General features: G+C 35.9%; 409 protein-coding genes, 3 tRNA genes, 2 other RNA genes, 1 pseudogene and 1 riboswitch (1 of these 416 only partly in view). Of the genes and pseudogenes, 205 read left to right on the top strand and 210 right to left on the bottom strand.

Translation table 11 applies throughout. From position 1 onward, the window contains the following. Together mnmE and C8N46_RS06135 are read left to right on the top strand one after the other, a co-directional pair. Positions 1-379, top strand: partial view of a tRNA uridine-5-carboxymethylaminomethyl(34) synthesis GTPase MnmE gene (gene mnmE, locus C8N46_RS06140; RefSeq protein WP_108113992.1) — the end only. Its footprint begins 1,013 nt before the window's first position; 379 of the gene's 1,392 nt are visible here — the last part of the coding sequence; its start codon lies beyond the left edge, outside the window; its stop codon occupies positions 377-379. A gap of 526 nt (positions 380-905) precedes the next feature. Beyond that, the gene (locus tag C8N46_RS06135; protein ID WP_108113991.1) at positions 906-3,128 is read left to right on the top strand and encodes a TonB-dependent receptor; all 2,223 of its coding nucleotides are present in this window, start codon (positions 906-908) and stop codon (positions 3,126-3,128) included. 114 nt (positions 3,129-3,242) lie between these two features. Here the strand turns inward: C8N46_RS06135 and C8N46_RS06130 are convergent, their stop codons facing one another. The 4 genes from C8N46_RS06130 to C8N46_RS06115 form a co-directional block, all read right to left on the bottom strand. Continuing rightward, on the bottom strand, positions 3,243-4,490 hold the full coding sequence (locus C8N46_RS06130) for an NAD(P)/FAD-dependent oxidoreductase (RefSeq protein WP_108113990.1): 1,248 nt from the start codon (positions 4,488-4,490) through the stop codon (positions 3,243-3,245). A gap of 313 nt (positions 4,491-4,803) precedes the next feature. Next, positions 4,804-5,811 carry a 4-hydroxyproline epimerase gene (locus C8N46_RS06125; RefSeq protein ID WP_108113989.1) on the bottom strand — a complete coding sequence of 336 codons (1,008 nt, stop codon included), beginning with the start codon at positions 5,809-5,811 and terminating at the stop codon, positions 4,804-4,806. Between the two features lie 47 nt (positions 5,812-5,858). Next, entirely contained in the window at positions 5,859-7,442 is a 1,584-nt protein-coding gene (locus tag C8N46_RS06120; protein WP_108114137.1) for an aldehyde dehydrogenase (NADP(+)), read from the bottom strand. 66 nt (positions 7,443-7,508) lie between these two features. Further along, entirely contained in the window at positions 7,509-8,429 is a 921-nt protein-coding gene (locus tag C8N46_RS06115) for a dihydrodipicolinate synthase family protein (protein WP_108114136.1), read from the bottom strand. Positions 8,430-8,799: 370 nt separating this feature from the next. Here C8N46_RS06115 and C8N46_RS06110 point away from each other — a divergent pair, with 370 nt between their 5' ends. The 6 genes from C8N46_RS06110 (at position 8,800) to C8N46_RS06085 (ending at position 15,113) form a co-directional block, all read left to right on the top strand. Next, positions 8,800-9,645, top strand: a complete 846-nt coding sequence (locus tag C8N46_RS06110; protein ID WP_108113988.1) for an AraC family transcriptional regulator — start codon at positions 8,800-8,802, stop codon at positions 9,643-9,645. Positions 9,646-9,840: 195 nt separating this feature from the next. Beyond that, positions 9,841-11,463: a hypothetical protein gene (locus tag C8N46_RS06105; protein ID WP_108113987.1), complete on the top strand. Its 1,623-nt coding sequence runs from the start codon at positions 9,841-9,843 to the stop codon at positions 11,461-11,463. Positions 11,464-11,904: 441 nt separating this feature from the next. After that, positions 11,905-12,873, top strand: coding sequence for a pepsin/retropepsin-like aspartic protease family protein (locus C8N46_RS06100; protein WP_108113986.1), 969 nt, complete (start codon positions 11,905-11,907; stop codon positions 12,871-12,873). Continuing rightward, the gene (locus C8N46_RS06095) at positions 12,870-13,841 is read left to right on the top strand and encodes a hypothetical protein (RefSeq protein WP_108113985.1); all 972 of its coding nucleotides are present in this window, start codon (positions 12,870-12,872) and stop codon (positions 13,839-13,841) included. The genes C8N46_RS06100 and C8N46_RS06095 overlap by 4 nt, the downstream gene beginning before the upstream one ends. A 30-nt stretch (positions 13,842-13,871) precedes the next feature. Then, positions 13,872-14,321: a hypothetical protein gene (locus C8N46_RS06090; protein ID WP_108113984.1), complete on the top strand. Its 450-nt coding sequence runs from the start codon at positions 13,872-13,874 to the stop codon at positions 14,319-14,321. Positions 14,322-14,489: 168 nt separating this feature from the next. Continuing rightward, positions 14,490-15,113, top strand: a complete 624-nt coding sequence (locus C8N46_RS06085) for a tellurite resistance TerB family protein (RefSeq protein ID WP_108113983.1) — start codon at positions 14,490-14,492, stop codon at positions 15,111-15,113. Positions 15,114-15,352: 239 nt separating this feature from the next. Here the strand turns inward: C8N46_RS06085 and C8N46_RS06080 are convergent, their stop codons facing one another. Further along, positions 15,353-17,695 (bottom strand): ATP-dependent helicase, encoded by a 2,343-nt coding sequence (locus tag C8N46_RS06080; RefSeq protein WP_108113982.1) that lies wholly within the window; start codon positions 17,693-17,695, stop codon positions 15,353-15,355. A gap of 232 nt (positions 17,696-17,927) precedes the next feature. Continuing rightward, positions 17,928-18,941 carry a hypothetical protein gene (locus C8N46_RS06075; RefSeq protein WP_108113981.1) on the bottom strand — a complete coding sequence of 338 codons (1,014 nt, stop codon included), beginning with the start codon at positions 18,939-18,941 and terminating at the stop codon, positions 17,928-17,930. A gap of 179 nt (positions 18,942-19,120) precedes the next feature. Here C8N46_RS06075 and C8N46_RS06070 point away from each other — a divergent pair, with 179 nt between their 5' ends. The 6 genes from C8N46_RS06070 (at position 19,121) to C8N46_RS06055 (ending at position 22,278) form a co-directional block, all read left to right on the top strand. Beyond that, entirely contained in the window at positions 19,121-20,371 is a 1,251-nt protein-coding gene (locus C8N46_RS06070) for a hypothetical protein (protein ID WP_108113980.1), read from the top strand. Between the two features lie 70 nt (positions 20,372-20,441). After that, the gene (locus C8N46_RS20370) at positions 20,442-20,609 is read left to right on the top strand and encodes a hypothetical protein (protein WP_158269088.1); all 168 of its coding nucleotides are present in this window, start codon (positions 20,442-20,444) and stop codon (positions 20,607-20,609) included. A gap of 105 nt (positions 20,610-20,714) precedes the next feature. Continuing rightward, positions 20,715-20,873 carry a hypothetical protein gene (locus C8N46_RS20365; protein ID WP_158269087.1) on the top strand — a complete coding sequence of 53 codons (159 nt, stop codon included), beginning with the start codon at positions 20,715-20,717 and terminating at the stop codon, positions 20,871-20,873. Between the two features lie 102 nt (positions 20,874-20,975). After that, positions 20,976-21,209, top strand: coding sequence for a hypothetical protein (locus C8N46_RS06065; RefSeq protein ID WP_108113979.1), 234 nt, complete (start codon positions 20,976-20,978; stop codon positions 21,207-21,209). Between the two features lie 161 nt (positions 21,210-21,370). After that, positions 21,371-21,892: an OmpH family outer membrane protein gene (locus C8N46_RS06060; RefSeq protein WP_108113978.1), complete on the top strand. Its 522-nt coding sequence runs from the start codon at positions 21,371-21,373 to the stop codon at positions 21,890-21,892. Positions 21,893-22,086: 194 nt separating this feature from the next. Then, complete coding sequence (locus tag C8N46_RS06055) at positions 22,087-22,278, top strand: hypothetical protein (RefSeq protein WP_108113977.1); 192 nt, start codon at positions 22,087-22,089, stop codon at positions 22,276-22,278. 77 nt (positions 22,279-22,355) lie between these two features. Here the strand turns inward: C8N46_RS06055 and guaB are convergent, their stop codons facing one another. The 4 genes from guaB to C8N46_RS06035 form a co-directional block, all read right to left on the bottom strand. Continuing rightward, positions 22,356-23,837 carry an IMP dehydrogenase gene (gene guaB, locus C8N46_RS06050; RefSeq protein WP_108113976.1) on the bottom strand — a complete coding sequence of 494 codons (1,482 nt, stop codon included), beginning with the start codon at positions 23,835-23,837 and terminating at the stop codon, positions 22,356-22,358. Between the two features lie 159 nt (positions 23,838-23,996). Next, a complete protein-coding gene (locus C8N46_RS06045) occupies positions 23,997-24,860 on the bottom strand; it encodes a hydroxymethylglutaryl-CoA lyase (protein WP_108113975.1) in 864 nt (287 codons plus the stop codon). A gap of 134 nt (positions 24,861-24,994) precedes the next feature. Beyond that, positions 24,995-25,225, bottom strand: coding sequence for a hypothetical protein (locus tag C8N46_RS06040; protein WP_108113974.1), 231 nt, complete (start codon positions 25,223-25,225; stop codon positions 24,995-24,997). A gap of 155 nt (positions 25,226-25,380) precedes the next feature. Continuing rightward, entirely contained in the window at positions 25,381-26,001 is a 621-nt protein-coding gene (locus C8N46_RS06035; RefSeq protein ID WP_108113973.1) for a LysE family translocator, read from the bottom strand. 87 nt (positions 26,002-26,088) lie between these two features. Here C8N46_RS06035 and C8N46_RS06030 point away from each other — a divergent pair, with 87 nt between their 5' ends. Beyond that, positions 26,089-26,298, top strand: coding sequence for a hypothetical protein (locus C8N46_RS06030; protein WP_108113972.1), 210 nt, complete (start codon positions 26,089-26,091; stop codon positions 26,296-26,298). Between the two features lie 18 nt (positions 26,299-26,316). Here the strand turns inward: C8N46_RS06030 and C8N46_RS06025 are convergent, their stop codons facing one another. Continuing rightward, complete coding sequence (locus C8N46_RS06025; RefSeq protein ID WP_108113971.1) at positions 26,317-27,342, bottom strand: quinone-dependent dihydroorotate dehydrogenase; 1,026 nt, start codon at positions 27,340-27,342, stop codon at positions 26,317-26,319. Between the two features lie 200 nt (positions 27,343-27,542). Here C8N46_RS06025 and C8N46_RS06020 point away from each other — a divergent pair, with 200 nt between their 5' ends. The 3 genes from C8N46_RS06020 to C8N46_RS06005 all read left to right on the top strand — a co-directional run bounded on the left by C8N46_RS06020 (position 27,543) and on the right by C8N46_RS06005 (position 30,133). After that, the gene (locus C8N46_RS06020; protein WP_108113970.1) at positions 27,543-27,905 is read left to right on the top strand and encodes an ABC transporter permease; all 363 of its coding nucleotides are present in this window, start codon (positions 27,543-27,545) and stop codon (positions 27,903-27,905) included. A gap of 100 nt (positions 27,906-28,005) precedes the next feature. Then, complete coding sequence (pepT, locus tag C8N46_RS06015) at positions 28,006-29,241, top strand: peptidase T (protein ID WP_108113969.1); 1,236 nt, start codon at positions 28,006-28,008, stop codon at positions 29,239-29,241. 298 nt (positions 29,242-29,539) lie between these two features. Further along, the gene (locus C8N46_RS06005) at positions 29,540-30,133 is read left to right on the top strand and encodes a YdeI/OmpD-associated family protein (protein ID WP_108113967.1); all 594 of its coding nucleotides are present in this window, start codon (positions 29,540-29,542) and stop codon (positions 30,131-30,133) included. Positions 30,134-30,277: 144 nt separating this feature from the next. Here the strand turns inward: C8N46_RS06005 and yajC are convergent, their stop codons facing one another. The 4 genes from yajC to C8N46_RS05985 all read right to left on the bottom strand — a co-directional run bounded on the left by yajC (position 30,278) and on the right by C8N46_RS05985 (position 33,345). Further along, on the bottom strand, positions 30,278-30,562 hold the full coding sequence (gene yajC, locus C8N46_RS06000; RefSeq protein WP_317046677.1) for a preprotein translocase subunit YajC: 285 nt from the start codon (positions 30,560-30,562) through the stop codon (positions 30,278-30,280). A 19-nt stretch (positions 30,563-30,581) separates the two neighbouring features. Further along, the gene (locus C8N46_RS05995; protein ID WP_108113965.1) at positions 30,582-31,166 is read right to left on the bottom strand and encodes a DUF1573 domain-containing protein; all 585 of its coding nucleotides are present in this window, start codon (positions 31,164-31,166) and stop codon (positions 30,582-30,584) included. 41 nt (positions 31,167-31,207) lie between these two features. Beyond that, complete coding sequence (gene nusB, locus C8N46_RS05990; RefSeq protein WP_245896736.1) at positions 31,208-32,149, bottom strand: transcription antitermination factor NusB; 942 nt, start codon at positions 32,147-32,149, stop codon at positions 31,208-31,210. A 92-nt stretch (positions 32,150-32,241) separates the two neighbouring features. Further along, positions 32,242-33,345, bottom strand: a complete 1,104-nt coding sequence (locus C8N46_RS05985; protein ID WP_108113964.1) for a Glu/Leu/Phe/Val family dehydrogenase — start codon at positions 33,343-33,345, stop codon at positions 32,242-32,244. Positions 33,346-33,486: 141 nt separating this feature from the next. On the opposite strand from C8N46_RS05985, the gene C8N46_RS05980 reads away from it, so the two are divergent. After that, positions 33,487-35,241 (top strand): ABC transporter ATP-binding protein, encoded by a 1,755-nt coding sequence (locus C8N46_RS05980; RefSeq protein WP_108113963.1) that lies wholly within the window; start codon positions 33,487-33,489, stop codon positions 35,239-35,241. A 79-nt stretch (positions 35,242-35,320) separates the two neighbouring features. Further along, complete coding sequence (locus C8N46_RS05975; RefSeq protein WP_108113962.1) at positions 35,321-35,704, top strand: PUR family DNA/RNA-binding protein; 384 nt, start codon at positions 35,321-35,323, stop codon at positions 35,702-35,704. A 118-nt stretch (positions 35,705-35,822) separates the two neighbouring features. On the opposite strand, the gene C8N46_RS05970 is transcribed toward C8N46_RS05975, so the two are convergent. After that, positions 35,823-36,176, bottom strand: a complete 354-nt coding sequence (locus tag C8N46_RS05970; protein WP_108113961.1) for a 4Fe-4S dicluster domain-containing protein — start codon at positions 36,174-36,176, stop codon at positions 35,823-35,825. Between the two features lie 138 nt (positions 36,177-36,314). Here C8N46_RS05970 and C8N46_RS05965 point away from each other — a divergent pair, with 138 nt between their 5' ends. From C8N46_RS05965 to C8N46_RS05925, 9 genes are all read left to right on the top strand, one after another. Next, complete coding sequence (locus C8N46_RS05965) at positions 36,315-37,376, top strand: acyl-CoA reductase (protein WP_108113960.1); 1,062 nt, start codon at positions 36,315-36,317, stop codon at positions 37,374-37,376. 78 nt (positions 37,377-37,454) lie between these two features. Continuing rightward, the gene (gene serC, locus C8N46_RS05960; protein ID WP_108113959.1) at positions 37,455-38,519 is read left to right on the top strand and encodes a 3-phosphoserine/phosphohydroxythreonine transaminase; all 1,065 of its coding nucleotides are present in this window, start codon (positions 37,455-37,457) and stop codon (positions 38,517-38,519) included. A gap of 57 nt (positions 38,520-38,576) precedes the next feature. Next, complete coding sequence (locus C8N46_RS05955) at positions 38,577-39,530, top strand: D-2-hydroxyacid dehydrogenase (RefSeq protein WP_108113958.1); 954 nt, start codon at positions 38,577-38,579, stop codon at positions 39,528-39,530. A gap of 195 nt (positions 39,531-39,725) precedes the next feature. After that, a complete protein-coding gene (locus tag C8N46_RS05950) occupies positions 39,726-40,397 on the top strand; it encodes a DUF937 domain-containing protein (protein WP_108113957.1) in 672 nt (223 codons plus the stop codon). A 527-nt stretch (positions 40,398-40,924) separates the two neighbouring features. Beyond that, positions 40,925-41,371 (top strand): DUF6146 family protein, encoded by a 447-nt coding sequence (locus C8N46_RS05945; RefSeq protein ID WP_245896735.1) that lies wholly within the window; start codon positions 40,925-40,927, stop codon positions 41,369-41,371. A 39-nt stretch (positions 41,372-41,410) separates the two neighbouring features. After that, positions 41,411-41,938: a DUF6787 family protein gene (locus C8N46_RS05940; protein ID WP_108113956.1), complete on the top strand. Its 528-nt coding sequence runs from the start codon at positions 41,411-41,413 to the stop codon at positions 41,936-41,938. A 115-nt stretch (positions 41,939-42,053) separates the two neighbouring features. Further along, positions 42,054-42,386: a hypothetical protein gene (locus C8N46_RS05935; RefSeq protein ID WP_146169746.1), complete on the top strand. Its 333-nt coding sequence runs from the start codon at positions 42,054-42,056 to the stop codon at positions 42,384-42,386. Between the two features lie 41 nt (positions 42,387-42,427). After that, the gene (locus C8N46_RS05930; protein WP_245896733.1) at positions 42,428-44,830 is read left to right on the top strand and encodes a TonB-dependent receptor; all 2,403 of its coding nucleotides are present in this window, start codon (positions 42,428-42,430) and stop codon (positions 44,828-44,830) included. An 11-nt stretch (positions 44,831-44,841) separates the two neighbouring features. Beyond that, a complete protein-coding gene (locus C8N46_RS05925) occupies positions 44,842-45,402 on the top strand; it encodes a type 1 periplasmic binding fold superfamily protein (RefSeq protein WP_108113953.1) in 561 nt (186 codons plus the stop codon). Positions 45,403-45,480: 78 nt separating this feature from the next. Here C8N46_RS05925 and C8N46_RS05920 read toward each other — a convergent pair whose 3' ends face one another. Next, positions 45,481-47,559 carry a BNR-4 repeat-containing protein gene (locus tag C8N46_RS05920; RefSeq protein ID WP_108113952.1) on the bottom strand — a complete coding sequence of 693 codons (2,079 nt, stop codon included), beginning with the start codon at positions 47,557-47,559 and terminating at the stop codon, positions 45,481-45,483. Positions 47,560-47,679: 120 nt separating this feature from the next. On the opposite strand from C8N46_RS05920, the gene C8N46_RS05915 reads away from it, so the two are divergent. Continuing rightward, the gene (locus C8N46_RS05915) at positions 47,680-49,065 is read left to right on the top strand and encodes a S41 family peptidase (RefSeq protein ID WP_108113951.1); all 1,386 of its coding nucleotides are present in this window, start codon (positions 47,680-47,682) and stop codon (positions 49,063-49,065) included. On the opposite strand, the gene C8N46_RS05910 is transcribed toward C8N46_RS05915, so the two are convergent. Continuing rightward, a complete protein-coding gene (locus C8N46_RS05910) occupies positions 49,062-50,378 on the bottom strand; it encodes a DUF885 domain-containing protein (protein ID WP_158269086.1) in 1,317 nt (438 codons plus the stop codon). The two genes, C8N46_RS05915 and C8N46_RS05910, sit on opposite strands and share 4 nt — an antisense overlap. Positions 50,379-50,387: 9 nt before the next feature. Beyond that, on the bottom strand, positions 50,388-50,984 hold the full coding sequence (folE, locus tag C8N46_RS05905; RefSeq protein WP_108113949.1) for a GTP cyclohydrolase I FolE: 597 nt from the start codon (positions 50,982-50,984) through the stop codon (positions 50,388-50,390). A 213-nt stretch (positions 50,985-51,197) separates the two neighbouring features. On the opposite strand from folE, the gene C8N46_RS05900 reads away from it, so the two are divergent. From C8N46_RS05900 to C8N46_RS05885, 3 genes are all read left to right on the top strand, one after another. Then, complete coding sequence (locus C8N46_RS05900; protein ID WP_108113948.1) at positions 51,198-53,678, top strand: DUF5916 domain-containing protein; 2,481 nt, start codon at positions 51,198-51,200, stop codon at positions 53,676-53,678. Positions 53,679-53,729: 51 nt separating this feature from the next. Beyond that, positions 53,730-54,389, top strand: coding sequence for an ABC transporter ATP-binding protein (locus tag C8N46_RS05895; RefSeq protein WP_108113947.1), 660 nt, complete (start codon positions 53,730-53,732; stop codon positions 54,387-54,389). A gap of 470 nt (positions 54,390-54,859) precedes the next feature. After that, entirely contained in the window at positions 54,860-55,435 is a 576-nt protein-coding gene (locus tag C8N46_RS05885) for a hypothetical protein (protein WP_108113945.1), read from the top strand. 53 nt (positions 55,436-55,488) lie between these two features. Here C8N46_RS05885 and C8N46_RS05880 read toward each other — a convergent pair whose 3' ends face one another. From C8N46_RS05880 to C8N46_RS05870, 3 genes are all read right to left on the bottom strand, one after another. Continuing rightward, positions 55,489-56,886: a TlpA family protein disulfide reductase gene (locus C8N46_RS05880; protein WP_158269085.1), complete on the bottom strand. Its 1,398-nt coding sequence runs from the start codon at positions 56,884-56,886 to the stop codon at positions 55,489-55,491. Positions 56,887-56,902: 16 nt separating this feature from the next. Next, positions 56,903-57,163, bottom strand: a complete 261-nt coding sequence (locus tag C8N46_RS05875; protein WP_108113943.1) for a hypothetical protein — start codon at positions 57,161-57,163, stop codon at positions 56,903-56,905. Between the two features lie 67 nt (positions 57,164-57,230). Then, positions 57,231-58,241 carry a carboxypeptidase-like regulatory domain-containing protein gene (locus C8N46_RS05870; RefSeq protein ID WP_108113942.1) on the bottom strand — a complete coding sequence of 337 codons (1,011 nt, stop codon included), beginning with the start codon at positions 58,239-58,241 and terminating at the stop codon, positions 57,231-57,233. 65 nt (positions 58,242-58,306) lie between these two features. On the opposite strand from C8N46_RS05870, the gene C8N46_RS05865 reads away from it, so the two are divergent. Then, on the top strand, positions 58,307-59,068 hold the full coding sequence (locus tag C8N46_RS05865) for a TIGR02757 family protein (protein WP_108113941.1): 762 nt from the start codon (positions 58,307-58,309) through the stop codon (positions 59,066-59,068). A 379-nt stretch (positions 59,069-59,447) separates the two neighbouring features. Here the strand turns inward: C8N46_RS05865 and C8N46_RS05860 are convergent, their stop codons facing one another. Beyond that, positions 59,448-59,873: a hypothetical protein gene (locus C8N46_RS05860; protein WP_108114133.1), complete on the bottom strand. Its 426-nt coding sequence runs from the start codon at positions 59,871-59,873 to the stop codon at positions 59,448-59,450. A 331-nt stretch (positions 59,874-60,204) separates the two neighbouring features. After that, positions 60,205-61,761 (bottom strand): NAD(P)/FAD-dependent oxidoreductase, encoded by a 1,557-nt coding sequence (locus tag C8N46_RS05855; RefSeq protein ID WP_108113940.1) that lies wholly within the window; start codon positions 61,759-61,761, stop codon positions 60,205-60,207. Positions 61,762-62,263: 502 nt separating this feature from the next. On the opposite strand from C8N46_RS05855, the gene C8N46_RS05845 reads away from it, so the two are divergent. The 4 genes from C8N46_RS05845 (at position 62,264) to C8N46_RS05830 (ending at position 64,662) form a co-directional block, all read left to right on the top strand. After that, entirely contained in the window at positions 62,264-62,569 is a 306-nt protein-coding gene (locus C8N46_RS05845; protein ID WP_108113938.1) for a hypothetical protein, read from the top strand. A gap of 134 nt (positions 62,570-62,703) precedes the next feature. After that, entirely contained in the window at positions 62,704-63,525 is an 822-nt protein-coding gene (locus C8N46_RS05840; protein ID WP_108113937.1) for a hypothetical protein, read from the top strand. 88 nt (positions 63,526-63,613) lie between these two features. After that, on the top strand, positions 63,614-64,063 hold the full coding sequence (locus tag C8N46_RS05835; protein WP_245896731.1) for a hypothetical protein: 450 nt from the start codon (positions 63,614-63,616) through the stop codon (positions 64,061-64,063). 146 nt (positions 64,064-64,209) lie between these two features. After that, a complete protein-coding gene (locus C8N46_RS05830) occupies positions 64,210-64,662 on the top strand; it encodes a WapI family immunity protein (RefSeq protein WP_108113935.1) in 453 nt (150 codons plus the stop codon). Between the two features lie 289 nt (positions 64,663-64,951). On the opposite strand, the gene C8N46_RS05825 is transcribed toward C8N46_RS05830, so the two are convergent. Then, positions 64,952-66,244 (bottom strand): patatin-like phospholipase family protein, encoded by a 1,293-nt coding sequence (locus tag C8N46_RS05825; RefSeq protein ID WP_108113934.1) that lies wholly within the window; start codon positions 66,242-66,244, stop codon positions 64,952-64,954. A 315-nt stretch (positions 66,245-66,559) separates the two neighbouring features. On the opposite strand from C8N46_RS05825, the gene C8N46_RS05820 reads away from it, so the two are divergent. The 8 genes from C8N46_RS05820 (at position 66,560) to C8N46_RS05785 (ending at position 76,876) form a co-directional block, all read left to right on the top strand. Further along, positions 66,560-66,763 (top strand): hypothetical protein, encoded by a 204-nt coding sequence (locus C8N46_RS05820; RefSeq protein WP_108113933.1) that lies wholly within the window; start codon positions 66,560-66,562, stop codon positions 66,761-66,763. Between the two features lie 86 nt (positions 66,764-66,849). After that, on the top strand, positions 66,850-67,653 hold the full coding sequence (locus C8N46_RS05815; RefSeq protein WP_108113932.1) for a GLPGLI family protein: 804 nt from the start codon (positions 66,850-66,852) through the stop codon (positions 67,651-67,653). A gap of 6 nt (positions 67,654-67,659) precedes the next feature. Then, complete coding sequence (locus C8N46_RS05810) at positions 67,660-70,305, top strand: carboxypeptidase regulatory-like domain-containing protein (protein WP_108113931.1); 2,646 nt, start codon at positions 67,660-67,662, stop codon at positions 70,303-70,305. A 418-nt stretch (positions 70,306-70,723) separates the two neighbouring features. After that, the gene (locus tag C8N46_RS05805) at positions 70,724-72,649 is read left to right on the top strand and encodes a BatA domain-containing protein (protein ID WP_108113930.1); all 1,926 of its coding nucleotides are present in this window, start codon (positions 70,724-70,726) and stop codon (positions 72,647-72,649) included. Beyond that, a complete protein-coding gene (locus C8N46_RS05800; RefSeq protein WP_108113929.1) occupies positions 72,646-73,899 on the top strand; it encodes a dihydroorotase in 1,254 nt (417 codons plus the stop codon). Before C8N46_RS05805 ends, C8N46_RS05800 begins: the two co-directional genes overlap by 4 nt. Next, positions 73,899-74,225: a hypothetical protein gene (locus C8N46_RS05795; protein WP_108113928.1), complete on the top strand. Its 327-nt coding sequence runs from the start codon at positions 73,899-73,901 to the stop codon at positions 74,223-74,225. The genes C8N46_RS05800 and C8N46_RS05795 overlap by 1 nt, the downstream gene beginning before the upstream one ends. A gap of 10 nt (positions 74,226-74,235) precedes the next feature. After that, positions 74,236-74,889 carry an alpha/beta hydrolase gene (locus C8N46_RS05790; RefSeq protein ID WP_108113927.1) on the top strand — a complete coding sequence of 218 codons (654 nt, stop codon included), beginning with the start codon at positions 74,236-74,238 and terminating at the stop codon, positions 74,887-74,889. Between the two features lie 94 nt (positions 74,890-74,983). Then, a complete protein-coding gene (locus C8N46_RS05785) occupies positions 74,984-76,876 on the top strand; it encodes an NACHT domain-containing protein (RefSeq protein ID WP_108113926.1) in 1,893 nt (630 codons plus the stop codon). 82 nt (positions 76,877-76,958) lie between these two features. Here the strand turns inward: C8N46_RS05785 and C8N46_RS05780 are convergent, their stop codons facing one another. Together C8N46_RS05780 and C8N46_RS05775 are read right to left on the bottom strand one after the other, a co-directional pair. Continuing rightward, on the bottom strand, positions 76,959-77,489 hold the full coding sequence (locus C8N46_RS05780) for a hypothetical protein (RefSeq protein WP_108113925.1): 531 nt from the start codon (positions 77,487-77,489) through the stop codon (positions 76,959-76,961). Between the two features lie 12 nt (positions 77,490-77,501). After that, positions 77,502-78,266, bottom strand: a complete 765-nt coding sequence (locus C8N46_RS05775) for an MBL fold metallo-hydrolase (protein WP_108114132.1) — start codon at positions 78,264-78,266, stop codon at positions 77,502-77,504. Between the two features lie 166 nt (positions 78,267-78,432). Between C8N46_RS05775 and C8N46_RS05770 the strand changes: the two genes are divergently transcribed. Beyond that, positions 78,433-79,896, top strand: a complete 1,464-nt coding sequence (locus C8N46_RS05770) for a nicotinate-nucleotide adenylyltransferase (RefSeq protein WP_108113924.1) — start codon at positions 78,433-78,435, stop codon at positions 79,894-79,896. Positions 79,897-79,979: 83 nt separating this feature from the next. After that, entirely contained in the window at positions 79,980-80,462 is a 483-nt protein-coding gene (locus C8N46_RS05765) for a CIA30 family protein (RefSeq protein WP_108113923.1), read from the top strand. A 190-nt stretch (positions 80,463-80,652) separates the two neighbouring features. Here C8N46_RS05765 and bcp read toward each other — a convergent pair whose 3' ends face one another. Further along, positions 80,653-81,114, bottom strand: coding sequence for a thioredoxin-dependent thiol peroxidase (bcp, locus tag C8N46_RS05760; RefSeq protein ID WP_108113922.1), 462 nt, complete (start codon positions 81,112-81,114; stop codon positions 80,653-80,655). A 47-nt stretch (positions 81,115-81,161) separates the two neighbouring features. On the opposite strand from bcp, the gene C8N46_RS05755 reads away from it, so the two are divergent. Then, a complete protein-coding gene (locus C8N46_RS05755) occupies positions 81,162-81,830 on the top strand; it encodes an endonuclease III domain-containing protein (RefSeq protein WP_108113921.1) in 669 nt (222 codons plus the stop codon). A 419-nt stretch (positions 81,831-82,249) separates the two neighbouring features. On the opposite strand, the gene C8N46_RS05750 is transcribed toward C8N46_RS05755, so the two are convergent. Beyond that, positions 82,250-82,831, bottom strand: coding sequence for an RNA polymerase sigma factor (locus C8N46_RS05750; protein ID WP_108113920.1), 582 nt, complete (start codon positions 82,829-82,831; stop codon positions 82,250-82,252). Positions 82,832-83,141: 310 nt separating this feature from the next. On the opposite strand from C8N46_RS05750, the gene uvrA reads away from it, so the two are divergent. After that, entirely contained in the window at positions 83,142-85,922 is a 2,781-nt protein-coding gene (gene uvrA, locus C8N46_RS05745; RefSeq protein ID WP_108113919.1) for an excinuclease ABC subunit UvrA, read from the top strand. A 15-nt stretch (positions 85,923-85,937) separates the two neighbouring features. On the opposite strand, the gene C8N46_RS05740 is transcribed toward uvrA, so the two are convergent. Then, positions 85,938-87,053, bottom strand: a complete 1,116-nt coding sequence (locus C8N46_RS05740; RefSeq protein WP_108113918.1) for a DUF3667 domain-containing protein — start codon at positions 87,051-87,053, stop codon at positions 85,938-85,940. A gap of 271 nt (positions 87,054-87,324) precedes the next feature. Here C8N46_RS05740 and C8N46_RS05735 point away from each other — a divergent pair, with 271 nt between their 5' ends. Both C8N46_RS05735 and C8N46_RS05730 read left to right on the top strand, forming a co-directional pair. After that, entirely contained in the window at positions 87,325-87,999 is a 675-nt protein-coding gene (locus tag C8N46_RS05735) for a hypothetical protein (RefSeq protein WP_146169745.1), read from the top strand. A 410-nt stretch (positions 88,000-88,409) separates the two neighbouring features. Next, positions 88,410-89,705 carry a hypothetical protein gene (locus C8N46_RS05730; RefSeq protein WP_108113916.1) on the top strand — a complete coding sequence of 432 codons (1,296 nt, stop codon included), beginning with the start codon at positions 88,410-88,412 and terminating at the stop codon, positions 89,703-89,705. A gap of 66 nt (positions 89,706-89,771) precedes the next feature. On the opposite strand, the gene C8N46_RS05725 is transcribed toward C8N46_RS05730, so the two are convergent. The 3 genes from C8N46_RS05725 to C8N46_RS05715 all read right to left on the bottom strand — a co-directional run bounded on the left by C8N46_RS05725 (position 89,772) and on the right by C8N46_RS05715 (position 93,936). Continuing rightward, positions 89,772-91,055 carry a glycosyltransferase family protein gene (locus C8N46_RS05725; RefSeq protein ID WP_108113915.1) on the bottom strand — a complete coding sequence of 428 codons (1,284 nt, stop codon included), beginning with the start codon at positions 91,053-91,055 and terminating at the stop codon, positions 89,772-89,774. 25 nt (positions 91,056-91,080) lie between these two features. Beyond that, positions 91,081-93,594 carry a YfhO family protein gene (locus C8N46_RS05720; RefSeq protein WP_108113914.1) on the bottom strand — a complete coding sequence of 838 codons (2,514 nt, stop codon included), beginning with the start codon at positions 93,592-93,594 and terminating at the stop codon, positions 91,081-91,083. Positions 93,595-93,678: 84 nt separating this feature from the next. Then, positions 93,679-93,936 carry a DUF4834 family protein gene (locus tag C8N46_RS05715; RefSeq protein WP_108113913.1) on the bottom strand — a complete coding sequence of 86 codons (258 nt, stop codon included), beginning with the start codon at positions 93,934-93,936 and terminating at the stop codon, positions 93,679-93,681. Between the two features lie 189 nt (positions 93,937-94,125). Here C8N46_RS05715 and C8N46_RS05710 point away from each other — a divergent pair, with 189 nt between their 5' ends. Continuing rightward, complete coding sequence (locus tag C8N46_RS05710) at positions 94,126-95,106, top strand: transporter (protein WP_108113912.1); 981 nt, start codon at positions 94,126-94,128, stop codon at positions 95,104-95,106. Positions 95,107-95,137: 31 nt separating this feature from the next. Further along, complete coding sequence (locus tag C8N46_RS05705) at positions 95,138-96,256, top strand: GTP cyclohydrolase (RefSeq protein ID WP_108113911.1); 1,119 nt, start codon at positions 95,138-95,140, stop codon at positions 96,254-96,256. Positions 96,257-96,464: 208 nt separating this feature from the next. On the opposite strand, the gene hisS is transcribed toward C8N46_RS05705, so the two are convergent. Then, entirely contained in the window at positions 96,465-97,832 is a 1,368-nt protein-coding gene (hisS, locus tag C8N46_RS05700; RefSeq protein ID WP_108113910.1) for a histidine--tRNA ligase, read from the bottom strand. A gap of 304 nt (positions 97,833-98,136) precedes the next feature. Here hisS and C8N46_RS05695 point away from each other — a divergent pair, with 304 nt between their 5' ends. Then, a complete protein-coding gene (locus C8N46_RS05695) occupies positions 98,137-98,586 on the top strand; it encodes a hypothetical protein (protein WP_146169744.1) in 450 nt (149 codons plus the stop codon). A 92-nt stretch (positions 98,587-98,678) separates the two neighbouring features. Here the strand turns inward: C8N46_RS05695 and C8N46_RS05690 are convergent, their stop codons facing one another. From C8N46_RS05690 to rpsF, 9 genes are all read right to left on the bottom strand, one after another. After that, positions 98,679-99,683 carry an alginate O-acetyltransferase AlgX-related protein gene (locus C8N46_RS05690; protein WP_108113909.1) on the bottom strand — a complete coding sequence of 335 codons (1,005 nt, stop codon included), beginning with the start codon at positions 99,681-99,683 and terminating at the stop codon, positions 98,679-98,681. A gap of 34 nt (positions 99,684-99,717) precedes the next feature. Then, complete coding sequence (locus C8N46_RS05685; protein WP_108113908.1) at positions 99,718-101,337, bottom strand: alginate O-acetyltransferase AlgX-related protein; 1,620 nt, start codon at positions 101,335-101,337, stop codon at positions 99,718-99,720. A gap of 3 nt (positions 101,338-101,340) precedes the next feature. Further along, on the bottom strand, positions 101,341-102,735 hold the full coding sequence (locus C8N46_RS05680; RefSeq protein ID WP_211314474.1) for an MBOAT family O-acyltransferase: 1,395 nt from the start codon (positions 102,733-102,735) through the stop codon (positions 101,341-101,343). A gap of 72 nt (positions 102,736-102,807) precedes the next feature. Further along, positions 102,808-104,715 carry a hypothetical protein gene (locus C8N46_RS05675; protein WP_146169743.1) on the bottom strand — a complete coding sequence of 636 codons (1,908 nt, stop codon included), beginning with the start codon at positions 104,713-104,715 and terminating at the stop codon, positions 102,808-102,810. Positions 104,716-104,846: 131 nt separating this feature from the next. Beyond that, positions 104,847-105,317 carry a DUF6495 family protein gene (locus C8N46_RS05670; protein ID WP_108113905.1) on the bottom strand — a complete coding sequence of 157 codons (471 nt, stop codon included), beginning with the start codon at positions 105,315-105,317 and terminating at the stop codon, positions 104,847-104,849. Positions 105,318-105,413: 96 nt separating this feature from the next. Beyond that, entirely contained in the window at positions 105,414-105,695 is a 282-nt protein-coding gene (locus tag C8N46_RS05665) for a carboxypeptidase-like regulatory domain-containing protein (protein ID WP_108113904.1), read from the bottom strand. 95 nt (positions 105,696-105,790) lie between these two features. Further along, positions 105,791-106,240, bottom strand: a complete 450-nt coding sequence (rplI, locus tag C8N46_RS05660; RefSeq protein WP_108113903.1) for a 50S ribosomal protein L9 — start codon at positions 106,238-106,240, stop codon at positions 105,791-105,793. Positions 106,241-106,254: 14 nt separating this feature from the next. After that, positions 106,255-106,551: a 30S ribosomal protein S18 gene (gene rpsR / locus C8N46_RS05655; RefSeq protein ID WP_108113902.1), complete on the bottom strand. Its 297-nt coding sequence runs from the start codon at positions 106,549-106,551 to the stop codon at positions 106,255-106,257. Between the two features lie 6 nt (positions 106,552-106,557). Beyond that, positions 106,558-106,896 (bottom strand): 30S ribosomal protein S6, encoded by a 339-nt coding sequence (rpsF, locus tag C8N46_RS05650; RefSeq protein WP_108113901.1) that lies wholly within the window; start codon positions 106,894-106,896, stop codon positions 106,558-106,560. A 177-nt stretch (positions 106,897-107,073) separates the two neighbouring features. Here rpsF and C8N46_RS05645 point away from each other — a divergent pair, with 177 nt between their 5' ends. Beyond that, the gene (locus C8N46_RS05645) at positions 107,074-107,766 is read left to right on the top strand and encodes a LytR/AlgR family response regulator transcription factor (protein WP_108114130.1); all 693 of its coding nucleotides are present in this window, start codon (positions 107,074-107,076) and stop codon (positions 107,764-107,766) included. A gap of 129 nt (positions 107,767-107,895) precedes the next feature. Here the strand turns inward: C8N46_RS05645 and priA are convergent, their stop codons facing one another. From priA to C8N46_RS20360, 8 genes are all read right to left on the bottom strand, one after another. After that, complete coding sequence (priA, locus tag C8N46_RS05640) at positions 107,896-110,349, bottom strand: replication restart helicase PriA (RefSeq protein WP_108113900.1); 2,454 nt, start codon at positions 110,347-110,349, stop codon at positions 107,896-107,898. Positions 110,350-110,742: 393 nt separating this feature from the next. Then, the gene (locus C8N46_RS05635) at positions 110,743-111,171 is read right to left on the bottom strand and encodes a DUF2147 domain-containing protein (RefSeq protein WP_108113899.1); all 429 of its coding nucleotides are present in this window, start codon (positions 111,169-111,171) and stop codon (positions 110,743-110,745) included. A 12-nt stretch (positions 111,172-111,183) separates the two neighbouring features. Then, positions 111,184-111,753 (bottom strand): chalcone isomerase family protein, encoded by a 570-nt coding sequence (locus tag C8N46_RS05630; protein ID WP_108113898.1) that lies wholly within the window; start codon positions 111,751-111,753, stop codon positions 111,184-111,186. Between the two features lie 68 nt (positions 111,754-111,821). Further along, the gene (locus C8N46_RS05625) at positions 111,822-112,757 is read right to left on the bottom strand and encodes a YihY/virulence factor BrkB family protein (protein WP_108113897.1); all 936 of its coding nucleotides are present in this window, start codon (positions 112,755-112,757) and stop codon (positions 111,822-111,824) included. Then, on the bottom strand, positions 112,757-113,617 hold the full coding sequence (gene nadC, locus C8N46_RS05620) for a carboxylating nicotinate-nucleotide diphosphorylase (RefSeq protein WP_108114129.1): 861 nt from the start codon (positions 113,615-113,617) through the stop codon (positions 112,757-112,759). The genes C8N46_RS05625 and nadC overlap by 1 nt, the downstream gene beginning before the upstream one ends. 126 nt (positions 113,618-113,743) lie before the next feature. Continuing rightward, entirely contained in the window at positions 113,744-113,953 is a 210-nt protein-coding gene (locus C8N46_RS05615) for a hypothetical protein (protein WP_108113896.1), read from the bottom strand. 30 nt (positions 113,954-113,983) lie between these two features. After that, the gene (locus C8N46_RS20120; protein WP_146169742.1) at positions 113,984-114,187 is read right to left on the bottom strand and encodes a hypothetical protein; all 204 of its coding nucleotides are present in this window, start codon (positions 114,185-114,187) and stop codon (positions 113,984-113,986) included. A 178-nt stretch (positions 114,188-114,365) separates the two neighbouring features. Further along, entirely contained in the window at positions 114,366-114,512 is a 147-nt protein-coding gene (locus C8N46_RS20360; protein WP_158269084.1) for a hypothetical protein, read from the bottom strand. A 166-nt stretch (positions 114,513-114,678) separates the two neighbouring features. On the opposite strand from C8N46_RS20360, the gene rlmH reads away from it, so the two are divergent. The 7 genes from rlmH (at position 114,679) to C8N46_RS05580 (ending at position 122,184) form a co-directional block, all read left to right on the top strand. Then, positions 114,679-115,152: a 23S rRNA (pseudouridine(1915)-N(3))-methyltransferase RlmH gene (gene rlmH, locus C8N46_RS05610; RefSeq protein WP_108113895.1), complete on the top strand. Its 474-nt coding sequence runs from the start codon at positions 114,679-114,681 to the stop codon at positions 115,150-115,152. 11 nt (positions 115,153-115,163) lie between these two features. Beyond that, entirely contained in the window at positions 115,164-115,742 is a 579-nt protein-coding gene (locus tag C8N46_RS05605; RefSeq protein ID WP_108113894.1) for a non-canonical purine NTP diphosphatase, read from the top strand. A 6-nt stretch (positions 115,743-115,748) separates the two neighbouring features. Continuing rightward, positions 115,749-116,765: a hypothetical protein gene (locus tag C8N46_RS05600; RefSeq protein WP_108113893.1), complete on the top strand. Its 1,017-nt coding sequence runs from the start codon at positions 115,749-115,751 to the stop codon at positions 116,763-116,765. A 210-nt stretch (positions 116,766-116,975) separates the two neighbouring features. Then, positions 116,976-118,775 carry a DEAD/DEAH box helicase gene (locus C8N46_RS05595; protein WP_108113892.1) on the top strand — a complete coding sequence of 600 codons (1,800 nt, stop codon included), beginning with the start codon at positions 116,976-116,978 and terminating at the stop codon, positions 118,773-118,775. Positions 118,776-118,928: 153 nt separating this feature from the next. After that, positions 118,929-119,702 carry a carboxypeptidase-like regulatory domain-containing protein gene (locus C8N46_RS05590; protein WP_108113891.1) on the top strand — a complete coding sequence of 258 codons (774 nt, stop codon included), beginning with the start codon at positions 118,929-118,931 and terminating at the stop codon, positions 119,700-119,702. Between the two features lie 73 nt (positions 119,703-119,775). After that, positions 119,776-120,318, top strand: a complete 543-nt coding sequence (locus C8N46_RS05585; protein ID WP_108113890.1) for a hypothetical protein — start codon at positions 119,776-119,778, stop codon at positions 120,316-120,318. A 222-nt stretch (positions 120,319-120,540) separates the two neighbouring features. Continuing rightward, the gene (locus tag C8N46_RS05580; RefSeq protein WP_108113889.1) at positions 120,541-122,184 is read left to right on the top strand and encodes an alpha-amylase family glycosyl hydrolase; all 1,644 of its coding nucleotides are present in this window, start codon (positions 120,541-120,543) and stop codon (positions 122,182-122,184) included. 103 nt (positions 122,185-122,287) lie between these two features. On the opposite strand, the gene C8N46_RS05575 is transcribed toward C8N46_RS05580, so the two are convergent. Both C8N46_RS05575 and C8N46_RS05570 read right to left on the bottom strand, forming a co-directional pair. Further along, entirely contained in the window at positions 122,288-122,653 is a 366-nt protein-coding gene (locus tag C8N46_RS05575) for a VOC family protein (RefSeq protein WP_108113888.1), read from the bottom strand. Between the two features lie 32 nt (positions 122,654-122,685). Further along, positions 122,686-123,213, bottom strand: a complete 528-nt coding sequence (locus tag C8N46_RS05570) for an SRPBCC family protein (protein WP_108113887.1) — start codon at positions 123,211-123,213, stop codon at positions 122,686-122,688. A gap of 281 nt (positions 123,214-123,494) precedes the next feature. On the opposite strand from C8N46_RS05570, the gene C8N46_RS05565 reads away from it, so the two are divergent. Next, complete coding sequence (locus C8N46_RS05565; protein ID WP_108113886.1) at positions 123,495-123,968, top strand: DUF1801 domain-containing protein; 474 nt, start codon at positions 123,495-123,497, stop codon at positions 123,966-123,968. Between the two features lie 21 nt (positions 123,969-123,989). Here C8N46_RS05565 and C8N46_RS05560 read toward each other — a convergent pair whose 3' ends face one another. Further along, complete coding sequence (locus C8N46_RS05560; protein WP_108113885.1) at positions 123,990-124,649, bottom strand: TrmH family RNA methyltransferase; 660 nt, start codon at positions 124,647-124,649, stop codon at positions 123,990-123,992. Positions 124,650-124,759: 110 nt separating this feature from the next. Between C8N46_RS05560 and C8N46_RS05555 the strand changes: the two genes are divergently transcribed. Together C8N46_RS05555 and C8N46_RS05550 are read left to right on the top strand one after the other, a co-directional pair. After that, positions 124,760-125,944 carry a tetratricopeptide repeat protein gene (locus tag C8N46_RS05555; protein ID WP_146169741.1) on the top strand — a complete coding sequence of 395 codons (1,185 nt, stop codon included), beginning with the start codon at positions 124,760-124,762 and terminating at the stop codon, positions 125,942-125,944. Beyond that, positions 125,926-126,612 (top strand): SIR2 family NAD-dependent protein deacylase, encoded by a 687-nt coding sequence (locus C8N46_RS05550; protein WP_108113883.1) that lies wholly within the window; start codon positions 125,926-125,928, stop codon positions 126,610-126,612. The genes C8N46_RS05555 and C8N46_RS05550 overlap by 19 nt, the downstream gene beginning before the upstream one ends. Positions 126,613-126,695: 83 nt before the next feature. Here the strand turns inward: C8N46_RS05550 and C8N46_RS05545 are convergent, their stop codons facing one another. Beyond that, complete coding sequence (locus tag C8N46_RS05545) at positions 126,696-127,172, bottom strand: heme-binding domain-containing protein (RefSeq protein WP_108113882.1); 477 nt, start codon at positions 127,170-127,172, stop codon at positions 126,696-126,698. A 36-nt stretch (positions 127,173-127,208) separates the two neighbouring features. Between C8N46_RS05545 and C8N46_RS05540 the strand changes: the two genes are divergently transcribed. From C8N46_RS05540 to C8N46_RS05530, 3 genes are all read left to right on the top strand, one after another. Then, complete coding sequence (locus C8N46_RS05540; protein ID WP_108113881.1) at positions 127,209-127,781, top strand: adenylosuccinate lyase; 573 nt, start codon at positions 127,209-127,211, stop codon at positions 127,779-127,781. Between the two features lie 67 nt (positions 127,782-127,848). Continuing rightward, positions 127,849-129,192 (top strand): adenylosuccinate lyase, encoded by a 1,344-nt coding sequence (gene purB, locus C8N46_RS05535; RefSeq protein WP_108113880.1) that lies wholly within the window; start codon positions 127,849-127,851, stop codon positions 129,190-129,192. Between the two features lie 71 nt (positions 129,193-129,263). Then, positions 129,264-129,800, top strand: a complete 537-nt coding sequence (locus C8N46_RS05530; RefSeq protein WP_108113879.1) for a hypothetical protein — start codon at positions 129,264-129,266, stop codon at positions 129,798-129,800. A gap of 59 nt (positions 129,801-129,859) precedes the next feature. Here the strand turns inward: C8N46_RS05530 and C8N46_RS05525 are convergent, their stop codons facing one another. The 4 genes from C8N46_RS05525 to C8N46_RS05510 all read right to left on the bottom strand — a co-directional run bounded on the left by C8N46_RS05525 (position 129,860) and on the right by C8N46_RS05510 (position 131,958). Further along, positions 129,860-130,399: a DUF4252 domain-containing protein gene (locus C8N46_RS05525; protein ID WP_108113878.1), complete on the bottom strand. Its 540-nt coding sequence runs from the start codon at positions 130,397-130,399 to the stop codon at positions 129,860-129,862. Positions 130,400-130,493: 94 nt separating this feature from the next. Continuing rightward, positions 130,494-131,033, bottom strand: coding sequence for a DUF4252 domain-containing protein (locus tag C8N46_RS05520; RefSeq protein ID WP_108113877.1), 540 nt, complete (start codon positions 131,031-131,033; stop codon positions 130,494-130,496). A gap of 6 nt (positions 131,034-131,039) precedes the next feature. Then, a complete protein-coding gene (locus tag C8N46_RS05515; RefSeq protein WP_108113876.1) occupies positions 131,040-131,462 on the bottom strand; it encodes a hypothetical protein in 423 nt (140 codons plus the stop codon). After that, entirely contained in the window at positions 131,449-131,958 is a 510-nt protein-coding gene (locus C8N46_RS05510) for an RNA polymerase sigma factor (protein WP_108113875.1), read from the bottom strand. The genes C8N46_RS05515 and C8N46_RS05510 overlap by 14 nt, the downstream gene beginning before the upstream one ends. A 122-nt stretch (positions 131,959-132,080) precedes the next feature. Here C8N46_RS05510 and C8N46_RS05505 point away from each other — a divergent pair, with 122 nt between their 5' ends. Next, on the top strand, positions 132,081-133,592 hold the full coding sequence (locus C8N46_RS05505) for a S41 family peptidase (RefSeq protein ID WP_108113874.1): 1,512 nt from the start codon (positions 132,081-132,083) through the stop codon (positions 133,590-133,592). Positions 133,593-133,872: 280 nt separating this feature from the next. On the opposite strand, the gene C8N46_RS05500 is transcribed toward C8N46_RS05505, so the two are convergent. After that, on the bottom strand, positions 133,873-135,738 hold the full coding sequence (locus C8N46_RS05500; protein WP_108113873.1) for a TonB-dependent receptor plug domain-containing protein: 1,866 nt from the start codon (positions 135,736-135,738) through the stop codon (positions 133,873-133,875). A gap of 67 nt (positions 135,739-135,805) precedes the next feature. Then, positions 135,806-136,050, bottom strand: a riboswitch (cobalamin riboswitch). A gap of 72 nt (positions 136,051-136,122) precedes the next feature. On the opposite strand from C8N46_RS05500, the gene C8N46_RS05495 reads away from it, so the two are divergent. After that, the gene (locus C8N46_RS05495; protein ID WP_108114128.1) at positions 136,123-137,298 is read left to right on the top strand and encodes an ABC transporter substrate-binding protein; all 1,176 of its coding nucleotides are present in this window, start codon (positions 136,123-136,125) and stop codon (positions 137,296-137,298) included. Beyond that, positions 137,299-138,330 carry a FecCD family ABC transporter permease gene (locus C8N46_RS05490; RefSeq protein ID WP_108113872.1) on the top strand — a complete coding sequence of 344 codons (1,032 nt, stop codon included), beginning with the start codon at positions 137,299-137,301 and terminating at the stop codon, positions 138,328-138,330. It begins immediately after the preceding gene. A 407-nt stretch (positions 138,331-138,737) separates the two neighbouring features. Here C8N46_RS05490 and C8N46_RS05485 read toward each other — a convergent pair whose 3' ends face one another. From C8N46_RS05485 to rpmH, 6 genes are all read right to left on the bottom strand, one after another. Next, positions 138,738-139,055: a type II toxin-antitoxin system RelE/ParE family toxin gene (locus C8N46_RS05485; RefSeq protein ID WP_108113871.1), complete on the bottom strand. Its 318-nt coding sequence runs from the start codon at positions 139,053-139,055 to the stop codon at positions 138,738-138,740. Further along, a complete protein-coding gene (locus tag C8N46_RS05480; protein WP_108113870.1) occupies positions 139,037-139,279 on the bottom strand; it encodes a hypothetical protein in 243 nt (80 codons plus the stop codon). The genes C8N46_RS05485 and C8N46_RS05480 overlap by 19 nt, the downstream gene beginning before the upstream one ends. A gap of 314 nt (positions 139,280-139,593) precedes the next feature. Beyond that, a complete protein-coding gene (locus C8N46_RS05475; RefSeq protein WP_108113869.1) occupies positions 139,594-140,097 on the bottom strand; it encodes a hypothetical protein in 504 nt (167 codons plus the stop codon). 157 nt (positions 140,098-140,254) lie between these two features. Next, on the bottom strand, positions 140,255-141,727 hold the full coding sequence (locus tag C8N46_RS05470) for an ORC-CDC6 family AAA ATPase (RefSeq protein WP_108113868.1): 1,473 nt from the start codon (positions 141,725-141,727) through the stop codon (positions 140,255-140,257). A 476-nt stretch (positions 141,728-142,203) separates the two neighbouring features. Next, positions 142,204-145,059, bottom strand: a complete 2,856-nt coding sequence (gene carB, locus C8N46_RS05465; protein WP_108113867.1) for a carbamoyl-phosphate synthase large subunit — start codon at positions 145,057-145,059, stop codon at positions 142,204-142,206. 103 nt (positions 145,060-145,162) lie between these two features. Beyond that, positions 145,163-145,321 (bottom strand): 50S ribosomal protein L34, encoded by a 159-nt coding sequence (gene rpmH, locus C8N46_RS05460; RefSeq protein ID WP_108113866.1) that lies wholly within the window; start codon positions 145,319-145,321, stop codon positions 145,163-145,165. Between the two features lie 170 nt (positions 145,322-145,491). Between rpmH and C8N46_RS05455 the strand changes: the two genes are divergently transcribed. Then, entirely contained in the window at positions 145,492-146,058 is a 567-nt protein-coding gene (locus C8N46_RS05455; RefSeq protein ID WP_108113865.1) for a hypothetical protein, read from the top strand. A gap of 348 nt (positions 146,059-146,406) precedes the next feature. Here the strand turns inward: C8N46_RS05455 and C8N46_RS05450 are convergent, their stop codons facing one another. After that, the gene (locus tag C8N46_RS05450; protein WP_108113864.1) at positions 146,407-148,503 is read right to left on the bottom strand and encodes a helix-turn-helix domain-containing protein; all 2,097 of its coding nucleotides are present in this window, start codon (positions 148,501-148,503) and stop codon (positions 146,407-146,409) included. A gap of 234 nt (positions 148,504-148,737) precedes the next feature. Between C8N46_RS05450 and C8N46_RS05445 the strand changes: the two genes are divergently transcribed. From C8N46_RS05445 to C8N46_RS05435, 3 genes are all read left to right on the top strand, one after another. Further along, positions 148,738-149,316 (top strand): ankyrin repeat domain-containing protein, encoded by a 579-nt coding sequence (locus C8N46_RS05445; RefSeq protein ID WP_245896729.1) that lies wholly within the window; start codon positions 148,738-148,740, stop codon positions 149,314-149,316. 62 nt (positions 149,317-149,378) lie between these two features. Then, positions 149,379-150,488, top strand: coding sequence for an acyltransferase family protein (locus C8N46_RS05440; protein WP_108113863.1), 1,110 nt, complete (start codon positions 149,379-149,381; stop codon positions 150,486-150,488). A 76-nt stretch (positions 150,489-150,564) separates the two neighbouring features. Then, on the top strand, positions 150,565-151,596 hold the full coding sequence (locus tag C8N46_RS05435; RefSeq protein WP_108113862.1) for a serine hydrolase domain-containing protein: 1,032 nt from the start codon (positions 150,565-150,567) through the stop codon (positions 151,594-151,596). Between the two features lie 7 nt (positions 151,597-151,603). Here the strand turns inward: C8N46_RS05435 and C8N46_RS05430 are convergent, their stop codons facing one another. Genes C8N46_RS05430 through C8N46_RS05405 form a run of 6 tightly spaced genes read right to left on the bottom strand, consistent with a single transcriptional unit; the run spans position 151,604 to position 158,882 of the window. Continuing rightward, on the bottom strand, positions 151,604-152,602 hold the full coding sequence (locus C8N46_RS05430) for a soluble NSF attachment family protein (protein ID WP_108113861.1): 999 nt from the start codon (positions 152,600-152,602) through the stop codon (positions 151,604-151,606). Continuing rightward, positions 152,595-154,043, bottom strand: a complete 1,449-nt coding sequence (locus tag C8N46_RS05425) for a hypothetical protein (protein WP_108113860.1) — start codon at positions 154,041-154,043, stop codon at positions 152,595-152,597. Before C8N46_RS05425 ends, C8N46_RS05430 begins: the two co-directional genes overlap by 8 nt. After that, positions 154,034-156,400 (bottom strand): hypothetical protein, encoded by a 2,367-nt coding sequence (locus tag C8N46_RS05420; protein ID WP_146169740.1) that lies wholly within the window; start codon positions 156,398-156,400, stop codon positions 154,034-154,036. The genes C8N46_RS05425 and C8N46_RS05420 overlap by 10 nt, the downstream gene beginning before the upstream one ends. 3 nt (positions 156,401-156,403) lie before the next feature. Beyond that, positions 156,404-157,129 (bottom strand): hypothetical protein, encoded by a 726-nt coding sequence (locus C8N46_RS05415; protein WP_108113858.1) that lies wholly within the window; start codon positions 157,127-157,129, stop codon positions 156,404-156,406. Continuing rightward, positions 157,102-158,235 carry an AAA family ATPase gene (locus tag C8N46_RS05410; protein ID WP_108113857.1) on the bottom strand — a complete coding sequence of 378 codons (1,134 nt, stop codon included), beginning with the start codon at positions 158,233-158,235 and terminating at the stop codon, positions 157,102-157,104. The genes C8N46_RS05415 and C8N46_RS05410 overlap by 28 nt, the downstream gene beginning before the upstream one ends. Then, positions 158,232-158,882, bottom strand: a complete 651-nt coding sequence (locus C8N46_RS05405) for a hypothetical protein (RefSeq protein WP_108113856.1) — start codon at positions 158,880-158,882, stop codon at positions 158,232-158,234. Before C8N46_RS05405 ends, C8N46_RS05410 begins: the two co-directional genes overlap by 4 nt. Positions 158,883-159,382: 500 nt before the next feature. On the opposite strand from C8N46_RS05405, the gene C8N46_RS05400 reads away from it, so the two are divergent. Continuing rightward, a complete protein-coding gene (locus tag C8N46_RS05400; protein WP_108113855.1) occupies positions 159,383-160,168 on the top strand; it encodes a hypothetical protein in 786 nt (261 codons plus the stop codon). A 47-nt stretch (positions 160,169-160,215) separates the two neighbouring features. Further along, entirely contained in the window at positions 160,216-160,896 is a 681-nt protein-coding gene (locus tag C8N46_RS05395; RefSeq protein ID WP_108113854.1) for a hypothetical protein, read from the top strand. 638 nt (positions 160,897-161,534) lie between these two features. On the opposite strand, the gene C8N46_RS05385 is transcribed toward C8N46_RS05395, so the two are convergent. From C8N46_RS05385 to C8N46_RS05375, 3 genes are all read right to left on the bottom strand, one after another. Then, a complete protein-coding gene (locus C8N46_RS05385; RefSeq protein ID WP_211314473.1) occupies positions 161,535-164,309 on the bottom strand; it encodes an ATP-binding protein in 2,775 nt (924 codons plus the stop codon). A 441-nt stretch (positions 164,310-164,750) separates the two neighbouring features. Beyond that, complete coding sequence (locus C8N46_RS05380) at positions 164,751-165,710, bottom strand: lytic transglycosylase domain-containing protein (RefSeq protein WP_108113851.1); 960 nt, start codon at positions 165,708-165,710, stop codon at positions 164,751-164,753. A gap of 148 nt (positions 165,711-165,858) precedes the next feature. Then, entirely contained in the window at positions 165,859-166,521 is a 663-nt protein-coding gene (locus C8N46_RS05375) for an alpha/beta hydrolase (protein WP_108113850.1), read from the bottom strand. 127 nt (positions 166,522-166,648) lie between these two features. Between C8N46_RS05375 and C8N46_RS05370 the strand changes: the two genes are divergently transcribed. Next, on the top strand, positions 166,649-166,945 hold the full coding sequence (locus C8N46_RS05370) for a GNAT family N-acetyltransferase (protein ID WP_108113849.1): 297 nt from the start codon (positions 166,649-166,651) through the stop codon (positions 166,943-166,945). Between the two features lie 41 nt (positions 166,946-166,986). Here C8N46_RS05370 and C8N46_RS05365 read toward each other — a convergent pair whose 3' ends face one another. After that, the gene (locus C8N46_RS05365; RefSeq protein ID WP_108113848.1) at positions 166,987-167,889 is read right to left on the bottom strand and encodes a DUF6438 domain-containing protein; all 903 of its coding nucleotides are present in this window, start codon (positions 167,887-167,889) and stop codon (positions 166,987-166,989) included. 115 nt (positions 167,890-168,004) lie between these two features. Further along, positions 168,005-169,342 (bottom strand): tRNA (N(6)-L-threonylcarbamoyladenosine(37)-C(2))-methylthiotransferase MtaB, encoded by a 1,338-nt coding sequence (mtaB, locus tag C8N46_RS05360; protein ID WP_108113847.1) that lies wholly within the window; start codon positions 169,340-169,342, stop codon positions 168,005-168,007. Between the two features lie 263 nt (positions 169,343-169,605). Here mtaB and C8N46_RS05355 point away from each other — a divergent pair, with 263 nt between their 5' ends. Next, positions 169,606-171,234 carry an ABC transporter substrate-binding protein gene (locus C8N46_RS05355; RefSeq protein ID WP_108113846.1) on the top strand — a complete coding sequence of 543 codons (1,629 nt, stop codon included), beginning with the start codon at positions 169,606-169,608 and terminating at the stop codon, positions 171,232-171,234. 84 nt (positions 171,235-171,318) lie between these two features. Continuing rightward, positions 171,319-171,636 (top strand): hypothetical protein, encoded by a 318-nt coding sequence (locus C8N46_RS05350; protein ID WP_108113845.1) that lies wholly within the window; start codon positions 171,319-171,321, stop codon positions 171,634-171,636. A gap of 745 nt (positions 171,637-172,381) precedes the next feature. Here the strand turns inward: C8N46_RS05350 and C8N46_RS05340 are convergent. The 3 genes from C8N46_RS05340 to C8N46_RS05330 form a co-directional block, all read right to left on the bottom strand. After that, the gene (locus tag C8N46_RS05340; protein ID WP_108113843.1) at positions 172,382-172,753 is read right to left on the bottom strand and encodes a hypothetical protein; all 372 of its coding nucleotides are present in this window, start codon (positions 172,751-172,753) and stop codon (positions 172,382-172,384) included. 3 nt (positions 172,754-172,756) lie between these two features. Continuing rightward, the gene (locus C8N46_RS05335; protein ID WP_108113842.1) at positions 172,757-173,935 is read right to left on the bottom strand and encodes a GlmU family protein; all 1,179 of its coding nucleotides are present in this window, start codon (positions 173,933-173,935) and stop codon (positions 172,757-172,759) included. Between the two features lie 124 nt (positions 173,936-174,059). Beyond that, a complete protein-coding gene (locus tag C8N46_RS05330; protein ID WP_108113841.1) occupies positions 174,060-174,311 on the bottom strand; it encodes a type B 50S ribosomal protein L31 in 252 nt (83 codons plus the stop codon). Positions 174,312-174,453: 142 nt separating this feature from the next. Between C8N46_RS05330 and C8N46_RS05325 the strand changes: the two genes are divergently transcribed. Further along, a complete protein-coding gene (locus C8N46_RS05325; protein ID WP_108113840.1) occupies positions 174,454-174,963 on the top strand; it encodes a DUF4199 domain-containing protein in 510 nt (169 codons plus the stop codon). Beyond that, positions 174,963-175,919, top strand: coding sequence for a glycosyltransferase family 2 protein (locus C8N46_RS05320; RefSeq protein WP_108113839.1), 957 nt, complete (start codon positions 174,963-174,965; stop codon positions 175,917-175,919). Before C8N46_RS05325 ends, C8N46_RS05320 begins: the two co-directional genes overlap by 1 nt. Here the strand turns inward: C8N46_RS05320 and C8N46_RS05315 are convergent. Next, entirely contained in the window at positions 175,916-178,573 is a 2,658-nt protein-coding gene (locus C8N46_RS05315) for a T9SS type B sorting domain-containing protein (protein WP_108113838.1), read from the bottom strand. The genes C8N46_RS05320 and C8N46_RS05315 overlap by 4 nt on opposite strands. Positions 178,574-178,663: 90 nt before the next feature. Here C8N46_RS05315 and C8N46_RS05310 point away from each other — a divergent pair, with 90 nt between their 5' ends. The 5 genes from C8N46_RS05310 to C8N46_RS05290 all read left to right on the top strand — a co-directional run bounded on the left by C8N46_RS05310 (position 178,664) and on the right by C8N46_RS05290 (position 184,288). Further along, positions 178,664-180,388: a phospho-sugar mutase gene (locus C8N46_RS05310; protein WP_108113837.1), complete on the top strand. Its 1,725-nt coding sequence runs from the start codon at positions 178,664-178,666 to the stop codon at positions 180,386-180,388. Further along, positions 180,389-182,224: an ABC transporter ATP-binding protein gene (locus C8N46_RS05305; protein ID WP_108113836.1), complete on the top strand. Its 1,836-nt coding sequence runs from the start codon at positions 180,389-180,391 to the stop codon at positions 182,222-182,224. It abuts the gene before it with no gap. A gap of 502 nt (positions 182,225-182,726) precedes the next feature. Continuing rightward, positions 182,727-183,269: an RNA polymerase sigma factor gene (locus tag C8N46_RS05300; RefSeq protein WP_108113835.1), complete on the top strand. Its 543-nt coding sequence runs from the start codon at positions 182,727-182,729 to the stop codon at positions 183,267-183,269. 30 nt (positions 183,270-183,299) lie between these two features. Continuing rightward, positions 183,300-183,821: a hypothetical protein gene (locus C8N46_RS05295; RefSeq protein ID WP_108113834.1), complete on the top strand. Its 522-nt coding sequence runs from the start codon at positions 183,300-183,302 to the stop codon at positions 183,819-183,821. Positions 183,822-183,829: 8 nt separating this feature from the next. Next, entirely contained in the window at positions 183,830-184,288 is a 459-nt protein-coding gene (locus C8N46_RS05290; RefSeq protein ID WP_108113833.1) for a hypothetical protein, read from the top strand. Positions 184,289-184,484: 196 nt separating this feature from the next. Here C8N46_RS05290 and C8N46_RS05285 read toward each other — a convergent pair whose 3' ends face one another. The 4 genes from C8N46_RS05285 to C8N46_RS05270 all read right to left on the bottom strand — a co-directional run bounded on the left by C8N46_RS05285 (position 184,485) and on the right by C8N46_RS05270 (position 190,160). Further along, the gene (locus C8N46_RS05285; RefSeq protein WP_108113832.1) at positions 184,485-185,381 is read right to left on the bottom strand and encodes an ATP-grasp domain-containing protein; all 897 of its coding nucleotides are present in this window, start codon (positions 185,379-185,381) and stop codon (positions 184,485-184,487) included. A gap of 23 nt (positions 185,382-185,404) precedes the next feature. Beyond that, a complete protein-coding gene (locus C8N46_RS05280; protein ID WP_108113831.1) occupies positions 185,405-186,463 on the bottom strand; it encodes a WD40/YVTN/BNR-like repeat-containing protein in 1,059 nt (352 codons plus the stop codon). A gap of 3 nt (positions 186,464-186,466) precedes the next feature. After that, a complete protein-coding gene (locus C8N46_RS05275; protein ID WP_146169739.1) occupies positions 186,467-187,480 on the bottom strand; it encodes a hypothetical protein in 1,014 nt (337 codons plus the stop codon). Positions 187,481-187,565: 85 nt separating this feature from the next. Beyond that, positions 187,566-190,160, bottom strand: coding sequence for a T9SS type A sorting domain-containing protein (locus C8N46_RS05270; protein WP_108113829.1), 2,595 nt, complete (start codon positions 190,158-190,160; stop codon positions 187,566-187,568). Positions 190,161-190,381: 221 nt separating this feature from the next. Between C8N46_RS05270 and C8N46_RS05265 the strand changes: the two genes are divergently transcribed. The 4 genes from C8N46_RS05265 (at position 190,382) to C8N46_RS05250 (ending at position 197,553) form a co-directional block, all read left to right on the top strand. Continuing rightward, positions 190,382-193,435 (top strand): glycosyltransferase family 117 protein, encoded by a 3,054-nt coding sequence (locus C8N46_RS05265; RefSeq protein WP_108113828.1) that lies wholly within the window; start codon positions 190,382-190,384, stop codon positions 193,433-193,435. 10 nt (positions 193,436-193,445) lie between these two features. Continuing rightward, positions 193,446-194,216: a class I SAM-dependent methyltransferase gene (locus tag C8N46_RS05260; protein WP_108113827.1), complete on the top strand. Its 771-nt coding sequence runs from the start codon at positions 193,446-193,448 to the stop codon at positions 194,214-194,216. 241 nt (positions 194,217-194,457) lie between these two features. Next, entirely contained in the window at positions 194,458-195,663 is a 1,206-nt protein-coding gene (locus C8N46_RS05255) for an RsmB/NOP family class I SAM-dependent RNA methyltransferase (protein ID WP_108113826.1), read from the top strand. A 30-nt stretch (positions 195,664-195,693) separates the two neighbouring features. Further along, complete coding sequence (locus C8N46_RS05250) at positions 195,694-197,553, top strand: endonuclease (protein WP_108113825.1); 1,860 nt, start codon at positions 195,694-195,696, stop codon at positions 197,551-197,553. A 137-nt stretch (positions 197,554-197,690) separates the two neighbouring features. Here the strand turns inward: C8N46_RS05250 and C8N46_RS05245 are convergent, their stop codons facing one another. After that, complete coding sequence (locus C8N46_RS05245) at positions 197,691-198,380, bottom strand: aspartate/glutamate racemase family protein (protein ID WP_108113824.1); 690 nt, start codon at positions 198,378-198,380, stop codon at positions 197,691-197,693. A 75-nt stretch (positions 198,381-198,455) separates the two neighbouring features. On the opposite strand from C8N46_RS05245, the gene hutI reads away from it, so the two are divergent. The 4 genes from hutI to C8N46_RS05225 all read left to right on the top strand — a co-directional run bounded on the left by hutI (position 198,456) and on the right by C8N46_RS05225 (position 202,692). Then, on the top strand, positions 198,456-199,691 hold the full coding sequence (gene hutI / locus C8N46_RS05240) for an imidazolonepropionase (RefSeq protein ID WP_108113823.1): 1,236 nt from the start codon (positions 198,456-198,458) through the stop codon (positions 199,689-199,691). Positions 199,692-200,139: 448 nt separating this feature from the next. Then, positions 200,140-201,156 (top strand): formimidoylglutamase, encoded by a 1,017-nt coding sequence (locus tag C8N46_RS05235; RefSeq protein WP_108113822.1) that lies wholly within the window; start codon positions 200,140-200,142, stop codon positions 201,154-201,156. A gap of 2 nt (positions 201,157-201,158) precedes the next feature. Continuing rightward, positions 201,159-201,623, top strand: a complete 465-nt coding sequence (locus C8N46_RS05230) for a GNAT family N-acetyltransferase (RefSeq protein ID WP_108113821.1) — start codon at positions 201,159-201,161, stop codon at positions 201,621-201,623. 511 nt (positions 201,624-202,134) lie between these two features. Then, on the top strand, positions 202,135-202,692 hold the full coding sequence (locus tag C8N46_RS05225; protein WP_108113820.1) for a TVP38/TMEM64 family protein: 558 nt from the start codon (positions 202,135-202,137) through the stop codon (positions 202,690-202,692). On the opposite strand, the gene C8N46_RS05220 is transcribed toward C8N46_RS05225, so the two are convergent. Beyond that, complete coding sequence (locus C8N46_RS05220; protein WP_158269082.1) at positions 202,685-204,886, bottom strand: response regulator; 2,202 nt, start codon at positions 204,884-204,886, stop codon at positions 202,685-202,687. The two genes, C8N46_RS05225 and C8N46_RS05220, sit on opposite strands and share 8 nt — an antisense overlap. 199 nt (positions 204,887-205,085) lie before the next feature. On the opposite strand from C8N46_RS05220, the gene C8N46_RS05215 reads away from it, so the two are divergent. Further along, the gene (locus C8N46_RS05215) at positions 205,086-205,499 is read left to right on the top strand and encodes a VOC family protein (RefSeq protein ID WP_108114126.1); all 414 of its coding nucleotides are present in this window, start codon (positions 205,086-205,088) and stop codon (positions 205,497-205,499) included. A 200-nt stretch (positions 205,500-205,699) separates the two neighbouring features. Beyond that, entirely contained in the window at positions 205,700-206,779 is a 1,080-nt protein-coding gene (locus C8N46_RS20115; protein WP_146169737.1) for a hypothetical protein, read from the top strand. Between the two features lie 132 nt (positions 206,780-206,911). Here the strand turns inward: C8N46_RS20115 and ettA are convergent, their stop codons facing one another. Beyond that, positions 206,912-208,603, bottom strand: a complete 1,692-nt coding sequence (gene ettA / locus C8N46_RS05200) for an energy-dependent translational throttle protein EttA (RefSeq protein ID WP_108113816.1) — start codon at positions 208,601-208,603, stop codon at positions 206,912-206,914. A gap of 427 nt (positions 208,604-209,030) precedes the next feature. On the opposite strand from ettA, the pseudogene C8N46_RS21040 reads away from it, so the two are divergent. Together C8N46_RS21040 and C8N46_RS05185 are read left to right on the top strand one after the other, a co-directional pair. Next, positions 209,031-210,269: pseudogene (locus tag C8N46_RS21040) on the top strand (DUF4331 family protein). A 125-nt stretch (positions 210,270-210,394) separates the two neighbouring features. Next, positions 210,395-211,690: a tetratricopeptide repeat protein gene (locus C8N46_RS05185; protein ID WP_108113813.1), complete on the top strand. Its 1,296-nt coding sequence runs from the start codon at positions 210,395-210,397 to the stop codon at positions 211,688-211,690. Positions 211,691-211,777: 87 nt separating this feature from the next. On the opposite strand, the gene C8N46_RS05180 is transcribed toward C8N46_RS05185, so the two are convergent. The 4 genes from C8N46_RS05180 to C8N46_RS05165 form a co-directional block, all read right to left on the bottom strand. Then, entirely contained in the window at positions 211,778-212,290 is a 513-nt protein-coding gene (locus C8N46_RS05180) for a hypothetical protein (RefSeq protein WP_146169736.1), read from the bottom strand. Positions 212,291-212,610: 320 nt separating this feature from the next. Then, positions 212,611-213,429 carry an anti-sigma factor gene (locus C8N46_RS05175; protein WP_108113811.1) on the bottom strand — a complete coding sequence of 273 codons (819 nt, stop codon included), beginning with the start codon at positions 213,427-213,429 and terminating at the stop codon, positions 212,611-212,613. Beyond that, positions 213,429-213,959, bottom strand: a complete 531-nt coding sequence (locus C8N46_RS05170; RefSeq protein ID WP_108113810.1) for an RNA polymerase sigma factor — start codon at positions 213,957-213,959, stop codon at positions 213,429-213,431. The genes C8N46_RS05175 and C8N46_RS05170 overlap by 1 nt, the downstream gene beginning before the upstream one ends. 231 nt (positions 213,960-214,190) lie before the next feature. Further along, complete coding sequence (locus tag C8N46_RS05165) at positions 214,191-214,373, bottom strand: CAL67264 family membrane protein (RefSeq protein ID WP_108113809.1); 183 nt, start codon at positions 214,371-214,373, stop codon at positions 214,191-214,193. Positions 214,374-214,639: 266 nt separating this feature from the next. On the opposite strand from C8N46_RS05165, the gene C8N46_RS05160 reads away from it, so the two are divergent. Next, entirely contained in the window at positions 214,640-215,530 is an 891-nt protein-coding gene (locus C8N46_RS05160; RefSeq protein WP_108113808.1) for a TraB/GumN family protein, read from the top strand. Positions 215,531-215,784: 254 nt separating this feature from the next. On the opposite strand, the gene C8N46_RS05155 is transcribed toward C8N46_RS05160, so the two are convergent. From C8N46_RS05155 to C8N46_RS05130, 6 genes are all read right to left on the bottom strand, one after another. After that, complete coding sequence (locus tag C8N46_RS05155; RefSeq protein WP_108113807.1) at positions 215,785-217,809, bottom strand: NADPH-dependent 2,4-dienoyl-CoA reductase; 2,025 nt, start codon at positions 217,807-217,809, stop codon at positions 215,785-215,787. 200 nt (positions 217,810-218,009) lie between these two features. Further along, positions 218,010-218,726: a pirin family protein gene (locus C8N46_RS05150; RefSeq protein WP_108113806.1), complete on the bottom strand. Its 717-nt coding sequence runs from the start codon at positions 218,724-218,726 to the stop codon at positions 218,010-218,012. A 138-nt stretch (positions 218,727-218,864) separates the two neighbouring features. Then, a complete protein-coding gene (locus C8N46_RS05145) occupies positions 218,865-219,722 on the bottom strand; it encodes a pirin family protein (protein ID WP_108113805.1) in 858 nt (285 codons plus the stop codon). A gap of 60 nt (positions 219,723-219,782) precedes the next feature. Continuing rightward, positions 219,783-220,223 carry a MarR family winged helix-turn-helix transcriptional regulator gene (locus C8N46_RS05140; RefSeq protein ID WP_108114125.1) on the bottom strand — a complete coding sequence of 147 codons (441 nt, stop codon included), beginning with the start codon at positions 220,221-220,223 and terminating at the stop codon, positions 219,783-219,785. 182 nt (positions 220,224-220,405) lie between these two features. Next, positions 220,406-220,834: a (4Fe-4S)-binding protein gene (locus C8N46_RS05135; protein ID WP_108113804.1), complete on the bottom strand. Its 429-nt coding sequence runs from the start codon at positions 220,832-220,834 to the stop codon at positions 220,406-220,408. A 47-nt stretch (positions 220,835-220,881) separates the two neighbouring features. Then, entirely contained in the window at positions 220,882-221,421 is a 540-nt protein-coding gene (locus C8N46_RS05130; RefSeq protein ID WP_108113803.1) for an NADPH-dependent FMN reductase, read from the bottom strand. A 176-nt stretch (positions 221,422-221,597) separates the two neighbouring features. Here C8N46_RS05130 and C8N46_RS05125 point away from each other — a divergent pair, with 176 nt between their 5' ends. Next, a complete protein-coding gene (locus C8N46_RS05125; RefSeq protein ID WP_108113802.1) occupies positions 221,598-223,226 on the top strand; it encodes an acyl-CoA carboxylase subunit beta in 1,629 nt (542 codons plus the stop codon). A gap of 738 nt (positions 223,227-223,964) precedes the next feature. Here C8N46_RS05125 and C8N46_RS05120 read toward each other — a convergent pair. Together C8N46_RS05120 and C8N46_RS05115 are read right to left on the bottom strand one after the other, a co-directional pair. Then, positions 223,965-225,902 (bottom strand): vWA domain-containing protein, encoded by a 1,938-nt coding sequence (locus C8N46_RS05120; RefSeq protein ID WP_108113801.1) that lies wholly within the window; start codon positions 225,900-225,902, stop codon positions 223,965-223,967. 223 nt (positions 225,903-226,125) lie between these two features. Next, positions 226,126-227,208 carry an AMP-binding protein gene (locus tag C8N46_RS05115; RefSeq protein ID WP_108114124.1) on the bottom strand — a complete coding sequence of 361 codons (1,083 nt, stop codon included), beginning with the start codon at positions 227,206-227,208 and terminating at the stop codon, positions 226,126-226,128. A gap of 135 nt (positions 227,209-227,343) precedes the next feature. On the opposite strand from C8N46_RS05115, the gene C8N46_RS05110 reads away from it, so the two are divergent. The 3 genes from C8N46_RS05110 to C8N46_RS05100 all read left to right on the top strand — a co-directional run bounded on the left by C8N46_RS05110 (position 227,344) and on the right by C8N46_RS05100 (position 233,820). Next, positions 227,344-229,239: a DUF3857 domain-containing transglutaminase family protein gene (locus C8N46_RS05110; RefSeq protein ID WP_146169735.1), complete on the top strand. Its 1,896-nt coding sequence runs from the start codon at positions 227,344-227,346 to the stop codon at positions 229,237-229,239. Positions 229,240-229,249: 10 nt separating this feature from the next. Further along, complete coding sequence (locus C8N46_RS05105) at positions 229,250-231,178, top strand: DUF3857 domain-containing protein (protein WP_108113799.1); 1,929 nt, start codon at positions 229,250-229,252, stop codon at positions 231,176-231,178. A 62-nt stretch (positions 231,179-231,240) separates the two neighbouring features. Next, entirely contained in the window at positions 231,241-233,820 is a 2,580-nt protein-coding gene (locus C8N46_RS05100) for a hypothetical protein (RefSeq protein WP_146169734.1), read from the top strand. 368 nt (positions 233,821-234,188) lie between these two features. Here the strand turns inward: C8N46_RS05100 and C8N46_RS05095 are convergent, their stop codons facing one another. The 5 genes from C8N46_RS05095 to menA form a co-directional block, all read right to left on the bottom strand. Continuing rightward, positions 234,189-235,124, bottom strand: a complete 936-nt coding sequence (locus C8N46_RS05095) for a CPBP family intramembrane glutamic endopeptidase (protein ID WP_108113797.1) — start codon at positions 235,122-235,124, stop codon at positions 234,189-234,191. 3 nt (positions 235,125-235,127) lie between these two features. Continuing rightward, positions 235,128-236,171 carry an o-succinylbenzoate synthase gene (locus C8N46_RS05090; RefSeq protein ID WP_108113796.1) on the bottom strand — a complete coding sequence of 348 codons (1,044 nt, stop codon included), beginning with the start codon at positions 236,169-236,171 and terminating at the stop codon, positions 235,128-235,130. Between the two features lie 102 nt (positions 236,172-236,273). Beyond that, positions 236,274-236,951 (bottom strand): metal-dependent hydrolase, encoded by a 678-nt coding sequence (locus C8N46_RS05085; protein ID WP_108113795.1) that lies wholly within the window; start codon positions 236,949-236,951, stop codon positions 236,274-236,276. Positions 236,952-236,968: 17 nt separating this feature from the next. Continuing rightward, a complete protein-coding gene (locus C8N46_RS05080; RefSeq protein WP_146169733.1) occupies positions 236,969-238,477 on the bottom strand; it encodes a hypothetical protein in 1,509 nt (502 codons plus the stop codon). Positions 238,478-238,486: 9 nt separating this feature from the next. Next, positions 238,487-239,413 carry a 1,4-dihydroxy-2-naphthoate octaprenyltransferase gene (gene menA / locus C8N46_RS05075; protein ID WP_394340246.1) on the bottom strand — a complete coding sequence of 309 codons (927 nt, stop codon included), beginning with the start codon at positions 239,411-239,413 and terminating at the stop codon, positions 238,487-238,489. A gap of 143 nt (positions 239,414-239,556) precedes the next feature. On the opposite strand from menA, the gene C8N46_RS05070 reads away from it, so the two are divergent. Beyond that, entirely contained in the window at positions 239,557-240,375 is an 819-nt protein-coding gene (locus C8N46_RS05070) for a DUF695 domain-containing protein (RefSeq protein ID WP_108113792.1), read from the top strand. 261 nt (positions 240,376-240,636) lie between these two features. On the opposite strand, the gene C8N46_RS05065 is transcribed toward C8N46_RS05070, so the two are convergent. Then, the gene (locus C8N46_RS05065) at positions 240,637-241,239 is read right to left on the bottom strand and encodes an outer membrane protein (protein ID WP_108113791.1); all 603 of its coding nucleotides are present in this window, start codon (positions 241,237-241,239) and stop codon (positions 240,637-240,639) included. 258 nt (positions 241,240-241,497) lie between these two features. Beyond that, positions 241,498-242,337 carry a 1,4-dihydroxy-2-naphthoyl-CoA synthase gene (locus C8N46_RS05060; protein WP_108113790.1) on the bottom strand — a complete coding sequence of 280 codons (840 nt, stop codon included), beginning with the start codon at positions 242,335-242,337 and terminating at the stop codon, positions 241,498-241,500. A gap of 93 nt (positions 242,338-242,430) precedes the next feature. On the opposite strand from C8N46_RS05060, the gene C8N46_RS05055 reads away from it, so the two are divergent. The 4 genes from C8N46_RS05055 to C8N46_RS20355 all read left to right on the top strand — a co-directional run bounded on the left by C8N46_RS05055 (position 242,431) and on the right by C8N46_RS20355 (position 245,938). Then, complete coding sequence (locus C8N46_RS05055) at positions 242,431-243,552, top strand: C1 family peptidase (protein WP_108113789.1); 1,122 nt, start codon at positions 242,431-242,433, stop codon at positions 243,550-243,552. A gap of 30 nt (positions 243,553-243,582) precedes the next feature. Further along, on the top strand, positions 243,583-244,842 hold the full coding sequence (locus tag C8N46_RS05050) for a hypothetical protein (RefSeq protein WP_108113788.1): 1,260 nt from the start codon (positions 243,583-243,585) through the stop codon (positions 244,840-244,842). A 67-nt stretch (positions 244,843-244,909) separates the two neighbouring features. Then, positions 244,910-245,641 carry a LamG domain-containing protein gene (locus tag C8N46_RS05045; protein ID WP_108113787.1) on the top strand — a complete coding sequence of 244 codons (732 nt, stop codon included), beginning with the start codon at positions 244,910-244,912 and terminating at the stop codon, positions 245,639-245,641. Positions 245,642-245,761: 120 nt separating this feature from the next. After that, positions 245,762-245,938, top strand: a complete 177-nt coding sequence (locus tag C8N46_RS20355) for a class I lanthipeptide (RefSeq protein ID WP_158269081.1) — start codon at positions 245,762-245,764, stop codon at positions 245,936-245,938. Positions 245,939-245,995: 57 nt separating this feature from the next. On the opposite strand, the gene C8N46_RS05040 is transcribed toward C8N46_RS20355, so the two are convergent. The 5 genes from C8N46_RS05040 to C8N46_RS05020 all read right to left on the bottom strand — a co-directional run bounded on the left by C8N46_RS05040 (position 245,996) and on the right by C8N46_RS05020 (position 250,899). Continuing rightward, complete coding sequence (locus C8N46_RS05040) at positions 245,996-246,826, bottom strand: CvfB family protein (protein WP_108113786.1); 831 nt, start codon at positions 246,824-246,826, stop codon at positions 245,996-245,998. A gap of 337 nt (positions 246,827-247,163) precedes the next feature. Then, positions 247,164-247,505, bottom strand: coding sequence for a DUF2853 family protein (locus C8N46_RS05035; protein ID WP_108113785.1), 342 nt, complete (start codon positions 247,503-247,505; stop codon positions 247,164-247,166). Positions 247,506-247,599: 94 nt separating this feature from the next. Next, positions 247,600-249,348 carry a 2-succinyl-5-enolpyruvyl-6-hydroxy-3-cyclohexene-1-carboxylic-acid synthase gene (gene menD, locus C8N46_RS05030; protein WP_108113784.1) on the bottom strand — a complete coding sequence of 583 codons (1,749 nt, stop codon included), beginning with the start codon at positions 249,346-249,348 and terminating at the stop codon, positions 247,600-247,602. Positions 249,349-249,382: 34 nt separating this feature from the next. Next, complete coding sequence (locus C8N46_RS05025; protein ID WP_108113783.1) at positions 249,383-250,474, bottom strand: chorismate-binding protein; 1,092 nt, start codon at positions 250,472-250,474, stop codon at positions 249,383-249,385. A gap of 5 nt (positions 250,475-250,479) precedes the next feature. Further along, the gene (locus C8N46_RS05020; RefSeq protein WP_108113782.1) at positions 250,480-250,899 is read right to left on the bottom strand and encodes a hotdog fold thioesterase; all 420 of its coding nucleotides are present in this window, start codon (positions 250,897-250,899) and stop codon (positions 250,480-250,482) included. A gap of 371 nt (positions 250,900-251,270) precedes the next feature. On the opposite strand from C8N46_RS05020, the gene C8N46_RS05015 reads away from it, so the two are divergent. Both C8N46_RS05015 and recQ read left to right on the top strand, forming a co-directional pair. Then, positions 251,271-251,915 carry an alpha/beta hydrolase gene (locus C8N46_RS05015; RefSeq protein ID WP_108113781.1) on the top strand — a complete coding sequence of 215 codons (645 nt, stop codon included), beginning with the start codon at positions 251,271-251,273 and terminating at the stop codon, positions 251,913-251,915. A 321-nt stretch (positions 251,916-252,236) separates the two neighbouring features. Continuing rightward, a complete protein-coding gene (gene recQ / locus C8N46_RS05010; protein ID WP_108113780.1) occupies positions 252,237-254,345 on the top strand; it encodes a DNA helicase RecQ in 2,109 nt (702 codons plus the stop codon). A 121-nt stretch (positions 254,346-254,466) separates the two neighbouring features. On the opposite strand, the gene dnaK is transcribed toward recQ, so the two are convergent. Together dnaK and C8N46_RS05000 are read right to left on the bottom strand one after the other, a co-directional pair. After that, positions 254,467-256,380 carry a molecular chaperone DnaK gene (gene dnaK, locus C8N46_RS05005; RefSeq protein ID WP_108113779.1) on the bottom strand — a complete coding sequence of 638 codons (1,914 nt, stop codon included), beginning with the start codon at positions 256,378-256,380 and terminating at the stop codon, positions 254,467-254,469. Positions 256,381-256,657: 277 nt separating this feature from the next. Next, positions 256,658-257,389: a bacteriorhodopsin-like gene (locus C8N46_RS05000; protein ID WP_108113778.1), complete on the bottom strand. Its 732-nt coding sequence runs from the start codon at positions 257,387-257,389 to the stop codon at positions 256,658-256,660. A gap of 143 nt (positions 257,390-257,532) precedes the next feature. Here C8N46_RS05000 and C8N46_RS04995 point away from each other — a divergent pair, with 143 nt between their 5' ends. Next, positions 257,533-258,414, top strand: a complete 882-nt coding sequence (locus C8N46_RS04995) for a Brp/Blh family beta-carotene 15,15'-dioxygenase (RefSeq protein WP_108113777.1) — start codon at positions 257,533-257,535, stop codon at positions 258,412-258,414. A gap of 99 nt (positions 258,415-258,513) precedes the next feature. Then, positions 258,514-259,932: an L-serine ammonia-lyase gene (locus tag C8N46_RS04990; RefSeq protein WP_108113776.1), complete on the top strand. Its 1,419-nt coding sequence runs from the start codon at positions 258,514-258,516 to the stop codon at positions 259,930-259,932. Positions 259,933-260,226: 294 nt separating this feature from the next. Here C8N46_RS04990 and C8N46_RS04985 read toward each other — a convergent pair whose 3' ends face one another. Beyond that, positions 260,227-260,685 (bottom strand): nuclear transport factor 2 family protein, encoded by a 459-nt coding sequence (locus C8N46_RS04985; protein WP_108113775.1) that lies wholly within the window; start codon positions 260,683-260,685, stop codon positions 260,227-260,229. Positions 260,686-260,827: 142 nt separating this feature from the next. Between C8N46_RS04985 and C8N46_RS04980 the strand changes: the two genes are divergently transcribed. The 7 genes from C8N46_RS04980 (at position 260,828) to C8N46_RS04955 (ending at position 265,802) form a co-directional block, all read left to right on the top strand. Then, positions 260,828-261,187: a hypothetical protein gene (locus C8N46_RS04980; RefSeq protein WP_108113774.1), complete on the top strand. Its 360-nt coding sequence runs from the start codon at positions 260,828-260,830 to the stop codon at positions 261,185-261,187. 81 nt (positions 261,188-261,268) lie between these two features. Next, complete coding sequence (locus C8N46_RS04975; RefSeq protein WP_108113773.1) at positions 261,269-261,751, top strand: GyrI-like domain-containing protein; 483 nt, start codon at positions 261,269-261,271, stop codon at positions 261,749-261,751. A 36-nt stretch (positions 261,752-261,787) separates the two neighbouring features. Then, positions 261,788-262,510, top strand: a complete 723-nt coding sequence (locus C8N46_RS04970) for a hypothetical protein (protein WP_146169732.1) — start codon at positions 261,788-261,790, stop codon at positions 262,508-262,510. Between the two features lie 80 nt (positions 262,511-262,590). Further along, complete coding sequence (gene panB, locus C8N46_RS04965; protein WP_108113771.1) at positions 262,591-263,409, top strand: 3-methyl-2-oxobutanoate hydroxymethyltransferase; 819 nt, start codon at positions 262,591-262,593, stop codon at positions 263,407-263,409. A gap of 187 nt (positions 263,410-263,596) precedes the next feature. Further along, positions 263,597-264,289 carry an RluA family pseudouridine synthase gene (locus C8N46_RS04960; RefSeq protein ID WP_108113770.1) on the top strand — a complete coding sequence of 231 codons (693 nt, stop codon included), beginning with the start codon at positions 263,597-263,599 and terminating at the stop codon, positions 264,287-264,289. A gap of 131 nt (positions 264,290-264,420) precedes the next feature. Beyond that, entirely contained in the window at positions 264,421-264,567 is a 147-nt protein-coding gene (locus C8N46_RS20350; protein WP_158269080.1) for a hypothetical protein, read from the top strand. A gap of 197 nt (positions 264,568-264,764) precedes the next feature. Continuing rightward, positions 264,765-265,802 (top strand): GMP reductase, encoded by a 1,038-nt coding sequence (locus tag C8N46_RS04955; RefSeq protein WP_108113769.1) that lies wholly within the window; start codon positions 264,765-264,767, stop codon positions 265,800-265,802. Between the two features lie 6 nt (positions 265,803-265,808). On the opposite strand, the gene C8N46_RS04950 is transcribed toward C8N46_RS04955, so the two are convergent. From C8N46_RS04950 to C8N46_RS04935, 4 genes are all read right to left on the bottom strand, one after another. Continuing rightward, on the bottom strand, positions 265,809-266,678 hold the full coding sequence (locus tag C8N46_RS04950; protein WP_108113768.1) for an N-acetylglucosamine kinase: 870 nt from the start codon (positions 266,676-266,678) through the stop codon (positions 265,809-265,811). 113 nt (positions 266,679-266,791) lie between these two features. Beyond that, complete coding sequence (gap, locus tag C8N46_RS04945) at positions 266,792-267,787, bottom strand: type I glyceraldehyde-3-phosphate dehydrogenase (protein WP_108113767.1); 996 nt, start codon at positions 267,785-267,787, stop codon at positions 266,792-266,794. Positions 267,788-267,816: 29 nt separating this feature from the next. Beyond that, positions 267,817-268,803: a 6-phosphofructokinase gene (gene pfkA, locus C8N46_RS04940; protein ID WP_108113766.1), complete on the bottom strand. Its 987-nt coding sequence runs from the start codon at positions 268,801-268,803 to the stop codon at positions 267,817-267,819. Between the two features lie 261 nt (positions 268,804-269,064). Beyond that, a complete protein-coding gene (locus tag C8N46_RS04935) occupies positions 269,065-273,513 on the bottom strand; it encodes a translocation/assembly module TamB domain-containing protein (RefSeq protein ID WP_245896726.1) in 4,449 nt (1,482 codons plus the stop codon). Positions 273,514-273,704: 191 nt separating this feature from the next. Here C8N46_RS04935 and tsaD point away from each other — a divergent pair, with 191 nt between their 5' ends. Next, positions 273,705-274,727: a tRNA (adenosine(37)-N6)-threonylcarbamoyltransferase complex transferase subunit TsaD gene (gene tsaD, locus C8N46_RS04930; RefSeq protein ID WP_108113764.1), complete on the top strand. Its 1,023-nt coding sequence runs from the start codon at positions 273,705-273,707 to the stop codon at positions 274,725-274,727. A 150-nt stretch (positions 274,728-274,877) separates the two neighbouring features. Continuing rightward, positions 274,878-275,585, top strand: coding sequence for a 16S rRNA (uracil(1498)-N(3))-methyltransferase (locus tag C8N46_RS04925; RefSeq protein WP_108113763.1), 708 nt, complete (start codon positions 274,878-274,880; stop codon positions 275,583-275,585). 94 nt (positions 275,586-275,679) lie between these two features. Here C8N46_RS04925 and C8N46_RS04920 read toward each other — a convergent pair whose 3' ends face one another. Beyond that, on the bottom strand, positions 275,680-276,423 hold the full coding sequence (locus tag C8N46_RS04920; protein WP_108113762.1) for a DUF1223 domain-containing protein: 744 nt from the start codon (positions 276,421-276,423) through the stop codon (positions 275,680-275,682). 40 nt (positions 276,424-276,463) lie between these two features. Here C8N46_RS04920 and C8N46_RS04915 point away from each other — a divergent pair, with 40 nt between their 5' ends. The 12 genes from C8N46_RS04915 to C8N46_RS04860 all read left to right on the top strand — a co-directional run bounded on the left by C8N46_RS04915 (position 276,464) and on the right by C8N46_RS04860 (position 286,205). Then, positions 276,464-277,105, top strand: coding sequence for a DUF4159 domain-containing protein (locus C8N46_RS04915; RefSeq protein ID WP_108113761.1), 642 nt, complete (start codon positions 276,464-276,466; stop codon positions 277,103-277,105). A gap of 1 nt (position 277,106) precedes the next feature. Continuing rightward, positions 277,107-277,448, top strand: coding sequence for a cyclic-phosphate processing receiver domain-containing protein (locus C8N46_RS04910; protein WP_108113760.1), 342 nt, complete (start codon positions 277,107-277,109; stop codon positions 277,446-277,448). Positions 277,449-277,464: 16 nt separating this feature from the next. Then, a complete protein-coding gene (locus C8N46_RS04905) occupies positions 277,465-277,737 on the top strand; it encodes a hypothetical protein (protein ID WP_108113759.1) in 273 nt (90 codons plus the stop codon). 11 nt (positions 277,738-277,748) lie between these two features. Further along, a complete protein-coding gene (locus C8N46_RS04900; RefSeq protein ID WP_108113758.1) occupies positions 277,749-278,264 on the top strand; it encodes a TrmH family RNA methyltransferase in 516 nt (171 codons plus the stop codon). Between the two features lie 38 nt (positions 278,265-278,302). Beyond that, positions 278,303-279,391, top strand: coding sequence for an AI-2E family transporter (locus C8N46_RS04895; RefSeq protein ID WP_108113757.1), 1,089 nt, complete (start codon positions 278,303-278,305; stop codon positions 279,389-279,391). A gap of 3 nt (positions 279,392-279,394) precedes the next feature. Next, entirely contained in the window at positions 279,395-280,579 is a 1,185-nt protein-coding gene (locus tag C8N46_RS04890) for a THUMP-like domain-containing protein (protein WP_108113756.1), read from the top strand. A 1,086-nt stretch (positions 280,580-281,665) separates the two neighbouring features. After that, a complete protein-coding gene (locus C8N46_RS04885; RefSeq protein WP_108113755.1) occupies positions 281,666-281,992 on the top strand; it encodes an ArsR/SmtB family transcription factor in 327 nt (108 codons plus the stop codon). 17 nt (positions 281,993-282,009) lie between these two features. Next, positions 282,010-282,483: a DUF6428 family protein gene (locus C8N46_RS04880; RefSeq protein WP_108113754.1), complete on the top strand. Its 474-nt coding sequence runs from the start codon at positions 282,010-282,012 to the stop codon at positions 282,481-282,483. Between the two features lie 103 nt (positions 282,484-282,586). Further along, on the top strand, positions 282,587-283,300 hold the full coding sequence (locus C8N46_RS04875; RefSeq protein ID WP_108113753.1) for a glycosyltransferase family 2 protein: 714 nt from the start codon (positions 282,587-282,589) through the stop codon (positions 283,298-283,300). Then, entirely contained in the window at positions 283,297-283,917 is a 621-nt protein-coding gene (locus tag C8N46_RS04870) for a lipid-A-disaccharide synthase N-terminal domain-containing protein (RefSeq protein WP_108113752.1), read from the top strand. The genes C8N46_RS04875 and C8N46_RS04870 overlap by 4 nt, the downstream gene beginning before the upstream one ends. Continuing rightward, positions 283,914-285,545, top strand: a complete 1,632-nt coding sequence (locus C8N46_RS04865) for an ArnT family glycosyltransferase (RefSeq protein ID WP_108113751.1) — start codon at positions 283,914-283,916, stop codon at positions 285,543-285,545. Before C8N46_RS04870 ends, C8N46_RS04865 begins: the two co-directional genes overlap by 4 nt. Before the next feature lie 90 nt (positions 285,546-285,635). Beyond that, a complete protein-coding gene (locus tag C8N46_RS04860; protein ID WP_146169731.1) occupies positions 285,636-286,205 on the top strand; it encodes a hypothetical protein in 570 nt (189 codons plus the stop codon). 34 nt (positions 286,206-286,239) lie between these two features. On the opposite strand, the gene C8N46_RS04855 is transcribed toward C8N46_RS04860, so the two are convergent. From C8N46_RS04855 to C8N46_RS04820, 8 genes are all read right to left on the bottom strand, one after another. Beyond that, entirely contained in the window at positions 286,240-287,175 is a 936-nt protein-coding gene (locus C8N46_RS04855; RefSeq protein ID WP_108113749.1) for an NAD-dependent epimerase/dehydratase family protein, read from the bottom strand. A gap of 312 nt (positions 287,176-287,487) precedes the next feature. Next, the gene (locus tag C8N46_RS04850; protein WP_108113748.1) at positions 287,488-289,914 is read right to left on the bottom strand and encodes a TonB-dependent receptor domain-containing protein; all 2,427 of its coding nucleotides are present in this window, start codon (positions 289,912-289,914) and stop codon (positions 287,488-287,490) included. A 40-nt stretch (positions 289,915-289,954) separates the two neighbouring features. Beyond that, a complete protein-coding gene (locus C8N46_RS04845; RefSeq protein WP_108113747.1) occupies positions 289,955-291,325 on the bottom strand; it encodes an HTTM domain-containing protein in 1,371 nt (456 codons plus the stop codon). Between the two features lie 60 nt (positions 291,326-291,385). Continuing rightward, positions 291,386-292,501, bottom strand: coding sequence for an imelysin family protein (locus C8N46_RS04840; RefSeq protein ID WP_108113746.1), 1,116 nt, complete (start codon positions 292,499-292,501; stop codon positions 291,386-291,388). A gap of 109 nt (positions 292,502-292,610) precedes the next feature. Then, positions 292,611-293,813 carry a DUF4856 domain-containing protein gene (locus tag C8N46_RS04835; RefSeq protein WP_108113745.1) on the bottom strand — a complete coding sequence of 401 codons (1,203 nt, stop codon included), beginning with the start codon at positions 293,811-293,813 and terminating at the stop codon, positions 292,611-292,613. A gap of 263 nt (positions 293,814-294,076) precedes the next feature. Beyond that, positions 294,077-295,336 (bottom strand): aminotransferase class I/II-fold pyridoxal phosphate-dependent enzyme, encoded by a 1,260-nt coding sequence (locus tag C8N46_RS04830; protein ID WP_108113744.1) that lies wholly within the window; start codon positions 295,334-295,336, stop codon positions 294,077-294,079. A gap of 234 nt (positions 295,337-295,570) precedes the next feature. Then, on the bottom strand, positions 295,571-296,611 hold the full coding sequence (locus C8N46_RS04825; RefSeq protein ID WP_108113743.1) for a PLP-dependent cysteine synthase family protein: 1,041 nt from the start codon (positions 296,609-296,611) through the stop codon (positions 295,571-295,573). An 83-nt stretch (positions 296,612-296,694) separates the two neighbouring features. Further along, entirely contained in the window at positions 296,695-298,827 is a 2,133-nt protein-coding gene (locus C8N46_RS04820; RefSeq protein ID WP_108113742.1) for a S9 family peptidase, read from the bottom strand. A 68-nt stretch (positions 298,828-298,895) separates the two neighbouring features. Between C8N46_RS04820 and C8N46_RS04815 the strand changes: the two genes are divergently transcribed. Next, positions 298,896-299,219 carry a YbaB/EbfC family nucleoid-associated protein gene (locus C8N46_RS04815; protein WP_108113741.1) on the top strand — a complete coding sequence of 108 codons (324 nt, stop codon included), beginning with the start codon at positions 298,896-298,898 and terminating at the stop codon, positions 299,217-299,219. Between the two features lie 95 nt (positions 299,220-299,314). Here C8N46_RS04815 and C8N46_RS04810 read toward each other — a convergent pair whose 3' ends face one another. Continuing rightward, positions 299,315-300,997, bottom strand: coding sequence for an OmpA family protein (locus C8N46_RS04810; protein WP_108113740.1), 1,683 nt, complete (start codon positions 300,995-300,997; stop codon positions 299,315-299,317). Between the two features lie 254 nt (positions 300,998-301,251). Here C8N46_RS04810 and C8N46_RS04805 point away from each other — a divergent pair, with 254 nt between their 5' ends. Beyond that, positions 301,252-301,581, top strand: a complete 330-nt coding sequence (locus tag C8N46_RS04805; protein ID WP_108113739.1) for a YegP family protein — start codon at positions 301,252-301,254, stop codon at positions 301,579-301,581. A 74-nt stretch (positions 301,582-301,655) separates the two neighbouring features. Here the strand turns inward: C8N46_RS04805 and C8N46_RS04800 are convergent, their stop codons facing one another. Continuing rightward, on the bottom strand, positions 301,656-302,678 hold the full coding sequence (locus tag C8N46_RS04800) for a threonine aldolase family protein (protein WP_108113738.1): 1,023 nt from the start codon (positions 302,676-302,678) through the stop codon (positions 301,656-301,658). A gap of 411 nt (positions 302,679-303,089) precedes the next feature. Then, positions 303,090-305,513, bottom strand: a complete 2,424-nt coding sequence (locus C8N46_RS04795) for a zinc-dependent metalloprotease (protein WP_108113737.1) — start codon at positions 305,511-305,513, stop codon at positions 303,090-303,092. Positions 305,514-305,652: 139 nt separating this feature from the next. Between C8N46_RS04795 and prfB the strand changes: the two genes are divergently transcribed. The 14 genes from prfB to C8N46_RS04725 all read left to right on the top strand — a co-directional run bounded on the left by prfB (position 305,653) and on the right by C8N46_RS04725 (position 320,836). Further along, a protein-coding gene (prfB, locus tag C8N46_RS04790) for a peptide chain release factor 2 (protein ID WP_146169730.1) occupies positions 305,653-306,760 on the top strand; the annotation gives its coding sequence in 2 pieces (ribosomal slippage) (positions 305,653-305,715 and positions 305,717-306,760; 1,107 coding nt in all). Positions 306,761-306,818: 58 nt separating this feature from the next. Then, positions 306,819-307,436, top strand: a complete 618-nt coding sequence (locus tag C8N46_RS04785; protein WP_108113736.1) for a zinc-ribbon domain-containing protein — start codon at positions 306,819-306,821, stop codon at positions 307,434-307,436. 9 nt (positions 307,437-307,445) lie between these two features. Beyond that, entirely contained in the window at positions 307,446-307,787 is a 342-nt protein-coding gene (gene arsC, locus C8N46_RS04780) for an arsenate reductase (glutaredoxin) (protein WP_108113735.1), read from the top strand. Positions 307,788-307,922: 135 nt separating this feature from the next. Further along, positions 307,923-310,349 carry a TonB-dependent receptor domain-containing protein gene (locus C8N46_RS04775; RefSeq protein WP_108114123.1) on the top strand — a complete coding sequence of 809 codons (2,427 nt, stop codon included), beginning with the start codon at positions 307,923-307,925 and terminating at the stop codon, positions 310,347-310,349. A gap of 185 nt (positions 310,350-310,534) precedes the next feature. Then, positions 310,535-311,131 carry an aspartyl/asparaginyl beta-hydroxylase domain-containing protein gene (locus C8N46_RS04770; RefSeq protein ID WP_108113734.1) on the top strand — a complete coding sequence of 199 codons (597 nt, stop codon included), beginning with the start codon at positions 310,535-310,537 and terminating at the stop codon, positions 311,129-311,131. 249 nt (positions 311,132-311,380) lie between these two features. Then, entirely contained in the window at positions 311,381-312,400 is a 1,020-nt protein-coding gene (locus tag C8N46_RS04765; protein WP_108113733.1) for a hypothetical protein, read from the top strand. A gap of 169 nt (positions 312,401-312,569) precedes the next feature. Then, the gene (locus C8N46_RS04760; RefSeq protein ID WP_245896723.1) at positions 312,570-314,231 is read left to right on the top strand and encodes an ATP-binding protein; all 1,662 of its coding nucleotides are present in this window, start codon (positions 312,570-312,572) and stop codon (positions 314,229-314,231) included. Next, positions 314,231-314,980, top strand: coding sequence for a LytR/AlgR family response regulator transcription factor (locus C8N46_RS04755; RefSeq protein ID WP_108113731.1), 750 nt, complete (start codon positions 314,231-314,233; stop codon positions 314,978-314,980). Before C8N46_RS04760 ends, C8N46_RS04755 begins: the two co-directional genes overlap by 1 nt. Positions 314,981-315,194: 214 nt before the next feature. After that, the gene (locus tag C8N46_RS04750; RefSeq protein WP_108113730.1) at positions 315,195-315,548 is read left to right on the top strand and encodes a hypothetical protein; all 354 of its coding nucleotides are present in this window, start codon (positions 315,195-315,197) and stop codon (positions 315,546-315,548) included. A 220-nt stretch (positions 315,549-315,768) separates the two neighbouring features. Then, positions 315,769-316,920, top strand: a complete 1,152-nt coding sequence (gene menC / locus C8N46_RS04745; protein ID WP_108113729.1) for an o-succinylbenzoate synthase — start codon at positions 315,769-315,771, stop codon at positions 316,918-316,920. Next, positions 316,914-318,485, top strand: coding sequence for an N-acyl-D-amino-acid deacylase family protein (locus C8N46_RS04740; RefSeq protein WP_158269079.1), 1,572 nt, complete (start codon positions 316,914-316,916; stop codon positions 318,483-318,485). The genes menC and C8N46_RS04740 overlap by 7 nt, the downstream gene beginning before the upstream one ends. A gap of 1 nt (position 318,486) precedes the next feature. Continuing rightward, positions 318,487-318,987 (top strand): GNAT family N-acetyltransferase, encoded by a 501-nt coding sequence (locus tag C8N46_RS04735; protein WP_108113727.1) that lies wholly within the window; start codon positions 318,487-318,489, stop codon positions 318,985-318,987. A gap of 33 nt (positions 318,988-319,020) precedes the next feature. Continuing rightward, positions 319,021-319,758 (top strand): cysteine dioxygenase family protein, encoded by a 738-nt coding sequence (locus C8N46_RS04730; RefSeq protein WP_146169729.1) that lies wholly within the window; start codon positions 319,021-319,023, stop codon positions 319,756-319,758. 253 nt (positions 319,759-320,011) lie between these two features. Next, positions 320,012-320,836 (top strand): alpha/beta hydrolase, encoded by an 825-nt coding sequence (locus tag C8N46_RS04725; RefSeq protein WP_108113725.1) that lies wholly within the window; start codon positions 320,012-320,014, stop codon positions 320,834-320,836. 68 nt (positions 320,837-320,904) lie between these two features. Here C8N46_RS04725 and C8N46_RS04720 read toward each other — a convergent pair whose 3' ends face one another. The 3 genes from C8N46_RS04720 to C8N46_RS04710 are packed head-to-tail and all read right to left on the bottom strand — an operon-like array spanning position 320,905 to position 322,473. Next, on the bottom strand, positions 320,905-321,867 hold the full coding sequence (locus tag C8N46_RS04720) for a sodium-dependent bicarbonate transport family permease (RefSeq protein WP_108113724.1): 963 nt from the start codon (positions 321,865-321,867) through the stop codon (positions 320,905-320,907). A 30-nt stretch (positions 321,868-321,897) separates the two neighbouring features. Next, on the bottom strand, positions 321,898-322,188 hold the full coding sequence (locus C8N46_RS04715; RefSeq protein WP_108113723.1) for a hypothetical protein: 291 nt from the start codon (positions 322,186-322,188) through the stop codon (positions 321,898-321,900). Positions 322,189-322,200: 12 nt separating this feature from the next. Further along, positions 322,201-322,473 (bottom strand): hypothetical protein, encoded by a 273-nt coding sequence (locus tag C8N46_RS04710; protein ID WP_108113722.1) that lies wholly within the window; start codon positions 322,471-322,473, stop codon positions 322,201-322,203. Positions 322,474-322,557: 84 nt separating this feature from the next. On the opposite strand from C8N46_RS04710, the gene C8N46_RS04705 reads away from it, so the two are divergent. Continuing rightward, positions 322,558-323,478, top strand: coding sequence for a LysR family transcriptional regulator (locus C8N46_RS04705; RefSeq protein ID WP_108113721.1), 921 nt, complete (start codon positions 322,558-322,560; stop codon positions 323,476-323,478). 59 nt (positions 323,479-323,537) lie between these two features. Here the strand turns inward: C8N46_RS04705 and C8N46_RS04700 are convergent, their stop codons facing one another. The 6 genes from C8N46_RS04700 to C8N46_RS04675 form a co-directional block, all read right to left on the bottom strand. Further along, positions 323,538-324,098 (bottom strand): hypothetical protein, encoded by a 561-nt coding sequence (locus C8N46_RS04700; RefSeq protein ID WP_108113720.1) that lies wholly within the window; start codon positions 324,096-324,098, stop codon positions 323,538-323,540. Continuing rightward, positions 324,098-324,376: a hypothetical protein gene (locus tag C8N46_RS04695; protein WP_108113719.1), complete on the bottom strand. Its 279-nt coding sequence runs from the start codon at positions 324,374-324,376 to the stop codon at positions 324,098-324,100. Before C8N46_RS04695 ends, C8N46_RS04700 begins: the two co-directional genes overlap by 1 nt. Before the next feature lie 486 nt (positions 324,377-324,862). Further along, a tRNA-Arg gene (locus C8N46_RS04690) sits at positions 324,863-324,936 on the bottom strand. A gap of 64 nt (positions 324,937-325,000) precedes the next feature. Further along, a tRNA-Pro gene (locus C8N46_RS04685) sits at positions 325,001-325,075 on the bottom strand. 133 nt (positions 325,076-325,208) lie between these two features. Beyond that, positions 325,209-325,290, bottom strand: a tRNA-Ser gene (locus C8N46_RS04680). A gap of 150 nt (positions 325,291-325,440) precedes the next feature. Next, positions 325,441-327,534 carry an HD family phosphohydrolase gene (locus C8N46_RS04675; RefSeq protein WP_108113718.1) on the bottom strand — a complete coding sequence of 698 codons (2,094 nt, stop codon included), beginning with the start codon at positions 327,532-327,534 and terminating at the stop codon, positions 325,441-325,443. A gap of 384 nt (positions 327,535-327,918) precedes the next feature. Between C8N46_RS04675 and C8N46_RS04670 the strand changes: the two genes are divergently transcribed. Both C8N46_RS04670 and C8N46_RS04665 read left to right on the top strand, forming a co-directional pair. After that, entirely contained in the window at positions 327,919-329,097 is a 1,179-nt protein-coding gene (locus C8N46_RS04670; protein ID WP_108113717.1) for an acetyl-CoA C-acyltransferase, read from the top strand. A 33-nt stretch (positions 329,098-329,130) separates the two neighbouring features. Next, a complete protein-coding gene (locus C8N46_RS04665; RefSeq protein WP_108113716.1) occupies positions 329,131-329,877 on the top strand; it encodes a C40 family peptidase in 747 nt (248 codons plus the stop codon). Here C8N46_RS04665 and C8N46_RS04660 read toward each other — a convergent pair. The 5 genes from C8N46_RS04660 to gyrA form a co-directional block, all read right to left on the bottom strand. Beyond that, positions 329,870-330,505, bottom strand: a complete 636-nt coding sequence (locus C8N46_RS04660; protein WP_108113715.1) for a hypothetical protein — start codon at positions 330,503-330,505, stop codon at positions 329,870-329,872. The two genes, C8N46_RS04665 and C8N46_RS04660, sit on opposite strands and share 8 nt — an antisense overlap. Before the next feature lie 11 nt (positions 330,506-330,516). After that, on the bottom strand, positions 330,517-333,390 hold the full coding sequence (locus tag C8N46_RS04655; RefSeq protein WP_108113714.1) for a type 2 lanthipeptide synthetase LanM family protein: 2,874 nt from the start codon (positions 333,388-333,390) through the stop codon (positions 330,517-330,519). 73 nt (positions 333,391-333,463) lie between these two features. Beyond that, positions 333,464-333,658, bottom strand: a complete 195-nt coding sequence (locus C8N46_RS04650; protein WP_108113713.1) for a hypothetical protein — start codon at positions 333,656-333,658, stop codon at positions 333,464-333,466. Positions 333,659-334,006: 348 nt separating this feature from the next. Beyond that, positions 334,007-335,293 carry a tetratricopeptide repeat protein gene (locus tag C8N46_RS04645; RefSeq protein WP_108113712.1) on the bottom strand — a complete coding sequence of 429 codons (1,287 nt, stop codon included), beginning with the start codon at positions 335,291-335,293 and terminating at the stop codon, positions 334,007-334,009. 39 nt (positions 335,294-335,332) lie between these two features. After that, on the bottom strand, positions 335,333-337,876 hold the full coding sequence (gene gyrA / locus C8N46_RS04640) for a DNA gyrase subunit A (RefSeq protein WP_108113711.1): 2,544 nt from the start codon (positions 337,874-337,876) through the stop codon (positions 335,333-335,335). Positions 337,877-338,134: 258 nt separating this feature from the next. On the opposite strand from gyrA, the gene C8N46_RS04635 reads away from it, so the two are divergent. The 3 genes from C8N46_RS04635 to C8N46_RS04625 all read left to right on the top strand — a co-directional run bounded on the left by C8N46_RS04635 (position 338,135) and on the right by C8N46_RS04625 (position 341,808). Next, on the top strand, positions 338,135-340,690 hold the full coding sequence (locus tag C8N46_RS04635) for an ATP-dependent Clp protease ATP-binding subunit (protein WP_108113710.1): 2,556 nt from the start codon (positions 338,135-338,137) through the stop codon (positions 340,688-340,690). Positions 340,691-340,873: 183 nt separating this feature from the next. Continuing rightward, positions 340,874-341,302, top strand: a complete 429-nt coding sequence (locus C8N46_RS04630) for a hypothetical protein (protein WP_108113709.1) — start codon at positions 340,874-340,876, stop codon at positions 341,300-341,302. A 113-nt stretch (positions 341,303-341,415) separates the two neighbouring features. Beyond that, positions 341,416-341,808 (top strand): STAS/SEC14 domain-containing protein, encoded by a 393-nt coding sequence (locus C8N46_RS04625; RefSeq protein ID WP_108114122.1) that lies wholly within the window; start codon positions 341,416-341,418, stop codon positions 341,806-341,808. Between the two features lie 2 nt (positions 341,809-341,810). Here C8N46_RS04625 and C8N46_RS04620 read toward each other — a convergent pair whose 3' ends face one another. Beyond that, positions 341,811-342,557 carry a hypothetical protein gene (locus tag C8N46_RS04620; RefSeq protein WP_108113708.1) on the bottom strand — a complete coding sequence of 249 codons (747 nt, stop codon included), beginning with the start codon at positions 342,555-342,557 and terminating at the stop codon, positions 341,811-341,813. A 33-nt stretch (positions 342,558-342,590) separates the two neighbouring features. Beyond that, positions 342,591-344,096 (bottom strand): histidine ammonia-lyase, encoded by a 1,506-nt coding sequence (gene hutH, locus C8N46_RS04615; protein ID WP_108113707.1) that lies wholly within the window; start codon positions 344,094-344,096, stop codon positions 342,591-342,593. A gap of 121 nt (positions 344,097-344,217) precedes the next feature. On the opposite strand from hutH, the gene C8N46_RS04610 reads away from it, so the two are divergent. Further along, complete coding sequence (locus C8N46_RS04610; RefSeq protein ID WP_108113706.1) at positions 344,218-345,258, top strand: TlpA family protein disulfide reductase; 1,041 nt, start codon at positions 344,218-344,220, stop codon at positions 345,256-345,258. Positions 345,259-345,327: 69 nt separating this feature from the next. On the opposite strand, the gene C8N46_RS04605 is transcribed toward C8N46_RS04610, so the two are convergent. Continuing rightward, positions 345,328-346,866, bottom strand: coding sequence for an NAD(P)H-hydrate dehydratase (locus C8N46_RS04605; RefSeq protein WP_108113705.1), 1,539 nt, complete (start codon positions 346,864-346,866; stop codon positions 345,328-345,330). Between the two features lie 352 nt (positions 346,867-347,218). Here C8N46_RS04605 and thrA point away from each other — a divergent pair, with 352 nt between their 5' ends. The 9 genes from thrA (at position 347,219) to C8N46_RS04560 (ending at position 358,747) form a co-directional block, all read left to right on the top strand. Then, complete coding sequence (gene thrA, locus C8N46_RS04600) at positions 347,219-349,666, top strand: bifunctional aspartate kinase/homoserine dehydrogenase I (protein WP_108113704.1); 2,448 nt, start codon at positions 347,219-347,221, stop codon at positions 349,664-349,666. 239 nt (positions 349,667-349,905) lie between these two features. Next, positions 349,906-350,832 carry a homoserine kinase gene (locus tag C8N46_RS04595; protein WP_108113703.1) on the top strand — a complete coding sequence of 309 codons (927 nt, stop codon included), beginning with the start codon at positions 349,906-349,908 and terminating at the stop codon, positions 350,830-350,832. A gap of 244 nt (positions 350,833-351,076) precedes the next feature. Then, on the top strand, positions 351,077-352,357 hold the full coding sequence (thrC, locus tag C8N46_RS04590) for a threonine synthase (RefSeq protein WP_108114121.1): 1,281 nt from the start codon (positions 351,077-351,079) through the stop codon (positions 352,355-352,357). 177 nt (positions 352,358-352,534) lie between these two features. Then, positions 352,535-353,617: a glycine cleavage system aminomethyltransferase GcvT gene (gcvT, locus tag C8N46_RS04585; protein ID WP_108113702.1), complete on the top strand. Its 1,083-nt coding sequence runs from the start codon at positions 352,535-352,537 to the stop codon at positions 353,615-353,617. Between the two features lie 12 nt (positions 353,618-353,629). Next, positions 353,630-354,451 carry a sugar nucleotide-binding protein gene (locus C8N46_RS04580; RefSeq protein ID WP_108113701.1) on the top strand — a complete coding sequence of 274 codons (822 nt, stop codon included), beginning with the start codon at positions 353,630-353,632 and terminating at the stop codon, positions 354,449-354,451. A gap of 104 nt (positions 354,452-354,555) precedes the next feature. Continuing rightward, on the top strand, positions 354,556-356,577 hold the full coding sequence (locus C8N46_RS04575) for a S41 family peptidase (RefSeq protein ID WP_108113700.1): 2,022 nt from the start codon (positions 354,556-354,558) through the stop codon (positions 356,575-356,577). 5 nt (positions 356,578-356,582) lie between these two features. Then, complete coding sequence (locus C8N46_RS04570) at positions 356,583-357,626, top strand: LIC11966 family surface protein (RefSeq protein WP_108113699.1); 1,044 nt, start codon at positions 356,583-356,585, stop codon at positions 357,624-357,626. Between the two features lie 43 nt (positions 357,627-357,669). Continuing rightward, positions 357,670-358,380, top strand: coding sequence for a YebC/PmpR family DNA-binding transcriptional regulator (locus C8N46_RS04565; RefSeq protein WP_108113698.1), 711 nt, complete (start codon positions 357,670-357,672; stop codon positions 358,378-358,380). 178 nt (positions 358,381-358,558) lie between these two features. Next, positions 358,559-358,747 carry a hypothetical protein gene (locus C8N46_RS04560; protein WP_108113697.1) on the top strand — a complete coding sequence of 63 codons (189 nt, stop codon included), beginning with the start codon at positions 358,559-358,561 and terminating at the stop codon, positions 358,745-358,747. A gap of 507 nt (positions 358,748-359,254) precedes the next feature. Here C8N46_RS04560 and rnpB read toward each other — a convergent pair. Further along, an RNA gene (gene rnpB, locus C8N46_RS04555) (RNase P RNA component class A) lies at positions 359,255-359,560 on the bottom strand. A 167-nt stretch (positions 359,561-359,727) separates the two neighbouring features. Here rnpB and C8N46_RS04550 point away from each other — a divergent pair. After that, positions 359,728-361,506 carry a DNA polymerase III subunit gamma/tau gene (locus C8N46_RS04550; RefSeq protein WP_108113696.1) on the top strand — a complete coding sequence of 593 codons (1,779 nt, stop codon included), beginning with the start codon at positions 359,728-359,730 and terminating at the stop codon, positions 361,504-361,506. 8 nt (positions 361,507-361,514) lie between these two features. Further along, a complete protein-coding gene (gene miaE, locus C8N46_RS04545; RefSeq protein WP_108114120.1) occupies positions 361,515-362,096 on the top strand; it encodes a tRNA-(ms[2]io[6]A)-hydroxylase in 582 nt (193 codons plus the stop codon). Positions 362,097-362,513: 417 nt separating this feature from the next. Here miaE and C8N46_RS04540 read toward each other — a convergent pair whose 3' ends face one another. The 12 genes from C8N46_RS04540 to pyrR all read right to left on the bottom strand — a co-directional run bounded on the left by C8N46_RS04540 (position 362,514) and on the right by pyrR (position 373,140). Beyond that, positions 362,514-363,116 carry a porin family protein gene (locus tag C8N46_RS04540; RefSeq protein ID WP_108113695.1) on the bottom strand — a complete coding sequence of 201 codons (603 nt, stop codon included), beginning with the start codon at positions 363,114-363,116 and terminating at the stop codon, positions 362,514-362,516. A 39-nt stretch (positions 363,117-363,155) separates the two neighbouring features. Beyond that, on the bottom strand, positions 363,156-364,082 hold the full coding sequence (locus tag C8N46_RS04535; protein WP_108113694.1) for a Ppx/GppA phosphatase family protein: 927 nt from the start codon (positions 364,080-364,082) through the stop codon (positions 363,156-363,158). Between the two features lie 15 nt (positions 364,083-364,097). Next, positions 364,098-366,200, bottom strand: coding sequence for a polyphosphate kinase 1 (ppk1, locus tag C8N46_RS04530; RefSeq protein ID WP_108113693.1), 2,103 nt, complete (start codon positions 366,198-366,200; stop codon positions 364,098-364,100). Continuing rightward, the gene (locus C8N46_RS04525; RefSeq protein WP_108113692.1) at positions 366,201-366,686 is read right to left on the bottom strand and encodes a SixA phosphatase family protein; all 486 of its coding nucleotides are present in this window, start codon (positions 366,684-366,686) and stop codon (positions 366,201-366,203) included. It abuts the gene before it with no gap. A gap of 17 nt (positions 366,687-366,703) precedes the next feature. Then, positions 366,704-367,351, bottom strand: a complete 648-nt coding sequence (gene pdxH, locus C8N46_RS04520; RefSeq protein WP_108113691.1) for a pyridoxamine 5'-phosphate oxidase — start codon at positions 367,349-367,351, stop codon at positions 366,704-366,706. A gap of 183 nt (positions 367,352-367,534) precedes the next feature. Continuing rightward, positions 367,535-367,687, bottom strand: a complete 153-nt coding sequence (locus C8N46_RS20345) for a hypothetical protein (protein ID WP_158269078.1) — start codon at positions 367,685-367,687, stop codon at positions 367,535-367,537. 151 nt (positions 367,688-367,838) lie between these two features. Then, a complete protein-coding gene (locus C8N46_RS04515; RefSeq protein ID WP_108113690.1) occupies positions 367,839-367,997 on the bottom strand; it encodes a TIGR04149 family rSAM-modified RiPP in 159 nt (52 codons plus the stop codon). A 215-nt stretch (positions 367,998-368,212) separates the two neighbouring features. Then, on the bottom strand, positions 368,213-369,892 hold the full coding sequence (locus C8N46_RS04510) for a tetratricopeptide repeat protein (RefSeq protein ID WP_108113689.1): 1,680 nt from the start codon (positions 369,890-369,892) through the stop codon (positions 368,213-368,215). Between the two features lie 24 nt (positions 369,893-369,916). Continuing rightward, positions 369,917-370,825 (bottom strand): ribonuclease Z, encoded by a 909-nt coding sequence (locus tag C8N46_RS04505; RefSeq protein WP_108113688.1) that lies wholly within the window; start codon positions 370,823-370,825, stop codon positions 369,917-369,919. Between the two features lie 28 nt (positions 370,826-370,853). Next, positions 370,854-371,186, bottom strand: a complete 333-nt coding sequence (locus C8N46_RS04500) for a ribonuclease Z (RefSeq protein WP_108113687.1) — start codon at positions 371,184-371,186, stop codon at positions 370,854-370,856. A gap of 470 nt (positions 371,187-371,656) precedes the next feature. Further along, a complete protein-coding gene (locus C8N46_RS04495; RefSeq protein WP_108113686.1) occupies positions 371,657-372,586 on the bottom strand; it encodes an aspartate carbamoyltransferase catalytic subunit in 930 nt (309 codons plus the stop codon). Positions 372,587-372,588: 2 nt separating this feature from the next. Further along, positions 372,589-373,140, bottom strand: a complete 552-nt coding sequence (pyrR, locus tag C8N46_RS04490) for a bifunctional pyr operon transcriptional regulator/uracil phosphoribosyltransferase PyrR (RefSeq protein ID WP_108113685.1) — start codon at positions 373,138-373,140, stop codon at positions 372,589-372,591. A 549-nt stretch (positions 373,141-373,689) separates the two neighbouring features. Here pyrR and C8N46_RS04480 point away from each other — a divergent pair. Both C8N46_RS04480 and C8N46_RS04475 read left to right on the top strand, forming a co-directional pair. After that, entirely contained in the window at positions 373,690-375,399 is a 1,710-nt protein-coding gene (locus C8N46_RS04480) for a hypothetical protein (protein WP_146169727.1), read from the top strand. A gap of 2 nt (positions 375,400-375,401) precedes the next feature. Beyond that, a complete protein-coding gene (locus C8N46_RS04475; protein WP_108113682.1) occupies positions 375,402-375,782 on the top strand; it encodes a hypothetical protein in 381 nt (126 codons plus the stop codon). 119 nt (positions 375,783-375,901) lie between these two features. Here C8N46_RS04475 and rpsA read toward each other — a convergent pair whose 3' ends face one another. Beyond that, positions 375,902-377,680 (bottom strand): 30S ribosomal protein S1, encoded by a 1,779-nt coding sequence (rpsA, locus tag C8N46_RS04470; protein ID WP_108114119.1) that lies wholly within the window; start codon positions 377,678-377,680, stop codon positions 375,902-375,904. Positions 377,681-377,980: 300 nt separating this feature from the next. On the opposite strand from rpsA, the gene C8N46_RS04465 reads away from it, so the two are divergent. After that, positions 377,981-378,364 carry a LysM peptidoglycan-binding domain-containing protein gene (locus C8N46_RS04465; protein WP_108113681.1) on the top strand — a complete coding sequence of 128 codons (384 nt, stop codon included), beginning with the start codon at positions 377,981-377,983 and terminating at the stop codon, positions 378,362-378,364. Positions 378,365-378,426: 62 nt separating this feature from the next. Here the strand turns inward: C8N46_RS04465 and cmk are convergent, their stop codons facing one another. Together cmk and porQ are read right to left on the bottom strand one after the other, a co-directional pair. Continuing rightward, positions 378,427-379,119 (bottom strand): (d)CMP kinase, encoded by a 693-nt coding sequence (cmk, locus tag C8N46_RS04460; RefSeq protein WP_108113680.1) that lies wholly within the window; start codon positions 379,117-379,119, stop codon positions 378,427-378,429. A gap of 29 nt (positions 379,120-379,148) precedes the next feature. Continuing rightward, positions 379,149-380,168: a type IX secretion system protein PorQ gene (porQ, locus tag C8N46_RS04455; protein WP_108113679.1), complete on the bottom strand. Its 1,020-nt coding sequence runs from the start codon at positions 380,166-380,168 to the stop codon at positions 379,149-379,151. A 314-nt stretch (positions 380,169-380,482) separates the two neighbouring features. Here porQ and C8N46_RS04450 point away from each other — a divergent pair, with 314 nt between their 5' ends. Together C8N46_RS04450 and C8N46_RS04445 are read left to right on the top strand one after the other, a co-directional pair. Then, positions 380,483-380,731 carry a hypothetical protein gene (locus C8N46_RS04450; protein WP_108113678.1) on the top strand — a complete coding sequence of 83 codons (249 nt, stop codon included), beginning with the start codon at positions 380,483-380,485 and terminating at the stop codon, positions 380,729-380,731. Between the two features lie 114 nt (positions 380,732-380,845). Continuing rightward, complete coding sequence (locus C8N46_RS04445; RefSeq protein WP_108113677.1) at positions 380,846-382,057, top strand: radical SAM protein; 1,212 nt, start codon at positions 380,846-380,848, stop codon at positions 382,055-382,057. Between the two features lie 359 nt (positions 382,058-382,416). Here the strand turns inward: C8N46_RS04445 and lon are convergent, their stop codons facing one another. Next, entirely contained in the window at positions 382,417-384,876 is a 2,460-nt protein-coding gene (lon, locus tag C8N46_RS04440; protein WP_108113676.1) for an endopeptidase La, read from the bottom strand. Between the two features lie 250 nt (positions 384,877-385,126). Here lon and C8N46_RS04435 point away from each other — a divergent pair, with 250 nt between their 5' ends. Genes C8N46_RS04435 through C8N46_RS04420 form a run of 4 tightly spaced genes read left to right on the top strand, consistent with a single transcriptional unit; the run spans position 385,127 to position 388,090 of the window. Beyond that, positions 385,127-385,681: an RNA polymerase sigma factor gene (locus C8N46_RS04435; RefSeq protein WP_170110066.1), complete on the top strand. Its 555-nt coding sequence runs from the start codon at positions 385,127-385,129 to the stop codon at positions 385,679-385,681. Further along, positions 385,678-386,244 carry a hypothetical protein gene (locus C8N46_RS04430; RefSeq protein ID WP_108113675.1) on the top strand — a complete coding sequence of 189 codons (567 nt, stop codon included), beginning with the start codon at positions 385,678-385,680 and terminating at the stop codon, positions 386,242-386,244. Before C8N46_RS04435 ends, C8N46_RS04430 begins: the two co-directional genes overlap by 4 nt. Next, a complete protein-coding gene (locus tag C8N46_RS04425) occupies positions 386,225-387,316 on the top strand; it encodes a hypothetical protein (RefSeq protein WP_108113674.1) in 1,092 nt (363 codons plus the stop codon). Before C8N46_RS04430 ends, C8N46_RS04425 begins: the two co-directional genes overlap by 20 nt. Before the next feature lie 45 nt (positions 387,317-387,361). Next, a complete protein-coding gene (locus C8N46_RS04420; protein ID WP_108113673.1) occupies positions 387,362-388,090 on the top strand; it encodes a GIN domain-containing protein in 729 nt (242 codons plus the stop codon). Positions 388,091-388,510: 420 nt separating this feature from the next. Here C8N46_RS04420 and C8N46_RS04415 read toward each other — a convergent pair whose 3' ends face one another. Beyond that, positions 388,511-390,913, bottom strand: a complete 2,403-nt coding sequence (locus C8N46_RS04415) for a glycoside hydrolase family 31 protein (protein ID WP_108113672.1) — start codon at positions 390,911-390,913, stop codon at positions 388,511-388,513. Between the two features lie 329 nt (positions 390,914-391,242). Between C8N46_RS04415 and C8N46_RS20340 the strand changes: the two genes are divergently transcribed. Together C8N46_RS20340 and C8N46_RS20335 are read left to right on the top strand one after the other, a co-directional pair. After that, on the top strand, positions 391,243-391,401 hold the full coding sequence (locus tag C8N46_RS20340; RefSeq protein ID WP_158269076.1) for a hypothetical protein: 159 nt from the start codon (positions 391,243-391,245) through the stop codon (positions 391,399-391,401). Positions 391,402-391,550: 149 nt separating this feature from the next. After that, positions 391,551-391,724: a hypothetical protein gene (locus tag C8N46_RS20335; RefSeq protein WP_158269075.1), complete on the top strand. Its 174-nt coding sequence runs from the start codon at positions 391,551-391,553 to the stop codon at positions 391,722-391,724. 78 nt (positions 391,725-391,802) lie between these two features. On the opposite strand, the gene glgB is transcribed toward C8N46_RS20335, so the two are convergent. The 4 genes from glgB to C8N46_RS04390 all read right to left on the bottom strand — a co-directional run bounded on the left by glgB (position 391,803) and on the right by C8N46_RS04390 (position 398,062). Then, positions 391,803-393,713 carry a 1,4-alpha-glucan branching protein GlgB gene (glgB, locus tag C8N46_RS04410; protein WP_108113671.1) on the bottom strand — a complete coding sequence of 637 codons (1,911 nt, stop codon included), beginning with the start codon at positions 393,711-393,713 and terminating at the stop codon, positions 391,803-391,805. 3 nt (positions 393,714-393,716) lie between these two features. After that, a complete protein-coding gene (locus tag C8N46_RS04405; protein WP_108113670.1) occupies positions 393,717-395,339 on the bottom strand; it encodes a maltokinase N-terminal cap-like domain-containing protein in 1,623 nt (540 codons plus the stop codon). A 295-nt stretch (positions 395,340-395,634) separates the two neighbouring features. Next, on the bottom strand, positions 395,635-397,572 hold the full coding sequence (locus C8N46_RS04395; RefSeq protein ID WP_108113668.1) for an alpha-1,4-glucan--maltose-1-phosphate maltosyltransferase: 1,938 nt from the start codon (positions 397,570-397,572) through the stop codon (positions 395,635-395,637). A 277-nt stretch (positions 397,573-397,849) separates the two neighbouring features. Further along, positions 397,850-398,062 carry a YgaP family membrane protein gene (locus C8N46_RS04390; protein WP_108113667.1) on the bottom strand — a complete coding sequence of 71 codons (213 nt, stop codon included), beginning with the start codon at positions 398,060-398,062 and terminating at the stop codon, positions 397,850-397,852. 209 nt (positions 398,063-398,271) lie between these two features. On the opposite strand from C8N46_RS04390, the gene C8N46_RS04385 reads away from it, so the two are divergent. After that, a complete protein-coding gene (locus C8N46_RS04385) occupies positions 398,272-399,207 on the top strand; it encodes a hypothetical protein (RefSeq protein ID WP_146169726.1) in 936 nt (311 codons plus the stop codon). A gap of 15 nt (positions 399,208-399,222) precedes the next feature. On the opposite strand, the gene C8N46_RS04380 is transcribed toward C8N46_RS04385, so the two are convergent. Further along, positions 399,223-399,429 (bottom strand): hypothetical protein, encoded by a 207-nt coding sequence (locus C8N46_RS04380; RefSeq protein ID WP_146169725.1) that lies wholly within the window; start codon positions 399,427-399,429, stop codon positions 399,223-399,225. A 164-nt stretch (positions 399,430-399,593) separates the two neighbouring features. Between C8N46_RS04380 and C8N46_RS04375 the strand changes: the two genes are divergently transcribed. The 5 genes from C8N46_RS04375 (at position 399,594) to C8N46_RS04345 (ending at position 404,092) form a co-directional block, all read left to right on the top strand. Further along, positions 399,594-400,472, top strand: a complete 879-nt coding sequence (locus C8N46_RS04375; RefSeq protein ID WP_108113664.1) for a mechanosensitive ion channel family protein — start codon at positions 399,594-399,596, stop codon at positions 400,470-400,472. A gap of 531 nt (positions 400,473-401,003) precedes the next feature. After that, entirely contained in the window at positions 401,004-401,693 is a 690-nt protein-coding gene (locus C8N46_RS04365; protein ID WP_108113662.1) for a hypothetical protein, read from the top strand. A 951-nt stretch (positions 401,694-402,644) separates the two neighbouring features. After that, positions 402,645-402,914 (top strand): hypothetical protein, encoded by a 270-nt coding sequence (locus C8N46_RS04355; RefSeq protein ID WP_108113660.1) that lies wholly within the window; start codon positions 402,645-402,647, stop codon positions 402,912-402,914. Between the two features lie 62 nt (positions 402,915-402,976). After that, positions 402,977-403,426 (top strand): hypothetical protein, encoded by a 450-nt coding sequence (locus tag C8N46_RS04350; RefSeq protein WP_108113659.1) that lies wholly within the window; start codon positions 402,977-402,979, stop codon positions 403,424-403,426. A gap of 189 nt (positions 403,427-403,615) precedes the next feature. Continuing rightward, positions 403,616-404,092: a hypothetical protein gene (locus tag C8N46_RS04345; RefSeq protein WP_108113658.1), complete on the top strand. Its 477-nt coding sequence runs from the start codon at positions 403,616-403,618 to the stop codon at positions 404,090-404,092. A 296-nt stretch (positions 404,093-404,388) separates the two neighbouring features. On the opposite strand, the gene C8N46_RS04340 is transcribed toward C8N46_RS04345, so the two are convergent. Next, the gene (locus tag C8N46_RS04340) at positions 404,389-405,657 is read right to left on the bottom strand and encodes a glucose-1-phosphate adenylyltransferase (protein WP_108113657.1); all 1,269 of its coding nucleotides are present in this window, start codon (positions 405,655-405,657) and stop codon (positions 404,389-404,391) included. Between the two features lie 5 nt (positions 405,658-405,662). After that, positions 405,663-406,865, bottom strand: coding sequence for a glycogen synthase (gene glgA / locus C8N46_RS04335; RefSeq protein WP_108113656.1), 1,203 nt, complete (start codon positions 406,863-406,865; stop codon positions 405,663-405,665). Between the two features lie 201 nt (positions 406,866-407,066). On the opposite strand from glgA, the gene msrB reads away from it, so the two are divergent. From msrB to C8N46_RS04320, 3 genes are all read left to right on the top strand, one after another. Further along, positions 407,067-407,552: a peptide-methionine (R)-S-oxide reductase MsrB gene (msrB, locus tag C8N46_RS04330; protein WP_108113655.1), complete on the top strand. Its 486-nt coding sequence runs from the start codon at positions 407,067-407,069 to the stop codon at positions 407,550-407,552. 299 nt (positions 407,553-407,851) lie between these two features. Next, a complete protein-coding gene (locus C8N46_RS04325; protein ID WP_108114117.1) occupies positions 407,852-408,415 on the top strand; it encodes a DUF1572 family protein in 564 nt (187 codons plus the stop codon). Positions 408,416-408,615: 200 nt separating this feature from the next. Further along, the gene (locus tag C8N46_RS04320) at positions 408,616-409,086 is read left to right on the top strand and encodes a hypothetical protein (protein ID WP_108113654.1); all 471 of its coding nucleotides are present in this window, start codon (positions 408,616-408,618) and stop codon (positions 409,084-409,086) included. A gap of 112 nt (positions 409,087-409,198) precedes the next feature. On the opposite strand, the gene C8N46_RS04315 is transcribed toward C8N46_RS04320, so the two are convergent. From C8N46_RS04315 to C8N46_RS04285, 7 genes are all read right to left on the bottom strand, one after another. Then, a complete protein-coding gene (locus C8N46_RS04315) occupies positions 409,199-410,173 on the bottom strand; it encodes a tetratricopeptide repeat protein (protein ID WP_108113653.1) in 975 nt (324 codons plus the stop codon). Positions 410,174-410,380: 207 nt separating this feature from the next. Beyond that, the gene (locus C8N46_RS04310) at positions 410,381-411,247 is read right to left on the bottom strand and encodes an SGNH/GDSL hydrolase family protein (RefSeq protein ID WP_108113652.1); all 867 of its coding nucleotides are present in this window, start codon (positions 411,245-411,247) and stop codon (positions 410,381-410,383) included. A 75-nt stretch (positions 411,248-411,322) separates the two neighbouring features. Next, positions 411,323-412,966, bottom strand: a complete 1,644-nt coding sequence (locus C8N46_RS04305) for a serine hydrolase domain-containing protein (RefSeq protein WP_108113651.1) — start codon at positions 412,964-412,966, stop codon at positions 411,323-411,325. Between the two features lie 87 nt (positions 412,967-413,053). Further along, positions 413,054-414,235 (bottom strand): helix-turn-helix domain-containing protein, encoded by a 1,182-nt coding sequence (locus C8N46_RS04300; RefSeq protein ID WP_108113650.1) that lies wholly within the window; start codon positions 414,233-414,235, stop codon positions 413,054-413,056. 26 nt (positions 414,236-414,261) lie between these two features. Further along, positions 414,262-414,837, bottom strand: coding sequence for a zinc ribbon domain-containing protein (locus C8N46_RS04295; protein WP_108113649.1), 576 nt, complete (start codon positions 414,835-414,837; stop codon positions 414,262-414,264). Positions 414,838-415,101: 264 nt separating this feature from the next. Then, complete coding sequence (locus C8N46_RS04290) at positions 415,102-415,572, bottom strand: hypothetical protein (protein ID WP_108113648.1); 471 nt, start codon at positions 415,570-415,572, stop codon at positions 415,102-415,104. Positions 415,573-415,730: 158 nt separating this feature from the next. Further along, positions 415,731-416,816 (bottom strand): hypothetical protein, encoded by a 1,086-nt coding sequence (locus C8N46_RS04285; RefSeq protein ID WP_108113647.1) that lies wholly within the window; start codon positions 416,814-416,816, stop codon positions 415,731-415,733. A 422-nt stretch (positions 416,817-417,238) separates the two neighbouring features. On the opposite strand from C8N46_RS04285, the gene lpdA reads away from it, so the two are divergent. The 3 genes from lpdA (at position 417,239) to C8N46_RS20330 (ending at position 419,284) form a co-directional block, all read left to right on the top strand. Beyond that, positions 417,239-418,630 carry a dihydrolipoyl dehydrogenase gene (gene lpdA, locus C8N46_RS04280; RefSeq protein ID WP_108113646.1) on the top strand — a complete coding sequence of 464 codons (1,392 nt, stop codon included), beginning with the start codon at positions 417,239-417,241 and terminating at the stop codon, positions 418,628-418,630. Positions 418,631-418,687: 57 nt separating this feature from the next. Continuing rightward, complete coding sequence (locus C8N46_RS04275; protein WP_108113645.1) at positions 418,688-418,990, top strand: DUF3817 domain-containing protein; 303 nt, start codon at positions 418,688-418,690, stop codon at positions 418,988-418,990. Positions 418,991-419,113: 123 nt separating this feature from the next. Then, positions 419,114-419,284 (top strand): hypothetical protein, encoded by a 171-nt coding sequence (locus C8N46_RS20330; RefSeq protein ID WP_158269074.1) that lies wholly within the window; start codon positions 419,114-419,116, stop codon positions 419,282-419,284. Between the two features lie 266 nt (positions 419,285-419,550). On the opposite strand, the gene C8N46_RS04270 is transcribed toward C8N46_RS20330, so the two are convergent. From C8N46_RS04270 to C8N46_RS04255, 4 genes are all read right to left on the bottom strand, one after another. Then, positions 419,551-420,273, bottom strand: a complete 723-nt coding sequence (locus C8N46_RS04270; RefSeq protein WP_108113644.1) for a Dph6-related ATP pyrophosphatase — start codon at positions 420,271-420,273, stop codon at positions 419,551-419,553. 6 nt (positions 420,274-420,279) lie between these two features. Further along, on the bottom strand, positions 420,280-420,696 hold the full coding sequence (aroQ, locus tag C8N46_RS04265; protein ID WP_108113643.1) for a type II 3-dehydroquinate dehydratase: 417 nt from the start codon (positions 420,694-420,696) through the stop codon (positions 420,280-420,282). Positions 420,697-420,783: 87 nt separating this feature from the next. Next, entirely contained in the window at positions 420,784-421,386 is a 603-nt protein-coding gene (locus C8N46_RS04260; protein WP_108114116.1) for a porin family protein, read from the bottom strand. Positions 421,387-421,515: 129 nt separating this feature from the next. Then, a complete protein-coding gene (locus C8N46_RS04255) occupies positions 421,516-422,016 on the bottom strand; it encodes an outer membrane beta-barrel protein (protein ID WP_108113642.1) in 501 nt (166 codons plus the stop codon). A gap of 165 nt (positions 422,017-422,181) precedes the next feature. On the opposite strand from C8N46_RS04255, the gene xerD reads away from it, so the two are divergent. Next, positions 422,182-423,078 (top strand): site-specific tyrosine recombinase XerD, encoded by an 897-nt coding sequence (xerD, locus tag C8N46_RS04250; RefSeq protein ID WP_108113641.1) that lies wholly within the window; start codon positions 422,182-422,184, stop codon positions 423,076-423,078. A gap of 380 nt (positions 423,079-423,458) precedes the next feature. On the opposite strand, the gene rny is transcribed toward xerD, so the two are convergent. The 4 genes from rny to C8N46_RS04230 all read right to left on the bottom strand — a co-directional run bounded on the left by rny (position 423,459) and on the right by C8N46_RS04230 (position 426,064). Beyond that, on the bottom strand, positions 423,459-425,030 hold the full coding sequence (rny, locus tag C8N46_RS04245; RefSeq protein WP_108114115.1) for a ribonuclease Y: 1,572 nt from the start codon (positions 425,028-425,030) through the stop codon (positions 423,459-423,461). A gap of 256 nt (positions 425,031-425,286) precedes the next feature. Next, a non-coding RNA gene (gene ssrS / locus C8N46_RS04240) (6S RNA) lies at positions 425,287-425,404 on the bottom strand. A gap of 57 nt (positions 425,405-425,461) precedes the next feature. Further along, positions 425,462-425,752, bottom strand: coding sequence for a cell division protein ZapA (locus C8N46_RS04235; protein WP_108113640.1), 291 nt, complete (start codon positions 425,750-425,752; stop codon positions 425,462-425,464). A 21-nt stretch (positions 425,753-425,773) separates the two neighbouring features. Beyond that, complete coding sequence (locus C8N46_RS04230) at positions 425,774-426,064, bottom strand: hypothetical protein (protein WP_108113639.1); 291 nt, start codon at positions 426,062-426,064, stop codon at positions 425,774-425,776. 184 nt (positions 426,065-426,248) lie between these two features. Between C8N46_RS04230 and C8N46_RS04225 the strand changes: the two genes are divergently transcribed. The 3 genes from C8N46_RS04225 (at position 426,249) to C8N46_RS04215 (ending at position 431,182) form a co-directional block, all read left to right on the top strand. After that, a complete protein-coding gene (locus C8N46_RS04225; RefSeq protein WP_108113638.1) occupies positions 426,249-427,949 on the top strand; it encodes a M23 family metallopeptidase in 1,701 nt (566 codons plus the stop codon). A gap of 5 nt (positions 427,950-427,954) precedes the next feature. Further along, positions 427,955-430,429: a TonB-dependent receptor gene (locus C8N46_RS04220; RefSeq protein WP_108113637.1), complete on the top strand. Its 2,475-nt coding sequence runs from the start codon at positions 427,955-427,957 to the stop codon at positions 430,427-430,429. A 105-nt stretch (positions 430,430-430,534) separates the two neighbouring features. Continuing rightward, positions 430,535-431,182 carry a hypothetical protein gene (locus C8N46_RS04215; RefSeq protein ID WP_108113636.1) on the top strand — a complete coding sequence of 216 codons (648 nt, stop codon included), beginning with the start codon at positions 430,535-430,537 and terminating at the stop codon, positions 431,180-431,182. Between the two features lie 114 nt (positions 431,183-431,296). Here C8N46_RS04215 and C8N46_RS04210 read toward each other — a convergent pair whose 3' ends face one another. The 3 genes from C8N46_RS04210 to C8N46_RS04200 all read right to left on the bottom strand — a co-directional run bounded on the left by C8N46_RS04210 (position 431,297) and on the right by C8N46_RS04200 (position 435,159). After that, complete coding sequence (locus C8N46_RS04210) at positions 431,297-432,022, bottom strand: glycosyltransferase family 2 protein (protein ID WP_108113635.1); 726 nt, start codon at positions 432,020-432,022, stop codon at positions 431,297-431,299. Beyond that, entirely contained in the window at positions 432,009-433,841 is a 1,833-nt protein-coding gene (locus C8N46_RS04205) for a glycosyltransferase family 39 protein (RefSeq protein ID WP_108113634.1), read from the bottom strand. Before C8N46_RS04205 ends, C8N46_RS04210 begins: the two co-directional genes overlap by 14 nt. A 169-nt stretch (positions 433,842-434,010) precedes the next feature. Further along, complete coding sequence (locus tag C8N46_RS04200; protein WP_108113633.1) at positions 434,011-435,159, bottom strand: cysteine desulfurase family protein; 1,149 nt, start codon at positions 435,157-435,159, stop codon at positions 434,011-434,013. Positions 435,160-435,299: 140 nt separating this feature from the next. Between C8N46_RS04200 and C8N46_RS04195 the strand changes: the two genes are divergently transcribed. Further along, the gene (locus tag C8N46_RS04195; protein WP_108113632.1) at positions 435,300-435,860 is read left to right on the top strand and encodes a hypothetical protein; all 561 of its coding nucleotides are present in this window, start codon (positions 435,300-435,302) and stop codon (positions 435,858-435,860) included. Positions 435,861-435,978: 118 nt separating this feature from the next. Here C8N46_RS04195 and C8N46_RS04190 read toward each other — a convergent pair whose 3' ends face one another. From C8N46_RS04190 to aceB, 8 genes are all read right to left on the bottom strand, one after another. Continuing rightward, entirely contained in the window at positions 435,979-436,533 is a 555-nt protein-coding gene (locus C8N46_RS04190; RefSeq protein WP_108113631.1) for a Smr/MutS family protein, read from the bottom strand. A 2-nt stretch (positions 436,534-436,535) separates the two neighbouring features. Continuing rightward, a complete protein-coding gene (locus tag C8N46_RS04185) occupies positions 436,536-436,793 on the bottom strand; it encodes a hypothetical protein (protein WP_108113630.1) in 258 nt (85 codons plus the stop codon). A gap of 66 nt (positions 436,794-436,859) precedes the next feature. Continuing rightward, a complete protein-coding gene (locus tag C8N46_RS04180) occupies positions 436,860-437,315 on the bottom strand; it encodes a hypothetical protein (RefSeq protein ID WP_108113629.1) in 456 nt (151 codons plus the stop codon). Continuing rightward, the gene (gene rocD / locus C8N46_RS04175) at positions 437,315-438,592 is read right to left on the bottom strand and encodes an ornithine--oxo-acid transaminase (protein WP_108113628.1); all 1,278 of its coding nucleotides are present in this window, start codon (positions 438,590-438,592) and stop codon (positions 437,315-437,317) included. Before rocD ends, C8N46_RS04180 begins: the two co-directional genes overlap by 1 nt. A 287-nt stretch (positions 438,593-438,879) precedes the next feature. Beyond that, entirely contained in the window at positions 438,880-439,263 is a 384-nt protein-coding gene (locus tag C8N46_RS04170) for a DUF6768 family protein (RefSeq protein WP_108113627.1), read from the bottom strand. Positions 439,264-439,268: 5 nt separating this feature from the next. Beyond that, positions 439,269-439,808 carry an RNA polymerase sigma factor gene (locus C8N46_RS04165; RefSeq protein ID WP_108113626.1) on the bottom strand — a complete coding sequence of 180 codons (540 nt, stop codon included), beginning with the start codon at positions 439,806-439,808 and terminating at the stop codon, positions 439,269-439,271. Positions 439,809-440,111: 303 nt separating this feature from the next. Beyond that, entirely contained in the window at positions 440,112-441,389 is a 1,278-nt protein-coding gene (aceA, locus tag C8N46_RS04160; RefSeq protein WP_108113625.1) for an isocitrate lyase, read from the bottom strand. A gap of 306 nt (positions 441,390-441,695) precedes the next feature. After that, entirely contained in the window at positions 441,696-443,294 is a 1,599-nt protein-coding gene (gene aceB / locus C8N46_RS04150; RefSeq protein WP_108113623.1) for a malate synthase A, read from the bottom strand. 116 nt (positions 443,295-443,410) lie between these two features. Between aceB and C8N46_RS04145 the strand changes: the two genes are divergently transcribed. Then, positions 443,411-444,886 (top strand): helix-turn-helix domain-containing protein, encoded by a 1,476-nt coding sequence (locus C8N46_RS04145; RefSeq protein ID WP_108113622.1) that lies wholly within the window; start codon positions 443,411-443,413, stop codon positions 444,884-444,886. A 95-nt stretch (positions 444,887-444,981) separates the two neighbouring features. Here C8N46_RS04145 and C8N46_RS04140 read toward each other — a convergent pair whose 3' ends face one another. Next, positions 444,982-445,491 carry a hypothetical protein gene (locus C8N46_RS04140; protein ID WP_108113621.1) on the bottom strand — a complete coding sequence of 170 codons (510 nt, stop codon included), beginning with the start codon at positions 445,489-445,491 and terminating at the stop codon, positions 444,982-444,984. After that, positions 445,472-446,389, bottom strand: coding sequence for a V-type ATP synthase subunit I domain-containing protein (locus tag C8N46_RS04135; protein ID WP_108113620.1), 918 nt, complete (start codon positions 446,387-446,389; stop codon positions 445,472-445,474). Before C8N46_RS04135 ends, C8N46_RS04140 begins: the two co-directional genes overlap by 20 nt. A 166-nt stretch (positions 446,390-446,555) precedes the next feature. On the opposite strand from C8N46_RS04135, the gene rlmD reads away from it, so the two are divergent. The 4 genes from rlmD to C8N46_RS04115 are packed head-to-tail and all read left to right on the top strand — an operon-like array spanning position 446,556 to position 449,575. Then, positions 446,556-447,968: a 23S rRNA (uracil(1939)-C(5))-methyltransferase RlmD gene (gene rlmD / locus C8N46_RS04130; RefSeq protein WP_108113619.1), complete on the top strand. Its 1,413-nt coding sequence runs from the start codon at positions 446,556-446,558 to the stop codon at positions 447,966-447,968. 18 nt (positions 447,969-447,986) lie between these two features. Continuing rightward, positions 447,987-448,568 carry a DUF6452 family protein gene (locus C8N46_RS04125; protein WP_108113618.1) on the top strand — a complete coding sequence of 194 codons (582 nt, stop codon included), beginning with the start codon at positions 447,987-447,989 and terminating at the stop codon, positions 448,566-448,568. After that, positions 448,549-449,289 carry a DUF6048 family protein gene (locus C8N46_RS04120; RefSeq protein ID WP_108113617.1) on the top strand — a complete coding sequence of 247 codons (741 nt, stop codon included), beginning with the start codon at positions 448,549-448,551 and terminating at the stop codon, positions 449,287-449,289. Before C8N46_RS04125 ends, C8N46_RS04120 begins: the two co-directional genes overlap by 20 nt. Before the next feature lie 43 nt (positions 449,290-449,332). Continuing rightward, complete coding sequence (locus tag C8N46_RS04115; RefSeq protein ID WP_108113616.1) at positions 449,333-449,575, top strand: hypothetical protein; 243 nt, start codon at positions 449,333-449,335, stop codon at positions 449,573-449,575. 323 nt (positions 449,576-449,898) lie between these two features. Here C8N46_RS04115 and C8N46_RS04105 read toward each other — a convergent pair whose 3' ends face one another. The 4 genes from C8N46_RS04105 to C8N46_RS04090 all read right to left on the bottom strand — a co-directional run bounded on the left by C8N46_RS04105 (position 449,899) and on the right by C8N46_RS04090 (position 452,746). Next, the gene (locus C8N46_RS04105; RefSeq protein ID WP_108113615.1) at positions 449,899-450,132 is read right to left on the bottom strand and encodes a hypothetical protein; all 234 of its coding nucleotides are present in this window, start codon (positions 450,130-450,132) and stop codon (positions 449,899-449,901) included. Positions 450,133-450,144: 12 nt separating this feature from the next. Further along, positions 450,145-451,308: a THUMP domain-containing class I SAM-dependent RNA methyltransferase gene (locus C8N46_RS04100; RefSeq protein WP_108113614.1), complete on the bottom strand. Its 1,164-nt coding sequence runs from the start codon at positions 451,306-451,308 to the stop codon at positions 450,145-450,147. A gap of 135 nt (positions 451,309-451,443) precedes the next feature. Then, on the bottom strand, positions 451,444-452,313 hold the full coding sequence (locus tag C8N46_RS04095; RefSeq protein WP_146169724.1) for a M48 family metalloprotease: 870 nt from the start codon (positions 452,311-452,313) through the stop codon (positions 451,444-451,446). A 73-nt stretch (positions 452,314-452,386) separates the two neighbouring features. Then, positions 452,387-452,746: a hypothetical protein gene (locus tag C8N46_RS04090; protein WP_108113612.1), complete on the bottom strand. Its 360-nt coding sequence runs from the start codon at positions 452,744-452,746 to the stop codon at positions 452,387-452,389. Between the two features lie 376 nt (positions 452,747-453,122). Between C8N46_RS04090 and C8N46_RS04085 the strand changes: the two genes are divergently transcribed. The 3 genes from C8N46_RS04085 (at position 453,123) to C8N46_RS04075 (ending at position 455,043) form a co-directional block, all read left to right on the top strand. Beyond that, positions 453,123-453,854: a class I SAM-dependent methyltransferase gene (locus C8N46_RS04085; protein WP_108113611.1), complete on the top strand. Its 732-nt coding sequence runs from the start codon at positions 453,123-453,125 to the stop codon at positions 453,852-453,854. Continuing rightward, the gene (locus C8N46_RS04080; protein WP_108113610.1) at positions 453,851-454,522 is read left to right on the top strand and encodes a ZIP family metal transporter; all 672 of its coding nucleotides are present in this window, start codon (positions 453,851-453,853) and stop codon (positions 454,520-454,522) included. Before C8N46_RS04085 ends, C8N46_RS04080 begins: the two co-directional genes overlap by 4 nt. A 92-nt stretch (positions 454,523-454,614) precedes the next feature. After that, positions 454,615-455,043 carry a DUF4268 domain-containing protein gene (locus tag C8N46_RS04075; protein ID WP_108113609.1) on the top strand — a complete coding sequence of 143 codons (429 nt, stop codon included), beginning with the start codon at positions 454,615-454,617 and terminating at the stop codon, positions 455,041-455,043. 68 nt (positions 455,044-455,111) lie between these two features. On the opposite strand, the gene C8N46_RS04070 is transcribed toward C8N46_RS04075, so the two are convergent. The 4 genes from C8N46_RS04070 to C8N46_RS04055 form a co-directional block, all read right to left on the bottom strand. Continuing rightward, on the bottom strand, positions 455,112-456,629 hold the full coding sequence (locus C8N46_RS04070) for a serine hydrolase (protein WP_108113608.1): 1,518 nt from the start codon (positions 456,627-456,629) through the stop codon (positions 455,112-455,114). 137 nt (positions 456,630-456,766) lie between these two features. Next, on the bottom strand, positions 456,767-457,207 hold the full coding sequence (locus tag C8N46_RS04065; protein ID WP_108113607.1) for a LexA family protein: 441 nt from the start codon (positions 457,205-457,207) through the stop codon (positions 456,767-456,769). Positions 457,208-457,217: 10 nt separating this feature from the next. After that, complete coding sequence (locus C8N46_RS04060; RefSeq protein WP_108113606.1) at positions 457,218-458,483, bottom strand: Y-family DNA polymerase; 1,266 nt, start codon at positions 458,481-458,483, stop codon at positions 457,218-457,220. A gap of 138 nt (positions 458,484-458,621) precedes the next feature. After that, entirely contained in the window at positions 458,622-461,117 is a 2,496-nt protein-coding gene (locus C8N46_RS04055; RefSeq protein ID WP_108113605.1) for a zinc-dependent metalloprotease, read from the bottom strand. Positions 461,118-461,373: the final 256 nt, after the last annotated feature.

Here is a 461,373-nt window from a genome sequence, read left to right as displayed (position 1 = left end):
CATTGTTGCTAATAAAATCGATAAGCTAGCATCATCGCACATTGAACAATTACAAGCGGAAATTGAAAACATTCATCTCTTATCTGCCAAAGAAAATATCGGTGTCGATTCGTTGAAAGAAAAACTTGTTTCCTTTGTTAATACAGGCGCGCTTCGAAACAACGAAACCATTATTACTAACACACGTCATTATGATGCGCTGTTGAAAGCTTTGGAAGAAATTGACAAAGTACATTACGGACTCGAAGCTGGATTGTCAGGCGATTTGATGGCAATCGACATTCGTCAAGCACTCTTTCATTTTGGGGAAATCACAGGTGAGATTACTACGGATGATTTGTTAGGAAATATTTTTGCTAATTTTTGTATTGGGAAGTGATTTTTCGGAAGAATTAAAAAAAAATAGAATTTTATCTATTTAAATTTCAATTACTTATGAAATAATTTTAACTTTTTTCAAAAAAAATAAAAACCACTAGAAAACTTTCTTCGTATATAAAATCGTAAACAACAAAATCTCACATAATGGATTGTAAATTGTTGTGAATAATCTGATCGAAAAAACCATCTGCCGCCCTTACAGTTGGTTTTTTTCTTTTATAACAATTTGGTTTTGAAAAAAATAAAAATTATCGTACTGAAATTCAATTACTTACAAAATAATTTCAACTTTTTTCAAAAAAATAAAAACCACTCGAAAACTTTCTTCGTATATAAAATCGTAAACAACAAAATCTCACATAATGGATTGTAAATTGTTGTGAATAATCTGATCGAAAAAACCATCTGCCGCCCTTACAGTTGGTTTTTTTCTTTTTAAGTCTATTTTAAAATTTCTTCCAAAAATAAAAACCAAACCTTCTGCTTTCTCGTACGTATTATTGAAAACAAATCAATCGTATATAATGAAAACTAAATTACAAGCATTTATTGTCTGCATCCTTTTACCAATCATCGCATTTGCGCAATCTATCACAGGAAAAATTACCAATCCGTACGACATTCCGATTGCCGAAGCACAAATCTTCAATCAAAACACAAAAAAACATACACATAGTGACGAATATGGAACATTTTTGTTAGAAAATGTTTCTGTGGGCGACAGTTTGCGAGTTTCTCATATTGGATATCAAACAAAATATATAGTCATCAATTCTCTAAACGAAAAACTTAGTATTTTTCTGGAGAAAAAAACAATTTCGCTAAATGAAGTTGTCATCACGCCAGAATTAGATGCGCTTAATTTAATGAGTGATATCAATATTCAGATAAATCCTGTAAACTCCTCACAAGAAATTCTGCAACAAGTTCCCGGATTGTTTATCGGACAGCACGCTGGCGGCGGAAAAGCGGAGCAGATTTTTCTTCGCGGATTTGATATCGATCACGGTACCGATATTGCTATTACGGCAGACGGAATTCCTGTAAATATGGTATCGCACGCGCACGGACAAGGATATGCCGATTTACACTTTCTCATTCCTGAAACCTTAGATAAAATCGATTTTGGAAAAGGGCCGTATTACGCCAATCAAGGAAACTTTAACACCGCAGGATATGTAGATTTTAAAACAAAAAAACGTCTAAAAGAAAGCATGATAAAGTTGGAAGCTGGACAGTTTGATACCTACCGAATGTTGGGAATGTTCAATATTCTGAATACAAGCGAGCATTCTGCCTATATCGCCAGTGAATATTTAGCAACCGATGGTCCTTTTGAAAGTCCGCAGAATTTTTACCGCTTTAATATTTTGGGAAAATATACAGGAAATATCTCCGAAAATGACCGTGTTGGCGTTACATTATCACATTTTGAAAGTACGTGGGATGCTTCTGGACAAATTCCACAACGTGCTGTTGATAGTGGATTGATAAGTCGTTTTGGTGCGATTGATGACACAGAAGGCGGAACTACTAGCAGAACGAATCTATTAATCAATTACGATAAACGATTGTCGCCAAATGCTTCTGTTGAAAACAGTTTTTTCTACAGTAAATATGATTTTACACTTTATTCCAATTTTACATTTTTTCTGGATGATCCGATAAATGGTGATCAAATCAAACAGCAAGAAAACAGAACTTTATTCGGTTTCAAAAGTGAATATTCACGCTCGTTTCGTACAAATTCGTTTGAAGGTGAATGGAACGCAGGAATCAGTTTGCGTAAAGATTTGAGCAATGATAATGCGCTTTCCAAAACATTGAACCGCCGCGAAATACTATCACGAACGCAATTTGGTGACATTGATGAAACAAACGTTGGAGCCTTTTTAAATGCGAGTCTTGAATTTGGAAAATGGACTATCAATCCGGCAATTCGCGTAGATTATTTTGATTTTCAATACAACGATTTTCTGCAAACACAATACGAAACACAGTCGGAAACGAAAGCGATTCTCAGTCCGAAACTAAACTTTTTATACAATCATTCGGATAATTTACAAGCCTACGTAAAAACAGGAAAAGGATTTCACTCCAATGATACTCGTGTGGTTGTGACACAAAACGGAAGAGAAATTTTGCCTTCTGCCTATGGTTTTGATGCTGGATTCATTTGGAAACCAATTCCTGAATTAGTTCTAAACACCGCGTATTGGCAATTGTATTTAGAGCAAGAATTTGTCTATGTAGGTGATGCTGGAATTGTAGAACCAAGTGGAAAAACGCGCCGACAAGGAATTGACCTCAGCGTTCGTTACCAACCGTTTCAGTGGTTATTTTGGAATGTTGACACCAATTACACACACGCACGTTCAACAGAAGCGCCAAATGGAGAGGATTTTATTCCATTAGCTCCAGATTTTACCGTATCAAGTAGTTTAAATTTTCAGTCGAAAGATGGTTTTTACGGCGGATTCAAACTCAGACACATCAAAGACAGACCTGCCAATGAAGACAATTCGATTGTTGCAGAAGGCTACACCGTTGTGGATTTCAATATAGGTTACGACTGGAAAAACATGAGTTTCGGATTGCAAATTCAAAACTTGTTTGACACGGAATGGAACGAAACCCAATTCGCCACAGAATCGCGTTTACAAAACGAAACACAATCCGTAGAAGAAATACATTTTACGCCAGGTGTACCGTTTTTTGCGAAAGCGAGTGTTACGTATCGATTTTGAGATTGTTGTTTTTCGTTCTTCGTTCTTTGTTGTTTGTTGTTTGTTGTTTTTCTTTCCTATTACAATTGAATTTTGAAGATAATTAACACATTGCTACATTTTCAAATTATCAAATTAAGAAAACCGTTCCACCTCAAAACCTTCTAATTTCATCGAAGTTGGCTTCGCTCCTATCAATTCACTGACTAGTTTTCCGGTGGCTGGACCTAAACTCCAACCCATCATAGCGTGACCTGTAGCAATCGTGATATTTTTGTAGTTTGAAGTTTTTCCAATATACGGCAAACCATCTGGCGAACACGGACGCAATCCGCAAGCAGCATTTTCAATAGAAGTCTTTGGAATTTTCAATCCGTTGTAAAAAGTTTCCGCTGCTTTTGCAATCGCATTTACGCGTATTTTGTTGATGTTGTGATTGATACCGCCAAGTTCCATCGTTCCTGCAAAACGCGTAAAACCTTGCATGGGCGTTACGGCAACTTTGGCTTCTGCTAAAATGGCTGGCATGGTAATTTTAGTATCTTCCGAAACATCAATTCGGTAGCCTTTTCCCGCTTGAAGCGGAATTTGTATGCGTAATTTTTTCGCCAAAATAGAACTCCATGAACCTGCCGAAAGTATAAATTCATCTGCTTTTAAAGTTCGTTTCGAAGTTTGTACAGCAACAATTTTATCCGCAGAAAACTCAAGATTGGTAATGGTTTCATCGGTATAAAATTGAACCCCTTTTTGTTGCAACAATGCTATCAGTTGTGGCATAAAATTCGTCGGAGTCATGTGCGCATCGGAGTCAAAATAAATAGCGCCTTTGATATTAAAATCTACATTCGGCTCAAGTTTTTTGACTTCTTCTTTGGTCAGATTTTGAACGTGTAAACCTTCTGAAATAGCACGTTTTCCCATGTTCCACTCTGCTTCGCCTTCTTTGTCGGTTTGATAACACATCAACAAGCCTTTTCGCTCGAAATGAAAGTCAAAATCGCCCGAGTTTTTCATATCCACATACAATTCTCGACTTAACAAATTGATATCTTTTATAATCGGAATTGATTTCTCAACATGTTTCGCGGTGGCAGATTTTTTAAACAACCATGACCAGCGTAAAAAGTCGGCTTCTAATCGTGGTTTTATATAAAACGGACTCGACGCATCAAACATCCACTTCAAACCTTTAGTAATCATGCCAGGCGCTGCCAACGGAATAATGTGACTTGGCGTAATATAACCCGCATTTACAAAAGATGCGCCACTGGACAAATCACTTTTGTCAACAATCGTCACTTGGTGTCCGTCTTGTTGCAAATAATACGCACAACAAAGTCCAATAATACCGCCTCCAATAATTACTATTTCTTTTTTCAAATTTTTACTTCTTTAGACCTTTTAGATTTTTAGACCGATTCTTTGAATCTTTTAGACTCATTTTATTTTTAGATGGTTGATATATTTATATTTCATAGCTGTTCTCTATACATTTTTCTGTCGAAAAATACTCGAACAGAAGAGCTTACTAACGCAGCAATTTGATAATATATTTCGTCAAGCTGAACTTGATTCAGCTTCTCATAAAGTAACTAAAATTTCAACAAAAATTACTTGCTTTTCACACAGAAACCGATCTAACATAAAAAACATCGAACAACGAAAAACAAAAAACAAACAACCAGCAACCAAACTAAATCACTTGAAAACCGTGCGCATACGGATCGTCTTCATCATCAATGATAATTGTATTATAACCATAAATTTTTGCCCAACCTTGAATACTGGGTACAATCGCGGGTTTTCCTGCTAACTGAGTTTCTTCTTCAATTTTCCCTATAAATTTTGAGCCAATATAACTTTCGTGAATGAATTCTTCTCCTAATTGTAATTTTCCTTTGGCGTGTAATTGTGCCATGCGCGCAGAAGTTCCTGTTCCGCAAGGACTTCTGTCAATCGCTTTGTCACCATAAAATACCGCATTTCTTCCCGAAGACGTTTCGTCTAGCGGATTACCTGTCCAAAGTATGTGTGAAACATCACGAATTGTTTCATCTTCCGGGTGCACAAACATGTTCGGATATTTTTGATTGATTCGAGCGCGAACTACTTGTGAATACTGGATGATTTTACTCGCAGTAAAGTCGTGAATGCCTGAAAAATTTTCTTGCGGATCCACAATCGCATAAAAATTACCACCGTACGCAACATCAAAAGTCAGTTCTCCTAACTCTGGACACGCTACGGTTAAATTTTCAGCTGCCAAATAGCTTTTAACATTCGTCAACCGTACCCAATCTACTTTTTTGTTCGTTTGCTGATATGAAATAGCGACCAAACCTGCGGGCGTTTCCATACGAATTGTACCCTGCGTTTTCGGTGTAATCAATCCTTCTTCTATGGCAATGGTAATCGTACCAATCGTTCCGTGTCCACACATGGGCAAACAACCTGAAGTTTCTATAAACAGAATTCCAACATCATTTTCAGGATTGCTTGGCGGAAATAGCATACTTCCGCTCATCATATCGTGACCGCGCGGTTCAAACATGAGCCCTTTCCGAATCCAATCGTATTCTTTGAGGAAATGCTGTCGTTTTTCGCTCATATTTATTCCTTTCAAATTCGGAACGCCGCCAGCTACGACTCGCACAGGATTTCCACAGGTATGGGCGTCAATACAGAAAAAGGTTTTTCTCATTTAATATATTTTTTCTCTAACTGATTTTTAATCCACTGATAAAATAATTACAAAGTTTCTCTTGTTTGTTTTCCGTCAATCAATCGAAGAATTCCTAAAGGATTTTCATTTTTTAAAGCATCAGGTAACAATTCATTGGGCCAATCTTGATAACTAAACGGTCGTACCCAACGCTTGATTGCATCTTGTCCAACCGCCGTAAAACGACTGTCCGTAGAAGCAGGATACGGTCCGCCGTGTTGCATGGCTGGCGCGACTTCAACTCCCGTAGGAACTCCGTTAAAAATGATTCTTCCAACTCTATTCGACAATGCTTTAATGACGTTTGTATATGCTGAAATTTCGTTTTCTTCCGAAATGATAGTTCCTGTAAGTTGTCCTTCCAAATCTGCAATTACTTTTTCCAATTCCGCTTCGTTTTCACATTGAACAAGCAATGAGAAAGGTCCAAAAACTTCGTGATGTAGCTGGTTGTTTTCTAAGAATGTTTTTCCGTCAACTGTGACTACGGCTTGTTTTGCATAGTTTTCAGCGACAGCGATATCCAAATCGGCAAGCGTTTTTACGTTTTCGTGTTGCTGTGCTTTTTCTTTATTGTTTTGATAGCTGGAATGAATATTTGGATGCAACATACATTGTGGTGCAATTTGAACAATTTCGTCCGAAAGTTTCGCAGCAAAAGTTGTCAAATCATCACTTTGTATTCCCAAGAGTAATCCCGGATTCGTGCAGAATTGTCCTGTTCCCAAGGTGATAGAACTGGCATAGGTTTTTGCCCAAGTTTCGGCTTTTGTTTCCAATGCTTTAGGCAATATTACTACTGGATTGATGCTTCCCATTTCCGCAAAAACAGGAATCGGTTCTTTACGTTTTGCCGCCAAATCATACAACGCACGTCCGCCGCGAATGCTTCCTGTAAATCCGACACCTTTTACTTTGGGATGTTGCACTAATTGTTGTCCGACTTCAATACCGCTACTGTTCAAATTTGAAAACACACCGTTTGGCATGCCTGTTTTTTGCGCAGCTTTTAAAATGGCTGCAGCGACCATTTCGCCAGTACCAGCGTGCATTGGATGCGATTTTACAATGACTGAACAACCTGCAGCGAGTGCAGAAGCAGTATCGCCACCAGCCGTTGAAAACGCGAACGGAAAGTTGCTGGCACCAAAAACGACAATCGGACCAATCGGAGTTAACATTTTTCGTAAATCTACGCGCGGATTCGGTTCTCGATTCGGTTGTGCAGGATCAATTCTGGCTTCTACCCAGGAACCTTCTGTGAGCAATTCCGCAAACATTCTAAGTTGTCCAATCGTGCGTCCGCGTTCGCCTTTAGCTCTTCCTTCAGGCAAACCACTTTCAGACATGTAGGTTTGAATTAATTCGTCATCTAATGCTATAATTTCATCTGCAATAGCATTTAAAAAAGCGGCTTTTTTTGCTCCAGAAATCCTTTGGTATGCTTTAAAAGCTTCTGAAGCCAAGTCTACCGCGTCGTTGATTTCTTCGGAAGTAGCTTCTGTAAAAATTGTTTTGTTCTCCGTATTTGCTTGCGGATTAAACGTTGTATAAGTTTTATTGCCTTTGGCGGAAAGTGAATTTCCAATATAGTTTTTTCCTGTAATCATTTTTTGGATGGTTCTTCGTTTTTTGTTTTTTGTCAGTTTGTTGATTTGACACACTCAATTCTAACATTAAAGATACTGTTTATAATTTGGTAACACTGGGCGATTTTTGATTCCTTCTTGAATAATTTCTAGTACGCGTTCTCGTTCTTCTCCAATCAACGGCAATCGTGGTTCGCGAACATGTTCTGTTCCGATTCCTGTAGCCACTTCTGCTAATTTTATGTTTTGAACAAGTTTCGTGTTGATGTCTAATTCTAATAACGGTAAAAACCATCTGTAAATCGCGATAGCTTCGTCAATTTTTCCCGCTTTTGCCAATGCATAAATCGCGACGGTTTCTGCCGGAAACGCACACACCAAACCTGCAACCCAACCATCTGCGCCCATCAACAGACTTTCCAACGCCAAGGTATCAACACCACTTAAAATCGCCAATCGGTCACCAAAACGATTTTTGATTCGGGTAATATTTGAAATATCACGCGTCGATTCTTTCACGGCTTGAATATTTGGGCAATCGTTGAGCAAAGCTGAAAACATATCGAGCGTGACTTCAATTCCGTAATCTACAGGATTGTTGTACACCATAATCGGCAAATCGGTACTTTGAGCGACCGATTTAAAGTATGTCACCGTTTCTCTGCTATCTGCTTTGTAACGCATCGGCGGCAACATCATCAAACCGCTAGCACCGTCTTCTTTGGCATGTTGCGCCGCTTGTTTCGCCGCAACGGTAGATTGTTCAGCAATATTGATAATGACAGGGATTTTTCCATTCACAAGTCGCACCGCTTCTCGCACTAAAATTCGTTTTTCGTCATTCGTCAATGTACTGGCTTCTCCAAGCGTTCCGCCCAAAATGATTCCATGCACGCCTGCATCAAGTTGTGCTTTGATGTTGACTGCAAACATTTCTAAATCGAGCGTATCATTTGTTGTAAATTTTGTCGTAACGGCTGGCATTACGCCTTTCCAATTGATTTTCATGTTTTTGTTGTTTGTTGTTCGTTTTTTGTTTTTTGTCAATTTATAACTCTTAACTCCTAACTCATCACTTTTTAACTAGTTGCTAGTTGCTGGTTAACTTCTTTACACTATTTGTTATTTCAAAATTTAAACTCCTCAACTTATAAACATATAAACTTCGTATTGTCGGTTACACATACTTTTTCATTTTATTTTACGGTTTTGCATTTACATTTTTCTATCTGTTTACACTGAGCTTGTCGAAGTGTAAAAGTATAAAAGTGTTCTTTTGTTGAAATCGTGAATATTATCCAATATTGATATTATTTTATCCTAATTTTTTATTTAAAATCTATTTTTAGATTAATTTTAGCATGATTTAATTCCTAACATGAAAGTTTTACCGTTTAAGATTCCGAAAACTGAAGACGATATTTTGATTGTTCAAGAAGATGTTGGACAAACGTTTTATGAGCAATTGCATCAGCATGAAGAGATTCAGCTTTCGTGTATCATTTCGGGAAAAGGAACGTTTATTGTCGGTGATACGATTCGCGATTTTCAACCGAAGGATGTGTTGCTGTTTGGCAGTACTATTCCACATGTATTGAAGTGTGATACTTCACTTGACGAGGATTCGTATATGATTTCGCTGTTTTTTACGCATCATAGCTTTGGTGAACGTTTTTTTGCGTTACCAAAGCTTCAAAAACTGCAACAATTACTATACGATGCGGATTTCGGTGTGAAGTTTTTAGAAAATCAATCGCTTGTAAAACCATTGTTTGAGCGGATTTTACACGAAAACAGCTTGCAGCAGTTTGCCACTTTTTTTGAGATACTTTCTTTAATAGCAGCATCAAAATATGAAACGGTTGCTTCGTTCCTGAATACTAAAAACTACACCGATGACGAAGGAAAACGCATGAGTGCGGTTTTTGAATTTGTAATGAATCATTTTGAGCAGAAAATTGTCTTGGAAGATGTTGCCACCATCGCCAACATGACACCGAACGCATTTTGCAAGTATTTTAAACAGCGAACCAATAAAACCTTTTTTAAGTTCCTCACCGAAGTTAGAATTGAAAATGCTTGTAAGTTTTTGACCAATTCCAAACAGTTTTCGATTTCAGATATCGCCTATAGTTGTGGGTTTTTTAATGTGTCAAATTTCAATCGGAAGTTTAAGGAAATTAAAGGTGTGACGCCGACGGAGTTTCGGAAGAAGGTTTTTTAGGTGTTGGGGTTTGAATGTTGAATTTTGAATTGTTTTTTACGTCTTCACGAGGAAATATGACGAAGTGATCTGTTTCTTTTTTTATTTCATCATTTTCATAAAAGCAGGAATCTTACAACTAACTCCAATCATATCTGTAACATCAACTTATATTCAAAGACTTATGTTTTAGTAAGAAAATAGCTATATTTAAACATGATTACAGAAAAAACGTATAAGTGGGTTGAAGAATTGCTAGACCCGAAAGTCACTGAGATTTCAGATGAAGATTATGACCGATTGGTTGAAAACTATTTTCGAGTAGATAAAACAGATTGGTTTGAAGAAGATGACACAAGAATATGGAAAGACCAAAAACAAGTAAGTGATTTTTGGAGTCTAATTAGAAAATTTTCCATGCCAATAGGAAAAAAAAGAAAGCTTTATGACTTTAGTTATTTTAATTTTCCTGAAATAGACTATGTAGAGAATAATAATTTTTACGATAGAAATGAAAAAAGCATTTTTGATGAAAAAGTTTTTTTTAATGGAGCAATATTTTTAGATATAATGCAATTTTCTATGACTATATTTACAAAAGAAGTTGAATTCAAAAGAGTAAAGTTTCATGATTTATATATTATAAATTCAGAATTTAGAAAAAGTGTAATCTTTGATAATAGTCAATACCTTTCGCTTACTGTAAGCAATTCTTCTTTTAATGAGGATTCATATTTTAGAAATAATATTTTTAATAATGAATTTAATTTTAACAATAATACTTTCACAGGTTTAGTATGGTTCAATGAATCTAATTTTCTTAGTAAAACATATTTTGATAATATAACTTTTCTTGATAATAGAGTAATTTTTAATGAGGTTGAATTTAATGATGATATAGAATTTTATAAATGTATTTTTTATAGAGAAGCACAATTTACACCAACCTTTTTTTCAAAAAAAGTTGAGCTTATTCAATGTGAATTTTGGGATGATGTACATTTCAACCAATCACAATTCAATGGTATAACTGTTTTTGATAAACCTATTTTCAAGAAAAAAGCAGATTTCTCCTTTTGCTATTTTGAAGACATTAATTTAAAAGAAATTAACACGAATTGGCAATACAGAGAGAATAATTACACTGAACCTGCCGAATTGTATTTTAGAGATGTATTCTTCAACTCAAAAACATTTTTCAAAAATTCAGACTTAACAAAACTAGAATTAGACAACTGTGATGTCTCCAATATTACCTTTAGCAGATGTATATGGAATGATGAAAAAAATAGATTAAAGCTTGTAAACGAATTACCGATACAAAGTCTTGAAGCTAAAAATAAATTAAAATTAGCAAATCATCATCCTTCCAAAAAAGAGGAAACTCAAAAGCTGATTGATAAACTACGAGATTCTGAAAATCATTATCGTCAACTCAAAAAGAATTTTGACAGTACTAAAAGTTGGGAACTTTCGGGAAAAGCTTATGTCAGTGAAATGGAAATGCGCAAACGTAGATTATATCTTGAAGGCAAATTATACCAATGGGCTATTTATAAGTTTTACGATGTTTTTGGTGGTTATACACAGGACTTCAGAAAACCAATTGTCAGTATTTTTAAATTAATTTTTGCTTTTTCTACCATTTATTTTTTTATTGATTATAATGTTTTGAATGCCATCCAAAGAGGCATTAAAGGTGCATTGCCATACATGGAAATAGGAATTGAAGATCCTTTTACTGGCTTCTGGCTAATACCTAGAAATATTGAATTAGTACTTGGCGGAACATTTTTGGCGTTTTTTATTCTAGCATTACGCAAGCGATTTAAGCAGTAAATCGTACTTTAATAGCGTTTGTTAAGTTTGAGATTACTTTGTCATACTTCCTCGTAAAGACGTATCAAAAAAGCTTTTTTATGAGATGCTGAATCAAGCCTGTCTTGAGTTACAGTCGAAAGGTTCTGCATGACGAAATATATCTTTTAATTCTAAAATAAAAGCCATTGGTGCATTATCAAATTTGCACATTAAAAACCGTCACTTCGAGTGTTTTTCTGAAAGAAAAAAGTATCGAGAAGTACTCTGAAATTCATAGCAAGTCTCGATACAAAATTTCTCCGAAATTTCACTCGACCTGACGCTTAGTAAATAAAAACCAATCAACAAATTGACGAATTATCAAATCATCAAATTGACAAACAACCTTCCCAAATCTTTCTTAAACTGCAACAATTTTCCAAGTCAATCGTCTATATTGTATCATCATCAATCAAAATTATGCGAAAACTTATCTTTACCACGTTGGTTTTCTTCTTATCCATTCAATCTATTTGGGCAAATGAGGAGGAAAATCCTATCCAAATTTTGTTTCCTCAAGCAGAGTTTATCAATCAACATACAGCGCGAATTCCGTTTAAAGTCGTAGATCATCTGATTGTCGTAGAAGCCGAATTCCTCAACCAAAAAGGCGATTTTATCATTGATACTGGCGCGGAACGACTGATTTTAAACAAAGTCCATTTCCCGAAAGGACATATTTTATCCAAAAAGAAAGGTAAAATGACGGGCGTTACGCGTATCATAGACCAGCCGTACGAACGAAAGCTCAGCGAGTTCATCCTACACAATTTTAACCTGAAAAATAAAAAATCGGACGTGATTGACCTTTCGCATATCGAAAAAAGCAAAAAAATGCACTTGCTCGGTATTATTGGCTATAATATTCTAAAGGATTACGAGATTTTTATCGATTTGTATCTGAACCAAATCACACTCGCAAAAACAGACAAATACGGTACAAAATTGGACACGAAAGTTTTTGCTGAAACTATTACCGATAGCTTAGATTTTGAATTAAAAAAACACACCATTGTCGTTTCTGGATTTGTGAATGACGAAAAAGTGCGTTTTGCGTTGGACACAGGTGCCGAATTCAATCAGTTGAACAAAAACAGTTCTAAAAAAGTATTGGAAAAATTTCGTCCCATCAAACGATTGTCCATGATTGGCGCGGGCAATAAAAAGGTGCGTGTTTTGGCAGGAAAGTTGTATGATTTTCGATTGAACGAACACAACGGCGTTGGTCCCATGTATACCATTGTGACAAATTTGCGGAAAATGCGAGACGCCTATGGCACTTCCGTAGATGGCATTTTGGGCTACGAATTTTTAAAATACAAGCGTACGATTATTAATTACAAAAAAGAAAAGTTATATTTCATCAAATCACCTATATTTAAACCGTGAATCGAACCGTAACACATATTATTTTATTGCTAACTTTCTGTTTTTCAGCGAGTCTTTTAGCGCAAAAGAAAACGCAAGGCTATCGCATTGAAGGTGACGAAGTTGTGTTTACGTTTGACAAACGCGAGTATTCTCAAGTGACGCATGGTTTGTATCAACATCGAAAGTCGATGAATGATGAGGATTTTGATATTGAAATGATTGCCGTTGCAGGCGAATTCAACGATTGGGCAGAAGACCGTTGGATTATGAAAAAGATTGACGAAAATCGCTATGAATTGCGCAAAAAGATAGCCGATTTTACCGACGAAATTTCTTGGGAATTCAAATTCGTCATCAACGAAGAATATTGGGCAGAGCCTGAAAGTGATGTCGGAAATATTTCCAAAGCCAAAAGCAAATATGGGAAGGATTTACACGTGTACAATCTTAAAATGTACACCGCGCATATTTCAGAAACTGGAAATACGTCTTTTTTCTTAAAAGGCTATCAAAAAGCGGAAAAAGTGATTTTAAGCGGTTCTTTTAACAAATGGAATGAAGAATTGTTTCAGATGAAAAAAGCAGACGACGGCTGGCATTTGACTTTACAACTAAAGCCTGGCGTGTACGAATACAAATTTATTGTAGACAATCGTTGGATTACCGACGAAGCCAATCCGAACAAGAAACCGAATGAATTTAACGAATTTAACTCTGTAATTGAGGTAAAAGCGTATCATACATTCACGCTTTCTGGATATGACAATGCTACAAACGTATTGCTTTCAGGCTCGTTTAACGATTGGTCGGAAGATGGATTTCGCATGGCAAAAACTGACAACGGTTGGGAACTTTCGGTGTTGCTTTCTGGCGGAAAACATCAGTATAAATTTATTGTAGATGGCGAATGGATTCTCGATCCTGAAAATCCTGTGAAAGAGTATGACGAGAAAGGTCATGTGAATTCGGTGTGTATGATTCGGTAGTTTTTCAAACTATCACAAAATAATTTCAGAATGACGTATAGTTTTAAAACAATCAACAAAACAAAAGCTGTTACACTAGCATTTATTACTACCGTCATTTTCTTAGCTATTGTTTATACTTTGTTATTCTTTTTTCGAGATACTTTATATGATTTTGGTTTTTCTCAAGAAGTAAACTTTATCATTTTTATCTTAATTCTTAGTGTAATATTAAACTTGCTATTTTTTTGTATAACTAAATATATTGCTAAATTAACGTGTGTAAAAGTAACTTCAACAGAAGTTATTATTGATGATAACGATTATTTATCACTTAATGAATTGACTCACATTGAAACAAAAGCAAAAAATACTATTGCCATACTGCATTTTAAAGACGAAAGTCATTACAGATTGCGAAGTTATGGTAAAAATCTTCAAGGTTTTCATAATTTGATTCAAGCTCTAGAACTTTATTTAAACACAAAGAAATCGCTTTAAACTTCTCAAAGTACGACAAAGATTTATCGATACTCTTGAAACACTATGTAAAGAAAAAAACATCAAATCTATTGTAATTAGAAAAGCTTACATTCATGAATACAATCCAAAACCGTAATTCAAAAATTATTGTATATTGAGTTCCGAAACTTAGTAATAGTATAAAACATGATTATTTTTGGAACTCGCGGTGTAAAATCTACCATCAAATCAGGAAATTTTAACTGCCCACAATGCGAACAAAGCAAACCGTACAGACATCGTAAAGTCACGAAATTTTTCACGCTCTATTTTATTCCACTCATTCCGTTGGGAAGTGCTGGCGAATATGTAGAATGTGGCTCTTGTAAAGGCACCTTTATCCCAAGAGTTCTTTCTCAAGATGCTTCTGAAGATGAATTTATGGCGTATTATGAAAAAGCGATTCGACATTCGATGGTATTAGTAATGCTTGCCGATGGTGAGATTGATGCAAACGAAAAAGACCAAGTATTGAAAATCATTAACAAATTTGGTACAAACGATTTGTCTATGGCAGATTTGGATGCGTATATCGCCAAAGTACAACGTGAAAACGAAGATGTTGCTACGTATTTAAAACGCGTTGGTCCTTCGCTCAACGAACACGGAAAAGAAACGGTGATAAAATGTGCCTTGTCTGTCGCTGCGGCGGATGGACATGTGGATGATTCCGAATTGGATTTAATCTCTAAAATGGCGCAAGCGATGGAAATGGCTTCTTCGCATTACAAAGGGATTTTAAGCGAAATGTTTGAAGCTGCGGAAGCGTAGTTTTTTTAGTTGTCAGTTGTCAGTTGTCGGTTTTCAGTTGTCGGTTTTCGGTTTTCAAAGCTGAGAAAGCATAATTGTTTTTTAGCTGCTTGTGGGAAGCTGAATCATACTGAATCAAGTCCAGCACACGAGTTCAGCTTGAAGATTTGATATGAGTTCAATTCATGGATTTGAGTGAATTCGCGGAGCGAATTTATATCGAGAGAAATCTCAATACTCATATCTCACTACTAAAAAGACTAAGACTTTACAATTTCCAATTTCGCAAAACGCAATAACAACTTTTTAATACCGCCAACCTGAAACTTGATTTCTGCTTTTTTATCGCCACCAACACCTTCTAAGCGTAAAATTTCTCCGCGACCAAAGCGTGAGTGTTCTACTAAGGTTCCTGGTTTTAAGTTTTCATCTAACAAACTGCCGCTTGCTGGACTGCTTTGTGACGATTCTGGCTTAATTTTTCGCAGTTTTCGGATTTGTTCGGGCGTTGGATTTCCAATGACAGGCGGACGTCCCGATTTTGGTTTCTGCAAACGCAATTTGCTTTTATCGACTTCGCCAAAAATATCATTATCAATCAACGGTTTAAAGCGATAACTCTCTACTGGCGTGATGTAATCTAAATATGCATCGTCAATTTCTTCGATGAAACGACTTGGTTCGGCATCAACCAATTTTCCCCAACGATAACGACTTTGTGTATAGGTCAAATACGCTTGCTTTTCAGCTCTTGTCAAGGCTACGTAAAACAATCTGCGCTCTTCTTCCAATTCGCTTCGTGTGTTCATACTCATGCCCGACGGAAACAAATCTTCTTCCATTCCGACAATGTATACATACGGAAATTCGAGTCCTTTTGCTAAGTGAATGGTCATTAGCGCAACTCTATCAGGATCACCTTTATCATTGTCCATATCGGTTGCCAACGCGACATCTTCCAAAAATTCTGCCAACGCACCTGTGGCATCTGCCACTTCTTTCTGTCCTTCCACAAAATCTTTGATACCGTTGAGCAATTCTTCTATATTTTCAATTCGTGCGACACCTTCTGGCGTTCCGTCTTTTTTGAGTTCTTGAACTAAACCCGTTTTTTTGGTGATGTGTGCTGTCAATTCGAAAGCATTCGCGCCTTCATTCATAATTTGAAAACTACGAATCATCGTCACAAAATTCTCCAATTTGGTTTTGGTTCCGCTATTGATTTTTAAATCGATTTTGGAAATATTTTCCATCACTTCAAACATGGAACGACCGTAATGCTTGGCGGCAACGACCAATTTATCTATGGTTGTTTGTCCAATTCCCCTTGCGGGATAATTAATGACACGCTTTAAACTTTCTTCATCTTTCGGATTGACCACTAAGCGTAAATATGCCAACACATCTTTGATTTCTTTGCGTTGATAGAACGATAATCCGCCGTAAATACGATACGGAATATCACGCTTTCGCAAAGCATCTTCCATCGCTCTTGATTGTGCATTGGTACGATATAAAATCGCAAAATCGCCATTATTGACTTGCTCGCGCATTTTCGTTTCAAAAATAGAACTCGCCACAAAACGACCTTCTTCACCATCGGTAACGCTACGATTGACTTTGATTTTTGGTCCAGCTTCATTGGCGGTCCAAACTACTTTGTCTAAACGTGTTTTGTTATGTTCGATGACTGAATTGGCAGCTTCTACAATGTTTTTGGTAGAACGGTAATTCTGCTCCAAGCGATACATGGCAACATTGTCATAATCTTGCTGAAAGTTGAGAATGTTATTGATATTCGCGCCACGAAACGCATAAATACTCTGCGAATCATCTCCCACAACACATATATTCTGAAAACGATCTGCCAACGCTTTTACAATCAAATATTGTGAATGATTGGTATCTTGGTACTCATCTACCAAAATATAACGGAAACGATCTTGATATTTTGCCAATACATCTGGAAAACGGTTGAGCAATTCGTTGGTTCTTAACAATAAATCGTCAAAATCCATCGCGCCAGCTTTAAAGCATCTATCCACATATTCCTTGTAAATTTCGCCCATACGCGGACGTTTTGCCATCGCATCGGCTTCTACCAATTCAGGATTGTTAAAATAGGCTCTCACCGTAATTAAGCTGTTTTTAAACGAAGAAATTCGCGAACGCACTTGCTTGTACTTGTAAATGTCTTTATCAAGCTGCATTTCTTTGATGATGGAGCGAATCAAACGTTCAGAATCTTGCGTATCATAAATCGTGAAGTTACTTGGATAGCCTAATTTATCTGCTTCGAAACGTAATATTTTTGCAAAAATGGAGTGAAATGTTCCCATCCACAGATTTTTTGCTTCACTTCCGCCCACAATTCGCGCAATACGTTCTTTCATTTCACGCGCAGCTTTGTTGGTAAAGGTCAACGCCAAAATGTTGAACGCATCCACGCCTTGACTCATTAAATACGCAATGCGATATGTTAAAACTCTCGTTTTTCCTGAACCTGCGCCTGCAATTACCATCAACGCACCATCTTTGTGAATGGTTGGCGCTCTTTGTGCATCATTTAGCTGCGAAATGTAGTGTTGAATATCCTGCTCCATAAGTAACTTCAAAAATAATACTCTCGCAGCGCTAATACAACTTTTTTATTGGGTTTTGGGTGTTAGGTTTTGGGTGTTAGGTTTTGGGTGATTTGTTCTTTGTTGTTTGTTGTTTGTTGTTTTGTCTTCTTGTCTTCTGATTATTTTCGACGAATAACAAACAATAGAAAACAAAAAAACATGAATCTAACACCTAACACCCAAAACCAAACACCTCATCTAAAAAGAAAAATCACAAATCTGTGGTTTTAGCACGCGTGATTTGAAATGGTTGAAATAAATCCCAGCTGACGCCGAATCCGATTTGATGCCCTGAATCTACAAAACGGAGATTGTAATTGTCGTGTCCGTACACGTACGTTCCAAAGAATCCGATGTTGCGATTGAATGGGTAAATAGTAAAGGTTGTTTCACTCCGTAACGGTTCTACAAAAGAATGCGCACCTTGTATGAGTTCTATTTTTTGCTCTAAGGAATAGCGTATTTTCGGCTTCCATTGATGCACATATTCATATCCCAATCCAAAACGATGTCTACCGTAAATGCGGATGTCAAAATCGGTATAACCTCCCACATTGAACAACCCGAAAAAACGATTGTGATAGAGTTCATACGAAGTTGTAAACGAATGAATTTTATAGGGTTCATCAGCATTGTTCAATTCGTTGAAGCGAAAGTTTAGAGAGAGTTTTGTGGTATTGGTGGAAAAATTTCCGTTAGCTCTGTTCAATAATTGGGAAAGATTGCTTTCGTCCGTAATAGTAGTGTGAAAATCCATACATGCCATCGATTCGTCGTCTTCTCCCGAAAGGAACGCACAACCCGATTGTCCGTTAGAATAATGACCACTTTCAATTGCCCATGTAAAAAAGTTGTTACTTTTTGTTTTAATCATGTGTTGCCAACCAAATAACACACGATATGAAGGCGTTTTTACAGGTTTTGAGTTTTCTGCATACATCCGAATATGTGGTTGGAAGCTCATGTAAAAGGCGTTTCCTGCTTTGTTTTCTTCCGATTGCATATTCTCAATAATATTGTTGATAATGCTGTAATATACTGTCGGTTTTGCATCAAATAAGATATCTTCATGTGCGTTCATGTTTGATAAATAGCCAAGTGAGGGTTTTACAGCGATGGGATAAAAATCATTGAATGCATTGTTGTCGTTGGTATTTGCATTGGAAGTTTGTCCAAAACTCCATTGAACAAGTATAAAAAGTAAGAAGAAATGCCGCTTTTTCATGAATCGTTGTTTAATTTATTGGTAAATGTAGAAAAAAAGTATATCGCTTTTTAATCGTAATTGTAAGAATTGTTAGTTTGATTTGTTGAATTGTTTTTGTGACTAGATAAAAAATTACGTGAAACTACGCCTACATCACTTTCAGATATTTTGCTACTTTTAGGGAAAAAATAATTCCAATGGGATATCCTAAAGAAATTCTAATTATACGTCATGCAGAAAAACCTGCAGATCCTTCTAATGAAAACTTAGCAACCAAAGGTTACGAAAGAGCCGCCGCACTCGCCTATTATGTACCAGCGAATTTTAACACCATAGATCATATTTTTGCGGCTGGTGTCGGATTGAAAAGTCCAAGTAAACGTCCTGTAGAAACCGTTACACCGTTGGCTGCACGATTGAACAAGAAAATTCACGATTCCTTTTTAAAATATCAGTATCAAGATATGGTGACACATATTTTGAATGATGATTCGTATAATGATTCCGTCATTGCGATTGCTTGGCAACACACAAATATTGAAGCTATTGCAACTGCATTTGGCGCAAAAGAAGTCCCTTCAAGTCTTTGGCCAGAGAGCTGTTTTGATTTGGTTTGGAAACTTACGTATAATGGAGATACAACTTATACGCTAACACAAATTCCACAATTATTGATGTATGGCGATACCGACCAAACTATTGTTGACCCTATTGAAAAAACATTTTGTGAAGAATTGCAAACGATTGATCCGCGCGAATTGTTTGGAAATCAAGCACCGATTCCCGCAGGAAACTTTCCAAATCAGGCAATGACCTGTATTTTTCAAGTTCCAAAAGCCAATGTTCCAGAAGGATTGACAGAGCAATATATTTTTGTAGGTGCAAGTTTTTTATTGACAGAACAAGCGATTATCGACAACCAAATTGCGGCAGTTTTAAATGTAGCGTATGATGTAAATGATAAAGAAGATTTACAAATTCCATTTTCTGACCCGCAAATAGACAAACGCTCTGCGCTGCCTTTTGAAAAAGCTGCCAATGAAAATTATTATTTGAATCAACTTAGTAAAGTTGGTTTGATTGACGGCAGCGATAATGATATCATGACCTTAGTGGCGGCTGTACAAGAAGCAGAACAATTACTCAACTTTCCGTCGCCAACACAACAAAAAGCGGATGGATTGGTCAATTTTTACGCACAAGGAAATTTAGTCATTCATTGTCATGACGGTGGAAGTCGCTCCGTAACAGTTACCGCGTTGTACTTGTATTATAAATATTATGTGAATACAGACATTCCGTTTGTGGATGTATATAAAAGTATTATTGCATTACGCTGGAATCATACTTCCAACCATCATCCAACACAGGGAATTTGCGAAAACGCGTATGAAGTGTTGAATACGTTTGAAGCTTTGTTTCCTGAACCTGTACGGAAAACGTATTAATTGTAAGTTTTTACATTACTTAAATAGCATCTTTATTTTATAAATTTATGAGGTCTTAAATTTAGATATCATGAAAAAAAAGAAATTAAAATCACTAAAATTTAACAGTGAAAAAATAGCTGGATTAAGTACTAATAAAATAAATGGAGGAGCGAAACAGAGCTTGGCTACAAATTGTATAAACATAAAAGCATGTCAACAACTTTCGCTGTATTTGCCGATAAATTATTGTTATTAGATTTTTTAACGTCATAAAATGTTGTAAACATCAAAAATACGGTAATACCGTACCTAAAAAATCATAAGCTTGCATATTTTTAGGTATTAACTTAAAAGTATCATTATGAAAAAACAACATTTACAAAGTTTACGATTAAACAAAATTTCTATTTCAAAATTTGAAATTCAAGGTGGATTAGCACCAAGAGGCGAATCTGAATTTAACACGGTTTGTCCTATGTGTGAAACGGAAGATTGTCCGACAAAAAATGAGGATAGATAATCATACATCGTTTATGTTGAAAAGCTTTCAGGAAACTGGAAGCTTTTCTTTTTTTCATCATCTTTGACTCGAGATGCGTATTTTTGTAAAAAAAAAAGAAACATGGGAAAAGTAAAACTTATTTGGGATTTTAGAGGCCCAAACGGAAAACGGACTGCTGAACATCATTGTGTGCATTTACACGATTTTATCAAAATGGAAAAACTGCATGGAGAAGCTATTAAAGTAGTAGAATTTTCCGAAATGCACGCTGCAGCAACGATGATTATTAAAGAAGAAGATGTTACGGTGATGCGAGAAAAGTTAAAACCACATCGCGGACAACGTGTAGAGTAATTTTTGTTAATTACTAATAGTTTCAAGTGGTTTCAGCACTTGACATCTGTTTCAATTCGTAAAAAAATCACTTTAAAAACGTTAATTTTCTGCAAGTTTGTTTTTTTGGTATGATGTTTTCATTACTTTAGCCAACTTTGAAAAATAAAAAATTTAATCTAATGAAAATTAAACATTTACTCTACACATTCGCTATTGTATTTTGTTCCTATACAGTGTCAGCTCAAACAAAAGTTGGTACTGTGAATATCAATATTCTAGTTTCTAAATTACCTGAAATTGCAGAAGTTCAAAAAGGTATGGAAGCCTACGAAAAAGAGTTACAAGCCGATTTAAAAGCAAAATTAGACGCGTACGGAAAAGAAGTAGAAGCTGCGAATGCTGCTTTTAAAGACATGACAGACGAAGATAAAAAGAAGAAACAGAAGGAAATTTTCGATTTAGAAAACGATATTCAAAAGTTTCGTCAAAATGCAGTGCAATTGGTACAATTAAAACAAGACGAGTTGATGCGACCGTTGTATAAAAAAGTAGGTGACGCTGTAGCTGCCGTTTCGAAAGAAGAAAAATATACACAAGTTTTTACACTTGACGGAAACGAATTGGCATACATAGACCCACAATATGACATTACGTTAAAAACTGCAGCCAAACTAGGACTCAAATTAGACGAAGAGAAATAAGGAATTATATATCTTTATAAAAGCCTTGCATTTTCAATATATGCAAGGCTTTTTTTATGGAATATATAGAGGTCAAATTCATGAATTTGAGCAAGTCCTTGGCGTTTCTCAACGTATATTTTTTTCATTAGCGACAATCATTTGATATCTTTAAAGAAATGTCCAAATTAATTAACTATTAAATTTTTAAGATTATGAAAAAAAGAAATTTGAAAAATGGTTTGACTTTACAAAAAAGAACCATTTCGTCACTTTCTGAAAAAGCAGTAAAAGGAGGAACAGGAACTTCTGACATTTACACAAGTCGCTTTGTAGATTTATGTTATGGAGTACAAACAAGCTTTGGAGGAGTTTGTGCTATTCAATGTGCACCAACTGAACCATAAGATGACTTAGTATAACGATAAAGGCTGTCATTCTCGAAAGAAAATGACAGCCTTTTTTATGTTGTATTAAAATGATTTTACCTTCTTGAATAGTTTGGCGCTTCTTTGGTAATAGCAACATCATGTGGGTGACTTTCGTTGATTCCACTTGCTGTAATACGCACAAATTGTCCGTTTTCTTTGAGTGTAGCAATGTCTTTTGCTCCGCAATAGCCCATTCCTGCACGCAATCCGCCAATAAATTGATGAATGCTTTCGTCTAAATTTCCTTTATATGGCACACGACCAACAATTCCTTCTGGCACTAATTTTTTAATATCTGCTTCTACATCTTGGAAATATCGGTCTTTAGAACCTTGTTTCATCGCTTCTACAGAACCCATTCCACGATACGATTTGAATTTTCTTCCTTCGTAAATGATGGTTTCTCCTGGTGATTCTTTCGTTCCAGCTAATAACGAGCCTAACATTACAGAATCGGCTCCGGCAGCAATTGCTTTTGGAATATCACCTGTGTATCGAATTCCACCATCAGCAATCACAGGAACTCCACTGCCTTTTATCGCTGCAGCCACTTCCAATACCGCTGAAAATTGTGGAAAACCAACACCAGCCACCACACGCGTCGTACAGATAGAACCTGGACCAATTCCTACTTTGACAGCATCTGCACCAGCTTCTACCAAATATTTTGCTGCTGCACCTGTAGCAATGTTTCCAACAATGACTTCCAAATTTGGGAATTTTGCTTTTACGTCTTTTAACACAGTAACTACACCTTTGGTATGTCCGTGCGCGGTATCAATTACCACTGCATCCACGCCCGCTTTTACTAAGGCTTCTGCTCTATCAACCGCATCTGCGGTAACGCCTAATGCGGCTGCTACGCGCAAACGTCCGTATGAGTCTTTGTTCGCAATTGGTTTTTGGGTGACTTTGGTAATGTCTCTAAACGTAATCAATCCTTTTAGTTTATATGAATCGTCTACGATTAACAGTTTTTCGATTTTATGTTTTTGTAAAATTGCTTCAGCATCTTTTAACGAAGTTCCTTCCGAAGACGTTACTAATCCGTCTTTTTCGCTTGTCATGACTTCAACAATTGGGCGCTTGCTATTGTGCTCAAAACGTAAATCTCTATTGGTTACAATTCCTTTCAGTTTTCCTTCATGATCTACAATTGGAATTCCGCCAATACTGTTTTCTTTCATGCTTGCATTGGCATCTGCAACGGTTGCCGTAAGTGGCAACGTTACAGGATCGAGAATCATACCACTTTCAGCACGTTTTACTCTGCGTACTTTTTGGGCTTGTCGCTCAATCGTCATGTTTTTGTGTAAGACACCAATACCGCCTTCACGCGCCATTGCAATTGCCATTGACGATTCTGTTACCGTATCCATCGCTGCCGAAATGATAGGTACATTAATCGTAATGTTTCTTGTAAATTTTGTTTGGATGTTGACTTCTCTTGGAAGAACTTCTGAAAACGCAGGTACGAGTAAGACATCATCGTAAGTTAACCCTTCGCCCAGAATTTTGTTGTTGTGTGCTGTCATTGTGCAATTAAAATATAATTGCGTGCAAATATACTACTTTTTTTTGGTAGTTAAGAGGTTTTCCTTTTTTGTCTTTTTGATGGCTTGTCTCTTTGTTGATTTGTCTTTTTGTTTGAAACTTAAACTAATAAACTTTTCAACCACTAAACTTCTCAACTACTAATGATAATAATTAAAAATTTTAGAAGCTTCGTTGTAGGCAGATTCAAAACTCATGGCTTGAATATTACTGTTTGCTTTTGCTGCTGTAAAATACGAAACCATTTTCTCGGTAGGCATGTTTCCTGTAAGTTCATCTTTTGCCATTGGGCAACCGCCAAATCCTTGAATAGCGCCATCAAAACGTCTACAGCCAGCTTTGTATGCGGCATCTACTTTTTCGTGCCATGAACTTGGTGTGGTGTGTAAATGCGCGCCAAATTCAATGTCTGGATATGCTGGAATGAGATTGGAATACAAATATGCTATCACATCTGGTGTGGAAGAGCCAATGGTATCCGAAAGCGATAAAATTTTAACGCCCATGTTGGAGAGTTTTTCCGTCCATTGTCCCACGATTTCTACATTCCAAGGATCGCCGTACGGGTTTCCAAATCCCATAGAGAGATATGCTACCACTTCTTTATTAGTTTTAGTCGCTATGTTTAAAATTTCTTGTAAAGTTTCTATGGACTGCGCTATGGTTTTATGCGTATTTCGCATCTGGAAGTTTTCCGAAATTGAAAACGGATAGCCTAAATACTGAATTTCTGGATGCGCACTTGCGTCATTTGCACCACGAACATTCGCCACAATTGCCAATAATTTACTTTCTGTCGTAGACAAGTCTAATTGCGACAATACTTCGGCAGTATCTACCATTTGCGGAATGGCTTTTGGCGACACAAAACTTCCAAAATCAATCGTATCAAAGCCTACACGCAGTAAGGATTGAATGTATTGCACCTTTTTTTCTGTAGGAATAAACATCTTAATGCCTTGCATGGCATCACGTGGACATTCTATTATTTTAATGTTTTCCATAGAGTGTCAAAGATAATCAACGAAAACGTTTTAGCGAATGTTTTTTTAAGAGATTCAATCATTTTTACACATAAAAAACAGCTTATTAATAAATAATAAGCTGTTTTCAAATTTTTCACGTGTACTGTGATATCTTATTGGTCAGTTGGACAGTAATAGGTTGGGCAGCCTCCAAATCTAGAATCACACCAGTTGTTTACTGTGTCTTGACAACCTGTGTATGGTTGTGTAACTGGCGGTGGCGGCGGTGGCAAACATGATAAAATTTCTGATTGTGCTTCTTGAAGTCCACCTGTAACGCTGCGCTTAAAATTACTAATTGTGTTTTTCGTCAACTTTAAACTTTTTAGGCTCTTTTTTTTCATAATTACTACGTTTTTGAAAGTTAATTTTGTTGACGAAATGTATTGATGACTGGGCGTTTTTAAAAACAATAACGCTCGGTTTTTATGAATTGTAAGCAGCGAATTATTTTGTTCCGCAAGAAAGTAATTGAAGTAATATTCTAAATTACAGTGTTTTATGTCAGCATGATAAAAATAGCAATTCCCACGAAAACGACAATTTGCAACCATTTCATATAGATGCCTATGTTTTTATTTTTTTGGATAGATTCTGAGATAATTCCTCCAAAAATAGCAATCGCACCAAAAACGATAAACGATACTAAAATGAATAAAAACCCTAAAATATAAAACTGAATTACGTTATTCATGGTTTCACTGAAGAGAAATCCGGGAAATAGTGCTAAAAAGAATAACGTGACTTTCGGATTGAGCACATTCATGATGAATCCTTGCTTGAATAATTCTCCAACAGATTTTTTCGGAACGGCTTCGTTGCCCAATTCAATAGCACCTGAACTTTTGTAGACTTTATACGCCAAATACACTAAATACAACGCTCCTAAAAGCTTGATGCTAAAGAATAATGTCGGATTTTGCTTGAGAATGGTAGAAGCACCAAAAGCCACCAAAGATGTGTGAATAATACAGCCTGTCATCAATCCTAATACGGTAGCAATGCCATATTTGCGTCCGTTGACAATACTTTGCATCAACACATAAATATTATCGGGACCGGGAGAAATGGCTAGTAAAAAGGTAGCAGTAACAAATCCTATGAGTATTTCTACGTTCAAAAAAAATCTTTTAGTTCGTAAAAATATGCTTTTTGCATAAACCTGCCTTTCTTTTTTTATATATTTGGTTTAACTAACTTTATAATTATGAAACAAATTGGTATGTATTTAGCCATTTTCGGAATTGGCTCTATTGTTTTATATTTTTTTGATATGCAATTCAAAATTCTAACGTGGATAGATGAATGGGGAGAAACTACAGGATGGGCAATTCGTATTGGAATGATTGTTCTTGGTGCTATTCTATTTTTTATAGGAAAATCTAAAGAAGAAGAACAAGAAGAAGCTCCCGAATAAAATATAGCTACATTCCTCTTATTTTTGAGTTTGTTTTAATATCTCTTGATTGATTTTCTTGACCAGTTTTGGACCTTCGTATACAAACCCTGTGTACAATTGTACCAAATCGGCTCCTGCGTCCAATTTTTCAAGTGCATCTTTGGCAGAATGGATTCCTCCTACACCAATAATTGGAAAGGCTTTGTTGCTTTTTTCAGCTAAAAAACGAATGACTTCCGTAGCACGATTGGTCAACGGTTTTCCACTCAATCCTCCGACTTCATTTTTATCTTTGGATTGCAAACCTTCTCGTGAAATGGTCGTATTGGTAGCAATGACGCCAGCAATTTTTGTCTCTGCCACAATTTCAATAATGTCTTCCAATTGTTCATTGGTTAAATCAGGTGCGATTTTGAGTAAGATTGGTTTTGGAGCATTTTTCGCTTTGTTCATGCTTTGCAACGTCGTCAACAACTTTGTCAACGGTTCTTTGTCTTGCAATTCTCGAAGTCCAGGTGTATTCGGTGAACTTACATTGACCACAAAATAATCTACATGTGGAAATAACGCTTCAAAACAAATTTTATAATCTTCTACTGCTTCGTCGTTTGGCGTGACTTTGTTCTTCCCGATATTTCCTCCAATCAATACGCCTTTGTTCTTTTTTAAACGCTCCACCGCTTCAAAAACGCCGCCATTATTAAATCCCATACGATTGATAATAGCTTTGTCTTGCTTCAAACGAAACAAACGTTTTTTAGGATTTCCTGCTTGTGGTTTTGGTGTCAACGTTCCTATTTCTATAAAGCCAAATCCGAAGTTGGACAGCTCGTTGTAGAGTTTGGCATCTTTATCAAATCCTGCAGCTAATCCTACGGGATTTTTAAATGATAACCCAAAAACAGTGCGTTCCAAGCGTTTGTCATTTACTACATACATACTTTTAAAAATGCTAGAAACTCCAGGGATTTTAGAAAGCGTTCTTATTAATGAAAAGGTAAAATGATGCACTTTTTCAGGATCAAACAGAAAAAGAATGGGTTTTACGAGAATTTGGTACATGTTGTTGTGTTTGTGCAAAAATATAGTCTATTCTTTAGATGTCAAATATTTTGCTGCTGTTATTTTAGGAAAGTATGTTTTAGATCAAAAAAGAATAAAAAGAACTCTAAAACTGCCAACTAAACCATAAATCTGTAAAAGTAAGTAAGACTTTATTGTAGTGATAAAACACAGCTTTTTTCTATCTTTAGAAAAAACTTATGGATACAAATCAAAACGAAGAACATAACGAAATGCTATCAGCAGGACCAGGAATTAAATCGATTTCAATACATAATACGCTTCCAGCAGTAATTGAAGTAAATGTTATACCTGGCAAAATACCGCCTGGTCGACCTATATTATTAGGGCAGAATCAATGGAAAACTTTTGAACCCGCTACAATACCAAATTTAAAACCTGGAATGCTTTGGGCACCGATTGCAAGAGCAGGACGTGAAATTCGTGGCGCAAGCTATCCGTATAACCCAAATGGTGTAGACATTTATTTTAATGTGAAGCAAAAAAACCCTTTAGAACGGTTTGATTTTGTTCTAGAGCAAACTTCTGAGAGACCTAATTAGATGTTGGGTTTTGGGTGTTAGGTGTTGTTTTTTGAAAAAATAAAATTGTTTGTTTCTGTAATTTTTGAGAAACGTGTATTTTTGAAAAAAACGAACACACATGCAACATATTATAGATAGATTCATCAGTTATGTTACGATTGATACGGAATCTGACCCAACTTCTGATACCACACCAAGTACTGAAAAACAATGGGATTTAGCCAATTTGTTAGTGGACGAATTGAAACGAATTGGGATGGAAGATGTCACTATTGACGAAAACGCGTATATCATGGCAACTTTGCCAAGCAATGTAGACCACGAAGTGCCAACTATCGGATTTGTATCGCATTTTGATACGTCTCCTGATTTTACAGGCGCCAATGTAAATCCACAAATTGTTCCGAATTACGACGGAAAAGATATTGTACTCAACGCAGAACAAGATATTGTGCTTTCTCCAGATTATTTTGATGATTTGCTATTGTACAAAGGACAAACCTTAATCACAACCGATGGTACAACGCTACTCGGCGCTGATGACAAAGCAGGAATTTGCGAGATTGTCTCTGCGATGGAATATTTAATTCAACATCCTGAAATAAAACACGGAAAAATTCGTGTGGGCTTTACGCCAGATGAAGAAATTGGTCGTGGCGCGCATAAATTTGATGTCGCCAAATTTGGTGCGGATTGGGCATATACAATGGACGGAAGTCAGATTGGAGAATTGGAATACGAAAATTTTAACGCAGCCAGTGCTACGATTGAAATTAAAGGAAAAATTGTACATCCTGGGTATGCAAAAGGAAAAATGATTAATTCGGTTTTGATTGCGAATGAAATTATCAATTCGTTGCCACCACATGATATTCCACAAGAAACTACAGGTCGCGAAGGGTTTTACCATTTGCACACCGTAAAAGGAAGCGTGGAAGAATCATCGTTAGCCTATATTATTCGTGATCATGATAAAAATAAGTTTGAAGCGCGCAAAGAATTGCTAGAAAAAATTGCTGCAGACATTAATAGTCGCTATTCCTATGATCCTGTACAACTGACAATCAAAGACCAGTATTACAACATGAAAGAAAAGGTAGAACCTGTATTTCATATTGTAGAAATTGCCGAAGAAGCGATGAAATCATTAGGAATTACGCCAATTATCAAACCAATTCGCGGTGGAACTGACGGTTCACAATTGTCCTTTATGGGATTGCCATGCCCGAATATTTTTGCGGGTGGACATAATTTTCACGGACGTTATGAGTATGTTCCTGTAGAAAGCATTCAAAGTGCTATTGACGTGATTGTGAAGATTTCGGAATTGACGGCTGAAAAGTATGCGGAATAATTCTGTTTAAAACAAAGAAATTACATAGAATAAAAAAGGGAGTAAGCTAAAAATTACCCAAAATAGCTTGCTCCTTTTTACTATAAAAATAATCCCTAAAACGACTGAAACACACAACAAGACGCGTTCAAAAAGCAGAAAGTTTTCAAGACTTGTTCCTAATGTAAAATTGATTCCGTCAATTAGAAAATAGGTTTTAATTGCAAATACAATCGTGTTGACAACTGCTAAAATTTTGAGAAAACGCATGTATCAAATTTAGAAATTAATTTCTGTATTTTAGCAAAAATCAAGCTTCATGAAAAAATTCACTTCCGTAGAACAGTACATTCAAAACTTTCCTGAATGGGAAGAAAAGCTGCGATTGCTACAACGAATTATGCTCGATAATGCACATGTAACAGAAACATTGAAATGGAATATTCCCGTGTATACGGTCAACGGAAAAAATGTATTGGGTATTGGTACGTTTAAAACCCATGTTGCTATTTGGTTTTTTCACGGAGCTTTACTGAACGATGAAGCCAATGTTTTGGTTAACGCACAAGAAGGTAAAACCCAAGCTATGCGTCATTGGAAATTTGCTGCTGCTGACGAAATTCCTGTTGATTTGGTAAAAAACTATGTAAACGAAGCTGTACAGAATCAATTGAAAGACAAAACGGTTGCGTTTAAAAGTTCTCAAACTGTAGAAATTCCAGCAGTATTAGCTTCTGCCCTTTCTGAAAATGACAAACTAAAAGCCGCTTTTGAAGCATTGTCTAATTACAAGCAAAAGGAATACATAGAACATATTGCATCCGCTAAAAGAGACGTAACCAAGCAAAACCGTTTGGATAAAAGTATTCCAATGATTTTGGCAGGAAAAGGCTTGAATGATAAATATCGTTGATTTTTTGTGTGTTGGAATGTTAGTAGGTTGGCATTTTGGTAGAATGGTTTCCAATCTTTTATTTTTTTAATCCTTGAATCTTTCAATACACAAAAAAGCAGCTCGAAAGCTGCTTTTTTATTTACTTATAGTGTAATGATTTAATTATTTTGTTTGAGAATTGCTTTTGTTGAGTCGTTCTGTAGCTTCTACAGAAAGTGCTGCGCGTTCAAATTTGATTTTTCCAGCACCTGTTTCAATAACACAGGTATTGTCTTTGTCATTGAGTTCAACAATTTTTCCATGAATTCCGCTTTTCGTGATGATTCTATCACCCTTTTTCACAGACGCCATGAAATTCTTCTCTTTTTTTTGTTTTTTTATCGAAGGTGCAATGATGAGAAAATACAACACTGCAATCATCAATAATAACGGTAAAATCTGATCCAATATTTCTAAATATTAGTGATTAATGATTGTGTCCTTCGTGACCTGTTTGCTGTGTTTTTGCAGTGTTACCAGCTGCTGCTTGCGCTTCTTGCTGTTTTTTCAAACGCGCATCTCTCTCAGCTTTTGCTTTTGCACGTTGTGCTTCCATTTCTGGATCTGGTGTAGCGTTTGCTTTGATACGTACAATTTCTCTACCTTTTTCAGTATTGGCTGTAATGGTTACCGTATTCGTTTTTAAATTAGGCTTTCCTTTAGAGTTGTACTTTACAGTAAATTGTCCTGTTCCTCCTGGTGCAATTGCTTCTCTTGGCCAGTCATTTGGAACTGTACATCCACAACTTCCTTTAATGTTTGAAATTAATAATGGTGCGCTTCCTGTGTTTGTAAATTTAAACACAGTTTCCACTTGGTCACCTTCATTGATAACACCAAAATCGTGTTCTGTTTTGTCAAATGTCATCGCTGCAAAGTTGGTAGCATTTGCATCTCTTTTAGCTGCATCAGCAACATTTGTACTTTGTATCTTTTTTGAAGCATCGTCTTTACAAGAAGTAAACAAAACGAGCGTCATTGCTCCTAGTAGTAAAAATCCTTTTTTGATCATAGTATTTAAAATTTTGAGGGTAAATTTAATAATTGTTTTCGTTACATCAAACCTCGACCGATTTTATTTAACTTATTTTCTTTTTTGTACTCTTTAATTAGTTTGTCTAAAATTCCGTTGATAAACATACTACTTTTTGAGGTAGAATATTCTTTTGCGAGCTCAATATACTCGTTTATTGTGACTTTTGCAGGGATTGAAGGAAATTTTAAGAATTCACAAATCGCCATTTTTAAGAGAATTAAATCGAGGTTTGCAATTCTATCCTTATCCCAATTAGGTGTTTTCCCTTGAATTTCTTCTGTAAGCATTTCATCGTTCAACACTGTTTTTCTGAATAAATCTTTTACAAAAGCTTTGTCTTCATCGTCCTTGTACAATTCTGATACAAAAATATGCTCCTTCCCTTTTTTAGCTTGTTTAATCGATTTTAGAACAAGCGTGTTTATCACAGGCAAATCGTCAATCCACGTTAGTTTTCTATCTTCAAAATATTCGTATAACTTTTCGTTTGGCGCAATGATTTGAGAGAATAATTTTGCTACAAAGGCACGGTCTTTATCGTAATTGGTTTCCGTATCTGCCATGTATTTTTTATACAAATCGCTTTGTAACATGTCTTCAAAAATAATGCGGATATATTCGTCATTTTCTTCCCAATCGTCCAATTTACGGTTTTTTACTGCATCTTTTAACGCTTCATTCTCAGCCAAATGACGAATGATTGCATTTTGAATAAACTTTTTATTAGGATTTTTATCTGCGGAAGTTGCCAAATACTTTTTTTGAGATAATTCGATTTGATTTTCAGCGTATTCGCTCAATTTTACAAACAAATCTAGCGTAAGCACATACAAATCGTGCATATTCGCGATACTCATGTTGATAAACTTCAACTCTTTGTCTACCTGATCACTGTGTGATTGTGACAATGCATAAATAGATTGCATTACTTTAACTCGAATATGTCTTCTTGTTAGCATCTGCGTCAGAACTTTAATTTTTATAAAATAAAAAGGGCGAAAGAATTATTTCCTTTCGCCCGCAAAAATATAATTATTTTAAAAGAATGCTACTATTTGTTTGCTTCTTTTTTTCGTGTTTCAATTCTATTTAAAGCAATACTCAATGCTGAATTGTGTGTGGTTGAATTGTTGGTTTCTGAATGTTTGAAAATTTCTAAGGTGGTGTTGTAGATATTTTCAGTTTTACGCATGATTTCCGCTTTTCCATATCCTTCCAACTCCGCATACACATTGATGATTCCACCTGCGTTGATTAAGAAATCTGGCGCATACGCGATGCCTCTATCTCTTAACATTTCACCGTGCTTTACTTCATCTTTCAACTGATTGTTGGCTGCTCCAGCAATAATTTTTGCTTTTAATTTGTAAATGCTATCATCGTTAATCGTTGCTCCTAAAGCACATGGCGCATAAATGTCCATATCTTCCGTGTACAAATCTTCACCGCGATAAATTTCAGCACCATATTTTTCACTTACCAATTGCAAACGCTCTTCGTTGATGTCTGCAATGACTACGTTGGCACCTTCATTGGTCAAATGCTCTACCAACGCTTCACCTACGTGACCAATTCCTTGTACATATACCGTTTTGTCTTCTAAAATATCCGAACCAAACTTGTATTTTGCCGCAGCTTTCATTCCCATAAAAACACCGTACGCCGTAATTGGCGAAGGATTTCCAGCACCACCTTTTGATTCTGAAATTCCAGTTACATACGGAGTTACGCCACGAACAATGTCCATGTCGCTGGTTTCCATTCCAACATCTTCTGCGGTGATATAGCGTCCACTTAATGAATGTACAAATTCTCCAAACTTACGCATCAATTCAGGTGTCTTTTGCGTTTTAGCATCACCAATAATTACGGCTTTTCCTCCACCTAAATTCAATCCTGTAATTGCTGATTTAAACGTCATTCCACGAGACAATCGAAGAACATCATTTAAGGCTTCCCATTCATTTTTATATTGCCACATTCGAGTTCCTCCAAGTGCAGGTCCTAAAACTGTGTTATGGATTCCTATTATTGCTTTTAATCCTGTATCTTTGTCGTTGCAAAAAACAACTTGTTCATGATTATCAAAAGATAATTGTCCAAAAACAGGGTCCACCTTGTGCAATTCACTTGTGTTAACGACGTCTGAAACCATAGGCTTTTATGTATTAAAAATATAATATTTATAAAAAATTGTCTGCAAAAATAGTGATAATTCAAAATTATGCAATGAACATCTTGTTAAAATGAATATTTTTCAAAATAAAAACCTCAACAGAGTTTTGATTTTTAACGAATGAAAGAATTACAACATTTAAACAAATTTTTCCTCAAATATAAAGGAAAATTACTTTTAGGAATCCTAATTACAATAATTGCACAAATTTTTGCATTGGTTACGCCAAAACTCATCGGTAATTCGCTGACTGCTGTTGATAAATATAATAGAGGAATTATCACTGATTTGGAATTGGTTAAAAGTGAACTTTGGCAAAATATTGCTATTATCATCGGAGCTGCAGCTTTGGCAAGCTTTTTTACGTTTTTGATGCGAAGAACCATCATTTATATATCTCGCTACGTAGAATATGATTTGAAAAATGAAGTCTATCAGCAATATCAAAATCTTTCTGTCAATTTTTACAAAAAGAACCGTACGGGCGATTTGATGAATCGTATCAGTGAAGATGTTGGAAAGGTTCGTATGTATGCTGGTCCAGCCATTATGTACAGTATTCGTACCATAACGTTGTTTGCGTGTTTGGTGCCGTTAATGTTTATCTCCGCGCCAAGAGTAGCGATTTATACACTGATTCCACTTCCTATTTTATCATTTTTAATTTATAAGTTGAGTCGCGCTATTCAAAAACGAAGTGCCATAGTACAGAAGTTTTTATCAAAACTATCCACATTTACACAAGAATCATTTTCAGGCGTGTCTGTCATTAAAGCGTATGGCATTGAACCACAAGTGAAAGAAACCTTCAACGAAATGGTGGTGGAAGGAAAAACGAAAAACATGGATTTGGTTAAAGTGAATGCCTGGTTTTTTCCAATGATGATTTTACTAATTGGCGCAAGTAATATTTTGGTAATTTATATTGGCGGACAACAATATATCAATGGCGAAATTGAATTGGGTGTGTTGGCAGAATTTATCATGTATGTGAACATGTTGACGTGGCCTGTTGCAACGATTGGTTGGGTAACATCTATTATACAACAAGCAGAAGTGTCGCAAGAACGTATCAACGAGTTTTTGAAAGTCGTTCCAGAAATTAAAAATAATACCATCGAAGTCACGCCAATACAGGGAAATATTGAATTTAAAGATGTGTCCTTTACGTATGATGACACCAATATTACAGCGCTAAAAAATATTTCTTTTACGTTGAATTCGGGAGAAACACTGGCAATTGTCGGAAAAACAGGATCAGGGAAAAGTACTATTTTAGATTTGATAAGTCGCATGTATGATACTGACAACGGCATCATTGAAATTGATAACATTCCGATTAAAAAACTTAATTTGAACAGTTTGCGCAATGCGATTAGCATTGTTCCACAAGATGCGTTCTTATTTTCGGAAACCATTAGGGAAAATATAAAATTTGGAAAAGAAGACGCTACCGATGAAGAAGTGATTGCGGCAGCAAAGTTTGCTTCTGTCCATAAAAATATTGTCGGATTTAAAAAAGGCTACGATACCATTCTTGGCGAACGCGGAATTACGTTGAGTGGTGGACAAAAACAGCGTGTTTCCATTGCAAGAGCTATCATCAAAAACCCAAACATCTTATTACTAGACGATTGCCTCTCTGCCGTAGATACCGAAACCGAAGAAGAAATTCTCAACAATATCGAACGCATCACCAAAAATAAAACCACCATCATTGTAAGTCACCGAATTTCCTCTGCCAAAAACGCTGATAAAATTATTGTGCTAGAAGATGGGAAAATTATTCAAAACGGCACGTACGACCTTCTTATTGAGCAAGACGGATACTTTAAAGAGCTCTATTTAAAACAACTTTCCGAAAAAGATTTATAAAATTTTGTTGTTCAGTTAATTTTTTTTTTACATTTTTGAGGGAGATTAACAAACAACTAAATATTTAGAAAAAGGGATTATGAGTGATAAAGATTTGTTGGAGAAAGAAGAAATTTTCTCCAAAGTATTGAGGGCAGGAAGGAGAACTTATTTCTTTGACGTCAGAGCTACCAAAGCTGGCGATTATTACCTAACCATTACTGAAAGCAAAAAATTTACCAATGACGATGGTTCGTTCCATTACAAAAAACACAAAATCTATTTGTACAAAGAAGATTTCACAGCCTTCTCCGAAATTTTAGACGAAATGACACAGTACATTGTTGATGAAAAAGGAGAAGAAGTAATTTCTGAACGTCATCAAAAGGATTTTAAAAGAGAATACAGTGCAGAAGACGCTTCAGATTCTGTGAATGAAAATGATGTTGAAAATTTTACAGACATCAACTTCGAAGATATATAAGATATCATAACCAACCCAAAATGAAAAAAGCCACTACAAAAAGTATTTGTTAGTGGCTTTTGTATTTTTATTGAATGATTGAAAGATTCAATAATTCTCAATTCTGAATTCCTAATTATCAATTCTCAGGATGCATAAAGGCCTGCTTTCCTAACAATTCTTCTTCCGTTTCTACTACATCTTCATCGGGTACACAGCAATCTACCGGACACACCGCAGCACATTGTGGTTCATCATGAAATCCTTTGCATTCTGTACATTTATCTGGAACAATATAATAAATTTCATCCGAAATTGGTTCTTGCGCCTCGTCAGCATCGGCTTCTTTTCCACTTGGAAGTACTACATTACCAGTTAAAGAAGTTCCATCGGCGTAACGCCAATCGTCAGCGCCTTCATAAATTGCAGTATTAGGACACTCCGGCTCGCAAGCGCCACAATTGATACATTCGTCAGTTATTATAATAGCCATTATTTCTTCGTATTTCGTTTACAATCTTTTTAGGTTCTACCACTTATGCGGTAAAAGTTTTATAAATTCGCCAAAAAATTAGTCAGCGGCATTATAAAACACAAAAATAACGCCTAAACTATTCATAAACAAATTCAGATGGCTTTAGGAGAAAGAATTAACGCTTTTGTACAACTTGGAAACTTCTTAAAACAATTCGCTACGCAAGTTCCGCAGGCAAATTCGGACGTTGCTTTTAACGAACTCTTTTTTGATGGAATGAAGCATCAACTAAAACTCACGCAAGAACACAACGGCTGGTTTACGAAAGAATATCTATGCTTCGCGATTGGCAATTGGGCAAACGCACTACAAAAAGAATCCTTAGAACGCTGGACAGCTAAGTACAATCTTGAAAATACAACCTCCAAAAAAGTGGCAATTGTCATGGCGGGAAACATTCCGTTGGTAGGTTTTCACGATTTTTTATCAGTGTTGATTGCAGGACACAGCGTGTTGGTAAAGCAATCGTCCAATGACAAACACCTACTGCCCTATTTGTCGAAATACTTAGAATATGTAGCACCGTCATTCAAAGGAAAAATTACATTTACCGATGAAAAATTAACAGATTTTGACGCCGTAATTGCTACTGGAAGCAACAACACCGCACGCTATTTTGAATATTATTTTAAAGACAAACCGAATATCATTCGCAAAAACAGAAACTCAGTTGCCATTTTAACAGGAAACGAAACCGCAGCACAACTAGAAGCATTGAGCGATGATATTTTTACCTATTTCGGATTGGGTTGTAGAAGTGTTTCTAAACTATTTGTGCCAAAAGGCTATGACTTTCAAGACTTTTTTGGCGGAATGTACAACAAAAGTGACATCATGAACAATGCAAAATACGCCAACAATTACGATTACAACAAAGCAGTATATTTAATGAGCTTGTTTGATGTTTTGGAAAATGGCTTTTTGATGATTAAAGAAGATACTCAGTATGCATCGCCTATCGCGACGGTTTTTTATGAATATTATGATGATGTGGATTCGCTTCAAGCAAAACTAAAAGCAGATTCAGAACACATACAATGCATTGTGGCTGATATTGGCATGAAAAACGAAATTGCATTCGGGCAAACCCAACAGCCACAATTACACGATTATGCCGATGGCGTGGATACCTTGCAATTTTTAAGTACTTTATCTTGAAATATTAGCAAAACCATAACAACAAATCGTTGAATATTTAAGAAATTTGCACAAAACAACAGCACTCAAAAAAACACAATGAAAAAACATAATTTTAGCGCAGGACCTTGTATTTTACCACAAGAAGTATTTCAAAAAGCTTCGGAAGCAGTACTCAATTTCAATAATGACCATCTTTCTATTTTAGAAATATCACACCGAAGCAAACCCTTTGTTGATGTGATGGAAAAAGCGCGCAGTTTGGCGTTAGAATTGCTCGGTTTGGAAGGAAAAGGATACAAAGCGCTATTTTTACAAGGCGGTGCAAGCATGCAGTTTTTAATGACAGCGTACAACTTGTTAGAAAACAAAGCGGCTTACCTAAATACTGGAACTTGGAGTGACAAAGCCATCAAAGAAGCAAAATTATTTGGCGAGTTGGTCGAAGTAGCCTCTTCAAAAGACAAAAACTTCACGTACATTCCAAAAGGATATAATATTCCTACGGATGCAGATTATTTCCACTGCACGAGTAACAACACCATTTTTGGAACACAAATCAAGCACTTTCCAGAAACAGAGGTGCCAATGGTCTGCGATATGAGTTCGGATATCTTTTCGCGTCAATTGGATTTTTCTAAATTCGATTTAATCTACGCAGGCGCACAGAAAAATATGGGACCTGCCGGAACAACCTTAGTCGTTGTAAAAGAGGAAATTCTAGGAAAAGTCAGCAGAACCATACCTTCTATGTTAGATTATAAAGTGCATCTTGGAAAAGACAGCATGTTCAATACGCCTGCGGTTTTTCCTGTATATGTATCGATGTTGACACTAGAATGGTTAAAAAATTTCGGCGGCATTGCTGCGATTGAGAAAATCAACGAGCAAAAATCTACCTTATTGTATAACGAAGTTGACCGAAATCCATTATTTGCAGGTGTAGTCGCTACAGAAGATAGAAGTCACATGAACACTACGTTTACCTTAACAAACGACAGCTTAAGCGAAACTTTTGATGCAATGTGTAAAGAAGCAGGCATTAATGGACTCAACGGACACCGAAGTGTTGGCGGCTATCGCGCTTCTATGTACAACGCATTGCCTGTAGAAAGTGTACAAGTGTTGGTAGCTGTGATGCAAGCACTAGAAAAAAAGGCATAATTATTAAATCGTTTAATCATTGAATTCTTCAATCATTAAATTTTTCAATTACAAAAAATGAAAATACTAGCAAACGACGGAATCTCTCAAAGCGGCATTGATGCATTGACAAACGACGGATTTGAAGTCATCACCACAAAAGTAGCGCAAGAACAACTTATCAACTTTATCAACGAGCATAAAATATCAGGACTTTTAGTGCGCAGTGCTACCAAAGTTCGCAAAGATATTATTGACGCTTGCGAAAGTTTAAAGCTCATCGGTCGCGGTGGTGTTGGTATGGACAATATTGATGTGGACTATGCTAAAAGCAAGGGAATTCATGTCATCAATACGCCAGCAGCTTCTTCTAGTTCAGTCGCGGAATTGGTGTTTGGACACTTATTTAACGGAGTTCGATTTTTGCACGATGCTAACAGAAACATGCCATTAGAAGGCGATTCTCGATTTAAAGACTTAAAAAAATCGTATGCAAAAGGTGCCGAATTACGCGGAAAAACCTTAGGAATTATCGGCTTTGGGCGAATCGGTCAAGCAACGGCTGAACGAGCACTTGGTTTAGGCATGAATGTGATAGCTTCTGATGTACACATTGAAAAAGCAACGATTTCTCTAAACTTTTTCAACGGACAATCAGTTGATTTCGAAATCGAAACAGAAGCTATGGAAGATGTCTTGAAAAAAGCAGATTTTATCACACTACATGTGCCTGCGCAAAAAGAATACATCATTGGGAAAAAAGAAATTGCTATGATGAAACAAGGTGCAGGAATTGTAAACGCATCGCGTGGAGGCATCATTGATGAAGTCGCACTAATAGATGCTTTAGACGCACGAAAACTAAGCTTTGCAGGATTGGATGTATTTGAAAATGAGCCAACGCCAGCCATCAAAGTATTGATGAATCCGTATGTATCTTTAACACCTCATATTGGTGCAGCAACCAACGAAGCACAGGACCGAATTGGTTTGGAATTGGCTTCGCAGATTAGCCATCTTTTAAAAAATTAAACAGAACAACTAAAAGATAAAAAATACAAAAGCGCTCATTTGGGCGCTTTTTGTGTCTTTGAAATGTTCTAAAAATCCATTCACCCGATATTTTTGCATTTTATACATTTAACACAAAAAATACATTTTCATACAACAGCTTTTGTAGAATATCACTATATTGTTTTCATATTAACAATAAATATCATTTTTAAAATGTCTGGAATTTTAGATTTATTAAATAGTGATTTGGGAAGACAAATCATCGGTGGCGTAAGTAATGAAGTTGGAGAAGATCAAAATAAAACAGCTTCAGTACTCAGCATGGCATTACCTGTATTGATGGGAGCAATGAAAAGAAATGCAAGTTCTCCTGAAGGTGCAGAAGGATTGAACAGAGCTTTAGAGAAAAAGCATGATGGAAGTATTTTAGATAATTTAGGCAGCCTTTTTGGTGGTGGTGTAAATCAAGAAGTCAAAGATGACGGAGAAAAGATTTTAGGACATGTATTAGGTGATCGTAAGCAAAATGTGGAAAAAGCAATTAGTAAGCAATCGGGTATGGATACTTCTTCCATTGCTAACATTTTAAAAGTAGCAGCGCCTCTTTTAATGGGAATGTTAGGAAAACAAAAACGTCAGCTAAACGTAGAAAATTCAAGCGGACTTGGTGATTTACTTGGCGGACTGTTAGGAGGAAATGCTACTGCGCAAGCTCCACAACAACAAAGTTTTATCGAGTCTATTTTAGATGGCGATAATGACGGAAGTGTACTAGATGATATTGCCGGAATGTTTTTCGGAGGAAACGATAAAAAAGATAACAACAGCAACAATAGTGGCGGCGGACTTGGCGGTTTGCTAGGCGGATTGTTTGGTGGAAAATAAAATCGCTTACTATAAAATAGTACAAAAGCATCGACAAACGTTGATGCTTTTTTTGTTGAAAACTTTCAGTGTGCTATGGTTTTATCCTTTCATTTAAAATTAAAAGCACTCAAAAAGCAAGCTTTACTATTTTTTATTAGTTGACCGATGAATTTCTATCCATACAAAGGAAATTATACAAATTGAAAGTAGAATTGTCTTAATCAATTCTTGTCCATATCTTTTAAAAATTTCTATGAATAAGAATACCGAAAAAACAAAAAGAACAATTTCTAATTTATCTAACCTAGATAAATTTCTGTAAAAAGAAGTTATTTTTTTAAACATTTTTAATAGTGTTAATGATTTATAATTTGATTGGCTATATCAAATTTTAGAGGGAGTTTTTAAAGATACACTTTTTTTAGAAAGTTGAATGAAAAAATAAAATCACTCAAAAGCGCTCTTTACGAAGTCAAACCACTACTTCACTCCTTTGTGGGTGCAGACTCTTTAAAAAATCGTACCTTTATTTAAAATGATAAAATATGAAAAAAGTACTTTTCTTAATGCTCTGCGCTGGATTTTTCGTCTATTCCTGTTCAGTTCAAGAAAAAAAAATCACCCAAAAAAAAGACGACAACCAAAAAGTGTCTGATACCATCCGATTTACGCTTGGCGCTACCAACGAAGACTCTGAATATGAAATCATCATCTTTGAACCTGGATTTAGTGCTTGGATGCAAGGGTATGCGCGACCGAGAGACTACTATTCTCAATCTTTTTTGGAAGGAAAAAATCGTATTTATGTAACCGAGTGGAACTTGCGATGCATTGAACCTTCACGCTACAACCCAGATTTGTATCAGCAACAAATCAATTATCGACTCAACGTTGATTACGGATACGAAGTCAATTACCAACTGTACTATTATTTTGTATTCTTTCAACAAAAATACAAACAACAGTTAGCACCATTTCCAGCTCGGATTTAACACAGAAGTTGTGTATATTTGCAGCGCAAAAAAACACAGATGACTTCATTTAAAGAACGTTGGGAAATTCAACACAACTGGCAACTAATCTTTCCTTTTTTAGGAATACTTTCGTTACTCTACACCGCGTATCTTTTTTCAAAAAATATCATTCGTTCTTTTATTGACCGTCATGAACAACAACTCTTGTATTATGCGCTGCTTGCCGTGTCGATTGTTATATTTTATATCATCATGCTGCGTTTCTTTTCATGGTGTTTTAAAAAGCTAGCAGGCAAATGGAAAACTGACTATCGCTGGGAAATGATTGCTATTTTTTTGGTATTTGCTATTACAGGAACTAGCGCCATGCGTATTGCCAAACCACTACTCTACTGGTTTGGATTTAACAGAGCCATTTTTGCCGATGGCTTTTTGGGAAGCTTTTTATATTGGACAGCACGCATTGTGATTATTTTACCAATCTATCAACTATTATTAATCTTTTTCGGAACGATTTTCGGACAGTTTACATTTTTTTGGGAATTTGAAAAGAAAATGCTCAAACGCATGCGAATCATCAAATAAATAATCCATTCTTCTTAATAATTTGTTAATTCCGTAAAGACATATTTTTTTTACACTAAACCTTTTAGTACATTTGGTAAAATTTCATCACACGCCCAAAAAAGATGAAATACCAATGAAAACCGTAACCAACATAAAAGAAATTCTTATTGCTAGCGCCTTACTACTAGTGCTAACACTTCCTTCTTTTATACAGTTTTCACACCAACTCACAGAAGAACACGAATTCACAGTTTGTCATGAGCAAAATGATCACATACATGAAAATGTGATGCATTGCGATGTGTGTGACTTCCATTTTACAAGTTTCTACTTTGAATTTTTAAGCTATCAAGAATCGATAGTAATTCCAATTATTTCACAAACTACTATTGGCACTACCACGCCATTATGTTATTACTTACCGCGTACCAATACGCAACTTCGCGCTCCGCCAGTATTTTCTTGATTCATCTCAAAAAATATACTCATTTTTAATAAAGAATATACATGCGTACATACTTGTGTATGATATTGTTATGTAGTGCTATGGTTGCGAAAAGTCAAGATTGCAGCTATACACTTTCAGGCAAAATCATTGATTTACACGACAACACTGTACTTCCAGGAGCCACACTAATCATGATTGGCGAAGGAAAAACAGTAGAATCAGATATTGACGGAAAGTATCTATTTTCCAACTTATGTGACGGAAGCTATTCGTTACAAGTATATCATCCGAATTGTGAAACTCAAATTTTCAAAGTGAAAGTTTCGGGTAACACAGAACGAAATTTTAAGCTAGAGCATCATTTAGAAGAACTCAATGCTATTACGTTACGTGCGTCAATTTTTGGAAGCAAAACAAAAACCAATTTTGAGCAAAAAGTAACTGAAAAGCAATTGGATCGTTTTAGCAGTGCTTCTTTGGGTGAAGTTCTCAATACGCTAAGTGGCGTATCTTCTCTCAATACAGGAAATGCGGTGGTAAAACCAATTATAAATGGTGTACATAGCAGTCGTGTCGTAGTCATGAATAATGGTGTTCGTATGGAAGACCAAGAATGGGGAGCTGAACACGCTCCAAGTATCGATGTCAATGCTATTGGAAACATTACGCTGATAAAAGGTGCTGGTGCACTCAAATACAGTGGTGATGCCGTGGGCGGAATCATTGTTACTGAAGCTTCAAAAGTTCCTGTAAAAGATACGATTTACGGAAAAACGAATGTTACGGCGGCTACAAACGGTCGTGGTGGTGCTATCACCTCAACACTCACAAAAAGCTATGCCAATGGTTGGTACGGCTCAATTCAAGGAACCTTACGCCGCTTTGGCGATTATGAAGCGCCCGATTATATATTGAGCAATACTGGCAATTTTGAACGCAGTATTTCTGGGCGTGTGGGTATCAATCGTTTTGAATACGGTGTAGAAGCCTATTATTCTTTCTTTAAAAATGAAATCGGCATTTTGCGTGCATCACACATTGGTGGTGCTAGCGATCAGGTGCGTGCCATCAATAGCGGAACTCCGTTGATTATAAGAGATTTTACGTACGATATTGACGCTCCAAGACAAGATGTAACACATCATTTGTTTAAAGTGCGTGGATTCAAAAATTTTAAAAACTTAGGAAAAGTAACGCTCCAATATGATTTTCAACAAAACGAACGTCTCGAATTTGATGTTCGTCGAAGTAGCAATGATGACGATAGAGCTTCATTGGATTTAGCATTAACCTCACAAACCTTGCGTTTGGATTTAGATACAGACAATACCGATTTGTTCAACTTAAAAACAGGACTCATGGCGCAATATCAAAAAAATGTAGCCGATCCGAGTACAGGTGTACGACGACTGATTCCTGATTATGAGCGATTTAACTTAGGACTATACGGTGTTGCTGATGTTTCAATAACGGACAACTTTTTGGTCGAAGTTGGTGGTCGATTTGATTATTTTCACATAGACGCCCAAAAGTTTTATAGAAGTTCTTTTTGGGAAGATAGAAATTACGACGAATTGTTTCCAGACATTGTGGTGGAAGAATTCAGCAATCAAATCCTCACAAATCCGAAGTTGAATTTTTCAAACGTCTCGGCAACCTTTGGAACACGCTATACCTTCAATGATTCTTATAAATTATACGCAAACTATTCACTGGCTTCGCGCGCTCCGAATCCTTCTGAATTGTTTAGCGAAGGTTTGCATCATTCCGCTTCACGAATTGAATTAGGAGATTTGCGTTTTGACTCGGAAATTGCACACAAAGTGTCGGTTACCTTGCAAAAACAAGGAAAAACCTTTGGCTTTTCAGTGAATCCGTTCGTAAACTTTATCAATAATTTTATCATTATAGAACCTACAGAAATCCGACAAACCATTCGTGGAAACTTCCAAGTTTGGGAATACCGACAAACCAAAGCAACCCTTTTAGGAGTGGATATTGACGCGTCGGTTACGTTTAACGATAACTGGAATTTCTATCATCAATTTTCATTGGTAAAAGGTTATGATGAAACACTCGATTTGCCATTAATCGATATGCCGCCCGTAAATACAATGAACGGATTGGTATATCAAAATAAGGAATTAAAAAACTTGCTAGTTGAATTGCAAAGCGAATATACATTTAGACAAAATGAATTTCCAGACAATAACTTTCAAGCATTTATTCCAGAAACAGACTCTTTTGAGTTGGTAGATGTAAGTACGCCACCTGATGCGTATCATTTGTTGCATTTACACACGAATGCTGACTTTTCACTGAGCAAAAATTCAACGCTCAATGTGGGATTGTCAGTCACTAATATTTTCGATACTAATTATCGAAATTATCTAAACCGTTTGCGGTATTACGCAGATGATTTGGGCAGAAATATTTCAATTAATTTAAAAATTACCTATTAAAAAAGAATATCATGAAAAAATTCAAACTTTCAATTTTAGCCGCAATTGCCATTACAGGACTCGTATTCACAGGATGTTCAAGCGATGACGATGCACCTACCATAGTAAATGAAGAAGAAGTAATCACAACACTATCTGTGACGTTGGTACCAACCGCAGGTGGAAATACCATCACATTAGTTTCAAGAGATTTGGACGGTGACGGACCCGATGCACCAGTGGTAACAGTTTCTGGAAATTTAGCCGCAAACGCTACCTATACAGGAGCTGTCGCGGTATTGAATGAAACGGAAACTCCTGCAGACAATATCACACTAGAAGTCGTTGAAGAAGATTTAGAACACCAGTTTTTCTTTACTGTTGGCGGTGGTTTAAATATTACTACGGATGGTTTCAATTTAGATTCTGAAGGAAATATTTTGGGAACTACCTTCAACGTAACTACAGGAGCGGCAAGTTCAGGAACATACACAGTAGCGTTGGTTCACGAGCCAACAAAACCAAATACTGGCGTAGCAGATGCTGGTGGAGAAACAGATATCGAAGTTACATTTAATGTGACAATTCAATAATAATTATCATTATTTGAGATAATTTCTCATAAAAAGCTAAAAAAGCCATTCCGCATTTGCGTGAATGGCTTTTTTGATTTACTCGTTCAAAAGCAAATAGATTTCTTTCCCAGCCAATAAGACAGCAGCGCTAGTTTCCGTATCAAGTTTCTTGAAAAGCTGATTTTTCAAAAGTTCTGATTGTAGTTGCTTCAACGAACTTTTTACTGTATCTATATACTTTTTATCAAAAATACCATTGCGAATTCCTGCGGCAACACTGTAAATTATCAAGGCTCTTATTTGTAATGTATCTCCAATATGTTTTGGGTTTAAAAGTTCTAAAAAAGCATCTTTTTCTTTGGTAATACTAGCTTTCAATGCTTCAATGCTTGCAATTTCGTTTTCAAATTGCTCAATCGCGCGAATTTGTGAAGCAAACGATAGACTTGCTTCTTGTTCTTCAAAATCAGCTAATTGTAAAGATTCTAATTGTTGCAATGTCTTGCGATTGTTTTTAGCGTTAAATGACCAAATCACGTCAAAAATAGTAGTGCTTTCCTCGTCTACATCTTCTAGTGTATCCCCAAAATACTGTTGAATGTTCTGCAATTCGTTTGTATAGCGGTCTTCTTTAGTGATTTCGTAAAAAGCTTCAATTCCGGCATACCACATTCCAAAATTCCAACGTTGCTTAGAAAGTGAATGGTTTGGGTTTTCTAGCAATCGCTCAGCAACTTGACGTAAAAATTGAAGAAGATTTTCTTTGGTCAAAGAAGTCGTCAGTGAAGGCTTTTTCAAATTCATTTTTACAGCTGTATGAAAGCGCTCTTTAAAATCAACTTCTTTTGTTTTGCCACGCGTATCATGCGCAAAATAGATATAATTGGTACTTTGCAACCACAACAATTGCAATGGATTTCCAGGCTTTGCTCCCCGAACGGCAAACGGACGAATATTATCTTTGGTAGAGTTTTCCGTGATTTTTTGAACTTTCCATGATTTCCCTCGATTTTGAGTCGTCCACTGCTCTATCTCAAAAACACCGTTTCGCTTTACAGAAAGATACACCGTATTTGGCATTTCATGATCAATCACAATACCGCCTGAGTAATGTGGTGAAGGTTCTACTGTATTTTCTCTTGTTTTTGGAAACCATCCACCCGCTTCTATTATATCATAACTTTTCCATTGATTGTTTTCAAAAGTCGCATACGCGTAGATATGTTTGTCTTTTTGTGGGAACTTTACATACGTTACAACTGGATTTCCATTTTTGTTTTGCGCAATATCCCAATTCCACGATTTGATACTGTCCGATTCAAAAATCACGTCCAATTCAGAAGCTAAAACTGGTAATTGAGATACTTCTTTAATTTTTTGTCCGTTAGCTTTAAAAAATGCACCATTTTCATAGTACATATAGTATAATTTATTGTTTGTTTCTTTTGCGGGATGTCCGTCTGTAAACGTAAAATGAATTTTGGAAATACCATCCGAATACACTTTGGTATATGGTACTTTTAAGTCATATTCTTCCTTGGGTTGAAACAAAACTTCACCTGCAGACCAACTTTCTCCGTTATTTTTAGAAACTGAAAACGAAGGTTTTACATCCACGCCACGCCAAAAAAGATACATGGCTTTTTCGTTGGACAACCGCACAGGATTGGTATAGGTATGTCGTAAAATACGCGCCGTTCGGTATTTTTCTTCATCATTTAAAAACAATTCTTCTACAGGCGACCACTCTTGTATTGATTCTGGTTGTAGTGATTTACAAAAAAATAACGGACGTTCGTCTTGTAAATGTGTGTTAAAAAAAACGAGCAATCTGCCGTCATCGTCAATTACAATAGAAGGATTATCATGATCGTCAATTTCTAGGTTATCATAAATCACTTTTGAGTCAATCACTTGTGTTTCGTGGTCGTAATAGCCAATATGTACATCGCCGTAATTGTCAATCCAACCTGCGTAGGTTCGTTTGTGTTTTCCTTCAAAATACACCGCTCTTGGATCCGAAAACCAACACCAAACACCGTTAAACGTCATGGATGTGTAATTTTCAGAAGAAGTCGCTTCCGATGATACAAACACATGATTCGTTGGTTGTTGTGCGAGTCCATTCGCGCCAAGCATTAAAAAGATACCAAAGAAAACCGTTGAAAATTTCATACGTACAAACCTACGCAATATTCGCGAACGACACTATACACAACTTCCAAATAGCAGTATTACAAATAAATTTTGTAACAAGTTCGGTAGAGTTTCGTCTTGAAGAAAACGAACAAACACATGAAAACTATTTTTCTCAGCCTACTTATTATTTGTACAACTTCCCATAGTTTTGGTCAATCGAAAACACAATTTACCAAACAACAAGTGACAGATGATTTGGAATATTTGTACACTTCTTTACAAAAAACACATTACAATATTCACACGTACACTACCAAAGAAACGCTAGATACTACGTATCAAACTTTGAAAAATTCGCTTCAAAAAGAAACATACAATCTGTTGGAAACGACAAGCATTTTTCAGCGCATGATTTCGGCTGTGAATAACGGACATACCGAAATTGATTTTCCTGCACAGTCGTATATAAATTATGCGCAAAACGGTGGCACTATTTTTCCTTTAGAAATTGCTTTTGAAAATGGCAATAGTTTTGTTCGAAAAAATTGGTCTGCAACGGATGAAATTCCAGTCGGAGCCAAAATTTTGAGCATCAACGGACAATCAATGGAAACGATATTGGCTAAAATATATCCACAAGTTTCTGCCGAACGTTTGTATTTTAAACATGCTAAAATTGAAGTCTATTCGTTTCCACGATATTATTGGCAAGTGTTTGGACAACAAGATGAATTTGAAGTAGAAATCGAAACTGATAATCGTACAGAAACCTACACTGTCAAAGCAATTCAAGTGATCAACGATTATGAAATGAAGCGTACCGATGTATTAAACGCACAAATGAAACTGGAAATGTTTCGTCAAACTGCGTATTTGAATCCTGGAAATTTTTCGGGCGACGAAGCCAAGTATCAACAATTTATGGATAGCGCGTTTCAAAAAATAAATAGTGAAAATATCAAAAATTTAATCATCGATTTGCGAAATAACGGTGGCGGAAACGATTCGTTTAGTGATTATTTGGTATCGTATATTGCTGACAAACCTTTTCGATGGAGTTCAAAGTTTGAAGTAAAAGCTAGTGAAATTCTTAAAAATCACATTCGTTCACAAAACAATCCACCAAGCGATTTTTCAAAAGCAATTTTATCTCATGAAAATGGAGCTATTTTTGAGTACAAATTTGAAAAATATCAGCCACAGCCTTTAGAAAAACGCTTTACGGGATTGGTTTTTGTGTTGGTGAATCGTCAATCGCATTCGCAAGCAACGGTGACCGCAACACAAATTCAAGATTATGGTTTGGGAATGATTATTGGCGAAGAAACAGGCGAGTACAGCTCTTTATGCGCTTCACAACTGATTTATAAACTTCCGATAACAGGAATTAGTGTAAAAGTTTCCAAAGGTTTTATGACGCGTCCTAGCGGAATTTTAGAACTGAAAGGTGTGCAACCTGATATTGTGATAAAAGACCATTTGTTGGATGAAAACGATGAAATTTTGGAAGAAACACTACGAATTATAGCGGAATTGCGCTAATTCCCAAAAACCTCCGCATCCAATACAGAAAAAGGCAAGGCTCCATTTTGAAGAATTTTGGTATGAAACGCCAACCAAGGAAATTCCTTTCCATTTGGCAACGTAGCTTCCAATGCGGCTTTCCATTGTAAAATTTGGTTTGCGCCGTATTTATAGGTGATGACTTGTGCTGGCCATTGTTTCATTCGATTGATTTCACGCTGAGCGATAGCGTCTTTTCCTTGAATGTGCTGTTGCCAGAATTCAAGTGCTTTTTCGTCGCTCCAATCATAATAATTCAATCCGACATCCATCGCAACTCGCACAGAACGAATAATGTCCCACTCCCATTTGCCCAAAGCGTCGTATTTGGTCGTTTCTGGACCAAATTCGTATATCAATTCTTCTACATACGCTGCCCAACCTTCGCGATAACCGTTGTATGAAAACAACTGCTGAATGGGTGTTTTTTCCAGTTGCGCTTCAAATTGTATTTGATAATGATGTCCTGGAATGGCTTCGTGCATGTAAATCCACGCTACTTGTCGTCTGTTAAATGGTTTGTCAAAAAAGTTATAGTAAAACGTTTTTTCAAATTCATTGTAATACGCCGGGACTCGCCCATAGTCTTCGTTTTTTCCTTCTTCAATTGTTACGTCTGGTAATTGATGTACTTTAGGAAAATAACCAATCAAGTTGGGAAGAATGGCTTTTTTGTAATTTTCAAAACCTTGTTGAATACTGGCAACATCTGTGTAGAAAAAACGCGTGTCATTGATGTATGTTTGATACGCAATACTGTCCAATCCAGAAGCTTCTTGAATTGCTTTTATCGCTTTTTTAGCACGATTGATTTCTGACAATCCAAATTGAAAAATAGCATCTGGCGTTACTTCAGCATCTACCCATCTTTTTAGAAAATACACGTACCATTCTTTGCCCATGGGCACTTTTTGTAAACCTTCCTCGGGAACTCTTCTAGGTTTTATGTCTAACCACTTTTTTTCAAGTCGCACGCGTTCTAAATTCAGATTGATTTCATACGCTGCCAACGCATAATCTAACTTTTCAGTTTTGTTCAACGCAGTGGAATCAATAGCTTGCAATGCTTTTTGATACTGTAACAGTACTTTTTCCTGCTTTTCTACATTGCGTCTACTTTGAATGAGTTCTAAATTATTTATGTAAGAAATTCGCAATTCAGAAATGTACAAACGCTGAAAGTCTTTTACAAAGTTGCTTTCAAAGGTTTTCCAATCTGTTAGCGTGTTCTGTCCAAAGACAACAACATTCCACAGCAGGAACAAAAAGAATATGTTTTTAGCGTATTTCAAACGTACTATTTAGGATAAATCTGAACTGATGAGTTTTAAAAATTCATTGCGTGTTTCCATACTTTCAAAAGCACCGCGAAAGCCAGAAGTGGTGGTCACCGAATTTTGTTTTTGTACACCGCGCATCATCATACACATGTGAGAAGCTTCAATCACTACGGCAACACCTTTAGGTTTTAGCGTGTTGTTGATGCATTCTAAAATATCGTGCGTTAAGCGTTCTTGCACTTGCAATCGTCTCGCAAAAACATCTACCACACGTGGCAATTTGCTCAATCCAACTATATGTCCATTAGGAATATACGCGATATGCGCTTTTCCGAAAAACGGCAAAATATGATGCTCACATAACGAATACAATTCAATATCTTTTACAATCACCATTTCGTTATAATCTTCCGCAAACATGGCTCCTTTTAAAATTTCAGCAGCGTCCATATCATACCCTTGCGTTAAAAATTGCATGGCTTTTGCGGCACGTTCAGGAGTTTTTAACAAGCCTTCTCTAGTAGTATCTTCGCCTAACTCTTCAATAATCGTTTTGTAACGATTTTTCACTTCTTGCGTTACTTGTAAATCGTATTCTTCTAATTTTCTATAAGACATTATTTTTCTTTCAATTTTTCAAATCGCCTAAAGATACTTAAAAAAAATCCAATCAAACTCACGAGAATCATCTGTCTTGTTATTTTTTTAAGTGAGATTTAACTTTTTTTTAGGATAAAAACGTGACGGTTCGCGGTAATTTTACGCAGTCTTACTGTAACAAACCATGTTTCCCTTATTCTTTAAGACAACTTCAATCAAAAAAACAAATACATGAGCCGTTTTTTAGTATTCGTACTACTTTTCTCTTTTACAGTAAATTGCATTGCTCAAGACAGTATTTTCAAAAAAACATACAACATTAAACGTACGTCAACGCCGCCAAAAATTGATGGTGTTTTAGACGATGACGTTTGGCAAAATGCAGATGTTGCAACCGATTTTGTTCAGTTTAGACCTGCCATTGGAAATACACTTCCCGATTATCAAAAGACAACGGTAAAAATGACCTACGACGATAAAGCTATTTATGTAGCTGCGTATTTGCGTGATAAACCCGAAGATATCATGCGTCAATTTACGAGTCGTGACAATTTTGGAATCAACGACTTTTTTATCATTGCGATTAATCCGAATAATGACGGACAAAATGATACGTATTTTGTAGTGTTTCCTAACGGTGGACAGGCAGATGCAATTGCCAATCCGTCCATTGGAGAAGATTACAGTTGGAATGCCGTTTGGCAAAATGCTACCAAAGTTGTGGCAGATGGTTGGATTGTAGAAGTGAAAATTCCGTACCGAGCGCTACGTTTTACGAATCAAGAAGAGCCAACTTGGGGAATTCAATTTCACCGACAGTTTCGAAAAACACGAAAACAATACACGTGGAATCCGTTTGACCCAACCAAAGGCTATATCGGTTTGTATGCAGGAGAAATGAAAGGTTTACGCGACATTCAGCCGCCAACACGTTTGATTTTATATCCGTTTGCGTCTACTGTAATCAATTCGTTTGATGGCGTTACGACAGATGAATATAATTTCGGAATGGATGTAAAGTATGGAATTACCGAAAATTTTACGTTGGATGCGACGCTTGTCCCCGATTTCAGTCAAGCTGGATTTGACAATTTACAACTAAATTTAGGGCCTTTTGAACAGACGTTTTCTGAGCAACGGCAATTTTTTACTGAAGGCGTCGATTTGTTTAACAAAGGAAGTTTATTTTTCTCGCGTCGTATCGGAAATGCTCCTTCTGGAAGTGTAGATTTAGCCGATAATGAAGAATTGGTCAATTCGCCCGACAAAGTCAAATTAATCAATGCCGTGAAAGTTTCTGGACGCACCAAAGACGGATTGGGAATTGGTTTTTTTAACGCCATTACCGAAGTCACCAAAGCAACCGTTCGAAACAACGACACAGGCGAATTTCGCCAAGAAGTCGTAGAACCGTTGACCAATTATAATATTTTAGTGGTTGATCAACAATTCAATCAAAATTCATCCATCAGTCTTATCAACACAAACGTTACACGTGATGGAAGTGGTTTTAGAGACGCCAATGTTACGGGACTTGTGGCGGATTTGGTCAACAAAAAAAATACGATGAGTATTGCTACGCGCTTGCGTATGAGCAATCGAAATTTACCTACCGGAACTGAAACTGGGTTGAATTCATTTTTTGCTATTCGTAAAATAAACGGAAAGTTTCGATACAGTTTTGATCACAGTTTTTCCAATACCAAATACGACATCAACGATTTAGGATTGAACTTTCGAAACAACTTTAACAACTTCGGAATTGATGCATCATATCAAATTTTTGAACCGACAGAAAAGCTGAATAATTTTAGAATCAATACGTGGGTAAATTACAATCGTTTGTACGATCCGAATGTCTTTACAGGAACGAATTTTGGTGTAAATGTATTTGCTGTGTCTAAGAAAAGTTTGATGGCATTTGGTGCTGATGCTAGTTTTGCGCCAGGAAAACAATACGATTATTTTGAACCGCGCGATTTTGAAAATAGACGCTTCTTTATTCGAGAAAATGAATTTTATGCTGGCGGATTTATCTCTACAGATTACAACAAAACCTTTGCATTGGACATGAATGCTAATTTTGCCACATTTTTTGAAGATGATCAAGGATTTACACGATATCGTGTGCGATTGGAGCCTAGAGTTCGTGTGAATGATAAGTGTATTTTGGTGTACAGTTCGTCATTAAATGTAGAAAATAACCGAAGAGGCTACGCCAACGATTCCAACAATTTGGAAGGAGAAATCATTTTTGGGCAACGCGATCAAATTGAGTTGGTCAATAGTATTTCTGCCAATTACAGTTTCAATGCTTTGCACGCGCTCAATTTGACCTTTAGAAACTATTGGACTACCGTAGATTACGACGATACGCCGTATTTTTTACAAGAAAACGGTCGTGTGGTACAATCGCCAAACACTTTTGAAGAATTAAGCTTAGGAAACTCTAACATCAACTTTAGCACTTGGAATTTGGATTTGAGTTATACGTGGCAATTTGGTCCTGGAAGTTTTTTAACGGCGTTGTATCGAAATCAAATTTTCAATCAGTCAGATGCTTCTAAAGCTACGTATTTTGATAGTTTAAATCGTTTGTTCGACGAGCCAATTGATCACACTTTATCTATTCGATTGGTGTATTTTATTGACTTCAATAATGTTAAAGGTCTATTTCAACGTAAAAAAAGAATGACAAATATCAACTCATAAATTGTGCAACACCGCATTAAATAGTACATTTACGCCAATTACACTTTTGGAATGATTACAGCTAAAAATATACGCAAGCAATACGGCGATTTGGAAGTCTTAAAAGGCATCAATTTAGAGATTGAAAAAGGCGAAATTGTTTCCATTATTGGTGCTTCTGGCGCAGGAAAAACTACCTTATTACAGATTTTAGGCACGTTGGATAAAATGGCGTCTAGCAAAGATAGTTCGCTTGTTATCAACGGTGTAAAAACCGAACAACTTTCCGAAACAGCACTAGCAAAGTTCCGCAACGACCATATCGGATTTATTTTTCAGTTTCATCAATTACTTCCAGAGTTTACAGCGATTGAAAATGTGTGCATTCCAGCATTTATTCAACATAAAGACAAAGCGACTGCTGAAAAAAGAGCCAAAGAATTGCTAGATTTTTTAGGATTGGCAAATCGCTACCATCACAAACCCAATGAACTTTCGGGCGGAGAACAACAACGTGTTGCCGTTGCACGCGCACTGATGAACAAACCTGCCATCATTTTTGCAGACGAACCGAGTGGAAATTTAGATTCTGAATCGGCAGAAAACTTACACAATCTCTTCTTTAAACTTCGAGAAGAATTCGGGCAAACCTTTGTCATCGTCACCCACAACAAAGAACTCGCCGACATGGCAGACAGAACCATTGAAATGCGCGATGGGGATATTATTTGAATGTTGAATGTTGAATGTTGAATGTTGAATAAGAAAGTTCGGTTTTTAGAATTACAAAACGTCACTTCGATCTCTATGACAAAAGCAAGTAGTTTTTGTTGAAAATTTTAGTTGCTTTATGGGAAGCTGAATAGAGTTCAGCTTGACGGAAGTATATTTTCAGTTCTAAATAAAAGCCATTAGCACATTTTCAAATTATCAAATTAATACATTGAAAAAAGCGTCACTTCGAGTGAAATTTCGCAGAAATTTAGTATCGAGAAGTACTTTGACACGAATAGTTTCTGAGTACTTCTCGATACAATTTTTCTCCATTTCATTACGAAAATCACTCGAAGTGACGTTTAGCCTCATAGATTTAAGTTGAACATCAAAAAACACTTTTACATTTAAAATTTTACATTTTATATTTAGAATTTCAACGTGCGCAACCTTTTCAGCGTTTCCGTATCTAGCTATAAACTCAACGGATGAAATCAAAAATTCTCAAATTAGTTGTGGCATGTACCTTGCTTCAAATTTGCTTGTATGCTTGCTGCACCGATGTCAACAATATTTTTCTAAGTACCATCGATTTTACGGTGAGAGATATGGCAGATAATGACATTACAAGCGTTACAAATGAAGATTTTAGTTTACTCGCCAAGACGGATTATGATTTTTCGCCCGTAACTTCTTTGATTCGGAAATCCAATTTTATCAATATGGCTTATGCGACAAGTTGCGATGACGAATTTATCATTACCAAATTTGTTACCAATGTAGTGTTGACTGCTGATGTTCCACTTTTCGGAATTGCCGCTGGAAATGCATTAAATGAGCATGTGTTGGTTGGTTTTGGTGTTGTTTCTGAGGAAACTGGTTTTTCTATGAATGATATGAAAGCTGCACTCAACTATGAACTTACCAATCGTTCTGAAGATTACTTTTTAACTTTTGACACTGTAATTCCCACAGAAACCACGGTTACTTTTACATTGACAATCACTTTTGAAAACGACGAAGAATTAGTTCGAACTACAAATTCGGTGACGTTTACGGAGTAATTTGCCTTAAAAATAACGAGCTCATTATTTTACCTTTTTCATCTTATACATTATTACCAAAACTTTGAATATTTAACATCGTTTAATTTTGATAAGAAATTTGATTCGTTTGGGTGAAGAAAAGACTCATCAATAAGATTCATATTGCTATCTATTAGTATATATCTCGGAATTGAAGTTAATTCTACAAATTCTGTAAAGTCGTTACTTTCTGGACTTGTTTTGTCAATCAAATATGTAATTTCTTGATGTAAATTTGTTGTTGTTCTTTTCCAAATTTCTCTTTTTTCATGCTCATCAATGCTAAGGCTTATTACTTTGACATTTTCAGGAAAATCCATAGTTTCCATGAGTTTTATTCCTTCTATACAAGGAACACACCAAGTTGCCCAAAAGTCAATAAGATAATAATCCGAAGGATATTGATTCATAATTTTTGAAAACAAAATTTTATCAAAATCCTTAGAAAACACTTTTAAGTTTTGGAGCTTTTTTTTGAATTCTTTATTATCTAATGGCTGTATTTTTTTTTGAATAAAAGCTGTATCTTTTTGATACAAATCTGTAGTTTTTAACCACGAAATAGCAGCATTATATTTTGGATTTCCTAAATTATTTTCGTGACGCAAAAAATTAAACATTCCTATTGCGAGTACATCGAGATATTCTTTTGAATACTTTTTTAACGTAAGATTCTCATATGTAAAGTCCTCAATTCTATTCTTTACATAATAAAATAATAAATTTGATAATGGTCTACTCGCAATTGGCTTTGAGATGTTTTTTAGAAAGGAATCTATTTCTTTTTCATAAGGGTTTAGTTGTTGAAGTTCATTATAATACAGATAATCATTCAGTGTTTGTAAAACAGTATCTTTTTTAATTATGAAAGATTCTTTAAAACCATGTTTTAGACTGTCTAATGTTTTCTTCAACAATTTTTGATCTTGCTTATTTGAATTCTTTATTTGAAAAGAAATTTGAGAATATGTATTAAAGAGAGAATCCACTAGAATTCCTTCTCTTGAATCTTCTAAAAGAATATTCCCTTGATAATAAGTGAATGCTAAACTCTTGGTTTCCTTTCGAATTAAATAATGATGGCGATGCTTTTTTGGTATTCCATTAATTACAGAAAAACCTAAAAAACTGATAATTTGATTTTCAAAGTTCTTTTTTATTTTATGAGTAATTATTGTATCCTTTTGTTTAGTATTATCAAATTTTAACTCTTCAAAATGAAAATAATTGTTAACCAAATTTAAGTCGGTAAAACCTTTTGTATTAAAAGATATTGAGATTTTTAATGAATCTTCTACTTCTACGTTTATATCCTTTTTGATAGTATTATTTACAGGTATACTACTTTTCTTTTTTTGTTGACAAGCGTACAAAATGATAAAAACACAACACAGATAGCCTAGTTTCCATCTGTTTTTTTTAAGAAGCATCCTCATTATCAATTATTTATTGTCCGAAACCATCGTATTCACAATCATAAAAACACCTAGAAACTCCTTCATTATATATCTCACTTAAACAAAAATTATTTGCGCCTTGAGAAATCTCCTCACCAGTAGAACCAGAAATAAAAACATTAACACTGTCTCGCCCTCCATCTTGATAAATAATAGTAATTCTACAAATATTAGAACCTGCTCTGATGCTTTCCTGTTCTTTTTTGTTGAGTATCGACACTCCTCTTAAATGTAAGATATTTTTTAGCATAATATAATATTTTATGTTTTCAAAGATATTATATTTCTTTAAAAATAAAGTATATTCTTACATATATTTACAACCCATAATCCAACGGCAGCGTATTCGCGATACGCTTGTCGCCCAAAACGCCTCCAAAAGAGATTCTTCGTGGAGGCGAATAATTTCCGTATTTGTTGATGACAAAATCTTTTTCTTTGTCCAGAATAGTCATGAACGATTTTTCAAACCGATCATACACAATCACCAATTTATCTGCGGTGAATGTTACGTGGGTATCTTCGCCCTTTGGCGTGATTTTAAAATACTTATACGGCGGCACAATGAATCCTTTATGAAAGATTTGAAAACCGTTTTCTGTCAATTGTTTTTTGGCTAAAGAACGCATAAAATACAATACCGATTGTCCAAATTCTTTTTCTCTCGCTTTTTGATGTCTTCTACGAACTCTTTTATTGAGTTCTTCATAAAATGTTGCACCTTCAATATACACACTGCGCGTCAATACAAGTCCTGTGTTGGTAACGCTTAAATCCGCTTCAAAGGCTTCCATCGTGTACGAAACCATGTAACCTAAATATTTATTTTTGATGATAATTGGTTTTTCGGCATACGCATGTAGCTTTTGTGTAGTGGGATTGTAAGTCAATTTGATATCGTCCAAATTCAGGATGCGACACTGAAATAGTTCTACGGAAGTGCCAATAAATTCACGCTTAAAAATCGCCATTTTCTTTGCCCTTGACCACGGATCGTTTTCCAAATACACCGTTCCGAGTGCTTGCGGCTTTAATTTTAAATAAATTTTTGCGCCGTTTTCCAGTTCTCTCACATTAAACAACAAGGTTTCATAACCGATAAAACTCACCACTAAAGGCGATTTAGTAGAAGCCTGATAGTTGATGGAAAACTTTCCGTCTTCGTTGGTAGAAGTTCCAATCGTTGTTCCGTCAAAATATACAGAAACACCATACAAAGGTTCTTTGGTTTGTTCGTCAAACACAAATCCTTCCAACGATTGTGCGTGCGATGTTGATACGAAAAAAAGGCATGCAAAAAGACATAATAAAGCGTAGTTTTTTATCATAGTTGTTGTTTGATGGATGGTTCCTAAAATTAATACTTATTTTTGTCAAAAGATTCCGAAATCTTATGAATATAACCGAACTGAAATCCTTTTTAGACGAAAAAGTGTTGGAATACAATCAACCCAAATTCGTGGAAAGTGATCCGATTCAAATTCCCTATCAATTTCACCAAAAAGAAGACATTGAAATTGCTGCTTTTTTAACGGCAACCATTGCGTGGGGCAATCGAAAAATGATCAACAATAATGCCAAAAGAATGATGGAATTGCTCGGTAATTCTCCTTACGATTTTATCATGAATCATACCAAAGAAGACTTAGAAAAGCTGCAATCGTTTGTACACCGAACGTTCAACGGAACGGATTTGATATTTTTTGTAAAAGCATTGAAAAATATTTATAAAAATCACGGCGGATTGGAAGCAGTTTTCGCAAATGCTAGCACAGAAAATCTACAAGAAAGCATTTCACATTTTAAAGAGGTCTTTTTCAGCATTCCGCATCCTGAACGTACGCGAAAACACGTCTCAGACCCCAAAAAAGGAAGTGCTGCCAAACGCATCAATATGTTTCTTCGTTGGATGGTTCGCAACGACAAAGCAGGCGTTGATTTCGGTATTTGGAAATCAATTTCACCTTCGCAATTATCCTGTCCGCTAGACGTGCATTCTGGAAATGTCGCACGCAAATTAGGCTTGCTACAACGCAAACAAAATGATGCTAAAGCTTTACTAGAGTTAGATACAGCTTTGCGAAAATTGGATCCGAATGATCCTGTAAAGTATGATTTTGCATTGTTTGGTTTGGGGGTTTTTGAGAAGTTTTGATGCTAGATTTTTAGACGCGCGTTGCTTTTAGACCGCTTTGCTTTTAGATTTTTAGACTTTTTTTAATGCGTTCCGTATTTTTACTTTGAAAGATGGTTTTTAGTTGTTGGTTTATGGTTTAGAAGTTTTGTTGAAAACAATTCAATAGTTAGCATTTAAAATTTTGAGTTTCAAAGCACTTCTCGATACATTTTTCCTCCGGGAAAACACTCGAAGTGACGTTTTTAATGTGTCAATTTGAAAATTTAACAATGTACCAATGTCTTTGGTTTGTTCATTTATAATTTAGCCAAAAACAATTCAACATTCAACATTCAACATTCAAAAAAAAAACCTCATCAAAATTGACAAGGTTTCTGTAGATGTAATATGTTTACTGTTATTTGACACGATTAAAAACGACGGCATCTTTAGAAAAATCCGTAGGTCTTCCGTAACCGCCACCAAAAGTAAGCGCCATTTGCATTTCGTTTCTCGAATTCATCTTAATAATGCCTTTTAAGCGTCCCATTTCACGTTTCGATTCGTTGTCCATTATGATAAAATCGATTCCTTTAGGATTCGTTCCGCTATTCACGGTATATTTCATAGCCGCATTGATTCCTTGATGGTTGTATGATTTTCCACCCATCGTTTGCCCGTTGAATTCAAAAGTAGCATATCCGTCGCTGGTCAACGTTAAAAAGCCAATATCGCCTTTATCTTTTCCTTTCCATTTTCCCACATAATCACCTCCTGGTGCCGTAAATGAGAACAAAAGCATCAGTGCCACCAACGCGAATGAGAGTTTTTTCAAAATTTTCATAATCAGAATTTTAAGTACGTTTTCTGCCAACAAGATAAATGAATATTTTAATACTTACAATTGTTTTTCTTCACAATAAAAGCGAAACTCAACTATTTTTTACTACTTTTTTAATGTTTTTAAGTGTTGATTTGATATTTACAAGCATTATTTTGACCTTAAAAAGCGTGACATAAGTATTTTTAAGCGTTGATGTAGTTGCTATAAACGTGAATTTAATCCTTAAAAATAGTAATTTACTTCTTGTAAGGAGTCATGTAATGGTTCAAAAGTATACTGTATGGGATTACCCTATGTCAATAAGGGGTACTATTGCTGTTTTCGTCTAAAACTACAATCCAACAACAGCCGCTTCTGCACAGCGTTCGCCGTCCATTGCTGCAGAAACGATTCCGCCTGCATAACCGCCGCCTTCACCACAGGGAAATAGTCCTTTGATTTGTGGATGTTCTAAGTTTTCTTTTCTTGGAATGTTGACAGGCGAAGATGTCCGCGATTCCACACCGACAATATTCGCTTGATCGGTATAATATCCGTTCATTTTTTCGCCAAAAGCAGCAAATCCTTTGCGCAAGCGTCCACCAATAGCTTTCGGTAATAACGAATGTAAGGGAGACGATTGTAAACCAGGTTGATACGACGTCGGATTCAAGTCATTTGATAGTTTTCCTTCTACGAAATCCGTCAATCGTTGTGCAGGCGCTACTTGACTTCGTCCGCCAGCGGTAAACGCCAAACGCTCCAAGTCTTTTTGAAATTCCAAGCCTTTTAAGACGCCGAAGTGTTCGTATTTTTGTAAATCTTTTTCTGCGTTGATTTCCACCACAATTCCCGAATTGGCAAATTTATTATTGCGTCGCGAAGGAGACATTCCGTTCACAACGACTTCACCGTTTGCCGTCGCTGCGGGAACAATAAATCCGCCCGGACACATACAAAACGAATACACACCTCTATCGCGCACCTGATGTACCAAACTGTAGGCTGCGGCAGGCAATAACTCGTTACGTTCGCCTGTGCAATGGTACTGAATGTTATCAATGATTTCCTGCGGATGTTCCACACGAACGCCCATGGCAAACGATTTGGCTTGCAGTGCGATTTGTTTTTTGTGTAATAATTCAAAAATATCTCGCGCCGAATGTCCCGTAGCTAAAATGACGCGCGTTGCCGTGAATTCACGTCCGTCTTGGAGTTGTATGGCTTGTATTGTATTGTTTTTGATGATGAAATCGGTCACGCGTGCTTCAAAATGGACTTCGCCACCGTAGTTGATGATGGTTTCCCGAATGTTTTGCACAATATTTGGCAATTTATTCGTTCCGATATGCGGATGCGCGTCTATCAGAATTTGTTCCGTAGCACCGTGATACACTAGATTTTCAAAGATTCGGCGGACATCACCACGTTTGAGGCTTCGTGTATATAGTTTTCCATCCGAATACGTTCCTGCGCCGCCTTCGCCAAAACAATAGTTAGAATCTTCATTGACAAAGTGCTCTTGGTTGATGGCACGCAAATCGCGACGACGTTCTTGCACTTTTTTTCCGCGCTCCAGTACGACAGGTTTAAAACCCAATTCAATACAACGCAACGCCGCATACATACCTGCAGGACCAAATCCGACAATGTGAATTTCTTTCGCGTTCGACACATCTTTGTAATCAAATTGGTAGTCGCTCGTTTCGGGAACCGTTTCGCCGATAAACACCGCGACTTTATAGTTAAACACAATCAACGGATTGCGAGCGTCAATAGACTTTCGCAATACTTTGATACCGCTTACTTCTTCCCTACTTAAACGCAGTTTTTTAAGTGCTTTTTGCAACAAAATAGCGTCTTGGGTTTCTTCTTCCAGCGTAACGCGCAATTGGATTTCTTTAATCATACTGCGAAGGTATTATTTTTTGTTGTTCGTTGTTTGTTTTTTGTTATTTGTTGTTTGAGTTGGTTAGTTATTGCGTGTATTCGTTTTTGAGTGGTTTATTTTTTGTTTTTACGGGAACCCACATTGTGTATGTCTGGGTTTTGTTATACATTTAGGAAAATAATGGGAAGTTATAACAAAAAAAGTTCCTGTTATTTACTAATTTTAGTATATAAACAGGAATTCCGTATATACATACGTTGGCAGTAATTTGAGAAAACCGAAATGATAGACAAATACGACAAGCAAATAATGTTTGAATATTTATGGAAAACCATCAATTTCTTTTACGGAATTATGATTTTGCTTTCCATTTTAGTCGGAATTAGGACATTACTTTATTTTCTCGGCGGAATGAAAGATGAGAAATTTAGCGTTAACGGACTTTTAATCGTTTCAAGTTTCATTATTATTTACATCGTTTTAAGAAACCTGACAAAACCATTTTTCGAGAAAAAAATAAATGAAAGAAAGTAAAGCTTTAAAATGGACTTTGATTTCAGTTTGCGGAATTGGAATAGTGCTGACCAGTTTTACTGTGTTATATGAATTACTAATTCCAGACATTTGCTATTATCACACTCACGAAATGAATTCATTTTTGAGTTTATTTTATAGTGCTGGACCAGCAAGTAATGGACATCCAGAACCGAATATTTTGAATTTCATTTTATCATTATTAGTTGGTGGAATAATTGGAAATGAAATTTATAAATTATTGACAAAGAAAACCGAATTAAAAATAAAAACTACTGCCAACACCGTATAAAATTAATTGCTAGTGCAAGCCTATTTATGAAAATCCTCGCGGATTTTCTATCTGGTTTGTATTTGCTAAATTAGGTGCTTAAACCACGCAACTAATCTTATACAATCACGTTGTAGATAATTAAGAAAAACCATATGAAAGCACCTTTAATTTCAATACTTTTCTTTCTTGTGTTTGGTTGTCAGTCAAACTCACAATCTATATCAGCCGACAATATCAAAGAAGGATGGAAATATTTTTTTGATGAGGAATTTGAAAAATCAAAGATTCATTTTGAAAAACTGCACCGGGCTGACTCAAACAACATTGAAGTTAATGAAGGCTTATTCTATTCCACTTCACTTTTAGATGAAAAACTAAAACTTGACGTACTAACCAAACTTCTAGGAGATTCTGAAGAGAATTTTTATAAATATGGAATGACAGCCACGGTTCTCTTAGAATATTACTCTACTCCTGAAACAGATAGAAAAGAACCATTTGATTTTAGTGTAGAGGAATTTGAGGCTTACCATACAGACAGATACCTAAAAGCAAAACATGCTGAAGGACAGTTTAAAAATCAGAAAAAGGTGGGATTATGGAAATATAATAATCTAGGAGGTACATTATATAAGACAATTGATTATTCAGATTCTTCTAATATTCACCTAGTTACATTTTTTAACCAAGACAGAAAAATTAAAGAAGAACTAACTCGGATAGAAGAAAAAGAAGGTAGTACTTCATATTATGTTCTCAAAAGAGTGATTTACTACCAAGAACTGCCAGATAAGATTGCAGAATACTTGTTTGTCTCGAAAGATGGTTTTTGCGTTCTTGACAAAAAAAACCCTGTTAACCTAGATGAAAATACTCCCGATAATGTAATTGAAGAAGAAGTATCATTAGAAGGAACCAAATACTTCATATGGAAAGACGGAATACGAAAGATGTACTTGGAAAAGAAATATTAAAAAAACTATCTACAACACGGTGTATAGTGCATAACCTGCGGGATACGTACCATACACAAACCGTTAGCTTTTATTGCCAATGAACTTCATGAAAAAAATATTTAACAAGAAAAAAATGGACTGCCCAAGATGTTTGGGGAAAGGAAACGTGGATTGGGAGGACATAAAAAGGCTGAATAAAGAACTCAAATGGAGACCTGGAAAATGTGCTTACTGTAACGGAAAAGGGAAAATTAACGAGAATTTTGAGAGTAAAGTTGCTGTTGATACAACTTACTTAACTTCTGACTTGAATAAAGATGAAAGAAACAGAATTATAAGCGGAGATGAACAAGCTATATTAAGAGGAATTCTATTTGAGAAAAAAGCGGATGATTTTATAAATCAAGTAGAGTTTCTGAAATCAAAAGGAAATCTATCAGCAAAAGAGATAGCTGAATTTTATCTGATTCCAGAAAACGAAATGTCGAGCGATGAAAAAGAGGAATTGGAAGATTATATAAAGCGAATAATTGAATTTAAAAACAACAAAAGCTAACATTGGCTATAAACAATTGCTATTACAGGCTTATCCTGAAAATTCCTGCGGAATTTTCAGCTTATAGTTTATTTGCAAAAGTCCGTGCTAACACACGCAACTGTTCATAGCCGAGACCGCAAGCTAAAAAAACCAATCTGAAATAAATGATATTTAAAGGAATTAATGACCAAACTGTTGAATTTAGGATAACTAACTACCAGTTTCCTGAAATAACGGATTGTAAATATGACTCAAATTGGTTATTGGTTTATTTAAAAGTAAAAAGTGATTGCGGAAATTGGGAAACGGTTGCCCCATCACTTTTGACAAGAGATTTAAAAGAAATAATCGAATGGTTTGAGAAACTCTCAAATGACATTGAAACGGATTCTGATTCGCTTGTTTTTATTGAACCGAATTTGGAATTTGAATTAATCAAAAATCAATCGGACTTAAAAACTGTGCGAATTAAATTTGACTTAGAATCTCGTCCAAAAAGTGCAGATGATGAAAAAGAATATTTTGTGGATTGTGAAATGGACAACGCGGAATTGAAAAAAGTTGCGGAGGAATTAATAATGGAATCGAAATCGTTTCCAGAAAGAGCAAGCGGATGAAAAAAAGCCAGCGCACAACAACAATAACCGTTGCACAACCCAATAATTCTACAAAAAACAAGGCATTCCTAGCACTTTTAAGAGTGCTTTTCTTTTGAGTTTTCCTATGGAATCCTAAAATTTGCACCGCTTACAATCAACTACACTGACCAAATAGTGACTTTATTTTGAAAATAACTAAATCAAGTGAGTTTACATTTTTTTAGTGAATTTAAAATATTTCCTCCAGCTATTAGAAATAAAAAAGTCACACTAATTATAGTATGACCTTTAGAAACTCTTTTAAACCCTATAAATATCGCTGCAACAACGACTTCAACTTATTATACTCCGCAATCCCTTGTGGGTTTTTGGTAATATAATCAATAGTAGCTTGTTGTAATGCGGGTACCATGTTGCAATCAAAAGAATCGTTTATGTTTTGTGGTAAAATGGCTTGTACGCGTACGCCATCTTTAATGCCGCCTGTTTTGATGAGGTTTTCAAATTGTAGGTCTGCCGTAAATTGATTGGCGTACATGAGTAATTCTATCAATCGTCCGCGACCTGTGGATACATTTTCCAAATTGTATAAATCTTCTGCTACCCAATTTGCCGTATTCCAAAAACCATATTTTTGCCCGTACGGTTGCCAATCGTTCACTGCCTGATCGCGAATATTCACGCCGCCATTAAACGGATTGATACCACAACCTATAGAAACTGCTACGACATTACGCACATCAATTCCTTTGTTGCGAATCAAATCTACTCCAGTAATGATTGGATTGTTCGTTACCACGCCACCGTCAATCACCCAACGTTCCGTAGCTGAGGAACGCCCGTTGTTCGTTCCGCCCACATTGGCAATTGGGAAAAAGGTTGGTGCAGCGCTGGTGCCGCGTGCCGCTTCCCACGCATAGTAATTTTCGTTTTTGCTAGCATTTATCGCATTACTCCACGTAAACTGATACGGTCCGTAGTTGACACCTTGTATGGCTTTGGTTTGTTTATGACCGTCACCATTCACAATATAACAAGTTGTAAACACATCACGCACGCGGCTGTTTGGCAAATTGGTCATATTGGTAAATGCATCCCTTAAAGAAAAGGTATCACCAACCAATCCGCGCAAATACACTTCAATTCCCACAGAATTCGTTCCGCCACTATCCGCATAATAATACGGTCCTGTTTCTTTCACAGGCACTAAAATGTCATTGCAATGCTGTAAGTAAATATTTTGAATTTCAGCAGCGGTTCTCGGCACGGAAACTTTTAAATTTGATGATTGTATTTTTGGTGTCGTCAATCCCACAGAAATAATTCCGCCTGTAGACGTTCCGCCAATCATGTCAAACATTTGGTAAATTGGTTTTCCCATGTCTTTTTCCAACTGTGCTAAGATGGTTGCAGGCACAATTCCCTTTACGCCTCCGCCATCAATGGTGAGTAATAAGATACTTTTGCTTGCTGTTGGCGTTCCTTCTACTAGTGTTGCATCTGAAGTTGTTTTGGAGTTGGTTGCTTCTTTAAGTTTGTCGCACCCTATTAAAAATAGACTCATGCATAAAAGAAATACGATTGATTTTTTTGCTTTCATATACACATATTGTTAGTTTATAATTTACTGATTATTAAGCTATTTAAAAATACGTATCGTTGATAGTTTAAACTAGCGTAGTTTTACGTGGTTTTATAATCATTATTTATAATGTTCGTTTTTATTATTTTTTATGATTTTAAATTGTAATATTTTTATTATTTTTAAAGAAGGTTTTAAGTGTTATATCAAGAATAACATTTCAACACTTTTGTTTCGGATTTATTTGTAATTAAAAAATAACCAAAAATTATAAGGGAAAGGTCGCCACTAACCGCCCAAGACCTTAATGGGGCACAAAAACCAATTTTAATTATGAAAAATTTAATGTTAACCTGCGCGTTCTTATTAGCAGCGACTTTCTCGTTTGCTGGAGAATCAAACCAAACAGTAACTGAAGCAGAAGCTGCTGCTTGTATTCCAGCTACATTATCATGTGGAATTGAAGGTATTGCCTGTGGTGATACCCTTGAAGACATTATTGATATTGTGTTAATAGCAGACGATATTCTTTGCTAAGAACATCAATGTATAGTAGAATCTGTCTACTTTTTGTGGACAGATTCGTTTTTTAAATTATTTATGACTTAACCTCACATTATACCATGCAAAAGTTATTTTTTATTTTCTTATGTTTCGTTTCCTTTTCTGCCACAGCGCAAAAAGACAATGCAAAAATTTATAAATTTACCTATCAACTTGTATATCAATCAGACTCTACGGATGTGTATAGCAAACAGGTTGAAGATATGCTATTGTTTACCAACTCTAAAGAATCCGCCTTTTTGAGTAAGAATGGTTTTGAGCGCGATTCTATCATACAAGAACTAAAAAATAATCCTGAACTTGCTGCAAATGGTATTAATGCATCCATGTTTCCTAAGACACGATTCAATTATAAAATTATAAAGCATTACGGAAAAGATGATTTTGTGTATTACGACAAGATTTTTAAAGATTATTTTATGTATAAAGAATCTAAAAAATCGATTCCGTGGAAAATTACTACTGAGACAAAAACCATCAACGGTTTTAAATGTCAAAAAGCAACGACTTCGTACGCTGGTAGAGATTACACCGCTTGGTTTTCCAACGAAATTCCGATTACTGACGGACCGTATAAGTTTTACGGACTGCCAGGATTGATTGTCAAAATTTCAGATGCAAAAGAACATTATGTTTTTGAATTGAAGAAAAAAGCAACTGTTGCTAAAATGCCTTCCGTAGTAGACAATAGCAAACCGATTTACGAGGTAACGCGTGCCACATTTAGAGAAAAAATGAACGAATACAAAGAGAATGCTGTTGAGCGCATTTCACAATCAGGATTTACGCTAAATGATGAATACAAGGCACAAGTTCGCGCAAAACTTAAAAAAAGAAACAATCCTATTGAGTTGAGTAATTAAGTGCGTATGCGTGTTCTTTTTTGTATCTCTTGTTGGCTGTTTGCTTGTTGTTGTTTTGGGCAAACTACCATAAGTGGACAAATTTTTAATGAAAAAAATGAGCAACTTCAAGGAGCAACTGTAGTGGTTTCTGCCGTTGGTGAAGATGTGATTAGAGCGTATGCTATTTCTAATGAAACAGGCGCATATGAAGTGAATGTTTCTGCAACGCTTGATTCTTTACAAATCAATGTTTCCTTTATTGGATATGCCAAACAGACGAAAATTATTGCGAATACGTCTCAAAAATTAAATTTCACCCTTGTCACTTCTACCGAAGATTTGAAAGAAGTCGTAATTGAAAATGCTCCAATAACGAAAAAAGGAGATACGATTAATTATGCCGTAAACTCGTTTAAAAATCAAAAAGACAGAGTCATTGCCGATGTGTTGAAAAAACTTCCAGGTATTGAAGTTTTGAACGATGGAAAAATTCTTTATCAAGGGAAACCTATACAAAAATATTATATTGAAGGACTCGATTTGCTCGAAGGAAAATACAATCTTGCTAATAACAATTTACCCGCAAACTCCGTTTCGAAAGTACAAATTTTAGAAAATCACCAACCAATCCAGTTATTGGATAGCTTGGTTTTTTCGGACAGAGCTTCGTTAAATATCAAACTCAAAAAAGACATCACCGTCACAGGAGTTGCCCGATTGGGTAGCGGATTTTCGCCATTTCTATGGAATGTGAATGTCACGCCGATGTTATTCTCCAAAAACAAACAACTTATTACTTCCTATCAAACAAATGCTACGGGTAAAAATATTTCCAACGAAATAAAAACACTGACGCTAGAAGATTTACTGGACGAATTTGAAAACAATACTGAAAAAAGAGATTGGGTTGGTATTGTGGAGCTTTTTCCGCCTTCTTTTTCCGAAAAATATTGGTTGGACAACAACGCACATTTAGTCACAGCAAATTATCTCACGCGAATTGAAAAAGATGTCAATTTAAAAGTGAATGCTTCGTATATCAACGACGTTCAGCGGCAAATTGGAAACACACAAACGACTTTTTTTACGCCAACAGACACCATTAATATTACTGAAATCACCAACAATTCGCTCTTTACAAACGCGTTAAAAAGTTCGTTGATTTTCTCCAAAAACACTAAAAAGAAATATTTAAAAAATACCCTAACCTTTGATAATTACTGGAATTCGCAACGAGGAAACGTACTATTGAATAACGAACAAATTTTGCAAGAAGCGGAAATTCCGTTTACGAATCTGAGCAATAAATTCAAGTTGTTGACACCTTTCGGTGAAAAGATTATTACGCTGCAATCTATCGTAACATATACAAAATCACGACAAAATTTACACGTGTCGCCAGGTCAGTTTGAAGATATTTTCAATGCGGGCAATGCTTTAGATAATATTAACCAACGTGTGACACACGAAAATATTTACACCAACAATCGTGTCAGTTTTACGAAAAAAATTAAGCGATTTACCTTGATTCCGAAAGTTGGATTTTCGTTGCTGCATCAAACTTTAGACAGTCGCATTGCTACTTTTGAAAACAATCAGGAAACTGTTTTTTCAGAAGATTCTCAAAACGATTTGCAATTTACCCAAACAAGTTTTTACACCACTTTGCTTTCACAATACGAAAAAGAAACGTGGAAACTCGCGCTAGAAACACCTGTAAAATTGTTGCTGTTTGATAGAAATGACGCTTTGGAAGCTTCAAGAACGCAAGACCTCAACAGACTCATCTTTGAACCAAAATTGACTGTGAAAAAAGACCTCAACGCCTTTTGGAAAGCAAGTTTGTCTATGAATATATCCAATGATTTTGGAGATTTAGACCAGTTGTATTATGGTTTTATTTTGAATAATTACAGAAACATTCAACGCTATAACAATCCGATATTAGAAAAAGTAAGCGGAAATACTTCTATTGGGTTTTCATATAGAAATCCTGTTTCTTCACTATTCATCAATAGCTATTATACATATGCGAATACGCAACAAAATTTACTTTTTGGAAACACCGTAAATGCAGATGGAACGTCCAAGTTTGGCTTTTTTGAACAGGATAACACCATCCAAACACACAGTTTTAACATCAAAGCCAGTAAGTATTTTAGCAAATTGAAAACGAATATCACACTTGGTAGTAATTTCTATATTGATCAAAAAGACCAATTTTTAAATGGAATTCTTGCCAATACCACGACAAACAGTATTCTTTTTCAGGGAAAATTGGTCACAAATCTCACGGATTGGTTAAATATTACCTACGAAAACAACACTTCAATTTCCAACACCAAGTTCGAAAACCAACGCTTTGATACCATTACGAACCAAGAACACATCGGAAATCTGAACATTTTCCCAAGCGAACATCAATTCATCGGTTTGGACTTGACCTATTACAAAAACAACATTTCCAATCAGCCACAAGAAAACTACTTTTTGGACTTTACTTACCGATACACTTTCAAGAAAAGTAAAATCGATATAGAACTCAATTGCAGAAACCTCTTCAATTCCGATCAATTCAGAACCATCCTCAATAATGCGTTTTCATATACGCAAAGCAGTTATATCCTTCGCCCGCGACAAGTGTTGTTGAGTACGAAGTTTAATTTTTAGGGTGTTGATTTTTTGGATTGATTACAAGAAGCCTTTTGATTCACTTTAAAAATAATATAAACAGAAACTAAATTTTTGCTATTATGGTTTCCCATAAAAAAACATTAAATCTTCTTGTTACATTAGCAGTGGAATTTAAAACAGAAAACTATGGCACCAACTAAAAAATGCTGGGATTGTGGAGAAACTATGTATATTGACAATGAAGAAAAGACTCCAAAAGGAACATATGTTACCTACATATGTAGAACATATAGTTGCAGAAACTCTGAGAAAGTTTTCATAGATGATTAAAAATAAAACTTCATTTTTTTTAATTCATCGAATAGGAAGTATCCCTTTTAACAAACCTTTATCAACCACAAACCATACTAAAATAAAATTAAACGTTTATATTTGAATAAATGTTTAGTTCCGAATGCAATTCAAAAACCCAGAAGTACTTTACGCGTTATTTTTACTCCTAATTCCTATTTTAGTTCACCTATTTCAGTTGCGTCGTTTTGAAAAAACTGCGTTTACGAATGTGAAGTTTCTACAAAACGTGATTCTGCAAACACGTAAAAGTTCGCAACTTAAAAAATGGCTGATTTTAGGGACGCGATTGCTCGCTATTGCGGGATTGGTCTTTGCGTTTGCACAACCGTATTTTGCAAATCGAGATATTGTGAAAACGGACAAAGAAACCGTGATTTATCTTGATAATTCGTTTAGCATGCAAAGCAAAGGTGAAAAAGGCGCCTTGCTGAAACGTGCAGTGCAAGAACTACTAAATACGGTTCCCGAAGAGGAAGAAATCTCACTATTTACGAATACGGAAACGTTCAAAAATACAACGATAAAAAGCATTCGAAACGAATTGTTACAATTGGACTATTCACACGAACAAGAAGCGATTCCATCTGTGTTGTTAAAAGGTCGGAAGTTGTTTTCCAAACAAGCGAATTCGGTAAAAAACCTGATTCTTATTTCAGATTTTCAACAAAATGAACCCTTACAAACACAAACAGATAGTACGTTCACGACAAATTATGTACAAGTAAAACCCGCGAATGCCAATAATATCGCCCTCGACAGTCTGTATATTGCCGAACAAGACGCAAATACGGTAAAAATTGCGGTTGTACTCAAAAATTCAGGCGTTCCTGTGCAAGATGTGCCCGTTTCGTTGTACGACGGTGAAACGCTGATTGCAAAATCGTCTGTGAATTTGGACGCGCAAAAAAGTTCGGAAGTGAGTTTTTCAATTCCTTCCAACAAAATCATTCAAGGAAATATTCGCATTGATGATACGAGTTTGCAATTTGACAACAATTTGTTTTTCAACATCAACAAACCTGAAAAAATCAACGTGTTGGCTATTAATGAAGCGGATGATGAATTCCTTCAAAAATTATACACAGAAGACGAGTTCAACTTAACTTCTTCACCCTTAAATCAACTGAATTACAACGAAATTGCTACGCAACAATTGATTGTGCTGAATGAACTAAAAACCATTCCGAATCCGTTGTTGACCGCACTGAGAAGTTTCAAGCAAAATGGCGGTTCACTCGTGATTATTCCCGCTAAGGAAAGTAATCTCGCCAGCTATAACGAACTTTTACAAGCGACAAATTTTAGCGCATTACAAGAAGTTGTTGATATCACAGAAAAGAAAATTACCAACATCAACTTTTCGCATCCGTTATTTACCAATGTGTTTGAAAAAGAAGTGACAAACTTCCAATATCCAAAAGTCAATCACTACTTTTCTTTGGCAAGTACGGCAGCGATTTTACGCTTTGAGAACAATCTGCCATTTTTGGTAGCGAATAATGAAATCTATGTATTTACAGCTGCTGTCAATCGTGAAAACTCCAACTTTCAAAGTTCGCCGCTCATTGTTCCTATTTTCTATAATATTGCGAAAAACAGTCTGCGATTAACGAATTTATATTATACGCTTGGACGCGAAAATGTCGTGGATGTGCAAACGTCGCTGACACAGGATGCTGTTTTGACAATTTCAAATCTGGAAGAAGAATTCATTCCATTGCAACAAACATCTAACAATAAAGTTCGCTTGACGACGGACGAATTTCCAACAAAAGCAGGGATTTACAGCATTAAAAATCAAAACACGGAATTGCAGCAAATCAGCTATAACTTTTCGAGAAACGAAAGCGATTTACAGTATCACAATCTTGCCAATTTGTATCCCGAAAATACACATACAAGCGTGGCGCAATTTTTTGAAGAATTAAAAAATGAACAGTCCGTAGCTTCGCTTTGGAAATGGTTTGTTATTTTTGCGTTGGTATTTTTAGGAATTGAAATGCTAATTTTAAAATTCGTCAAATGAACCTCATCATAAAATCCGCCACTATCATTGACAAAACGAGTGAACATCATGGCTCACAAAAGGATATTTTGATAGAAAACGGAGTGATCACCCAAATTGCAACTTCCCTTGAAAATTCGCAAAACTACGAAACCATTTCGCTGGAGAACCTACACATTTCTCAAGGTTGGTTTGATAGCAGCGTAAGTTTGGGAGAACCTGGATTTGAAGAACGTGAAACGATTGAAAACGGTCTAAAAACCGCTGCCAAAAGTGGTTTTACTGCGATTGCGGTAAATCCGAACGCACATCCAATTGCAGATACCAAAGCGGATATTTCATATTTAAAAAGTAAAGCCTTTGGAAATATTGTGGATTTACATCCGATTGGCGCACTAACCAACGCTAGCAAAAGTGTGGATTTGGCTGAAGTATTCGATATGAAAAATGCAGGTGCCGTAGCGTTTGGCGATTATCAAAAAGCAGTGAAAAACCCGAATTTACTCAAGATTGCGTTGTTATATGCAGATAATTTTGATGGTTTGGTCTTGTCGTTTCCGCAAGAAGACGACATTGTGGGAAAAGGCATTGTTAACGAAGGATACAACAGTACGCGACTAGGCTTAAAAGGAATGCCTTCCTTGGCGGAAGAACTACACGTGGCACGCGATTTATTTTTGTTGGAATACACCAAAGGAAAACTACACATTCCGACGATTTCTACCGCGAAATCTGTGGAATTGATTAGAAAAGCAAAAGCAAAAGGCTTGAATGTAAGTTGCTCGGTTGCCATTCACAATTTGGTACTAACTGATGACGAATTGGAAGGCTTTGATACCAATTACAAAGTATTGCCGCCATTACGCACCGAAAACGACCGAAAAGCGTTGATAGCAGGTATTGAAGACGGCACTATCGATATGGTGACTTCTGACCACAATCCGATTGACGTAGAACATAAAAAAGTAGAATTTGACAACGCACTGTACGGAACCATTGGTTTGGAAAGTGCTTTTGGTGCGTTGCAAACAATTTTTGATACCGAAACGACTATCAAAATGTTAAGCGCAGGAAAAGAGCGATTTGGCGTAGAAACGTCCGCTATTGCGGTTGGACAAACGGTAAATTTGACACTTTTCAATCCTGAAGGAAGCTATACTTTTAGCAACGAGCACATTCACAGTAGTTCGCAAAACTCCGCTTTTTTAGGCAAAAAACTAAAAGGAAGTGTTTATGGAATCGTTCATAAAAACCAAAAACTAATTTCATAATGGATTCAAAAACGATAGAAGCTGGACGACAAACCGCCATGATTTCGTATTTGACACTCATTGGACTCGTCATTGCGTATTCGATGAACATGGAAACCAAAAACAAATTTGCAGCCATGCACATTCGCCAATCGCTCGGATTGAACATACTCTTCTACTCCATCGCGATTTTTATTGGTTATTTTAACAGTTGGCTGGTTTCAGGACCTTTTTACGTGTTTTTCGTCGTACTTTGGACATTCGCATTTGTCAACGCCATTCAACGTGAATACCGACCAATTCCAATTGTAGGCGACTATTTTCAGGAATGGTTTAAATCTATTTAATTAAAAAACTATGGAAGCAAAAAAACTTTCACTACATCATATCATCAGAACACCCAAAGACGGCGCTGAAAACGCACCTGTTATCATTTTGTTACACGGTTACGGCAGTAATGAAGAAGATTTGTTTTCGTTTGCCTCAGAATTGCCTGAACATTTATTTGTGATTTCGGCACGCGCGCCGCGCGATTTACAACCGTATGGTTATTCTTGGTATGATATTCATTACACAGCAACGGAAAAAATCAGCAACGACGAACAAGCGATTGAATCGAGAGATTTGGTAGCGCAATTTATTGATGAAGTGGTGGAAAATTATTCTGTTGATGCGAATAATGTAACCTTGTTAGGATTCAGTCAGGGAACGATTTTGAGTTATGCTGTCGCGTTTACGTATCCTGAAAAAATAAAAAATATTGTCGCGCTCAGTGGCTATTTGAATCATAAGATTTTTGATTTTAGTGATGATAAAAACTACGAACACCTACACTTTTACTGTTCTCACGGAAGTGTAGACCAAGTCATTCCCGTAGCTGCCGCACGTTTGATTGAACCATTTATGAAAGAACACGGATTGAATTACGTGTACGAAGAATATCCTGTAGGACACGGCGTAGCACCGCAGAATTTTTATTCGTTTAAAGCTTGGTTATTGAAACAGATTTGAAAAAAACTTTATCTAAACTTTAATTAGTATATATTTCTTACTTTTATAAAGTGTATATTTTCTTATACAACAATTATACTTTATATCATAAGAAATGAAAGATTTGCTTAAAGATGTTGTAGTTTACGTTTGTAAATTATTGGGATGCCCAGAAAATATTCAAAGTGAAATATTACTTGGTATTGCCTTACTGTTTATTCTTATTATAGTGCTTTCTTATTTATGGAAAGGAATAATGTTATTAATTAAATGGAGAAATAAACTACTATTAAATAAAAATTTAAAACCTTATTTCACTTCTTCTGATGTAAAAAAATACACTAAACACTATATTACTCAATATTATCAAGATATTTCTCCTTCTAATGAAGAGGAACCTAATCCTCGACACATTGGTGCTGCAAGGCAAAAAATCATAAAATTATTTATTAATGAAGTTTTTAAAGAAAAATCTTTAAATAAATATTTCATAATACTTGCGGGAGCTGGTATGGGTAAAACAGCTTTTATGATTAATCTATATTTAAAGCATATAAATCAATTCAATACCTTTTTTTCAAGACAGAAATTAAATATCAAACTATTTCCTTTAGGAGCTAAAGATATTCTTGAAAAGATTAAGTCCGTTCCTAATAAAAACAATACAATTCTACTCTTAGATGCACTTGATGAAGATACCAAGGTATTAAAAAATTATGATGAAAGAATGTCTACGATTCTAGATGTATGTAATGAATTTAATATTGTAGTAATTACATGTAGAACACAATTTTTTTCAAATGAGCAAGAAGAACCTTATGAAACTGGACAATACTCTTTTGGAGAAAGTGGTCATTACTATTTTAGAAAAGTATATTTATCTCCTTTCAATCATTTAGATATAAAAAAATATATTAATAAAAAATTCAAATTTTATCAGTTAAACAAAAAAAGAAATGCCCGAAAGATAATAGTAAAATCTCAAAGCCTCTTAGTTAGACCGATGTTGTTATCACATATTGAAGATTTGATTAAGATTAAAAAGAAACGATTAACAACTTTCTACATATATGAGGTCCTAATCAATAAATGGTTAGATAGAGAGTCAAAAAAGCCAGGAATAGATATAAAATTTGGATCTACAGAAAAGTATAAAGAATTATTAAAAAACTTTTCAATAGGCTTATCAAAAAAAATGTATGATGACATTCATGAAAAAGGACTTCTAATACATCATTCTTCAAATTTTGATGTTAATGGATTCGATATTTCTATACTAGAAAGTGAGTTTCTTAATAATAAATATAGTTATATAAAAAGTAAATCTCTATTAAACAGAGACTCTGCTGGTAATTATAAGTTTTCTCATAAATCTATTTTTGAGTATTTTTTTACTTTAAATATTATTCAAAATCCAAAAAGTATATATGATATTAATTTTAATTCACTAGAAGTAACTGAGTTATTTCTAAAAGAGTTTTTTAAATCAACTAATGCCCCTCCTGAAGAATTTATCAATTATTATATGTTTGACAGTAAATTAGGTACAAAATATATTGATATCAAATATTTTGTAAAAATTAGACATAAAAAAATATTCTTAGTCAAAAATGACTATAAAAAAACCATTAATAATTTATTAAATTTAGAGAGAAATTATGATTGTATAATTGTTTATGATGGTAGCATAAGGATATTATATTCCTTGGTGTTACTATATGAGAAATTAGGAGAAGATTTATTGTTAAAAATATCAAAAAATCTTGATAAAAATATTCTTTTATCTACTACTCCACAAGTAGGACTTTTAAAGAAAAGACTAATAAATTATATTAAAAACTCTTACATAAGTAATGCCTTATCAGGTTTAGACTTTATAGGAATTAGGCATGTAGATAAGAAACTTAATGATGATAAAATAATTCCTCAGCTTTTAGAATTACAAGAACTCATAATCTTTATAAAAAAAATGCAAAAAGAACATCCTGAAATAACATTTTATTATTAAAGTAATGCACAAATTATATCATGGTAAAGAAATCTTAAAATTATTTAATAACTAAAATGTAAATTATAAAATAATTAAAAAATCAACCTTCATACTTCGGATACAACACTTCTGATATTAATTCAAACGTTAATTCCTTGGTTTTTCCGTTGATTTCGTAGCGTAGTAACATTTCGCCCCAATAATCGCCGTCAGTGAAGCTGCAGATTACCCATTTGTGATTGATGACTTTGACACGGTCTACGGACATGAATTTTCCGCTAGTACCATCAAACGGAACTAATGGATTGTTGGCAGAAGCCGAATTTTGATCATAAATAGCATCCGTAATAATTTGTGGAAGGTTTTGCACATCCACTTCCGTTCCTTCAAAATAATTAATCGCTTCGCCATTATTTTCAAACGAAAAATAGTGCAAATTCGCATTCACGTCAAGTAAAGTATTGACAGAATCTTTATACGTAGTAACTTCGGTTTTTAGTGTATCAATTTTCCCGCGTAATTCTTCAATTTTAGTGGATTGTAGCTCATATTGTTTGTTGGAACTCACATAGAGATACAATACTAGTAAAATCAAAAAAATGATGCTATATAGTAAAATTCGCTTTTTCATGTAAATGCTATTTTAAATTGTAATGGTTAGGGTATCGTACGCCAAAAATACATTTTCTGGCAATTCTTTGGAAACTTCTGCATGAAAACCTAACAAATGACTGATATGCGTTAAATACGCACGTTCTGGCTGAACTTCGGCAATAAAATCCAAGGCTTCTTGCAACGAAAAATGTGAAATATGTGGTTCAATTCGTAATGCATTGACAACCAAAACTTTTAGTCCTTTTAGTTTGTCTTTTTCGGCTTGTTCTATTGTTTTCACATCCGTGAGATAGGCAAAATCGTCCAAACGATAACCAAACACCTGCAATTTGTGATGCCACACATTAATTGGCGTTACCTTCACTCCTTTCAATTCGAATGAATGGTTGTTTTTCACTTCATGCTGAATCACACCAGGCGCGCCAGGATATTTATTTTCAGTTTCAAAAATATAATCAAATCGTCGTTCTAATTCTCCAAAAACACGTTTGTGCGCATAGGTATCAATATCGCCTTGACGGAAATAATACGGACGAATATCATCCAATCCCGCAGTATGATCGGCATGTTCGTGTGTAAATAAAATTCCGTCAATATAGTTGCAATTGGCACGCAACATTTGCTGTCGGAAATCAGGGCCACAATCAATAACGTACGTAGCATCTTCCCAAGAAATCAACACGGAAACTCGCAATCGTTTATCGCGCGGATCATCACTCAGACATACAGGATGCGTACTTCCGATGATAGGAATTCCCTGCGAAGTTCCTGTGCCTAAAAAAGTTACTTGCATCATAAAGGCTGATAGTTTGTTAAGAATTAGACCGTTTTGAACAGGCAACGGCGTATTTTATCGATGATTCTTCAAATTTAACTGTTTATTTAACAAAAAACTTAAATATATGGTTCAAAAAGAATAATGAATGTTTATTTTTGTAATAAACAAATTTAATTCACGCATGGCTATTGTCTACAAAGGTGACAAGGTAATTGAAAATGTACCTTCCATAAAAGCGAAAGCATTACGAATCAACTTAAATAATCAGATTTACGGAACATTTGCAGAAATTGGAGCTGGACAGGAAACTGTTCGCCATTTTTTTAGGTCTGGTGGTGCTTCTGGTACGATTGCAAAAGCCATGAGTGCGTATGATAAGGATTTTAGTGACGCTATTTATGGTGTAGAACACGACCGACGTTATGTTACGGAAGCACGTTTAAAAAAGATGTTGACACACGAAATGGCGTTGATTGAAGCGCGTATTTCTCGTGAAAAACATCCAGATAAAATGTTTTTTAGCTTCGCAAATACGGTGGCTACGATTGATTTTGCTAAAAAATACAAAGGTCACGGTTGGATTGGAATTAAATATCAAATTGATCCATCACAAGGATATAACGAAATCCTTCTTCACATTCGTTTCCAAGAAAATGATGCAAAATTACAGCAGGAAACGCTTGGTACTATGGGCGTAAACTTGATTTATGGTGCGTTTTACAAATATGACAATCCAAAAGAATTACTGAAAAGTTTATACGACCATATTGACAAGGATAAAATTGAAATTGACACGATTAACTTCTCTGGACCGCAATTTGACAAAGTTGACAACCGATTGATGAGTTTGCAACTCTTGAAAAATGGCATGACAGAAGCCGTGATTTTCGGTCCTGACGGAAATAATATTCTTCCAGCGCGTTTGTTGTACAAAAAGAACGTATTAGCGCTTCGTGGAAGTTTTCGTCCTGTAACCATGGTAAACATGGATATGTTTGAAAAATCGTATGAAATTTTTATTCGTGAAAATAAAGTAGAAGAAGAAAATACGGTTGTCTTGTTTGAAATTACACTTTCCAATTTACGTGCAGAAGGTGAAATTGATGAACAAGATTTTATGGACAGAGCGCAATTACTCGGTTCGCTTGGACAAACCGTCATGATTTCTAACTTTAAAGAATACTATCGATTGGTAGAATATTTCTCTAACTACACGAAAGAGCGTATGGCATTGACGATGGGCGTAAACAATTTGGTCGATATTTTTGATGAAAAATACTATCGTCACGTCAGTGGAGGAATTCTAGAAGCATTTGGTAAGCTGTTCTATAAAGACTTGAAAGTGTACTTATACCCAATGAAACGCAAAGAAACAGGCGAATTAATCAACAGCAACAACCTAAAAGTACATCCACGAATGAAAGAATTGTACAAATTCTTTAAGTACAATGGAAAAGTGGTTGATATTTTCGATTTTGAAAATGATATTCTACATATTTTCTCGCGACAAGTGTTAAAAATGATTGCTGACAATGAAGAAGGTTGGGAAGAAATGTTACCAGACGGTGTTGCAAAAATCATCAAAGAGAAAAACCTGTTTGGCTATATGCAACAAAACAAAAAAGAATTGATTGAAAATAAATAATATAGAAAGCTCCAATTGTTGGAGCTTTTTTTATGTTCAAGTTTATTCATGAATTTTTCACTATTATATATTTTAAAAATACTATGACTTTAGTTGACTTTACTAAAACAAGCGATATTTCAAATTGGTCTATTGTGAATGATGCTGTCATGGGTGGCGTTTCTGAGGGAAATTTTAGCCTTAATGAAAACGGTCACGGTGTCTTTAAAGGAACTGTTCGCTTGGAAAATAACGGCGGCTTCTCCTCTATTCGTTATGCGATAGGAAAAACTATTATTTCTGGGAAAACAACTGTTATCATTCGCTTAAAAGGTGATGGAAAAACCTATCAATTTCGCGTAAAAGAAAATAGTGACGACCGTCATTCGTATGTTTCAAAATTTAAAACTTCGGGCAATTGGGAAACGATTGAAATTCCGCTAAACACGTTATATCCACGCTTTCGCGGAAAAATCTTAGATATAGAGAACTTTTCCGCTAATCAAATTGAAGAACTCGGTTTTTTGATTGGCAATAAAAAGAAAGAAACTTTTCGATTGGAGTTGGATTGTATTGAACTAAAATAAAAAACAGACTTTATTTTTCTATAAAATCTGTTTCTATTTCTGAACGTCACTTCGAGTGAAATTTCGCAGAAATTTAGTATCGAGAAGTACTAAGAAACAAAAAGTCACCAAGCAGTTCTCGATACAACGAATCAGAGATTCGCCACTCGAACAGACGATTTAGTAATCAAGAAATTTTCAAATTGACGAATCAACCAACCAACTCCAAAATCTGCGCTGCGTGATCTTTGGTTTTTACTTTGTCAATTACGTGATCAACCACACCTTCTTCATTGATTAAAAAGGTTTTACGGTGAATTCCGTCATAGATTTTTCCCATGAATTTCTTTTCGCCCCAAACACCAAACGCTTCAATCACTTCTCTGTTTTCGTCAGCTAATAGCGGAAATTGAAAATCGTATTTATTTCTAAAATTGGTTTGTCTTTTTTCAGAATCGGCACTTACGCCTAACAATTCGTATCCTTTTTCGTGTAAAATTTCGTAGTTATCTCGCAAATTACAAGCTTCTGCCGTACAACCTGGCGTACTTGCTTTTGGATAAAAGAACACGACTAATTTTTTCCCAGCATAATCCGACAAGGAAACCGGATTTCCATCTTGATCATTTACTGTAAAATTAGGTACTTTGTCTCCACTTTTTAACGTATTCATAGCGTATCGTTTAATATTATTTTATTTTTGTTCAAAAATACTGAAAAATGACTAAACAAGAAAAAGTTCAGTTTGTTATTGATACTTTAGAAACATACTATCCTGAAATTCCCGTTCCACTTGACCATACAGATCCGTACACGCTGTTAATCGCAGTGTTGCTATCTGCACAAAGTACGGATGTTCGCGTGAATCAAATCACACCATTACTTTTTGAGCGTGCTGATAATCCCTATGACATGGTCAAACTTTCGGTAGAAGAAATCAGAGAAATCATCAAACCTGTGGGCCTGTCGCCAATGAAATCGAAAGGAATTTACGGTTTGTCACAAATTCTGATTGATAAACACGATGGAAAAGTACCGAAAACCTTAGAAGAATTGGAAGAATTACCTGCGGTCGGACATAAAACGGCGAGTGTTGTTATCAGTCAAGCCTTTGGAATTCCAGCATTTCCTGTAGATACACACATTCACAGACTCATGTATCGTTGGAATTTATCCAATGGGAAAAATGTCGTTCAAACGGAAAGAGATGCCAAACGGTTGTTTCCCAAAGAAAAATGGAACGATTTGCATTTACAAATTATTTGGTACGGACGTGAATACTCACCAGCGCGCGGTTGGGATTTGGACAAAGATATCATCACCAAAACTATTGGAAGAAAATCGGTGATTAATGAGTATTTGAAATTGAAAGCGAAGAAAGGGAAATAGGTTTTTTTGGTTGTTTGTTGTTTGTTGTTTGTTGTTTGTTGTTTGTTGTTTGAAACGTAAACTTTTAAACTCATAAACCACTAAACAATAGCGAAAAAATAAATTGACAAATGAGCAAAGCGAAGAAAAACCTGGAATCATTGAATTTTGAATCCTTGAATGGAGCAAAGCGACCAAAGCAAAATAAAAAAGACTCGCAGCTAACGAGTCTTTTTTCCAAAGTTTAGTTGAGAAGTGTTTCAAACTTCATCCTTTTGTAATTAATAACACTTAAAGCTTTCGAATAGTTCAACAGAAAGCTAATTGTTTCCTTTTTCGGTAGCATTTTTTTGGTTTCTGGTGAACTTTTAGTGTAATTTTTTGCCATACGTTGCCGTTTAAATTTAAAAGAACAACGCAGCATTTTTTAATTTATTGTGTTAGTTTGTCAAAACTATGTTATGTTTTTCAATTACCTTACGCAAATTAATCAGCGCGTAACGCATTCTACCCAGAGCAGTATTGATGCTAACGCCTGTTTTCTCTGAGATTTCCTTAAAGCTCAAATCTTGATACATTCGCATCATTAACACTTCTTTTTGGTCAGCAGGAAGCTCGTCTACCAAGCGTCGTACGTCGCTTTCAACCTGTGTTTTAATGATTTTACTTTCCGCGTTTAAATTCGTATCGCTCAACACCGAAAAAATATTAAAATCGCCACTATTATCATACTTTGGCATTCTATTATTCTTTCTAAAATGATCAATCACTAAATTGTGTGAAATACGCATTACCCAAGGAAGAAACTTTCCTTCCTCATTGTAATTTCCTTTTTTTAAAGTTCGAATCACTTTAATGAAGGTATCTTGAAAAATGTCTTCTGTAATATCTCTATCTAGCACTTTAGAATATATAAAACTATATATTCGCTGTTTATGACGCTCAATCAACACGCCCAAAGCGCACTCGTCGCCACTGATGTAATTAGATACCAATACTGAATCTTGCAGGTTCTGTTCCATAGCAATACTTTTTTACTTTAGAATTATCGAGGCTGATAATTATTACGAATTTTTTAAAAAAGTATTTTTATGCTATACGCAGATTATTTTGTAGAATTTGATTAATGATGTCCAAATATAACAACATTCGTTAAAAAAAAGCAAATAAAATCAAATAATTTAACATTTTTCGTGTGTTTATGATACTGAAAGTGTGTTTGTAAGACATTATTTTTTTCGTAAACACAAACACTTTTATTGAAGATGCATTACAGTAAAATGATTTCATTACGAGATGTAAAAGCCGTATCTTTGCACTTATTTTTTCCCAATGACACAAGACATCGCTACAGTAAATCCGAAAGAAAATATTATTATCAAAGGTGCAAAATTGCACAACCTTAAAAATATTGACGTAGTCATTCCACGAAATAAATTGGTGGTGATTACAGGACTTTCAGGTTCTGGAAAATCCAGTTTAGCCTTTGATACCTTATATGCGGAAGGACAGCGACGTTATGTAGAAAGTCTATCGTCGTATGCGCGACAGTTTTTGGGACGATTGCACAAGCCTAAAGTCGATTATATTAAAGGGATTGCACCTGCCATTGCGATTGAACAAAAAGTAAACTCTACCAATCCGCGCTCGTCTGTGGGAACGACTACAGAAATCTACGATTATTTAAAATTACTATTTGCACGCATAGGAAAAACCTACTCTCCTATTTCGGGCGAAGAAGTCAAAAAACATACCGTAACCGATGTCATCAATTATATAAAAACGTTTGAAGAACGCAGTAAGTTACTATTATTAGCGCCTGTCACAGTTCCAGAGGATCGCAGTGCATTTCACACCATAAAAGTATTGGCGCAGCAAGGCTACGCGCGTATCAAGAAAAATGATGAAATTATTCGTATTGATGAAATTAACGAAGACTTTTCAGACGATTTTGCTTTGGTGATTGACCGAATCGTGGTTTCACACGACGAAGATTTTTACAATCGTTTGGGTGATGCGGTACAAACTGCCTTTTTTGAAGGAAAAGGCGAATGCTATATTGAAACCTTGAGCGATAACACAATCGTTCATTTTAGCAATAAATTTGAACTGGATGGCATGAAATTTCTCGAACCGAATATTCACCTATTCAGTTTTAACAATCCGTACGGCGCTTGTCCAAAATGTGAAGGCTACGGCGATGTGATTGGAATTGATGAAGATTTGGTCATACCTAATACGGGACTTTCTGTGTATGAAAACGCTATTTTTCCTTGGCGTGGCGAAAGCATGAGTTGGTACAGAGATCAATTGGTCAACAATGCCTATAAATTCGATTTTCCGATTCACAAGCCTTGGTTTGAATTGACAGACGCTCAAAAGCAACTTGTTTGGGATGGAAACGAATATTTTGAAGGATTGCATCAATTTTTTGCCTTTTTGGAAGAGAAAAGCTATAAAATTCAAAATCGTGTGATGCTTTCTCGTTATCGTGGAAAAACCAAATGTACGGTTTGCGGTGGAAAACGCTTGCGCGTAGAAGCGAATTATGTGAAAATTGGTGGAAAAACCATTACAGATTTGGTCGTATTACCGTTGAAGGAATTGGTCGTGTTTTTTGACGAATTAAAATTAAACGAAAACGATGCACAAATTGCCAAACGTTTATTGAAAGAAATCAAAAATCGTTTGCAGTTTCTAACCAATGTCGGATTGGACTATTTGACGCTCAATCGTAAATCGAATTCACTTTCTGGAGGAGAATCGCAGCGTATCAACTTGGCGACTTCGTTGGGAAGTAGTTTGGTGGGTTCTATGTATATTTTGGACGAACCTAGTATTGGACTGCATCCGAAAGATAGTGAACGTTTGATAAAAGTATTGCTTTCCTTGCGCGATTTAGGAAATACCGTTATTGTGGTTGAACATGACGAAGACATCATGCACGCCGCAGACGAAATTATAGATATTGGTCCAGAAGCAGGAACAAACGGTGGAAATGTGGTCGCTTTTGGTGATTACAAGAGCATACTCAAAGCAGATTCGTTGACTGCAAAATACCTCAACAAATCTATGAAAATTGAAGTTCCTAAAAAACGTAGAACTTCCAATCATTTCATAAAGGTAGTTGGCGCACGCGAGAACAATCTTAAAAATATTGACGTGACTTTTCCACTAAACATGTTAACGGTTGTTACAGGTGTTTCTGGAAGTGGAAAAAGCTCGTTGGTCAAAAAGATTTTATATCCTTCCATGCTAAAAGAAACTGGCGGTTATGGCGAAAAACCTGGTCAATTCAGTAAATTGGAAGGGAAATATAGCACTGTAAAACATATTGAATTTGTTGATCAAAATCCGATTGGACGTTCTTCACGCTCCAATCCTGTGACGTATATCAAAGCCTATGATGATATCAGAGCCTTGTTTGCAAGTCAGAAATTATCCAAAATTAGAAATTACAAAACCAAGCATTTTTCCTTTAACGTAGACGGCGGACGTTGCGAAACTTGCAAAGGTGAAGGACAAGTAACAATTGAAATGCAGTTTATGGCAGATGTGCATTTGGAATGTGAAACTTGTGGTGGAAAACGCTTCAAAAAAGAAGTGCTTGAAGTCACGTTTGAAGATAAAAATATCGACGACATTCTCACGATGACGATTGACGATGCGATGGAATTTTTCACCAAACATGAACAAACGAAAATCTACCGTAAGTTAAAACCGTTACAAGATGTTGGTTTGGGTTATGTAACGCTGGGACAAAGCTCTTCAACGCTTTCTGGCGGTGAAGCACAACGTATCAAGCTGGCGTCGTTTTTAGTGAAAGGAAATACCAAAGAAAAAGCATTGTTTATTTTTGATGAACCGACTACTGGATTGCATTTTCACGATATCAAGAAACTCCTCGCTTCTTTTGACGCGTTGATTGATAAAGGACATTCCATCGTTGTGGTAGAACACAATATTGAACTCATTAAATGTGCCGATTTCATCATTGATTTAGGTCCAGAAGGCGGAAAAAACGGCGGAACTTTAATTGCAGAAGGAACACCCGAAGAAATCGTACAAAATAAAAATTCGTTTACAGGAGCGTATTTAAAGGAGAAACTGTAAGCCTTTTTCCTTTCATCAATACACAAAAAACGTCACTACAGAAAGTATTACAAACGACAACGGCACTACAAATAGCAAATAAATAAAGATGAGGAAAAACGACTTAAAAAACGTTTTGAAATAGCCTTGCTCGTAAAAATGCTTCAAGCTAATGTACAAATAAATGAGCATGGAAAGTATCAGCGTAATGTCTATCCAATCGGGAATATCGATGATTAAATTTGTCAAGATGATAATACTCGATGCTAAAAATATAAAAGCAAAATAGTAAAAGCTAAACACCATGTGATGCGCGAATCGTCCGCGTTTTCGATAGAATAATTTTAATAGCATCGCAAAAATCGGAATCAAGAAAAACATGGAAATTGGAATGGTGTCCATAAATACTTTCGAAATTCCGTCACCGTGCTTTTCTCTGAGTTTGATAAGTTGTTTTCCGATAAACTTTCCAAACCAACCATCAGATTCTTTGTAGCCTATTGCTTTTAATTTTTGATCCATACTTGCACCTGCTACATATAGCGAATCAAGTTTGGAAGTATTAAAATTGAATCCTAAAAATTCACCTTTTATCCCTGAATTTTTTGATGATTTCATGGACTTTTTTAGTGTAGAATCCTTAGTGATACTATCGTTTGGCTTTTTGTTTCCTTCTAAAAATGTGGTCACTTTTTTAATAACAATACTATCGGTTTCATCCGCTTCTAACAAATTGTTTTGTAGTTCTTTTTTTAGAGAATCTCGTATTCTTGCTGTTTCTGCAATCAAAACACTTTCTTTTCCAAAAGCACTTCGCAAGCCTGATTCAAATTGTTGTCGCGCTGATTGGGTTGAGATTGAAAAAATAAAGAAAAAAACAATGGACGTAAACAAATAAAATTGCGCAGGATGCAAATACATCAAGCGTTTTCCTGAAACAAACTTTTTCGCCAAAAAACCTGGTCGTGTCAATAAGGGAATAAAACTCCTAAAAAAACGTGCATCTACCGAAAAATAGTTCATCACAGTATTGTGAAACAACACGCGCATGTTCAATTTATCATCTACTTTTTGCCCGCAATTTGGACAATACTTATGATAAATCGTCAATTGATATTTACAATTTAAACAGTGTTTCTTTTTGGTGGACATAGTTTTGTTGGCTGCTTTGATAGTACAAATATGCTAAAATCTATTTACAATTTTCTAGTACATCATCAATAGATGCATAATAGCCTAAAAGTAAATTTTGTTACACAATGCAAATTAAGATACCAAAATACTCAAAATAAAGCACAATCTAACATGGTTTAAGTTACTGAAAATTAAAACATTACATTTTTGGCATGAAATTGGTTTTATCTATAGCAAATAGCGCACGCCGAAAAGCTAAAGAGTAGGCATAACCCTAAAAGTACAGATTATGAAAAACTTTTATCTTTTATTCGTAGGATTGTTACTTAGTGTAACAACTACACAAGCAAATGTAATGAGCGACCAAGTACACGGAAGCGAAAACGGGTTAACCAATCGCTATCCTTACGCACAACCAATTCAATTTGTAGAGAGAGGTGTAGAATTTTTCGTTTTCCTAAATGGAGAATTCGATTTTAACACGCATCCTGTCAACTACAGAAGAACGCGAAGAAGTACTGTAAACACTACTTTTGGCGCGCCAAGAGTACGAACTCATGCAACTCGCTACAATACCAGAACTATTGGTGTTCGTGTAGAACATGATATCAATGGAAGAGTTCGAAGAATTGGAAATTTATTTATCAATTATGACCGTTTTGGTAGAGTAAAAAGAATTGGCTCCATTTATATGAACTACCACAACAGACACGGAAAGTTACTGCAAATTGGAGGTTTACAATTGCAATACAACCGTTGGGGAAGATTGGTAAGACAGTCTGGAGTTGTAAAACCAATCGTAAATTGTGGTGTATGTGGTATGGCAAGTTGTGGAATTGATCACGGAAATGTTCATATAGATGATGATTTTGAGCACGGACACAATATTCCAGCGGATGATGAAGATTTGTATTACTACAGAAATAACAATGGTAAGTCTAAAATAAAGAAAGGAGTTAAATAAACGTATCTATATATTAAATCCCGCAAAATGCGGGATTTTTTAATGCCTAAAAATTCTCCAAAACAAAACCTCGTGAATTGTGTTACGATTCACGAGGTTGCTTTGTTATAGTATAAAGAAAACGCTCCAATTATTTCTTTGCTGTTTGCCATTTTCTTGACATAAAGAGCCAACTAAACTACAAAATTTATCATATCAAACGATTATAACTAATTTTCTTTATGTCGGTCCAAAAGCGTCACAGCACTACTATATTTAGATGTCTAAAATAATTATTTGCAACTACTTTACAGTATGGAAAAACCATACTTTACATCGGTTAATAAACTCGTCATCAAGGTGTTTTTGGAAAACTTCTGTTTTTGGCACGCTGTTTGGTTAGTATTAATAGAATATTAAAAACGCATGTTATGAAAAAAATACTCATTGCTTTAACAGGGCTGTTTTTCTTTACGGTGACAACCGCAGAAGCAAAACGGATGGATACCACCACAACCAACGCATTCTTTATAAACGGAGCGGTAACGTTCGTTGAAAATGGAATCACGTTTTCTGTGTATCACGACGGAGAGTTTGATTTTTTCATCAATCGATTACATCCAAACATTAACGCCAATGTGAATATGGGCGGATTGCAAATCACCTTCAACTCAGGATTTGATTACAATCCATTCATTCAGTATGACGATTACGGTGCTATCATTCAAATAGAAAATACGCCTATTTTTTATGATTACTACGGACGCGTCTTCCGAATTGGAAATGTAAACCTCAATTACAACGGATTTGGAAACTTAGTGCAAGTTGGTGGATTGTTCTTATACTACGATTCGTATGCACGTTTCACCCACACGAGAGGTTTTATCAATCCTTTTAACAGATATTACACATATCCAGTATTTTATAACGATTTATTCTTTAGACCAACAGTAAATTTCTGTCTAGTAAGCGTAAATCCATATAGAAGATTTTATACACCTATTCGTTACACATTCTGTTCGCCATATAGAAACAATTTCAGATTCAGATATGCAAGAGCGCGTATTGGACACATCTATCATAGTGCAGCGCGTATCAATACGAATAGAAGAGATATTTATAGAAACGACCGCAGAGTTACCCGTAGAAATGATGCTGCTATTTACAACACACGTAGAACGGTAACACGTACCAACAGTAATACTCGTAATACACGTCAGGCTACAACTCGTGGAACAAGAGCAGAAAACACACGTTCGGCAACAACAAGAAATGGAAATACACGTGGAACTGTTCGTGGAAACACTAGAAACACACGAGATAATGTACAATTAGGTGGCGTTCGTAGCAACAATAACAACAATACACGTATTGAGCGTGGAAATACGAGAAGTCAAAATAACACGAGAGCTACACGTGGAAATACAAGGTCTCAAAACTCTAACAGTGTACGATCAAATTCTACACGAAACAATACGAGAGCGACACGTGGAAATTCAAGCTCTACAAGAGATATGAGAAGCACGCGTAGTACACGAAACAACAATTCGGTTCGTACTAATCGTAGCTCAAGTAGAAGCTCTGTTACAAAGCCAAGTAGAAGCAATTCTTCCAGAGCTACAAGATCAAATCGTTCTTCAAACCGAAGTTCAGCAACACAGCGTTCCAATCGCTCACAGCGAAAAGCAACTTCTAGCAGACAACGAGGTTCGAGAGGACGAAATTAATAGATAGTTGTTCAAATTGTAAAACCTTACTTGATGGAAACATTGAGTAAGGTTTTTTTTATGGAGTTATATAGAATGTAAAAGCGTTGCTAATTTTTTGGTCAACGCTTTACGCGAATACTGTTGCAATCCGATTGGTGATGTATGTAATTTTTGCTGCTGAAATGCTTCGTAATACGCTAAGATTTGCGTTTTGAGTTTCGCTTTTTCAGTATATAAAAAATACGTCCCTGTATTGGTCTCCTGAATAATCTTTGCAATATCAGCATCTTTAGGACCAATTCCGATAATCGGTCGTTCCGCCACCATATATTCAAACAACTTTCCTGCAATAATTCCTTTGGTTTTTTCGGAATCAATTTCTATCACCAATAACAATTGCGAAGCACGTTGCAATTGCAAGGCTCTTTTGTGCGAAACATAACCGAAATAAATAGTGTGCGAATTCAAACCAACTTCACCAATGGCGCGTTGTATGCGTTCGCTGATAACACCTGCAAATTGCAATTGAAAATCGTTTGCGAAACTTTCGTTTTCTGCTACCAATTCTGCCAATACTTGCCATAAAACGACTGGATTTCTATCCGAAAGTAACGAACCTATATGCGATAGCGTAAACTTTTCGTCCATTGGAGTTGGTTCGTATTGTTCAACATCATAACCATTGGTAATGACGTTTATAGGTTTATCGGTTAGCGTTGAAAATTCTTCTTTAGTAGTAAAACTTGTCGTTACAATTTGATCAGCAGTTTGCAACACTTCCGATTCCAGTTGAATATGTTTTTCTTGCGATTTTTTAGTCAAACGTAACTTTTCATGATAGCCAATTCGCGTCCACGGATCGCGAAAATCTGCTAGCCACGTAATTGTCAATTGTTTTCGCAATTTAAGACCAATCAAATGTAAACTATGTGGTGGTCCTGTGGTGATAATGGTTTCTATATTGTTTTCTACCAAATACTTCTTTAAAAATTTCACAGAAGGTTTCACCCAATATTTACGTGCATCAGGAATAAAAAAGTTTCCTCGAATATAAAGCAATACCTTTTCTACCAGCGATTGTTTTTCTTTGGCAATAATACCGCGACTGATTTTTTGAGTTTTCTTTTTAGAAAAAAGTTGCGCAAATTCGTATGGCTCAAAAATAGGCTGCTTGATGATGGTGATGTCGTTAGGAATATCTTCTGAAAACGTTTCATCAACAATAGGATAACTTGGATTTTTAGGTATAAAAACGATAGGTTCTATATCAAAATCACGCAAATACTTTACGAATTTCAACCAACGCTGTACACCTGGTCCACCAGCTGGCGGCCAGTAATATGTAACAATTACTACCTTTTTAGCCATAATTTTGAGGAGAATTATGCTGTTGTTATTCCGTTGTCACTTTCTTTTTCTTCTTATGCCAAAATTCATAGTAAATTCCACCTACAATCAATAAAAATAAAATAATGGAACTTGTGAGTGATATGGTAATTCCTTTTTGAACAATAGTTGGTTCAAATTTGAACTCTATCGTATGTTTTCCAGCAGGAACTTCCATACCTCTTAAAATATAATTTACGCGATAATGTGGCTCTAATTTTCCGTCAATATACGCATTCCAGCCATGTGGGTAATGGATTTCAGAAAATACCGCAAAACCGTGCTCTTCGTTTTCTGATTTGTATGTTAAATGCTCTGGTTTGTAGTCTACTAATTCAATGTTTGCGAGTGAATCTTTTCCGTACGTTTCCTTGATAATGCCTTCTTCCGCTCTCGATTTTCGGAAAACCACTTCGTTTTTCGTGTTCAATCCGTACAACGAAAGCATTTCATCATCAGCCGTATCAACAAAATTGACTTTTTCAACAAACCATGCATTTCCATTCGGATATGGGTTTTTCAGCGCAATGGCTCCTGCTCCAGCCTGATCTTGCTCACCTTCCAAATCTTTGATGATGTAGCGAACGTTCAACATGTTCAAGATATTGATGTTTCGCTCGTTGACTTCAAATTTTCTATCGTAATCTAAATAAAAGTCATACACTTCTTGAAACTGTCGTGGTTTCGCCGCATGATAACCGCCAAGCGTATTGTGGAAAAATGCTGTACGCGAATTGGCAAGTCGCAATCTCGGTTCAAACACACGATAATGTCCTTTATCTTTTAAAATTTGCTTGTCTACCTCTAAGGTTTTGTATGGAAAATCGAATTGTGCTTTACTTACAAATTCTTCTGTATTTACATAATTTCGAGCAATCGGTACCAAATCGAACAATAACAACGCTGCAATGGCAATAGTTACGATATTCTTGTTTATTATTTTGCGCAAGTAGGCTATCAAAACACCAGCTGTGAGTACAATTAACAACAAAGCACGCAACGCATCTTTGGTTAGCATTGCCATACGGTCTTCCTTGATAATTTCCATGAATTGCTGCCCATTCAATCCTTGCTGAGTGAATTTATAAGCATAATAATCATCGTTTAATCCATTAAAAGTAAATAGCGAAGATTTAAAGGCAATCAATGCTAAAACAATGACTACAAAACCTACCGTACAGTATAAAATTATCTTTTCTGTCGCCTCTTTCTTTTTGTCTACTGTTTCTTTTTTGAAAAGATACGCTAACGCTAAAACACCCAAGATTGGAATGCACAATTCGAGCACAACTTGTATGGACGAAACGGCTCTAAATTTGCTGTATAGCGGAAAATAATCAAGCATTAAATCAGTAAGAAAACTTAGATTTTTTCCCCACGAAAGTAGTATTGACAGCACAATTCCTCCAAAAAGCCACCATTTGGCACGACTTCGCACTAAAAATAATCCTAGCAACGCCAAGAAAATAATGACCGCTCCTACATACGCTGGCGCTGCAATAATTGGTTGGTCGCCCCAATAGCCAGGAAGATATCTTACAAATTCTCTTGCAGAACCTGCAGGAACGCCTAGTTGTACTAAATATTCGTATGCTTCGGAATTGGTTCCGAAATCTTCCGTGTTTCCGCCACCCATAAATCGCGGCATCAACAAATTGAAGGTTTCCATTTTTCCGTAGCTATATTCGGTAATATATTCTTTAGAAAGTCCTTTGCGTTCTTTTTTGCTGCCGTCTGGTTTAATGGTCAATTCACTTTCCCCACGAATACTCCAATCGGCGTATTGTTTGGTGGTTAATAAGTTGGTTCCGTTAACGCCGATACTTAAAAATACAGCAACAATGAGCAATCCGACTGCTGTAAAAAAGTGCGGCATTTCTTTTTTCTTGTAGGAATCGATAAAGTACACCAATCCTATCACCATCACCAACAGCATCAAATAATAGGTCATCTGCGGATGCGATGTCATAATTTCTAACGACATGGCGACCGCTGTGAGTAAAAATCCCCAAATATATTTCCGCTGAAAAGTGAGCAAAATTCCTGATAAGACTAACGGAAAATAAGCAATAGCGTGTGCTTTGGCGTTGTGACCAACGCCCAAAATAATGATAAAGTAGGTAGAAAATCCAAAGGCAATAGCGCCGAGAATGGACAGTTTCCAATCGACTTTCATCACCAGCAATAGTATGTAAATACTAAAGAAGTATAAAAACAAATAATCTGCTGGGCGTGGTAAAAACCGGATAGCTCTGTCTAAACTTTTGATGTACGAATGCGGATAACGCGCTCCCAACAGATACGTTGGCATTCCACCATACGCGTTGTCTGTCCAGTACAACTCCTCACCTGTTTGTTCACGATAATCGTTTTGCTTTTTTGCCATTCCAGCATACTGGATGATATCTTGCTGTTGCATTTTTTTACCTTGTACGACAGGGTAAAAGTATGCCAACGACATTCCTATAAACAACAGTAAGGCAATTGCATGCGGGACAAATTTTTTAATATCTAAATTCACTTGGTGTAATTTTTAGCGTGTACAGATAAAAGGCAATATACTAAACCTTTTTAGAACGGTTTTTAGGTGTGCTTTGGGCAAACATTAATCAACTTCTTCAAAGTCAATATATTCTCCCACATTTTTTGATGATTTTCTATCGGGCATTTTATCAATCGTAGTTTCTCCTTCTTTGGTACGTTGTTGCTTTTGATATTCGGCTTGTTGTTTGAATTGCTCCGAAAAACGCTTCTCGGCTTTTTTGGCGACATAGCGAATCATAAAAGGCGCAAACATTCTACCCAATAAACGCAATGCGTACATTACTAAAATTATGATTGCTAATGTTCTCAGTAATCCCATATTGTATTATGAACTATATTTTTTCAAAAATACAATTTATGTGGATTTAATATCGCTTTTACTAGATAAAAAACTATAATTTTATGTAGTTTTGGCTTAACATGTTAAAATTTTAAGAAAAACATGCACTCCTTTATTTTGTAAAGGCGCATTCATGTTTTTTAGTTCACGAAACAACCTAACAGCTATATGAAAACAACATCTTTTTTAACAATTCTTAGTTTTTTACTTTGCACATCCGCAGCGTTTGCGCAATATACTGATGTCATCAATTCCAATCGTCCTGGAGCTTCTGTTGGCGCGTATGCTGTTGGTAAAAATGTATTGCAGTTTGAAACAGGCATGTTTGTAGATTTTCAAGAACATAAAAAACTCAATACGGAAGTAGATGCATTTGGAATCGATTTTGCATTGCGATATGGCTTGTTTAAAGAACAATTAGAGATTCGTTGGGAAGGTGCGTATCAGTTTGATACGTTTACAAGTAATACCACCATTCCACCGTTGGAGTTTAACAGAAATGGCTTTTTATCGCATACGATTGGCGCGCATTACATGCTGTACGATCCGTATTTAAAATCTGAGTCGGAAAAGCCAAATTTATACAGTTGGAAAGCAAACAATTCATTTCGTTGGAAAGATTTAATTCCTGCCATTGGTATTTACGCAGGTGCGAATTTTGTTTTTACGGACAATCCATACTTTCCTCGCACAGAACCTTCTGTAAGTCCAAAAGTAACCTTGTCTACCCAAAGTCACTTTGCAGGTCGCTGGGTTTTTGTGTCGAATATTACGTATGATCGCATTACTTCAGATTCAAAAGAATTGAGCTATATTTTAACCTTAACACACGCGTTTGACAATCCGAAATGGTCAGCTTTTGTAGAGCATCAAGGAATTGACAGTGATATATATGCAGATGCCCTTTTTAGAGCTGGTGGCGCGTATTTGGTTGGAGACGATTTTCAGTTGGATGCTTATGTTGGCGCTGGTGTAAAAAACACACCAACACGCGTTTTTGCTGGTTTGGGACTTTCCTATCGCATCGATGCATGGCATGAAGATGAAATCATTCCGATTGACGAGCAAGATCCAAACGGAGAAGATCCAAAAAAGAAAAAAGAAAAAGAATTGGAGAAGTTTGAAGATGATGGAAACATCAACAACTAAATAGACTTTGTAGCAACCAAATTTTCAGTGAATGATTGAAGTTAGAGAAGTAGCCAACAAAAAGGAATTAAAAGCTTTTATAAAATTTCCGTTTCGCCTTTATAAAGATTCAAAATATTGGGTTCCGCCGATTATTAAAGACGAATTAGAAACCTTTAACAAAGATAAAAATCCTGCATTTTTAGATGCAGATGCACAGTTTTTCTTAGCGTATAGAAATGGTGAAATTGTAGGTCGTGTTGCCGCCATTGTCAATTGGATTGAAGTAAAAGAACAAAAACTTTCCAAAATGCGCTTTGGTTGGTTTGATATGATTGACGATTTGGAAGTTTCTGGCGCATTGTTGGACAAAGTCGCTGAAATTGGTCGCTCGCACGGATTGGAATATATGGAAGGGCCTGTTGGTTTTTCAAATTTGGATAAAGTAGGTGTGCTGACAGAAGGGTTTGATCATATTGGTACAATGATTACGTGGTACAATCATCCGTATTATGAAAAACATCTGATTCATCACGGTTTGGTAAAGGAGAAAGAATATTTAGAAAATAAGTTTCCCTTTTCTAATGTAAAGCCCGAATCGTTTGAACGTGTCCAAAACTTGATTAAAAAACGGTATCAATTGCGTCCGCTCAATTTTACAAAAACGAAAGACATTCTACCCTACGTAGACCAAATGTTCGATTTGTTTAATGAATCGTACGCATCATTGGCGTCTTTTGTTCCGATTAACGACATTCAAAAAGAGTATTTTAAAAATCGGTATATCGGATTTATCAATCCTGAATTTATAAAGTTTATTATTGATAAAGATGATAAATTAGTCGCGTTTGCTATTGTCATGCCTTCGTTTGCCAAAGCTTTACAAAAAGCCAAAGGAAAGCTATTTCCGTTCGGAATTTTTCACATGTTGAAAGCGCGTAGAAACCCGAAAAACATTACTTTTTACTTAATTGGCGTACATCCTGAATATCAAAACAAAGGATTGACGGCTATTATTTTTATGGAATATTTCCTCACGTTTACCGAAAAGAATGTACAAGAATGCATTCGAACTCCCGAATTGATTGAAAATACAGCGATTCATCAAATTTGGAAGCACTTTAATCCTGTAACGCACAAACGTCGAAAAACATATAAAAAAGATTTATAGACCGCTTCGCTTTTAGAAACTAGACCGTGCTTGCGCACTTTTAGACTTTTTTTATCTCGCTTTGCTTGATTTTTTTTTGGTGTTTTGGGTGTTAGGTTTTGTTTTTTGTTTTCTGTTGTCTGTTTTTTGTAGTTTCAAATGTGAATCTTGACTCTAGATTCATACTTCACAACATAAAAAGCAACTTCAAAAAACGAAGAACAAAAAATTAGAACGCCGTCAACACCTCATCAAATGGAACTTCTACTTGCGTACCGCTTTTCATGTTTTTTACGATACAGGTATTATTTTTGAGTTCGTTTCCTCCAATGATAATTACATACGGAATATCGCGTTTGTTGGCGTAATTCATCTGTTTTTTCATGTTTTTATTGTCTGGAAATAACTCTGCACTTTTTCCTGCTTTGCGCAATACTTTGATGAGTTTTAACGATGCCAAGGCTTCTTTCTCTCCAAAATTCACACACAACACATCTACCCTATCCGAAACCGTTTCTGGAAATAAATTAAGTTCTTCTAATACTAAGTAAATTCTATCCAAACCGAAAGAGATACCGACTCCACTAACATCTTTTAAACCAAAAATTCCCGTTAAGTCATCATAGCGTCCGCCGCCACCAATAGAGCCCATTTTGACATCTTCGGGAGCCGCAACTTCAAAGATGGCTCCTGTATAGTAGTTTAATCCACGCGCTAAAGTGATGTCTAAATCCAACGTAGCTGTTTCTAATCCGAGTACTTCAATAGCTTCAAAGACAAATTCGAGTTCTGAGATTCCTGTCATTCCTTCTTCCGAATTGGCTAATAGCTCTTTGAGTTGCGCTAATTTTTGGTCTAAATTCCCCGAAAAACTGAATAATGGCTGTACTTTTTCAATTGCTTCCGCAGCAATGCCTTTTTCCAACATTTCTTTCTTTACGCCATCTTCGCCAATTTTATCAAGCTTGTCTAGCGCGACTGTAAAGTCGATAAGTTTGTCTTTTGCGCCAATCACTTCTGCGATTCCAGATAGGATTTTTCGATTGTTGATTTTAATCGTAACACCTTTCAAACCAAGATTGGAAAAGACTTTATCATACAATTGCACAAATTCCACTTCCTGCCACAGCGAGGTTGAACCTACGACATCTGCATCGCATTGAAAAAATTCACGAAAACGTCCATTTGCAGGTCGGTCTGCACGCCACACTGGCTGAATTTGATACCGTTTAAACGGAAATGTAATATCGTTTTGGTGTTGCACTACATAGCGCGCAAAGGGCACCGTTAAATCATAACGCAAGGCTTTTTCGGAAAGTGAATTAGAAAAACGCGCTAAATTATCTTCTTCCAACGCTTTTACGTCTGCTTTTTTGACTTTATCGCCGGAGTTTAGAATCTTAAAAATTAGTTTATCTCCTTCTTCACCATATTTTCCTGTTAAGGTTTCTAAATTTTCAAACGACGGTGTTTCAATCGGTTGAAATCCGAAGTTTTGAAAAGCTGATTTTATGATATTAAAAATGTAGTTACGCTTGGTAACTTCTATCGGAGAAAAATCGCGTGTTCCTCTTGGTATGCTTGGTTTTTGTGCCATGATTGTGTATTGTGGCGCAAATATAAGTCTATTTTTTAGGGATTGAAAAATTGTAAAGAATAATGCTGAAAAAACCAGATAATTTTCTTTTTAACTTATGCATGAAGCAACAAAATTAAAATCTAAATTTTAAGTCTGTCATTCATCACAAAGGAATTATTTTTACGGTATTTTAAAGAATTTAGCCTCAATAATTGTAATTATATGAAAACACCTTCTTTCGTAAATACGTATTAATACTCTTACAATATAGCATCATTAGGTCTACTTTTACTTCACTATTAACCAAAAAAAAATAAATATTATGGGGAACTCTATGGGAGCCACTTCTTGGGTAGATGGAAGTGGACAAATTCACTTACGAATTTACAGTTTACAACAATCTAATGGTAAACTTCTAGAAAGATGTTGGGATTCTAACAAATGGTATGACGGAGCTTTGACAAATCAGTTTTCTGCAATTTCTGGTGCAGGAGCGACTTCTTGGCTTGACTCAAGCGGACAAATTCATATACGTGTATATGCGATTGGAACTAATGGAAAAATCATTGAGCTTTGTTGGGACAAAGACAAATGGTATTCTGGTGCTTTAACTAGCGGGCAGTTTTATGGAGCTTCTACTCCAGATGCGACTTCTTGGTTAGATAAAAACGGGCAAATTCATATTAGAGTTTACGCGTACAATCAAGACAATGTTCAAAAAGAATATTGCTGGGATGGATCAAAATGGTATGTAGGTGCCTATACTGAATAAGAAATTGTATCGTATTTGCTACTTAAATAGTGTCTCTTTTTTTTAGAGGCACTATTTTTATGCTCAGAAATACCTTTATAAATAGTGTTTCATTACTTCATCACAGGCACTTTTCGCCAACCGTTTTTAGATTCTGAGAAGTTTCTTGCAGCAAAACACCAAATAATGACTTTCTTTTTTCCGAGCCAATCTTTATTTTTAGCTTTTCTGTACAAATCGATTCTGACGGAAGTCGTTCCTGAACCGCGCACGCCTATCAAATCTACATTCAATCCTAATTGCGCCGCTAAAGCATCAGTAAAACCTGCATTTTCAGCTAGCATATCGCCGCCCGAATGAAAAATCAACGTGTGACTATCTCCTATGACCAACACAGGTGAGTTTTCGTCTATTTTTGACGCTTTTTGAAATGTATTGATACTTAATTTTTCTTTTCCAAGATTTATATCAGCTGCCGCTTTTAAATCGCCCTCAATTTGAATGGTCTTTTGTGTAGGTTTCTCTTTTTTAATTTTTCCAGCATCATTTTGATACCAATCTTGCTTTTTAATGGTGTTTGAAACGTTCGTACTCGCAACTTTGATTCCTGCGGGATTCCAATGCGAATCTTGTTTGCAATACATCAGATTTCCTTTTGCTGTTTCTTTGTAAAAATCTGGAAATACATCAATCACTTCTACTCCTTGACCTCTCAATTCTTTGTAGAGATTTTGATAATGAACTGCCAATTTTTGATTGTTTTGTAAAGACGCATCCACTTTACTAGCATTAATCATCGCTTTTGGTGGAACTGGCATCAGGTATAGTTGAATGCCTTGTTGTTGCAATTGATTGTTGAAATCGACAATGGCAGGAATGGGATCTTTTCTATCGGGACTCGCACATACCGCAGTTTTTGCCGCTGCGGAACCGTAAAACTTTCCTTTGGCAATGTGTGATAATTCCGAAGTTAGAAACAACCAACCATCTTGCCCAACGACTGTCGTCGACGTTGCTTTTGTCACTTTTTCTTTGCATATTTTTTCAAAAGATGTTTGCGCAACACACGTAAAACCTCCCAAAATAGCTAATGTTACAACAAGAATATAGTTTTTCATTTTTTTTCGGTGTTTTTATGTCAACTACTTCATTTTAATCTCGATTATCGAGTAAAATTCCCCAACAAGGATCTTCAAAAGACAGTTCATCATCTTGCAATTCTGAACGATTCACAGCGCCGTACGTTTCTGAGAAGTCATTCCAATTGTATAACGTAAGCGTTACTTTTTGTCCATTTCGCAAGCGAGCGGCATCGGTCCAAACATTGTCTTTCATACTGGCTAAATATACAACGGATTCTCCTAAAGCTTCTCCTGTTTCTATATTTTTCAACGCTGTAATATGTGCTGACACAAGATGATCTTTGTACGGAACTGAACTCGGAATCGGCACTTGACTCGTTTCACTCACAATTCCTGTTACGGTAACAGATTGTTGTTCTTTCGGTACAAAAAAGTTGGAAATATAGTTTTCGTTCAACTCTATGTTAATTAGTTTCCAATCTCCAAAACTCAATTCGCGTGCCGCAAATTCCCAAATCACGATTTTTTTCCCAGCCAAACGGTCTTTTCCTCGTTTCAATTCGTTAGAAAGCGCTACGCGCGTGGCATGAGCGCCAGCATCGTTCATTTGTATGCGATCTACTGGTTTTTGCATATGATTGCTCAACTGTTCGGAAAGTCCCGCAGCACTTCCCCAATTCATGATTTCTGACGAAAATATATTGGCGTAACTATCGCCCAAAAATAAAATATCCGATTGTGAAGAAGGTTTGAACAAAAAGTTTTCATCAAGCACTTGGGTAATTGCTACTTTTTGCGGTTGTAGTTGCAAATCCTTTTTGTCGATGTGAAGCATGTCTGCTATGTCTCCATAATTTTCTACCGTAATGTTTTTAGTTGTGTATTGTGTAGTTCCTTTCGGGATGGAACTACTGTCTAATACTCTTGCCATTTCTTGAGCGACCATTTCCATCGCTTTTGGTGTCCAATGTGTGTCGTATTTAAGATAACTTTCTTTCGAAAGCCGCTTCTTTTCAAACAATTGAAACACATCACAAACCAGAATATCATGTTGACGCAACGTGTTTATAAATGTAGTATACGATTGATTGTTTACGGCCTTTTCTCCTTTTTTTAACACAAATGAAGCTTTTGGCGGTGCAGGGACAATCATGAGTTGAATATTTCGTTTTGCCAATTGCTTTTTAAAGTCTAAAATCGCTTTGATTGGATTGGGCTGTATTCCTTCTACGGCTCGTTTTTTGAGTTGTATTGGTTCTAAAAATCCCGCTTGTGTTAGGTATTGATTGGCATGTTTATAGTAGAAATTTTCATCTGAAATCCACGCGTTTTCATTTCCTGTTTGGAAAACATTAAATAGTACCGATTGCATCACTGGAATAAACGTTTTTCGCAAAACGGAATTTTCTTCAATGCCTGTTTCTAATGCTTCTATGTGGTTGCGTACTGCAGTATTTGTTTGTGAAAGTGTTTCAAAAAGTGAACTTGCTTTTGTTTTTTCCTTTGTAGTTTTTAGTGTGAGCTGCGTTTCGTTTTTTTCTGCAAAGAAAAACTGCGCTAGCATCCCAGAAATCAACAAGACTATAAAAAACACAAATAGCAATTGTTGATTGCCTTTAGAAATGGTTGTTTTTCCTATTTCTTCCATCGCAATCGCTTCTCGTGTCTGTTTTTGTTCTTTGTTCAACATTGCTTAGAATATAAAGTAGATAAACGGATTGAAATCTTGCGTCATCAATGTTAGTATGGAAATAATCATTACGAAAATAATCCAAAGTGATTTTGCGAACGTGATGTTTTTGGTGAAATTCCATGTTTGTGGAAATGTCCAAACCACTATTCCCGCAAGGATAAAATTGATGATATAATACGGATTTTTGATAAGAATGTCATTTACAGCGTCAATTTCCATAGCTGACGTGCCGCCAAACATCGCTTGTAAGTAGTTGATAGCGTTTGGCAAATCGCTTGCTCTAAAGAAAACCCACGCACAAACCACAATGATAAATGTAAGCATGATTCCGCCGATTTTTGGCAGTTTTTGGTAGAAAGCTTTTTTGTTTGCCAATCGCTCCAAGGCTAAAAATACACCATGAATTGCGCCCCAAATTACAAAATTCCACGACGAACCATGCCACAATCCGCCAAGTAACATCACCAACATCAAATTGATGTACGTTCGTGTGTTTCCGTTTCGATTTCCGCCTAGTGGAATGTAGAGATAATCGCGCAACCAAGTTGATAAGGAAATATGCCAACGTCGCCAAAATTCCGTAATGCTTTTGGATGAATACGGATTGTCAAAGTTTTTGGCAAAGACAAAGCCGAGCATTAATCCCAATCCGATTGCCATGTCTGAATATCCACTAAAATCAAAGTAAATTTGAAACGCATACGAAATGGCGCCATACCACGAATTTAAAAAGCCAACATCAACCGCATCAAAGCACGTATCTGCAATTTTTCCGCAGGGGTTTGCCAACAATACTTTTTTTGCCATTCCTAAACAGAAAAAGGCAATTCCTCTTGAAAATTTTTCTAAGGTATGTGTACGATGACGCAATTGATTGGCAACATCTTGAAAACGAATGATGGGGCCTGCAACGAGTTGTGGAAACATAGAAACATAGCAGGCAAAATCTATAAAGTTCCGTATTGGTTTGGCATTGCCACGATAGATATCGATGGAATAACTCATGCTTTGAAACGTGTAAAAACTGATTCCCAACGGCAAAACTACATTCATGATACTGTTGGAGTCAATTCCTTCCAAACCTATAAATTCTAGCAATGCATTGTAGTTTTCAACCGCAAAATTGAAGTATTTGAAAAATGCGAGTAATGATAAATTGGAGATGACAGAAATGGTAACTGCCCATTTTTGTTGTTGGGTACGTTTTCCTCCTTTTTCCAGACTTTCTATAGGTTTTGACCAGTTTTTTCCCCAACGCTCTGCGATAAACAATCCGCAAATGTAATCGATAATTGTGCTTCCCAACATCAATAACACAAACGCAGAATTTGCCCAACCGTAAAAGATGTAGCTTATAATGGTTAGTGTAAAATGCCGTAACTTTTTGGGAGACACATAGTACAATAGCAGTACTATTGGCAGAAAGTAAAAGGTAAAAAAGTAGGAACTAAAAACCATTCATGTCTGCTATTTGGATGATAGAACACTTATGTTAATTTTTTTAATTAACTGCTTTTTCTTGATACTTTTAAACGAAACTATGAGTTTCTGAGGGTCAATATTTTTTTTGACATTAAAATATACCGTTTCAAAATATCCATCTTTTACATTGGCAGAGCGTAAAAATCTTTTTTCTTCTCCTGCATAAGTAACTACGACATGTCCAAAACCTACAGAACGAAATTCGAACTTTACTTTAAGAAGAGTATCTTTTGTCATATTTTTAATCTCAGGAATGGTAATAACCATATCGCCACCATCACTTTTTATACCATTCTTGCCGACAACGCTAATGTATCCGTTTTCTTGTATGCGAAAAGGGATTCCTGGTTTAACTTCAGGTGGAAATTCTACATACGCATCCCAAGTATCTTTTTGAAGCGTGACAATTTCTTTTTCTTGAAACCGTTTTTGAGAAATACTCGCTTCCAACGGAATTACAGGAACGGTTCCTTGAAACGATTGCGGAAGTGCCACATACACAATAGCTCTTCTATTTTCTAAAAATGAAAGACCTTTTTTGTAGATGAGTCTTCCGAGTCCCACGCCGCCACTTCTGTAATACACATCGGGTTGAATACCTGTTTCATGAATAAAATAATGTGGAATACTTCCGCCACGAATGATGGATGGATAGGCTAAAAAAGAGTTTCCGATGAATAAAAAAGGAGAGGTATTTGTGTCGTAATGTATAGATACTACGTTTTTTGTACTGTCTAAAACTGTTTTGAACGGAATCATTGTACTACTAGAAAATGCCCTGTTCCCTTTTGGCCAACGATACGATTTGCCGTTGCGGACACCAACGGTGTCTTTTAAGCTCGTAGTAATTTTAGCAACTTCATCATATTCTGTATATCGCGCTAAAATTTCTTTGAGTTCTTTAGCTACAATCCAAGAGGTAGCTTCCGCTGGATGCGTTTCTTCAAAGTCATTATACCAAAATAGTAAAGGATGCTTTTCGCGTTCTTCAATGAGTTTTGGCAAGATATCGTGCACTTCTATTCCGTTTTTTAACAAATCGAGCGTGACTTTCATCGCGTACGGATTAACGATGCCATCGGAAAGTTTATCACTAAAGAAATCACCCGCAACTTCGCCTTTAAAGGGAATTCGGATAACGATAAGGTCTATGTTGTACTGTTTTAAATAGGTGTTGAAACGCGTCATGGCTTCTACAAAATTGCCTTCATTTTGTTCAGCATAGGCATTTCCTGCAGAGAAAAACGAATTGCCAATCCATTTGGAAGCTTTTGCTTCTGTCGCTTTTGCGTATTCCGCTTTGAAGTCTTGAATGTCTTTTTCCCACTGTTCCCATGAATTTCCGTGTGCTTGTAGCAGTTTTTCAATTCGTTGAATTTCAGATTTTATCTTTTTTTTCCGAATACGCACTGCTTTTCTATCTTTTTCTAATGTGCTAATGGCAGCAACCTTTTCTTTCGTTGTTGTAATTGTTGCTGTTGTTTTTTTAGAGGAAAATTGTTTTATTTTTTTGGCTTCAAGCGCATAATAGACTTTCATATCAAAATCGTCCACCTCATCGACCAATTGCGTTTGACGCACTTCTGCTTTCGTTTTATTAAAAGGAAGCAAGTTAAGTTTGAGTTTATCACCAATTTTAAAGTTTGCCGTAGCTACCTTTTGTTTGTTGACAATCCCTTGAAAAATCACATTTACTCGTGTATTTTCATCTTTAGAATTCAGTTTTACAATGGCTGAATAGTTACAGTTTGGATAGTCAATTTCGTTCGGTTTGGGAAGTTTTGAGACAAATACGACTTCACCTTCAACTGCGAGTTTGTCTTTAGAAGACGTTTGCGCGTACACATTTACAACTACTAGAAGGCATGCAATGAATATGTAGGTCTTCTTCATTCGGGCTTTTGGATTTTATTGATGGAATGAACAGTTATCGATTGTTTGCGATTGTTCGAATATACAATAAAATTCAAAAATTCGGTTTTTGAGATATGATTTCAAATTAAAAAGTAGAAAAATACGATAAACTACGCCATCATGGCTTCAAACCATTGGTATAATTGTCCTTTGGTAATGTTGGAACCTTGTTGTATCAAAGCGAATTTATCTGCGTTTCTGTCTTCCGAATAGGCTTTGTTTGCGGTTAAGATTTCCACTTCTTCAGACGTGTAATTTTCACGCAACCATTGAAAGCCTTCTTTTGTAGTAATGTCAATAGCTGGATTTAAAATTTTAACCGCAATCAGCTTCATTTCATCTTCACGCAAGTGAAATAAATACAGATGTTGCGGCGAGATATTTTCTAAATAGGTTGCTTGCGTCAATACACCTTCCCACACCAAATCGCTGAATACGTCAATTTCTTGTTCAGCAACTTCTGGCTTTTCCGTTTTAATCGTTTGCCATTCATCTGCTGTAATAGATTGTGTTGCTAGAAAGTTGATGAATTCTTGATGGAGTTCTTCGAGTTGTTCTTTCGTAAGTCGCGTGTATTTCATAAATATTTTCGTAATCTTTCTTCTTAAAAAGTGTACAAATTTACAAGGATATTTTCAAACGCAACGAATGAACGAGTTTAATTTTTGCTAGTAATATTATTCTCTTACAGGAGCTGTTTGCATTACAAAACTTTCATATAAGTCTCGATTAACACTTATTGTTAAAATTCTTTTTATGGTTTGAAAACCAACCATAGAAACTGTTATTTCATATTCACTTGGCATTAAATCTGCAAACGTACTTTTTCCTTTAGCATTGGTCACATGCGTAATAGGCATGCTATCGCTTTTTGATTTATTTTGAAGCATTAGAGTAACGCCAGGTAAAGGTTCTCCAAGTGTATCGGTTACACTACAATATAACGCTGAAGTATTCATTAATTTTAGTTTTGGTTCTTAGTTGTTTGCCATAAATATAAAAAAAGTCACTCAAAACTGAGTGACTTTCTATATAAAACGCTATGCGCTATATTTTATGCTTCTGCAATAACTTCAAATTGTAAATCTACAACTACATCTCTGTGTAAACGTACTTTTGCTTCGTATTGACCAGTTCTTTTCACGTTTCCACCAATCACTTTGATATATTTCTTATCAATTGCGTGACCTTCTTTAGAAAGTGCTTCTGCTAAGTCAATGTTGTTTACTGAACCAAATAATTTTGTTCCAGCTCCTGTTTTTGCAGTAATTTTAATGTCTAGTTCAGCCAAAGCTTTTGCTGTTTCGTTAGCTTCGTCTACTAGTTTTTGTTCTTTATATGCTTTTTGTTTCAAGTTCTCTGCTAAAATTTTCTTAGCTGAACTTGTTGCTAATGTTGCAAATCCTTGTGGAATTAAATAATTTCTTCCGTATCCGTTTTTTACCGTTACGATATCATCTTTAAATCCTAAATTTTCAACGTCTTGTCTTAAAATAAGTTCCATAATCTGTCTTTATTTTATTTTAACATATCGCCAACGTATGGCATTAATGCTAAGTGACGCGCTCTTTTTACAGCTACAGACACTTTTCGTTGATACTTTAATGAAGTTCCTGTTAAACGACGTGGTAATAATTTCCCTTGTTCGTTTACGAATTTTAATAAGAAATCTGCATCTTTATAATCGATATATTTGATACCTGATTTCTTGAAACGACAATATTTCTTATTTTTTTGCGTCTCTATGTTCAAAGGAGTTAAATACCTGATTTCTCCTTCTTTCTTTCCTTTTGCTTGTTGTTCAATTGAAGACATACTTTCTTAAGCTTTAGCAGTTTTTCTATTTCTTCTTTTCTCAGCCCAAGCAATTGCATGCTTGTCTAACTTAACCGTCAAGTAACGCATGATACGCTCATCACGTCTAAACTCTAACTCATACGGAGAGATTACTTCTCCTGGTGCTTGGAATTCAAATAAGTGATAAAAACCACTCTTTTTGTGCTGAATTGGGTATGCTAATTTCTTTAGTCCCCAATCTTCTTTTGAAATCATTTTGCCACCTCTAGAAACGATGAAATCTTCAAATTTCGCTACTGTTTCCTTTATCTGAGTTTCAGATAAAACGGGATTTAAAATGAAAACAGTTTCATAATGATTCATAAATACTATTTTTAATTAAAATTGGGCGCAAATGTACTGTTTATTTGTTGTAATACAAACAAAAACCATTCTTTTTTTTCTGTATTTTTCTTAATAAATCCGCTATTTTGTTGTGGTTTTGATTTATTTTTTTTAACATTGCATGTACCCAAATTACATAAAATCGCTATTTTGCTTATGAAGCTTAACTGTATTATCGTTGATGATTCTTCTATACAACGCATGGCTGTTGCTAAGTTGATATTGAACCATCCTTCTTTAAACTTAATTGCAGAGTATAGTAATGCTATTGAAGCAAAGAATGGTTTGAAAACCAACAATGTCGATTTAATCTTCCTCGATATTGAAATGCCAGTTTTAAACGGATTTGATTTGTTGGAATCGTTAAAGAATCCTCCGCAAGTCATTATGGTTACTGGAAAAACCGAATATGCTTTTAAAGCGTTTAATTACGATGTTACCGACTTTTTACACAAACCATTAACAAAAGAGCGTTTTGACAAAGCTATTGCGCGTGCATTAGACAAATCGAATTATGCGACAAAAAGTAATGAAGACGATGAACATATTTTTGTAAAAAGTAACTTAAAGAAACGCAAAGTTATTTTAAACAGCATCAAATGGATTGAAGCGTTAGGTGATTATGTAAAATTGGTTACCGACGAAAGCAATATTGTCGTTCTTTCTACCATGAAAGCCTTTGAAAAGCAGTTGCCGTCTGAAAAGTTTTTACGAATTCACAAATCCTACATCGTAAATTTAGACAAAGTAGATCGTTTTAACAGCAAAAACGTTGAAATCGACGGACAATTAATTCCACTTAGTAGAAACAAAAAAGTAGAACTCTCCGAAGCACTTTCGAATATTTAGTCTTCGACTAAGCTCAGACTACTTTCTAACTTAGCTCAGTCTATTTTATTTTTAAACATTATTTTCCTTTGTTTTCATTGAAATAAAGTTAACTCTCAATACCAAAACCTAATAGCTAACACCCAAAACCTAAACAGTATCCACATCAATAATTACACGAACGCTTCTATACTCTGAAATAGATAGAAAACTAGTTTTGATTCTTGTAACGATTTCTTTGGTTTTTGCCAACGATTGCTGCTTTGGAATTTTCAATAAAATATTCTTCAAATACAAATTCCGAATGCGAGCAATAGGCGGAAATTCTGGTCCCAATACGTTTTCTCCAAAATTATTTCGCAACGATTTCGCAAACCACGCCGAACTTTCATTCACGCGATTGTATTCTTTGTGCTTGAGCGTAATTTTAATCAGTCGATAGAATGGCGGATAGTGAAATTGACGTCGTTCATTGAGCTGATCTTTGCACATATTTTCATAATCGCCCACAGAAACTTGTTGTAGTATTTGATGATACGGATTGTAGGTTTGCACAATGACTTTTCCCCGTTTTTTGGTTCTTCCGGCGCGACCAGCAACTTGTTGAATGAGCTGAAAACTACGTTCATGCGCTCTAAAATCTGGAAAATTTAGCATGCTATCGGCATTCATGATTCCAACTAAATTCACATTTCGAAAATCCAATCCTTTCGTGAGCATTTGCGTTCCTACTAGTATTTGAATTTCTTGCTGTTCAAACGACGAAATGATTTTTTGATAGCCATATTTTCCGCGCGTGGTATCCAAATCCATTCGTCCAACTTTGACATCGGGCAACAACTCGTTTAACTCTTGCTCTATTTGCTGTGTTCCAAAGCCTTTGGTGTCCAATTCATGACTTCCACACGCCAAACATTGCTGCTGCATCGCAATGTGGTGACTGCAATAATGACAACGCAATTGATTTTTGTAATGATGATAGGTCAAACTTACATCACAATTGGGACATTGTGGCGAATGTCCACAGGTATTGCATTCAATAATTGGCGCATATCCACGACGATTTTGAAAAAGTATGACTTGTTCGCCGTTTTCTAAGGTTTCTTTGATTTCTTCCAATAATCTATCGGAAAAATGCCCTTTCATACGCTTTTTACGATGTTTTTCTTTGATATCGACCAATTCCATATCTGGCATCAATACATCCCCGTGACGTCTTGTTATCGTTGCCAAAGCGTACTTTTCTGTTTTTGCGTTGTAATAGCTTTCAATACTTGGTGTTGCCGAACCTAAAAGCGTATTGGCTTGATGCATTTTAGCCAACACAATGGCAGCATCGCGTGCGTGATAACGTGGCGCAGGATCGAATTGTTTGAACGATGTTTCGTGCTCTTCATCCACAATGATTAGCCCTAAATTTGAAAATGGCAAGAGCAACGACGAACGCGCACCCAACACAATCTGTGCTTTGGGTTTGTTGTGCAATACGTTGTTCCAAACCTCAACACGTTCATGAACCGAATATTTTGAATGATAAATCGCTACTTTTTCACCAAAATATTGCTGCAATCGTGTAATGATTTGCGTTGTCAGTGCAATTTCTGGCAACAGATATAATACTTGCTTTCCGCTGCCTAAAATATCTTCAATTAGTTTTACGTAGACTTCCGTTTTCCCTGAAGAAGTAACGCCGTGCAACAGACAGACATCTTTGGTTTGAAAAGCGGTTTGTATGGTTTGATAGGCTTCTTTTTGATACGGATTGAGCTGTTTGGAATCTTCTGTTTCGTCACCATCGTACTCAATTCTGTCTTTTTGAATATAGTATTCTTCTAAAATCTCTTTATCAATCAGCGCTTTAATGACGGCTGCACTCGCATTGCTTTGTTTTGCGAGTTCTGCAACACTAATTGGTCTTTTCGTAGCTGCTGAAATTGAAAATAACGTGAGAATCACTTCGCGTTGTTTTTTAGCTCGTTGTAGTGAATCTAATAAGTCATGAAGTTGTGCTTCGTTGGAGTATTTCGTGTGAAGTTTCACGTAGCGTACCAATTTTGGTTTGTACTGCTCGTAGATTTCTTCATACACTTGAATGATTTTTTTATCCAACAATCGTTTCAAGACAGGTACTACGTTCTTTTTTTGGAGAATGTTACTGATTTCCTGAATTTTCAACAAGGATTGATGCTGTAAAGCTTCATAAATTAAAAACTCGTCATCTTTGAGTTGACTTTCATCGACATCACTATTGTCATATTTTGAAATAATAGTTTCACTTTCCAACAAAAAAGCACTTGGTACAGCCGAACGAAATACTTCACCCAAACTCGCCATATAATACTCTGTAATCCATTCCCAATGCTGCAATTGTGTTGTGGTAACGATTGGTTCTTCATCCAGAATTTGTTGAATTTCCTTAGCTTCATACACTTCAGGTGCTTGCTGATGAATTTTATGAACCAACGCCGTGTACACTTTGCTTTTTCCAAACGGAACCGCCACACGCATTCCTTGTTGTAGAAATTGTGCTTCAGCTTCGGAAATGCTGTATGTAAAAAGGCGTTGAAGCGGAATGGGCAATATGACGTCAATAAAATATGCCATTATTCAAAGGTAGCATTTTGGTCAGATAAAATACATTTCAATGAAAAGAGTTTTTCTTTTTTTAGTTACTTTTTGAAAGCTTTTAAACATGAAAATCGTTGGAATATACTAACTTTTTCTATGGTTTTTCCATACTCAAAAATTTATTTCTTTTCGTAAATTAAGATGATAACATAAATATTTAATCATGAAAAAAAGAAATTTCACATCGTTAGCATTAAACAAGAGATCAATCTCAACATTTGAAGTAAAAAAACTAAAAGGTGGAAACGAACCAACTGACCAACAAGGCTGGACAACATGTGTAGTAACACGTTGTAATCACCACTAATTTATGGTATAAAAAAACCACTTCTTTTCAGAAGTGGTTTTGTAAATATTTTTGGTGAATGGTTATTCTACGCGATACCAATTTTGGGTTCGGTAAAAAAACGCGATATAACCACGCACATAGAGTTTATTTTTATTGTCATCATCGAGCCAAATTTTACATTTGTATTCTTTTCCCTTTTCGGGATCGAGAATTTTTCCATCTTCGTATTCGTTTCCGTCTTTGGTCAATCCGTCGATGATTTGCATGCCCATCACAGGCTTATTTTTTCGTTCACCACTGCACTTTTCGCACAAACCATCACGCTTTTCAGGATTTAGAATAGCTACTACTTTTCCGTAGATTTTACCATTTTGCTGATAAATTTCCACAATAGATTTCGATTCGCCTGTTTCGTCGTCAATCGTTTTCCATTTTCCGACTACAGATTGTGCTGTACACAAGTTTACAAAGAAAAAAATTCCAAAAATAGTGAGGTATGCTGATTTCATGAAATGCAACTTTTATTCGTTTCCTAACATGCCACTTTTCAAATTCTTATCCGCAGGTTTTGTTCCTAACCAAATTCCGAACAATGCTTTTTTGAATTCCAAACCAGGAATCACTCCTTTTTCAGTTCCATTTTTGTACACTATCACACCTTTATCTTTGATGTATGCAATGTCAAAAATATCACCATCGTTGATTTCGTCGCTAAAGAATCCTTTAAATGTTTCAATTTTATTAGCAATTGGCGCTGTATTTCCTTTGGTAGCTTTTTCAAAACCTTCATCCACCGCATTGATCATTTTTTTACTGGTAATCATTCCCGAAGTGATGTGTAATTTAATCGCCATCGATTCGTCAGCGGTTCTAATATCATACGCATTGCTCGATTTTTGCTTTAAGTATAATCCGCCAGAATAGAGCTTAAACCATGCTTTTTTACGCACACCAGCTCCGTTGTAAATAAGTTCCTGACCATCAAAAGTAACGGAATTTGGCAAGGTTGCCGATCCAACTTCATGCTGTGCACTTACTGCACTAATTCCTACGATTAAAAAAGCGATGAACGCATAAATTGTCTTTTTCATTTTCTATTGGGTTTATTTTATAATTTTCGTTCGTAATATACTATTTTTTATTATGCAAACATAATAAATTAGGCAGACTCATTTTTGGCTCGTAACATATCAATAGAAGCGTTTAACTCAAATCCTAAGAGTAAAATATTCGCGTTCAGCCAGATATATAACATGAGTATTAATAAGGCACCAATGGAGCCATAGAGTTCGTTGTATTGAGAAAAGTTAGCGATATAAATACCGAATAAATATGAGGTGAGCACGATTAAAACGGTTGTTAACAACGCTCCGATGGAGAAAAATTTTGCAGTTTTTCTTCGCAAGGTTCCGTAATAATATAAAATTGCTATTCCCATATAAATCATGCAAACTAAGAGTAGGTATTGAATAATGGTGAGTCCGATACCACTACTTTCTACAGCAGTTTCGCTTCCTAAATTACTTAAATACGGTATGTATATTTCTATATATCCTAACATTGCAATGGTAAAAATCAACAACAATGCCAAAATTAAACCCACACTTAACGCGTATAGATATTGCTTGAAAAAACTTCGTTTTTGGTGAATATAATAGGAGTTTTCAAATCCTGAAAAGATAGCCGCAACGCCGTTTGCCATTAAGAATATGGACAGAAAAAAAGTTGACGAGAGCAATCCGCCACGTTTGTTTTTTACGATATCGACAATGATTTCATTTAAAAATGCTGCAGATTCATCGGGCAGAAATGACGTGATAGTGTCTATAAAATTCGCTTGAAAGTTTTCAATAGGCACATACGGTAGTAAGTTTAAAAAGAACAATAGCGACGGAAATATTGCCATAAAGAAACTAAATGCAATCGCGCCGGCTCGCGCCGTAAGCGTTCCATTTATGATGCCTACAATGTACATTTCGAGCAAATCGTATAGCGATAAACCCTCAAATCCTGGCAGTTTTATTTTTTTGAGGAGCATCACCAAAATGTTGATGAGCGGAATTTTGTCGAGTTTCTCTTCGATGTCTTTTGACATTAGTCAATTGCTTTTAGACTTAAATCTAAATTGTACACCGAATGCGTCAACGCGCCCGAAGAAATGTAATCGACGCCACAAAGTGCATATTCTCGAATGGTATTTTCATTGATGCCGCCTGACGATTCTGTCAAGCATGTGTCGCCAATCATTTCCACCGCTTTTCGCGTGTCTTCGTAATTGAAATTATCAATCAGTATTCTGTACACACCATCAGATTGTAAAATTTCGGCAATTTCATCCAAATTACGCGCTTCTACGATGATTTTTAAATCCAATTCGTTTTCTTTGAGATATTGCTTGGTTTGTGCGATTGCTTGTGTGATTCCACCACAAAAATCGATGTGATTGTCTTTCAGCATGATCATATCATACAACGCAAAACGGTGATTGACACCACCTCCGATTTTTACCGCCCATTTTTCCAACGCTCGGATGCCAGGCGTCGTTTTTCGTGTATCGAGAATTTTGGTTCCTGTCCCTTCTAGTAGTTTTACAAACATATTCGTTTTCGTAGCAATAGCGCTCATGCGTTGCATCGCGTTCAATACCAAGCGTTCTGCTTTTAGAATGGATTGTGATTTTCCTGTGACATAAAATGCAATATCACCATATTTTACAGCGCTTCCATCTTCAATCAGTGTTTCAACTTTCATATCGGCATCCACATAATCGAACACCATTTTCGCAAATTCAATACCTGCAATAATGCCTTCATCTTTTACCAATAGTTTAGCTTTTCCCTCTGCATTTGGCGGAATGCAAGCTAGCGAACTATGGTCGCCATCACCAACATCTTCGCGAATGGCATTGGAGATAATCAATTCTAATTCTTTTTGAAATTGCGCTTCTGAAATCATGTTTGTTGTATTTAATTCAAAATTGCAAAGATTCCACTGCATATCAAAATCGAACGACATATTATTTACAATAAAAAAAGCGTCATCTTCGTTTGATGACGCTTTTAAATATTGTTTTTTTACTTTTTAGCAAAAGAAACTATCGTCAGAAGAGCACCAACATTCTGATGCAATGTCTCTAGATTGTGTCCAACAAACCGTTTCTATTGTATAAGGTTGTGGGTCGTAAGGAACACAGTTGTAGCTTCCTGGTGGTCTACCACCATTCAATTCTGACAAGTTTCCAATTGTTTTTTTGGATAATTTTAATTTTCCAAGTTGCTTCTTTTTTTTCATGATGTATGGTTTTTAAAGTTAATAATTCAATTATCTGCTACAGATACATGACAATTCAAATGAAATTTGGCATGCTGTATAAGGAACTGATCTTGGTGGACATCCAATTGAATCTGGTAATGGTTCTGCTGGTTGACAGGCACCTCCACTAATTCCTCCTTTTACAACCGTAGCTTCTAAATTTGAAACTGTGTTTTTACTTAGAGATAATTTGATCTGATTTTGTTTTTTCATTTTTTTCAAAGTTTTTTAGTTACTAAATTGAATCTCAAAGTAGTGCACTTTTTACGTAACTAAAAGTGAAATTGGTGACTTTTTATAAAATATCACAGTAAGATTTCAAGAAACAAAAAACAAATCAACTTATTTATTTTCAGTAATTTAAACCCAAAAACATGAGTGAGAATTTAACTTATTTATGATCTGGACATTCCCATCCAAGACAATGCGATACACAATCAGTTCCAACCGTAGGTCCACCACCTTTTAGGTTATTTTTGTTAATTGCTGAAATTATTTTCTTGTTTAATTTTAGCGAGTGTAATTGCTTTTTTTTCATGAATATATGATTTTTTGGTTAAGAATTATAAGATACGTACAATTACACTCAATTTGGTATAGATAAACCTTCGTTCGCTTACACTTTTCATGTACTTTTTTATAATTTCCTTAGTGGGAAAAGTGTGGACGCTATCTATTTTTGAAAATTCTACTATTTTTACCGTATGAATATACAATTGCTCGCTATTGGACGAACGGACGACAAACAGTTGCAACAACTGATTGACCAGTATGTAAAACGATTATCACACTATATTAAGTTTGACTTGGAAATCATTCCCGACCTTAAAAACACTAAAAATCTCAGTGAAGCACAACAAAAAGATAAAGAAGGTGAATTGATTTTAAAAAAATTAGCACCTTCTGACGTGTTGATTTTGTTAGACGAAAACGGCAAGCAATTTTCATCGGTAGATTTTTCAAATTACCTCCAAAAACGCATGAATTCAGGCATTAAAACCTTAGTATTTGTTATTGGCGGACCGTATGGTTTCTCAGAAGAAGTGTATACAAAAGCGCAAGGAAAAGTATCGTTATCCAAAATGACATTCTCGCATCAAATGGTGCGTTTGTTTGTGGTAGAGCAATTGTATAGAGCCTTTACCATTTTACGAAATGAACCGTATCATCATCGATAAAACTAAAAATTATGAAACTCGTATTCGCTACCAACAATCAACATAAAGTCAACGAAGTACAATCTCTGTTGCCAGAAACAATTACGGTGTTAAGTCTAAAAGATATTGGCTGTACAGAAAATATTCCCGAAACACAACCAACCATCGAAGGCAATGCAATTCAAAAAGCGCAATATGTCAAAGAAAAATACGGTTACGATTGTTTTGCAGACGATACAGGCTTGGAAGTCAACGCGCTCAACGGCGAACCTGGCGTATTTTCTGCGCGTTATGCAGGCTCACAGCGAAATGCAGATGATAATATGAACAAATTGCTCGAAAATTTAGCTGACAAAAAAGACCGTTCTGCACAATTCAAAACAGTTGTTGCACTAATTTTAAACGGACAGCAATATACTTTTGAAGGAATTTGCAAAGGAACTATCATTCATGAAAAACGTGGCGACCAAGGTTTTGGCTACGATCCTATTTTTATGGCTGACGGATTTACAGAAACCTTCGCTCAAATTTCTTTAGAAGAAAAAAATCGCGTGGGGCATCGTGGAAAAGCGGTACAAAAATTGATAGATTTTTTGGAAACTAAAATCTGATCAATCTTGAGCAAACCGTTACTTTTATCGTTATTTATCTGTGTTCTTATTATTTCATGTACAAAAACAGTCACAGAAACTGTTACGAATACTGTTATTAAAAAAGAAATCGTATATCTACAAAAAAGAGATGACACCTTGATGCGGGTAAAACTACCGAAGAAAAACGGTGATCTTTATCAATTCAAAATTTTAAAAAATGATACTATCTTTCGTGCGGAAAAAGACTCAACGCGATACAAACCATCTTTCGAGAGATTTGATAGTATTCATAATGTAAAAGCTACTTTTGAAAATAAACATATTAACGTTGAAAGACACGATGAATATATTCAAGTAGCTGAAACAAAAAATATTGTTTCTAAAAATACTGCGGGATTAGCGTTCAAGTATGTTTTAAAAAGACTCACACAAAGATACCAAGACTATAAAGTATCAGGATTAGCAGGAACAAAACACAATTTGCAATTTTTCCGTCCTGAAAATTTAAAAAATCCCGCTTACGAACTCAACTTTTATACTGATGCTCTTAGAATTTATGAAAAAGAAGGTTATTTATTAACTACCATTTTTGGTTGCTGTACAAGTTTACCCATATATCAAATATTTGATTTCAAAGGAAAGTTTATATTTAACTCTAATAACTTAATCAAACGAATTAACACTGAATACGGTCACTACTTAATTAGCGTGTTAAAAAATGAAGTATATGATCATATTACTGTTGTTATTCAAGATAAGCACCAAAGTAAACAGTATATAACACTTTCAGACGAAATTCATAATTATGAATTTGGAGCAAACTATCAATTAAAAATTAATGATAGAAAAAAGATAGAAAAAGTAGATTATGATAAACCATTGGAAACTTACAACCTAAAATCTCTAGACGACCTCGAAATCTGGATTCCATTTGGCAAAGCAGACACGCTTAAAATCCCCTTTAAAAACGAAAAAGCATTTGGTGTAGATTATCCGCAAGTTAAAGTGACACTACAAAAACACAAGAAACCTGCTAACTAAAAAACTGCACACAAATTTCACTGAAAATCAAATAAATACAACAAAACTTATTTATTCAAAATAAAACACTACCTTTGCGCCTTGAAATCTCAGAGCGAGATGAAGTTACCACAGCGTCAGGGTATTTTAATTTTATTAGGTCGTAACGCTCCATGTAACTTCTCAACACAGCAGAAATAAGAAGCTGTACGAACCTTTTAAAAATATAGTATGACAAAATTTGAAGAATTAGGTCTTCAAGAATCGCTTTTGCGCGCTATTCAAGACATGGGCTTTGAAACGCCTAGCGAAGTTCAAGAAAAAGCAATCCCAATTTTATTAGATAAAGAAACCGATATGGTAGCTCTTGCCCAAACTGGGACAGGAAAAACAGCTGCTTTTGGTTTTCCACTTATTCAAAAAATAAATGCGGAAAGTCGCACCACGCAAGGATTAATTTTATCGCCAACGCGCGAATTGTGCTTGCAAATTACCAACGAATTAAAAAGCTACTCCAAATACGATAACGTCAATGTGGTTGCCATTTATGGTGGCGCCAGCATTACCGACCAAGCGAAACAAGTAAAAAAAGGCGCACAAATTGTAGTCGCTACGCCAGGACGTATGCAAGATATGATCAACCGTCGTATGGTGGATATTTCTAAAATCGAATACTGTGTGCTCGATGAAGCCGACGAAATGCTGAACATGGGATTTTATGAAGACATCACTTCCATCCTATCGCATACGCCTAAAGACAAAAGCACATGGCTATTTTCGGCAACCATGCCAAAAGAAGTTTCAATCATTGCACAAGAATTTATGTTTGATCCTGTGGAAATTACCGTAGGTTCTCGTAACTCTGGTTCTGATTCGGTAGTACATGAATTTTATGCGGTAAGCGGACGCGACCGTTATTTAGCATTAAAACGTTTGGCAGATGCAAATCCAGATATATTTTCAGTAGTTTTCTGTAGAACAAAACGCGATACACAAAGTGTTGCTGAAAAACTAATTGAAGATGGCTACAGCGCTGGTGCTTTGCATGGCGATTTAAGTCAAAATCAACGTGACTTGGTGATGAAATCGTTCCGTACGCGTCAAATTCAAATGTTAGTTGCCACCGATGTTGCCGCGCGTGGAATTGATGTGGATGATATTACACACGTAATCAATTACCAATTGCCAGACGAAGTAGAAACCTATACACACCGAAGCGGACGTACAGGAAGAGCAGGAAAAAATGGTGTTTCAATGGTGATTGTAACTAAAAGTGAAATGCGCAAAATCAAATCGATTGAGCGTAAAATTCAAAAGAAATTTGAGCAAAAAGCCATTCCTACAGGAATCGAAATTTGTCAAGTACAGTTGTTTCACTTAGCCAAAAAAATTCACAATACTGAAGCAAACGACGAAATAGAAGAATACTTACCAGCCATCATGGAAATTTTTGAAGATACTTCAAAAGAAGAACTCATCAAACGCATGGTTTCGGTAGAATTCAACCGTTTCTTCAATTATTATAGTAAAACGAGAGACCTTAATCAGCCTAAAGGAAATAGCGAAGACAACTCCTCTCGCGGTAGTAGTAACGAACATAGCACTCGCTACTTTATCAATGTAGGTTCAAAAGATGGATATGACTGGATGCGATTGAAAGATTTCTTAAAAGAAACTCTCAATCTAGGTCGCGAAGATGTATATAAAGTAGATGTAAAAGAAAGTTTCTCTTTCTTCAACACCGATAACGACAAAAAAGAAAAAGTTTTAGCCCATTTTACCGATTTTAAAGTAGATGGACGATTTGTCAATGTAGAAGAATCTACCAATTCTGGTAGTAGTGGCGGTGACGGACGTCGTCGTAGAGATGGCGGAAGAAAACGCAGAGACGGCGGAAACGGCGGTGATCGTAAAAGAAGAAGTCGTAGAAGCGAAACAAACACTGCTTCAAACAGCAGCGGAAGACGTCGCAGAAGTGAAAGTGGCGGAAACGAACGCGAACGATTTAGAGGAAGATCGAGAAGAAAATAACGATAAATTGTTAATATTTAGTAAAAAGTGTGCTTTGGCGCACTTTTTATCGTTTTGTTTAGTACTTTTATACGACAATTAGTCTGTGAAGTTATTTACACTTTTTTTCTAGCTGCAAATAACTTCAAAACTAATTTCCTAAAAATTGCATGCATGAAGAAGGTATATACGTTGCTACTTTTATTCTTAACCCTCACAACTATTTCTGCACAGGAAAGACAAACGCTGTATGCAAAAGTGGTGAATGACGCCGACGACAAACCTATGAATGCGGTGCATGTAGTAAACTTAACCACAATAAAAGGTGTGATAACCAATGATAAAGGAGAGTTTGAAATAGAAGCCAATCCTGATGACACACTTTTCTTTTCCTTCCTTGGATTCAAATCGATTAAAGTTCGGGTAACGAACGACATGCTAAAATACAAAGGCTCTTCTACTATCAGAATGACCGAATTGGCGTATGCGCTGGAAAAAGTGGTGTTAACACCGTATCAACTCACAGGATATTTAGAAATTGATGCGAAAAATGTACCGTTGCGTCCAAACTATCGCTATCGTATTGCGGGACTTTCCACAGGATATGAAGCTGGCGAAAAAGCACCAGGCGCTATTTCATCTGTGTTAGGTGCTATTTTTAATCCTGCAGATTTCTTACAGAATCTTTTCGGTAAAAAACCAACACAAATGCGCAAACTGCGCCAAATGAAAGAAGACGATAAAATTAGAGACTTATTAGCTTCTAAATTTGACCGTCAAATGCTGCGCGAATTGTTACAAGTTGAACGTGTGGATGTTGATGAAATTCTCTCGCTGTGCAACTATTCCAAAACGTTTATTACCAATGCCAACGATTTGCAAGTATTGGACGCAATTAACGATTGCTACGAAGAATATAAAGTTTTGAGCAGACAACGAAAAAAGTAAATACACCACTACAAGTTTTTTCGCGGTAATAAAAATTTATAGAACCCTACTCATTATACCATAGAAAGTATAGATGACAAAATCACAAATTCATAAATCAATTTTAACAGGACAATTACAGCTTACTAGACGTGAAAAATTGAAACATTTTGAACCTATTGGCTTTGTGCTTTTCATACCATTAATCATCATTATACTTTACATAAAAGATTTGATAATGAGTGATATAAAACCTCTAAAAACAGGTCTCTTACTTTTTATTTTAATTCCGATTGTGATAGCTATAGGATTATATTTTTTACAAACATATCGACTAAAGTTTAAAACCGTTACAACCACATTAAATTATAAAAGAATCAATCAGATTATAGAAAAAGTTGCCACAGATTTAGAATGGAATATCTACCACAATAAAAACAATGTAATTTTAGCAAATACAAGTCCAGGCTTTCTTTCTGGAAGTTGGGGCGAACAGATCACTATTTTGTTGGATAGAAATAAAGTGTTTGTAAATAGCATTTGTTCTTTGAATAAAAAAATGTCAATGGTTTCCATGGGACGCAATCGCCAAAATATGAACACATTGATTTATGAAATTGAAAAAGCAAGTTCGTAACGATTCCGCAATTATTCTACATAAAAGTCATTCGCCTTTCACAAAAACATAAAAATCTGCCGTAATTTTTAATTTTTTCACAAGAAGTGAGAAAAAGTTATTAAGAAAAATGCCTTCTCAATCGTTGTAGTTTCTCTTTTTTTACTTACTCCTAATTTTACGATATGAAAAAAGCTTGGTAACCTTTATATTGCAATAGATTAACTCAAAACTACTGACAAAATGAAGCAATTCTTCGTCTTATTAAGTATCGCTCTTTTCCTTTTCGGATGCAAAACAAAACCATCAAAAACTGCCAAAGCTGCTACTGTTGAAGCACAACCGTTTGTATGGGAAGCTGCCAATGTCTATTTCATGCTGACCGACCGCTTTAACAATGGAAACAAAGAAAACGACTTGAATTTTGACCGTACCAAAGAGCCTGCAAAACTCAGAGGATTTATGGGCGGTGATATGGCAGGAATTACACAAAAAATAAAAGAAGGCTATTTTGACGATTTAGGCATCAATGCGATTTGGTTTTCGCCTGTATTAGAGCAAATTCACGACAGCACTGACGAAGGCACAGGAAATACCTACGCGTTTCACGGCTATTGGACAAAAGATTGGACACAATTTGATCCAAATTTTGGAACCGAAGCTGACTTTAAAGAACTCATTGAAACGGCACACAAACACGGAATCCGAATTTTGATGGATGTGGTCATGAATCACACAGGTCCTGTAACGGAAAAAGATCCTGTGTGGGACAATAATTGGGTTCGTACGGAGCCTGGCTGTACGTATCAAGGCTACGACACTGCGGTAAGTTGTACGCTGGTAGAAAATCTTCCTGATGTGTTGACAAACAGTACAGAAACCGTTTCACTACCCACACCTTTAGTTGAAAAATGGAAAAAGGAAGGTCGTTACGAAACAGAACTAAAAGAGCTAGACGCATTTTTTGAAAAAACAGGTTTGGCAAAAACACCAAAAAATTACATCATCAAATGGTTGACCGATTATGTGCGTGAATACGGTGTGGACGGTTATCGTGTAGACACCGTAAAACATGTAGAAGAAGGCGCTTGGAACGATTTAAACCAACAAGCACAAATAGCTTTTTCCGAATGGAAAAAAGCGCATCCAGAAGCGGTATTAGATGAAAATGATTTTTATATGTTAGGTGAATTGTATGGTTATGGAATTGACGGAAAACGCTATTATGATTTTGGCGATAAAAAAGTAGATTACTACGCAAATGGTTTTGACAATTTAATCAACTTTCAATTCAAATATGATGCGCAAGGCGATTACGAAAGCATCTTTTCTAAATACAATGACATTCTACAGAACGATTTACAAGGAAAAAGCGTGATGAATTACATCAGTTCGCACGACGATGGCGATCCGTTTGATAAAGCGCGTACCAAACCATACGAATCGGCAACAAAATTATTGTTAACTCCAGGAATTTCACAAGTTTATTATGGAGATGAAACGAAACGTCCGTTAATTATCGAAGGAACTGTAGGAGATGCAACCTTGCGTTCGTTTATGAATTGGGATATGATGAACGATGCAGAAACAAAAAAACTACTCACGCATTGGCAAAAACTAGGACAATTTAGAAAAGCGCATCCAGCAATTGGCGCAGGAACACACAAGATGATTTCTGAAAGTCCGTACGTATTTGCTAGAACCTACAAAAACGACAACGTTGTTGTGGGATTGGATTTGCCAACAGGAGCAAAAGAAATCAACGTTGATGGACAATTTGAAAATGGTATAACTGTTACCGACCATTATTCTGGAAAAACGGCCACTGTAAACAATGGAAAAGTTACGATTGATTCAGAATTTTCAATTGTGTTGTTACACCAGTAATCTGTAGCTGAGACAACAGAAATAATACTGAAAAGACTTTTTACGAAGTTTGAATTTCGTAAAAAGTCTTTCTTATTTTTCAATAAGTTATTGCTGCAACGAATCAATTCCTAGAAAACAACGCAATTCTGTTGCCTTCACAATCAATAAAAACTGCCATATATCCTGTTTCGGGAGAAATTTGGGTTTTGCCTTGCACTACTGTTCCGCCAGCTTTGGGAATTATTTCCAATTCGTTAGACACATCTTCCGAAGAAAAGTAAATGAGGACACCATCGGTTTTGCTCGGCGTGTAAGCTTCGTAATTGATTAATGCGCCTGTAGCATTGCCTTCTGCGGTTTCTGGTGGAAACCATCCATATAAAAATCCTCCGAGATTTTGAACTTTTATGGAAACCTTAAAAACCGTTTCATAAAATCGCTGCGCGCGTTCCATGTCCTTTACAGGAATTTCAAACCATCCTATCATATTGTTATCTTTTAATTGTTGAACGTTATTTTTTAGCTTTCAAGATGCGTTTTTAAATCTGCCAAACCTTCTTCAAAATCTTTTCCGACAGCTTTATCCATATTCATGAATAACATGAAAATATTGAAAGGAACTTTGTTTTCTCCTGAAAATCCCCAAGTGACTTTTGTTTGATGGTCGTTCACCGCTTTGGTACTTAAATAAGCATCTGCTTCAGATTTCCACGGTTTGAAAAATCGAAGTTTTGAAATCACGCGTTGATTTTCTTCTATTTCTATGATTTCCTGTTCGCCTTCACCAACGTGTTTATTTCCTTGCCAACGCGCAATAAAACCAACTTTGCCATCGGTTCCTTCATACGATTGTGCCATATTTGGGTCTTTCTTTTTCCAAGGCGACCATACATCTTGATTTTTTATCGATTTTACAAATAGAAAAGTCTCTTCAAGCGGTTTATCAACCACAATACTTCTACTCACTGCAAACTTTTTTGGAGCTATCATAGCTAGAAAAATAACGAATAAGAGAAGTCCACCAATAATATATAATGCAAGTATCATGAGGAATAGTTTTAGGTGTTTTAGACTGGTTTTCAGAACGGTAAATTAATAAGTTACCTTACATCTGCGTATTAAAAGTAAGTTTTTATTTTATCTATTCAAATCCTTCTAAAAAATATTTTTAGTACAAATAAGCGTTTGTCGTCAAAAAAAAGTAAATTTAAAGAGTCAACTACTTCGGGGCAAGCCCACGAAGCATTCAATAAAAACTGTTAAAACATTTCGACGCAAGTGTCGGAGTATTTTAAATCTCGATTATCGAGTAAAAAACGCTTACACCAATGACATATAAAGCACATTCCATAGAAGAATATATTGAGCAACTTCCTGAAGAACGCAAAGAAGTTATTGTAAAACTGAGAACTATTTTACAAGAAAATCTACCCGAAGGTTTCACAGAGCAAATCAATTATGGTATGCCGAGTTTTGTGGTTTCGCATCACACATATCCTAACGGTTATCATTGCGACCCGAAGCTGCCATTGCCTTTTATTAATTATGCTTCACAGAAAAATTTTGTGGCGTTGTATCACATGGGAATTTATGCCAATAAAGAGTTGATGGACTGGTTTGTGGCTGAGTATCCAAAACACTGCAAGTACAAACTCGACATGGGAAAAAGCTGTATTCGTTTTAAAAAAATGAACGATATTCCGTATGAGTTGATTGCGGAATTAGCACAAAAAATGACACCATACGACTGGATTGAATTATATGAAGAAAACATAATGAAAACGACCAAAAAAGCGCGTTAGACAAATTTCACTCTATAATTTTCAACTTTTGGGTTCGTAGTATCGCGATAAAATATCGTCAATACTGCGAATTGATTTTTTACACCAATCCAAACGTTTTTCGAGAATTTCTGCTTCTGTTAATCGCCAAGAAATAGATGAATTTCGCAATTTCGTAGTCACATGCTGAATGGTAATCGCTGCCGATACTGAAATATTCAAGCTTTCTGTAAAACCAACCATCGGAATTTTTAAAAACTCATCTGCTTCCGACAGTACTTCGTCGCTCAAGCCTTCACGCTCTTTTCCAAAAAAGAACGCTGCTTTTTGAGTGGTATCAAACTCATGCAAATACTGCGAATTGGTATGTGGTGTCGTAGCAACAATGCGATAACCTTCGTTTCGCAAACGCGCAATACAACTTTTAGTATTGTTGTAACGATGAATATCTACCCACTTTTGTGCGCCCATCGCAATTTCTCTGTCCATCTTTTTCCCCAAGCGTTCTTCAATGACATGTACATCTTGCAAGCCAAACACATCACAACTTCGCAATACAGCGCTGGTGTTGTGCAGTTGGTAGACATCTTCTACAGCAACCGTAAAATGGCGTGTGCGTTCTGCTAATACTTTGACAAACAAGTTTTTTCTGCGTTCGGTAAGATAGCCTTCTAAATGTGCTAATAAATCTCTGTCAACCATGTTGCAAATCTATCATAAAAACCCAAAGACACAAAATGAGAAGATGTTTCTAAAATCGACTCAAAGACACCAATAATTTTGATTATTTTAGTAGCTCTAAATTGTGATGAATGAAGAAATGTATTTCCTGTCTCCTTTTTTTATATAGTTTTTTGTTGTTTTCGCAAGAAACGAACGAATCGTACATAAAAAATACCGATGAAAATGATAAAAAAGTAATTGCGTTGGGCGAAGCGTTATCGGCATCGTTTTATGAAGAAGAGTTATCGTCTTTCTTTATAGATAATTTTGACATTGAAAGTTTTGCGAAAAAGGCACTCTCAATTAATGAAAAAGTCAATGAGAGTAATGCTTTGGACGAATTTAACAACACGTTTGGCAAAGACTATTTTTTAGAGCGCTTTGAACAGTTTCCAGAAACTATACGTGCAGATATTGAAAATGGCGCTTCTTATAGTATTGTGAATTTTTATTATCATTTGGATGAAAAAAAATACCATTTACTATTCCGATTATTTACGGAAGGAGAAGGCATTAATTATCATGATTATCAATTAGGCTATAAAGATGACAAGTTTGTATTACAAGATGTTTTTGTTTACTTTACAGGACAATATTTTAGTGAAACCTATAAAGATTTATACAGCTTAACCATTCCGAGTGATGATGTAGAGGCAAATAAAAATCGCTTAAAATCATTGCTATTTTTTCGCTTATACAGAAACCTAATTGCAAAGAAAAAATACAAGGAAATTTTCGCGCTTCTCAATACCTTAGAAGGCGAATTCACTACTAAAAAAATATATTACATCACCAAAATTAAAATCGCGACACAAATTAACGAAGTTTTTCAATTGGAAGCCATTGACGAACTTTTAAAAGCATTTCCCAACGATATCGCGTCGAGACTCATGGCTGTGGATTATTATATCATGTTAAAAGATTACAATACAACCATGCTGCTTTTAGACGATTTGCAAGCAACTACCGAAGACCTATTCATTGAATACATTCGTGCCAATGTAGCTTGGGAATTTGAAGATTACGAACTCGCCGAAAAAGCCTATGCAACTACCATTAAAGAATATCCAGATTTTGAAAATGCCAAACTGAATTTACTGTATTTGTATGATTTTTTAGAAAAACACGAGGACAATATCGTCTTGCTCAATAGCATGATTGAAAGTGAAGAATACTTAAAAAAAGACCTTATTGATTTTATAGACGATTCCGAAAACGAATTTATAAATTTACCAAAAGCGCGTATTTACAATAAATGGAAAAAACAAAAATAGTCGTATTAACAGGTGCTGGAATCAGTGCTGAAAGTGGCATCAAAACCTTTCGGGATGCTGACGGATTGTGGGAAGGACACGATATCATGGAAGTCGCTTCACCTGTCGGATTTGATAGAAATCCTGAATTGGTATTGGATTTTTACAACCAACGAAGACGTCAGTTACAAGAAGTACAACCCAATAAGGGACATAAAGCTTTAGTAAAACTTGAAGAAAAATACGATGTTACGATTGTTACGCAAAACGTAGACAACTTACACGAACTTGCAGGAAGTTCAAACATTATTCACTTGCACGGCGAATTGTCTAAAATGAGAAGTGTTGACTATCCTTATAAAATTTACAATTGTACAGGCGATATTTCAGTTGGAGATGTATGTGAGCGCGGTTCTCAATTGCGTCCGCACATTGTTTGGTTTGGCGAAGATGTCCCGATGATTGAAACTGCAGTTGCGGAATGCCAACAGGCAGACATTCTACTCATCATAGGAACGTCAATGCAAGTATATCCAGCAGCAAGCTTAATTAATTTTGTGCCACAAAATACTCCGATCTATTTTATAGACCCAAAACCTTCTGTAAATGAAAACGCCTATGAAAACCTAACCGTTATCGCGGAAAAAGCTTCTACAGGCGTTGTATCTGTCGTGGAAGAGTTACTTTGATTGGGTGTTTGGTTTTAGGTGTTTGGTGTTTGGTGTTGGAAAATTTCAACCTAAAACCCAACACCCAATACCTAACACCTAAACTATTGTGGTTTTTCCTTTTTAAATGCTAGTACACTTCGTGCAGTTTGTACCCAATCCTTAATTTCTTGGATTTGCGTTTCTGACAATTTTGCATCGCCATGTGTCCACAAATACGAAGCGATTGGCATGTGTCCTTCTTCAATTTCTTCAACGATTTCTTCTAATTTGTGATCTTTTCTTTTGATGGAATACGAACTCCACGCTGAAAAATTCAATTCGTCTTTTCCGTGCTCAACATGGTCTGCCATCCAATACGAAATTGGTTCAATATTGCTATACCAAGGATAACGCGTATTGCTCGAATGACAATCGTAACACGCCACTTTTAAAGACGCTTGAACCGACGCTGGCGGATTGGTTTCTGCAATAAACGGTTCTAAATCTGTAATGTCACCTTCATTACGTTCAGGACCGAAAAATTGTAAAACTACCAGTGCAATTAATGCTAAAACTGCTATTTTTTTAAGTATCTTCATGTTGTTATTTTTATTTGGTCTAAAAATATAAAAACTATGACATTTGAACAACTCTATGCGGAGCTAAATTATGTAAATCATTCGCGCGAAAAGCGAAATTATTATGCCACAATAGTCCTCAATAATCCGGAATTATTGCCCACGTTATTAGAAGTCGTTTTTACGGTAGACGATAAAATTTCTGCCAGAGCTGCTTGGTTATTTGAATTTGTTGCGAGAGAAGATTTGAATGCCATTCTTCCCCATTTAGATATCTATATTGAAAAAATGCACACGGTACACATAGATGCCGCTGTACGACCTATGGCAAAAGTTGCGGAGTATTTGATAGAAGCGTTTTATCATAAACATAACAATCAAACCAAAGAAAAATTAACCAAAAAACACCGTGAAAAAATTACAGAAGCTTGTTTTGATTGGATGATTAGCGACCAAAAAGTTGCCGTAAAAGCGTATTCCATGCGTTCATTGTATTTATTAGGTACAGAATTCGACTGGATTCACGAAGAATTGCTTCAAATCTTAGAACGTGATTATGCGTTAGAAAGTGCTGCTTTTAAAGCCAGAGCTAGAGAACTGATAAAACGTATAAAAAAAGCGAGAAAATGAAGTAGTAAAATTTTATTTCAAGCAACGTAACAAGTATATTTGTGGCTTCAACAACAACACAAACACAATGACGCTTACACCGCTTAACGCCATTTCCCCTATTGATGGAAGATATCGTAGTAAAACCATCGCTTTAGCTGCTTATTTTAGTGAAGAATCACTCATTAAATACCGCGTTTTAGTCGAAATTGAATATTTTATTGCATTGTGCAATCTTCCGTTGCCACAATTGGACGATTTTGACGCTTCTCTTTTTGACGATTTGCGCGCCATTTATGAAAATTTTTCTTCCGAAGATGCACACGCCATCAAAGAAATTGAAAAAGTAACCAATCATGATGTAAAAGCGGTTGAGTATTTCATCAAGGAAAAGTTTGATCAATTAAACATTGCAAAATACAAAGAGTTTATCCACTTCGGATTGACGTCGCAAGATATCAACAATACTGCCATTCCGCTTTCTATCAAAGAAGCCATTCAGCAAGTATATCTTCCAGAATTGGTACAGGTTTTAGAAAAATTGAAAGAATTATCAAGTGAATGGGAACATGTTCCTATGCTAGCGCGAACGCACGGTCAGCCGGCTTCGCCAACACGTTTGGGCAAAGAAATTGAAGTCTTTATCACGCGTATTGAAGCACAAGTAGAAACGATGTCGGTTATTCCACACGCTGCTAAATTTGGTGGCGCTACAGGAAATTTCAATGCACACAAAGTAGCCTATCCTACAGTAGATTGGAAAGCATTTGGGACAGATTTTGTGGAGCGCATTTTAGGATTGCATCACTCCTTCCCTACGACTCAAATTGAGCATTACGACCATTTAGCAGGCATTTTTGATGGTTTGAAACGAATTAATACCATTATTATTGACTTGAATCGTGATTTTTGGACATATATTTCCATGGATTACTTCAAGCAAAAAATCAAGAAAGGTGAAGTTGGTTCGTCTGCAATGCCACATAAAGTTAATCCGATAGATTTTGAAAACAGTGAAGGAAATTTAGGCATTGCCAATGCTATTTTTACACATTTAGCTGCAAAACTGCCAATTTCAAGATTGCAACGCGATTTAACAGACTCAACCGTGCTTAGAAATGTAGGTGTTCCGTTTGGGCATACCTTGATTGGTTTTCAGTCTACACTCAAAGGTTTGCACAAATTATTGTTGAATGAAGTAAAATTTGAAGAAGATTTGGAAAATAATTGGGCAGTCGTTGCAGAAGCAATTCAAACCATTTTGAGAAGAGAAAATTATCCAAATCCGTACGAAGCATTGAAAGGATTGACGCGGACTAACGAGAAAATTACACAAACGTCAATTGCTAATTTTATTGATACCTTGACAGTATCAGACGCTGTAAAAGACGAATTAAAGCAAATAAATCCTAAGAATTATACTGGAATTTAAAATTTCATAGCCTGTCACATGGTTTTTTTGTTAATTTTGCAGAAAACCAAGAACTAACAAAAATAGATGTTGTGAATATTAAACTCACAAATAATAGCGGCAATATTAATTTGAATGTCGAACAAAAAAAGGGAAGACTTCAAATTAAAAAAAGAATCTACAATAAAACATTCAAATCTTTTATTGAAGACAAATACGGTTCGGGAATTCATTTTGGAAACATGGATAGCAATTTGGAAGAGATTCTCAAAAATCTATCTATTGACCATATAATGGAATGCTCTGTGCGAATTCCAAAAATTGACTTGAATACTTTATCAAAAGTTAATAATAAGAAAAATGAATTTTCTGATTTTGACTTATACGATAGTTTTGAGTGTACGTTTTTAGCGAAAGAAAATGTCAGTTCGGAAGAATTTGCAAAAGGAATAGACATACTCCAAAAAAAGCTTTTGGATACTTATAATCAAAAAGTACATGATGAGATTTTGGAACGAGAGTACGAAAATCGTCTTCAAATCAAAAAAAGAGAGTTAAAAGAAATCACCTTTTTTATCATTCTTGCAGTTGTTGCTTTGGTATTGATTTACTTTTTTACGCTTAAATAAACGGTTACAATCTATAAATTTTAAGAAAATGGATAAATGCGCATGCATTTATCCATTTTTTAATTGTTTGAAAACATATTCGTAATGCTGCCCAAATTAAAATTGAGCGGAACATCTTTTTGTTGGGTGAGCTTGTACAACTCCATAAATTTTTCCAAAGTCATATTGTCGCCAATAATGCGCGTTACGGCAAATCCGTTGTCTTTATTTGCCAAGAAAACAACAATTTCGTCCATGGCATCATCAGTACCAATATATTTAATGATTCCGTTGGTTCCTAAATTGATCAACTCTTGGTATTTTTCACTCTTTAAAATTGAGCTAATAGTGCTTCTTTCCGTTGAAAACTCCGCTTCTTTTGCAGCATCGTATTTGTAAAATAACAAATTGATATGCTCTATAGCATCCACAGCTTCTTTTTGTTTTGTGGTCAATTGCAACGCTTCATTGCGCAACAAACTTACAGGAAGTGTTGTGGAGAAAAACCCCGTTTTTTCAGCGTGATCTACAAAATAGTTATGCAAACTATTTTTATCCGAACAACTCGTAATTCCTATAAAAAGAACAAACAGCAGTAAAAGTGATGTATATTTTTTCATAATCTGGTTTTTATGTTTTTTGATGTGATGATAATATAAAATACGCCAATGAGCAAGTTTTGCTCATTGACGCATTTTTTAGAGATATGCTTTTTTAGTTCTTCTTAACACTCTTTAAATGCTCTCCACCAGGAATGTTCATTTGATTTGTCAGTTTGGAAACTTGTGTTAAATCAATATCACCTAATAAAGATACAACTACCGTATTAATTTTTCTATCCTTTAATTGTACTTTATCTTCTATTCCTGTGATAAACATCAACAGTTCTTTTACGTGTGTTGGACTTTTTCCTTCTTTCACGTAAAACTTTACACGTGTATCACCGTCGCGCACTTGCATAAGCTCGTCTAATTTAGAAGATTGCTTGCTTACCCAATTTTTCAAATCTGCTGAAATATTATCGTTTTCAGTTGCAATCACTTGCAGACTCTTCATGCTATTCACCATTGCTAAAAACTCTTTCGCTTCAGGATCGTTAGAGTCAATTCCCATGGTTGCCAACATTTTAAACATTTTTGGGCTAATAGACACATAGGTTACTTGCTCATTATCGGCATATTTTTCAAAAATATTTTGTCCAAATGTAAGTACTGGCATCGCCAATAACATTACGAATATTGCTATCTTTTTCATTATAAATTAATTGTTTTCGGTTTTAAAAATTTTGTTTGTTGTTTCTTCAAATTGTGTTAAATAATTGATGTGACTTGCGCCAGAATTGAAACTTTGCGATACCAATGCCATGGTAGTTTTAAAGTATTCAAAAGCTTCTTCGGCTTGTCGTTGTTTGTTCCATTCGTTGATGAACAAACTCGTTGTGAGAACAAATACGGCGGCGACAGAAATCCATTTTAAATAATTTTTTCTAGGTTGTAATGGAACGTTGCGAGTAGATGTCTCGGCTTTTAGATTGGTAAAACATTGAAACATGGGTTGGTACTCTTGCAAATGCGGCGCCACATTGTCTTGCGAAAAATACGCTTGTAACTCTTGTTCTTCTTGAACCGTTGTTGTTGCTTCAAAATACTTCTCTAGTAAATTTTCTATGTTAGCTAACTCCATAGTTGTGTTTTTTTATAAGTTCTTGTCTTATGTATTTTCTTGCTCTTGATAATGCGACGCGAATGGCTGTTGGATTCATATCCACTACTTTGGCAATTTCTTCAAAATCATACTGTTCTACATCTCGCAATTGTATGATAATTTTTTGTTGCTCTGGCAGTTCTTCCATAATCTCGTGTACAAAACTCACACTATCTCTTAATTCAACTTCTTTTTGTAAAGAAGTGTTTTCGTCTTTATAATTGCTATGAACTAATTTTAAATTTCCAGCTTGTTTCGATTTTAATTTGTCCAAGCAATAATTCTTTGTCATCGTCATCGCAAAAGCTTCTACATTATTATAAGCTTCTATTTTCGATTTTTTAGACCATAACTTCATCAATACTTCTTGTGTCGCATCTTCTGCTTCTTCATTAGAAACTAGCAAACGCTTTGCCAAACGGTATAATTTGTCTTTAAAAGGCAATACAGTATGTAAAAAATCTGCCTGTTTCATTTTATGATGTATTGATTTCGGTTAGTTACAAGGAAGACGAACGAGTTACGAATTTGTTACAAATAATTTTTATTTTACAATAATGTGGCTATTTTTAGTGTTTATAAAAGTAAATACAAACTATGACAAAGAAAATTATGAATGTAAAAAAATTGCTGCTGCTGTTTGTTGCTGCTACAATAGCAACTACTAGCTGTACCGATCAAGATGATAATCTGTTTAGTGTACCTGCAAATATTGAAATTCAAGACTTTGTATGGAAAGGATTGAATCTGTGGTATTTTTGGCAAGGAGAAGTGACCGATTTAGCCGATAGCAAGCTTGACAATGCCGAAGGATATATTTCTTTTTTACAAAGCTATCCGAATCCAGCAGATTTATTTGAGCATTTACGTCATCCTGATGATCGTTTTAGTGTGATTGTTGATAATTATGATGTGCTGCAAAATTCTCAGCAAGGAACTTCTGCTACGGATGGTGCGGATGTGCGTTATATTTATCTAAACAGTGGAAGTCCAGAAGTAATTGGCTATGTCCGTTATATCATTCCAGGTTCTGATGCAGATGGAAAAGACATTCACCGTGGCGATATTGTGTATGCAGTAAACGGACAAAGTTTATATTTTAATTCGTCTACTGATAACAATTTAGGATTGCTTGATGCAGGCTCGTACACCTTTAATTTAGCTGATTTAACTGTTAATAACGGCGTGCGTTCTATTACTCCTAACGGAAGAAATATCGATTTAACAAGAGCAAACATTACAGAAAATCCAATTTTAGTAAATACTACGTTTGACGTTGGTACGAAAAAAGTGGGTTATATTATGTACAATCAATTCATTTCAAATTTTGATGCACAATTAAATGATGTGTTTGCCAACTTTCAAGGACAAGGTGTAAACGAATTGGTATTGGATTTCCGTTACAATCCAGGCGGATTTGTAAGCAGTGCTATCAACTTAGGAAGCATGGTTACAGGACAATTTGACGGGCAATTGTTTACCAAATTTAGATACAATGATAAAATTCAACCGATTTTAACAGACGAACAAGAAAACCGCTACTTTAGAAGTTCCTTAAGTACAGGAGCGGCTATCAATAGTTTAGGATTGTCAAAAGTGTACGTCATTACGACAGGAAGTACAGCTTCTGCAAGTGAATTGGTCATCAATTCCTTAGCGCCATATATTGATGTCGTACAAGTAGGAACAACTACAACAGGAAAAAATGAAGCTTCGGTTTCCTTATACGATTCGCCTTCGTGGACCTTTGGCGACGAGCAATTGAATCCAAATCACAAATGGGCAATGCAACCTTTAATCTCTCGTTTGGAAAACAGCGCAGGATTTTCAAATTATACGGACGGACTAAATCCTGATATTGAATTGGCGGAAGATTTAACCAATCTTGGTGTGTTAGGTGATGAAAACGAACCGTTATTGGCAGCGGCGTTGGCAAATATTGCTGCAGCTGGAAGACCGTCAAATTCCAACACGAACAAAGTCCTTCCAATTGAAGGAATTACAGAAACCAAATTGCAACGCATTACAGGAAATCGTATGTATATCGACTTAAAGGTTGGAGAAACAGACGATCATCTGAAAAATCATAAAATAATTATCAACGAATAATTTATTGCTATCGTTCACTTACATAGTGAGCGATATTTTACTCGTAAAACTAGTGTAGAAGCTGCTTCAATATGCTATGAAGCAGCTTCTTTTTTATCTTTATTTACAGGTAAATAAACATTTGTCCGTTCGAGCGCAGTCGAGAAGAGTTAGAAAACTAAAATTTCGATTGAATCTCAAAAGCTACACTTGGTATCTGCAATAATGCTCGATTTGACATTTAGCGTAAATCATTCAAAGTCAAATGGATATTAAAAATTACATCGAACTGACGTTAAACTTACAGGCTCAACGAAAACCCAACACGAACATTCATTCCTCTTGTGGTAAATCCTGTAATTTCAGTATAGTCTTCATTAAAGATATTATCAACCGTGACAAATCCTGTCCAACGCTTGTTAAAGGTGTGATTCAAATTCGCACCAAACAAATTAAAAGCATCTAAGGTCACATTTTGAAAGGTTGTAAAATCCGTATCCAAACGCTCAGAAGTATATTGATAGGTCAATCCAGCATTGGTTTTTGCTGAAAACGCATAACTCGCATTCAAATTTGCTTTGTGGTTCGGAATTCGCAACACGTCCACATCTTTTTTCTCTGTAAACGTATAATTAGCGTTTACGGTTACATTTTCTAGTGGAGTGGCAAAAACTTCTACCTCAACACCATTCACAGTAAAATCTTGTTGTACATTTTGATATTCGCCCGTAAACGTGTTAAAATCCGTAACCACATAATCAATAAAATTTTCTTCATCTCTATTAAAATATACCGCGCTTACACGTAACTTTTTAGACAATTGCACTTCTACGCCACCTTCTAAAGTGGTATTTTCTTCTGGTTCTAAATTCGGATTCGGTCCAAAACTCCCAAACAATTGTGATAACGTCGGCGCGATAAACGACGTGCTATACGAACCAAAAACTTTGGCATAGCCATCTTCCCCTAATTTTCTGCGATACGACGGATTCAAGTTATAGGTAAAATGTGTTCCGTATTCACTGTGATTGTTCAAACGTCCACCTACATTCACATTCAAACCAAATTCAGACACATACACCACATTTATGTATGGATCAACAATAGAAGAAGATGCAATTTCTGCAAAGGTTGTTTGATTGTCAATATAATTCAATCCTACAACGGTAAAAAACTTGTTGTTAAAGTTGTATTTGTTAAAAATATCAACGGCAACAGTTTCCCCTTCAAAAGTAGATGGAAAGTTCGATTGAAACTCTCTGTCAATCGTTGTATACGCAGCATTCATCGTTACGCTACCATTTTTATACGTGTATTTCGGCGCAATTCCCACACGATATTGTTCACTCTTGCTTACAAATTCAGCATCTTGTATTGGAAAAGAATTATCATAATCGCTTTTAAGTTTATCAAATGTCCCGAAAACACTCGCTTCAAAAGCATCTGAAAATTTGTACCCTACACGCACATTGGTGTTGATGCGTGAAAAACGATCGCTTTCTTCACCAATGACAGCAGACAAACCATCGGTATCTTGATGCCCAAATCCGACTACATACGTTACCTCATCAATCGTTCCGTCAATGCGCGCACTATTTGAAAAATCAGTCACATTATAGTCTTGATTGTCTTGTGATTGATTCGTTCCAAAAGCACTATTCACACGTAATGCAATGGTATCTTTAGATGCTTTTTTGATGGTGATGTTGATAACTGCTGTTGCCGCACCACTTCCGTAGAGCGTACTCGAAGCGCCTTTTACAATTTCAATCGATTCTATTTGATCCAACGCCAACAAACGCAAATCAAAATCGTTCGCAATAGAAGAAGGATCCGTTACCTGAATTCCGTCAATCAGTATCAATACTTGCCGATTGTTTCCACCACGCACAAAATAGCTTAGGTTTTGTCCCGCATTGCTTCTACTTCCCAAAATTTCAATGCCGCTTTTGGTATTAATCACTTCGGCAACGGTTCGTCCTCGATTCTTTTTAATTTCTTCGCTAGAAATGCTAATCACCGTTTTTCCTGAATTTTCACGTTTTAACGCGTGACGTGAATCGGAAATGACAACTTCATCGAGTTGTTCAGTTTTGTCTTGTTCTTGTGCATACGCAGCGGTACATGCCAAAAACAAAGCACTAACAGATAGTACTGTTTTTTTCATTAAATTTTCGTTTTATGGGAATAAAGCATGGGTTTTCCATACGCAAACTTTTATCCCGAAAGTTTGACATTCGTTGTGAAAAATGGCAGGTCTCCTGACTTACAATTTGCTATATACCTTCCCGAAAATTCGAAAATTCAGTGGTCATGTAGTTATAGCAATTCATTTTTAAATGAAGTACTGAACAAATTCAGCACATGCTTACAGTTGCGGGAACAGTTCAAGACTGAAGGTTTTTTACCTTTTCACTTGATTCCCTTTTAATTCGAGCATACATAACGCATGCTCAAAACCAAAATTCGCAGCAAAAATAAACATTCTAAAGAATCTGCCGCTATAAAAGATGAAATAATAGTACTTTTGAAAAAATTACGACGACTATTCATGCGAGCTATCAATCCTGTTTTTTGTGTCTTTTTTACGATTTTTCTCTGTTGTTTTTCCTGTAAGAACGAACAGAAAAAAGTTAATAATCAGCCACTTCCTACTCCGCAAGAAGCGACTTCAACTACCGAAAATTTACGTCATGCTAAAAAGTTTTCGGTGGAAAAAAATGGAGATATTACGCTGATAAAAGTATTTTCGCCGTGGCCAAATGCCAAAAAAGATTTTACCTACGCACTCATTCCAAGAGAAAAAGTAGCTTCCATCACACTTATGAAAGATGCCTACGACGCGATTGTGTTGACGCCTGTGGAGCGAATTGTGGTAACCTCTACCACACACATTCCTATTTTGGAGATGTTGGGCGTTGAAGAAACACTCGTAGGTTTTCCACAAACGGAATACGTTTCGTCTGAAAAAACACGCGCGCTGATTGATGCAGAGAAAATAAAAGACATCGGACTCAATGAGCAAATCAACATTGAATTACTTATCGATTTACAACCTGAATTGGTGATTGGTTTTTCCATCAACAATTCAAATCCGACCTATAAAAGCATTCAAAAAGCCAATATTCCTGTGGTGTATAATGGCGATTGGACCGAAGAAACGCCGTTGGGAAGAGCCGAATGGATTCACTTTTTCGCACCGTTTTTTCAAAAAGAAGCCAAAGCCACCGAAGTCTTCAATTCGATAGAAAAAAACTATGTAGAAGCAGAACAACTCGCTCAAAAAACTACGAAGAAACCTAGCGTTTTGTCAGGTTCGTTATTTAAAGATGTTTGGTATATGCCTGCGGGCGAAAGTTTTCAAGCGCAGTATTTAAAAGATGCAAACGCCCATTATATTTGGGCAGATTCTAAAGGCACCGGAAGTTTATCGTTGAATATTGAAACGGTGTTGGACAAAGCCGCAGATGCCGATGTTTGGATTGGTCCAGGAAGTTACAAAACCTACGTCGCGTTGGAAAATGCGAATGGTTTGTACTCGAAATTTAAGCCGTTTACCGATAAGAAAATTTACAGTGCCGCGAACACGGTGGGTGACACTGGCGGAATGCTCTATTATGAATTGGCGCCGATACGACCAGATATTGTATTAAAAGATATCATCAAAGCGGTTCACCCAGAAATTTTACCTGAATATCAACCGTTCTTTTTTAAACCTTTGCAGTAATTGGCTAGCGAGAAAACATATAAATTCACCTTTATCATCCTTATTATAGTGTTGATTGGTTGTTTTTTGATGAACATTAGTTTGGGTTCGGTTTCCATTTCGCTAGAAGGTATTTTTGCTGCATTTACAGGTGGTGACATTGAAAAAGAAACCTGGAGAATTACCGTGCTAGATATCCGATTACCAAAAGCAATCACTGCTATTTTAGTCGGTTTTGGTTTATCACTAAGTGGTTTATTGATGCAAACCTTGTTTCGAAATCCATTATCAGGACCTTTTGTATTGGGGTTGAGTTCTGGAGCAAGTTTGGGCGTTGCGCTGTTGATTATGGGCGCCTCTGTTTTTGGTGGCTTTATGGGAACGTTGTTGTTATCAAGTTATAGTTTAGTGATTGCGGCAAGTTTGGGAAGTTTTTTAGTATTGTTGACCGTCATGATTGTATCGTCGCGTGTCAAAGATACCATGTCTATTCTCATCATCGGATTGATGTTTGGGAGCATTACCGCTGCCATTGTAAGTGTTCTCACCTATTTTAGCGATGCCGAAGAGTTAAAACAGTTTATGATGTGGACCTTAGGTTCATTGGGCAGTCTGACGTGGGAAGAACTCGGGATTTTAGCAAGTTTAATTGTGTCTGGAACGTTGTTGAGTGTGCTTTCCATCAAATCGTTGAATGCTTTTTTATTAGGCGAAAACTATGCACGCAGCTTGGGAATTGATATTAAAAAAGCACGTTATACCATCATTATTGCGACAAGTTTGTTAGCTGGAAGTTGTACCGCCTTCGTCGGACCGATTGCTTTTATCGGCTTGGCAATTCCGCACATTACACGATTATTCTTCAATACAACGAATCATAAAATTTTAGTGCCAAGCGTTTGCCTTATTGGCGGCATTTTAATGCTGATTTGCGACAGCATCGCACAAGTACCGTTTAGTGATATTACCTTACCTATCAATGCCATTACGTCCATGATTGGTGCGCCTGTGGTGATTTGGTTGTTGGTACGGAAACGGAAGATGATATTTTGAACCTGTTCCCGCGTAGGCGGGAATCTCTTCGCTATAGATATTTAGACCCGCTTTGCTTTAGATATTAGACGCGGCTTTGCCTTTTAAGTTTTTGAAAGTAATTGATACATTGCTATATTTTCAAATTGAATAGCTTCGCTTTCGCTCAATTTAAGGATTTAAAGATTTAAGGTTTTTGGTTTTTGGTTTTTAGCTACTTGAAAAATATACTATTTAACGTGAGTTCGATATAACTATTTTATTACCTAACTGATTACTAATAGATTATACTTAATGTCAAATCGAGCGCAGTCGAGATTCCTTTGAAATTATCAATTCTTAGCTGTTCTCGACTGCGCTCGAACTGACAATTATCTATTTATCAGCTATTTATGAATTATAAAGTGATTTCTTAAGTTGAACTCACGTTATTTATTTTTCTCGTTTAAAATCTGTAAAAGCTTTTTTGGATCTTGACGGTTATCCCAAAACGAAGTGATTATGATTTCATCATCTGTTACTTTGTAAAAAATGCTAAAATTTCCAAGGGAAGCAACTCTTGTTCCTTCAAAATCTACTGATTTATAGATAAAAGGAGATTTTCCAATTTGTTTAGTCCGTTCTGTTATTAATTTGATAAGCTTTTTGGAGTAGACAGTCGATTTATTTCTTTTCGCCCAGTATTCAAGAACTCCTATGTATTGAATATCAGCTGTACGTGTCCATTTTACAATCCGTTCAGCCATTCAAGATTTCTTTTATCCATTGCTTCTTGAGAAATAAGTCGTCCGTTTTCTATATCCGCTTCACTCATTTCGAGCATTTGTTTTTGCTCTTTTGTTAACTCTATAATTTCAGTTTCAGCAGAAGTTGAAGAAATCATATTGTCAAGTGCCAATAACACATCTTTATTTTTTATAGATAATATTTTATCAATTAATCCGCTTCTGATTTTATCAACTGTCGCCATATTCTTCTAATCTTTAACTTTTTAAATATCCGAAATTTTGATTGTTTTTCCTAATACTTTTTTTTTGATGATTGCGTATAGATACAGTTAAGAACTCGTTTTAGTAATCCCGTGTTGGCGGGAATTGCTACGCTCAATTCAAGGATTTAAAGATTTAATGATTGAAGGTTTTGGATGCCGGCTAGAACAAATAAATACAGTAAACCATATCTGCTACCTTTTTTATTTTAAAAATTGCTTTGAAAAAAACTTTTAAACAGTCAGTACATGATAGAATCCGTTCTATTTGCCTTTATATACTGTTGTGGGTAGCTTTAACTCTCATCTCCAAACCAAATGATTCCTATTTTTTCAGCAGACACAATTAAAAAACCATAATCATACCAATAACCTTGACTAAAATTGTCCCAACCAGTCATGTCAAGTTCATCTTCATGTAAATTGTCATCAAAAAAAACTTCCCAATATGAGTTTGTGTAAATTTTCTCAATGTCGTCAAACTCGTTTAAGAATGACATAGCATATTTACTTCCCTCATTCCAATCCATGAAATGTTCGTTATACTTACATTCTTTAATTATGGATGATATTATAGCTCTTCTTGCAAAATCAAAATCAATTGTTTTTAAAGAGTCAAAATTAACTTTCTCTATATCAAAAAAGTTTGATTTTTTGATTGCGCTTTTGAAATTACTAAAATCAGTTTCATTTTTATCTCTATCAATTATTTCACAAAAAACTTCTCCAACTTCAGCTCCATAATTGGTCACGTATGTTAACTCAATGCTCTCGGAAAATTTTTTAGGTTCGAATTTCATTTATATTAAATTAGATATTAAGGTTTAGGTAATGAGAACTTACGTAAACTAACACTCAACTTTACAATTACAAACCAAACTTAAAATCTCAGAGAATTTTCAGAAGTTGACGAGAGCATGAAACTAACTGTAGAAACTTTACGCTTATTTTATTTTTCTATAAATGTAATTCATTTAACTTGTTTGTAGTTACTCTTGGAGCACCTCTTACCCCTTGTCTATTAGTTTGAATATCTGGCTCGACTTCCTTAAAATTTCGAGGTCGTCCATTATCATAAAGACTTACATCAAGCAAATAAGCAGAATACCTTTTACCATCTGATGGAGCAGCACTTGTATTATTATCAATTATGTGAATAAATCTCAAATCCACTAATTCCCTTATTACATTTTTAATTTTATCATTTTTATTAAGACTATCATTTTCAATAAGAAAAACATTTGTTCTTCGTTGCTTGAAAACAAAGTCTCTCAAATAGTTAATATACAATTCTAAAATATTACTTTCATCCGTTGAATCTTTTGCTAGCGCGTTTTTCTTGTTAATGAAATTTTGTATTGCTATTTCTCGAACTTCCGGAACAGTTATTCGCATCTTATTCTCATTGATTAATTGGCAACTCTTAATAAATAGAACTAAAAAATCCCTAGGCACTCCTCCAGATGCAATACATAGCTGGTTAAAACTTTGTTCATTAAAAACTGAATCAATGTCAAACTTAGCTCCTGATGAATTAATAGCAGTATCTAATAATTTTCTTTTAAATTTTTTTAACTCATTCCATTTATCTAAAGTATAATCTAAATCAATGTCGTATACATCTGCATTCAATTCCATACCAATATAACTTTTATTACTTTGAAAATATAAATGTGAACGATGTTTTATTGTACCTATTTTTAAATAAAAGTCATTTGATTTTGATAGTCTGTGGAAATAGTCAAGAAGAAAAGGTTGTATATCCCTTGGAATAAAATAGAAGTCATCAAGTATAAGTATTAATTGTCTTCCTGTGAATTGAACTATTTCATTTATTATATTTTTATTGAAATCAATAGAGGTTTTAAGCTCGTTTAATTTATCAATTTCCCATGAGTACTCAGACTCAAATTCAAGAGACGAAGAATACATTGATTTTACGGATATAGGGTTTGTTGATGCTCCAACAGAATCCTCACTAGATGATTTCTTAGTTTGTTTTTTTCTTTCTTTATAGCTATCTGGCTCAACAAGTTTAGTATTTAGACTTAAAACATGTTTTTTTATTTTAGTGACAAGCTTTCGAGTTTTAAAATAATTTCGTTTCTTAAAAAAAGACTTTTCATTATTCAACTTTCTTGAAATCTCTCTATAAAAAGTTACAAGAACTTTTATTATTATATTTGGAAAAGTAATGTCTTTATAATCTTCAAGATTAACATATATTGTCAAAGACTTATCATATTTGTTCAAAGTCTTGAGAAGTGTACTCTTTCCAGCTCCCCTACGACCAAAAACAACATAGTTCTGCTTACCTCTAACTTTTTCTTTAAAATTTCTTGGGTCAATAAATTCAATCCCTGAAACTTTATCAGCACGTGTATTTTCTTCTAAATAAGTTATTAATTTGTTTAATTCTTTATTGTCCATTATTAGGTTATCGTTGTGTGGTTTTAATCGTGATAAATATTTATTTAAAAAGATAAAATTCTTTTTTTGGTAAAACTCATATTAAATAAACAACCCTTTAATTAAAACCCTTTACTATATTTTCTTTAAATGTAACCCAAATAGTACTAACTAACAATGTGGTTTCCCGTAAAATGATAAAAAAAATAGCATTTAGGACATAAAAAACTTAAAAAATCAGCCCAAATTTCAACCCAAAAATGACCTTAAAAAAACCTACTGAAGTTTTACCCAAAAGCTGCTGAGGAAATGACCAAAACCTACGGAGGTTTTGATGAAAACCTCCGCTGCTTTTTGAAGAAAGATGCTTTACTTTTTTGAGAATCATACGCACGAAACCGAAAAAAGCTTCCAAAAAATCATTTAGATTTTAAGGAAGCTTTTGAGTTTGTATGACTTCTCGACTGCGCTCGAAGTGACATTTATTGTATAAAAAACTATTTACTCAAATACATTTTTCTACGTGAGTATAAGTTGTAAAAGTCATCGTCTTTTAAACTGTCAATGAATAAGATGCTTTCCCCAGTACTTTTCATTTCTGGTCCTAAACGCTTGTTTACATTTGGGAATTTGTTGAAGGAGAAGACGGGTTGCTTAATGGCGTAACCTTCCAATTGCGGATTGAAATCAAAGTCGGTTACTTTGTTGTGACCTAGCATGACTTTCGTTGCATAGTTTACATACGGTTCTTTGTACGCTTTTGCAATGAAAGGAACGGTACGCGATGCTCTTGGATTGGCTTCAATGATGTACACCATATCATCCTTTATGGCAAACTGAATATTGATGAGTCCGACTGTGTTTAGTGCCAAAGCAATCTTTTTTGTGTGATCTTTGATTTGCTGCATCACAAATTCACCCAAGTTGAATGGTGGCAAGGTTGCATTGGAATCGCCAGAATGAATTCCGCACGGCTCAATATGCTCCATGATTCCGATGATGTACACGTTTTCGCCATCGCAAATCGCATCTGCTTCAGCTTCTATGGCGCCATCTAAATAATGGTCTAGCAAAAGTTTGTTGTTTGGAATTTTGCGCAATAAGTCTACTACAGTTTCTTCCAATTCTTGCTTGTTGATAACAATTTTCATTCCTTGTCCACCCAACACATACGACGGACGTACTAAGATTGGGAAGTTCAATTCATCTGCCAAGGCTAAGGCTTCATCAGCATTTTCCGCAACACCAAATTCAGGATATGGAATGTTGTTTTCTTTTAATAAGGTTGAGAAACTTCCTCTGTCTTCCGCTAAATCCAACGATTGGAAGGTTGTTCCAATAATCTTGATGCCGTAACGGTCTAACTTCTCCGCTAATTTCAACGCGGTTTGTCCTCCTAACTGCACAATGACTCCTTCTGGCTTTTCATGCTGAATGATGTCATAGATATGTTCCCAGAAAACAGGCTCAAAATATAGTTTATCTGCCGTATCAAAATCGGTCGAAACCGTTTCTGGATTACAGTTAATCATAATGGTTTCGTATCCACATTCGGCGGCAGCTAACACACCATGCACACAGCAGTAATCAAACTCAATTCCTTGTCCAATTCGGTTTGGACCAGAACCTAATACGACAATTTTTTTACGGTCAGACACCACACTTTCATTGTGTACATAACGATTTCCATCGGCGGTTTCAATTTCTGCTTCAAACGTTGAATAGTAATATGGTGTTTTCGCAACAAACTCCGCTGCACAGGTATCTACCAATTTATACACACGTTTGATCCCTAGTTCTTCTCGCTTGTTATACACTTCGCTTTCCCAACAACCCAACATATGCGCGATTTGTCTATCAGCAAAGCCTTTTTGCTTAGCTTCCAGCAACATCTCTTTAGAAATGGTATCAATCGTGTTGTGTGACGAAATTTCTTTTTCTAGTTGATATAATTCTTCGTATTGCTTTAAAAACCACATGTCAATCTTCGTGATTTCATAGATTCTACTCAGCGGAATTCCCATCTGAATGGCATCATAAATCACAAAGACACGATCCCAAGAAGCATGACGCAACTTGCTGATAATTTGATCGTAATTGGTATAGCCTTTTCCATCGGCTCCAAGTCCATTACGCTTTATTTCCAATGATTGTGTGGCTTTGTGCAAGGCTTCTTGGAACGAACGTCCAATTCCCATCACTTCACCTACAGCTTTCATTTGCAAGCCTAATTCGCGGTCAGAACCTTCAAATTTGTCAAAGTTCCAACGCGGTATTTTTACAATTACATAATCCAACGTTGGCTCAAATAACGCCGAAGTAGATTTTGTAATTTGGTTGTCTAATTCGTCTAATGAATATCCGATTGCTAATTTTGCCGCAATTTTTGCGATTGGATATCCTGTAGCTTTACTCGCTAGAGCAGAAGAACGCGATACACGTGGGTTAATCTCAATAGCAATAATGTCTTCTTTTTCGTCTGGACTTACCGCGAATTGTACATTACAGCCACCTTCAAAATCACCGATACTACGCATCATTTTAATCGCCATATCACGCATTTTTTGATACGTACGGTCTGATAAGGTCATCGCTGGAGCCACCGTAATGGAATCTCCTGTGTGGATTCCCATCGGGTCCATATTTTCAATCGAACAGATGATGACTACATTGTCGTTTTTATCGCGTAATAACTCTAATTCGTATTCTTTCCAGCCCATCATCGCTTTGTCAATCATCACTTCATGAATTGGTGATGCTTCTAATCCACGACGTAGCAATTCGTCAAAATCTTTTGGGTCGTATACAATAGAAGCTCCTGCGCCACCAAGTGTGTACGAAGCTCTAATTACTAATGGAAAACCAAATTCTTGGGCAATTTCTTTTCCTTTTAAGAACGAAGTTGCGGTTGCTTGCGGCGCCATATCGACACCAATTTTTCCCATCAATTCTCTAAACTGCTCTCTATCTTCCGTAATGTTGATGGCTTCAATATCTACACCAATCAATTTTACTCCGAAATCTTCCCAAATTCCTTTTTCATCTGCTTCAATACATAGGTTTAAGGCAGTTTGTCCGCCCATTGTTGGTAAAACTGCATCCACATTTGGATGTTTTTTCAGTACTTCAATGATGGAACGTGTGGTTAGGGGTTTTAAATATACATGATCCGCCATGGAAGGGTCGGTCATGATGGTTGCAGGGTTTGAATTGATTAAAATAGTTTCAATTCCGTCTTCTCTAAGTGAACGTAAGGCTTGTGATCCTGAGTAATCGAACTCACAAGCTTGACCAATAATGATTGGTCCTGATCCAATAATTAAAATGGATTTTAAGTCTTCTCTTTTTGGCATTCTTTTGTTGTGTGTTGTGTTGCGTAAAAATAAAAAAACATTTGGGTACAAAAAAAGGTGTCGCTTAAAAAAACAACACCTTTCCTATATTACTGCTATATCATTACTTCTTGTGTCTTAATTCAGATGACACAGATAATTTTTTTCTTCCTTTTGCTCTTCTTCGAGCTAGCACTTTTCTACCGTTTACAGAAGCCATTCTTTCTCTGAAACCGTGCTTGTTTCTTCTTTTTCTTTTCGATGGTTGAAATGTTCTTTTCATTACTTAATGTATCTTTAATTTCTCTTGAATTTAATATAAACGCACGCGAGATTCCTTTCCAAAAGTGCGGCGCAAATATACAAAGAGTTTTTACTTTAACAAACACATTTTAAAAAATATTTTCGTTTGTTTTTTATACATTTGCAATCGCTACAAATATATACCAATTTATGTTCAATAAAAATATCAAACTCATTATAGCGGCAGGAGTTTTTGCCTACGCAGTTTATCAATTTTACGAAGGTTACATCGGTAACGGAATCTTTTTGATTTTGTTAGCCGCTATTTTCATTTTACTGTATTACAAAAACGAATTTATTTTATTGTCGTTTTTAAAGTTGCGCAAGCAAGATTTTGATGGCGCAAAGCGCTTATTGGGTCGCATCAAAAATCCTAAAGCGGCGTTAACGCGTAAACAACAAGGGTATTATTATTATTTACATGGTATCATGGCATCACAAACCAATTTGACACAAGCCGAGAAACATCTGCGTAAAGCGGAAAAGTTAGGATTGAGCATGTCGCACGATATGGCTATGGTAAAAATGACCTTGGCGGGAATTGCGGCACAGAAGAATCGTAAGAACGAAGCGAAAAACTTAATAAAAGAAGCCAAAGCGCTTGATAAACGCGGAATGTTGACGGAACAGATTAAAATGATGGAGCAGCAAATGAAACGCGCTGCCAGTGCGCCAAAACAACATTACGGCAACCGACAGCAAATGCGAAGAAGATAAGATTTTTACAAAGCGACTTTTTTTGAAGTCGCTTTTTTATGTACGATTTTAGATGTACCATTTTTGATTTTTCAATGTGTCAATTTGATAATTTGATAATTTGAAAATGTGCTAATGTTTTTGGTTTGATAGTTTATGTAAAACTATCTTAGGACACTAAATTGTTCATTACTTGAAGGTTTCAAAGTACTTCTCGATACAATTTTTCTGCGAAAAATCACTCGAACGGACGTGTATTGTTTCAAATTCAAAGTGTCACTTTGAGTGAAATTCTGCAAGAATTTTGTATCGAGAAGTACTTTGAAATAATCTCATATACTCACATCTCAATTCTCACTACTAAAAAAACTACAAAAGTCCATTCGTAACTAACATCTTCTTCGTTTGCGCATGATTATTCCAAAAACGATTCTTAATTTTTTGAATGGTTTCTGCGTACTCAGGATGCGATTGTAAGCTTTTCATCAGCGGATCTTCTTCTATGAATAGTACAATCCAGTATTGGAAATGGTCTTGGGTAGCGAAGATTTTCAGTTGTTCAATCGCTGCTTCTCGGTTTCCTTCGTATAAATGCAACATGGCTAAACTTGCCGATTTGTACAATGAAACATCGCTTTTGCAATACGACACATATTTATCAACATATTTTTTGACTTCTTCCTTCGCTCCTACTTTTTCATAAGAAATCGCGATTTTTAAGTTTTCTTGCGGATAGATATCTATGGTTTCATCACCTCGTAAAGCATTGTATTTTTTATAATACTGATACGCGTTTTGATAATCTTCCTGAAAATAATACAACTTGCCAATTTCTTGTAATAAATCGGTTCGTAGTGTATCTTTTTTCCATTCCGCAATCAGTTGATTGGTCGCTTTTTGAATATTTTTATGCTGTGCGTAGTTGATAAATATTTGCAAATACGGACTGTAGGGATTGTTAGGATTTTCCGCTAAAGATAATTGTATGTATTTGTGAGCTTCTTCCACAAAACCCGTTTGTACAAGCGAATTTCCTAAGTGTAGATAGATAAAACTTTTCCCAATAGAATCGTTGGCTTGAATGTTGAGTTGCTCGCCTTTGAGTGCATATTTTAAATATTTTTCCGTGTTCGGAATGGCTCTCGCATACAAATCCGAAAGAATCAACACCACAGCAGCTGCATTCGGATTGTACTCCAAGGCTTTTTCCAAATGTGGCACTGCCAAATTGAATTCTTGATTGTTGATATAATACAAGGCTTTGGCAATCAGGCTTTGATCCGATGTTGAATCGTACAAAAGTGCCTTATCTGCATTTTCATTAATTGCGTTGGTGTATTGCTTTTCTTGTTGATAAATGTCCAAATAGAAATACGCAAACGCCATTTTTGCATACGCTAAAGAAAATGTAGGATCGAGTTCTGTTGCTTTTTTGAATAATGAAATGGCTTTAAGTAAATCTTCTCGAGTTTGTGTTTGTAAAGGTTGCAAACCGCGTAAAAAGTAATCGTAGGCTTCTAAATTTTCCGTTGGTTTTTTGTCTATCAAAGCCAATTCTGCTGGTGTGACGGTTGCTCGAATTGCCGTTGCTATTTTTTTAGCAATGGTATTTTGCAATGAAAAAATGTCGCCCAATTCGTGCTTGTATTGCGCTGCCCAAATGGGCGTATCGCTGGTCACATCAATCAATTGAATGTTCAGCAATACCTCATCGCTAATTTTTTGTCCGCTGCCTTCTATGACGTAATTGACGTTCAATTCTTCTGCAATTTCAGTAATGGTTTTCGTGGTGTTTCGGTATTTTTCTACGGAAGTGCGACTAATCACGCGCAGGTCTTCTATTTTTTGAAGATTATTGAGAGATGCTTCCATCAAACCATTGACAAAATAATAATTAGTGGAATCGCTACTCATATTTTTAAATGGTAATACTGCGATGGACTTTTGTATGCTTGCGGTTTGTGTGGAATCGGCTTTTGTTTCCTTCCAAAAGAAAACAATCAATACAATGATAACAAGCGTTGCCGCCACGATGATTTTATTTGCATGCTGATTGAAAAAGCCTTGTTTTTCAGTAGTTTCAGAAGCTATTGGGATGTCTGATTCAACAATTTCTTCTGCTATTTCAGTAGGTTGCTTGCGAATTTCTCCTGGCGGAAATCCGTACAATTCTCTAAAACACTTGATAAAATACGACGTATTGCCAAATCCCACTTCATACGAAATCTCAGAAATGGTCAGTTCGGTGTCTTCCAACAATTCTTTTCCTTTTTCCAAACGGATGTTTCGGATGAATTGACTTGCTGAGAGCTGCGTTTCTTTTTTGATTTTTCGCAACAAATTTGAGCGACTCATATTAGTCGCTTCTGCCAATTCGGATACGCCAAATTGTTCATCGGAAAGATGTGCTAAAACGAGGGCTTTTGCTTTCTGTAAAAAGTCGCTTGTCGATGCTGTTTTTGACATGTTTTTGTTGCTTCGAAACGAATATATACATTTTATAGAAACTTCCCTGTTTTACGTGTTGATTTTGTGTGATGAAATTCCGTTTTGCGTCATAATTGATACTATTGCATCATAAGTTACAACCATTCTTCAAACTTGATAGTTCTTGAATCATGCGTGTTTATTGATGCGTCACGATTTGATACATCTTTGTAACAACAAAAATCAAAACACGAACTTTTAACACATTGTATCATGAAAACATCACACGTATTCTTTACAAAATTCATCTTTATTATGATTGTAGCCATTAGTATAAGCTTAACTTCTTGCGCACAGGAAAATGGTTCTAAAAGCAATCAAACATCCAAGGTAAAAGCACCAACGGTTGACATTCACACTGCAGTTCTTTCGGGAAATTTAGAAGCGGTTCAACAACATATCAAAGCAGGAAGCGATTTGAATGTGAAAGAACCAATGAGTGGTTCTACTCCACTAATTACCGCAGTTACGTTTAACAAAATCGACATTGCCAAAGCATTAATCAACGCCAAAGTAGATGTATCACTTAAAAATAACGACGGTTCCACAGCATTGCATACCGCAGCATTTTTTGGGCGTATTGAAATGGTACAACTTTTAGTAGATGCAGGCGCAGATAAAACCCTGAAAAATAGTTACGGAATGACACCAAGAGAAACGGTTTTAGGCGATTTTGCACAAGTAAAACCAATTTATGAAATGTTATTGGCACAACTACAACCATTAGGTTTTACACTCGATTTAGAAGCAGTGGAAAAAGCGCGTCCTGTTGTGGCGGAGATGTTGCAATAAAATTGCTGCTACACTGCGGAAAAGGATAAGATTACTTTTTTTAATTCACTAAAAATTACACCATGAAAACTACTAGAAGATACGATATAGATTGGCTTCGCGTCATTGCAATTGGCTTGTTACTTATCTATCATATTGCCATTATTTTTCAACCGTGGGCGATGTTTATTGCTTTTATACGAAGCGATGAACTTTCGGAAGGGTTATGGAAACCAATGACGATGTTGAACGTATGGCGCATTCCGATTTTGTTTTATGTGTCGGGCATGGGATTGTATTTTGCGATGCAAAAACGAAATTGGTGGCAACTGCTTGCCGAACGTACCCAACGCATTTTAGTACCTTTTGTGTTTGGAATGATTGCCATCACGCCGCTACATATATTTGTATTTCAGAAATATTACAAAATGGCGTTGGATTATTATCCGCACTTTGGACATTTATGGTTTTTGGGGAATATTTTCTGTTATGTTGTACTATTGTTGCCTGTATTTTTATGGCTAAAAAAACGACAAGATTCTTCTTTAAAAAAGTGGTTTGAGAAATTGTTCAAAACGCCTTTAGGACTGTTGTCGATAAACCTCTTTTTTATAGCAGAAGTATCGATTTTACGACCAAAACCGTTTGCGATGTATGCAGAAACATGGCACGGATTCTTTTTAGGATTGTTGGCGTTCTTCTTTGGGTTTTTAAACATGTATGCTGGGAAATCGTTTTGGAAAAACGTACGAAAGTGGCGCTTTTTGTATGCAGGAATCGCGGCGGTTTTGTTTACCATGCGATTTGTCGTATACGCTACAGAAGCTCCAGGCTATTTGACCGTTATCGAATCCAATTGTTGGATTTTTGCTGTCTTTGGTTTTTGCAACAGATATCTCAACAAACCTAGCAAAACGTTATCGTATTTGAGCAACGCCGCATATCCTGTGTATATTATTCACATGATTGTATTGTATTTGGCTGCGTATGTTGTGTTGCCGTATCATTTGCCCGCAATGGTCGCTTTTGTCATCATTACAGTACTTACTTTTGTGGGATGTTTTCTAATTTATGAACTTATCATTAGAAGAATTCCTTTTTTAAGACCATTTTTTGGCTTGCGCTGGAATTTTCCTTTGTTTCAGAAAAAGAACAAGAACGCACTTTCCATCACAAAAGAAGAAGCTTCGTAAGTTTTCAAGAGAACATGAGTCGTCTGTTATTTTTTACGTTTAATTTTACATCACATCAAAAAACGAACACCTAATCATGAAATTTAAAAAAATACACATCATACGGATTCTTCTTTTGACTGGAACTTTTATTTCCTTGTGGTTTGTTCCGTGGCCTATTGTAACAGCATGGATACAACCACTTCCCAAAACAGTACAAGCGCAAGTAGATAAGGTTGCCGATTATGGTTTTGACGGAATTATTGTGTATGTATACACAAAAGGAAAAGCACCTGTTTGGTATACTGCTGGCTGGCATGATAGTAAAGAAAAGATTCCCGCAAGACCAGATGCGCTGTTCAAAATTGCGAGTATTAGCAAGTTGTACGACGCCGTTGCCATTACCAAATTAGTGAGCAGTAAACGAGTATCGTTAGACGGAACACTGGCTATGTATTTTCCTGAGTATACAAATCGAATTGCCAATGCGGATAAAATTACGCTGCGAATGCTCGTACAGCATCGAAGCGGCATTCCGAACGTGACCGATACACCTAATTTTTGGGGAAATCCGCCAAATAGTAGTGAAGAAGCCTTGGAACGAATTTTCGATTTGCCTGCAGATTTCGCGCCTGACACTTCGTATGCCTACTCCAACACAAATTATATTTTGATTTCCGAATTGATTCAAAAAGTTACTGGCAACCACAAGTTTCAGTACATGAAAGACACATTTTTAACGCCGCTTGGACTTTATAATACCTACGGTTCTATTCATGAAATTGACATGAAAAATTTGATGAGCGGTTACCATGTTGGCGTGGAAGAAGATTTGAAAACAACCGATTATGGTGCCATGGTTGCCTCTGCAGAAGATGTCGGAACGTTTCTACGTGCGCTTAATGATGGCAGTATTTTTAATAAAGAAGAACGCAAAATTTACGCTTCCATTTATGTGTACAATCACACAGGTTTAATGCCTGGCTATCAAAGTATTGCGCATTATCATCCAGATATTGATACAGTCGTGATTCAATTTATAAATACAACCGATTTTAGAGGTTATAACTGGAATTTATCGGAAGTGATGTATAATAGAATTGTAGCTATTATAGAAAAGCAATTGTAATGTCTTGCTATTTTTTCGTTTTATGTCGCAATATGTCTTTTTGCAATTGCGAATCGTCTGTAACAAAGCAATTTAATAGCGATAACATTCCGTATTTTTGATGGTTTTTTGAGATTAATTCATACGCCATTTCCTGAATGTCTTCTTTCGGCGCAATGTCTTTTTTGTATTCGTGTGTGAGTACTTCTAAAAATTGACGCTCGTTTCCTTCGTGTGTTCTTGCGGCTTTGAATTGGTGAATTTCCTTTTGGAGCGCTGCTTGGTCTTTGAAATTGGCAAAGTAATTATTCGCACAGTTGACCGCGTCTTTATTTAGTGACCAACCTTTTAATAACAACTCATTCGCGGCAGGAATGTTGTTCATTTTTTTGCGATATAACAATGACGCTTTTACATATTGATTTCGCTCTACATAGTCATCCACTACAATTTGATAATGATGTGTTGCTTTTTCGGAATCGTTTATTTTTTGGTACAAATCGCCTACTTTTTCATGCTGATTCAATTCTGTATACAACTTGATAGATTTCGAATACGAGCGCGCCAATTCATAACATTCGGCAGCATTTTCTTTGTGAAAACACTTTTTTAAATACACCAAAGCCGCTTCATTGTACAAATGACCATCTTTTAAAATACTAGCAGCTCTGTATGGGTTTTGTAGTAATTTTAGCTGAATGTACGCTGCTTTTTTATATTGCTTTTTCTCGATGAAATTGTTGGTGAGTTTTTCATAATGATTGCGCAATGCGTTAAATTGTTCTTCGCCAATAGTAGACGTTTGCCCGTAGCGACTTCTCCCTTCATCTTCTTCTCCAAAAAGTTTATGTATCAAGTAAATGACCGCAAATACCACCAATGCCAACACAATGAGTTCTACCAAAAAACTAGGGAAATCGCCCGCGATGATAGAAGTCACAATAAGGTATATCAATTTCATCACCAACACCAGAAAGATGAAGGAAAACAATTTTGATTCGAAATTGCTTTTTCTTTGATTAGTCATCAGAATAAAGTTTGTTTTTATTTAGCAAATCGTATAGCATGCGAATGATAAATCCGATAGCGATAATGATAAATATGGTTTTCGTGTTTTTGTTGGCAATCATAGGATATAACAAATATGCTACCACAGCAAGAATCATTAAAATTATGATTGTTTTGCTTATTAGCGACAATTCATTTCCGCCAAAATAAAAGCTAAAACCATTATACTTATTTTCTTCTTTTTCTTCCTCGTCAAATGAAAAGAAGCTGCTTTCTTCGGGTAAATTCATCCATGAAGAATTGTTATTTTGTTCGACTTTCTTTTTGGAACGTTTTCGCGTCCATTGAATGATGAAAAGTATGATGATTCCGACTACGAGAATGTATATGATCGTCAGCAAAGTATTTTTAAGCGTAGCATCTTTAGGCTTTTCACTCGTTTTTAAATTTCCGTTAGAACCGTCAGCTGAGCCACTTTCAGATTCTTTTTGAATACTATCCAAATACTTTTGATCTAAGGATAGTATCTTTTTTTCTTCCGCTGTTAGCTTCTCTTGGTCAATTTTTGGACTTATGGTAACCGTACCAGTACCTGGCTTCACCACAACTTGATTCTGTTTATATGTATCTACCACAAGCAAACCCAACCAAAAGATGGCAATAATAGCCAAAATACCAAAAACCGTTTTAATACCTGTTTTTGTCTGTTCAGAAGCATTTCCAAATCCAAAAGACTCAAAAAAGTTACTTTTAAATCGGTATTGCGCAAATGCTTTTCCGCGTGACGTTCCTAACATGTCTAACGGAACTGCCATTTTTAGTGCAGCATCAGGATTTTTTTCTATGTATTTTAAATATTTTTCAACTTCTTTGTTGTTTCCTTCCAACACCTTTTTCATATCAAAAGGCAAGTCTTTCGTATTTACCTTTTCGTTTCCTAAGGAGTTTTCAAGTTCTTTTTCCGTTTCTGCTTCTTCAATTTCAACACTAAACGCCGTAACGTTCATCGGAATCTGTACGCCTTTTGCGGGTTTTTCTATGGCAGGAAATGCTTCTTCTGGAAATTGCAACAAGGTTTCCCAGCGAACTTCTTCGGTGAGTTCTATCAAACCAAATTCGTGATGAAAAAAGTGCGGTTTTCCTTGCGTGATTTTCGTAAACTCATCTGGCGTAAGCGACATGTTGAGTCGCGTAAACTCTGGAATATAAAAACCTGTATGCGCTTTTAAGACACACATATTACGCTGAATGTCAATTTTTTGTTGTGCCGATTTAAAAATCACCAACACGCCTGAAATACTATTTGCTTCCAAAGCGGGACATGGATACAGGGTACATTCTGACAATTTTAACTGCATACGCGTGATTTCTTCCAACCACACTTTTGGAGAAGCATGCTTGATAAAAATACCACAGCGTGGATATTGATGGTCATCGGTATGTAGCAATGCTAACTCCATGTATCAAGAATATGACTTATAAAAGGTTCTACATATTTAATGTCGAATTCGTGAATTTCTATTTTTCTCAGCATGGAATTACTTGGTAAAAAATAGTCAGCGCCTGCAAATTCTTCATCTGTTGCAAGGGCAATGTTAATTCCGATATATGATGCTACATAAAACGTTGGAATGTCAGGATTTCCACTTCTAAAGATAAGTATTCCGTTTTTATCAATTTCAATCTCGCTTCCACCTCCAAGTGATACTTTTTGATTTCGATGGCGAAAATAGACCGTTGCTTGGTCTTCTAAGTACATTTCTTCTTCTTCATCCAACAAATCAAAATAACCAATAGAGGTCACAATGTCAAGACGATGTTTAAAGTTAAATACAAGTTCCAAATCATCCGTAAATGTTATGGATTTTATCTTCGTAAATACAGAACCTTCAAAGTAGCGAACTTCGTTTTTTAAATATGCTTTATAGCTTGCTTCTAAGGCTTTGGAAGGATTTTCAATTGGTGTATATCGCTGCTCATAAATATCAAAATACGTAAATACAGGCGGCGAACTGTAATAGTTTTTCGTCACCAAATACACTTCTTCTTCATGCACTATTAGATGTGTAAAAACCTTGTTTTTATATTTAGAAAGATCAAACTTGTAACTATACGTATGATGTTGTGTTTTAAAAACCATGTGATTGTTTGCGTTCCAATACAAAATAAGCAACTCACCTTGAAACATAACACCAAACTTTTGTTGACTGATTCCTGTTACAAATCGGAAACCACAGTCAACCATTTGAAAACCTTTGTTTCGATCTTCTGTTCGAAACAAATCGCCATTTTTTTGAAGCAAATACGCACTGTGTTCATCTGTAAAATTAATTCCAATACGTGTAGGAAATCCGTATAACAAAGGATAATTGATTACGTCTTTAGCCATTGTATATACTTCTTTATCGGAAGTTTTTCGCTTTGGCGGATGTGCCCAAAGTTCTGCTAATGGCAGTTGAATGTGTTTGGACAGACTTCGCGTACCGTTTTTCAGTTTATAAACATCAATATTTCCCTGACTGTCAGAGGTAATAACACCACCAAACTTTTTATGATGCAAATTGAAAATACGTCGAATGTTATGATGTGTAAGCGTTTTTGCTACTGTAAACAGCGTGATTTCGATATTTTCCTCTTCACATTCATCGATGAATTTTTCAATCGCTTCTGCGGCGTCTAATTTTGGAGATGCTAGTTGCAATCCTGTACTGACATTTTCTTTGGTATCAAAATGCAGTTGCTGATAGGTTTCACCCAATGCATACGGTTGAAAGTACATGTTATTTTTAGGGTGATGAATAAATGAAAAAGCAGTTGCAAACGATAGTATTTTGGGCGTTCCCCAGTTTTTAATCGTGGTGTCAATTAAAAATATACGTGTGCGCAAATCTTCTTCGGGTGTGGTTTCTCGGCGAATGAATAAAGCTTCTTTATTAGCGATTCGATGTAGAAAGATTAAATCATCATTCGCGAATTCGGACATTAAAATATTGTCGAATTTTCCTTTGTTGGTAATATCCGATATTCCGCCCAAAGGCATTTCCCCAGGATGCGAATAATGCATTGGCAATTGAATTCCAGACCATAATCGCTTGACAAGACTTCCCATAAAAAAGGTTTTTGGGTCTTCTATCAATTGCTGAATGATATCTGGGTTTTGACTTATATGCTCAATTTCTGCATCTTCAGGATCCACAGGCACTTCTTCAATTTTCAACCATGCTTGTACCAAGGCTTCTACCGTTGGATAGCGTTTGTGCAACAGCGCCAATGCATTGATGTCTTTACTCAATGTCGCTACTGTAATTTCTTGTTTTACACTACATACATGAAGTTCATCGCTTTGGTTCTGAATAAAATCAAGAATTTCATCTGAGTATTTTGGCGATAGACTGTGATTTGCCATTTCAAACAAAAACACCAATAAGTCTACTCGTTTTTGTCCTTTTTTATACGCTTCTGGCAGTATGCGTAAGGTTTTGAGAAACGATTCTGCCGCAGCAAAATCAATATGACCAACCGTAGGAAAGTTTGTGTGCTTTTCTAAAGTTTCTGCAAATATTTCTTTGATTGCCGAATCCACTTCTCCAGAATTGGTTGCCAAAAACACCAACACCAACGCTCCAAAAGGCGGCAATCCTGTTTCTGAAAGTAATTGTAAAACTTCCACAACAGGCTCTTTATACACAATAGTCATTCCCTGAGGAATACTGATACAATTATAGCTTCCTTGAAACATGTGATCCACTTCCCATTCCCAAAAATAGTCATGGTAGGATTGAAAGTAATATGTTGCCTTAGCGTGTGTTGTATTCATGAGTTATCGTGACAATCGGTATCCGCTGATTGTGAGTTTTTGCAAGTCTTCTTTTGAGATTTTAAAATAGGTGTTGTTGGTTTGCATCACGATGATGCTTTTACCATGCTGATTGATTTTTTGACGGAAATAGGTCCGCAATTCAGGATATTCAAAATCGTAGCCTGTGGGTAGTAAGAAGTTTTCTGTTTGCCAAAAGACTTTTCCCGGTAAGGCAAGCAATGGCAAACCGATGAGTAAGGCTTGATTTTCAATGAGTATCCATTGCAATGGTTGCAACCGAACTGCTGGCATTTTTGGAATCGCCGCGTCCAACGTAGCTAATGAAATGAGTTGCGCTGCCGCTTCTCTTTCCACTGTTGATGGCACAATACGAAAATTTATCGTTTCTTGAATGCCGAAATAGTTAAAATTATACGTTGGCGTTTCTACAGGCAATGCTTTGTCAATTGGCGACCAAAGTAGCGAAGTTTTTAAACGCTCTTCGGGTAGATTTCCATCTAACAAAAACAAGGCATTTTCACGTTGAAAGTATATTTTTTTAAATGGAATGCTTCGAATTTCTTCACTGTGGAGTTGACTCGGAGGAATTCCGCGCACCCAAATGTCATCGCCATCAGTCGCAATTCGCAGCGATTTCCACACACGAATTTGCGCTAATTTTTCTTTATATTTTGAGGGCAATCGCAACCAATATTCGGTTACTCCTTGTGTAAGATGTCTTTCCACAATTGATCAATTTCCGTATGAATGTATTGTTTTTTCTGTTGTTCTTTTACCCAATCTGTTCGGTTTTGCAGATAGCGCAATTTGTCTTTGATGACGTTTAATTCTTGTAATGAAATGTCTTCGTTAGAAAATTTTTCTTTGAGATGCGATACTTCATTCATCAATTCTTCCGGATTGGGCGCTTTGTTAAAAAATGCTTGCGGATGCACGCTTTCTTCCGTCACTTCTTTTTCAATCAGTGCATTGACGGTGGCTTGCAAGGTTTCTATTTGTTCTTCCGTACTCCAGATATATTTCAACACCCACAAATCGGATACAATGGCTTCTTCTCTATCGCACAACATCGCACTTGCCGCAACTAAATTCTGCATTTTTACCGCACGTCGGTCAGAGACTTCGATGCCTGTGTTTCGCAAACTGTGAATCAATTCAATATACGAACTTCGGATAGGTGAAAGATTCACGTTTTTTACTTTTTCCTGCAAGTCTTTGATTTCTGCTGGCGAGATTTGTGTTTGCGCCGATTTTTCTTTTCGTTCCAATTTCCAACCCGCTTGCAGTACTTCCTCTAGTAAATCGGGTTTTACATTGTCTACTTTTAAGCGAATTAAGAAACGATCAAGCAATGCTGCCAACGCTTCATCTTCTGGCAATTGGTTACTCGCACTGATAAACATCAAAGCTGGTAAATTTTTAGTTTCTTTTCCACGACGAAATATTTTTTCGTTCAACGCCATCAACAAACTATTTAAGATTGCCGAATTCGCATTGAATATTTCATCTAAAAACACCAAAGACGCTTCTGGAAGCATGCCGTCCGTATTCGTTTTAAGTTCACCTTCTTTTAGCAAACGAATGTCTAATGGTCCAAATATTTCGTTCGGCTCCGTGAATCGCGTTAGCAAATAATCAAAGTTAATTCCGCCAATTACGTGACTTGACAATTGCTTTACAATGGCACTTTTTGCTGTGCCTGGAGGTCCTAATAGGAATACATTTTCTCTGGCTAATAAACCAATTCCCAATAAGTCAATGACCTCATCTTTTCCGACAAATACATTTTTGATTTCGTTGAGAATGGTTCGTATTTTTTGTGTTTCGTTCATAATGCTGTTGCTTGTATGGCAAAGGCTCTCCAAAAGTGTTGTGCGTGTTCACCCAATTGGATAGCGACGTTTTTTTGAATGATTTTTTGTGTTGCTAGACTGATGTCTTTTTGTGCGATGACTCTGTCAATATATAATGTTCGGAAACAATCGTTTTGGAAGAGTTTTGCGAGTTGTTCTTCTTGAATTTCTAGTTCTAAATCGTGTCCGATCGTCGAATATGAAAAGTTTTGCAGTTGTTTTTTGAGTAATTTTACCAGCCAATCGTCAAAGTCAATATACTCCAATTCCTTGATGATAAACGGCAAGAAACGCAGTGAAATATCCGCAGAAAGTATGACTGACGGCGAGATTTCTTCTGTAAAATCTGCAAAAAATTGTTGCAAGTCTTTCGGTTCTTCCAAACGATGTGCTAAAAACTGCGCTGCATAATAGATTGTTTTTGCTGCCCAAACAGCCGCTTCTTTGTGAAATACTGGTGCTTCAAACGGATAGTTGAGCGATTCGTTTTCGTATTCTTGCTGTAAAAAATCGGCTAAATCGTTCAATTCACTTTGACTCACTTTTGGTTTGTTTGTGTATAACACAAATTGCCCAGAAGTTCGCAAGTGATGAATGGTTTGTAGTATGTTATTTTGTAAACTCAAGTAAGAAATAATGGTGATTCACGAAGGAATCTGTTGGTAACACTCAAAAGAACGAATTTTTTATGGATTTGGCAATTTTAGTTGCTAGTTGTTTGTTGTTTGTTGTTTGTTGTTTGTTGTTCGTTGATTTGTCAATTCGTCTTGGCTCTTGGCTCTTAAACAAAAAAAGGAATTTCTAAATTTAAAGTGAAAGCTATTAAAGGTGACGATGATACCAAAACATTTTCCTCTAATCTTTTTTCCAAACACTCTTTCAAACTCTATTAGATTTTTTTGCTCTGTTTAATCTAAAAAAATAGACATTTTCATTCCTCTTTTTAAAATAATTTTCAATTTTCTAAAAATAGAAGAAAGAGGTATAAAAAAAGTCTACTTTTTAAAATAGCAAGAACATTTCCGTTCAAAAAAAGACGGTACAACTTATTAATTTTTAGTTATTTAGCATAGTTCTAAGACGTCAAAAGAACTTAACCAAATTATTAATAAATTAAATACATGTTATGAAAAAAGTTTATGTATTGATGTTACTTATAATTACAATTATAAGTTGCTCAAAAGAATCTGAACAATCTTTAAATCCTGAAGATCAAAGTTTGTTCGAAACAGTTAATCCAGATGCTAAGGCAGCATTTTATTTAGATGGAAAATTACAAGAAGGAGAATATGCAATTGATGAAAATCACAAGTATGTTATTTACAGTGGAAATACTGTAAAAGTATATACTTCCGAAACTACTCTTCAAAAATCAAATACTGATTTTACAAAGATTAAAGATATTATCAAAGCTGCTAAGAAGGCAACTCCAACGGGTATTCAGCAAATGGAAGATTTGGCTACTGCTCGAAAAAGAATAGAAAGATTTATAGATAATGCAAGAGCAAATCCTGTTCAAGAAAAAGTATTAGATGATCCACATTTATTAGAAAATCATGCTGATGATTTAGCGATTCACATGCGTGGTAACATTTATGGTGAAAAATACTATGTAAAAACCCAAGTAAACCAAACAACACCGACTGGAGGATTGGTTGGTGTATATGGTGTTTTAGACCTTGAGTCAGAAGTTCTTTTGGCTCCAACCACAAATGCTAGTTTATATTTAGGTCTACCAGAAACTACAGAAATTACTATGGTTAACCATGGTTTAGCAAGTAAAGGTGCATTATTAACCACTGGAGCTGACTATACTGGGACTGCAGTATTTTTTGACAATCTTTCACCTGGTGAAGAAATTGATTTTAGTGTAGCAAATTGGACAAATGTAGTATCCGTTTATGTGTACTAATAGAAGTTGTAGACTAGGAATAATTATTAATTAAAAAAATTACGAAAATGAAAATTTTAAAAAATATAAAATTCGCATTGGTGTTTTTAATTTCATTAAACACTTTTGCGTCATCAAATTATGATAATTGTACTACTAATAAAATAAAAAAAGCTGAATTAGTTGATAAAATGGCGGCAGATGATGATGTTGCTTCTGTTGTTGCCAATTTAGCTGTCTTGTCTATCCTTGAGTCAACCAAAGAAGAACTTGACTTAAAAGGACCAGGATACGATATTGATTATGAAAGAACTACGGAAGCAATTAACGCAAAAGTAGCAAATGTAAAAGCTAGTTTTCCTGAATTTTACGATTTAAGTAAAAAAGAACGTAGAGATGTTTTAAACGACGTGGCAAAAAGATCCAGCAAAATTAAAAATACTTTAATTTGTGTGATTGGTGGTACTTCAGGAGTTTTTACCGTTTGTGGTATTAATGCAGGTAGCTGGGCTTTAAAAAAGTATGCCGCATGTATGGCTGCAGGTGGATTGATTGATATTGCTTTAGAAATTTTATCCGATGGAGCAAATACTGTTGAATTACCAGAGGAAATAGCCGCTGAAAATAGAGTTTGTTTACGATTTGCATTACGTATTACTCGACAAGAAGCTATAAATATCGCTTCATGCATATTTACAGGTCTTGCTGGTGAATTCGCTACTTGTGGAACGGTATATCTTCTATCATAATTAAAAAGTCAGCACTCTAACGTGTAGTTAGCGTATGATTTTAAAGAAAATAAAAGTCAGTGAAAGTATAATTCACTGGCTTTTTTATATATGCATAGTTGATTTTTTTACGATTGAATTGTCAATAGCTTTACTAACACCTACACTTTTAATATATTTAGAAAGTCTACCTATATGTTTGCTTAAATGTAAAAACTTATACAAATTCAACCCAAAAAATGCAATGTATAAGCTTGTTCTTTTAGCATCAAAATGCTTGTGAAAATTTTCCATAGCTAAGGCTATGCAAATCACTCACAACGTTCTTAGCTACCAAAGCAGTTTTGCTTCTATAGTCCCATCTTAAAGTTAAATTGTATTATACCCTTTTACTTCTGAATAAAGGTTCAATCTAAAAGAATTCAATATGAATCGCTGCTATTACTTTTACCTATACAGCATCATGAGCATTAATCGCAGTGTTTGAAGCACTGGAAGAGCTCTAAGATATAAAAGCTATATAATTCAGATAAGAAAAGATGATTCGATTTTTTATCAGGATACAATTTTTAAATTAGCGTTCATACTTTCAATCAAATAGAATTAACAATTCCAAATTGTATTTCAATCTTGTAACGCGATGAGTAAAATATATTACATTACTGAACCACTACTTTAGTTTTTAATTTTTTAATAAGTTTTCCTGGTTTTACTCCAAATCGCTTTTGGAATACTTTATTAAAGTACGATCGACTGTTGAGTCCAACCGCATATAATACCTCATTAATAGATTGGTATTGCTTGGTAACAATTAATTCATAAGCCTTACGAAGTCGAACTTCTAGAATTACTTTTACAGGTGTCATTCCTGTTTTATTTTGTACAATTTTCGTGAATTGTTTGTGACTATATCCACATTGTTTCGCAAGTTTATGAATTGTAAATTCTTTCTTGTTTATATTTTCTAAAATAATTGCATTCACTTTTTCCATAAACTCAGCATGAGGTCCGTTAAAAGTAATTAGTTCATTTTCTAAACTTTGTAATTGCTTTTTATAAATATTTTTCTCTAAGTGATAATTAATTCTTGTAAGGAGTTCAATACTATCAAAAGGTTTAATTAGGTAATCATTAATTCCATACTCTTCTTTTTTGTGTTCCAAATACTCTTTTGCAGAAGAGGTCATGACAATAAATGGTGTGTTTTCGTAATTTTTAAGCTGCTGTAATTCAGCTTTAAGCTGATACCCATCTAGCAGCGGCATGCGCAAATCTGTCAAAATTAAGTCGTACTGTTTCTTTTTAGCAAAAGCTAGTGCTTGAGCGCCATCAAAAGCGAAAGTGCAAGTCAGTGATGGCTCTAGTAAATCTTTTAAATAACCTATCATTTCAATATTATCATCTACAATCAGGACTTGTGGTAAATTGTTTTTTTCATCCGGAATCGTAATTTCTGGTTTTGAAATGCTTTGATATTCTTGTTTTTTTTCATCAATATACAATAGTGTATTTTCAACCGTTAATGGTAATTGAATTGTAAATACGCTTCCTACATTTTTTTTACTGTCTAATTTAATAGTTCCGTTTAATTTTGTAACCAACTCATAAACAAGTGATAAGCCAATACCAAAACCACCATTTGTTAAATTATTTTTAGTTTGATAAAAACGATTAAAAATTAATTTTTGTTCCTTTTTATCAATACCAATTCCCTCATCTTTCACTATAATATTCAATCCTTTTTTATCTATAAATGTATGCACATAAATTCCATAGGTAGGACTTGTATATTTGAGCGCATTAGACATAATATTGTTGATGATTTTATGCAAATCATCATAATGAAATTCTATTTCTTGGTCTGTCTTAATATTAGACTTGTAATACAAATACACTCCTTTTATTTCTGCAACTCCTTGAAACGCAAACGTACTTTCTCGTAAAAACACCTCCATTTTTTTAGATGTCTTTCTACTTTCTATCGGGTTTTTATCTTGTTTTAAAAGTGACAGGAAATTATCTAGCATAGTAACAATTTGTTCATTATTTCGAATTGTCAAATTGGCATACTCTACAATTTTAGAATAATCCATTGTTTTCGTTATCAAGCGTAAATAACCGAGCGTGATGGTAATTGGTGTACGAATTTCATGTGATAAATTTTCAATAAAATTATTTTTAATTACCGCAACCTCTTTCATTTTTTCATTTTCATATTGTAATTTGAGTCGTTTCTTTTTACGCTTATGCAGAATAATTAAAAAGATAAGAATCAACACGGAAGCAGAGATAAGAAGTGTAGAAAAAATATAAAACTTCTTATTGCCTTCCATTTTCACTGTGTTCATAGCATTAATTTCATGCAATTCCTTTATTTTCCGATTCTGATTTAGTTTAAAATTTAAAATAGCTGCATTTAAATTTAGATTAAAACTCTTGATAGAATCTCTGATGCTATGAAAATTTTCCAAGGCTTTAAAAGCTTTTTTATAATTGCCCAAAGCTTTATGCGACATATACACAACTCTATGCAATTTGAGTACTTCAGATTGCGCTACATACGTAAAAGCTGAATCATTTTGAGCAATCTCAACATAGCGCAGTGCCTGCTTATAGTTTTGCTCTTTCAACGCAATGATTGCTAAATATATATTTTCAATAGCTTTATCTTCTGGTTGTGCTACGCTTTTCAATTCGCGTATCTTATTAATATAAACCCGAGCTGAATCCGTTTGATTACTTTTTAAATAGCATCTTTTGAATGCTGTATAATATTCCTTTAAAATTCTCGCATCAGAATTAAAATCATCTACGTTAAGTGTTTTCAATACATTAATAGCAGCATCAGTATCACCTATAAATGCAATATAAGAGGCATGATTTATTAAAATTTGACTCTTTAACAAAGCTGAAATTGGCTTGGGTAAATAATGATTCATTAAAACAGCATCTGCTTCTTTATACAAAGCAGTACTTTTAATTTTTTTGTATATTTTCGAAAGTTTTAGGTATGTAACAATCTCTTTGTCAGTTGCATGAATACTTTTAAAATAATCCAACGCCTTTTGCAATGACCGAATAGATTCAAAATATTTTTTCTTAAATAATTTCTCATTTGCCTTATACAAAGCTGCATTTCCCAATACTTCAGGATCTAAGAGATTATTTTCAATTTTTTCATAATAATGTTGGACAGAATCATATTCTTTTTTTCCATCATAGATATTTAATAAAAATAAAAGTGTTTTCGCGTAAATCTTGCTTGAATCTGAATACAAATGATGAATTGAACTTAGTTCTTTCTCAAAAAAATTCAGAATCCTATCGGCTCTTTTTAAAGTAGTATCAAGAGAAACTGCCGAAACATCGTTCAACATTTCTGTATAATGTTCTTTAAAATAATTTAAACATTCTGAATTAAGATTATGCTTCACATTCGGGTACAAGAAATTTACCCCTAATAGAAATATAAGTAGGATTTTTCGTTTCATAGCAATACAAAATAACTAAAAGTAAGCTACAAAATATTACGGTTTTTCCTTCAAAATACGTAAGGTAAAAAAAGAGAACATAAAAGTTAAAAAAAAAGACACACTCTAAATAGTATTCAAAATATTGATTGCCAATTATTTAAACTCAAAAACATCTATTAATAAGTAAAATTTCATCTAGCAACTAGCAATCATAAATAAAAGTTAAACCCTATGATTATTTAAAAAGAAATGTTAAAAAATTATTCAGAAAATATGATGTCAATATATTAAAAACTATAGCACGCGAAAATTAAACTTTATAAATGTCTAAAAAAATGTCAGAAAATCTAAACACTTATATTAGTGTTTTTTAATTCAAAATTGAAAATTCAGAATTCTAAATTACTTAGCATAATAGCCTTTCTCTGGAATCGCGATTTTGTATAATTTACGTGATCTGTTGTTCAACTTGTTTTCGCGCAACCACGGATTGTGGATTTTTAAAATTTTATAGTTGATGTCAAATTTCTTTGCGAAGCTGGCAATGTTGGTAATCGCAGTATCGACCTCAACTTCATACGTTGGAATATATTTGTACAAGTGTTTTTCATTGAAATTGAAACCGTATTTTTTAGCATTGCTAAAGATTTCTTTCAGAGCGATTACACGAAAGATATAACGTCCTGTTTCTTCTCCTAACAATAAATCATAATACGAATCTACTTGCTGATCTTCCAAACGACGGGCAATTCCCGCATTTCCTGCGTTGTACGCTGCTGCTGCCGAAGTCCAATTGCCAAAACGCTCTTTAGCTTCCAATAAATATTTACACGCTACATGCGTCGCTTTTTCTAAATGATAACGTTCATCCACATTATCGTTGATTTCCAAACCGTTTTCGCGACCTGTCGCTTTCATAATTTGCCAAAAACCTCTCGCGCCTGCTGGCGATGTTACATTTTGCAAACCACTTTCAATCACCGCCACATATTTAAAATCGTCTGGAATTCCGTATTGCTTTAAAATTGGTTCAATGATTGGAAAATATTTGTTGGCACGTTTAAACAGTAACAAACCATTCGATTGCCAATAGGTATTTACCAATAATTCTCTGTCCATTCGCTCTTTGATATCTGGCAAGTGCAACGGCACTTTTTCTCCGGCAAACTCCAAGGTTTCTGGTACGTCTATAGCATATACATTATAATCGTTAAAATCATTGGTAGCTGGTTTTGAAGAAAATGTGTTCATTTTTGAAGGATTTTCATCCGAAAGTGCTGCATCTTGTGTGACAGCATTCATTAGTAAAATTCCAAGAAAAATTAATCCTAAAAAGGCAAATCCGTTTTTGAATGTACGCATGGTATTATTGTTTTTTTATGATGTTAATCAAATTTCGTTGACGGTGTTGAACTTGTAAAATGGTCGGATAGGGATTACAAAAATAACAAACTGATTTAGAACCAAGAAGCTATCTGTAGTTTTTAATGTTAAAATAAGAAAAGTTTCGCTATTCTTTGATGAATCGTGGAAGATTTTCATTAAACCATTTGAATTTGTTCAAAATCATGATATGCGTGCCACCTTTGACAGGAATGCAATCAGAAATGTATTTGATAGGAAAAACTCGATCTTTTTCGCCATGAATGTGAACGGTATTTGGCAAAGGCTCCTCTTGCTTCCAATTGACAATTTGCGCGATAGACCAATCCAAATAGTATTTATCACGAACAGACAAAAATTCTTCATACAATTCCAAACGCTTAGTCGCCAAATCGCCAAAAGCAAATTTGCGCAATACCTCTATATTGTTGACCAAACTCGTGGGAAAGAGTTTGTAAATTTTCGTTGCTCGGGCAAATCGCATGCGTCGTGGCAATTCGTATTTGGTTTTAACACTCGATACCACAAAAATCTTTTTTACGTTGATATGACGTGCCATTTCTTGCACCAAAATTCCACCAAAAGAAACCCCAATTAACACCACATTGTCATGTTGAATTTTTTGCGTCATGCGCAAGGCGTAATTTGATAAAGTCTCTCCTTTTTCGGGTACAAACCATGTTAAAAAATGTACTTCAAATTCGTCTTCAGGAAGTGTAATATGTTTAAAAATAGAAGGATTAGCCGCCATTCCTGGCATAAAATAAACTTGTATTTTGCTAGCACTCATGCAAATAGAAACGTTAAAAACTCGGAAATCTACTATAAATTTCGTATCTTTGCAAAGTTAATTCAACATTTCTTCTAAATACACCACATTTTTTTTAAGAAAAGATTAATTTAAAATTTATACTGCTATGACTGATACAATGGTTATCAATGATAACGAATTTTTACGCCAATTTGAATACAAAACGGAACATGGAATTGCCAAAATTGAGTATTCTCTGCAAGAGCGTAAAATCTTTTTGACAAAATTAATCGTTCCTGAAGAGCTTGATGATGTAGAGTTTAAAAACACATTCATTAAAACTGTTCTCGATAGTATTCAAGAGCGAAACTTGAGAGTCGTACCAACTAGCCCACGTGTAGCTAGTTTTTTGCGAAAGCACAAAGAGTATAAAGATTTGTTGCCTGTAGGCGTACGAATCTAAGAAAAAGTTAAGGGAATCAATCGATTCCCTTTTTTTATATCTTATTGTTTCTTCAATGTTTCCAATACTTCATCGGCTTGCGCTTCCAACTTTTCTAACAATGTCTGCAATTTTTTGGGCGCGTTGACTTTGTAACGAATGTGAACTTTCTTTCCTTTATAAGTAACATACGTATTTTGCAAATCCATAATCATAGGCTCATCGTACAATTCTTTGAAATCTTGAAAATTGGATTGCTCAAACTCCTTAAAAATAGATTGCGATTTGTTTTGCGCGAGTTGTACAGTATGCGTTCCTTGTACTTTTGCATTGTATTTTCCAACATACTGAACCGTTCCATCTTCGTAAAATTTCATCGTAAATTCTTCACAAGTTCCTTTGCATGGTGATTTGTACAATTCGATATAATCGCCTTCTGGCTGAACAGCATCCGTAGTTTTGGTAGCATTCGGGTTTTCAAACTTTCCAACATTCGTAGTTTCTTCCGTTGGAATTTTTTCACTTTTTGTATATGCTTGTTTTCTTTCGGAAGTCATGTTCGATGGTTTCTCTAATGGTTTTATTTTTTCAAAGGTAATCTGTACGTCGTCTGAAAATAATTGCACGCTTTTTTTGTACTGTTTGATGTTTGAAACTTTTCGCAGCGCACTCACCACAGCGCTAGAAAATTCTGAATCGCAACACATTTCTGTACATGCCATTTCGCCTAGTTGTATGTTAGATTCTCCCGTGATTGTGTACGTTCCAAAACATGAATTCGCGTCTAATTTAAGTGTAAAATCAGATTCACTCGTAACCGTTAAAATCACCGCGTTGGTTACCGAAACTGTTGTTCCGTTTACTTTTAATTCCGTGACTTTCCACGAGCTTCCTACAAATTCTTTCGTAGAAGCATCACAACTCACCAAAGTCAATACCAATATAGAAAGTACAATTGTTTTCATTTATTATCATTTAGAAAGTTAAATATACATATAACTTTAGATTACAATGTCATAATTACATGAATCGTACCATTCTTTCGATAAGATTTTAAATTTGTCGGTGTGTGAAATGATATTAACTAAACGCCACCGTCTCATCCACAAACTCAAAACGAACCATACCGTCGTCGTCAATTTTTGTCAACGTGACATCGTGAAGAGTATTAACCAACTCCGGATTCCAAGGTGCTTTTACTTTTACGTAATTTTCCGTAAAGCCGTGAATATAGCCTTCTTTATTTTCGCCTTCAAACAATACCGTTTTCGTCTTCCCGATTTGACTTTCATAAAACGCTCTTCGCTTTTTTACAGATAAGCCACGTAGCATTTTACTACGCTTTTTTCGAACGTTTTGCAGAACTACGCCATCCATTTCCGCAGCAATGGTATTTTCTCGTTCTGAATACGTAAATACGTGTAAGTACGAAATATCCAATTCCGTCAAAAAATTGTACGTTTCCAAGAAAATTTCATCCGTTTCACCTGGAAATCCAACAATGACATCTACGCCAATACAGGCATCTGGCATGACTTCTTTAATTTTCGTTACACGATCTACATACAATTCGCGCATATAGCGACGACGCATCAAACGCAACAACGTATTGCTTCCACTTTGTAGCGGAATGTGAAAATGTGGTACAAATGTGTTGCTTTTAGACACGAAATCAATAGTTTCGTTTTTTAGTAAATTCGGTTCAATAGAAGAGATTCGCAAACGCTCAATTCCGTCAACTTTATCCAACGCTTGTACGAGTTCTAAAAAGGTATGCTCGTGTTTTTTATTTCCGAATTCGCCTTTTCCGTAATCGCCAATATTCACGCCTGTCAACACGATTTCCTTAATGTTTTGCTCCGAAATTTCTTTGGCGTTTTTCAACACATTTTCCAATGTATCACTTCGAGAAATTCCTCTTGCGAGCGGAATGGTGCAATAGGTACATTTATAATCACAGCCATCTTGCACTTTTAGAAATGCGCGTGTGCGATCGCCAATAGAATAGCTTCCCACATAAAAATCAGCATCTTCAATTTCGCAGGAATGCACTTCTCCAAAATCATTTTTCGTCAGGTCGTTGATATAATCGGTAATGTTGAATTTTTCCGTCGCGCCCAACACCAAATCCACACCATCAACTGCTGCTAATTCTTCAGGTTTTAATTGCGCATAACAACCCACAGCCGCCACAAACGCATCCGGATTTGCCTTTTGCGCCTGTTTTACAATCGTTTTAAAGCGTTTATCGGCATTTTCTGTGACGCTACATGTATTAATCACATACATATCTGCATATTCTGAAAAATCAACTTTCTCAAATCCTTCCTCTTGAAAACTTCGTGCAATGGTGGAGGTTTCTGAAAAATTCAGTTTGCAACCTAATGTATAAAAAGCGACTTTTTTTCTCTCGTTCATTCCTGTACTTTTCTACCAAAATGGCAGCGATTTGTATTTTTTATTGTGTACTTTTAGAGCCTAATTAAACTATTTTAGTACAATAAGTAGTTATGTATTTTGTTTTGTTTAATTATGCCTATTGTCAGTTCGAGCACAGTCGAGAACTCTTAAATAATTCTCTTTTCAAAAAGAATCTCGACTGCGCTCGATTTGACAGAAGCTATTTTTTTTAGTATTCACAATCAATACTAAAGCGCGCAAATTTACAATTAATTCATTAGATGATAAAATTAAGCCTTCGACATTTTCACTTGATATTCAAGCAACTACCTTTTTTAGTTATCATTTTGATAGTTGTTTCGTGTCAGCAAAAGCAATCTGAAAATAGAGACCACTTGGTTTTTCGGTATAACGAACATGCTAATATTACTTCGTTAGATCCTGCTTTCGCCAAAGATCAACGCAATATTTGGGCAGTTCATCAATTGTTTAATGGTTTGGTGGAAATGGACAATGAGTTAAACGTCATTCCTGCCATTGCTAAGTCTTGGAACGTTTCTGAAGATGCACTAACATATACGTTTACATTGCGCGATGATGTACAGTTTCACAAACATGAATTGTTCGGAAAAGATAGTACACGAATCGTTACGGCTCACGATTTTGAATATAGTTTCGGGCGCATTTTAGATGATAAATTAGCTTCAAGTGGTCGTTGGATTTTTAAAAGTGTCCAAAATTTTAAAGCGATTGATAAGACAACGTTCCAAATTCAACTAAAACAACCATTTCCAGCATTTTTAAGCTTGTTAACGATGAAATATTGTTCGGTAGTTCCTAAAGAAATTGTTGAGCATTATGGCAATGATTTTAGAGCGAATCCGATTGGTACAGGACCTTTTCAATTTAAGATTTGGGAAGAAAATACAAAATTGGTTTTACGCCGAAATCCAAATTATTTTGAAAAAGATGATAAAGGAAATAAACTGCCGTATTTGGAAGCTGTTGCGATTACCTTTTTACCTGATAAACAAAGTGAGTTTTTGCAGTTTGTACAAGGAAATATTGACTTTTTAAATTCGCTCGATCCGTCGTATCAAGATGAAATTCTAAATGCTGCGGGACAGTTACGAAAAAAATATACAACGGATATCAACTTGATTTCTGGACCGTATTTAAACACCGAATATTTAGGAATTTATATTGGCGACAGCAGCAATGTTTCGAGTCATCATTTGTTGCGAAAAGCGATGAATTACAGTTTTGACCGCAAAAAGATGATTACGTATTTGAGAAGCGGCATCGGAACGCCTGCCATTCATGGTTTTATCCCGAAAGGATTGCCTGGTTTTGACAATATTGAAGGTTTTACCTATCAACCTGAACGCGCCAAAGAATTGGTCAAAAACTACATAAAAGAAACAGGAAATTCCAACCCAGAAGTATCTATCACAACCAACGGACAGTATTTGAATTTCTGTGAATACATTCAGCGCGAGCTTGAAAAAATTGATATCAAAGCGAGTGTCAATGTCATTCCCGCTTCTACCCTACGCGAATTGCGTTCGAAAGGAGAATTGCCGATTTTTAGAGCCAGTTGGATTGCCGATTATCCAGACGCAGAGAATTATTTATCCTTATTTTACAGTAAAAACTTCACGCCAAACGGTCCTAATTACACACATTTCAAAAACGCTCAGTTTGATACATGGTACGAAACCGCTTTGCGAGAAACCAATGCTTTAAACCGTGCAAAGTTGTACACCAAAATGGACTCGTTACTCATTTCAGAAGCGCCGTTAATTCCGTTGTATTATGACCAAGTGGTGCGATTTACGCAAAACAATGTGCAAGGTTTAGGCATCAATGCGTTGAATTTGTTGGAATTGAAGCGTGTTCGAAAAGAGTAACTTACCTTGTTTCAATACTTTTTTTGTAACTTTCAATTAAATATCTACACTAATACTATAAGTGTAATTTTAAACCGATTAGTTATGTTTGGAGGATCAGGAGCTGCATTTCATGTATTTGACGACTTAAAAAGGACGATGAAAAGACGCGCGAAGCGCAACGCATTCGATCCTAAAAAACGGTATTATAAAGATGATGGAATACAGCAATCGTTTCCTGAAATAACTTCACAGATGCGGCAAAAAATTAGAATGCAAATGCTGCAACAACGCAAAGAATATAGACGAAAATTATTGATTAGACTTAGCATTTTTTCGGTAATTTTTGGCATCATTGCTTATTACCTGCTTTTTGTTGTTGAAATTACCGATGCATTTTGGAGACTGTTTACGTTTGGATAATTCTTTTAACCTGAGTTCGATTTAAAATTTGATTTATAATCATGATTTTCATACAGTTACAAAAGTGTCAAATCGAGCATTATCGTAGATACCGAGCATAGCTCTCGAGATTCAATAGAAATATAGACTTTCTTAGCTGTTCTCGACTGCGCTCCGAAATGACAATCTGTTATTTATTGGCTAATTATAAGTGATAAAATGATGATGATTAATCGAACTCAGGTTTTTAAAGAAACATGAAAGTTTTAACATGTTTCTCTTATTTGATATTCATATGAATCTTCACATTAAATAGAAAAAAATTATATATATCTGTAACATTTTTCTTAACTTACATACTAATGTAGTATATGTTGAACTTAAAAGGAGAAGATTATGTCACAAGGAGTTGGATTTTATGTATTAGACGATATCAGGAGAACTAAAAAAAGACGTAACAAACGCGACGCTTTCAATCCTGACAGACGGTATTATAAAAATGACAGAAACACCCGTACGTTTCCTAAAATTTCTGAAATACAGTTGCGTACTATTCGAGAGAACGTGAAGAAACAAAATCGTCAATCGCTTCAAAAAACAATTGTTATTTTTTCGATTGTCGGCTGCCTTTTAGCAACAGCTTTATATTACCTTTTGTTTGTATATCAAGTGTAGCATCAACACTTATACTTCTAAAAGATAAAGATTTGATTATAGAATATGAATTAACCGCTACAAATTGTAGCGGTTTTTTTGTGCGTTATCATTAAAAGGAATTATAATTTGAAGCGATTTCCTCTTCTGACTTTCCGATATCTGAAATTTTGGGTTTGTTCCGTTCTTTTTCTAAATATTCTTTGTGCCATTTCTTTTTGAGTAATTGATAGGCTCCATAACAAGTAATAATTCCTGTAGCAATTGAAATTACAATTAACATAGCATCTGATAAAGAAGCAATAGACTCATAATCACCTGTAACTTCTGCATAAAATAATAGGACTAAAGCAGCTAAAACTTCGCCTGCATAATATGAAGCAATACCAACAATGAAATAAATCCAAGCAAGTTTTTGTTTGTATTTTGCAGCTAATTGATAAAATTTTCTACCAATCAATATAAAAATTATAATTCCTATCATTATTTATGAATCTTTACGCCATTTTTTAGTGTCTTCAAAAACGTGTGTCAAAATGGCTTCGTCTTGAGCGGTAAATTCCACATTTCTTCTCGCCATGACCACTTTTGCGACTTCAAAAGCTTTTTTAGTCATATACGTTGTAAATCCACTCGCGCCGCCCCAACTGTAGCTTGGCACAAAGTTTCTTGGAAATCCTGAACCGAATATATTCGCATTTACACCCACAACAGTTCCTGTATTGAACATCGTATTGATACCACATTTGCTGTGATCGCCCATCATCAATCCGCAGAATTGTAAACCAGTTTTTGCAAAGTTTTCCGTTTCATAACTCCACAAACGTACTTCTGCATAATTATTTTTTAGGTTGGAATTGTTACTGTCAGCGCCAATATTGCACCACTCGCCTAACACGGAATTTCCTAAGAATCCATCGTGACCTTTGTTGGAATAGCCCATTAATACCGAATTGTTGACTTCACCTCCAACTTTACAATACGGTCCTAACGTAGTTGCGCCGTAAATTTTAGCGGAAAGTTTTAGTACGGAATGTTCACACATTGCCAAAGCACCTCGAACAACACAACCTTCCATGATTTCCGCTTTTTTTCCGATATAAATCGGTCCCGAACTTGCGTTGAGTGTGCAGAAATTCAACTTTGCTCCTTTTTCAATAAAAATATTTTCTGGCGATATTACATTTACCGTTGCAGGAATTGGCTGCGAGGTTCTGTCTTTGGTAATCAATTCAAAATCGGCCTGAATGGCTTCTGCATTTTTTGAAAAAATATCCCACGTATGCTCTATTCGCAAACAGTCTTCTTCATACGAAATCACCTCGTAGGTATCAAAATCAACCTCATCTTGTTGGTCTGTAGTATGAAATGCAATGATTTCGTCGCCTGAAAAAATTGCTTGTTTGGCTGTCAATCCTTGAATCATGGCTACCAATTCGGCATTCGGTAAAAAAGACGCGTTAATCATTACGTTTTCTTCCAATTCGACCATCGGATATTTTTCAGATAAATATTCTTCCGTAATCGTGGTGGTGGTTCCGCCCAAATGCGCTTCCCACTTTTCACGAATCGTTAAAATTCCGACTCTAATATCAGCTACTGGTCGTGTAAAGGTAAAAGGCAATAATGCGTTCCGTACAGTTCCGTCGAAGAGAATATAGTTCATAGTTTAGTCAATTTTTGTAAAAATAAAAAAAGCTTAGCGTTTGTATATGTGATTGTCAGAATTTTTCAAAAAAAAATGTCTCTCAGTTTCCTGAAAGACATTTTGTGTGTTAGTGACAAAATTCTTATTTCTTGAATTTCGCGTATTTATTTTTGAACTTATCAATACGACCTGCTGTATCTACTAACTTAGACTTACCAGTATAGTATGGATGTGACGTTCTTGAAATTTCTAATTTATATAATGGATACTCAGTACCATCAACTTCGATAGTTTCTTTTGTATCTACTGTAGACTTCGTAAGAAATACATCTTCATTAGACATATCTTTAAAAGCTACCATTCTGTAATTTTCTGGATGTATACCTTGTTTCATCTTTATAATCTTTTATAACTTTCTCTTTTTTCGAGGTGCAAATTTAACTATTATTTCTGAATGTGCAACATTAAAATAAAATTATTTTTGATATTTTCTACGCTCGAATTTCTATATTTGTGTCCTACAAAAACCCGCGTTCATGTTTTCAAAAACAGCTCATTTCGGAATCGCTCTAGGCTTTGTTCTTATTGCTTCTTTCATTTTGCAATATAAGCTAAATGTGCATACAGACCCACAAAATGTGTATTCGTTGGCAATGTTTCCCGTCATGGCAATTTTTATGATTTTAGCCATTGTAAAGGTGAGTCGCAACGGCGAACCATTTTCAATTCGTGAAGGTTTAAAAACAGGTATTGGTGTCATTCTTTTGAGCAGTTTGATGCTTTGGGTGTATATCATTATTCACGCATCGTATATTGAAACGGATTTTGTAGACAAACTCGCGGTCGTTGCAGAGCAAGATTTACGCAAAAACAGTGACTTTACCGATGAAAAAATTCAAGAAAGCATCACATTTCTGAAAGACAATTTTAAATTCGCTATTTTTATCGAAAACGTATTTAAAAGTTTATTAAGTGGATTTTTCTTTTCTTTATTAGCATCTTTAGCCATTAAATCAAAGATTTTCACCAATCCTAACAACGCGTAATGAATATTTCCATAGTCATCCCTTTACTGAATGAAGAAGAATCCTTGCGAGAGCTACACGAGTGGATTTTTCGCGTGATGGAAACACACAAGTTCACGTATGAAATTTTGTTTATTGATGATGGAAGTACGGATAATTCATGGAACATCATTCATGAGTTAAGTCAGAAGCATTCCGAAGTAAAAGGCATCCGTTTTTTGCGAAACTATGGAAAATCGCAAGCGTTACACGCTGGTTTTAAAGAAGCTTTGGGCGATGTTGTCATTACGATGGATGCGGATTTGCAAGACAGTCCTGACGAGATTCCTGAATTATACAAACTCATCACAGAAAAAAACTTTGATTTGGTGTCTGGTTGGAAAAAGAAACGCTACGATTCTGTCATTGCAAAGAATATTCCGTCAAAATTGTTCAATTGGGCAGCAAGACGCACCTCTGGATTGAAACTACACGATTTTAACTGCGGTTTAAAGGCGTATAAAAATATTGTCGTGAAGAATGTAGATGTATACGGAGAAATGCACAGATACATTCCTGTGTTGGCTAAAAATGCAGGATTCCAACACATTGGCGAAAAAGTGGTACAACACCAAGCGCGAAAATATGGGAAAACAAAATTTGGCTACGAGCGATTTATCAATGGCTTCTTAGACTTGATTACGATTTGGTTTTTGTCAAAATTCGGAAAACGACCAATGCATTTATTTGGTGCTTTGGGCGTACTCATGTTTTTTATCGGACTCGCCTCTGCTGCTTATATTGGTGTGATGAAATTGTACAAAATTGCGTATGGTTTAAAAGCCATTTTAGTTACAGAAAATCCTTGGTTTTACATTTCGTTGGCCACCATGATTATTGGAACACAGTTTTTCTTGGCTGGTTTTTTAGGCGAAATCATTCTACGAAGCAAACGCGATAAGGAGCGTTATAAAATTAGTGAAACAGAGAATATTTAACGTCTTAGTGTAACATTTCCCGTCACTACTCTTCCGCTTTCTAAGGTGAGTTTATACCAATAATCGCCAGAAGGCAATGGCATTCCTCTATAGGTCCCATCCCAAGAACCCTCTGCTTTAAAATTGACTAAATTTTTCCCATAACGGTCGTACAACTCTATAAAGGCATTTGGATAGAATTCTTTTTTAATCAATTCCCACGTGTCATTCGTATTGTCGCCATTTGGTGTGAAGAATTTTGGAAATCCGCCCACCAAAATTGTTTCCGCAGCAGCATCACATTCGCCACGACGAACCACCACATCGTACACGCCTGGATACATATTTACAAACTCATTTGAGGGCACAAAGGTATTTCCGCCATTGATAGAATAACTTACAGCTTCCATATCAGTATCTGGTGTTAGCACGATAGTAATCGTATTGACATCTTGAAAATCTTGCACCGCTATTTCGTCAATAACTATCGGCGGCTCTTCTACCACTGTGTAATTTACTTCTTTTTCACAACCTGCACTATTGGTAACAACTACAGTATACGTTCCAGTTTCTGTGACCATGATGGAAGGCGTAGTTTCATTGGTAGACCATACATAGCTTGAAAAAGATTCGTCAAATGACAATTCTACCGCAGCGCCAATTTGTCCACATAAAAACGCTTGTTGATCTTCTACCGTAGGTTGCGAAACTATGTTTAATTGAACGCTTCCAATGAATCCGCAATTGCTTCCGTAAGACACTCTAAAAAACAATTCGTCCGTAAGATTGACATCTACAAAAGAAAAATCGGTTAGTTGATTTTCTAACAATAACGCATCATCTCGTGTACTGTAAATACTAATAAGCGCATTAGGAAAGTCTTCTTGCAAGATGTTTTCTATTTGTGAGATGGAAATATTGGTTTCGTCAACTTCGCACACATCAATTGTATCATACACACCGAGATTACTTCCTGAGCTAACATTCAATCGCACTTGTGTAATGGTGAAACAGTCTATATACGAAAACACACGCGCATACAAAATTTGATTGTTTACGCTATTGGCATAAAATTCGTTCGCAATGTTATTCTCATTCAATTGTGCGTCTGTAATGCTTTCAAAAAATAACACGTCAATATTGTCGTCTCCGTTATCTTCTTCTATAACTGAGATTGCTTCTTGTAGATTGAAAATTGACAAACCATCTGAATCATTTTCATCCACATCGCACTGTTGTATGGTGAACAACGGCGCTATATTCGGTACTTCTTGAATGACTACAATTTCTGTAAAAATTTGATTGGGAGCATCGGAAAACGAAACTTCTGCCGTAACAGTAAATGTTCCTGCGTTGGAAAATACATGCGAGGTCGAAATTTCATTGGCAGTATTGGCACTTCCAGAAGCTGGATCGCCAAAATTCCAATTCACTCCAATGACATTGTTTTGAGAAATGACGGTAAATGTTGTTTGGTCACCTAAACAAAAATTTTCAATCGTAGCAATACTTTCGTAGAATGATTGCACTGCTGCAGGCAAACCGAAACGAGAAAAATTCATTCCCAAATCCACACTTTCAAAGTCAAAATCGCAAGCATTTCCAAGTAAATTGGGCGAATTAATCGTTGATAATTTAGAAGACGGCAACGCGTGATAGATTCGTTTATCCAAACCTAATTGCAAACTTCCAGATAATGATGGCGTGATTTGCGCCGCAGGATAATCAAAAACAATGAATTTTGTATTGGCAACATCAGCCGCTGTTACGTCGTATTGTTGCACTTGTATATTACTGATAGATTCACTTTCAAAAAACTTTCCTGTAGCATATAAACGTGTAGAATTTGAAGAAAACTCTACCCCGTAAAACGTAATTTCATCCCCCAAAAACGATGGATTGCTCACGAAACCTGTCGTACTATCAAAATCGTATAAATACAAAGAACCTGATTGCACTGGCTCAAATAAAGTATGTGCAATGGCTAATTTTTGACCATTCGGAGATATTTTCATATTTCCTCTGATATTGTTAAAATCTGGAATTGACGTGGACGTATTTGATACAATTGGAATGGTATTTACACCTGCTGCCGTAACTTTAAATGAAAAAAATTGATTGTTTCTATGTGTCACAACCCAAAAATTTCCGTCGGTACTCAGTGTTGCAGATACTTTTTCGGAACCATTTACGAGTAAATTCACATTTTTAGTCGTGACATCGCCCAATCCGCCAGCGAGCGTCATATCAACAATCGAATAATTAAAACCATTGCTCGGTCCTTGATTCGTGCCATTATACGCATCCACCACATCGGTTGTAAAAATGTAAAATAAATTTGCATTGCTAGGATTCGGAACAATAATACACGATTGTGTACTGGATAAGCTTCCTGCCAAATCCGTTCCATTTGGCATCATTTGATGCAATTGATTCCACACCGTCACACCATCCGTATAGAATAGTAAATTTCCATCAGCATCAGATATTGCAGAACAACCTTCTAGCGTGTTTGTCTGTCCTGTATCAACGCTGACGGGAATTCCTGTGTTAAAATCAAGTCCAGCATTCACTCCAAAAAACCAATTAGCGGCTTCTCGTTGTGCGTTTGCTGACATAGAAATAAACAGAAGAATGCAAAAGAGTTTTAGGGTAGTTTCTTTCATATCTATCATAGCAATAGCATAAAGTTATCTAAAATATACTAGCTATCAAAAAGAAACCCAAATGAATTCATTATTTTTGTGATTTAAAATCACCTACAAATGACAAAGATTGACGCTAAAATTTTGGAGAAAGCAACTGCCTGGCTCACTCCTGTTTTCGATGCAGAAACGCAAGCAAAAGTGCAACAATTGATAGACTCAAATCCGAAAGAACTTACCGAAAGTTTTTATACCGATTTGGCATTCGGAACTGGTGGAATGCGCGGTATCATGGGACCTGGAACTAATAGAATCAATAAATATACGTTAGGAAAAAATACGCAAGGACTCAGCAATTACCTTAAAAAAGTATATCCAAATCAAGCATTAAAAGTTGCCATTGCCTACGATTGCCGACACAATAGTCAATCGCTTGCAAAAGTCGTAGCCGATGTATTTTCTGCGAATGGAATTAAAGTGTTTTTATTTTCAGATTTACGGCCTACGCCAGAATTGTCTTTTGCGGTGAAGTATTTAGATTGTCAATGTGGAATTGTTTTGACAGCCTCTCACAATCCGCCAGAATACAACGGTTACAAAGTGTATTGGGCAGATGGCGGACAAATTGTGCCACCGCAAGATGGTGAAATTATTGCAGAAATTAATCAACTCGATTTTTCGCAAGTCAAGCTTGACGCGAATGAAGATTTAATCGAATTCATTGATACAAATGTAGACGAAGCATTTATCAACGCAAGTGTTGAAAATGCAGATTTTAAGGCAGCTAATAAAGACGACGTCACTATTGTATTTACTTCATTACATGGAACTTCTATCACAATGATTCCTGAAGTATTGAAGCGTGCAGGTTATAAAAATGTACATATTGTTGAAGAACAAGCCAAACCAGACGGCGACTTCCCTACTGTGGAATCACCCAATCCTGAAGAACCAGAAGCCTTAAAAATGGCGTTGGAATTGGCTGAAAAAGTAAATGCTGATATTGTCATAGGAACCGATCCTGATAGTGACCGTTTGGGAATTGCCGTGCGCGATTTGGAAGGAAACATGATATTGCTCAACGGAAATCAAACCATGGTTGTGATGACCGATTTCCTATTGCAACAATGGAAAAACGCTGGAAAAATCAACGGAAAACAATTTATCGGTTCTACGATTGTTTCTACACCAATGATGACGACACTCGGAAATGCGTATGGCGTAGAATGCAAAATTGGCTTGACAGGTTTTAAATGGATTGCCAAAATGATTAAAGATTTTCCAGAAATGGAATTCATTGGCGGTGGCGAAGAAAGCTTCGGATTCATGACAGGAGATTTTGTACGTGACAAAGATGCAGTGACAGCTACATTATTGGCATGCGAAATTACAACACAAGCAAAAGCCAATGGAAGTTCGTTTTATGCTTCGTTGATTGACATGTATGTGGCACACGGATTTTATAAAGAAAAACTAATCTCACTAGTAAAGAAAGGAATTGATGGCGCCGCTGAAATCAAGCAAACTATGATTGATTTACGCGAAAATCCATTGACAACTATTGACGGTTCCAAAGTGGTTAAGATTGAGGACTATCAGACTTCAGTAATGACCAATATGGAAGACGGTTCTACAAGTACTATTGACATTCCGAAATCAAATGTTTTGATTTATTACACGGCAGATGGCACTAAAATTGCAGCACGTCCGAGCGGAACAGAACCGAAAATTAAATTCTACTTTAGTGTCAATCTTCCTTTAGACCAAAAAGAAAATTTCGCACAGGTAGAAACACAACTCGATGCCAAAATTGAGCGCATCGTTCAAGAAATGAATTTGAATTAGATGGAATACATAAAAAAACTATCTCACTATATAATTCCTTATAAAAAGTACGCGTATCTAAATATTTTCTTTAATATTCTGTACGCCTTATTTGGAACGCTTTCCTTTGTTTCATTGATGCCAATGCTGAAAGTTTTGTTGAAAACAGCAGAGCGTATTGTGGTAGAACCGATTAGAGAAAATTATGAAGGCATTAAAGGTTTTGGAGATTATTGGAATGATTATTTAAACTTCTACATCACACAAAAAATTGAACAAGACGGACAATATGCCGTGTTGATTTTAATGATTACTATTGTAATTACTACGTTTTTACTGAAAAACTTAGCGGGTTATTTTTCAAATTTTTTCTTAGCATACTTGCGAAACGGAATCTTAAAAGATATTCGAAATAAGCTCTATGAAAAAGTGACTTCGTTGCCTGTTTCGTACTTTTCAGAAAAAAGAAAAGGTGACATTATTGCTAGAATTTCGGGTGATGTCAATGAAATTCAGAATTCGCTATTAGCCATTTTAGAATTACTCGTACGAGAGCCGCTCACCATTTTGTTTACCATTATATTCATGTTCTCGTTGAGTTCACAATTAACGATTTTTGTATTCATTTTTATTCCTATTTCAGGATTTATTATTTCTAAAGTTGGAAAGAGTCTAAAAAAACATTCGGACAGAGTACAAAAAGAAAACGGTGTTTTTCTTTCTATTTTAGATGAAACACTTAATGGTTTAAAAGTTATTAAAGGATTCAACGCGGAAAAACATTTCAAAAATTCCTTTGGAAGTTCTACTTCGCGATTGTATAAATATTCTAACAATTTAGCGCATCGTCAAAATTTGGCTTCTCCGACAAGTGAGTTTTTAGGAATTGTTGTAATCGCTGTGATTTTATTATACGGTGGAAAGTTAGTTTTGATTGATAAAACCATGACGCCTGACGAATTTATCACCTATATGGCATTGGCGTACAATATTTTAACACCAGCAAAAGCCATTAGTAAAGCAAGCTATAAAGTGAAAGCAGGAAATGCTTCTGCTGATCGTGTGTTGGAAGTACTGCAAACAGAATCTACCATTCAAGATGCTAAAAATGCTATTGAAAAAACTGAGTTTACATCAGGAATTGAACTTGAGAATATTTCGTTTAAATACGAAGATGATTTGGTATTGAAAAACTTCTCGCTTAATGTTCCCAAAGGAAAAACCGTAGCTTTAGTAGGACAATCAGGAAGTGGAAAAAGTACGATTGCTAATTTGGTTACGCGTTTTTACGACGTCAATGAAGGTAGTATTTCGATTGATGGCGACAATATCAAATCGCTTACAAAATCTTCGCTACGCGGCTTAATGGGCTTGGTAACGCAGGATTCTATTCTGTTTAATGATTCGATTCGTAATAATGTAAAACTTGGAAAACAAGATGCTACAGACGAAGAAATTATCGAAGCACTGAAAATTGCCAATGCGTGGGAATTTGTGAAAGATTTACCCGAAGTTTTAGACCATAATGTAGGTGATTCTGGAGGAAAGTTGTCGGGCGGACAAAAACAACGATTAAGCATCGCAAGAGCTGTATTGAAAAATCCGCCAATTATGATTTTGGATGAAGCTACTTCTGCGCTCGACACCGAAAGCGAACGTTTGGTACAAATCGCGTTGGAAAACATGATGAAAAACAGAACTTCCATCGTGATTGCGCACAGATTATCCACTATTCAAAATGCAGACTTGATTGTAGTGATGCAAAAAGGGGAAATTGTAGAACAAGGAACACATCAAGAATTGATTGCCAAAAACGGCATGTATTCGAAGTTGGTGCAAATGCAATCAATAAGTTGAGTTTGAACTTGAACTAGAAGTTGAAATTGTTTTTTTGAAAGCATCTCGTGAGCTATGCTCGGTATCTACGATAATGCTCGATGTGACACTTTGAACTTGAAGTTGAACTCGAAGTTGAAATTGAGATTTTCTAATCATCTAGTGAGCTATGCTCGGTATCTCCGATAACGCTCGATGTGACACTTTGCTAATGTATCCATTTGAAAATTTGAAAATGTTCCAATGCTTTTTTTATTCGTCCTTGCGAGATTTTTTATTGCGCTGTGCGAAATATAAAAATCATGGCAATCTGATTGTTGCATACTGCGATTTTCCTTAGATATAAAAGACTGCAGCGTCATACTTCCTTGCAGTGACGTTCCATAATTTTTGTAAAACTTACCTATTTTATGTAAAAATCAAAGTGCTGTATTTTATATAAATTCTTGAATTATTTTTCTTTTTTTATATTTAGATTAAACCTTTACACAAACTAACTGTCTAAAGGGAAAAGTGAATAGATTTGAGCGTCGCAGAAATCAATCTTATTGAAGACTTAAAAAACCCGAAAACGCAAGAAAAGGCGTTTCGACAATTAGTGTCCGAATACAAAGAACGTTTGTATTGGCATATTCGTCGCATGGTAACAAGTCACGACGACGCAGATGACGTGTTGCAAAATACGTTTATCAAAGTGTTTCGAAGCATTCATAATTTTAAAGGCGATAGCAAATTGTATTCTTGGATGTATCGCATTGCCACCAACGAATCGATTACATTTATCAATCAGCGTGCAAAAAAAGCGGGGATTTCTTCGGAAGAATTACAAGAACAATTGGTCAATAATTTAACCGCAGATGTATATTTTGAAGGTGATGAAATTCAACTAAAATTACAAAAAGCCATTGCAACCTTGCCGCAAAAGCAGCAAATTGTGTTCAATATGAAGTATTTTGACGATTTAAAATACAGCGAAATGAGCGAAGTTTTAGATACTTCGGTTGGAGCATTGAAAGCTTCGTATCATCATGCCGTCAAAAAAATAGAAAGTTTTTTAACCGATTAAACCTTTTCCGTAAATTAGAGTCAAACTATCGTGAAAAATAAAGAATTACATAGCAAAAAAACTGGATTCAGTACTCCGAAAGATTACTTCAATTCGTTTGAAGACCGTCTGTTTGAGCGTATGAAAACGGAAAGCGTGATTCCAACAGAAACTGGTTTTCAAACACCTGACGCTTATTTTGATAGTCTGGAAGACCAACTTTCTGAGAAGTTGTTTACTACGAATAAAACGACAAAGGTCATTCCGCTACAGCGAAAAAGAAGGTATATTCACTATTTGAGTTATGTGGCAGCGGCTTGTGTTGTGTTGTTGATTGCATTTCACTTTTTTAGTGGAAAAGATGATTTAACCATTGATAATATTGCAAATAGTGAAATCAACAGCTTTATTGAAAATGATTTGATAGCTTTGAACAATTACGATGTGTTAACTGTTTACGAAGAGGAAAATGTGGATGTTACCAGTATTTTTGAAGTAAAATTGAACGAAACAGAAACCATAGATTATTTAGAAAACAGAGCAGATCCTTACGAATTGCTTTTAGAACAATAAATACAGATATGAAAAGATATATTACCTTATTACTTGTGTGTTTTGGGCTTTCTTTCGGGATTGCGCAACCTCAACATGGCGAAATACGAGAAAAAATTAAAAAACTACGCATCGCTTATTTTACAGAAAACTTGGATTTGACACCGCAAGAAGCGCAGCAATTTTGGCCAGTGTACAACGCGTACGATGATGTAAATCACAAATTGCGCGTACGAGAATTGAATAATATCAAGCGTGATATCAAGGAAAATCCTGATATGTCTGAAGCAGAAGCGAGTAAAATATTGGATCGCATTGAAGCTATTGAAAAGCAAGTGTATGAAAACGATGTTGAATTGACATCCAAGCTTCGCAAATTTTTGCCTGCGAAAAAAATCATACGCTTGAAAAAAGCAGAACGCGATTTCAACAAAAAATTAATGAAACAGTTTCGCGACCGACGCGAAAGACGAAAATCAATGCCCTAAAAAACCTAGAATTTCACATTCAAAACTCGCATTGATTAAGAAAAGAGCAATTCCTTCAAAGAATTGCTCTTTTTGTTTTTAAACCTTTTCTAATAACGAAAGTCTAAATAATATAAGATAAGAATACGTGACGAAGGTCACTGTTTATATTTTTTGGTGATTGGTTAAAAGGAGCGTTTTTTGGACGCTCCTTTTTTTATTCACCTATTATTGTTTTCTTAAGTTTTCGATAGAGTTCGTGTGCGTTAGCATTTTCTGGTAATCCAGCTACTTGTCCATCACCTAATTCTATAATAATCCATTCTCCATTTACTTTTTGTGCAATATCCATTGTAAAGAAATTGCTCTCAACAGTAGCCGCAATATCTATAAATTCATCAAGTTTTGGGAGTGTTCCATCATAAATTCCTTCATCCCAATAATTAAAAACACCAATGATGTTCTTGAAGGCAAAAAACACTCTAAACTCTTTGGTAAGTGGCATACCACTTTTAGAATGCTCTGTTAAGAATTGTAAGGCTTCAAATTCTCGAAATACTAATCCTTCATTTAATGAATTACCTCTTAATTCGAGAAATTTATCAACTACTAACTTCACTTTTTCAAAATCTGCAGCGTTTGGGATATAACAAGCCTCTTCCCAATGATGTTTTTCAGATTTCACAAAATCTTTTAAAATCAATGGTTTATCTCTAAAATTATGTATCACTTGTTGTAAAGAAGCATCCGAAAAATCAGTTATCCAATTTGAAGTAGGAGTTTTGTGTGCTATTTTGGAATAAGAATTTGGCAAATAATGACAATGTGTATATTCTTGTACCGAGTTTATTAATTGAATATTTTTCGCCAAAAGTCCTTTGTAAAGTGTTGCGTATTGATTTGGAGTGAGCATCCATCCTCTATAAATTGCAAATTCTTTAACGTCAGATGTTTTTACATAGCGTAAACTTACAGAAATATTTCCTGCAATTAGCTCTTCGAAACTGATGAGTGAAAATTCAAATCCAGCTTCTAAAGCTGCTGTTTTTTCTATTTCATAATCAGGTTCTATCTTGTTGTTGTCAAATACACTATCACAAAATATAATTCTCATCTAAATACTTTTTCGTCCTATAATTATTTAAATAACAATTTCGCAATACTATATTTCCCAGCAGCGTACGCTGTAGAATCGTTGATGAATTTGATGGTGTAAAAACCTTCGTCAGACAAGTGTTTCCAAGTGTTTCCAGCATCGTTGGAATAATCGATTCCTTTGAAACCTACGGCAACTAGCTCTTTGGCTTCACTGTTGGGAACGTATTGCACGCAGCTTCTGTATCCCGGGTTTTGATTTTCGGCAACTAATTGCCATGTTTTTCCGCCGTCGGAAGTTCGTATTTTGTTGGCTTCGTTGATGTCTGCTTTGCTGTAATCGCCGCCAATGGCAAATCCGTTGTGTTCATCGTAGAAGTCGATTGAGTACATTCCTGTAGTTTCAATTCCTTGTACCATCGGTGTTTTGTAAACTGTCCATGAGTTTCCTTTGTCTTCAGAGTATAAAATTCTGCTTGCTTTTCCACCTGTCGCAATCCATGTTTTGTTCCCTACAATGGCAATATTCGTATTGCTCGCAGCAAAAGCAGCTTCACCATCTTTTGCTTTCGGTAATTCGTCGCACAGAACTTTTTGCCATGTATTTCCGCCATCACGCGTAATGATGATGCTGATACAATCGTCTGTTGGATCGCCCATGGCAATTCCTTCATTTTCATTCCAAAAAGCAATCGCATCATAAAATACTTTTTCATGCGTTTCTTTGTACACCAACATTACGTCACCATTTTTCGAGATTTTATATAACAATGCAGGATTGACAATACTGATTCCGAAAGTCGTATTGTTGACATGCGCCACCGCGCGAAAACTCACGTTTACCGAATCCGACACTTTTCCTTTAAGTAAATTGGTATGCTGATGGGTTTTTGCGTTGTAATAACCAATCGTATTGTTGTTTCCGCCATAGACCAAATCGTTTGTTGGCGTAATGTCAATCGCTCTGATACTTACTGAATCGTTAAAGATTGGCGTAATTTCCACCGTAGAAAATATGTTTCGTGGTGTTTTTTCTTTTTTAGTTTTTTCGGCACATGAAAAAAGTGTCATGAAAATGACAAACGAGTATAAAATACGCATGGTTTATGATTTTTTAGAAGTGAAAAACGATTTGCCTACCGCACGAATGGAAATAACATTCAGCGGAAATTCCATAAATACATGCACAAAACTTAAAAATAAGAGTAATGTAAACCCAATTTTATAGTGGTACATATAGAGTGCTACAGAACCAATCCACAGCAGTGCAATAGTTACAGAACGTTTTTGCGTGAGTTTTTTATGCCAACCAATTACGGAAGTTTTGGAAAACCAATTTAAGTAATGATAGGTGTACGCAAACGCAATAAAAATTTGAATTTTTATAAATACATTGCCTTCAAATGCCAAACTGTTTGCTTCTGACAAGCCCATCGTTTCAGAAATTTTAGCATTTAAAAACAATAATTTGTTGTCGTTATAAATTGTGCTTGTGGTATCGCCTAAAACATAATCAAAAGGATTTAAGGACAGAAATATGATTAAAAAAGGAATGGCAAACATAAAGATGATGTTGAAATAGCCTATTCTGCTTTTCGATTTGAGATTTCCGTACCACATAAACATGATGGTGAAGAGATATACGTGAATCACCGTTGGAAGAAATACTCCAACAAGCAAATGATATAAGGGCAACGCGTGAAAAAGCACTGCTAACACAACACCTAAAGCCAATACTGCATATTGACTCGATTTGCTTTTAAACACCGTAAATGCCACCGCTGCCATGATTGACATAAATAAGCATGCATTAAAGTATGGTGGAAGCGTGTTGATGATGAACAATACCATTTCAGCATCAACATACGTTTCAGGTGTAAAAACACGCAGTAACGGCGGAAGTGATACCAATAAAGCTGCTGCAACTACAAGATAAATCCAAAGTTTGCTGGCAATAAAGTATTTTTTATCACGAATCCAATTGATTTCTGTAAGATAATGCAAAGGTCCTAAAACGGCATATGCAAACAGAAATAACTCAAATGGCAACCAATAAGCAAACAGAAAAGATACCAGTATTAATCCTGTGTTCAGTAAATCTACATTTTCTGTTTTCATGAAGGTTTTTGTTGGTTGGAATGCTTTAAAAATAAAAAAAGCTTCGTAGACTACGAAGCTTTTTTGTGGTATTTTGAGAATGTTTTTATTCAACAATCATTTTCTTCGTATCTACTTTTTTACCACCTACATATAAAGTGTAATAGTACATACCAGAAGATAAGTTTCTAGTGTTGATATTTAATTCTTGATCTCCTTTTTGTTCTAAATCTACTCTTGAAATGATTTGTCCAGCAGTATTTACAAATACAATCGAAGCGTCACCTGTTAATTCTTGTGGAATGAAGTAACGAATTGCAGAAGTATTGTTAAAAGGATTTGGAATGTTTTGATACAAGATAGCTCCACTATTTCTTGAAGCATTGCTTGGTGGCACTACTGAAAGTGTTCCATCACACGCACATACTTCAATCGCTGCTACTCTCGTTAACAAATCATCAATTTGCGCTTGTTGTGATACGTTTTCAGCTTCTAGTGGATCTAAAATTGGCGATAAATCTACGTTTACAGAAGTTCCTCCTTCAATCGCAACAGTTAACGTGTTTCCAGATAGTGTTGCAGAAGTTAAGTTTTGGTCATCCGTTCCTGTACCATCTTGGATTGTTGCTAAATCAACACCTGTTCCTCCAGAAATGTTTAAGGTAGTTCCTGATAAGGATAAATTCTGACTATCTGTGTTGTCTAAATATGGTGATAAATCTACTGTAGAAGCGTTTCCTGTAATGCTTAAGATATTCGCCGCTACTGAGATTGCTTGCGCATCTGTTCCTGTACCGTCTTGAATTACAGATAAATCAACACCTGTTCCACCAGAAATATTTAAGGTAGTTCCTGATAAGGATAAATCTTGATTATCCGTATTATCTAAATATGGGGATAAATCTACCGTTCCAGCATCTCCAGTAATACTCAAAATGTTAGCAGCTACTGAAATTGCCTGTGAATCTGTGTTATCTAAGTATGGTGATAAATCCACCGTTCCAGCGTCTCCAGTAATGCTTAAAATGTTAGCGGCTACTGAAATTGCCTGTGAATCTGTGTTATCTAAGTAAGGAGACAAGTCAACTGAACCTCCATCTGTCAAACTTAAAATATCAGACGCCAAAGAAAGGTCTTGTGTATCCGTGTCGGTATCCATCATTCCTTTCCACTGTGTTCCGTCCCAATAGTATGTATTGTCATCTTCAGTATCATATACTACCATTCCTTCATCAGTCGCGCCTAATGAAGTTGCAAATGCAGTACGTTCTGCATTAGTCATTCGGTTTAAATGCAAACCTTTGGTTGCTCCTGTAAGATCTAAAGCAGCGTTTGCATTTGGTGTATCTGTTCCAATACCCACACTTAGTGGATTTGTAGCACCACCAAGTACCATTGTATTGTCGTTTACAGCAGTAGCTGCGTTACCGATGGCAACTGAGTTTGTTCCTTGCACGTTTGCAGCGACACCAATAGCAATATTATTTGTTGGAAGTAAAGCTCCTGGATCTGTGGAAGAAGCTTGATACCCAATGACAATAGCTCCATCATTTTGTGCAACTGTTGTAGAACCAATAGCAACTGCAAATTGATTATCAACATCAACCGAACGACCGATACCTACTACATCATTTTCTTCAATATCCACTTGATCCCCGATACCTACTGAGTAATCAGCCAATGCTTGCATATTTCCTTGATATCCTAACATCACTGAGAAATCACCACGAACATCGTGATTGATACCCATAGAGATAGAATATTGTCCATCTATAAATGAGTTGTTACCAAATCCCATCACGTTATTATTACTTGCGGTAATATTATATCCGAAGAACATCGCATTGGAGAGGTTGGTATTGTCAAAATCTGCTAATGATCCCATACCTACGTTGTACTGACCTTCTCGGTTGGTAAAACCAGCTGAAAAACCTACGTAGGTGTTGTGGTTTGCATTGGATAAACTATTCGTACGGTTGTTATCCCAACCTGCTTGCGCTCCAATGAATGTGTTATAATCGGCATATTCTGTTGCCACACCAGCAGCGGCACCCACCATTGTGTTGTAAATACCGTCTCCAATATCAATCGCAGCAGAATCTCCCACACCTGTGTTGTGGTGACCATCGTCAACGTCACTCATAGACTCACTACCAATACCTGTATTACGATATCCAACGTTAGAAGAAATACCTACCTCGTTACCAACGAATGTTTGTTTGTAACCAGTAGTATTACTAAAACCAGCATCTTCTCCAATGAAGGTGTTTTCGTAACCCGTAGTGTTGTTTGCTCCTGATTCCTCTCCAACGAATGTGTTGTCATAACCAGTAGTGTTATTTTCACCAGATTCCGCACCGACAAAGGTGTTATCTCCACCAGTAGTAGTCAAACGACCTGCTTCATAACCCACGAAAGTATTATCAAAACCTGTAGTATTTGAATATCCTGCTAAATAACCGATAGCAACCAACTCACTAGTGGTTACACTACGTCCTGCCGAATATCCAAACAATGTGTTTCTGGAGCCAGAAGTTGTAAAACTACCAGTACTATCTCCATAATAGGTGTTAAAGTCTCCAGAAGTAATAGAAACTCCAGAACCTGTACCCATAGTTTCATTCAGTGTTTGTGCTTGCAATCCTGTAATCCCTAATAGACACAAGAAAAACACAACTACAAAGGGTAATTGTTTTCTCATAATAGATTTATTGTTGTTTAGTTTATTTTTAAGGTTATATCAAATATAGAAAATTATATTTTAACATACTTTTCAAATATAGTTAACTTAACTTTAAGAGTGGTACGTGATTATACGTGTTTTGTTTAATTTTGTGTAGTTGACACGGTTTTATTTATAAACTGTAGTTTTCGAATTGAATAATTCTTTTATATTGCAGAGATAAAATAACCAAATTCTACATGCCAAAAGCTGAGAAAATTTGTAGCTGGATTTTATTTATAAGCATCTTTTTGGTTTATGCGATATCCGCTCCAAACACCATTTCTTTCTGGGATAGCCCTGAATTTATTGCAAGTAATTATACCCTTCAGGCATCGCATCCTCCAGGCGCTCCTTTTTATACAATTTTATGTAAATTACTACTTAGTTTCTTCCCTGCTTCCAAAGCAGCACTAATTAGTAATTTGATTTCTGCATTTTTTGGCGCGCTCACGTGTATGCTCTTATTTAGAATCACTATAAATATAGCAGCGCGTGTACTTTCTGCTACTAAAAGTAAAGCTGTAACTACAGTTTCACTAATTTCTGGAGTTGTTGCAGCATTGACACTTGCGTTTTCTGATAGCTTTTGGACAGCTTCCACAGAAGCCGAAGTCTACACCTTATCGTTTGCACTCATCACAGGAATGATGTATTTGATGCTTTTATGGGAACAAGCTTCAACGCGAACCAAAGAAATCAAATACGCCTTTTTTATTGCTTTTTTACTAGGAATTTCCACAGGCGTTCACCTCATCACCATTGCCATTGTAATTCCGTTTTCTGTAATCATAGCACATAAAAAATTTGGCTTGACAATTAAATCATTTTTTGTAGCAATTTTAGCAGGTTGTGCAGCATTTGTCATTATCTATAGTTTCATCGTTCAAGGACTCATCAAACTTGCAAATTCCTCAGATATTTGGCTCGTAAATGCTTTTAAAGCACCGTTAAATTCAGGAGTTTTGATGGTTGTAATCTTTATCATCATTGCTGTAAGTTCACTGTTATATTTCTCCAAAAAAAGACACAAAACACAACTACATCATATCACTTTGGGTATGATTTTTTTCCTTGTCGGGATGAGTTCTTTCTTCATGCCATTGCAACGGGCAGATGTCAATTTAATGATTGCCGATAGCATCAAAAACAGCAATAAAATGCTACAATATGTACGCGCAGAACAATTCGGTGTAGGTGCTATTCCGCTTATAAAAGGTCCTGTGTACAATGCGCCTTTAGACAAAGATGTAGCGTTTGTAGACGGACAACCCGAGTATCGATTTAATGAAAAAACAAAAACATACGACATCACGCATGATGGAAAGTTTAAAGAAGTGAATTATGCAAAGGAATTCACGATATTTTTTCCACGATTGTTTGATAAAGGCGATGCCGAAAAATACAAAGCGTGGACACCGATTTATGGAGAAGCTATCAAATATCCGGTGCGTGGTGAAGTTGTCACAATTCAAAAGCCAACTTTTGCTGAAAATTTGAGCTTTTTTATCAATTATCAAACGATTTGGTTGAACGCGCGGTATTTATTTTGGAACTTTATCGGACGACAAAACGACCATCACGGTTTGGGTTATATTAAAGATGGAAACTGGATCAGCGGTATTTCATTTTTCGACGACAATCGTGTCGGAGAACAAGCAGTCACGCCCGAATTTTACAAAAATCACAAAGGAAATGATGCTTATTATTTTCTACCTTTTCTATTAGGGATTCTAGGCATTATGGCGCTGTGGAAGCACAAACCCTATTTTTGGATGACACTCCTACTCTTTCTCACCTTTGGCATCGGAATCACAATTTACGTTAATCCTGTACCTTCAAGCATTTTAATTCGTGAGCGCGATTATATTTTTATGGGTTCGTTTGTCATATTTGCCTTGTGGATTGGACTCTCCGTAGTGTTTCTGACGAATGTCTTAACAACCATCAAACAGCCAAAAATACGCATCGGAATTGTGGCAGGAATCGTTTTACTAGCCGCGCCATTACAACTATTAGCCAAAGGTTGGGACAATCACCAACGCGGACACGACAGATTTGCGTACAATTTCGGAAAAGCCTACTTAGATGCCTGTCCACCACAATCCATTCTCATCACAGACGGCGACAATATGACCTTTCCGCTTTGGTATTTGCAACAAGTAGAAGGTTATAGAACGGACGTTCGCGTTGTGAATTTTGATCAATTACATATCGACACACACATCGAAAACTTACAAAAAGCGTCTTTTGACTCAAAACCTGTAAAAATTGACCTTGACCGAGATTTTTATGTCAGTGGTGTTGAAAAACTCATTCCGCTTCAAGAAGAAGCCAAAGACGCAGCGGTATTGCCCATTTTATTCGAATTTTTAAAGAAAGAAAACACACGCATCAACTGGAACGGACGCCTGCGACATTACATTCCATCCACCTCATTTTCAATTCCTATTGATACTTTAAAAGTTCATAAACTATTCAATCCGCAAAAACTCAATGCTTCGTACACCTCATCGATTACTTGGACGCATGCGAAAAACTTTTATGGTTTAAATGAAATTGTGTTGATGAATGTATTACTCAACAATATCAACGAGCGACCAATTTGCTTTGCGATAAACGGTAAAAAACGCCATCAAATTAATCTAGAACCGTATTTAATTCAGCATGGACTCGTCAATATTTTAGCGCCAATTCAACGAACCAATTCGGAAGCAAATCCTAAAATTGTGGACACCGACATGATGTATCCGTACATTATGAATCAAGTCAATTTTGAAGGTGTAAACGATGCTGACAAATTTGTACGCAATGAAAATGTAACCTACGCGCGTGAAATTTTACGTCAAAACTATTATTTCGTCGCGCAAGCTTTATTGGAAGAAGGAAAAACACAAAAAGCAATTACTATTTTGGACGAATGTGTCAAGCTATTTCCAAACGAAACCATTCCTTTCAAACAATTTGCTTTCGCTATTGGAAAACTATACGTACGCGCAGGAAAAACACAAAAAGGAACGGCTATTTGCGAAACTGCCATGCAAAATATTTGGGACGAATTGCAATGGATGACGTCGTTTGATCCGCCGTATCCTATCATTAACTTGCGACATGCATACCGACTCAAAGAAATATATTTTCAAATGATGCAACAATTTCCAAAAGGCATACAAAATGCGCCTGTAAGTGCGCAAACTTTTCGTAGCTTTGACGACGCATTTCAAACTTGGCAAAAACGAAACTGGCCGTACTAATTCCCTAACTATGTTATTTTCAACCGAAGTCACTTCTTCAAAAATTATTTCTGACAATCCGTTGTTTCAACGCACTCTGAAAGCCTATCATTTGGTAGCGCCGTACGTTCATGGAAATGTGCTTGAAATCGGTTGTGGCGAAGGATATGGCGTGGAATTATTGTATAAAAATGCCGAAAAATTAACGCTCATTGACAAATCGCCGTACACGGCAGAATTCATCAACAATAAATATCCTAATACAAACATCATTCAAGAAAAAATTCCGCCATTAACAACCTTAGCATCCAATAGTTTTGATGTGGTGGTTTCTTTTCAAGTCATTGAACACATTAAAGATGCGGAATTGTATATAGAAGAAATTCATCGGGTCTTAAAACCGAATGGAAAAGCCTATATTTCCACGCCAAATGCCGTAAAAACCATTGCCAGAAATCCGTGGCATTACAAAGAATATACCTTTGAAGATTTGTCAAATTTGATAGCAAAAACCTTTTCAAACTACACCATTCAGGCAGTACGTGGCAATGAAAAAACGGATGCGTATTATGAAAAAAACAAAAAATCGGTGGCACGCTTTTTACGCTATGATATTTTTAACTTAGAACGAAGAATTCCGTCGTGGTTGCTGCAAATTCCCTATGAATTTGCCAATCGGATAAATCGAAAAAAACTGCTCAATAAAAATCCTGAATTGGTTAATAGCATTACTTTAGACGATTATTCGCTCACCGAACATTCCGAAGCAACCTTAGATTTTTTCTGCACGTTGGTGAAATAATTTGGTTAGATTGTTAGACTTGCTTCGCTTTTAGATTCGTTTCACTATTAGATGATTAGAAGTTTAGATTAGTACAGCTTTTACATGATTAAACTTTAAGATTTAAAAACCTTGAACTTTAAACCTTAAACGAGAAAAACACTTCTACAGGCTTAGTGTAAACATCAAATACACAAAAAACAAACACCGAACAACAAAAAATAAACATAAAACAATACCTTTGCGCTTTAATTTGAATTAGATGCGATTACACAGAAATTTAGTTTTTTCCGTAATAGATGGATTAAACTTAATATTTAATGAAGGAGCTTATGCCGATAAAGTAGTTGAAAAGTTACTGAAAAGAGATGCCCGTTGGGGAAGTCGCGACCGTAAATTTGTCGCAGAAACCACCTATGAAATCGTTCGTTGGAAACGCTTGTATGCAGAGATTGCAGATAGTAACGAAAATTATTCTCGTGAAAACATATGGCGAATGTTTGCCGTGTGGGCAACCTTGCGAGGCATTGAATTACCCGATTGGAATCAGCTTGCAGGAACGCCAACACGAAGAATCAAAGGACGTTTTGACGAACTTTCTAAAATCAGAAAAATCAAAGAATCCATTCCTGATTGGTTGGACGAATTGGGCGTACAAGAATTAGGAGAAGCTGTTTGGACCAAAGAAATTCATGCCTTAAATGAGCAAGCAGACGTTATTTTGCGTACGAATACCTTAAAAACTACCAAAGAAAAATTACAAACTGTATTGGCAAAATTCGATATCGAAACCGAATTCATTGAAGGCTATCCTGATGCCTTACGCTTAAAAGAACGTGCCAATATCTTTAAAAACGATGCTTTTAAAAGCGGACTTTTTGAAGTACAAGACGCTTCTTCGCAGTTGGTAGCGGAATTACTTGATGTACAACCTGGCATGAAAGTCGTAGATGCGTGCGCTGGTGCTGGTGGAAAATCATTGCATTTAGCAGCCTTGATGGAAAACAAAGGTCAGTTGATTTCTTTAGATATTTACGAAGGAAAACTGCGCGAACTCAAACGTAGAGCGCGAAGAAATGGTGCGCACAACATAGAAACACGCGTGATTACTTCTACAAAAGTGATCAAAAAATTATACGACAAAGCCGATCGTGTATTGATTGATGCTCCATGTTCTGGATTGGGCGTTTTGCGAAGAAATCCAGATGCCAAGTGGAAAATTCAGCCTGACTTTTTAGAAAAAATAAAAAATACCCAACAAGATATTTTACAACGCTATTCGCGTATGGTAAAATCGGGCGGAAAACTCGTGTATGCTACGTGTTCTATCTTACCATCTGAAAACCAACAACAAGTAGAAACATTTTTAGCTTCTAACGATGATTTTACCTTGATTGAAGATAAAAAAGTACTGGCTTCTGAATCTGGATTTGACGGATTCTACATGGCGTTGCTAGAACGAAAATAAAACCCTAAATTATTTCAATATTTATTTACAATGAAAAGAATTCTACTTTTAGTAACTGGATTGCTCTCATTAACGCTTACAGCACAGCAATCTTATTATAATGATGTAAACCTAACATTGACAGGAATACAATTGCGCGATGCCTTGGCGACAAAAGTAATCAACACACACTCCAACTCTCTTTCCTACTCAGAAATTTGGACAGCAAGTATGATTACAGATGAAGATCCAAACAATGCAAATAATGTATTATTAATTTACGGCTGGGAAAACGGAAGTGATGGCGACGTTACCAACGATTTGTCAAGAGATAAAATGAGCAACGGAGGAAATGTAGGCGATTGGAACAGAGAACACACATTTGCCAATTCGTTAGCAAATCCTAGTTTAGACGCAAGTTCAACAAATGGTCCTCCGTATAGTGACGCACACAATTTACGTCCGTCTGATGTACAGCGCAATGGACAACGTGGAAATAGATTGTTTGCTACAGGTTCTGGAAACTCTGGAACCGTTGGAGCCTATTGGTATCCTGGTGACGCAACTACAGGTGGAACGGACTGGCGTGGCGATGTAGCGCGAATTATAATGTACATGTACATTCGCTACGGAAACCAATGCGCGCCAAATTTAGTTGCGGTAGGAACGCAAAACAGTGTGGATGCCAATATGATTGATTTGTTATTGGAATGGAATGCTGCCGATCCTGTATCTGCGATTGAAGACGCTCGAAACACCTATCACGAAGATATTTTTAATGCTACGGCGCAAGGAAATCGAAATCCGTTTATTGACAATCCGCGTTTGGCAACGCAAATTTGGGGCGGAACTCCAGCAGAAGATCGTTGGGGAATTTACAGTACGGATACACAAGCACCAACCGTTCCAACCAATGTGATGGTAAGCAATGAAACTTCAAGCTCCATAGATGTTTCTTGGGATGCTTCTACCGATAATGTGGCAGTTACTGAATACGATGTGTATGTAGATGCTACTTTTTATCAAACGGTTGCTACAACTTCAATTACCGTTACTGGATTATCAGCTTCAACTACGTATAACTTTACTGTAGCTGCTAAAGATGCGGAAGGAAATACCTCTGCGCAATCTGGTATTGTGAACGGAACCACACTAGCTGGCGGCGGAACTGGTGGCGGAAGCGATTTGTACTTTTCAGAATATATGGAAGGAAGTTCGCTAAACAAAGCGCTAGAAATTGCCAACTTTACAGGAAGTACTATTGATTTAAACGATGCAGGAAATGTATATACGCTTAAAATTAGCACCAATGGAAATGCTATGTGGAATTCCACCTATTCGTTCCCAATGGGCGCTATGATTGCCGACGGTGATGTGTATGTTATTGCAAATTCAAGTTTAGCGGTTTGTACAGGCGTTGTAGACGATTCAAACAATACCATTACAGGTTTTAACGGAAATGATGCTATCGGATTGTTTAAAAACGATGTTTTGATTGATATTTTAGGAACTTTGGGTGATGGAACTACCTATGCAGAAAATACAACGCTGGTGAGAAAACCTAGTGTCAATGCACCAAATACAACCTACACAGCTTCAGAATGGGATACGTTTCCTTCTAACACTTGTGACAACTTAGGAATGCACACGCAAACCTTGAGTACTACTACGTTTGAAGCAGAAAACTTTCAAGTTTACCCGAATCCAACAAATGGAGGTTTCATATACATCAACACAAAAAATAACGTAGAAGTTTCTGCTGTAACTATATTTGATATTGCTGGAAGACAAGTAATCTCACAAAATAATGTTTCCAATCAAATCAATGTTAGCGGATTGCAACAAGGAATGTATCTTTTGCAGTTACAAATTGGGAATCAAACAGTTACCAAAAAGTTGATAAAGCAGTAAAAGGCATTTAATAAAAAAACAGAAAAGCTCCAAAAACAACTATTTTGGAGCTTTTTTTATTACACAATTATGCCATTTATCATGTAATTTTATGTAAAAATAATACCTGTTTGCTACTTAAAAAAAATAAACTAAAACTAACGTATTGCCAACTCCATCGCTTTTGTGGCGTGAATCGTTGTCGTGTCAAATACAGGAATGGAAACATCTTTCTGTTTGATAAGTAACGGAATTTCAGTACAGCCTAAAATGACACCTTCAGCGCCTTCTTTTTGCAAGCGATGAATAATATTTATATACGCTTCTCGCGAACTTTCACTCAATGCACCTTTTGACAATTCTTCATAAATCACACGATGCACTTCTTCGCGTTCTTCAGCATTTGGAATCAACGTTTTAATTCCGAAAGAAGTCAGCACATTTTTATAAAAATCCAATTCCATCGTGTATTTTGTTCCCAACAATGCCACGGTTTTTAGTTTTTGTGCTACAATTTTCTCTGCCGTTGCTTCTGCAATATGAATCACAGGAATTGACACCGCATTTCGTATCGCTTCAATGGTTAAATGCATAGTATTGGCACAAATTAAAATCATGTTAGCGCCTGCATTTTCAAGGTTTTTTCCGGCGGAAGCCATCAATTCATCCAGCAAATCCCAACGTCCTGCTGCCTGCAACTTGTGAATCTGTCCAAAATCAACCGAATTGATAATACATTTTGCCGTATGCGAGTTTCCAAGATGCTTTTCCGCCAACGCATTTAAAATTTGATAATATAAAATAGTAGATTGTGGCGTAATGCCGCCAATAAGTCCAATAGTTTGCATATGCGTGAATTTATACGGTTAAAATTAGGGATTTATTCGCTTTGCGGCTACATTTGTGTATAGAATTTTCAGCTTATGACCACACTACTCATCAACATCAAACAGCTATTACAAGTCAGAGAAACCAACGTTTCTAAAGTTTCGGGCGCCGATATGAAACAGCTTCCAATGCTCGAAAACGCATATGTGTATTTGGTGGATGATAAAATTGCAAGTTTTGGTCTGATGGCGGATATTGAAATCGCTTCCGCAGATACCATCATAGACTGTACAAATAAAGTGGTACTACCAACTTGGTGCGATAGTCATACACATTTGGTCTATGCGGGCAATAGAGCACAGGAATTTGTAGATCGTATCAACGGTTTAAGCTATGAAGAAATTGCCAATCGTGGTGGTGGAATTTTAAATTCTGCCAAGAAATTACAAGAAACTTCCGAAGATGCGCTTTTTGAGCAATCTGCTACACGTTTAGAAAACGTGATGCACATGGGAATTGGCGCTATTGAAATCAAATCGGGGTATGGATTAACCACAGAAGCCGAACTGAAAATGCTACGCGTTGCAAAACGTTTGAAAGAAATCTACAATTTCCCGATAAAAACTACTTTTTTAGGTGCGCATGCCGTTCCTGCAAATTTTAAAGAAAATCAAGACGGTTATATGGACTTGGTCATCAATGAAATGTTGCCCAAAGTTGCGGAAGAAAATTTAGCGGAATATGTAGATATTTTTTGCGAAAAAGGCTATTTCACGTTGGAAGATACGGAGCGTTTGTTACAAGCTGCACAACAATATAAGCTCATTCCAAAAATTCACGTCAATCAGTTCAACGCGTTTGGCGGTGTGGCTTTAGGCGTACAATATAACGCACTTTCTGTGGATCATTTAGAAGAACTCAATGACGAAGATATACAAGCGTTACAAGGAAGCAACACCATGCCTGTTGCATTGCCGTCGTGTTCGTATTTTTTGAGCATTCCGTATACGCCAGCGCGAAAAATCATCGATGCTGGTTTGCCAATAGCCTTAGCCACCGATTACAATCCTGGTTCGACACCTTCTGGAAATATGAATTTTGTGGTGAGTACAGCCTGTATCAAAATGAAAATGACGCCCGAAGAAGCTATCAACGCAGCAACCATTAACGGTGCATACGCGATGGGACTTTCAGAAACGCACGGAAGCATCACGCAAGGAAAAGCTGCCAATTTGATTATTACCAAAGAAATTGAGTCGTTTCACGTATTGCCGTATGCGTTTGGGGATAATTGTATTGACAAGGTGTTGATTAATGGCTCGGTGATTTAGACGCGCTGCGCTTTGGACTCGCTTTGCTGTTAGATTCGCTACGCTCAATTCAAGGATTTAAAGATTCAATGATTCAAGTTTTTTTTATAGATACTTAGACGTGCTTTGCATTTAGAATTTAGACCGCTTTGCTGTTAGATTGTTAGATTTTTTTTCGTTTTGCTCAATTCAATTTTTCAAAATTTGTCATTCCTGCATAGGCAGGAATCCATTACTTCGGTTTTAAGTGAAATTTCAAAATAAGCATGTCCTTTTGTAAATAAACCTATCTCTTTTTTTAGATAATTAGACTTGCTTTACTATTAGACTCGCTTCGCTGTTAGATTGTTAGACACGTTTAACTCTTATTCTCATATAAACGAAGACATTTTACAGCATCTTTTCCCGCTTCTCTATTTCATCAAACCATTTAAAAACGTACTTTAGCATTTCGCAACCAAAGTAACCTATGCTACAACTCTACACACGTGCTGACCTCAACGCACTGATTTCTATACGCGCTGGCGAGACAAAATTTGGAGAACGAGTAGAAATTCTTTCTTCCACTAAAAATTTGGTCGCGCAATTTCAACAATCGAATGCTAAATATGTCCTTTTTGGAATTCCTGAAGATATCGGCATTCGTGCCAATCACGGAAAACCAGGTGCTACAAGCGCATGGAAAGCTGCGCTAAAATCACTTTTAAACACACAAGACAACGCTTTTAATAAAGGAAAACGCTTGCTTGTATTAGGACATTTAGATTTTTCTGAATTGCTAGAAAGAGCTGCAAGTTTTGATGAAAATTCGCCAGAATATCATGTGTTGCTTTCGCAATTAGTTGCCAAAATTGACGAAGAAGTTGCGTATTTGGTGTTTCAAATTGTCAGTGCTGGAAAAACGCCTATTATTGTTGGTGGCGGACATAATAATGCGTTTGGGAATATTCATGGAACGGCTTTAGGAAAGAATCAAGCCATTAATGTGGTGAATTTGGATGCGCATTCTGATTTTCGAAGTCTGGAAGGCAGACATAGCGGAAACGGATTTAGTTATGCGTTCAAAAAGCATTTTTTAGACAAGTATTTCATCTTCGGACTGCACGAAAATTATTCTTCCAAAAAAGTATTTAAAACCTTGGATAATCATCCGTCGCGCATTCGCTATAATACGTTTGAAGGCATTAAAATTCGTCATGAACAAGGATTTTCTTTTCAGTTAAACACCGCGTTAAATTTTATCAATGATCGTCCTTTTGGAGTGGAAATTGACTGCGATGTGATTGAAAATATTCCAAGTAGCGCCATGACGCCAAGTGGCTTTACCGCGAATGAAGCACGTATGTTTGCGTCATTTTTTGGAAAACAGAAAAATGCGGCGTATTTGCATTTGTGCGAAGCCGCGCCAAATCCAACTAATGAACAAGAAATGTATGTTGTTGGGAAATTATTGAGTTATCTGATTACAGATTTTATGCGTAAATAGTCATGAATTCGGTTACCATTATTCCTTTTGACGCGTGCTATTCCAAGGATTTCTACGAATTGAATGTGGAATGGTTGCAAGCCTATTTTTATGTAGAACCTAACGATGAAGAAGTGTTGAGTCAGCCAAAAAAGTACATTGTTGACAAAGGCGGCTATATTTTCTTTGCCAAATTAGAAGATACCATTGTTGGTACTGTCGCGCTGATGCCTTTGGAAAATAACGTGTTTGAACTTGGTAAAATGGCAGTTTCTCCCAAGTACAGAGGACGAAATATTGGACAACAATTGGTACAGTTTTGCTTAGATTTTTCTAGAAAAAAGCAACTTAAAAAAATCATTCTTTATTCCAACCGAAAACTTAAAAACGCGTTGTATATCTACGAAAAGTATGGTTTTCAAGAAATTCCGATAGAGCAAAACAATCCGTATGCGCGTGGCGATATTAAGATGGAATTGGTTTTATAGATTTTTAGATTCACTTTCGCTGTTAGCGTTTTAGACTGCTTTGCTGTTAGAATGTTAGACTTTTTTAGAATGCTTTCGCTTTTTAGAAATCAGATTATTTTCTGATTGTCATATCGAGCATTATCGTAGATACCGAGCGTAGCTCTCGAGACATCTTTGAAATACAGATTTTTTAGATTCGCTTTCGCTGTTAGAGGTTTAGACTGCTTCGCTGTTAGATTGCTTTCGCTTTTTAGAAATCAGATTATTTTCTGATTGTCATATCGAGCATTATCGTAGATACCGAGCGTAGCTCTCGAGATATCTTTATGATGCAAATTTTTTAGATTCGCTTTCGCTGTTAGCGTTTTAGACTGCTTTGCTCATAGATTCTTAGATGTTTAGACATATTTCTTACTCAAAATTGTTGCTGTGGAGGATAAAAATTTTCAATCATTTCATCATTTAATCTTTCAATTGCGTAACAATTGTGTAGCTTTGGCGTCTTGTATTTGAATTGAAAATTTAATTAATGAAAGAGCGGTATAGTACGTTTTTACGACGTTTTTGGATGGTTCTGATTGTAGGTTTTATTCTGTATAATATCCTCTTTCCCGATACATTTTCCCGAGAAAATATAGTGACAAGTATTCAATCGTATGGCAATTATGGCTGGGCGATTTTCTTTTTGTTTCACATTATTCGTGGATTTGTGATGCTACCAAGTACCGTACTTATTTTTGCAGGTGTGTATTTATTTCCGAATAATTTATTTTTAGTATTGCTGATTTCCGTTGTGGGAATTGTAATTTCTTCTATGATTGTCTATTATTTTGCAGACAAACTCGGTTTTGCCAAACTTTTTGATAAAAACACGAAAGCTTCTAATTTGGTCAAAGAAAAACTTTCAGGACAATACGGTCCGTTGTTTATTATTTTTTGGGCATTTTTCCCGTTTGTTCCTACAGATTTAATTTGTTATGTAGCAGGTGCGATGCGCATTAATCCTATTATTTTCGGAATGAGTATTTTTATTGGTGAGCTTATTTTGTGCAGTGTGTACATCTACGGAAGTGCGTACTTTATTTAGTTGTTACGTATAAATTTTTTAGAATGATTTGATGAAATTCAGCCAAATCGTACGGTTTGATGATAAAGTCGTTCATGCCTGCTTCAAAAATTCGGTCGCGTACTTGGTCTTCTTCTACTGCTGTTAGCGCAATAATTGGTGTTCTTTTATCATTTTCTCGAATATGCTTCGTGGTTTCTATTCCGTCAATTCGCGGCATGTTGATGTCCATCAAAATTAAATCGTAGGTATTCACTTTCAATATATCAATCGCATCCAATCCGTCTTCGGCAACGTCGCATTGATAGCCTTTGTTTTGCAAAATTCGTTTGGTAACAACTCTATTAATTTTATTATCATCCACAATTAAAATACGCTTTTCAATAGCATTGATTGATTTCGTAGGTATCACAGCATCTTTTATAGACGCTTTATCACTTTCTTCAAAGGTGATTGAAAATGAAAATTCAGTTCCGTTATCTTCTTCACTTTTGAGCGTAATATCACTATCAAACAGTAATAATAATCGTTTTACAATGGAAAGTCCCAAACCCGTTCCTTGATAGTTTTTTTCTATAGGGCGCAATTGGACAAATTTATCAAACACCGACACTTGTTTTTCTTGCGGAATTCCAATGCCATCGTCTTGAATACTGAATTTGATGGTATGCTTTTTACCTTGTTTTTCTTCTGAAGTCAATCGAATCCAAATGTTTCCTTTTTCGGTAAATTTAACAGCGTTCCCGATAAGATTCATCAATATTTGCGACAATCGCACAGAATCGCCCAATAAGATTTCTGGAATTTTTGAATCGATTTCTTGATGTACTTTGTTTTGGTTTTGACTCGCTGCAAAACTGAACGAATTCACCACTTCGTGCACCAAGTTTCGCACATGGAATGGAATGCTTTCTAATTTGATGCCTTGTGATTCTATTTTATTGATTTGCAACACATTATTGATAAGCGACAGCAAATAGGTACTTGAAAATTTGAGCGATTTAAAGTTTTCATTTTCTTTCAAATTGGGAAAATCTTCCGAAAGTAACGACGTCAAACCTACTACGCCGTACAACGGTGTACGCAGCTCGTGACTGACCGTTGAAAAGAATTGCGCTTTCATGTTTGCCTGCGCTTCTGCTTCTTCTTTGGCTTCACGTAATTGCTTATTCTTTGAACGAAGTTTATCCAACGCTTTGGTTCTAAACTTGTAATTTTTAAACATATTAATCAACAGCAAAATCAAGATAAAACCAGCAATCATCAACACATACGAGATTTGTTGCGATTTTTTCATGATGGTTTCTTGTGTTTTTTGCTCTTCTTTTACACGGTTTAAATCTTTCTTATAATCGTCAACCGCAAAGCGTGCCATGGCAATTTGATTTTCTTTGACTTTTGCAGTATTTAACAAAGAATCTTTGAGTTTTAAGTGCGTTTCTAATAGTTTAAAAGCCAACTTATCTTTTCCTTGTTTTTCGGCTAAAAGAGCGTATTCCTCATAAATTTCAGTCAGTTCCTCAAGCAATTTATCTTCTTTCGCAAATTCCAGAGCACTTTTGAAATATACTTCTGCTTTTGCTAAATTATTTTTAGAAGTGTGATAGCGTCCTAACAAGAAGTTAATCTGCGCTTTGGCAGATTTATCACCGTGTTTTGTATAAATCATTTGCTCTGACTTTTGCAAATACGGAAACGCAATATCGTAATCTCCTTGATCTACATACGTCCAGCCAATATTTAAAATAGGCGTTAAAATTTCGAAAGTATCTTTGAGTTTTTCAGCATATTCCAATGACTTTTTGTAGTACATGATGGCTGAATCGGTCTTTTTAAAACCTTCTGAATATAAATTCCCAATATTATTGTAAATCCAACTTTTGAGCGTATCGTTATCAACCTTTTTAACATAGTTGATAGATTCCAAATAACTTTCCTTCGATTTTAAAAATTCAGAAATTCCGTCGTAAGACAAGCCCAATTCGTTATACATGGTAGCGAGATAGTAATTGTCTTGAATTTGATTTGCAAAATCAATTCCTCTATTGGTCGCTTCTATTGTTTTATTGTATTGGTAGTTAAAGTAGGTGTTGGATGCGATATTTAGATACTTTTTGATGCTATCACGGATTTGTTCTTCTTGCAAATCTTGGGCTTGCGTAGGAAGAATCATCAGCAAAAACAAAATGGTAGTGGTTAGTAGTACGTTTTTCAAAGATTTGAATTTTAAAAACATCCCAAAATACGAAAAAATAAGATAGTAAAATACTTTCAAAAAGAATCTTTATAGAGAAACAAACTACTACTGTCTTATTTTTTTACGTTTTTGATTTGTTGTGACAATTACAATTGTCAAAATGATTGTATCTTTCCAAGTATTATCAAAAAATATACTCTTAATTAAAAAAACGTTTATGAATGCTTTTCATTATGCCTTTAAAGTGAAAGATATTGTGTCGACACGAAAGTTTTATGTAGAAATGTTGGGTTGTACCGAAGGTCGCTCCACAGAAAACTGGATAGATTTTGATTTTTTCGGACATCAGCTCACAGGACATGTAAGTGATGACATTCCCGCACTTGATTATTGTGGCAAAGTAGACGGCATCAACGTTCCCATTCCGCATTTTGGTTGTTTGTTAACGATAGCACAGTTTGAAACCTTACAGCAAACATTTGAAAAGAATGCTATTGAATTTGTCGTAAAACCGCAAATTCGCTACGCTGGAAAACCGGGCGAACAACGAACCATGTTTGTGTTTGATTTTAGTGGAAACCCACTAGAATTTAAAGCGTTTTCTGATGAAAGTGAAGTGTTTTCGAAGTAATTACAGAGATAACCTATACCACTAAGTGAAACAATTGCAAACAACCCAAAGTACATTTAACTCTAGATTTAATTGTGAGTGATTGGTTACAATAGTTTTTTAGTAGGCAAGACATGAAAATTAATAATATTCTTTTCAAAAAAAATTGCAAATTCATTTATAGTTGTAACTTATTTCTTAATTTTCTACTAATTAAGTACATGAAGAAAAAGACTAAGAATACAATATTCAAACACAATCAACAGAAAGAAAATAAAATTACAGCTTTTTTAAGGCGTAATGATATATGGTTTACTGCTATAGCTTCTATATTACTTTCTACGATGGCTTTAGTTGTTAGCTATAATTCTTATCAATTAAATGAAAGACAAGCACTTATTGAATACACGAAGAATCATCCTGAATTTCAAGTCTATAAAAACACTTGGAGTTCAAATGATAATGGAATTCAAGACAATATTGAAATTATAATCAAAAATAAAAATAATAGTATTGTTAGGAATATTGATGTTTCTACCTTAAATTTTTTAATAATAAAAACTAATCAAAGATCTTACACAGGAGAAGAAGTTTTTAAAAAGAAGAAAGAACCAAAAATTGAGAAATATTTTCTATTAGATCAGTTTGGGAATATTTCATACTCTAGTAAACAAGATGATTTTCTGGTAAGACTTAGGGATTTTGATATTAAACACGCAACTTATCATAATGATTCTACTTACTTAGCAACACAAGAACAACGATTTTTATTATATACAAGCTTATTTAATAAAAAATTAAAAAAACTTAATTTATTAGCTAATTTTAAAAGGGAATTATACATAAAAATAACTTATAAAAACTTTCTAAATGAAAGAGTTACAGATTATTTTAAAATAGAGCTTGATGATATTCATAGTGAGTCATACAATAAAAATCAAAAAAATAATAATGCTGAATTTATAGAATCTAAAGAAAGAGTAGAAAAATTGTTCAATACAAAAGAAAAATTAAACTTTATATCTTTTGTATCTACTAATTCGTTTAAAAATTTTGAAGAAATAATAAATGACAAAAAAAAGTATTCTTTACATGATTTAAATAATATAAATACTAGAATGATAAGAAAGCGATTAAAATTTAAAAATAGAATGAACATCTTAAAAAATGATAAAGATTCAATCTTACATAAGCACGTACCAAAATTTGATAGTATCTCAAAAAAATTTGATTCTATAAAGATTAATAAATTACTTGAGGAAATGAAACATAACAGACTACTAAAAAAATATGATTTCTAAAAATCTAAACCCTCACAAATTGCAAGGGTTTTAGAATTCTTAGTATTATTTGAATAGATTCTTGCCTTTACTTCAACAAGTTCAGCATAAAAGCAGGAATTACAATGTCGGTAGACTGAGCCAAGTCGAAGTCTAACGAATCAACTTCTTATATTTAATACGCTTCGGCATCAAATCGCCACCTAAGCGTTTCTTTTTGTTTTCTTCATAATCAGAGAAGCTTCCTTCAAAGAAATATACTTGTGAATCACCTTCAAAAGCTAAAATGTGCGTACAAATTCTGTCCAAAAACCATCTGTCGTGCGAAATCACTACGGCACAACCTGCAAAGTTTTCCAACCCTTCTTCCAACGCTCGTAAGGTGTTTACGTCCAAATCGTTTGTAGGCTCATCGAGTAACAATACGTTTCCTTCTTCTTTGAGCGTCATGGCTAAATGCAGTCGGTTGCGTTCTCCACCCGAAAGCGCGCTGACTTTTTTGTTTTGCTCACTTCCTGAAAAGTTAAAACGACTTAAATAGGCTCTCGAATTTACTTGCTTTCCGCCCATCATAATCAATTCCTGTTCATCGGAAAAGTTTGCCCAAATCGATTTTTCAGGGTCAATATTGGAGTGCGATTGGTCTACATACGCGAGTTTTGCTGTATCACCCACTGTAAATGTTCCTTTATCGGGAGTTTCTTCGCCCATAATCATTCGGAAAATGGTGGTTTTACCAGCTCCGTTTGGTCCAATAATGCCCACTATTCCTGCTTGTGGTAAGTTGAAGTTTAAATCTTCATACAATAATTTGTCGCCATACGCTTTGGAAACTCCTTTGGCTTCAATCACGTTTGTACCGAGTCGCGGACCATTTGGAATGTAGATTTCCAGTTTTTCTTCCGTTTGTTTTTGATCTTGATTTAATAATTTATCATAATTCTTTAAACGTGCTTTTTGCTTGGTTTGACGCCCTTTGGCACCTTGTCGCACCCACTCTAGCTCTCGTTCTAAGGTTTTTTGACGTTTGGAAGCGGTTTTGCTTTCTTGTGCCAAACGTTTCGCTTTTTGATCCAACCAAGAAGAATAGTTTCCTTTCCACGGAATGCCTTCTCCTCTATCTAGTTCTAAAATCCAGCCTGCCACGTTATCCAAGAAATATCTATCGTGCGTTACGGCAATTACCGTTCCTTTGTATTGTGCTAAGTGATGCTCTAACCAATGTACTGATTCCGCATCCAAGTGGTTGGTAGGCTCATCCAAAAGTAAAATTTCTGGTTCTTGTAAAAGTAAACGACATAAGGCTACACGACGACGTTCTCCACCAGACAATACTCCGATTTTTTTGTCTGGTTCTGGCGTACGCAAGGCATCCATGGCGATTTCTAGTTTGGTATCCAATTCCCAAGCGTTGCTGGCATCGATTTGGTCTTGCAATTCCGCTTGACGCGCCATGAGCTTGTCCATTTTATCAGCATCCGAATACACTTCTTCCAAACCAAACATATCGTTGATTTTATTGTATTCGTCTAATATGGCAACCGTTTCTGCAACACCTTCTTTCACTACATCTAATACCGTTTTTTCTTCGTCTAATTGCGGCTCTTGTTCCAAATATCCCACATGATAGCCTGGCGAAAAGGTAACTTCACCTTGGTAATTTTTTTCAACTCCTGCAATGATTTTTAATAAGGTAGATTTCCCCGAACCATTCAAACCGAGAATACCGATTTTAGCGCCGTAGAAAAAACTGAGGTAGATATCTTTTAAAACTTGTTTGTTAGTGCCTTGATAGGTTTTGGAAACCCTATTCATGGAAAAGATTACTTTCTTATCGTCTGACATACTATATACTTTGTTGGTTATTTGCTTTGTGACAAATATACACAATTGTCGTAGCATTCGCACGTATATTTTTGGATTGAAAGATTAAAAAATTGAATGATGTAAAGATTGCTTTATCGTGCAAATTTTGCAGCTTTTTAATCCGTAGGAAAACAATCCGACATTTTCTGTTGGCTATTTTTTTTTCTGAAACTTCTAGTTGATTTTACAAAAACCTCCATCTCTTTTAGGCTTTACTGAAAATAATTTCACTTTTTTAAAAAAAAATTACAAAACATAACTAACTGAATTACAATAAAATAACCTTATTTTTCAATGAATTATCAAATTTATTTAAAAAAACTTTATCCTTTTTAAAAACCGCCTCGCAATTGTTCTCGTATATAAAAGTGTAAGACAATAAAAATCTAATTAAATCTTAAAAATTATGAAACGAATAACAACCATTTTAGGAATCAGTATTGTACTGGTTGGAAGTTTCTTTTTAATTGCAGCCGATCATATTGACGCGCCAGCAGTACAAGGAACATCTTCTGATATTACTGATTTTTACGCCTTTCAAGGAGAAAGCGGAAATTCAATAGCATTTGTAGTGAATACACAAGGATTATTAAGTCCTAGTGCTACTGGAAATGCTGCTTTTGATGAAAACACATTAATTGAAATTAACATTGACACTTCAGGTGATAATGTAGAAGACTTGGTCATCCAAGCAATTCCACGAGGTGACCGAATGTATTTTTTCGGACCTATTTCACCAAGCAATTCAGGATTGAATAGCGTGATAGAAACTTCAGGAATACAATCTTCTGTTGAGATCACTTCTTATGGACAAAACGCAATTACGGCTACCAACAACGGAATGCAGTTTTTTGCGGGACCGAGAGACGATCCTTTCTTTATGGATTTTGCACAATATGGAGAAATCATCGCAGGAAATGCTACAGGTTTTAACGACCCTGGAACCGACACGTTTGCTGGAACGAATGTCTTATCTATTGTAGTGGAAGTACCAAAATCGCAAATTGGTAATACTGGCACTATCAATGTTTGGGCAGAAGCCAAAGGAAAACAATAATCAATCTACAATCACAAAAAACACATACACATGAAAACTATACAATATATATTTGGAATAGCACTTTTAGGCTTGTTTACCATGACAAGTTGCTCTTCCGACGATAATACAATCGTCATTGATACTACACCAGATTTCTCTGGAACATTCGCACAGCAAGACCAAATGGGAAGACCTGCGGTGAATACAGTTTTTGTAGGCTCGGCAAGTAAAGATGCTTTTAATACTACAATTCCCTCACAACAAAACGCAGCTTTTCAAAGCATGTTTCAAACAAATTTAACCGCGTTGAGTCCAGCCTATGCAAATCCAGGTGACCAAAATGCGTTGGGATTAGATGCCGCAACATTTACAGGATTGCTTGCAACAGACGTATTGAATGTTTCACTAGACGGAACTACGACATTTTATGACGGAACAAACGTATTGACTGGTCGCGCACTAGCAGACGATGTAATTACTGTGGAATTACTATTAATTTTTGGAGGCGAAGACTTCACAGAAAACCCAAATCTTTCTGATGATCACGTTGACGCCAACGACAAGCCTTTTTTGTCCTCTTTTCCATACTTAGCCTCACCATGGTAATCTAAGCTGAATTGCAGTAAAGGAGCATTTAGCGCAAATAGTTTTTTGTTTTTATTTAGTTTACGATCAGCTAAATGCTCTCTTTTCAGCTTTCAATTTAGGATTCATTCAAAATATAAAAACCAATGAAAAAATCAATCACATATCAATTACTCGGAGTCGGACTGCTTTTGATAAGCTGTACTTCAACTCCATCAAAAAATATTACAAATGCCGAAACGTATAATTCATACTTGGAAATCGCAGAAAACACAGCAGCGACTACAGCACAAGAAGAATTTACATTTTGGACACAAAAATTAGAAAAATCCCCAAATCAATTTCCGTATCATGCAAAAGTTTCAAGTGCGCATTCTCAATTGTTCTCAGCAACAGGCGATGTTTCTCATTTGGTAGAAGCTGCCAAGCATTTGGAACTTTTAAATGAGCGGACAAATTATCAGTATGCCGGACATATTCGTAGTTTGGCTAGAAATTATATCTCGCAACATCGCTTTCAAGAAGCCCTGTCTTTATTGAAAAAAGCGGAAGTATTGGGCGAGAATCTTCAAGCAACGCAAAAAATGTTGTTTGATGTGCATTTAGAACTTGGAAATACAGAAGAAGCGGAAAAGTATCTTTCTATTTTTAAAAACGAAAACAGTTTTGATGCCATGATTCGATTGTCAAAATGGTACGACCATGAAGGAAAATTGATGGCTGCCATTAAAATGATGGAAAAGGCAATGCACAAAGCTGAAGATGCCAATAATGCTTCGCTAAAGCAATGGTCATATACAAATTTGGCTGACTTTTACGGTCACGCCGGAAGAATTCAAGATTCGTACGAACATTACGTAAAAGCCTTGGAAATTGACGCGAACGATGCGTATGCCAAAAAAGGAATTGCGTGGATAGTTTTTTCTCACGAGAACAATCCTGAAGAAGCCTTGCGAATTTTAAATTCTATAATGTCGCAACACAAAGCGCCTGATTATTATTTGCTAAAGTCAGAAATTGCCGAACAGATGGGAGAAACTGCTGAAAAAGAAAAGAATATTCAAGCATTTATGCGTGCTATTGAAGATGAAAACTACGGTGTCATGTATAATGCGTATGCCATCACGATTCTTTCAGAAGAATTGAACAATACAGAAAAAGCACTCGAATTGGCAAAATTAGAAGTGCAACATCGTCCAACAGCACAAGCGTACGATTTACTCGCTTGGACATATCACCTGCATGGAAATTCTGAAAAAGCACTAGAAATTGCAGAACAACATGTAATTGACAAAACCTTTGAGCCAGTAGCGCAGTACCATATTGCTGAAATTTTAAAAGCGAATGGAAAAGCGGCGGAAATCAAAGACATCAAGACTGAATTACTAGAAAGCAGTTTTGAACTTGGCCCTGTGATGACACAAAAAATACAACGATTATAAGTAGTTGGTTAATTATTGAAAAGCTAACTTTTTGTTAGGCGATTGGTTTTTATTGAAAGGACACTTCATTTTTGGAGTGTCTTTTTTTTATTTATAGACAGAAGCTGCTGGAATTGGCGGTGGCGGTGGCGGTGGCGGAATTTTATATTCCATATTTAATTGTATTGTAAATGACAATTGTTCTTTCAGTTGCTGCATTTCTGCCGGTTGTAATTCACAAACTTTTTTAGCAAACAGCTTCTGAGACAGCTTTTCGTAAATTAGAAGATACCCATCTTTGATTGTAGATAATACTTTTTCTATGCTATCCTTTGGTGTTTCTGTTTCCCATTGCACTGAAGTTTTGTCGTAATAATATGTTCCGTCATCCCAGAAATTATCACGTATCCAATATTTTATAGAATCAATAGGAATAGATTCGTATGCAAATAAAACACTCCCTTTTTCGTTGAGCAACGCTTTTATACTAAACTGTTCTTTATAACAACTTATCATTCCGATTCCGTCTTGACATTTTTTTCGATATTGAACTTTGATGACTTCTTGGTTTTCTAAGATCAATCCGAAATTGGTCAATGCCCCACATACAAGCTTTTCCAATTTTTCATCTATCGAATTTGCAAAGTTTTTTCCCTTTAATTGATAGTCAATTGTTATGTTTTTGAGAGTATCGGAAGTGGAGAATAAACTGATTTCGTTTGCACAAGGGTTGCTATTTGTTTCTTTTTGTGAGCATTTTATAAAAAAGAATACACATATTCCTATAAAACAATATTTCTGTACTTTCATTATAATGATTGGTTGATGCTATTTTTAAAAGAATCTTTTCAATAAACATACCAAAAAAAATCTTCAATCTGTAGTCGTACGAATGCACTGCTACAAATTGAAGATGTATTATTTTAAATGTTTATTTTATGTTATGGATTCGAAGCCACAACACCAAGCGTGTACAATTGTTCTAACGTTGGCGATTCGCTTCCACCTGCTGGTTCTAAGGTAATTCCAAAGGCTTCGGATTCGTTTGCGTTTTGTAAATCAAATACTTTGTCTTTATCACCTGCAAAATCTTCAATCACACCTAAACTTGTCGGCGTCAGTGGATTTAATTTCAGCGACCAAACTTGATATACTTTTCCTGGAGGCGGCTCAGGCAGTCCTTGTAAATCTAAGTAAATACTATTCGATTTTTTATCCCAGTATACTTTGGCATACGATTCTGGAGAAACTTGCTGTCCACCTAACGGAACCGTAATGATATCTTTGATTCGCAGTGCATCTAACAAATCGTTTGCGGCTGTTAAGTCGCTATTTGCTTCATAAATTTGTTTTTTCAAGTCTTCTCGTTCAGCACGCACAACTTCTATTTCAGATTCTAAATCGTTATACAACACTGCCGTGTACAACAAACCGGTTGCAAATACAATGGCTGCTGCCCAACCTGCGTAACGGAATATAGATTTCTTAGGCTGCAGCGGAATCACAGGAGTTTCGTCTGCATCTGAAGCAGTATTTGAAAGTCCTAATCGTTGCTTAATCGTGTCAAATTTACTAGAAGTATCTTTGTTTGCGGTTGCTGCTGTCAAGTTGACAACGGCAGCTTCAATGGAAAGCACTTCTTGCTTTACTTCTGGATACTGTTGCATCATTGCGTACACTTCCTCATTTTCTTTTTCAGAAAGTGCGCCTGCAACATACAGTTCCAAAATTCCAGATGCTATGTATTCTTTACTATCCATTATACTTCCAAGGCTTTTCTAAGTTCACCAATACAGTTTCTGTTTCTTGTTTTTACAGTTCCTAAAGGAATATCGAGCTCTTCTGAAGCTTCTTTTTGCGTATATCCTTTAAAATAGAGAAAATCAATGATTTGTTTGCATTTTTCTGCCAACTTGCCAACGTACTTTTTAATACCTATGGCATTGACTTTTTGATCCAATTGATCATTGCCTTCAATACTATGTACGAAAAAATCGATGTCTTGGTTTTGTTGCGCGTTTTTAAATGACTTGGAACGGGTTTTATCAATCGCTGCATTTCGCGCAATATTGAGCAACCACGTAAAGAAACGCCCTTTTTTAGCAGCATAGCTATCTGCTTTGTTCCAGGCTTTTATAAAAACATCTTGCATGATCTCGGTGGCAATATCATCATTCTTCACAATGGTATTGATGACACCAAAAATACTATCGTTATACATTTGATATAACGCTTCAAAGGCTTTGGCATCTTTTTTTTGAAATTGGTCAATGAGTGTTTCTAACTCCATGTATTTAGTATTGCTCTTACTAAGAAAAGCTTTTTCACCGAAGTGAGTTCAACAAATTTGGGATGAATCGAATAGCAATGCTCAAGAATATTTAATGTACTTGAGAATATTTATTTAGAATACTAAAATTTCGATTCTTGGTAAAGCTACAATTTTTCACTCAAAATATAAACTTTTGTATAAAAAAAGCTTCCAGTATGGAAGCTCTATTTTTAGTAACAGTATTCAGTATTATACTCTACCTTTTAATGCGTTAAAAACCCACGCGATGGCAAAAAAACCAACGCCCACTGCAGCAAATCCAATGGCTGCAACATCTTCATATTTTATGATGCCTAAAATAATGAGCCCTATTCCAACAATAATCATAATAAATGTCGCCCAAGCTAATACTGTATTTTTGTTCATTCCCATAGTTTATTATTTTGGCGCATCTTTTACAATTGCTTCGAGTGCCTCAGCAACTATAAAAGTCAGGCTTTCGGTAGTCGCTCTCTGCGAGGAGCTTCAACAAATACCTCAATCCTTTGCGCTTTGGTGAATTGCAAATATCGAATTTTAATCCAAAAACTAAAAATTTATCCTGTCAATCCACAAAATTGTTCTAAAAAGTTTCAAAAAAGTACGCACATATTTTTAGTATATTTAGCCAAAAATTAGCATCATTTTAAAATCCTATTATGAAAATAAAATTTTCCCTAAGTATACTCATCGTATTTATACTACTCATTGGCTGCAATTCTAGTAAATCTGTAGCAACTAGCAACAAAAGCTCAAAATTAGAAAACTCATTACTTTGGAAAATTTCTGGAAACGGTATTGAAAAACCTTCCTATTTATACGGAACAATTCACTTAACCTGCGATTATACTTACACAGATAAACTGCGCAAAGCCTTTGACGAAACAGAACGTTTGGTATTGGAAATTGACATGACCAATCCAAAGTTGCAAGCCGATATGATGAAGCTTATTTTTATGGAAAAAGGAAAAACCATTCAAGGCATGATGAATGAAGACGATTATAAAACCTTGTCCGATTTTTTTAAGGAGCAAGTTGGTGTGGATTTAAAAATGTTTAACACGATGAAACCTTTTGCCATTACGGCGACTTTGACATCAAAAATGGCAGTTTGTGACAACGGAACGGCGTATGAAACGGAGTTTATGAAAATTGCCAAAGAACAAAATGAAGCAGTAATTGGATTGGAAACAATTGAAGACCAAATGAACGTATTTGATCAAATTCCGTATGACGAGCAATTGAAATCATTGGTAGAAATGGCAAATACAGGCATGGATGAAAGTCGTAAAAGCTTTGAAAAAATGACGAAATATTACAATGCGGAAGATTTGGAAGGTTTGTTAAATGTCATGACAGAACAAGGTTTGGAAGCTGATTTTCAAGAAAGTTTGGTCGATCAGCGCAACCGAAACTGGATTCCACTGATTGAAAAAATTGCCAAAGAAGCACCAGCATTTATAGGAGTTGGCGCACTACATTTACCTGGCGAACAAGGCGTGATTAATTTGTTGAGAAAACAAGGATATACGGTGGAGCCTGTTTACTAGGTGTTGGGTGTTTGGTTTTAGATTGTTTTTTGTTTTTTGTTATTCGTTTATTGGTGGCTGTTAGCTGTTAGCTGTTAGCTGTTAGCTGTTAGCTGTTAGCTGTTAGCTGTTAGCTGTTAGCTGTTAGCTGTTAGCAAAATTATTTTTATATTTTACATTTTGCGGTTTTACATTTTCTATTTTTCTCCTATTGATGCTGAATTATTCTTAGAAACTTCGAAAAACAAAAAACAGACAACAAAAAACTAGCACCTCTATAGCTTCGCTGCCAATCGACTTCCTTGGTCTATGGCGCGTTTGGCATCTAGTTCTGCTGCGATATCAGCGCCTCCGATTACGTGCACCGTCATTCCTTTGGCTTGTAGTGGCTCTAATAGTTCTTTTAACGGTGTTTGTCCTGCACAAATGATTACATTATCTACTTCCAGTACTTTGGTTTCGTTGTTTTGTGTGTAATGCAATCCTTGGTCGTCAATTTTATTGTATTGCACTTCGCCTATGAAGTTGACTTTTTTCTTTTTTAAATTCGTTCTATGAATCCAGCCTGTGGTTTTTCCTAAGTTTCCACCAAATTTTCCTTTGCTGCGTTTGAACATAAAGATTTCTCTCGGCGAACCGTGAAATTTAGGCTTCATGTTTTCAATTCCGCCGCGTGCTTCTAGAGTTTTATCAATTCCCCATTCGGTCAACCACGCATCAATATTCTGTGAGGTAGATTCACCTTCGTGTGATAAATATTCAGATACATCAAAACCAATTCCGCCTGCACCAATCACGGCAACACGCTTTCCAACAGGTTTTTTGTGTTTTAAAACATCAATATAGCTTAGTACTTTTTCGTGTTCAATGCCATCTATTTTTGGCGTTCTCGGTTTGATGCCCGTTGCTAGAATGATTTCCTCAAAATCCTCTTGAAGTAATTCGTCTGCGGTAACGCGTTTGTTTAATTTCACCTTTACCTTATGCAATTCTATTTGCTTCTTGAAATAGCGAATGGTTTCGTAAAATTCTTCCTTTCCAGGAATTTGTTTTGCAATATTAAACTGTCCCCCAACTTCACTATTATCATCATACAACGTAACATCATGTCCGCGCTGCGCTGCAATGGTTGCTGCTGCTAATCCTGCGGGTCCAGCACCAATTACTGCTAATTTCTTTTTGATGCTTGCTAGTGAATAATCAAATTCTGTTTCATGACATGCTCTTGGATTCACCAAACAACTTGCTACTTTTTTGTTGAAAATATGATCCAAACATGCTTGATTACAAGCAATACACGTATTAATTTCGTCTTCCTTTTCTTCCGCAGCTTTGTTTACCCAATCAGCATCTGCTAAAAACGGACGTGCCATCGAAATCATATCTGCGTGACCGTCTGCCAATACTTTTTCAGCCACACTTGGCATATTAATTCGGTTGGATGTGATTAATGGAATGTTCACTTCCTGCTTCATTCGCTCTGTAATCCACGTAAATGCGGCTCTTGGTACTGAAGTCGCAATCGTAGGAATTCGCGCTTCATGCCAGCCAATTCCTGTGTTGATGATGTTCGCTCCTGCTTTTTCTATGGCTTTTCCAAGTTGTACAATTTCTTCCCAACTGCTTCCTTTTTCAACCAAATCGAGCATGGACAAGCGATAAATGATGATGAATTCTTCTCCAACGGCTTCTCGAACGGCTTTGATGATTTCTACCGCAAATTTCATACGATTGGCATAATTTCCGCCCCATTCATCCGTTCGTTGATTCGTTCGTTCCACAATAAATTGATTGATCAAATAACCTTCTGAACCCATAATTTCTACACCATCATACCCAGCAACTTTAGCTAGCGAAGCCGATTTTGCAAAACTTTGAATTGTTCGCTTCACGCCATTACTGCTTAGTTTTTTTGGTTTAAACGGTGTAATTGGCGATTTGATTGCGGACGGAGCTACATTCAACGGATGATATCCATAACGACCTGCATGAAGAATTTGCATGCATATTTTTCCGCCATTTTTATGCACAGCTTCCGTAATAACTTGATGCTTTTTGGCGTGCTTTTTTGTGCTCATACGCGCTCCAAAAGGCGCAAGCCACCCACGCACACTCGGTGCCATTCCTCCTGTAACAATTAATCCTACGCCACCTTTTGCACGTTCTCCATAAAAAGCCGCCATGCGTTCAAATCCGTTCTTTTCTTCTTCTAAACCTGTGTGCATAGAACCCATTAACACGCGGTTTTTAAGGGTTGTAAATCCTAAATCTAACGGCTGAAAAATATGCTTGTATTTCATGTAAACAGTTGGTTTTTGTAGTGGTTTAAAGATAGTACAATTCTGCCAAAAAGAATAGCTTAATTTTACTATGCGCGCATAATAGTTTGCAAGATAACTATTTTTTCAGATTTGAGTTGAATTGGAATTAAAAAAGGTTGTTTGAAAAGCTTTTTTTCTCTTCAAACAACCTTTTATATATTTGGTTTTGGACTAAGATTTTAATTCATCGGAACTTCCACGATTAAAATTTTAGCATCTTCTTTGATATCTATTGCAACATTTTCCGTTTCCCAAATACCTAAGGCGTCTTTTTGAGAAAGTATTTGGTCTCCAATTGCAATTTCGCCTTCTAGTACAAATACGTAGATTCCGTGCGCTGCATTTTTCAGTTGGAATGCTACTGTTTGTGAAGCATCAAAGTTTCCTAATGAAATGTACGCATCTTGGTGAATCCAAAGTGCTTCTTCTACTATATTGTCTTTGGGAGCAACTACAGTTTGAAATTGATTGTTTTGCTTACTTTGGTCAAATTGTTTTTGCTCATAACGCGGTGTTACGCCCAATTCTTTGGGTTGAATCCACAATTGCAAAAAATTGACCTCATCGGTTTTGCTATCGTTAAATTCGGAATGTTGCAAGCCTGTTCCGGCAGACATGACTTGTACTTCTCCTACTGTGATGGCGCGTTTGTTGTCCATACTATCTTTGTGAGATAAGGCACCGCTTAATGGAATGGAAATGATTTCCATGTTTTGGTGCGGATGTGTGCCAAAGCCCATTTTTGGTTGTACTATATCATCATTTAAGACGCGTAATTGTCCAAATCCCATTTTGTTAGGATCGTAAAAATTTGCGAAACTGAAACTATGATAACTTTTCAACCATCCGTGATCTGCTTTTCCTCGTGAATCTGCTTTGTGAAGTATTGTTTTCATTTTTTTTTGTGTTGTTTGTTCTTTGTTGTCTGTTTTTTGTTGATTTGTCTTGGCTCTAGACTCTAGATTCTAGACTCTTGGCTCTTTGCTTTTTGTCAATTTGTTTCTTACTAACACCTAAAACCCAATACCTAGAACCTAATACAAATGCCCCATTTTTCCCTGTTGATAGTCGCGCATGGCTTCCATGATTTCGGTTTGGGTGTTCATGACATACGGTCCCCACGAAGCGACTTTTTCTTGTATCGGTTCACCAGAAAGCACTAAGAGTGTACTATTTTTGTTGGCTTCAAGCGTAATTGCGTCACCATCTTTGTGAAATGTTAGGAGTTGTATTTGTCCTAATTTGAGTGTTTGCTCCTCGTTAATCTGTGTTTCCCCTTCTAACAGATACACCAACGTTTCATGATGTTTTGGAATATCAATCGTTGTTGCATCTTCCACTTCCAATTTGACAATGAATGCATTAACTTCTGTAAAAGTACTTGCTGCTCCTTTTTGTCCGTTAAGTTCACCTGCCACAACTTTTATGCTTCCTTTACCATTTTCAACAGTAATTGTTGGAATGTTTTCAGATTTTATGTCTTGGTATTTTGGCGTTGCCATTTTGAATTTGCTTGGAAGATTTACCCATAATTGGATTCCTTCCATGGTTCCGACAAAATCTTTTGTTGGTCCTTCATCGTGTACAATTCCGCTTCCTGCCGTCATCCATTGTACATCGCCAGCACTTAAACTGCCTTCGTTTCCAAGTGAATCTCTATGCAATTGCTCTCCTTTGATGAGAAATGTTACAGGCTCAAATCCGCGATGTGGATGCGGCGATAAAGATAGGCCTGGACTGTACGGTCCGACATCGTATTTGTAATGATGCAACAGCAAAAATGGATCTACTTGGTCGAGCGTTTGTGTTGGTAATGGTTGGCGAATTAAATTTCCGCCCATGTTTACAAAGTCACTTTTTCCTTTATATGCGATGCTTTTTAAGGTTTTCATGATTTCTAATTTCCTTTCTTTTATTTATTTTCCATGGAAAATATTTGATTAAATTTTTTTTTAGCGGATTTTATCCAAAAGATTGCTTAGTTGTGAAGCTTCTTCTTCCGTAAGTTTACCTAACCAATCGTTGTTTGGCATACTTTCCGCAATGGTAGATAGTAGTTTTTGTCCGTCATCGGTAATTGCGATGTGAACAACTCTTCTGTCGGTTGGACAAGGAATGCGCTCTATTAAATCCTTTGCGCATAGCTTGTCCATCAATCTTGTGGCATTCGGCGCTCTTTCAATCATGCGGTCTTTGATTTGTTGCACTTTGATTGCTTCTCCAGCTCCTTTTAAAATTCGGAGTATGTTGAATTGTTGCGGAGAAATACCGAATGGCTTGAAAAATTCGTTTTCCTGACTGTTGATCCAGTTTGCCGTGTATTTGATATTTATAAAGGCTTTCACTCTTTCTGATGGAAATGATGATTGTATATCTTTCGCAATATCGCCCATTGTTTGTTTTTTTGTTTTTTGTTCTTCGTTATTCGTTGTTTGTTGATTTGTCTTGGCTCTTGACTCTTCGTCAATTTGTTTTTTATCAATTCGTCGTTTTGACGATTCTCTTTTCAAATGGCAAATCCTAAATCATAGTTCCAACACCTAAGACCCAACACCCAAAACCAAGAATCCAACAATTATCCTTCAAAACCGACATCTGTATGTGCGCCGTCACAAAAAGGTTTATTTTGAGAAGCGCCGCATCTGCAAAAAGCAGTGGTTTTGTTTCGCTTTTCTTTGGTTCCGTCAGAATTGGTGATGTTTAATGTACCATATACCAATAGCGGTCCATTTTCTAAGGCTTCTACTTTGGTTTCTAGTGCCAACGCTTCTTGGTCGCCCTCTTTGTTACTTCGGTACGATAACGCTCCCGAAGGACAGGCTGCTATTTGTTTTTTGATACGTTCCGTACTAGCACCATCCATGTTAATCCAAGGTCTGTTTTGCGGATTGAATACTTGTAACAATCCTTTCCAACAGTTTTTGGAATGTGTACATGTTTTGGGTTTCCAAACCACTGTAATATCTTGGTTACTGTATTCTTTGATGATTTCTTTTTCTCCCATGATGACTGTTTTTAGTGGTTTCTGATGCTTAAAGATACGAAATTAGCCTAAGCTTTGTGAATGGCTTCTTGTAACTTTTTCACTTCTTCTTCTAACTTTTCTTGCAGTGTTTCATCTACAATTTTACCCGATTTGAAGTTATCATTGAAACTTGGAAGTGAAAACGCACCTACGATATTTCCGCCCATAAAAGGAAATCTTCCCACAGCAATATCCAACACCGTTCCGCCACCGCGAACTCCTGGAGAGGTTGCCATTAATAGCATTGGAATGTCTGCCCAAAGTTTTCCGTCAATACGTGACATCCAATCAAAAAGATTTTTAAATACTGTTGCATATACGCCATTATGTTCTGCTAATGATAGTACGATTCCGTCTGCTGCTTGCATAGTTTTTAGGAATTTGTGTGCATCTTCTGGAATGCCGTGTTCTTGTTCTCTATCAATTCCGTATAGCGGTAAATCGTAATCGTTCAAGTCTAAAATATTTACTTCAACATCTTTCACTAAACTCGCTGCATAGGTTGCTAATTGTTTGTTTATAGATGTTTTACTGTCACTTCCCGCAAAGGCTACTATTGTTTTCATGTGTTTTTGTTTTGCTAGTTTTTAAATTCTTTACAAATGTAGGTATAATATTTTTATTTTCCAAGGAAAATATTTCCATGTAACTAATTTAATATTTTTTTAAGAAAACTTTCAAAGTTTGCTGCTTTTAATAGCAATATATGTTTCGTATTTTAGCAACTGAAAATTAAACAACCATGGACATCAACTTCAATAAGAACGAAGATCACAACAAACTTTTAGCTTCTGAATTACGTCAACGCCTTGCCAAAGTTGCTTTGGGCGGCGGACAGAAACGTATTGAAAAACATCATAGTAAAGGCAAAATGACCGCGCGCGAGCGTATTGATTTTTTACTTGATGATAAGAAGCCCGCTATTGAAATTGGTGCGTTTGTTGGGGAAGGCATGTACGAAGAACACGGTGGCTGCCCTTCTGGTGGCGTGGTTGTGAAGATTGGCTATATTAAAGGAAAGCAATGTATTGTGGTGGCTAATGATGCTACCGTGAAAGCTGGTGCGTGGTTTCCGATTACTGCAAAGAAGAATCTGAGAGCGCAGGAGATTTCTATTGAAAATAGATTGCCTATTATTTATTTAGTAGATAGTGCCGGTGTGTATTTGCCAATGCAAGATGAGATTTTTCCCGATAAGGAACATTTTGGACGAATTTTTAGAAATAATGCGGTAATGAGTAGCATGGGAATTACCCAAATTGCTGCTGTAATGGGAAGTTGCGTAGCTGGTGGCGCGTATTTACCAATTATGAGTGATGAAGCGTTGATTGTTGATAAAACAGGAAGTATTTTCTTGGCAGGAAGTTATTTGGTAAAAGCGGCGATTGGTGAAAGTATTGATAATGAGACACTTGGTGGTGCTACAACACACTGTGAAATTTCTGGCGTAACCGATTATAAATCGAAAGATGATAAAGATGCGTTGACCACGATTCAAAATATTGTAAGTAAGATTGGCGATTATACACCTACAGGTTTTAATCGTGTTGAAGCAGCGAAACCGAAAGAGAATCCAGAGGAAATTTTTGGAATTCTGCCAAAAGCACGTCACGAACAGTATGATATGAAAGAAATCATTAAGCGTTTGGTAGATAATTCTGAGTTTGATGAATATAAAGAAGGCTACGGACAAAGTATTATTACCGCATACGCGCGCATTGACGGTTGGGCCGTTGGCATTGTGGCGAATCAACGAAAGTTGGTGAAAAATAAAAAAGGTGAAATGCAGTTTGGCGGTGTAATTTATTCAGATTCTGCAGATAAAGCCACACGATTTATCGCAAATTGCAACCAAAAGAAGATTCCGTTGGTGTTTTTACAAGATGTAACCGGATTTATGGTAGGAAGCAAATCGGAGCATGGTGGTATTATTAAAGATGGTGCCAAAATGGTAAATGCGGTGAGTAATAGTGTGGTTCCGAAGTTTACGATTGTCATCGGAAACTCGTATGGAGCCGGAAATTACGCCATGTGTGGAAAAGCATACGATCCGCGATTGATTGCTGCTTGGCCAAGTGCTGAATTGGCGGTGATGAGTGGAAATTCGGCAGCAAAAGTATTGTTACAGATTGAAACGGCTTCACTGAAAAAACAAGGTGAAAAAATCACGAAAGAGAAAGAAGAAGAATTATTTAATAAAATTAAATCGCGGTACGATCGACAGATTTCTCCGTATTATGCGGCGGCTCGCTTATGGACCGATGCGATTATCAATCCGTTAGAAACACGTACTTGGATTTCCATGGGAATTGAAGCAGCGAATCAGGCACCGATTGAGAAACCGTTTAATTTGGGCGTGATTCAGGTTTGATAGGTGTTGGGTTTTAGGTGTTAGGTTTTAGGGCGCTTCGCTTTTTGTTTTTCGTTGTTTGTGTTTTGGCGTTTCTTTGAAACTTTTCAATTCAACATTCAAAATCCAACATGCAACATTTCAAAAAGAAGCTTCTCTAAATGGTTTTTGATGGCAAAATAATCTCGAAAACCGCTAAATTTTCTTTGAAACATCTCAATTCAACATTCAAAATCCAACATGCAACATTTCAAAAAAAGCTTCTCTAAATGGTTTTTGATTGCAAAACAATCTCAAAAACAGCAAAGTTTTCTTTGAAACAACTCAATTCAACATTCAAAATCCAACACCCAACATTTCAAAAAAGCTTCTCTAAATGGTTTTTGATTGCAAAACAATCTCAAAAACCGCTAAATTTTCTTTGAAATAACTCATAACTATCCAACAATAAGAAAAGGCCTAGTAAACTAATTACCAGACCTTTTCTCCCTAAAAAACCTAAAATAACCTAATCTTTATTTCTTTCTGAAAGCAAAGATTCGCTTTTTACTAAATCACAAACTCTATGCCATTCTTTTATTTTTTTATGATTTTTTTAACAGAAAAAGAAAAACCTAATAAATCAGAATTTTACTAGGTTTTTCATAAACAACTAAACAACCAACCTTTCGTTAATTCTCTATTAAAAGTACCTACAATTACTGCTTTTTAAAACTTAGATTGAGTAAACGTGTCGTTTTAGTGAGTAAAGTCGCGCACCTATTTAGTAGAAGTCGATTTTACCAACCGAATGAATTCTGCTCTGTAACCGTTTGCATCTTCACCTCTACCCGATTCTGCCAATGCAACTACATCTTCTAGTTTGGAATTGTTGTGAAATTGAGAATTTCGCAACTGCATTCCGAACAACGCAACCGCAGCCGTAAAGTTGAAATCATCTGAATTTGTTTTGGATACTTTACTTTCAACGATCTCTTTTAACTCAATACTTTTATTTTTGTTTGGCTTTTTGTAGCGAATTTTTACCGTCAATAATTCATTGGAGCTATGTATTTTCGGAGTACCTGTATTTGTATATTTTAAATCATCAACATCTTTCAAGTACTTTGAATCTACACCAACAGGAATGATTTCATACAAAGCTGTCACTGTATGTCCTGCGCCCAATTCTCCCGCATCTTTGGTGTCATCTTTAAAATCTTCATCGTTCAGCAATCGGTTTTCATAACCAATCAAACGATAGGCTTGCACTGTATTTGGGTTGAATTCTAATTGCAATTTTACATCTTTCGCAATCGTATATAATGTTCCTCCAAACTCTTTTCCGAAAATTTTGTAGGCTTCTTGCATCGTATCAATATACGCGTGATTTCCGTTTCCTTTATCTGCCAACAATTCCAAACGGTCATCTTTATAATTTCCCATTCCAAAACCTAAAACCGACAAATACACGCCAGATTCACGTTTGTTTTCAATCAGTGTTTCCATGTCGCTTCGGCTTGTTCTTCCCACATTAAAATCGCCATCCGTTGCCAAAATCACGCGATTGTTGCCGTCTTTGATAAAGTTTTCCGAAGCAATTTTATACGCCAATTCAATACCTGCACCGCCAGCCGTAGAGCCGCCTGCTTGCAAATTGTTCAATGCCTTTAAGATTTTTTCTTTATTGTCGCCCGAAGTTGGCTCTAACACCATTCCTGCCGCGCCAGCGTAGACTACGATGGCAACTTTATCTTCGTTTCGCATTTTTTCAACCATTAATTTAAAGGCAGCTTTTAACAATGGCAATTTATTTTGTGACGACATCGAGCCTGAAACATCAATTAAGAATGTGAAGTTTGATGGCGGAATTTTCTCTAAAGGAATTTCTTTTCCTTGCAATGCAATTTTGACTAATTTTGTGTCTTTGTTCCACGGTGTTACGCCCACTTCCGTGTGAATTGCCAATGGATGCCTGTCTTTCGGTTGATCGTATTGATAGTCAAAATAGTTAATCATTTCTTCAATTTTAACCGCATCCGCAGGAACTTCCATTCCGTTATTTATCATTCTACGCACATTACTATACGAAGCTTTATCGACATCAATAGAAAATGTAGACAATGGAGTTAACGCTGCTCTTTTAAAGGTATTTTCGTTGATTTCTTTGTAGGATTCGTTGGTAGCTTGATATTGCGGATTGTGATAACCCATATTCCCAGATACTGAACTTCTTCCTCTAATCGTAATCGTTTGTCCCTGTCCATTATAACCATTTAATGTAACACCACTAGCAGCACCACTCAAAACTTGATCTAGTGAATTTACAGGAACTTGCTCAATACTTTCAGCAGTAACTGTAGCCACTGATGAAGAGACTTTAGTGGAGTTTTTCGCGTTGCCATACGCTACAATCATTACTTCTTCTAATTCTTTACCTTGTTGTAAAGTCACATTTAAAACTTTTTGTGTAACTACAACTTCTTGTGTGGCAAATCCGACATAAGAAAATATTAGAATCTCACCTAATTGTGCTTGAATTGTATACTTTCCATCAAAATTGGCAGTAACGCCCTTTGTGGTCGTTTTTAGTTGAACAGCAGCGCCTGGCAACGGTTGCCCAGATTCGTCTGTAATTTGTCCACTGACTTCTATTTTTTGTGCCCAAACTTGACTAATCATCAAAAATATGCAGAGTGTAAAGAGTTTTTTCATCATGTATCGTTTTAAAGTTTTAAACGAAACTACGGATGACACTCATGATAAAAAATGGGAATTGAGCGAAACGGTCGTTTGAATTAGGGAAGGTGTTTTTTGGGTGTTGGGTGTTTTTTGTTATTCGTTCTTTGTTAATTTGTAGTTGATAAAAGATAACTCAAAACAGAAAATAAAACGAACCAACGAAACACAAAAAACAAAAAACAAAAAACGAAGAACAAAACTAAAGCACTTCCAACGTCTTCAATCGCTGTACTTTTCCTGTATCAGTTTCTACGAACTTTTTTATAGTATAAATTGCTTTCGGGATTTCAAATTTGGAGAGTTTTTTTGAATTTTGAATGGTTTTTAGCAACGCAGCAGTGTTTAGTTTTTGTTTTTCATCTTCAATCAAAAGAATCAGCTTTTTCCCTAACTGTTCGTCATCTACAGCAGTGACAAAAAAACGATGTTTTATAAAAAGATGTAACTTCTCCTCTATTTGCTCAGGATGGAGTTTTACGCCGCCGCTGTTAATCACATTGTCAACTCGTCCTAGCCAGTCGAATTCTGTTTCAGAAATAATGTCTACAACGTCATTGGTAATAATTTTTTCGCCTGTGATTCTTGGTGCGTCAATGACCAAACAATTTCGGTCATCAACAGAAACGCTGATATTTGGTAAGGTTTTGTAATGTCCTTTTTCGCCTTTCGGCAGATGATTCAACGGTTTTGCGGCAATATGCGTGATGGTTTCCGTCATTCCATACGTGGCAAAAATATTGGTGGAAACTCCTTGTAAACTTTCTACCAAACTATTTGAAGCAGGCGCGCCACCAACAATGAGTGTTTTGATGTTGTGTAAATGTTTCAACGAATTTTCAACTTGTAACGGCACCATCGCGCAGAAATCGTATTTTTTTTCAAGATTTTCTAACGGATTGGATGTTGGCACGACCAAATCGAGTTCTAATCCTAAAATCATCGCGCGCACAAGCATCATTTTTCCAGCAATAAAGTTAGATGGCAAACATTGCAGTGCAGCATCTCCAGGGTGAATTCCGAAAAAATCGCCCGTTGCCAACGCAGAATGTACCATCGCTTGTTTCGACAATCGAATGGATTTCGGTTTTCCTGTAGAACCTGAGGTAAAAACGTCAATATACTCCTTATCATTGAGCCAATCTATCAAGAAATCGCCCATGATTTGTTCGTATGGTTTGCCTTCTTTTACAAAGCTGTACGCCACTTCTTTAAGTTCTTCTCTATTGAAATAATTGCCATCTAATTGAAACTTTAGATGAATATTTTGAAAGCTTGGAATCATTTTTGTTAATTGTTCTATAAAATTACAGATTCGCAATGGAAAATCAACTATTTCTTGCGTAGTTTTTACTAATTTAGTGGACTGTTTTTGCTTGTAAAAGTAAATTTTTCTCCACACCGAATTAAATTGTATTTTATGACAACATCCTATTTGAAATTCCCTGTATTGCTATTGCTTTTCGTGATGCAGTATAGCTTCGCGCAAAAAAATCCTTCCGAAGATTTCCGTTTCTTAGAACGTACCGAAAATATTAAGATTCACTTAGATAAAGGAAATTTTGAAATTGTCAAAAATATTCACGAAAAAGCAGAATACGTAACCGCGAATAAACTGTATTTTGCCAATGAAGTGCTTCGATTTGACAGTTTTACCAAAATAGAAGATATTGAAGCAGTGACCTATTTACCAGATTCTGGAAAAAAGCTTGAAGTCGATTATATAGAAACGAAACATGAATTTGACGACGGTATTTTTTACAGCGATCAGCAAACAAAAAACTTTACATTTCCTGGTGTTACCAAAGGTGCAATTACCGATTTAAAATATAAAGAAGTCATCAACGAACCGCATTTTTTAGGGTTATTTCGTTTTGGAACTTATGCACCAACCGAAAAAGCTGTGTTACGCATTGAGTTTCCTAAAAATGTAGAAATCGGATACAAAGAGTTTCACACAGAAAATATTACCATCAACTTCCAAAAAGAAGAAAAAAAGAACCATAATATTTACACCTGGACTACTGAAAATGTTGCAAAATTCAGTTCAGAAGACGATGCGGAAGCCGCTTTATATCACTTACCACATATCATTTTACACATAAAAAATTACACCGAAAACGGCAAAACGATTCCAATTTTAAACAATGTGAACGATTTGTACAGCTGGTACGCATCGCTTGCCAAACGAGTTGACGAAAGCGATTTGAAAAAAGTTCATGAAATTGCGGAAGATATCGCCAAAAACTATTCAACTGACCGCGAAAAAGCGGAAGCCATTTATAATTGGGTGCAAGAAAATATAACCTACGTAGCGTTTGAAGATGGTTTGGGCGGATTTATTCCACGCGGCGCGGCAAGCGTTTGTAAAAACCGTTATGGCGATTGTAAAGACATGGCAAATTTGTTGTATGTGATGTTGAATCACGTGGGAATTCCAGCGTATCGAACTTGGATTGGTACGCGCGACCGTCCGTATTTGTACGACGAAGTGCCAACGCCGATGGTAGACAATCACATGATAACAGCAACAGTTATTGACAACGATACCATCTTCATTGATGGAACCGATAGCTATGTAAACTTCGGTATGCCAAGTTCGTTTACACAAACCAAAGAAGCCTTAATTGGTATTTCTCCTGAGCGTTTTGTGTTGAAAAAAGTGCCTGTACAACCCGCAGAAAAAAGCAAAACGGTTATCAATACAACCATTACGTTTGAAGATGGAAACATCAAAGCGTCTGAAAAACGTGTGATGACAGGTTATGAAAGAGTCGATTTTGTCACAGATTATCTCTACAAGAAAAAAGACAATACCGAAGAGGAATTTTTAAATACGACGCTAGCGTTGGGAAATAACAAAACCAAGTATCAAAATATTACCGTATCGCCGATTGAATCAAAGTATAAAGAGTTGACCTTGGCATTTGACTTACAGATTGAAAATTACGCGAAAACCATTGGTTCAAAGACCATTCTCAACCTCAACATTGACCGTGTATTGTCAAAGCAAAAGATTGATATTGAGACACGTAAATACGCTAAAAAAATTGATCATCAGTATCAAAAAGAATATACGACTACGTTCATCATTCCAGAAGGATATAAAGTGACTTCCGTGCCAAAACCGATAAAATTTGACGGAAAAGATTATGGTTTTGACATTCATTACGAGCAAAAAGACAATCAAATCATTCAACACAAAAGTATTTATATCAATACGTTACGCGTAGAAAAAGAAGATTTTGAAGCGTGGAATAGTTTTGTAAAGAAATTGATTAAAGCCTACAAAAAAAGTATTATCATTGAAAAGTAAATTAACAGCTATGAGAGCAATTATTGCCATTATTTTATGTTTGTGTACTTCGCAAGCATTTTCACAATATTATAAAGAATACGACTGGGCAAAAAAGCCTACACTCCACGAACTGACTGAGAAAGAAGCAAACGAATCGTCGATTTCAATTTTGGAAAAATATGTTGTAGAATATGTCGTTCCCAAGTTTGGAAACAAGTTGCAAAAGTTTGAAACTACGCACACCATTGCACGTGTGCACGACGAAAAAGGAATTAAAACGCATAATACCGTTTATATTTCTATGTACGATGTGCTAAATATTGTAGATATCAAAGCTCGTACAATTACGCCTGACGGAAAAGTGACATTACTGAATAAAGATAATATCAAAGAAGTCAAAAATGTAGAAGAATACGGTGATTTTAAAATTTTTGCGATTGAAGGTGCCGAAAAAGACAGCGAAATTGAAGTTTTGTACACGCTGGAAAAAGAATATTCTGCCTTCGGACGCGAAACTTTACAGAAAAGTTATCCAATCAAACGTTTGGAATATCATTTTATTCACGGCGAACTTCCAGGTCGTGTAAAAGCGTATCGTGCTGACAGTAATTTTGAAACGAGAACATACGGCGAAAGTACTGGAAAACAACTGATTTTAGAAAATGTTGTGCCCATGATTGAAGAAGAATACGCTACGCCAAAGTCAAATAAAACTTATGTTGCGTATCAATGTTTTGGTCCGGACACCAACGTTACAGACGATATGTTGTGGAGCAATGTGGTGACCAATATTACGCAAGGCATGTTTCCTGCGACAGTGCATCCAGAAATCGCAAAAATTGCGAAAACCATTATCAAAGACGAAACTGCTGATGATTTTACAAAAGCCTTTTTGATTGACGATTATGTAAAAACAAATTACACCATTGTGCAAAACAACAATGAGCAACTTTCTGATATTGATTATATCGTCAAAAACAAATCGGCAAGTGATTTGGGAATTATCAAAGTATATTCGCACTTATTGGAAGCGGCGAAAGTGGAATACTTGCCTGTAATTACTTCGGATGTGTACGAACATAAATTCGACTCTGAGTTTTTCAATCCAATAGCGTTGCGCGAATTTTTGATTTACATTCCAAAAGCGTTTAAATACATCACGCCAAATCGTGTGGATTATCGCCTGAGTGAAATTCCGCCGAATATTCTCGGAAATACGGGAATCTTTGTCAACAACAAAAAACAATTCAGTTTTTACAAAATTCTTCAAAAAGACCAAGATTACAGTCGCGTCGTACGCAACATGAATATTTCGTTTGAAGATGACATGGAATATGTACAAATTGAGCAAAATCAGGAATATTACGGACATTGGGCAATGAACAACCGCGCGTATTTGAATTTGGCACCAGAGCAAGCTATTAAAGAGTTTGAAGACTATTTGACAGGTTCAGGAATTGAAGATAAAGTGGTGAAAAAATACGAAGTCAAAAACAAGGAAATGTTGCAATTGGAATACAACAAACCGTTTTTGGTAAACAGTGCTATTACGTCTGAATCGTTGTTGGAAGAAGCTGGCGACAGTTATATTTTTCAGGTTGGAAAAGTGATTGGGACGCAAAGCGAATTGTACCAAGAAACCAAGCGCGTCAATCCAATTCAGATGCAATATCCGAATCGCTACAACTATGAAATTGTGGTGAACATTCCGCAAGATTATGAGGTTGAAGGTTTGGAATCGCTCATCATTAAGAAAGAATTGTTAGATGAAGAAGGCAATCAAAAATGTAAGTTTGAATCGAATTACAAACTAAACGGCAGCAAACTCACCATTACTATTGAAGAATTCTACAAGGAATTTGAGTATGATATTGCCGAATATGAAGGCTTCCGCGAAGTCATCAATGCTGCTTCTGACTTTAATAAAGCTGCCATTTTAATGAATCCTAAAGAATAATACAGTTCCTTTAGAAACTGCTTAAAGCTTAGAAAGTTCGTCCTAAAAAACGGACTTTTTTTGTGGCTTTCATAATTTATTTTATGATTGAAAAACAGAAAAATCGTATCTTTAAAGAAACCGATGTTATACCACACATTATGAATTTTAAAATCGTTCTTGTCTGTCTACTCTACTTGAGTTGTTCTTTTTCGCATGCGCAATTGTTAGATGAAACTGCCAATGATTCGTTGGTCAAAATTCCTGAATACTTTGCAACACAAACACTGAAAGAAAACATCTATATTCACACGGATAAAGATATCTATGAACCTGGTGAAAATTTGTGGTTTAAAGCATATTTACTGAATGGAAATACGCTAAAACTATCCACAGACACACAATTGATTTTTGTCGAATTAATTCAAATACACAAAGAAGAAGACGAAGAAGATAAAATCATTGCCACTGAAAAATACGAAGCCAACAACGGATTTACCAATGGTCACTTATTCCTCGAAAGAGGTATCGATGTTGGAACGTATCAACTACGCATTCACACCAAAAAAACCTTAGAAAGTACCGCAAAAAAGATACTGGCTGTAAAAGAAGTTAAAGTGGTAGAAAGTGTGATTCCAACCATTTTGATGGATGCTGAATTTTCACAAAAAAGATACCAACGAAACGAAGCTATAGCTGCCGAAATTACCGTTTTTTCAAGAAGTAGAGTTCCGTATAAAAACACGGTAGTTGTTGCGTATGTATATGCAGGTTCTAAACGGATTTCCCGCGAGCGACTTCGTACGAATGATAAAGGAGTTGTGTTTGTCAATTTTCCTGCTAAAAAAAGTGAAAAAGCCACGACTATTGAACTTCACGTCAAACATCAAGGAAACGAAGTAGTTCATACTATTGAAATTCCGTTTACAAGCATGAGCGAATTGCAATTTGGTTTGTATCCTGAAGGTGGAAGTTTGGTAGCAAATCTTCCAAACACCGTCGCTTTTAAAGCCTTAGATCCGTCAGGAAGACCTGTAAAAGTAGAAGGTATTTTGTATGAAAATGGTAAAAAATTGCAAGCGTTTTCAGCAGAACACTACGGAATGGGAAAGTTTGCTTTTGTTCCGAAAAACAATCAAAATTATACCGTAAAAATTACAAAACCTGTATTGGATAGCATTTTTGAATTGCCTAAAATATTGCCAGAAGGTATCAAATTGCAAGTAGACCGACAGACAAAAAAGCACGTTCATTGTAGCATTACACGCACGGAGAACATTCCCAATCAAAAAGTGTACATACGCGCGCAACATCGCGGTTTGGTGTATTGGATGGCGACAGCTTCACTTAGCAAAGAACGCGTCCGATTTAAACTTCCGTTGGAAAAATTTCCGCAAGGTATTGTTGAAATAACGCTATTTAACGAGCAGTATCAACCGATTGCAGAACGTTTGGTGTATGCCAATATGGAGCAAAAATTACACGTAACACTTAAAGAAATCTCGAAAAGTATCTTTCGCCAAAAAGACAAAGTCACGATGACATTCCAAGTTCGTGATGAAGATAAAAATCCTGTCATCGCTAATTTTAGCCTAAGCGTTCACGATCATTTATATGCGGATAACACGAATGATTACGCCATGATGCCACATTATTATTTGTTTTCGGAATTGAAAGGTCATGTGTACGATGCGGCTTATTATTTTAATCCAAAAAATAACAATCGCGAGGCGCATTTAGATTTATTACTGCTTACGCAAGGTTGGCGGAATTACGTGTGGAATATTAAGCAATTAAATTATGTAGAGAATAGTTTGGATTTTACGACCAATATCAAGGGAAAAATATATAAAAAACTTGAAAATGGCGCGTTGCTAAACATTCCATTAGCAACTGTAAATGTTTCGTATCCAAAGTTTACAAGTCACATAATTGCTAGCGAACAAGCTACGTTTTCGCTACCGATTTGGTCATACAAAGAAGCGCAAGGTTCGCATTTGGTGTTTATTCCTTTTGAAAACGAAAATGCGGTTATAAAAATCGCAGAACCGTTTAGAAGTATTGAAAATATTACTAAAAATTATGATGCTAAATTCCCGCAATATGACCTACCATTGCAAGCTAAAAAACAATCATCGTACGATGCTAAATTTAGTTTTACAGAAACCAATTTTTTGGAAGAAGTCAATTTGGGTTCGTTCAGAGATCGTAATAAAAACGAAGGAAGCGCTGGAAAATATGGTGATAGTGCTACGGATTATGTGTGCATTTACAATATTCTCAACTGTGTAAATCATCCGTATGGAACGCCTCCAAAAGAAGGAAAAACCTATCGTTTAAACGACGGAGCTATCATTACGTACTTCCCAAAAAAAATGAAAAAAGAAGACGATGAAAAGGGTAAGCTTTTTGTAAAGATTAAAGGCTTGTATCCTGAAAAAGAATTTTACAGTCCACAATACGACAAAAATCCAGATGAAGCCTTATTTCCTGACAATCGGAAAACCTTATTTTGGGCACCGAACTTGATTTCAGATGCAAAGGGAGAAATCACCGTAAGTTTTTATACTTCCGATTTGCAAACTACTTTTTTAGGAACGCTTGAAGGTACGAATGGCAATGGTTTGCTTGGTGGAACTATTTTTCAGTTTGAGGTGAAGTAAAATGATTTTTGTATTGCTTTTTTTATTGTGAATATGAGTAAAGCTATGATATGTTTGAATGTCAATTCGATATAATTTCTATTCAAATAAAAATTGTCTCTTCTCAATAAAATAAATTTAAAAAAACGAAAAATCAGCTATTTACTTTCTTATTCTTTGCATGCCCAAAGAAAAGAAACAAAAGAAAGGGCACTTTTCCAGAGGTGTTTTTGCTTTTCTCTTTAGGGAGAAAACCAAAACCGCATAATTTTTTCTAAATTTCTTCCAAGGATTCAGAAATTTTTAACGAAAAAATTCTGCTACACTGCGGAAAAGAAAAAACCACTGTTGATTTTTATGCCAAACTCACCTGTCTTGGATTCATAAAACTATTCAGTATACACCTCAACCGTAGTTTCTTCAATTGATGGCACGCGTCCTGCGAGTTTTTCTTTCCAATTGCGCCACTTATATTTTTTAGCAAAAACAAGCAATAATATCGGATATACAATCATGATTGGAATTAAAATTTGATAGAAAGAAACATCACTTTCTTGCGAAGCATATTTAAATAAAGAATCGGTTTGCAACGCGGAATAATCTGCCGTAACAAGTGTTGCCGCGAGAAAATTATTGGCAAAGTGAAATCCTAGCGCCAATTCCAAACCATCGTCCATTAGCGTGATAATTCCCAAAAACAAACCTGTTCCTATGTAGAAAATCATCGTAATTCCGCCCATTTCCGCTACTTCAGGATTTGCCAAATGCATCAATCCGAACATGACAGAAGTCGCAATCAAAGGAAACCAACGGTTTTTCACTACAACGCCAATTTGCTGCATAAAATATCCTCTAAAGAGGTATTCTTCAAAACCAATCTGAAAAGGAAATAATAACAAACTGATACATACCAACACGATAAAACTCATCGGTTTAAAGTTAAAAACGACCATTCCTGGATACAGATAGTATTCCACCATAAAACTTGCAATTCCCACAATGAAGACCAATCCGAAAGAAAACGCCACTCGTTTTAAGTCTATTTTATTCCGCGCTGTGGTGAGCGATACCAAGCTTCGTTCGTGCAAATACACCACCAATCCAAACAATAGCAACAATAAGAAAACGAACGGTGATAAGTTGAGAAAGAATAAAAAGTTAGTATTATCAATCGTATTGGAAACCTTGTCCATCATTTGTTCGGTGTCAATATCACCAAAAAGCACATAAAAAATATTTGCAATAAAAATGGCAAGTGTCAGTATCGTTGTAATGATAACTTTCCAAGCGGCATTATCGCCTTTGTAAGCTTGTTGTATAAACATGTTTTAGTTTTTTATATAGGGAACGTTCCACGGCAATTCAGAATGGTAGTGCAAGGCTCCGTTTTGTATGATTAGTGGCGCATCAAAATTGTTCGTATACAATCCGCCAGTTCCCAAACCTTGTGGCATAGAATTTTGCAATGTATACGTCCATTGTGCAATAGCGTTGAGTCCAATATTACTTTCCAGCGCACTGGTAATCCACCAACCGATATCATGTTGTTCAGCCAGCGAAATCCATTCGTTGCTTCCAGCATAACCGCCCACCAAACTTGGTTTCAAGATGATGTATTGCGGTTGAATGGTTTCTATAATTTTTTTCTTGTCGGAATGATGAAATACGCCAATCAATTCTTCATCAAGTGCGATTGGCAACGGCGTTATTTCACATAGTTTTGCCATTTCTTCCAATTGCCCTTGTTTGATAGGTTGTTCGATAGAATGCAAATCGAATTCAGACAATCGTTTTAGCTTTTCTAAGGCATTTTCAGGTGTAAACGCACCATTGGCATCTACACGAAGTTCAATATCATTTACAGCATATTCGTTGCGAATGCTTTGTAAAAGTTTTAGTTCTGTGTCGAAATCAATCGCACCAATTTTCATCTTGATACATGAAAAACCTGCCGCAAGTTTGTCTTTAATTTGCGCTTTCATAAAATCGGCATCGCCCATCCAAATCAGTCCGTTAATGTTTATTGCTTCTTCGCTTTCCGTAAATTTAGACGGATGCAGCAAAAATGGTGATTCCGCTTTGAGCGAACGAAACGCTTGCTCCACACCAAACTGAATCGATGGGAATTCGGTGAGTTCTTTCAATAGTTTTTCTTCGCCTAATTCGACATGTTCACACGTCCAGCGTAATTTTTCTTCATAGTCAGACACATCATCTACACTCAAACTTCGTAAAATTCCGCACTCTCCTATTCCTTCTTTTCCTTCCGAAATCAAATGAATAAACCACGTTTCCTTCTGCTTCAAAACTCCGCGCGAGGTTCCGCTAGGTCGTTTGAAGTTGAGAATGTGTTTGTGACAGGATGCTTTCATGTTTGATTTCTAGACTTTTTTAGGTTTTTAGACTTGTTAGATGCTTTAGACGATTTGATTATTCTATCTGTCACATCGAGCGCTGTCGAGATGCTTGTATAACTAGATTTCTAGTGAACTTCCAATACCCAGCAAAATCAATTCCTTATGGCTTTCTGCAAAGGTCTTTTGTGCAGCATCGTGATCGATTTTTATAGGCGGAAACGAATCGTAATGATAGCCCAATACTTTATCGCACGCTACAAAATCACTAGCAATAATGGCATCATCAACGCCCATGGTGAATGTGTCACCGATTGGTAAAATTGCCAAATCCAATTGTGTTTGAAGCGGAATCAACTTCATATCATACGTCAACGCGGTATCTCCAGCGATGTAGATTGATTTTTCACCTGCTGTCAATACGAATCCGCCAGGTTGTCCGCCGTAGGAACCGTCTGGAAACGATGATGTGTGAATGGCATTTACATATTTTGCAGAAAACGCTTCTGTAGTGTACGTTCCGCCGTGATTCATCGCGAATACATTAAAATCTTTAGCGCCGTAATGTTGCGCAACTTCATAGTTTGCTACAATCGTGGCACCTGTATTCTTGGCAATCGTTTCAACATCTAAAATATGATCTTGATGTGCATGCGTGACTAAAATATAATCCGCTTTCAGAGAATTGACATCAATATGAGAAGCCAATTCATTTCCCGAAATAAAAGGATCGACAATGATATTGGTGTTGCCAAATTCGATGTGTAACGAAGCGTGTCCTAAGTATGTGATTTTCATGATATAGTTGTTTTAAGTTATTCTAATTTTAAAAAATGTTTTTTCTTTCTCTTGGTGGTTGTTGTAATGAATTTCCCATCCGTAAATGTTCCGTAATACGGCATATAATAAACGTTTCCGCTATTGTCTTGAATTTTATCGTATGATACATTACCATCTGTTGAAAATACAATATCATATAAAGAAGAGGATTCTAACAAACCTTTAGATACTTTGGTTCGTCCATCTTTTTTTTCAATTAAGTTTTTCCCAGAATTCAAAATAACATGCAGTTCATCATTTTTCAAAAATGCATTATACGATGGAGATGTAGCCCTTTTATAAATACTTCTTCCCCAACTTAATTCTCCGCTTTTATTAAATTTTAAAATCAAAACATCATCATAATGAGGAATATCTCTCCAATAGCCATTATTATTCATTCCCGTATTTACAAATTGTGATGTGATATAAAATTCTTCTGCTAAAAGGTATACGTTTCCTTGAGAATCTTCCATAGTATAATCTACAAAAAAGTTACGCAATTCTTTTGCTTTTTCCTTTTTGCGTTTTCCTCTTCTGTAACCATATAAATCTTCGTATACTTCTTGTGGCAATTCTGTCTTTTTTTCAGATACAACGTCAAGAGTTGATTCATTGATTATAAAATCGCAACCGCCTTTAATTCTGTTAGAGTTTTTTTCTGAATAAAATCCTAATAAGTGTAATTGGTTATTGTTTTGGTTGATAACCAATGTTCTCACAAATTCATCTTCCAATTCTATACTAGTATGCGAAGTTCCACTTTGAGATATTTTGTGAAGCACAAATTCATAATTAGCTTTTCCTTCATTCTTGTCAAATCGTCCCTCAATATACAATTTGCCCAAACTATATACTGTTGCTTCATCATCTATGTATAAATCGTTGTGTTCAAAATAATTTTTCTCATGATCTTGATACGATTTTTTATACATCAGACTCAAATCTTCTGAATTAAATACATGAATAGAGTATGAATTGCTTTTTTTCTTAATATTATCCGTAGCGATAGCAATATATTGTTGATTTGGAGAAATAGCAAAGCTTGTTTGACGTTTATTACTTCCTGAAAAAAGCCCACCTCCTTTTTTCACATTAGCTTCAAACAACTTAGTTTTTTTATGAGTATTATTTTTGATATTGAAGGTATGGCAGTATAAGATTCGTTCTTTACGTTTTGGTGAATATACTGTAAACACTTTGATTACGTCATCATAACTCAAATGTCCTTTATATACTTCTTTTTTCTCTTTTTTTATGAGTTTAAAAAAATCTTTATCCAAATTACTATCAAAAACATCTAGTAAAATATTTTTCTTTCCAAATCGAACAATCGCTGTTTTTCCCGCTGGATTTGTATAAATCACATCAATTCCTTCAACCTTAACCTCATCTTTATACTCAGCACTTTCAGTGATTTTGAGTTTGGTTGTGGATTCTTCTTGCGCGTTTGAAATAAACATACATAGACATAACAATACTAGTAAAAATAGTTTCTTTTTCATTTATTAGTTCTAATTAAAAATTGCGAACAAAATTGCGAATAAAAATGTGCTCAACGCCACTTTTTTTAATTCTGAATCAAGTTCTTTGAGAATGATATTTTTTGCGACTACAATCATATTCATCACTAACGGAATAAACGCTATGAAAACGATGAATTGTAACGGCGAATGATAGTTTCTAAGAATGTACCAAAGCGTGATGAAAAATGCTCCTACAATCAATGCGTAATGGTATTTTTTTGCATTCTGACTTCCAATTTTAACCACCAAGGTATTTTTTCCGTGCGATTTGTCTTTGATGCGATCGCGCATGTTGTTTAGATTTAAAACTGCCGTACTTAGCAATCCGACAGCTGTTGCAGGCAAGAAAATGTCGAAATTCAACGATTTAGTGTATAAAAAGTAACTTCCAACCACACTCAACCAGCCAAAAAAGAGAAATACAAACACATCTCCCAATCCTGAATATCCGTAGGCACTTTTTCCAACCGTGTATTTTACCGCCGCAATAATCGCCGTAATTCCTAAAAAGAAAAACAATACCGAATAACTGAAATTTTCATTCCCAAACGCTACATAAATCACTGCTAATGCCAATAGTAACGTAATAATTACCGTAAGAATCATCGCGTTTTTCATCTGCTTTGGCGAAATAATTCCCGAAGCCACCATGCGCTGTTCGCCTTCTCTATCTGCATCTGTACCGCGAATTCCATCGCCATAATCGTTGGCAAAATTGGACAATACTTGAAAACCAATTGTCGTTAAAATCGACAGGATAAATATAAAATAATTAGGATGATAGGTATTTGTAATTGGTATAACCGTTTGAGTTGTATCAAACTTTGTGAAATTTGCAAGTGCACAACCAACAATAATCCCAGAAATGGACAAAGGTAAGGTTCGTAATCGTGCGGCAGCAAGCCATGCTTTTATCATGTAAAGACAATTTTTGTAAAGATACACTTTTAAAGAATTATTGAAAAATGTCTAACAAGCTGATTAATCTTAATATTCTATTAAATTTTTATGCGCAATTCTGAGTTTTACTTACATTGCAAAAGTTTTATTTTTAATTCATGAACACTCTAGTACGCGTATTTTTATTGTTTTTTTCGATGGGAGTTTTGCATGCGCAAGAGTCACCCGTTTGGAATACCTATCAAGCCAAACAAGAAAAAGGAGTGAGTTCTACGAATTTGCGAATGGATTTGGTGGATAAAGCGCCAATCAACGGTTACGACTTTCTTTTTTATGTAAAAATCAAATACCGAGTGACGAAAGAAAGTGATTTTCCGATTGGCAATAAACTGAAGAAATTATACCGCATCAAAGATTCTATTTACAGTAAAATGCAATCGGTTTCCGATAGTAAATATGTCGGTTCGTTTATGTATGATGGCAGTCGTTTTGAGTATTATTATGTAAAAGACGCGTCGGATATTGAACGCCATATTGACAAATTGTTTAGAAATCAATTTCGCGGCGAAAGGTATGAAGTCTTTGTAAAGTCAGATCCTGCGTGGGATTTGTACGTCAACTTTTTATATCCGAATGATGAAATTTTAAACTTTATGTCGAATCGCGATACGGTGATTCAGCTTAAAAATGCAGGCGATGATGTGTTGGCTGTCCGCCCGATTGATCACTACGCGGTATTTTCATCCAAAAACGACATGAATTTGTTTGAAGAAGCCATCAAAAAATTGGCATATACGGTTTCACACAAAAAAGACCTCGAAAAAGGAACTCATCCGTATGAAATCAAGTTTCAACGTGACAACTCCGTAACGCTTGAAAATACTTTAAAATTCACCACAGAACTCATCAAACTTACCAAAGAATTTAACGGAACTTACGAAGGTTGGGAAACGTATGTAGTTAAGAAAGAAGATTAGATGCGCTTTGCTTTTAGACCGCTGACGCTTTTGGTATCGCTTTGCTTTTGGTTGTTTGTTGTTTGTTGTTTGTTGTTTCTATTATAAATTGATAAACTTTTAAACACCTAAACTCGTAAACAAACAAAAACCGTCACTTCGAGTGAAATTTCGTAGAAATTTAGTATCGAGAAGTACTTTGAAATCAAAAATTCCTAAAAAAACTATTCAACACCTAACACCTAACACCTAACACCTAACACCTAACACCTAACAAAAAAATCAAAATCGAAATCCAACCCCGAAACTCACGGTATGAATGTTCTCGTTGTAACGATTTCCTGAGGTGTCGCCGTCTAAATCTAGTTTGATGAAATCGGCAGTGACTTCTATGTAAAAGCTTTCGCTAGCATCGTATGCGGCTCCAAATCCCCAATTGATTCCGTTTTGCGAATCGGTGAATCGTTCGCCGTTTGGTTCAATGGTCGGATTGGGACTTCCAAAGCTAAAATTTCGATTTGCTGTGTTTAAAGAAGTTTCAAAAAAACCATATCCAAGCAATACAAACGGTTTGAGACGGGCAAACTTTTTAATGTTAAATTCCCCAATAATTCGAGGTTTTAACACCAGCGCACCACCGTTGATGCCTTCTACAAAATTATAAATAAAATAATCGGCCGTAAACGCGATTTTAGGCGAAATGAGTTTTGTATCTGCAAATTGATAACGCAAATCCAATCCTAGTAAACCATCGTACGCAAACACCATAAAATTATCGCCTGTAGACAACGGATAGTGAAATCCGATATCAAATTTACGTTCGTTGTTTTGCGCCATTCCCACATAGAAACAAAGCAATAAAAGACAAGATATGAGTTTTTTCATTTTGAATGGTTTGCTAGGTAACGTTGAAAAGGTTTGTTTTAGTATTTGTGATTGATGATTTACGATTTACGATTTGTGATTTACGATTTGTGATTTACGATTTGTGATTTACGATTTACGAAAAACCAGCAACCAACAGCCAAGTTAAAAAGTGACGAGTTAAAAGTTAAAAGTGACGAATAACGAAATTTAAAATGTTAAACTCAAAATGTAAAAGTTTTTTCACCACCAACTAGCAACCAACAACAAACAACTAGCTTACGGTATCCACTTTTTCTCAAAGTTTGGCTTGCGTTTTTCTAGGAACGCATCGCGTCCTTCTTTGGCTTCGTCAGTCATGTAGGCTAAACGTGTTGCTTCTCCTGCAAAAACTTGCTGCCCAACCATTCCGTCGTCGGTTAAATTCATCGCAAATTTTAACATTTTGATAGATGTTGGTGATTTCGCCAAGATTTCCTGCGCCCATTCAAAAGCGGTATCTTCCAATTCATCGTGTGGAATTACCGCATTGACCATGCCCATTTCATAGGCTTCTTGTGCTGAGTAGTTTCTTCCTAAAAAGAAAATTTCACGCGCTTTTTTCTGTCCCACCATTTTTGCCAAATACGCCGAACCATAACCTGCATCAAAACTAGTCACATCTGCGTCGGTTTGTTTAAAAATTGCGTGTTCTTTGCTTGCCAAGGTCAAATCGCACACCACGTGCAAACTATGTCCGCCACCAACTGCCCAACCTGGAACGACCGCAATGACTGCTTTTGGCATAAAACGAATTAAGCGTTGCACTTCTAAAATATTCAATCTATGGTAGCCATCTTGTCCAACATATCCTTGATGTCCGCGTGCTTTCTGGTCGCCGCCACTACAAAAAGAATACACGCCATCTTTAGATGATGGTCCTTCAGCAGACAATAAAACAACGCCGATATTGACATCTTCATGCGCATCTTTAAAAGCATCTAACAATTCGCTTGTCGTGTGTGGACGAAATGCGTTTCTCACATCAGGTCTGTTAAAGGCAATTCGCGCCACGCCATCTGCTTTTCTATAGGTGATATCGTCGTATTCTTTTACCGTTTTCCAGTTTGGTTTACTCATAGTTTTTAGTATTTTGCGTAAAAATAATTCATTTTGTACAGTTTTCAAGAATTTCGAGGTTCAAATTCTTGTTTGTAAACACTTCCTTTTTTTATGAAAAAAATACTTTTATCCGCGTTTTTAGCCTGTTTCTCATTGACAATTTCTGCTCAAGATTATGAGTTTACCACTACGATTGATTTGGAAGCAACTCCAGTTATCAGTCAAGGAAATACGGGAACTTGCTGGAGTTTTTCGGCATCTTCTTTTTTGGAATCTGAAATTATTCGCTTAACAGGAAAACAGATTGATATTTCGGAAATGTTTACGGTACGAAATACGTATCCAAAAAAAGCGTGGAATTACGTGATGCGACAAGGAAAAGCACAATTTAGCGAAGGCGGATTGGCGCACGATGTGATGAATTCTGTAAAGTCGCACGGATTGGTTCCTAATAGTGCGTATTCTGGTTTGAAGGCGTTGCAAGAAAGACACAATCATGCAGAAATGGTATCTGTATTGAAAGCCATGTTGGATGTGTATATTCAAAATCCTGGAGGAAAATTATCATCAAACTGGAAACCAGCGATTGAAAATGTGTTGGATGTGTATTTAGGAAAACGTCCTGAATCGTTTACGTATGAAGGAAAAACCTATACGCCGCAATCGTTTTTGGAGATGACGAAAGTCAATCCCGACGATTATGTGACGCTGACTTCGTTTACGCATCAACCGTATTATACTTCGTTTATTTTAAATATTCCTGATAATTTTTCTAACGGAAGTTTTTATAATGTTACGTTAGACGAATTGGTCGCAGCGACTAAAAATGCTTTAAAAACGGGCTATACGGTTGAATTGGATTGCGATGTTTCGGAAGCAACTTTTTCGGCAAAATATGCTGTCGCAACCATTCCCGAAGAAAACGTGAACAGTAGAAAAGATTTTTCAGCGGAAATTCGGAAAGAAAAAAATATTACAGCTGCTTTTCGTCAACAAGAATTTGAAAATTATACCACAACAGACGATCATTTAATGCATATTACAGGCATGGCAAAAGATCAGAATGGTAATGAATATTTTCGTGTAAAAAATTCGTGGGGAAGCAACACAGAGCGTATTCCAAATGACGGACATGTACACATGAGTGAAGCTTTTTTCAAACTCAAAACGATTTCTGTAATGGTGCATAAAGACGCATTGCCAAAAGCGTTGCGAGTTAAGTTAGGGTTGTAACTTTTTCACGATTCTTTGTACTGATATCGTATGAAGTCACAAAAAAGAATACAGCTTAAAAAACACTTAACTATTCAAACCGTTGGAAAAATACGATTTTGGATTGGTATCGGTTTGGGGTTGTTGCAAGCGTTTATTTTATATAGTTTTATTTTCTTTTTTCTTGAAATTGTGAATGTTTTGAGAGTTGGAATGTTGTATGATATTCCTTTTCAAACTAAAGAAGCATTATATTTTGAACATATATTTTTAATTGCACTCGCAATTGCTATAGGAAATCATACGATGATTCGATATTGGTTTTCTCAGCCGACGTTTCACTTTTATAAAACACGTAGACAAATTTCGCTTCGTATTGTAAATTACTCACTCTTTATAGAATTTCTATGTTGGTATATGATTGTTGCCTTTTTGAGAGATACTGCGGTAAGTCAAGTTTTAATCGGCACGGCTGTTTACATGTTTTATAGCTATGTGTTTTTCTGTATTCCTATTTATTTGTTCTTAACGGCATGGACAGAAGTGGCTCGATTTTTTAAGGTTTGGAAGTGGAAATTATACGCTTTTGGAATTTGTCTTTTTTGTGTTATTAGCTTTAGTTTTGTGAATCCTTCCAATTTTAGATACGCAGAAACAGTTTATGAAAACATGTACCAAGAAGAATTGTTTTACGAGCGAACTCAATTTGAAATTGCTGAAAAAGAATATGGAATCACATATTCAGATGAAATAATATTAACGCTGAAATCTATATCCAACGGAAAATTACAGAAGTTGTTACTTGACACCAAACAACAATTTGAAACCAATAAAAAGGTAACTCTGAAAGACATAATTCTACAGAAAATTCTCATTCATAATTTTAAATCTGCAGAATTTGAAGGCTATGGTGTTCAATATTATCCTGAACCTATTGATGTATATGTACAATTGAAAAAGGTAGCTTCTTCATCTGCGGAAGCGACAGAGCTATTGAACATTTTAGATGAGTTTTATCAATTGACTTTCTTTATATATGAACGACGGGACATAGAAAATACGTCCATCACTTTCATGAAAAAAAATAGCATTTTACCTGACTTACATGATTATCATTATTTTGATCTTTACGAATATTTCAAGAAAATGAATGCTCAAATTAAAGTCATTACTTATGCACTTTCTAAACAAACAGAATACGAGCATCCATTTACGGAAGAAATTAAGAATACACAACTGCCACCGCCGCCGCCATTAATTGAAGAAAATATCTATAAAAGATTTCCCGAATTAAAATACACACTTGAATAGTTAATTTTGGTATCATTATTGTGGTTTTGTGAATTGTAAAACATGCATCAACAAAAACCGATTCCACATGAAACCCAAGTTTCTTTATAGCTGTATAGCTATCATTTTTGCTCTTAGTAGTTGTAGTATTGAAGAAGACGATCCGCAATTTGACTTGAATGAAAGTCTAGTTGCCTATTATCCACTTGACGGAAATACGAATGATTTGAGTCCGTACAGAGTCAACGCGCAAAACGTAGGTGCTCGCACTACTTTTGACCGTTTTGGGAATGCAAATTTTGCGTATAAATTTGATGGTACTGACGATCATCTTCGCATTCCTGCAAATGAACACTTGAATTTTACCGACGAGTTTACCATTAATGTATGGCTAAAAACCGATGCTGCACATTTGCAACAGGTTTTATATAAAAATAGTGCAGATGCTTCAAAAAACATAGCTGCGTACGGAATTTCCATTGGATATGCGCCTTTTGAAGACGAAGAAGTGGTAACTAACGATATTATTTTTACCATTGCGCCGTACGGAATTATGCACGAATTGCGCAAATTTGATTATGAAAAAGATACGTGGTATATGATTACGTGTACGCTGAAAGACGAAACCATGTATTTATACATTAATGGTAAACCTGCATTGATGAAATACATTAAAGGAGATATTGCCACCTCAACCTTGCCTTTGTTGATTGGAAATAATGGTGATGGAAAACGTCCGTTTAGCGGAAGTATTGACGATATCCGAATTTACAGCAAAGCGAAATCTACAAAATTTGTTTCTTACTTATATGAACAATAATTTTGAGCCTTTGGTTCATAAACCACATACCTTTGATTTATAAACCAAAGACTAACATGCTTTTTACCAGTGATTTACTTGATTAATTTTACATCAGTATTAATCATAAATAAATCTATTATGAAAAAGCAAAAGCAATTAAACAAGTTAACTTTTAGTAAACATGTAATTGGAAATTTGAATCAAGTTTCTGGAGGAAAACCACCAAAAACCTATCGTTATTGCGAAAGTGATGTGTGCGAACCATCAGAAGGCAGCGGCGGCTTTACATCATATTGCTCCGTAATTGCATGTTAAAAAAAGAAAGGCGCGTTTTGCTACGCGCCTTTTGTATTATTGACAAAAAAATATAAACTACTTCAGTTCAATTCCATCCGGTTTGATGGTGATTTGCTGTTGCTTGTACAAGCTTCCAATGGCTTTTTTAAAGCTTTTTTTGCTCATGTTTAAGCGTTTTTTAATTTCTTCTGGATTGCTTTTATCGTGTAATGGTAAAGTTCCACCGTTTTGTTGTAACGCATCCAACACAATTTGTGCTGATGGTTCGATATTTTTAAACCCGATTTGTTGCAACGAAAGATCAATTTTGTTGTCTTCTCTAATCTTTTTCACGACGCCTTTCAGCTTCTCTCCTAGCTTCAATTCTCTAAAAATTTCATCGTTATATACCAAACCTTTGTGTTGTTGATTGACAATCATTTCAACACCCAATTCCGTAAAACGCGAAACCATCAAATCGACCTCATCAAATCTTTCTATGGTCAATTCTTCGTTACTCAAAAACTTATTCGTCTTACTAGAAGCTACTAATCTATTGGTTTCTTCATCCAAATAACAATACACTACATACCATTTTCCTTCTTGCATTTCACGTGCTTGCTCTTTAAACGGAACAAACAAATCTTTCTCCAATCCCCAATCTAAAAAAGCTCCATAATCGCTCAATGCTGTAACACGTAATAACGCAAATTCATTGACTTTGGTGTACGGTTTTAAAGTAGTTGTTACAGGTCGTTCATGACTGTCCAAATAGGCAAAAACAGTGATTTTGTCTCCTATTTCAAACGTTTCAGGCACGTACTTGTTGGGCAACAAAATTTCATTCCCTTCCTCATCGCCTAAAAAAAGTCCTGGAGGCGTTTCGCGCAAAATCTCTAATGTATTGTGTTGTCCTAAATGAATCATGTACTAAAATTTCGGTCAAAGGTACGTTATATCTTAGGTTTTTCCATAAAAAAACACCATCGTGATAAAGATGGTGCTTTCAAAAGGGATATATAATAGTATTGAATTAATGTGAATCGACTTAAGAAATCACTATGCAATTCATAATTCACTGATAAATAACTAATTGTCAGTTCGAGCGCAGTCGAGAACAGCTAAGAATTGATAATTTCAAAGGAATCTCGGTAGCTTCGCTCGGTATCTACGATAATGCTCGATTTGACATTGAGCATAATCTATTAGTAATCAGATACATAATAAAATATTTATATCGAACCCACGTTAAATTACAATCTGATTAATTGTAGATTGCTTCTTTTCCGAAATGAACTGTTAATAAATAATATACTACAGCTCTATATTTTGTTCTGTTTGAGCGACCGTATTGTTCCATAACTGCATCAATAGCCTTGTCTAAATCTGCGTTGTCAGCAAGTCCTAATTTTTTAATTAAGAAATTGTTTTTTACAGTAGCCAATTCCGATTCATCTGAACCTGAAACTGTTGCAGCATCTTTGTTGTAAATTGCAGGTCCACAACCAATCGTAACTTTTGTTAACAAATCCATATTTGGCGTTACACCACATTTGTCTTTTAAATCTGCCGCGTACTTTGTGATTAGCTCGTCTCTCTTGCTCATAATTATATAATTTAAATTGTAAAAACTTGATTAATAATATCTTCTTACAAAAATAAATTGTTATCAAGTATTTTTACTTTTGAGAGGAAACTCCTTATTTTTTTTCGTTGAAAAACTTAAAATAATCGATTAACGTCACATCGTTTGCCGTTCTTGGTGTGAAAACTTCCAAAAGTTTCGGTTGTTCGCTTTCATCGTAGAAGGTTTTTAAAACAGTTTGAAGCGAGGCTGTATCAGAAGCTGTTAGGTATTCAAAATGATACATCTCCGCCAATTGCTTTGCTGTATGCGGATGAATGGTTTCAAAATACGTATCAAAGTTTGCTGTATTTTTATTTCCGGGAAGAATTCTGAAAATTCCACCGCCATTATTATTCACCAAAATAATTCTAAAATTCTTCGGAATATAGTTATTCCACAACGCATTGCTATCGTAAAAGAAACTCAAATCGCCTGTAATGATAACCGTTTGTTTTTGAGCAACCATTGCAGTTCCAATCGCGGTAGACGTACTTCCGTCAATGCCGCTGGTTCCTCTATTGCAAAACAATTCAATACTCGAATCTATCTCAAACAATTGCGCATAACGCACGGTAGAGCTGTTTCCCAAATGCAGAATAATATTGGATGGCAACGTTCCTAAAATCGCTTCAAAAGCTTTTAAATCTGTAAACTCAATTTGGTTGAGATATATATCGTGTTTTGCTTCTCTATCCTTCTTTACCGAATTCCAAAAGGCTTTATAGGAACTTTCAATCGGTGTGGTGTGTTCAAAAAACAACTCAAAAAAGTGATTCGGATTCATCTGAAAGAAATGTTCCAAACAAAAAAACGTATCAAACACGCGATTTTCATGAATGTGCCAATGATGTTTCGGTTGTCGCTTTCGCAGAATGGCCTTAATTTTTTTAGAAACAATCATGCCACCAAGCGTGATTAAAATTTCAGGCTGAAATTCTTCCAACATTTCTTCATTCTTCTCAATCGGCAAAATAATTTGATCGATTTTATTGAAGAATTTTTCATCGCGCAAATTAGACGTTGTTTCTGTAAATACAATCACCGACGGATCGTTTGCCAGCATTTCCCAATACTTTTTAGAAATTGTATGTGGTGGCAAAGTTCCTACTAGCACCATTTTTCGCGTAGATGTACTCCAAATAGCAGCCGCTTTCGCAATGTTATCGTGTTCAATATGTTCATCAAGTACCAACGGTTGCACTTCAGGAAACACTGTGGGCGCATCCAACATAGTGTACAAAGGCTCATCAAAAGGCGCGTTGATGTGTACGGGACCGTTTTTTTCAACCGCAGTATTCAACGCAATATTGATTTCTTTTTCGTTGTATGCTTGAATTTTTTGTTGTAATTCACGCTCCATTTCCGCAGATAATTGGTGCGTTTCTGCTAAAATGGTCGATTTATGCGTAATATCTTGTTTTAGATTTGCTTCGTAATTGATGTGATTTTTAAACACATGTTTTTGGCGAATCGTTTGTCCGTCACCAACATCAATCAAATATTCAGGTCTGTCTGCCGAAATCACTACTACAGGAATATTGCTATAATACGCTTCCGCAATTGCGGGATAATAATTCAACATGGCTGAACCCGACGTGCAAATCACTGCGACAGGTTTGCCCAATTGTTGCGCCATTCCCAACGCGACAAAAGCCGCGCAACGTTCATCAACAATGCTGTAGGCGTGTATGTTTTCTTGTTCGGAAAAACTTAGCGTTAACGGTGCATTTCGCGAACCTGGGGAAATCACTACATGATTGATTCCTTTGGCAATACAAAGCGAAACTAGGGTTTGTGCAAGTGGGATTTTTGAGTATTTCATTCGAGATACAAAAATACGGTTTTCAATGTATTTTTTACAATACTCGTTTCATTATTTGCGATTTCGCTACGGTTTCTTGCCATTCCGATTCAGGATTAGAATCTTTGGTAATTCCACCTCCAATGTAGAGTATTCTTTTGGTGTCCGTTAACTCCATGCAACGCAGATTTACGTACAATTCAGAATGACTCCGAACGGTTCTGTACGCACTATTTTCTTGGTTTTTACGATTGCGATTTCGCGAAGTTTCCTCTTTTACATTCAATTCACCCAAAAAACCTGTATAAAAAGCGCGATTGTACTTTTCTTCCTGTAAAATAAATGCTTTCGCTTTCTCCGTTGGAAATCCACAAATAGCTGGCGTCGGATGCAATGCGGTAATGATATCGCCAATAGTAAACTCGGAATTCATGCGGCCAGAAATCATAGAACATAAATGCACCAAACTTCCTGCTCGGTGCGGAGTCGCCTCACTGACCGTAACGTTTGTAATGAATTTTTTCAATTGCGCTGCAATATAATCGGTGACAATTTGCTGCTCCTCAATTTCTTTTTGATTCCAAGAAATTGCAGCGTTTTCTTCAAACTTTCGGGTTCCTGCCAAAGACATCGTTTTGATAGTATTTCCGTTGGCACTAACCAATGTTTCAGGTGTTGCGCCAGCCCACATTCCTACTTCCGGATGGTACCACAAATACACAAACGCCGTTGGATAGTTCTCGCGTAAGCGTTCAAAAATAACCAATGGATGTTGTTGTGATTCTATTTCTTCCTTTCGGGATAGTACAATTTTTTGGATGTCTGAGTTTTGAATGACTTCTACGCCTTTTTCTACTAATTGTAAATGTTTTTTGTGCGCTTCTGCAGATGGCATCAATGCTTCGGTTGTCGTTTTTGGAAGTGTAACAGTTTCCAATTCTCCTTCCAAAACCTCATCAAAAGGTATGAGAATGGTTTGTTGAGACGTGTCAAAAGGTGCAAACACGAATCCGCTCTCTGAAAAATCCGTTACTGTATGTAAGGTATCTGAATGTTGAAAAACAGCCTTTACTTTTGTTGCATTGGGTTTTCTGTACGCCACAAACGGCAACTGTTTTTGAAGATATTCCGAGAGTTTGTTCAACATACAGTTTACTTTTCTAAGACTATTGTGGTTAGTTTACACAACGAAATCAGCTTGTTATCTTCGTCTACTACTCGTATTTCCCAAAGATGTGTGGTTCTACCTTTATGAATTGGTCGCGCCGTAGCAAATACTTCGCCTTCGCTTTTGCTTTTTAAATGATTCGCAGAAATTTCCAATCCTTTGACTTTGTATTTTTTTGTATCAATAAATAAATGAGAAGCCGTACTTCCAACCGTTTCTGCCAAAGCAACTGTAGCGCCGCCGTGCAACAATCCTTGCGGTTGATGTACTTTCGAATTTACGGGCATTTTGGCAGTTAAAAAATCGTCTCCAACATCAGTATACGTAATTTGTAAAGTTTCTAACAAGGTATTGGGTACAATCGCGTTGAGTTGTGTGAGTATTGCTTCTTTTTTAGAATTCATTTGATATATTTATAGAAAATTATTGATTGTTATCATTAAAATTTAATTCGATTCTACATGGAAAGTTTTATCTTTTCCGCAGTGTAGCAAGAATTTTTCGTTAAGAATTTTCGAAACCTTGGAGAAAATTTAGAAAAATTATTGCGGTTTTGGTTTTCTCCCATAAAGAGAAAACTAAAAACACCTCTGGAAAAGTGCCCTTTCTTTTGTTTCTTTTCTTTGGGCAAGCAAAGAAAACGAAAGTAAGAAAACATACTTTTGGTCATTTACACAAATTTTATGCTATAAGTTGAAATTCTTATTCGAATAAAATTTTAATCAATTAAATCATTAATTACAAAAATACAAAACACACACCACACTACTCCCACATGAAAGAAAAAGAAATTACTTATCAAATTACCAATACATATTCGACAATGAATGAATTGACAGAAAACACGAAAAATGTTTGGTTTGTATGTCACGGAATTGGTTTTTTGAGTCGTTATTTTATCAGGTATTTTGAATCGTTGGATGCGGAAGAAAATTACATCATTGCGCCGCAAGCCTCTTCTAAATATTATTTGAATGGCGAATACAAACATGTCGGTGCAAGTTGGTTGACCAAAGAAAACACAGAAGCGGAAATTAAAAATGTGATGGAAAATTTGAACGCAGTTTATCAAGCAGAAAATATTCCGGAACATGTAAATTTCTTTGTGTTAGGTTTTTCGCAAGGTGTTTCGGTGGCGATGCGTTGGGTAGCGCGACAACAAATTCCGTGTGCTAAATTGATAATCTATGCAGGAAGCATTCCCAATGAATTAGAACATAAAGATTTTGAGTTTATCCATCCTGAAAAGACAAAAATTATTAATATTGTCGGATTGCAAGATGTGTATCTTACCGAAGCGCGCATGCAGCAAGAACACGAAAAGATGCAACAACTTTTTGGCGATAATTATATTTCTAAAACATACGAAGGCACGCACAGGGTGGACAGAAAAGCTTTGCAATTGCTTGAAAAACTGTAAAATATACCGAACCTACCTACCTTTAGTAAGGCAAAAACGTAGTTGGTTTTTCTCCTTTCTTTTTACATTAGCGTTGTTAAAATATCACTGAGTATCCGTTAAGTTATCCTAAAAAACCTAAAGTAACTCAGTTTCATCTATAATAACCAATCAACCAACCGAAAAAATGCATGATGCTCACATCATGCATTTTTTATGATGTATATATGAAATCGAAACACAATGTTATATTCTGTTTTTTCGTTGTACGCTCCTAAAATATTTAATACGCTTACAAAAAATACTGTGTGACTCCTATTTTTTTTAGTTTCTTTGTAAGCTATGATTGCAGCAGCTACACTTACCACAACACTCAAAGAATATTTTGGTTACGATACGTTTAGACCTTTACAAAAAGAAATTATCACGTCTGTTTTTGAAGGAAATGACAATTTGGTAATTATGCCTACAGGTGGTGGAAAATCTATCTGTTATCAGTTGCCCGCTATTTTGTTGGAAGGCATTACGATTGTGATTTCTCCCTTAATTGCGTTGATGAAAGATCAAGTTGACGGTTTAACGACGAACGGAATTGCAGCAGCATATTTAAACAGCAGTCAAACTCAGCAAGAACAACAGGAAATTTTCTCAAAGATTGATCATGGTGATATTAAATTGTTGTACACCGCGCCTGAAAGTTTATCGTTTTTGGAGTATATTTTTAACAGTCAAAAAATTAGCTTGATTGCTATAGATGAAGCGCATTGTATTTCTTCTTGGGGACACGATTTTCGTCCTGCCTATACAAATCTTGGCTATTTGAAAAAGCGTTTCCCAGAGGTTCCTATGATTGCACTTACGGCAACTGCTGATAAAGCTACGCGTGAAGATATAGCGAATCAATTGAATATTCCGAATGCGCAACAACATATTGCTTCTTTTGATAGAAAGAATCTGCGTTTGGAAGTGCGACCCGCTAATGACCGCATCAAACAAATTATTCAGTTTATTGAAAATCGTCCAAATGAAAGTGGTATTATTTATTGTTTGAGTAGAAAATCTACAGAAAGTGTCGCTGAAAAACTAAAAAATGCGAACATCAATGCGGTTGCGTATCATGCGGGAATTGGACATGAGTTTCGCTCAAAAATTCAAGAGGATTTTATCAACGATACGTGTCAGGTTATTTGTGCCACGGTTGCCTTTGGAATGGGCATTGACAAATCGAATGTCCGTTGGGTAATTCATTATAATTTGCCTAAAAATATTGAAGGATACTACCAAGAAATTGGTCGTGCAGGTCGTGACGGATTGCCATCAGACACAATACTTTTTCACAGTTACGGCGATGTGATTCAGTTACAGAAATTTGCAGAAAGTTCTGGAAATGTGGAAGTGCAATTGGCAAAACTTGAGCGGATGAAAGAGTATGCCGATGCCTTGAGTTGCCGTAGAAAAATTCTGCTTAGTTATTTTGGCGAATTGATTAGTGAAAATTGTGGAAATTGTGATGTTTGTACGAATCCGCCGCAGTTTTTTGACGGAACTGTTATTGCGCAAAAAGCGCTATCTGCCGTAGCGCGTGTTAAAGGTCAAGAACCTATCGGAACGGTGATTGATATTTTACGTGGCGCACAGAATAGTACGATTTATGACAAAGGGTATCAAGCACTAAAAACCTACGGAATTGCCAAAGATATCGCGTGGCTCGATTGGAAACAGTACATTACGCAATTGATCAATCAAGGATATTTAGAAATTGCTTTTCACGAACGAAATACCTTAAAATTGACCGATTTTGCCAAAGACGTTTTATTTAACGGACAAAAAGTTGCATTGGCGAATTTGGTAGAAGCGGAAAAAGTATTAGAAGAAAAGAAAAAGAAGCTACCAAAAGCTTCTAAAAATTCATTATTTGAGCGTTTACGAGCTTTGCGCTTAGATATTGCAAATGAAGAAAATGTACCAGCTTATCAAATTTTTAGTGATGCCACTTTACGTGAAATGGAAGCGGAACGACCAATGTCTGACGAAGAGTTTATCCGAATTAGTGGTGTCGGTCGTGTAAAAATGATGAATTACGGACATGCGTTTATCAAAGAAATTATTAATTTCACAGAAGAAAAAAAGAAGAAAAAACGCAAAGTTGATACTACGCAAAAAACATACGAGTTGCTTCAATCTGGCTTGACGATAGAAGAAATTTCAGAACAGCGAAATTTGGCGGTTAGCACTATTTTTTCACATCTTTTTAAATTACACAACGCTGGAAAAACCATCAATTTGCATCAGTTTATTGACAATCACGATTTGGAAAGTATTCGCAAAGCAAAAGAGCAATTAGAACATCCTGAAACATTGAAGCCTTATTTTGAGCATTTTCAAGAAGCGATTCCGTATAATACTATTAAAATTGGCTTGCTAATTTTGGAGAAAGAATCAGAAGCATAACAACCGATTTTAACCATAAAAAAAGCAGCTCAATTTGAGCTGCTTTTGTGTTATTAATTTGGATGGAAATGAATTACTTCACTTCTTAGAAGTCTATCTTTCGACTACGCTCAAGACAGGCTTACTTGACTTCTTCGAAGTCTACGTCTTGAACATCTTCTCCGTCTTTGTTTTCTGCGCCTCCTGCTGAAGCATCTGGTCCAGGTTGACCTGCGCCACCTTGCTGTGCTTCTGCTTGCGCTTTGTACATTTCTTCGCTAGCAACTTTCCATGCTTCGTTGATTTTCTCTAAAGCTGGGTCAATCACAGCGATGTCTTTTGTTTCATACGCTTTCTTCAATTCTTCCAAAGCATCTTCGATTGGTTTTTTCTTATCATCTGATAATTTATCACCAAATTCGCTTAATTGCTTTTCAGTTTGGAAAATCATAGAATCCGCGCTGTTTAACTTGTCAGCCGTTTCTTTTGCTTTCTTATCCGCTTCCGCATTTGCTTCCGCTTCACGCTTCATTTTCTCGATTTCTTCTTCTGTTAATCCTGAAGAAGCTTCAATACGAATGTTTTGCTCTTTGTTGGTTCCTTTGTCTTTTGCAGACACATTGATGATTCCGTTCGCGTCAATATCAAAGGTTACTTCAATTTGAGGAACACCACGTTGTGCAGGTGGAATTCCATCTAAGTGAAAACGACCAATTGTTTTGTTATCTGCTGCCATTGGACGCTCACCTTGTAATACGTGAATTTCCACAGATGGCTGATTGTCGGCTGCCGTAGAGAATACTTGCGACTTTTTCGTTGGAATTGTCGTGTTTGCTTCAATCAACTTTGTCATTACATTCCCCATCGTTTCAATTCCTAAAGAAAGTGGTGTTACGTCTAATAACAATACGTCTTTTACATCTCCTGTCAATACTCCACCTTGAATGGCAGCTCCAACAGCAACTACTTCATCAGGGTTTACACCTTTACTTGGTTTTTTACCGAAGAATTTTTCAACGGCTTCTTGAACCGCAGGAATACGTGTAGATCCACCTACTAAGATGATTTCGTCAATATCTCCTGTAGATAATCCAGCGTTTTTCAATGCTGTTTGGCAAGGCTCAATCGTTCTTTTTACTAAATCGTCAATTAATTGCTCAAATTTTGATCTTGACAACGTACGAACTAAGTGCTTTGGTCCGCTTGCTGTTGCTGTGATGTATGGCAAGTTGATTTCTGTTGATGTTGAACTAGATAATTCAATTTTTGCTTTTTCAGCCGCTTCTTTTAAACGTTGCAATGCCATAGCGTCTTTGCGCAAGTCCATTCCTTCGTCTTTGTTGAATTCGTCTGCCAACCAGTTGATGATTTTTTCATCTACATCATCTCCACCTAAGTGCGTATCTCCATCTGTAGATAATACTTCAAAAACACCATCTCCTAATTCTAAGATAGAAACGTCGTGCGTTCCACCTCCAAAGTCAAAAACTACAATTTTTTGGTCTTGACCTTTTTTATCTAAACCGTACGCTAATGCTGCTGCAGTAGGTTCGTTGATAATTCTTCTAACTTTTAAACCTGCAATTTCTCCAGCTTCTTTGGTTGCTTGACGCTGTGCATCGTTAAAATAAGCAGGAACTGTAATTACTGCTTCCGAAACATCTTGCCCTAAGAATTCTTCTGCTGTTTTCTTCATTTTTTGAAGAATCATTGCTGATAATTCTTGTGGTGTATATAAACGTCCGTCAATGTCAACTCTTGGCGTATCGTTGTCACCTTTTACTACTTTGTAAGGTACACGTCCAGCTTCTTTTGAAGATTCTGAAAATTTATTCCCCATAAAACGCTTGATAGAATATACCGTTTTTGTAGGGTTTGTTACTGCTTGTCTTTTTGCAGGATCACCAACTTTGATTTCGCCACCTTCCACAAAAGCAATTACAGAAGGAGTTGTACGTCTTCCTTCAGCATTTGCAATTACTACTGGCTCGTTTCCTTCCATTACAGAAACACATGAGTTGGTAGTTCCTAAATCGATTCCAATAATTTTACTCATAACTTTTCTTAAACTTTTATCTATTGTGTTGTGTTATACTTTATTTTATTTTTTGCTTTTCTAATTTGCTTGTAATAAGTCAATGACTATGCCAACACGCAAATGGTTATATTTTGTCAGATTGATACGGAATTGTGGCAATATTTAGTGACAGGATGTCATAATTTATAGTTTAGATACAGTCAAACAGTGAATATTCGTGAAGATATAGCAGAAAAAAAGCCTTGAACCTTATAATGATTCAAGACTTTTTACATTATGGATATTCAACCTAACTTTAGGCTTCTTTTTTTGCTGCTATGTTTACAGCTAGATTATAAATTACCAAACCAAAACCAATTTTGTTGACAGCATCACCAATGTTGTAAATCACATCCATTGACAATCCATCAAAAATACCTTCATACCAACCTGGAGTTCCTGCCATATATCCAATTGGATAAATTGCCCATCCTACTAATACAAACCAGCACAAGGTTTTGTGTGCTTGTAACACATAACCACCAGCTTGTACAGCAAGTTTTTTAGCACTTCCGAGCCAGATTTCATATACGATTACAAAGTATGCAATTCCAGAAATAAGTCCCCAAATTGCTGCTTGATCTTGATAAACAGCTTCTCCTAAGTATCCTGTAATCAACATAATTACCGATAAAAAGATTAATTTCCACATGAGTGATTTTTTAGCGCCAGCTACTTTTAAAATCAAGTAAAACTCAACACACATTAACGGCACGGTTAAAATCCAGTCAACATAACGGAAGAAAGTTGGAGATGCTTCATTTGCAGCCCAATAATCGCGCATGTACCAATAATGCACTGCCGCAATAAAGGTAATCAATCCTGAAACTAAGATTGAAGTACGCCATTTCTTATCAAAATTATTCATTGATAAGAAGAAGAAAACGGATGCTGCCATCATTGCCATGCATCCTACAAAAAATGTAAAACCAACATAATCGTCAGTTCTAATTTCTGCTACTAACGGTAAACTTAGAAGATAATTCATAACTATATATTTGATTAATTAATTAAAAAATGATTCGTTTGTTTAACTTTTAAAAAACAACTTTAAACAAAAATACAACTTTTTTGTTTAACTTTTACAAATAAATAATAAACAAAATTAAAAAAGTTTGTATTTTTGAAAATATGAAGCATCTTTTAAAGTCAGATTATCAAGATTTTATGATAATTGTTACGTTTTTCTTATTCTGGATTAGCATTCAGTTCGGCGAATTGATTGAAGATGCCATTGCGTATGTTTTTGTGTTGAGCTTAGGAATTATTCACGGAGCTAATGACTTAAATATTTTACAGAAGAGAAATACCCGAAAACAACATTTTGGCAAATCGCTTTTTGTATATTTGTCAATCATCTTTTTTTGCATGCTTACTTATTGGCTTTTTCCTTTTATTGCGATGCTCGCTTTTATTTTATTGAGTGCCTATCATTTTGGCGAACAGCATTTGGAGAAAAAAATAGTTGACTTTGGTATGTTGAGAGGTTTTATATTTTCCGTGTACGGATTGTTTATTTTTTCGTTATTATTCCATGAAAATATTGAAGATGTCAATCAAATTCTTTCTAGCTTGACGGATACTGAAATTAGCTTGCAACTTGTAAAATACAGCTTAATCGTCTTAGCTATTTTCCTTTTAATAATTCCCGCGTATGCGTATGTTAAAAAGATATCCGTTAAACTCAACTATTTTAAAGAATTGTTGTATTTGTTAGTGCTTTTTTTGGTGTTTAAAACAGGTTCCTTAATTTTCGGATTTGCCGTATATTTTGTGTTTTGGCACAGTATTCCTTCCATAGCGGACCAAATACAGTTTTTGTTTGGTACACACAACAAACGCTCTGTCAGCAATTATTTTAAAGCAGCATTTTTATATTGGGCAGTCAGTATTGCGGGATTAGTCACGGCATATTACGCGTTGGATGCACAACTTTTTAATACGGTTTTATTTCTAATTTTATTCGCTGTTACCGCACCGCACACTTGGGTGATGAAGCGCATGAAAGAATAATTTCAAAATTTTACGAAAACGTTTGAAAAAACGTTAATAATTCACAAATTTTCAAACTTTACAAGTATATTTACTGCGCAAAAGTAATGCAATATATGTATGGAATATATTAGTGTTTTTGACATGCTTAAAATCGGCGTCGGACCATCAAGTTCGCATACCTTAGGTCCTTGGCGCGCGGCGGAAAGCTGGATAAAAGAACTCAAAGCTGCGGAGCTTTTTGATGGTGTCACATCCATCAAAGTAGATTTGTATGGTTCGTTGTCACTTACAGGAAAAGGACACGCAACAGACTTGGCTGTTTTGTTAGGTTTGTACGGAGCCGATCCAGAAACTGTTCCAACACAAAATATTCCCGTCATTGTAAACTCGATTACAGATCGAGGTATCTTACATTTTAACCAGGAAAAAGAAGTTCCTTTTACGCCTGCAAAAGATATTATTTTTAATAGTGATTTTTTACCTTTTCATCCAAATGGCATCACGTTTCATGCAGTTGTAAATCACAAAGTGCATTCGTCTACCTTCTACTCTATTGGTGGCGGATTTGTGGTGAAAGAACACGAAACTCATGCCGATAGCGATCATCCTATCCGTATTTTTCCATATTCAATCAATAAAGCTACGGACTTGCTTGATTTTTGTGCGAAAGAACAAAAGAAGATTTCTGAAATTGTATTGTTAAACGAAACTTTACTCCGTTTTCCAGAAGAAATTGACGCTGAATTGAAACGCGTGTGGAAAACAATGTTGGAATGTATGTATATTGGTTGTCATACCAACGGTGTGTTGCCTGGCGGATTGAATGTAAAACGCAGAGCCTACGATATTTACCAACGACTCAAAAGTGATTTACCCTACAGTTCTCCAGAAGAATGGTTGGAAACGATTCGAAAATCAGAAGTCAAATTTCGTCAAATTTTTAAATGGGTAAGTTGTTTTGCCTTGGCGGTGAATGAAGTAAATGCGTCGTTAGGCCGTGTCGTTACGGCTCCTACCAATGGAAGTGCTGGCGTGATTCCTGCGGTTTTGATGTATTATTTGGTGATAGAAAATCATGAAGCCGATTTTCATCATATCAAACGGTTTTTATTAGTTGCTGGAGAAATTGGCAGTATTTTCAAAAAAGGCGCTACAATTTCTGCTGCTATGGGCGGTTGTCAGGCAGAAATTGGTGTTTCGTCAGCCATGGCGGCTGGTGCGTTGACAGAATTGTACGGCGGTTCACCTGAACAAGTCATGATTGCTGCCGAAATTGCCATGGAACATCATTTAGGAATGACCTGCGATCCTATTGGCGGATTGGTACAAGTACCGTGTATTGAGCGAAATTCCATGGGCGCAATTAAAGCGATTAATGCAGCCGAATTAGCAATGGAAACCGACCCAAAGGAAACCAAAGTTCCTATTGACAAAGTGATTAGCACGATGTGGGAAACTGCAAAAGATATGAACTCTAAATATAAAGAAACTTCCGAAGGCGGCTTGGCAATTGGCGTAAATTTAGCGGATTGTTAGGTTTGGTTCGCTTCGTTCAATTCAAGGATTTAAAAATTCAATGATTTAAGGTTTTTCTTTTTTAAGCTTCGCTTATTTAGACTCGCTTTACTGTTAGACTTGTTCTCGCTTAAGCGTGAATCTTTTAGAACGCTTCGCTGTTTGAATCTAAATCGCTTTGCTCTTAGATGTTGATATGTTAGTATTTTGGTATATTATTGCATTGAAATCGTCACTTCGAGTGAATTTGCAAAGCAAATTTGTATCGAGAAGTACTTTGATGCCTAAAAGGTTTAACTATAATATACTACCAACTTACTGCTTACAATCTTGCTTTCTTCTGGTGTCAATCAAATAGATGATTTTCCATTGTCCGTTGTCTTTGAAAAGTTGAAACGAATTGACGCCGCAGTGCAAAAACTTTCCATCGAGCCAAAATTCGTACGGTGTCCATACATTTGCCATCGTTCCATCAACTTGAACGTTATACGAGAGTATTTTTTCCTGCCACACAGGACTTTCCGCTCTGCTCACCACAGCGTTTATAAACCCGGAAGCATCTTGCGTACGCAACTGTGCTTTTCCTTCTTTGTTGACAAAAGTAGTTTGTAGAATAATGTCTTTATGCACCACTTGTTGCATCATTGCAGAATCTTTTTGGTGAAAACCTTCAAAAAATTGGATAATCGCTTGTTTTGCTGCTTTTTCGTCTTCTGTTTGCGCATGCAGGCAAAAGCTTACAATTAAAAGTAAAAAAAATAGATATCGTTTCATGATTGATTAATTTTTCAGAAAAATAATTTAAAAAAATAAAATACCTGCGCGATTTATCACAGTTTTAAGATTTTCATAGAAAATAATTTAAAAAAATGTACAATTTGTCTACTTTTAGAGACAAGCATAATCACGATACAATATGAGTTCAGAAGAAAAAAATAAATCGAGTAAAATTATTGGAATTATCGTAGGTGCAATCGTTTTTGCGGCAGTTTCATTTAGCGTAAAATCGTGCTTTTTAGGAGATGTAACTGAAGAGGTGAAAAAAGTCGTTAAAGAAATGAACGCCAAAACACCCATGATGGTTGACGAATATACACGACTAGACAGTGTTGCATTGACATCTGATAGAAAGTTTGAATATTTCTATACGATTTCTGGAATGGAAATTACAGATGATATTGTTGAAACAGTTCGCAAAAATATTAAGAGTACTGTTGTTAGTCAGTTGAAAACAAATCCAGATATGGAAGCTTTTCGAAAAAATAATTTACCTTAGGTTATAATTATTTTAACGAAGGAGGACAACGCATTTTAGATTTTGACGCAACACCACAGGATTATCAAAAATAAATAATACATGATTACATTCAAAACTACACAAACGCTTCCGCAGAAGAAACTCGTGGGGAAATCCATGCGCATGTCATTGATGCAAAACACAACACCACAACTGTGGAAAAGCTTTATGCAACTACGAAACAGTATTAAAAATGCAGTGGGAAGTGATTTGTATTCACTGCAAGTGTATGATGAAATGTATTTTGATAACTTCAATCCACAAACGGAATTTACCAAATACGCGTTGACAGCAGTGAGTGATTTTGAATCAATTCCTGACGAAATGGAAGCTTTTACCTTAGAAAGTGGATTGTATGCTGTTTTTTTGTATCAAGGTTTGCCACAAAATTTTGCAGAAGCGTTTCAATATATTTTTCAAAAATGGTTGCCAAATTCTGAATATACACTTGACAACAGACCGCATTTTGAAGTTTTAGGAGCAGCATATAATCCGACAAGTGAAACTTCTCAAGAAGAAGTTTGGATTCCGATTCGAATATAAACATCCATTTATTATTAATTACATAATTTTGAGACTATGCGAATATCCTTATTTTTCTTTTGCTTCTTATATGTGACTTATGTTTCCAGTCAAGAAAGTGACGTTGTTGCGGTTGTCAATTCGCTTGCAGATTATGAAGTTTCAGAAAATTTCGAATACTATTATCTAAATAACAAAAGTCTTATCATACCAAAGGAAAAAATTGTACTTCCGCAGATTCAAAAACGAAGTTTATTATTGAAATATCCTGACTTTCCATTACAATTGTTAGATACTGCAACTACAACTTCACTGAAATGGAATACTTATAAAATACAAAAAGCTAGGTTTCACGATGCTGCTGAATTGCATCCGAAAAATGTATATAACGTATTTTTTGTTCCTTCCAAAATATCACAGAGTCGATTGGATAGTTTACAAAAAGTTAGAGAGCCATATACAATTTATGTTAAAAATAATCCACACTTTTCTGATGTAGAGCGTTGGAATAAAATATACAAAACCTGGAAATCTGTTATGAAGCAAGGTGGAGAAGAAAGATATCATTTTTTTATCTCTGCTCCTGTTTTTTCTGAAAATCGCAATTATGCTAGAATTGTCCATCAAGAAAGGACTACTTGTGGTTTTGCAACCGTAATTTCTTTTTTTAAAAAACAAGATTCTAAATGGAAACGAATACTTCGATTGGATTTTTATGGTCCTTCCGAAAGCGTTAACATGACACATGGGAAATGTTGGGTACCTTCTTTTGATTATTAATACTAGCTTTTCAAAAAACACTATAATATTCACCACCTTATATTTTATTCTTACTTTTACAGTCCAAAAAAATCAACTTTATGTCAGTCGCGAAGAAACAATACAAAAGAGTGACCGTAAAATCACTCGTGGAAATGAAGAGTAACGGAGAAAAGATTTCAATGCTCACTGCGTACGATTATACGATGGCGAAAATTGTAGATGGAGCCGGAATTGACGTGATTCTCGTAGGCGATTCTGCCAGCAATGTCATGGCGGGACACGAAACAACACTTCCCATTACACTTGATCAAATGATTTACCACGCATCTTCTGTCGTTAGAGCGATTAACAGAGCATTGGTTGTGGTTGATTTGCCTTTTGGAACGTATCAATCCGATCCGAAAGAAGCCTTGCGTTCTGCAATTCGAATTATGAAAGAATCGGGCGGACATGCGGTAAAAGTAGAAGGTGGAAAAGAAATCAAAGAATCCATCAAACGTATTTTAAATGCGGGAATTCCCGTGATGGGCCATTTGGGATTGACGCCGCAATCGATTTACAAATTTGGAACATATACGGTTCGCGCCAAAGAAGAAGAGGAAGCGGAAATACTAAAAGAAGATGCTAAAATGCTAGAACGTGCAGGTTGTTTTGCAATCGTTTTAGAAAAAGTGCCTGCCAAATTGGCGAAAGAAGTTGCGGAAAGTTTAACGATTCCTGTAATCGGTATTGGTGCTGGAAATGGTGTTGACGGACAGGTTTTGGTTACGCATGATATGGTAGGAATGACACATGAATTCAATCCGCGGTTTTTACGTCGCTATTTGAATATGTACGAAGAAATGACCAACGCGTTCAAACAATATGCTGCGGATGTGAAGTCGTTGGATTTTCCGAATGAGAAGGAGCAATATTAGTCTTTGGTTGCTGGTTGCTGGTTGCTGGTTGCTGGTTGTTAGTTACTAGTTTTTTCTCGTTTGTTTACTCTTATGAGAAATTTTCGTCGTCACTTCGAGTTAAATTTTGAGAGAATTTTGTATCGAGAAGAGCTGAAAAACTAAATTTTCCAAAATCATTCAACTTCATTAAAAAATTTAAGTTTCCTTGAAAACAGTTTCAAATAAAAACAATCTCCAAGTTTTATACGAAGACAATCATATCATTATTGTCAATAAACGTGCGGGTGATATTGTGCAAGGAGATAAAACAGGCGATACTCCACTAAGTGAGGTTGTGAAAGAATATATTGCCGAAAAGTATAACAAACCTGGTAATGTGTATTTAGGTGTGGTACATCGGTTGGACAGGCCAACAACAGGTATTGTCGTATTTGCTAGAACTTCCAAAGCATTGCCGCGATTGAACAAATTATTTGCCGAAAAAAAAGCAAAAAAAACCTATTGGGCAGTCGTGAAGAATTCACCGCCAAAATCGCACGACACGTTGACGCATTGGCTTCGAAAAAATCCAAAGAATAACAAATCGACTGCATTTTCTGAGGAAGTTGCCAATAGTAAAAAAGCAGTTTTAGAATATACCATCAAGAAAAAATTAGACAACTATGTGTTGTTAGAAGTTGCGCTTCACACAGGACGTCATCATCAAATTAGAGTACAACTTTCTTCCATTGGTTGTATCATTAAAGGCGATTTAAAATACGGTGCTGACCGTAGCAATAAAGATGCAAGTATTCATCTACACGCGCGAAAACTTGTCTTTACACATCCTGTAAAAAAAGAACTTTTAGAAATTATAGCGCCGTTACCTGATGATGCTGTTTGGAATGCTTGTTTGTAAAAAAACAATAATAAAAAAGCTACGCAATTTCGAAATATACTATTAGAAATCAAACTATTACGGTTTTTCCATACTCTTCTATAGTTTTATATGCATAACTTTAAAACATTATGAACACAAAACTTATTATCATGAAAAAAAGAAGTATTAAAAGCTTGAAGTTGAATAAAAATGCTATTTCAAATTTTAAACAAGAAAAATTAATAGGAGCAGGAACCAAAAAATGCACAGGTCCTGGGTGTTGGTCTTTAGTAGATGAAACACCTTGCCCTAGATAAAGTGCTGGTTTAAAACATTTTAAATCTACTGTAAAATTTAAAAGCTGTCTACATCAAATTGATTTTTGGGCAGCTTTTCTATTATTTTAAAAATTAACCATGTTTTTGTTGATAACCTACATAAAAAATCATTTGGATGAAACTATTTTTTGTAGAGATAAATTTCTACATTTAATCACCAACCAATACTAAATATTATGCGCATTGAAAGTGACCTTAAATTAGGCTTTAAGGATGTAATGATTCGTCCAAAACGCTCTACTTTGCAGAGTCGTTCACAAGTTTCCTTAGAACGAACTTTCAAATTTTTACACAATTCTTACGAATGGACAGGCATTCCAATTATGGCTGCCAATATGGACACAGTAGGTACCTTTGAAATGGCAAAAGCCCTAGCATCAAAACAATTGTTTACAGCCGTTCACAAACACTACAGCATTCAAGAATGGACCACATTTATCAATTCGACGCCCAATGATGTTATTAAACATATTGCCGTAAGTACGGGAATTGGTGAGCAAGACAACGATAAATTACGCGCCATTTTCACCATTCATCCACAACTAAAATTTATTTGTATTGATGTGGCAAACGGCTATTCACAGCATTTTGTAGATTTTGTAAAACAAGCACGTGCACAATTTCCTGATAAAGTCATCATGGCTGGAAATGTAGTTACAGGCGAAATGGTAGAAGAATTGATTCTTTCAGGTGCTGATATTGTCAAAGTTGGTATTGGTCCTGGCTCTGTGTGTACAACGCGAGTAAAAACGGGCGTTGGCTATCCGCAACTTTCTGCGATTATTGAATGTGCCGATGCTGCACACGGTTTGGGCGGACATATTATTTCAGATGGCGGTTGTACTACGCCAGGCGATATTGCAAAAGCCTTTGGAGCTGGCGCCGATTTTGTCATGTTGGGTGGAATGTTATCCGGACATTATGAAAGTGGTGGCGAATTAATAGAACGCAATGGTGAAAAATTCAAGCAGTTTTATGGCATGAGTTCAGCTACCGCGATGGAAAAATATGTAGGTGGCGTAGCAGATTACAGAGCTTCCGAAGGAAAAACCGTAGAAATTCCCTTGAAAGGTCACGTTTCAGAAACCGTTCACGATATTTTAGGTGGTATTCGCAGCACGTGTACGTATGTTGGTGCTTCTCGCTTAAAAGAATTGACCAAACGCACGACATTCATTCGCGTTGCTGAGCAGGAGAATAGAGTATATCAATAAGCGTTCTTACTCGATTTTCAATGCTTCTGTGTGAAATTTTACCAAACCTTCAATAGGTCTTCTGGTGAAGTTTCCTACCGTAAACCCGAATTCTTTAGCGACTTCTCTGATTTCTTCTTCTGAGAAAAACGCGATTGAACCTGCAAAATGTACAGGAACTGTTTTTAGTTCTTCCTCGTATTGCATGATCATATTTCTGGCAAACACTCGAAAACCATCTTTAATCATTTCAACAATGTAGTCAGAGTCTTTGTTAAGAAACATAAATTCGGCAAAGCTTGCTAAATACGCATTCGGATTGGGTTGTTTGTATAAGTTGTATTTGATGTAATCGCTATCAAGATTGTATTTATCTTCAAACGCTACACGAATCGGAGTTGGCATTCGGTTGAAGTAATAATCGCGAATGAGTTGTTTTCCGTAGTAATTTCCGCTGGCATCGTCCATCAAAGTATATCCTAACGATTTTACGCGCTGATGCAATGTGTTTCCATCATAATAACTGCAATTAGAGCCTGTTCCTTGAATACATACTACTGCAGCTTCCGTTTTATCATTTACCGTTGCGTACACAGCTGCCAAGGTATCTTCATTGACATCAACCTCAGCATTTGGAAAAAATTCTTCCAACACACCTTTTAGTAGTAAACGTGGATTTTCTGTTCCACAGCCTGCTCCATAAAAGAACACATGCGTTACGGTATGACGATGCGCCGAAAGCTCTTTGCTCTTTTTGATGGTCTTTTTTAATTTTTTTTCAGAAAGAATCGCGGGATTTAATCCTTTGGTACGAAGCTTATCTAATAATTGATTTCCGTCTTTGTCCACTGCAATCCAATCGCATTTGGTGGAGCCACTGTCTACTAATAAAATCATGGTGTAATATAAAATAAATGCCCAAATTCTTGGGATTATTTTTCATAAACTATATAAACAAATTAAGCACAATTGTATATAAAAATAGCAATTGTGCTTAATGATGTGTGCTATTATAAATTATCTACGTGTAAAGCTAAATCTACCAACTTGTTTGAGTATCCAAACTCGTTATCGTACCAAGAAACGATTTTGAAGAATGTTGAACTCAACTCAATTCCTGCTTCTGCATCAAAGATACTTGTGCGGTCGTCGCTTACGAAATCTTGTGAAACTACTGGTTCGTCAGTGTATCCTAAAATTCCTTTCAATTCACCATCTGCTGCAGCTTTAAAAGCTTTTTTAATTTCTTCATACGACGTTTCCTTTTGTAAACGCACCGTTAAATCCACTACAGATACATCAACCGTTGGTACACGGAATGCCATTCCTGTTAATTTTCCGTTTAATTTTGGAATTACTTTTCCTACTGCACTAGCGGCTCCTGTACTTGTTGGAATGATGTTGTTCATAGCTGAACGACCTAAACGATAGTTTTTCTTTGATGGAGAATCTACCGTGTATTGTGTAGACGTTGTTGCGTGAATGGTTGTCATTAAAGCTTCTTCAATACCGAAGTTATCATCTAATACTTTAGCAACAGGTGCCAAACAGTTCGTTGTACACGAAGCATTTGAAACAATTTTATCAGAAGCTTTTACTTCGTGGTGATTTACGCCCATTACAAACATTGGCGCATCTTTAGAAGGTGCAGAAATTACTACTTTTTTCGCTCCAGCTTGAATGTGATAATCAGCCGTTTCTAAGGTTGTGAAAATTCCGGTACATTCTGCTACCACGTCAACGCCAGCTTCATCCCACTTTAAGTTTTTTGGATCTCTTTCAGCCGTGACACGAATCGTTTTTCCGTCTACGATTAAGTTTCCGTCTTTTACTTCAATTTTTCCGTCAAATCGTCCGTGAACAGAATCGTATTCTAATAAATATGCTAAGTGATGTACATCTAATAAATCGTTAATCGCTACCACATCCACGTTATCACGCTTTAGCGTTGCTCTAAAAACGATTCTACCTATTCTTCCAAATCCGTTTATTCCTAATCTTGTCATTTTGTTTTCTTTTTACTTACTATTTTTAGTTATACTGATAATATATCAGAGATTCTTAATAATTCTTTATTAATGGTGTGCTTTCCTTTGACTGCTTTTTCGATGTTTGTCACGATAAGATTGTTATCAGATACACCTACCATTACATTGCTTTGTCCGTCTAAAATGAGTTCTACTGCTTTTACACCCAATCTACTGGCTAATACTCTGTCAAAACAACTTGGTTTTCCACCGCGTTGCATGTGTCCGAGTACAGAAACACGCGCTTCATAATCTGGCAAGTTTTCCGTAACGTATTCTGCGAGTTCAAAGACATTTTTACCAATTTTGTCACCTTCAGAAACCACTACAATACTCGATGATTTTCCGCTTCGGCGACTGCGTTGTAACGATTCTAACAAGCGATCCAATCCTAAATCTTCTTCCGGAATTAAAATTTCCTCCGCTCCTGCTCCTACTCCTGCATTTAAGGCAATAAATCCAGCATCGCGTCCCATTACTTCTACAAAAAATAATCGGTTGTGTGAACTTGCTGTATCGCGAATTTTATCAATCGCTTCAACTACGGTATTTAGTGCAGTATCGTAACCAATGGTAAATTTGGTACCAGAAATATCATTGTCAATCGTTCCTGGAACTCCAATTACAGGAATGTCAAATTCTTTGCTAAAAATCATTCCACCTGTAAACGTTCCGTCTCCACCAATTAAAATCATAGCGTCTACGCCTTCTTCCACTAAATTGTCATACGCTTTTTTGCGTCCTTCTTTCGTTCTAAATGCAGTTGAACGTGCCGATTTCAAAATCGTTCCACCTTCACTTACAATATTTTTTACACTACGTGCCGTTAATTCAATACTATCACCTTCAATCATTCCTTGATATCCACGGTAATATCCAACACATTTTACATTATAATATGAACACGCTCTTGCGACTGCTCTGATGGCAGCATTCATTCCTGGAGCATCGCCTCCAGAGGTCATTACGCCTATTTTTTTGATGTTATGTTGCATGCAATTTTTAATTTGAATAGTAAAGCTAGCAAACTTATTTCGATTTTCTACAACGCTTAACGCGAATTTTACATTGTTTTAAAATTTCAAACGTTTTCGTTAATAAGTTCTCAGATTTTTAACGTTTTACGCCCTGATTTTTCTAGAATTCTCAACTTTTTGAAGTTTGAAAGGAACCTTTTTTTGGAGATTTTTTTCGATACTTTCAATGGAAAGTCCTGCGAAAAAAAAGAAGGTTATAAGAGTAATTTTTTGGAAAAATTATTTCTCCGATTTCTTTTCGGTTTTCTTTTCGGTTTTCTTTTCTTCTTTTTTCTCAGCTTCTTTTTTTACGTTTTTTTTAGAAGTGAAATTCACAACACCATTTCCAGCTTTAGCATCTTCTTCTTGCTGTTTTCGCTGTTTTTCTTCCACCATTTTCTTTTTTCCTTTGAAAACTTTATCGACCAACTCTTTTAAGGTGTCAAAATCTACTTGATACGACAATCCGATGCCTTGCGTAAATCCTTCAATTTCACCCACGTATTGAATCTGGTTTTGTCTATTGAAGATTTTCGCTGTCAGGGTACGATCTTCATTTAAGGAAATTTCAATTTCGGCATCACCCACAATGGCAGTTTGCGTAACGCCACCGACAGGAACTCCTATTTGACCGTTAAAGGTAATTTTATCACTGATTTGACTCGAAACGGTCAATCCTAATTGGTCAGAAGTTTCTAGGTTTTGAGAACGGTCTGCTTGACTGTAGTTTAGGTTGACGTCTAATTTATTACTTCCATCACCAGAAAACGCATCATTAATAATGCTTGAAGCTGTTTCTATCAAGTTTCCTGTCAATGCATTTTGATTGACATTGACACTGTTTACAAATCGTCCTTGTGAGAGTAATGATAAGGCTTGCAATCGACGGCGATCTTCATCGTTTAAGAGGAAATCTGTCAATTCAGATTCGGCAACACCTTGCGTCGTTGGGAATGAAATGTTGAAAATAGGTTCTGGTTTCATCAAATCGCCTGTAAGTCGAATGGCAACTTCTACCGGAATTTTTTTGTTGTACGTTGGCGTATCTAATAATACATCTGGATTGGCTTGCAGATTGTACACCGCTTCTACATTCAATTGTGCTTTAAACGGATCGCCATCCCACGTAATGGTACCATCGGGTTTTAGCGTAAATTTCTTATTGATGATTCCACGATATTTGAAGTTATATTCACCTTTGTACGTGATAAAGTCACCATACATATTGAATTTACCATTGGTATTAATTTCCATCAACAAACTACCAAATCCGCTTCCTTTGATGCTACTTCCCGCTTTTTTGTCTACTACAATTTCAATTTCAGCATCTGGTGTAACGTCCAATTCAAAAGCCAATTCGAGTCCGCTAATATCATCTAGCGCATTCGTTGCCTGTATTTTTGGATCGTAGAATTCGTCTTTCGGTACAAATTTGATAAACGACGCATCACCAACTGAAGCCACATCAGAGATTGGAATTTTTAGTGAGGTTCCTTTTTCCGTAGTTCCGTTAACACTTATCGTAAGTTGATCTGTTGGTCCTTGTATAAACGCTTCTCCACTTATGTAAGCGGTTCCGTAATACAAAGTTTCTTCGTCTTCGTCTTGTGTCGTATTTAGTACAAGTAAGCGATCTGTTGCAAGTTGTAAATCGAGAAGCCAATCGTCAAAAGACGTATGTTGAATGGTTCCGTTGAGTTGACCTTTGGTATAATCTTGCGTATCCAAAACCGTAATATCCATAAACTCAAACGTTTGGTCGTAAAGTTTGATGATGGAGCTGTTGGCAAAATCCAAATCGACATTCAAATACGGAATATACATTCCGCCAGCAAGCATGCTCAACTGTCCATTAATGGAAGGATTGCTGAGGTTTCCGACAACTTTTGCTTCTCCAGAAATCAATCCGCGAATTTCTTTAATGACGTCTTCGCCCAACGGACTAAATGGCGAGATGTCAAATTTATCAATCGTTGTATCAACGTTGATGGTATTGGTGTTGTTCGCAAAACTGATAGTTCCTACTGCCGTAAGCGATTCCAACGTTTCGTTGACGAGTTTTGCATCCACATTGAATTGTTCCAACTGCTCATCGCCAGTAATATCAATGTTTAAATCGCCAAGCTTTTTGTCGTTGACTTCCAAACGAGCAATGTCCAAATTCGATTGTGGAATGTATGCGCCATTGATTTGCTTTATATCAAGTTTTCCGTTCACATTTCCGCCCAAGCGAATACTATCAATAGACGGCGTAATTTTCTCTAAACCTACGTCTTTAAATTGCAGTTTTATGTTTTTGTTATTTTCACCTAATAATGCTCCTTCCAGATTCATTTCTTCATTTTCATGATTCATCACAATTTTTTCAATAAAGATGGAATCAAGTTGTTTGTCGAAAATAAACCTGTTTTTTCTATCGTTTTGCGCGTTGACCAGCCATTTGTTGCCTCGAAAAGAAACATCAGACTTTTTAATTCCGACCACCGATTTGTTTGAACTGTCAATGGTATGGTAAAAGTTTAGATTGTAATTGTCTGCAAATGCTCTTCCGCCTTTAAATTCCGTTCTAAAGAAAAGCGTGTCGTTCAACGTTTTGTTAATCAAGTTGAATTCTTTCGCATCATACCATTTTGTGTTGATATTGGCGACTTCAATAAACGTGTTAAAGAGTGGGTTTTTATTGTCAATGATGAGTTCGAGATTCTCTATTTTACTATCATACGCGATAATTTCAGGTGTCTTAAAGGTAAGATTGAATTTATTTTCATCGCCAATAATGCTTCCACGAAGCGAAGTGTTTTTTGCCAATTCCACATCCGGCAGAAATACGTCTACAATTTTATTGTAAATTTTAAAGTTGAAAACTAAGTACTGATTTGGCAACACATCAATTGGTCGATAATTTGTGTAAATACTTCCCACAGAGTTTTGTACCAAATCAATCACCTCATCAAAATGAAAACGACCTTCCACCGTTCCTGTGATAATGTCTGGCGAATCTACTGTAACTTTTCGAATGTCTTTGTCAAATTCGGAATGCACACTAAAGTTTTGAAAAGCGTAGGTACCATTTTGGTTGGTGTAAGATATTTTCTTGAAGAAGATATCACCTGCCATGTCATCAATAGTATTTCCCACCAAATCGAGCACCATATCACCTTTTAATACAGAAATTTTATCACGCTTTACAAAGTTGATTTTATTCAGATTGAGTGTATTGATAGACGCTTTAAATCTGAATTCGTTTTCTTCACCTGCAAAGTTTGCCAATCCTTGAAAGTTAAAATCCGCATTGGGATCTACTGATACTAAATTTCCATCAAAAAGCTGATCTTTTAAGATTCCAGAAACGTTCAACTTTTTGTACACATAATTATTGTATGTTAATGACGTTACGGTTCCCACAACTTCTGTATTGAGACTTTCTGCCGTAAATCCTTTTCCATCCACAAACAAATCTGAGGAAACAGTTCCAAGTATAGGATCGTTTACATAAATTCCTAAGTCAAAATTCTCAAACTTAATATTTCCAGAGTACAATGCACTTTCGCTATTGCTAACATCTACAATGCTTCCGTCCAAGTCTGCATTTCCTATATCAGTAGTGATACGCACATCCGCATCGATAATGTTTTCTGTAATTTCGACCAATCCGTTCATATTGAATTGTCCCAAACGACTTAACGTTGAAGGCAAATTTTGTCCAATAATTTTCGGAAGTAATGTCGTCAGTTGATAATGATTGGAAGAAAAACGATCAAAATTACCTTTCATATAAAACATCCGACTCGAATTGAATAGGTTTTTATATGCAACATCGCCTTTTATAGCAGTGCTAGGCGAACTAAAATCGAAATTTTTGGTAGTAAAATCGTTTAAAACTCCTGTAATTTCAGTGCTAAAAGTTCCTTTTTTATTCCCGAATTCATCATAAAAATAATTGAGCTCGCTAAAGTCAATTTCGGAGTCTGTAAAACGTGCGGTCAGTTGTACTTTGTCTAAAAAATTTGCAAAATCCTTTCGTTCATAATCAAAAATAACTGATCCTTTTAGATTTGAATTGGCTGTTTTAATCTGTAAATCGTCAAAGCGCATCTGCGTAAGCGTGTACAGAAATTTCGTGTTCATTTCGGTAATCCGCAATCCGTGCGTGTCTAAAAATGTGAGACCGTCTACAGTACCAGACACATTCGGTCCTTGCACTTGAAAATCGTACACCGTTCCTGAAAGCTCTTCAAAATCGAGCATTTCTGGCGTTTTGTTGTTTTCGTCTGTAAAGCGGAACTTACTATCGTAGAGTTTTAATTTTGAACTCGTCAACAAAAAGTTAGATGGCGTTCCATCGGAAGGTTCCGAATCAAGTTTGGCAATAAAAACATCCAATGTGGTATCGGTAGAATCTTTTTCTGTGTAAATATTCAGCGTCAATCCGTCAATCGAAACTGTCCCGAATTGTAGCTTACTATTGATTGCATTGTTAAAACTTAAAATAGAGGTTTCAAGCGCATTGATATGAATCAATGTGTCTTTCAGATAATCTTCAATGTAAATATTTTTCAACGAAATATCGCCGTTCCACTTCAAACCAATACGATCAATGTTGATATTGGTTCCGTATTTTTCATTCAGCCAATTGGTTGCCTTTTTACCAATAGCGGTTTGCACTGCAGGAATCGAGAAAATAATCACCAACAAGAAAAATAGCAAAATGATTGCTATCAGTGTACGTTTGATTATTTTCCAGAGTTTTTTAATGATGCTTCTTATTTAGAGTTTACACTCGCGTTAGACACTGCAAATTCACAAAAAAATTATTACAAAACACGATGTTTAGCATATCTTTGTGACTTTATATCAATTTTTATGCCTTTACAACGTTTATGAGCACAAAAGATGTATATATTTTAGCTATTGAATCGTCATGTGATGATACTTCCGCGGCTGTATTACAGAACGGAAAAGTATTGTCAAATGTTATTGCCAATCAAAAAATACACGAGGCGTATGGTGGCGTAGTTCCTGAATTGGCGTCGCGAGCACATCAACAAAATATTGTTCCTGTGGTACACCAAGCACTCGCTGTTGCAAATATCGACAAAAAACAGCTAAATGCCATAGCTTTTACGCGCGGTCCAGGATTGATGGGATCGCTGTTGGTAGGAACTTCTTTTGCAAAATCATTAGCCTTAGGGTTGAACATTCCGTTGATTGAAGTGAACCACATGCAAGCGCATATTTTGGCACATTTTATTGAGGATGAAGCGCAAACCATTCCGAAGTTTCCATTTTTGGCAATGACCATTTCGGGCGGACATACACAAATTGTTGTCGTAAAAGACCATTTTGACATGGAAGTCATTGGCGAAACGATTGATGATGCGGTTGGCGAAGCGTATGATAAAAGTGGAAAGATTTTAGGACTTCCCTATCCTGCGGGACCGATTATTGACAAATTGGCAAACGAGGGAAACCCAAAAGCCTTTCAATTTCCAAAACCCAAAGTAGAGGGTTTGAATTTTAGTTTTTCCGGATTAAAAACTGCTATTTTATATTTTATCCAAAAGCAAACCAACGCAAATCCGAACTTTATTGAAGAGAATTTACAAGATATTTGCGCGTCTATTCAACATACGATTGTGAATATTATTTTGGATAAATTGAAAAAAGCGTCCAAACAAACAGGCATCAAAACTATTGCCATTGGCGGCGGTGTTTCGGCAAATTCTGCCATCCGAAAAGCATTGAAAGATGGTGAGAAAAAGTATGGCTGGACAGCACATATTCCGAAGTTTGCATACACGACAGACAATGCCGCGATGATTGGAATTGTGGGTTATTTAAAATATTTAAAAGAAGATTTTACCAATGAAGCTGTGACGGCGAATTCTCGATTTAAGTTTTAGGTATTAGTATTGAGATATTAGTCGTAAGAATTGAGATTCTTTATTTAAAATTGATAGATTAAAAAAGCGTCCATTGGCTTAAATTTCAAAGAAATTTGCAACAAGAAAAATTCAAAATTTAACATCCAAAATCCAACATTTATAAATAGCATGCAACTGTTTTACACACCAGAAATAACAACCGAAACTACAACGTATACGTTTTCGAAAGAAGAAAGCAAGCATATTGTGCGTGTGTTGCGGAAGCGTGTAGATGATGTGTTGCAAGTGACCAACGGAAAAGGGCACATTTTTTCAGCTAAAATCACGCTTGCAGACCAGAAAAATTGTCGTGTCGTGATTATTTCTCATGAGTTTCAGCAACCAAAAAACTACCAATTGCATTTGGCAGTAGCGCCAACTAAGATGAACGATCGTTTTGAGTGGTTTTTGGAAAAAGCAACGGAAATCGGAATCGATACCATTACGCCAATTCTCTGCGAACGCTCGGAACGAAAGGTGATTAAGACGGAACGTTTTGAAAAAATCATTCAATCTGCAACAAAACAATCGTTAACAGCTTATTTTCCTGAATTGCGACCGTTAACGCCATTTTCAGAATTCATCGAAAAACATACGGACGAACAGTTATTTATCGCACATTGTGAGGAACATGATAAAAAATCGCTCAAAAAAGCATTACATGCTAATAAAAGTGTTACCATTTTAATCGGTCCTGAAGGTGATTTTTCACCAGAAGAAATTGCTCTTGCACTGGAAAACAAGTACATTCCCGTAACCTTAGGCGACACACGTTTGCGTACAGAAACTGCTGCCATTGTTGCCTGCCATTCTGTGGCATTTTTGAACCATGATTAATTTGATGATTTGAAAATGTGTTGATTACTTTCTAAAATCCAGCAGCAACACTAATAGCGAAGCAATACCAAAATACTCACAGGCGAAGCCGATACTAAAAATCCAAGCTAGAAGCTCCAACAATATCTTTCGAATCATTTTCTAGAATAAAAAACAATCTCAATTCATCATTTTTATTGACGATTTTGGGAATGTTTACGGCGTAATTTCCTTTGTTTTCAAAAGTGGTCAAGTACGTTTCTGCCACTACAATATTGTGATTTTTCAAAGTTCGGTTTGCATTCTCTCCGCGCTTTACGTGCGTTGTCCGTTCTTTGATTACCAATACGACACGTGCGTTGGTTGCTGTGATGTTTCCGTCAATCGTATAATTGAATTTGATGGTTTCTGAAGTGTTTTCCATCGCGTCAAGCGAAATGTTATACGTAGATGATTTTTGCTGATAAGACTTAATTTTGGCATACATTTTTGCACGATTAGAACCTACAAAATGCTCTTTTCCATTCACCACAACGGCTGGCGTATAGATTTGATTGTCTCTAAATTTTTGTGCATAACTGCGTTGCTTTTGCGTGAATTCTTTTTGACTAAACGGATCGTTCCAACCAATATAATTCCAGTAATCTACGTGATACGACAACGCAAATACATTTTTATTTTCGAATTCGTCACTGACTTTTCCCAACAAATCATCCGCACTCGGACAACTTGAACAACCTTGTGAAGTAAAAAGCTCGAGTACAACAACGCCATCGTGTTTGGGTTCGACAATTGTCGTAAAAGAAGTGACAATTAACATTGCAAAAAGTGAAAGTGTTATTAAATATTTTCGTTTCATCGTTGGAAAGTTTACCTTGCAGTGTATAAGACGATATTCTATGAAGAAGCTTACGGTACTTTTATTTTTGTTGAGTTTTTCGTTGACGAATGCTCAAGAAATTGCCATTTTAAAATATGGCGGTGGTGGCGATTGGTATTCGAATCCGACAGCGTTGCCCAATTTGATTACGTTTTGCAATCAAAATATCAACACCGCAATTAAGGCAAAACCACAAACCGTTGAGGTGGGTAGTACGGATTTATTTCAGTTTCCGTTTGTACACATGACGGGACATGGAAATGTGTTTTTTTCGGAAGATGATGCCGAAAACCTTCGAAAATACCTGACTTCTGGTGGTTTTTTACATATTGATGACAATTACGGAATGAATCAATACATTCGAAAAGAATTGAAAAAAGTCTTTCCAAATCAAGAATTGCGTGAAATTCCTGCGAATCATCCTATTTTTCAACAACCGTATTCCTTCCCGAAAGGATTGCCAAAAATTCATGAACACGACGGTTTGCGACCACAAGCCTTAGGTTTGTTTTATGAAAATAGATTGGTCTTGTTGTTTACTTTTGAAAGCGATTTAGGCGACGGTTGGGAAAACAAAGAAATTCACAACGACTCGGATGAAGTTCGCTTAAAAGCCTTGCAAATGGGCGCTAATATTGTGAATTACGCATTTAAACATTAGTATGAGTTACAACCTTTTTTTAGACGATATTCGTGTACCTGAAATGGTGTATCGAAATCCTGAAGAGTATGATTTTGTCATTGTACGCACGTATGAAAAATTTGTAGCGCATATTAAAGCTAACGGACTTCCTAAGTATATTAGTTTTGATAATGATTTAGGACTAAACGCTGATGGAGACGTAGCTGAAGATGGTTACGCTGCTGCAAAATGGTTAGTGTATCATTCTGGATTAGACATACGGAATTTAGAGTTTTATGTGCATTCTGCAAATCCAGTTGCTGCAAAACAAATTGAAGGTTTACTGACAAATTATATCAATTATTTAAGCTCAAATTCCTAAAAACAAACATTTACAAATGATCCTAAAGTTTATTTATGATAAGAAAGCTGTTGATGAGCATGAGGAAAAATTCTTAACAAAAGTATATACTATTGCACAAAAAGAATTAAAAAAAATGGAAGACATCACTGAGGTTATTCAATACTTCCCACACGAATATAGTGAATCCGAAGATGGATGGGGAAATTTCATCTATCCTGGAAAAACGGAAACCACTCCTTCTTCAAAAAAGAATATTGCTTCTTCAATTATTTTTGATGCTTTAGAAAAAGCAAGTACAATTAAGTAAACATCTCTTTTATGTCCCAACTCACACATTACACTACCAATTTTAAAAAACGTAAGTTTCCTATCGTTTTGATAACCGATCAAGTGTCCAACGCGCCAAATATTGGTTCGTTGTTTCGAATTAGTGATGCGTTTGGTGTGGAAAAAATTATTTTTTGTGGTGAAAATATTCCTGTTTTTGGAAGAAGAATGACGAAAACAGCGCGCGCAACGGAAAAAGTGGTTCCATTTGAAATTCAAGAAGATATTCACAGCGTAATTTCACAACTGCAACAAGAACAATACACAATTATTTCTTTAGAAATTACCAAAAATAGTCAATCGGTTCATACCATTGATTTTTCAAAGTTTGAAAGAATTGCTTTGGTGGTTGGCGATGAAAACTTTGGCGTCAACCCAGAAACCATCTACGAATCAGCGCTTGTGGTACATATTGATATGTTTGGGCAAAACAGCAGTATGAATGTTGTGCAAGCCACCAATATTGTATTGTATGAAATAACCAAACAACAAATTCTTGCAAAGTAATTTTATTGTACTATTTTTAATGTCAAATTGAGTAACCGATGACTTCAAACACAATTGCGAACGGAATTTTAAAAGCTTTGGCTATTGTTGTTGGCGTTTTTTTAGTGCTATATTTTTTATATAAAATTCAGGTAGTTTTAGTTTATATTGCGATTGCCGCCGTAGTTACCTTGCTCGGAAGACCGATTGTACGCTTTTTAAAACGTCGTTTGAAATTTAAAAATTCGTTTGCCGTCATTGTGACAATTAGCATTATGATTGGACTGGTGATTGGGTTGATTTCAATTTTTATTCCACTAATTGAAGAGCAAGCAACCAAATTATCACTTCTAAATATTGAAGAACTTCAAGGAAAAATTGAAAGTTTATATGCGCAAATCCGCGAATATTTATCGCATAAAGGTGTTCATATTAATGAATCCATCACCAACTCGAAACTATTTTCTCAAATTGATTATTCTATCATTCCTAACTTTTTCAATTCGCTCATTAGTGGTTTTGGAAACTTTAGTATGGGATTGTTATCCGTCCTTTTTATTTCGTTTTTTCTATTGAAAGACAGTCAGTTATTACAAGATAGCATCATGGCATTTGTCCCAGACAGCAAAGAAAGTAGATTGGCAAAATCGTTTGAAAAAATTAAGGATTTACTCTCGCGCTATTTCGCAGGCTTGCTACTTCAATTGTTTATTCTCTTTGTAATTTACACAGTTGCCTTGCTTATTTTCGGAATTGACAATGCCATTGCCATTGCGTTTTTATGTGCATTAATCAACATTATTCCGTATGTAGGACCATTACTTGGCGCCGCTTTGATGATTGTTTTGTGCATGACCAGTAATATTACCGCAGATTTTAGCTCGGTTATTTTACCTAAAACACTTGGTGTGATGGCAGTCTTTTTAGTTGCACAATTAATCGACAACTTTTTAAGTCAGCCACTTATTTTTTCAAATTCTGTAAAATCGCATCCGCTGGAAATTTTCTTGGTGATTATCATTTGGGGAATTTTATTTGGAATCGTCGGAATGATTGTTGCCGTTCCGTCGTACACAGCTTTAAAAGTGATTGCGAAAGAATTTTTATCGGAGAATAAAATTGTCAAATCCATCACAAAAGATATGTAATTCTTGAATCTAGCATTACTTCATCCAGAAATACAGCAATTTATCAACGAGCATCTAAAAGATGATGCTGCGAAGTTATTGTTAAAGTACAAAACACTTTTTGATGTTCCGATTGCTGAAATTGTGGAGCAGATTCAAGCAAAAGCACGCTGCGAAAAAAAACTTCCTACGTGGTTTAGCACTGACAACATTTATTATCCTAACAAATTAAATATAGAGCAAACCTCCTCTGAAAAAACGGCTCGCTACAAGGCAAGTATTGTAGATGGAAATTCACTTATTGATTTGACAGGCGGATTTGGCGTGGATTGTTTCGCTTTCGCTGAAAAGTTTCAAAATGTAACCCATTGTGAGATTTCGACAGCACTTTCTGAAATTGTCTCACACAATTTTGTGGTTTTACAAAAAGAAAACATCAAAACCATTGCGCAAGATGGTATTGCCTTTTTACAGCAAACTTCGCAAACCTACGATTGTATCTATATTGATCCTTCTCGAAGAAATGAAGCTAAAGGAAAAGTATTTTTATTGGAAGATTGTTTGCCTGATGTCGTTTCGCATCAAAAGCTATTGCAAGCACATGCAGATACAATTCTTATCAAAACTTCGCCGTTGCTAGATATTACCAATGGTTTGCGCTCGCTAGAAAATGTAAAAGAAATTCATGTGGTTGCGGTTCAGAATGAAGTCAAAGAATTGTTGTGGTTGATAGATACACATACACAAAGCGAAGATGTCGTAGTGAAAACGGTAAATATCACCAACAAAGAAACGGAGTCTTTTACTTTTTCACTTTTAGAAGAAAAACAATTAGAAGTCAATTATACAGCTCCCAAAAAATATTTGTATGAACCCAATGCTGCGATTATGAAAGCTGGCGGATTTTCAAGCATTTCCAACACATTTCAACTTGAAAAATTACATCCACATTCACATATATATACGTCTGACAAGTTCATTGACTTTCCAGGAAGACGTTTTGAAATTCAAAAAGTTATTCCATTCAACAAAAAAGTTTTTAAAAAAGAAGTAGCTTTACAAAAGGCAAACATTACCACACGCAATTTTCCAACGTCTGTTGCGGGAATTCGCAAAAAATTAACACTTACAGATGGCGGTAGTGACTTTTTGTTTGCAACCACCTTATTATCAAATGATAAAGTATTAATTCATTGCCATAAAGTGTAAAAATAAAGCGTTAAAAATTCGCTTTTACGGTTTTACCGTAGCTTTTATAATATGACACCTTATCCTAGACTAAAGACTTCTGCCTACATTTGGTACATGCAATACAGTTTTAGGGATTTAGGGGAATCCACTATACTTTGGGGAACTTTTTAAGTTCCCCTTACTTCTTTTATAGGGTGATGTGTTTACAAACTAAAAACCAATCCAATCTTCGTCTTTCAGCTATAAATCTTACTTTCTAAGCCATTTTTTATTTTGTCAAATTCTCAAAAACAATTTTATTTATAAGATATTTCTTTCAATTTATTGCATTAATCGAAAAAATGTGGAGTTGGTAGAATGCGCTTTAAATCATGGTGTTTTATATCACTTATTCAATAGTTTTACTGTCAGTTAAAATAACATTTACTAAAACTGGAAGCTAACTAGCTTTCAAAATATACGTGTTAGTGTAATAAATAAGCCAAAATTACACACAATAGTACTAAACAGCTAATAAAAATTCGGTAACCGAATTTTTACAGTTGTATGCAAATACAACATCTTGAAGGGAGGTTTATGGTAGGGCCTCCCTTTTTTTAATGTACCAATTTGGTAATTTGAAAAATGCACCAATGTTTTTGGTAAATCTTTCTTCGAAATATATCTCTACTATAATTGAATAAGCGAAATATCAAATTTCATTATCGCAGCTTATTAATGTATCAATTTGATAATATTCAAAGTCTTTAGTTTCAAAGTACTTCTCGATACTAAATTTCTACGAAATTTCACTCGAAGTGACGGCTATTTTAATGTGTAAATTTGATAATTTGAAAATGTAACAATGTTTTTGATTTTTTTGAAACGTCTTTGCGAGAATTTTATAAAAATTCGCGGCAATCTGTGTATTTCAAAGAAAAATCTTAGTATCATTTCAACAGATTACTTCGGCTTTTGCCTCGTAATGACAGTTCAAAATAACTTTCTATTTTTTCCCAAAAAGAATTATTAGCGAATAGCGAAAAAAACAAATTGACGAACAACAAAAAAACAAAAAACGAACAAAAACTTGCTCAATTCAAAAACATATTCTAATATTGCAATATGGGAATAACAAAAACAATCGGCTTTTCTGAAGAAGTGAATGCAATGGCAGAAATTTTAAAAGCATTGGGACATCCTGCGCGATTGTCGATTATGCAGTTTCTAGCCAACAGTCCGTCGTGTATTTGCAATGATATCGTGATGGAATTGCCATTGGCGCAACCTACCATTTCTAGACATTTGTCGGAATTAAAAAAAGTGGGATTGATTCAAGGGGAAATCTCAGGGAAAAATATTTGCTATTGTATCAATTTGCAAAAATGGCAGGAAGTGTTGCACCACTTGGAAACGATTACTTCTTCCCTATCGAACACAAAAAAATGCTAAATTAAACATAAGAATTCATGAAATTATCACAAGTAAAAAAACACCTTCAAGAAATAGATCAACTCGATTTTTATCTTCCAAACTCGCAAAAAGTTGAAAGTCATTTTCACGTGACGGAAGTGGGAATGATTACCAAAAACTTTATCGATTGCGGCGGCGTAGTTCGTAATGAAAAAGTTGTCAATTTTCAATTGTGGTCCGCAGACGATGTAGATCACAGATTAGAGCCTCAAAAATTAAGACATATTATTGACCTTTCTGAAAAAGTATTGGGAATTGAAGATTTGGAAGTTGAAGTAGAATACCAAGCAGAAACCATCGGGAAATACGGATTGGATTTTGAAAATGGTCATTTCGTTCTCACCACAAAACAAACCGATTGTTTGGCTAAAGACAATTGCGGAATTCCTGCACAAAAACCAAAAATGAAATTATCTGAATTGCAAGCGCAACTAAGTGGTGGCTGTGACCCAAATTCAGGTTGTTGTTAGGAAATTGGGAATAAATTGCATTCTTTCAGTCCATATTGTAAAAAAACGATACCTTTGACGCGAATTTTACACTATTTATATTTATAGAAACAAAATTTGAGCAATGGATAAAGCACTTACAATTGTCGTTCCTGTTTACAATGAAGAAGATAATTTAGAAAGAGTTGAAAAAGAGTTGGGCGCGTATGCCGAAAACGCTAAAATTCCTGTCAAAATTTTGTTTGTAAATGATGGTTCTAAAGACAAAAGTCAGGAAATGATTGAAAATATCTGCGCCAATAGCGATACGTTCAATTATATATGTTTTGCGGAAAATCGTGGATTAAGTGCTGCTATCAAAGCGGGATTTGACCATACGGAAACCAATTTGGTTGGCTATATTGATTCCGATTTACAAACCGCGCCGGCTGACTTCGATTTACTCCTTGAACATATTGACGAATACGATTTGGTGACGGGCGTTCGTGCCAATCGCAAAGATTCGTTTGTCAAAAATATGTCGTCCAAAATTGCCAATGGAATTCGTAGAGCGTTTACCAAAGATGGTATGGACGATACTGGTTGTCCGTTAAAAATTATCAAAACAGACTTTGCCAAGCGCATTCCGATGTTTAAAGGTTTGCACCGCTTTTTACCTGCCATGATTTTATTGCAAGAAGGCAACATAAAGCAAATTCCCGTGCAACACTTTCCACGCATTGCGGGACAAGCAAAATACGGTTTGTGGAATCGCTTATTTGGTCCGCTCATGGACTGTTTTGCGTACCTTTGGATGAAGAAAAAATACATCAACTATTCCATTGCTAAAAAAGGATGATGACATGGCTCGTTTACGTAATTGGTGGAATTGCGCAATTATTATTCTCTGCACGAACCTTATTGCAGTGGATTATTTCAGAGCGTAACAAAAAAGTACTTACACCAGCATTATTCTGGAAACTCAGTCTTATTGCCTCGTTCCTACTCTTTGTTTACGGTTATCTTCGAAACGACTTTGCCATCATGCTTGGGCAAGTATTAACCTATTTTATTTACGTTCGAAACATGCAATTGCAAGGCGAATGGAATCGGATGCATCAATTGGTGCGTATTTTTATCATCATTTTTCCGCTCATCATCATCACGATTGGTTACAACAATAACAAACAAGACATTTACAACTTACTCAACAGCGAAGACATTCCAGATTGGTTGTTGTATTTAGGAATAATTTCTCAAATAATTTTTACCTTACGCTTTGTATATCAGTGGATATATTCCGAACGTAAAAAAGAATCATCCTTGCCACTAGGATTTTGGATGTTGAGTTTGCTTGGCGCGAGTTTGATTTTTTTATATGCCATTTTTAGAAAAGATCCAATTCTCATTGCTGGTCACACCTTTGGAATTATTACCTACGTACGAAACATAATGCTTTTAAGAAATCACGCATGAATATAATACAGGAGAAAAATTACGTTTGGATACTCGTTATCGTATGTTTTTTTATCTTTTTTATGAATTTGGATGTCTTATATCCAAACATCATGGAAGCGCGAAACTTCATCACGGCTCGCGAAATGGTAACCGATGACAATTGGCTACTCACCACTATGAACGGCGAACCACGCTATGAAAAGCCACCATTACCAACATGGTTAGCCGCTGTTGCAGGAATGTTATTTAGTTTTGATAATCTGACGGCTTTGCGAATTCCTTCTGCCATCATTACGCTGATTTTAGTACTTTTTTCCTATCGATTGGGCGTTTATTTTTTAAAAGACAAAAAGCAAGCGTTTATAAGCAGTTTAGTACTTGCAACTTCATTTTACGTTGTCTTTGCGGGACGAAACGGAACCTGGGATATTTTTGCGCACAGCTTCATGATGATTGGAATTTACTATATATTTCAATTCTTTTCGAGTGATGAAAAAATTTGGCGAAATGCGCTTTTAGCGGGAACATTCATCGGAATATCGTTTATGAGTAAAGGCCCTGTATCGCATTTTGCGTTGTTTTTACCATTCCTAATCGCGTATAGCATCGTTTACAAATACAGCAATTTCAAGAAAAAATGGCTTCCCTTGATAAGTCTTTTAATCGTTGCCACTGTGATTTCTATTTGGTGGCCGTATTACATTAGTGTGATGGATGGCGAAACCGCAAAAGCCATTGCCGAAAAAGAAACCACTGCCTGGAAAGACCGCAATGTGCGTCCGTTTTATTACTATTGGAGTTTCTTTGTACAATCGGGTGTGTGGACAGTAGTTGCTTTTGTGAGCTTGTTGTATCCATACTTAAAATCGCGCGTAGAAAACTTAAAAGCCTATAAATTCAGTTTGTTTTGGACATTGGCTGCCGTCGTATTATTGTCGCTAATTCCTGAAAAAAAATCGCGGTATTTATTGCCTGTATTAATTCCGTTAGCGTATACCACAAGTTTTTATTTGACGTATATTTTCAAATCATTTGAAAAAAAGCTTCCTAAATTTGAGCGTATTCCTATTTATATAAACTTTGGTTTAATCGGATTGGTCGGCGTTGCGTTTCCAATTGTGGGATATCTGTTCTTAAAAGATAGACTTACGGGATTTCTCTCGCCATTTGCGATTACTTCAATCATTTTAGTAATGATTGGCTTCTTTATTCTAAAATATGTGATTCAGCGAAAAATTCACATGGCTTTCTATTTAATTATTGGCTTTTTGATGACTGCCGTTACGTTTGGTTTTCCGTTGGCGAATGCGTTTTTAGACAATCCGAAATACAATTCGCTTCAAGATATTTCGCGTAAAGCGGAAACCGAACAAATTCCTGTGTATATGTTCAATATTCAATCGCCAGAATTGGTGTGGGATTACGGAGGAAAAGTGCCATTATTACACAGTCACGATTTAACGATTCCTAAAGAAAAAACCTTTAAAACTTTGGTGATGATTGGTGCGAAAAAAAGTCTGGAAGAAGCATTTCCTAACGCTAAAATCACTTACTTAGAAACCTTTGACTTAAATCCGATTGACAGTACCAAAAGTGGTTATAAAGACCGCTTGCGTACGGATATGTATCTTATTCAGCATAATTAATCATCTATTTCAATAAAAAAATAACATTTACACATTATAAATAAATATATGAATTTTTTCAAAAAATTATTTTCAAAAAAGAAAGAGAACATGGATTCTCAATCAGAAAAGACTACTTCTTCTCAACCTCAAAATAATTCTAAAAAAGCAAATATCAATACGATTGCTACCGAAGAATATTTTGACAAAAGATACCAAAAAGATACAATGGATGCAACTGTACTTGATGGCACTTTGAAAATGATTGAAGGTTATTTTGTAGCAAATAAACTAAAGCCTGCGATAACAAACCCCATCAATCATCCAAAGAATTTAGACCTTACGATTAATGAAGGATTTGGCTTTGACATGTATTGCAAAGCACTTGATATGGACGAAAATTATGCTGTTGGATTATTAGCAATGGCTTTTAATGATTTTATGATTAAACAACACGGTTTTAAACTTTATAAAGATACTGAACCTGAATATCCGCTAAGAGATATGACACTAAAATATGACAACCAAGGTGCAAAACTTTCCTTGTATCCTATTGAATATACTGTGAAAGTCTTAAATTATGAAGCTAATTTTAACGACTTATACGAACGAATAAAGTATAACTTAGATAACATGCCCACAAGTGCCGAAGTGTATCATAAGTTAACAAAAAAGAAATAATAGCTTTTTTAATAAGGCTTCTTCCAACCAACAATTACAAGTTTTTGAACCACGCTAATTGCTCTGCAACACCTTCTTCCAAAGTTACTGTAGGATTGTAATTGAGCAATTTTCGAGCTTTATCAATATTGGCTTTGGTGCGTTGTTGATCGCCCGATCGTGGCGGTAAATGCTTGAATTGTATTTTAGTATTGAGCAATTTTTCAACCGCATCTACTCCTTGTTGTGTCGTATATTCAGCTTCCGTTCCGATGTTGAAGATTTCTCCGTTACAAATTTCTTCTTTCCCTATTACGCTCACAATTCCTTTTACAATATCGCTCACATGCGTAAAGCTTCGCAAATGTGACAAACTGCCTTCAAAGAGTGGGAATTCTTTTTGATTCAATCCGCAATCTAACAATTTGGTAAACAACTTATCTGGGCGCTCTCGTGAACCGTATACCGAATACAAACGCAACGAACACGCTTTAAACTGATTCAGTCGTGAACTGCATAAAACCAACTGCTCTGCTGCTAATTTCGTAACTCCGTAATGCGAAGCAGGTTTTGGCGCTTCGGTTTCTGGAAACGTAGCATTTAAACCGTAAATAGATGAGGTTCCAATGTTTACAAAAAGTTGTAGCGAAGTTTGCTGTAAAGCGTAATTCAATAAGTTTTGTGTGGCAATGACGTTATTCGTCAAATAATCTTCAAAGGTTGAGGTTGCAGCAATGCCAGGTTGCGCTGCAAAGTGAAAAATGTACTGAATTCCGTTTGGAAGTTGTGCAATGGAAGAAGTTTCTCGTAAATCTGCTTCCAACACAATGATTCCTTTTTCACGCAAATCTGCTGCATTTTTATTTTTTAAATCAACTGGATAATAATCTGAAAAATTATCAATTCCGATAACTTCATGACCTGCATCCTGCAAATATTCTGCAACGTGCGAGCCAATAAAACCCGCGATTCCCGTGATAAGTACTTTCATTAAAAAAACTTCCTAAAATTCAATGTATAAAAGTATAAATAATTTATGGAATGGTTTGGGATTTTTTTAATTCTGAATGTTGAATGCTGGATTTTGAATGTTGGATTAATTTCTTCTTGCAGAAATACAATCGTCACTTCGAGTGAAATCTCGGAGAGATTTTGTATCGAGAAGTGCTATGAAACTCTTATTATCAAAGTACTTCTCGATACATTTTTTCTTCGAAAAAACACTCGAAGTGACAGCTTTTGATTAACGATTTAGGATTGTTGATTTTAGATTTTTGAATTTTTTAATCATTCAATCTTTCAATTAAAACTTCACCTGCAACGTCGTATAAAAATTTCGATTGTTCGACGGAATGATGCCTGGTCCCGGATAACCTGTGGCGCGACGTGTGAAATAGGCGTTGTCCAGCACATTATTAATTCCCGCTTCTAGCTTGAAGTTTTTGTATGTGTACGAAACTGAAATATCCAAAATATCATACGCTGGAATTTCTCCAATAACACCACTTAAATTGCTCTCTACAGCATTGGAAGCGTCTGTAAATTGTTGTGATAAATAGGTGTACTGAATGTTTGATAAGAAGTTTTTATATCCAAAAAGCAATCCTGTTTTTAGGTTGACATTGGGTACAAATTCTACGTTGTTGCCTTCTACTCCGTTTTCGTCAGAATTGGTATATTCAGAATCCGTTAATGCGACGTTGATGAAATAATTGAAACTATAATCTTCGTTTTTCAGGAAGATTTCGTTGAGGTTAAAGTCAATCAGCGATTCAATTCCGTACATCACGGCATCACCAATATTTCCACGTTCGCTTTTCACGCTTCCGTCTGAAAATGCCCGTTGTACAAAACCAATTCGGTCGTTGTAAAACAATCCAAACGCACCAATATCGTACGAAATTTTGTTTTTATAATTTCCGCGTACCCCGAAATCAACCGTCATTCCTTTTTCGTCGTCAATATCTGGACTAATCGCAAAAGCGGGATTGATAATACTGATATCTGTAAACGTAACCGAACGATAGTTTTGGCTCACATTTCCATAGATTTCCAACGCATCGGTAGGCTTGTAACTTGCGCCCAATCCGAACAATACAAACGAACGCTCGCGCACTTCGCTGTTATCTACGGTTTCGTTTAAAATAACGTTTCCAGCACCGTCTGTGTTGATTCGCTTGAAAAATCCGTCGCTTTCGGTTTTGATATGTTCAAAACGAATTCCTGGCGTGATAGACAATTTATCGTTCACATAAAATATATTCTCCCCAAAAACCGCCACATTCAAATTCGGATAGTCATACGCGGACTGATTTTGATAATTTGGAAAATCGGCTGTTTGAAATTCAAAATTTGGATTGCTTCCCGCACTTCCTGGACCTTGCGCGCTGGTATTGTCTGCTTTGTAAAATTTAGAACCGACTAAAAACGTCGATTTTTTTCCAAAAATTTCATAGTTGCTCAACAATCGTGCTTCCATTCCGAAGTTGTTAAAATCACCTTTAATTAAGTCACGAACGCTACCTGGATCTACTTGATTCACACGATTCGTTCTAAAACCGAGTGCATTTCGTTCTGCATTCAAGCCAAAAAAGTTAAACGTAAAGTTGGTGTCTTCAGAGAATTTATGCGCAAATTTCAAGTTGTACAACAGCCAATCAATCTGAAACCAGTTGCGTTCTCTGTTGCTTTGGAATGGATTTTCGGCAAACATTGCGTCCGTGAGTCCACCCGCTTGCTTTGCCAAATAGCGCAAGTACGTTACCTCAGCTTCTAATTTTGTACGTTCATTGAATTGATAACCCACATGCGCATAGGCGTTTTTGGATTCAAATTCGGAGTTGGGACGAAATCCGTCACCTTTTTTATAATTGAAAAACGAATAGTAACTGAATTTTCCTGTCGTTCCGCTGACGCTTGTAAAATTTGTATATAAATTGTTGCTTCCCAGCGTATTTCTAGTAATAAACTCAAAAGGTTTTGCTTGATTCGGTTTCTTCATTACAAAATTCACCAAACCGCCAAATTGCGTTCCGTATTGCAACGAAGCCGCGCCGCGAATGATTTGAATTTCCTGTAAACCTTCTGCCGCTGGCGAATAGTAACTTTCTGGATAACCGAGTACATCAGCGCTGATATCATAACCATTTTGACGCGTGTTGAAGTTTGCCGTACGATTCGGATCGAGTCCGCGACCACCGATGTTTAGTTGCAAACCTGCATCGTCATTTTGGTAAATATTCAAGCCTACTACTTGACTGTAAATTTGACGCGCGTTGTTCGATGCTAAATTCGCCATCGATTGTTCTACCAATACCACTTCTGTCTTTTTTCCAGCGTAAATTGCCGTTTCTTCGACGTCTTTTAAGCGTTTTAATGCAAATATTTTCGTTTTTCGCACGTTCAATTCTACTTCCGAAAGTTGTTCGCCCAAAGGCTTTAAATTCACGTCAAGTGTAACATTTTCCGTGATAGTGATGATTTTTTCACTTACTTCATATTCGTACGAGAAAAAGATAAGTTTGAGTTGTGTTGCTTCAGTGGTGAATTCGTAGTAACCTGCTGCATTTGTCGTTGCCAATTTTCCTGAAGATTGGTCGTAAACATCCACATTGGCAATTGGTTTTTGGGTGTCGGCGGCACGTACCGTTCCCGAAATTTTTTGCTGTGCTGTTAGGGAAATGCAGCAAAAGCAACAGAGTAATACCGCGTAAAAATCTTGTAATTTCATTAGTTTGCTTTTATTCTTTTGGATTGAGAAAACACTTTTTTTAGTCCGTTTTGGGTGTTTGCTCTTTAAATGGTAAAATCCAGTTTTTATGTTTGAATGATTCTTTTTCTTGGTATAAATTCACGCTTTCATCGATAAATTTCTGACTCATACGACCGTTGAGCGCGACATAACTTTCTACATATACTTCCACATTTTTATGACCTTGATTGGTAAAATGATCGCCTAAATAGTGTGCGTATTCGAGAATGAAATCGGGTTGAAAGCTCATTTGTTTTTCTTGTCGTTCTGTGAGGAAATCACCGTTGTTTACGTAGAAAAAGTTTCCTGTTTTTCCATCTACAATTTTAAAGGTGGAAATGCCTCGTTTTTCCATCAGCATCACGCGCCACGAGAAGCGATATCCTTGTTCTGTCCAAAATAAATTGCCAGGATATAGCATGAATCTGAATGGAAATAGTATTTGAATCACAAAAAAAGTAACAATCACAGGAATGATAAACGATTTGTAAGCAATTTTATACTGTGAAATCGTCTGAATATTTGCTGTCTTTAGCTTGATGAAACGCTGGATTATTTTTTTGAGAAACGAAATAATTTTGAGATGTAGTTTCGCATCAAAGAAGATTAACGTACTGATAATCATGATAAACGGAAACATTCCAATCGGGAATAATACTCTCGTAAAGACATGAAAGAACACTACCAAAGCAAAGGCAATTAGGCGCGTTTTTCTGTATAATAACAGAAATGGAATGAGCAAATCGTACAGCATTCCCGACCAACTCATGGCGTAGTGAAACCAGTTTTGTTGCAGGAGTGTTTCTCCAATAATTGGCAAATCGAATTTAGACGGCAGCCATATTTTTAACGGTTGCGCTTTGAAGAGCCAATCGGTATTTATTTTTGCCAATCCTGCGTAGAAATAGACAATTCCTAAGAGTAATTTTACCGCATCAATCGTCCATTTTGGAATATTTTCATAGTTTTTCTTCCGCCATAGATTGTCTACCGAAAATAGCGCGTTCGCTGGAAGAAATATCATTAAAAAACTTGCAATACTGATAAAGTAGTAATGATTGAGATAGGTGGTTTTGTCCATCAATTCGATGTATGTAAAACTCAGAAAGAACGCAATGATTGCAATTCGGTATTTGAGTCCCAACGCAACGAAAAAAGCAGCTAATCCACAGATAAAAAAGAGCACATACGTGAAGTTTCCTAGTGGTTTTACCCATTCAAAACCGTAATAGGAAAAGTGAAATGTGGGTTCTAGGTATTGTGTTTCTATCCAACCATGCGCCCAAAAACGAATGATTCCGTAACACATCATCAACCCAAAACCTATGCGAAATACTGCCAAAGGCGCCGCACTGGTTTGTTGTTGTATGTATGTTTGAAAACGATTCACTGTTGAATAAAAAAAAGGTTGTCACGTGCGACAACCTTATATTTTTGAGCAATTTATAGTTTAGTCGCCATCTGCATCTTGGTAATCTACCGAAATGTCAAATGCTTGTAACATGTCTACTTTTAGCAATACAACTGCCGTTTGTAACGCATCGTATGCTAGTGTCATTTTTGTATTGTCAGTATTGATTTGCGTTGTAAAGTTTGCATTTAGTTCTTGAATTCTTCCGCGTGCAGCGTTCAACTGATTGATGATAGACGTTGCTAAATCGCTTCTGTTTAGTGAAATCAAATAGGTTTTAAAGCTTTCGCCTGCTGTAGTGCCATTGAATTTAGTTCCATTAAAGATATCAATGACCGCATCTAAAGCTTCTAAAGCTAATTCTTTCGATACTTCTTGATTATAGTATGCTTCTACTCTGTCTGGCAATGGTGTAGCCGAGAAGTTTCCTGCTGGAATTCCAATTTTGTTTGCGCGCAGTCCTTTTTCGTAATAGAAAATGTAATCGTTGATAAACATGTTTGCCGCGCCCGTAGCTGTGTTTGCAGTACTTGCCACAAAGGTGTTTCTGTAATTATTTGTCCAATCATTTAAGATATCTTGCGTAAGCGATTGCATTTGGTTGATTAAGTCAGATAGATAACTTTTATAATCCGCAGCTTGTGCATCTGTATCATATTTTGCAACGATAGAAGCATCAATCGCATCCAATCCGTACAACATATAATCCAACGCTGGAAAACCAACGGCGTCATTATTATTTGGATGTGTTAAATCGTAACTTCCGCTAGCAATGTTGTTTTCTACATCCGTTGTATTTACAGGATAGGTGTTCATTTGAAAGTAATACGCCGTTTGCTCTGCCAATCCAATATTGAAGGCTTCTACACGTTGCCAAGATTTGTATGCTGTAAGCCAAGCTGCGCGTACATTATCCAAATTTGCTTGATTTGGAGTTGCAATAAAATTGTCTTTAGAAGTTACCAACGCATTCAGATTTGTATTGAGTGCTTGATACGAAGGAATGATGATGTTGTCTGCTAGATTTGTTAACATTGCGGCTCTGTCAAAAGCTATTCCGCTTCCGCCATTTCCGTTATTGGGAGTTGGTGTATCATCACCAGAACTACAGGCTGTAATAATAAGTAAAACTACGAGTGGGAAAATTTTCTTCATCAGTATTTTTATTTCTATTTATTCTAAATAAACGTTGCAAAAATAAAAAAGTAGCGTTTGTTAACCTAATACATCGGCTACTTTTTTATACTAATTCTAAATAATATTGTTAGCTTCCAGCTTGCGCTGTTGTGAAGTTGAATTCGGCTGAAATTTCGTCAGAAATAGCGTCTAACGTTTCCGTTGTTACGTCCCAAAAACCGTTTCCTTCCATCAGTTGCGCAATAAATGCATCTACTTCTGTTTTGGTAAAGTAAGGTGCGTTGGTTCCTGGTTTGCGTGTGAATTGTAAGCTGTAGATAAATCCGTAACCTTCTGATAAATCGTGAAACGCCGCAGCTTTATCCGTTGCTAAGAAGTTTTTAGCTTGTTGCAGATAGTATACTGCACGAATTCCGATAATTTCAGATATTTTTTCGCGAATGATCTCTGCTTGTTGATCACGCACTTCGTAATTTTTAGCTACGATGGCTGCTCTTCCTAGTTTAAAGGCTTCATAAATTTCGGAAGCGATTCCTTGAAAATCAGTATCATTTTCTACGCGAGAAAGGTATTTGTTTAGGAAACTATCCTCGTTCAACAATGGTGAAGTCGCATTGTCAGTTCCGTACAAATATCCGAACGCTTCATCCCATTTGTGTTCCATGTTCGTATAATTTTTTGCTTCTGCCAAGATATCAGCGTCATTATCTGCGCGATTGTTTCCTGCATCAAGTACAGAAGTACTCAAATAGTTATTCAACATTTGATCGACCATCAACGCACCGATTAATGATTTGTTAACTGCTTGATTGTACTCCAATCCTTTGCCATTCACATAACGAACCGCTCCGCCACCTAATTCTTGTAGGTTACCTGCGTTTCCAGCAGTTGCTGTATTGTTCCAACTTGGATATACCATTGCAACTTGATTGGCAATCCAGCCATCAAAATCGGCTCTGATAGCGTTTGCATCGGTGGTGTTTGCTGAGAAATAATCAGTAGAAGCTGCAGTTTTACTACGAATGCTTTTGTTGGAAGCGTTCAAATCGGCATTACTAAAGTTATTTTCTCCTTCCACATGCGCAAACATTCCATCGATTGCAGCTTCTGACTGTGTCGGGTCTAATAATGCACTGATTAATTCTTCGCCCATTTGAATACGTGTAGTTTGTCCATTATAGTCAACTGTTGTAGCTCCATTTCTGCTAAATTCATACGTTGCTGGTGCAATTACTTGATTCATATCTAATGGCGCATTTCCATCATCACTTGAACACGATGTATACATAAAACTAGTTACGGCTATAACTCCTAGGATTATTTTTTTCATTTTTTGATTTTTTTTGAGGTATTGTTTTTAACACTGCAAATATATTATCGGAAGTTTTATTTTCAAAGTTTATTTAGACTTAATCTTAATAAATTTAAAAATGAAAATGTAAGTGTTTAATAATGTATGTTTTAAGGAGCGATTGAAAAATGAATTTTATTGGTTTTAAGTTGAAAAAACATTTTTAAATAGTGATAGGACATAAAAAAAACCGCAACTAAAAACTAGCCACGGTTCCTAAATAAATATATTTTTTAAGAGAACTACTCTCCCATCATCTCCATCAACTTCGCAGAAACTCTTTTATACGTTCCGTCTTCTAAGCGTGTACGGATTGCTGAGAATGCTTCTAAGGTCTCTTCTACATCTTGTAAGGTATGTGATGCTGTTGGAATCATTCGTAATAGAATGAGTCCTTTTGGAATGACTGGATAGACTACGATGGAACAGAAGATTCCGTGGTTTTCACGCAAGTCTTTTACCAACGCCATCGCTTCAGGAATGCTTCCTTTCAAGTACACAGGCGTGACACAACTTTGTGTTGTTCCAATGTCAAATCCGCGTTCTTTGAGTCCGCTTTGCAATGCGTTTACGATTTTCCAAAGATTTTCTTTCAATTCTGGCATCGTGCGTAACATATCCAAACGTTTTAACGCTCCAACGACCAATTGCATTTGTAATGATTTTGCGAACATTTGCGAACGCAAGTTGTATTTTAAGTAATCGATAATTTCTTTATCTGCTGCAATAAATGCTCCTGTACTTGCCATGGATTTTGCAAAGGTTGCGAAATATACATCGATCTCGTCTTGTACGCCTTGCTCTTCTCCTGCTCCAGCTCCTGTTTTTCCTAAAGTTCCAAAACCGTGTGCATCATCTACAAATAAACGGAAATTGTATTTTTTCTTAAGTGCTACAATTTCTTTTAGTTTTCCTTGTTCTCCACGCATTCCAAACACTCCTTCAGAAATCACTAAAATCCCACCGCCAGTTTGCTCTGCCATTTTGGTAGCACGCTCTAAGTTTTTTTCTAAACTTTCAATGTCGTTGTGCTTAAACGTAAAACGTTTTCCCATGTGCAAACGCACTCCGTCAATGATACATGCATGTGAATCTACATCATACACAATGATATCGTCTTTAGAAACCAATGCATCTACGGTAGATACCATTCCTTGATATCCGAAGTTTAGTAAATAAGCTGCTTCTTTATTTACGAATGCAGCTAATTCATTTTGCAATTGCTCATGTAAGTCTGTGTGACCAGACATCATACGTGCCCCCATTGGATAGGCAGAACCGTATGTTGCAGCTGCTTCTGCGTCAATTTTACGAACTTCAGGATGGTTTGCCAAGCCTAAGTAATCGTTGATACTCCAAGTAATTACATCTTTCCCTTGAAATTTCATACGATTTGAAATTTCACCTTCTAATTTCGGAAAAACAAAATATCCTTCTGCTTGTGATGCCCATTTTCCTAGTGGTCCTTTGTCCTTGTAAATTTTAGCAAATAAATCCTTCATCTATCTCAGTTTTTCTATATGTATCAATTCGGGTTATGGTAATGTATGAAGTTTTTTTGAAAACTTCAACGGCAAAAATAAATATTTTTAACTGTCTGACATAATTATTGACAGTTTATGTTAGATTGCTACTTTTTTGAGAAAATTTTTGAGGATTTGGAATGTATATTACAAAAAAAGCAACATACTTGTTAGTATGCTGCTTTTGAATATGTTAGACAGATAAAACTGCTATTATTTTATATATTCTATTTTTTGCGCTTCTTCAATATTTTTACTGTCAAAAAAGCCTTGTGCGCTCATCCATTCGTCACTGTACACTTTACTCATATAGCGCGAACCGTGATCTGGGAAGATAACAATCACATTACTGTTTTCATCAAATTCACCTTCTTCTGCCAATTGCTCAATCGCTTGCATGGCTGCACCGCTGGTATATCCAACAAATAAACCTTCTGTTTTAGAGATTTCACGTGCTTTGTGTGCACTTTCTTCGTCTTTTACTTTGACGAATTTATCAATCACGTCAAAATCGGTTGCAGTTGGAATTAAGTTTTTCCCCAATCCTTCTATGCGATATGGATAGATTTCTTCCGAATCAAATTCACGCGTTTCATGATATTTTTTCAATACCGAACCATAGGCATCCACACCTAATATTCTGATGTCCGGATTTTGTTCTTTTAAGTATCTTGCTGTTCCAGAAATCGTTCCTCCTGTTCCACTACATGCCACTAAGTGCGTGATAGCTCCGTTGGTTTGATTCCAAATTTCTGGTCCTGTTGTATTGTAATGTGCGTCAATATTCAATTCGTTGAAATATTGATTAATATATACAGAGCCTTTCGTTTCTTCGTGAATACGTTTTGCAACCTGATAATACGAACGCGGATCATCAGCGCTTACGTGTGCAGGACAAACATATACTTTTGCGCCCATAGAACGCAACATGTCTATTTTATCTTTGGAAGATTTAGAACTTACGGCTAATATACATTCGTATCCTTTAATGATACTTACCATGGCAATACTAAATCCTGTGTTTCCTGAAGTCGTTTCTATAATAGTATCACCAGGTTTGATGATGCCTTTTCTTTCTGCCTCTTCAATAATGTATAAAGCAATTCTATCTTTTGTTGAATGTCCTGGATTGAATGCCTCAACCTTAGCATAGAAGTTTCCTTTAATATTTTTTGTGATGTGTTTTAATCTTATCAAAGGTGTATTTCCGATAAGTTCGAGTACATTATCAAAAGCATTAATTTGTTGTTCCATAAAAACTATTAAGTTGTACAGGGTTTTATTTTATATGTTTTGTAAACGTGCAAAACCTTGCAAATTTAAGTTAAATTTTTTAATTACTCTTTTATATTCTCTAAGTCTAGTAAAAACGCGTATTCTTCGGCTACTTCTTTCAAGGCTTCAAAGCGTCCAGAAGCACCGCCATGACCCGCATCCATGTTGGTATGCAATAGCAAAATATTGCTATCCGTTTTTAGTTCGCGAAGCTTGGCAACCCACTTCGCTGGCTCCCAATATTGTACTTGCGAATCGTGCAAACCTGTCGTGACTAACATGTTTGGATATTTTTTTGCTTCCACATTGTCATACGGTGAATACGACTTCATATAGTCATAATATTCTTTTTCGTTCGGATTGCCCCATTCGTCATATTCTCCAGTAGTGAGTGGAATGCTATCGTCTAACATTGTAGTGATAACATCTACAAAAGGAACTGACGCAATGATACCTTTGTATAATTCCGGATTCATATTTGCAATGGCGCCCATTAATAGTCCGCCAGCACTTCCACCAGAAGCATATAAATGTTCAGGCGACGTATATTTTTGTTCAATGAGGTATTTTGAGCAAGCAATGAAATCAGTAAAGGTATTTTTTTTGTCCATCAATTTTCCATCATCGTACCAGTTTCTACCTAAGTATTCGCCACCGCGTACATGGGCTATGACATATATAAATCCTCTGTCTAAAAGACTTAATCGCGCCGAAGAAAAATACGGATCAATGGTGCTTCCATACGAACCATACGCATATTGCAATACTGGATTGCTTCCATCTCTTTTGATTCCTTTGCGGTAGACAACAGACATTGGAACTTTGGTACCATCTGCCGAAGTTGCCCATAAACGCTCGGACATATAATTGTTTTTGTCAAACTTTCCTCCCAACACTTCTTGTTCTTTTTTGACTTCTTTGGTTTTGGTTTCCATGTTAAAATCAATTACCGAAGCTGGCGTTGTCATGGAATTGTAAGAATATCGTAAAATTTTAGTATCAAAGTCCACGTTGACGCTCGTATTTGCGGTATACGTTTCATTGTCGAAAGGCAAGTAGTAGTCTTCGCTTCCGTCCCAACGGATGATTCTGATTTTATTTAAACCATTGGAGCGTTCACTCAATACCAAATAGTCTTTAAAGATGTCAACATCTTCCAACAATACATCTGGACGATGCGGAATGATGTCTTCCCAATGCTCCATGCCTGTTTTATCTTCTGGAGTTTTGGAGAGTTTAAAGTTGATAGCAGCGTCTTTGTTACTCATTACATAAAAATGATCGTCATAATGAGAAATTCCGTATTCCAGCCCTCGCACGCGTGGCTGAAAGATTCTGAATTCTCCATCTGGATTGTCCGCTTCTAAAATTCGGTATTCCATTGTCAACGTACTATACGAGCCAATGACAATGTATTTTCTAGATTTTGTTTTGTACACAAAGGTGATAAAGGTTTCGTCTTCTTCATGAAAAACCACCTCATCATTTACTACATCGTCACCAAGTTTGTGTTTGTATATTTTTTCCGAACGCAGCGTTTGCTCATCTTTATTGGCGTAAAATAACGTTTTATTATCCGTCGCCCACGTGGAACTTCCCGTTGTATTTTCTATCTTTTCTTTATAAATTTCTCCTGTTTCCAGATTTTTGATATGAATCACGTATTGACGTCTACTTATGGTATCCACACCAAATGCAGCGAGTTTATTATCGGGACTGATATTGATGCCTGTAAGTTTATAATACGAATGTCCTTTTGCCATTTCGTTGACATCAAACAATATTTCTTCTGGCGCATCAAGCGAACCTTTTTTTCGAGTATGAATTGGATAATCTTTGCCTTCTTCGTATCGTTTTATGTACCAATATCCGTTAAGTTTATAGGGAACAGAAGAATCGTCTTCTTTGATTCTTCCTTTGAGTTCATTAAATAAATCTTTTTGAAAATCCTTTGTGTGTGCTGTCATGGCATCATTGTAGGTATTTTCAGCTTCTAAATAGGCAATGACTTCAGGATTTTCTCTATCGTTCAACCAATAATAGTTGTCGATTCTAACATCGCCATGTTTTTCAAGTTTTGTAGGTTTTTTGGCGATGGTAGGCACAGGTATTTCATTTTTCATAGTTGGTAAATGCTCTTTACAAGAATTTAATAGTGTCGCGGTCATCAGAAAGATGATGATACTTTTTTTCATTTAAAAATTTATTTAAAAGTCCACAATTTAATAATTTTGTCCATAGTAACCTTTAATTATATACACAAATGTTTGGAGACTTAATGGGAATGATGGGAAAACTTAAAGAAACCCAGCAAAAAGTAGCAGAAACGAAAGAGCGTTTACATACTGTTTTGATTGATGAACAAAGCTCTGATGGTTTATTGAAAGTAACGGTAACGGCAAATAGAGAAATTAAAGCGATAGAAGTCTCAGATGAATTGCTGGAAGATAAAGAACAGTTGGAAGACTATCTAATTCTGACCTTAAATAAAGCCATTAAACGTGCTGGTGAAGTGCATGAAGCTGAAGTTGCCGCAGTTGCCAAAGATGGCATGCCAAATATTCCTGGCATGGACATGTTTTCGTAAATCAAACATCACATTAAAAATTAGTCAATCCACACTACTTACAAAAAAAGGGAAACCGTTTTGGTTTCCCTTTTATCATTATACTATTCTAAAGTTTAGTTCTTTTGATCTAATACTCTAAATTGCGTTCTTCTGTTTTGTAAATGCTCTCTTTCTGTACAAGAAACTCCATCTTTACAACGGTTTACCAATCTTCTTTCACCGTATCCGTTAGATACAATTTTACTAGGATTGATTCCTTTTGAAATTAAGTAATTGGTCACCGCTTGGGCTCTTCTTTGCGACAATGCTTCGTTGCTTGCTGCAGAACCTCTAGAGTCTGTATGCGATGCAATTTCTACAGATACACCTGTTTGTAACACTGGTAATAATTTTGTGTCAATTTCACGCTTTGCAGCAGGCGTTAACGTTGCACTTCCTAAGTTCCAATTAATATTTAAGTCGTTATACGTTAAAAATTTACAATCAACTTCTTTCCAAGTAGTTAATCCACCTTTCTTAGTCAATACTTCTTTTGTAACTGTTTTGTATACTGCAGGAACTTCTGTTTCCACTACACGTGCATCTTCTACCAATTTTGTAGTTTTTAAGGTAGTTTCCTTTTGCGCTACAGGAATAGTTCTTGTGGTTGGTGCTTGAGTCATTACAGTTTTCTTGTATGTTTGACTTACAGCAGGAATATCTTCTACACGCGTACTTTCATTCGTGATGATTGTTTTTCGTACAGTTTCTGTTACTGCTGGAATTTCAATTCGCTCTGTAGTTGGTGGCGTTACCATCACTCTACGCGTCATTGTTTTTACTTCCGCTGGCACGTCAATAATACGCGTTGTTGGTGGCGTTACCATTACTGTTTTCTTAATGGTTTTTGTGGTACCTGGAATCTCTATAATACGTGTACTTGCAGGTTTTACCATAATTGTTCTAGTAAATGTTCCTTCACCACATGGTTTTCCACCGTTATTATTTGGATCGCAATCAGGAGTTCTTACAGAAGAAGCATCGGCTGCTAAACGCTTTACAGGAATAATTTCGTTTTGAGCAGGAATTGCTTTGTAACACCAATATCTACAATCGTCAGGATTGGAAGAATTACAGTCAGCTGGAGGAATTTCACTCATTTGCCATTCAGCAGCAGCTGGTTTGATTTCAACCGTTTCAAAATCGTCTGTAAAAGATGCTTTGGTAATGCTAATGGATGAACCAAACTCTCTTTTCTTATACGTTACTGTTTCTTGTCCCCATTCTGCAGGAATCACTTCCAAACGTTGCGATGCTTCCTTTACAGGAATTACAACATCTCTTGTTTCATACACCGCAGGAACAATTTCTACCTTTTGATATGCTGGTCTTGTGACCACTTCAAAAGTTCTGTTTTCATATACCGCAGGAACAATTTTCAGTTTGTAACTCGCTTCTTTTACAACTACAGTTTCCGTTTCTCTACTTGAAGTAGATGGCACTTTCACTAAGCGTTGAGAAGCTTCTTTTGTTACAACATCAAAAGTTTCAGTTCCGTACACTGCTGGAACTACAGCCAATTCTTCACCTGCTACTTTTGATACAACTGTTTCGTTTACATTGGTATATGTTGCTGGGACAACTTTCAGCTTTTTGTAAGCTGGCGATACCATAACGCGTACTTCCTGATTTTCATATACATCAGGCGTCACACAACGGACATAACATTTTCCTGGTTCTGGATTTGTTGGTAAATCTTGCCCAAAAGCAAAAGAACCAAAAACAAATGCCAGTCCAACTACTAATTTTTTTCTCATGTCTTTAAAATGATTAGTTATTCGATTATTGTTTTTATTGTTTATTAAGATACAAAATTATTTTTTTGCTTCATAAAACAAGTTACGATACTATGATGCTATTTTAAATTTAGGTTAAAAGCAACATTTTTATCGGCAAACAACATTTTTTAGGGAAAAAACCTGTACAAACTTTTAAAATTGCCGTCATCAGCATTTCTTTTACCATATATTTTTGATATATTTACTCATCTTAACTAAATCTCTACATAACTATGTTTGAATTATTCCAAAGTGAAAACAATCAAAAATTCTATTTTAACTTAAAAGCAAAAAATGGACAAATCATCATGTCTAGCCAAGGATATGCTGATAAAAGTGGTGCTAAAAACGGAATTGAATCTTGTAAAAAGAATTCAACAGACGATAGCAAATTTGAACGTAAAACGGCTAAAAACGGTAAGTTTCATTTCAGTTTAAAAGCAGGAAATGGTCAAATTATTGGAACGAGTCAAATGTACGCTAGCGAAGCTGGAATGGAGAACGGAATTGAATCTGTAAAGAAAAATGCAGGAAGCGCAGAAACAAAAGACTTAACAGAATAGAAAAATATTTTTTTATAGTAAAAGCAGCTTTTTGAGCTGCTTTTTTTGTGTTGATTTTTTTAATTCATCTACTTTTAGATGACTTTTTGAATCACTTTTAAAAATTCGTGATGCATTGCTGCAGTGTAATCTAAGTGTGTTACGATTCGGAGTTTCCCACTTCCCATACCAATCAAATCAATGCCTAATTCGGTCAATTTATCCAAAAACGCTTGTTCGTCAATATCATCTTGCAGATAAAAAATGATGATGTTGGTTTCAATCGGTTCTACTTTTTTGATAATCGACAAACTTTCCAACACCTTCCCGATTTCTTTTGCCTTTTCATGATCTTCTGCCAATCGCGCTATATGATGATCTAACGCGTAAATTCCCGCCGCAGCCAAATATCCTGCCTGACGCATTCCGCCACCTAAAATCTTGCGTACCCGCAATGCTTTGTGAATGGTTTCTTCATCCGCAACCAACACAGAACCTACAGGACAACCCAATCCTTTAGACAAACACACCGAAATGGTATCAAACAATTTTCCGTATTGCGCAGGAGTTTCTCCTTTTTCTACTAAGGCATTCCACAAACGCGCGCCATCTAAGTGAAAACCCAAATTGTGTTCGCGTGCAACTGCGTGAATTTTTTCAATCTCTGAAAAATCCCAACAAGCCCCACCACCACGGTTTGCGGTATTTTCGAGTGCAATCAACGCGCTGAGTGGACTGTGATAAAAATCTGGTGGATTGATTGCTGCTTTGGCTTGCTCGGCAGTAAACATCCCGCGATGTCCGTCAATCAATTTACACGAAGCGCCACTGTTAAAGCTCACACCGCCACCTTCATAATTGTAAATATGTGCATCTTTATCACAAATCACCTGATCGCCAGGATTGGTGTGCAATTTTATCGCTGTTTGATTTGCCATGGTTCCGCTTGGAAAAAACAATGCCGCTTCTTTGCCAAACATTTCTGCTACTTTTTGCTCCAACTTGTTAATCGATGGATCTTTTTTAAACACATCATCGCCAACTTCAGCAGCAAACATGGCTTCTAACATTTTTGGCGTAGGTTTGGTTACAGTATCACTTATTAGGTTTATTCGCATTTTTTTAGGTTTTGGGTATTGGGTATTAGGTGTTGGTATTCCGTTTTTTTGTTGTTTGTTGTTTGTTGTTTGTTTTTCGTTGTTTCTTAGATACGTTATTGCATGAATTTTAAAAACTAATTAAACTTTTTCAATACGTCACTTCGATTTCTATGACAAACGTAAGTATTTTTGCTGAAAATTTTAGCTGCTTGTGAGAAGCTGAATCAAGTTTAGCTTGACGAAGTACGTTTTCAATCTTAAAATAAAAAACATTGATACATTTTCAAATTATCAAATTGACACATTAAAAAAGCGTCACTTCGAGTGAAATTTCGCAGAAATTTAGTATCGAGAAGTGCTTTTATTCTATTCATAACCATAAAAAAGCGTAAATCGTAAATCAAAAATCAAAAATCGACAATCGTACCTCTAAAATCCACACGCATCTGTTCCAATTGGCGAACCATCTGGAATTTTTGGTGAGGCTTCTAGTTTGAATTTTTCTGGATATTTGAAGAATTGATTTATTATTTCAAGATACACTAATTGATATGATTTTTCTTCCTCTTTATATTTTTTAGCTTCTATTTTTCGAGCAATTTCAGTTAGCAAGTATTTACTTTGAGCTTTCACTCCAAACGACGATTTTGAATCTGTTGCCAAATGCATCAAATAGTTTAAAACGTTAGCATTCACAGCATGTCCCAACTCTTGATGGTGTGCATCTTTGTAATCTTTATACAACGTATTGTCCAAAACTGTTCGTGTCATTTCCATAAAGCCCAATTGCTGTTTATCCAAACTTTTCTGCTGAATCAATCGCGCCGCGCGTTCAGGATGAAATAAAAATTGCAACGTCATATCACTTGCTGTTGCTGCGGGCGCTATCGCATCAAAACCTACACCAGTTGTTCCTTTAAACGATTCTCTTGTACGTCCATAGCTAAAAGCACGTGGCGGAAACAAATCCAATTTATCTGCTGGAATTGCCAACGTTTCCGCATCTAAGGTTTTTAAAATGGCTTGTAATGCTTCGCGTTGCTTTCTCGGTGAAATTACAGTCGTAATTAGCTGTCCGTCGCCTTTAGTGGCATAATTATATTCCAATCCACCAATCAATTTGGAAGTCGCTTCGGTTTGGTATCTATGGAAAAAGTACAACGGCACAAAAACGTCTTCCAAAACAGTATACGGTTCACCTGTACGAATATTGTCTTTTGAAAAATTTCGAATCGCTAACTCGCGTATTTTTAGCACTTTTTCCAATTCGGCAGCAGCACTTTCTCCATTATCCCACAAATGTGCATTGGCATGCGCGCCACCAGCTGGTCGTGCGTCTGCATCCGAAATAAAACGATGTCCTGCTTTGTATGCATTGTTTAAAATGGTTTGTAATCCTGTTTTTTCCGCTTCCGCAGAGGGAAACTCTGAATAGGAATATGCTACCGTAATTTTATCCCACGAACCAATTCCCGTAGCGTACGCGTCTGACAAGTCAATTTTTCCATTTGTGATTTTCACGGTGGGATGCGGATAATCCATCACAGAACTTCTGTTGTTCGTGCTTGCTGAAAAGTTATGAGCAAAACCAATGGTATGCCCCACTTCATGCGCTGATAATTGACGAATTCGTGCCAACGCCATTTCCAACATCGGTTGATAATTCTCGTCGCTTTGTGCAAATGGTTTATTCAATAACGCTTGTGCAATTAAAAAATCTTGTCGAATTCGCAAGCTACCCAAACTCACATGTCCTTTGATAATTTCGCCTGTTCGCGGATCTACGACACTCGCGCCATAACTCCAACCACGCGTAGAACGATGTACCCACTGAATGACATTGTAACGCAAGTCCATCGGATCAGCATCTTTCGGCAACATTTTTACTTGAAACGCATTTGTATAGCCAATAGCTTCGTAGGCTTCATTCCACCAACGCGCCCCTTCTAACAAGGCAGAACGTACAGGTTCAGGCGTTCCAGGATCGAGATAGTAAATTATTGGTTCTTTGGCTTCACTTTTTGCCGCATTCGGATTTTTCTTTTCCAAGCGATGACGTGTGATAAAACGTTTCAACATGGGTTCTTGAATCGGCGTTGCGTAATCGTAATACGAAATACTAATGGCGCCACTTCTTGGGTCAAATACTCTTGGTTTGTAATTGTCGTCTGGCAATTCTACAAACGAATGATGCTGAATCACCGAAACCAACGACGCATTGGGAGTGACGCTTTTGATATTTCCGTCTTTTGGTTTTCCCGCAAATGTTAACAAAGCTTCAAATTCTACGTTTTTAGGGAATGCTTTGGTTCTGTTTAAAGCAAGCGCACTTTTTGTGGTGTCAATTTTATACGTTCCTTGTTTGTTATTCGCCAAACTTTCAATAACTCCGTGCGCATCTTGCAGTAAAAACGGTGTCAAATCGACCGTATATTTGTTGTCTTTTTCAGAAACAATCGGGAAACCGAACAAAACCGATTTTGCAAAGGCTTGTTCAACACTTTTGCGTTCCAAGTCGTTTGTCGTATTGGCTCTGTAGCGCAAATTTGGTTGAATCAACATAAGTTTGTTGCCCATTTTTTGAAATTGCACCACGACTCCATCGCCAATTTGTCCTCTATCCAACCCAATATCATTAGACCCAACGCCGCTTGCCAGCGAGTACACATATAAAAAATCTTCATCGAGTTTGTCAACTTCTAAAAAAATTTTATCGGTTTTCTCTTCATACGAAAAATTAAAAAATCCTTTAAAATGTTCTCGAGGGTAGGTTTTTGTTTTCGTTTTTTCTTGTGAATGACTTATAGAAAAGACACCTAAAAAAATGAAAATCAAGAAAGTATATTTTTTCATCACGATGGTTTTATCGAGCCTAAAAAGCGTCAATTTTGCTGTCTACAAAAAGTCGTATTGACGATTCTATCGGTTTTTTTATTTTAGGCTATGAATATACGCAAAACATCTTATTTTTGTAGGAATTAAAAAAACAAACATGATAACATCCGATCAGATAAAAGATCTTATCAATCGCCTTGGTGCGTTAAGGAGGTATCTTTGACATAGATGCCAAACTGATAGAAATTGCCAACGAAGAGGAAAAAACATATGCGCCTGACTTTTGGGACAACCCGAGAGAAGCTGAAATTATTATGAAACAACTCCGAACCCAGAAAAAGTGGGTGGACGATTATAATGAAATCGCAACGCTTATTGGAGATTTGGAAGTGTTGTATGAATTTTACAAAGAAGGCGACGCTACGTTAGAAGAGGTTACTGCACAATTTGATAAAACCACTACAAAAATTGAAGATTTAGAGTTTCGCAATATGTTGTCGGACGAAGGTGACAGCATGAGCGCGGTGCTACAAATTACAGCGGGCGCAGGCGGAACCGAAAGTTGCGACTGGGCAAGTATGCTAATGCGAATGTATTTGATGTTTGCAGAAAAACAAGGTTATAAAGTCAAAGAACTCAATTATCAAGAAGGTGATGTTGCTGGGATTAAAACCGTAACACTCGAAATTGAGGGCGATTATGCTTTTGGTTGGCTGAAAGGTGAAAACGGTGTGCATCGTTTGGTGCGAATTTCTCCTTTTGACAGCAATGCCAAACGACATACTTCGTTTGCGTCTGTATATGTGTATCCGTTGGTGGATGATACGATTGAAATTGAAATCAATCCAGCAGATATTGAAATTACAACCGCGCGCTCTAGTGGTGCTGGTGGACAAAATGTCAACAAGGTAGAAACCAAAGTACAGTTGACGCACAAGCCTACAGGAATTCAAATTTCCTGCTCTGAAACACGTTCTCAACATGACAACCGAACACGAGCGATGCAAATGTTGAAATCGCAGTTGTATGAAATTGAGCTGAAAAAACAACTAGAAGCGCGCGAAGACATTGAAGCTGGAAAGATGAAGATTGAATGGGGCTCGCAAATTCGCAACTATGTAATGCATCCGTACAAATTGGTAAAAGACGTTCGCACCGGACACGAAACAGGAAATGTTGATGCCGTAATGGACGGTTATATTGATGAGTTTTTGAAATCCTATTTAATGTCAATGGGACAACAAAAAGACGATAGCGAATTGTAGAATAATTCATATTCAATATTTCACTATACTTGCATCTACATAACTTAATTCAAAAAAAATGATTATTTACGGAACGGGTTCAAAAGATTTGGGAACCCGAAAATTACAAGGTACCAGATGTCCAAACTGTGAAGCCAACGACATTCATTTACAAGCTATATCAAGGTATTTTGATGTGTTTTGGATTCCTATTTTTCCTTACGCAAAAAAGTACTTTTCCATTTGTGGAAATTGCCAACAAGTGTTGAAAAAGAAGGAAATGCCAAAGCAAATAAAGGACAAGTTAGAAATTGAAAAACATCATTTTAAAACGCCTTTTTACTTGTTCGCTGGAACTGGTCTTATTGCGCTTATCGCGATATACATTACCTATAACTCTATAAGACAAGATGAAGAGTTATTGGTAAATCTTCAGAATTTAGAACCGAAAGACGTCATTGTTTTTGATAATCCTGATGGAGAATATTCGTTTGCAAAAGTCATCGAAAAATCCAACGATACTATTTATATGTATTATGGAAATTACACGATTGATAAAATTCCTAACGAATCGGAAGTGAATGAAAAACGTAGAGAAGTTAAAGACTTCTTTTCTGAAATTCAAGTGTATTACACACAAGAGGAAATAGATTCATTGCATAAAAATGGTGAAATTGAAAATATATTCAAACATTAAATCTAAGCTATGCTAAAAATATATCACAATCCACGTTGTAGAAAATCTAGAGAAGGCTTGGCGATTTTGGAAGCTTCTGGAAAAGACTTTGACATTGTAAAATATTTAGACAATCCGCTTTCTACAGACGAACTTTCTGAAATTATCAAACTTTTGGGAATTGCGCCTGAGCAACTTGTTCGAAAGAATGAAACAATCTGGAAAGAAAACTACAAAGGCAAGGAACTTTCGGATTCAGAAATCATTCAAGCGATGGTTGAACATCCAAAATTGATAGAGCGTCCCATCGTTATTCATAACAAAAAAGCAGTCATCGGACGACCACCTGAAGACATTAACAGAATTTTATAAAGAAAATCCCGAATCCAGCGTTATTGCTGGATTTTTCTTTTAACAGAACTTTAACCAAAAAGGTTTAAACCATGTCGTTTCTTTGCAGTCAAACACTAAAAATTGCTAACTAAAAAGAAAACTAAAACACTCAAAATGAAGAAAATATTACTTTTTCTCACCTTTTTCGGAACCATTCTCACCCTTTCTGCACAAAATAAAACAGTAACTGTCACAGGAAAAGTCTTTGACAAATCTACCAATCAACCTTTAGAATTTGCGACCATCGTTCTTCAAGATATTGCTAAGAAACGTGCGGTTACAGGTGGAATGACCAATATGAAAGGAGAATTTTCTATTGAAGTAGAAGCGGATGTTTATGACATTGCCATAGAATTCATTTCATTCAAATCACAAGAAATTAAAGCCAAAGAATTGCGCTCCAATACTTCGCTAGGAAGTTTCTATTTGGAAATGGATTCGAAAGCCTTAGAAGCCGTAGAGATTATTGCCGAAAAAACGACGGTTCAGCTCAAGCTTGATAAAAAAATATACAATGTTGGAAAAGATTTAACAGTTCGCGGTGGAACCGTGAGTGATGTATTAGACAATGTTCCGTCAGTGTCTGTGGATGTGGAAGGAAATGTATCACTTCGTGGAAATGATGATGTTCGAATTTTAATCAACGGAAAACCTTCTGGATTGGTCGGATTGAATTCCACAGATGCACTACGACAACTTCCTGCGGATGCCATTGAAAAAGTAGAAATTATTACCTCACCTTCTGCGCGTTACGATGCCGAAGGAAGCGCTGGTATTTTAAATATTATTTTGCGTAGAAGCAAATTGCAAGGACTCAACGGAGCTATTACGACCAACGTTTCGCATCCTGAAGGCTATGGAATTTCGGGAAATGTAAACTATCGTACGGGAGATTTTAACTTCTTTACGACTTCCGGATACAACTATCGGGAAGTTCCAGGAAACTCAAATACCTTTACAGAATATTTCAATGGCGACAATCCAAATACCTTTTTGAATGAAGACCGTGATTTTGAACGTTTCCAAAAAGGATTTAATACCAATTTTGGAGTGGAATGGTATATCAATGACAAAACCTCCATCACCGCTTCGTTGATTTACAGAAATAGCGACGACGAACGTGAAACAAACAATATTTTAACGCAGTTTGATTCTGATTTTAATGTCACCAATGTAAGCACACGTTTTGACCCAGAAACAGAAGGCGATCAAAATTTGCAGTATGGATTGAACTTTGATAAGAATTTTGAAAAAAGTGGTCACAAATTAACGGCCGATTTCCAGTTTGAAAATAGTACAGAAACTGAAAACTCATTTATTTTGGTTGATGGCGCATTGGCAGAGCAAGTGCGTACTGTAGAAAATCAAGACCGTGTGTTATTACAAACGGATTATGTAGTGCCGCTTAGTGAAACAGCTCAGTTTGAGTTTGGATATCGTGGTAACTTTCTCGATTTAACGACCGATTATTTGGTAGCCTTTTTAGAAGATGATGAATTTGTTGCAGATTCCAATTTGAGTAATGTTTTAAATTATCGCGAATACGTAAATGCATTTTACACGCAATACGGAAACAAAATAAACGACAAATTTTCTTTCCTTTTAGGATTGCGTATGGAAGATTCCCGAATTGCTATCAATCAGTTAACGAGTAGTGATTTTGAACGAAAAAATTATGTAAGCTTCTTCCCTACTATCAATTTAGGATATGAAATTTCGGAAGACCAAAGTATCACTTTAGGATACAATCGTAGAATTCGACGTCCGCGTTCACGATTTATCAATCCGTTTCCTTCGCGTTCGAGTATTACCAATGTTTTTCAAGGAAATCCAGATATTGACCCAAGTTTTTCCAACGCGATTGATTTAGGATATTTGAATCGTTTTGGAAAAGTGACACTAAATTCCTCTATTTATTTTCAACGTTCTACGGATGTATTTAACTTTATTAGTGAAGATACAGGACAAACCACCATTTTGAATGGTGAAGAAGTACCAATTATTCGCAGAACGCCAATTAACTTAGCGAGAAACGACCGTTTTGGTTTTGAATTTACACTGACGTACAATCCGTCACGCAAATGGCGATTGAATGGAAACTTCAACCTATTCCAGTCATACAATCGCGGTGAGTTTAATGGTGTCAATTTTGACGCGGATAACTTGAGTTGGTTTGTTCGCGTAAATAATAAAGTAACCTTACCTGGTGGCATTGATTGGCAAACGCGTTTATTTTATCGTGGCCCAAACGAAGATGCGCAAAATATTCGTAAAGGATTGTTTTCTGCAAATTTAGCTTTTAGTAAAGAATTATTCGACGACAAAGCTTCAATTGCTTTTAATGTGAGCGATGTATTCAATTCACGTATCAGACGTTCTGAATCGTTTACAGACACCTTTAGAAGCGAAGGCGAATTCCAATGGCGTGTACGTACATTTAATCTTTCGTTTACCTATCGTTTCAACCAGAAAAAAGAGCGTGAGCGCAACGGAAGAGATGATGATGAAGGTGATGATGGTGGATTTACCGCTACGCCGTAATTTTATATAAATTATTCAAAAACAGTATACAAAAGCTGTTTCAAAATATTTAAAATAGATATTTTTGAAACGGCTTTTTTTTAAGAATACACTTACGTGATTTTTGCTGATTTGTTTGATTAATTGAGCGGACTATTTTCAATTTTCGACTTTTTTAGTACTTTAGGAATCTTAATTCAGAAAATATGGCACACGCAGCACCCAAAACCGCAAGTACAGATAGAGTAAAGCTTCCTTTTACATTTGATGCCGAAAAAATGTTGGCAGAATTTGAAGCCTTAAAACTCCAACAATTTGAATATTACAATGTGATTCCGCTTCGTGCGCCTGCGCATACGGTAGACACTTCCCTTCCATTTCCACCGCCAGCAGATGATTATGCGGATGGTTCTTGGTGCGATTGGATGGATACGGATTATTTAAAAAGCTCGCCGTATTTGAATGAAGTCATAGATACCTTTAAAGCAAAAACCAAAGTAACCTTAGTGCGTTTGTTGCGTTTGGCTCCGAATTCTGTGGTGCAACAACATACCGATCCAACATTGGGCTTGGAAGTTCACAAATCTGTGATTCGTTTAACGGTTCCAATTTTAAACAAAGAAGGCATTCAGTTTTTCTTAAATGATACAGAAGTGCCAATGCAACCTGGCGAATGTTGGTATTTACGCTTAACCGATCCGCACAGAGTGATTAATAATGGCAATACTGAACGTGTCAATTTGACCATTGATATGATTCCAAACGACTGGATTCGGGAGATTATTAAAGAAAGTGACCAATAATTTTTCAAAACATACCTCAACAATAGTACAGCGAACTTCGGTTCGCTTTTTTTATGCCTAAACTTTCCGTTTTCGTTCCAAAAAAGGAGTATTTCCTTCCATTTTTTCCAAAATAAAAAACGAATTGTACTCTCTTTGTATAGAATTGCTTCATTGCAAACTAGCAATTCTATACAATTAAATGAATAAACGGCGGCATCTGAAAAGCCTCAATAGAGTAAGGAACAACTAATTAAAACCATTGAAATCATGTGTAATAGAAGAGAGCACCCAATTCCAGGAAAGATATTAAGTGATGAAAGTTTTGACTATAACTTAGTCGTCGGCATCCCAGATCCAAACAAATACATTAAAGCAAAAATTTTCTTGAAAAAGTTGATAGAAGAAAAAAAGAAAAAAGAACTAGAAGATTGTTCTCAATCCCTCATCGATATTTTAATTAAAAAAATAAACTTGAAGGACGATGCTTTAAATGAAGTCGTCGATAGATTACGAAATTTATCTAGTAAAGATGCATACATTCTTTTAGAAAAATTATTGTTTTTCACAGAAAAACCAACAACAGAAGTTCTTGAATCTGTACTAAAGAAAATTAGAAATACAGGAAATAGTGAAGCTCATTCATTTTTAAGGAATCATATAAATCTTGTAAAGGATTCTTCTAAGGAACAAAAAAACAAACCGTGTGAATCTCCTAAAGCTTGCGAGTTTTTAAAGTTTATACTTCATTCTGAAAAAGAAGAAGTAGTGAAACGTTTAAACAATCAATTTATCGCAAGAAATATTAATAAAGTTGAAGGACAATTCAGTGAAATCTATAATGATTATATGAAAAGCTGTGATGCTGAAAATTTAGTCGTTCAACCTACAGTTGGAGCTTTAAGAGCTACTAGAAATAATAAAACAAATATCTTTACTAATATTTTCTTCTATGAAAATTTTCTAGATAATAAGTTTCAAAAAAGCAGCTTTAATATTTACCAAAATTTTGAGATGGGACCAAACGATCGACTACAACTAACATATTATGTATGTTTTAAACGAACTGGCTTTGAAAGGCAAAGAGGAGATACGTATAGAATGCATAAATTTTCAATAAAGAATGAAGATGTTGAATATACCCCTTTTAGACAAAACAATGATAACATGAGAGATAAAGTTGTTTTAGATATTAATGAAATTGATGAAGTAATGGCTTTTGTAATTAATGTAAACCCAGAAGCTTCGAGAGGTACTTCTACCACCGTAAAGGATGCTAGTGGAAATTAAGTTTCATAAATTTTAAGTTCTAAAAAGTAGTGTTATTATCAGCACTACTTTTATATTTTCAGCATTTTCCCTACATTGTAGAAAAACAATTATGTATTGTAAATCAAAGATTAATTTTTTTTACGTTATTTTTTTTTTAACATCACTAACTTTTTCTCAAAATGTTTCTGTGTATGATAAGTTAATTAACAGTATTGAAGAAAAAACTGCTACGCTAAAAAAAGATGCTGACTTTCAAAAAGTAGTTACTTTTTTAGCCGCTTCTGAATGGGATTCTACACTCGTATATTCTTCAAAAATTTTAAATACAGATACTAACAATCAAAAGCTGAATGATTATATTTTCTTTTTTAGAGGATTTAGTTTTTTCAATAAAAAATTATACAATGATGCTGAAAATGCGCTTTTAAAAATCTCAAACACATTTGATTTTTTACCCAATACGCTATCCAAATTAGGTTCTATAGCCTTAGAAAAGTCTGATTTTAAAAAAGCACTTTCGTATTATTTAAAAGTTGAAGAATTAGCCAAAACACAAAATGTTCTTGTTAGAATGGATCGCGTAAAGCATAATATTGGACTGTGCTATTTACATCTACAAAAATTCCCTAATGCTGAAAAATACCTAAAAGAAAGTCGCACTTTACATGAAAAAGGAAAAGATACTATACAGTTGATTGGTTGTTATGGTGATTTAGCTACACTATATTACGACCAATATAAGGACGATCAAGCCATTCCACTGTTTCAAAAAGCATACGACTTAGCCAAAACTACAAATGATTTTGATGCTAAAGCAAAAACTACCAAAAACATGGCGGTTGTAGAAGAAAACCGAAAAGATTACCTGAAAGCTTTACAATACCGAAAAGAATATGAACAATGGAAAGATTCTGTCAACGATCAAAATAAAATTTACGCCGTAGCACAAGAAGAAAAAAAGACCGCCGTTGAAAAGAAAGAGAAAGAAGTTGCTATTTTAAAAGCAGATAATAAAGTTAAAGATGCACAAGGTAAAATGTATTTGTATTCTGCAATAATTCTATTTGTGATGTTTGGTGTAAGCTTCTATTTCTATCGCGAAAAAGTAAAACGCAACAAAATCATCCATCAACAAAAAGAAGATTTAGACGAACTGAATGCCACAAAAGATAAGTTATTCTCTATTGTGAGTCACGATTTGCGGTCTTCGGTTCATGCGATTAAAACAAGTAATAAAAAATTAATCAGTAAGCTGGAAACTGAAAAATCTACAGAAGTCAACAGCTTATTACAAAACAACAGCAGCATCGTAAACAGTGCCTATACGCTATTGGATAATTTGCTGAATTGGGCGTTGCTACAAACCAAACAAACACATTTTGAAATCACAACACTTCGTTTGCATACGATAGTTGAACATGTTGCTTACAATTACAAAGCAATCTTGGCGGATAAAGAAATTTCATTTAAAAATACAGTTGCTAAAAGTGAATTTGTGTTGGCAGACAGCGAATCCTTAAAAATTGTGCTGCGAAACTTACTAGACAATGCAATCAAATTTTCCAATGAAGGTGATGCTATTACGATTTACACAAAAAATAACGACACAGAATTTTGTCAACTTATCGTTGAAGATACTGGAATCGGCATGAGTGAAACCACGCGTTTAGCATTGTTAGAAGACACGTCGCTACTCGCAAAAAAACAACACGAAAACAGCATCGGAACTGGCTTGGGCATGCAACTCTGCAAATCGATGATAAAAAAGAACAACGGTACTTTTACCATTGAAAGCGAATTGGGAAAAGGTACCAAAATTATACTATCACTACCAAAAAAACCTACCTAATGGAACACATACGGATATTGATTGTTGAAGACAACCAAGAGCAAAGCGAACATTTGTCGCAAATGCTCGAAAATCATGGTTTTTACATCGCGGGAGTAGCGACAAATTTTCAAGAAGCTGTCGAGATGTTCCATCATAAAGATTTTGACATCATCATCATTGATATTTTTCTAAATGGACGCCCAGAAGGCATCTCTTTTGCAGAATTTGTGGATGTGCAACCCAACGGACTCAAACCGTTTATATTTTTGACAAGTGCGACAAGTCGCGATATTTTTAATCGTGCCAAACTGACAAAACCTTTTGCCTACCTTATCAAACCCTATAATGAATTGGAGCTGATTTACGCAATTGAAAATGCTATCGAAAAATTTTACGGTCAAGATAATTCCTTTACAGCAGAAGAAGAAAATACCGTTATCAGTCAAGAGCATTTATTCATCAAAAAAGGCAAATCGCTCAAAAAAGTTCGCACAGATGAAATCGTTTATATAGAAGTAGAAGAAAAATACTGTAACATCATGACAGTGAAAGAAAAGTTTGTCATTCTTATATCGCTTGTCAAAATTTTGGAATTGCTAGATAGCTCAAAATTCTACCGAACGCACCGCAACTTTATTATCAACATTCTTAAAATAGAAGAAATCATTCCCAAAGACAATTTGGTCATGTTAGAAGGCAATTATAAAGCCACACTCAGCGGAAAGTATAAAGATGAGATTATTAGTAAATTTCGAACGTTGAAATAGTTGTTGGCAAACAAGCTATAGTTTTCAGACTTTATACTTCCTATTTCCCATCTCGTGACTCAAAACGCACGACTCATTCCTTTTATCTACTCGCACGTTGATTTCCTAGCTAATTTCACCTCAGAAATAAAACGCTAGCAAATTTATTCAATCAATCATGGCGGAATCCGAAAAGCCTTTAGAGTAGGAATTACTTATTAAAAATTTAGAAATTATGGAATCAACTAATATTCAAAACAAAGTCGAAGAGTTAATGAGAAATAGTTCTGAAGTTTTTTCAGCACCCAATACAGAGACTTTAAGTCCAAAAGAAAGTGCTAAAATTTATGGAAGACCAGGAAAAAATTATAGACTTATAGTAGATAATGATGATGAAGATTTGGAAGCAATAATTTATGCCTATAATGACCGAAAGTTCATAATTGACAACTATACGCTTGCAGCTGGAGATACTACCAAAAAAACTTTTCAAATGGGACCAAACGGTTTTATTCAAGTCTGGAATTGGACTAGTCCAAAATTTACACCAAATCCAAAAGTAACTTTTTCAATAAGAGGTGTAAAATAAATATTGAAGTATAAATTTAGAAAGAGTGTTGTTTTCTCCAATTTAGAAAACAATGCTCTTTTATTTTATTCACAACAAAACCCTACTAACTTTATAGATTATTAAAAATATCTTCTGCTTTTATTTACAAATTTAACGATTCTTCAATGTTCTGTTAAAATTTTGTACCTTTGCACTGTTTTAAAGAAAACACCGCGCTACCCTAATAGACGAAGACAGAATGTCAAAAACAAAAGAATACATACACAAACTACCCATCTCTTTTAAAAACATTCGTCTTATACGCTTAAATTTACCACAAAAAGAACAATTTGTCTCCGGAATTGGCGTGCGAAATTCTCGTGAAGCTTTGATTGTAGAATGGACTGATGCCAATGATGTAAAAGGCTATGGAGAATGCTCGTGCAGACCTGACCCATACTACTCTGCCGAATTTATTGATGGCGCTATTGCGTTGGTGAATCAATTTATCGTGCCGTTTTTAAAAGCGGAACAATCTTTTGGTGATTTACTGAAACTACTCGATAAAATTCGCGGTTGGAACTTTTCCAAAGCCGCCGTAGAAATGGCCGCGTTGCAAGTCATTGAAAAAAATACAGGTCATTCGCCGTTTGAATTGTTAGAAAACACACCATTACAAAAAGTACCTGTAGGCATCTCTCTTGGACTCTACACAGACCTTAACCACATTAAAAAAGTGGTGAAAAACGCGTTAGAAACTGGATACAGACGCCTAAAATTTAAAATATCACCAAACGTTCAAACTGACTTTTTTGAAGACATCAATCCGTTGTTGTTTAAAGCAGATACCTATGTAGGTTTTGACGCGAATGGAAGTTTTGGAGATGCTGATTTTGAGGTGTTCAATTATTTTGCAAATAGCTATCAAACCATGATAGAACAACCGTTTGCTCCTGCTCGATTCGATTTATTGTTGAAAGCCAAACAAGAAAATCCGTCGGTATTTATTTGTTATGACGAAGAAATAAAATCGCTCGGTGATGTCATCAAACTACATCATTTAGGCGTGTTGGATGAAGTCAATCTCAAAGTAGGACGTGTTGGCGGTGTAATGAAAAGTATCGAAATCATCCAATATTGCGCTAAACACAACATTCCGTGTTGGATTGGCGGTATGTTTGAAACTGGCATTGGAAGAATACTCAACTTACGCATGGCTTCCTATTTACCGAATGCACGCGCACACGATTTAAGTCCGTCCGATCGTTACTTTTTAGAAGATATCATTGCGCCGAATGTGGAAATGGAAAACGGTTTTGTATGCATGGAAAGTGTAAAAAACTGTCAAGTCCAACTCAATTTACTAGAAAAATATACCATAGAACAAAAAACGATAGCAAGTACATGTTAGATTTTTACATACAAAACGCAAAAATTTGTACAGGACACAAGGAAACTGCCAAGATTGGTAATGTGGGTATCCAAAATGACCGTATTGCATGTATTCACTATCACGATGAAAATTTTATAACGCCAGAAGCCAAACAAACGATTGATGCGACAGGATTGGTGCTAACACCTGGTTTTATTGACCCACATGCTTCGACAGGTTTTGGGTATTTCTTTCCAAATGCGGCAGACCATAAATTGTATCAAGGAATTACAACGGAAATCTTTGGAAACTGCGGTACATCGCCAGCTCCGATTGGTGAACATTTGGTAAAAACCATGAATCGTTTGTCTAACGAAATTGGTTTTCCTTTTGAATGGCGATCGCTTCAAGAATATTTCAATCAAATAGAAAGTACATTGCAATTCAATATTGCTACGTTGGTCGGACACAGTACCTTACGCGCTGGAAATATGGACGATTGGCACAACTTGAAACCTTCACAAATGGAAGCCATGAAAACGGCGTTGGCAGAAGCTATGGACGAAGGTGCGCTCGGAATTTCCACAGGATTAATCTATGCGCCAGGCTGTTTTGCTGATATGGATGAAATTGTTTCACTCGCAAAAGTTGCCGCTGAAAAAGGTGGCGTCTACGCTTCACATGTTCGCAACGAACGCGATGGCTTGGAAGAAGCTGTTGAAGAAGCACTCACTATCGGAAAGCAAGCGAATATTCGTGTGTTAATCAGTCATATCAAAGCGGCGGAAAAAGAAAATTGGGGAAAAATACCAAAGGTGCTTCATAAAATTGAAGAATTTAACAAAACAAGTGAATTGCAAGCGGCGTGCGATGTGTATCCGTACACGGCTGTTTCTACCAAATTGCGCGCGTTTATTCCAAAATATTTATTACAAGATGGCATTCCCGCTGTAGCGGAAAAAATGAAAGATGCCAAAAATGTTCAAGCTATTGCAGAATGGATTGAAAAGAAAGATTACGATTTATCACGCATGTTAATTATTTCGGATGATTTAAAAGACTATTACAACAAAAATGTGTCTGAAATTGCTGAAGAACAACATATTTCGCTAGCACAAGCAATGGCAAATATTTTAACTGCAAGTACCGAAACGTGGGTGGTATATCATTGCATTGACCAAAAAGATATTGATACCGCTGTGATGTGGCAAAATTCCATGATTTGTACCGATTCGTGGAGTTATCCGATCAACGCGCCAAAAAGTATTGGACAGCCGCATCCGCGTTCGTACGGAGCGTTTACGGAATATTTACAGCGTTTCGTCATTGAAAAAAAAATGTTGAGCTGGGAAGAAGCCATTCATAAAGTGACTTATTTGCCAGCAGAGTTTTTTCAGTTGAAACACAGAGGTTTAATTAAAGAAGATTACTATGCAGATATTGTATTGTTCAATCCTGAAAACGTAAAAGCCAATGCCACCTATTTGTCGCCACGAAAATTATCGTCAGGTGTTGAACATTTGTGGGTAAATGGTTCGCATCTTATTCAAAACACAAAAATGCAAGACAACACACCTGGAAAGATATTGACGCTGAACGATTGACATGCAAACGAATACAAACATACGAGAAGCAAACACATCTGATTATCAGATAATTGCTGACATATATAACGAATACATCACATTGGGAACTTCCAATATGGAAGAAACGCCAAAAACCACCGAAGCTGTTGCGAATTGGGTAGCGAATTTTAACCATCGAGAAAAATTATATGTCTACACAAAAGACGAAAAAGTGATTGGTTGGGGAATTATAAAACGCTACAGTGACAGAGAAGGATATCGTTTTGCATGTGAAACTGCCGTGTATTTCACGCAAACGGAATTGGGAAAAGGCTACGGAACACAAATGAAAAAATTTGTAATTGTACAATGTAAAAAACTAGATTACAAACATTTGGTTGCCAAAGTTTTTGCCACAAACACAGCAAGTATTGCATATAATGAAAAACTAGGATACACAATTGTAGGTCGTCAACATCAAATTGGCTTTCGAAACGGACAATGGGTTGACATGATTATCATGCAATATGTATTTGAATAATTGAGAAATAAACTAAAAAACACAAAGGACATCATGGTACAAGAAGTAGTTTTAGCCCCTGCACTAGAAAACTTAAAAATGTGGATTCAAGATGCTATTGATAGTGGTGAAAAAGTCACGGCATCGCACATTAAGGAATTTGTTGAACGCGCACAAATCACGCAAAAAGATTTGGAAGCGTATGCTGATTTTGACCATCCGATTGAAGATGGCTACGGGCGTAAAATGATTTACGATGGTGGACAGTTTGAAATTATGGCAATGTCATGGAATCCTGGTGATTATTCTTCTATTCACAATCACGGATACACACAATGGGGCGTGGTGCAAGTGTTTGGAAATACCCATCATTTTATTTATCAAAACAAAAACAATCAGTTGCGTTTTGCGAAGAAGGAAATTTTAACGGCAGGTGCTATTGTAAAAGTTGTCAACGCAATGATTCACCAAATGGGAAATCCGTCAACAGAACGCTATATGACCTTACATATTTATGGTTCTTGCGAAAAAGCAGGCGATATTACCGCAGACGCAAAGAATTTTGAATTGGAGCATGACCGTGTAAATCACACCACTGGCGGTGCATTTTTCAATCTTCCAGAAGCGCAAATTTATGACTTTGAACCGTGTCCAGAACCAACCGATGAGGTGTTTATCAATTACGCAAAGTTGATGCTTGATTATTATCACCGTCAAGAGCAAACACCTGAAATTATTGAACTGAAAGAGAATTTAATGAAAAAACTATACGAGCGTATTGGGCTTTCGTAGTTTTTTTAATCTTGATATTAATTTAGATTAGTATGAGTTCGACGCACTAATTTTAATATATAAATATGAGTCTTTTACACTGAGTGTCAAATCGAGCGCAGTAGAGATTAAATCGAAACTCTAGCTTTTCTAAGTTTTCTCGACTGCGCTCGAAATGACGAGTATTTATTTATCCAAAAACTGAGTAAAAGAACGAATTTTCTACTAATCTATTTTTTTGTGAGAAAGTTAGTATCTTCAACAAAAATTACAGATGTATCCAAAACTATTCCTACTTATTCTTTCGTTTTTCTTGTGGAAGAATGCTACGATCGCGCAAAATCTTGAAACTAAAAGTAAACCGATTACCATTGGCGAAAGTGTGACGATTTCGTCAAAAATTTTAAATCAGGAACGAATTCTGAACATATATCTTCCAGAAAGTTATGCCAAAGAAACTGCTGCAACCTATCCTGTTATTTATTTGCTAGATGGTTCGCTGAATGAAGATTTTATTCATATTGTTGGTTTGGTACAATTTGGCTCTTTTTCGTGGATTCAAATGGTGCCTGAGTCAATTGTTGTCGGCATTTCAAATATTGATAGAAAACACGATTTCACGTTTCCCACCAAAAATGAACAAGACAAAAAAGACTTTCCAACCACAGGCGGCTCTGAAAAGTTTATTCAATTTATTGAAAAAGAACTGCAACCATTCATCACGAAGAATTATCGAACTACAACTACAAAAACCCTCATTGGACAATCGCTCGGCGGTTTATTAGCAACAGAAATTCTCTTTACACAATCTGAATTATTTGACAATTATATTATTGTGAGTCCAAGTTTATGGTGGAATGATGAATCGCTTTTGCAAATGCAGCTTCCTACTTTTGAAAAGGAAAAATCTATTTTTATCGCGGTTGGAAAAGAAGGTCCCACTATGGAGCGAACTGCCAAAGAGTTGTATTACAAACTGAATGTGGAAGGCGAGAAAAAGTATTCCTTAGCTTTTAAATTTCTAGAAGCACAAGATCACGGAGATGCTTTGCATTTGGCAGTGTATGCTGCATTTGAAGCTATTTTCAAGCAAAAATAAAACAAGCCTTACCAATGGGTTGGTAAGACTTGCGCCATTTTTCAAATGTGAATTCTGGTAGATACTTTTTATGAATGCTGTATAAACCACATATACATTGGCATTCCGAGCGTAATATTGAACGGAAACGTAATTGCCAATGCCATGGGTAAATACAAACTCGGATTTGCTTTCGGTGCTGCAATTCGCATCGCAGCAGGAACCGCAATATACGAAGCACTTGCTGCCAAAATAGCCAACAATAAACGATCGCCATCACTACTCAATACATGTGACGATGTATATGCTACTGTAATTCCGTTTACAATTGGAATAAAAATTGCGAAAATGAGCGCAAACCATCCTTTTTTGATAAGCGCGCCAATTTTCTTTCCACTGGTAATTCCCATATCGAGCAAGAAAACTGCTAAAAATCCTTTAAATATATCTGTGGTAAACGGTTTGATTCCTTCGGCTTGTGCATCACTTGCTACAAAACCGATGACCAAACTTCCTAAAATGAGCAATACACTTCCGTTAGTGACTGCGTGTTTTACGAGTCCGAGCATTTCGCCGTACGACTTTTTTCCGTTAGAGTGAATTCGCATTAACAGTACTCCTACAATAATCGAAGGTGCTTCCATCAACGCCATCACTGCGACCATGTGTCCGCCGTATTCAATCTGCTCCATTTCTAAAAAGCTGATAGCCGTTACAAACGTTACCGCACTTACAGAACCGTACGCTGCAGCAATGGCTCCTGCATTTTCAACTGTAAATTTTAATCGTAAAATGTAATACGAATACAAAGGCACTATGATTGCCAATGCAATTCCCATCACAAGCGACCAACCGATATCTGCTGTATAATTGCTATGAGCTAACTCTTGCCCACCTTTAAAACCGATAGCAAGCAAGAGATATAAAGAGATGAATTTTGAAGAGTTTTTTGGAATCTCTAAATCGCTTTTTAACTGCGCTGCAAAAATTCCTAAAACGAAAAATAATAATGCCGGATTCGTTAAATTATCGAATAGTAAATGTAAATCCATGTATCTGATTTTCAGGTATAAATACTACCTTTAGTCAATGATTTCTATTTCTAATGTTCCTTGAATTCGCAATTGTTTTCCTGCTTTTTTTGCTTCCATATAGATTTCTCTGAAATCTTCTTTTTCACGCATCAGCTCTCCTACTCTGCTGTCGTCAAAAGTAGTATCTGACTTTTCGTTTCCTTCACACAATGCCAAACGGTGAATTTTGTGAAAATTGATTTTTTCGTCAATTAACGAGTTGATTACTTCTTTTGCTTCCAAAGCTGTAAACTTTCCGTCTACCAACTTTACTTTGTGCATTACTTCTGTTGTTGCCATAATATTCAATATTTAATTTTTGTTAGGTATTTGCATAAAAAATGAGAGTAATACTAAAATCACACCTACTTTGACTAAAGTCCAAAAATGTGTTACGTTGATGCTGTAACTTAGGTATGTTATCAATACATATCCTGTTAAAACTCCTGTAAAAGCCATACGTTTCAGCAGCGCAGTAAGCCAATTTTTGTTTATTTTTATAGAGAAGATGGTGTCATCATTTCGAACTTTAACTGAACGGATAGAGTTTTTAATTTTATCGTTGAGTACAATAGTTTTTGACATCATTTTTATTTTACAGTGCAAAGGTTATATTTTATATTCATATATTTTTATTTATATTTATTATGAAAAACATAAGCTACATTTATGAACTATACATTACACCAACTAAAAGTCTTTGTGGAAATTGTTAAAAAACAAAGCATTACCAAAGCTTCAGAAGCGTTATTTTTAACACAACCTGCTGTTTCTATTCAGCTTAAAAAATTTCAAGATCAGTTTCCCTTGCCACTCACCGAAGTTGTAGGAAGAAAATTGTACGTGACAAATTTTGGAAAAGAAATCGCCGCCACAGCGCAAAAAATTTTGGATGAGGTTTCTACTATTGACCATAAAACCAAAGAATATCAAGGAAAGTTGGCGGGAAAATTGACACTTTCATGTGTTTCTACAGGAAAATATGTATTGCCGTATTATTTATCAGGATTTGTCAATCAGCACACCGGAATTGATTTTACGATTGACGTGACCAATAAGCAGAATGTAGTGAAAGATTTGGAAGAAAATCGCGTTGATTTTGCCTTAGTTTCTGTACTACCAACACATTTATCGCTAGAAACATTTCCTTTACTAAAAAATAGTTTGTATTTGGTTGGTGGACGCGAACGTGAAACTCGAAGAACGGGAAAAATTGAAGATATTTTTGTTGAAGAACCTTTATTGTACCGCGAGAAAGGTTCTGCCACTCGAAATGCAATGGAAGCATTTATCGACGGAAAGAATGTATCTATCCAGAAAAAAATTGAATTAACTTCCAACGAAGCACTGAAGCAAGCGGTTATTGCAGGTTTGGGATATTCTATAATGCCGTTGTTGGGAATTAAAAATGCAGTTGATAATGGAGACATCAAAATCATCAAACACAAAGGATTACCAATTCACACACAGTGGAATATTGTTTGGCTCAAAAATAAGTCGCTTTCTCCAGTTGCCAATGCGTTTATCGCGTATTTGGAAGCGGAAAAAGATGCGATTAAAAGTAAATATTTTAGTTGGGTGGAAGAGTGATTTATTCTCATAAAAAATAGAAAATCCTGTTTAGTACAACAGGACTTTCTAAAAAGTAATTACATCGGTTTTTCTAAAATAATCATTCCGTAAATCAACGTGTCTTTTTCACGAATTTGACGCCATTTCATCACGTCTACATTCAATTTTGTGTCTGATGAATCTTTGATTGTGACAGCAATTTTCATTGGAATTCCCGTAAATGCTACAGACACATCATAACTATAATACAAATCAGCAGTTCGTTTTGAAAAGTATTCATAATCCGTTTTCCCGATATACGCATATCGGTTATAGCTAAAATTATGCCCCATCAATTGAACATACGCAGGATTAAAATACTGTGCAATAAAACGGTTTCCACGCTTTAGCTTTTGAAAAATAGGCATTGGAAAAGTTTCAAAACCTCTGTTATACAAAATCATATTGGACACCAATGTTTCATTCAAGGTTTCCAAACGTCCAACACGATCGACTAAAACTTCATTCTTTTGACGCAAGCTAAAGGATGATACCGACAATACTAAGATTGGAATGTACGTAAACAAGCGATATTTTTGACATACATCAAAAAAACGTTTATACCATTTTTGTTTTTTAACTGTTTCTTCGTCTTTCATCAAGAAATTAATTTTTTAAGTGCCTGTCTGATAAACATTCCCACATTATTATTTACGATTCCGATAAGTTTTCCATTGGAGCAAGTGACAAATCCCACAATGACCAAAATGGTTCTTGTTTTTGAAAATTCCACTTCTTCCATACCAATAATCATGTACGAATACATGGGTTGAATGAGCGGAATCACAAACACTAAAAAGCCCACGAGTCGTACGACAAATACCCACCATCGTTGTGCTTTGCTATGATTGTTTTTTATAAGTTTTACTGAGTTCATCTTGTAAATTTTAATTGATACTGATACAAGATTTCTGTTCACACCAAAGCATTCCGCAACCCTTTCATATTGTTATAACTGAATTATAATTGGCGTATAAAAGGTTGGAATGTAACTGGAATTATACCTTGTCAGCTTTATTGAAAAAGTAAATTTTCAAGAGATACTGGGGAGAATTTATCTGTGATTTTCATAGTTTCTACAGCAATTATCAAGTCACTAATGAGAAGAAATTTGGTTATCTATAGAAAAGACTATTGTTGTTTTTTTAATAATTCAAGTATCTGTACTCGGTATCTTTTTTGACTAGAAATCTTTTGTCATACAAAAATACACAATCTGTTTCTGCTGTGATGATTTTGTGATTGTTTGCGTCTGTAGTTTCAGTAAGAAATATAATTACTACAAATCTAGATTTTTGTGCAAATCTCGTGCACATTAAAAACAAGAAAGGCTCTCGATTTCTCGAAAGCCTTGATATACTTGTGATCGCGACAGGATTCGAACCTGTGACCGTCTGCTTAGAAGGCAGATGCTCTATCCAGCTGAGCTACGCGACCATTGCATATAGCAATTTGTCTGTGTAGTTTATCGCATCAACGGATAAACTAGCACTTTTCTGTGTCGGGGTGGCAGGATTCGAACCTGCGACCTCCGCGTCCCAAACGCGGCGCGATAACCGGGCTACGCTACACCCCGAAAAGTGATAAATTCGTATGTAGTTTATCTCGAGCCATGTCGAGAGGCTACACCTCGAAAAATCATAAAATCGTAATGTAGCTTATCCCAAGTAAATTTGAGAGACTACATAGTGATTTTTTCAGTAAAAATGCGGAGAGACCGGGATTCGAACCCGGGCAACCCGAAGGTTGACAGCTTAGCAGGCTGCTGCATTACCACTCTGCCACCTCTCCATTATTCTCTTTTGAATAAGAACTTGTACAATTGTGAAATTGCGGTTGCAAATGTAACTGTTCCTTTCGTATCACACAACTATTTCTGTACTTTTTTGGCGTTTTGTAATTATTTTTTTCGCAATAATTTAATTTTCAATTGACTATTGATTATTCTGGATATTCAATTCGTAAATGATAGATGTTATTTAGCTTCTTTTTCAAGACTTTTTTGATGATTACAATCTCTTTCAAAGTAATATCTGCATTCATAAATTGCTGCTCGTCCATTTGCTTGTTAATGATACGCTCTACAAAATCATCGATGATTTGTGATGTTGGCTCTTTTATGCTTTTAGAAGCCGCTTCTACCGAGTCTGCCATCATTAAAATGGCGGTTTCTTTAGAGAAAGGAATCGGTCCTGGATATTGAAATTTTTCAATCGGAACGTCTTCATCTATTTCTTTGGCTTTTTGATAGAAATAATACACTGTTGATGTTCCGTGATGTGTTCGGATGAAATCGATGACTCTGTCTGGTAATTTATTACTTTTCGCGATTTCGATACCGTCTAGCACATGATCAATAATGGTTTTTGCACTTTCATCGGGTGCTAATTCGTCGTGAGGATTTACCGAAGTTGCCTGATTTTCAATGAAAAATGTCGGATTGTTCATTTTTCCAATATCATGATACAACGCTCCTACTCTAACCAACATCGTGTTTGCGCCGATTTCACTGGCTGCCGCTTCCGCGAGATTTGCCACTTGAAGTGAATGATGAAAGGTTCCAGGTGCTTCATTGGCAAGTCGCTTCAAAAGTTTGGAATTGGTGTCCGAAAGTTCCAGCAAAGACACATCTGACACCAGTCCAAATATCTTTTCATAAATATAAATTAACGGTTGCACGAATAACGTTGCCAGTCCGCACAACATAAATTGTAAGAAGTACATCCAAATAACATGCAAATCACCCGATTCGTTCATGCTGAAAACTTCCGAAAATTTGATCCCGCCTTCATGCGTAATGTAAAACGCAAAATACGCTACAATGTAAATTAGCGTTATCTGTCCGACAGAAATAAAGAGATTTGCCCGTTTGTACAATTCCGAAACGGTCAAAATGGTCACGATTCCCGCAATGATTTGTAAAAAGATGTATTCTGAACTATTTGGCACAATGAATCCTAATAGTAATACGGTAAGAACGTGCGCAAATAAGCCCAATCGCGCATCAAAAAATGCTTTTAGAATCAACGGTAAAATACACAAAGGCACAACATATACGTATTTGGTATTGTATTTTACAATAAGTGTCGTGAGGATTATCATGAACACAATATTCATGAAGATAAACGTGACTTTATTGTTGTTTTCGTAGATTTCTGGACGGTATTTTCGAATGAATAACAACAACATCATCAACGCCAATGCGACTAAAATGATATAGCCAAAAACGATCCAATTGTAATTGGATTCGTTCCAAACCTGCGATTCGTATTCTTTTTTGAGGGAACTGAGTTGCTCTAGCTTCTGTCCTTCTACAACTTCTCCTTTGGCAATGATTCGAATGCCTTTTTGAACATTTCCGCGTGTGGGCGCTATTTTGTCAAGTTCGGCTGCCAATACTGAATTGGTATATTCTTGATCGAGTTTTACATTGGGTTCTATGATTTCAAAGAACAGATTGTACAAAAGCGTTTCATAACTTTGCAATCCCGTTTTGTCCACAAACTTTTTAATATATTCTTGAAGATTGTTGAGCTTTATAAAACTGTCATAACTGACAATTCCTTTTTCCACATTATCTTCCATCAATACTACCAATTTATCATGTTGCGATTCGTCAACAGTTTCAATAACGCCATTTCGATAAAAATTATCCAACAATTGACGCGTCTTTCGCTTTAAATCATTAAAACTGCTCGAATCTATCAAACTATCCAGTGAAAATAATTGATTGAACTGCGCTTCAAAATCGTTTTGCACTTTTTCAACAACTTCGCTATCATACTCATAGTACGTTTTTGCATCGGTCGTCAATTGCGATTTTTCAGCTTCTATTTCTTCTGGCGATTTGATAATTGGAAAATCAAAAGGCGCAATCAGCGTTTCGTATTGCCAAGGTTTTCCTTTTTGAAACTCATATTGAAATTTTCCGCCTTTCGGGAAAAGATATACTACTAAAACCGTGGTTAAAATGTGTAATAGTAGTTTATATAGAAACGATTGATTTTTATATAATTTGGTGATGAGCTGCTTCATTAAACGAATATAGGTAATATGTAAAAGTAATCAAACTTCGCGCAACTTATTATTTGAAGCGTATATTTTTGAGGTTTAGGAAAGAGACCTGGTGAAGAACGTTTTGTAACGCTTACACTTGTCATAAAAAACAGCAGCTTTTATTGCTTAATTGATAATTTATACCAGTTATGATTTGAAATTACTGTAAAAGAAAATGATGATTTTTTTCTTTATTCGAATTTAAAAAATCAAACATAGCCTTAGCTACGATTTCTTTTTTAAAAGAAGAAGAAAGGGAAAAAGCGCTTTTTATTGCGGTAATTTCAAGTTATAAATGGTATTATTACGGATATCTTCTAAAAAATAATTAAATTCGCAGCTATTAAACTATAAGCGAAAATCATGAGTAAAAAAGTTGTAATTGTAGCAGCTGCAAGAACTCCTATCGGAAGTTTTTTAGGTGCTTTATCCTCTATACCTGCTCCAAAACTCGGAGCTACAGCAATCAAAGGTGCTTTGGCACAAATTAATTTGGCTCCAGAACATGTTGAAGAAGTGATTATGGGGAATGTTGTGCAAGCGGGTACTGGACAAGCACCTGCAAGACAAGCCGCGATTTTTGCCGGAATTCCTGATACGGTTCCTTGCACAACTGTAAATAAAGTGTGTGCTTCTGGAATGAAAGCCGTAATGCAAGCTGCACAAGCCATCGCTTTGGGTGATGCTGATATTGTAGTTGCGGGAGGAATGGAAAACATGAGTTTAATTCCACATTATTACCATGCAAGAACAGCTACCAAATTTGGACCAGCCAAAATGGAAGACGGCATGCAGAAAGATGGTTTGGTAGATGTATATGATAATGTGGCTATGGGCGTTTGTGCGGATGCCTGTGCAACAGAATATGAATTTTCAAGAGAAGACCAAGATGCCTTTGCGATTCAGTCATACGAGCGTTCTGCAAAAGCTTGGGCAGAAGGAAAGTTTGCGGATGAGGTTGTTCCTGTAGAAGTACCACAACGACGCGGTGAACCAATCATCGTTAGCGAAGATGAAGAATATAAAAACGTAAAAATGGAAAAGATTCCAAGTTTACGTCCAGCTTTTACCAAAGATGGTACCGTAACTGCCGCAAATGCCTCTACCATCAACGACGGCGCTGGCGCGATGGTGCTAATGAGCGCTGAAAAAGCTGAAGAATTAGGATTGACACCATTAGCAACTGTAAAAGGATATGCCGATGCAGCACACGAACCAAAATGGTTTACGACAGCGCCTGCAAAAGCACTTCCAAAAGCATTGGCTAAAGCAAATATTAACTTAGAAGACGTAGATTTCTTTGAATTTAACGAAGCTTTCTCAGTAGTTGGATTGGCAAATATGAAAATTTTAGGCTTGTCAGACGATAAAGTAAATGTCAACGGTGGCGCGGTTTCGTTAGGACATCCATTAGGTTGTTCTGGAGTGCGAATTTTGATTACTTTGTTGAATGTATTGAAACAGAATGATGCAAAAATAGGAGCCGCAGCTATTTGTAATGGTGGCGGTGGTGCTTCTGCATTTGTTGTTGAAAGAGCTTAATTTCCAATTCAAAAAAACACCTGACTTTAGTACATGCAATATGGAATTTGCAATTTGAGTATTGTTCCGCTTCGTGCCGAACCAAGTGATACAAGTGAACTTGTATCGCAAGTGTTGTATGGAGAACATTTTAAAGTATTGGAACAACGCAAAAAATGGAGTCGCATTCGTATTGCATTTGATAAATATGAAGGTTGGATTGACAACAAACAATACGTAGAAATTACAGAAGAAATCTACAAAGAAAAAGATACAGAACAACTTGTATTATCTTCCGATTTGGTGGAGTTCGTCACAGATGAATCACTTTTGATGCCTATTCCTATCGGCTCGGTATTAAATTCTCTGAATTTATTATCGCATCAACATGATGGCAATACGGTGAGTGGTATTGTTTCAAAAGAAAATCTTATCAAAACTTCGTACATGTATTTGGGCGCGCCATATTTGTGGGGCGGAAAAACGCCTTTCGGAATTGATTGTTCAGGGTTTACGCAAATGGTGTACAAGTTGAACGGTTATAAATTACTTCGCGATGCATCGCAACAAGCAACACAAGGAGAAGCCTTGAGTTTTATTGAAGAGAGTGAACCTGGCGATTTGGCATTTTTCGATAATGAAGAAGGCAACATTATTCACGTAGGCATCATTATGGAAAACAACTATATCATTCACGCACACGGAAAAGTAAGAATTGATCGTATTGACCATTCTGGGATTTTCAACATAGAAACCCGCCGACATACACATCGATTGCGCGTGATAAAGAAGGTTATTTAATATGCAGTGTTGGTTGTGTTTTTTTGCGTCGCTTCAATCCGATGATGAGTCCTATCAATCCTATTAAAACACTCACTCCAAACCACAAAAATATATCGTATTTATTTACAAAAGCACGATAGCCAAAGGTAAATAAGAATAATGCTAATCCGGTAAGTTCCCACGTTTTATCATTTTCCAAGCGTATTTTTTCAGAGTATGTTGGTTTTTTATTGAATAGTACTTTCAATTCGTTCCAATCCCAAACTAATAATGCAAAATTTGCCAACAACATTGCTCCAGTTATGACTGGTGTAAAGGCAAAATAGTACGAAAGTGTGATGATAAAAATGTTTAAGATAATTGGGAAATTTACTATAGCACCTAGTTTTGCATATCGTTGTGTCATTAAGAGAAATCCGGCTGTAAGTTGTGCTATTCCGATAAATCGCCAATATAATCCTGACTCGTATAATGTTTCAAAAAAGTGCCACGCACTATTGATTGGGTTATCAGCTCCACTTTCAGAAGTAAAACGCGTTCCTTTAATTTTTATCAAACTAGCAAACACAAAAGTTCCGCCAATTAAATATCGTGTATAGATGACAAATATTTGCAACCATATTTTTTGTTTCCACTTTTCAAGCATGTTATGTTTTTTTAAGAAGCAACTAATAACGAAGGTACTTTGTTTGGATATGCCATTCGTAAAAATTGATATCCAATTCCCGTAACTCCTGTCATTAAACCTAAAGATTGAATTCGTTTTGTTCCAATTTTCCAACTATTTTCAGAAATGTCGTCCATAAGAGAGCGTAAGATATTTTGCAATTGATGCATCACGTTTTCATCTTTATAGTACGTGGCATATTGCAGTAGCAATTCAAGATTGCCAAAATCTCCTGCACTGAGCGAATGTTTTCCTCCAAAGCCGTTTTTTAGTGTTGTTTGTAATGCGATTTCCAAATCTTCTTTTAGGTTTGAAAAAGGAATTCCGAGTTTCAACATTTCCAATCGTGCCAAACCGATGCCGGCTGCTCCATGTGACCAAGTGGTTGCACACATGATTTGATTAGGAAAAGTTTGTGTGATGATATCGCGACAATCCTGCCAATTTTGCTGTGCTTCTACAAATAGTGTTTTTTCGTAATTAAGGATTTTTTCAACAATTGTTAGATAAGAGTCATCTTTTGTAGCGTTGTATAATTTTGCAAACGCAAGTGCAAACCCCGAAGCACCATGCGAAAGCCCACTGATTGGTACTTTACTAATGATTTTCCAAGCAATATAATCGTCTGTTTTTTGGGCTTTATTCAGTAAATACCTAGCTGACTTTTCAGCCAACTCCAAGGCTTTTGCTGAAGTGGTTTGATTATAATAGTTGATGTTTGCCACCATAAATCCCGCAGCTCCTTTTACTAGAGAAAAATCTTGATCTTTTTCTAAATATGCCTCAAAATCTATTTCTTCGTAAAGTTTTTCTATTTTTTCTAAATACGAATCATCTTTCCACAATATTGCAAGTTTTGTGTATAAGTCAATAATACTTCCCCAGCCTGTGTAAAAACCTAATACGTTGATAGCATCTTTCGAATTTTGTAGTTTTTCTTGTAAATATGTAACAGCATTGACAGCAATTTTCTTGAATTTTTCATCACCCATAATTTCATACAAATAGGCAAAATAGAGAATTTCTCCAGGCATTCCGCTGAATAAATCGTAAAACGATTCGGCTATTCTATATGAAGTTCCTTCTAAATTTATAGGTTTAAACACCAACCAACTACATGAGTCTTTCGTTAGATGGATTGTATTTTCAATATAGTTTGCTACTTTCAAACTTTCGTCGAGCAGTTCTTTTTGCGTTGGCGTAACTTTAGCTTCTCTTGGATTGATTCGTTTGTTTTCTGGTATGATATGTTCTTCAGAAACATTGATTTCAAAGGAAGCATCAATAATCCAAAGTTGACGTTTTAAATCTGCTTCACACATCAAATCTATACGGTTTGATACCGTTTCAATTCCTGTACTTTCAAAGAAGTTTTCTAAATACACATCTTCTTCAACCCATAAATGGCGAGAATTTACTTTGGTCGTAAATAGTGGAACTTCGCGTTTCATTAAACTAGCAGCTTCGTGTGGCACAAAGTGTTTTGCAATTTTATTGACTCTAATTTTCTCAGCCAAAATATTAAAATGTTCTTGTGCATTTTCAACGCTTTCCATGATTTTAGGATGTGTACTTTCTTCTAATAGATGCACATACGCCACCGTATTTCTAAACAAAACACGCACTTCATCGTTAGCAAAATTGAGCAGTTCTTTTTTTACTTTTTCTTTGTTTTTTACAACGTAGTTATATGTTTTTTTAAAACCTGATTTAAAATATGGCATGTGCTTTTTCGAAATAGACACTTTTTCACCATTAAGGATTGGAATATTATTTCCGCCTAGCAAAACTCCTTTATCTCGCACGTATTCTATATTGTCACCTTCCATTTTTAATATCATATTGGGCAACAATCCTTCTTTTTGCTCTACATCGGTAAGTCCACTAATATCCGTAGCGCCTTCTACAGGTGCTGATTTGCTCGGTAAAAGTCCTGTTCGCAATACAGATTGATTGGTAGCTTCATTGGTTTCTGTTCCTTCTGTTGGAAAGTATGGATGAAAAAACGATTCTAAATCAATTAACACAGGATGCGCGCCATGTGCAATGATATTTTCGTAGTGAAAATCTGTTGCTTCTAGCGTGTAGAGAACTGCCAAATACGCTCCCATTCGTTCATAATAATCGTTAATTTCAGAAACTTTCGTGCATGAGGTATATGCTATAAATTCAACCCAACCATAGGTTTCAAATTGAATAAGTTTTGGAGTGATGAATCCTAATTGTACATCTTTGTCTATTTCATTTAAAAAGTTCCTAAAATGTATGTCAATAGCTAAGTTGCGAGGTTTGTACAGAAGTTTTTTACCCGATTGAAATGTAATCATCGCTACTGATTGTCCACCGCGATGCCTGTCGCCCATGCCGTAGGTAATGTAATCAATTTCTCCCAACGCCTCATTATTGAAAAACTTTTCTTGAATGATTTTATAATCTTTTTCAAGTCGTTCCGCCAATTTACAGGTTTGTTTTAACCAAACACTTGCTTCGTTGATAAGCCATTTTTCCAGTAATGGATATTGCTCTAATATAAACGAACGAATTTCGGGTTCTTTTAAGTGATCGCTAAACGATTTTAAGCGCTCATTTTCAGTTGCTTCTGGAAATAGCCCTTTCTTTTTCAAAAACTTGTAACTCGAAATCAGTGTTTTGTGTGATAATGTCAGTAGACTTCCCAATAAATTATAAATGACAACCTCATGTGAGTTCACAAAACGATTTGTAAATCGCGTGTTCGATCTTTTTTTTAGTTCTTCAACAGTAGAGTTTATAAGTGGCAAACACAGATTCAGTAAGCCCGTTTGAATATTATCGGAAGAAAAATCTATAAAAATGGCGTCTTGCTTTTCAATGGTTAGTGGCATGGTGATGTAGGTGTATATATAAACGACTTCTTGTACAAGAAGTCGTTTATTTATTTAATTAAAGAATGAATTCTTATTTTCTATTAAAAGGATTACAAGAGAAGCCCCAGCACTCACCGCTTACAGAGCAAATCCATCCTGCAGAATCAGAATCTTCAGCTCCACCTCTAACAACTTCTTTGTTTACTTCTGGAGCTCCAATCATGTTTGATAATTCTTCTTTGCTTTTTGCATCTTTCCATGCTTTAATGATTTCATTTTTTTTCATAATTCAAGTATTTAATAAGGTTACCTACTCTATTAATGGCTTTTCGGATTCGCCAGCATTGCAATGGTAAATTAAAATTACGGTTTTAACTGACTCATAATGGAATAAAAACAATAAACATTGTAAGCAAAAACACTTGTTTTATTTAAGATTTTTTTTGTATTTTATAAAAGTTAAAAAATAGGACTTTTTTAGATTATTATTATAACCTACACTAAATAAACACCTTACAAAAAAATCTTGCGTAGAAAAAATTAGCCTTTAAAATTGCTACCCTACAAAAAAGGCATAAAAAAAGTCGTTTCAATTTGTATTGAAACGACTTAAGTTTTTTAAAAACAGTGAAATTTACTGCTCTCCAAGTTCCGCTAATTTTGCTTTTACTTTTTTGTATTTTTCATCTTCTCCTAAGAAAGAGTACAATCCTTTTAATTGCTTTAAGATGCCTACATCTTCAGGAACTGTTTCAATAATTCCTTCTAAAACTTTAAGCGATTCTTTATATAAAACAATTTGTTGGTCTTGATACTCTGCAAATTTCTTATTGTCTGCAGATGAATTTCCTAATTTGTTCATTTTATCAACGATATCAGAAGCCTCGTCTAAATAGGTTTTAGATAAGTTGATAGCTGCATTTACATAACCTGGATCTAACTCCAATACTTTTCTGTACGAAGCTCTCGCCTCTTCAACATCTCCATTTTCAGCGCTAATTACACCAATGTTATAGTATGAATCTACATCATTAGGGTTTTTAGTGATGATTTCTTGCATGATTTCTTTAAACTTAGCTGTATCGCCCATTTTGTAATACAAGTTTCCTTTTGTCAATAACAGAGAAGGATCGTCTGGACTTACTTTGATAGCTTCTTCTACCGCAGCCAATGCTTTGTCGTTATCACCAACATGATTGGTGTATATCCAAGAAATATTTTTAACGATTTCTGGCAATCTTGACTTCGTTTTTTCTTGCGTAGGATTTTTGTGTGATTTAGCTTTTATAGATATATCTCTAAAGTTTTTATCAGTAAAAGATTCTTTTTCACCTGTAGCAACATTAACCGCGTAGTACTTAGTTTCTACACCAGTGTACTGTGCATCTTTTAACTCTTCATAATACTTTAAAGCCTTATCATAATCTTTTGCAGAAATAGAGTTTGAAGCTGCAAAGTATAATAAATTCTTGTTGTCTGGCTGTAAAACATAAGCCATGTGTAAGAAATCAGAAGCTTTTGCGTTTTCTTTTGCGTTTTGCGCATCAATAGCTTTATCTACCAACTTGCCCACCATTGTTTGCAAGTTTGGCTTTGCTTCTTTTGTGTATTCAAAACTTTTTTGCTCTTTTTCGTACGCTAGCAATTTATTGTATGCTTCACCAGCTATCTTTAACGAATTGTTGACATCCATTCCTTTGTCTGCCATATTTTGATATGTTTGCCCTTTTAGGAAATAATATTTAGCAACATATTTGGCATCCGAACTTTCAATAGTTCCAGAAAGTCCTTCAAGAATGGTTTTTGCTTCAGCTAGATTTTCTTTTTTTAATGCTTTTTCAGCAGCTTTAAGTTCTTTTTTTTGCGCAAAAGAAAAGGCTGTAATCAACAAGGCTGAAAAAATTAAAACTGTCTTCTTCATTTTGTGAATGTTTAAATAATTGAGGTTTTTTATTTGTTATTATTCTTGTGATTCTTCATCACTCTCGTTATTCATATCAACTGCCGTGCCATTTTCTGTAGCATCTGTGTTTTCAATACCTTCCACTGCATCATCTTCCTCCTCTTGTTCGTTATGAACTTTGGCAACTGCTGCAATTGAATCTTTTCCTTTAATATTAATGAGTCGAACACCTTGTGTCGCTCTTCCCATAACTCTTAAATCAGACACTGCCATACGAATTGCAATTCCAGATTTGTTGATAATCATCAAGCCATCTTCATCACTTACGTTTTTAATGGCTACTAAATTACCTGTTTTTTCTGTAACAGAGATGGTTTTTACACCTTTTCCTCCACGATTGGTAATTCGGTAATCTTCTAAGCTTGAACGTTTTCCGTATCCGTTTTCAGAAACTACCAAAATATCGCTTTCCATATCGTTTACAGAAACCATTCCTACTACTTCATCATTTTCATCGGCTAAGGTAATTCCACGCACTCCAGAAGCATTTCTTCCCATCGGACGTGTTTTTTCTTCTTCAAAACGAATCGCTTTTCCAGATTTTACTGCCAACATCACTTGACTGTTTCCAGTAGTCAACTTCGCTTCTAACAATTCATCACCTTCTTTAATGGTAATCGCGTTGATTCCATTGGTACGCGGACGTGAATATTGCTCTAAAGGCGTCTTTTTTACTTGTCCTTTTTTCGTAGCCATAATCACATAGTGACTATTGATATATTCTTCGTCTTTCAAGTTTTGTGTACAGATGAAAGCTTTTACTTTGTCATCTTTTTCAATATTGATTAGGTTTTGAATCGCTCTACCTTTTGATGTTTTGCTTCCTTCTGGAATTTCATACACACGCATCCAGAAACATTTTCCTTGCTGCGTAAAGAACAACATGTATTGGTGATTGGTTCCAACGAATAAATGCTCTAAGAAATCTTCGTTTCGAGTCGCACTTCCTTTTTGTCCAACACCACCTCTATTTTGCTTTTTATATTCCGTCAGCGAAGTACGCTTAATGTATCCTGCATGTGAAATGGTAATAACTACTTTTTCATCTGGAATTAAATCTTCAATACTTACGTCACCGCCAGCATATTCAATCATCGAACGTCTTTCGTCACCATATTTATCTTTGATAACAGCCAACTCTTCTTTGATGATGTCCATTCTTCGAGACTTATTTGCTAAAATATCTTTATAATCTTCGATACTTTTCATGATCTCTTCATACTCCGCACGCAATTTGTCTTGTTCCAGACCTGTCAATTGACGCAATCGCATTTCTACGATGGCTTTCGCCTGAATCTCTGTCAGTTCAAAACGTTTGATTAAGTTGTTACGTGCATCTTCTGCATTTTGTGAACCACGAATGATAGCAATCACCTCGTCAATATTGTCAGAAGCAATAATCAATCCTTCTAAAATATGTGCGCGCTCTTCAGCTTTCTTTAATTCGTATTCCGTTCTACGTGTTACAACTTCGTGTCTATGCTCAACGAAATAGTGTATTAAGTCTTTTAAATTTAACAATTGCGGGCGTCCATTCACCAATGCAATATTATTCACACTAAAAGACGACTGCAACGCTGTGTATTTGTATAATTTATTCAGAACGATATTTGGAATCGCTTCACGCTTCAATATATATACAATGCGCATTCCTTTTCGGTCAGATTCATCACGAATTGAAGAAATACCGTCAATTTTCTTTTCATTAATCAAATCGGCAGTTTTCTTAATCATGTCTGCCTTATTGACTTGATACGGAATTTCAGAAACAACGATACATTCTCTTCCTTGGACTTCTTCAATAGAAGCTTTTCCACGCATGACAACTTTTCCACGTCCTGTTTTAAACGCTTCTCGCACGCCATCATAACCATAAATGATTCCTCCTGTTGGAAAATCAGGTGCTTTTACATGCTGAATTAATTCGTCAATTTCAATATCGTTATTATCGATATAAGCGTGAATTCCGTCTACGACTTCCGATAAGTTGTGAGGAGGCATATTTGTTGCCATTCCAACTGCAATACCAGACGCACCATTAATTAATAAGCCAGGTACTCGTGTTGGCAACACCGTTGGCTCTTTTAACGTATCGTCAAAATTTAAGGAATGGTCAACCGTATCTTTGTCAATATCTGCCAGCATGTCATCAGATATCTTACGCATTCTTGCTTCTGTATAACGCATTGCTGCAGGACTATCGCCGTCAATAGAACCAAAGTTTCCTTGTCCATCGACTAACATATAGCGCAAACTCCATTCTTGCGCCATTCGAACCATAGCGTCATACACAGAGGTATCGCCGTGCGGGTGATACTTACCAAGTACTTCACCTACGATTCTTGCAGATTTTTTATGGGCGGAGCTGGATCTAACTCCAAGTTCATGCATTCCAAACAACACTCTACGATGTACAGGTTTCATACCATCTCTAACATCTGGAAGTGCACGTGACACAATGACTGACATCGAATAATCGATGTAAGCAGACTTCATCTCATCTTCAATATTAATGGGGATTAATTTTTCTCCTTCTGCCATGTATTTTAAGTTTTAATATTTCGAGTTTTACAAATCGAGCCAATATACAACATTTGCTAGTATTGCGCGAGGATTTCACCCCTCATTTTAACGTTTTTTTATTAACAATTTTTGATAAGTTTTTTAGATTATATCGTCTTACACTTTGAATTGAATATTTTTTTCCTTCTATTGTGCCAATTATACTGATATAGCGGAACAATTTTTGTATTATTCAGTTTGAAGTATTAATTTTAATGTCGAAAGGAAACAAGATATATGGATGATAATTTCTCCCCAAGAGTAAAGGATGTAATCGCCTACAGCAAGGAAGAAGCATTGCGTCTTGGCCATGATTTCATTGGCACAGAACATTTGATGCTTGGGCTTCTTCGTGATGGAAGCGGCAAAGCAATCAACATTTTGAACGCGTTGGATGTCGATTTGACACACCTGCGTCGAAAAGTTGAGATATTGAGTCCCGCAAATCCAAATGTGGCAGTTGCTGCTAATGAAAAGCGCAACTTACATTTAACCAGACAAGCCGAAAGAGCACTCAAAACTACATTTTTAGAAGCGAAACTTTTTCAAAGTTCTTCTATCAATACTGCACATTTATTATTGTGCATTTTACGAAACGAAAACGATCCAACTACGAAGCTTTTAAATAAGCTAAAAGTGGATTACGATAATGTTAAAGAGCAATTTAAGTATATGATAACAAATGACGACGATTATATAGATACACCACGCGCGGAATCATTTTCCGATGACAGCGGCAGTTCGCAAGAATCTTCAAAAGAAAACCCATTTGGTTCTTCAAACTCCGGTGGAAAAGTCAATAAAAAGTCCAAAACGCCTGTGTTAGACAATTTTGGAAGAGATTTAACTGCACTTGCGGAAGAAGGAAAACTAGATCCTGTGGTGGGACGTGAAAAAGAAATTGAGCGTGTTTCTCAAATTTTGAGCAGACGTAAAAAGAACAATCCAATTTTAATAGGTGAACCTGGCGTTGGTAAATCTGCCATTGCGGAAGGTTTGGCTAACAGAATTATAAAACGTAAAGTGTCGCGCATTCTTTTTAATAAAAGAGTGGTAACGCTCGACTTGGCAAGCTTGGTCGCTGGAACCAAATACAGAGGTCAGTTTGAAGAGCGTATGAAAGCGGTGATGAACGAATTGGAAAAGAATGATGATATAATTCTTTTTATTGATGAAATTCACACAATCGTCGGCGCTGGTGGCGCTACCGGAAGCTTAGACGCATCAAACATGTTCAAACCTGCACTTGCCAGAGGAGAAATCCAATGTATTGGTGCTACTACGTTAGATGAGTACAGACAATATATTGAGAAAGATGGTGCTTTGGAAAGACGTTTTCAAAAAGTTGTGGTAGAACCTACTTCTGTAGAAGAAACCATCGAAATTCTTGAAAATATCAAAGACAAATACGAAGAGCATCACAATGTAAGTTATACTGATGAAGCGATTAGAGCTTGTGTAACATTGACCAATAGATACATGACCGATCGTTTTCTTCCAGACAAAGCGATTGATGCGTTAGACGAAGCAGGTTCACGCGTTCACATTACGAATATTGATGTACCAAAACAAATTTTAGATTTGGAACGTCAATTAGAAGAAGTGCGCGAATTGAAAAATTCTGTCGTGAAAAAACAGAAATATGAAGAAGCTGCTAAATTAAGAGACGACGAAAAACGTTTGGAGAAAGAATTGGCAATTTCACAAGAAAAGTGGGAAGAAGAATCCAAACAGCATAAAGAAACGGTTGATGAAGATAATGTAGCAGATGTTGTTTCTATGATGACTGGAATTCCTGTAAATAGAATTGCACAAACGGAAAGCAACAAATTGGCACAACTTCCTGAATTGATTAAAGGAAAAGTTATCGGTCAAGATGAAGCGGTTGGAAAGGTTGTAAAAGCCATTCAGCGTAACCGTGCGGGACTTAAAGACCCAAATAAGCCAATTGGTTCATTTATCTTTTTAGGACAAACTGGAGTTGGTAAAACGCAGTTAGCAAAAGTATTGGCGCGTGAATTATTCGATTCCGAAGAAGCATTGATCCGAATTGACATGAGTGAATACATGGAAAAATTCGCCATTTCACGTTTAGTAGGTGCGCCTCCAGGATATGTTGGATATGAAGAAGGTGGACAATTAACAGAAAAAGTTCGTAGAAAACCGTATGCAGTTATATTATTAGATGAGGTTGAAAAAGCGCATCCAGATGTGTTCAATATGTTGTTACAAGTGTTGGATGACGGTTATTTAACGGACAGTCTAGGTCGTAAAATTGACTTTAGAAATAGTATCATCATCATGACATCAAATATTGGTGCGCGTAAGTTGAAAGACTTTGGTGCTGGTGTTGGTTTTGGAACGGCTGCGAAGAAAACACAAGCAGATGACCACGCAAAAGGTGTGATTGAAAATGCTTTGAAAAAAGCGTTTGCTCCAGAGTTCTTAAATAGAATCGACGATGTGGTTATCTTCAACTCGCTTGAGCGTGAAGACATTCACAAAATTATTGATATCGAAATTGCGAAGTTGTATGCTCGAATCAAAGGTTTAGGCTACGATTTGCTGCTAAGTGATAAAGCAAAAGATTATATCGCTGACAAAGGTTTTGACAAACAATACGGTGCAAGACCGCTAAAAAGAGCCATTCAAAAGTATATTGAAGATGCGCTTGCTGAAGAAATCATTACCTCAAAAATTCATGAAGGTGACAAAATTTTCATGGATTTGGACGAAGATAATGATGAATTAACTATCAAGATTGAAAAAGCTGAAAAGCCAACAGAATCGTAAGTAATTCATTATCAGAAATTATAAAATCCTGTTTTCTCAGAAAGCAGGATTTTCTTTTTTTACACTTTTTCGTGCGTTTAAAAGATAAAAAACAGTCGTTTATCTAAAAAAAATAAGGGTAACTGTGAATAATGTATATCTAAAATTGCGCTTTCTAACTTTGCTTCAAATAATCTACCAATTATGAATATTACAGGAAAAAAGTTAAAAAAAATATACAATTTCGACGAAGGAAATTTATATTTCTACAATGATTTAATCATAGGAGAAGTGCTTGAAGGAGTTCATATTTCTTGTGAAACTTTACAGTCTTATTTTGAATTTTTCAAAGAGAACTACTCTGAACCTTTTGGCTATATTTCTTACAGGAAAAACTCCTACTCTATTGATCCTCAAATTTATGCTGTACTTCCCGAAGGTGGACTACTTAAAGGAATTGCCATTGTTTCTGATCAAAAATTTTCTTCCCTTAATGCACGAGTTGAAAAAGCACTCTATAAAGGTCGTTTTGAACTTTTTACAACGCTAAATGCTGCTGTCAATTGGCTTGACACACTGACTCCGTTAAACACTTCTAAAATCTCTTTTTCAGATACATCGGAAAATAAATGACAGTAATCCGCTTTTTTAACAAGAAAAAGCTCAAAACTTGCTACTTTTGCGCAGTTCATCTAATTTTTTAGTTGATGGCAATTAAAAATACTATCTTTAGTAAAAGCCTTAAGATGCATGTAGCAAATGGAAATAGCAACTCTTACGTTAAAAAATATACTTTACCAGTAGGTGAAGTAGAAATTTATGATGCCTATTTAAAAGCAGAAATTAACGAAGGAGTTACGATGAATCATGAAACTGCCAGCGAATTGATTGTCATTGCACGCAAACACTTTCCAACCAAATCATTTGCTTACATTACGGTTCGTAAAAACTCGTATGCCGTTGACCCAATGGTGTATTTAAAAGTTTTTGAAATTGAAAATTTAAAAGCCATCGCCATCGTTTCTGACAAATTTATAGACAATCACAATGTGAAGATTGAAAAGCATTTTTTCAACAAACCGATGCATATTTTCAAAACACAAACAGAAGCCATTGCTTGGGCAATGTCGTGCTTGTAAAATCACTCTTCTTTATTTCCTAGTAAAAGTCCAACAGAAATAAACACTTTTCCTGCTTTGTATTCACTTTCAACACGACTCATTTGCTCTTCTTCTTGATACATTTCAATCGCCTTCTTATTTACTTCTAAATTAAAAAAACGATCAAGCATTAATTGTTCTGTAGTTTCAATATATGCGATTTCATAAAGCACAGAAATTGCTACTGGTATTTTAGTAATTTCATCTATCATAGCATCTATCATTCCTGCTACAATGGGATGTATTGTAAAATATTTCTTCCAGCTACCAAATTTTGGATGATTCTCATTCCATAATGACATGGGAAGTTTTCCATTTCTTAAAATTGTTTTGGTCACTATTTGAAAAACATACAAACTTTTAACTATCTGTTCTATGTCGGTATATTTTGGTATTCCAAATTTGATAGTTTTATAATCTTCAACTATTTCGTCCATTAAATTGGATACCGAATGTTCTAAACCACGATTTAAAATTTCTTTTTCCCAGATAGCTACAAACTCATTCCCAAATTTTTTATCTAAATAGTGGTTAAAATGTACAATTTCTCCTTGTCTAATTCGTATTTCGATAACCAAATCGCTATACTTTCTTGTAGAAATTTCTTTAGCTTGATGGCTTGTTTCATCAAAAAGAATGACCTTACTTTCAACCTCATCAAAAAAATCAAGCGAATTAATTTCCTCGATTATTTTAGTTAGAGATAAAATATCAATTGGTGCATTCAAAATATAGTCTATTTATTATGTAGATTCAATATACTAGCCAAAAAGCACCACATTCTCTATCACAGTATGTTGTAAAAATGATATGGTATCATTAATCGCAATATGCAACTCTCTATCTTCATCTACAAAAGGAACTTCGGCACGATACACTTTTAAAAACGACTCTATAAATTCAGAACTTTTTAGCGGCTCTCTAAACACCAATGCTTGCGAAGCGTTCAATAATTCAATCGCCAATACGCGTTCTACATTATCAATAACTCGAATCGCTTTGGTAGCTGCATTTGCGCCCATACTTACATGATCTTCCTGTCCGTTAGAAGATACAATGGAATCAATACTGGCTGGCGTTGCATATTGCTTGTTTTGACTCACGATACTTGCTGCGGTATACTGCGGAATCATAAACCCAGAATTCAATCCAGGGTTGTTGACTAAAAATGCGGGTAATTCGCGCAAGCCAGAAACCAATTGAAAGGTTCTTCGCTCCGAAATATTTCCCAGTTCCGCCATGGCAATTGCTAAATAATCGAGTGCCAATGCCAACGGTTGTCCGTGAAAATTTCCTCCAGAAATAATTTCATCTTCTGCAATAAAAATATTCGGATTGTCGGTAACAGCATTGATTTCGGTCTCAAATGTTTTCCGAATAAACGCCAACGTATCTTTGGTAGCGCCATGTACTTGTGGCACACAACGAAACGAATACGGATCTTGTACATGTTTCTTTTCTTGCGAAATCAATTCGCTGCCTTCCACAAACTCTCGAATACGTTTTGCCGTTTGCAATTGCCCGTTGTGCGGACGAATGAGGTGAATTAAATCACTAAAAGGTTCAATTCTGCCATCAAAAGCTTCGAGTGAAATCGCTGCGAAAAAATCTGCTAAATACGATAATTTATACGCTTTTAACAACGAAAAAACGCCATACGCACTCATAAATTGCGTTCCGTTCAACAACGCTAAACCTTCCTTGGCTTTTAGCTGAATTGGTTGCCAATCAAACTTTTCCAAGACTTCTGCTGCGGTAATTTCTTTGTCTTTATAATACACCGTTCCTTTTCCCAACAATGGCAATGCCAAATGCGCCAACGGAGCCAAATCACCCGAAGCACCAAGCGAACCTTGTTCAAAAACCACAGGCAAAATATCGTGATTGTAAAAATCAATCAAGCGTTGTACGGTTTCCAATTGCACACCTGAATGTCCATAACTCAACGATTGTACTTTTAGCAACAGCATCAAACGTATCATATCTTTGGGAACGCGCTCGCCTGTACCACATGCGTGGGAAGTCACTAAATTTTCTTGTAATTTCGACAAATGCTCTTCAGAAATCTTCACATTACACAACGAACCAAATCCTGTATTAATACCATAAATAGGTGTTTTTTGGTTTTGTAAACGCTGGTCTAAATATTCGCGACAAGCACTAATTTTTTCGACAGCTTCCGCAGATAAAGCCAATTGTGTATCGGAATGTAAAATATCTTGAATAATACTAATGTCGAGCGTTTTTGAGCTTATATGGTGTATCATGACGGTGTAATCAAATTATCTTTCAAAAGTCAAAATTCAATTCGTATAAAACAAATAATTGTTAATAATTTATTGATTGAATAAAGAATCTAGTACATTTGAGAAAATTAAATATCAAAAAATGAAAAAATTACTGCTACTCGTTGCCGCGTTGGCAATTGTTTCGTGTGAAAGTGAGCCAGAAGCACCGAAAGATTATGTAACACTATCTGGAAAAATAGAAAATAAAAACAGTGATTCGCTTACCATACGCTCTAGAACCTATTCAAAAACAATAAAAGTAAATGAAGATGGTACTTTTAAAGATACATTAAAAGTTGAAAAAGGTATCTTTTATCTATCAGATGGTTCAGAAAGTACTGGTATTTATTTAGAAAATGATTTTGATTTAAATCTAACTTTAAATACCAAGATGTTTGATGAAACAATAAAATATACTGGAAAAGGAGCTATTCACAGTAATTTCTTAGCCGAAGATGCATTGAAAACTGAAAAAATGTTAGATATGGATTTCTTAACGAGTCTTGACTCTACAGGACTTGAAAAAGAAATTGAAAAAATCACCAAAGATCTTAAAGAGTTTTACAATTCCAAAAAAGAAGTTGACAGTACAATTATTGCTTTAAAACTTAAAGATGTAGAACCTATGTTGGGCATGTACAAGCAATATGCAGGTGCATCAATCGCTCTTAAAAAAGAACTTCCAAGAGGAAAAGTGTCACCAGCATTTGAAGGCTATGAAAACTATGATGGTTCAAAAACTTCATTAGATGATTTAAAAGGAAAGTATGTATATATTGATGTGTGGGCGACTTGGTGTGGTCCATGTAAAGCTGAAATCCCTTCGCTTAAAAAGTTGGAAAAAAAATATCACGATAAAAACATTCAGTTTGTAAGCCTTTCTATTGATGATGACAGAGCGCATGGTGGATCATGGGAAAAAGCAAAAGAAAGCTGGAAAGCTATGATTAAAGACAAAGAATTAGGTGGAATTCAAATATTTGCTCCTAACGGCTGGAAATCTGATTTTATAACTGCTTATAAAATTAATGGAATTCCAAGATTTATTTTAGTAGACCCAGAAGGAAAAATCGTAAGTCCAGATGCGCCAAGACCTTCCAATCCTAAACTAGTAGAATTATTTGACGAATTGAAAATATAATCATTCACTTAACATCATAAAAAAACGCTTTAGAAGACTCTAAAGCGTTTTTTGTTTTACTTCTTTTAGTTATTCTTCCGCTTCCGCAGATGGTTCCTCAGGTTGCTTGAATAAATCCAAATAGGCGTCACCAATAAAATCTACAATATCGCTCGCAATCAACGCCTGATATCCCAAGCCAGATAAGGCAATATCACCTGCTTTTCCATGCAAATACACCCCAAAAAGTGCTGCTTTTAGCGGTTCGTATCCTTGTGAAAGCAATCCTGTGAGCATTCCGGTCAACACATCACCACTTCCCGCTGTTGCCATACCTGGATTTCCTGTATTATTGATATACACATACGAATCGTAAATAGTAATGGTGTGCGCTCCTTTGATGATGATGATGATATTGTACTTTTTAGCGAATGCTTTGGCTTTGGCTAGTTTGCCAAAATCGTCTTCCCACGCGCCTATCAAACGCTCCAATTCCTTCGGATGTGGCGTAAAAATAGCATGTTTCGGTATGAGTTTTAATAATTTCGGATTCGCCGCAAGCATATTCAATGCGTCTGCATCCACTACCAACGGATGTGTGTTTTGTTTTAAAAATCCTTCCAATGCTTTTACTGTCATCTTTTCTGTTCCCAAACCAACACCAATTCCAATCGCTTTGGGTTCTATCTCAAAGGAAATGTCTGAAATATGCTTTTCATTCGCATCACAAAGCACCATGGCTTCTGGCAATGAAGTTTGTACAATTTGATAGCCGCATGCAGGAATATATGCAGTAACTAATCCTGCTCCGACGCGTAAACACGCTGAACTTGCCAAAGTAACCGCGCCAATTTTTCCGTGACTTCCTCCTATAATTAAACTGTGACCATATGAGCCTTTGTGTACATATTTTTCTCGTGGAATGTACAGTGGCAATACTTCAAACTTATCAATGAGTTGCACTTCTGTTTCTGTCGTACGCAAATATTCTTGGTCGAGTCCAATATCAATCGCTTCCCATTGTTGCATGTAAATGCCTGTTTCTGGCAAGAAAAAACTCAATTTTGGTGCTTGACTCGTTAATGTGTAATTGCTTTCAATCACCGCTTCTTTATCTTCAGGACCGTGATCGGGATACAATCCTGAAGGAACATCCAACGAAACTGTGTACGCTTCTGATGCATTGATATATTTGATTACATCCTTTACCCAATCAGACGTTTCACGATTCAATCCAATACCAAAAATGGCATCCACAATAATATCATCTCTGTGCATTTCAGGAAATTCTTCTCCCGAATTCAACAAACGCGGCCATACTTTAAATTCTTTAATTCGGTCATAATTGATTAAAAAATCTTTCGTTCGCTTGGTACTAAAGTTCACTATATAGATATGCACATTGTAACCGTGATGTAGTAATTGTCGCCCCAAAACCAATCCGCAGCCGCCATTATTTCCAATTCCACAATAAATATGAATAGGAACTTGCGCGCCTTGCATGCGCGTATGGAACCAATTAAAAATTTGTGTTCCTGCAAATTCCATTAAATCATTGGAGGTAATTTGATTCTTTTCAATCGTTTGATTGATGGCTTCGTAAATTTGTGCGGCTGAATATATTTTCATGTAGGGTTAAATTAGTGCAAAGCATTACACATTTAATGAAATTCTTTACAATTAGCGATACTTTTTTAATGCATTTTTAAAGAAAAACGTTTTTCACTAGCAATCCGTGAAAAATAACTATATAATTTGTTTATGGTCATAAAAGTAATACTTTTGAATAACATCATACGATACACATGCAATTAGTAGCAACAAATATTTCTACATCAACACATATTACAGCGATTATTATCACTGTAACGGTTGCTACTACAACCCCTTTTGGGGTTTAATTTATACAATCAGCAGGTATTTATATACACATTTTTCTAAAAAACATAACATTACCGATTAACCATTCAAAACAAAACTCATGAACGTACTCAAATTTGGCGGTACTTCTGTCGCCAATGCGCAAAATATAAATTTGGTCATTGATATCATTTCCAAAGCTTCTCAAAAAGACAACATTGCTGTAGTAGTTTCTGCTTTTGGCAACACCACAAACATGCTGTTAAAGACTGCAGAATTGGCAGCCGTTAAAGACGAATATTACAAATCATTACTGAAAGAAATTGAGAACAGACACATTCAAGTAGTCAAAGATTTGATTCCTGTAACGGAGCAAAGTGCTATTATCAGTCACACAAAACGCTTATTGAATTATTTAGAAACTTTATACGAAGGTTGTTATTTGCTGCGCGAATTGACATCGAAAACCTTAGCAACCATTGCAAGTTTTGGTGAGTTATTGTCGTCTTTCATCATTTCGGAAGTCATGGCAAGTCGTCAATTAAATAGCGTTTACAAAGACAGTCGCGAGTTAATAATTACGACTGAAAGTTACGAAACGGCACAAGTACTGATGAAAGTTACCCAAGAAAACTGTCGTACCTTTTTTAAAGCAAATGACAAACAAATTGTGATTCTACCAGGATTTATCGCAGCAACGGAAAAAGGAGAAACAACAACGCTTGGTCGTGGCGGTTCTGACTATACAGCTGCCATTATTGCAGCGGCTGTGGATGCTAAAGAATTGCAAATTTGGACAGACGTTAGCGGAATGTACACGGCAAATCCTCGTATTGTTAAACAGGCGACGCCGATTCCACATATTTCCTATCAAGAAGCGATGGAATTGTCACACTTTGGTGCGAAAGTAATTTATCCGCCAACCATTCAACCTGTGCTCCACAAGGAAATTCCTATTTTGGTCAAAAACACCTTTAAACCTGAGCAAGAAGGGACACGTATTTCTAAAAATCCTAATGGCAAACAGCGCGCCGTAAAAGGTATTAGTTATATTGAAAATATTTCACTGCTTACGCTGGAAGGAAGCGGAATGATTGGGATTCCAGGCTTTTCAAAGCGTTTGTTTGAAACCTTATTAGCAGAACAAATCAATATCATCCTCATTACGCAAGCTTCATCGGAGCATTCTATCTGTATCGGAATCAACGACAAAGAAGCTTCCAAAGCTAAAATTGCCATTGATGAAACTTTTGCTTACGAAATTGCTTCTGGAAAAGTAGATCCGATTTTGGTGGAGCAACAATTAGCCATCATTGCGTTGGTAGGCGAAAACATGAAAAATCACCAAGGTTTGAGTGGGAAAATGTTTAGCATGCTCGGAAAAAACAACGTAAACATTCGCGCCATTGCACAAGGAGCTTCTGAAAAAAATATTTCTGCCGTTATCAATAGTGAAGATGCCAAAAAAGCACTCAACGCACTACACGAAGAATTCTTTGAAGAAAAAGTAAAACAACTCAATTTATTTGTAACGGGCGTTGGAAATGTGGGCGAACGTTTCTTAGCGCAATTGCAACAACAGCAAAAATACTTACGCGAACAACTCAAACTCAACATTCGTGTTATCGGAATTTCAAACTCAAGAACAATGCTGTTTGAAGAAGAAGGAATCAATTTAGATAAATGGAAAACGCTGCTCAGTAAAGGCGTCAAAGCCGATTTGGAAAAATTTCGTGAACAAGTAAAATCGCTCAACTTGCGCAACAGTATCTTTATCGACATTACGGCGAGTCACGAAGTTTCTAAAATCTACGGACAGTATCTTCAACACAACATTTCAGTCGTTACTTGCAACAAAATTGCCTGTGCTTCCGAATATGGAAATTATCAGCATTTAAAACAAATTTCGCAAAAATACAATGCGCCATTTTTGTTTGAAACCAATGTTGGTGCAGGATTGCCAATTATTGACACTTTAAAAAATTTAATCGCTTCTGGAGATCGAATTCACAAAATACAAGCAGTTTTATCAGGAAGTTTAAACTTTGTGTTTAATAATTTCAGCAACGAAAACACCTTTCACGATGTGGTTTTACAAGCGCAAAAAGAAGGTTACACGGAACCTGATCCAAAAATTGATTTAAGTGGTGTCGATGTTGCACGAAAAATTCTCATTCTCGCACGCGAAAGTGGATATATTTTGGAGTTGGATGATATTGAAAACAATTCATTCTTACCAAAAGAAACTTTAGAAACTGACACTAACGAAGACTTTTACACTTCCTTGAAAACACATGAAGCACACTTTCAGCAAATTTTTAAAGAAGCCAATGACAAAGATTGTCGCCTAAAATACGTCGCAACTTTTGAAGACGGGAAAGCCAAAGTAGGATTGCAACACATTCCATCAGATCATCCTTTTTACAATTTGGAAGGAAGCGACAATATTGTATTATTCTTTACCGACCGTTATGTAGCGCAACCATTACTCATTAAAGGCGCAGGCGCAGGTGCAGAAGTAACTGCTTCTGGTATTTTTGCCGATGTGATACGAATTGGGAAGTTTTAGAATGTTGTATCTCGACTGCGCTCGATATGACAAATGTTGAATAAAATTAGTTTTTTTAATCTTTCAATCTTTGAATTTTTCAATAAAAAGCCAAACGTCACTTCGAGTATTTTTCCTGCACATTGAGCTTGTCGAAATGAAAGGAAAAATAGTATCGAGAAGTACTTTAAAACTCAAAATGTAAAATCAACAACCCCACAAACAACGAAAAACAAAGAACAAAAAACAACCAGAAAAAAATGAACCAACTCAAAATATTTGCACCCGCAACAATAGCCAATGTTTCCTGTGGCTTTGATGTCCTTGGACTTTGCTTAGACACAGTTGGCGACGAAATGATTATTCGGAAAACATCTGAGAAAGGAATTACGATTTCAAGGCTTGTCGGACAAGATTTACCACTTGAAACTGAAAAAAATGTGGCGGGTATTGCAGGTTTGGCAATGTTAGAAAAGCTCAATCTTAATCACGGTTTTGAAATTGAAATCTACAAAAACATCAAGGCTGGAAGTGGTATTGGAAGCAGTGCGGCGAGTTCAGCAGGAACCGTTTGGGCAATGAACGAATTATTAGGAAAACCTTTTTCTGCCAAAGAATTAGTACCCTTTGCTATGGAAGGCGAAAAATTAGCTAGCGGAACCGCACATGCTGATAACGTAGCGCCCGCATTACTTGGTGGATTTACTTTAGTACGAAGCTATGAACCGCTAGACATTATCAAAATTCCAACACCTGACGAATTGTACGCTACGGTCATTCATCCGCAAATTGAAGTAAAAACGTCCGATTCGCGTTCGGTATTAAAACAAAAAATCACGCTGAAAGAATCCATCATACAAATTGGAAATCTCGGCGGATTGATTAGCGGTTTGTACACATCCGACTATGATTTAATCAGCAGATCATTGCACGACGAAATCGTAGAACCATTACGTGCTATCTTAATTCCTGGTTTTGATGAGGTAAAAGCAAATGCTATTCAAGCAGGCGCGTTGGGCGCAGGGATTTCAGGCTCTGGACCGTCTATTTTTGCATTGAGCAAAGGAGAAGAAATGGCTCAAAACGTAGCAAAATCTATGTCTGAAACCTATAAAAAATTACACATCGATTACGATATTCATGTGTCTAAAATAAATACGAATGGTTGTCGAGTTGTTGAATGTTGAATGTTGTATCTCGACTGCGCTCGATATGACAAATGTTGAATGTTGAATAAAAATTCAAAAAACTATTCGAAACTAGAACGTCACTTCGAGTGAAATTTCGAAGAAATTTAGTATCGAGAAGTACTATGAAACACCAAATGTAAAATGATAAATTTCACATATAAAAGTGAAGGCTTTAATAATATACAACAAAACACGAACAACAAACAACCAGCAACCAGCAACCAGCAAAAAAAATAAAAAAATGAATTATTACAGTCTACATCATAAAGCACCAAAAGTTTCGTTCGAAGAAGCTGTTATCAGAGGATTGGCGCCTGATCGTGGTATTTATTTCCCTGAAAACATCACGCCTTTATCGGAAAATTTTATCAAAAATATTGACAACTATTCACATGAAGAAATTGCCTTTGAAGCTATTCAACAGTTTGTTGGTGATGATATTCCGAATGCTGTTTTAAAAGAAATCATCGCGGAAACGCTGAGTTTTGACTTTCCCGTGGTGTCGGTTGAAGAAAATATTGGAACACTCGAATTATTTCACGGTCCAACGATGGCATTTAAAGACGTTGGTGCGAGATTCATGGCGCGTTGTTTGGGTTATTTTAATCGTGATAAAGAAGAAAAAGTTACGGTATTAGTTGCCACTTCAGGTGATACTGGTGGCGCTGTTGCAAACGGTTTTTTAAGTGTAAAAGGTGTGGATGTCGTAATTCTCTATCCAAGTGGAAAAGTCAGCGATATTCAAGAAAAACAATTAACAACCTTAGGACAAAATATTACTGCTTTGGAAGTAGATGGTGTGTTTGATGATTGTCAAGAAATGGTAAAAACTGCTTTCCTAGATGAAGAAATTGAACGTACACTAACCTCTGCAAATTCCATCAATATTGCGCGTTGGTTGCCGCAAATGTTTTACTTTTTCTTTGCGTACAAAGCATTACACAAGCAACACAAAAACATCGTATTCTCTGTACCAAGTGGAAATTTTGGGAATATTTGTGCAGGTATTATGGCGCAAAAACTAGGATTACCGATTCAGCATTTTATTGCAGCGACCAATGTAAATGATACAGTTTCTAACTATTTGCAAAGCGGTGAATATTCGCCACAAAAATCGATTGCAACAATTTCCAACGCAATGGATGTTGGGAATCCGAGTAATTTTGTACGTATCCAAGAGTTGTATGGAAATGATTTGAAAACCATCAAACAACATTTTTCATCCTATAGTTTTACGGATGCGGAAACAAAAGTTGCTATGAAAAACATCTACCATCAATACAAGTACATTGCCGATCCGCATGGTGCCGTTGGATATTTGGGGTTAAAGCAACACGATTTAAAAGACACGTACGGCGTTTTTCTAGAAACCGCACATCCTGTCAAATTTTTACCAACGGTAGAATCAACTTTAGACATACAACTGGACATTCCGCCACAAATTCAAGAAATCATGCACAAAGAAAAACATGCCTTGCAAATTAGCTCTTATGAGGATTTAAAGAAGTTTTTGAATACATAACAGCTACTAAACTCATAAATCTTAAAATCAATAAACTATCACAACTAAAAAACTATCAAAATCGCCCAAATTTGTGAAAATCCTAAAAAGCGATTAAAAAACAAGAAACAACTAAAAATTCCTCATTCATTTAGGCTGATTTTTCATAAATTCGCAAACAATTTAAGAAAATCACAGATGAAGGATACAGCTCTAACCAAAACTCATGAAGCATTAGGCGCAAAAATGGTTCCTTTTGCAGGATATAACATGCCTGTACAGTACGAAGGTGTTAATATTGAACACGAAACAGTTCGTAACGGCGTGGGCGTTTTTGACGTAAGTCACATGGGCGAATTTTTAATTACAGGTCCAAATGCCTTAGCATTGATTCAAAAAATTAGCACCAATGATGCTGCCAAATTGAAAGATGGAAAAGCGCAATATAGCTGTATGCCTAACGCGACAGGCGGAATTATTGACGATTTGATTATTTACCGAATCAATGAAGAAAAATATTTGTTGGTCGTAAACGCTGCAAACATTCAAAAAGACTGGAACTGGATTACAAGTCAAAACGATGTCGGTGCTATTTTGGAAGATGTTTCTGAAGAATATTCGCTGTTAGCCATTCAAGGACCAAAAGCCGCAGAAGCGATGCAATCACTTACTGAAGTGGATTTAGTGAATTTAAAATATTACACTTTTAGCATCGAAAAATTTGCGGGAGTTGACAATGTAATCATATCAGCAACAGGCTATACTGGTTCTGGCGGATTTGAAATTTACTGTAAAAACGAAGATGTAGTCCACATTTGGAACAAAGTCATGGAAGCAGGTGCTGATTACGGCATCAAACCTATCGGATTGGCAGCAAGAGATACACTTCGTCTGGAAATGGGGTATTGTTTGTACGGAAATGATATTGATGAAACAACGTCTCCAATTGAAGCTGGGTTGAGTTGGATTACCAAATTTACCAAACACTTTTCCAACCGTGAATATTTGGAAACACAGAAAAAAATGGGAACTACGCGTAAGTTAGTTGCCTTTGAAATGCAAGAGCGTGGCATTCCGCGTCATGGATATGATATTGTCGATATTGAAGGAAATCCGTTGGGAATGGTAACTTCTGGAACCATGTCGCCTTCTATCAAAAAAGGAATCGGAATGGGCTATGTACCAACGTCTTATGCAGATGTAGAAAATACGATTTACATTCAAATTCGTAAAAATAGAGTGCCTGCCAAAATCATCAAACTTCCTTTTTACAAAAAATAATAAAAACAACTTTTGAACAGAATATTAATATTAGGAGCAAGCGGCTATATAGGTCAGGCGATTTATAAAGAGCTTTGCTCCTATTTTGATGTGTACGGCACTTTTTACAACAACAAATCCTTCGCTAAAAATCAGCATTTCATTCGCTACGATTTGGATTATGATGGTATTGACGAAATTGTGACGCAAATTCAACCTACGATTATTATTTCTGCCTTGCGAGGCGATTTTGCCGCACAAATTGAAGCGCATGTGTATTTAACCGAATACATCAAAACAAAACCATGTAAACTGTTCTTTTTGTCGTCTGCCAATGTGTTTGATGCGTATAGCAGTTATCCGTCGTACGAATACGATAAAACGCTTTCGGAAAGTATTTACGGAAAACTTAAAATTCGCATTGAGAATATGTTGATGCGTTTGCCGCAGAAAAAATATGCCATTATTCGCTTACCGATGGTTTTTGGGCACAATTCGCCTCGAATTCTGGAAATAAAGCAATGTTTGAAAGAAAAAATTCCAATTGAAGTCTTTCCGCATTTGGTGATGAATACGATTTCCGATAGAAAACTCACGCAACAAATTCACTACATGATTAATCGTCGTAAAAGTGGAATTTTTCACTTAGGTGCAGAAGATTTAATTCATCATGAAGATTTTTTTACGGAGATTTTAAAAAGTTTGAATGTTGAAAAGCCGCTCTTCAAAAACGTATATACGTCCAACTTTGATCGCTTTTTAGCTGTATTGCCAAAAGACAACAAACTTCCAAAACATTTAGCAACCACCAATCAGGAAACGCTGGAATATATTTCTGGAAAGATGAAAGAATAATTAAGAATTATTCACGAACATATTTTCGACTCACTTTCCTACGAAAAAAGCAAAAGATTTGCTAAATTCGTACACTAACGTTACTACAAATTCTATTCGCATTCATGCACACTATTTTTCGTTTCCTGTTGCTCTTTGTGGCAACTTCCACCTTTGCACAAATTGATTCTTCTTTTTGTACTAAATCGCGCTTAGTTTTAACAATGCTTGAGGAGCATCATTACAAACCCAAAACAATTGATGATGCATTTTCCAACTATGTTTTTAACACTTTATTGGAGCGACTCGATAGTCGGCGTTTGCTTTACTCGAAAGCAGCTATTGAATCGCTAGCGCCTTTAAAAGATAAACTTGATGATTATTTGCTAAATGGTGAATGTGATTTTATTAATGAATTCACCGCTTTTTATGAAAAACACTTAAAGCAAACGAAAGAAACCATTGAACAACTGGAAAAAGCCACACTCGATTTTTCTGGAAAAGACAGTGTGTATTATGGAAATTTCAAAGAAAAATCAACATTTTCTAAAACTCAAAAAACACTTCAAAAACGTTGGTCTAAAAAGATTCGAATAGACATGATTCGCGATTATTTATCGCTGAGCGAACCTTCTAATTTCCCTAAGATAAAAGCGCAGCTCAAACAAAAGGTGATTTCAGAAAACAAGTGTTTTATTGTAGACAAGCTTCAAGTTGTCAACGGATTACAAGCGCATGTAGAAACGACTTTTTTAGATGTGGTTTGCTCCTATTTTGATCCGCACAGCAGCTTTTTTGACCCAACTGACAATACAAATTTCATGAATTCCATTGGCACAGAAACAAGCTCTATTGGTGTATGGTTTTCGAAAAACAGCGATGGAAAAATTGTGGTTGCAGGTTTGCAAACGGGAAGTACTGCTTGGAAAGAAAAAGAAATCAACGCGGGCGATTTGGTGTTATCACTAGAAGCAAACGATACCGAAATCAACACCACTTGTCTTTCGTTGGTGAGTTTGTACGACTTCATTAACGAAGAAAATCATAAAACCATTACTATCCATTTTTTAACCGATAAAAATCTCAACAAAACAGTCGTTTTACGCAAAGAAAATTTAAAAATTGAAGAAAATGCGGTCAATAGTTTTATTCTAAAAGGTAAGCAAAACATTGGTTATATTTCATTGCCGAGTTTTTATACCAACATGGATTTTGGCTTTGGAAGCGCCAATGATATTGCCAAAGAATTGTTCAAACTCAATGCTGTCGATATTGACGGACTGATTTTAGATTTGCGCGGAAACGGCGGCGGCTCTATGAAACAAGCCATCGATTTGGCGGGAATGTTTATAGACAAAGGTCCCATTGGAATTTATCGCGACCAAAAAAACAATAAAACCATTGTAAAAGACTTGAATCGTGGTACGCTATTTACCAAACCGTTGGTAATTTTGATTAATCATGAAAGTGCCTCAGCTTCCGAATTTATTGCAGCGGCGTTGCGCGATCATAACCGCGCGATTATTGTGGGAAGTAAAACGTACGGAAAAGGAACTATTCAACAAATTATGCCGTTACAAAGTGAAGAAGGTTTTTTGCGCATCACGATTGAAAAAATGTATGGTTTTAAAGGCAATTCGCATCAAGCTATTGGGATTGTTCCAGATATTGAATTTCCAAGTTTACTAACGGGCATTGAAGATGGTGAAAGTGAAAATCCAAATGTTATTGTGAGTGATACCATTCAAAAAAACGTCTATTTTAAAATTCCTGAAGCTGCAAATTACGACGACTTGCGTGCACGAAGTTTTGCTAGACTTCAAAAAAACAAAGCTTCCCTCACCATTCAAGAAATCAACAAAAATTTACTTTCGTATTTACAAAGCGAACGTGAAATGCCGCTAACTGTGAAAGGAATTGAAGACGATTTGAATCGCTTTAATGCCATTTTTGAAAAATCGGATGCTATTGAAATGGAGCATGATACTTTTGAAGTGGTGAATTTGGAAGATTACAAAGAAATTTTAGCCTATAATAAAAACAAAGCCAAAGAGAATTCGTATGCGATAAAAAGTATTCAAACCGACCATGAAATTGAAGAAACATATCGCATTCTTTCAGATTACATACAACAACTATCCAAATAAAAAACATGAAATTATCTTACTTTAAAACACTTTTCGTACTGATTTGTGTGTGTACGCTACAAACAACGACTGCGCAAACTTTTAAAACGCCAAACGCCTATTTGACCTTTATCGGGAAAGAAAACACGAAGATTAGCAAAAGCATGTGGAAATACACCAAATCGGTGGCGCACAGCAAAAGTGCTCGCAGAATTGAAGGTGACCGAAAACGCTTGATTAAATCAGTAGAGCGCGCTATGATTACTATAAAAAAGGCCAAACCGTTTGAAGGTGAAGATGCCTACAAAGCACAAGTGTTGGACTATATGGAGTTGCGCATGAATATTTTAAAAAATGATTATGCCAAAATTGTAGATATGAAAGAAGTTGCGGAGCAATCGTACGACTTTATGGAAGCCTATATTTTGGCGCAAAAAAAAGTAGACGAGCGCATGCAACAAGCGCAAGAATCGTACGAAAAAGCATTGGAAGCGTATGCAGCTAGGAATAATATTCAATTAATAGAATCAGAAACAGAATTGGGGAAAAAGATGAAAATCTCTAACAAAGTTTTTGATCATCGAAACGATGTGTATTTGGTATTTTTTAAAAGCAATATTCAAGAAACGTTTCTGCTCAATGGTTTGTCAAAAGGAGACATCAGCGCAATGCAGCAAAATTTGAATGCGTTGCAAAATTTTGCCAAAGAAGGCATGCAAGATTTGGACACGGTTGCTATCTATAAAGAAGATGCTTCTCTTATAAAAGCTACAAAAAAAGCATTGGAATTTTACTTAGAAGAAACCCAAAACGAAATGCCAAAATTACTGGAATTCTTCTTGTTGAATGAAAAATTTACAGCCATCAAAGAAGCGATTGACAAGAAAAAACCAAAAAATCGTACCCAAAAAGATATTGACCAATACAACAAAATGGTCAACGATTACAATACAGCAGTGAATGATTTTAACAAAACCAACGAAGAGCTCAATAAAAAACGTACGAAAATCATCAATCAATGGAATGAAGCTTCGTCAAAATTTTTAAGCCGACATATTCCAAAAGAGTAAGACAACATATATATTTGTAAAAATTTAAAAAAAGACACGCATAATGGGAAGAGCATTTGAATTTAGAAAAGCACGAAAAATGAAACGTTGGTCTGCAATGGCAAAAACCTTTACCCGAATTGGGAAGGATATTGTAATGGCAGTAAAAGAAGGTGGTCCTAGTCCTGAAACCAATTCTAGGTTGCGTGCGGTAATTCAGAATGCGAAAGCTGCCAACATGCCAAAAGACAATATTGAGCGTGCCATAAAGAAAGCGTCTGATAAGAATACGGAAAACTATAAAGAAGTATTATTTGAAGGATACGGTCCGCACGGAATTGCAATTTTGGTAGAAACGGCAACGGATAACAACAACCGCACGGTAGCCAATGTTCGTAGTTATTTCAATAAATGTGACGGAAGTCTGGGAACATCAGGTTCGGTAGAATTTATGTTTGATCATACGTGTAACTTCCGAATTCCTGCCGAGGGACAAGATGTAGAAGAACTCGAATTGGAATTTATCGATTTTGGTGTGGAAGAAGTCTTTGTGGATGATGACGGCATTTTATTATACGCGCCATTTGAAAGTTACGGAGCTATTCAGAAAGAATTGGAAAGTCGTGAAATTGAAATATTATCCTCTGGCTTTGAGCGCATTCCACAAGTCACTAAAACATTGGATGAAGAACAAACTGCTGATATTGAAAAGCTATTAGAGAAACTAGAAGAAGATGACGATGTCCAAAATGTGTATCACACCATGGCAGAGTAATCGCTTGAAAAAATATACTAAAAAACCACGCTTTACGGCGTGGTTTTTTTGTTGAAAAAATAATTGTCTTATAAATTATTAAAAATCTTCCACATTACTATAGCACAACTACGGATTCACCGTAAGCAATTGATACTTAGTTTATTTACATTTACCTATTAACCAAAAACTTATAATCATGTTAAAAAACATTCTTAAACTCCAAGGAACGAAAGAGTTAGCAAAATCTGCACAAAAAAATATCTTAGGAGGAAGAAAAGCTCCTAAAAGATGTTCATCACAATCAGATTGTACTATTGACCAAATATGTCAAAACGGAACTTGTTTTGATTGTTATGATCCAAGAACAGGATATTGGTTTTGTTAAAATAAAAAATACGGTTTTACCTTACAAAACTTATCAGTTTTTTATGTTTGATTAAGGAAAATCGAAGTACTTTTACATCATTAATATAAGTTAGTTTATTTAAATTTTATGAACTTAAAATTTAAATGTTAGTACATAAAAGTATTTTAAGGAGAGAAATCGTCAAGAATTTGTATCATTTTTTCATATGTGAATTATTAAGTTAATACTAAGTTTTCTTCAAATTTAATCGAGACATTTCTCTCTTTTTTTATAAATTAAAAAAGGTATTTCAACCAAAAAATCCATCCAAAAATACTTCTTGCTTTACCAAGAAAGATTCTTTCAAGTGAAAGAATAAATTCAATTTGTAATCCACGCTTTGCGCTTTTCTTGATTGGAGTTCAAAAAAATATGTGCTTTTTTAGCTCAATTTTGTTTCTATTAAGAAGATTCTTTCCTGCAAAGGAATAAATTCAACTTACAACATTTAATATGTTCTTTGAACTTTTAAAAGTTGAGTTTCATTTAAAAAGCAGGCCATAAGCCGAATTCTGTCGAGCCTTATCATTTATCTAAAATTACTGTTACCAGCAATCTTTAACTGCCTACCCTTGAGCATCGAACGTGCCGCTCTCAAACGCTCATATACATGGCATTGCACCTTGTAGAGTTTACCTGATTTCACTACAGCATTACCTGTACATACTTTCTGTTGCACTGGTCCTCGCCTCACGACGGACGGATGTTATCCGCTACAATGCACTATGGTGTTCGGACTTTCCTCCTTGTCCCAAACTTGATTTGGCACACGGCGATAAGGTAGCCTGCTTGCCGCAAAAGTACTGTTTTGTTTGCATATAAAGCGCATGTTGTTTAAAATATCTTTGCTTTGAAACGTCTCAAAAAACTGTTGATAAAAAGAGACAACTATCTATGGTTTTCCTGTGTTTGATTAGATATGTATTGTTATATTTGTCACGTAAGATTACCCGAATTCTATGGAACATTTCATTGTATCAGCTCGTAAGTACAGACCGCAAACATTCAAAGATGTTGTCGGTCAACAAGCGATTACGAATACCTTAGAAAATGCCATACAAAGTAATCATTTGGCACAAGCCTTATTATTCTGCGGACCGCGAGGTGTTGGAAAAACTACCTGTGCGCGAATTCTAGCGAAAAAAATCAATCAAGATGGTACGGAGAATCCAGATGAAGATTTCGCGTTCAATATTTTTGAATTGGATGCCGCTTCTAACAACTCGGTAGACGATATCCGAAGCTTGATTGAGCAAGTGCGCATTCCGCCGCAAGTAGGAAATTATAAAGTGTACATTATTGATGAGGTACACATGTTGTCGCAAGCTGCGTTTAACGCGTTTCTGAAAACACTGGAAGAACCGCCAAAACATGCTATTTTCATTCTGGCAACGACCGAAAAGCACAAAATAATTCCAACCATTTTATCACGATGCCAAATTTTCGATTTTAAACGAATTGGCGTGAAAGATGCGAAAGAGTATTTAAAATATATCGCCGAAAGTCAAGGTGTAGAAGCGGACGATGACGCACTTCACATTATTGCACAAAAAGCCGATGGTGCCATGCGTGATGCCTTGTCTATTTTTGACCGTGTAGTCAGTTTTTCTGGAAAGCAATTGACACGACAAGCCGTAACCGAAAACTTGAATGTGCTCGACTATGAAATCTATTTCAAGGCTACGGATTTGATGTTGGAAAATAACATTCCGCAGTTATTGGTTGATTTTAACGAAACACTTTCAAAAGGTTTTGACGGACATCATTTTATTGCAGGAATCGCGTCGCATTTTAGAGATTTATTGGTTTGTAAAAATCCTTCTACTATTGAATTGTTGGAAGTTGGCGACCAAACGAAACAGAAATATTTAGAGCAATCGCAAAAAACTTCGCAACAATTTCTGATGAAAGGAATTGAACTGGCAAACGATTGTGATTTAAAATACAAAACCAGTCGCAACCAGCGATTATTGGTGGAATTATGCCTAATGCAACTTGCCTCTATCATGTATGATGGAGAAAAAAAAAATAGCGAACGGTTCATAATTCCCGCGACATTTTTTATTTCGCACCATAAAAAAACAGCGAAAACTTCAGAAGAAAAAACAACAAAGGTTCAAGAAGTGCCAAATGCACAAACGGTTGAGGAACCACAGCTACATACAAATTCAGCAGAAACCGCAACTGAGAACTCATCTACGGAAGTGGAAAAAACACCACAAAACACAGTAACGCCATCACCCCCAAAGCCAAAAATTGATATTTCTATGATGAAAAATAGAGTATCAGGCTTGTCATTGTCGAGCATCAAAGCCAAGCAAGAGCATCTGAAGAAACAGCAAAGCAGAGTTGTTCAGCAAAAGGAATTGCCAAAAGATGCGTTTACGGAAGAACGCATGCGCGAAGTGTGGAACAGTTATATAGAGAAAATCTCGAAAAAAGGAGAAAAAATCATGGCGTCGTTGCTGTCGACAGATGTTCCAACGTTAAAAAACGATACGATTATTTGTATTGAGTTGCCAAATGACACCATGCGTGTAGAGATTGAACGTGCGCAATATCCGTTGTTGGAATTTATTCGTGCGGAATTGAATAATTACGATGTGTCGCTAGATATTACCGTAAACGAATTGACGGAGAAAAAATACGCGTTTACGACACGCGATAAGTATGAAAAATTAAAAGAAATCAATCCGCTTGTAGAACAATTACGAAAGGATTTTGACTTAGAAATTTAATTGCTATGATGTTAGGACTGAAATTGCCAACCGATCCACGTTGGGTGAATATTGCCGAAAAGAATATTGAAGAAATTTTAACCGATCATGCGTTTTGTGAGCAGAAAGCAGCAAGTACTGCAATTTCGTTAATTGTAAGTTTTCCAGAATATCCAGAATTGATTGAAGCGATGATTGCGTTGGTCAAAGAAGAAATGAGCCATTTTAAAATGGTACACGACCGAATTTTAGCAAGAGGCTGGAAACTCGGACGCGACCGAAAGGATGAATATGTCATTAAACTCGTGCAATTTTTTCCAAAAGGTGGCAGCAGAACCACACAACTCGTCCACCGATTGTTATACGCCGCATTGATTGAAGCTAGAAGCTGCGAGCGTTTTAAATTGCTTTCCGAAAATATAGAAGACCAAGAATTGGCAACTTTTTATAGAAATTTGATGAAAAGTGAAGCCAATCACTACACCATGTTTTTAGGGTTTGCCCGACAATACGGAAATCGTGAAGAAGTAGATGAAAAATGGCAAGCATTGTTGGATTACGAAGCAAAAATCATGAAAGATTTGGGAACTAAAGAAACGATGCACGGCTGATTTAGACTCGCTTTGCTCTTAGATACACTTCGCTCTAGACCGCTGGCGCTTTTAGATACGCTTCGCTGTTAGACTTTTTTTGGAAACGCTGCGCGTTTTTTGAAACGTCTTTGCGAGAGTTTGTAAAACTCGCGGCAATCTCGTGCTTCAAATAGTAATGATTGTCTTTGATTAACTTACTTTTTATAAAGCATTCATAAAAAAATGCTGCATTACAACAACGAGACTACCACGTCACTTGTTCCTCGTAGTGACGAATCATAGGATTTAAAATAATGTATAAAGCGTTTTTATGAGCAAAGAGATACAAAAGAAAAGTCTAAAAGCAAAGCGGTCTAGAGCGAAGCGTGTCTAACAGCGAAGCGTTCTAAAGAAAAGTCTAAAAGCGCCAGCAGTCTAGAGCGAAGTGAGTCTAAACTACAGTCTATACGACAACCCAATTTGAATCACTGCATTTTTTCCTTCTACGTTTGGCGCTCTGTCTTCGTCAAACATGTCTGCCAAACCTAAGTTGTAACGTGCTTCAAGGACTAAATTTTCTACAAGTGTGAGTCCAAATCCGCCGTTGATTCCGAAGTCGAAATTTTTAAAACTGTCTTCAAATTCGTGAATTTTCACACCAACTTGCGGTCCGACTTGAATGTTTAAGAATTCGGTGAGTTCGTATTTTAGCATCAATGGCACTTGCAAGTAATCGGCACGCAATCCTTTTTCTTTCGCTCCTTGTGCTGAGTACAAAAATTCTGGTTGAAATCGCAATTTTCCAGCAATACTCATATCGATAAAAAATCCAGCCATAAAACCAATGCGCGAATCATTCAAACCATCTTGAATATCATCTATATTTGTACTGCTGTAATTGGAAATATTGATTCCAGCTTTAAAACCGTAACGTGTTTCGGTATCAACACTCACGTACTCTTTAGTATCAATTTCATCAGTTTTTGTTGTTTTATCGGTTTCTTGAGAAAACATAAAACTGGAACATAATACGAACGAAAGGAATATGATTTTTTTCATTTTTGGTGTTTTAGTTTTTTAAAAATACATATCACAGTATCAAACATTCAAAATATTTGTGCCTTTTTGCAGTTTTTTCGATGATTCGAAGAATAATGTCTTTATAATACCATCTGCCAATCCAATTTTCGGTACAAATATTTTTTGTGCGCCGCTCCATTTGCATGCTGAGAGATAAATTCGGGTTGCAGGAATGATAACATCGGCTCTATCAGGATTTAATCCTAATTCAGAAATACGTTGCTCATAGGTTAAGCTTTGCAAAAACTGATATTGCGCATTGAGGTAAATAAACGACAACGGTTCACCAATGGCAGTGCCCGACATTTTATGCAGTTTATTGATGTTTCCACCAGAACCGATAAGCGACAAACGTTTTAAGTCTTTCGTATTGCGTTTAATCCATTTTTCGACTTCTTTCCAATCGTCATTGGTAATCATTTCGTTGAGCAATCGTACCGTTCCGATTTGGAAAGAGCGTGATGTTTTTATTTTTCCGCTTGAGAAAATGGTCAATTCGGTACTTCCACCACCAACATCGACATAGAGATAGTCTTTTTCTTTTTCAATAACATTGTGCAAATCGGTTGACGCAATGATTTCTGCTTCGCGTTTTCCGTCAATAATTTCAATATTGATATCCGCTTTTTTCTTGATACGCTCTACCACAGCTGCTCCATTTTTTGCATCGCGCATAGCGGAAGTTGCACACGCCATATACATTTCCACACCGTGCACATCCATCAACAAACGATAAGATTTCATGGCTTTGGTCATACGATCAATATTTATTTTAGAAATTTCGCCATTCATAAAAACGTCTTGTCCCAAACGAACTGGCACTCGCACCAATGAACTTTTTTTGAATTTTGGTTCTTTATTTTCTTCTTCAATTACGTTTGCAACTAACAATCGTATAGCATTCGATCCAATATCAATAGCGCCAAATTTTCTAATTCTCAAAATGGATTCTTTTTTGTGTTAATTTGATAATTTTTCTAAATAGTAATCGTACGTAGCAAATTGTGAACGCACTTTTATGAGTTGGTTTTTTCGGTATGCATTGTCTTGTTTTTCAGAGAATACACGCGCTTTTACATTATCACTCCAACCAATATCAAAGGTGTCTAACAATTCTTTTTTGATGTCTTCATCGTATATCGGACAAGTTACTTCTACCCTTTTGTCAATATTTCGCGTCATCCAATCGGCTGATGAAATATAGATTTTCGGATCACCTTCATTTCCAAAGATAAACATTCTTGGGTGTTCTAAAAATTTGTCTACGATACTTATGGCTTCTATGTTTTCACTCATTCCTTTCACGCCAGGAATTAAACAACAAATTCCACGCACAATGAGCTGAATTTTTACACCTGCACGACTCGCATCGTACAATTTATCAATCATTTTATAATCTGATAAACTGTTGACTTTTATTTTGATATACGCTTCTTTTCCTTCTTTGGCATTTTTTATTTCTGCATTTATCAACTTGTAAAATGCATTTCGTGTGTAGTGCGGCGATACAATTAAATGCTTGTATTTTGCAACTTTGTAATTGGTTTCAAAGAAATCGAATACTTTTGAAACTTCTTTTAAAATGTTTTGGTCTGCCGTAAAAAGGGTATAATCTGTATAAATTTTTGCTGTCGATTCGTTTACATTTCCTGTACTTACAAAACCATAGCGAACAATTTTATCATTTTCGTTTCGCTCAATAACACAGGTTTTGCTATGCACTTTAAGTCCTTGTACTCCAAAAATAAGATCAACACCTTCGCTTTGTAATTGTTCGGCGTATTTTATGTTTGCCGCTTCGTCAAATCGTGCTTGTAGTTCTATTTGAACAGTTACTTTTTTACCATTTTTAACCGCATTGATTAATGAACTTGCTACGTGTGATATTTTTGCCAAACGATACACTGTAATTTTTATGTTTTCTACGCTCGGATCTAAGGCTGCTTCTCGCAAAAAGCGAACTACATAGGCAAATGTATGATAGGGTGCGAATTGCAGATAGTCTTTTTTGGCAATTTTTTCGAACAAACTTCCTTCCATATTGAGTCCTTTTATCGGCAATGGCGGATACGATTTGTAGAGCAAATCTTCACGACCTAAACTCGGAAAAGACATGTAATCTTTACGGTTGTGATAACGCCCACCAGGAATCAAACTGTCAATATCGTCAATGCCCATTTTTTGAATTAGATATTCAAACGTATCTTTTTCAATTGTTTTGTCATATACAAAACGAACAGGCTCACCACTTCTTCGTCCTTTGACACTGCTAGATATTTTTTGAATGAAACTCTTCGTTAAATCATTGTCAATGTCCAATTCTGCATCACGCGTAATTTTAATCATGTGTGCGGACAGACTTTCGTATTCAAAAATGCTGAAAATATTTCCTAACGAGTGACGAATCAAATCATCCAAAATGATGATGAATTTTTTTTCACCTTCATTTGGCAACACGATAAAACGGTCAATCATTTTTGGAATTTCAATCAGCGCGTATTTTATTTTTTTAACTTTTGGCTTGAAGAATCGCGTAACTTTTTTGGTGTTTTTGGTTTGTTCTTTTAGCACCATTCTGATTGCCAAATACGCGGCTTTGTCTTTTAAACCAGGCATTTCATCAATATCATCCAAAATGATGGTCACCAATGCAGGACTTACTTTTTCGATGAAATACTTTTCAATGTAGGCACTTTGGCTTGGCGAAACTTTTTTCTCGTTAATGATGAATATATTTTCTCTTTCGAGTTCTTTTTGCACTTCATTCAAGATGCGCAAGCTTTCCGTTTGTTGCTTGATGACAATTTTGGTGATTTGCTCTAAAAGATCTTTTGCTTTAGTGCCACCTAATACGCTTCTTCCTCCTTTTCCTGCTTGTGCAATACGTTTTACCGTTGCATAACGTACTTTGAAAAATTCGTCCAAGTTGTTGGAAAAGATTCCGATAAAGCGCAGTCGTTCTATAAGCGGTACGGTTTTATCTGCCGCTTCTTGCAATACGCGTCCGTTGAATTGAAGCCAACTTATTTCTCTGTTGATATAGTTATTTTTGGTATGCTCCATTTATTTTAAATCTTTTGGGAATACTTTTAAAAGCGTGGTTCCTTCGCTGATATTTTTCCATGAATCGGTCTCAAATTGTATCACAACTACGCCGCTTGTCGGAACATTATCAAAAAATTGACTTCCATAGGTGTTTGCCACCGCTGTAATGGCATGATTGTGTCCAAAAACCATCAAAGTAGCTACTGCATCGTCACATGATTTTACGGCGGCAACCAATCCTGAACCGCCAAAGTCGTACATATCTTCTTTGATGACAATCTTTTCAAACGGATATTCCAAACTACGCGTAAAAATAGCGCACGTATGCAAAGCTCTGTTAGCAATGCTTGAGAAAATAACTTCTGGAGTTTTTATAGCTTCCGCAATATGAGTTGCCACTAAGTGTGCATCTTTGATGCCACGTAGTTTTAAAGGTCGGTCTTTGTCATCTACAGGATATTCCCAAGATGATTTGGCGTGTCGGACAATGATGAGCGTTTTCAATGGTTGTGTGTTTTAGTTTAAGGTGCTAAGCGATCCATTTTCCATGAATAATCTGATTGCAATTGGTAGCGAATTCGGTCGTGTAACCGATTGGCTCTTCCTTGCCAGAATTCCATTTCTTTAGGTTTTACAATATATCCGCCCCAATGTGAAGGACGTGCTATGTCTTTGCCTTCGTAGGCAGTTTCTAATTCTTTTAGTTGTTGTTCTAAGTATTCGCGCGACGGAATTACGGCACTTTGATTAGATACCAATGCGCCTAATTGACTTCCGCGCGGACGCGATTCAAAATAGCCGTCTGATAGGTTTTCGGCAATTTTTTCCACGTTTCCTTTGATGATGATTTGTCGTTCCATTGCTGGCCAAAAAAACGAAATACACACTGCTGGATTTTCTGCGATTGCGTTTCCTTTTTCACTGTTGTAGTTACTGTAAAAGATGAATCCTTCGTAAGTATATTTTTTTAACAACACGACTCTACTTTTAGGAAAACCATCTAAACCAATTGTGCTTAGGGTCATGGCATTGACTTCTGCTACCGTTTCCGATTGCTCCACTTCCACAAACCAATTGCGAAACATTTCTATCGGATTTTCAACGCAGTTTTCTTCTAAGAGTTCACTTTTTTCGTAGGATTTTCGGTAATCGCTTAAATCTTGTTTCATGCGTTTGCGCTTTCTTCTTTTTTAACCATTCTCAATATGGCTAATTTACAGTTTTTCATCCGTTTTTTGAAGCAAAAGCGAGCTCATTTATACTAAGTTTTTGTGAAGTTATGCACGATATATTCACACATAAAAAAAAGAGACAACTTTCGTTATCTCTTTTTAGGTTGAAAAATGATTTTTCTATTTTTCTTGACAATGGTCAAAGCAAATTGACGGCATAAAATAGATGCTGTAACAAGCCAAACCTGATGTTCCACCTTTTACACTTGTCTTTTTTAGGTTTGAAATTGATTTTTTGTTCAATTGTAAGTTTTTGATTTGTTGTTTTTTCATGATTAAAATGTTTTTATTGATTGCCTCTTTTGTTAGGTTTTCGGCATTACCTTTTCAATCGATTGTGTATCGAATTTAGAAAAGACCATCATCAAATTCAACTCTTTATTCCTTAAATTAGATGATTTCTGACAGTAAAAACAAGCTGTTTTTATTGTAGTTGATAACAAATCGTTTGATCGTCTGGTGCTTGTGACATCGGCGCTGAAACGGGTTCTGTTCCGCCTTTGATTTCTTTTAATTCAAGCTTTTGTAAAACTGATATTGATTTCTTTGAAAGTTTGAGCTTGTTGATTTTTTGTTTTTTCATAATATAAAGTATTTAGTTCTTAATTGATTTTAAAGCTATCAATTCTAACCTGCATAACCATTCTTGACAACCTTAAATTGGATAATTTAAGGCAATATTTTAGCGTCAACTACTCGGGATAAACGCACGAAGCATTGAGTAAAAACCATTAAAATATTCCAGTGCAAGCATTGGAGCATTTTAATCTCAATTATCAAGTCAATTTGTATTTGTAGTTATGTTTGAAGATGCTTTTCGAGTTCTTTGATGTAATAGGAAGGGTTGATTCCTGTTGCTTTTTTGAAGTGTTTTGTAAAGGATTCTGGACTTTTGTAACCTACTTCCAATGCTATATGTTTGATAGCATATTTACGAAATTGATGATCTGATTTTAGTCTTTCAATCGCATAATTGATTCGCAATTCGTTGATGTATTGATAAAAGGTTTTCCCTTTGGCTTCTTTTAAAATTTTGGTAAGATAGGTAGGATTTGTTTTTGCCTTTTTTGCCAAGTTTGCCAACGAGCAATTGCTATCTAAATAATAGGCTTGCGCTTCAATTTTATGGAGTTTTTTCAATACCAATGCTACCTTTTCGTCATCAATCGTAATGGGTTTTGGCTTTGACGGTTCCGTTTCCTGCTGTTGCATGAGCTTTTCAAATGTTCTACGATTGGTTTTGGCTTTTTTTCTATAATAAATCACCAAAGAAATACTCAGCATACAAACAATACCCGCTAACATTAAAAACAGTTTGTACCGATTGCTCGTTTGGCGAATATTTGCAATGACTTTTTCACTGATTTGCAATTCGTTTTTGAGCAGTTTGGTGTTTATTTTGTTATTTTTTTTGTCGGTAACTTTTTCTGTATTGTTTCGTTCGTTTTCATAGAAACGTGATTGCTCAGCATCTCCTAAAGCGATATAACTTTTAGATAAAAAATCGTACGTATCAATCAACTGTAGAGGTTTGAATTCGATATTGCCTACTTTTTCAGATTGACTTGCCACTAAAAGCACTTCTTTTAGGTAAGTAATTGCTTGTTCGTAATTTTTTAAGCGATACTGACACGCGCCAATATAAAAGAGCGTTTCTGCCAATCGTTTTGGGTTTTTGATATTTTCTAAATAGTTTTTTGCCTTATTCAGATAAGACAAAGAAGTAGTGTAATTGTCTTTTAAATAGTATGCAATTCCGAAATCGACATGAAAATAACTGACACCGACTTCGTCTTCAATTTCCTTAGATATTTTGTATCCTTTTTGTCCATAGTGCAAGGCAGAATCGGGTTGTTGTAAGGTTAAATACGTGCCGCAAATCCCTAACAACGTTCTGGCAATGACCGTTTTTTCCATGTTCAAAGACACCGATTGCTTGTAAAATGATTTGTAATCTTCCAGCGCTTCTCGATGATTGCCAACATTTCGCTTTATTTTAGAAATGTTGATGGCAGCTTTTACCAAATCTAGTTTTTTGTTATTTAGCAGCGCATCTTCATATACACGTGAATAATATACAAGTGCTTCATCATTTTTTTCGTCAAGAACGTACGCATTTCCAATTCGAAGTAGAAACAAGTTTTTTTCAGGAACTTCTTTGTTTTTGATAAACGTCAACCCTTTTTCTAATGTGTCAATTGCTGTTTGATAATTTCCTTTTTTGGTCAACGCAATTCCTTTTTGTAAATGCGCTCTTGCAACGGTAAGACTGTCGTTTTTTGATAAAGCATAGCTTATCAATTGATCGGAATACATAATTGCTTTTTCAAAATCCTTATTGACGTTCTTTTTTATGACATCGAGTAATTCATCAACTATAATCGTTTCTGTTTTTTTTTCTTCTTGTGAACAATTACACAAAAGGCAACAGATACATAATAGAAAGACAATAAAATTGGTTTTAAAAAGGTGCATCATGATTAACTGTGATAGATTAATGAATTATTCAAACTCAAAAATTTTACCATCATCAGCCAATACTACATTTTCAAATACCGTTTCGGCTTCTTCTTTAAAAACGTCAATGCCATCATACCGTGTGGAGAAATGTCCTAAGATTAATTGCCCTGCATCCGCTTCTTTAGCAATCATGGCAGCTTGTTTTGCGGTCGTATGTTTCGTTTTTTCAGCGAGATTTTCATGTTTGTCTAAAAAAGTAGCTTCGTGATATAAAACAGTAACATTTTTGATTTGCGAAACGATTTTCGGAAAGTACACAGTATCACTACAAAACGCATAACTTTTCGGTTTTGGCGGATCAAACGTGAGTGTTGAATTTGGAATAACTTCACCAGAATCTAAGGTTATATCTTTTCCTTTTTTGATGTTTTGATAGTAACATTTTTCTATTTCGTAGTTCAATACCGCATTGATATTGAGTTTGCGTTCTTTTTCTTTTTCTTTAAACAGAAAACCATTCGCATACACACGATGATTTAGCGGAATGGTTGTTACTGTAACTTTTTCATCTTCAAAAAGTACTTCAGGCGCGTCGCTTTCCAATTCGTGAAAACACAATTGATAACTCGTCCACGATTTGGTGAGTTTGAGTTGTAATAAGGTGAGTTCTTTTAAGCCTTTTGGGCCATAAATGTGTAAGTCTGCACTTCTGCCTAGCAGCATAAATGTAGAAATCAATCCTATCAAACCATAGAAATGATCGCCGTGCAGATGTGAGATAAAAATATGTTTGATACGTGCAAATTTCACTTTGCTTCGCCGAAGTTGTACTTGTGTTCCTTCGCCGCAATCTATTAAAAAGATATGATTTCTGATTTCTAATATTTGTGCAGTCGGATTGGTATATTTTGTAGGTGTAGCGGCATAGCAGCCCAGTATGGTTAATTTCACTCGTATTTGTTTTTTTATGTGCTGGAAGTTAGAATCCTAAATCGCGTTCTATTTCTTCCATTTCAATGATGTCAAATGCTTCTTGCAACGTTGGCACTGTCATAATCGCTTCTGGCAAATCGTCAGTACTAATTTTATTAGTTACAATGACAAATGAATGTTTGGATGCGCGATGTTTTTTAGAAAGTTGTAAAAATTCTACCAAATCGCTTTTGGTTACGTTTCCAAACGAAAATAAATTTACAATAATATTATCATTTTTGATTTCGTGATAACGCGCTTCAATCTTTTGTACCAGCGCAATGATGTTTGACGATTCTTGAGTAATGATCGAAATATTTTCTTGCTTATCTAAAATCATAGGTTCAAAGTTTAGAGGGTTTTTAGTTTTTTGAGACTACATTTTAAAATGTACATAACAAGTTACAAAATTTAAGTACGTCTACGAAGTTTTACTTCGTGTTTTTTAAACAACAAATTCTTGTACAATCTGCGGTGACACAAGTGGTCGCCATATATAAATTACGATATATATTTCTTTTTCTGAACATTAGGTTTGTCTAAATTCATCATTCACTAATACATCACGATATGAAAAAAAGAAGTTTGAAAAATTTGAATTTGAACAAGAAAGTTGTTTCAAAATTTACACACCGAGAGTTGACAGGCGGAAAAGCAACCAGCGTTTCATCGGTTGTTTGTTACTTAACTACTTGTACGGACTTGCCAACTGTAAATGATAGTTGCTTTAGTGTGTGCAATAATATATGTAACGATTTTTAAAAAAACGGAATCAACGGAAGGAAGTGTTGCTTGCTTCTGTTGATTTTTTTACTGTTTAATTTTTGCCGCAAGTAGATAAATCACCGCCATTCTGATAGCGACACCATTTTCTACCTGATTGAGAATGATAGATTGTTTGGAATCTGCCACATCACTTGTAATTTCCACACCACGATTGATAGGTCCTGGATGCATAATTACAATTTCTTTGCTGAGCGAATCTAGTAACGCTTTATTAACTCCGAATAGCTGAGTATATTCTCGCGTAGACGGAAAATAACTAATGTCTAATCGCTCATTTTGAACACGTAACATATTGGCAACATCGCACCATTCGAGCGCTTTTCGCAAGTTGGTTTCTACGCCAACGCCTAGACTTTCTATGTAGGTTGGCAACAAGGTTTTTGGACCGCAGACTTTTACATTGGCACCTTGCAGTTTGAGCGCAAAAATATTGGAGAGCGCTACTCTACTGTGCAAAATATCACCTACAATGACTACATTTTTTCCTGCTACATCACCCAATTTTTCACGAATCGAATACGAGTCTAACAGTGCTTGCGTAGGATGCTCGTGCGCGCCATCGCCAGCGTTTACAATGCTTGCGTTGACATGTTTGGAAAGAAAAACGCCCGCGCCAGGATTTGGATGTCGCATCACAACCATGTCTACTTTCATCGACAAGATATTATTTACGGTATCAATCAGCGTTTCACCTTTTTTTACAGATGATTGCGATGCTGAAAAGTTGATAACGTCTGCCGACAACCGCTTTTCTGCCAATTCAAACGATAGTTTGGTACGTGTACTATTTTCAAAAAATAAATTCGCAATTGTGATATCGCGTAAAGAAGGTACTTTTTTTATCGGGCGATTGATAACTTCTTTGAATTGATCGGCCGTTTCAAAAATGAGTTGTATATCTTTTTCGTTTAGATATTTGATTCCTAGCAAGTGGTTGACACTTAATTCACTCATTTCTACTTGTCTTTTTCTTGATTAATAAGATATACCATGTCTTCACCGTCATTTTCTTCCCAATTCACTTTTACACGCTCTTTATTGATGGCATCTACTTGTCGTCCACGATAATTTGGTTGAATCGGTAAATGCCTGCTAAAACGTCTGTCAATCAACACCAATAACTCAATATCGTCTGGTCGACCGAAGGATTGAATCGCGGTTAATGCGGCGCGAATACTTCTTCCTGTGTACAACACATCATCGATAAAAACCACTCTTTTATTTTCTACTACAAAGTCGATTTTCGTTTTGTTCGCTTCTAGAATTTTCTCGCTACGGCGGAAATCATCACGAAAAAAAGTAATGTCTAAATATCCTAATTGAATGTTATTTACGCTGTATTCTTCTCGCAAAATACGCGTTAAACGTTCTGCTAGATAAATTCCTCTCGGCTGAATTCCAACAAGTACTGTATTTGAAAAATCAAGATGGTTTTCGATAAGCTGACACGCCAATCGATGTAGAATAATTCCGATCTCTTTTGAGTTCAATAAGGTTTTTTGACTCATAGTGTTTGTCCAAATGGTATTTGGAATACAAAAGTACAGATTTTTTTGGTTTTTGAAGATATAATACGATAAGTCTACAATATCTTGTTTTTGATTTTCCCAAATCCGACAACTGCAACAACAGCAATTCGCCAATTTGATTGTGGAAACCCGTAAGGTTATAAATTATTTTGGTGTAAGAGAGCTATGTTTCTTGCTAAAAAACTTACTCTTTGTAAGGTATTACCATAATTGAAATATTTTCCTACAGCTATCTTTGTTACAGCAATAATAATTATTATTTGATAACATCTTGATATTTTGGCTTGTAGCATATTCTTAGTAACATTCTTCGATATGTTTCCTACAATGCTGATTGGTTGTGCATGTAATAATTGTTTGACTACTTCTTCAACAGGTATTCCAACATCTTGATAACACAAATTTTATCAGCAATCTTACTGCTAAAGACACTGTTTGTTATCACATTGTTTCCCCAAAATTTGGCTTTCAAGTAATTGAAAATCAGCCATGTTTTAAACAATTTAGAATTTTAATAATTTAAAATTAATGAAAAAAGTAAGAATTTTATTTCGATATTTATGTATATTCGTATTACTTAGCATGATGAGTTGTCAAAACGACGCTCCTTTAGAAGAACTAGGTAAAGATATTGAACTTGAGCCAACTTATAAAGTTAGTGTTATTTACACACAGGAAATACAAGCGAATTCAAAGCTAGATGAAAAAATGAGGAATCTAATTCCCATACGACAAAATCAAATTGGTAAAAATGTATATAACGAAACGTACAATTTTACTATTGATACATCTGCGGCAAAATTTATTGAAAACACTGAAAATAATTCACATTCATATACGCTTGCTATCAGTCGTGATACTGACATTGGAAGCACCATTGAAAATATCGTGTTTTCGTATGATGCATTAAATGATAATTATACTGCTAGTTTGGTAACCTACTTATTCACAGCTGCTCAAAAACAAGAATACCTCTCTTTTGGTTATGTGAGTACTCCGTATGATTTGCAGTACGAATTTGTTGATGTGGCATGGTCTGATGATTTTGAAAAATCGGTAACTCCTTGCACGGTCACTTACACAGAATTTCATCAACCACAAGGCTCCGACGATTCTTTTTTATATTCGGTTGACGGAATTGTACAAAACATTTGCTTGCATGAAAACGATGACAATCCATGTTATAGTTATACTGTTATTGAAATCTATTGTCCAGATGGTGGAAGCGCAAGTACAACGCATTCTACAGCCGATAATAGTACGCAGAATACTGACTCAAGTGATTCAACAAGTGGCGGTGGCAGCAGTTCTACTGATGATTCATTAGACGGTGGAGATTCGGATGAAAATATTGTTACTTCTATCATTTCAAGAGAAGAAAATATACAAAAATCTATTTTAGATTGTATCAATGGTATTTCAGACTTTAATACGACTGATGCAACTACAATTGATGCTGCTATTTTTAATCAAACGAATTTTGATTTAAACGTTTGGATTGCCCTAAACGATTATCTTCAAGATAATGGTTGTAGTGAAGCTTCTCAAGAGCAGGTGATTGAAGAGATATTAGAAGAATTTGATAACCTAATTTTTAAGGATGAAAGCTTTACTAATAATCCTTGTCTAAACTCGGTGTACAATGAAATGGGTAAAGCATCAAAATTTAACACATACTTAAAGAATTTTGAATCTCAATTTTCCGTTGCACATTTGAGATTTTCTACTTCAACATCACTCGATGATGAGGTAAATGCTGTAACAAGCGCTCCCCAAAATTATTTAATCAAAATTACTTTTAATCTAAATAATCTTGACAGACCTAAATTAGCAATTGCAAGAACTTTTATGCATGAAATCATACATGCTGAAATTTTTAGAAAGTTATTGTCTGTTGCTCAACATCCTAGCATTCAACTGACTCAAAATCAAGTTATACAATTACGAAACGATTATCCTGGATTATATGACTACTATACTCGATGGAAATGGAATGTTCCTCATGGGCAAGAACCATCAGATGCTCAACACGAAGCAATGGCTCAACATTATAGAGATATAATTATTCAAGCATTGCGCGAATATGATAATAACATGCAAACCGACGAAGTTTATGAGGCATTATCTTGGACAGGACTTAAAGCTACTGTTGCGTGGCAAAACTTATCACCTACTGAACGCGCTAACATAGATCAAACTATTTCAAATTTTTACCAAAACAACCCAAATTGTCAGTAATTATGAAAAAAATATATTTAATTTTAATTTTTGCATTTAGTATTTTATTTTCAAATGCACAACAAAAAAAAGAAATCGTCTTTCTTTTTGAAGACGGGAAAGACGCACTCATTGAAAACACTAATGAATACATCTATGCTATCAATAGAGAGCATCATTTTCGGTATCGAAAAAAAGATGATAAAAAAACGATTGTTAACTACGCTTCTATCAAAAATAACATCTTCACTTATGAAACATTTTTAAAATTAAATAAAGGAAAGAAGTTTCCTGATTTTTTTAGTGAATATACTTTTTTGATATATCAGAAAAAGAATGAATCCTCAGGATTTTTAATCGAAGTCGAGAAAATTTGGCTTGTTGAAGAAAAAATTATTGACTGAACTGTTATGAATTTAGTCATTTCTTAAAATTCTCCTACATCTAAAAAATATTATAACGAAAAAAAGCCGTTTCAAAATTGAAACGGCTTTCGCATATAAGAGTTGAATGTTAGGAATTCTTAATTGTTTCCTTCCATTTTGTCTTTCAATTCTTGTAAAGCATCTAAATCCCCAAGCGTTGTCTTTTCAGCAGTTTGCTGCTTCTTAGCGGCTGCTTGTACATTCTTTTGCTCTTCCTCACGGAAAATTGCTGTGTGAGAAGCAACAACTCTTTTGAATTCTTTATTGAACTCAATTACTTTGAACTCAGCAGTATCACCTTTCTTCAATTTCTTTCCGTCTTCTTTTTCTAAGTGACGAGAAGGAATGAATGCTACTACATCATCGTTTAAAGCAACCGTTGCTCCTTTATCATTCGTATCCGTGATTTCCGCAGTGTGAATAGTTCCTACACCAAACTCATCTTCGTACTTGTCCCAAGGATTATCAGTAGTTTGTTTGTGACCTAAACTTAATTTACGTCCTTCTACGTCTAATTCTAATACCAATACTTCTAATTTGTCACCAACGGCAACAAATTCAGATGGATGCTTCACTTTCTTAGTCCAAGATAAGTCAGAGATATAAATCAATCCGTCAATACCTTCTTCTAATTCTACGAATACACCAAAGTTAGTGAAGTTACGAACCGTTCCTGTGTGCTTAGAACCTACAGGATATTTCGTAGTAATATCAGTCCATGGATCTGGCGTTAATTGCTTGATACCAAGTGACATTTTACGGTCTTCTCTATCTAATGTTAAGATAACTGCTTCTACTTCATCACCAACATTTACGAAATCTTGTGCCGAACGTAAGTGAGTAGACCAAGACATTTCAGATACGTGAATCAATCCTTCAACACCTTCTGCTACTTCAATAAATGCACCGTAATCAGCAATAACAACCACTTTTCCTTTTACTTTGTCTCCGATTTTTAATTCAGAATCTAAAGCTTCCCAAGGATGCGCGCTTAATTGCTTTAATCCTAATTGAATTCTTGATTTGTTATCATCAAAATCAAGGATTACTACGTTCAATTTCTGGTCTAACTCAACAACCTCGTTTGGATGGTTGATACGTGACCAAGAAAGATCGGTAATGTGGATTAATCCGTCAACACCTCCAAGGTCGATAAATACACCATACGAAGTAATGTTTTTCACAACTCCTTCTAATACTTGACCTTTTTCTAATTGACCGATAATTTCTTTCTTCTGCTCTTCGATATCTGCTTCGATAAGCGCTTTATGAGAAACTACCACGTTTTTGAATTCATGGTTAATTTTAACCACTTTGAATTCCATAGTTTTGTTTACATACTGATCGTAATCTCTAATTGGTTTCACGTCAATTTGAGATCCTGGTAAGAACGCTTCAATTCCGAATACGTCTACAATCATACCACCTTTAGTTCTGCACTTTACAAAACCATTTACGATTTCACCTTTGTCATGAGCCGCATTTACACGATCCCACGCTTTGATAGTTCTCGCTTTTCTGTGTGATAATACTAACTGACCTGTTTTGTCTTCACGAACGTCAATCAATACTTCAACTTTGTCTCCTACTTTTAAATCAGGATTGTAACGAAATTCGTTTAAAGAAATAACACCTTCAGATTTTGCGTTAATATCAATAATCGCTTCTCTGTCAGTCATTCTTACTACAGTTCCATCTACTACAGCATCGTCATCTGTATCAACGAAATTTTCTGCTACTAATTTTTCGAATTCTTCTAACTTTTCGTCTTCTACTTGGTCAATTCCTTCTTCGTAATTGTGCCAGTTAAAGTTTGCTAAGAATTCTTCAGGATTTTTAACGTCCTGAACGTCTGTGTTTGTGTTTGCTTCAGCCATGTGCTGATGTAAAATTTGTATACTACTCATTTAGAGACTCTTCGCATGTGAAAGTAGTAGAATGTTATGTTTATAAAATTTCTTTATTCCCTTTTCGATTCTCCGTCATGCTAAAAAGGAGTGCAAAAGTAAGATTATTATTTTGATTTACAAACAAATAGTTATGCAAACCGCACGCTTTTGCGCAATTTATCCGTAAAATGCGATTTTTATCGAAAAAAAAGATTGTAACACTCTCATAACACAAAATTTATTTTTTTACTTTATCTTTATACTATTAACAATTAAAATAACAAAAGAATGAGTGTAAAATCGAAATATCAACCAGTATTAGACCTTGGACAAGAATTAAATATCCAAAACGGAGATGTACAAGAAGCTGATGGCGTATTGAAAATAAGTGGAACCGCTGGAACACAATATGAAAAGAACTTACTTTGGGATAAAATTAAAGAAGTTGGTGGAGAAATGCCACAAGATATCGAAGCGGATATTAAAGTAGCTGACGAGTCTGTTTTTCACCGTCATACGGTAAAAAGTGGTGATACGCTAGGTAAGATTGCAAAGCATTATTACGGAAAAGCAAATCAGTATCACGCTATTTTTAAAGCCAATACAGACATTTTAGACAACCCAGATGTTATTCATCCAGGACAAGAATTAGTGATTCCGAATGTATCGTAATTGATGACAATATAAGAATAGAAAAGCTTCCAAATTGGAAGCTTTTTTGTTTTTGAAAAGTTTTATGCTGCATCAATAGTTCGCTGCGCCAAACTCAAAATACGCTCAAACTGTTCTTTAAGTCCCATATCGCTATTGTCAATTGTCACGGCACCTTCTGCCTTTCGCAATGGTGAATCTTCTCTGTGAGAATCAATATAATCTCTGTTTTGAACGTTTCGCAATACATCTTCATACTTGACATCATCGCCTTTATCAATCAATTCCTTGTAACGACGAATCGCTCTTTTTTCGGGAGAAGCTGTCATAAAGATTTTTAATTCAGCATTCGGAAATACGACCGTTCCAATATCTCTACCATCCATCACAATACCTTTTTCTTTGCCCATTTGCTGTTGTTGTTTTACCAACTGATAACGCACTTCTGGAACTGCCGCAACTTTACTTACATAATCAGATACTTGCAAGGTTCTGATTTCTTTTTCAACATTTTCACCATTCAAATACATTTCGGCAAAGCCTACTTTTTCATTATAGGTAAAACTTAAATGAATTTCATCCAAAGCAGCCACCAAATCGTTTACTTCAAAATGATGTTCATCAATAAAGCCTTTACGCATCGCATATAAAGTTACCGCACGATACATAGCGCCTGTATCTACATAAATATATGCTAATGCGGTGGCGAGCTGTTTGGCAATGGTACTTTTTCCTGTTGATGAGAAGCCATCAATGGCAATGATAATTTTTTTCATGAGTACGCTTTTTCTTTTTGTGTAGTAGCTTATTGCAAATTAATCGTAACACCAAACATACTTGTATTGGCTGCAATTGCATAACGTGCGTAAGTATAATCAAATTTAAGCTTATTAATGCGAAGTCCAAAACCTGCCGTAATTCCTGAAAAATTACGTTGGTCAATGATTTTAAGCTCTTCTCCTCTACGGAAATTGTATCCCAATCGAATGTTGAAGCCTCTATCTGGAAACAATTCTACACCCACAATCGTACGTCTGATAACATTTTGCAAGAAACCTACTTTTTCTTCGGTCGTACCACCTTCAATCGATTGCTCCGCGCGGTTCGGATTGGCAAAGGCAATATTCCATTCTTGTAAATTTTCAAAAGTAAGATGCCAGCGAATTGGAACGTGTTCTAGTTTTTGTGACAATCCTAAAATCAGCTCAAACGGCAATTGCTCTTGCACGCCTGCATAAGTTGTAAACTGGATTCCGATGTTTCGGGCAACGAGCGCGACATTAAATTCCAATTCTTCATTAATATACATTATGCCCAAATCGACAGCGCCGCCAAAGGAATTGTATTGTTCAAGTTTGGAATTGATAAATTTAGCATTTGCACCCACGTGAATGTCTGTACGTGGAATGTTATACGCATATCCTAAAGATAGCGCGACTTCATTTCCTGTAAAGCTTCCCGTTGAATTTCCTTCTACATCATATCCGTCAAATTGACCGTAGGAAACATAAGTTACGCCCGCATGAAAGGTTTGCACTCTTCTGTCCCATGTGTAAGCATACGCAGCCGAACCGTAATTGACATCTCCCAAATAATTTACATAATTGACAGACAATTGATTGTCCATTCGGTAGTTAATCGTTGCAGGATTGAATAAGGCTTGGTTGACATCTTTATCGTAATTCGTAATAATCTTTCCGCCTAGCGCTGCTTGTCTTGGGGAAGAAATTAAGTTTAAAAACTGATACGTATATCGCCCTCCGATTTGCGCGGAAGCCAATGCCGTTATCAACAAGAAAAAAGAAAAGAGGAGCTTTTTCTGCATGTGTACAAAGTAACTAAAATCTTTTAATCAAAACGTTTACATGTTGTAAATATTTTACGCCTTATTTAAAAAAGTTTCGATATTTCTTTTAATTGATTTTTTTCAGCCGCAAAACTACACTTTTTCTTCGCAAACCTTTATAGATATAGCAATGAAAGCCATTTATTTTTGATGACATTTTATAAAACCGCACAGAGTTTGTTTGTTTTTACGCTACAAACCAACGTACCTTCAACAAGAATTAATTCACCAATGGAGGAACTCCAAAAGCCATTTTAAATATTAGAGTAGAGATTAAAACAATCAAAACTATTATGAAAAAAAAGTTTTTTTTACACAAAACAGTAGATGCTTTATCTGACAAACAGATTGAAGATTTAGACAATATCTTTGGAGGCGTTGCCGATGTTCCAAACGATGATATTATTCACTACCCAACTGGCGGTGGCGGTCCAAGATGTCCAGACGGTTATTATTGGCACGAGCGTCTTGCACGTTGCATCAAAGACGGAGAATTGCCGTATGAGCCAGTTGAACATGCGCCTACACGTCAAGAAGGATAATATTTCCTAGCACAAAACATAAAATCGAAACAGTTGCTCTTCAAATTGCCTTACATGTTTAGTTATACACGTTGAGCAACTGTTTTTTTAATTTCAACCTTACTCTTTTTCTATATGCATTTCAATCGTTTAGTGTTAAAAGTTGCCAGTCGGTGTAATTTGAATTGCTCGTACTGCTTTATGTACAATTTGGGCGATACGTCGTTTCGAAATCAACCAAAGTTCATGAAGGAAAGCCTGATTCCGCACATCATCCATCGTGTGGAAAATTATTTAAAACAGCATCCGCAAGAAGTGTTTACCTTTACGTTTCACGGCGGCGAACCGTTGTTGATTGACAAGTCTTTTTTTGGAAAATTTATCCGTCAGGCGGAAACATTAAAAGAACTCTTCCCAGAAACTACATTTGAATACAACGTACAAACCAATGGCGTTTTGATTGATGATGACTGGGCAGCGGTACTCAAAGCATATAAAATTTTTCCTGGCGTAAGCTTGGATGGTACGAAAAAAGCGCATGATATGTATCGGAAAGATCATAAAGAAAACGGCAGTTACGACGACGTCATTCGCGGATTGAAATTGCTCAAGCGCAAACTCGGTTTTGTCTCTGTGATTAGTGTGATGAATTTGGATGAATCTGCCGAAGTTACGTATCAACATTTAACCGATATTTCTTCTGATTACGTGAATTTTCTATTGCCAGATTATACACATGACAGTTTTCCGTATCAACCCAAAGAAATGGGAAAATGGTTGATTTCCTTATACGATTTGTGGATTCAAGATAAAAACCGACCAATTATTCCGTTTTTTAACGGTTTGACAAACGCTATTTTAGGTTCGCAAAAAATTGCGCGTCACGAAGCGCATGCTTTAGTCATAGAAACCAATGGCGATATTGAAGCAATTGATTCGCTAAAAGGTTGCGGCGAAAACTTTACCAAAACTAGTCTCAACGTTGTCAACAACGATTTTGAAGAAATTATGCAATCGCCTTTGGGAAAATTGTACTTTCAAGACAGCATGGAAAAGCTATGCACAAAGTGTTTGGAATGTCCCGTAGCAAGTGTATGTCGCGGTGGACGTTTGGTGCATCGCCACAAAAAAGAAAACGGTTTTAACAATCCGTCCGTATATTGTGAAGACATGATTTTGTTGATTTCACACATTCAAAATACCATGATGAAATTAGTCCCAAGCATGTACGACGACAGTATTTCCAAAATGGACGCTAACGAAATTATCGACTATCTTAATACTTTAAATTTTGACAGTATTGAAAATGTGTATAAACAGGATTTAGAATTTTTTAGCGAGGTTTGAGGTTGAGTGAGTTTGAACTTGAACTCGAAATTTAGTTTGAGCTTGAAAGTTATAGCGTCAGATTGAAATCTTGTAAAGATTTTGTATCGAAATCTGCTATGAAACACTAGATTTTATAGTACTTCTCGATACATTTTTTCTACGAAAAAACACTCGAAGTGACGTTGTTTGATGTACGATTGTAGATTGGACGATATACGATTTTTGATTTATTTGATTTTCGATAACAAAAACGTCAGATTGAATGAAATCTTGAAAATATTTTGTATCGAAATCTGCTATGAAACACTAGATTTTATAGTATAATAAAAACAAAAAAATGAACTCAAACATACATTCAAGTTCATTTTCAAATTCCGTTAGTCTACCGACAATACTTTCGCGTTTTTCACAGGCGCATCAGTGATGGCATGTTTGATAACATCTCTCATTTCGGTTACATAATGGAATTTTAATCCTTTTAAGTATGATTCTTTGATTTCCAAAATATCACGCTCATTTTGCGCACAAAGAATGATTTCTTTAATCCCTGCACGTTTGGCAGCTAATATCTTTTCTTTGATTCCACCTACAGGCAACACTTTTCCTCGCAAGGTAATTTCTCCTGTCATGGCAATATCTTTTTTCACTTTTTTTTGTGTGAATAAGGAAACCAATGACGTCAACATGGTAATTCCAGCACTTGGACCATCTTTTGGTGTAGCGCCCTCAGGAACGTGAATGTGTACATTATATTTTGAAAATACTTCTGGTGTAATACCTAATTCATCTGCGTTCGACTTCATATATTCCATCGCAATCGTAGCAGATTCCTTCATTACTTTTCCTAAGTTTCCGGTAATGGTAAGCGTTCCTTTTCCTTTAGAAAGTATAGATTCAATAAATAAAATATCGCCGCCAACACTTGTCCACGCCAAACCCGTCACAACGCCAGCTACGTCATTATTTTCATATTTATTTCGTTCCATACGTGCAGGACCTAATACTTCTTCAATCACCGCATTGGTAACTTTTTTCTCGTACGCATCTTCCATTGCAATAGATTTTGCCGCGTATCGTACCATTTTAGCAATTTGCTTTTCCAGTCCACGCACACCACTTTCACGTGTATACCCTTCTACAATTTTTTCGAGTTGCTTCTTCCCTATTTTTAAATCTTTATCGGTAAGTCCGTGTTCTTTTAATTGTTTCTTTAAAAGATGTTTTCCAGCGATTTCAATTTTTTCTTCTGTCGTATATCCTGTCACGTTGATAATCTCCATACGGTCGCGCAATGCAGGCTGAATCGTGCTTAAACTATTCGCTGTTGCAATAAACATCACTTTTGACAAGTCGTACCCCATTTCCAAGAAATTATCGTGGAATTCGGTATTTTGCTCTGGGTCCAATACTTCCAACATTGCAGAGGAAGGATCGCCATTGTGACTGCTTGATAATTTATCAATTTCATCCAACACAAACACTGGATTGGACGTTCCTGCTTTTTTCAAACTTTGAAGAATGCGTCCCGGCATCGCTCCGATATAGGTTTTACGATGCCCTCTTATTTCGGCTTCATCACGCAATCCACCAAGCGAAATACGCACATATTCTCTACCCAAGGCTTCTGCAATCGACTTTCCTAGCGAGGTTTTACCAACACCTGGAGGTCCGTACAAACACAAAATGGGCGATTTCATATCGTTGCGCAGTTTTAATACCGCTAAATATTCTATGATACGCTTTTTCACATCTTCCAAACCAGCATGATCGCGATTGAGAATGACTTGTGCTTTCTTTAAATCGAATTTGTCTTTGCTGAATTCGTTCCAAGGCAAATCTAAAAAGAGTTCCAAATAATTGCGTTGAATAGAATATTCGGCAACTTGCGGATTCATGCGTTGCATTTTTGCCAACTCTTTGTCAAAATGCTTCTTTATCTTTTCTTTCCACTTTTTCTTTTTAGCACGCACGCGCATTTCTTCAATTTCTTCCTCGTACGAACCGCCACCCAATTCTTCTTGAATGGTTTTCATTTGCTGATGCAAGAAATATTCACGTTGCTGCTGATCTAAATCGTGACGCACTTTTGATTGAATATCATTCTTCAACTCCAACTTCTGCATTTCCGTATTCATGCTTTTTAGTGTCGCTAAAGCACGTTGTTTTAAATCGGTAATTGCCAAAAGTTCTTGTTTTTCCATCACCGTCAAGTTCATATTTGAAGAAATGAAATTGATAAGGAACGACGAACTTTCAATATTTTTAATCGCAAATGAAGCTTCCGAAGGAATGTTTGGACTTTCCTTGATAATTTGCAATGCGATATCTTTAATGGAGTCTAAAATTGCCGTAAACTCTTCGTCATCTCTCTCTGGGCGTGTTTCTGGCACTTCCTTTACGGTAGCTTCCATATACGGTGTATCGCGCAATAAGGTATCTACTTCAAAGCGTTTTTTTCCTTGAATGATAATTGTGGTATTTCCGTCAGGCATTTGCAATACGCGCAAAATACGTGCTACTGTTCCTAGCGTATTGATATCTTCTAATTTCGGATTTTCAACCGCTTCATCTTTTTGAGCAACGACTCCAATGACTTTTCCGCCATTATTGGCATCTTTAATCAGTTGAATCGATTTATCGCGTCCAGCAGTAATCGGAATGACTACGCCAGGAAATAATACGGTATTTCTCAGTGGAAGAATTGGCAAGGATTGCGGCAATTCTTCACGGTTAATTTCTTCTTCATCTTCGGGCGTCATTAACGGAATCAATTCCGCATCTTCGTCAATAGATTGAAATGACAAACTGTCCATATTTAAAAACTTTGTCTCACTCATTATGTATGTTTCTAAGTCATTCTGTCATACAAACAGAATGAAGTCTTTGTATTTATTTTTTCTGTATGCGTTGTAATCACTTATAAATCAGCCAAAGCATTGATTTTATAGATTACATCACTTACTAATTGTCAATTGTTGTGCCAAGCTTTTGTACCGAAACAGCGAAAAATCAAGAAATATTAAATAATTTTAGGGAAAAGTGTAACAAACCGTTTCACCCATTCTCTTTACTGTAAACTAAAACTTTTTGAGCCACCAAAAGTTACATACTGAACAACTCATTACGTTGTGCAAAGAAGGAAATCAAGCTGCGCAAATGGAAGTGTACAATCGCTATTACAAAGCGATGTACAATACCGCTTTTCGAATTGTAAAAGACAGCGCAGAAGCAGAAGACGCCATGCAAGAAGCCTTTTTAAGTGCTTTTACAAAGCTGGATTCTTTTAGCGGAGAAGTTGCCTTTGGCGCATGGTTAAAAAAAATCGTAGTGAACCGAAGTATTTACTTGTACAAGAAAAGAAGAAAGAAAGAAGAAGTTCCTATCGACACAATGATATACAAGGTCGAAGATAACAACGGAATTGCTTCAGACGAGGAGTTTACAAGCTTACAGGCTCAAAAAGTATTGCAAACTTTAAAAACACTGAAAGACAATTACAGAGTTTCTTTGACCTTACATTTGATTGAAGGGTACGATTATGAAGAAATTTGCTCTATTCTGGATATTAGCTATGCAAATTGCAGAACAACGATTTCGCGTGCTAAAGAAAGTTTGCGAAAAAAACTAGAAGTATTAGTATGAAAAAGAACGACAACATCAGCAACTTGTTTGAAAGATTGCAGGACGATTTTGACATTGAAACGCCTGACATTGGACACGAGCATCGCTTTTTGAAAAAGCTACAACAACAGCAAACGCAAGAAACCACCGAACCCAAGCAACCAATTGTACTGTTTACTTGGTGGAAACAAATTGCCGCAGCCTGTGTTATTTTACTGAGTTTGGGAATTTTTATCGGAACTAATTTTGGAAACACTTCCGTAGAAGAAACTCAGATTACGTTGTCGCCCGAAGTGGAAAAATCACAACTGTATTTTGCTGCGTTGATTGAAACCGAATTAAAAAAAGTAAAAGCCGAAGAAAACGAAGATACCAAAGAGGTGATTCAAGATGCTATGAAACGCTTAGAACGCCTCGAAAACGATTATGAAAAACTAAAAGAACAATTCATTGAAACTGGAGACGACAAACGTATCATCCACGCCATGATTACCAATTTTCAACTGCGTATAGAATTGCTAGAAAGCGTTTTAAGACAAATTGATGAAATAAAAATATTCAAAAATGAACAGACAATTATATAAACTAACATTCCTTTTATTGATACTTCCTACTGCGATGTTCGCATCTAACGGAAAAGAAAAAATGAAAGGAAAACACACCAAAGAAAAAACCATTACCAAAGAGTTTTCAGTAAATTCAGATGCATTACTGAAAGTCACCAACAGCTACGGAACGGTACAATTGACTTCTTGGGATAAAAATACCGTTGCTATTGAAGTTACCATTCAAACCAATGGAGATTCTGAAAGTAAAGTCACAGAGCGTCTGGCGCAAATTGGTGTCGATTTTACAAATACCAACGACATGGTCAACGCAAAAACCAGATTCAATGACGGTTCCAAAGCTTGGTGGAAATGGAATAAGCGAAATAATGTCAACGTAACCGTAAATTACAACATCAAGTTTCCAAAAGGCAATGAATTGGATATTTCGAATGATCACGGAAAGATTTTCCTCGACAAAGCCGAAAACAAAGTTTCACTAAGTGCTGATTATGGCGGTATGGAAATCGGAGAATTATTGTCTCATCACAATACGCTAAGTTTTGACTATAGCAATGATGTCACTGTTGCTTATATAAAAGACGGACGCATTAATGCAGATTACTCTTCTTTCTCCGTAAAGGAAGCTGAAAACATCAAACTGAACGCAGATTACACACAATCGGTTTTTGGAAAAGTTCGCAATATCGAATATCGCTGTGATTACAAATTGCTTCAAATTGAAGAAGCCAATAATGTACAAGGCGCTGGCGATTATTTGTCGCTTCGTTTGGGTAAAATTTCTGGAAATGTAGATTTGAAAGCGGATTACGGTTCCATCAAAATTGCTGAAATGACGAATAATGCAGGCAATATTGATATCGAATCTGAATATGCAGGGATTAAAATTGGGTATCAACCAAACTACTTTTTCAGTTTTGAATTCAATTTAGAATATGCGAGTCTCAAAGGCGACGAAAATTTCAACTTCAACATCAAACGTATCGAAGATGGCGAAGGCTATTATAAAGGTTATCAAGGAAATAAATCGAATAGTAACCATATTTCAATCAATTCAGAATACGGCAGTGTCCGATTCACCAAATTATAATTCATCAACTCATTAAACAATATTCACTCTAAACAATCATTCATCATGAAAAAAACAACAGTATTTATCATCGCGCTATTGTTAGCAACTACCGTTTCTCACGCACAATGGGGAAAAAAGAAAATTAAAGGAAATGGAAATGTAACCACCATTACCAGAACAACTTCAGACTACGATGGAGTTAGCGTAGCTGGCTTTTTCGATGTAGAATTGGTCGCTGGCTCGGAAGGAAATATCACCCTGAAAGGAGAATCCAATTTGTTGGAATATATTGAAACCGAAGTAAAAGACGATATGCTAAAAATTAAAACAAAAAAAGGCTATAATTTACGCACCAGCAGAGGAAATTCTTTAGTAATCACAGTACCATTTAGAGATATTAGCAAAGTAGCATTGTCAGGTTCGGGCGACGTATATACAAAAGATATTATTAAAGCAGATACGTTTAAAATGGCATTGTCAGGTTCGGGCGATGTTGTCATTGACGTGGACACGAGAGATTTGACGATGGCAGTTTCAGGTTCGGGCGATATGACAGCAAGAGGAACTACTGACAGTGCGGAATTGGCGTTGTCAGGTTCTGGAGATATTCATGCATACAAATTGAAAGCGAAAAGTGCTAGCGTAAGTTTGGCAGGTTCAGGCGATATTCGATTGTACGCAACCGAGTCTATCAAAGCACGTGTAGCAGGTTCAGGCGATATTGTTTGCAAAGGAAATCCGTCAAAACAAGATACGAAAGTAGCAGGTTCGGGTAGCATTTCTATGAACTAGAAGATTCACAATCAAAATTTGGACAGGCTCTAAAGAGGTTGTTTTAGAAGTGTAGCACATGGTCAGCTTGACGAAGTTTTAAACTTTTAAAACAGCCTCTTTTTGTATATTAACGTGAATTCGAAGTAAGAAATCGACGTATTGTTCGTAATTTACTGATAAATAACTCTTTGTCCGTTGGAGCATTATCGTAGATACCGAACGTAGTTCACAAGAACACTAGAAATGGACATTTTCAAAGTAATCTCGACTGCGCTCGATTTGACATTTATTATAAGTATTTTGAAATTCAGTTAAATATAAGATTGCTAATACCGAACTCACGTTATATTATTAAATCATCGCACCATAAAAAAAGAGCCAAAACATACGCCTTGACTCTTATATCTTGAATCTTTAATCTTGATCCCAACAAAAAATCTAACCGATGATGTGAATTTCAGAGAAATCTTTGTCTACAATAATGTCTCCCGAAGCAGAAGCTTTGACGTCTTTTAAAGGCACGGTAACATTGTCTAACTGAATTTCCTTGATTTTAAACGGCAATCCGTGAATGTTTAATCGGAACTTTTCATATTCACAAATATACTTTCCTTCTTTATGCTGTTGGATGATGAGTTCTTTTGGTTTTCCCGTAATTTTGAAGGTACGCAAACTGTAACGACCTTTGGTATAATCGTAGCCGTCGTGCGCATCATCAAACAATTGTGAGCGTTCTTTTCCTTCCGTGTAATATACATCTAAGGTTACTTCGTCAATTTTCTTTTCGCCTACATATTGTTGTACAGGATATTTTGGAATCACTGCGCCTGCTTTTACAAAAATTGGCATGCTGTCAATTTCGGCATCTACCCATTTTTCTTTTCCACCTTCTACCAATTCATCCGTCCAGAAATTGTACCATTCGCCTCTCGGAATATACATTCTACGACCTTTGCTGTTTGGTTCTTGAATTGGACATACTAAAATTTGATCTCCAAAAATAAATTCATCTGTTCTGTAATGCGTTTGATGATCTTCTTGATCAAACATCACAAGCGATTTCAACAACGGCGTTCCATGATCGACTAAGTTCCAAAATGCCGTGTACAAGTATGGAAGCAACTGATAGCGCAATTCGACAAACTTTCGTACAACATCCGTTACATCTTCATCAAAAGCCCACGGTTCTTGATCGCCATGATCTCCCGAAGAATGCACTCTACAAAACGGATGAAAAACGCCTAACTGAATCCAACGTGTAAATAATTCTCCTTGTGGTTGTTCGGCAAATCCTCCAATATCACTTCCCGCAAAGGAAAAACCAGACATTGCCATGCGTTGTGCTTGTACGTTTGCAATCCATAAGTGTTCCCAAGTCGCAACATTATCGCCTGTCCACGTTGAGGTATAACGCTGCGTTCCTGAATATGCGGCACGTGTTATGACAAACGGACGTTTTGGATAGTTAAATTTCTTCAATCCTTGATATGTAGCACGCGCCATTTGCATTCCGTACACGTTGTGTGCTTTTCGGTGACTACAAGGATTCCCGTCGTAATCGTGGCGTACATCGTCTGGGAAGGTTTTGTTTGGCACTTCCATTACGGCTGGCTCGTTCATATCGTTCCAAACACCTTTGATTCCGATGTCTTCAATGAGTTCTTTGAATAATCCTGACCACCAATCGCGTACTTCTGGTCGTGTGAAATCAGGGAAATAACATTCGCCTGGCCACACTTTTCCTTTCATGTACGGTCCGTCTGCACGTTTACAGAAATAATCTTTGTCTAATGCTTCTTTAAAAACACTGTATTCTTTATCAATTTTGATTCCTGGATCAATAATCGCTACCGTTTTAAAACCATCGGCAGCCAATTCTTTTACCATGCGTTTTGGGTCTGGAAAATGCTCTTTATTCCACGTAAAACAGCGGAAACCGTCCATATAATCAATATCTAAATAAATAGCATCACACGGAATTTTTAAGTCTCTAAATTTTTGCGTGACTTCTTTTACCTTACTTTCTGGATAGTAACTCCATTTACATTGATGGTATCCCAATGCCCAAAGCGGCGGTAATTGATGTGGTTTTCCCGTAAGGTCTGTATAATTTTCTACCACATCTTGCATTTGCGGTCCGTAGATGAAATAGTAGTTCATTTCGCCACCTTGCGCCCAAAAACTCGTTACATTTCTACGCTCATGCGCAAAGTCAAAATAACTTCGAAACGTATTGTCAAAAAAGATTCCGTACGCTTTGTTGTGATGCAATCCTGTATAGAATGGAATGGCTTTGTATATTGGATCGGTGTCTTTTCCATACGCATACGAGTCCGTCACCCAATTTTGAAAACGTTTTCCTTTTAGGTTCAAATGATCTGGCTTATCTCCGAGTCCGAAGTAGCTTTCGCGCTCGTTCACCGTTTTGCTCATTTTTACGATGTTTCCACCGAATTCGTAACTTTCTTCCCAGTGAAAACCGAGTTCATCTTCGTTAATAAGCGTATTGTCTTTTACATCGTACAATTGCACTTTCATGTTTTCTTTCGCGATGTGACAAATCAGTTTGGATGTCGTAACGATGTATTTTTCGTTGTCTTCTTCAATCTCCAAATGATTGTATCCTGTACTCGCGTATTTGGTTATGGCATACGAAAAATCTTTTTCAAAAGTTCCTGTGGTTGTGTATCTAAAACGCAATACACTATCGCGCACAATACGCATTTGCATCACTACATCATTTTCCGCCGTGAAGTATAAAGTATCAACATCTTTGCTGAAATTTATAATTTTAGAAGGAAACAAATTTCCTTTCTGTTCTAACTCCGTATTTACAATCATTTTGCAATTTTTATATAAGCTGTAAAAAAACGGAAAAGTTTAGAATTTTGAAAGCTTTAAAAGCTTGATTTATTAACGATAACGTTGTAGTTGATTATTATTTTGTTACAGAATTGAAAGATGGAAGGATTTCATGGTTGAAAGATGAATTTTGACTCCTCTTACGATTTGTAACGCATCTTGAAAATCTTTTTTTACAACCCAAATACATTTCAAAAAAACAAACCACTGACTAACAGTATTTTGACTTACTTTTTGGCACTTTTGAAAGCATTAAGATTCTTTATTTTATGAAATTATTTTGACAAACCTATCAAATTTTTAAAACCATGAAAAAAAGAACTATCAAATCGTTAGAACTCAACAAAAAGACCATTTCTACATTGGATGCTGCTGAATTAAAAGGAGGAACTACAGTTTCTATTACATGCACAGCAGGTGAAATTTGTATTGAGATTTTCCTTTGGACTATTACATACAAAAATTAATCATTAGTAAATATACTCTATTATAAGAAACGTAGCGAAGCTCATTTGTGGCTTTTGCTTTGGGCATTTTTTGTGAATTAAAAACTCACATAGTTATATCGCTGCTTTTGTAATTTATTTCTATACAACCACTCTAAAAAAACCTAATTATGAAAAAAAGAACAATTAAATCACTAGAATTGAACAAAAAGACAATTTCTACATTAGACCGTGCAGAAGTCAAAGGTGGAAGCACATTACCTACAAGTGCTTATGTATACTCTCCATTAATTCCTTATGCAGTGCAAGCAGCAATTGACGAATTGACGGATTATATCGAATAATATTGTTAAGATTGATATATAATGAATTAGAAGCGAACTGTGGTTCGCTTCTTTTTTGATTTTACTTTGTGTACCTATTTAGGATTTATATTTAAAAGCAACCATCCCTAATGGCGGAATGGTAATTTTTGCAGAATGATTTCTAAATTGCCAGTCTTTTTTCTCTGTTGTGATGGTTTTGTTGACAAAATCGTTGCTTCCAGCGTATTGCTTTAAATCACTGTTGAAAATTTCCTGGAGTGTTCCTTTTTTTGGCAAACCAACTCTGTAATCTTCGCGTGGAATTGGCGTCATGTTGCAGGCAATAATCACATCGTTTTCAGGTTTTTTACCTTTACGGATATAGACCAATACTGAGTTTTCCGCATCGTTGTAATCAATCCACTCAAAACCTTCTGCTGAAAATTGTTTTTCATGTAATGCAGGCTCTGACTTGTAGAGCGTATTCAAATCTTTGATTAAGGTTTGCACACCTTTGTGTACATCGTACTGCAACAAATGCCAATCAAGACTTTGCTGAAAGTTCCATTCTCCACTTTGCCCAAATTCCGCTCCTTGAAAGAGCAAATTCGTGCCTGGATGTGTAAACATGTAGCTGTACAACAAACGTAAGTTGGCAAATCGCTGCCATTCATCTCCTGGCATTCTTCCTAAAATTGAATGTTTTCCATACACCACCTCATCATGCGACAACGGCAACATAAAGTTTTCCGTAAACGCGTAGGTCATGCTAAATGTCAAATCGTTTTGATGGTGTTTTCTATAAATCGGTTCTTTGGCAAAATACTGAAGCGTATCGTGCATCCAACCCATCATCCACTTCATGCCAAAACCGAGTCCACCAATACTTGCTGGTCGCGATACCATTGGAAACGATGTCGATTCTTCCGCAATGGTTTGTACGTCGGGAAACATTTCATAGACAGCTTCATTCATTTCGCGCATGAACGCAATTGCTTCTAAATTTTCGCGTCCGCCAAATTGATTCGGTTCCCATTCGCCATCATTTCGAGAGTAATCTAAAAATAACATTGACGCTACTGCATCCACACGCAAACCATCTGCGTGATATTGATCGAGCCAAAAAATTGCATTACTGATGAGGAATGATTTGACTTCGTTTCTTCCGTAGTTAAAAATCAAACTTTTCCAATCAGGATGATAGCCTTTGCGTCGATCTGGATGTTCGTATAAGTGCGTTCCGTCGAAAAAACCGAGTCCGTGTGCATCTTCTGGAAAGTGCGACGGTACCCAATCTAAGATGATTCCGATGTCGTTTTGATGGAGTTTATCTACTAATAGTTTGAATTCTTCAGGATAGCCAAATCGTGACGTTGGCGCAAAATAACCTGTCAATTGATATCCCCAACTCGGGTCGTACGGATATTCCATGACTGGCATCAATTCGACATGCGTAAAGTTCATTTCTTTTACATAATCGACCAACTCATCTGCCATTTCTGTATAACTTAGAAAACGGTTTTCCTCCATTTTTTTCTTCCACGAACCCAAATGCACTTCGTACACTGAAAAAGGTGCCTCTAAGGCATTGTGCTTTTTTCGTTTGGTCATCCAATCTTTGTCTTTCCAATTGTGCTCAGCATTCCAAACAATAGACGCTGTTTTTGGCGGATGCTCGCAACGACGTGCATACGGATCGGCTTTTTCCGTTTTTACATCGCCGTGATGACTTTGAATTTTGTATTTGTAAATGCTTCCTTTGCCTACATTCGGAATGAATCCTTCCCAAATTCCACTCGAATCCCAACGCACATTGAGTTGGTGTTCGCCTTCTATCCAATAGTTAAAATCGCCAATGACAGAAACGGTTTTTGCACTTGGCGCCCAAACCGCAAAATAGGTTCCTTCGACACCATCAACGGTCATCATGTGCGAACCAAATTTTTCATACAATTTGTAATGTTTTCCTGCTTTGAAGAGGTTGATGTCAAAATCTGAAAATAAACTATGTGGAATTACTTTTGCCATATATTATTTGTGATTGATAATGTTTGTGATGCCTTTCAGCGGAATTACTGCCCAAAGTGGTCGTGAATTGAGTTCGTACCCAAGTTCGTAAATTGCTTTTTCAAGCAGTGAATATTTTAGTAAAAAGATGCGTTCTTGTCGGTAGCCAATGTTGAGATTGGCATCTTGAATTTTTTCGATGTATGTTTTTAAAAAGACACCGATAAAGTATGTATATAACAATTCGCCCGCATCAAAAAGCTCTTGCTGTTCGTGTTTGTACTGTTCGCTGTTATTGAAAATAGTGGCGTAAATAGCGTAATGAAAGCTTCTAAACAAGCCTGCAACATCTTTGAGTGGTGGTTGTTTTACCTTTCTATCACGAATGGTACTTTCGGGTTCGCCTTCAAAATCAAGAATATAAAAATCGTCTTCTTTAACCAAGATTTGACCTAAGTGATAATCGCCATGCACGCGAATTCGTTCGCCTTTGAGTCGTGTCCAATCAAAATTGACCAATCGCTTACGGATGTCGTTTTTATTGTCTAAAAATTCATGTGCCAATTCCAACGATAAATCTTCTAGTTTGTGCAGATTGTTTTCAACAGTATTTAATCTGTTTTGAAATTGATAGAGCAATCTGTTTTTAAGCCACACCGTATAATCGCCGTTAAAGTGCGTTGGTGTAAAGGCAGTTTCTTCAAATTCGCTTCCTAGTGCAATGTGCATTTCGGCGGTACGTTCTGCCAGTTTTTGTACTTTTAAGAAAAGATTCAACCCAACCCAATCAATGATTCTGGGCGGCACATCGCGAATGCTTAAACGCTCAAAGAGTTCCGTTTCAGGCAATTGTGCAATGTCAATGTTTTTGGTTTCTAGTGTTTCAAAAACTTTTTCCAGTTCTTTTAGCATGTAATCCCACGCATCGCCTTCGTTGGGCACCATTTCTTGCATGAGCCCAATCGTAATATTTTCATTGTCAGAATCTACAATACTTAGACTTCCTAAATAGGCTGGCGTATTTTTGAATTGTTTTTTTTCCGACAAGAAACGACTCATTTCATAGTCTGGGTTTTTGTTTGCGTAAATTCTTCGGAAGAATTTCAACACAAAGCTTTCATTGTACACAATAGACGTATTGCTTTGCTCCAAGCCCATAAAACGCGACGATTCATATTCGTCATTGAATAAGATACTTTTGTGATATTGTACACGTGTCAAATCGTTTGGAATGGCAGTGAGAATGCGCTCAAACACTAACTTTCTGAATGCTTCTAAGTTAATGGCGTCAATGATAAATCCTTCTTGGTTTTGTATGCTGATAGATAAAATACGGTCTTCTTGTGCAAAACTTTCATCCGACACAAAAGCAATCGGCAAAAAGTAGTGTTGATAGAAAGCTTCTTCAAAATTCACTTCTAAAATCAATCCGTAATACACTTCGCCATCTCGTTGAATGCGGAAGTATTCCGACAGTTCAATGTATTTCAGTTTGCTAGCTTTTCCACCGTACCAACGCTGTTTTGTAATATAATCTTCCAAGACTTCCGAGAGAAATGCGTTGACAAAGGCTTTGTTTTCCAACAGTGTTTCCCACGAATCGTTAAAGTTATAGTGCGTTTTGGTTTTGATGGTTTTTTTAGTCATGATTCACCGTAATTTTCCTTGAAATTATTCTATGAGTAATGTAAATCAAAATTGAGCCTATATTTCCTAAAATCCAAAAAATAAAAAATATTGGAAGTCTATGAAGTCCGCAATTTGTATGATTGGAATAAATTTCTTGTTCAAATATTTTTAGATTTGGAAATATAAAAATATTTACTATTATAAATACTGTCAAAATTATCCAACCATAATGTATTTTTCCTTTATTTCTCAAGAAGGCATACGCAATGATTTGTATTAAAAAAGTTGCTACTAAGACAGTTACACTCATACGTTATTTTCTTATTTCAAAAATATGAAATGGCAACGTAGGATGCAATTCCACATAATTCCATTCGTCATACCAATTGTAGCTGTTGCCTGTTATTAAATCGTGCACTTCTACTTTGTGACCTTGCTGAATGCCCAAATCGTGCAACGGCAATTGTACTGTTCCTTGTTGCGGATAGTATTGATCTAAACTGATAATGACTAAGATTTCACTCGTTTTATCTTGATTCCACTTGTAAAAACCGATGAGGTTCTCATTTTCAATGTGGCAGAATTTTATGTTGTTGGTTTGTTGCAAAGCTTCGTGCTCGTGGCGTATGTGGTTGATGCGCGTAATGAGCGTTGTCAATTTGTTTTCCTTGAACCAATCGTAGTGACACAATTGAAACTTTTCAGACATGTAATATTCTTCCTTTCCAGGAATGGCTTCGTCAATCATTTGCTCAAATACAGGACCGTAAATTCCGATGTTGGAACATAAGGTTGCCGCTAGCGCATAGCGCTGAATGTACTTTGATTCGTTCGCACCTTGCAAGTGATACGGATTAATGTCTGGCGTATTTGGCCAAAAATTCGGTCGCATGTATTCCTTTTGATCCGTTTGCGTGAGCTCGTTCATGTATTCGATTAATTCATGCTTGCTGTTTCGCCAAGTAAAATACGTGTACGATTGCGTGTAACCTTGCTTTGCCAATTGTTGCATGACTTTAGGTTTGGTAAATGCTTCCGCGAGAAAGAGAACGTCTGGGAATTTCTTTTTGACTTCCGCAATAATCCAATTCCAAAAGTAATACGGTTTGGTGTGTGGATTGTCTACACGAAATACGCGCACGCCACAATCAATCCACTCCAAAAGAATATCCAAACATTCGTTCCAAAGGTTTTGATAATCTTCACTTTCCCAATAAATCGGCAAAATATCTTGATACTTTTTCGGTGGGTTTTCGGCGTATTGTACCGTTCCATCTGGTCGCCATTTGAACCAATCTGGATGTGACGTCACCCAAGGATGATCGGGCGCAGCTTGCAATGCGTAATCCATCGCGATTTCAATTCCGTGTTCTTTGGCTTTGGCAACCAAGCGTTTAAAATCTTCTTTGGTTCCCAATTCTGGATGCACATCTTTGTGTCCGCCGTATTGTGAACCAATTCCCCACGCAGAACCGACATCACCTTTTTTCGCTTCTGTCGAGTTGTTTTTTCCTTTTCGATTCACTTCTCCAATTGGATGAATTGGCGGAAAGTACAAGGTATCAAATCCCATGTTTGCAACGCGTGGCAAGAGACGTTCGCAATCTTTGAATGTTCCGTGTTGTCCTTCAGTTTCTGAAGCTGAGCGCGGAAAGAATTCATACCACGTACTGAATTGTGCTTTTTTACGGTCTACATAAATTTGTAATTCGTGTGAGCTATTCGCTAAGTGTTTTTCTGGATATTTTAGAAAGATTTCGTGCAAACGATGACTTTTGGCTTCCGTAATGGCTTTTTCATACTGTTCAGCATCTTGAAAAGCATCAATACATTCGCCGAGATAGTCGTTTTCTGTTTTGTTGACTTTTTTGAGTAATGGTTTTAGCAATTCTGCACCTTCTAACAATTCCGAAATAATGTATTGATTGTCATCAATTTTGCGTTCTACACCGTGTTGCCAATTCAATGCATAATCTACCCAACCTTCTACTTTGTACGTGTAGAAACCTTGTTTTTCAACGGTAAAAGAAGCTTGCCATTCGTCATTTCCTAGTTCGTGCATGCGCACTTCTTTCCAGGTTCGTTCTTTTTCGTGTTTGTACAGTACCGAAGCGGCAATCACATCATGTCCATCGACTAATACATGCGCATTTACCGTGACGATTTCGTTGACAATTCGCTTGATAAAAAATTCACCTCCATTCAATTGTGGAGAAATATAATCAATAACGACGCGTTTTTGGTTTTGCATTTTTCGAAATAATTAGCGTTTAATTTTTCGAAATTAGTAAAATAAAAAGCAATTTCCCTACTCTTTTCACGATTATCTTACTGAGAGCAACACTATAACGATTGCGTGTTGATTATTAAATCGTTAAATGGTGAAAAATTGATTTCTTGAGGCGATTTTTTAGGATATTTTTACTCTTTGTCAAATGTGAATTTTTATTTTCACGTAAAAAGACAAATAAAAAACGGCTTGCGTTTTCACCCAAACCGTTTTTGATAATTTTAAAGGCAATTGAACCTTATTTTTTTCCTTTGATGCTACACGTACTGATTCCAAAAGGTGCATATAGCGGACAAAAACTGACAAAGCTTGTCAATACAAAAATACCTGCCAGTACCAACAGTATAATGCCTAGTGTACCTGTAATGGTATCTGTAAAGTATAAAGTTGCTACTATTGCTGCAATGATGACTCTGATAATTCTATCTGCAGCGCCCATGTTTTTCTTCATAATTGTGGGATTTTTGGTTAGTTTTTTATGTTTTATTTTTAATCTGTCGTATTAATATTGCTTAATTTACTAAATATGATGAATTCGAAGTAATTATTTTTAATATAAATTTGATTATAAGTAATTTATACTCAATGTCAAATCGAGCATTATTTTATTCCAAGCGTAGTTTGTGATAACTTAGCGTATATAAATTTCAAAACAATCTCATGAAGAGTCAAAGGTATAGTTGTCTACTGATATTTGCTTGTGTGCTTTTTAGCGCTTGTGACAACAGCAAACAGTCAAAAGTTGATAATTCGCAGACAGCTGCTTATACACATGTTTCAACGTCTACCTACGAATTGGCGCAACCTAAAGCTGAGACTACTGCTGTATTGGTGTTGTTTGGTGGTTTTCCAGAGGTCGCGAAAGATATTCAACGAGAATTCAATATTTTAAAAACTGCCAAACAACATCGCATTGCTGTTTTGTATGTTAATTATAATCAAAAGCTTTGGTTTGAGCAGGGCGAATTGGAGTCGCTTTCTCTTCAAATACAAGAGATTTTTACAGCACATACATTGCCAAATAACAAGGTGTTTTTTGGCGGATTTTCCAGTGGTGGTAATGTAGCATTACTTTTGGGAAATTATTTGTCGCAACAAACAACCTTCGCCATACAACCTAAAGGCATTTTTATTGTAGATTCGCCTATTGATTTGGCTGCTTTGTACCGAAGTGCAGAAAAAAATGTTCAACGCAATTTTTCAGATGCTTCCGTGCAAGAAGGTCGATTTTTGCTTGACATGTTGGGAAACCGATTTGGCAATCCCGCAGAAGCCATTGACGAATATGAAAAGTACGCCGTATTTACTGCTGAAACGAACTATACTGATAATCTTGCCAATTTGCACCAAACCAAACTTCGATTGTATACTGAACCTGATACACTTTGGTGGCGACAATACCGCATGGCAGATGTTGAGCAAATGAATGCTTTTTATATAAAACGCCTTGCGGAGCAATTAATCGCAAAAAATTTTAAATACGTGACTTATATTCCTACTGAAAACAAAGGCTATAGAGCCAACGGCGAACGACATCCGCACAGTTGGTCTATTGTTGATAAAGAGGAATTAATCCGTTGGATGCTTAACGACTAAAATTATAACTTTCGACTATTCTGCTGGTTTTTGACAGATGATAGCATCGTTACTTTTTGGATATTCACAAGGTGTTGGATTGCCGTCGTATCCCGGACACGTCACACGATCGGCTGCAAACGTGGGACATACATATTGCGTTCCACCTGTGATTTTTGCTGTGGTTAAATTGGAAATGACATTCTTTTTTAACTTTAGGTTTTTGAGATTTCTTTTTTTCATGATGGTAAAGTATTGGTTTCGTGTTAGTAAGTTACTAAAAACCATGATAAAAAATTTACACAACATTCTTTTTTACCCAAAAATAGCAGGATTGCAAAACGTTTGTTACCTTAGTTGATGATACTATGTATCGCAACAATTAACAAATAGCAAAAAAATATTTTATGGAAGAGCAATTACAATCCTCGTGGTCCAAACTTTTAGAAAAACTTTCTAGCTGGGTAGATTCTGTAGTATTAAATCTTCCCAATTTATTGATTGCCCTCTTAATTTTTGTATTTGCGACTTGGGTTTCTAGAAACATCCAAAGTTTGACCAACAGATATCTCAAAAAAGTCATCAAACAACCTTCTATTCGCGGATTGGTGTCCAATGTTTTTGCCATTTTGATTGTTGTATTGGGAATTATTTTAGCGCTTTCTGTGTTGAATTTAGACGGCACCTTAAAATCTTTACTTGCAGGTGCAGGTGTTGCTGGTTTGGCAGTCAGTTTGGCGTTGCAAGGCACCTTGTCGAATACCTTTTCAGGATTGTTTATCGCGATTAAAGATGAAATGAATATTGGCGATTGGGTAGAAACCAATGGCTATGCGGGAAGAGTGGTCGAAATTGATTTGCGAAACACCAAAATTAAAGAAGCCGATAACAATATTGTCGTAGTTCCGAATCGGATGATTATGGAAAAACCATTTAAAAACTACGGACTCACCAAACGCATCCGAACCACGATTACCTGTGGCGTTGGCTACGAATCGGATTTGCGAAAAGTAAAAAAAGTATCTATAGAAGCCATTGAAAACTTATATCCGCCCAATCGCGGCGAAAATATTGAGTTTTATTATACCGATTTTGGCAATAGTTCCATTGATTTCCTCTTACGTTTTTGGGTAGATGCCCAAGAAAACCTCACCGCTTTGGAAGTAAAAAGTGAAGCGGTCATGACCATCAAAGAAACTTTTGATAAACATGGCATCAACATTCCGTTTCCAATTCGTACGGTTATTCAGCAGAATACCAATAAAGATACAGAGCAGGATTCTTAGCATATTTTTTCAACTTTCTTCCTTTTTTAAGTAGCATATTGCGTCTCGCAGTGTTGCAGGAACGTTTTGTTTGCGTTTGAAAACGTCTCGCAGGTCTGCAGGAAGGTTTCAAATGCGTTGGAAAGTATCTCGCAGGGCTGCAGGAAGGTTTCAAATGTGTTGGAAAGCGTCTCGCAGGGCTGCAGGAAGGTTTCAAATGCGTTGGAAAGTGTCTCGCAGGTCTGCAGGAACCTTTCCCACTCGGGGAATTCCTTCTCACACGTCAGCAGGAACCTTTCCCCCGTATTTTATGTCATTCCTGCGCAGGCAGGAATCTATTCATTGTTTAACATTTGTTATTTTTTTGTAGGTTTTGTAGAAGCCTTATGGAGAACCACATTGTGTATGTATGCGTTTTGTTTTACATTTATGGGGAATAATGGGGAGTTTATGTAAAGTTAGTTCCTGTTATGTATCATATTTAGTGTATAAACAGGAATTTCGTTTATGCGTACGTTGGCATTCATTAGAGAAAATCACAAAAATTAAGTATTGAAGAGAATAATATCACTATCAATTATTGGAATTCTATTTGCAATTGTACTTTACTACTCGTATCAATTCGATAATTTATTTAGAATATTCTTTTTTCTGATTCTAGGAATTTCATTCTCTGTTATTTTCTATAAAACTACAACTGGAAACTATACTGATTACCAAAAAAATAAAAAAGCTATTAGTTATTTACCAACATTAATCGGAATCGGATTTATCCTTTTAAACGTTGGAATATATTACCATTTTGAGAATAAGCTAAATTCACCATCCTTAATCAAAGCCCAAAACCATGGAGTTTACGCTGATTTTAAAGTAAATGGACAATATATAATTAAAAGTGGTAGTTGGGCGACTAAAATACATCAGTATGGAACTTATAAATTAGAGGATAATATAATTATTGCAGACAAATTGAAATATGATGATGTTTTGGTTTCAAATAGATTTCTAATAAGTTTTATTCAAAACTCGGATTTAACTAATCTGTTAGAAATTGAAAGTTTTGAAAGCGGAAAATATCTATTGCAAATTGACTCAAGCGGAAATGAAATTAAAAACAAGCTTCTAAATTTTGACAAAGAACATAATAAAATATTTAGTTCATATAAATTTGAAATAACAGAAGACAATAGAAAACACTCAAACGCAGGAAAAACAGAAAACGGAATTATGCCGAATAATTAGAAATCTGAATAAAAACAACGAAATGCCAACACCGTATAAAATTAGTTGCTTGGTCAAAGCCAACTTACGAAAATCCTCGCGGATTTTCTATTTGGTTTGTATTTGCTAAATTAGGTGCTTAAAACACGCAATAAACCATATACATAAACGTAAGCAAGCTGAAAAAAGAACCGAATTGAAATACACATTTCTAATTTTATTATTGACTTTTACTTCGTTAAATACTTTCGGACAAAATTCTGACTGGACTTATTTAAGGCACAATCATAATTATGGCACAACTTACTCATACGGAATAACGGAAATAACAATTCATTCCGACTCTACTTACACTTGGAAAAGTTGGTGCGTTAATAATAAAAAGGAATGGAAAACTTATAAGGAATACGAACCTGAAATAAGTAAAGGAAAAATTACTCGGAATGGAGAATATTATATCCTGACTGAATATCGGAATGGAAATAAAACGGATTTTAATTGGACAATAAAATTTAATGACAGACGCTTGAACTTTTATTATCCAAATAAAAATGAGAGATTAAAAGTAAGTGCTAAATATAAAAGGATTTGAAAAACCGAAAAGAACCAGCTTACAACAATGTAGAACCGTATTTACGATAGATTCGACTACGTCCGAATCTTTTCGGGAGCTACTGAAGCTAGCTTCTTTAACCTAAAATCAATGCATATAAACTCGTAACTAACGGTTATATGTGACCGTTGTTTATAATTGAAATGAACATAATAAAATACATAGGACTAATTCTGATTTTGGTCTTCGGAATATTAATTAAACCAATTCTTTGGTTCTTTTCATTATTTGTAACTAAAGATATGACTGTCTATTACCATAATGTTAGATGTTTCAGTCACCATAATTGCAATTGTGATTTCAGTTGGTATGACTCATTCCATTCTCAAGTTGATTTTGAAAAATTTGATAGAACGATTTTGAACTTATTCAAGCCGTTGGGACATACTGAATGGTATTCACCGAAGCCGAAAATCAAATTTCTATTTTATGAATACGGAGCTGAAAATCCTGAAGGCGGCTTCATTTATGAGTGTAAAACTTGTAATCAATTATGGGAATTGTCAGTTCCTGAAAACGCACATAGGGGATACTTTAAAGGAATTGATTTGAATAAAGAAGAAATCGAAAAATATTTAAAAGAAGAGGCACACACAAAAATGGATAAAATGCACGTCCAATCAACCTAACCGATTTGCACAACGCTTTAACTAAAACGTTAACTTTCATTCCCAAAAAATAACAATTGAATATGAACATACTAAGAAAAAAAGATGAAATCCTTGCGGCTCTCGGAAACATGAGAGCTATGAAGAAATTACATGTAGACACGTATACTGAGGATAAAATTAAAAATATTTCAGGAGTAAAAATTGCTGAATCAAAAGACGGACAATTTTGGATTGAATTTCAAGAACTTAATGGAATTCTTTTTATGAATTCAACAATTTTATCTAAAATTGATTTGAAAACATTTAAAGGAGCCAAAATAATATTATTGACTGAGGAATATGAAATAGAGATTGACTCTGACGAAAAGACAATAGAATCTGATTTCTCTAATGTTTCTAATACATGGATTACTAAAGTAAGTTTTATTATAGAACAAAAAGAGAGAGAAATCATTGAAAATAGAGAATTCGAAGAACTAGCGTATATTTACAAAAAAAGAAAGTTAAGTTTGATAGCAAAAAAACAATAAACTTTTAACTAGCCAAAAAAATCAAATCAAATACCTTTTAAAAATGAAAAAAAACTCTTTTTGAGTTACAACAGCGAACTACCAGTTTTTCTCTGAAAAAATGAATTCCCGCATAAACTCCTAATGTAATAGAGATTTAATTATTTTCTTTGCCATATTAAGGATAAAAATCAAATTCCATAAAAAACTATGCTACCAAACGTATCACAAGCATCTATAACTAAAGGAATCTGGCTTGTTCACAACGACGGAATCAATACCATTCACTTTTTTGGATCAAATACAGGAAAAGAAAAAGTATTCTTAAACGAAGCGTTAGTTTCTGAAAAAAGAAGCTTAAAGCTCAATAATCATCATGAATTTCAAGATGCGAATGGCAATACGTATGAAGTTAAGTGTGCAACTACCAACCTAATGAAAGGAGAAATGACATACGCAATTTATAAAAACACAGAAGTCATCAAAAACTTTGAACTCCGTTTTGAAAGAGGCAATAATATTAACTTCAAGCGACTTTTGATACTAGTCATTCTATCTGTGGCTTATGCTATTATTAGTCATGAACTTAAACTTCCTGATTTTGCGTTTTTTATTTTTGTGGGTGTGATGTTAACAGTTCATTTTATGACTAGAAAGTCAACAGAAATAATTATAAAAGAAGAGTAAAAAACAGCTACCATCATAAACCAAAAAATCCCGTTTTATAAAACGGGATTTGATATGATATTTTAGTAAAATATCTTTAAAAATTAATCTGTCCACTGCGCGGAATAATCAATATGTCCCGCACCGCCGTTGATTTCAAATTGTGTATTTTGTTGAATTTGATGTTCTTGTAACGTTGAAATGTTTTTTGTGGTTTCTTTCATGATTGTAATTTTTATGTGAATAATTTTAAAGATAAAAAAAATCCTGCTTCAAAAACAGGATTTTATAGTATTCTTTTTTTTTGTAAAAGAAGTTTATTGTATGATTGTCCCCTTAGGAATGACCGCATCTTTTTTAATCACCACAATTCCATCTTTGATAAAATAAGTTGGTGTTTCTGTGTCTTTTAGATGTTTTCCACCGTTGATTTTTACATCATCGCCAATACGACAGTTTTTGTCGATAATGGCGTTTTTGATATAACAACGCTCGCCGATTCCTGAAAGAATATCAATTCTTCGCTCGGCAATTTCTTTTAACGATTCGTAACTATCACTTCCCATCATATAGGTGTTGATGATAACGGTGTCTTTTCCAATACGCGAACGAATTCCAATCACAGAACGCTCAATTTTAGACGCCTGAATGATACAACCGTCAGAAATAACCGTATTGTTCAGCGTAGTTCCTGAGATTTTAGAAGTCGCGAGAATACGCGCGTTGGTGTAGATTCTGTATTTTTGGTCGTACAAATTGAACTTCGGAATATTATCCGTCAATCCTAAATTGGCTTCAAAGAACGAATCAATATTTCCAATATCTGTCCAATAGCCTTCGTACTGATAACTTACGGTTTTGTGTTTGTCAATGCTTTGCGGAATGATTTCTTTTCCAAAATCGACCGTATCAGGATTGCTCATCAATTCAATCAACAAATCGCGGTTAAAAATGTAAATTCCCATCGACGCCAAATACTTTCTACCTTCTCTTTCCATGTCTTCGCCTACATCCGATGTCCAATCAGGTAACAAATCTGCCGCAGGCTTTTCAATAAACGACGTAATCACATTTTCCTCATTGGTTTTCATGATACCAAACGACGTGGCATCTTTTGCAGTTACAGGATAGGTAGCAATGGAAATTTCTGCTCCCGATTTTTCGTGCTTGTTAATCATATCGTTAAAATCCATCTGATACAATTGATCGCCCGAAAGAATCAACGCGTATTCAAAATCATTCTTTAAAAAGTGATGCATGCTCTGTCGTACCGCATCTGCTGTTCCTTGAAACCATTTGTCACTCGAAATGGTTTGTTCTGCCGCAAGGACATCCACAAACGCCGAACTAAAAAAGCTAAAGTGATAGGTTTTGGAAATATGTTTATTCAACGAAGCCGAATTGAACTGCGTCAACACATACATTCGTTTGATATCGGAGTTGATACAATTAGAAATTGGAATGTCTACCAAACGGTATTTTCCTGCAATTGGTACGGCTGGTTTGGAGCGCGCTGCGGTTAATGGATAGAGGCGAGAACCTTGTCCGCCTCCGAGAATGATACTTAATACTTTGTCGTTTATCATGGTATTTATAAGATAGATTTATATAGATTTTTCGTTTGTTGTGCGATGGCTTTCCAGTCAAAAAAGTCTTCTACGCGTTTTCTGCCTGCGGTTTCCATTTTTGCGCGCAATGCGTCATCATTGACTACTTTATTGATGCCATTGGCCAAGTCTTTTGCAAATTTTTTAGGGTCTACAGGCTCAAAAGGAGCAGTGTTTTGTTGTACTACCGGAATAAGAATGCCTGTTTCGTTCGGAATCACAACTTCTTTGATGCCACCAACAGCACTTGCCACGACGGCGGTTTTACAAGCCATCGCTTCAATATTGATGATGCCAAACGGCTCATAAATTGACGGACAACAAAAAACAGTAGCATGCGAATAGAGTTGAATGATTTCTTCTTTAGGCAACATTTCCTCAATCCAAAATATATTGTCGCGCGTTTGCTTGACAGCCGCTACACTTTCTTTCATTTCTTCTGCAATTTCGGCAGTATCTGGCGCACCCGCACACAATACAATTTGCGTGTCAGCATCAATATGTTTGATGGCATTTACGAGATGAATTATTCCTTTTTGACGTGTTATACGTCCCACAAATAAAACATACGGTTTTTCAGTATCAATCCCAAATTTTTCAAGAGTTGAGGTTTCTTGTGTAAATTGATATTGCTCTAAATTGATACCGTTGTAAATGACTTGTATTTTGTCTTCTGCAACGTTGAAATGTTTCAACACATCTATTTTCGTTTCTTCAGAAACTGCAATGATAGCATCTGCCATTTCAATCGCTGTTTTTTCAATCCAAGAAGAAGCATCGTAGCCACGACCGAGTTGTTCACGCTTCCACGGACGTAGTGGCTCCAACGAATGTGTCGTAATTACCAAAGGTTTTCCGTAACAAAGCTTTGCCATGATGCCCGCAAATTGCGCGTACCATGTGTGACAATGCACCACATCAGCATCAATCAGAGAAGCATTCATATGCAGATTGGTTTGTAAGGTGTTGAAAACCGTTTTTAGTTGTGTATCTGCGGAAGCGAAATCTGCATGATCGCCTTTAAAACCTGTAATACTCAAATTGTCTTCATGAATATCTTGATCGCCAAAACTGCGCACTTCCACATGCATGAGTTTTTTAAGTTCGTCGGCTAAATATTCTACATGCACACCTGCACCGCCATAAACGTAGGGTGGAAATTCTTTGGTAAAGAAAAGTACTTTCATTGGATTGGTTTGCCTTTTTCTAGTTGATTTTTTTAGTAATGACTTTAAATTTAACTAATTAATATGACATAATTGCAATAATTATAGAAGTGTTAACTTCTTATTAAAACGAAAACATTTTCGTAATGATAGTATTTTGGTTACGACAGACTGTTTGATTAAAAAATCGTATTTTTAAAGTAAAAATTAAAAAAATAATAGATGAAAAAGATTGTAGTAGTTGCCTTGATTGGAATGTTGTTTAGTTGCAATTCAAATGCACAGAAGAAAGCCGAAAAGACTACCGAGAAAGAAACGTTTAAAGTTTCGAAAACCGAAGCCGAATGGCGAAAGATTTTAACGGAAAAAGAATTTTACGTACTGCGAAAAGCTGGTACCGAGCGTCCATTTACAAGTCCGTTGAATAAAAACTACGAAGACGGAACGTATCATTGTGCTGCTTGTAACACGCCATTGTTTAAAAGCGAAACGAAGTTCGACTCTGGAACAGGCTGGCCGAGTTTTTATAAAGAAATTGAAGGAAATGTTGCGTTTAGTACCGATTATAAAGTTGGCTACGCACGAACCGAAGAACACTGCGCAACGTGTGGCGGACATTTGGGACACGTTTTTGACGACGGACCACAACCAACTGGAAAACGACATTGTATTAACGGAGTGGCATTGAAGTTTGTGCCGGAGAAGTAGACGCGCTTCACTTCGGCAGGCTCAGTGTGAATGCTGTTAGAATGTTAGAATCGCTTCGCTTTTAGAATTTTAGTATCGGCTGCGCCTCTTGGTATTTTAGTAGTTGAGTCGTGGAGTTTGTGAGTTTTGTTTGGATGTCATTTTCACATTGGTACATTTTCAAATTATCAAATTAAAAACTGGTATCGGCTGCGCCTCTTGGTATTTTAGTAGTTGAGTCGTGGAGTTTGTGAGTTTTGTTTGAATTTCATTTTCAAATTGACACATTTTCAAATTATCAAATTATCAAATTAAAAAACATGAGTAATGTAGCTGAAAATTATTTAGAAAGTACCAAAAAGCAGTTTGCCTATTATAAAAGTTTGGGCGACAAGACGTTTGCGCAATTGAATGAAGAGGATATTCACTGGCAAGCGAATGAAGATAGCAATAGTATTTCTGTCATTGTAAAGCATATTGTGGGAAATATGTTGAGTCGCTGGACTAATTTTTTAACGGAAGATGGTGAAAAGGAATGGCGTCAGCGCGACCAAGAGTTTGAAGCTTCTTATAAAACCAAAGCCGAAATGATTGCCGCTTGGGAACAAGGTTGGCAATGTTTGTTCGATGCAATTCATCCATTGCAAGCGGAAGATGTTTCGCGCATCATTTATATTCGGAATCAGGGACATACAGTTTTGGAAGCGATTACGCGTCAGTTGTGTCATTATCCGTATCATATTGGGCAATTGGTATATGTTGCAAAGTTGATTCGTTCTGACCAATGGACTTCGTTATCCATCCCGAAAGGACAGTCTTCCACTTATAATAAAGAGAAGTTTAGCAAAGAGAAATCAAAGAAGCATTTTACGGAGGATTTATAACTTAGAACGCTGCGCTTTTGTATTTTTAGACCGCTTCGCTGCTGGAATCTAGATTTTAGATATGTTTAATAAGCTATTGCGAGAATTTAGAAGAAATTCGTAGCAATCTCACACTTCAACTTACACTTTGATGAACAGACTGCTACGTTACCTTGCTCCTCGCAGTACCATTTCTTAAAGTTTTTAGTATATTTATGCTTATGGAGAAACGCTATTTTGTATTGAAAAACGGATATTTGAATATTGATGAAAGCCACTTCTATTTCAGTGATCATGGGAATTGGGAAACTTGTAATATTTTGGAAGAAACAGAACTTCCTCGGGTGACATTTTTTCAAATTTCTAATAAAATCATCTACACGATGTATGTAGTTTTATTTTGCATTTTTGTCATCGGGTTTATTACAGGAAAAGCGGACTTTTCGTATGCTGTTCTTTTGTTTGGCGTAATTTTTTCTTTATTGAATCTACTTTACAAAGTCAAATATTTTAAGATTCCTCTTCATAAAATTGAACGCATAGAGTTGCGAAATCAAAAAGTGATTGTTCAATTTGCAAATCACAGCAACAAATCTATTACACATACTGTAAAGCTTGATGATTTGAAAGAATATAAAGATATTAAACAGTATTTCCGAACACATTTTAACCAAAAACTTCGTGTAGCATGAGCAATGTAGCTGAAAATTATTTAGAAAGTACTTTGTTTATGTTTTTTTTAGATTTCTTTTTACGCCTTGCTTTAGATAGTTCGCCTTTTTAGAAGTAATTTATGTAGCAATTTTATTCAGCAAACTCCCAGCCTCTTTTTTCAATAATTTTGGTTAATCTTTGTAAATCTTCTTCCCACAAATCTGATGAATTCATTTGCTCTCTGAATTGTAAAATGATGCTATGTGCATTGATGACGGCAAGTTTGTGCTCAGGGAATTCTTGTGTTGTAGAAATGAGTTTAGCAATTCCTTTTAAATTTTCGTCTTTGTTAAAAAGCCAATTTGCATGTTGCGTTCTAAAGTATGGACAGTGATAGAATTCTTCAGCAACAGCATTCCACATATCTTCTTCTATTCGCTCATCGCTTAATAATGACACAGCATACACTGATGAATGTAATAGTTGTCCGTGAAAGCTAACAATGTCAAAAAGATAAACTTCTCCGTCTTCTTCAATTTTCTTTATGTCGCTTTCTTCTAAAATTTCATGATATAATTTATGTGATGCTTCATGTTCGCCTTTCAAGTGTAGTATGTCTGCTAAGGCAATTTTCGCACGCTTGTGTTTTGGATCAATTTTTAATGCTTTTTGTATAAAATCATGAGCAGTTTCATAATCCGATAAAAAGAAATAACATCTAGCTGTTGAAGTTAGGAATTCAACATCTTCCATGTCTTTATCAGTCGCCTTTTCTTGTACAAATTTGACGCCCATTGCTGGATACCTGTCGACAATGAAACGCTCCAAAAATTGCCATTTTTTAAGTATTTGTGTGTATTTCTCATCTAGCGAACGATATAAAACACTTCGCTGATCCCAAACAGATTGTATGTTTTTCCATTCTTCGTATGCACCTACAAATGCGACAGATGGCGGCAATATCGTTCCGTCAGGCATCTCAAACTCAAAGGTCATTTCTTTTTCAGGGTCTTGCAAATAACGGCTTAGCGTATCTTCAAAAAATTCAGTAAATGCTTTATCTTCTGTGGGAGTTGATTTTGGGGTATTTTGTTGTTTCCCAAATAGCTTTTTAAAAAATGACATTCGTGTGTTTTCTATTATAATTTTTTACAATATATCAAAAAAGTACAAGTTTGAAAGTTTATGAGTTTGTTTTTCTTTTTAGATTTTTGAAGATTCTTTTTTATTACAATGAACACCTTCGCTTCAAATGATTTTTTAAGCTAATTTTAAATGAATTAACGATACAATTTTCAAATTGACACATTTTCAAATTTTCAAATCAAAACATCATACAATCAAATGCTTAAAGACTTTGACAGGATCTTGGTTGATGATTTCGGTGATTTTTTCGTGATAGATGTTCGCGATTTCTCTAAAACCAGCATTTTTTAAGTGAATTTCGTTGTCCCACTGCGAATCGTTTGGAAATTTTCCGCGCAAGTCAATGTGGTGAAATGTGTCGTATTCCGCAGCTAAGTCAATAAGCATTTCGTTAAATTCGTCTACCAAATATTTGATAATTGCTTCGTGATCTTCCTTCCGAGTGATGTTTTTCATCCCAAACGACGGCAACAACCACGGACCTTTGATATTTCTAAAGATAAAACTGTAACCTTTTCCGTTGACTTTCGCATAATCGTATCCATCCATCAAAATATGGCAATCAACATGCGTTGTACGAACCGATTTGATAAAAAACGCAATCGCCGTCTTCATTTCTTTCAATCGCGCCTGAAAAATTTCTTTGTTAATCAAACTTTCTGGATTGGACACGCTGTGGTTTAAGTATCCTAAAATTTCACTTCCCACAATATCATTTCCGCCGGCGCTAAACAACACAATTTTCGGCTTGTGTTTTCGAATCGAATTGAGCGTTTTTTGTAAAGAAATGGCACCTTCATTCAAGACGGAATCGCGTTTGCGCTTGATTTCCGTTCCGTACACCATGTTTTCAAGCGTATCACCCGCTTTGGCAAACTTATCAATCGCATAGCCTTTTTTGATGAGGTAATCGATGATGTCTTTTCGCAACGGATAGGCAAACCATGAATCGCCTTCAGCAACGATGGTTAGTTCTTTCGGATACGACGTTTGTAATCTTCGCTGCGAAATTCGCGCTTGTTCTTGCTTAAATTTTCGGAGTTGTTGTGACATGATGATGCTTTATTATAAATGTAGCATAATTATTCCAAAAATAATTACGGTTTTTCACAATGTCGATTTTCGTGATTATTTTCGTTTGTAACGTACATTTTTAATACGATCCGCAGAAACTAAAATTTCGTTGATGTTTCCTTCTTCGTCTTTTTCAAAGGATAGATTGTAGTTATTCGCCAACAGTTCATTTTCGTAGATTAGTAATCCTTCCATTTGGCGTTTGCCAATCGTAATTTTATACGTATTGTCTTCTTCGTGTTTGATTGTTAAAGATGTATCGGTTTCCGAGTTTTGAAAAGAACCATTGAGCGAAGTCACATCAAATTGACTCAAATCGCTTTCAATACGTGTGAGCGTAAATGGTGGCACTGTTGGATAATACGCCGTAATTTGCATGACGCCGTCACTATTTTTGGTGAATTCTTGTTTGAACGCTTTGTCATTCCATTGGTGAAAAATATTGTCTGCTTCGCGAAGCAATTCGATGTCGTTTCGTCCAGAACGAATCATGTAGAGTTTGCCGTTGCGTTCTTCAAATTCCATGGTATATCCACCGTCAGTGCGGTACAATCCCAAGATGTCTCGTGTAGAAACCTTCGCTCCTACACTAGCGGGAACAATAGGAAAATCCGCTTTTTCCTCTTTTTTTCCTAACAGTACATCTGCCAATTGCATGGCTTGCATCATTGGGACAATTTTTCCCGTATTAATCATAGTCACCACCGAGAAGTTTTCATCATCAAAACGTGCAGTAATGGCTTTCCAAGCACCTGTTGCGCCAGCATGATAACGGTATTTTTCATTTTTGTATTCGTCAAATTCCAAACCATAACCGTAACTGTCAATGTTCGTGTTTGGAATCAATTGTTGACTTTTCGCTAGGATTTCTTTTGAAAAGTGATTGCTTTCTAAGGTTTGTATCGTTTTTTCCCACTGCAATTGGTCTTCTAACGTAGTGAATAAGTTTCCATCACCATGTATATTACACGTCCAATCGTAGGTTGACCAAGTTTCAAAATTAAAATACGGTTTGGCGATTTGTCCTTTAATGTTTGTATAATCATCTACAAAAGACGTATTCGGCATGCCCAATTTTTGAAACATTTGATTGGTATAGGTAACAAAAGAAATACCTGCCACTTTTTCCACAATTTCTGCCAAGAGAATATAATTGGAATTGCTGTATAAATGCTTTGAACCTGGCGTAAAGTTGAGGTCTTCTTGCTTTTGCAACAATTTCATCGCGTCTGCATTGCTAAATTGTTGTTTCCACCAAGTGAATCCTTGCAAACTCCACAAACGATATACTTCGCGAATGCCACTTGAATGATTGAGTAAATGCTTTATTTTGATAGGTTGTTGTATGTTTTTATAGAGATTTGGAAAATATTTTCGAATATCATCTTCCAAGCTTAATTTTCCTTTTTCTGCTAAAGTGAGAATGGCAAATGCGGTAAATTGTTTTCCGTTAGAAGCAATATTGAATCGAGAGTTTTTATCAATTTTAAGACTGTCTTCTAAGTTTGCATATCCCGCATATTTGGTATAGATAATTTTACCATTTTTAACGATTCCGACAGCGGCTCCAGGCGCATCTTTCGGAACATCTTGTGTCACGATTTTGTCCAATTGCGAACGTTGTTCATTTGTTAATTCTTGACCAAAAGTTAGCATCGAAGCTACGAGAAAAGCAATAAATATCATGTTTGATTTCATTTTAAAATGTATTTCGTTTTTTGATGCTACAAATGTGTACGTAATCTATATACGATGCGCGCCAAATCGTGATTTGACACGTTTTTTTTAAGCTTTACTACTAAAATATTCTTTGGGAGTTTGCTGTGTTTGCTTTTTAAAAGCTCTGTTAAACGTTGATTTTGAGTTAAATCCGGAATCTAATGCAATACCGAGCAGCGTTTTGACATTACTTTCGTCAGAATTGACTTTTTTAATGACTTCTTCTACTCTGTACGTATTTACAAAGTCGTTAAAGTTCATTTTAAAACCTTTGTTGATGATGTTGGACACTTTTTTAGGATGTGTGTCTAAGCTAGAAGCAACATCAAATAGTGTCAAATTTGGATTCGTGTACAAGCGTTCGTTTTCCATAATATGTGACAATTGCTTCTGCATTTCTATATCGGCTGGTGTAAAATCTTCCGCTTCTGAAGTAGTTTCTTTTTCTTTTTGATTCGCTTCCGCGAGAAAATTCGCAGATAGATTCGCATCTAATTTGGGCAAAAACTGAAGATTTATTTTGATGCTATGTACATATCCGCTCAAAGCGATATAGTAAAACAAGATAGAAAACGCGAGATAGTACCAAAATTTTCTTCCAAAATTATTCCACTCAGGATTGATGACAAAAAATAACGCTCTGATAATTAACAAACCTATAAAGGCAATCAAAAACCGCTGAATCCAAACGTGCAAAATAGCATCTGCAAAACTTACCGTTTCATAGGTGTTCTTTTTGTATTGTGTATAGTGTTTTAAAGACGCAATTAAATACGCTAGCAACATGATAAATCCTGCAACTTGATACCAAAGTGCAAAATCCTTGTCACGTCCGTCAGCATAAAAATAAAATTCGTCTGCAATCATGGTGTCCGTTATCCAAACTACCAAACTGTACACTCCGTAGATAATGGCGGGAATAAAGTGTAGCCAATCTTTCTTTTGAAACGAAAACGACGGATTTAAAGAGCTTTTTACATAAAAATACAGGATTGGTGGCAGTAGGAATAATTGCTGAAACGGCACAAAAAATAATACTTCCCGATAACTTTGAATAGCATACCAGCCTGCGTATCCCAACATAAAAGGCGTGATATACATGGTACATAGAAAGATAAAACCCGCCAACCAAAAACTCGATTTGTGTTCGTTTCGAAAACCTTTGTACAGTAATAATAGCGTATATATAATTCCGTGAACAAAGAATATAAGTAAGGTTGAACTTTTAAACCCGAAACCGAAGTGCATGTGTACTGATGTTGTTTTTTAGGTGATTAACGTAAATAGTCTTGAAATTTTTTCCTTTTAAAAATAAATAAAAGAATAATGGCAGGAATTATAAAGAAAATAGTGATTACAAATTCAAAACCATCTGTTTTTGGTTCTGAATATAAGCTTAACGCAGCAAAGATTCCTGCAATGATATATATTACTTGACTTAGCATGTACACTTTCCATCCTGTTTTTCGTTTTAATAGCAATAGTATAGTACCAATAAACGTTGTTAATGCTGTGATAAACCATACCGTACCTATTGTTAGATATAAAGGATGGGATTTTAATAATAAGCCAAAAAACAGAAAAGCAAATGTTATGGACAATACATAAATAGGTCCTATAAACGATAATACTAAAAGAAGTGTGTAAATCGCGGGATAGTGCTTTTTAGTTCTTAAGGTTTTTTTTGGAGTTGATGCAGTTTGCTGAATATCATCAGTTTCTTTAATATTTTCAGTTTTCGGAAAGCCTGCTGGCTTTACGACCTCTTTTACGACTTGTTTTTCGCCGCATTCACGACAAAACTTAGCTTCGTCTGCAATGGAATGTCCACATGCTGTACAATATTTCATGTATGATTTTTTTTCAAGATAGTTAATAAAAATTAAATCAAGTTAGGAAGATGGCGTTTGTGTCGTGTGAAATACGCTTTTCTATTCAGATGAAAAATTTCTACCAATTCATCATCCAAAATAAAAGCATTTGTGATATTGAATACTTGCAACTCTTCTGTGATAGTTCCCAATAATCAAAAATCAATCAAATCATGCCAAAAAAAGGTGCATTTCATGACATAATTCAATTTTTATCGATTGAAAAAAGTACTTTTTGGAAGTCTATTTCGTCAAATAATCTCGGATGTCTTTCGACCAATACAAAAACAAGAAAATTGCTGCGGGCAATACCACTAATACGGTCCAACTTGTAGAATAGTCTTCTGTTTCGGAAGGAATTCTACTCAATATAAATAGCAAAATGAACAATACCTGACTTACAGAGTAAATATATAATCCTAATTTCTTTTTAGATAACATCATGATTGCACCAATCATGGTTCCAACACAAGTTGCGACATAGATGTAATACATAAAATCTCCTGCGCCAAAATACGAGGAAACGGTTTCATACAACAATGATTTCCCCATAGAAAATAGCGAACCAATAATGGTAAATATCACAAGAATTATTAGTAATGTTGGCGCGCCAGCTCTTTCTACAAATACTACTTTTTCCTGTTGCTGTTGTTGGTTTTGCGATTGTGTGTTTTGAGAATTGGCATCTTGATTGCTTGGTAATGTATTGCTCATGATAATGATGTAATAATGTTAAGTTGGTGTAATTTCAAATTTTCAATTCGTAAGATAAAAACTATTTGACAAAAAACAATAGTTTGGTGTTTGGTGTTTGGTGTTTGTGAATAAAACTTTTACATTTTGCGGTTTTGTATTTTAAATTTTGATGATTTTTATTTGAACTTTCTTTTGATTCTTCTTAACAATTCTGGGATATTGAATTTTAGAATTTTTAAATCAACCTCTTTTACTTTTACTAAACCTCCAGCAATTTCTTCTTCATTTTCTATCTCCTTTTGCTGTGATTGAATGATTTCTTTTTGTTGAAAATTGGTAAATTGCAAGGCTTCTATCGTAGCATCTTTCATCTGAATCATGGTTTTGCCTAAAGCTAATTGTGACTTTAAAAAATGAACTTGCGACACCAATTGTTGCACACCAACATCAGAAAATCCACTCGCCACACTTTCAAACTCTGGACTTGTAGGTAAGGACAAATAAATGTGTAACGCTTCTTTAATTTTATCCAACGCTTCTTCGCCATCTTTTGGAATTACGGTAAACAAAGTTTCATGCGCTTTGGATTCAATATTGGTTTCTGCATTGATGCCAATGTCTTTGAGAAATGTAGCAAAGTAGATTAAGTATTGTTCGCAGGAACTTTGGATTTCGGGTGGGAAGGTGAAGGTGTTAGACAGGTTGACTCTTTTAATTTTAGTGAGTGTATTAAAAAAACTAGATTTAAGATACTTTTTTATTTTAAAAAATAACCCTGGAATATACATAAGACGTACATCTTTTTTAATATCTATTAAAAAACCATTATCAATAATAGTTTTTATTGAAATAAGTTGATCTGTATTAATCCTAAAAAGATCATAATCACTTAAAGATAAGCTTAATTCTTTGAAAAAGTCTATTGTGGTAATTGGTAAATCTGATAAAGAATTTAAGTCAAGTGATATATATATATGTGCTAGAGATTTATAAAAACGAATACTTATAATTCCTGAGAAAAAAGATAAATCATAAACAGATTTGAAGCTGTTAAAAAAGCTTTTATCCAGGTAAAGAGTTACATCATATAGATCGTTATCATGAAAATCTATAATCTTTACATTATTTAATTTATTTACATATTTTTCACTTACAGTAATTTTAACCTCATAATTAAAATCGATTAAAAAATCAGCTATATGTTCTCCATTTAAAAAAACTCTCTCATTTTTTATATTAAATTCAAAATTTAACTTTCCCATATCTTACTCGTTATTTACAAAAAGTTTGTTGCTACAAGGTAGCTAAATGTTACATTTCTTACAAAGTTAGGTGTTGGGTATTTGGTTCTAGGTACTAGTATTGAAATATAGATTCCTGCCTTACTTCAGCAAGCTCAGCACAAATCGCAGGAATGACAATTAGTTTCAAAGTAACACATCCACAAAAAAACAAATCGACAAATCCACAAATTAACAAATCAACAAAACACGAAAAACAAAACAATCTAAAAATCTAACAGCAAAGCGAATCCAAAGCACAGCGTATCTAACAGCCAAAGCAAAGCGTATCTAAAAGCACCTGTACCGAGCTTGCCGAAGCAAAAACAACTTCATAAAATTTAAAGTTCACATATAATTCCGTAAATTTGCCACTCGAAAAACAGACAACAAAATTTTAAGATATGAGTACATACGATATCATCGTTTTAGGAAGTGGTCCTGGTGGATATGTCACCGCTATTAGAGCTTCTCAATTAGGATTTAAAACCGCTGTGGTTGAGAAAGAAAGTCTCGGTGGCGTTTGCTTAAATTGGGGATGTATTCCAACAAAAGCGTTATTGAAATCTGCACAGGTTTTTGAATATTTGAAACACGCAGGCGATTATGGATTGTCCGTAAAAGAATATGACAAAGATTTTGATGCAGTTGTAAAACGTAGTCGTAATGTAGCAGACGGAATGAGCAAAGGTGTTCAATTCTTAATGAAAAAGAATAAAATCGACGTAATTGAAGGTTTTGGAAAGCTAAAAGCTGGAAAAAAACTCGAAGTAACGGACAAAGACGGAAAGAAAACGGAATACAGTGCAAAACATATCATTGTAGCAACTGGCGCGCGTTCTCGCGAATTGCCAAGTTTACCACAAGATGGTGAAAAAGTGATTGGTTATCGTAAAGCTATGACACTAGAAAAACAACCTAAGAAAATGATTGTCGTAGGCTCTGGTGCTATTGGTGTAGAATTTGCCTATTTCTACAACTCGATGGGAACAGAAGTGACGATTGTAGAATACATGCCAAAAATTGTTCCTGTAGAAGATGATGAGGTTTCAAAACAATTGGAGCGTTCGTTTAAGAAAAGTGGTATCAAAATTATGACGTCTGCGGAAGTGACTTCGGTTGATACTTCTGGCGACGGCGTAAAAGCGATGGTAAAAACGAAAAAAGGCGAAGAAGTGTTAGAAGCTGACATCGTATTATCAGCTGTAGGAATCAAAACAAACATCGAAAACATCGGATTGGAAGATGTAGGAATCGCGACGGATAGAGATAAAATCTTAGTGAACGATTACTACCAAACCAACATTCCGGGATATTATGCGATTGGAGATGTGACGCCTGGACCAGCCTTAGCGCACGTTGCTTCCGCAGAAGGAATTTTATGTGTGGAAAAAATCGCAGGAATGCACGTAGAAGCGTTAGATTATGGAAATATTCCTGGTTGCACCTACTGTACGCCTGAAATTGCTTCGGTTGGATTGACAGAAGCAAAAGCTAAAGAACAAGGATACGATATCAAAGTTGGTAAGTTCCCGTTCTCTGCCTCTGGAAAAGCAAGTGCTGGTGGAAACAAAGAAGGTTTTGTAAAAGTGATTTTTGATGCAAAATACGGCGAATGGTTAGGTTGCCACATGATTGGTGCTGGCGTAACGGATATGATTGCAGAAGCTGTATTGGGTAGAAAATTGGAAACGACAGGACACGAAGTACTCAAAGCAGTACATCCGCATCCAACGATGAGTGAAGCAGTGATGGAAGCCGTAGCAGCTGCCTATGATGAAGTCATTCACATTTAATGATATATATTTTAAAAAGCTGCTCATTGAGCGGCTTTTTTTATACCCTAAAAAATTATGGAACAAATACTTAAAGAAACCAATAACTTAAAAACCTTCCGATGGATTGCCATTGCGGAAGGAATTTCCTATATCGCCTTTTTTATTACTATGCCACTTAAATATATGATGGAAATTTTATGGCCAAATAAAATTGTGGGTATTGCGCATGGCATCTTGTTTATTATGTATGTTGTGTACGCGTATTTGGTTACTGAAGAACAAAAATGGACGATGAAACGTTTTGCACTATTATTTATAGCGTCTTTACTTCCATTTGCTACGTTTTATGTGGAGAAAAAATACTTGCGTACTAAATAATACCAATTCTAAAATACTTCTCGGTTATTAGCATGATTTGATTGTTAAATAAGGGAATCCCGTAAATGATTAATGAATTATCTCTGTATCTTATCAACAGTATTTAACCAAAAATAAGATATCATGAAAAAAAGACATTTAAAAACATTACGACTTCGCAAAACACCTATTTCCGCTGTGAATCAACATCAAATTATAGGTGGCGGAAGCGAAATGTCAGCCTGTTGTGAAAATCAATCGTATGGAACTTGTGACAAAGAAAAACCACTAACGCCAGGATGTGATCAGAACTAAAATATTGCGAACTAAAGTTCGCTTTTTTTATGCTTTTTGAAGTTTGTATTCACTAAAAAAAGCCATTCAATCTCACTTGAATGACTTTTTCCCTCAACCAACCTAATAACTGATATCCCACCTTCAGCTATGAAAAATTGCTGTGAAACATTCCGTTTGTTTCACATTCAAATATAGCATGCGTGTGTCTTAATTTGTTCTTAAGCAATTGCCAAACTTAGATTAAAGTTTTCACAGCAAAACGTTAATTTTTAAGAGTTTTTTGATTATTTAGGTAGTAAATCACAATACCAAAAAGCGGTATCCCACGTAGAATTGTCTGAGGCACAAGTATCTTCTTCTTTTTGAGAAGGCGTATAGGTTTTTAACACTTTTTCTCCAATCGTAAAATCAATTGGAGATGAAAATAGAGGTCCGTCAAATACAAAGGTGTGGAATTCTCCATTTTCACCGCAAGGATCTACATTTGCTGGTAAGTCCTTGATAAAATCTTCATCTAGTATTCTTCCCACAAAAGATTCGTCTAACAATTTTGCATTTACACAAACCGTTATCGCTTTAAATCCTAACGAAATGAATTCTTTCAATAAGGCTTTCGTATCTTTTTTCCACAGTGGAAAAACAGCCGTTATGCCAACTTCTTTGAGTTTTTCTTCTCGGTAGTTGCGTAAATCTTCTAAAAAGATATCCCCAAAAATTCCAACAGAAAAACCATCGTCCACAAGTTGTTGCGTAGCTTTTTTCATAGTTGCATCGTACATAGACATGGAAACCTCAGCAGGAAAGTATATTTTTTGTACGGGCAATTGCAATCGCGCTACTTGCGTATCTAACAATGCTTCTCGCAAAACGTGCATGGACACACGTTCGTAATCTTTATTTACAGTGGTGACAAGTTGTGTAACAGAATATTCTTTTTGCTGTAAAACATGATACAACGCCAATGCGGAATCTTTTCCTGTGCTCCAATTAAAATATGCTTTTTGCATGTGGATTTACGATAAGAAACTTTGAATCGCTAATTGATAACTCTGCATGCCAAATCCTAAAATAACACCTTTTGCATGCGCAGAAATATACGATTGATGACGAAATGCTTCTCTCCCAAATGTATTCGAAATATGCACTTCCACCACTGGCGTTGTGATTGCTTTGATAGCATCGCCAATTCCGATAGACGTATGCGTGTAGGCGCCAGCGTTTAAAATAATACCATCATAATCAAAACCTACTTCCTGTAATTTGTTAATCAATTCGCCTTCTATGTTGGATTGATAATAGTGTAAATTTACTTCAGAAAATTGCTTTTGAAGTGCCGCAAAATAGTCTTCAAACGTAGCACTTCCGTAGATTTCGGGTTCGCGTTTTCCGAGCAAATTTAAGTTGGGACCATTGATGATGATGATATTCATAGAAATTGTTTTGGTAAAAATACGAAAATCAACACACAAAAAAGGAAGCCTTGAGCTTCCTTTGTGTAATTGTATTTAATTTTGAGGTTACTTTAAAAAATAGCCAATCGATATTTGCAACACGCCATTGTAGTTTTTGTCATCGACACCATCTATATCATTGACATTTGACAAACCTGCGTTGTAACGTGCGCTAAAGTTCAATCCGCTGTCAAACTTATAACTTACACCTAAACTTGCTGCGAAATCTATGTTTTTTAAGGCACTTTTGGCATCTACTTCTACACCATTTCCTTCTTGCTCTGCCGATAGTAAAAATCCGATTTGTGGACCCGCTTCAATGCTAAAGTTTTTAGCAACATAGTATTTTGCTAAAATTGGCAGATTTAAGTAATTGTGACGTGCTTTTAATTCTGTTTCTGCAATGGTCATTCCTTGCGAAATAAAAGCGACATCTTGTTGTGCGCCTTGTTGTGAGTAGACCAATTCTGGTTGTAACGAGAATTTTTCAGAAAGTGAAAATTCAGACATCACACCTAAATGCACACCAATACGAGGTGTAACACCGTCAGACTCGTCACCAGTTACCCATGATGAATTTAATCCGCCTTTAAAACCAAAGGAAATTTTTTGTGCATGTGCTGTAAATCCAATCGCTAAAAGCACGAAAAGAATGCTAATTTTTTTCATAATGAATCGTTTATAATTGTTTGTTAATGTAAGTACGAATGTATTTAAGATTCGTTTCATATACAACAACAAACACAAAAAAAGGAAGCCAAATTGACTTCCTTATTTTTTTGTATGTAGATAACTAAATTATAGTCCGAACATTACTCCTAATCCGATAGTATCAAAGCTTCCTCCATCAACAGAAATTCCTGTATACGACAAGTTTAAGCTTACTTTTTCAGATACATTGTATCCAACTTTTGGTCTGTAGTAGAATCCACCATCGTTACCATCATTGATTCCGATTGCGTATCCTAAGTCAGCTCCTAAAAAGAAGTCACTTGATACATTGTAACGTGCAGTACCTGCTAAAGGAATAAATTGAGCGTCTTCAACTTCAAAGGTAATACCTGCAACTGAAAATTCATCTCCAAAAGCATTTGTAAATCCTGTAGCAACACCCGCATCAAATTTATCAGATACATTCCATAAGTATGCAGCATCCAATCCAACACTAAATGTGTAAGCATCTCCAGCATCACCTACTGGTAAAGCTCCGTTGATTCCTACTTCAAATTTTCCATCTTGTGCATTTGCTGTAAATACCATTGCAAAAACAGCAACAATTGCTAAAATAGTTTTTTTCATCTTAAATAGTTTTTTAATTAATTCTATCACAAAAATCCGCTTTTTTGTAATTTAACCTACATTTGTTAACGAATTATTAACACAATAATACAACAAATTTTAACAATTCACTGATTTACAGATGTTTTCAATTATAATCCACCCTACTAAAATCGCTGATTTTTTATGAAATGGACGCATACATTAAAGGATTTTAAGCATTTTTTGAAAATTGAACGCGGTTTATCAGAAAATACGATTGTGAATTATTCGCATGATATTGAAAAGCTGATTCGGTTTGTAGAAGAAAACAATAGCAATCATACGCCATTATCAATTGACGAAGCAACGGTACAACAATTTATTTACGAAATTGCAAAAGTATTAAACGCTCGCTCTCAGACGCGAATTATTTCGGGTTTGAAAAGCTTTTTTACGTATTTGGTGTTTGAAGATTACCGAAAAGACAATCCGATGGAAATGATTGAAGCGCCAAAAATTGGAAGAAAATTACCCGATACACTCGCACTTCAAGACATTGAAAAGTTAATTGCAGCGATTGATCTGAGTACCGCAGAAGGACATCGAAATAAAGCCATTATTGAAACTTTGTACGGTTGCGGTTTGCGCGTCAGCGAATTGGTCAATTTAAAACTATCCGATTTGTTTTTTGACGAAGGTTTTATCAGAGTGACAGGAAAGGGCGACAAACAACGTTTTGTGCCTATTGGCTCCATTACACAGAAATATATCAATATGTATATTAAAGAATCGCGTCCGTTTGTGAAAGAAGTGCCTGAGTTTAGCGATACCGTTTTTTTGAATCGACGCGGAAAACAACTCACTCGCGTCATGATTTTTACCATTATCAAACGCTTGGCGGAAAAAACGGGACTTAAAAAGAAAATATCTCCACATACTTTTCGGCATTCGTTTGCGACACATTTGCTAGAAAACGGTGCCGATTTACGCGCCATTCAGCTCATGCTAGGGCATGAAAGCATTACAACTACCGAAATTTACATGCATGTAGATAGAAAGCATTTGGCTGAAATTATGCAACGTTATCATCCGCGTACCTAAAAAAAGCAGCAACCTTTTTCGCAAAGATTGCTGCTTTTCTTCTTTTCCTAGCATCATTATGTTGTTAACACGTTTTCCAGCATTCTTGTACAGAATTTTTTTTGCCTACAAAAATGTTGTTACAATAACACATAAAAGAAGGGGTCTCGGAGGTGTCTTTCCCTCCACTAGTATGCACTTGGGCTACTTTACTAAGTGCATCAACGCCTGTTAAATTTAAAATTTTTTGTAACATCTGAGGGATTATTTAGGTTATACCTAAAGATACTCACAAACAAAACCATTTCGCCATAGGTTTGCCATAAACTATAAACGTGAATACCGTAGTCTAAAACTTTGGTATTCACGTTTACTGAATAATTTTTATACGTTTTGAACGCTTATTTGGCAATATTGACTGCTCTCGTTTCTCTAATTACAGTAATCTTTACTTGACCTGGATAGGTCATGTCTGTTTGAATTTTTTGTGAGATGTTAAACGACAGTTCCGCTGCTTTTGCATCGTCTACTTTTTCGCTTTCTACAATCACACGCAATTCTCTACCAGCTTGAATCGCATAGGCTTTCTTAACACCTGTAAATCCGAAGGCAATATCTTCCAAGTCTTTCAAACGTTGAATATAACTGTCTAATACTTGACGACGCGCTCCAGGACGCGCTCCAGAAATAGCATCGCATACTTGAACAATTGGTGACAACATCGAAGTCATTTCAATTTCGTCGTGATGCGCTCCAATAGCGTTACAAACTTCTTCTTTTTCACCATATTTTTCAGCCCATTGCATTCCCAAAATAGCGTGTGGCACTTCCGTTTCGGTGTCTGGCACTTTTCCAATATCGTGTAACAATCCTGCTCTTTTTGCTAATTTCGGATTCAATCCTAGTTCAGCAGCCATCACTCCACAAAGTTTGGCAACTTCGCGCGAGTGTTGCAGCAAGTTTTGTCCGTACGAAGAACGGTATTTCATTCTTCCAACTGTTTTTATCAATTCTGGATGCAATCCGTGAATTCCTAAATCAATCACGGTACGCTTCCCTACTTCAATGATTTCTTCATCAATTTGTTTGCGGGTTTTCTTTACCACTTCTTCAATTCGTGCTGGGTGAATTCGTCCATCAGTAACCAATCGGTGTAATGACAAACGTGCAATTTCTCTTCGAACCGAATCAAAACACGATAAAATAATTGCTTCTGGCGTATCGTCTACAATAATTTCAACTCCTGTAGCTGCTTCTAATGCTCTAATATTTCGTCCTTCTCTACCAATAATACGACCTTTTACATCGTCAGATTCAATATTAAATACCGACACACAATTTTCTACCGCTTCTTCGGTTCCAATACGTTGAATGGTGTTGATAATAACTTTTTTTGCTTCTTGTTGTGCGGTGAGTTTGGCTTCTTCCAATTTTCCTTGAATATAGCTCATCGCGTCGCTTTTGGCTTCTTCTTTTAACGATTCTACCAATTGCTCTTTTGCTTCGTCAGCAGACAAACCAGAAATGACTTCTAATTGTTCTACCTGACTTTTGTGCAAACGGTCAATTTCAGACTTTTTCTTATCGATAAAATCGAGGCGATAATCGTAGTCTTTCAACTTAGTTTCCAACTCTTGATTGAGTTTTTTGTTCTTTGACAATTCGCTAGAAATCTGCGATTCTTTATCGCGTGTACGCTTTTCAGCTTCTGCCATTTTTTTATCTTTCGCTAAGATAAATTTTTCGTGTTCTGCTTTTAACTCTAAGAATTTTTCTTTGGCTTGAAGAATTTTGTCTTTTTTGATATTCTCCGCATCTGATTTTGCTTCTTTGAGTACAGCTGAAGCTTCTTTTTTGGCTTCTTCAATCATTTTGGAAGCTTGTTTTTTCTCCAAACTTTTTGCAATGACAAAGCCTATGATTAAACCAATCGCACCAACGGCGACTGCAATTATGATTGTTGTGCTATCCATCATCTATCGGTCTTAATTATGTAATAATGTTTAAGGTAAACACCTTAGTTTGCCATTTTTCAATGGGTATTGTTCAACGCAGGTTTGAGATTTTGTGAGTCTCTTAGTGGCGTTAGTTTGTTTAGATTTTTTTATAAAACGTATCGTTTTGAATGCATCTCGACTGCGCTTGATGTGACATTACGACTAGATTCGTGATGATACATTACAAAACTGAGTTTCACAAAAAAAGCCTACATTGATTAGAGTTTCGTATAAACTCCAAAAAACAAGTTTAGAGCTAACAGATTGATCAAGGATCTGCCCAAGTACAAGTACTAGCAGCTTGCTTTTACAACCATGACTTACTCTTTTTAATTAAATTAACGTTGAGTTTATCAAAAATAAAAACCAATGTAGGCAGTAACCTATTATATATTTTACAGAACTTATTAGCTAAGATGCGCTTTCAGTAAATCATCGAGCGCGGTTAGCTTTTCTTCTAATGCTTTTTGGTTGGAATCCTTATCTATGACTTTTTGCTCTACTTGTGCTGCAAACTGCAAGGCACACATGGCAAGTACATCTTGCTTATCTCTTACCGCATAACTTTGCTCAAACTGTTTTATCATAGCTTCTATCTTTTTAGCCGCTTTTCGCAACCCTTCTTCTTGGCTTGCTGAAATGGTTAGCGGATAGACTCTATCTGCAATAGAAAGCTTTATTTTGAGCTTGTTGTCCATAGTTGTAAAGAACTCACTTTATCATTCAGCCAATTGTGCAATACAATGGTCAATTTGCCGAATTAATGTATTTATTTTAAGCTTAGCTTCTTTTTTGTTTGTATCACTGCCAAGCATTGAATTTGCAATTTTCAGCGAATTGTACTTTTCTTCCCACTGTGAGATTTCTTGTTGCAAACGCTGCGATGCTTCCTTTGAATTGGCTAATTCTTGACGTAGTTGTTGATTTTTTTGCTCCAAAACTTCTAGTCTGTGAAGCATCTTACTCACTCTATTTTCAAGAGAATCAACGATTTTCAAAGTACTATTCATTACATTTTTATTCAATGCGTATGGTTACAAATTTAGCATTCATAAAATTAGTTCGCAAGGGTTTTTAACATTATTTAAAGTAATGCTTTAAGATTCTCACTTTTTTTGGTGTAGTTTTTGAATTTAAAGATTCCAAATTAACTAAGTATTAGCTATTTTAGCTGCTCAAACGCATTTTTGATTTATGTACAGATTGTTTTATATTTTTTTACTTTTCTTTTCTTTTGCCTTTTCTCAACAAAAAATCAATACGCCTGATTTTCGATCGCCGTTAGATATTCCAATCATATTATCTGGAACTTTTGGCGAATTGCGAAGCAATCATTTTCATTCAGGAATTGACATTAAAACGAAACAAAAAGAAGGTTTTGAAGTATTTGCCATTGGCGATGGATATGTGTCGCGAATTAAAATTCAACATTGGGGATTTGGAAAAGCACTTTACGTAACACATTCCAGCGGTCATACATCTGTATATGCACATTTAAAGAAACTTTCGCCAAAGTTAGAAGCCTATTTAAAGAAACAACAATACGCCAAAGAAAGTTACGAGATTCAATTGTACCCAAAACCGTCTGAATTAACCGTAAAAAAAGGAGAAGTCATTGCGTATTCTGGAAATAGTGGCTCTTCTGGCGGACCGCATTTGCACTTCGAAATTCGCGATGCAAACTCCAAACCAATGAATCCGATGTTGTTTGGCATTGATGTAAAAGATTCGCATCATCCTACGGTAAATGGTGTGTTTGCCTATGCGCTGTCGAAAGATGCGCAAGTCAACGCTTCAGATAATATGGTGCAATTACAATTGCAAAAAGGAAAAAAAAATCATAGTTATATTGCTTCAAAAGTGTATGCTTCTGGCGAAATTGGCTTTGGAATCAATTCGTACGACCGACAAGATTTAGCCTTTAATAAAAACGGTGTGTATCAAGTTGAAAGTTTTGTAGATGGCAAGAAAAATTTCAGCTATACGTTTAACAAATTTGCGTTTAGCGAATCAAGATACATCAATGCATTGATAGATTATGCGCGATTTAAAACCTTAAAACAACGCATACAACGTTGCTTTTTGCTTCCGTCTAATAAATTGAGCATTTATAAAAATGTCGTCAATAACGGACGTGTTCTTGTTGAAGAAGGAAAAGAATATACCATAGTGCTAAAAGTGAAGGATTTTAAAAATAACATGACCACCATCACGATTCCTGTCGTAGGAAAAAAGCAAAATGTTACGCAGCAGAAAAAAGAAATCGTTACCAACCATTTGATTACACAAAATGCAGAACATTCTTTAAAAGAAGGCGATGTAAGTGTGTATATTCCGAAAAACACCTTTTACGAAGATTTTTATTTCGACTTGTCCAAAGACAAAGACGGACGCTATATTATTCATAACGAAAACGTGCCTGCGCATAAAAATATCACTATTTCATTCGATGTTTCCAAGTATTCCGCCGAAGAGCGCAAAAAACTATTCATAGCGAGTTTGGACAGAAAAAACAAACCTTCCTACAGCACAACTAAAAAGAAAGATACCAAATTCACGACCAGTACTAAAAGTTTGGGAACGTATTTTTTAGTCAAAGATTCCATTCCGCCAACGGTAAAACCTGTCAATTTTGCTAACGACAAATGGATTTCCAACAAAAAACAGCTAAAAGTAAAAATAAGCGATGATCTTTCAGGCATACGCAGTTTTCGTGGAACCATTAATGGAAAATGGATTTTATTTGAGTACGACCCGAAAAAAGACTTGCTGACCTACGATTTTGACGATGTAAATTTTACCGAAGCAAAACATAATTTAAAATTAATCGTTACTGATAATGTTGGAAATAATACTACATTTACCAGCACATTTTATAGAAAAACCAAAAACTAATACTATTGAAACCCACACGTTGCACGCTTTTCGTATGCTTTTTATTGTTTGCTAGCTTTCTTGTAGCGCAAACAGGAACGGTAAGAGGCGTTATTTTAGATGGCAATAATCAACCTATTGACGCCGTAAATATCAAAACATCTGTCGGCACAGGAACACAAACCAACAAAAATGGTTTTTATAAAATCGTGATTCCTTCCGACGAAAAAGTCACGCTAACTTTTACACATATTGCCCACAAAACCATTACGGTTACGGTGCAACTCAAAAACGGAGAAGATTACGAGTTTTATCCCGTAATGTCAACCACTGCGGAGCAAATTGGCGCGGTAGTGATTGATTCTCGCAAACGGAAAACAGTAGAAGGAATTACCACATTGTCCGCAGAAACCGTACGTTTAATTCCAGGTGCCAATCCTGGGGTGGAAAATCTCATCATGTCGCTTCCTGGTGTAAGCAATAACAACGAATTGAGTACACAATATTCGGTGCGTGGTGGAAATTACGATGAAAACTTAGTATATGTGAATGAAATTGAAGTCTATCGTCCGTTTTTAATTCGTTCGGGACAGCAAGAAGGATTGAGTTTTGTAAATACCGATATGGTGCAAAACGTAGACTTTTCTGCGGGAGGATTTCAAGCGAAGTTTGGCGATAAATTATCTTCTGTATTAGATATTACCTACCGAAGACCTGTGAGTTTTGGCGGAAGAGTCAACCTGAGTTTATTGGGCGGAAGCGCTTCTATTGAAACTTCAAGCAACGATAGTAAATTTTCAACCATTTCTGGGATTCGTTTTCGCGATAATAGTCTACTAGTAAACAGCCGTCAAACTGAAACGAACTTTAGACCTCGTTTTACGGACTTCCAAACGTATTTAACGTATAAATTCTCGGATAAATTTCACTTGAACTTTTTAGGGAATATTTCACTGAACGATTACGATTACGAACCCTTGACGCGACAAACCAATTTTGGAACTCTTCAAGATCCAATTGCGCTGTTAATTTTCTATCAAGGACGCGAAGAAGACCGTTACCGAACGTATTTTGGAGCGTTGAAGGCAAATTATTTCTTAAATGATGATGTCACACTAAAATTCATCGCATCAACGTATCACACGACAGAACAAGAGCATTTTGACATTTTGGCACAATATCGTTTGGGCGAAGTAAACTCAAATATTGGTGATGAAAATTTGGGTGAAGTTGAATTTAGCGAAGGAATTGGTTCGCAGCTAAATCACGGAAGAAACGACTTGGATGCCTTAATTGTAAACGTAGAACACAAAGGAACGTACGAAATAGAAAACGACGAAAACCAAATAGATTGGGGAATAAAATACACACACGAAGACATTCGCGACCGTTTGATTGAATGGGAAGTGATTGATTCTGCAGGATTTTCTATTCGCCCGCCATTTCCAGAATTTAGCAACAATCAACCGTATGAAGCTTTTGAAGGTCCGTTAGCACCTTTTCAATCCATTCGTGCACGCAACAATACACAAATTGACCGTGTTTCTGGATATGTACAATGGAGCAAGCAATCAAAATTGGGCAAACACGAGTTGTACACCAATGTGGGTGTTCGCGCGCACAGTTGGACAGTGAATGGCGACGGAATTCAAAGTAAAACGCAAGCTGTGGTGAGTCCAAGAGCGCAAATTGCTATCAAACCCGATTGGGAGCAAGACATGTTGTTCCGTTTGTCAGGAGGATTCTACCATCAGCCGCCATTTTACAGGGAATTGAGAGCATTTGACGGTGTTGTGAATCCGAATGTAAAAGCACAGCAATCCATTCATGTTGTTTTGGGGAATGATTATAGTTTTAAACTGTGGAAACGTCCGTTTAAATTGACTACAGAAGCCTATTATAAAAACCTATCAAATGTCAATGCCTATACGCTTGAAAATGTTCGAATTCGCTATAGAGCGGATAACAATGCAGAAGCCTTTGCCTATGGTTTGGACATGCGTTTGAATGGTGAATTTGTACCTGGAACAGAAAGTTGGGTGAGTTTTGGCTATTTACGTACTGAAGAAAACATCAACAATCGCGGATTTATTCGACGACCAACCGATCAACGCATGAAGTTTGCAGTGTTGTTTCAAGATTACATGCGTAAGATTCCGAATTTGAAATTGTATTTGAATTTGACATACAATACAGGATTACCAGGTGGCTCGCCGAGTTATGCCGATCCGTATTTGTTTCAAAGCGAATTACCTGACTACAAACGTGTGGACGTAGGTTTTTCATATGTATTGGTGGACAAAGACAAGCAGTTTAACAAAGGACATTGGTTGTCGAGCTTCAAAGATGCCAGTATCGGTTTTGAGATTTTCAATGTGTTTGATACCTTCAATACCATTACCAATACGTGGGTTCGTGATGTGTATACCAAACGCCAATTCGGAATTCCGAATTTCTTAACAGGACGTGTGTTTAATGTGAAGATGAATGTGAGGTTTTAGCATCTCGACTGCGCTCGATGTGACAAGTTTTAGGTGTTGGGTATTAGTTGCAGTTTTCAGTAAAACTCAAAGACTCTACAACTCAAGAAATCAAAAAGTAAAAAAATGAAAAAGATTGTTTTTATATTTCTATTATTTTGTGTGAATGTTCCATTTGCCAATGCGCAGAAAAAGATTTATGTAAGCGATTCATTTGAAGAATTGTCGAAAGATCATAAAATTGTGGCGATTCTTCCGTTTCAAACGACGCTCGATTTAAAGTCAGATAAAAAAACGTATAGCGAAGCACAAATTGCTGAATTGGAAGAACGAGAAGGTGTTGCCGTGCAACAAGCGCTGGAAAGTTATTTTTTAGACAGAAAACGTAAAAAGAAGCTCAAAATTGAATTTCAAGATATCAAAACCACCAATCGTTTGTTGAAAAAAGCGGAAATTACGATAGAAGATTTGGATATTTACGCTCCGCAAGAACTTTGCAAAATATTAAAAGTAGATGCAATTGTCAGCGGCTCACTTACTTCTCGACTTTTGATTTCCGAAGAAGTAGACACCTCTTTTGATTTGATTACGTATTTAAAAGGAAAGTCCGATTACGGGAAAATTATCATTAAACTGAGCAATAAAGATACGGGGAAATTGTTGTGGCGCTACGAAAAAATCATCAATCGTAAATCAGGAAAAAACACTAAGAATATCATCAATAAAATGATGCGAATTGCGAGTAGAAAGTTTCCGTATGAAGAGAAACTATAAGCTATAAAAGTCGTGGAAAATATCCGTGTTTTTTTTTCAAAGCAATCTCGACTGCGCTCGATTTGACATTTTTAAAGATTATATATTTTATTAAAAATCACGCTCGTTAACATTTCAATTCATCCGAAACAAACCGTATTTTACAATACAATAGATGGCGCGCACGCCGTCTTTCCAGCCTATTTTTTTGCCTTCATTGTATCGGCGACTTTCATAGGAAATACTCACTTCTTTGACGCGAATTCCTTTGATTCTTGCTAGTTTCGCTGTGACTTCGGGTTCAAAACCAAAGCGTTTTTCTGATAACTGAATTTTTTTTACGATTTCTGAATTCAACAACTTATAGCACGTTTCCATGTCCGTAAGCTTCAAACCTGAAAATATATTGGAAAGAAACGTCAAAAATTTATTCGCGTTGTAATGCCAGAAATAAGAAGTTCGTTTTTTTTCTTTTTTGAGAAAGCGCGAACCGTACACAACATCTGCCACATCGTCTAAAATGGGTTGGAGCAACACATTGTATTCTGCTGGATTGTATTCCAAATCCGCATCTTGAATGATGAGAAATTCACCTGTAGCATTTGAAATTCCTGTTTGAATAGACGCGCCTTTTCCTTGATTTTCCTCGTGTTCGTGATATTGAATGTCTAGTGTCGGATTTTCGTTGATGAAATGATGAACCAACTGTTTGGAAGCATCTTGAGAACCGTCATCAACAATGACGAATTCTTTTTTGATATTATGTATCAGTTGTACGGACTTAATCTTGTTTAAAATCTCCAAAACCGTTGCCGCTTCGTTATACACCGGAATGATAATCGAAAGTTTAGTTAGCCTCATACGTCACTTCCACTTTTTCATTGTTTTGATACATACTTCTTTCGATAATTTTGCCGTTTTTATCTTTTTTCACCACTTCTCCGTTCAATTTTCCTTGTGTCCAAGTTCCTTCTAACACTTCACCGTTGCTAAAATAGAGTTTTCCTGTTCCATGTCGCACATTATCCTGCCAATTGCCTTCGTATTTTTGTCCATCTTCCCAAAGATAGGTTCCAAAACCATTTCGTTGTTCGTCTTTCCAATCGCCCCAATAGCCTAATTCTGGTGTAAATTTCATCAGATACGTATTCGGATTCGATAACATTTTTACCGTTTTGAATTTATTCGGATAACGGTCAATTGCAGGCACTAAATAGGCACTTGTAGACGAATAGCCTAACTGGTCTACCACTACATAGCGTACGTTTTTTTCTTTCAAGTATTCAATTTGTGCTTCTCTGTCGGGCGTTCGCTGAAAATTAGTCACATATTTTTTTGAGAACAGATAAAACAAGCCTTCTTTTCGCACAGCAGTTACAGAAGTATCCGCAGCATTTTTTTGTATCCAATCGGCAAGTGCGAAATAGTTTTTATAATTATCAGCATATACAAAAGTGGCGTTTTCTTTTAGCTTGGAAATGGACGCACTTCCGTAGAAAAAACTCCAACTACTCAAACCAACAATTGCAACAAGCGGAACCATTTTTTTTGAATGTTTAGATGAAATGTTCACACAAAGCCATTTGACAGTTTGAATCATTCCAAAAACAGCTAAAAATAGTAGTATCGGTACTAACGGCAACATAAAGCGCGTTCCGTACCAAACACTAGGCCACACCAACAATATCGCGAAGAAAGCAAGTACGTACAAGGCAATGAAAACACGAAATTTTGAAAGTTTATAGATTCCGAAAATGATTGAAATTACCAATAAAAAACCTAGCAACCATTCTGTCATTGGTGTAGAAATATCGGTATACGCAACCTCTGCGGAAGACACCATTCCCGAAGGAATTTCTTTGGTGATGTAGCGTTCTGCATTGATAAAAATTCGTTCAAAGATATCTTTGATTCCGATTGTTCCGAGTTCAGGTTGGTACGGATTTTTTAAGGAAAGTTGTGAAATATAGGTGTTTCCTGTGGAGTTCATTCCACGAAAAAACCATGGAAGATAGAGCAAGATAAATCCGCCAACGAGCGTAAAAAGATAGCGCCATCGTTTTTTTAGCAATAGAAATAACATCATGCTTCCTGCCAAGGCAATCGCGACAGAGCGAATGTAAAAGGAAAACGAAAGCAATACGATTAACAAGAGAAATTGCCAGTTTTTGAAGACCGATTTTGAGAAATCAATCCGAAGAAACAGCCAAATACACAACAGCGAAAAAAACAGAAACGGAATTTCGCTCATCATAATCGTAGAATAGCTTAAAATGTGATAGTTGAGCAGTGTAATACCACTCACAGCAAAAGCAATATGATCATTTTGAGAAAGCTTTTTTACGATAAAAAACAATAGTAAAATCGCGCCTAAGAGAAATATTCCGTTGGCAATTTTGATACTCCCAACATCATTTGAAAATAGTTTGATGACGCCTGCAATAATTACTGGATATCCTGGCGGATAATGGTAATGTGCTTCTTTATCAGCATGATGAATATTGACATATCCTTCACCATTGGCAATGGCAGTTCCTAAAATGTAATAATTGGCATTGTCGCCACCAAGACTGACTTTTTTGTCGAAAATTGCACTGTAAATTCCAATAAACGCAACTATCAAGACGAGAATATATCCTATTCTGAAAGTTCGTGATTGAGAAGCGATGGCTGAAATCATGTTGCTTTGAAGTTTCAAACAGAAGGTTTGCTTTTATCGCTTCAATATAAAGATATTTTCGATTTTTGATGTACGATTTACGATTTTTGATGTTTTGCTTACTCTTATTATCAGCTTGACGAATAAAAATCTTTTAATCTTCAATTATTGAATCTTTCAATCAAAAAACCTACGAATTTGCGTATTCATGCAGCGTTTGCACTACATAATCGATTTCTTCTTTGGTGTTGAATTTTGAAAAAGAGAAACGTAAGGACGGTTTTTCCAAATCTTCATCGCTTAGAATAGCGCGCAATACGTGTGAACCTTTGCTACTTCCCGACTGACAAGCGCTTCCTTTGGAGCAAGCGATGCCTTTTAAGTCCATGTGAAACAACAACATCAACGCTTTTTGTTGATCGAGCGGCAAACAAACATTGACCAAAGTATAGGTGCTTTTGGTGGTTTCATGACAGTTTCCGTTGAATTTTACACCTGGCAGTACTTTTTTGAGTTCATCAATAAAGTATTTTTTCAAATCTTCAACGTACTTTTTTTCTTCTTCCAAATTGTCATACGCCAAACGGAATGCTTCTTCCAAGCCAACTACATTGTGAACAGCTTCCGTTCCTGCGCGGAATCCACGTTCTTGCGAACCTCCAAAAATTAACGGTTTTAAGCCAGAATCTTTTCGAATAAAAGCAAAACCAATTCCTTTTGGACCGTGAAATTTATGTGCTGCGGCTGCTAAAAAATCAACAGGTGTTTTTTGTAAATCCCATTCAAAATGCCCAATAGATTGCACCGTGTCTGAATGAAACAACGCGCCGTATTCTTTACAAATATTAGCGACTCTGTCCACATCTAACAAATTACCGATTTCGTTATTGACATGCATCAAACTTACCAATTTTTTGGAATTGTCTGCTTTCAACAAAGCTTCCAAATCGTCATAATCTGGCGTTCCGCAATCTTGTAATTTCACATACGCAACTTTGATATCACTTTCCACGCGCAATTGTTCTACCGTATGCAATACTGCATGATGCTCAATTGGTGATGTAATAATGGTAGTAACTCCCAAATCTCTCACAGAACAACGCAACACCATATTATCAGCTTCGGTTCCGCCCGAAGTAAAAATGATTTCTTGCGGAGAAGCGTTTAAATATTTTGCAATTGTTTTACGTGCCGTTTCAATTAAGGTTTTAGACGAGCGTCCGAAACTATGTGTAGAAGATGGATTACCGAAGTTTTCTTCTAAAGCTTTTTTGATACGATCGACAACCGCAGGTCGAATTTGCGTGGTTGCTGCACTGTCAAAATATACGTTCTTCATTTAGTTTGTGTATAACAGGATTGGGAAAATAGATGGACAAAAATAATCGAAATTAAATTATTAACAATATGTTTCGAAATAAATAGAGTTTTCTTAATACTTTTGTTTCCGAATTTGATTGACGTTTTAATTTATCTTTTATGAAGAAAATAGTGTTCCTTCTTGCCGCATGTCTTTTTTTTAGTTGTGACGATGGAGATTTAACGATTGAAGAAATTGATTTAGAAACGACTGCTTCTGTGCAAGCTTGTACAACTCTAAACAATGCGATACCAGCAGGAACAACCTTAGTTTTTAAAATAAATGGAGGAGAAACGTTGATTTTAGAACTCCCCGCAACATTGCTTATCAACGAAGCAACTACTACGGAAGAAAATGAAGATGGTGATTTCATTCCTGTACCGAGAACAGCAGCATTGAACAGTCAGGCATCTTGCTATTACCGAAGCTTTGAAAGTAGTATTTCCAACGCATATTTCTGCGACCAATTACCTTCCGATATCGCTATTACCTTAGAATATTTAGCGGTTTCAGGAACCGTAGAAGTAATTTCGGTTCCCGTGCTTGATGCGGAAACAATGGAAATAATAGAGTATAATCACACTATAACATTTAAAGAAGTTGTATTTACAGGAACCAACGGACAAGATGTTCGTTATAGTGAGTTCGATTTTGGAGACGTGAGCACTTTTGTGGAGTAGTTTTTTTAAAAGGTGTTAGGTCTTAGGTTTTTGGTGTTGGGTTGGGTTGGTTTTTTTTTAGTTGAATTTTACTCCGTTTTAACCTCTAAGTTATTTTCACTTTTAAGGTAATTCATGTTCATTTCGGATTTTGATAAATATACACTTCTGTCGCGCCTAAACCATATTTTTGATAGTTGGCATCGTAGTATTTTACATTGTCGTAGCGCCGAAATAAATAGTATAATTCTTCCTTTAACACGCCTGCTCCAACTCCGTGAATAAACACTACTTTCGGTATGCGGTTTCGGATGGCAAACTCCAATTGTCGTTTAGCAGTGTCGGTCTGTAGCGTTAACATGTCGTAATTGCTCATGCCTTTACTCTTATTCGTCAATTGATGAATGTGCAAATCGACTTCCAAAACGTGTTCTATACGTTCTTTTTTAGATTTTGGCAATGCGCGTTTGGGCTTTTTTGCCGCTTCTTTTTCTTGCAGTGCACTGTATATTTTTTGATTGGATAATTCCGTAGCAATTTCATCCGAAGATATTTTCACCAATTCAGAAGCTTCAAACCTAAGCGGAAAACCTTCGTCTGTTTCAATAGTAATGCTGTTGCCGTCAATGGATTGCACAACTCCTTTGATGACATCGTCGATGGTTTCTACATAATCACCTACTTGAAATTTCATAATTACTCTTCTTCTGCGTTGTTGATGACTTCTTGTTGCTCGTATTTCTCTCTGTTGTAATATTCTTGGTCTTTGTACGAAGCTTGTTTGTTGGACGTAAGTGAAGTAGTGATTTTATACAATCCGAACATCATCGCGCAAACCGCAATAATCGTCAACACCAATTGCGTCTGACCGTTTATTTCTTCTCGAAAGAGTAAAAATCCACCACCAAGAAATATGAATAAAAAATAGATTGCTGTTGTGTACTTCGATTTCACTTTGTACCGTTTTGAGAACAAAAATAATATTTTCCATTCAATCAAAATCGAAATGGTGAAACTAGATTATCCGTTGTTGATGAGAATTACAAATAAAATGGCTAGAATGAGTACAATTGTCAAACCCAAAACCGCTAAAACTAATGATTTGAAGTATAATTTAATTTTAGAAAAGGCAATGGTTAAGTCTGTCGTATTTTTTTCTGCAATCGCTGTTTTGATGCGTCTTGAAAAATTATACACATACCGCGCCGGAAAGAAGCTAACAATCGCGATGATGATGTAAAAGATAGCATACACGTACGGCGGAAATTCACTAAAACTAGAGAAAACCGTTTTGGCTTCTTTGAAGAACATCAATGCAAAAATTCCGATAAAAAGCATGATGCCACAAAACACAAACCCAATGATAGAAAAGACGAAAGCCCATTTGGAAGCTTCGCGTAGAAACTTCTTTGAGCTTTCGTTGAGTCGTAATTCGAAATTATCGAATACGTTTTTATCTTGTTTGCGTATAGGCACTATTCAAATTGTTTGAGTGTTTTGATAATAATAGCAACACAATCCAACAACTGGTCTTCGTTCATGACCAATGGTGGCGCAAAACGAATAATGTTTCCGTGCGTTGGTTTTGCTAACAAACCATTGTCGCGCAATGCCAAACAAATATTCCAAGCCGTGTCGCTGTCTTCAGAATCGTTAATCACAATAGCGTTCAACAATCCTTTTCCTCGTACTAAAGATACAATATTACTTGTTTCGATGTATTTGTTAATTTCACTTCGGAACAATTCTCCTAATTGATACGCATTTTCCGCCAATGCTTCATCTTCTACTACTTCCAACGCTGCCATGGCAACAGCGGCTGCTACAGGATTTCCTCCAAAGGTAGAACCGTGATTTCCAGGACGAATGACATTCATAATATCATCATTTGCCAATACAGCAGATACTGGATAGGCTCCGCCAGACAATGCTTTTCCAAGAATTAAAATATCTGGTTTTACTTCAGGTGTTCCGCTACAGTTTTTCTTCTCACAAGAACAATTGCCACATGTTGCTAACAATCTTCCTGTACGCGCGATTCCTGTTTGTACTTCATCTGCAATAAATAATACGTTGTATTGCTCACACAAAGCTTTTGCTTTGGCTAAATATCCTTCTGATGGTACATATACACCAGCTTCTCCTTGAATTGGTTCTACTAAAAATCCTCCAACATTTGGATTGTTTTTTAACGCTTCTTCCAAAGCAGCAATATTGTCATACTCTATTTTGATAAATCCGTCTGTGTAAGGACCGAAGTTTTTACGTGCTACAGGATCGTTTGAAAACGAAATAATCGTGGTCGTTCTTCCGTGAAAGTTGTTTTCACACACAATAATTTCTGCTTTGTTTTCAGCAATTCCTTTTTTCTCGTATGCCCATTTTCTACAGATTTTCAACGCCGTTTCTACCGCTTCGGCACCTGTATTCATAGGTAGTAATTTGTCAAAATTGAAATACTCAGCAGCAAACTTTTCATAACGTCCTAACATGTCGTTGTAAAACGCGCGTGAAGTTAAGGTTAAGGTTTGTGCTTGCGAAGTCATTGCATTGACAATTTTTGGATGGCAATGTCCTTGGTTGACAGCAGAATACGCCGAAAGAAAATCGTAATATTTTTTTCCTTCTACGTCCCAAACGTACACGCCTTCTCCTCTACTCAAAACCACTGGTAATGGATGGTAATTGTGCGCTCCGTACTTGTCTTCTAAATCGATTGCTTGCTGAGATGTTAATTGTTCTAAAACAGCCATTTTAATAAAAATTTAAAGTGAATAAAATAACCATTCCTACTGTACCTTTATCCTTTCGAAGAATTCGAAAATTCAGCGTGGGAGAGAAATCATCCCTAAGAGGCTTGCAAATTACTAAATATTCATCTCGATTTAAAATTTATTTTTTTCTCTTTGTTCTTTGTTTTTTTGTTATTCGTTATTCGTCTTGACTCATACTTTTTTTGTCAATTTGTTAATTTGTTGATTTGTCTTTTGTCTTGATTCTATACTCCTGACTCATTTATCAATTTATTTTAGAAAAAATCTTATTCTGATATTTTAGACGATAACGAAGAAACTTGTAGTTCCAAACGTTTCATTTCGCGTAAAATGGCGCGTTTGTCCATTTGCATCCAAGCATATAATTTAATCATAGACATAAAGGAAATACTAATCCCAATCGCCAATCCCCACTTGATGAGTTCGTTGGTTTCTGTCACGTTGAAAAACTGAATAAAGCTGTACATCAGAAATCCGAATACGCCCAAATTTATAATATTCATAATGACCGCCAACCAACCTAGTTTTCCGCTAAAAATACTTTTTATGGAACCAATCAATCCTTGTTCGTCCAACTCGTCGTAAAATTTAGCTTCTTCTTCAGTGAGTGTTTCTTTTATTAAATTATCAATGTCATGTAATGTGCTCATAATTTCTATTTTTTTATTTGTTTTTTTAAGTGTTCTCTGGCGTGATACAATCGCGATTTGGCAGTTCCAACAGAAATATTTAATAGTTTGGAAATTTCTTGTAAACTCAATTCGTCAACGTAAAACAGACGAATGACTTGTTGTTGTATCGCTGAAAGTTCCGTAATGGCTTTTTTCAGCTGTTGCTTTTGTTGCGATGTATCACTTAACGGAAGCTCCTGAATGGATTTGGTTACTTTGTATGACTGATTTTGTTGAAATTGTTTTGCTTGATTTCGTGTATAATCAATCGCTTTTCGGTGTACAATCCGCAACGCCCAACTTTTAAAACGTGCTGGTTTTTGGAGTGTTTCAACCTTATCAATAATTAATTTCCAACTATCTTGCGCGATGTCTTTTGCCACATCTGCATCGTTGACAATCCAATACGCATGATTGCAAAATGTTTTGTGAAATCGCTTGACTAAAACTGCCAACGCTTGTTGATTTCCCTGAACATACTGCGCAACTAAATCACTATCTGACATGTCATTTGTTGTATGCATACAAACTTTCCGTTTACACTAAGGACGGGAAAATGTGGGAAAGGTTCATTTTTTGTGAAGATTTTTTTGTTTTTGAAGCTATTAAAAAATTAGAAACGTCATGCTGAACTTGATTCAGCATCTCATCCAAATTATTTCTTGTGTGACCTTGAATCAAGTTCAAGGTGACGTATAGATTATTCAAACAAAAAAAGCTGCCTTGGATAAGACAACTTCTTTTAAATCGTAAAAATTAGTGATTTTGATGTTCGAAATTTGAGATTCCCACTTTCGTGGGAATTTTTAATTCAGCTAAAAGTTGAATTAAAACTGCGCAACTTCCGTACTATCTTTCATTGCGACTGTACTCGAAGCACCTGCTGTGACGGTATTTTGAACGGCATCAAAATAAGTGGTTCCCACAAAACCTTGATGTTTTACTGCGTTGAATCCTTCTTTTTGCAAGGCGAATTCACGTTCTTGTAATTCTGAATACCCTGCCATTCCGCGTTCTTTATAAGCTTTCGATAGTTCAAACATGCTGGTGTTTAACGCATGGAAACCTGCCAACGTGATGAACTGAAATTTATAACCCATCGCGGCGAGTTCTTCTCTAAAGGTTTCCATTTCTGCTACGCTTAACTTTGCTGCCCAATTGAACGATGGCGAACAGTTATACGCCAGCATTTTGTCTGGATATTGTGCGTGAATCGCTTCTGCAAATTCTCTCGCATAGTCCAAATCAGGATTGGAAGTTTCCATCCAAATTAAATCTGCATACGGTGCGTAACTCAATCCGCGTGCAATTCCTTGTTGGATGCCATTGTTGACATGAAAGAAACCTTCATTCGTACGTTCGCCTGTGATAAATTGATGATCTCTTTCATCAATATCGCTCGTAAGCAAGTTTGCAGCATCCGCATCTGTTCGTGCAATGATTAAGGTTGGAACGCCCATGACATCCGTTGCCAAACGCGCTGCGACTAGTTTATTAATCGCTTCTTGGGTTGGCACTAAGACTTTTCCACCTAAGTGACCGCATTTTTTAGCCGAACTCAATTGGTCTTCAAAGTGAACGCCTGCTGCTCCTGCATCAATCATCGATTTCATCAATTCGAACGCATTCAAATTGCCGCCAAAACCCGCTTCGGCATCTGCTACAATTGGCACTAAATAGTCTAATTTTTTTTCAGAACCATTCACACACTGAATTTGATCGCGACGCAATAAGGCATTGTTGATTCTTTTCACGACTTGCGGAACGCTGTTCGCAGGATATAACGATTGGTCAGGATACATTTCGCCTGCCAAATTTGCATCCGCAGCTACTTGCCATCCGCTGAGATAAATCGCTTCCAAGCCCGCTTCTACTTCTTGTACTGCTTGATTCCCCGTCAAAGCCCCCAAACCAGCCACAAAATCCTGATTGTTTAGCTTATTCCATAATTTTTCAGCACCCAAACGCGCAATACTGTATTCCAATTTGTACGAACCTTGTAATTTCACCACTTCTTCGGCAGTGTATGGTCGCTCCACGCCTTTCCAACGTGGATTTGTGGTCCAATCTGTAATTAATGCTTGAATTCTGTCTTGAGTTTTCATAAATTTGTTGTAAGATTATTAAAATTGATAATTGAATCCTGTTGATTGTTGCCGCAATCGCAGGATTTTTTTATTTACACTGAGCTTGTCGAAGTGTTGTTTGTTGTTTGTTATTCGTCGATTTGTCTTGGCTCTTGGCTCTTGGCTCTTGGCTCTTGGTTCTTGGTTCTTGGTTCTTGGTTCTTGGTTCTTGGTTCTTGGTTCTTGGTTCTTGGTTCTTGGTTCTTGGTTCTTGGTTCTTGGTTCTTGGTTCTTGGTTCTTGGTTCTTGGTTCTTGGTTTTCGCAAACTTAAGTTTGCTTTCTTTTTAAATATGCAAATACGCAGGAAGCGTTAAAAATTCTTCAAATTCGTCTGCGGTGACTAGCTTTTTGAAGAGTGAAATTGCTAGTTCAAATTTGGTATTTGGCATGTTTTCTGAGCCAATTTCCGTGATGATTTTTTCTACTTCATCATCAAAAATGTCACTGAACAAGTCGTTATCAAAGGTGCGTCTGTCTTCGAGCATCACTTCGTTTTTTAACCACTGCCATACTTGCGTACGAGATATTTCCGCCGTAGCGGCATCTTCCATCAAATTGTAAAGAGCTACCGCACCATAACCGCGCAACCATGCTTCTATGTATAGGATTCCGACATTGATATTTTTACGAATTCCAGCTTCCGTCACTGTTCCTTTTGGAATTTCTACCAAGTCTTTTTCCGTAATTTGGATATCGTTTCGCGATACGTGTAATTGATTTGCGGTTGGCATGTATTTGTTGAATTCGTTCATCGCTACTTCCACCAAGGCAGGATGCGCTACCCATGTGCCGTCATGTCCATTTTTTACTTCGCGTTCTTTGTCTTTTCGAACTTTTTCCAACGCAGCATCGTTGGCGTGTTTGTTATTTTTGATAGGAATTTGAGCCGCCATTCCGCCAATTGCCAAAATTCCACGTTTGTGACAACGCTGAATAACCAATTTGGAATACGCGTCCATAAACGGCGTAGTCATGGTTACTTGATCTCTGTTTGGCACGACAAAATTTGGGTGATTTCTAAATTTTTTGATGTAGGAGAAAATGTAATCCCAACGTCCGCAGTTGAGTCCGACAATGTGTTCTTTGAGTTCAAAAATGATTTCGTCCAATTGAAAACTCGCCGTAATCGTTTCTATCAAAACCGTTGCTTTGAACGTCCCGACAGGAACTTTGAGATAGTTTTCTGCAAAAGTAAATACCTCATTCCACCAACGCGCTTCTAAGTAATGTTCGAGTTTTGGCAGATAAAAATACGGTGCCGTATTATTTTCCAGCATGATTTTCGTGTTGTGAAATACATACAAGCCAAAATCGACCAAACTTCCAGACGCTTCTTCGTCATTCACTAACAAATGGCGTTCGTTTAAATGCAAACCTCTCGGACGCACTAATAACACAGCGGTTTCGTCATTCAATTGATAGGATTTATTACGTTTGGCATCGTGAAGCGAAATGGTTTTTTGGTTGACATCTTTTAAATTTTGTTGCCCTTCCATCGTATTTTTCCAACTTGGCGCGTTGCTGTCTTCTAAGTCTGCCATAAATGTTTTTGCGCCCGAATTCAATGCATTGATAATCATTTTTCGGTCTACGGGACCTGTAATTTCTATGCGTCTGTCTTGCAAATCGTGTGGAATTTCGTTTGCTTTCCACGCGCCTTCTCTAATGTCTTTGGTTTCTCTTGGAAATTCGGGAAACTTTCCTTCATCAAAAATTGCTTGTTGTTTTTTTCGCCTTTTTAGTAAAGCGATTCTTTTTGAATTGAATTCTTCGTGTAATGAAGTAATGAATTGCAAGGCTTCATCCGTTAAGATTTCTGAATAGTAGTTTTTCACTTCGTTAGCGAACTGAATTTTAGACTGTTGTAATACGATTTCTTCCATGACTGATAATTTTATGCAACAATATTAAAACTTTTTTTTGAATATAGCGAACGTTCGCTAAATTATTTTTATTCGCTAAAAATTTAATATTCGCATTTTGTGTTATATTTGCTGTTATGGAAGAAGAATACATCAAGCTGATTTTTGGGTTAAAGTTGAAGCAGATTCGTACCGAGAAAAACTTATCGCTGTTCGGATTGTCGAAACTTACAGGTTTGTCAAAATCGTATTTGAACGAAATTGAGAAAGGAAAGAAATTCCCGAAAACGGATAAGATTGTAATTCTTGCTGAAAAGCTGGAAGTTCCGTACGATCAGTTGGTTTCGTTAAAATTAGATAAGAATTTAGCACCTGTCGGCGAGATTTTACAATCTAAAATATTAAAAGAAATTCCACTCGAATTGTTTGGTATTCAAGAAAGTACACTGATTGACATTGTTGCCAATGCGCCTGTAAAAGTCAACGCGTTTATCAGTACCATCATTGAAATTGCACAGCATTACAGTTTTAGTCGCGAGAGTTTTTATTTGGCGTCTGTGCGTTCATTTCAAGAGGCAAATAATAATTATTTTGACGATTTGGAACAGCAAGTATTGGCGTTTTCACGAACCTATCAAGTGGATTTGACACAAAAGATTTCTTCCCAAGAATTGGAAGATATTTTGATAGAAGAGTTTGGTTATACCATTAATAGCGAAGAGTTGACCAAACATCAAGAGTTGGGAAATTTGCGCTCTATTTTTGTACCAAAAACAAAAACCTTGTTGCTTGCCAATCAGATTGACGATGCGCAACGCACGTTTATTTACGCAAAAGAATTGGCGTATCATTTTTTAGACATTCAAGATAGATTATACACCTTTTCTTGGATAAAGTTTGATAATTTTGACCAAGTTTTGAATAATTTTTACGCCTCCTATTTTGCGGGTGCCTTGATGATTCCGCGCGCTACTTTAACCACACAATTGAAAGTGTTGTTTGAGAAAGAAACCTTTCAAAAAGACGCTTTTTTACAATTGATGCATCGTTTTAATGCTTCCCCAGAATCATTTTACCAACGTTTGACCAATATTTTACCAAAAGATTTTAACATTCAGAATTTGTTCTTTTTACGCTTTACACACAAAGCCAATTCTGAGAAATTTCATTTGACCAAAGAGTTGCATTTATCACATCAACATTCGCCACACGCCAATGAAACCAATGAACATTATTGTCGCCGTTGGGTTTCGTTAAATGTTTTGGAAACGATTTCAAAAAGTGACGAAACACATGTGTTCGATTTACAAATTTCACATTACCCAGAAGACGACATGCAGTATTTAGTGCTTTCTTCTGCTACCAAAGATCCGTTTAAAGACAATCAATACCGCAGCATTAGTGTTGGTTTGTTGCTCAACAAGCAATTACAAAAGAAGGTTTCCTTTTTAGGAGATCCCAATATCAAAACTAGAGAAGTTGGTGTCACCTGCGAGCGTTGTTCCATTGCCGATTGTGAAGTTCGGAAAGCAGCGCCAATCGTCTTACAAAAGCAACAACGTGATGCCAAAACTGCGGCGGTTGTTCAGGAGTTGGTTGGGAAGTTTGGGTGATTTTTGGCTGTTAGGTGTTGGGTTTTAGGTTTTGGGTGTTTGCTTTTTTAACTTTAAATGTTGAGTGTTGAATGCTGGATTTTGTTTTTAAAAAACTATTCTCCTACGTCAATCAACAAAAAGAGAACAAACAAACTTCTTATTGTACTAACTGACATTAAAAAAATTATTGACACTAATAGGTTAAATATAAATCCGTTCGATAAATTATTAGATATCATCCAAATTACATAAGATACAACAAAACAAATAACTAATTCAAGAATCGCAATTCTAAATACTTTAACTATAGTTTTAAACGTTCCTACTGAAAAAAATAATTCTAAAGGGGTTTCTGCTTGTTCTGGAGACTTACTTTTTATATTAGAACGTATTGCTACTATTATGGTTAAGGAAGCTAAAATAAAGCCCGCTAAAGATATAGAAGCGCCGATTATATTGTTTATCAAATCTAAATTGGTCTTTTTATCATTTTGTTGAAAGTCTATTATTGAGAAATTAGAATTTAAAAACCATAATATACATATTACAATAACATCAATGATGAAAGCATACCTAAGATAGTTATCTACATATTTTTTTATTTTATTTATAATTAAGCTCATCTAACTCTCTTGTCATTTTTTCAAACATATCAGTAGAAACCAATGTTCGATATTTAGGTTTTCTTTCAACTTTAATAACACTATTTACTTTTTCAATCAATAAATCAAAATTTTCTAATAAATTATTCTTTTCTTCATCCTCTACCTTCATTGATAGTTTATTAAACAAATACTTATCTTTTCTATTTTTAATGAATCCATTAATTAAATTAATAACTGAATTTTCTATTTGCGGTGTTTCTGATCTTTGTTTATAATTAAATTTCAAGATAATTGTAGCATAATCACTATCAAAGTTATCTATAGAAGCATCCAAAGCTTGCCAAATTTTATTATCAAGCTTTTTAATCTTAGGTACATTATCCTTATGTACTTTTACTATAAATTCGGAGAAACGATTAATTCTTTTTTTTAGTTTATCTAAATCATCTTTAACTATAGGAGAAAAACTAACATTTTCTAAAATACCCTTATATATACCTATTCTTTGAATATAATTTACCATATCGGTGATTTTTGAACCGTAATGATTATACTCAAGTCCTAAAATAATTTTATCCTTTCTGTAATCAATGATGAAATGAGTAGTTTCGACTAATCCTTCTTCTTCTTTTGCATCTATGCCCTTTGTTTCATCAGTAGTTGTATTCATTAGCTCAGGCAAAAGATCTTTTCTTACACATCTCATTTTCGCTTTGAGCAGTTTTTCATTGTTCTCAATACCTTGAATAAATACAAATTTATCACCAAATCTTTGATATCTTATTTTTGCCCTAGTTTTTGATAAACTTGTTATTGTGTCAAAGAGATTTTGAAAATTATTTTCTTCCAAAAACTTAAAATCCAATTGATAATAATTAATTACTCTCTTAACTTTAATTATTTTTTTTGCTGCCATAAATTATTCTACGTAATAAATTTACTCAAAATTAGAACAATCTCTGTTTAAAATATTACGGTTTCCCGTAGTTGCAGTAAATCACAATATCGAAACTTTTCACACTTTTTTAAATATTGCGCCTTTAAATTAGCTGTATATTTATCGCTATTGTTATTTTTGCCGCATGGGAAGAAAGAATCGTAAGAAATTGTTTGAACAAGTGCCAGTTGTCGATACTGCCACGAAAGGAAAAACGGTTGCCAAAACGGAAGACGGCGCCGTGATTTTTCTGCCAAATGCCGTTCCTGGTGATGTGGTCGATATTCAAACGTTTAAGAAGCGACGCGCGTATTATGAAGGGAAAGCAGTAAAGTTTCACTCGCTTTCTGACAAGCGTACCGAGCCTGTTTGCGAACATTTTGGCACGTGTGGCGGTTGCAAATGGCAACACATGGCGTACGAACATCAATTGTTTTATAAGCAGAAAGAAGTGTTGAATAATTTGACACGCATCGGGAAAGTGGAATTGCCTGAATTGACGCCGATTTTGGGAAGCGCCAATGAATATTTTTACCGCAATAAAATGGAGTTTTCATTTTCTGACAGTCGCTGGTTGACACAGGAAGAAGTTGATTCACAAGAAGATTTGGGCAATAGAAATGCACTCGGATTCCATATTCCAGGCATGTGGGACAAGATTTTAGATCTTAACAAATGTCACTTACAAGCCGATCCTTCCAACGCCATTCGCAATGCGATTAAAGAGTTTGCTACCGAAAATAATCTGCCTTTTTTTAATACGCGAAATCAAACAGGATTGTTGCGCACGTTGATGATTCGTACGGCTTCTACAGGTGAAGTCATGGTGTTGCTACAATTCTATAAAGAAAACAAAGAACAACGCGAATTGCTTTTAAATTACGTCAAAGACACCTTTCCAGAAATTACAGCGTTGTTGTATGTGATTAACGGAAAAGGCAATGATACGATTTACGATCAAGAAGTGATTTGTTATCACGGACGCGACCATATTTTTGAGGAAATGGAAGGTTTACAGTTTAAAATTAACGCGAAATCCTTCTACCAAACCAATTCTGAACAAGCGTATGAATTGTATAAAATCACGCGTGATTTTGCAGGATTGACAGGTGACGAATTGGTGTACGATTTATATACAGGCACAGGAACCATTGCGCAATTTGTTTCCAAAAAAGCGAAAAAAGTGATTGGTGTAGAATCGGTTCCAGAAGCAATTGAAGCTGCGAAGGAAAATGCAACATTCAACAATATCACAAATACCGAGTTTTTTGTTGGCGATATGAAAAAGGTGTTTAATGCTGATTTTATCAATACGCACGGAATACCCGATGTTATTATTACCGATCCGCCGCGTGATGGCATGCATGCCGATGTCGTACAACAAATTTTAAACATCGCTCCAAAAAAAGTGGTATATGTAAGTTGCAACAGCGCAACACAAGCGCGCGATTTGGCGCTGATGGACGCCATGTACAAAGTAACCAAAGTACAAGCCGTAGATATGTTTCCGCAAACGCATCATATTGAAAATGTAGTACTTTTGGAAAAGAGAAGTTAACGAAGAAGTAAAAAATAGATGAAAAAATTATCCTTTATAGGAATTCTTGGAATGCTCATGACGCTCATATTTTTGTCGTTTTCATGCGAGAAAGATGATATTTGTGTGGAAGGAACGATTACGACGCCTTTGTTGGTGATTGAGTTTTTTGATGCTGAAGTTTTTAATGCTACGGGCGAAGATGTATTGAAAAACACGTCCGATTTGTGGGTAGAAGCTGTAGATCCGAATACGGAAGTTATCAATGGTGTTGAAGTGATTGTCGATCCGATTCAGGGAACTCCGCAAGCAGTAAATACCGTTTCTATTCCACTTCGTACCATGGAAGATGTTACTGAATATCGTTTTATTAAAGATTATGCGTTGGATGATGATGGAATTCAGCTCGGGAATGAGGATATTATTACGTTTAATTATTCCCGCGAAGAAATTTTTCTTTCCCGCGCCTGCGGATATGTTACCAATTTCGAACTCAGTGGATTTGATGGTGCTGATGTAACTTTTGATGGTGATAACTGGATTGATCCAAGTTTGGGAATTCGAATTGCAGAAACTATTGTTCAAAATGAAACCGTTACACATGTTAAAATATATCACTAGTCTTTTCGCTATTTTAATTTGTAGTGGAAGTTTTGCTCAAAATACGGAAACGTTGACTGCAAATGATACACTTCCAACAATGCAAACATTTCCATTACGCGTTGGTATTGACCTCAGCAAACCAATTCGAATGGCGTTGGAGAACGATTATCAAGGTTTTGAAATTGCGGCAGATTTCCGCTTAACGGAGAAGTTTTACATCGCAACAGAGTTTGGAAACGAAAAGAAAACCGTAGACGAAACACAGCTCAATTTTACCACAGAAGGAAGTTTTGTCAAATTAGGATTTGATTTTAATGCCTACGAAAACTGGTTTGGAATGCAAAACGCTATTATTGTTGGAATGCGTTATGGATATAGCACGCACAAACAAACTTTGAACAGTTATAAAATTTATCAAACCAATCAGCATACGGAAGGTGAAAGTATTTTAACACAAGAACCTGGCACTGAATTTTCAAGTTTAAACGGTCATTGGATTGAAGTCATAGCAGGAATTAAAGTAGAAACTTTTGACAATGTGTATATGGGATTCACTGTGCGATTGAATCGTTTGCTAACGACCAAAGAACCAGGAAACTTTCAAAATTTATTCATTCCAGGATTTAACAAAGTTACGACTGATAATAACGTCGGCGCAGGTTTTAATTATACCATTAGCTATTCCATTCCTATTTATAAAAAGGCGAAGCGGAAAAAAGCGAAGAAAGACGAAGAATAAAATATATATTTAAATTCCGTACATTTGAGTAAAGTATTCAAAAATGGATATACAAACTAGGAAAATTAAGTTTTTACAAGAATTTTTAAAAGTTCAAAGTGAGGAAGTCATTGCTCAGTTAGAAGACATCCTTGAGATTAGTTATGAATACTCTGATAGTGAAGATTTTACTCCTATGTCCGTTGAAGAATTTAATGAAAGAATTGACACTTCAATGAAAGATTCTGAAAATGGTAATTTAACAGAAAGTAGTGATTTAAAATCTATCATTGATTCGTGGAAATAACTGTTTACTGGACCAATTTTTCCAAACAAGAACTTCAAAAAATCTTTGACTATTATTGAGAAAAAGCTGGTTATAAAATTGCAAAGAAGCTAGTTGATGGAATTTTTAGTGAATCTTTAAAACTTGCAAATCATACTGAAATTGGACAAACTGAAGATTTATTGAAGGATAGAGTTCAACATTTTAGGTATCTAATCTTCAAAAACTACAAAATTATTTATTGGTTTAATAAAGAAAAAAACTGGATTGAAATCGTTGACGTTTTTGATACTAGACAAAATCCTCCAAAAATTTCAAGAAATACTTCTAAAACGAACTAAACATTACAACTCCTTAATATCCTTACTAAAAATCGTTTTCATAATTAGTTTTTCTTCTCCTTTGTCTTGTACCACAAAGAATTTTGGTGCAAAAATACTAGCAATAACAGCCGAAATGACTGCCAACCACAAGCCATCTGTCTTGATGATATAGCCTAAAATTAAATAACGTAACACTAAAAAAAGCGATACAAAACATATAAAGTTATAGAGGATTGATTTTGTTTTGAGTGACATTTCTTCTAAGTTTTAGTTAGTATCTTGATATTTTGCTTTTTTACTTCCTGCATACATTTCATACTTTACCAAACGTGATTCTAGCTTTCCATTGAATACTTTTATTTTTCGCGATGGTCGCAAACCTACAAATTTCAACGCTTCTAAGTTAGACGTGATAAACCATGCATTCGTATTTAGATAGCCTTGTTTCAACGTATTGCCGATGTCCGCATAAAATTGTTCCATTTCAATATGCAAACGTTCTCCATACGGCGGATTGAACAATATGTGCAACTTCTCGTCGCCTTCTTTTTGGGTTTCGAAGAAATCCGCGCGACGAATTTGTATGTAATCACTCAAATTGGCGTTTTTCACATTGTCTTTTGCTTTTTGAACTGCCGAAGGCGCTTTGTCGTAGCCGTAAATATTGTGGTGAAACTCTCGGATTTTATTTAAACAGGATTCTTCAATTTTTTCGAATAAATCCACATCCCAATCTTGCCATTTTTCAAAACCAAATTCTGTTCGGTTGATGTTTGGCGGAATATTACAGGCAATCATTGCCGCTTCAATAGCAATTGTTCCACTTCCACACATAGGGTCGAGCAAATCACATTGTCCGTCCCAACCCGATAGCATTACCAAACCTGCCGCCAATACTTCATTAATCGGCGCAATATTGGTTGCCGTTTTGTAACCACGTTTGTGCAACGAACCGCCCGAACTGTCTAACGAAATCGTACAATCATTGTTTTGAATATGCACGTGAATTCGCAAGGTTGGAAATTTTAAATCTACATTAGGGCGTTTGCCTTCGGTATTTCGAAACTTATCGGCAATAGCATCTTTCGTTTTTAAAGCAATAAATTGTGAATGCGTAAACTGTTCCGAAGCTACGGTTGCATCAATCGCGAAGGTATCGCTGTGCGTTAAATACTTGTCCCAATGCATCTTATACACTTGGTCGTACAAGTCTTTCTCATTACGAATTTTAAAATATTGAATAGGTTTTAGAATTTTAATAGCCGTTCGTAGACATAAATTGGCTTTGTACATAAAGCCTTTATCGCCTCTAAAACTAACGTTGCGCGTTCCTTTTCGGATGTCTTGCGCGCCCAGTCGTTTTAGTTCGTCCTCTAATAAATCTTCAAAACCGTGCAAGGTTTTGGCAACCATTTTAAAATTCTGTTCCATGGAGTTTTCTATTCTTGGTACAAAGGTAGTGATTTGGTTGTTTTTTGTGGTTTGTTCTTTGTCTTTTGTTGTTAGTTATTCCCAAACTAAACTCGTAAATTTATAAACCAATCAACTTCATTTAAAAAACCAACACTATATTCGTACTTTCTTTGTATGTCCATTTGGGTGTAATCTATGAACACAGCGTTGTACATCGCCGTTTGGATGCGCTCTGTGTGTGCATTTGTACAAATCACCATTGGGATGGCACGGTACAATTCTGCCATAATAAGTGCAACGATGCTGACATTGATATACATCGCCATTAGGATGTGCGGGGTGAGTGCAATTGGTCAAATCACCATTAGGATGCGCTGCGTGATTGCAAGGAGTCGTTACATATTTATATTGCGCTTGACTAGTCGTAGTACTCGTGCTACTGCCTTTTACTGAACGATAGCCTCTAAGTACGAGTTTCGCTCTTTGTTTTCCTGACGAATGCGTATGGTCATTGTCGTTTTTCGGTAAATTATACAAGTAATTATATACCGTATTGATATCATAATTGTAGGTTGCTAAAAACTTTCCAGCATACACATCTGCTTCGTCTTCAGTTTGTGTGGCAGAGGTTCGGATTTTCCAAGTAGAACCATAAGGATTGTACACATTAGCCTGATGTCCCAAGGCTTGATGTCCCCATTCGTGGGCAAATACAAAGGCTAAAATGTGTTTGTTTTTATTGATGGTAGAGTAATCTAAAATAATCAATCCGCCTCTATGGGCTTGTCCCCATTGAAAGGTTTGACTGAAAATAATAGGATAATCCATGCCTGTATATCGCTTTAATTGCTTGTAGATGTTGTATGCTTTTGGATAATTGTAAGCATAGTAGATTTTTCCGCCATACGCATCGCGCCATTCGTTGATCATATATTGTTGCTGGCTGGAAAGGTTGTATTGTGCAACTATGTTTTGACTCATACACAACAATAGTACTACTAAGAAAAGCTGTTTTACTTTCATGGAATTTAATTTTGAGGAATCACTATTTTGTTTTTTACCGAAGTGCTATTTTAAATGTAACTATTTTCTTTTTTTACTCTAGTTTCTTTAGAGCATATATCAAATCAAGTACACGATACACACTTTTTTTACTGTCAAAAAAGAAACTTAATGAAGAATTCGGGTTTTCGTATCTAACAAACTGAAGCATGTGAATAGGATCGCTGGCAGTACCCGCAAATTCATAGGTGAGTTTGGTTGTGTTTAAGTCATAACGCTGCCCAAAGTCAAGTATTTTTTCTTCTGTGTTATAATAAATTTCAGCATTTTTTAATTGAGTACTTATGCAATGTTCTTTTAATACGCTTTGTAACTCAAGTATAATTTCATCTTTAGATTGTGCATGAATGTTTAGCGTAATTAGCGAAATAATGGTAACTAAGATTAATTTCATAAGTAATAAGTTTATGTGAATTTTTTAATGACAATGCCTGTATTATATTGTTTTTATAATTCTCGGCTTTCAATATCGTTTTCAATAAGCATACCGAACTACACAAATATAAAAAAATTTGTGTGTTGTCAATTTTACAATACTTAATGGGCTTTTATAAGAAACATGAATGACTTTATAATGTTTTTAGAAAAGGTTACAAAATTTATACCTAAAATGAGAAAAGTTCAACATAGCCAATACGCTAGATATAATACAACTCATTACGCATATCAATTCGCTGTAAACAGTACATCTACAATTCCTAATTATTTCACTATCAGCTATGACTGTATAAGTTCAAAATACGTTATTTTTGCACTTTAGTTACAAAACTATGCAAACAGAAAATACAACTTGGTACGCGTCGTGGTTTGATACGCCGTATTATCATATTTTATATAAAGACAGAGGTTATGACGAGGCGGAATCTTTTATGAAGCATTTGGTAGAGTTTTTAAATGTACCCGAAAATGCAACCATTTTAGATTTGGCATGTGGAAAAGGCAGACATTCTGTGTTTTTAAACAAAATGGGGTACAATGTTACAGGTGTCGATTTATCAGAAAATAGCATCGCGTATGCGTCTCAATTTGCCAATGATACACTGCGATTTGAAGTACATGATATGTGCAAACCCTACCCAAAACAGTTTGATGCAGTGTTTAATTTGTTTACCAGTTTTGGCTATTTTGAACACGAATCAGACAATCTACGCACGCTAAAATCTATCAAAGCAGAACTGAATGAACACGGTTTTGGTGTGATTGATTTTTTAAATGCGGAATACGTCATCGATAATTTGGTCGAAAATGAAGTCAAAGAAGTTGACGGAATTATTTTTCGCCTGCATCGCTATGTAGAAGACGGTTTTATCTACAAAGACATTCGTTTTGAAGCCGATGGAGAAGCACATCATTACACCGAAAAAGTGAAAGCGTTGACCTTAGAAGATTTTGAATTGTATTTTAGAGCGGCTGATATTGATTTATTAGCTATTTTTGGAGACTATAGTCTAGGAAAGTTTGATGCGAAGACTTCCACAAGACTCATTATGATTTTCAAATGATGCATTACCTATTACCCATCTTGGCAGTAGTGCTAGGATTTATGTTTGTCACTGTTTTTAAGCTGCGCCAAAAGCAACACATGAAGTTATTGCTGGCGTTTAGTGGTGCTTTTTTATTAGCCATTACCGTTTTTAATTTGCTCCCCAACGTATTTAGTGCTTATAAAGACACGTATGGTATTTTTGTAATGGCGGGAATTTTGTTGCAAATTTTCCTAGAATTCTTTTCCAAAGGCGCCGAACACGGACATGTTCATATTCATAAAAATAGAACATCCTTTCCGTGGTTGCTCTTTTTAAGTTTGAGTGTTCACGCTGTTTTAGAAGGATTTCCGATGCATCACCACGAACATTTGGTGTGGGGAATTGTAGTGCATAAAATTCCAATAGCAATTATTTTAACGACGTTTTTTTACCAGTCTAAAATGTCGAAAACGGCTATTTTGACATTCCTAATACTATTCGCATTTATGACGCCGCTGGGAAGCTTTTTATCTGAGCAATTAACGTTTTTAGAAGCGTATCAAAACGAAATGACCGCTTTGGTGATTGGAATCTTTTTGCATATTTCCACGACGATTTTGTTTGAAAGTTCAGAAGGTCATAAGTTCAATTTGACCAAATTATTGGTGATTATCAGCGCAACAGTGATTGCATATTTTATATAAATTTTGAGAAGATTTCGCATCGAGTGCGGAATAAAAAGTGTTTAATGAGAGATTCCGTGTAAAGCGCGGAAGGAAAAAATCATATTTTTTTCATGTTTAGCAAAGCAGAATCACGAAAATTACGACAAGAGTTTTGGACTTCGTTCGGGAAATCATTCCCACGAAAGTGGATTTTATACAATACCAAGATTCGCGATTTTTCGTTTAAGTTTTATTTCGATAAGAAAAAAGCTATGGTGTCGCTCGATATTGAAGATACGAATCTCGAAAATCGCATTAAATATTGGGATAAAATGCTCTCGCTAAAAGCAATTTTTTTGGATGAATTTCTCCCAGAAGCCATTTTTGATGAAGCTTACATTTTAGACAATGGCAAAGAAATCTCCAGAATCTACCTAGAAAAACAGAACGTTTCCATTCACAATAAAAATACTTGGCAGGAAACAATGGTATTTTTAAACGAAACCATGCAACAGTTTGAAGCGTTTTATTATGAGTATGAAGATTTTATCAAGGCGTAATTGGATTAATTAGACTTGCTAGACTTGTTAGATTGTTAGACTTTTTAGAGGCTTTAGATGTTTGCTTACTACTTATTTTTTAACGCTGCCAAAGCTGCTTTTCCTTTCTCATAATTTGGATTAATCGCAAGAGTTTGCTCGTAACATTCCACGGCTTTTAAGGTGTCTTTTTGATGCAAATATGCATTTCCTAACAAACGCCAAGCATAGGTTGACTTTTTATTCAATGTTAAGTAATAGGTCAATATGTCTTGTGTTTCTTTCCAGTAGTTTCCATTTTCTAAAACAGCTCCTGTTGTTAAAATATCATCATTGTTGACAAAATATATATCTGTCGTGTCTTTTTGCATGCGTTCCCAAGTTTCTTTGGCTTTATCAATTCCATGTTTTTTGTAGGCTTCTGTAAATTTATATCGTGCTGAAAGATTGTAGTTTTTAGGAACGCTATCAAATAGTACTTCTGACGCTGCATTGATGATTCTTCCTGTTCTTGAAAAATCTCTATTCGCCATTACAATGATAGAGATTTCCTCATTAGGATACACGTACATTATTGATTCAAAACCTGTATCAGCGCCCGTATGCATAATGATAGGACGTTCTAAATACGATTGTAAAAACCAACTTAGTCCAATATGGTCGCCCCAAGGTGTCTTATAATATGGCGTAGTGAGAAGCTTAAAGTGATTTTTGTCAAAAATAGTTTTACCATTATATGTGCCTTTTCCGGCATGTAACATTCCCCAAGTACACATGTCTAGCAATGTAGTTTGCAATCCTGAACTTGGATAGTAATTTGGAGCGTACGGATAAGGTGACCATTCCTGTGTTTGCAAACCATAAGAATAAGGTTTAGCCCAAGTTGCAGGCAAACTATCTTTGGGTTTAATATAGGTACTTTGATGCATGCCTGCGGGTTGCAAAATATGTGTTGTTATGTAATCTTCAAAAGATACTCCGCTTACATTTTCTATGACAATTCCTAAAATATCAAAAGCCGAATTGCTGTAGCTGAATGCAGTATTTGGAGTAAAGTCCAATTCAAAATTTTTGACATACTGTAAATTGGCTTGTAAAGGTTTTGGATGTTCCCAATCATTTGCACTTACATGTCGCGGAATGCCTGAGGTATGATTTAGTACATGTTTGATGGTAATATCTTTATAAGCTTCCCCTTTCATCTTAAAGTCAGGAATGTGCGCTATGAGTTTGTCATCTAAATTGAGTTTTCCTTGCTGAACCAGCTTCACAATAGCAGCTGCTGTAAATGGTTTGGAAACAGATGCTATATGAAAAACGGTGTTAAAGTCTGCCTTATGATTTGCTTCAATATTGGCATATCCAAAAGTATGTGCGTAGATAATTTGGTCGCCTTTAGTTATTCCGATTGCCAAACCTGCATTATTGTCAGATAGGTTTCTTAATTTTTCAAGATAAGGTGTTAAAATACTATCTAATTTTTGTCCATCTGCGCCTTCAACAATTTTAGTAACAGCTGTAGTTTTTTTTACGTCTTCTTCTTTTTGATTGGATTGACAAGCGGTACACATCGCCATTAGAATGAAAATACAACGGAAAGTTTTCATATTGATAATAAGTGTTGAATTTTTAAAAATACAAAACTCTTTTTTTACGTATCTACTTCATTTTGTATGATTTTGTGAGTAGACTTGTTAGTAAATTTTCAAATTATCACATTTTCAAATCTTCAAATTGGAAATTCTTACACTTTTTTAATAACATACGTCACAATTCCCCAAATGAGTAATTGTTTGTCTTCTGTGATTTTTATAGGTTTGTATTTGTCATTGGCAGGCATTAAATAGACACATTCTTGAGTAATTTTTAAGCGTTTTACGGTAAATTCACCATCTACATAACATACCGCGATTTTCCCGTCTGCTGGCGGAATGCTTTTATCGATTACCAACAAATCATCATGATCCAATCCTGCGCCAATCATAGATTCGCCACTCACACGCGCATAATAGGTACTGCGTTCATCTTTGACCAATTCTTCATCCAAACTGATACGCTTGTTTCTAAAATCGTCCGCTGGCGATGGAAATCCCGCAGAAATTCCGTCTTCTACAAACTCTAGTTGTATGGTTCCTTTGATAGACTTGTAAAACGTTAACAATTTTTCTTCTTGAGGCTTCTTCATGTTTTTCGCATTAAATCGTATCGCAGTTCAATTTGATAATATCGCTAAACTTTGTGGTGTATTCGGGAGATAAATACGCTTGTCGCATCTTCCAAGTCCGCTGTAAATCTTGATTTGCCAATTTTATCTTTTGTCGTCCGTATTTTTCATTCAAATTGTCCATTGCCAGCATCAACTTTTTATGCTTTGGATTTTCATTTTGAAATAAATCCAGTTGCAACGCGTCCGTTTTGATAAGTCCTGTTAAGACAACACCCGCTTTTTTGTATTGAATGCCAGGTTTGAAAATATCGTCCAATGCTTTTAAAGCGTATTTATTGATGACAAACGTGGAATTTGTCGCATATGGCAACGTGACTACTCGTTTTGCTCTAAAATACGAATCACTGCGTTTGTTGCGATCACTTTTTAAGTAAATCATCACGATATTACATGAGCAATTTTGTTGTCGCAACTTTTCTGCACAACGCGATGCAAAGGTCACAATACGCTCTTTCATGTTTTCACGGTCAGAAAAGGTAAATTCAAAGCTTCTCGTTGTTGCGATGGCTTTTTTGTGTTGTAATTCATCTTCTAACAAAATCGTAGGTTCACCTTCCAAATCTTTTTTTAAGCGTAAGCCTACAATAGACATGTTTCGTTTTACCCAATCGTCGGATAGTTGTGTAAATTCAAAAGCTGTTTGTACTTGTTTTAGTTGTAATCGTTTTGCATTTCCGTGACCAATTCCCCAAATAGCACTTGCAGGCAACCATTTGAGCATTTTGATGCGTTTTTGTTCAGAATCAATCACATGAACACCGTTGGTTTTTTCAGGAAACTTTTTGGCGATATTATTTGCCGCTTTGGAAAGTGCTTTTGTCGGCGCAATACCAATACTCACAGGAATTCCCGTGCATTGATATATATAGTTTTTCATATGTTCCCCAACTGTTTGGTAATCGTCCGATTTTGGCAACTTTACAAAAGCTTCGTCAATACTATATACTTCAACTTCTGGCGAAAAATCTTCGAGTAATTTCATCACGCGTTCGCTCATATCACCGTATAACGAATAATTGGACGAGCGAATTTGAATGTTTTTTTCAGCAATGATTTCTTTGTACTTAAATAACGGCGCGCCCATAGGAATTCCGAGCGCTTTGGCTTCTTTGCTACGCGAAATAACACAGCCATCGTTGTTAGACAAAATTGCCAGCGGCTTGTCTATCAGACTCGGGTCAAACGCTCTTTCGCAAGAAGCGTAAAAGCTGTTACAGTCAATAATTGCATACATATTTTTAGGGGAAATTTTATAGTATAAAAATAATGATTTGCAAGCTTTCTTTTAAAGTCGAATTTTAAATTTCCTGTCTTTGCAGTAAAAAAAAAGCAGCCCGAAGACTGCTTTTATAAGTGTATGTGAGAAAATATATTATTTCGGATCTAAAATCGCATCAATACGCTCAATAGCGTCTCTTAAATGTATTTTACTCATAGCATCGCTTGTACGTCCAATTGCATTTTGAATATTTCTTTTTAACGTATTCAATTCAGCTCTCACAACCGCACGCAAGTCTGATTGACTTGTGTTTAACGGTGTAAATTTCACATAAGAACTGCTACGTCTTGGATTGCTAGTGCTTTCAGCAGTCATCAAGTACGCCAATCTATCAATATGTGCTCTTTGTAGGTTACGGCGATACATATCAATCGTTTTTCCTGAACGCAATTCTGTCCAAATTCCGTTACGTAAATCGCGCATTAAATCGAGAATATCATATGCTTCGTTTCCGTTTAGCGCTTCATTTTCCATGACACGCGCCAATCTTCCTAAGCTTAAAATTCTGTTCAACGTACGAACTTGCATTCCTCTGATACGTTCTACAACTCCAGAATATTGTATTTTATTAAAAATTTCTTGATCTAACAACCATTCTGGCGTAGCAAATAATTGCTCATTGATAAACTTTGTAGCTCTTTGTTGATGGTCTTTTGGCACATGCGTATACACGGCGCCTTCTTGATCATACGTCTTGTAATACTCGTAAACACCTCCAATATTGGAAGAAACATGTCCCATATAACGGTTAAATTGCCCTAAAGCTTGACCATACATTTCTTCTAAATCATCATAATTTTTACCATCTTCAGCAGTCCACTTGATTAAGTTTGGAAGAATTCTTTTTAAGTTCTTGATTCCGTAATCACTTGCTTTCATAGCATCGTCACCTAAATCCTCTGTTTGAGAACTTGGATCTACAACGTCACCTGCTTGTTGATGTCCGAAACGATATAATGGATCTCCTGCTTTTTCAAGAATCCAACTGTCTAAGGTTTTCTTTTCGTCTTTTCCTGTTTTTGCATCTAAAATTGGACGATATCCCCAATTAATAGCATATTTATCATACGGCCCAATATTTGGCATCAAAGCAACACCTTCGTCTCCTGGCTGCGCTACATAATTGAAACGCGCGTAGTCCATAATTGATGGTGCCGTTCCGTATTTTTTAGTGAATTCTGCATCACGCAATTTCTCTACAGGATATGCAACACTACTTCCCATATTGTGTGGCAATCCTAAGGTATGACCAACTTCGTGCGCAGATACGAAACGAATTAAACGTCCCATCACTTCATTTTTAAACTCTACAGATTGTGCCTCAGGATTGATAGCCGCTGTTTGAATAAAGAACCAATTACGCAACAAGCTCATTACGTTATGATACCAATTGATATCACTCTCTAAAATTTCACCACTTCGCGGGTCACTTACGTGCGGACCGTTTGCATTTGGAATAGGTGAAGCCAAATAACGCACTACAGAATAACGTACATCTTCCGGACTCCAATCTGGGTCTTCTTCAACTGTTGGAGGATCTTTCGCGATAATTGCCTCTTTGAATCCAGCAGCTTCAAAAGCAACTTGCCAATCTTCGATTCCTTGCTTGATGTAAGGTTTCCACTCTTCTGGAGTCGCTCTATCTACGTAATAAACAATCTGTTTTTTAGGAACTACGAGTTCTCCTCTTTTGAATTTTTCAATGTCTTCATCGCGCACTTCCAATCGCCAACGATCTAAAAATGTTACACGTTTACTTTTTTGTGCTTTCAATCCGTAATCAACTTGACTACTCGTAAACCAACCGACACGCTCGTCAAAATAACGTCTTTTCATTGGCTCTTTAGGAAGTAAAATCATGGAATTGCTCATTTCTACAGAAATAGAACCTACACTTCCATTTGATGGTGGTGAACCTGCGTTATATGTTTTAACGTGTCTAGCTTCAATATTAAGAGGATAACTCTTTAACTTTTCAATATATGACCTAGAATCATCTAAACGTGAAATTTTATACTGTCCTCTTCTAAACTGTGGAACCCCCAATGCTTTCACGTCTTTTGTAAACAGAGGTGTCACATCAATCACCGTATTGAGTGAATCTTTGCTAAAAGCTTTAATTGGAAACGCATACAAAATTGGTTCAAAATTAGAATTTACAACAGCTTCATGCACTGGAAGTGAATCTGCTGCAACAACACTATGAGAAACAACTCTCAAAAGCACTTGTTTTTTATTTTTTTCCCAACGAAGCACTTGCGTATTTTGTTTTCCGCCTCCAAAACCAAGTCCTGAAGCAGTTTTTGCAATTCTAGTCACCATCAACATCTCTCTATTAAAGAGTGTATCTGGAATTTCATAATAATATTTGTCACTTACTTCGTGAACTGTAAATAAACCTTCATCACTTTTTGCATCTTTCGTGATGACTTTGCTATACGGTTGAATTCCTCCTTTTTTAGGTGTTTTTTTAGGCTTAGCTGATGCGGTAGCTGCTTTTTTACTTGCAGAAGCTTTCTTTGCTGTGGAACAAGAAGTCACAGAAATTAACAACATCCCTAGAAGAAATAGTGGTATTTTTCTTAACATAGTCTGATTAATTGATTAGAAACGTGAAATTAACAATTAGACAAGATTAATGAGTCATTCACGACAGACTTTAAGATATCTTTAACTAGAATTTATGATTTTTAGAGATAATTCAAAAGGAAGTGCTATTATATTTTGAAAAATCAAATCACTATGAGCAGATTTCAGGTATAAAAAAAGTCCTTACTTTAAAAAGTAAGGACTTAATTAAAAAAGGCGGCGACATACTCTCCCACATTGCTGCAGTACCATCTGC

It is taken from the genome of Kordia periserrulae (assembly GCF_003054265.1).
Lineage (GTDB): Bacteria > Bacteroidota > Bacteroidia > Flavobacteriales > Flavobacteriaceae > Kordia > Kordia periserrulae.
Note: the sequence above shows the minus strand (reverse complement) of the source record. Positions and strands in the feature narration are given on the sequence as shown.

Coding starts and splice junctions, on each gene's coding strand:
- C8N46_RS06135 (WP_108113991.1), top strand. CDS start 906: ATGAAAACTAAATTACAAGCATTTATTGTCTGCATCCTTTTACCAATC.
- C8N46_RS06125 (WP_108113989.1), bottom strand. CDS start 5,811: ATGAGAAAAACCTTTTTCTGTATTGACGCCCATACCTGTGGAAATCCT.
- C8N46_RS06120 (WP_108114137.1), bottom strand. CDS start 7,442: ATGATTACAGGAAAAAACTATATTGGAAATTCACTTTCCGCCAAAGGC.
- C8N46_RS06115 (WP_108114136.1), bottom strand. CDS start 8,429: ATGAAAATCAATTGGAAAGGCGTAATGCCAGCCGTTACGACAAAATTT.
- C8N46_RS06110 (WP_108113988.1), top strand. CDS start 8,800: ATGAAAGTTTTACCGTTTAAGATTCCGAAAACTGAAGACGATATTTTG.
- C8N46_RS06105 (WP_108113987.1), top strand. CDS start 9,841: ATGATTACAGAAAAAACGTATAAGTGGGTTGAAGAATTGCTAGACCCG.
- C8N46_RS06100 (WP_108113986.1), top strand. CDS start 11,905: ATGCGAAAACTTATCTTTACCACGTTGGTTTTCTTCTTATCCATTCAA.
- C8N46_RS06090 (WP_108113984.1), top strand. CDS start 13,872: ATGACGTATAGTTTTAAAACAATCAACAAAACAAAAGCTGTTACACTA.
- C8N46_RS06085 (WP_108113983.1), top strand. CDS start 14,490: ATGATTATTTTTGGAACTCGCGGTGTAAAATCTACCATCAAATCAGGA.
- C8N46_RS06080 (WP_108113982.1), bottom strand. CDS start 17,695: ATGGAGCAGGATATTCAACACTACATTTCGCAGCTAAATGATGCACAA.
- C8N46_RS06075 (WP_108113981.1), bottom strand. CDS start 18,941: ATGAAAAAGCGGCATTTCTTCTTACTTTTTATACTTGTTCAATGGAGT.
- C8N46_RS06070 (WP_108113980.1), top strand. CDS start 19,121: ATGGGATATCCTAAAGAAATTCTAATTATACGTCATGCAGAAAAACCT.
- C8N46_RS20370 (WP_158269088.1), top strand. CDS start 20,442: ATGAAAAAAAAGAAATTAAAATCACTAAAATTTAACAGTGAAAAAATA.
- C8N46_RS20365 (WP_158269087.1), top strand. CDS start 20,715: ATGAAAAAACAACATTTACAAAGTTTACGATTAAACAAAATTTCTATT.
- C8N46_RS06065 (WP_108113979.1), top strand. CDS start 20,976: ATGGGAAAAGTAAAACTTATTTGGGATTTTAGAGGCCCAAACGGAAAA.
- C8N46_RS06060 (WP_108113978.1), top strand. CDS start 21,371: ATGAAAATTAAACATTTACTCTACACATTCGCTATTGTATTTTGTTCC.
- C8N46_RS06055 (WP_108113977.1), top strand. CDS start 22,087: ATGAAAAAAAGAAATTTGAAAAATGGTTTGACTTTACAAAAAAGAACC.
- guaB (WP_108113976.1), bottom strand. CDS start 23,837: ATGACAGCACACAACAACAAAATTCTGGGCGAAGGGTTAACTTACGAT.
- C8N46_RS06045 (WP_108113975.1), bottom strand. CDS start 24,860: ATGGAAAACATTAAAATAATAGAATGTCCACGTGATGCCATGCAAGGC.
- C8N46_RS06040 (WP_108113974.1), bottom strand. CDS start 25,225: ATGAAAAAAAAGAGCCTAAAAAGTTTAAAGTTGACGAAAAACACAATT.
- C8N46_RS06030 (WP_108113972.1), top strand. CDS start 26,089: ATGAAACAAATTGGTATGTATTTAGCCATTTTCGGAATTGGCTCTATT.
- C8N46_RS06025 (WP_108113971.1), bottom strand. CDS start 27,342: ATGTACCAAATTCTCGTAAAACCCATTCTTTTTCTGTTTGATCCTGAA.
- C8N46_RS06020 (WP_108113970.1), top strand. CDS start 27,543: ATGGATACAAATCAAAACGAAGAACATAACGAAATGCTATCAGCAGGA.
- pepT (WP_108113969.1), top strand. CDS start 28,006: ATGCAACATATTATAGATAGATTCATCAGTTATGTTACGATTGATACG.
- C8N46_RS06005 (WP_108113967.1), top strand. CDS start 29,540: ATGAAAAAATTCACTTCCGTAGAACAGTACATTCAAAACTTTCCTGAA.
- C8N46_RS05995 (WP_108113965.1), bottom strand. CDS start 31,166: ATGATCAAAAAAGGATTTTTACTACTAGGAGCAATGACGCTCGTTTTG.
- nusB (WP_245896736.1), bottom strand. CDS start 32,149: ATGCTAACAAGAAGACATATTCGAGTTAAAGTAATGCAATCTATTTAT.
- C8N46_RS05985 (WP_108113964.1), bottom strand. CDS start 33,345: ATGGTTTCAGACGTCGTTAACACAAGTGAATTGCACAAGGTGGACCCT.
- C8N46_RS05980 (WP_108113963.1), top strand. CDS start 33,487: ATGAAAGAATTACAACATTTAAACAAATTTTTCCTCAAATATAAAGGA.
- C8N46_RS05975 (WP_108113962.1), top strand. CDS start 35,321: ATGAGTGATAAAGATTTGTTGGAGAAAGAAGAAATTTTCTCCAAAGTA.
- C8N46_RS05970 (WP_108113961.1), bottom strand. CDS start 36,176: ATGGCTATTATAATAACTGACGAATGTATCAATTGTGGCGCTTGCGAG.
- C8N46_RS05965 (WP_108113960.1), top strand. CDS start 36,315: ATGGCTTTAGGAGAAAGAATTAACGCTTTTGTACAACTTGGAAACTTC.
- serC (WP_108113959.1), top strand. CDS start 37,455: ATGAAAAAACATAATTTTAGCGCAGGACCTTGTATTTTACCACAAGAA.
- C8N46_RS05955 (WP_108113958.1), top strand. CDS start 38,577: ATGAAAATACTAGCAAACGACGGAATCTCTCAAAGCGGCATTGATGCA.
- C8N46_RS05950 (WP_108113957.1), top strand. CDS start 39,726: ATGTCTGGAATTTTAGATTTATTAAATAGTGATTTGGGAAGACAAATC.
- C8N46_RS05945 (WP_245896735.1), top strand. CDS start 40,925: ATGAAAAAAGTACTTTTCTTAATGCTCTGCGCTGGATTTTTCGTCTAT.
- C8N46_RS05940 (WP_108113956.1), top strand. CDS start 41,411: ATGACTTCATTTAAAGAACGTTGGGAAATTCAACACAACTGGCAACTA.
- C8N46_RS05935 (WP_146169746.1), top strand. CDS start 42,054: ATGAAAACCGTAACCAACATAAAAGAAATTCTTATTGCTAGCGCCTTA.
- C8N46_RS05930 (WP_245896733.1), top strand. CDS start 42,428: ATGCGTACATACTTGTGTATGATATTGTTATGTAGTGCTATGGTTGCG.
- C8N46_RS05925 (WP_108113953.1), top strand. CDS start 44,842: ATGAAAAAATTCAAACTTTCAATTTTAGCCGCAATTGCCATTACAGGA.
- C8N46_RS05920 (WP_108113952.1), bottom strand. CDS start 47,559: ATGAAATTTTCAACGGTTTTCTTTGGTATCTTTTTAATGCTTGGCGCG.
- C8N46_RS05915 (WP_108113951.1), top strand. CDS start 47,680: ATGAAAACTATTTTTCTCAGCCTACTTATTATTTGTACAACTTCCCAT.
- folE (WP_108113949.1), bottom strand. CDS start 50,984: ATGTCTTATAGAAAATTAGAAGAATACGATTTACAAGTAACGCAAGAA.
- C8N46_RS05900 (WP_108113948.1), top strand. CDS start 51,198: ATGAGCCGTTTTTTAGTATTCGTACTACTTTTCTCTTTTACAGTAAAT.
- C8N46_RS05895 (WP_108113947.1), top strand. CDS start 53,730: ATGATTACAGCTAAAAATATACGCAAGCAATACGGCGATTTGGAAGTC.
- C8N46_RS05885 (WP_108113945.1), top strand. CDS start 54,860: ATGAAATCAAAAATTCTCAAATTAGTTGTGGCATGTACCTTGCTTCAA.
- C8N46_RS05880 (WP_158269085.1), bottom strand. CDS start 56,886: ATGCTTCTTAAAAAAAACAGATGGAAACTAGGCTATCTGTGTTGTGTT.
- C8N46_RS05875 (WP_108113943.1), bottom strand. CDS start 57,163: ATGCTAAAAAATATCTTACATTTAAGAGGAGTGTCGATACTCAACAAA.
- C8N46_RS05870 (WP_108113942.1), bottom strand. CDS start 58,241: ATGATAAAAAACTACGCTTTATTATGTCTTTTTGCATGCCTTTTTTTC.
- C8N46_RS05865 (WP_108113941.1), top strand. CDS start 58,307: ATGAATATAACCGAACTGAAATCCTTTTTAGACGAAAAAGTGTTGGAA.
- C8N46_RS05860 (WP_108114133.1), bottom strand. CDS start 59,873: ATGAAAATTTTGAAAAAACTCTCATTCGCGTTGGTGGCACTGATGCTT.
- C8N46_RS05855 (WP_108113940.1), bottom strand. CDS start 61,761: ATGATTAAAGAAATCCAATTGCGCGTTACGCTGGAAGAAGAAACCCAA.
- C8N46_RS05845 (WP_108113938.1), top strand. CDS start 62,264: ATGAAAGAAAGTAAAGCTTTAAAATGGACTTTGATTTCAGTTTGCGGA.
- C8N46_RS05840 (WP_108113937.1), top strand. CDS start 62,704: ATGAAAGCACCTTTAATTTCAATACTTTTCTTTCTTGTGTTTGGTTGT.
- C8N46_RS05835 (WP_245896731.1), top strand. CDS start 63,614: ATGAAAAAAATATTTAACAAGAAAAAAATGGACTGCCCAAGATGTTTG.
- C8N46_RS05830 (WP_108113935.1), top strand. CDS start 64,210: ATGATATTTAAAGGAATTAATGACCAAACTGTTGAATTTAGGATAACT.
- C8N46_RS05825 (WP_108113934.1), bottom strand. CDS start 66,244: ATGAAAGCAAAAAAATCAATCGTATTTCTTTTATGCATGAGTCTATTT.
- C8N46_RS05820 (WP_108113933.1), top strand. CDS start 66,560: ATGAAAAATTTAATGTTAACCTGCGCGTTCTTATTAGCAGCGACTTTC.
- C8N46_RS05815 (WP_108113932.1), top strand. CDS start 66,850: ATGCAAAAGTTATTTTTTATTTTCTTATGTTTCGTTTCCTTTTCTGCC.
- C8N46_RS05810 (WP_108113931.1), top strand. CDS start 67,660: ATGCGTGTTCTTTTTTGTATCTCTTGTTGGCTGTTTGCTTGTTGTTGT.
- C8N46_RS05805 (WP_108113930.1), top strand. CDS start 70,724: ATGCAATTCAAAAACCCAGAAGTACTTTACGCGTTATTTTTACTCCTA.
- C8N46_RS05800 (WP_108113929.1), top strand. CDS start 72,646: ATGAACCTCATCATAAAATCCGCCACTATCATTGACAAAACGAGTGAA.
- C8N46_RS05795 (WP_108113928.1), top strand. CDS start 73,899: ATGGATTCAAAAACGATAGAAGCTGGACGACAAACCGCCATGATTTCG.
- C8N46_RS05790 (WP_108113927.1), top strand. CDS start 74,236: ATGGAAGCAAAAAAACTTTCACTACATCATATCATCAGAACACCCAAA.
- C8N46_RS05785 (WP_108113926.1), top strand. CDS start 74,984: ATGAAAGATTTGCTTAAAGATGTTGTAGTTTACGTTTGTAAATTATTG.
- C8N46_RS05780 (WP_108113925.1), bottom strand. CDS start 77,489: ATGAAAAAGCGAATTTTACTATATAGCATCATTTTTTTGATTTTACTA.
- C8N46_RS05775 (WP_108114132.1), bottom strand. CDS start 78,266: ATGCAAGTAACTTTTTTAGGCACAGGAACTTCGCAGGGAATTCCTATC.
- C8N46_RS05770 (WP_108113924.1), top strand. CDS start 78,433: ATGGCTATTGTCTACAAAGGTGACAAGGTAATTGAAAATGTACCTTCC.
- C8N46_RS05765 (WP_108113923.1), top strand. CDS start 79,980: ATGACTTTAGTTGACTTTACTAAAACAAGCGATATTTCAAATTGGTCT.
- bcp (WP_108113922.1), bottom strand. CDS start 81,114: ATGAATACGTTAAAAAGTGGAGACAAAGTACCTAATTTTACAGTAAAT.
- C8N46_RS05755 (WP_108113921.1), top strand. CDS start 81,162: ATGACTAAACAAGAAAAAGTTCAGTTTGTTATTGATACTTTAGAAACA.
- C8N46_RS05750 (WP_108113920.1), bottom strand. CDS start 82,831: ATGGAACAGAACCTGCAAGATTCAGTATTGGTATCTAATTACATCAGT.
- uvrA (WP_108113919.1), top strand. CDS start 83,142: ATGACACAAGACATCGCTACAGTAAATCCGAAAGAAAATATTATTATC.
- C8N46_RS05740 (WP_108113918.1), bottom strand. CDS start 87,053: ATGTCCACCAAAAAGAAACACTGTTTAAATTGTAAATATCAATTGACG.
- C8N46_RS05735 (WP_146169745.1), top strand. CDS start 87,325: ATGAAAAACTTTTATCTTTTATTCGTAGGATTGTTACTTAGTGTAACA.
- C8N46_RS05730 (WP_108113916.1), top strand. CDS start 88,410: ATGAAAAAAATACTCATTGCTTTAACAGGGCTGTTTTTCTTTACGGTG.
- C8N46_RS05725 (WP_108113915.1), bottom strand. CDS start 91,055: ATGGCTAAAAAGGTAGTAATTGTTACATATTACTGGCCGCCAGCTGGT.
- C8N46_RS05715 (WP_108113913.1), bottom strand. CDS start 93,936: ATGGGATTACTGAGAACATTAGCAATCATAATTTTAGTAATGTACGCA.
- C8N46_RS05710 (WP_108113912.1), top strand. CDS start 94,126: ATGAAAACAACATCTTTTTTAACAATTCTTAGTTTTTTACTTTGCACA.
- C8N46_RS05705 (WP_108113911.1), top strand. CDS start 95,138: ATGATTGAAGTTAGAGAAGTAGCCAACAAAAAGGAATTAAAAGCTTTT.
- hisS (WP_108113910.1), bottom strand. CDS start 97,832: ATGGCACAAAAACCAAGCATACCAAGAGGAACACGCGATTTTTCTCCG.
- C8N46_RS05695 (WP_146169744.1), top strand. CDS start 98,137: ATGGGGAACTCTATGGGAGCCACTTCTTGGGTAGATGGAAGTGGACAA.
- C8N46_RS05690 (WP_108113909.1), bottom strand. CDS start 99,683: ATGAAAAACTATATTCTTGTTGTAACATTAGCTATTTTGGGAGGTTTT.
- C8N46_RS05685 (WP_108113908.1), bottom strand. CDS start 101,337: ATGTTGAACAAAGAACAAAAACAGACACGAGAAGCGATTGCGATGGAA.
- C8N46_RS05675 (WP_146169743.1), bottom strand. CDS start 104,715: ATGAAGAAGACCTACATATTCATTGCATGCCTTCTAGTAGTTGTAAAT.
- C8N46_RS05670 (WP_108113905.1), bottom strand. CDS start 105,317: ATGAAATACACGCGACTTACGAAAGAACAACTCGAAGAACTCCATCAA.
- C8N46_RS05665 (WP_108113904.1), bottom strand. CDS start 105,695: ATGAATACTTCAGCGTTATATTGTAGTGTAACCGATACACTTGGAGAA.
- rplI (WP_108113903.1), bottom strand. CDS start 106,240: ATGGAACTTATTTTAAGACAAGACGTTGAAAATTTAGGATTTAAAGAT.
- rpsR (WP_108113902.1), bottom strand. CDS start 106,551: ATGTCTTCAATTGAACAACAAGCAAAAGGAAAGAAAGAAGGAGAAATC.
- rpsF (WP_108113901.1), bottom strand. CDS start 106,896: ATGAATCATTATGAAACTGTTTTCATTTTAAATCCCGTTTTATCTGAA.
- C8N46_RS05645 (WP_108114130.1), top strand. CDS start 107,074: ATGAAGCTTAACTGTATTATCGTTGATGATTCTTCTATACAACGCATG.
- priA (WP_108113900.1), bottom strand. CDS start 110,349: ATGGCATATTTTATTGACGTCATATTGCCCATTCCGCTTCAACGCCTT.
- C8N46_RS05635 (WP_108113899.1), bottom strand. CDS start 111,171: ATGAAATCAGCATACCTCACTATTTTTGGAATTTTTTTCTTTGTAAAC.
- C8N46_RS05630 (WP_108113898.1), bottom strand. CDS start 111,753: ATGAAAAAGACAATTTATGCGTTCATCGCTTTTTTAATCGTAGGAATT.
- C8N46_RS05625 (WP_108113897.1), bottom strand. CDS start 112,757: ATGTCAAAAGACATCGAAGAGAAACTCGACAAAATTCCGCTCATCAAC.
- nadC (WP_108114129.1), bottom strand. CDS start 113,617: ATGATTTCAGAAGCGCAATTTCAAAAAGAATTAGAATTGATTATCTCC.
- C8N46_RS05615 (WP_108113896.1), bottom strand. CDS start 113,953: ATGAAAAAAAAGAAGCAACTTGGAAAATTAAAATTATCCAAAAAAACA.
- C8N46_RS20120 (WP_146169742.1), bottom strand. CDS start 114,187: ATGAAAAAACAAAATCAGATCAAATTATCTCTAAGTAAAAACACAGTT.
- C8N46_RS20360 (WP_158269084.1), bottom strand. CDS start 114,512: ATGAAAAAAAAGCAATTACACTCGCTAAAATTAAACAAGAAAATAATT.
- rlmH (WP_108113895.1), top strand. CDS start 114,679: ATGAATATACAATTGCTCGCTATTGGACGAACGGACGACAAACAGTTG.
- C8N46_RS05605 (WP_108113894.1), top strand. CDS start 115,164: ATGAAACTCGTATTCGCTACCAACAATCAACATAAAGTCAACGAAGTA.
- C8N46_RS05595 (WP_108113892.1), top strand. CDS start 116,976: ATGACAAAATTTGAAGAATTAGGTCTTCAAGAATCGCTTTTGCGCGCT.
- C8N46_RS05590 (WP_108113891.1), top strand. CDS start 118,929: ATGAAGAAGGTATATACGTTGCTACTTTTATTCTTAACCCTCACAACT.
- C8N46_RS05585 (WP_108113890.1), top strand. CDS start 119,776: ATGACAAAATCACAAATTCATAAATCAATTTTAACAGGACAATTACAG.
- C8N46_RS05580 (WP_108113889.1), top strand. CDS start 120,541: ATGAAGCAATTCTTCGTCTTATTAAGTATCGCTCTTTTCCTTTTCGGA.
- C8N46_RS05575 (WP_108113888.1), bottom strand. CDS start 122,653: ATGATAGGATGGTTTGAAATTCCTGTAAAGGACATGGAACGCGCGCAG.
- C8N46_RS05570 (WP_108113887.1), bottom strand. CDS start 123,213: ATGATACTTGCATTATATATTATTGGTGGACTTCTCTTATTCGTTATT.
- C8N46_RS05565 (WP_108113886.1), top strand. CDS start 123,495: ATGACATATAAAGCACATTCCATAGAAGAATATATTGAGCAACTTCCT.
- C8N46_RS05560 (WP_108113885.1), bottom strand. CDS start 124,649: ATGGTTGACAGAGATTTATTAGCACATTTAGAAGGCTATCTTACCGAA.
- C8N46_RS05555 (WP_146169741.1), top strand. CDS start 124,760: ATGAAGAAATGTATTTCCTGTCTCCTTTTTTTATATAGTTTTTTGTTG.
- C8N46_RS05550 (WP_108113883.1), top strand. CDS start 125,926: ATGGAAAAAACAAAAATAGTCGTATTAACAGGTGCTGGAATCAGTGCT.
- C8N46_RS05545 (WP_108113882.1), bottom strand. CDS start 127,172: ATGAAGATACTTAAAAAAATAGCAGTTTTAGCATTAATTGCACTGGTA.
- C8N46_RS05540 (WP_108113881.1), top strand. CDS start 127,209: ATGACATTTGAACAACTCTATGCGGAGCTAAATTATGTAAATCATTCG.
- purB (WP_108113880.1), top strand. CDS start 127,849: ATGACGCTTACACCGCTTAACGCCATTTCCCCTATTGATGGAAGATAT.
- C8N46_RS05525 (WP_108113878.1), bottom strand. CDS start 130,399: ATGAAAAAATATACATCACTTTTACTGCTGTTTGTTCTTTTTATAGGA.
- C8N46_RS05520 (WP_108113877.1), bottom strand. CDS start 131,033: ATGAAAAAGATAGCAATATTCGTAATGTTATTGGCGATGCCAGTACTT.
- C8N46_RS05515 (WP_108113876.1), bottom strand. CDS start 131,462: ATGGAGTTAGCTAACATAGAAAATTTACTAGAGAAGTATTTTGAAGCA.
- C8N46_RS05510 (WP_108113875.1), bottom strand. CDS start 131,958: ATGAAACAGGCAGATTTTTTACATACTGTATTGCCTTTTAAAGACAAA.
- C8N46_RS05505 (WP_108113874.1), top strand. CDS start 132,081: ATGACAAAGAAAATTATGAATGTAAAAAAATTGCTGCTGCTGTTTGTT.
- C8N46_RS05500 (WP_108113873.1), bottom strand. CDS start 135,738: ATGAAAAAAACAGTACTATCTGTTAGTGCTTTGTTTTTGGCATGTACC.
- C8N46_RS05495 (WP_108114128.1), top strand. CDS start 136,123: ATGCGAGCTATCAATCCTGTTTTTTGTGTCTTTTTTACGATTTTTCTC.
- C8N46_RS05485 (WP_108113871.1), bottom strand. CDS start 139,055: ATGGCTGAACGGATTGTAAAATGGACACGTACAGCTGATATTCAATAC.
- C8N46_RS05480 (WP_108113870.1), bottom strand. CDS start 139,279: ATGGCGACAGTTGATAAAATCAGAAGCGGATTAATTGATAAAATATTA.
- C8N46_RS05475 (WP_108113869.1), bottom strand. CDS start 140,097: ATGAAATTCGAACCTAAAAAATTTTCCGAGAGCATTGAGTTAACATAC.
- C8N46_RS05470 (WP_108113868.1), bottom strand. CDS start 141,727: ATGGACAATAAAGAATTAAACAAATTAATAACTTATTTAGAAGAAAAT.
- carB (WP_108113867.1), bottom strand. CDS start 145,059: ATGCCAAAAAGAGAAGACTTAAAATCCATTTTAATTATTGGATCAGGA.
- rpmH (WP_108113866.1), bottom strand. CDS start 145,321: ATGAAAAGAACATTTCAACCATCGAAAAGAAAAAGAAGAAACAAGCAC.
- C8N46_RS05455 (WP_108113865.1), top strand. CDS start 145,492: ATGTTCAATAAAAATATCAAACTCATTATAGCGGCAGGAGTTTTTGCC.
- C8N46_RS05450 (WP_108113864.1), bottom strand. CDS start 148,503: ATGTCAAAAACAGCATCGACAAGCGACTTTTTACAGAAAGCAAAAGCC.
- C8N46_RS05445 (WP_245896729.1), top strand. CDS start 148,738: ATGAAAACATCACACGTATTCTTTACAAAATTCATCTTTATTATGATT.
- C8N46_RS05440 (WP_108113863.1), top strand. CDS start 149,379: ATGAAAACTACTAGAAGATACGATATAGATTGGCTTCGCGTCATTGCA.
- C8N46_RS05435 (WP_108113862.1), top strand. CDS start 150,565: ATGAAATTTAAAAAAATACACATCATACGGATTCTTCTTTTGACTGGA.
- C8N46_RS05430 (WP_108113861.1), bottom strand. CDS start 152,602: ATGACTAATCAAAGAAAAAGCAATTTCGAATCAAAATTGTTTTCCTTC.
- C8N46_RS05425 (WP_108113860.1), bottom strand. CDS start 154,043: ATGGAGTTAGCATTGCTACATACCGATGACCATCAATATCCACGCTGT.
- C8N46_RS05420 (WP_146169740.1), bottom strand. CDS start 156,400: ATGAATACAACACACGCTAAGGCAACATATTACTTTCAATCCTACCAT.
- C8N46_RS05410 (WP_108113857.1), bottom strand. CDS start 158,235: ATGAACGAAACACAAAAAATACGAACCATTCTCAACGAAATCAAAAAT.
- C8N46_RS05400 (WP_108113855.1), top strand. CDS start 159,383: ATGAAAAAAGTTTATGTATTGATGTTACTTATAATTACAATTATAAGT.
- C8N46_RS05395 (WP_108113854.1), top strand. CDS start 160,216: ATGAAAATTTTAAAAAATATAAAATTCGCATTGGTGTTTTTAATTTCA.
- C8N46_RS05380 (WP_108113851.1), bottom strand. CDS start 165,710: ATGCGTACATTCAAAAACGGATTTGCCTTTTTAGGATTAATTTTTCTT.
- C8N46_RS05375 (WP_108113850.1), bottom strand. CDS start 166,521: ATGAGTGCTAGCAAAATACAAGTTTATTTTATGCCAGGAATGGCGGCT.
- C8N46_RS05370 (WP_108113849.1), top strand. CDS start 166,649: ATGACTGATACAATGGTTATCAATGATAACGAATTTTTACGCCAATTT.
- C8N46_RS05365 (WP_108113848.1), bottom strand. CDS start 167,889: ATGAAAACAATTGTACTTTCTATATTGGTATTGACTTTGGTGAGTTGT.
- mtaB (WP_108113847.1), bottom strand. CDS start 169,342: ATGAACGAGAGAAAAAAAGTCGCTTTTTATACATTAGGTTGCAAACTG.
- C8N46_RS05355 (WP_108113846.1), top strand. CDS start 169,606: ATGATAAAATTAAGCCTTCGACATTTTCACTTGATATTCAAGCAACTA.
- C8N46_RS05350 (WP_108113845.1), top strand. CDS start 171,319: ATGTTTGGAGGATCAGGAGCTGCATTTCATGTATTTGACGACTTAAAA.
- C8N46_RS05340 (WP_108113843.1), bottom strand. CDS start 172,753: ATGATAGGAATTATAATTTTTATATTGATTGGTAGAAAATTTTATCAA.
- C8N46_RS05335 (WP_108113842.1), bottom strand. CDS start 173,935: ATGAACTATATTCTCTTCGACGGAACTGTACGGAACGCATTATTGCCT.
- C8N46_RS05330 (WP_108113841.1), bottom strand. CDS start 174,311: ATGAAACAAGGTATACATCCAGAAAATTACAGAATGGTAGCTTTTAAA.
- C8N46_RS05325 (WP_108113840.1), top strand. CDS start 174,454: ATGTTTTCAAAAACAGCTCATTTCGGAATCGCTCTAGGCTTTGTTCTT.
- C8N46_RS05320 (WP_108113839.1), top strand. CDS start 174,963: ATGAATATTTCCATAGTCATCCCTTTACTGAATGAAGAAGAATCCTTG.
- C8N46_RS05315 (WP_108113838.1), bottom strand. CDS start 178,573: ATGATAGATATGAAAGAAACTACCCTAAAACTCTTTTGCATTCTTCTG.
- C8N46_RS05310 (WP_108113837.1), top strand. CDS start 178,664: ATGACAAAGATTGACGCTAAAATTTTGGAGAAAGCAACTGCCTGGCTC.
- C8N46_RS05305 (WP_108113836.1), top strand. CDS start 180,389: ATGGAATACATAAAAAAACTATCTCACTATATAATTCCTTATAAAAAG.
- C8N46_RS05290 (WP_108113833.1), top strand. CDS start 183,830: ATGAAAAGATATATTACCTTATTACTTGTGTGTTTTGGGCTTTCTTTC.
- C8N46_RS05285 (WP_108113832.1), bottom strand. CDS start 185,381: ATGAGAATTATATTTTGTGATAGTGTATTTGACAACAACAAGATAGAA.
- C8N46_RS05280 (WP_108113831.1), bottom strand. CDS start 186,463: ATGCGTATTTTATACTCGTTTGTCATTTTCATGACACTTTTTTCATGT.
- C8N46_RS05275 (WP_146169739.1), bottom strand. CDS start 187,480: ATGAAAACAGAAAATGTAGATTTACTGAACACAGGATTAATACTGGTA.
- C8N46_RS05270 (WP_108113829.1), bottom strand. CDS start 190,160: ATGAGAAAACAATTACCCTTTGTAGTTGTGTTTTTCTTGTGTCTATTA.
- C8N46_RS05265 (WP_108113828.1), top strand. CDS start 190,382: ATGCCAAAAGCTGAGAAAATTTGTAGCTGGATTTTATTTATAAGCATC.
- C8N46_RS05260 (WP_108113827.1), top strand. CDS start 193,446: ATGTTATTTTCAACCGAAGTCACTTCTTCAAAAATTATTTCTGACAAT.
- C8N46_RS05255 (WP_108113826.1), top strand. CDS start 194,458: ATGCGATTACACAGAAATTTAGTTTTTTCCGTAATAGATGGATTAAAC.
- C8N46_RS05250 (WP_108113825.1), top strand. CDS start 195,694: ATGAAAAGAATTCTACTTTTAGTAACTGGATTGCTCTCATTAACGCTT.
- C8N46_RS05245 (WP_108113824.1), bottom strand. CDS start 198,380: ATGCAAACTATTGGACTTATTGGCGGCATTACGCCACAATCTACTATT.
- hutI (WP_108113823.1), top strand. CDS start 198,456: ATGACCACACTACTCATCAACATCAAACAGCTATTACAAGTCAGAGAA.
- C8N46_RS05235 (WP_108113822.1), top strand. CDS start 200,140: ATGCTACAACTCTACACACGTGCTGACCTCAACGCACTGATTTCTATA.
- C8N46_RS05230 (WP_108113821.1), top strand. CDS start 201,159: ATGAATTCGGTTACCATTATTCCTTTTGACGCGTGCTATTCCAAGGAT.
- C8N46_RS05225 (WP_108113820.1), top strand. CDS start 202,135: ATGAAAGAGCGGTATAGTACGTTTTTACGACGTTTTTGGATGGTTCTG.
- C8N46_RS05215 (WP_108114126.1), top strand. CDS start 205,086: ATGAATGCTTTTCATTATGCCTTTAAAGTGAAAGATATTGTGTCGACA.
- C8N46_RS20115 (WP_146169737.1), top strand. CDS start 205,700: ATGAAGAAAAAGACTAAGAATACAATATTCAAACACAATCAACAGAAA.
- ettA (WP_108113816.1), bottom strand. CDS start 208,603: ATGTCAGACGATAAGAAAGTAATCTTTTCCATGAATAGGGTTTCCAAA.
- C8N46_RS05185 (WP_108113813.1), top strand. CDS start 210,395: ATGAAAAAATCAATCACATATCAATTACTCGGAGTCGGACTGCTTTTG.
- C8N46_RS05175 (WP_108113811.1), bottom strand. CDS start 213,429: ATGGATAGTAAAGAATACATAGCATCTGGAATTTTGGAACTGTATGTT.
- C8N46_RS05170 (WP_108113810.1), bottom strand. CDS start 213,959: ATGGAGTTAGAAACACTCATTGACCAATTTCAAAAAAAAGATGCCAAA.
- C8N46_RS05165 (WP_108113809.1), bottom strand. CDS start 214,373: ATGGGAATGAACAAAAATACAGTATTAGCTTGGGCGACATTTATTATG.
- C8N46_RS05160 (WP_108113808.1), top strand. CDS start 214,640: ATGAAAATAAAATTTTCCCTAAGTATACTCATCGTATTTATACTACTC.
- C8N46_RS05155 (WP_108113807.1), bottom strand. CDS start 217,809: ATGAAATACAAGCATATTTTTCAGCCGTTAGATTTAGGATTTACAACC.
- C8N46_RS05150 (WP_108113806.1), bottom strand. CDS start 218,726: ATGAAAACAATACTTCACAAAGCAGATTCACGAGGAAAAGCAGATCAC.
- C8N46_RS05145 (WP_108113805.1), bottom strand. CDS start 219,722: ATGAAAACCTTAAAAAGCATCGCATATAAAGGAAAAAGTGACTTTGTA.
- C8N46_RS05140 (WP_108114125.1), bottom strand. CDS start 220,223: ATGGGCGATATTGCGAAAGATATACAATCATCATTTCCATCAGAAAGA.
- C8N46_RS05135 (WP_108113804.1), bottom strand. CDS start 220,834: ATGGGAGAAAAAGAAATCATCAAAGAATACAGTAACCAAGATATTACA.
- C8N46_RS05130 (WP_108113803.1), bottom strand. CDS start 221,421: ATGAAAACAATAGTAGCCTTTGCGGGAAGTGACAGTAAAACATCTATA.
- C8N46_RS05125 (WP_108113802.1), top strand. CDS start 221,598: ATGGACATCAACTTCAATAAGAACGAAGATCACAACAAACTTTTAGCT.
- C8N46_RS05120 (WP_108113801.1), bottom strand. CDS start 225,902: ATGATGAAAAAACTCTTTACACTCTGCATATTTTTGATGATTAGTCAA.
- C8N46_RS05115 (WP_108114124.1), bottom strand. CDS start 227,208: ATGATTCCAAGCTTTCAAAATATTCATCTAAAGTTTCAATTAGATGGC.
- C8N46_RS05110 (WP_146169735.1), top strand. CDS start 227,344: ATGACAACATCCTATTTGAAATTCCCTGTATTGCTATTGCTTTTCGTG.
- C8N46_RS05105 (WP_108113799.1), top strand. CDS start 229,250: ATGAGAGCAATTATTGCCATTATTTTATGTTTGTGTACTTCGCAAGCA.
- C8N46_RS05095 (WP_108113797.1), bottom strand. CDS start 235,124: ATGTTTATACAACAAGCTTACAAAGGCGATAATGCCGCTTGGAAAGTT.
- C8N46_RS05090 (WP_108113796.1), bottom strand. CDS start 236,171: ATGAAAGCATCCTGTCACAAACACATTCTCAACTTCAAACGACCTAGC.
- C8N46_RS05085 (WP_108113795.1), bottom strand. CDS start 236,951: ATGAAAATCACATACTTAGGACACGCTTCGTTACACATCGAATTTGGC.
- C8N46_RS05080 (WP_146169733.1), bottom strand. CDS start 238,477: ATGAAAAAGAAACTATTTTTACTAGTATTGTTATGTCTATGTATGTTT.
- C8N46_RS05070 (WP_108113792.1), top strand. CDS start 239,557: ATGAACACTCTAGTACGCGTATTTTTATTGTTTTTTTCGATGGGAGTT.
- C8N46_RS05065 (WP_108113791.1), bottom strand. CDS start 241,239: ATGAAAAAACTCATATCTTGTCTTTTATTGCTTTGTTTCTATGTGGGA.
- C8N46_RS05060 (WP_108113790.1), bottom strand. CDS start 242,337: ATGAGTAAACCAAACTGGAAAACGGTAAAAGAATACGACGATATCACC.
- C8N46_RS05055 (WP_108113789.1), top strand. CDS start 242,431: ATGAAAAAAATACTTTTATCCGCGTTTTTAGCCTGTTTCTCATTGACA.
- C8N46_RS05050 (WP_108113788.1), top strand. CDS start 243,583: ATGAAGTCACAAAAAAGAATACAGCTTAAAAAACACTTAACTATTCAA.
- C8N46_RS05045 (WP_108113787.1), top strand. CDS start 244,910: ATGAAACCCAAGTTTCTTTATAGCTGTATAGCTATCATTTTTGCTCTT.
- C8N46_RS20355 (WP_158269081.1), top strand. CDS start 245,762: ATGAAAAAGCAAAAGCAATTAAACAAGTTAACTTTTAGTAAACATGTA.
- C8N46_RS05040 (WP_108113786.1), bottom strand. CDS start 246,826: ATGATTCATTTAGGACAACACAATACATTAGAGATTTTGCGCGAAACG.
- C8N46_RS05035 (WP_108113785.1), bottom strand. CDS start 247,505: ATGAGCAAGAGAGACGAGCTAATCACAAAGTACGCGGCAGATTTAAAA.
- menD (WP_108113784.1), bottom strand. CDS start 249,348: ATGAAATACTCAAAAATCCCACTTGCACAAACCCTAGTTTCGCTTTGT.
- C8N46_RS05025 (WP_108113783.1), bottom strand. CDS start 250,474: ATGTTGAACAAACTCTCGGAATATCTTCAAAAACAGTTGCCGTTTGTG.
- C8N46_RS05020 (WP_108113782.1), bottom strand. CDS start 250,899: ATGAATTCTAAAAAAGAAGCAATACTCACACAACTCAACGCGATTGTA.
- C8N46_RS05015 (WP_108113781.1), top strand. CDS start 251,271: ATGAAAGAAAAAGAAATTACTTATCAAATTACCAATACATATTCGACA.
- recQ (WP_108113780.1), top strand. CDS start 252,237: ATGATTGCAGCAGCTACACTTACCACAACACTCAAAGAATATTTTGGT.
- dnaK (WP_108113779.1), bottom strand. CDS start 256,380: ATGAGTAAAATTATTGGAATCGATTTAGGAACTACCAACTCATGTGTT.
- C8N46_RS05000 (WP_108113778.1), bottom strand. CDS start 257,389: ATGAATTATCTTCTAAGTTTACCGTTAGTAGCAGAAATTAGAACTGAC.
- C8N46_RS04995 (WP_108113777.1), top strand. CDS start 257,533: ATGAAGCATCTTTTAAAGTCAGATTATCAAGATTTTATGATAATTGTT.
- C8N46_RS04990 (WP_108113776.1), top strand. CDS start 258,514: ATGGAATATATTAGTGTTTTTGACATGCTTAAAATCGGCGTCGGACCA.
- C8N46_RS04985 (WP_108113775.1), bottom strand. CDS start 260,685: ATGAAACGATATCTATTTTTTTTACTTTTAATTGTAAGCTTTTGCCTG.
- C8N46_RS04980 (WP_108113774.1), top strand. CDS start 260,828: ATGAGTTCAGAAGAAAAAAATAAATCGAGTAAAATTATTGGAATTATC.
- C8N46_RS04975 (WP_108113773.1), top strand. CDS start 261,269: ATGATTACATTCAAAACTACACAAACGCTTCCGCAGAAGAAACTCGTG.
- C8N46_RS04970 (WP_146169732.1), top strand. CDS start 261,788: ATGCGAATATCCTTATTTTTCTTTTGCTTCTTATATGTGACTTATGTT.
- panB (WP_108113771.1), top strand. CDS start 262,591: ATGTCAGTCGCGAAGAAACAATACAAAAGAGTGACCGTAAAATCACTC.
- C8N46_RS20350 (WP_158269080.1), top strand. CDS start 264,421: ATGAAAAAAAGAAGTATTAAAAGCTTGAAGTTGAATAAAAATGCTATT.
- C8N46_RS04955 (WP_108113769.1), top strand. CDS start 264,765: ATGCGCATTGAAAGTGACCTTAAATTAGGCTTTAAGGATGTAATGATT.
- C8N46_RS04950 (WP_108113768.1), bottom strand. CDS start 266,678: ATGATTTTATTAGTAGACAGTGGCTCCACCAAATGCGATTGGATTGCA.
- gap (WP_108113767.1), bottom strand. CDS start 267,787: ATGACAAGATTAGGAATAAACGGATTTGGAAGAATAGGTAGAATCGTT.
- pfkA (WP_108113766.1), bottom strand. CDS start 268,803: ATGCAACATAACATCAAAAAAATAGGCGTAATGACCTCTGGAGGCGAT.
- tsaD (WP_108113764.1), top strand. CDS start 273,705: ATGAGCACAAAAGATGTATATATTTTAGCTATTGAATCGTCATGTGAT.
- C8N46_RS04925 (WP_108113763.1), top strand. CDS start 274,878: ATGCAACTGTTTTACACACCAGAAATAACAACCGAAACTACAACGTAT.
- C8N46_RS04920 (WP_108113762.1), bottom strand. CDS start 276,423: ATGAAACGAAAATATTTAATAACACTTTCACTTTTTGCAATGTTAATT.
- C8N46_RS04915 (WP_108113761.1), top strand. CDS start 276,464: ATGAAGAAGCTTACGGTACTTTTATTTTTGTTGAGTTTTTCGTTGACG.
- C8N46_RS04910 (WP_108113760.1), top strand. CDS start 277,107: ATGAGTTACAACCTTTTTTTAGACGATATTCGTGTACCTGAAATGGTG.
- C8N46_RS04905 (WP_108113759.1), top strand. CDS start 277,465: ATGATCCTAAAGTTTATTTATGATAAGAAAGCTGTTGATGAGCATGAG.
- C8N46_RS04900 (WP_108113758.1), top strand. CDS start 277,749: ATGTCCCAACTCACACATTACACTACCAATTTTAAAAAACGTAAGTTT.
- C8N46_RS04895 (WP_108113757.1), top strand. CDS start 278,303: ATGACTTCAAACACAATTGCGAACGGAATTTTAAAAGCTTTGGCTATT.
- C8N46_RS04885 (WP_108113755.1), top strand. CDS start 281,666: ATGGGAATAACAAAAACAATCGGCTTTTCTGAAGAAGTGAATGCAATG.
- C8N46_RS04880 (WP_108113754.1), top strand. CDS start 282,010: ATGAAATTATCACAAGTAAAAAAACACCTTCAAGAAATAGATCAACTC.
- C8N46_RS04875 (WP_108113753.1), top strand. CDS start 282,587: ATGGATAAAGCACTTACAATTGTCGTTCCTGTTTACAATGAAGAAGAT.
- C8N46_RS04870 (WP_108113752.1), top strand. CDS start 283,297: ATGATGACATGGCTCGTTTACGTAATTGGTGGAATTGCGCAATTATTA.
- C8N46_RS04865 (WP_108113751.1), top strand. CDS start 283,914: ATGAATATAATACAGGAGAAAAATTACGTTTGGATACTCGTTATCGTA.
- C8N46_RS04860 (WP_146169731.1), top strand. CDS start 285,636: ATGGATTCTCAATCAGAAAAGACTACTTCTTCTCAACCTCAAAATAAT.
- C8N46_RS04855 (WP_108113749.1), bottom strand. CDS start 287,175: ATGAAAGTACTTATCACGGGAATCGCGGGTTTTATTGGCTCGCACGTT.
- C8N46_RS04850 (WP_108113748.1), bottom strand. CDS start 289,914: ATGAAATTACAAGATTTTTACGCGGTATTACTCTGTTGCTTTTGCTGC.
- C8N46_RS04840 (WP_108113746.1), bottom strand. CDS start 292,501: ATGAAGAAAATTTTCCCACTCGTAGTTTTACTTATTATTACAGCCTGT.
- C8N46_RS04835 (WP_108113745.1), bottom strand. CDS start 293,813: ATGAAAAAAATAATCCTAGGAGTTATAGCCGTAACTAGTTTTATGTAT.
- C8N46_RS04830 (WP_108113744.1), bottom strand. CDS start 295,336: ATGAAGGATTTATTTGCTAAAATTTACAAGGACAAAGGACCACTAGGA.
- C8N46_RS04825 (WP_108113743.1), bottom strand. CDS start 296,611: ATGGAACAACAAATTAATGCTTTTGATAATGTACTCGAACTTATCGGA.
- C8N46_RS04820 (WP_108113742.1), bottom strand. CDS start 298,827: ATGAAAAAAAGTATCATCATCTTTCTGATGACCGCGACACTATTAAAT.
- C8N46_RS04815 (WP_108113741.1), top strand. CDS start 298,896: ATGTTTGGAGACTTAATGGGAATGATGGGAAAACTTAAAGAAACCCAG.
- C8N46_RS04810 (WP_108113740.1), bottom strand. CDS start 300,997: ATGAGAAAAAAATTAGTAGTTGGACTGGCATTTGTTTTTGGTTCTTTT.
- C8N46_RS04805 (WP_108113739.1), top strand. CDS start 301,252: ATGTTTGAATTATTCCAAAGTGAAAACAATCAAAAATTCTATTTTAAC.
- C8N46_RS04800 (WP_108113738.1), bottom strand. CDS start 302,678: ATGCGAATAAACCTAATAAGTGATACTGTAACCAAACCTACGCCAAAA.
- C8N46_RS04795 (WP_108113737.1), bottom strand. CDS start 305,513: ATGAAAAAATATACTTTCTTGATTTTCATTTTTTTAGGTGTCTTTTCT.
- C8N46_RS04785 (WP_108113736.1), top strand. CDS start 306,819: ATGATTATTTACGGAACGGGTTCAAAAGATTTGGGAACCCGAAAATTA.
- arsC (WP_108113735.1), top strand. CDS start 307,446: ATGCTAAAAATATATCACAATCCACGTTGTAGAAAATCTAGAGAAGGC.
- C8N46_RS04775 (WP_108114123.1), top strand. CDS start 307,923: ATGAAGAAAATATTACTTTTTCTCACCTTTTTCGGAACCATTCTCACC.
- C8N46_RS04770 (WP_108113734.1), top strand. CDS start 310,535: ATGGCACACGCAGCACCCAAAACCGCAAGTACAGATAGAGTAAAGCTT.
- C8N46_RS04765 (WP_108113733.1), top strand. CDS start 311,381: ATGTGTAATAGAAGAGAGCACCCAATTCCAGGAAAGATATTAAGTGAT.
- C8N46_RS04755 (WP_108113731.1), top strand. CDS start 314,231: ATGGAACACATACGGATATTGATTGTTGAAGACAACCAAGAGCAAAGC.
- C8N46_RS04750 (WP_108113730.1), top strand. CDS start 315,195: ATGGAATCAACTAATATTCAAAACAAAGTCGAAGAGTTAATGAGAAAT.
- menC (WP_108113729.1), top strand. CDS start 315,769: ATGTCAAAAACAAAAGAATACATACACAAACTACCCATCTCTTTTAAA.
- C8N46_RS04740 (WP_158269079.1), top strand. CDS start 316,914: ATGTTAGATTTTTACATACAAAACGCAAAAATTTGTACAGGACACAAG.
- C8N46_RS04735 (WP_108113727.1), top strand. CDS start 318,487: ATGCAAACGAATACAAACATACGAGAAGCAAACACATCTGATTATCAG.
- C8N46_RS04730 (WP_146169729.1), top strand. CDS start 319,021: ATGGTACAAGAAGTAGTTTTAGCCCCTGCACTAGAAAACTTAAAAATG.
- C8N46_RS04725 (WP_108113725.1), top strand. CDS start 320,012: ATGTATCCAAAACTATTCCTACTTATTCTTTCGTTTTTCTTGTGGAAG.
- C8N46_RS04720 (WP_108113724.1), bottom strand. CDS start 321,867: ATGGATTTACATTTACTATTCGATAATTTAACGAATCCGGCATTATTA.
- C8N46_RS04715 (WP_108113723.1), bottom strand. CDS start 322,188: ATGGCAACAACAGAAGTAATGCACAAAGTAAAGTTGGTAGACGGAAAG.
- C8N46_RS04710 (WP_108113722.1), bottom strand. CDS start 322,473: ATGTCAAAAACTATTGTACTCAACGATAAAATTAAAAACTCTATCCGT.
- C8N46_RS04705 (WP_108113721.1), top strand. CDS start 322,558: ATGAACTATACATTACACCAACTAAAAGTCTTTGTGGAAATTGTTAAA.
- C8N46_RS04700 (WP_108113720.1), bottom strand. CDS start 324,098: ATGAAAGACGAAGAAACAGTTAAAAAACAAAAATGGTATAAACGTTTT.
- C8N46_RS04695 (WP_108113719.1), bottom strand. CDS start 324,376: ATGAACTCAGTAAAACTTATAAAAAACAATCATAGCAAAGCACAACGA.
- C8N46_RS04675 (WP_108113718.1), bottom strand. CDS start 327,534: ATGAAGCAGCTCATCACCAAATTATATAAAAATCAATCGTTTCTATAT.
- C8N46_RS04670 (WP_108113717.1), top strand. CDS start 327,919: ATGAGTAAAAAAGTTGTAATTGTAGCAGCTGCAAGAACTCCTATCGGA.
- C8N46_RS04665 (WP_108113716.1), top strand. CDS start 329,131: ATGCAATATGGAATTTGCAATTTGAGTATTGTTCCGCTTCGTGCCGAA.
- C8N46_RS04660 (WP_108113715.1), bottom strand. CDS start 330,505: ATGCTTGAAAAGTGGAAACAAAAAATATGGTTGCAAATATTTGTCATC.
- C8N46_RS04655 (WP_108113714.1), bottom strand. CDS start 333,390: ATGCCACTAACCATTGAAAAGCAAGACGCCATTTTTATAGATTTTTCT.
- C8N46_RS04650 (WP_108113713.1), bottom strand. CDS start 333,658: ATGAAAAAAAATGAAATCATTAAAGCATGGAAAGATGCAAAAAGCAAA.
- C8N46_RS04645 (WP_108113712.1), bottom strand. CDS start 335,293: ATGAAGAAGACAGTTTTAATTTTTTCAGCCTTGTTGATTACAGCCTTT.
- gyrA (WP_108113711.1), bottom strand. CDS start 337,876: ATGGCAGAAGGAGAAAAATTAATCCCCATTAATATTGAAGATGAGATG.
- C8N46_RS04635 (WP_108113710.1), top strand. CDS start 338,135: ATGGATGATAATTTCTCCCCAAGAGTAAAGGATGTAATCGCCTACAGC.
- C8N46_RS04630 (WP_108113709.1), top strand. CDS start 340,874: ATGAATATTACAGGAAAAAAGTTAAAAAAAATATACAATTTCGACGAA.
- C8N46_RS04625 (WP_108114122.1), top strand. CDS start 341,416: ATGCATGTAGCAAATGGAAATAGCAACTCTTACGTTAAAAAATATACT.
- hutH (WP_108113707.1), bottom strand. CDS start 344,096: ATGATACACCATATAAGCTCAAAAACGCTCGACATTAGTATTATTCAA.
- C8N46_RS04610 (WP_108113706.1), top strand. CDS start 344,218: ATGAAAAAATTACTGCTACTCGTTGCCGCGTTGGCAATTGTTTCGTGT.
- C8N46_RS04605 (WP_108113705.1), bottom strand. CDS start 346,866: ATGAAAATATATTCAGCCGCACAAATTTACGAAGCCATCAATCAAACG.
- thrA (WP_108113704.1), top strand. CDS start 347,219: ATGAACGTACTCAAATTTGGCGGTACTTCTGTCGCCAATGCGCAAAAT.
- C8N46_RS04595 (WP_108113703.1), top strand. CDS start 349,906: ATGAACCAACTCAAAATATTTGCACCCGCAACAATAGCCAATGTTTCC.
- thrC (WP_108114121.1), top strand. CDS start 351,077: ATGAATTATTACAGTCTACATCATAAAGCACCAAAAGTTTCGTTCGAA.
- gcvT (WP_108113702.1), top strand. CDS start 352,535: ATGAAGGATACAGCTCTAACCAAAACTCATGAAGCATTAGGCGCAAAA.
- C8N46_RS04575 (WP_108113700.1), top strand. CDS start 354,556: ATGCACACTATTTTTCGTTTCCTGTTGCTCTTTGTGGCAACTTCCACC.
- C8N46_RS04570 (WP_108113699.1), top strand. CDS start 356,583: ATGAAATTATCTTACTTTAAAACACTTTTCGTACTGATTTGTGTGTGT.
- C8N46_RS04565 (WP_108113698.1), top strand. CDS start 357,670: ATGGGAAGAGCATTTGAATTTAGAAAAGCACGAAAAATGAAACGTTGG.
- C8N46_RS04560 (WP_108113697.1), top strand. CDS start 358,559: ATGTTAAAAAACATTCTTAAACTCCAAGGAACGAAAGAGTTAGCAAAA.
- C8N46_RS04550 (WP_108113696.1), top strand. CDS start 359,728: ATGGAACATTTCATTGTATCAGCTCGTAAGTACAGACCGCAAACATTC.
- miaE (WP_108114120.1), top strand. CDS start 361,515: ATGTTAGGACTGAAATTGCCAACCGATCCACGTTGGGTGAATATTGCC.
- C8N46_RS04540 (WP_108113695.1), bottom strand. CDS start 363,116: ATGAAAAAAATCATATTCCTTTCGTTCGTATTATGTTCCAGTTTTATG.
- ppk1 (WP_108113693.1), bottom strand. CDS start 366,200: ATGGAGCATACCAAAAATAACTATATCAACAGAGAAATAAGTTGGCTT.
- pdxH (WP_108113691.1), bottom strand. CDS start 367,351: ATGAAACAAGATTTAAGCGATTACCGAAAATCCTACGAAAAAAGTGAA.
- C8N46_RS20345 (WP_158269078.1), bottom strand. CDS start 367,687: ATGAAAAAACAACAAATCAAAAACTTACAATTGAACAAAAAATCAATT.
- C8N46_RS04515 (WP_108113690.1), bottom strand. CDS start 367,997: ATGAAAAAACAAAAAATCAACAAGCTCAAACTTTCAAAGAAATCAATA.
- C8N46_RS04510 (WP_108113689.1), bottom strand. CDS start 369,892: ATGATGCACCTTTTTAAAACCAATTTTATTGTCTTTCTATTATGTATC.
- C8N46_RS04500 (WP_108113687.1), bottom strand. CDS start 371,186: ATGATTTTAGATAAGCAAGAAAATATTTCGATCATTACTCAAGAATCG.
- C8N46_RS04495 (WP_108113686.1), bottom strand. CDS start 372,586: ATGAGTGAATTAAGTGTCAACCACTTGCTAGGAATCAAATATCTAAAC.
- pyrR (WP_108113685.1), bottom strand. CDS start 373,140: ATGAGTCAAAAAACCTTATTGAACTCAAAAGAGATCGGAATTATTCTA.
- C8N46_RS04480 (WP_146169727.1), top strand. CDS start 373,690: ATGAAAAAAGTAAGAATTTTATTTCGATATTTATGTATATTCGTATTA.
- C8N46_RS04475 (WP_108113682.1), top strand. CDS start 375,402: ATGAAAAAAATATATTTAATTTTAATTTTTGCATTTAGTATTTTATTT.
- rpsA (WP_108114119.1), bottom strand. CDS start 377,680: ATGGCTGAAGCAAACACAAACACAGACGTTCAGGACGTTAAAAATCCT.
- C8N46_RS04465 (WP_108113681.1), top strand. CDS start 377,981: ATGAGTGTAAAATCGAAATATCAACCAGTATTAGACCTTGGACAAGAA.
- cmk (WP_108113680.1), bottom strand. CDS start 379,119: ATGAAAAAAATTATCATTGCCATTGATGGCTTCTCATCAACAGGAAAA.
- porQ (WP_108113679.1), bottom strand. CDS start 380,168: ATGCAGAAAAAGCTCCTCTTTTCTTTTTTCTTGTTGATAACGGCATTG.
- C8N46_RS04450 (WP_108113678.1), top strand. CDS start 380,483: ATGAAAAAAAAGTTTTTTTTACACAAAACAGTAGATGCTTTATCTGAC.
- C8N46_RS04445 (WP_108113677.1), top strand. CDS start 380,846: ATGCATTTCAATCGTTTAGTGTTAAAAGTTGCCAGTCGGTGTAATTTG.
- lon (WP_108113676.1), bottom strand. CDS start 384,876: ATGAGTGAGACAAAGTTTTTAAATATGGACAGTTTGTCATTTCAATCT.
- C8N46_RS04430 (WP_108113675.1), top strand. CDS start 385,678: ATGAAAAAGAACGACAACATCAGCAACTTGTTTGAAAGATTGCAGGAC.
- C8N46_RS04425 (WP_108113674.1), top strand. CDS start 386,225: ATGAACAGACAATTATATAAACTAACATTCCTTTTATTGATACTTCCT.
- C8N46_RS04420 (WP_108113673.1), top strand. CDS start 387,362: ATGAAAAAAACAACAGTATTTATCATCGCGCTATTGTTAGCAACTACC.
- C8N46_RS04415 (WP_108113672.1), bottom strand. CDS start 390,913: ATGATTGTAAATACGGAGTTAGAACAGAAAGGAAATTTGTTTCCTTCT.
- C8N46_RS20340 (WP_158269076.1), top strand. CDS start 391,243: ATGAAAAAAAGAACTATCAAATCGTTAGAACTCAACAAAAAGACCATT.
- C8N46_RS20335 (WP_158269075.1), top strand. CDS start 391,551: ATGAAAAAAAGAACAATTAAATCACTAGAATTGAACAAAAAGACAATT.
- glgB (WP_108113671.1), bottom strand. CDS start 393,713: ATGGCAAAAGTAATTCCACATAGTTTATTTTCAGATTTTGACATCAAC.
- C8N46_RS04405 (WP_108113670.1), bottom strand. CDS start 395,339: ATGACTAAAAAAACCATCAAAACCAAAACGCACTATAACTTTAACGAT.
- C8N46_RS04395 (WP_108113668.1), bottom strand. CDS start 397,572: ATGCAAAACCAAAAACGCGTCGTTATTGATTATATTTCTCCACAATTG.
- C8N46_RS04390 (WP_108113667.1), bottom strand. CDS start 398,062: ATGAAGAAAAACATGGGCGCTGCAGATAGAATTATCAGAGTCATCATT.
- C8N46_RS04385 (WP_146169726.1), top strand. CDS start 398,272: ATGAAGAGTCAAAGGTATAGTTGTCTACTGATATTTGCTTGTGTGCTT.
- C8N46_RS04380 (WP_146169725.1), bottom strand. CDS start 399,429: ATGAAAAAAAGAAATCTCAAAAACCTAAAGTTAAAAAAGAATGTCATT.
- C8N46_RS04375 (WP_108113664.1), top strand. CDS start 399,594: ATGGAAGAGCAATTACAATCCTCGTGGTCCAAACTTTTAGAAAAACTT.
- C8N46_RS04350 (WP_108113659.1), top strand. CDS start 402,977: ATGAACATACTAAGAAAAAAAGATGAAATCCTTGCGGCTCTCGGAAAC.
- C8N46_RS04345 (WP_108113658.1), top strand. CDS start 403,616: ATGCTACCAAACGTATCACAAGCATCTATAACTAAAGGAATCTGGCTT.
- C8N46_RS04340 (WP_108113657.1), bottom strand. CDS start 405,657: ATGATAAACGACAAAGTATTAAGTATCATTCTCGGAGGCGGACAAGGT.
- glgA (WP_108113656.1), bottom strand. CDS start 406,865: ATGAAAGTACTTTTCTTTACCAAAGAATTTCCACCCTACGTTTATGGC.
- msrB (WP_108113655.1), top strand. CDS start 407,067: ATGAAAAAGATTGTAGTAGTTGCCTTGATTGGAATGTTGTTTAGTTGC.
- C8N46_RS04325 (WP_108114117.1), top strand. CDS start 407,852: ATGAGTAATGTAGCTGAAAATTATTTAGAAAGTACCAAAAAGCAGTTT.
- C8N46_RS04320 (WP_108113654.1), top strand. CDS start 408,616: ATGGAGAAACGCTATTTTGTATTGAAAAACGGATATTTGAATATTGAT.
- C8N46_RS04315 (WP_108113653.1), bottom strand. CDS start 410,173: ATGTCATTTTTTAAAAAGCTATTTGGGAAACAACAAAATACCCCAAAA.
- C8N46_RS04310 (WP_108113652.1), bottom strand. CDS start 411,247: ATGTCACAACAACTCCGAAAATTTAAGCAAGAACAAGCGCGAATTTCG.
- C8N46_RS04305 (WP_108113651.1), bottom strand. CDS start 412,966: ATGAAATCAAACATGATATTTATTGCTTTTCTCGTAGCTTCGATGCTA.
- C8N46_RS04300 (WP_108113650.1), bottom strand. CDS start 414,235: ATGCACTTCGGTTTCGGGTTTAAAAGTTCAACCTTACTTATATTCTTT.
- C8N46_RS04295 (WP_108113649.1), bottom strand. CDS start 414,837: ATGAAATATTGTACAGCATGTGGACATTCCATTGCAGACGAAGCTAAG.
- C8N46_RS04290 (WP_108113648.1), bottom strand. CDS start 415,572: ATGAGCAATACATTACCAAGCAATCAAGATGCCAATTCTCAAAACACA.
- C8N46_RS04285 (WP_108113647.1), bottom strand. CDS start 416,816: ATGGGAAAGTTAAATTTTGAATTTAATATAAAAAATGAGAGAGTTTTT.
- lpdA (WP_108113646.1), top strand. CDS start 417,239: ATGAGTACATACGATATCATCGTTTTAGGAAGTGGTCCTGGTGGATAT.
- C8N46_RS04275 (WP_108113645.1), top strand. CDS start 418,688: ATGGAACAAATACTTAAAGAAACCAATAACTTAAAAACCTTCCGATGG.
- C8N46_RS20330 (WP_158269074.1), top strand. CDS start 419,114: ATGAAAAAAAGACATTTAAAAACATTACGACTTCGCAAAACACCTATT.
- C8N46_RS04270 (WP_108113644.1), bottom strand. CDS start 420,273: ATGCAAAAAGCATATTTTAATTGGAGCACAGGAAAAGATTCCGCATTG.
- aroQ (WP_108113643.1), bottom strand. CDS start 420,696: ATGAATATCATCATCATCAATGGTCCCAACTTAAATTTGCTCGGAAAA.
- C8N46_RS04260 (WP_108114116.1), bottom strand. CDS start 421,386: ATGAAAAAAATTAGCATTCTTTTCGTGCTTTTAGCGATTGGATTTACA.
- C8N46_RS04255 (WP_108113642.1), bottom strand. CDS start 422,016: ATGAAAAAAACTATTTTAGCAATTGTTGCTGTTTTTGCAATGGTATTT.
- xerD (WP_108113641.1), top strand. CDS start 422,182: ATGAAATGGACGCATACATTAAAGGATTTTAAGCATTTTTTGAAAATT.
- rny (WP_108114115.1), bottom strand. CDS start 425,030: ATGGATAGCACAACAATCATAATTGCAGTCGCCGTTGGTGCGATTGGT.
- C8N46_RS04235 (WP_108113640.1), bottom strand. CDS start 425,752: ATGGACAACAAGCTCAAAATAAAGCTTTCTATTGCAGATAGAGTCTAT.
- C8N46_RS04230 (WP_108113639.1), bottom strand. CDS start 426,064: ATGAATAGTACTTTGAAAATCGTTGATTCTCTTGAAAATAGAGTGAGT.
- C8N46_RS04225 (WP_108113638.1), top strand. CDS start 426,249: ATGTACAGATTGTTTTATATTTTTTTACTTTTCTTTTCTTTTGCCTTT.
- C8N46_RS04215 (WP_108113636.1), top strand. CDS start 430,535: ATGAAAAAGATTGTTTTTATATTTCTATTATTTTGTGTGAATGTTCCA.
- C8N46_RS04210 (WP_108113635.1), bottom strand. CDS start 432,022: ATGAGGCTAACTAAACTTTCGATTATCATTCCGGTGTATAACGAAGCG.
- C8N46_RS04205 (WP_108113634.1), bottom strand. CDS start 433,841: ATGATTTCAGCCATCGCTTCTCAATCACGAACTTTCAGAATAGGATAT.
- C8N46_RS04200 (WP_108113633.1), bottom strand. CDS start 435,159: ATGAAGAACGTATATTTTGACAGTGCAGCAACCACGCAAATTCGACCT.
- C8N46_RS04195 (WP_108113632.1), top strand. CDS start 435,300: ATGAAGAAAATAGTGTTCCTTCTTGCCGCATGTCTTTTTTTTAGTTGT.
- C8N46_RS04190 (WP_108113631.1), bottom strand. CDS start 436,533: ATGAAATTTCAAGTAGGTGATTATGTAGAAACCATCGACGATGTCATC.
- rocD (WP_108113628.1), bottom strand. CDS start 438,592: ATGGCTGTTTTAGAACAATTAACATCTCAGCAAGCAATCGATTTAGAA.
- C8N46_RS04170 (WP_108113627.1), bottom strand. CDS start 439,263: ATGAGCACATTACATGACATTGATAATTTAATAAAAGAAACACTCACT.
- C8N46_RS04165 (WP_108113626.1), bottom strand. CDS start 439,808: ATGCATACAACAAATGACATGTCAGATAGTGATTTAGTTGCGCAGTAT.
- aceA (WP_108113625.1), bottom strand. CDS start 441,389: ATGAAAACTCAAGACAGAATTCAAGCATTAATTACAGATTGGACCACA.
- aceB (WP_108113623.1), bottom strand. CDS start 443,294: ATGGAAGAAATCGTATTACAACAGTCTAAAATTCAGTTCGCTAACGAA.
- C8N46_RS04145 (WP_108113622.1), top strand. CDS start 443,411: ATGGAAGAAGAATACATCAAGCTGATTTTTGGGTTAAAGTTGAAGCAG.
- C8N46_RS04140 (WP_108113621.1), bottom strand. CDS start 445,491: ATGAGCTTAATTATAAATAAAATAAAAAAATATGTAGATAACTATCTT.
- C8N46_RS04135 (WP_108113620.1), bottom strand. CDS start 446,389: ATGGCAGCAAAAAAAATAATTAAAGTTAAGAGAGTAATTAATTATTAT.
- rlmD (WP_108113619.1), top strand. CDS start 446,556: ATGGGAAGAAAGAATCGTAAGAAATTGTTTGAACAAGTGCCAGTTGTC.
- C8N46_RS04125 (WP_108113618.1), top strand. CDS start 447,987: ATGAAAAAATTATCCTTTATAGGAATTCTTGGAATGCTCATGACGCTC.
- C8N46_RS04120 (WP_108113617.1), top strand. CDS start 448,549: ATGTTAAAATATATCACTAGTCTTTTCGCTATTTTAATTTGTAGTGGA.
- C8N46_RS04115 (WP_108113616.1), top strand. CDS start 449,333: ATGGATATACAAACTAGGAAAATTAAGTTTTTACAAGAATTTTTAAAA.
- C8N46_RS04105 (WP_108113615.1), bottom strand. CDS start 450,132: ATGTCACTCAAAACAAAATCAATCCTCTATAACTTTATATGTTTTGTA.
- C8N46_RS04100 (WP_108113614.1), bottom strand. CDS start 451,308: ATGGAACAGAATTTTAAAATGGTTGCCAAAACCTTGCACGGTTTTGAA.
- C8N46_RS04095 (WP_146169724.1), bottom strand. CDS start 452,313: ATGAAAGTAAAACAGCTTTTCTTAGTAGTACTATTGTTGTGTATGAGT.
- C8N46_RS04090 (WP_108113612.1), bottom strand. CDS start 452,746: ATGAAATTAATCTTAGTTACCATTATTTCGCTAATTACGCTAAACATT.
- C8N46_RS04085 (WP_108113611.1), top strand. CDS start 453,123: ATGCAAACAGAAAATACAACTTGGTACGCGTCGTGGTTTGATACGCCG.
- C8N46_RS04080 (WP_108113610.1), top strand. CDS start 453,851: ATGATGCATTACCTATTACCCATCTTGGCAGTAGTGCTAGGATTTATG.
- C8N46_RS04075 (WP_108113609.1), top strand. CDS start 454,615: ATGTTTAGCAAAGCAGAATCACGAAAATTACGACAAGAGTTTTGGACT.
- C8N46_RS04070 (WP_108113608.1), bottom strand. CDS start 456,629: ATGAAAACTTTCCGTTGTATTTTCATTCTAATGGCGATGTGTACCGCT.
- C8N46_RS04065 (WP_108113607.1), bottom strand. CDS start 457,207: ATGAAGAAGCCTCAAGAAGAAAAATTGTTAACGTTTTACAAGTCTATC.
- C8N46_RS04060 (WP_108113606.1), bottom strand. CDS start 458,483: ATGTATGCAATTATTGACTGTAACAGCTTTTACGCTTCTTGCGAAAGA.
- C8N46_RS04055 (WP_108113605.1), bottom strand. CDS start 461,117: ATGTTAAGAAAAATACCACTATTTCTTCTAGGGATGTTGTTAATTTCT.